Source organism: Arthrobacter sp. R4-81 (assembly GCF_054792365.1).
In genome coordinates, this window is record NZ_CP096445.1 from 1314591 (window position 1) to 1775963 (window position 461373).

Annotated in this window: 422 protein-coding genes, 7 tRNA genes, 1 other RNA gene, 3 pseudogenes and 2 riboswitches (1 of these 435 cut by a window edge); of the genes and pseudogenes, 257 read left to right on the plus strand and 176 right to left on the minus strand. The window is 61.2% G+C overall.

Annotation, left to right across the window (positions count from 1 at the left end):
* Positions 1–193: 193 nt before the first annotated feature.
* Together M1E05_RS06155 and M1E05_RS06160 are read left to right on the plus strand one after the other, a co-directional pair.
* Positions 194–265, plus strand: a tRNA-Thr gene (locus M1E05_RS06155).
* A 61-nt stretch (positions 266–326) separates the two neighbouring features.
* Positions 327–400 (plus strand) — tRNA-Met (locus M1E05_RS06160).
* 62 nt (positions 401–462) lie between these two features.
* Here the strand turns inward: M1E05_RS06160 and M1E05_RS06165 are convergent.
* From M1E05_RS06165 to M1E05_RS06180, 4 genes are all read right to left on the minus strand, one after another.
* A complete protein-coding gene (locus M1E05_RS06165; protein ID WP_461164754.1) occupies positions 463–1467 on the minus strand; it encodes a metallophosphoesterase family protein in 1005 nt (334 codons plus the stop codon).
* Positions 1468–1758: 291 nt separating this feature from the next.
* Positions 1759–2229: a hypothetical protein gene (locus tag M1E05_RS06170; protein ID WP_461164755.1), complete on the minus strand. Its 471-nt coding sequence runs from the start codon at positions 2227–2229 to the stop codon at positions 1759–1761.
* Positions 2230–2420: 191 nt separating this feature from the next.
* A complete protein-coding gene (locus M1E05_RS06175; protein ID WP_458111661.1) occupies positions 2421–2774 on the minus strand; it encodes a hypothetical protein in 354 nt (117 codons plus the stop codon).
* 96 nt (positions 2775–2870) lie between these two features.
* The gene (locus tag M1E05_RS06180; protein ID WP_461164756.1) at positions 2871–4040 is read right to left on the minus strand and encodes an RtcB family protein; all 1170 of its coding nucleotides are present in this window, start codon (positions 4038–4040) and stop codon (positions 2871–2873) included.
* A 48-nt stretch (positions 4041–4088) separates the two neighbouring features.
* On the opposite strand from M1E05_RS06180, the gene M1E05_RS06185 reads away from it, so the two are divergent.
* Positions 4089–4748 (plus strand): SDR family oxidoreductase, encoded by a 660-nt coding sequence (locus M1E05_RS06185; protein WP_458111659.1) that lies wholly within the window; start codon positions 4089–4091, stop codon positions 4746–4748.
* 17 nt (positions 4749–4765) lie between these two features.
* Here the strand turns inward: M1E05_RS06185 and M1E05_RS06190 are convergent, their stop codons facing one another.
* Positions 4766–5971, minus strand: a complete 1206-nt coding sequence (locus tag M1E05_RS06190; protein WP_461164757.1) for an ROK family transcriptional regulator — start codon at positions 5969–5971, stop codon at positions 4766–4768.
* 190 nt (positions 5972–6161) lie between these two features.
* Between M1E05_RS06190 and M1E05_RS06195 the strand changes: the two genes are divergently transcribed.
* The 10 genes from M1E05_RS06195 to M1E05_RS06240 all read left to right on the plus strand — a co-directional run bounded on the left by M1E05_RS06195 (position 6162) and on the right by M1E05_RS06240 (position 15385).
* Positions 6162–7439 (plus strand): ABC transporter substrate-binding protein, encoded by a 1278-nt coding sequence (locus M1E05_RS06195; protein WP_461164758.1) that lies wholly within the window; start codon positions 6162–6164, stop codon positions 7437–7439.
* A 22-nt stretch (positions 7440–7461) separates the two neighbouring features.
* On the plus strand, positions 7462–8409 hold the full coding sequence (locus M1E05_RS06200) for a carbohydrate ABC transporter permease (protein WP_461164759.1): 948 nt from the start codon (positions 7462–7464) through the stop codon (positions 8407–8409).
* Positions 8409–9320 (plus strand): carbohydrate ABC transporter permease, encoded by a 912-nt coding sequence (locus M1E05_RS06205; protein WP_461164760.1) that lies wholly within the window; start codon positions 8409–8411, stop codon positions 9318–9320. The genes M1E05_RS06200 and M1E05_RS06205 overlap by 1 nt, the downstream gene beginning before the upstream one ends.
* Positions 9321–9377: 57 nt before the next feature.
* Positions 9378–11081, plus strand: coding sequence for a glycoside hydrolase family 13 protein (locus M1E05_RS06210; RefSeq protein ID WP_461164761.1), 1704 nt, complete (start codon positions 9378–9380; stop codon positions 11079–11081).
* A 163-nt stretch (positions 11082–11244) separates the two neighbouring features.
* Positions 11245–12108 (plus strand): HpcH/HpaI aldolase/citrate lyase family protein, encoded by an 864-nt coding sequence (locus tag M1E05_RS06215; RefSeq protein WP_458111653.1) that lies wholly within the window; start codon positions 11245–11247, stop codon positions 12106–12108.
* A gap of 38 nt (positions 12109–12146) precedes the next feature.
* Positions 12147–13094, plus strand: coding sequence for a DUF2797 domain-containing protein (locus tag M1E05_RS06220; RefSeq protein ID WP_461164762.1), 948 nt, complete (start codon positions 12147–12149; stop codon positions 13092–13094).
* A 34-nt stretch (positions 13095–13128) separates the two neighbouring features.
* Positions 13129–13353, plus strand: a complete 225-nt coding sequence (locus M1E05_RS06225; protein ID WP_247041922.1) for a DUF3188 domain-containing protein — start codon at positions 13129–13131, stop codon at positions 13351–13353.
* A gap of 26 nt (positions 13354–13379) precedes the next feature.
* The gene (locus M1E05_RS06230) at positions 13380–13841 is read left to right on the plus strand and encodes an FAS1-like dehydratase domain-containing protein (protein ID WP_458111650.1); all 462 of its coding nucleotides are present in this window, start codon (positions 13380–13382) and stop codon (positions 13839–13841) included.
* A gap of 2 nt (positions 13842–13843) precedes the next feature.
* Entirely contained in the window at positions 13844–14281 is a 438-nt protein-coding gene (locus M1E05_RS06235; protein WP_461164763.1) for a MaoC family dehydratase, read from the plus strand.
* Positions 14282–14317: 36 nt separating this feature from the next.
* Positions 14318–15385, plus strand: coding sequence for a UDP-N-acetylmuramate dehydrogenase (locus tag M1E05_RS06240; protein WP_461164764.1), 1068 nt, complete (start codon positions 14318–14320; stop codon positions 15383–15385).
* A gap of 34 nt (positions 15386–15419) precedes the next feature.
* Here the strand turns inward: M1E05_RS06240 and M1E05_RS06245 are convergent, their stop codons facing one another.
* Positions 15420–15887 (minus strand): hypothetical protein, encoded by a 468-nt coding sequence (locus M1E05_RS06245; protein ID WP_461164765.1) that lies wholly within the window; start codon positions 15885–15887, stop codon positions 15420–15422.
* Positions 15888–16143: 256 nt separating this feature from the next.
* Between M1E05_RS06245 and M1E05_RS06250 the strand changes: the two genes are divergently transcribed.
* Complete coding sequence (locus M1E05_RS06250; RefSeq protein WP_461165198.1) at positions 16144–17211, plus strand: winged helix DNA-binding domain-containing protein; 1068 nt, start codon at positions 16144–16146, stop codon at positions 17209–17211.
* A 202-nt stretch (positions 17212–17413) separates the two neighbouring features.
* Positions 17414–18379: a hypothetical protein gene (locus M1E05_RS06255; protein WP_461164766.1), complete on the plus strand. Its 966-nt coding sequence runs from the start codon at positions 17414–17416 to the stop codon at positions 18377–18379.
* A 119-nt stretch (positions 18380–18498) separates the two neighbouring features.
* Here M1E05_RS06255 and asd read toward each other — a convergent pair whose 3' ends face one another.
* From asd to M1E05_RS06310, 11 genes are all read right to left on the minus strand, one after another.
* Entirely contained in the window at positions 18499–19629 is a 1131-nt protein-coding gene (gene asd / locus M1E05_RS06260) for an aspartate-semialdehyde dehydrogenase (protein ID WP_461164767.1), read from the minus strand.
* Positions 19630–19797: 168 nt separating this feature from the next.
* The gene (locus M1E05_RS06265) at positions 19798–20199 is read right to left on the minus strand and encodes a hypothetical protein (RefSeq protein WP_458111645.1); all 402 of its coding nucleotides are present in this window, start codon (positions 20197–20199) and stop codon (positions 19798–19800) included.
* Complete coding sequence (locus M1E05_RS06270; protein WP_461164768.1) at positions 20183–20839, minus strand: hypothetical protein; 657 nt, start codon at positions 20837–20839, stop codon at positions 20183–20185. Before M1E05_RS06270 ends, M1E05_RS06265 begins: the two co-directional genes overlap by 17 nt.
* A gap of 9 nt (positions 20840–20848) precedes the next feature.
* Positions 20849–21949: a WXG100 family type VII secretion target gene (locus M1E05_RS06275; RefSeq protein WP_458111643.1), complete on the minus strand. Its 1101-nt coding sequence runs from the start codon at positions 21947–21949 to the stop codon at positions 20849–20851.
* Positions 21950–22114: 165 nt separating this feature from the next.
* The gene (locus M1E05_RS06280) at positions 22115–22333 is read right to left on the minus strand and encodes an NF038396 family protein (RefSeq protein ID WP_461164769.1); all 219 of its coding nucleotides are present in this window, start codon (positions 22331–22333) and stop codon (positions 22115–22117) included.
* A 2-nt stretch (positions 22334–22335) separates the two neighbouring features.
* The gene (locus M1E05_RS06285) at positions 22336–22929 is read right to left on the minus strand and encodes a dihydrofolate reductase (protein ID WP_461164770.1); all 594 of its coding nucleotides are present in this window, start codon (positions 22927–22929) and stop codon (positions 22336–22338) included.
* Positions 22926–23729 carry a thymidylate synthase gene (locus M1E05_RS06290; protein WP_458111640.1) on the minus strand — a complete coding sequence of 268 codons (804 nt, stop codon included), beginning with the start codon at positions 23727–23729 and terminating at the stop codon, positions 22926–22928. Before M1E05_RS06290 ends, M1E05_RS06285 begins: the two co-directional genes overlap by 4 nt.
* Before the next feature lie 204 nt (positions 23730–23933).
* Entirely contained in the window at positions 23934–24923 is a 990-nt protein-coding gene (locus M1E05_RS06295) for an NUDIX hydrolase (RefSeq protein WP_461164771.1), read from the minus strand.
* An 8-nt stretch (positions 24924–24931) separates the two neighbouring features.
* A complete protein-coding gene (locus tag M1E05_RS06300) occupies positions 24932–27181 on the minus strand; it encodes an RNA degradosome polyphosphate kinase (protein ID WP_458111638.1) in 2250 nt (749 codons plus the stop codon).
* A gap of 104 nt (positions 27182–27285) precedes the next feature.
* Complete coding sequence (mshD, locus tag M1E05_RS06305; RefSeq protein ID WP_461164772.1) at positions 27286–28296, minus strand: mycothiol synthase; 1011 nt, start codon at positions 28294–28296, stop codon at positions 27286–27288.
* A 261-nt stretch (positions 28297–28557) separates the two neighbouring features.
* Positions 28558–29256 (minus strand): winged helix-turn-helix transcriptional regulator, encoded by a 699-nt coding sequence (locus M1E05_RS06310; protein ID WP_309108148.1) that lies wholly within the window; start codon positions 29254–29256, stop codon positions 28558–28560.
* 386 nt (positions 29257–29642) lie between these two features.
* On the opposite strand from M1E05_RS06310, the gene M1E05_RS06315 reads away from it, so the two are divergent.
* The 4 genes from M1E05_RS06315 (at position 29643) to M1E05_RS06330 (ending at position 32722) form a co-directional block, all read left to right on the plus strand.
* On the plus strand, positions 29643–30377 hold the full coding sequence (locus M1E05_RS06315; RefSeq protein ID WP_461164773.1) for a permease: 735 nt from the start codon (positions 29643–29645) through the stop codon (positions 30375–30377).
* A 178-nt stretch (positions 30378–30555) separates the two neighbouring features.
* Positions 30556–31170: a nitrobindin family protein gene (locus M1E05_RS06320; protein ID WP_247041898.1), complete on the plus strand. Its 615-nt coding sequence runs from the start codon at positions 30556–30558 to the stop codon at positions 31168–31170.
* Positions 31171–31220: 50 nt separating this feature from the next.
* Complete coding sequence (gene ygfZ, locus M1E05_RS06325; protein ID WP_461164774.1) at positions 31221–32303, plus strand: CAF17-like 4Fe-4S cluster assembly/insertion protein YgfZ; 1083 nt, start codon at positions 31221–31223, stop codon at positions 32301–32303.
* Complete coding sequence (locus M1E05_RS06330) at positions 32300–32722, plus strand: ankyrin repeat domain-containing protein (RefSeq protein WP_458111634.1); 423 nt, start codon at positions 32300–32302, stop codon at positions 32720–32722. Before ygfZ ends, M1E05_RS06330 begins: the two co-directional genes overlap by 4 nt.
* A 69-nt stretch (positions 32723–32791) precedes the next feature.
* On the opposite strand, the gene M1E05_RS06335 is transcribed toward M1E05_RS06330, so the two are convergent.
* The 5 genes from M1E05_RS06335 to M1E05_RS06355 all read right to left on the minus strand — a co-directional run bounded on the left by M1E05_RS06335 (position 32792) and on the right by M1E05_RS06355 (position 37057).
* A complete protein-coding gene (locus tag M1E05_RS06335; protein ID WP_461164775.1) occupies positions 32792–33520 on the minus strand; it encodes a GNAT family N-acetyltransferase in 729 nt (242 codons plus the stop codon).
* A gap of 89 nt (positions 33521–33609) precedes the next feature.
* Positions 33610–34635 carry an ATP-dependent 6-phosphofructokinase gene (locus M1E05_RS06340; protein WP_309108153.1) on the minus strand — a complete coding sequence of 342 codons (1026 nt, stop codon included), beginning with the start codon at positions 34633–34635 and terminating at the stop codon, positions 33610–33612.
* A gap of 156 nt (positions 34636–34791) precedes the next feature.
* On the minus strand, positions 34792–35049 hold the full coding sequence (locus M1E05_RS06345; RefSeq protein ID WP_461164776.1) for a PspC domain-containing protein: 258 nt from the start codon (positions 35047–35049) through the stop codon (positions 34792–34794).
* Between the two features lie 3 nt (positions 35050–35052).
* Positions 35053–35352 carry a hypothetical protein gene (locus tag M1E05_RS06350; protein WP_461164777.1) on the minus strand — a complete coding sequence of 100 codons (300 nt, stop codon included), beginning with the start codon at positions 35350–35352 and terminating at the stop codon, positions 35053–35055.
* A 1-nt stretch (position 35353) separates the two neighbouring features.
* Complete coding sequence (locus tag M1E05_RS06355) at positions 35354–37057, minus strand: PspC domain-containing protein (protein ID WP_461164778.1); 1704 nt, start codon at positions 37055–37057, stop codon at positions 35354–35356.
* Positions 37058–37182: 125 nt separating this feature from the next.
* Here M1E05_RS06355 and M1E05_RS06360 point away from each other — a divergent pair, with 125 nt between their 5' ends.
* Positions 37183–38670: an ATP-binding protein gene (locus M1E05_RS06360; RefSeq protein ID WP_461164779.1), complete on the plus strand. Its 1488-nt coding sequence runs from the start codon at positions 37183–37185 to the stop codon at positions 38668–38670.
* 5 nt (positions 38671–38675) lie between these two features.
* Entirely contained in the window at positions 38676–39353 is a 678-nt protein-coding gene (locus M1E05_RS06365; RefSeq protein ID WP_461165199.1) for a LuxR C-terminal-related transcriptional regulator, read from the plus strand.
* Between the two features lie 122 nt (positions 39354–39475).
* On the opposite strand, the gene M1E05_RS06370 is transcribed toward M1E05_RS06365, so the two are convergent.
* The gene (locus M1E05_RS06370) at positions 39476–40693 is read right to left on the minus strand and encodes a pyridoxal phosphate-dependent aminotransferase (protein WP_461164780.1); all 1218 of its coding nucleotides are present in this window, start codon (positions 40691–40693) and stop codon (positions 39476–39478) included.
* A gap of 270 nt (positions 40694–40963) precedes the next feature.
* Here M1E05_RS06370 and M1E05_RS06375 point away from each other — a divergent pair.
* The 12 genes from M1E05_RS06375 (at position 40964) to M1E05_RS06430 (ending at position 50283) form a co-directional block, all read left to right on the plus strand.
* A tRNA-Trp gene (locus M1E05_RS06375) sits at positions 40964–41036 on the plus strand.
* Between the two features lie 81 nt (positions 41037–41117).
* The gene (secE, locus tag M1E05_RS06380; protein WP_458114544.1) at positions 41118–41402 is read left to right on the plus strand and encodes a preprotein translocase subunit SecE; all 285 of its coding nucleotides are present in this window, start codon (positions 41118–41120) and stop codon (positions 41400–41402) included.
* Between the two features lie 110 nt (positions 41403–41512).
* Positions 41513–42337, plus strand: coding sequence for a transcription termination/antitermination protein NusG (nusG, locus tag M1E05_RS06385; RefSeq protein WP_461164781.1), 825 nt, complete (start codon positions 41513–41515; stop codon positions 42335–42337).
* A gap of 131 nt (positions 42338–42468) precedes the next feature.
* Positions 42469–42900 (plus strand): 50S ribosomal protein L11, encoded by a 432-nt coding sequence (rplK, locus tag M1E05_RS06390; RefSeq protein WP_018773647.1) that lies wholly within the window; start codon positions 42469–42471, stop codon positions 42898–42900.
* A 194-nt stretch (positions 42901–43094) separates the two neighbouring features.
* Positions 43095–43802, plus strand: a complete 708-nt coding sequence (rplA, locus tag M1E05_RS06395) for a 50S ribosomal protein L1 (protein ID WP_247041875.1) — start codon at positions 43095–43097, stop codon at positions 43800–43802.
* 161 nt (positions 43803–43963) lie between these two features.
* A complete protein-coding gene (locus tag M1E05_RS06400; protein WP_461164782.1) occupies positions 43964–44533 on the plus strand; it encodes a GNAT family N-acetyltransferase in 570 nt (189 codons plus the stop codon).
* Positions 44517–45059, plus strand: a complete 543-nt coding sequence (locus tag M1E05_RS06405; RefSeq protein WP_461164783.1) for a hypothetical protein — start codon at positions 44517–44519, stop codon at positions 45057–45059. The genes M1E05_RS06400 and M1E05_RS06405 overlap by 17 nt, the downstream gene beginning before the upstream one ends.
* Positions 45056–45760 carry a hypothetical protein gene (locus tag M1E05_RS06410; protein WP_461164784.1) on the plus strand — a complete coding sequence of 235 codons (705 nt, stop codon included), beginning with the start codon at positions 45056–45058 and terminating at the stop codon, positions 45758–45760. Before M1E05_RS06405 ends, M1E05_RS06410 begins: the two co-directional genes overlap by 4 nt.
* Positions 45750–46862, plus strand: a complete 1113-nt coding sequence (locus M1E05_RS06415) for a GNAT family N-acetyltransferase (RefSeq protein WP_458111624.1) — start codon at positions 45750–45752, stop codon at positions 46860–46862. Before M1E05_RS06410 ends, M1E05_RS06415 begins: the two co-directional genes overlap by 11 nt.
* Before the next feature lie 348 nt (positions 46863–47210).
* Positions 47211–47816 carry a 50S ribosomal protein L10 gene (gene rplJ / locus M1E05_RS06420; protein ID WP_247041866.1) on the plus strand — a complete coding sequence of 202 codons (606 nt, stop codon included), beginning with the start codon at positions 47211–47213 and terminating at the stop codon, positions 47814–47816.
* Between the two features lie 75 nt (positions 47817–47891).
* Positions 47892–48269 carry a 50S ribosomal protein L7/L12 gene (rplL, locus tag M1E05_RS06425; protein ID WP_309108164.1) on the plus strand — a complete coding sequence of 126 codons (378 nt, stop codon included), beginning with the start codon at positions 47892–47894 and terminating at the stop codon, positions 48267–48269.
* A 175-nt stretch (positions 48270–48444) separates the two neighbouring features.
* Positions 48445–50283 (plus strand): 5'-nucleotidase C-terminal domain-containing protein, encoded by a 1839-nt coding sequence (locus M1E05_RS06430; RefSeq protein ID WP_461164785.1) that lies wholly within the window; start codon positions 48445–48447, stop codon positions 50281–50283.
* Here the strand turns inward: M1E05_RS06430 and M1E05_RS06435 are convergent.
* Complete coding sequence (locus M1E05_RS06435; protein WP_461164786.1) at positions 50280–50768, minus strand: aminoacyl-tRNA deacylase; 489 nt, start codon at positions 50766–50768, stop codon at positions 50280–50282. The two genes, M1E05_RS06430 and M1E05_RS06435, sit on opposite strands and share 4 nt — an antisense overlap.
* 71 nt (positions 50769–50839) lie before the next feature.
* The gene (locus M1E05_RS06440) at positions 50840–52039 is read right to left on the minus strand and encodes an acetyl-CoA C-acetyltransferase (RefSeq protein ID WP_461164787.1); all 1200 of its coding nucleotides are present in this window, start codon (positions 52037–52039) and stop codon (positions 50840–50842) included.
* Positions 52040–52526: 487 nt separating this feature from the next.
* On the opposite strand from M1E05_RS06440, the gene rpoB reads away from it, so the two are divergent.
* From rpoB to M1E05_RS06480, 8 genes are all read left to right on the plus strand, one after another.
* Entirely contained in the window at positions 52527–56045 is a 3519-nt protein-coding gene (gene rpoB, locus M1E05_RS06445) for a DNA-directed RNA polymerase subunit beta (RefSeq protein WP_458111620.1), read from the plus strand.
* A gap of 110 nt (positions 56046–56155) precedes the next feature.
* Positions 56156–60055, plus strand: coding sequence for a DNA-directed RNA polymerase subunit beta' (locus M1E05_RS06450; RefSeq protein ID WP_458111619.1), 3900 nt, complete (start codon positions 56156–56158; stop codon positions 60053–60055).
* A 413-nt stretch (positions 60056–60468) separates the two neighbouring features.
* Positions 60469–60843, plus strand: coding sequence for a 30S ribosomal protein S12 (gene rpsL, locus M1E05_RS06455; protein ID WP_009358312.1), 375 nt, complete (start codon positions 60469–60471; stop codon positions 60841–60843).
* A gap of 1 nt (position 60844) precedes the next feature.
* Positions 60845–61315: a 30S ribosomal protein S7 gene (rpsG, locus tag M1E05_RS06460; RefSeq protein ID WP_011692813.1), complete on the plus strand. Its 471-nt coding sequence runs from the start codon at positions 60845–60847 to the stop codon at positions 61313–61315.
* A 68-nt stretch (positions 61316–61383) separates the two neighbouring features.
* The gene (gene fusA / locus M1E05_RS06465; protein ID WP_461164788.1) at positions 61384–63498 is read left to right on the plus strand and encodes an elongation factor G; all 2115 of its coding nucleotides are present in this window, start codon (positions 61384–61386) and stop codon (positions 63496–63498) included.
* Between the two features lie 262 nt (positions 63499–63760).
* The gene (tuf, locus tag M1E05_RS06470) at positions 63761–64951 is read left to right on the plus strand and encodes an elongation factor Tu (RefSeq protein ID WP_247041846.1); all 1191 of its coding nucleotides are present in this window, start codon (positions 63761–63763) and stop codon (positions 64949–64951) included.
* Between the two features lie 724 nt (positions 64952–65675).
* A complete protein-coding gene (locus M1E05_RS06475; RefSeq protein WP_461164789.1) occupies positions 65676–69587 on the plus strand; it encodes a hypothetical protein in 3912 nt (1303 codons plus the stop codon).
* 29 nt (positions 69588–69616) lie between these two features.
* The gene (locus M1E05_RS06480; RefSeq protein ID WP_309076402.1) at positions 69617–69742 is read left to right on the plus strand and encodes a hypothetical protein; all 126 of its coding nucleotides are present in this window, start codon (positions 69617–69619) and stop codon (positions 69740–69742) included.
* 49 nt (positions 69743–69791) lie between these two features.
* Here the strand turns inward: M1E05_RS06480 and M1E05_RS06485 are convergent, their stop codons facing one another.
* A complete protein-coding gene (locus M1E05_RS06485; RefSeq protein ID WP_461164790.1) occupies positions 69792–71219 on the minus strand; it encodes a GH1 family beta-glucosidase in 1428 nt (475 codons plus the stop codon).
* 430 nt (positions 71220–71649) lie between these two features.
* On the opposite strand from M1E05_RS06485, the gene rpsJ reads away from it, so the two are divergent.
* The 34 genes from rpsJ to M1E05_RS06655 all read left to right on the plus strand — a co-directional run bounded on the left by rpsJ (position 71650) and on the right by M1E05_RS06655 (position 91785).
* Positions 71650–71958, plus strand: coding sequence for a 30S ribosomal protein S10 (gene rpsJ / locus M1E05_RS06490; RefSeq protein WP_038464699.1), 309 nt, complete (start codon positions 71650–71652; stop codon positions 71956–71958).
* Between the two features lie 17 nt (positions 71959–71975).
* Complete coding sequence (rplC, locus tag M1E05_RS06495) at positions 71976–72626, plus strand: 50S ribosomal protein L3 (protein WP_461164791.1); 651 nt, start codon at positions 71976–71978, stop codon at positions 72624–72626.
* 4 nt (positions 72627–72630) lie between these two features.
* Positions 72631–73251, plus strand: a complete 621-nt coding sequence (gene rplD, locus M1E05_RS06500; RefSeq protein ID WP_247046533.1) for a 50S ribosomal protein L4 — start codon at positions 72631–72633, stop codon at positions 73249–73251.
* Complete coding sequence (gene rplW / locus M1E05_RS06505) at positions 73248–73553, plus strand: 50S ribosomal protein L23 (protein WP_011692807.1); 306 nt, start codon at positions 73248–73250, stop codon at positions 73551–73553. Before rplD ends, rplW begins: the two co-directional genes overlap by 4 nt.
* A gap of 29 nt (positions 73554–73582) precedes the next feature.
* Complete coding sequence (gene rplB, locus M1E05_RS06510; RefSeq protein WP_214968817.1) at positions 73583–74422, plus strand: 50S ribosomal protein L2; 840 nt, start codon at positions 73583–73585, stop codon at positions 74420–74422.
* 12 nt (positions 74423–74434) lie between these two features.
* Complete coding sequence (gene rpsS, locus M1E05_RS06515) at positions 74435–74716, plus strand: 30S ribosomal protein S19 (protein WP_018773666.1); 282 nt, start codon at positions 74435–74437, stop codon at positions 74714–74716.
* Between the two features lie 38 nt (positions 74717–74754).
* Entirely contained in the window at positions 74755–75120 is a 366-nt protein-coding gene (rplV, locus tag M1E05_RS06520; protein ID WP_003803798.1) for a 50S ribosomal protein L22, read from the plus strand.
* A complete protein-coding gene (gene rpsC, locus M1E05_RS06525; RefSeq protein WP_458111615.1) occupies positions 75121–75969 on the plus strand; it encodes a 30S ribosomal protein S3 in 849 nt (282 codons plus the stop codon).
* Positions 75970–76386: a 50S ribosomal protein L16 gene (gene rplP / locus M1E05_RS06530; RefSeq protein ID WP_003803795.1), complete on the plus strand. Its 417-nt coding sequence runs from the start codon at positions 75970–75972 to the stop codon at positions 76384–76386.
* 2 nt (positions 76387–76388) lie between these two features.
* The gene (gene rpmC, locus M1E05_RS06535) at positions 76389–76724 is read left to right on the plus strand and encodes a 50S ribosomal protein L29 (RefSeq protein WP_281507255.1); all 336 of its coding nucleotides are present in this window, start codon (positions 76389–76391) and stop codon (positions 76722–76724) included.
* Entirely contained in the window at positions 76721–77032 is a 312-nt protein-coding gene (gene rpsQ, locus M1E05_RS06540) for a 30S ribosomal protein S17 (RefSeq protein ID WP_458111614.1), read from the plus strand. The genes rpmC and rpsQ overlap by 4 nt, the downstream gene beginning before the upstream one ends.
* A gap of 359 nt (positions 77033–77391) precedes the next feature.
* Positions 77392–77760, plus strand: coding sequence for a 50S ribosomal protein L14 (gene rplN / locus M1E05_RS06545; RefSeq protein WP_003803789.1), 369 nt, complete (start codon positions 77392–77394; stop codon positions 77758–77760).
* A 3-nt stretch (positions 77761–77763) separates the two neighbouring features.
* A complete protein-coding gene (gene rplX / locus M1E05_RS06550) occupies positions 77764–78123 on the plus strand; it encodes a 50S ribosomal protein L24 (protein WP_461164792.1) in 360 nt (119 codons plus the stop codon).
* Positions 78123–78704, plus strand: coding sequence for a 50S ribosomal protein L5 (gene rplE, locus M1E05_RS06555; RefSeq protein WP_309076384.1), 582 nt, complete (start codon positions 78123–78125; stop codon positions 78702–78704). The genes rplX and rplE overlap by 1 nt, the downstream gene beginning before the upstream one ends.
* A 92-nt stretch (positions 78705–78796) precedes the next feature.
* Positions 78797–79195 (plus strand): 30S ribosomal protein S8, encoded by a 399-nt coding sequence (rpsH, locus tag M1E05_RS06560; protein ID WP_056425243.1) that lies wholly within the window; start codon positions 78797–78799, stop codon positions 79193–79195.
* An 18-nt stretch (positions 79196–79213) separates the two neighbouring features.
* Positions 79214–79750 carry a 50S ribosomal protein L6 gene (rplF, locus tag M1E05_RS06565; RefSeq protein WP_458111613.1) on the plus strand — a complete coding sequence of 179 codons (537 nt, stop codon included), beginning with the start codon at positions 79214–79216 and terminating at the stop codon, positions 79748–79750.
* A gap of 2 nt (positions 79751–79752) precedes the next feature.
* Positions 79753–80136: a 50S ribosomal protein L18 gene (gene rplR, locus M1E05_RS06570; protein ID WP_458111612.1), complete on the plus strand. Its 384-nt coding sequence runs from the start codon at positions 79753–79755 to the stop codon at positions 80134–80136.
* Positions 80133–80867 carry a 30S ribosomal protein S5 gene (gene rpsE / locus M1E05_RS06575; protein WP_461164793.1) on the plus strand — a complete coding sequence of 245 codons (735 nt, stop codon included), beginning with the start codon at positions 80133–80135 and terminating at the stop codon, positions 80865–80867. Before rplR ends, rpsE begins: the two co-directional genes overlap by 4 nt.
* A 3-nt stretch (positions 80868–80870) precedes the next feature.
* Complete coding sequence (rpmD, locus tag M1E05_RS06580) at positions 80871–81077, plus strand: 50S ribosomal protein L30 (protein WP_056626615.1); 207 nt, start codon at positions 80871–80873, stop codon at positions 81075–81077.
* Complete coding sequence (gene rplO / locus M1E05_RS06585) at positions 81078–81572, plus strand: 50S ribosomal protein L15 (RefSeq protein WP_309076380.1); 495 nt, start codon at positions 81078–81080, stop codon at positions 81570–81572.
* Positions 81573–81762: 190 nt separating this feature from the next.
* A complete protein-coding gene (secY, locus tag M1E05_RS06590) occupies positions 81763–83073 on the plus strand; it encodes a preprotein translocase subunit SecY (protein ID WP_458111610.1) in 1311 nt (436 codons plus the stop codon).
* A 5-nt stretch (positions 83074–83078) separates the two neighbouring features.
* Entirely contained in the window at positions 83079–83648 is a 570-nt protein-coding gene (locus M1E05_RS06595) for an adenylate kinase (protein WP_458114542.1), read from the plus strand.
* A gap of 104 nt (positions 83649–83752) precedes the next feature.
* Positions 83753–84580, plus strand: coding sequence for a type I methionyl aminopeptidase (gene map, locus M1E05_RS06600; protein ID WP_458111609.1), 828 nt, complete (start codon positions 83753–83755; stop codon positions 84578–84580).
* Positions 84581–84679: 99 nt separating this feature from the next.
* Positions 84680–85219, plus strand: coding sequence for a hypothetical protein (locus M1E05_RS06605; protein WP_461164794.1), 540 nt, complete (start codon positions 84680–84682; stop codon positions 85217–85219).
* Between the two features lie 4 nt (positions 85220–85223).
* Positions 85224–85850 (plus strand): RNA polymerase sigma factor, encoded by a 627-nt coding sequence (locus tag M1E05_RS06610; RefSeq protein WP_461164795.1) that lies wholly within the window; start codon positions 85224–85226, stop codon positions 85848–85850.
* The gene (locus tag M1E05_RS06615) at positions 85838–86389 is read left to right on the plus strand and encodes a hypothetical protein (protein WP_461164796.1); all 552 of its coding nucleotides are present in this window, start codon (positions 85838–85840) and stop codon (positions 86387–86389) included. Before M1E05_RS06610 ends, M1E05_RS06615 begins: the two co-directional genes overlap by 13 nt.
* A gap of 26 nt (positions 86390–86415) precedes the next feature.
* Complete coding sequence (locus M1E05_RS06620) at positions 86416–87453, plus strand: P1 family peptidase (protein WP_461164797.1); 1038 nt, start codon at positions 86416–86418, stop codon at positions 87451–87453.
* A 168-nt stretch (positions 87454–87621) separates the two neighbouring features.
* Entirely contained in the window at positions 87622–87843 is a 222-nt protein-coding gene (gene infA / locus M1E05_RS06625) for a translation initiation factor IF-1 (protein ID WP_009358723.1), read from the plus strand.
* Positions 87844–87912: 69 nt separating this feature from the next.
* Positions 87913–88026 carry a 50S ribosomal protein L36 gene (rpmJ, locus tag M1E05_RS06630; protein ID WP_009358722.1) on the plus strand — a complete coding sequence of 38 codons (114 nt, stop codon included), beginning with the start codon at positions 87913–87915 and terminating at the stop codon, positions 88024–88026.
* A 182-nt stretch (positions 88027–88208) separates the two neighbouring features.
* Positions 88209–88586, plus strand: coding sequence for a 30S ribosomal protein S13 (gene rpsM / locus M1E05_RS06635; RefSeq protein WP_011692780.1), 378 nt, complete (start codon positions 88209–88211; stop codon positions 88584–88586).
* A gap of 45 nt (positions 88587–88631) precedes the next feature.
* Positions 88632–89033: a 30S ribosomal protein S11 gene (gene rpsK / locus M1E05_RS06640; RefSeq protein WP_018773682.1), complete on the plus strand. Its 402-nt coding sequence runs from the start codon at positions 88632–88634 to the stop codon at positions 89031–89033.
* A 134-nt stretch (positions 89034–89167) separates the two neighbouring features.
* On the plus strand, positions 89168–90178 hold the full coding sequence (locus M1E05_RS06645; protein WP_056626606.1) for a DNA-directed RNA polymerase subunit alpha: 1011 nt from the start codon (positions 89168–89170) through the stop codon (positions 90176–90178).
* Between the two features lie 76 nt (positions 90179–90254).
* Entirely contained in the window at positions 90255–90863 is a 609-nt protein-coding gene (rplQ, locus tag M1E05_RS06650; RefSeq protein WP_461164798.1) for a 50S ribosomal protein L17, read from the plus strand.
* A gap of 31 nt (positions 90864–90894) precedes the next feature.
* The gene (locus M1E05_RS06655; RefSeq protein ID WP_461164799.1) at positions 90895–91785 is read left to right on the plus strand and encodes a tRNA pseudouridine synthase A; all 891 of its coding nucleotides are present in this window, start codon (positions 90895–90897) and stop codon (positions 91783–91785) included.
* Positions 91786–91808: 23 nt separating this feature from the next.
* Here M1E05_RS06655 and M1E05_RS06660 read toward each other — a convergent pair whose 3' ends face one another.
* From M1E05_RS06660 to M1E05_RS06685, 6 genes are all read right to left on the minus strand, one after another.
* The gene (locus tag M1E05_RS06660) at positions 91809–92858 is read right to left on the minus strand and encodes a signal peptidase I (RefSeq protein WP_461164800.1); all 1050 of its coding nucleotides are present in this window, start codon (positions 92856–92858) and stop codon (positions 91809–91811) included.
* Positions 92859–92864: 6 nt separating this feature from the next.
* A complete protein-coding gene (locus M1E05_RS06665) occupies positions 92865–93473 on the minus strand; it encodes a SipW-dependent-type signal peptide-containing protein (protein WP_461164801.1) in 609 nt (202 codons plus the stop codon).
* Complete coding sequence (locus tag M1E05_RS06670) at positions 93470–94093, minus strand: signal peptidase I (RefSeq protein WP_461164802.1); 624 nt, start codon at positions 94091–94093, stop codon at positions 93470–93472. The genes M1E05_RS06665 and M1E05_RS06670 overlap by 4 nt, the downstream gene beginning before the upstream one ends.
* Positions 94094–94095: 2 nt before the next feature.
* The gene (locus M1E05_RS06675; protein WP_461164803.1) at positions 94096–94647 is read right to left on the minus strand and encodes a hypothetical protein; all 552 of its coding nucleotides are present in this window, start codon (positions 94645–94647) and stop codon (positions 94096–94098) included.
* A gap of 27 nt (positions 94648–94674) precedes the next feature.
* Positions 94675–95220 carry an alternate-type signal peptide domain-containing protein gene (locus M1E05_RS06680; protein WP_461164804.1) on the minus strand — a complete coding sequence of 182 codons (546 nt, stop codon included), beginning with the start codon at positions 95218–95220 and terminating at the stop codon, positions 94675–94677.
* A 157-nt stretch (positions 95221–95377) separates the two neighbouring features.
* The gene (locus M1E05_RS06685) at positions 95378–97072 is read right to left on the minus strand and encodes an ATP-binding protein (RefSeq protein WP_461164805.1); all 1695 of its coding nucleotides are present in this window, start codon (positions 97070–97072) and stop codon (positions 95378–95380) included.
* Between the two features lie 147 nt (positions 97073–97219).
* Here M1E05_RS06685 and M1E05_RS06690 point away from each other — a divergent pair, with 147 nt between their 5' ends.
* Entirely contained in the window at positions 97220–98002 is a 783-nt protein-coding gene (locus tag M1E05_RS06690; protein ID WP_458111595.1) for a response regulator transcription factor, read from the plus strand.
* A 4-nt stretch (positions 98003–98006) separates the two neighbouring features.
* Here M1E05_RS06690 and M1E05_RS06695 read toward each other — a convergent pair whose 3' ends face one another.
* From M1E05_RS06695 to M1E05_RS06785, 19 genes are all read right to left on the minus strand, one after another.
* Complete coding sequence (locus M1E05_RS06695) at positions 98007–98465, minus strand: Hpt domain-containing protein (RefSeq protein ID WP_461164806.1); 459 nt, start codon at positions 98463–98465, stop codon at positions 98007–98009.
* A gap of 139 nt (positions 98466–98604) precedes the next feature.
* Entirely contained in the window at positions 98605–99489 is an 885-nt protein-coding gene (locus M1E05_RS06700) for a type II secretion system F family protein (protein ID WP_458111593.1), read from the minus strand.
* A gap of 8 nt (positions 99490–99497) precedes the next feature.
* On the minus strand, positions 99498–100430 hold the full coding sequence (locus tag M1E05_RS06705; protein ID WP_461164807.1) for a type II secretion system F family protein: 933 nt from the start codon (positions 100428–100430) through the stop codon (positions 99498–99500).
* Positions 100427–102004, minus strand: coding sequence for a CpaF family protein (locus tag M1E05_RS06710; protein ID WP_461164808.1), 1578 nt, complete (start codon positions 102002–102004; stop codon positions 100427–100429). Before M1E05_RS06710 ends, M1E05_RS06705 begins: the two co-directional genes overlap by 4 nt.
* Complete coding sequence (locus tag M1E05_RS06715) at positions 102005–103207, minus strand: AAA family ATPase (protein ID WP_461164809.1); 1203 nt, start codon at positions 103205–103207, stop codon at positions 102005–102007. It lies immediately after the preceding gene.
* Complete coding sequence (cpaB, locus tag M1E05_RS06720; RefSeq protein ID WP_458111589.1) at positions 103204–103977, minus strand: Flp pilus assembly protein CpaB; 774 nt, start codon at positions 103975–103977, stop codon at positions 103204–103206. The genes M1E05_RS06715 and cpaB (M1E05_RS06720) overlap by 4 nt, the downstream gene beginning before the upstream one ends.
* Positions 103978–104023: 46 nt before the next feature.
* The gene (locus M1E05_RS06725; RefSeq protein WP_461164810.1) at positions 104024–105046 is read right to left on the minus strand and encodes a pilus assembly protein TadG-related protein; all 1023 of its coding nucleotides are present in this window, start codon (positions 105044–105046) and stop codon (positions 104024–104026) included.
* Positions 105034–105408 (minus strand): TadE/TadG family type IV pilus assembly protein, encoded by a 375-nt coding sequence (locus M1E05_RS06730; protein ID WP_458111587.1) that lies wholly within the window; start codon positions 105406–105408, stop codon positions 105034–105036. The genes M1E05_RS06725 and M1E05_RS06730 overlap by 13 nt, the downstream gene beginning before the upstream one ends.
* Positions 105409–105499: 91 nt before the next feature.
* Entirely contained in the window at positions 105500–105727 is a 228-nt protein-coding gene (locus tag M1E05_RS06735; RefSeq protein WP_458111586.1) for a Flp family type IVb pilin, read from the minus strand.
* A gap of 324 nt (positions 105728–106051) precedes the next feature.
* The gene (locus M1E05_RS06740) at positions 106052–106261 is read right to left on the minus strand and encodes a Flp family type IVb pilin (RefSeq protein WP_461164811.1); all 210 of its coding nucleotides are present in this window, start codon (positions 106259–106261) and stop codon (positions 106052–106054) included.
* Positions 106261–107145 (minus strand): type II secretion system F family protein, encoded by an 885-nt coding sequence (locus M1E05_RS06745; RefSeq protein WP_461164812.1) that lies wholly within the window; start codon positions 107143–107145, stop codon positions 106261–106263. Before M1E05_RS06745 ends, M1E05_RS06740 begins: the two co-directional genes overlap by 1 nt.
* A 16-nt stretch (positions 107146–107161) precedes the next feature.
* Positions 107162–107863: a type II secretion system F family protein gene (locus tag M1E05_RS06750; protein ID WP_461164813.1), complete on the minus strand. Its 702-nt coding sequence runs from the start codon at positions 107861–107863 to the stop codon at positions 107162–107164.
* Between the two features lie 251 nt (positions 107864–108114).
* On the minus strand, positions 108115–109452 hold the full coding sequence (locus tag M1E05_RS06755) for a CpaF family protein (RefSeq protein WP_461165200.1): 1338 nt from the start codon (positions 109450–109452) through the stop codon (positions 108115–108117).
* Between the two features lie 158 nt (positions 109453–109610).
* Positions 109611–110816 carry an AAA family ATPase gene (locus M1E05_RS06760; RefSeq protein ID WP_461164814.1) on the minus strand — a complete coding sequence of 402 codons (1206 nt, stop codon included), beginning with the start codon at positions 110814–110816 and terminating at the stop codon, positions 109611–109613.
* Positions 110813–111610, minus strand: a complete 798-nt coding sequence (cpaB, locus tag M1E05_RS06765) for a Flp pilus assembly protein CpaB (RefSeq protein WP_461164815.1) — start codon at positions 111608–111610, stop codon at positions 110813–110815. Before cpaB (M1E05_RS06765) ends, M1E05_RS06760 begins: the two co-directional genes overlap by 4 nt.
* A gap of 48 nt (positions 111611–111658) precedes the next feature.
* A complete protein-coding gene (locus tag M1E05_RS06770; protein WP_461164816.1) occupies positions 111659–112681 on the minus strand; it encodes a pilus assembly protein TadG-related protein in 1023 nt (340 codons plus the stop codon).
* A complete protein-coding gene (locus M1E05_RS06775; RefSeq protein ID WP_461164817.1) occupies positions 112669–113058 on the minus strand; it encodes a TadE/TadG family type IV pilus assembly protein in 390 nt (129 codons plus the stop codon). Before M1E05_RS06775 ends, M1E05_RS06770 begins: the two co-directional genes overlap by 13 nt.
* A gap of 107 nt (positions 113059–113165) precedes the next feature.
* The gene (locus tag M1E05_RS06780; RefSeq protein WP_461164818.1) at positions 113166–113393 is read right to left on the minus strand and encodes a Flp family type IVb pilin; all 228 of its coding nucleotides are present in this window, start codon (positions 113391–113393) and stop codon (positions 113166–113168) included.
* A 279-nt stretch (positions 113394–113672) separates the two neighbouring features.
* The gene (locus M1E05_RS06785) at positions 113673–114332 is read right to left on the minus strand and encodes a prepilin peptidase (RefSeq protein WP_461165201.1); all 660 of its coding nucleotides are present in this window, start codon (positions 114330–114332) and stop codon (positions 113673–113675) included.
* 347 nt (positions 114333–114679) lie between these two features.
* Here M1E05_RS06785 and rplM point away from each other — a divergent pair, with 347 nt between their 5' ends.
* The 3 genes from rplM (at position 114680) to glmM (ending at position 117281) form a co-directional block, all read left to right on the plus strand.
* The gene (gene rplM / locus M1E05_RS06790; protein WP_015937805.1) at positions 114680–115123 is read left to right on the plus strand and encodes a 50S ribosomal protein L13; all 444 of its coding nucleotides are present in this window, start codon (positions 114680–114682) and stop codon (positions 115121–115123) included.
* A gap of 38 nt (positions 115124–115161) precedes the next feature.
* A complete protein-coding gene (rpsI, locus tag M1E05_RS06795; protein ID WP_309108168.1) occupies positions 115162–115671 on the plus strand; it encodes a 30S ribosomal protein S9 in 510 nt (169 codons plus the stop codon).
* Between the two features lie 239 nt (positions 115672–115910).
* Complete coding sequence (glmM, locus tag M1E05_RS06800; RefSeq protein WP_458111576.1) at positions 115911–117281, plus strand: phosphoglucosamine mutase; 1371 nt, start codon at positions 115911–115913, stop codon at positions 117279–117281.
* Between the two features lie 22 nt (positions 117282–117303).
* Here glmM and M1E05_RS06805 read toward each other — a convergent pair whose 3' ends face one another.
* The gene (locus tag M1E05_RS06805; protein ID WP_461164819.1) at positions 117304–118242 is read right to left on the minus strand and encodes a M15 family metallopeptidase; all 939 of its coding nucleotides are present in this window, start codon (positions 118240–118242) and stop codon (positions 117304–117306) included.
* Positions 118243–118247: 5 nt separating this feature from the next.
* Positions 118248–119213 (minus strand): type I pantothenate kinase, encoded by a 966-nt coding sequence (coaA, locus tag M1E05_RS06810; protein ID WP_458111574.1) that lies wholly within the window; start codon positions 119211–119213, stop codon positions 118248–118250.
* A gap of 72 nt (positions 119214–119285) precedes the next feature.
* Between coaA and glmS the strand changes: the two genes are divergently transcribed.
* The 8 genes from glmS (at position 119286) to M1E05_RS06850 (ending at position 132095) form a co-directional block, all read left to right on the plus strand.
* Positions 119286–121178, plus strand: a complete 1893-nt coding sequence (glmS, locus tag M1E05_RS06815) for a glutamine--fructose-6-phosphate transaminase (isomerizing) (protein WP_458111573.1) — start codon at positions 119286–119288, stop codon at positions 121176–121178.
* Positions 121179–121182: 4 nt separating this feature from the next.
* Positions 121183–121530 carry a holo-ACP synthase gene (locus M1E05_RS06820; protein ID WP_247046454.1) on the plus strand — a complete coding sequence of 116 codons (348 nt, stop codon included), beginning with the start codon at positions 121183–121185 and terminating at the stop codon, positions 121528–121530.
* Between the two features lie 57 nt (positions 121531–121587).
* Complete coding sequence (locus M1E05_RS06825; RefSeq protein WP_461165202.1) at positions 121588–123135, plus strand: NAD(P)H-hydrate dehydratase; 1548 nt, start codon at positions 121588–121590, stop codon at positions 123133–123135.
* 130 nt (positions 123136–123265) lie between these two features.
* Positions 123266–125521: a glycogen debranching protein GlgX gene (gene glgX / locus M1E05_RS06830; protein WP_458111572.1), complete on the plus strand. Its 2256-nt coding sequence runs from the start codon at positions 123266–123268 to the stop codon at positions 125519–125521.
* On the plus strand, positions 125518–127854 hold the full coding sequence (treY, locus tag M1E05_RS06835) for a malto-oligosyltrehalose synthase (RefSeq protein ID WP_461164820.1): 2337 nt from the start codon (positions 125518–125520) through the stop codon (positions 127852–127854). Before glgX ends, treY begins: the two co-directional genes overlap by 4 nt.
* Before the next feature lie 39 nt (positions 127855–127893).
* Complete coding sequence (treZ, locus tag M1E05_RS06840) at positions 127894–129645, plus strand: malto-oligosyltrehalose trehalohydrolase (RefSeq protein ID WP_458111570.1); 1752 nt, start codon at positions 127894–127896, stop codon at positions 129643–129645.
* 72 nt (positions 129646–129717) lie between these two features.
* The gene (mgrA, locus tag M1E05_RS06845) at positions 129718–130755 is read left to right on the plus strand and encodes an L-glyceraldehyde 3-phosphate reductase (protein ID WP_461164821.1); all 1038 of its coding nucleotides are present in this window, start codon (positions 129718–129720) and stop codon (positions 130753–130755) included.
* A 254-nt stretch (positions 130756–131009) separates the two neighbouring features.
* Positions 131010–132095: an inositol-3-phosphate synthase gene (locus M1E05_RS06850; protein ID WP_309108178.1), complete on the plus strand. Its 1086-nt coding sequence runs from the start codon at positions 131010–131012 to the stop codon at positions 132093–132095.
* 160 nt (positions 132096–132255) lie between these two features.
* Here the strand turns inward: M1E05_RS06850 and M1E05_RS06855 are convergent, their stop codons facing one another.
* The 3 genes from M1E05_RS06855 to mshA all read right to left on the minus strand — a co-directional run bounded on the left by M1E05_RS06855 (position 132256) and on the right by mshA (position 136360).
* Positions 132256–132711, minus strand: coding sequence for a DUF559 domain-containing protein (locus M1E05_RS06855; RefSeq protein ID WP_461164822.1), 456 nt, complete (start codon positions 132709–132711; stop codon positions 132256–132258).
* A 679-nt stretch (positions 132712–133390) separates the two neighbouring features.
* Complete coding sequence (locus tag M1E05_RS06860; protein ID WP_461164823.1) at positions 133391–135073, minus strand: formate--tetrahydrofolate ligase; 1683 nt, start codon at positions 135071–135073, stop codon at positions 133391–133393.
* Positions 135074–135094: 21 nt separating this feature from the next.
* Positions 135095–136360, minus strand: a complete 1266-nt coding sequence (gene mshA / locus M1E05_RS06865; RefSeq protein WP_461164824.1) for a D-inositol-3-phosphate glycosyltransferase — start codon at positions 136358–136360, stop codon at positions 135095–135097.
* A gap of 184 nt (positions 136361–136544) precedes the next feature.
* Between mshA and M1E05_RS06870 the strand changes: the two genes are divergently transcribed.
* Complete coding sequence (locus M1E05_RS06870) at positions 136545–136979, plus strand: GNAT family N-acetyltransferase (protein WP_461165203.1); 435 nt, start codon at positions 136545–136547, stop codon at positions 136977–136979.
* 18 nt (positions 136980–136997) lie between these two features.
* On the opposite strand, the gene M1E05_RS06875 is transcribed toward M1E05_RS06870, so the two are convergent.
* A complete protein-coding gene (locus M1E05_RS06875; protein WP_461164825.1) occupies positions 136998–138410 on the minus strand; it encodes a family 4 glycosyl hydrolase in 1413 nt (470 codons plus the stop codon).
* A gap of 58 nt (positions 138411–138468) precedes the next feature.
* Here M1E05_RS06875 and M1E05_RS06880 point away from each other — a divergent pair, with 58 nt between their 5' ends.
* From M1E05_RS06880 to tsaD, 6 genes are all read left to right on the plus strand, one after another.
* Entirely contained in the window at positions 138469–139560 is a 1092-nt protein-coding gene (locus tag M1E05_RS06880) for a carbohydrate kinase family protein (RefSeq protein ID WP_461164826.1), read from the plus strand.
* 77 nt (positions 139561–139637) lie between these two features.
* Positions 139638–140840, plus strand: a complete 1203-nt coding sequence (gene alr / locus M1E05_RS06885; protein ID WP_461164827.1) for an alanine racemase — start codon at positions 139638–139640, stop codon at positions 140838–140840.
* Between the two features lie 152 nt (positions 140841–140992).
* A complete protein-coding gene (gene tsaE, locus M1E05_RS06890; RefSeq protein ID WP_461165204.1) occupies positions 140993–141529 on the plus strand; it encodes a tRNA (adenosine(37)-N6)-threonylcarbamoyltransferase complex ATPase subunit type 1 TsaE in 537 nt (178 codons plus the stop codon).
* Complete coding sequence (gene tsaB, locus M1E05_RS06895) at positions 141529–142200, plus strand: tRNA (adenosine(37)-N6)-threonylcarbamoyltransferase complex dimerization subunit type 1 TsaB (protein WP_458111561.1); 672 nt, start codon at positions 141529–141531, stop codon at positions 142198–142200. The genes tsaE and tsaB overlap by 1 nt, the downstream gene beginning before the upstream one ends.
* The gene (gene rimI, locus M1E05_RS06900) at positions 142197–142700 is read left to right on the plus strand and encodes a ribosomal protein S18-alanine N-acetyltransferase (RefSeq protein WP_458111560.1); all 504 of its coding nucleotides are present in this window, start codon (positions 142197–142199) and stop codon (positions 142698–142700) included. The genes tsaB and rimI overlap by 4 nt, the downstream gene beginning before the upstream one ends.
* On the plus strand, positions 142697–143779 hold the full coding sequence (gene tsaD / locus M1E05_RS06905) for a tRNA (adenosine(37)-N6)-threonylcarbamoyltransferase complex transferase subunit TsaD (RefSeq protein WP_458111559.1): 1083 nt from the start codon (positions 142697–142699) through the stop codon (positions 143777–143779). Before rimI ends, tsaD begins: the two co-directional genes overlap by 4 nt.
* 32 nt (positions 143780–143811) lie before the next feature.
* On the opposite strand, the gene M1E05_RS06910 is transcribed toward tsaD, so the two are convergent.
* Together M1E05_RS06910 and M1E05_RS06915 are read right to left on the minus strand one after the other, a co-directional pair.
* A complete protein-coding gene (locus M1E05_RS06910) occupies positions 143812–144678 on the minus strand; it encodes a VanW family protein (RefSeq protein WP_461164828.1) in 867 nt (288 codons plus the stop codon).
* A 114-nt stretch (positions 144679–144792) separates the two neighbouring features.
* A complete protein-coding gene (locus M1E05_RS06915) occupies positions 144793–145944 on the minus strand; it encodes a glutamate--cysteine ligase (protein WP_458111557.1) in 1152 nt (383 codons plus the stop codon).
* 213 nt (positions 145945–146157) lie between these two features.
* On the opposite strand from M1E05_RS06915, the gene M1E05_RS06920 reads away from it, so the two are divergent.
* From M1E05_RS06920 to M1E05_RS06935, 4 genes are all read left to right on the plus strand, one after another.
* Positions 146158–147822, plus strand: coding sequence for a glycoside hydrolase family 3 protein (locus M1E05_RS06920; protein ID WP_461164829.1), 1665 nt, complete (start codon positions 146158–146160; stop codon positions 147820–147822).
* Between the two features lie 109 nt (positions 147823–147931).
* On the plus strand, positions 147932–149065 hold the full coding sequence (locus tag M1E05_RS06925; RefSeq protein ID WP_461164830.1) for a GTP-binding protein: 1134 nt from the start codon (positions 147932–147934) through the stop codon (positions 149063–149065).
* Positions 149066–149110: 45 nt separating this feature from the next.
* A complete protein-coding gene (gene ykgO / locus M1E05_RS06930) occupies positions 149111–149233 on the plus strand; it encodes a type B 50S ribosomal protein L36 (RefSeq protein WP_011693081.1) in 123 nt (40 codons plus the stop codon).
* A 220-nt stretch (positions 149234–149453) separates the two neighbouring features.
* Positions 149454–150317, plus strand: a complete 864-nt coding sequence (locus M1E05_RS06935; protein WP_461164831.1) for a shikimate 5-dehydrogenase — start codon at positions 149454–149456, stop codon at positions 150315–150317.
* Positions 150318–150336: 19 nt separating this feature from the next.
* Here M1E05_RS06935 and M1E05_RS06940 read toward each other — a convergent pair whose 3' ends face one another.
* Positions 150337–151575 (minus strand): THUMP-like domain-containing protein, encoded by a 1239-nt coding sequence (locus M1E05_RS06940; protein ID WP_461164832.1) that lies wholly within the window; start codon positions 151573–151575, stop codon positions 150337–150339.
* A 56-nt stretch (positions 151576–151631) separates the two neighbouring features.
* On the opposite strand from M1E05_RS06940, the gene M1E05_RS06945 reads away from it, so the two are divergent.
* The 3 genes from M1E05_RS06945 to groL all read left to right on the plus strand — a co-directional run bounded on the left by M1E05_RS06945 (position 151632) and on the right by groL (position 154228).
* Positions 151632–152015, plus strand: coding sequence for a hypothetical protein (locus tag M1E05_RS06945; RefSeq protein ID WP_458111552.1), 384 nt, complete (start codon positions 151632–151634; stop codon positions 152013–152015).
* 230 nt (positions 152016–152245) lie between these two features.
* Positions 152246–152542: a co-chaperone GroES gene (groES, locus tag M1E05_RS06950; RefSeq protein ID WP_050054380.1), complete on the plus strand. Its 297-nt coding sequence runs from the start codon at positions 152246–152248 to the stop codon at positions 152540–152542.
* Positions 152543–152617: 75 nt separating this feature from the next.
* On the plus strand, positions 152618–154228 hold the full coding sequence (groL, locus tag M1E05_RS06955; RefSeq protein WP_458111551.1) for a chaperonin GroEL: 1611 nt from the start codon (positions 152618–152620) through the stop codon (positions 154226–154228).
* Positions 154229–154312: 84 nt separating this feature from the next.
* Here the strand turns inward: groL and M1E05_RS06960 are convergent, their stop codons facing one another.
* Positions 154313–154603: a hypothetical protein gene (locus tag M1E05_RS06960; RefSeq protein WP_461164833.1), complete on the minus strand. Its 291-nt coding sequence runs from the start codon at positions 154601–154603 to the stop codon at positions 154313–154315.
* A gap of 226 nt (positions 154604–154829) precedes the next feature.
* Here M1E05_RS06960 and M1E05_RS06965 point away from each other — a divergent pair, with 226 nt between their 5' ends.
* The 4 genes from M1E05_RS06965 (at position 154830) to M1E05_RS06980 (ending at position 162774) form a co-directional block, all read left to right on the plus strand.
* A complete protein-coding gene (locus tag M1E05_RS06965) occupies positions 154830–156872 on the plus strand; it encodes an acyltransferase family protein (RefSeq protein ID WP_461164834.1) in 2043 nt (680 codons plus the stop codon).
* Positions 156872–158941: an acyltransferase family protein gene (locus tag M1E05_RS06970; protein ID WP_461164835.1), complete on the plus strand. Its 2070-nt coding sequence runs from the start codon at positions 156872–156874 to the stop codon at positions 158939–158941. Before M1E05_RS06965 ends, M1E05_RS06970 begins: the two co-directional genes overlap by 1 nt.
* Before the next feature lie 203 nt (positions 158942–159144).
* Positions 159145–160656: an IMP dehydrogenase gene (guaB, locus tag M1E05_RS06975; RefSeq protein WP_458111547.1), complete on the plus strand. Its 1512-nt coding sequence runs from the start codon at positions 159145–159147 to the stop codon at positions 160654–160656.
* 258 nt (positions 160657–160914) lie between these two features.
* Entirely contained in the window at positions 160915–162774 is a 1860-nt protein-coding gene (locus M1E05_RS06980; protein ID WP_461164836.1) for an ABC transporter ATP-binding protein, read from the plus strand.
* Between the two features lie 82 nt (positions 162775–162856).
* On the opposite strand, the gene M1E05_RS06985 is transcribed toward M1E05_RS06980, so the two are convergent.
* Complete coding sequence (locus tag M1E05_RS06985) at positions 162857–164767, minus strand: S8 family peptidase (RefSeq protein ID WP_461164837.1); 1911 nt, start codon at positions 164765–164767, stop codon at positions 162857–162859.
* Positions 164768–164989: 222 nt separating this feature from the next.
* Between M1E05_RS06985 and M1E05_RS06990 the strand changes: the two genes are divergently transcribed.
* The 7 genes from M1E05_RS06990 to M1E05_RS07020 all read left to right on the plus strand — a co-directional run bounded on the left by M1E05_RS06990 (position 164990) and on the right by M1E05_RS07020 (position 176137).
* Positions 164990–166126: a GuaB3 family IMP dehydrogenase-related protein gene (locus M1E05_RS06990; protein WP_458111544.1), complete on the plus strand. Its 1137-nt coding sequence runs from the start codon at positions 164990–164992 to the stop codon at positions 166124–166126.
* A 114-nt stretch (positions 166127–166240) separates the two neighbouring features.
* The gene (locus tag M1E05_RS06995) at positions 166241–167992 is read left to right on the plus strand and encodes a glycerol-3-phosphate dehydrogenase/oxidase (protein ID WP_461164838.1); all 1752 of its coding nucleotides are present in this window, start codon (positions 166241–166243) and stop codon (positions 167990–167992) included.
* 45 nt (positions 167993–168037) lie between these two features.
* Positions 168038–168526, plus strand: coding sequence for a PTS sugar transporter subunit IIA (locus tag M1E05_RS07000; protein ID WP_458111542.1), 489 nt, complete (start codon positions 168038–168040; stop codon positions 168524–168526).
* 73 nt (positions 168527–168599) lie between these two features.
* Complete coding sequence (locus M1E05_RS07005) at positions 168600–169523, plus strand: SURF1 family protein (RefSeq protein WP_461164839.1); 924 nt, start codon at positions 168600–168602, stop codon at positions 169521–169523.
* Positions 169520–170029 (plus strand): DUF3817 domain-containing protein, encoded by a 510-nt coding sequence (locus tag M1E05_RS07010; protein WP_461164840.1) that lies wholly within the window; start codon positions 169520–169522, stop codon positions 170027–170029. Before M1E05_RS07005 ends, M1E05_RS07010 begins: the two co-directional genes overlap by 4 nt.
* Positions 170030–170148: 119 nt before the next feature.
* Positions 170149–171738, plus strand: coding sequence for a glutamine-hydrolyzing GMP synthase (gene guaA, locus M1E05_RS07015; RefSeq protein ID WP_247046415.1), 1590 nt, complete (start codon positions 170149–170151; stop codon positions 171736–171738).
* A 196-nt stretch (positions 171739–171934) separates the two neighbouring features.
* The gene (locus M1E05_RS07020) at positions 171935–176137 is read left to right on the plus strand and encodes an AAA family ATPase (protein ID WP_461164841.1); all 4203 of its coding nucleotides are present in this window, start codon (positions 171935–171937) and stop codon (positions 176135–176137) included.
* Between the two features lie 33 nt (positions 176138–176170).
* On the opposite strand, the gene cpaB (M1E05_RS07025) is transcribed toward M1E05_RS07020, so the two are convergent.
* The 3 genes and pseudogenes from cpaB (M1E05_RS07025) to M1E05_RS07035 form a co-directional block, all read right to left on the minus strand.
* On the minus strand, positions 176171–176794 hold the full coding sequence (gene cpaB, locus M1E05_RS07025; RefSeq protein ID WP_461164842.1) for a Flp pilus assembly protein CpaB: 624 nt from the start codon (positions 176792–176794) through the stop codon (positions 176171–176173).
* A 302-nt stretch (positions 176795–177096) separates the two neighbouring features.
* A pseudogene (locus M1E05_RS07030) lies at positions 177097–177348 on the minus strand (FmdB family zinc ribbon protein); the annotation flags it as partial.
* 127 nt (positions 177349–177475) lie between these two features.
* The gene (locus tag M1E05_RS07035) at positions 177476–178099 is read right to left on the minus strand and encodes a 5-formyltetrahydrofolate cyclo-ligase (RefSeq protein WP_461164843.1); all 624 of its coding nucleotides are present in this window, start codon (positions 178097–178099) and stop codon (positions 177476–177478) included.
* A 95-nt stretch (positions 178100–178194) separates the two neighbouring features.
* Here M1E05_RS07035 and galU point away from each other — a divergent pair, with 95 nt between their 5' ends.
* The 3 genes from galU (at position 178195) to M1E05_RS07050 (ending at position 180842) form a co-directional block, all read left to right on the plus strand.
* Positions 178195–179100 (plus strand): UTP--glucose-1-phosphate uridylyltransferase GalU, encoded by a 906-nt coding sequence (gene galU / locus M1E05_RS07040; protein ID WP_458111536.1) that lies wholly within the window; start codon positions 178195–178197, stop codon positions 179098–179100.
* A 6-nt stretch (positions 179101–179106) separates the two neighbouring features.
* Positions 179107–179724, plus strand: a complete 618-nt coding sequence (locus M1E05_RS07045) for a GNAT family N-acetyltransferase (RefSeq protein WP_458111535.1) — start codon at positions 179107–179109, stop codon at positions 179722–179724.
* 134 nt (positions 179725–179858) lie between these two features.
* Positions 179859–180842 carry a hypothetical protein gene (locus M1E05_RS07050; protein ID WP_461164844.1) on the plus strand — a complete coding sequence of 328 codons (984 nt, stop codon included), beginning with the start codon at positions 179859–179861 and terminating at the stop codon, positions 180840–180842.
* 121 nt (positions 180843–180963) lie between these two features.
* Here the strand turns inward: M1E05_RS07050 and M1E05_RS07055 are convergent, their stop codons facing one another.
* Both M1E05_RS07055 and M1E05_RS07060 read right to left on the minus strand, forming a co-directional pair.
* A complete protein-coding gene (locus M1E05_RS07055) occupies positions 180964–182589 on the minus strand; it encodes a CAP domain-containing protein (RefSeq protein WP_461164845.1) in 1626 nt (541 codons plus the stop codon).
* A complete protein-coding gene (locus tag M1E05_RS07060) occupies positions 182582–188314 on the minus strand; it encodes a family 78 glycoside hydrolase catalytic domain (protein ID WP_461164846.1) in 5733 nt (1910 codons plus the stop codon). Before M1E05_RS07060 ends, M1E05_RS07055 begins: the two co-directional genes overlap by 8 nt.
* 260 nt (positions 188315–188574) lie before the next feature.
* On the opposite strand from M1E05_RS07060, the gene M1E05_RS07065 reads away from it, so the two are divergent.
* Both M1E05_RS07065 and M1E05_RS07070 read left to right on the plus strand, forming a co-directional pair.
* Positions 188575–189375 carry an SDR family oxidoreductase gene (locus M1E05_RS07065; RefSeq protein ID WP_461164847.1) on the plus strand — a complete coding sequence of 267 codons (801 nt, stop codon included), beginning with the start codon at positions 188575–188577 and terminating at the stop codon, positions 189373–189375.
* Positions 189376–189420: 45 nt separating this feature from the next.
* Positions 189421–189493: transfer RNA gene (locus M1E05_RS07070), tRNA-Ala, on the plus strand.
* Positions 189494–189537: 44 nt separating this feature from the next.
* Here the strand turns inward: M1E05_RS07070 and M1E05_RS07075 are convergent.
* From M1E05_RS07075 to M1E05_RS07090, 4 genes are all read right to left on the minus strand, one after another.
* On the minus strand, positions 189538–189840 hold the full coding sequence (locus M1E05_RS07075) for a DUF4193 domain-containing protein (RefSeq protein ID WP_461164848.1): 303 nt from the start codon (positions 189838–189840) through the stop codon (positions 189538–189540).
* 117 nt (positions 189841–189957) lie between these two features.
* Complete coding sequence (locus tag M1E05_RS07080; protein WP_461164849.1) at positions 189958–190419, minus strand: hypothetical protein; 462 nt, start codon at positions 190417–190419, stop codon at positions 189958–189960.
* 6 nt (positions 190420–190425) lie between these two features.
* Entirely contained in the window at positions 190426–191421 is a 996-nt protein-coding gene (gene corA, locus M1E05_RS07085) for a magnesium/cobalt transporter CorA (RefSeq protein WP_461164850.1), read from the minus strand.
* Positions 191422–191506: 85 nt separating this feature from the next.
* On the minus strand, positions 191507–192058 hold the full coding sequence (locus tag M1E05_RS07090) for an Lrp/AsnC family transcriptional regulator (protein ID WP_458111528.1): 552 nt from the start codon (positions 192056–192058) through the stop codon (positions 191507–191509).
* Between the two features lie 174 nt (positions 192059–192232).
* Between M1E05_RS07090 and M1E05_RS07095 the strand changes: the two are divergent.
* Positions 192233–193447, plus strand: a pseudogene (locus tag M1E05_RS07095) (MFS transporter); the annotation flags it as partial.
* Here the strand turns inward: M1E05_RS07095 and M1E05_RS07100 are convergent.
* Entirely contained in the window at positions 193445–193951 is a 507-nt protein-coding gene (locus M1E05_RS07100; RefSeq protein WP_309105878.1) for an Lrp/AsnC family transcriptional regulator, read from the minus strand. The pseudogene M1E05_RS07095 and the gene M1E05_RS07100 sit on opposite strands and share 3 nt — an antisense overlap.
* A 132-nt stretch (positions 193952–194083) precedes the next feature.
* Between M1E05_RS07100 and M1E05_RS07105 the strand changes: the two genes are divergently transcribed.
* Together M1E05_RS07105 and M1E05_RS07110 are read left to right on the plus strand one after the other, a co-directional pair.
* Positions 194084–195247, plus strand: coding sequence for a trans-sulfuration enzyme family protein (locus M1E05_RS07105; RefSeq protein WP_461164851.1), 1164 nt, complete (start codon positions 194084–194086; stop codon positions 195245–195247).
* 204 nt (positions 195248–195451) lie between these two features.
* Positions 195452–196330 carry an N-acetylglucosamine kinase gene (locus M1E05_RS07110; RefSeq protein ID WP_461165205.1) on the plus strand — a complete coding sequence of 293 codons (879 nt, stop codon included), beginning with the start codon at positions 195452–195454 and terminating at the stop codon, positions 196328–196330.
* Positions 196331–196343: 13 nt separating this feature from the next.
* On the opposite strand, the gene M1E05_RS07115 is transcribed toward M1E05_RS07110, so the two are convergent.
* Entirely contained in the window at positions 196344–197399 is a 1056-nt protein-coding gene (locus M1E05_RS07115; protein ID WP_461164852.1) for a pirin family protein, read from the minus strand.
* Between the two features lie 389 nt (positions 197400–197788).
* Between M1E05_RS07115 and rsgA (M1E05_RS07120) the strand changes: the two genes are divergently transcribed.
* From rsgA (M1E05_RS07120) to M1E05_RS07135, 4 genes are all read left to right on the plus strand, one after another.
* Positions 197789–198925 carry a ribosome small subunit-dependent GTPase A gene (rsgA, locus tag M1E05_RS07120; RefSeq protein WP_461165206.1) on the plus strand — a complete coding sequence of 379 codons (1137 nt, stop codon included), beginning with the start codon at positions 197789–197791 and terminating at the stop codon, positions 198923–198925.
* A gap of 268 nt (positions 198926–199193) precedes the next feature.
* Positions 199194–200132, plus strand: coding sequence for an ABC transporter substrate-binding protein (locus tag M1E05_RS07125; protein ID WP_458114537.1), 939 nt, complete (start codon positions 199194–199196; stop codon positions 200130–200132).
* 63 nt (positions 200133–200195) lie between these two features.
* Positions 200196–201416 (plus strand): pyridoxal phosphate-dependent aminotransferase, encoded by a 1221-nt coding sequence (locus tag M1E05_RS07130; protein ID WP_247046386.1) that lies wholly within the window; start codon positions 200196–200198, stop codon positions 201414–201416.
* A gap of 107 nt (positions 201417–201523) precedes the next feature.
* On the plus strand, positions 201524–202378 hold the full coding sequence (locus M1E05_RS07135; protein ID WP_461164853.1) for a polyphosphate kinase 2 family protein: 855 nt from the start codon (positions 201524–201526) through the stop codon (positions 202376–202378).
* A gap of 12 nt (positions 202379–202390) precedes the next feature.
* Here the strand turns inward: M1E05_RS07135 and M1E05_RS07140 are convergent, their stop codons facing one another.
* Positions 202391–202618, minus strand: a complete 228-nt coding sequence (locus M1E05_RS07140) for an exodeoxyribonuclease VII small subunit (protein WP_309105883.1) — start codon at positions 202616–202618, stop codon at positions 202391–202393.
* Between the two features lie 88 nt (positions 202619–202706).
* Positions 202707–204017: an exodeoxyribonuclease VII large subunit gene (gene xseA / locus M1E05_RS07145; RefSeq protein ID WP_461164854.1), complete on the minus strand. Its 1311-nt coding sequence runs from the start codon at positions 204015–204017 to the stop codon at positions 202707–202709.
* Positions 204018–204223: 206 nt separating this feature from the next.
* On the opposite strand from xseA, the gene M1E05_RS07150 reads away from it, so the two are divergent.
* Together M1E05_RS07150 and M1E05_RS07155 are read left to right on the plus strand one after the other, a co-directional pair.
* Positions 204224–205066 carry a hypothetical protein gene (locus M1E05_RS07150; protein ID WP_461164855.1) on the plus strand — a complete coding sequence of 281 codons (843 nt, stop codon included), beginning with the start codon at positions 204224–204226 and terminating at the stop codon, positions 205064–205066.
* 58 nt (positions 205067–205124) lie between these two features.
* Positions 205125–206204: a 4-hydroxy-3-methylbut-2-enyl diphosphate reductase gene (locus M1E05_RS07155; RefSeq protein WP_458111522.1), complete on the plus strand. Its 1080-nt coding sequence runs from the start codon at positions 205125–205127 to the stop codon at positions 206202–206204.
* Here M1E05_RS07155 and M1E05_RS07160 read toward each other — a convergent pair.
* On the minus strand, positions 206201–207424 hold the full coding sequence (locus M1E05_RS07160; RefSeq protein ID WP_461164856.1) for a DNA recombination protein RmuC: 1224 nt from the start codon (positions 207422–207424) through the stop codon (positions 206201–206203). The two genes, M1E05_RS07155 and M1E05_RS07160, sit on opposite strands and share 4 nt — an antisense overlap.
* Before the next feature lie 120 nt (positions 207425–207544).
* On the opposite strand from M1E05_RS07160, the gene ychF reads away from it, so the two are divergent.
* Positions 207545–208630: a redox-regulated ATPase YchF gene (gene ychF, locus M1E05_RS07165; protein WP_458111520.1), complete on the plus strand. Its 1086-nt coding sequence runs from the start codon at positions 207545–207547 to the stop codon at positions 208628–208630.
* A gap of 43 nt (positions 208631–208673) precedes the next feature.
* Here ychF and M1E05_RS07170 read toward each other — a convergent pair whose 3' ends face one another.
* Entirely contained in the window at positions 208674–209453 is a 780-nt protein-coding gene (locus M1E05_RS07170) for an alpha/beta fold hydrolase (protein WP_461164857.1), read from the minus strand.
* 85 nt (positions 209454–209538) lie between these two features.
* On the opposite strand from M1E05_RS07170, the gene M1E05_RS07175 reads away from it, so the two are divergent.
* Positions 209539–211305 (plus strand): GNAT family N-acetyltransferase, encoded by a 1767-nt coding sequence (locus M1E05_RS07175; RefSeq protein WP_461164858.1) that lies wholly within the window; start codon positions 209539–209541, stop codon positions 211303–211305.
* A 38-nt stretch (positions 211306–211343) separates the two neighbouring features.
* On the opposite strand, the gene M1E05_RS07180 is transcribed toward M1E05_RS07175, so the two are convergent.
* Together M1E05_RS07180 and M1E05_RS07185 are read right to left on the minus strand one after the other, a co-directional pair.
* A complete protein-coding gene (locus M1E05_RS07180) occupies positions 211344–211898 on the minus strand; it encodes a hypothetical protein (protein WP_458111515.1) in 555 nt (184 codons plus the stop codon).
* 182 nt (positions 211899–212080) lie between these two features.
* Positions 212081–212341, minus strand: coding sequence for a hypothetical protein (locus M1E05_RS07185; RefSeq protein ID WP_458111514.1), 261 nt, complete (start codon positions 212339–212341; stop codon positions 212081–212083).
* A 724-nt stretch (positions 212342–213065) separates the two neighbouring features.
* On the opposite strand from M1E05_RS07185, the gene M1E05_RS07190 reads away from it, so the two are divergent.
* The 3 genes from M1E05_RS07190 to M1E05_RS07200 all read left to right on the plus strand — a co-directional run bounded on the left by M1E05_RS07190 (position 213066) and on the right by M1E05_RS07200 (position 217695).
* Positions 213066–214844 carry an ABC transporter family substrate-binding protein gene (locus M1E05_RS07190; RefSeq protein WP_458111513.1) on the plus strand — a complete coding sequence of 593 codons (1779 nt, stop codon included), beginning with the start codon at positions 213066–213068 and terminating at the stop codon, positions 214842–214844.
* 170 nt (positions 214845–215014) lie between these two features.
* The gene (locus M1E05_RS07195) at positions 215015–216556 is read left to right on the plus strand and encodes an ABC transporter permease (protein ID WP_458111512.1); all 1542 of its coding nucleotides are present in this window, start codon (positions 215015–215017) and stop codon (positions 216554–216556) included.
* Positions 216553–217695, plus strand: a complete 1143-nt coding sequence (locus M1E05_RS07200; protein WP_458111511.1) for an ABC transporter permease — start codon at positions 216553–216555, stop codon at positions 217693–217695. Before M1E05_RS07195 ends, M1E05_RS07200 begins: the two co-directional genes overlap by 4 nt.
* Positions 217696–217712: 17 nt before the next feature.
* On the opposite strand, the gene M1E05_RS07205 is transcribed toward M1E05_RS07200, so the two are convergent.
* Positions 217713–218342, minus strand: coding sequence for a PH domain-containing protein (locus M1E05_RS07205; RefSeq protein WP_461164859.1), 630 nt, complete (start codon positions 218340–218342; stop codon positions 217713–217715).
* 76 nt (positions 218343–218418) lie between these two features.
* Here M1E05_RS07205 and M1E05_RS07210 point away from each other — a divergent pair, with 76 nt between their 5' ends.
* The gene (locus M1E05_RS07210; RefSeq protein WP_458111509.1) at positions 218419–220245 is read left to right on the plus strand and encodes an ABC transporter ATP-binding protein; all 1827 of its coding nucleotides are present in this window, start codon (positions 218419–218421) and stop codon (positions 220243–220245) included.
* Positions 220246–220295: 50 nt separating this feature from the next.
* Here M1E05_RS07210 and M1E05_RS07215 read toward each other — a convergent pair whose 3' ends face one another.
* Positions 220296–221366: an SGNH/GDSL hydrolase family protein gene (locus M1E05_RS07215; protein WP_461164860.1), complete on the minus strand. Its 1071-nt coding sequence runs from the start codon at positions 221364–221366 to the stop codon at positions 220296–220298.
* A gap of 189 nt (positions 221367–221555) precedes the next feature.
* Between M1E05_RS07215 and typA the strand changes: the two genes are divergently transcribed.
* Positions 221556–223484 (plus strand): translational GTPase TypA, encoded by a 1929-nt coding sequence (gene typA, locus M1E05_RS07220; RefSeq protein WP_458111507.1) that lies wholly within the window; start codon positions 221556–221558, stop codon positions 223482–223484.
* A gap of 110 nt (positions 223485–223594) precedes the next feature.
* On the opposite strand, the gene M1E05_RS07225 is transcribed toward typA, so the two are convergent.
* Both M1E05_RS07225 and M1E05_RS07230 read right to left on the minus strand, forming a co-directional pair.
* Complete coding sequence (locus tag M1E05_RS07225) at positions 223595–224098, minus strand: helix-turn-helix domain-containing protein (RefSeq protein ID WP_461164861.1); 504 nt, start codon at positions 224096–224098, stop codon at positions 223595–223597.
* Between the two features lie 41 nt (positions 224099–224139).
* Positions 224140–224385, minus strand: a complete 246-nt coding sequence (locus M1E05_RS07230; protein WP_458111505.1) for a putative acetyltransferase — start codon at positions 224383–224385, stop codon at positions 224140–224142.
* 154 nt (positions 224386–224539) lie between these two features.
* Here M1E05_RS07230 and fdxA point away from each other — a divergent pair, with 154 nt between their 5' ends.
* From fdxA to M1E05_RS07245, 3 genes are all read left to right on the plus strand, one after another.
* Positions 224540–224866: a ferredoxin gene (fdxA, locus tag M1E05_RS07235; RefSeq protein ID WP_050685972.1), complete on the plus strand. Its 327-nt coding sequence runs from the start codon at positions 224540–224542 to the stop codon at positions 224864–224866.
* 14 nt (positions 224867–224880) lie between these two features.
* A complete protein-coding gene (gene dapC / locus M1E05_RS07240; protein WP_461164862.1) occupies positions 224881–226029 on the plus strand; it encodes a succinyldiaminopimelate transaminase in 1149 nt (382 codons plus the stop codon).
* A 229-nt stretch (positions 226030–226258) separates the two neighbouring features.
* Complete coding sequence (locus M1E05_RS07245) at positions 226259–227557, plus strand: citrate synthase (RefSeq protein WP_458111503.1); 1299 nt, start codon at positions 226259–226261, stop codon at positions 227555–227557.
* Positions 227558–227712: 155 nt separating this feature from the next.
* Here M1E05_RS07245 and galE read toward each other — a convergent pair whose 3' ends face one another.
* Positions 227713–228726, minus strand: a complete 1014-nt coding sequence (gene galE, locus M1E05_RS07250; protein ID WP_458111502.1) for a UDP-glucose 4-epimerase GalE — start codon at positions 228724–228726, stop codon at positions 227713–227715.
* A 114-nt stretch (positions 228727–228840) separates the two neighbouring features.
* Between galE and M1E05_RS07255 the strand changes: the two genes are divergently transcribed.
* Positions 228841–229521, plus strand: a complete 681-nt coding sequence (locus tag M1E05_RS07255; protein ID WP_461164863.1) for a TetR/AcrR family transcriptional regulator — start codon at positions 228841–228843, stop codon at positions 229519–229521.
* Between the two features lie 62 nt (positions 229522–229583).
* Positions 229584–230195: a hypothetical protein gene (locus M1E05_RS07260; protein WP_458111500.1), complete on the plus strand. Its 612-nt coding sequence runs from the start codon at positions 229584–229586 to the stop codon at positions 230193–230195.
* A 15-nt stretch (positions 230196–230210) separates the two neighbouring features.
* Here the strand turns inward: M1E05_RS07260 and M1E05_RS07265 are convergent, their stop codons facing one another.
* Both M1E05_RS07265 and dapD read right to left on the minus strand, forming a co-directional pair.
* Positions 230211–231065, minus strand: a complete 855-nt coding sequence (locus tag M1E05_RS07265; protein WP_461164864.1) for a hypothetical protein — start codon at positions 231063–231065, stop codon at positions 230211–230213.
* A gap of 81 nt (positions 231066–231146) precedes the next feature.
* A complete protein-coding gene (dapD, locus tag M1E05_RS07270) occupies positions 231147–232160 on the minus strand; it encodes a 2,3,4,5-tetrahydropyridine-2,6-dicarboxylate N-succinyltransferase (RefSeq protein ID WP_461164865.1) in 1014 nt (337 codons plus the stop codon).
* 50 nt (positions 232161–232210) lie between these two features.
* Between dapD and dapE the strand changes: the two genes are divergently transcribed.
* A complete protein-coding gene (dapE, locus tag M1E05_RS07275) occupies positions 232211–233344 on the plus strand; it encodes a succinyl-diaminopimelate desuccinylase (RefSeq protein WP_461164866.1) in 1134 nt (377 codons plus the stop codon).
* Between the two features lie 139 nt (positions 233345–233483).
* Here the strand turns inward: dapE and M1E05_RS07280 are convergent, their stop codons facing one another.
* The 4 genes from M1E05_RS07280 to M1E05_RS07295 all read right to left on the minus strand — a co-directional run bounded on the left by M1E05_RS07280 (position 233484) and on the right by M1E05_RS07295 (position 236764).
* Positions 233484–234323, minus strand: a complete 840-nt coding sequence (locus M1E05_RS07280) for an amino acid ABC transporter permease (protein ID WP_461164867.1) — start codon at positions 234321–234323, stop codon at positions 233484–233486.
* Positions 234320–234970 carry an amino acid ABC transporter permease gene (locus tag M1E05_RS07285; protein ID WP_458111495.1) on the minus strand — a complete coding sequence of 217 codons (651 nt, stop codon included), beginning with the start codon at positions 234968–234970 and terminating at the stop codon, positions 234320–234322. The genes M1E05_RS07280 and M1E05_RS07285 overlap by 4 nt, the downstream gene beginning before the upstream one ends.
* Before the next feature lie 95 nt (positions 234971–235065).
* Positions 235066–235950, minus strand: a complete 885-nt coding sequence (locus M1E05_RS07290) for a glutamate ABC transporter substrate-binding protein (RefSeq protein ID WP_461164868.1) — start codon at positions 235948–235950, stop codon at positions 235066–235068.
* Between the two features lie 58 nt (positions 235951–236008).
* Positions 236009–236764 (minus strand): amino acid ABC transporter ATP-binding protein, encoded by a 756-nt coding sequence (locus M1E05_RS07295; RefSeq protein ID WP_461164869.1) that lies wholly within the window; start codon positions 236762–236764, stop codon positions 236009–236011.
* A gap of 162 nt (positions 236765–236926) precedes the next feature.
* Here M1E05_RS07295 and M1E05_RS07300 point away from each other — a divergent pair, with 162 nt between their 5' ends.
* From M1E05_RS07300 to M1E05_RS07315, 4 genes are all read left to right on the plus strand, one after another.
* Positions 236927–237790, plus strand: coding sequence for an LOG family protein (locus tag M1E05_RS07300; protein WP_461164870.1), 864 nt, complete (start codon positions 236927–236929; stop codon positions 237788–237790).
* Between the two features lie 16 nt (positions 237791–237806).
* Complete coding sequence (locus M1E05_RS07305; protein ID WP_461164871.1) at positions 237807–238229, plus strand: DivIVA domain-containing protein; 423 nt, start codon at positions 237807–237809, stop codon at positions 238227–238229.
* 74 nt (positions 238230–238303) lie between these two features.
* On the plus strand, positions 238304–239506 hold the full coding sequence (locus M1E05_RS07310) for a hypothetical protein (RefSeq protein ID WP_461164872.1): 1203 nt from the start codon (positions 238304–238306) through the stop codon (positions 239504–239506).
* A 230-nt stretch (positions 239507–239736) separates the two neighbouring features.
* Positions 239737–239904, plus strand: a complete 168-nt coding sequence (locus M1E05_RS07315) for a DUF3117 domain-containing protein (RefSeq protein WP_009357720.1) — start codon at positions 239737–239739, stop codon at positions 239902–239904.
* A gap of 81 nt (positions 239905–239985) precedes the next feature.
* On the opposite strand, the gene M1E05_RS07320 is transcribed toward M1E05_RS07315, so the two are convergent.
* Positions 239986–240618, minus strand: coding sequence for an O-methyltransferase (locus M1E05_RS07320; protein WP_461164873.1), 633 nt, complete (start codon positions 240616–240618; stop codon positions 239986–239988).
* A 315-nt stretch (positions 240619–240933) separates the two neighbouring features.
* Between M1E05_RS07320 and sigE the strand changes: the two genes are divergently transcribed.
* From sigE to M1E05_RS07335, 3 genes are all read left to right on the plus strand, one after another.
* Positions 240934–241563: an RNA polymerase sigma factor SigE gene (gene sigE / locus M1E05_RS07325; protein WP_458111488.1), complete on the plus strand. Its 630-nt coding sequence runs from the start codon at positions 240934–240936 to the stop codon at positions 241561–241563.
* Positions 241564–241799: 236 nt separating this feature from the next.
* On the plus strand, positions 241800–242537 hold the full coding sequence (locus M1E05_RS07330; protein ID WP_461164874.1) for a hypothetical protein: 738 nt from the start codon (positions 241800–241802) through the stop codon (positions 242535–242537).
* A 78-nt stretch (positions 242538–242615) separates the two neighbouring features.
* Entirely contained in the window at positions 242616–243008 is a 393-nt protein-coding gene (locus M1E05_RS07335) for a Sec-independent protein translocase family protein (RefSeq protein WP_458111486.1), read from the plus strand.
* Positions 243009–243030: 22 nt separating this feature from the next.
* Here the strand turns inward: M1E05_RS07335 and M1E05_RS07340 are convergent, their stop codons facing one another.
* From M1E05_RS07340 to M1E05_RS07350, 3 genes are read right to left on the minus strand one after another with little or no spacing between them, the layout of a single operon-like run.
* Positions 243031–244158, minus strand: a complete 1128-nt coding sequence (locus M1E05_RS07340; RefSeq protein WP_461164875.1) for an Mrp/NBP35 family ATP-binding protein — start codon at positions 244156–244158, stop codon at positions 243031–243033.
* Between the two features lie 10 nt (positions 244159–244168).
* Complete coding sequence (locus M1E05_RS07345) at positions 244169–244909, minus strand: DUF1003 domain-containing protein (RefSeq protein WP_458111484.1); 741 nt, start codon at positions 244907–244909, stop codon at positions 244169–244171.
* Positions 244890–246173: a magnesium transporter MgtE N-terminal domain-containing protein gene (locus tag M1E05_RS07350; protein ID WP_309105922.1), complete on the minus strand. Its 1284-nt coding sequence runs from the start codon at positions 246171–246173 to the stop codon at positions 244890–244892. Before M1E05_RS07350 ends, M1E05_RS07345 begins: the two co-directional genes overlap by 20 nt.
* Before the next feature lie 77 nt (positions 246174–246250).
* Here M1E05_RS07350 and M1E05_RS07355 point away from each other — a divergent pair, with 77 nt between their 5' ends.
* Positions 246251–247129 (plus strand): YflT domain-containing protein, encoded by an 879-nt coding sequence (locus M1E05_RS07355; protein WP_461164876.1) that lies wholly within the window; start codon positions 246251–246253, stop codon positions 247127–247129.
* Positions 247130–247259: 130 nt separating this feature from the next.
* Here M1E05_RS07355 and M1E05_RS07360 read toward each other — a convergent pair whose 3' ends face one another.
* Positions 247260–248843, minus strand: a complete 1584-nt coding sequence (locus M1E05_RS07360) for an aminopeptidase P family protein (protein WP_458111482.1) — start codon at positions 248841–248843, stop codon at positions 247260–247262.
* A gap of 113 nt (positions 248844–248956) precedes the next feature.
* Between M1E05_RS07360 and M1E05_RS07365 the strand changes: the two genes are divergently transcribed.
* Together M1E05_RS07365 and M1E05_RS07370 are read left to right on the plus strand one after the other, a co-directional pair.
* On the plus strand, positions 248957–249805 hold the full coding sequence (locus tag M1E05_RS07365) for a PHP domain-containing protein (RefSeq protein WP_461164877.1): 849 nt from the start codon (positions 248957–248959) through the stop codon (positions 249803–249805).
* A gap of 84 nt (positions 249806–249889) precedes the next feature.
* A complete protein-coding gene (locus M1E05_RS07370) occupies positions 249890–250501 on the plus strand; it encodes a MarC family protein (protein WP_461165207.1) in 612 nt (203 codons plus the stop codon).
* On the opposite strand, the gene M1E05_RS07375 is transcribed toward M1E05_RS07370, so the two are convergent.
* From M1E05_RS07375 to M1E05_RS07385, 3 genes are all read right to left on the minus strand, one after another.
* Positions 250479–251354 carry a DNA-methyltransferase gene (locus M1E05_RS07375; protein WP_458111480.1) on the minus strand — a complete coding sequence of 292 codons (876 nt, stop codon included), beginning with the start codon at positions 251352–251354 and terminating at the stop codon, positions 250479–250481. The two genes, M1E05_RS07370 and M1E05_RS07375, sit on opposite strands and share 23 nt — an antisense overlap.
* Positions 251355–251362: 8 nt before the next feature.
* Positions 251363–253075, minus strand: a complete 1713-nt coding sequence (locus tag M1E05_RS07380) for a DEAD/DEAH box helicase (protein ID WP_458111479.1) — start codon at positions 253073–253075, stop codon at positions 251363–251365.
* Between the two features lie 278 nt (positions 253076–253353).
* On the minus strand, positions 253354–254877 hold the full coding sequence (locus M1E05_RS07385; protein WP_461164878.1) for an RNB domain-containing ribonuclease: 1524 nt from the start codon (positions 254875–254877) through the stop codon (positions 253354–253356).
* A gap of 41 nt (positions 254878–254918) precedes the next feature.
* Here M1E05_RS07385 and M1E05_RS07390 point away from each other — a divergent pair, with 41 nt between their 5' ends.
* Positions 254919–255638, plus strand: coding sequence for a ferritin-like fold-containing protein (locus tag M1E05_RS07390; RefSeq protein ID WP_461164879.1), 720 nt, complete (start codon positions 254919–254921; stop codon positions 255636–255638).
* Between the two features lie 54 nt (positions 255639–255692).
* On the opposite strand, the gene thiE is transcribed toward M1E05_RS07390, so the two are convergent.
* Positions 255693–256379, minus strand: a complete 687-nt coding sequence (gene thiE, locus M1E05_RS07395) for a thiamine phosphate synthase (protein ID WP_458111476.1) — start codon at positions 256377–256379, stop codon at positions 255693–255695.
* Between the two features lie 26 nt (positions 256380–256405).
* Positions 256406–256525, plus strand: a riboswitch (TPP riboswitch).
* A 48-nt stretch (positions 256526–256573) separates the two neighbouring features.
* Between thiE and thiO the strand changes: the two genes are divergently transcribed.
* From thiO to M1E05_RS07415, 4 genes are all read left to right on the plus strand, one after another.
* Positions 256574–257875: a glycine oxidase ThiO gene (gene thiO / locus M1E05_RS07400; protein WP_461165208.1), complete on the plus strand. Its 1302-nt coding sequence runs from the start codon at positions 256574–256576 to the stop codon at positions 257873–257875.
* An 8-nt stretch (positions 257876–257883) separates the two neighbouring features.
* A complete protein-coding gene (thiS, locus tag M1E05_RS07405) occupies positions 257884–258120 on the plus strand; it encodes a sulfur carrier protein ThiS (protein WP_309105931.1) in 237 nt (78 codons plus the stop codon).
* 43 nt (positions 258121–258163) lie between these two features.
* Positions 258164–258973: a thiazole synthase gene (locus tag M1E05_RS07410; RefSeq protein ID WP_461164880.1), complete on the plus strand. Its 810-nt coding sequence runs from the start codon at positions 258164–258166 to the stop codon at positions 258971–258973.
* 90 nt (positions 258974–259063) lie between these two features.
* Entirely contained in the window at positions 259064–259744 is a 681-nt protein-coding gene (locus tag M1E05_RS07415; protein WP_461164881.1) for a 4a-hydroxytetrahydrobiopterin dehydratase, read from the plus strand.
* A gap of 64 nt (positions 259745–259808) precedes the next feature.
* On the opposite strand, the gene M1E05_RS07420 is transcribed toward M1E05_RS07415, so the two are convergent.
* From M1E05_RS07420 to M1E05_RS07430, 3 genes are read right to left on the minus strand one after another with little or no spacing between them, the layout of a single operon-like run.
* Complete coding sequence (locus tag M1E05_RS07420; protein WP_461164882.1) at positions 259809–260111, minus strand: hypothetical protein; 303 nt, start codon at positions 260109–260111, stop codon at positions 259809–259811.
* Positions 260112–260128: 17 nt separating this feature from the next.
* Positions 260129–260353, minus strand: a complete 225-nt coding sequence (locus tag M1E05_RS07425) for a DUF3107 domain-containing protein (RefSeq protein WP_458111472.1) — start codon at positions 260351–260353, stop codon at positions 260129–260131.
* Between the two features lie 59 nt (positions 260354–260412).
* Positions 260413–261081, minus strand: a complete 669-nt coding sequence (locus M1E05_RS07430; RefSeq protein ID WP_458111471.1) for a TetR/AcrR family transcriptional regulator — start codon at positions 261079–261081, stop codon at positions 260413–260415.
* Positions 261082–261174: 93 nt separating this feature from the next.
* Here M1E05_RS07430 and moeB point away from each other — a divergent pair, with 93 nt between their 5' ends.
* Entirely contained in the window at positions 261175–262365 is a 1191-nt protein-coding gene (gene moeB, locus M1E05_RS07435) for a molybdopterin-synthase adenylyltransferase MoeB (RefSeq protein ID WP_461164883.1), read from the plus strand.
* Here the strand turns inward: moeB and M1E05_RS07440 are convergent.
* A complete protein-coding gene (locus M1E05_RS07440; RefSeq protein WP_461164884.1) occupies positions 262362–263729 on the minus strand; it encodes a glutamyl-tRNA reductase in 1368 nt (455 codons plus the stop codon). The genes moeB and M1E05_RS07440 overlap by 4 nt on opposite strands.
* Positions 263730–263887: 158 nt before the next feature.
* Between M1E05_RS07440 and hemE the strand changes: the two genes are divergently transcribed.
* The 10 genes from hemE to hemL all read left to right on the plus strand — a co-directional run bounded on the left by hemE (position 263888) and on the right by hemL (position 274650).
* On the plus strand, positions 263888–265018 hold the full coding sequence (gene hemE, locus M1E05_RS07445) for a uroporphyrinogen decarboxylase (protein WP_458111468.1): 1131 nt from the start codon (positions 263888–263890) through the stop codon (positions 265016–265018).
* A 4-nt stretch (positions 265019–265022) separates the two neighbouring features.
* A complete protein-coding gene (gene hemG / locus M1E05_RS07450; RefSeq protein WP_461164885.1) occupies positions 265023–266477 on the plus strand; it encodes a protoporphyrinogen oxidase in 1455 nt (484 codons plus the stop codon).
* 99 nt (positions 266478–266576) lie between these two features.
* Entirely contained in the window at positions 266577–267200 is a 624-nt protein-coding gene (locus M1E05_RS07455) for a hypothetical protein (RefSeq protein ID WP_461164886.1), read from the plus strand.
* Between the two features lie 98 nt (positions 267201–267298).
* Positions 267299–268000, plus strand: coding sequence for a hydrogen peroxide-dependent heme synthase (gene hemQ, locus M1E05_RS07460; protein WP_458111465.1), 702 nt, complete (start codon positions 267299–267301; stop codon positions 267998–268000).
* A complete protein-coding gene (locus tag M1E05_RS07465) occupies positions 267997–269235 on the plus strand; it encodes a ferrochelatase (RefSeq protein ID WP_458111464.1) in 1239 nt (412 codons plus the stop codon). Before hemQ ends, M1E05_RS07465 begins: the two co-directional genes overlap by 4 nt.
* Positions 269232–270230, plus strand: a complete 999-nt coding sequence (gene hemC / locus M1E05_RS07470; RefSeq protein ID WP_458111463.1) for a hydroxymethylbilane synthase — start codon at positions 269232–269234, stop codon at positions 270228–270230. Before M1E05_RS07465 ends, hemC begins: the two co-directional genes overlap by 4 nt.
* Positions 270231–270250: 20 nt before the next feature.
* The gene (locus M1E05_RS07475) at positions 270251–271156 is read left to right on the plus strand and encodes a uroporphyrinogen-III synthase (protein WP_461164887.1); all 906 of its coding nucleotides are present in this window, start codon (positions 270251–270253) and stop codon (positions 271154–271156) included.
* A gap of 11 nt (positions 271157–271167) precedes the next feature.
* Positions 271168–272151 carry a porphobilinogen synthase gene (gene hemB, locus M1E05_RS07480; protein ID WP_461164888.1) on the plus strand — a complete coding sequence of 328 codons (984 nt, stop codon included), beginning with the start codon at positions 271168–271170 and terminating at the stop codon, positions 272149–272151.
* The gene (locus M1E05_RS07485) at positions 272148–273263 is read left to right on the plus strand and encodes an LLM class flavin-dependent oxidoreductase (RefSeq protein WP_461164889.1); all 1116 of its coding nucleotides are present in this window, start codon (positions 272148–272150) and stop codon (positions 273261–273263) included. Before hemB ends, M1E05_RS07485 begins: the two co-directional genes overlap by 4 nt.
* 37 nt (positions 273264–273300) lie before the next feature.
* Positions 273301–274650, plus strand: a complete 1350-nt coding sequence (hemL, locus tag M1E05_RS07490; RefSeq protein WP_461164890.1) for a glutamate-1-semialdehyde 2,1-aminomutase — start codon at positions 273301–273303, stop codon at positions 274648–274650.
* A gap of 94 nt (positions 274651–274744) precedes the next feature.
* Here the strand turns inward: hemL and M1E05_RS07495 are convergent, their stop codons facing one another.
* The 4 genes from M1E05_RS07495 to M1E05_RS07510 form a co-directional block, all read right to left on the minus strand.
* Positions 274745–275587: a MetQ/NlpA family ABC transporter substrate-binding protein gene (locus tag M1E05_RS07495; RefSeq protein ID WP_461164891.1), complete on the minus strand. Its 843-nt coding sequence runs from the start codon at positions 275585–275587 to the stop codon at positions 274745–274747.
* A 106-nt stretch (positions 275588–275693) separates the two neighbouring features.
* Positions 275694–276365 carry a methionine ABC transporter permease gene (locus M1E05_RS07500; protein ID WP_461164892.1) on the minus strand — a complete coding sequence of 224 codons (672 nt, stop codon included), beginning with the start codon at positions 276363–276365 and terminating at the stop codon, positions 275694–275696.
* Complete coding sequence (locus M1E05_RS07505; protein ID WP_461164893.1) at positions 276362–277414, minus strand: methionine ABC transporter ATP-binding protein; 1053 nt, start codon at positions 277412–277414, stop codon at positions 276362–276364. The genes M1E05_RS07500 and M1E05_RS07505 overlap by 4 nt, the downstream gene beginning before the upstream one ends.
* A 334-nt stretch (positions 277415–277748) precedes the next feature.
* Positions 277749–278459 carry a 3'-5' exonuclease gene (locus tag M1E05_RS07510; protein WP_458111455.1) on the minus strand — a complete coding sequence of 237 codons (711 nt, stop codon included), beginning with the start codon at positions 278457–278459 and terminating at the stop codon, positions 277749–277751.
* A 95-nt stretch (positions 278460–278554) separates the two neighbouring features.
* On the opposite strand from M1E05_RS07510, the gene M1E05_RS07515 reads away from it, so the two are divergent.
* The 3 genes from M1E05_RS07515 (at position 278555) to M1E05_RS07525 (ending at position 286025) form a co-directional block, all read left to right on the plus strand.
* Positions 278555–278971: an MGMT family protein gene (locus M1E05_RS07515; protein WP_461164894.1), complete on the plus strand. Its 417-nt coding sequence runs from the start codon at positions 278555–278557 to the stop codon at positions 278969–278971.
* A gap of 179 nt (positions 278972–279150) precedes the next feature.
* Positions 279151–282417, plus strand: a complete 3267-nt coding sequence (locus tag M1E05_RS07520) for an ATP-dependent helicase (RefSeq protein WP_461165209.1) — start codon at positions 279151–279153, stop codon at positions 282415–282417.
* Positions 282414–286025: an ATP-dependent helicase gene (locus M1E05_RS07525; RefSeq protein ID WP_461164895.1), complete on the plus strand. Its 3612-nt coding sequence runs from the start codon at positions 282414–282416 to the stop codon at positions 286023–286025. Before M1E05_RS07520 ends, M1E05_RS07525 begins: the two co-directional genes overlap by 4 nt.
* On the opposite strand, the gene M1E05_RS07530 is transcribed toward M1E05_RS07525, so the two are convergent.
* A complete protein-coding gene (locus M1E05_RS07530) occupies positions 286022–287356 on the minus strand; it encodes a macrolide 2'-phosphotransferase (protein WP_461164896.1) in 1335 nt (444 codons plus the stop codon). The genes M1E05_RS07525 and M1E05_RS07530 overlap by 4 nt on opposite strands.
* 145 nt (positions 287357–287501) lie before the next feature.
* On the opposite strand from M1E05_RS07530, the gene nudC reads away from it, so the two are divergent.
* The 3 genes from nudC (at position 287502) to M1E05_RS07545 (ending at position 291496) form a co-directional block, all read left to right on the plus strand.
* Positions 287502–288611 (plus strand): NAD(+) diphosphatase, encoded by a 1110-nt coding sequence (gene nudC, locus M1E05_RS07535; RefSeq protein WP_461164897.1) that lies wholly within the window; start codon positions 287502–287504, stop codon positions 288609–288611.
* Between the two features lie 96 nt (positions 288612–288707).
* Positions 288708–290858: an ATP-dependent DNA helicase UvrD2 gene (locus M1E05_RS07540; protein WP_461164898.1), complete on the plus strand. Its 2151-nt coding sequence runs from the start codon at positions 288708–288710 to the stop codon at positions 290856–290858.
* On the plus strand, positions 290855–291496 hold the full coding sequence (locus tag M1E05_RS07545) for a M48 metallopeptidase family protein (protein ID WP_458111449.1): 642 nt from the start codon (positions 290855–290857) through the stop codon (positions 291494–291496). Before M1E05_RS07540 ends, M1E05_RS07545 begins: the two co-directional genes overlap by 4 nt.
* Before the next feature lie 44 nt (positions 291497–291540).
* Here M1E05_RS07545 and M1E05_RS07550 read toward each other — a convergent pair whose 3' ends face one another.
* Positions 291541–292983 (minus strand): zinc-dependent metalloprotease, encoded by a 1443-nt coding sequence (locus tag M1E05_RS07550; protein ID WP_461164899.1) that lies wholly within the window; start codon positions 292981–292983, stop codon positions 291541–291543.
* Between the two features lie 233 nt (positions 292984–293216).
* Here M1E05_RS07550 and M1E05_RS07555 point away from each other — a divergent pair, with 233 nt between their 5' ends.
* The 5 genes from M1E05_RS07555 (at position 293217) to M1E05_RS07575 (ending at position 299211) form a co-directional block, all read left to right on the plus strand.
* The gene (locus tag M1E05_RS07555) at positions 293217–294338 is read left to right on the plus strand and encodes a YlbL family protein (protein ID WP_461164900.1); all 1122 of its coding nucleotides are present in this window, start codon (positions 293217–293219) and stop codon (positions 294336–294338) included.
* Between the two features lie 157 nt (positions 294339–294495).
* Complete coding sequence (locus M1E05_RS07560) at positions 294496–297471, plus strand: UPF0182 family membrane protein (RefSeq protein WP_458111446.1); 2976 nt, start codon at positions 294496–294498, stop codon at positions 297469–297471.
* 202 nt (positions 297472–297673) lie between these two features.
* Positions 297674–297747: transfer RNA gene (locus M1E05_RS07565), tRNA-Met, on the plus strand.
* Positions 297748–297936: 189 nt separating this feature from the next.
* Positions 297937–298013: transfer RNA gene (locus M1E05_RS07570), tRNA-Met, on the plus strand.
* A gap of 265 nt (positions 298014–298278) precedes the next feature.
* Complete coding sequence (locus tag M1E05_RS07575) at positions 298279–299211, plus strand: cytochrome b/b6 domain-containing protein (RefSeq protein ID WP_458111445.1); 933 nt, start codon at positions 298279–298281, stop codon at positions 299209–299211.
* 82 nt (positions 299212–299293) lie between these two features.
* On the opposite strand, the gene M1E05_RS07580 is transcribed toward M1E05_RS07575, so the two are convergent.
* Both M1E05_RS07580 and M1E05_RS07585 read right to left on the minus strand, forming a co-directional pair.
* Positions 299294–300085, minus strand: a complete 792-nt coding sequence (locus M1E05_RS07580; protein WP_458111444.1) for a PspA/IM30 family protein — start codon at positions 300083–300085, stop codon at positions 299294–299296.
* Between the two features lie 109 nt (positions 300086–300194).
* Entirely contained in the window at positions 300195–302246 is a 2052-nt protein-coding gene (locus tag M1E05_RS07585) for a TPM domain-containing protein (protein WP_461164901.1), read from the minus strand.
* Between the two features lie 285 nt (positions 302247–302531).
* Between M1E05_RS07585 and M1E05_RS07590 the strand changes: the two genes are divergently transcribed.
* The 4 genes from M1E05_RS07590 to M1E05_RS07605 all read left to right on the plus strand — a co-directional run bounded on the left by M1E05_RS07590 (position 302532) and on the right by M1E05_RS07605 (position 307140).
* Complete coding sequence (locus M1E05_RS07590; RefSeq protein ID WP_461164902.1) at positions 302532–304325, plus strand: S1C family serine protease; 1794 nt, start codon at positions 302532–302534, stop codon at positions 304323–304325.
* Between the two features lie 265 nt (positions 304326–304590).
* A complete protein-coding gene (locus M1E05_RS07595) occupies positions 304591–305391 on the plus strand; it encodes an electron transfer flavoprotein subunit beta/FixA family protein (RefSeq protein ID WP_458114533.1) in 801 nt (266 codons plus the stop codon).
* Between the two features lie 15 nt (positions 305392–305406).
* On the plus strand, positions 305407–306360 hold the full coding sequence (locus tag M1E05_RS07600; RefSeq protein WP_461164903.1) for an electron transfer flavoprotein subunit alpha/FixB family protein: 954 nt from the start codon (positions 305407–305409) through the stop codon (positions 306358–306360).
* Between the two features lie 3 nt (positions 306361–306363).
* A complete protein-coding gene (locus M1E05_RS07605; RefSeq protein WP_461164904.1) occupies positions 306364–307140 on the plus strand; it encodes a PIG-L deacetylase family protein in 777 nt (258 codons plus the stop codon).
* 5 nt (positions 307141–307145) lie between these two features.
* On the opposite strand, the gene M1E05_RS07610 is transcribed toward M1E05_RS07605, so the two are convergent.
* The 4 genes from M1E05_RS07610 to M1E05_RS07625 form a co-directional block, all read right to left on the minus strand.
* Positions 307146–307949, minus strand: a complete 804-nt coding sequence (locus tag M1E05_RS07610) for an anti-sigma factor (RefSeq protein WP_461164905.1) — start codon at positions 307947–307949, stop codon at positions 307146–307148.
* Between the two features lies 1 nt (position 307950).
* Positions 307951–308556: an ECF RNA polymerase sigma factor SigK gene (gene sigK / locus M1E05_RS07615; protein ID WP_461164906.1), complete on the minus strand. Its 606-nt coding sequence runs from the start codon at positions 308554–308556 to the stop codon at positions 307951–307953.
* A 202-nt stretch (positions 308557–308758) separates the two neighbouring features.
* On the minus strand, positions 308759–309226 hold the full coding sequence (locus M1E05_RS07620; RefSeq protein WP_461164907.1) for a tRNA (cytidine(34)-2'-O)-methyltransferase: 468 nt from the start codon (positions 309224–309226) through the stop codon (positions 308759–308761).
* Positions 309227–309281: 55 nt separating this feature from the next.
* Positions 309282–310226, minus strand: coding sequence for a J domain-containing protein (locus M1E05_RS07625; protein WP_458111436.1), 945 nt, complete (start codon positions 310224–310226; stop codon positions 309282–309284).
* Positions 310227–310440: 214 nt separating this feature from the next.
* Between M1E05_RS07625 and M1E05_RS07630 the strand changes: the two genes are divergently transcribed.
* Both M1E05_RS07630 and M1E05_RS07635 read left to right on the plus strand, forming a co-directional pair.
* Complete coding sequence (locus M1E05_RS07630; protein WP_461164908.1) at positions 310441–311187, plus strand: hypothetical protein; 747 nt, start codon at positions 310441–310443, stop codon at positions 311185–311187.
* 82 nt (positions 311188–311269) lie between these two features.
* Positions 311270–312517 (plus strand): cysteine desulfurase family protein, encoded by a 1248-nt coding sequence (locus tag M1E05_RS07635; protein WP_461164909.1) that lies wholly within the window; start codon positions 311270–311272, stop codon positions 312515–312517.
* Here the strand turns inward: M1E05_RS07635 and M1E05_RS07640 are convergent.
* Positions 312496–313752: an NAD(P)/FAD-dependent oxidoreductase gene (locus tag M1E05_RS07640; protein WP_458111433.1), complete on the minus strand. Its 1257-nt coding sequence runs from the start codon at positions 313750–313752 to the stop codon at positions 312496–312498. The genes M1E05_RS07635 and M1E05_RS07640 overlap by 22 nt on opposite strands.
* Positions 313753–313983: 231 nt before the next feature.
* Between M1E05_RS07640 and mnmA the strand changes: the two genes are divergently transcribed.
* From mnmA to M1E05_RS07675, 7 genes are all read left to right on the plus strand, one after another.
* The gene (gene mnmA, locus M1E05_RS07645) at positions 313984–315105 is read left to right on the plus strand and encodes a tRNA 2-thiouridine(34) synthase MnmA (protein ID WP_458114532.1); all 1122 of its coding nucleotides are present in this window, start codon (positions 313984–313986) and stop codon (positions 315103–315105) included.
* Positions 315106–315337: 232 nt separating this feature from the next.
* Positions 315338–316969, plus strand: coding sequence for an ABC transporter substrate-binding protein (locus M1E05_RS07650; protein WP_461164910.1), 1632 nt, complete (start codon positions 315338–315340; stop codon positions 316967–316969).
* A gap of 113 nt (positions 316970–317082) precedes the next feature.
* On the plus strand, positions 317083–318174 hold the full coding sequence (locus tag M1E05_RS07655) for an ABC transporter permease (protein WP_461164911.1): 1092 nt from the start codon (positions 317083–317085) through the stop codon (positions 318172–318174).
* A gap of 1 nt (position 318175) precedes the next feature.
* Positions 318176–319198: an ABC transporter permease gene (locus M1E05_RS07660; RefSeq protein WP_461164912.1), complete on the plus strand. Its 1023-nt coding sequence runs from the start codon at positions 318176–318178 to the stop codon at positions 319196–319198.
* The gene (locus tag M1E05_RS07665; protein ID WP_458111429.1) at positions 319195–320910 is read left to right on the plus strand and encodes an ABC transporter ATP-binding protein; all 1716 of its coding nucleotides are present in this window, start codon (positions 319195–319197) and stop codon (positions 320908–320910) included. Before M1E05_RS07660 ends, M1E05_RS07665 begins: the two co-directional genes overlap by 4 nt.
* A 162-nt stretch (positions 320911–321072) precedes the next feature.
* Positions 321073–321486 (plus strand): chorismate mutase, encoded by a 414-nt coding sequence (locus tag M1E05_RS07670; RefSeq protein ID WP_309107797.1) that lies wholly within the window; start codon positions 321073–321075, stop codon positions 321484–321486.
* 3 nt (positions 321487–321489) lie between these two features.
* A complete protein-coding gene (locus M1E05_RS07675) occupies positions 321490–322533 on the plus strand; it encodes a uroporphyrinogen decarboxylase/cobalamine-independent methonine synthase family protein (RefSeq protein ID WP_461164913.1) in 1044 nt (347 codons plus the stop codon).
* Here the strand turns inward: M1E05_RS07675 and M1E05_RS07680 are convergent.
* From M1E05_RS07680 to M1E05_RS07705, 6 genes are read right to left on the minus strand one after another with little or no spacing between them, the layout of a single operon-like run.
* Positions 322530–323294, minus strand: coding sequence for a DUF4166 domain-containing protein (locus M1E05_RS07680; RefSeq protein WP_458111427.1), 765 nt, complete (start codon positions 323292–323294; stop codon positions 322530–322532). The genes M1E05_RS07675 and M1E05_RS07680 overlap by 4 nt on opposite strands.
* A gap of 57 nt (positions 323295–323351) precedes the next feature.
* Complete coding sequence (locus M1E05_RS07685) at positions 323352–324644, minus strand: DUF58 domain-containing protein (protein ID WP_461164914.1); 1293 nt, start codon at positions 324642–324644, stop codon at positions 323352–323354.
* Positions 324645–324649: 5 nt separating this feature from the next.
* Entirely contained in the window at positions 324650–325717 is a 1068-nt protein-coding gene (locus tag M1E05_RS07690) for an AAA family ATPase (RefSeq protein WP_458111425.1), read from the minus strand.
* The gene (locus M1E05_RS07695; protein WP_461164915.1) at positions 325714–326979 is read right to left on the minus strand and encodes a DUF4350 domain-containing protein; all 1266 of its coding nucleotides are present in this window, start codon (positions 326977–326979) and stop codon (positions 325714–325716) included. The genes M1E05_RS07690 and M1E05_RS07695 overlap by 4 nt, the downstream gene beginning before the upstream one ends.
* Positions 326976–327671 (minus strand): DUF4129 domain-containing protein, encoded by a 696-nt coding sequence (locus M1E05_RS07700; RefSeq protein WP_461164916.1) that lies wholly within the window; start codon positions 327669–327671, stop codon positions 326976–326978. The genes M1E05_RS07695 and M1E05_RS07700 overlap by 4 nt, the downstream gene beginning before the upstream one ends.
* A gap of 5 nt (positions 327672–327676) precedes the next feature.
* Positions 327677–328750 (minus strand): DUF7847 domain-containing protein, encoded by a 1074-nt coding sequence (locus M1E05_RS07705; RefSeq protein WP_458111422.1) that lies wholly within the window; start codon positions 328748–328750, stop codon positions 327677–327679.
* A gap of 32 nt (positions 328751–328782) precedes the next feature.
* Here M1E05_RS07705 and M1E05_RS07710 point away from each other — a divergent pair, with 32 nt between their 5' ends.
* From M1E05_RS07710 to secA, 8 genes are all read left to right on the plus strand, one after another.
* Complete coding sequence (locus M1E05_RS07710; protein ID WP_461164917.1) at positions 328783–329019, plus strand: hypothetical protein; 237 nt, start codon at positions 328783–328785, stop codon at positions 329017–329019.
* A gap of 319 nt (positions 329020–329338) precedes the next feature.
* Positions 329339–330013, plus strand: coding sequence for an MtrAB system response regulator MtrA (gene mtrA / locus M1E05_RS07715; RefSeq protein WP_458111420.1), 675 nt, complete (start codon positions 329339–329341; stop codon positions 330011–330013).
* Between the two features lie 151 nt (positions 330014–330164).
* Positions 330165–331967, plus strand: coding sequence for an MtrAB system histidine kinase MtrB (gene mtrB, locus M1E05_RS07720; RefSeq protein WP_461165210.1), 1803 nt, complete (start codon positions 330165–330167; stop codon positions 331965–331967).
* Positions 331960–333690: an LpqB family beta-propeller domain-containing protein gene (locus M1E05_RS07725; protein ID WP_458114530.1), complete on the plus strand. Its 1731-nt coding sequence runs from the start codon at positions 331960–331962 to the stop codon at positions 333688–333690. The genes mtrB and M1E05_RS07725 overlap by 8 nt, the downstream gene beginning before the upstream one ends.
* 117 nt (positions 333691–333807) lie before the next feature.
* The gene (locus M1E05_RS07730) at positions 333808–334752 is read left to right on the plus strand and encodes a ComF family protein (RefSeq protein ID WP_461164918.1); all 945 of its coding nucleotides are present in this window, start codon (positions 333808–333810) and stop codon (positions 334750–334752) included.
* Between the two features lie 143 nt (positions 334753–334895).
* Positions 334896–335621, plus strand: coding sequence for a ribosome hibernation-promoting factor, HPF/YfiA family (hpf, locus tag M1E05_RS07735; RefSeq protein WP_458111418.1), 726 nt, complete (start codon positions 334896–334898; stop codon positions 335619–335621).
* A 32-nt stretch (positions 335622–335653) separates the two neighbouring features.
* Entirely contained in the window at positions 335654–336928 is a 1275-nt protein-coding gene (locus M1E05_RS07740; protein ID WP_461164919.1) for a winged helix-turn-helix domain-containing protein, read from the plus strand.
* Between the two features lie 42 nt (positions 336929–336970).
* Positions 336971–339709, plus strand: coding sequence for a preprotein translocase subunit SecA (gene secA, locus M1E05_RS07745; RefSeq protein ID WP_458111416.1), 2739 nt, complete (start codon positions 336971–336973; stop codon positions 339707–339709).
* Between the two features lie 17 nt (positions 339710–339726).
* On the opposite strand, the gene M1E05_RS07750 is transcribed toward secA, so the two are convergent.
* Entirely contained in the window at positions 339727–340242 is a 516-nt protein-coding gene (locus tag M1E05_RS07750; RefSeq protein ID WP_458111415.1) for an Rv3235 family protein, read from the minus strand.
* 38 nt (positions 340243–340280) lie between these two features.
* Positions 340281–340985 (minus strand): LysM peptidoglycan-binding domain-containing protein, encoded by a 705-nt coding sequence (locus M1E05_RS07755; RefSeq protein ID WP_461164920.1) that lies wholly within the window; start codon positions 340983–340985, stop codon positions 340281–340283.
* A gap of 149 nt (positions 340986–341134) precedes the next feature.
* Here M1E05_RS07755 and M1E05_RS07760 point away from each other — a divergent pair, with 149 nt between their 5' ends.
* Positions 341135–341755 carry a hypothetical protein gene (locus M1E05_RS07760; protein ID WP_461164921.1) on the plus strand — a complete coding sequence of 207 codons (621 nt, stop codon included), beginning with the start codon at positions 341135–341137 and terminating at the stop codon, positions 341753–341755.
* A 10-nt stretch (positions 341756–341765) separates the two neighbouring features.
* On the opposite strand, the gene M1E05_RS07765 is transcribed toward M1E05_RS07760, so the two are convergent.
* Positions 341766–341981, minus strand: coding sequence for a helix-turn-helix domain-containing protein (locus M1E05_RS07765; protein ID WP_458111412.1), 216 nt, complete (start codon positions 341979–341981; stop codon positions 341766–341768).
* Positions 341982–342139: 158 nt separating this feature from the next.
* On the opposite strand from M1E05_RS07765, the gene M1E05_RS07770 reads away from it, so the two are divergent.
* Genes M1E05_RS07770 through M1E05_RS07785 form a run of 4 tightly spaced genes read left to right on the plus strand, consistent with a single transcriptional unit; the run spans position 342140 to position 350503 of the window.
* Positions 342140–342784 (plus strand): CpaB family protein, encoded by a 645-nt coding sequence (locus M1E05_RS07770; protein WP_458111411.1) that lies wholly within the window; start codon positions 342140–342142, stop codon positions 342782–342784.
* Positions 342781–344094, plus strand: a complete 1314-nt coding sequence (locus tag M1E05_RS07775; protein WP_458111410.1) for an AAA family ATPase — start codon at positions 342781–342783, stop codon at positions 344092–344094. The genes M1E05_RS07770 and M1E05_RS07775 overlap by 4 nt, the downstream gene beginning before the upstream one ends.
* Before the next feature lie 58 nt (positions 344095–344152).
* A complete protein-coding gene (locus M1E05_RS07780; RefSeq protein WP_461164922.1) occupies positions 344153–349000 on the plus strand; it encodes an NAD-glutamate dehydrogenase in 4848 nt (1615 codons plus the stop codon).
* Between the two features lie 33 nt (positions 349001–349033).
* Positions 349034–350503 (plus strand): sensor histidine kinase, encoded by a 1470-nt coding sequence (locus M1E05_RS07785; protein ID WP_461164923.1) that lies wholly within the window; start codon positions 349034–349036, stop codon positions 350501–350503.
* A 111-nt stretch (positions 350504–350614) separates the two neighbouring features.
* Here the strand turns inward: M1E05_RS07785 and M1E05_RS07790 are convergent, their stop codons facing one another.
* Entirely contained in the window at positions 350615–350863 is a 249-nt protein-coding gene (locus tag M1E05_RS07790; protein ID WP_003804966.1) for a WhiB family transcriptional regulator, read from the minus strand.
* A 236-nt stretch (positions 350864–351099) separates the two neighbouring features.
* On the opposite strand from M1E05_RS07790, the gene M1E05_RS07795 reads away from it, so the two are divergent.
* Complete coding sequence (locus M1E05_RS07795) at positions 351100–351657, plus strand: hypothetical protein (protein WP_461164924.1); 558 nt, start codon at positions 351100–351102, stop codon at positions 351655–351657.
* Here the strand turns inward: M1E05_RS07795 and M1E05_RS07800 are convergent.
* Complete coding sequence (locus M1E05_RS07800) at positions 351625–355650, minus strand: FtsK/SpoIIIE domain-containing protein (protein WP_461164925.1); 4026 nt, start codon at positions 355648–355650, stop codon at positions 351625–351627. The two genes, M1E05_RS07795 and M1E05_RS07800, sit on opposite strands and share 33 nt — an antisense overlap.
* Positions 355651–355846: 196 nt before the next feature.
* Between M1E05_RS07800 and glf the strand changes: the two genes are divergently transcribed.
* From glf to M1E05_RS07825, 5 genes are read left to right on the plus strand one after another with little or no spacing between them, the layout of a single operon-like run.
* Positions 355847–357034: a UDP-galactopyranose mutase gene (gene glf / locus M1E05_RS07805; RefSeq protein ID WP_458111405.1), complete on the plus strand. Its 1188-nt coding sequence runs from the start codon at positions 355847–355849 to the stop codon at positions 357032–357034.
* On the plus strand, positions 357031–357897 hold the full coding sequence (locus tag M1E05_RS07810; protein ID WP_461164926.1) for an ABC transporter permease: 867 nt from the start codon (positions 357031–357033) through the stop codon (positions 357895–357897). Before glf ends, M1E05_RS07810 begins: the two co-directional genes overlap by 4 nt.
* A complete protein-coding gene (locus M1E05_RS07815) occupies positions 357897–358628 on the plus strand; it encodes an ABC transporter ATP-binding protein (RefSeq protein ID WP_458111403.1) in 732 nt (243 codons plus the stop codon). The genes M1E05_RS07810 and M1E05_RS07815 overlap by 1 nt, the downstream gene beginning before the upstream one ends.
* A 38-nt stretch (positions 358629–358666) precedes the next feature.
* Positions 358667–360292: a glycosyltransferase gene (locus M1E05_RS07820; protein WP_458111402.1), complete on the plus strand. Its 1626-nt coding sequence runs from the start codon at positions 358667–358669 to the stop codon at positions 360290–360292.
* Positions 360289–361191 carry a glycosyltransferase family 2 protein gene (locus M1E05_RS07825; RefSeq protein WP_458111401.1) on the plus strand — a complete coding sequence of 301 codons (903 nt, stop codon included), beginning with the start codon at positions 360289–360291 and terminating at the stop codon, positions 361189–361191. Before M1E05_RS07820 ends, M1E05_RS07825 begins: the two co-directional genes overlap by 4 nt.
* A 95-nt stretch (positions 361192–361286) precedes the next feature.
* Here the strand turns inward: M1E05_RS07825 and M1E05_RS07830 are convergent, their stop codons facing one another.
* Positions 361287–362420, minus strand: a complete 1134-nt coding sequence (locus tag M1E05_RS07830) for a polysaccharide pyruvyl transferase family protein (RefSeq protein WP_458111400.1) — start codon at positions 362418–362420, stop codon at positions 361287–361289.
* A 139-nt stretch (positions 362421–362559) separates the two neighbouring features.
* Here M1E05_RS07830 and M1E05_RS07835 point away from each other — a divergent pair, with 139 nt between their 5' ends.
* Positions 362560–363798 (plus strand): acyltransferase family protein, encoded by a 1239-nt coding sequence (locus M1E05_RS07835; RefSeq protein WP_461164927.1) that lies wholly within the window; start codon positions 362560–362562, stop codon positions 363796–363798.
* On the opposite strand, the gene M1E05_RS07840 is transcribed toward M1E05_RS07835, so the two are convergent.
* From M1E05_RS07840 to M1E05_RS07860, 5 genes are all read right to left on the minus strand, one after another.
* Positions 363795–364655 carry a glycosyltransferase family 2 protein gene (locus M1E05_RS07840; protein WP_458111398.1) on the minus strand — a complete coding sequence of 287 codons (861 nt, stop codon included), beginning with the start codon at positions 364653–364655 and terminating at the stop codon, positions 363795–363797. The genes M1E05_RS07835 and M1E05_RS07840 overlap by 4 nt on opposite strands.
* Entirely contained in the window at positions 364652–365170 is a 519-nt protein-coding gene (locus M1E05_RS07845) for a GtrA family protein (protein WP_458111397.1), read from the minus strand. Before M1E05_RS07845 ends, M1E05_RS07840 begins: the two co-directional genes overlap by 4 nt.
* The gene (locus tag M1E05_RS07850) at positions 365170–367404 is read right to left on the minus strand and encodes a glycosyltransferase family protein (protein WP_461164928.1); all 2235 of its coding nucleotides are present in this window, start codon (positions 367402–367404) and stop codon (positions 365170–365172) included. The genes M1E05_RS07845 and M1E05_RS07850 overlap by 1 nt, the downstream gene beginning before the upstream one ends.
* A gap of 184 nt (positions 367405–367588) precedes the next feature.
* Positions 367589–368545 carry an NAD-dependent epimerase/dehydratase family protein gene (locus M1E05_RS07855; RefSeq protein WP_461164929.1) on the minus strand — a complete coding sequence of 319 codons (957 nt, stop codon included), beginning with the start codon at positions 368543–368545 and terminating at the stop codon, positions 367589–367591.
* On the minus strand, positions 368538–369605 hold the full coding sequence (locus M1E05_RS07860; RefSeq protein WP_458111394.1) for a glycosyltransferase: 1068 nt from the start codon (positions 369603–369605) through the stop codon (positions 368538–368540). Before M1E05_RS07860 ends, M1E05_RS07855 begins: the two co-directional genes overlap by 8 nt.
* A 347-nt stretch (positions 369606–369952) precedes the next feature.
* Between M1E05_RS07860 and M1E05_RS07865 the strand changes: the two genes are divergently transcribed.
* The gene (locus M1E05_RS07865; RefSeq protein ID WP_461164930.1) at positions 369953–371731 is read left to right on the plus strand and encodes a hypothetical protein; all 1779 of its coding nucleotides are present in this window, start codon (positions 369953–369955) and stop codon (positions 371729–371731) included.
* A complete protein-coding gene (locus tag M1E05_RS07870; protein ID WP_461164931.1) occupies positions 371716–374172 on the plus strand; it encodes a hypothetical protein in 2457 nt (818 codons plus the stop codon). Before M1E05_RS07865 ends, M1E05_RS07870 begins: the two co-directional genes overlap by 16 nt.
* Positions 374173–374294: 122 nt before the next feature.
* On the opposite strand, the gene M1E05_RS07875 is transcribed toward M1E05_RS07870, so the two are convergent.
* Both M1E05_RS07875 and rfbB read right to left on the minus strand, forming a co-directional pair.
* A complete protein-coding gene (locus M1E05_RS07875; RefSeq protein ID WP_458111391.1) occupies positions 374295–375707 on the minus strand; it encodes a sugar nucleotide-binding protein in 1413 nt (470 codons plus the stop codon).
* Positions 375708–375709: 2 nt separating this feature from the next.
* Entirely contained in the window at positions 375710–376708 is a 999-nt protein-coding gene (rfbB, locus tag M1E05_RS07880; RefSeq protein ID WP_458111390.1) for a dTDP-glucose 4,6-dehydratase, read from the minus strand.
* 57 nt (positions 376709–376765) lie between these two features.
* Here rfbB and rfbA point away from each other — a divergent pair, with 57 nt between their 5' ends.
* The gene (gene rfbA, locus M1E05_RS07885; protein ID WP_309106475.1) at positions 376766–377635 is read left to right on the plus strand and encodes a glucose-1-phosphate thymidylyltransferase RfbA; all 870 of its coding nucleotides are present in this window, start codon (positions 376766–376768) and stop codon (positions 377633–377635) included.
* Between the two features lie 109 nt (positions 377636–377744).
* Here rfbA and M1E05_RS07890 read toward each other — a convergent pair whose 3' ends face one another.
* Complete coding sequence (locus M1E05_RS07890; protein WP_458111389.1) at positions 377745–379973, minus strand: lysozyme; 2229 nt, start codon at positions 379971–379973, stop codon at positions 377745–377747.
* Between the two features lie 691 nt (positions 379974–380664).
* On the opposite strand from M1E05_RS07890, the gene M1E05_RS07895 reads away from it, so the two are divergent.
* From M1E05_RS07895 to M1E05_RS07905, 3 genes are all read left to right on the plus strand, one after another.
* Positions 380665–381807 carry a CpaF family protein gene (locus M1E05_RS07895; protein ID WP_461164932.1) on the plus strand — a complete coding sequence of 381 codons (1143 nt, stop codon included), beginning with the start codon at positions 380665–380667 and terminating at the stop codon, positions 381805–381807.
* Positions 381808–381969: 162 nt separating this feature from the next.
* Positions 381970–382389, plus strand: a complete 420-nt coding sequence (locus M1E05_RS07900) for a hypothetical protein (protein WP_461164933.1) — start codon at positions 381970–381972, stop codon at positions 382387–382389.
* A 55-nt stretch (positions 382390–382444) separates the two neighbouring features.
* Complete coding sequence (locus M1E05_RS07905) at positions 382445–382573, plus strand: hypothetical protein (protein ID WP_461164934.1); 129 nt, start codon at positions 382445–382447, stop codon at positions 382571–382573.
* Between the two features lie 53 nt (positions 382574–382626).
* Here the strand turns inward: M1E05_RS07905 and M1E05_RS07910 are convergent, their stop codons facing one another.
* A complete protein-coding gene (locus M1E05_RS07910) occupies positions 382627–382962 on the minus strand; it encodes a helix-turn-helix domain-containing protein (RefSeq protein WP_461164935.1) in 336 nt (111 codons plus the stop codon).
* A 259-nt stretch (positions 382963–383221) separates the two neighbouring features.
* Between M1E05_RS07910 and M1E05_RS07915 the strand changes: the two genes are divergently transcribed.
* Positions 383222–383884, plus strand: coding sequence for a DUF3800 domain-containing protein (locus M1E05_RS07915; RefSeq protein ID WP_461164936.1), 663 nt, complete (start codon positions 383222–383224; stop codon positions 383882–383884).
* A 240-nt stretch (positions 383885–384124) separates the two neighbouring features.
* On the opposite strand, the gene M1E05_RS07920 is transcribed toward M1E05_RS07915, so the two are convergent.
* Positions 384125–386965, minus strand: a complete 2841-nt coding sequence (locus M1E05_RS07920; RefSeq protein ID WP_461164937.1) for a phage tail tape measure protein — start codon at positions 386963–386965, stop codon at positions 384125–384127.
* A gap of 417 nt (positions 386966–387382) precedes the next feature.
* Here M1E05_RS07920 and M1E05_RS07925 point away from each other — a divergent pair, with 417 nt between their 5' ends.
* A complete protein-coding gene (locus M1E05_RS07925; RefSeq protein WP_461164938.1) occupies positions 387383–387709 on the plus strand; it encodes a hypothetical protein in 327 nt (108 codons plus the stop codon).
* Between the two features lie 237 nt (positions 387710–387946).
* Here M1E05_RS07925 and M1E05_RS07930 read toward each other — a convergent pair whose 3' ends face one another.
* Positions 387947–388312, minus strand: a complete 366-nt coding sequence (locus M1E05_RS07930; RefSeq protein ID WP_461164939.1) for a phage terminase small subunit — start codon at positions 388310–388312, stop codon at positions 387947–387949.
* A gap of 153 nt (positions 388313–388465) precedes the next feature.
* Here M1E05_RS07930 and M1E05_RS07935 point away from each other — a divergent pair, with 153 nt between their 5' ends.
* Both M1E05_RS07935 and M1E05_RS07940 read left to right on the plus strand, forming a co-directional pair.
* Positions 388466–388720, plus strand: a complete 255-nt coding sequence (locus M1E05_RS07935; protein ID WP_461164940.1) for a helix-turn-helix domain-containing protein — start codon at positions 388466–388468, stop codon at positions 388718–388720.
* A gap of 168 nt (positions 388721–388888) precedes the next feature.
* Positions 388889–389287 carry a hypothetical protein gene (locus M1E05_RS07940; protein ID WP_461164941.1) on the plus strand — a complete coding sequence of 133 codons (399 nt, stop codon included), beginning with the start codon at positions 388889–388891 and terminating at the stop codon, positions 389285–389287.
* Between the two features lie 510 nt (positions 389288–389797).
* On the opposite strand, the gene M1E05_RS07945 is transcribed toward M1E05_RS07940, so the two are convergent.
* On the minus strand, positions 389798–391390 hold the full coding sequence (locus tag M1E05_RS07945) for a right-handed parallel beta-helix repeat-containing protein (protein WP_461164942.1): 1593 nt from the start codon (positions 391388–391390) through the stop codon (positions 389798–389800).
* A 127-nt stretch (positions 391391–391517) separates the two neighbouring features.
* Here M1E05_RS07945 and M1E05_RS07950 point away from each other — a divergent pair, with 127 nt between their 5' ends.
* A complete protein-coding gene (locus M1E05_RS07950; protein ID WP_461164943.1) occupies positions 391518–391745 on the plus strand; it encodes a hypothetical protein in 228 nt (75 codons plus the stop codon).
* 121 nt (positions 391746–391866) lie between these two features.
* Here M1E05_RS07950 and M1E05_RS07955 read toward each other — a convergent pair whose 3' ends face one another.
* From M1E05_RS07955 to M1E05_RS07995, 9 genes are all read right to left on the minus strand, one after another.
* Positions 391867–392493, minus strand: coding sequence for a hypothetical protein (locus M1E05_RS07955; RefSeq protein WP_461164944.1), 627 nt, complete (start codon positions 392491–392493; stop codon positions 391867–391869).
* 11 nt (positions 392494–392504) lie between these two features.
* On the minus strand, positions 392505–392915 hold the full coding sequence (locus M1E05_RS07960) for a helix-turn-helix domain-containing protein (protein ID WP_461164945.1): 411 nt from the start codon (positions 392913–392915) through the stop codon (positions 392505–392507).
* Complete coding sequence (locus M1E05_RS07965) at positions 392908–393129, minus strand: hypothetical protein (protein WP_461164946.1); 222 nt, start codon at positions 393127–393129, stop codon at positions 392908–392910. Before M1E05_RS07965 ends, M1E05_RS07960 begins: the two co-directional genes overlap by 8 nt.
* Positions 393130–393381: a hypothetical protein gene (locus M1E05_RS07970; RefSeq protein ID WP_461164947.1), complete on the minus strand. Its 252-nt coding sequence runs from the start codon at positions 393379–393381 to the stop codon at positions 393130–393132.
* Positions 393378–393557 (minus strand): hypothetical protein, encoded by a 180-nt coding sequence (locus tag M1E05_RS07975; RefSeq protein ID WP_461164948.1) that lies wholly within the window; start codon positions 393555–393557, stop codon positions 393378–393380. Before M1E05_RS07975 ends, M1E05_RS07970 begins: the two co-directional genes overlap by 4 nt.
* Before the next feature lie 180 nt (positions 393558–393737).
* Positions 393738–393995, minus strand: a complete 258-nt coding sequence (locus tag M1E05_RS07980) for a hypothetical protein (protein WP_461164949.1) — start codon at positions 393993–393995, stop codon at positions 393738–393740.
* Positions 393992–394168: a hypothetical protein gene (locus M1E05_RS07985; protein ID WP_461164950.1), complete on the minus strand. Its 177-nt coding sequence runs from the start codon at positions 394166–394168 to the stop codon at positions 393992–393994. Before M1E05_RS07985 ends, M1E05_RS07980 begins: the two co-directional genes overlap by 4 nt.
* Complete coding sequence (locus tag M1E05_RS07990) at positions 394165–395457, minus strand: DUF3631 domain-containing protein (RefSeq protein ID WP_461164951.1); 1293 nt, start codon at positions 395455–395457, stop codon at positions 394165–394167. Before M1E05_RS07990 ends, M1E05_RS07985 begins: the two co-directional genes overlap by 4 nt.
* Before the next feature lie 606 nt (positions 395458–396063).
* Positions 396064–397458 carry a recombinase family protein gene (locus M1E05_RS07995; protein ID WP_461164952.1) on the minus strand — a complete coding sequence of 465 codons (1395 nt, stop codon included), beginning with the start codon at positions 397456–397458 and terminating at the stop codon, positions 396064–396066.
* Positions 397459–397498: 40 nt separating this feature from the next.
* Here M1E05_RS07995 and M1E05_RS08000 point away from each other — a divergent pair.
* The 14 genes and pseudogenes from M1E05_RS08000 to M1E05_RS08065 form a co-directional block, all read left to right on the plus strand.
* Positions 397499–397753: pseudogene (locus M1E05_RS08000) on the plus strand (CpaF family protein); the annotation flags it as partial.
* Complete coding sequence (locus tag M1E05_RS08005) at positions 397753–398610, plus strand: type II secretion system F family protein (RefSeq protein ID WP_461164953.1); 858 nt, start codon at positions 397753–397755, stop codon at positions 398608–398610. The pseudogene M1E05_RS08000 and the gene M1E05_RS08005, both read left to right, overlap by 1 nt.
* Positions 398607–399548 (plus strand): type II secretion system F family protein, encoded by a 942-nt coding sequence (locus M1E05_RS08010; RefSeq protein WP_461164954.1) that lies wholly within the window; start codon positions 398607–398609, stop codon positions 399546–399548. Before M1E05_RS08005 ends, M1E05_RS08010 begins: the two co-directional genes overlap by 4 nt.
* A 95-nt stretch (positions 399549–399643) precedes the next feature.
* Positions 399644–399847, plus strand: coding sequence for a hypothetical protein (locus M1E05_RS08015; protein ID WP_458111385.1), 204 nt, complete (start codon positions 399644–399646; stop codon positions 399845–399847).
* A 134-nt stretch (positions 399848–399981) separates the two neighbouring features.
* Complete coding sequence (locus M1E05_RS08020; RefSeq protein WP_461165211.1) at positions 399982–400293, plus strand: TadE family protein; 312 nt, start codon at positions 399982–399984, stop codon at positions 400291–400293.
* Positions 400274–400795 carry a hypothetical protein gene (locus M1E05_RS08025; RefSeq protein ID WP_461164955.1) on the plus strand — a complete coding sequence of 174 codons (522 nt, stop codon included), beginning with the start codon at positions 400274–400276 and terminating at the stop codon, positions 400793–400795. The genes M1E05_RS08020 and M1E05_RS08025 overlap by 20 nt, the downstream gene beginning before the upstream one ends.
* On the plus strand, positions 400792–401289 hold the full coding sequence (locus M1E05_RS08030) for a pilus assembly protein TadG-related protein (RefSeq protein WP_461164956.1): 498 nt from the start codon (positions 400792–400794) through the stop codon (positions 401287–401289). Before M1E05_RS08025 ends, M1E05_RS08030 begins: the two co-directional genes overlap by 4 nt.
* 57 nt (positions 401290–401346) lie before the next feature.
* On the plus strand, positions 401347–402462 hold the full coding sequence (gene prfB, locus M1E05_RS08035; protein ID WP_458111382.1) for a peptide chain release factor 2: 1116 nt from the start codon (positions 401347–401349) through the stop codon (positions 402460–402462).
* Positions 402463–402648: 186 nt separating this feature from the next.
* Positions 402649–403446 carry a cell division ATP-binding protein FtsE gene (gene ftsE, locus M1E05_RS08040; RefSeq protein ID WP_461164957.1) on the plus strand — a complete coding sequence of 266 codons (798 nt, stop codon included), beginning with the start codon at positions 402649–402651 and terminating at the stop codon, positions 403444–403446.
* Positions 403443–404354 carry a permease-like cell division protein FtsX gene (ftsX, locus tag M1E05_RS08045; RefSeq protein WP_458111380.1) on the plus strand — a complete coding sequence of 304 codons (912 nt, stop codon included), beginning with the start codon at positions 403443–403445 and terminating at the stop codon, positions 404352–404354. Before ftsE ends, ftsX begins: the two co-directional genes overlap by 4 nt.
* Before the next feature lie 26 nt (positions 404355–404380).
* Positions 404381–405766: a M23 family metallopeptidase gene (locus M1E05_RS08050; RefSeq protein WP_461164958.1), complete on the plus strand. Its 1386-nt coding sequence runs from the start codon at positions 404381–404383 to the stop codon at positions 405764–405766.
* Between the two features lie 139 nt (positions 405767–405905).
* Positions 405906–406376 carry an SsrA-binding protein SmpB gene (gene smpB / locus M1E05_RS08055; RefSeq protein WP_247042716.1) on the plus strand — a complete coding sequence of 157 codons (471 nt, stop codon included), beginning with the start codon at positions 405906–405908 and terminating at the stop codon, positions 406374–406376.
* Positions 406377–406519: 143 nt separating this feature from the next.
* Positions 406520–406888, plus strand: a transfer-messenger RNA (tmRNA) gene (ssrA, locus tag M1E05_RS08060).
* A 268-nt stretch (positions 406889–407156) separates the two neighbouring features.
* On the plus strand, positions 407157–408113 hold the full coding sequence (locus M1E05_RS08065; RefSeq protein ID WP_461165212.1) for a S1C family serine protease: 957 nt from the start codon (positions 407157–407159) through the stop codon (positions 408111–408113).
* A 12-nt stretch (positions 408114–408125) separates the two neighbouring features.
* Here the strand turns inward: M1E05_RS08065 and M1E05_RS08070 are convergent, their stop codons facing one another.
* The 10 genes from M1E05_RS08070 to M1E05_RS08115 form a co-directional block, all read right to left on the minus strand.
* Positions 408126–408494: a hypothetical protein gene (locus M1E05_RS08070; protein ID WP_458111378.1), complete on the minus strand. Its 369-nt coding sequence runs from the start codon at positions 408492–408494 to the stop codon at positions 408126–408128.
* Positions 408495–408533: 39 nt separating this feature from the next.
* Complete coding sequence (locus tag M1E05_RS08075) at positions 408534–408905, minus strand: fluoride efflux transporter FluC (protein ID WP_461164959.1); 372 nt, start codon at positions 408903–408905, stop codon at positions 408534–408536.
* The gene (locus M1E05_RS08080) at positions 408902–409336 is read right to left on the minus strand and encodes a fluoride efflux transporter FluC (protein ID WP_461164960.1); all 435 of its coding nucleotides are present in this window, start codon (positions 409334–409336) and stop codon (positions 408902–408904) included. The genes M1E05_RS08075 and M1E05_RS08080 overlap by 4 nt, the downstream gene beginning before the upstream one ends.
* Positions 409337–410050: a metal-dependent transcriptional regulator gene (locus tag M1E05_RS08085; RefSeq protein ID WP_458111375.1), complete on the minus strand. Its 714-nt coding sequence runs from the start codon at positions 410048–410050 to the stop codon at positions 409337–409339.
* Between the two features lie 31 nt (positions 410051–410081).
* Positions 410082–410840, minus strand: a complete 759-nt coding sequence (locus M1E05_RS08090) for a class I SAM-dependent methyltransferase (RefSeq protein ID WP_461164961.1) — start codon at positions 410838–410840, stop codon at positions 410082–410084.
* A 58-nt stretch (positions 410841–410898) separates the two neighbouring features.
* Positions 410899–412320 carry an aminotransferase class V-fold PLP-dependent enzyme gene (locus tag M1E05_RS08095; RefSeq protein WP_461164962.1) on the minus strand — a complete coding sequence of 474 codons (1422 nt, stop codon included), beginning with the start codon at positions 412318–412320 and terminating at the stop codon, positions 410899–410901.
* 33 nt (positions 412321–412353) lie between these two features.
* Positions 412354–412467, minus strand: a riboswitch (SAM riboswitch).
* Between the two features lie 160 nt (positions 412468–412627).
* A complete protein-coding gene (gene hisN, locus M1E05_RS08100; RefSeq protein WP_458111372.1) occupies positions 412628–413440 on the minus strand; it encodes a histidinol-phosphatase in 813 nt (270 codons plus the stop codon).
* A gap of 77 nt (positions 413441–413517) precedes the next feature.
* Positions 413518–414633, minus strand: a complete 1116-nt coding sequence (gene rsgA, locus M1E05_RS08105) for a ribosome small subunit-dependent GTPase A (RefSeq protein WP_458111371.1) — start codon at positions 414631–414633, stop codon at positions 413518–413520.
* A complete protein-coding gene (gene aroA / locus M1E05_RS08110) occupies positions 414617–416041 on the minus strand; it encodes a 3-phosphoshikimate 1-carboxyvinyltransferase (RefSeq protein WP_461164963.1) in 1425 nt (474 codons plus the stop codon). The genes rsgA (M1E05_RS08105) and aroA overlap by 17 nt, the downstream gene beginning before the upstream one ends.
* A gap of 6 nt (positions 416042–416047) precedes the next feature.
* On the minus strand, positions 416048–416596 hold the full coding sequence (locus M1E05_RS08115) for a DoxX family protein (RefSeq protein ID WP_458111369.1): 549 nt from the start codon (positions 416594–416596) through the stop codon (positions 416048–416050).
* Between the two features lie 320 nt (positions 416597–416916).
* Here M1E05_RS08115 and M1E05_RS08120 point away from each other — a divergent pair, with 320 nt between their 5' ends.
* Both M1E05_RS08120 and rsrA read left to right on the plus strand, forming a co-directional pair.
* Positions 416917–417711, plus strand: a complete 795-nt coding sequence (locus M1E05_RS08120; protein WP_458114527.1) for a sigma-70 family RNA polymerase sigma factor — start codon at positions 416917–416919, stop codon at positions 417709–417711.
* The gene (gene rsrA / locus M1E05_RS08125) at positions 417708–417968 is read left to right on the plus strand and encodes a mycothiol system anti-sigma-R factor (RefSeq protein ID WP_458111368.1); all 261 of its coding nucleotides are present in this window, start codon (positions 417708–417710) and stop codon (positions 417966–417968) included. The genes M1E05_RS08120 and rsrA overlap by 4 nt, the downstream gene beginning before the upstream one ends.
* 92 nt (positions 417969–418060) lie before the next feature.
* Here rsrA and M1E05_RS08130 read toward each other — a convergent pair whose 3' ends face one another.
* The 5 genes from M1E05_RS08130 to M1E05_RS08150 all read right to left on the minus strand — a co-directional run bounded on the left by M1E05_RS08130 (position 418061) and on the right by M1E05_RS08150 (position 424335).
* Positions 418061–418135: a 50S ribosomal protein bL37 gene (locus tag M1E05_RS08130; protein ID WP_369299106.1), complete on the minus strand. Its 75-nt coding sequence runs from the start codon at positions 418133–418135 to the stop codon at positions 418061–418063.
* 82 nt (positions 418136–418217) lie between these two features.
* Positions 418218–418832, minus strand: coding sequence for a PadR family transcriptional regulator (locus M1E05_RS08135; RefSeq protein ID WP_461164964.1), 615 nt, complete (start codon positions 418830–418832; stop codon positions 418218–418220).
* Positions 418832–419674: a DUF4097 family beta strand repeat-containing protein gene (locus M1E05_RS08140; RefSeq protein WP_461164965.1), complete on the minus strand. Its 843-nt coding sequence runs from the start codon at positions 419672–419674 to the stop codon at positions 418832–418834. The genes M1E05_RS08135 and M1E05_RS08140 overlap by 1 nt, the downstream gene beginning before the upstream one ends.
* Before the next feature lie 76 nt (positions 419675–419750).
* Positions 419751–420350 carry a GDSL-type esterase/lipase family protein gene (locus M1E05_RS08145; RefSeq protein WP_458111365.1) on the minus strand — a complete coding sequence of 200 codons (600 nt, stop codon included), beginning with the start codon at positions 420348–420350 and terminating at the stop codon, positions 419751–419753.
* Between the two features lie 166 nt (positions 420351–420516).
* Positions 420517–424335: a multifunctional oxoglutarate decarboxylase/oxoglutarate dehydrogenase thiamine pyrophosphate-binding subunit/dihydrolipoyllysine-residue succinyltransferase subunit gene (locus tag M1E05_RS08150; RefSeq protein ID WP_461164966.1), complete on the minus strand. Its 3819-nt coding sequence runs from the start codon at positions 424333–424335 to the stop codon at positions 420517–420519.
* 269 nt (positions 424336–424604) lie between these two features.
* On the opposite strand from M1E05_RS08150, the gene M1E05_RS08155 reads away from it, so the two are divergent.
* The 6 genes from M1E05_RS08155 (at position 424605) to M1E05_RS08180 (ending at position 431795) form a co-directional block, all read left to right on the plus strand.
* Positions 424605–426056 carry a GuaB1 family IMP dehydrogenase-related protein gene (locus M1E05_RS08155; protein WP_461164967.1) on the plus strand — a complete coding sequence of 484 codons (1452 nt, stop codon included), beginning with the start codon at positions 424605–424607 and terminating at the stop codon, positions 426054–426056.
* Between the two features lie 339 nt (positions 426057–426395).
* Complete coding sequence (locus M1E05_RS08160; RefSeq protein ID WP_458111362.1) at positions 426396–427733, plus strand: hemolysin family protein; 1338 nt, start codon at positions 426396–426398, stop codon at positions 427731–427733.
* Complete coding sequence (locus M1E05_RS08165; protein ID WP_458111361.1) at positions 427730–428800, plus strand: hemolysin family protein; 1071 nt, start codon at positions 427730–427732, stop codon at positions 428798–428800. The genes M1E05_RS08160 and M1E05_RS08165 overlap by 4 nt, the downstream gene beginning before the upstream one ends.
* Before the next feature lie 84 nt (positions 428801–428884).
* The gene (locus M1E05_RS08170) at positions 428885–429913 is read left to right on the plus strand and encodes a metal ABC transporter solute-binding protein, Zn/Mn family (protein ID WP_461165213.1); all 1029 of its coding nucleotides are present in this window, start codon (positions 428885–428887) and stop codon (positions 429911–429913) included.
* 166 nt (positions 429914–430079) lie between these two features.
* Positions 430080–430892, plus strand: coding sequence for a metal ABC transporter ATP-binding protein (locus M1E05_RS08175; protein ID WP_309106506.1), 813 nt, complete (start codon positions 430080–430082; stop codon positions 430890–430892).
* Entirely contained in the window at positions 430893–431795 is a 903-nt protein-coding gene (locus tag M1E05_RS08180) for a metal ABC transporter permease (protein ID WP_458111359.1), read from the plus strand.
* On the opposite strand, the gene M1E05_RS08185 is transcribed toward M1E05_RS08180, so the two are convergent.
* Positions 431792–432241 carry a Fur family transcriptional regulator gene (locus M1E05_RS08185; RefSeq protein ID WP_309106508.1) on the minus strand — a complete coding sequence of 150 codons (450 nt, stop codon included), beginning with the start codon at positions 432239–432241 and terminating at the stop codon, positions 431792–431794. The two genes, M1E05_RS08180 and M1E05_RS08185, sit on opposite strands and share 4 nt — an antisense overlap.
* A 97-nt stretch (positions 432242–432338) precedes the next feature.
* Between M1E05_RS08185 and M1E05_RS08190 the strand changes: the two genes are divergently transcribed.
* A complete protein-coding gene (locus tag M1E05_RS08190) occupies positions 432339–432995 on the plus strand; it encodes an MBL fold metallo-hydrolase (protein ID WP_461164968.1) in 657 nt (218 codons plus the stop codon).
* Between the two features lie 32 nt (positions 432996–433027).
* Here M1E05_RS08190 and M1E05_RS08195 read toward each other — a convergent pair whose 3' ends face one another.
* A complete protein-coding gene (locus tag M1E05_RS08195) occupies positions 433028–434110 on the minus strand; it encodes a PLP-dependent cysteine synthase family protein (RefSeq protein WP_458111357.1) in 1083 nt (360 codons plus the stop codon).
* A gap of 96 nt (positions 434111–434206) precedes the next feature.
* On the opposite strand from M1E05_RS08195, the gene M1E05_RS08200 reads away from it, so the two are divergent.
* The 3 genes from M1E05_RS08200 to M1E05_RS08210 are packed head-to-tail and all read left to right on the plus strand — an operon-like array spanning position 434207 to position 436709.
* Positions 434207–435070 carry a sulfurtransferase gene (locus M1E05_RS08200; RefSeq protein WP_461164969.1) on the plus strand — a complete coding sequence of 288 codons (864 nt, stop codon included), beginning with the start codon at positions 434207–434209 and terminating at the stop codon, positions 435068–435070.
* 59 nt (positions 435071–435129) lie between these two features.
* Positions 435130–436284 (plus strand): NAD(P)-dependent alcohol dehydrogenase, encoded by a 1155-nt coding sequence (locus M1E05_RS08205; RefSeq protein WP_458111355.1) that lies wholly within the window; start codon positions 435130–435132, stop codon positions 436282–436284.
* Positions 436281–436709: an HIT family protein gene (locus M1E05_RS08210; protein ID WP_458111354.1), complete on the plus strand. Its 429-nt coding sequence runs from the start codon at positions 436281–436283 to the stop codon at positions 436707–436709. Before M1E05_RS08205 ends, M1E05_RS08210 begins: the two co-directional genes overlap by 4 nt.
* Here M1E05_RS08210 and hrpA read toward each other — a convergent pair.
* The 3 genes from hrpA to M1E05_RS08225 form a co-directional block, all read right to left on the minus strand.
* Positions 436706–440746 carry an ATP-dependent RNA helicase HrpA gene (hrpA, locus tag M1E05_RS08215; protein ID WP_461164970.1) on the minus strand — a complete coding sequence of 1347 codons (4041 nt, stop codon included), beginning with the start codon at positions 440744–440746 and terminating at the stop codon, positions 436706–436708. The two genes, M1E05_RS08210 and hrpA, sit on opposite strands and share 4 nt — an antisense overlap.
* Before the next feature lie 13 nt (positions 440747–440759).
* The gene (locus M1E05_RS08220; RefSeq protein ID WP_461164971.1) at positions 440760–441761 is read right to left on the minus strand and encodes a helix-turn-helix transcriptional regulator; all 1002 of its coding nucleotides are present in this window, start codon (positions 441759–441761) and stop codon (positions 440760–440762) included.
* Between the two features lie 220 nt (positions 441762–441981).
* A complete protein-coding gene (locus M1E05_RS08225; RefSeq protein ID WP_461164972.1) occupies positions 441982–442149 on the minus strand; it encodes a hypothetical protein in 168 nt (55 codons plus the stop codon).
* A gap of 92 nt (positions 442150–442241) precedes the next feature.
* Between M1E05_RS08225 and M1E05_RS08230 the strand changes: the two genes are divergently transcribed.
* Entirely contained in the window at positions 442242–443210 is a 969-nt protein-coding gene (locus tag M1E05_RS08230) for a GlxA family transcriptional regulator (RefSeq protein WP_461164973.1), read from the plus strand.
* Between the two features lie 6 nt (positions 443211–443216).
* Here the strand turns inward: M1E05_RS08230 and M1E05_RS08235 are convergent, their stop codons facing one another.
* From M1E05_RS08235 to M1E05_RS08260, 6 genes are all read right to left on the minus strand, one after another.
* Complete coding sequence (locus tag M1E05_RS08235; protein ID WP_461165214.1) at positions 443217–443522, minus strand: protealysin inhibitor emfourin; 306 nt, start codon at positions 443520–443522, stop codon at positions 443217–443219.
* A gap of 83 nt (positions 443523–443605) precedes the next feature.
* Complete coding sequence (locus M1E05_RS08240; RefSeq protein ID WP_461164974.1) at positions 443606–444649, minus strand: M4 family metallopeptidase; 1044 nt, start codon at positions 444647–444649, stop codon at positions 443606–443608.
* Positions 444650–444770: 121 nt separating this feature from the next.
* Positions 444771–444843 (minus strand) — tRNA-Arg (locus M1E05_RS08245).
* Positions 444844–444939: 96 nt separating this feature from the next.
* Positions 444940–446538 carry an FAD-dependent oxidoreductase gene (locus tag M1E05_RS08250; protein ID WP_461164975.1) on the minus strand — a complete coding sequence of 533 codons (1599 nt, stop codon included), beginning with the start codon at positions 446536–446538 and terminating at the stop codon, positions 444940–444942.
* Positions 446535–447407, minus strand: coding sequence for an FAD:protein FMN transferase (locus M1E05_RS08255; RefSeq protein WP_461164976.1), 873 nt, complete (start codon positions 447405–447407; stop codon positions 446535–446537). Before M1E05_RS08255 ends, M1E05_RS08250 begins: the two co-directional genes overlap by 4 nt.
* Positions 447408–447447: 40 nt before the next feature.
* A complete protein-coding gene (locus M1E05_RS08260; protein WP_458111347.1) occupies positions 447448–447915 on the minus strand; it encodes an FMN-binding protein in 468 nt (155 codons plus the stop codon).
* 220 nt (positions 447916–448135) lie between these two features.
* Between M1E05_RS08260 and argS the strand changes: the two genes are divergently transcribed.
* From argS to M1E05_RS08310, 10 genes are all read left to right on the plus strand, one after another.
* The gene (gene argS, locus M1E05_RS08265) at positions 448136–449785 is read left to right on the plus strand and encodes an arginine--tRNA ligase (RefSeq protein ID WP_461164977.1); all 1650 of its coding nucleotides are present in this window, start codon (positions 448136–448138) and stop codon (positions 449783–449785) included.
* 5 nt (positions 449786–449790) lie between these two features.
* On the plus strand, positions 449791–451323 hold the full coding sequence (gene lysA / locus M1E05_RS08270) for a diaminopimelate decarboxylase (protein WP_461164978.1): 1533 nt from the start codon (positions 449791–449793) through the stop codon (positions 451321–451323).
* Positions 451316–452644, plus strand: coding sequence for a homoserine dehydrogenase (locus tag M1E05_RS08275; protein ID WP_461164979.1), 1329 nt, complete (start codon positions 451316–451318; stop codon positions 452642–452644). The genes lysA and M1E05_RS08275 overlap by 8 nt, the downstream gene beginning before the upstream one ends.
* Complete coding sequence (gene thrC, locus M1E05_RS08280) at positions 452645–453751, plus strand: threonine synthase (protein ID WP_458111344.1); 1107 nt, start codon at positions 452645–452647, stop codon at positions 453749–453751.
* 11 nt (positions 453752–453762) lie between these two features.
* Positions 453763–454728, plus strand: coding sequence for a homoserine kinase (thrB, locus tag M1E05_RS08285; RefSeq protein ID WP_458111343.1), 966 nt, complete (start codon positions 453763–453765; stop codon positions 454726–454728).
* Between the two features lie 338 nt (positions 454729–455066).
* The gene (gene rho, locus M1E05_RS08290) at positions 455067–457262 is read left to right on the plus strand and encodes a transcription termination factor Rho (protein WP_458111342.1); all 2196 of its coding nucleotides are present in this window, start codon (positions 455067–455069) and stop codon (positions 457260–457262) included.
* 248 nt (positions 457263–457510) lie between these two features.
* On the plus strand, positions 457511–458584 hold the full coding sequence (gene prfA / locus M1E05_RS08295; protein WP_458111341.1) for a peptide chain release factor 1: 1074 nt from the start codon (positions 457511–457513) through the stop codon (positions 458582–458584).
* Between the two features lie 34 nt (positions 458585–458618).
* Complete coding sequence (gene prmC, locus M1E05_RS08300; protein ID WP_458114524.1) at positions 458619–459482, plus strand: peptide chain release factor N(5)-glutamine methyltransferase; 864 nt, start codon at positions 458619–458621, stop codon at positions 459480–459482.
* A 4-nt stretch (positions 459483–459486) separates the two neighbouring features.
* Positions 459487–460419 carry an L-threonylcarbamoyladenylate synthase gene (locus M1E05_RS08305; RefSeq protein ID WP_461164980.1) on the plus strand — a complete coding sequence of 311 codons (933 nt, stop codon included), beginning with the start codon at positions 459487–459489 and terminating at the stop codon, positions 460417–460419.
* Positions 460416–461189, plus strand: coding sequence for a WecB/TagA/CpsF family glycosyltransferase (locus M1E05_RS08310; protein ID WP_458111339.1), 774 nt, complete (start codon positions 460416–460418; stop codon positions 461187–461189). The genes M1E05_RS08305 and M1E05_RS08310 overlap by 4 nt, the downstream gene beginning before the upstream one ends.
* A gap of 20 nt (positions 461190–461209) precedes the next feature.
* Here M1E05_RS08310 and M1E05_RS08315 read toward each other — a convergent pair whose 3' ends face one another.
* Positions 461210–461373: the 3' portion of a glycosyltransferase gene (locus tag M1E05_RS08315; RefSeq protein ID WP_458111338.1), read on the minus strand. The gene runs 733 nt beyond the window's last position; 164 of the gene's 897 nt are visible here — the last part of the coding sequence; its start codon lies off the right edge, out of view — the gene reads right to left on this strand; its stop codon occupies positions 461210–461212.

The window sequence follows — 461373 nt, forward strand, 5'->3', positions numbered from 1 at the left end:
GGCCGGCCTTTACGGGCCGGCCCGTTCTTTTTAAGTGCCGGGAATCCACGATGTTCAGGTGCCGGGCATCAGGCTGCCGTGGCCGCTTTCGGGGCCCCTAAATGGCCGCAGGATCGGCTGAATCAGGGCCTTTCACTCCTTCCTTTCCTCGATTTGTTGGTGGGGAGAATGTCCGGTAGAGTATTTACTCGTTGCCCCCCTAGCTCAGTGGTAGAGCGCGTTCTTGGTAAGAACGAGGTCACCGGATCGATTCCGGTGGGGGGCTCTGAATGAGGGCCTGTGTCAAGGCGGTTTTGACCGGCTTGGTGCAGGTTTTTCTCATTCGTGGCGGTGTAGCTCAGTTGGTTAGAGCGCACGACTCATAATCGTGAGGTCGGGAGATCGAGCCTCCCCACCGCTACATTTTCGGCAGGTCAGAGGCGTAAGGCCTCTGGCCTGCTGCTGTTTAAGGACTGAATCCAGCTATGGTGCGGATTGGGTACCTGCATCCGTGCCCGACCCCGACGTTGGAACGAAGTTCCAGTCGAAAGACCCGTCGACCCGGAGTGTCATCCGAAGGAACCCGTGAGTGTTGCTGAACCGCTTCACGATGTACGACGGACTGCTGATGAACGGGCGGAGGGAGATACCTCCGGTCGAAACCTGGAACGCTGTCATCCCGTCGCTGACGCACTGGTCAGCGTTGTTCACCGGACATGACCGTTCGTAGTTGTGTTGTGACCCCGACAAAGTCAGGCGGACGCGGTGCTTCCACATCACATCGATCCACGGCTTGTGGTCAGCGGCCCGCTCATGTGCGTTCGTGTCCGACGTGAAGTACGGTTCGTGATGCACGACTGCCAGGTGCTTACCTGCCGCCTTCGCAGCCGCGAGGTCGTTGTCCAGCCACTTCGTCAACGCCCGGGCCTCCTTGGCGTTGTATCGCCAGTGGGCGGATGACAAGAACGCGAAGTGCCAGTTTCCGAAGTCCTTCGAGTACGGTTCCCCGTTCCCGATGAACCCACGCTGCTCGTTGATCGCAGCCTTCGACGGGGCTCCCGGGCATTGGCCATTCATGAATTTGTCGAGGTCTTCGTTGCGGCCCGGTTTCCAGTCGTGGTTGGGGGCGGACACCCAGTACAACTTAGGCTTGGTGCCTCCCCATAGCCGTGTCCAGTAGTCCACATAGCTGGAGCAGTACGCCGTGTCGTATTGGAAGTCCCCGAGCCCCAGGAACGCGTCAATCTCGTTGTTCTGTACGAGCCTCGTGATCGCGGCGCCATTCAAACCGGACGGGCTATCGGGCGCATAGTTCTTGACGGGGTTCATGTCACCCACAGCAGCGATCCGGACATCCCCCGCACGGGACGTGGGCTCGTCGGGCAGTCCCGGAGGGCTGGTGCAACCCGCCACAGAGACTGCCACGAGGGCTGCGGCCGTTGTGGCCACACTCCGGAAGGATCTGAGACGAGAGAGTGCTGGCTGCATCTATTTACCCTTCCAGAAGCCGGACAACAGGTCGGCTCCCGGAGGGCAGCCAGGCGCACCGGCACCTTTGATGTTTCCTCAGGCCTGGACTGGCTGTCAATGGCGCGCGATGCTGCCTGAGGGGTGCTGCGAACCATGGCACGGAGTGCTGCAAAGGGTTTGAGGCGGCGGCTCGTCACCCCCGTTTTGACATAACGAGCCGCCTTCCACCGACAGAGACCCCATGACTTAGTTCGTCGGTGGTACCAAGCCCATACCCAGGCGCCGTCCATGTGAAACCCGGCATCCACATTAGTTGTTTGCCGGGACAGCCGGGACCGGGTGGAAACCGCTGGTGGGGTGGACGATGATTTCGCTCATTTCCTTCGGAACCGGGGGCCCCACCAGCACGAAGTCCATCATTCCCAGCGGCGGTGCCTCGCCGCTGTGCGCATTGAAAAGCTCATCGAACCGGGCCCGGGTCTCTGCAGGCGCGTCGGCCCGCAACGTCTCACGAAGTCTGCTGATGTACCCGGACGCGCTCTGATACCTGTATTCGGCCCCTTCCGGGGTGAAAATGCTGACGCTGTCCATGTTGATGGCTACTGATCCCTGCCGGTTATCGACGACGGCGGTGAGGTACGTGACCGGAGCTTCCTTCACCAGGCTCCGTAGTTCCTCGATTTCAGGGACCGGCGGAGCGGGGATTTCCATCGCCCCGGTAGCCCCGGTGGCCGCGTTGAACCTGTACTTGCCGGGCCGCAGGATCGTGGACGGGGGCATGACTGTTTGCGCCGCCGTCGTCTGAGGCAACGTCGGAGCTTGTGTCTGCTGCGGCCCCGACACCTCGGGAGGGCCGGTGTCTGTTTGGAATGGGGCGGGGCCTTCGCAGCCCGCGGCCAGCAGCACGAAGATGAAGCCGGTTAGGGACAGCCATCTCCGCTTCATCTCAGTGGCCGGCAGGTCCTTGCGGGCTACTCGGAACCGGCCTTCTGCTCCCGGTCCCGAAGGTTCCGAACAATATCGTCCAGCTTTTCTTTGATGGTCTTCTCCGCGTCTGAGAGGGCCTTTCCGGCCCCGCTCAGGGGATCCAGCTGCAGGTAGACCTCCTGGCCCACGGGAAGGTCGTACTCGTCCTTCAGATGGGTCCCGCCTGACACACCATCAAGGGACAGATAGACCTGGACGTCAGTCCTGGCAATACCGGCGATGCGCCCGAAAACCACGGTGAAGTCGTTGGACTGGAAGCTGATGGTGTGACCGACGTGGCTGCGGTTCAGCTCACCGGCCGTGATTGCCTTCTCGTTGGGGCTGGCCGAGTAGTTCATGCAGTTCTCCTAAGAATTTCCTGAGAATCGTCGCAACGTACTACCGCTGCACAGGTCACGTACCCCAACCCCCGAGCAGCCAAACAGCAGCCTGGGCTAGTCACCCTTGACGTTGACGATCTGGCGCAACGTTGCCCTGACGGCTACGAGGTCCTTGGCGTCCTGCATCACAACGTCGATGTCCTTGTACGCGGCAGGGATCTCGTCGATGAAGGCGTCAGTGTCCCGGTACTCAATGCCCTTCATGGCCTTGCGCAGTTCCTCCCGGGAGAAGGTCTTCCGCGCGGCTGTGCGGGAATACTCGCGTCCAGCTCCGTGCGGGGCGGAATTCAAGGAAGGCGCGAATCCTTTTCCCTCCACCACATAGGACCTGGTTCCCATGGACCCCGGGATGAGGCCGGGCCTGCCAAGGGAGGCGTCGATGGCACCCTTCCTGGACAGCCACACTTCCTTCCCGAAATGCCGTTCCCTGGTGGTGTAGTTGTGATGGCAGTTGATGCGTTCCTTCTCCACCACCGGCTGTCCCATCCACTGGGTCATGGCGCGGACGACCCGGTCCATCATCTCCTCACGGTTGAGCAGGGCGAACTTCTGGGCCCACATCAGTTCGGATATGTACCGGCTGAATTCCGGTGTGCCCTCCTCCAGATAGGCAAGGTCCCGGTCCGGCACCGTGATGCTTTGCCTACGGCAGTAATCCTGGGCCACATTGATGTGGTGTTGCGCGATTCTGTTTCCCACACCTCGCGAGCCCGAATGCAGGAACAGCCAAACACGATCGTCCTGATCCAGGGAAACTTCGATGAAGTGGTTTCCGGATCCGAGGGTTCCCAGCTGCAGGTCCCAGGTCTCAAGGTAGGTGGACGGGTTGAACCCTTCGTTCCGGGCATTGGCCTCAAGGACCTTGGCCCTTGCCGCGGCACTTTCGGTCAGCCTCCGGTTGTTCTTTCCGGCGGATAACGGGATGGCTTGTTCAATGGCCACCCGCAGCGTCTTACGGTCCTTGTGGTCCAGGTCCGGGAGGCTGAATTGCGTGCGGACAGCGATCATTCCGCACCCGATGTCGACGCCGACTGCAGCGGGAATGATCGCGCCGACCGTGGGGATGACCGACCCCACCGCGGCGCCCTTCCCCAGATGTGCGTCAGGCATTGAAGCGAGGTGCGGCCAGATGAACGGCATGGAGGATGTCTTCACATTCTGCTCCAGCGTGCCTTTGTCGATGATGGACGCGAAGTTGATGTACTTCGCGTTGACCTGCTGCATCACGGCTCCTTCCCGGGCCCAGGCGGTCGCCTGAGGCACAATGAGTGCATGACGCGTATTGCCATCATCGGCGGCCACGGCAAAGTGGCCTTGCAGCTCTCCACCATTCTCTCCGCACAGGGGCAGGGCGTCACGTCCTACATCCGCAATCCTGACCACCGGGACGATGTCGCCGCCACTGGTGCCACGCCGTCGATCCTTGACGTTGAAAACTCGACGACGGCGGAGCTCGCCGTCGCCTTGCAGAACCACGACGCCGTGGTCTGGTCGGCGGGCGCAGGAGGCGGCAACCCGGCGCGCACCTATGCCGTGGACAGGGATGCAGCCATCCGCTCGATGGATGCTGCGGCCGCGGCAGAAGTGGGGCGGTACATTATGGTCTCGTATCTGGGCGCGGGGCCCGGACACGGCGTACCGAAGGACAACGGCTTTTTCCCCTACGCCGACGCGAAGGCCGCCGCTGATGAATACCTGCGGGGGAGCGGTCTTCAGTGGACCATCCTGGGCCCGGGTACCCTCACCGACGGTCCGGGAAACGGGCTCATTGACGTCAACCCTGCAGACACCTCAACGGGCACCGCTACCTCCCGGGCAAACGTGGCACTGGTGGCCGCGGCCGTCCTGGGCCTTCCGGAGACCGCGGGACACACCATCGAGTTCCGGGACGGTTCACTGCCCATAGCTGCAGCCCTGCAGGCAGTCTACTGAGCGCTAACAGCCTGTGGTCAGGATGCTGCGGCAGGGTCCAGCTCAAGCCAATTGGCCTCAACGTGATCCAATGCCCGGCGCACTGCCCCGACGGTGACGATGGCATCGCCCAGTGGCGAGACAGCCAGCCGCGGCGGCGTGGCGGTCAGTCGCGGGAGACGTTCGGCCACTGACCCCAGGAGGACCCCTGCGGACTTTGCAACGCCTCCGCCGAGCACCACGAGTTCGGGGTTCACCATGGTGGAGACGGTGGCCACCACCCGCGCCACGCGGTCGGACAGGCGGTCGAGGATGCCCAGGGCGACGGCGTCGCCGGCCGCAGCGGCCGCAAAAACATCCTCGGCCTCTACCTCAGCGCCCGGCGCGGTCGGCCGCAAAGCCGTCTTGGCGCGCCCGGCGAGGGCTTCCGCGGCCCAGAGACGCGCCAGTGTGGCGATGCCGAAGGGATCGCCGACTCCTTCCACCAGATCCAGATAAGCCATCTCGCCGAAACCGCCGCCGGACCCCCGAAGCAGTCTGCCATCTTCGATGACTCCTGAGCCAAAGCGCTCACTGGCGAGAATCACCACGACGTCGTCCACGCCAGCGGCCGAGCCGCGCCAGCGTTCGCCCAAAGCCGCTAGATTCGCGTCATTCTCCAGCAGGACGTCCCAGCCGTGGAGGTCCGTCAGCGCTGAGCGAAGCCCGACGTCGAACTTGCCCCAGAAGCTCTGGGTGACCAGGACGTCTCCGTTGCGGTCCACGGGAGCGGCGATGCCAACGCAGACTGACATGACGTCCTGGGGAGACGCTCCGGCGTCCTTCAATGCGGCGATGGCCGTGCGGTCAATGACCTCGATCCTTTCCGTTGCCGGGATGTCGTCTGACCGGAAGGGCTGGCTCGCACGGCCCTGCAGGGTGCCGCGGAGATCGGCCACCACCACGGTCGTCTTGGCAACCCCCACGTCGACTCCAAGCACGTAGCCCGCCCGCTCGTTAAGTTCGAAGCGGCGCGCCGGGCGCCCCTTCTGGTAGCCACCGAAATCGCGCTGGTTGGGAAGTTCCCGCACCCAGCCCCTCTGCTCGAGGTCTTCGCAGACGGCGATCACTGTGGCCCGCGTCAGGCCGGTTGCCTCGATGAGCTCTGTCACGGTGACCGCGTTGGTTGTACGCATCACCAGCAAGATGGCTTCGGCGTTCACCCTGCGCAGCAATTGAGGCGTCGCTGCCGTAATTTCAGACATCCTCTTGACCTCCCTGTGGTTTTGCTCACATAATACTTGAGGAACTAAATTTAGAACCTATATAAAGTATTCATTCCCCTTCAGTTTGTCGTAAGCGAACTACCCGGCCCTTTTGCAAAGGAGCAACAGTGAGAATTTTTCGACACGTCCCTGGCCGCAGCCAGGGCGGACGTGAGCTATGAATGCCGCCTTGCCCACCCGCCGCTTGCTCCTCAAGGCAGCGGGCTTTTCCTGTGCCGCGGGGCTCCTGCCGCTTTCCGGCTGCGCAACATCTTCACAGGTGCAGCAAAAGGGCGTCACCCAGCTGCGCTTCATGCAGAACAAGCCTGAAGTTGTGGCGTACTTCAACCAGGTCATCAAGGATTTCGAAGCGCTGAATCCGGATATTCACGTGGTTCAGGACTTCAACGAAGGCAACTTTGTGCCCTCGCTCGTCCGCAATAACCCGCCCGATGTCGTGACCCGTGGTTTTGCCCAGGCCACTGCCGACTTCACCCGGAAGGGCGTTTTTGCTGACCTTTCGGGTTTGCCGTCCGCTGCCACCATCGATCCCAAGGTTCAGGCACTGGTGAACTCCTGGGGCCAGTACAAGGGCGAGACCAGCGCCATTCCCTTTTCCCTCGCCGGGGCCGGAGTCATCTACAACAGGGAAATCTTCGCTCAATATGGAGTGGCTGTCCCGACGACGTGGGATGAGTTCCTGGCAGCTTGTGAAACCTTCCGCGCGGCCGGAATTGCCCCCGTTTACGGCACGTTTAAGGACACGTGGACCCTTCAACAGGGTGCCTTCGACTACGTCACCGGCGGGACCGTAGACGTGGAGGATTTCTTCGCCCGCCTCTATGCCAAGGGCGCCGACATCCGGGAAGACGCGTCCGAGTCCTTCTCCAGCAACTTCGGGCCAGCCCTTCCCAAGATCCTGCAGCTCACCGGGTTTACCCAAAACGGGGCGTCAAGTAAAAACTACGCAGACGGCAATGCAGCCTTCGGAAGGGGACAGGCAGCCATGTACCTCCAAGGGCCCTGGGCGCTGTCCGAACTGGTCAAAGCCAACAAAAATATCCAGCTGGGTACGTTTCCGCTGCCTGCCACGAACAATCCCGCCGACACCAAAGCCCGCGTCAACGTGGATATGGCTTTGTCCATCACCCGGAACACACCCAACCGGGCTGCGGCGGAAAGGTTTGTGAACTATCTCCTGGAGCCGTCGGTTGTAAACACCTTTAACGAAAAGAACGCCGCGTTCTCACCACTCGCGGATGCTCCGGCGGTAAGTAACCCGCAGATCAGCGGCCTGGCTCCCTATGTCGCGGAGGGGCGCTACTACCAGGGGGCAGGTACCTACTTCCCGCCGTCGGTCCCGCTGGGAAATTACATCCAATCCTTCGTCTACAACCGCAACGCCGGGCAGTTCCTCAGGGACCTCGACGCCGAATGGCGCCGCGTTGCTGAACGCACCAACGTCTGACCCCCACCTTCAGGAGCAAGCAATGACCACAACTTCCCAGGTGGGCCAGGCAACGCCGCCGTCAACCCGTCACACCGCGAGCACGGACTCTCCACCACTCAGGCAGATCAGGGACAAAATCGATCCCACGTTTTACTGGATGCTCATCCCCGTGCTGGCACTGTTCGCCTTCTTCATTACGCTTCCGGCACTCATTGGAGTGTTTTTCAGCCTGACCAACTACGCGGGCTACGGCGACTGGAAATTCATCGGCCTCACCAACTACGTCAACATCTTCAAGGACCCGGCGGTTCTGCAGTCCTATCTCTTCACGTTCTTTTTCGCACTGACCACCACCGTGGTGGTCAACGTTGTTTCCCTGGCCATCGCCCTGGGATTGAATGCCAGGATCAAATGGCGCACCGGCATCCGCACCGTGTTCTTCATTCCCATGGTGCTGTCGGCGCTCATCGTCTCGTTTGTCTTCAACTACCTGTTCTCCAACACCCTTCCGGTCCTTGCCGAGCGCTTCGGGCTGACACCCCTGGCCAGCAGCATTCTGGCAAACGAGAACCTCGCCTGGATCGCGATCGTGCTCGTGACCGTCTGGCAGGCGGCACCGGGCGCCACCATCATCTATCTGGCCGGCCTCCAAAGTGTTCCGTCCGAGGTCTACGAGGCAGCCGACCTGGATGGCGCTGGGAGCTGGCGGCAGTTCACGCACCTGACGCTGCCGCTGATCCTCGGGTACCTGGTTATTAATGTGATCCTCGGCTTCAAGGGATTCCTTGGCACATACGAAATCATCGTGGGGCTCACGGGCGGGGGCCCGGGCATGGCAACACAGTCCGTGGCCATGCGGATCTTCTCGGGCTTCACAGGAGGGGACTACTCCTACCAGATGGCCAACGCCGTCATCTACTTCCTCATCACCCTGCTCATCTCCGTCATTCAACTGCGCCTCATCCAGCGCCGGGGGGTCTCGCTCTAATGACCGCATCCACAGCACTGCCCGATTCCGCTTCCGCCGCCGACGTCCAGCGTTCTGCGCGCCCGCCCGCTGTGCGCCGCTCCTCCAGAGAAGGCTTCAAGGTCAACTGGTGGCTGACGGCCCTGATGCTTGTTGCCTCACTGACCATCCTGCTGCCGCTCTACTTCACTGTTGCCATGGCCCTGAAGTCAGCGGATCAGGTCGGCACCGGTACCGGCCTGGCCTGGCCCTCACCCATGAACTGGAACAACTTCGCTGAGGCCTACGTGGCCACCAACTTTCCAAAGGCCTTCCTGTCCACAGCGTTTGTTACTGTGTTCAGTGTGCTCGGTGCACTGGCATCCAGTTCGCTTGTCGCCTATGCGATAGTGCGCAACTGGCACCGGAAGTTCTTCCGCGGATCCTTCGTGTATCTGCTTTCGGCCATGTTCATACCGTTTCCCGTCATCATCCTGCCCCTCATCAAGCAGACGGCCCTGCTGGGATTGGACAACCCGGGTGGAGTGATCTTCCTGCACGTCCTGGGCGGCATATCGTTCAACACCCTGCTGTACATCGCGTTTGTCCGGTCCATCCCGGTCGAACTGGAGGAGTCAGCGCGGATGGACGGGGCCACCACGTGGCAGGTGTTCCGGAAGATCATCTTTCCGCTGCTGGCCCCGATGAACGCCACTGTGGGCATCTTCGCCTTCCTGGGTTCCTGGAATGACTTCCTGCTGCCCCAGATGATGATCGCCGATCCCGCGCTGCAGACGCTCCCCGTGGTGCAGATGCTTTTCCAAGGCGAATTCAATACCAACTACAGCCTCGCCTTCGCGTCCTACCTCATGGCCATGGCGCCCACCCTGGTGGTGTACATCCTGGCTCAACGGTGGGTACTCTCCGGAGTAATGCGCGGAGCGGTCAAGTAGCGCGGCCAAGTCCTCCAATACCAAATCAAACAAACACACCAGAAAAGGAAAATTCCCTTGTCCACCACTGCCACTCTGGCAACCCTGTCCGATTCTGACCTCGCAGCCGATCCCAACTGGTGGCGCCAGGCTTCCGTTTACCAGATCTACCCGCGCAGCTTCTCTGACTCCAATGGGGACGGCCTGGGCGACATCAGGGGCATCACCGCCAAGGTGCCTTACCTGAAACAGCTGGGAATTGACGCTGTTTGGCTGAGCCCGTTCTATCCCTCGGCGCTCGCGGACGGAGGATACGACGTCGACGATTACCGTGACGTTGACCCGAAGCTTGGCACCCTCGAAGACTTTGCCGAGATGTCAGCGGCCCTGCATGCCGCCGGCATCAAGCTGATCGCGGACATCGTCCCGAATCACTCGTCCAACCGGCATGTCTGGTTCCAGGAGGCCCTGGCGTCACCCAAGGGCTCCGCCGCACGCGACCGCTACATTTTCCGGGACGGCAAGGGCCCGGATGGCGAATTCCCGCCGTCGGACTGGGACTCTGTTTTTGGCGGTCCTGCCTGGGAACGCATTACCGAACCCGATGGCAGCCTCGGGCAGTGGTACATGCACATTTTCGCCAAAGAGCAGCCCGACCTGAACTGGGCCAACCGGGAAGTCCGCGAAGACTTCCTCAAGACGCTCCGCTTCTGGTCGGACCGGGGTGTGGACGGGTTCCGGGTGGATGTGGCCCACGCCCTCACGAAGGACCTGACCGAGCCCCTGCAGTCCAAGCTGGAAATCGGCACGGAGGACGGCACCCTGGACGGCTCCCACCCGTTCTGGGACCGGGACGAAGTCCACGAGATCTATGCGGAATGGCGAGAGGTCTTCAACGAGTACAACCCGCCCCGCACCGCCGTCGCCGAGGCGTGGGTGCACGCCAGCCGCCGTCCCCGCTATGCCAGCCCCAAGGGTCTGGGCCAGGCCTTCAACTTCGACCTCCTGCAAGCCGATTTCGACGCGCAGGAGTTCCGGGACATCATCACCCGGAACCTCGATGAAGCCGCAGCCACCGGAGCATCGTCCACCTGGGTTTTCTCAAACCACGACGTCGTCCGGCACGCCACCCGTTATGGCCTGCCCAAAGCCACACGGGAGGCCCACAAGCGCGGCAAGGGCCAGGACGGCAAGGCGTGGCTCCTCGCAGGTGCACCCGAGGAGGAGCTGGACCGTGAGCTGGGCCTTCGCCGCGCCCGGGCCGCGACCCTGCTGATGCTGGCACTGCCCGGCTCCGCCTACCTTTACCAGGGCGAGGAACTCGGCCTTCAGGAAGTGTCGGAGATTCGCGATTCCGAACGCCAGGATCCGTCGTTCTTCCGCAACAAGGGGGTCGAGATCGGCCGGGACGGCTGCCGCGTGCCGTTGCCCTGGACGGCCGAGGGCCCTTCCTACGGATTCGGCGACGGCGGTGCCCACCTTCCGCAGCCGCAATGGTTCGGCGATTACGCCGTTGACGTTCAGGAGGAGCGGGAAGCTTCTACCCTGGAGCTTTACCGCCAGGCCCTGCGCCTGCGCCGTGAGCTGCAGACCGCGGAGGAGCTGACCTGGCACGAAAGCCCCAACGGCGAAGTGTTGCACTTCACCCGTCCGGGCGGCTGGCACGTGGTGACAAACTTCGGAAAGGAGCCAGTCGAGCTTCCCACAGGGGAACTCCTCGTCAGCAGCGGCCCGCTGGAAGACGGCCGGCTGCCAGCCAACACCACGGTGTGGCTGCGCTGACTCGGAAGTAATACTTGCGGAAAAGTCCACCCCGTCCGGCAGGCCAACTCCTGGCCTGTCGGGCGGGATGCTCCCGTTTTCACCGGGACAATTGGTCATATTGTTCACAAGAGGTAGCCGAATTACTTCGCCGTAGGCCGCCCTCGCCGGATACGGTAGATGTATGACGTCTACCACCGCCGCCGAAACACTACGGCCGACTCGCAGTATCCCCGCTGAAATTGCCCGTTCCTGGCTTCTCGTCAACGCCATGAAGACGGAGCTTTTCCAGCAGTCCGCTGTCTCCCGGGCTGACGCGATCATTCTTGACATCGAAGATGCGGTCGACCCTTCCCAGAAGGATCGTGCCCGCCAGAACATCATCGAATGGCTGACAGCCGGCGGCAAGGCATGGGTCAGGATCAACGACGCCACCAGCCCGTTCTGGGCCGCAGACCTCGCCGGACTGCGCGGCACCCCCGGGCTTCTGGGCGTCATGCTTGCAAAGACCGAGTCAGCAGACCAGGTCACCGAGAGCTTCCACCGCATGGACGGCAACACTCCCGTCATCCCCCTCGTGGAATCAGCAGTGGGCATTGAAGAAGCCAACAACATCGCCAAAGCCCAGGGCGCCTTCCGGCTCGCCTTCGGTTCCGGCGACTTCCGCCGCGACACCGGTATGGCAGCTACCCCCGAAGCCATGGCCTACCCGCGTGCCAAACTGGTTGTGGCCAGCCGGGTCGGTAATCTGCCGGGCCCTATCGACGGCCCCACCGTGGGAACCAACCACCCCATCCTGCGTGAGCAGACGGGCATCACAGTCATGATGGGCATGACCGGTAAGCTCTGCCTCGCCATCGACCAGACCAGCGTAATCAATGAGGTCATTAGCCCCACACCCTCGGACGTCGCATGGGCCACGGACTTCATGGCTGACTTTGAGGCCAACGGCCGGGTCATCCGGGACGGTTCCGACCTTCCGCGCCTGGGCCGGGCAGAAAAGATCATCAAGCTCGCGGTGGCCTTTGGGGTGCAGCCCGCGCTCTGACTCTCAGTACGCCCACCATTTGATCCACAGGGGACCCCGTGACCGATTCCACCTATCTGGTCCACGGGGTCTTTTGGGATGGCCCTGCAGCCGCACGGCCAGGAGCCGACGGCGGAACCCCGCACCTGCGGCTTGAGCGCCGCGGAGGCGGGTTCAGCGAGGTCCCACTAGCCTCCGGCACCCATCTTGGCTTCCGCCTGTCGGAATCCGGAAAATTCTGCCTCGGGCACCACAAGGTGCACTCAGCGTCCGAGCGCGATCATGTCTTGTGCCCCAACCAGGCTATCGCCGTGAAGGGGAACCAGTGTGAGCGCTGCTTCATGGTGGACGACTCCCGCCTCATCCACGATTTTCACCGCGGCGGGCGTGTGCCCCCGGGTCTGCGTGCCTACCTGTCCCAGCAGCATTGGCTCTACGTGGCAACGTTCGGGGATGGTGCCAGCAAGGTGGGAACGGCGTCGAACCTGCGGAAGTGGAACCGCCTGGCCGAACAGGGCGCTGTGGTTGCCAGGTATGTTGCGCGTGCCGATGACGGCCGGATCGTCAGGGTGCTGGAGGACATGGTCAGCCGGGAGGCTGGGCTGCCACAACAGATCCGGTCTGCCGCAAAAGCTGCTGCCCTGACCGAGCCTTCCCCCGCCTTTGGGCTGGATGCAAAGAACAAGGCCTTGGCAGGGGAGGTCCGCACGCTGCTCGCGGGTGCAGCCCTGGGAGGTTTCGCCGTGGTGGATGAACAGTGGATCCGTCCGTCCCAGGCCGATCCGGTCTCTGTACCAGGATCGGGGCTCCGGCACGCCTATCCGCACGATCTGAGCGAGGGCGCGCACGGGTTCCGGATCAACTCCCTCAACGGTGGCTACGCCCTGGCGTCCATCGAAGGTTCCGAACTCGAGTTCGTCGTGAGCCTGGGCCTGCTCAAGGCCCGCAGGATTGAACTGGGCAACCATCGGTCCGAAGTGCCGGCGGTTCAGGAATCCCTGTTTTGACATCCCGGTTTTGAACAGCCAGTAAACTGGCACGGTGCTGAACGAATTCTGGGCCTCGGCCTCAACCGCGTACAAAATCGTCGTCTTCAGTGCGATGGGACTGATCGCCGTCGGGATCATCCTCAATATTCTGGGCAACACCTCACAGAACCAGGGACTTTCTGTGGCGTCCCTGCCGGTGATCGGGCTGGGCCTCGTTCTGCACATTGTGGGCCTGGTGGTCCGCGGCCAACAGATCCGGAAGGGTTACAAGAGGTAGTCCGCCCGGACGATAGGCTTGAGGCCATGAGTATCAATCCGGATCTGCAGGGCCGTAGCTACCCTGCCGCAGAGGTGTACGACGTCGGCCGCGAGAAAATCCGCGAGTTTGCCCGCGCGGTCAAGGCAACGCATCCCGCCCATTTTGACCTGAACGCAGCCATCGCCCTAGGACACCGGGACCTGGTGGCACCCCCTACGTTTGCGATCATCGTCGCCCAGCGGGCCGACGCCCAGCTGATCGAGGATCCGGATTCCGGCATTGACTTCTCCCGCGTGGTCCACGCAGATCAGCGGTTCGTCCACCACCTGCCCATCGTCGCCGGTGACAGGCTTGTGGCTGAACTCCATGTGGACGGCGTCCGCTCCATGGGCGGCGGTGCCATGATCACCACCCGTTCAGAGATCTTTGCCCTGTCAGAGGGCGCTTCACGCAGAAACGTCGCAACCACCACGTCCTCGATTCTGGTTCGCGGAGAGGAACAGTAACCATGACACCTTCCTTTGCAGACCTCACTATCGGCCAGGATCTTGGCAGCCGGACCATCAGCGTCACCCGGCAGGATCTGGTCAAGTACGCCGGCGCCTCCGGGGACTTCAACCCCATTCACTGGAACGAGTCATTCGCCACTGGTGTGGGCCTCCCCGGTGTCATCGCCCACGGAATGTTCACCATGGGAGCCGCCGTGCAGCTGGTCACCGACTGGGCCGGGGACCCGGCAGCGATTGTGGATTTCCAGACCCGCTTCACCAAGCCCGTCCCTGTAACCGACACCACGGGAACCGACGAGCCCGGCGCCAGCATCGAGGTCAGTGGCGCAGTCGGAGCACTCGATGAGGATGCCAAGACAGCGCGGGTGGACCTCACCGTCGTCTCCGGAGGACAAAAAGTGCTGATGAAGGCCCAGGCCGTAGTCAGGCTTGGCTGAAACTGTGGATCTTTCGATCCCCGTTAGGCTGTTGAGGTGACCCAGACGCTGCTTGCCGAACTCACCACCGCCGCCGTCGGCGGTCCCGCCGCCACCTTCGTGGAGGCCAGCACGGAAGCGGAGATCATCGACGTCGTGCGTTCCGCTGACGCCATTGGGGAGCCGCTGCTCATCATCGGCGGCGGGTCCAATCTTCTGATTTCCGACGACGGGTTCCCCGGAACCGTCCTGAAGCTCGCCTCCGAGGGTTTCACAGTCAGCGCCGAAGACTCCTGTGGTGGCGTGGCAGTGGTGGTCCAGGCGGGGCACAACTGGGATGACCTGGTGAAGCACGCGGTGCTGCACGCCTGGTCCGGGATCGAAGCCCTTTCCGGAATCCCTGGCTCCACGGGCGCTACTCCGGTTCAAAACGTGGGTGCCTACGGTGCAGATGTCTCGCAGACCATAGCTGCCGTGCGGACGTGGGACCGGGAGCAGAACGCCGTGCGGACGTTTACGAACTCCGAGCTGAAGTTCGGCTACCGGGATTCCCTACTGAAGCAGACAACTGTAAATGGGTCCCCCCGGTTTGTGGTGCTGACGGTGGAGTTTCAGTTGCCGCTGGGCCGTATGAGCGCGCCCATCCGCTATGCCGAGCTGGCCCGGGCGCTTGGCGTTGAACAGGGCAAGAGGGCGTACTCCAACGACGTGCGGCGGGAAGTGCTACGGCTCCGGGCATCCAAAGGCATGGTCCTGGATGCCGCGGACAGGGACACCTACTCGACTGGATCGTTCTTCACCAACCCGATCGTTCTTCCGGCTGTCGCGGACGGGCTGCCGCAGGACGCGCCCCGCTACCCGGCCGGCAGCGATGGTCTGGTGAAACTCTCAGCTGCCTGGCTCATCGATAAGGCCGGCTTCGCGAAGGGCTTCGGATTGGAACCGGACAGCGTTTCGGGAGGCCGGGCCGCTTTGTCCACCAAGCACACCCTGGCCATCACCAACCGCGGCTCCGCCAAGGCCTCCGATATGGCGGCCATCGCGCGTGAGGTGAGGCGCGGCGTCGTCGAACGCTTTGGTATTGAACTGCATCCGGAACCGCTGCTGATTGGCATGGAACTGTAGGTCCGGGACCGGGCTGTATATTCCGGTTCCGGGCTTATGGCTGATTTTCTTTCCGAGGGTGCGGCGCCGCCCTGCTGAAGAGCAGATAGGTGAACCCGGACGCCGCTGCCGCCAATCCGAAGACTTGGCAAAAGGCCACCGATTGGGGACTTGGCCCGCTTCGAAGCAGCAGTCCTGCCCCGGCGAAGGCAACGGCTCCCAGCAGGAATACCACCGTGCCGGGCAGGAAGCTCCGCAGCGTGGAAGGGAGCTCTTCACCGGCGTCCGGAGCAGTTTCGCGGTGCGGCTGGAGCAGTACTGCCGCCGTGAAGCTGAATACAGCCAGCACGATGCCCACTGATGAGACCCGCTGCAGATTCGCCATGACCGGTGAAAGACTTGTCCCGCTGGCGACCGCAACAGCAAGTCCGGCGGCCATCCCTGCCGCGCTGGAGGCCCAGCCGAGCAGGGCGAGCCTCCGGCATAGGGGCCGCAGGAGGGGCCACAGATCACCCATGGTCATGAAATCAGCGTAGGAGTGCGGGCTGGGCACCAACTGGGAGTTGACTGTACCTTGCTCTCAACTGGCGGGGCTTGTAAGGCGCTCCCATCTGGCAGGATGCGCCTGGAGGGCTTCGCTGCGGACTGTATTCGTCCGCAGCTGGTCCTAGGATGTTGCCATGACGGCACAGGTGCAGGCCCAGGTTTCAGCGGCCGACTCAGGTTCGGCTCAGACCCGCGATTCTTCGAACGTGTCCGTGCGGCTTTCGGCCCGGGTCATGGGGCGGCTTCGTCTCGCATCCCAAGGCGTACTGGGGGAGGGCCTTGGCTCCGTGCCTGAGACGGTCCGGTGGATGACGGCACTGCAGGCCCAGGACCTGCCGGCAGCACTCTGGGCCGTAAGCCTCCGCTCTTCCGGCGCCGGGCTTGGATCGGTGCGGTCTGCCCTGGACGACGGCGAAATCGTCCGTTCCTGGCCCATGCGCGGGACTTTGCACCTGGTGGCTCCCGAGGACCTTCGCTGGATGCTCAGTATCACCACCCCGCGGATGATCCGCGCGGCCGCGACCAGGCACCGGCAACTTGAGATTTCCGAGGGGGACATCAAACTGTGCCGTGACGTTGCCTTGGAGATGCTGACAGGCGGAAAGGCCGCCACCCGGCAGGAAATGTTCGCGGCTTTCGAGGATGCGGGTCAGGTGACCAAGGAGCAGCGCGGAGTCCATCTGCTTGGTCTGTTGTGTCAAACCGCGTCGATCGTCCCCGGTCCCTTAGCCGGAAACCAGCAGAAGTTTGCTGCGTTCGATGAGTGGATACCCGAGTCGCGGAGCCTGGAACGCGAGGAGGGCATTGCCGAGTGGGTTCTTCGTTACATGCGCAGCCACGGGCCTGCTACTGAACGTGACTTTTCCTGGTGGTCCGGCATCCCTCTTACCGAGGTCCGCAAAGGGTTGAGCTCGGTCGGGTCTGAGCTAGTGAAGCTGGTATTTGAGGGGAGCACCTACTGGATCTCACCCTCCACGGCGGAACTGCTCGACGTCGGCGTACCCGGCGAGCGTTCGGTTCAGGCACTCCCCGCCTTTGACGAGTTTCTCCTCGGCTACACGGACCGCAGCCTGGTCCTTCCCCCGGAGCACGCAGACAAGATCGTCCCCGGCGGCAACGGCGTGTTCAAGAAAATCATCGTGTCGGGAGGTGCGGTGGTAGGGACATGGGGCGTACAGGGGAGCGGTAAGGCTGCCGCCGTCGTGCCTGTAATCTTCAACGAGGCCAAGCCCATGGGTTCTGCCGCGGCAGCAGGTTTCCGGAAGGCCGGGGAACGCTACCTGAAGTTCCTCGCCGGCTGAGGCCGCGGGAGGCTTCACCGGCCCTGCCCCGCCCAACCGGCCCTGCCCCGCTCAAACGGCCCTGGGCAGCTACGGTCTTGTGGGTTGGGGCCGGTCGTAGGGCAAGGAGAAGCGCAGGAGCCAAGAGCCGGAACTGCTGACTTCTCCACATACGACCGATGAGTGCTAACGATACAAGGACTAATGCATCCAGCCTTGAAACATGAATCCCCACAAGCTGACCACAGTCATTGACTCGCGCTGGCCAGCACATTCGGTCGCCTCCACTCACCAACTCGCTCAGGCTGAACTGGGTAATCGCGTCCTGACTCTCGGGGTGCGGTCCGGTGTGCTGCTTCGTCTGCGCCGCGGTGCGTATGTGCGATCTGACGAATGGAACCGCCTCTCACCGTGGGAGCGCGACGATCTGCGGATCCGCGCGCACTACGAATCCACTGGTGGGACGGCTTGCTACAGCCATATCAGCGCGGCGAGACTGCACTCGTGCCGGGTCTGGAACTGTGGGCCGCTGGTTCACGTCACCACGTGCTATTCAAATTCAGCCACAAGCACCGGGATCGACGTCCGAACCCACCGCCTTCCACTGTGCTCCTCCGACCTCATTACGCTGCAGACTGCGGACGGCCGGGACATCCAGGTAACCAGCCTGGAGCGCACAGTGCTGGACTGCGCCAGGATCCTCCATCTCGCCGCTGCCGCCGTGACCGGGGACGATGCCTTGAGGAAAGGAGCGGATCTGGCAAGCATGAGGAAAAAGCTTGAGGAAAGTCCGGTGAAGCGGGGGAGCGTGCGAGCCGCTGCAGTGCTGGACGCGCTTGACGCCCGCTCGGAATCTGCCGGGGAAACCCGCACTCGCCTCTTGCTGCATTCCTTCGGCTTCCACTCGTTTGTTCCCCAATACGAGATTCCAACGAGCGCAGGGCTCTTTCGTGCAGACTTCGCGGACCCGGCTTCCAGAGTGGTCATCGAGTTCGACGGCAGAGCAAAGTACGGCGATTACAAGCCGGCAGACCAAGTGCTGCTGGCCGAACGGAGGCGGGAGAATGCCCTTACTGAAGAAGGGTGGATATTTCTTCGCCTCGATTGGCAGCAATTGGAAGACCCGTGGGAGCTACGACGACGGGTTCAGGCTACCTTTGCCAGGGCTCAGAAATGGTCGGTTGGCTAACCCACGCAAAGACGGCCCTGCCCCGCTTGAGCGGCCCGGGAAGGGGCAGTTCAAGCGGGGCAGGGCCGTGATTGCGGTGAGCGGGGTGTTGGTGAGCGGGGTGAAGCTAAGGAGTGGGACTACAGAGTGCCGGTAGCGATGTTCAGCATGCGGCGCAGCGGCTCGGCGGCACCCCAGAGGAGCTGGTCTCCCACCGTGAACGCGCTGATGTACTCCGGGCCCATCTCGAGCTTGCGGATTCGGCCCACGGGGATATCCAGCGTGCCGGATGCAGCGACAGGGGTAAGGCTCGCCATGGAGTCTTCCTTGGTGTTCGGCACCACCTTGGCCCACTCGTTGTCCGCAGCCAGGATGCTTTCGATTTCAGCAACGGAGAGGTTTTCGCGGAGTTTGAGGGTGAGAGCCTGGGAGTGCGAACGCATGGCGCCGATCCGGATGCACAGGCCGTCCATCATGATGTGGTTCTCGGCGGAAGTGCCGAGGATCTTGTTGGTCTCCACGCCCGCCTTCCACTCTTCCTTGGACTGGCCGTTGCCCAGGTCAGCATCGATCCAAGGAATCAGCGAGCCGGCCAGCGGAACACCGAACTGGGTGGCGTCGATATCCGAGCGCTGGTGGGCCAGGACCTTGCGGTCGATGTCCAGAATGGCCGACGCCGGGTCGTCCAGTTCGGTGCTGACCTCGGCATTGAGCGTGCCGAACTGGCTTAGCAGCTCGCGCATATGCCGCGCACCGCCGCCGGAGGCAGCTTGGTACGTCATGGACGTGCCCCACTCGACGAGGCCGTTCTTGAACAGGCCGCCGAGGCCCATCAGCATGCAGGACACGGTGCAGTTGCCGCCGATGAAGTCCTTGGTACCGTTCACCAGGCCCTTGTCGATGACGTCGCGGTTGATCGGGTCGAGCACGATGATCGAGTCATCGCTCATACGCAGGGTGGAGGCGGCGTCGATCCACAGGCCGTCCCAGCCGCGGCTGCGCAGCTCGGTGTGGACGCGTTTGGTGTAATCGCCGCCTTGCGCGGTGACAATAATGGGCAGCTTAGCCAGCGTGTCGACGTCGAACGCGTCCTCGAGCTTGCCTGAGCCTTCTGCAAACGAAGGCGCGGCACCTCCTGCATTCGAGGTGGAGAAGAACACCGGGTTGATGTTGGCGAAGTCGCCCTCGTCCTGCATGCGCTGCATGAGGACGGAACCGACCATGCCGCGCCATCCGACCAGGCCGACGGAAGGGGTAGCTGCTGTAGTCATTCGTCCAGTTTAGACTTCGGAACGCGCATGGCGCAGTCGGTTACGTCACTATGCGCGCGTCGCACGACGTCGGTACTCGCCGCATGCCCCTAGGGGTTGTTCCCTCTTCGCCAACAGCATTGGGAGCAGCACCTACGAGGTCAGGAACAACAGCCCTATCATGGCGTCCTATTCAACCGGCCGCGGCAGATTACGGTCCCTCCGCAGCTTCTCGGCCTTGCGTTCCTTAAAGTAGCTTGACCAACCGGCGAGGAGGGGAATGAGGATCAGCAGGTACATCCACCAGATCTCGCGCAGGATGTGCCACTGATCAGTGAGGGCCATCTGCAAGATTCCGTACAGCATCCCGCCAAAAGCCAGGCTGATCAGGACTGCGAGGAACAGCAAGCCCGCTGAGCTGTTAACGGGCTTAACCAGGCTGACACCATCGTCCTTGCGGACGCCGTACTCCTCAGACGTATAACCCACCAGCTCACCATTTTCGGCGCGGCGGTGGATCAGCTGTTGGTCGGAGGACCCGGACTGCTCGTAGCCTGGGTCCTGGGGGACTCCGTTACTGCGCCTGGCCACGGGAGTTCGCAATCGCTGCCAGCAGTCCGGCGTCTTCCAGGACCATGGTTTCGGCGACCTCGTCCTTGTCGAAATCCGGGATGCCGGTGGTCCAAGTATCGTTCTCACACCGAATCAGCAGGTGCTGTTCGGAGTCCAGAGTCTTGAAGACGAGGTAGGCGGAGCCGCCATGATTTTGCTGTACATGTTGCTGCACCACCCGAAGTGTAGCTTCCGCCGACGTGATGCTGGGGTCCTGGGCAAATACGAACCAGGTGCCGAGCAGCCGGGGTTGAAGCATCAGCGATACGCCGGGTGCTTCCAGGAGAGCGACATTGTCCATGGTCTCACCCGTCAGCAGCGCGATCTCCGTCCAACGGGTCGCGCTGCCGAACGCTGTGGCTACTGCGGCTGCGACACCGGTCACTCCCAGCTGCCCGTTATCATCAACGGTGGCCATATCTCGCGCCAGGAGCGATGATGCGCCGGCCGTGGATAGGGTGACATCGTCGACCATTTCCTCGGCGCGGAAAACACTGACGGTTCTGTTTCGCGCCGGACCTTCAAAAACGTTCAGAAGATAGGCAAACTCGCCCACGCCGAAGCCGATGACATCGACGCCGAGGCGAGGCTCTTGCTGGGTCTGGTCCTGAATGGTCATGCTTCTCTCCTAATCGCCGATCCCGAAGAACTTGCCCACGGACTTGCCAGCATCCACCAGATTGTCTTTCGTGTCGCTAACGAATTTTCCGGGATCCTGCACAGCGTTTGCTATGCCTTCGCCAATGTTCTTCCCGACGCTGCTGATGGTGTCCCAGTTTTCGTAGATGGCAACTCCAACACTGGCGACCTGACAGACAGTCCCGGCGGGCGGTGGCAGGAAACATCCAACCCCGAGGCCAGCTTTGAGGGCGCCCCCCACGCCGCCCTTGATATCGCCGTTGGCGAAGGCGTTGACCGAGTCGATAGCGCTGAAGCCAACGCCGGCCCAGCCCAGCCCGCGGGCGAGGCCACTCTTACCCAGCCATTCCAGCTTTGTACCCGCACCGATCAAGGGCTTTTCCTCCAGCAACGGAGCGAGCCTGGAAAGTCCGGGGTACTGATGCAGATTCTTCAGGGAGGCAAGGTCCGTTGCTTTATCGATGATGCCGATTCCGCGGTTTGCTTTCGAAGAGTTGCTGAGAAGGCCCTCAAGGGCTGCCGTCCCTTTTGTGGTCTGCAGCAAATGGCGGGTATCAAAAACGGGGCCTCCGAGCCGGTGCAGGCCTCTTGACAGCAACGCCTGAGCTGCCTCCGCCCGATGGTTCTTAAGTACCCAGCCGTACTGCCCTACATGCTTGGCCAGGGTAAGTGGAGCTTTGATGAACTTCTGAATCGTCAGGCCTGTCCTGAGCGCACCAACGCCGCCCATGAGCACGCCACCGAGCACTGCCGGCAGCGCCCAGCCGGAACCGCCCGAACCCGAGCTACCCAGGGGCCCGCCACCGGAACCGGGGGCGGCATCGCTCGCCTTCTCTTGCTGGTTAGCGTTCTCGAGGAGCTTTTTGGATTCTTCCTTGAGACGGTCGGCGGCTCGCTGCAGGAGAGCATGGTGATTTCCGTTCCAATTGGAGCGGAACTGGAGGGCGTCATTGCCTTTCCACGAAGTGTTGTTGTTGATCTGGCTGGTCAGCAGCGTGGATTGCTGCTGGAGGCTCTCTGAAGCCTGACCAAACTGCTGTGCGAGCGTCCGCAACTGTGCGACGTCAGCGCCCCACAAGTTCCCAGTCATCCAAATCCCCCAAAGGTTCCGTATGGAACAGCGTGAATGCTGCCCTGCCCAACAAACTGTAGCTAACTTCAAGCCGGCTCCGCGATGGGGCCAACTCCCCATCAGCAGCGGGGTTGGCTCGCCATCAGGGCGTCCGGACGGCAATCAGGCGAGCCCAGACACCACTTACGCGCCCGGATGCTCCGAAAGCAGCAACTGTTTCCGAGCCCGGATGGCAAAGAAAGCGCCGAAGGCGAAGACCTGGGCAACAACAACCAGCACAATGATGCCGACGATCTTGTTTCCGCCCAGGATCATGGTCAGTCCCACGATCGTGGAGAGCAGCGCGAGAAGCGGCAACAGCATGTAGCCCAGCACGAACAGTGTTTCTGGTTTCTTCAGCATCTCTATGCACCCTTCCGGCGCCATACGGTGAACCGGTAGCGGGTGCCGTTGGCCGAGGTCAGCCACCCCTTTGGCGGTTCGTTGGCCGAGTTCTCCCATTCGTAACCGAGCTCCGGGGCGTAAGTGTCGCCGTCGGCCTCGGAATCGATGAAGGTGACCACGGCGACGTCGGCGATGTCGACGGACTGGGCGAAGATTTCCCCGCCGCCCAGGATCCAGACGGTACCCCCGCCGGGCACGAACTGGGACTCGAGCAGTGCGTCATCCAGGGACCTCACGACGACGGCGCCCTCCGCCTCGGGAGTGCTGCCCCAGTTTTCCTGGCGGGTTATCACGATGTTGGTCCGGCCTGGCAGCGGACGGTACTTGGCGGGGAAGGACAGCCACGTCTTGCGCCCCATGATGACCGGGTGACCTGTGGTGAGCTTCGTGAAGTGTTTCAGGTCCTCAGGAAGGTGCCAAGGCATGTCGCCGTCCTTGCCGATCACGCCGGCTGTGGTCTGTGCCCAAACCAAGCCGACGCCAGTAACGTTTTCAGCCAGGTCCGCTGTAAAACCTTCCGGCGCTGCCTGGGGTTCGGAATCTTTGCTGTTCATACGGCGATCGGGGCCTTAATCGTGGGGTGGTGCTGATAGCCAACCACTTCGAAGTCGTCCAGGGTGTAGTCAAAAATGGAGGCAGGCTTGCGGTTGATCTTCAGCTGCGGATATTCATACGGTTCCCGCGCGAGCTGCTTCAGGACCTGGTCCATGTGATTCTCGTAGATGTGCACGTCGCCTCCGGTCCAGACGAATTCCCCGGGCTCCAGGCCTACCTGCTGCGCCAACATACAGGTAAGCAGGGCATAGGACGCGATGTTGAAGGGGACGCCCAGGAAGGTGTCTGCCGAACGCTGGTAGAGCTGGCAGGAGAGCTTCCCGTCAGCCACATAGAACTGGAAGAACGCATGGCACGGGGGCAACGCCATGTCCTGGAGTTCGGCAACATTCCAGGCGGAAACGATGTGCCGCCGGGAGTCGGGGTTGGCCTTCAGGTTCTCCACGAGCTCTGCGATCTGGTCGATGTGCCCGCCGTCCGGAGTGGGCCAGCTGCGCCACTGGACGCCGTAAACGGGGCCGAGTTCGCCGTCGGCATCTGCCCATTCGTTCCAGATGGTGACCCCTTGGTCCTGCATCCACTTCACGTTGGTTTCGCCGCGCAGGAACCACAGCAGCTCCACCGCCACCGACTTGAAGTGGACCCTCTTGGTGGTGATCAGGGGGAAGCTTTTGCTCAGGTCAAAGCGCATCTGGCGGCCGAATACGCTGCGCGTACCTGTGCCGGTCCGGTCTGATTTGTGGGTGCCATGTTCCAGCACGTCACGCAGGAGGTCTTCATAGGGCGTAGGAATGCTCACGGTTCCAGTCTACTGACGCTCGCCACGACGTTCTGCCAGGAGCCGGAGCAGTGTGTCGTTCGCCAGCCCGGCCTTGCGGCCCTCGGCTATGTAATGTTCGACGGCGGCTGTCACCGTCGCTGCAGTCTCACCGGAGCCGGGGGGTGCGACAGCGGCCGGGCATGATTTTGCCCGTTTGAGGAGGCGTCTTACGGAAGGCGCGAGTCAGTCGTCGAAAGGCCTGAACTTCTCCACAGCGACAATCCTGCTGCGGTCTCCGCGGGACACATGGCATACAAGGATTTCCCCCGGAGCCAAGTACGGATCTTTGGAGGGCAAGAGGGTGCGGAGGCTTGCATTCATGTGATGGCCCAGCTGCTTGAAGACGGTGGGCAGTGCCGGCCGGTGCGTGCACAACAACGTGGCCCGCTGTTTGTCCAACAGGGATTCGACGACGGCGGCCGTCTTCTGCGGACTCCGGGCATGCTTGTGCTCGGTCAGTGCCTCAATCAGCTTGACCTTTGCATCCATGGACTTCGCGTAGGGCGCCACAGTAGCGACACATCGAAGCCACGGACTGGTGCTGATGCGCAAGGGCTTCCACGCCATCAGCAGCCGGCGGACTGCCTGGGCCTGCCTGAGCCCGGTGGCCGCCAAGGGCCGATCGCCTTCAGCTTTGCTCCAGGAGGAACGCGGCTTCGCCTTGGCATGGCGAAGGATCACCAGCGGCCACGTGTCCAGCGCATTGCCTTCGTGGGCCGCTACAAGTTCTTCCAGCGGACCCACATCACTGGGGTTGCTTAGCAGCCGGGCGGCCTTGTCCGGGGAACACCACATGACACTGTCCACTTCTTTGCCGTCGGGACGCAGCGTTGCGCCGTCGACGTCGACAGCCCAGTAGTGCACCACCTTCAGCCCCGCCGAAACGTGGTAGTGAATCGGTGGAAGCGGAATGCCCAGTGCTGCCTTGAGCCCTATCTCCTCCTCGACTTCCCTGATGGCACATTCAGGAACGGTCTCGCCGTCGTCGATCTTGCCCTTCGGCCAGGACCAATCGTCATAGCGGGGACGGTGGATGAGGAGGACTTCCAAGCCGTCCTTGGTGAGGCGCCAAGGAAGAGCTCCGGCCGCCGTAACCGCAATCGGTTCCCCGGGGTGGTCGGTCTGGTCGGCAACGGGAGTATCAAGGTCAGCAATCGAAGAATCGCTTTTCAACCCGGTGCCTATCGTCGGCTCGCCGACCGCTGGCGGGAACGCGAAGCCAGAAGCCATGACTGCACGTCCTCCAGGTGCCTGCCGTCCTCCGCCAAATGATGCCGCGTCCATTCTCCGAGGCTGTCCAAATGCCAGCTGGAGGTTCCGGGGTCCATGTATTTGCGGAGCATGTCCAGAACATAGGAGGTGTCATCGCCACTCCTGAGGCGGACCAACGCTTCCACCCTGCGGTCGAGGTTGCGGTGCATCATGTCCGCGGAACCTATGAACACCACGGGATCCCCGCCGTTGGCGAAGGCAAAGACGCGGGAGTGCTCCAGGAACCGGCCCAACACCGAGCGCACAATGATGTTTTCGCTCAGGCCTGGGATGCCGGGCCGAAGGGAGCAGATACCGCGGACGATGACGTCCACCTGCACCCCGGCCTGGGACGCCCGGTAGAGGGAGTCGATGATGGCTTCATCCACCATCGAGTTGACCTTGATCTGAACGCGCGCGGGGATCCCGGCGCGGGCATTGCGGATCTCAGTTTCGATCCTGTCAATCAGACCTGACCGCACCGAACGCGGAGCCACGAGAAGGCGCTTGAACGTAGATTTCGGGGCGTAGCCGGAGAGCTGGTTGAACAGTTTGGACAGGTCCTCGCCCACCTGCTCATTGGCGGTCAGGAGTCCCAGGTCCTCGTAGTAACGGGCGGTGCGAGGATGGTAGTTGCCGGTGCCGATGTGGCAATAGCGCCGGAGTCCGTCCACTTCCTGTCGGACCACCAGAGAGAGCTTACAGTGTGTCTTGAGGCCCACGATGCCGTACACCACGTGCACCCCGGCCTGCTCTAGCTTGCGGGCCCACGAGATGTTGGCCTGTTCATCAAAGCGGGCCTTGATCTCCACGAGCGCCAGGACCTGCTTGCCAGCCTCGGCGGCATCGATCAGGGCATCCACGATGGGGGAGTCACCGGACGTCCGGTACAGGGTCTGTTTGATGGCCTGAACCTTGGGGTCCGCCGCAGCCTGCTCCAGGAAGGCCTGGACCGACGTCGAGAACGAATCGTAAGGGTGGTGCAGGAGAATGTCCCGACGCCGCATGGCCGCGAAGACGTTCGCTGCCTTCGATGTCTCGGACTCGTTCAAGTACCGGGAGGTATGCGGCACGTGCTTGGGGTAGTGAAGATCGGCTCGGTCAATGCCGGCGATAACGGACATCCCCCGGAGATCGAGAGGCGCGGGAACCGAGTAAACCTCAGATTCATCCACTCCAAGTTCCCGGATGAGCAGGGCGCGGATGTTCGGGTTGATGTCAGTGGTGACCTCAAGACGGACAGGCGGGCCGAAGCGCCGGCGCAGGAGTTCCTTTTCAAGCGCCTGCAGGAGATTCTCGGCGTCGTCCTCTTCAACCTCCACGTCTTCGTTGCGCGTCACGCGGAAGGTGTGGTGCTCCAGGACCTCCATACCGGCGAACAGCTGGTCAAGGTGGACAGCGATGACCTCTTCCAGGGCGATAAAGCGCGCAACCCGGCCCGGAATGGAACCGGCGCGCGGCCCGTCGATGGAAATCAGCCGGGGCAGCTGGTCGGGCACCTTAACGCGGGCAAACAGCTCCTTGTCGCTGACCGGGTTGCGGACCACGACGGCGAGATTCAGCGAAAGCCCGGAAATGTACGGGAAGGGGTGGGCAGGATCCACGGCAAGGGGAGTCAGGATGGGGAAGACCTTCTCGGCGAACATCGCACTGAGCTGGTCCTTGGCCTGGTCATCCAGCTCGTTCCAGTGCATGAGGTGGATGTGCTCATAGGCCAACGCCGGCCGGATCTGCTCTGCGTAGACGCGCGCGTGCCGCTGCTGAAGCTCATGCGCTGCCTCGCCGATCTGTTCCAGGACCTGCACGGGGCTTAGGCCTGCCGGTGACGGAACAGCCAAGCCTGTGGCGATGCGCCGCTTCAGCCCGGCAACCCGAACCATGAAAAATTCGTCCAGATTCGAAGCAAAAATTGAGAGGAAGCCAACCCGCTCAAGGAGATGGAGATCGGGGTCCTCGGCCAGCTCCAGAACGCGTGCGTTGAAGGCCAGCCAGCTGAGTTCCCGGTCAAGGAAGCGGTCCGGGCTGATGTCACCCTCAGGTTCCAGGTTCGGAGCGAATTCCGGGATGTCGATCCGGTCTTGCGTTGCGCGGGACGCCGGCACTTCTGAGGAGCCAAAGCGTGCCCGAACCGATGGCACCGTGGCTTCAGAGGTGGTGGTCCCGCCGGATTCCGGCTGCATGGTCTCTCCTTATTGCTGGCGCGGTTTAGTTTCAACCATACAAGCATTCGATTCCGCTGAGACTCATGGTTTCCATCGCCGCTCCAGTGCGTCAGGCCTGAGGTCTAGCGGGGAGGCACCGGCCCGTACATCACGTCGACGTCCCAGCGTGAAAAGCCCAGGTGGCGGTACAGCGACACTGCGGGCAGGTTGTCGGCGTCGGTATACAGCATTACTGCGTGCAGGCCCTTCTCCTGCAGGTACCTGATGCCCTCCACGGTGAGGGCCTTACCGAGTCCCATGCCTTGGGCTTCCGGCGTAACACCAACAACGTAGACCTCACCCATTGCAGGATGCTTCCCGTTCCTGGGATGGATTTTGGTCCAGTGGAAGCCGAGCAGTTTCCCTGTGGGGTCTTCGGCGAGGAGGAATCCGGCTGGATCGAACCAGTCCTCGGCCATCCTTGCCTCGAGGTCTGCCTGCGTCAAGTTGCCCTGCTCCGGGTGGTGCGCAAAGGCGGCGCGATTGGCAGCGAGCCACGCGTCTTCATCCTGGCCTGGAACAAAAGCGCGGAGGGCCACACGATCAGGCATGGGCGCTTCAGGCAATTCTGCAGTTGCGGTGGTGAGACGCATCTTCCACAGCTCCCGGACGGGCCGGTAGCCGTACCTGATGGCAAGCGCCGCCGCGGCCTCATGGTTGCCATGTGACCAAGCAGTGAGTCCAGTGAAGCCACGTTCTGATTCCAGGGTCCGAATCAACCGGTCCGCCACTCCTTGGTTGCGGTAACTCGGGTGAACGGCCACTTCCAGCACACCGGAACCGTCACCTTCCTCGATTACGACGGCGAGCCCGGCCAGGTCCTGTGCGCTGCTTGGCCGGGAGTCGTCGTCGACGGCGTACAGCGCGAGGGCGAGTACCGAATGCCGGCCCGCACCTCCTGAGCCAGCCTGGTGCGGATCGCCGGGATGCAGTGCCCCGGGGCGCAGGGTCAGGAGTGTTTGCTCGGAAAGGGGCGGATTTCCATCGGACTCCTCGGCCGCTGCTGCAAGATCCTTGAAGTCCCTGTACAGCTGAGGCTCAAGGGTGTCTTTGGCAACCAGTACCGGCCAGGTTTCAGGATGTGCGGGACTCATGAGGTAAGGCTATACGGCTTGACCGAATGCGGCTGCGGCTGTGGCTGAACCAGCGCCAAAGTCAGGATTTTGAACGAGTCATCCCCGTCGGCTATAGTCGTTACTCGTCCCGCTTGCTGAACGGGATGCGAGGGGGATCCACCACTGGGGTGGCCTCGATACGTTCGACCCGTATGTCCTCCACTGAAGTATTAGTGCAAGAAGCCCCGGACTCCTGGAGTCCGGGGCTTCTTGCATCTGGCCTTGTTCAAGGGCCTCGAATCAGGCCTCGCTGAGTTCTTCCTCCGGCAGCCGGACAAGTGTCAGACGGTAGCCAACGTTGCGCACAGTGCTGATCAGGTTCTCGTGGTCGGCACCCAACTTTGCCCGCAACCGCCGCACGTGGACATCAACTGTGCGGGTGCCGCCGTAGTAGTCGTAGCCCCACACTTCGGTGAGCAGTTGCTGGCGGGTGAACACTCGGCCCGGATGCTGCGCGAGGTACTTGAGCAGTTCAAACTCTTTGAACGTGAGGTTCAACGGTGCACCGTTGACTCGCGCTGTATAACTGGCTTCGTCAATCACGACGCCGGCGGCCCGGATTTCAGTGGGGGCGTCCTCCTGATCGGGAACAGCCCGTGCCACCGAAAGACGGATTCTGGCCTCGACCTCCGCCGGTCCCGCCGATTCGAGGACGATGTCATCCACCGCCCAGGCGGATGAAACGGCTGCCATGCCGCCCTCCGTCAGAATCAGTACGAGGGGTGCGCTAAGGCCGGTGGCTTTCAGGAGCTGGGTTAGCGAACGGGCACCCACGAGGTCCTTGCGGGCGTCGAGCAGCACGATGTCACAGGGGTCAGTTTCCAGGAGCGCAGTGGGCTCGGCCGGAAGGATATGAACCCGGTGGTTGAGGAGTTCCAGGGCAGGCAGTATGTCCACCGATGAGCCGGCGCTGTTCGTCAGTAGCAGGATGTGTGACATTGTTCCTCCAAGGGGCTGTCCGCACATCATTGGGCGTCTGAACCGGGCTTGCACCGGCCGGTACTGTGCTTCCTGAAACAGGAGCGGTGGGTGACGCTGGTCTCACCAGCATTTCCCACCAGCCGTGTTCGCGGAAAGCGTAGCTGAACCTTGAGTATACCTAAACACCCCTTCGCGGACACTGAACCTGTGGCACCGGCGTCTAATTTGCGACATATGACGTTCAGATGAGGCAGGATTGGATGGTCGGGGACCGGCAAGTCCTTCTTCACTGGGACTCCTGAAGGTGGCCCAAGGTCACAGCGGCAAAAAGGACACAGCAGAGTTACGTGCGGAGTCGAGGATGAGCATGCCGAAATCGGGTAGGCAGTGAGCGGGGGTGGGTCATGAAGCCGTGGCAAATAGGCGTCATTGGCCTCGTGGGCCTGGCGGCAATAGTCGTAGGCGCCTACAGCTCACCTGTTGTCCTGTTGATCGCAGCCGTCGTCCTTGCTTTGGCCGTAGGGGTCGGCTGGCCTCACTTCCTGGGTATACCGGCGCGTAAAACACTCGCAGTCCTGATCGGCCTCCCTGGCGCCGGGTCGGCGGTGGCTGCCACCTATGTACCCGCTCCTGCCTTCCTGGATTGGACACCAGCCTTCATCGCAGCCGGTGTCGTGGCCGTGTTTGTCATGCAGCTCATCCGGGGGACCGGACAGGCCCAGCGACTGGAGTCCATCCTGGGATCCTGCGCCGGCGTGCTCCTCGCGTGCCTGGGTGCGGGCTGGATCGCGGCCTCCCGGTTCAATGGAGTTCGCGAAATGCTTCTCGTGGCCGCGATCAGTGCGGCCGTGGCCCTGCTGACCGGCCTTCTTCGCTGGCCTGACCGTGTTGTTGCGCCCCTTGGAATCGTCCTGGCCGGATTGGCCGGTCCGTTGGCCGGGCTCATCTTCTCCGACATCGCCGTTGTTCCTGCCGCCCTGGTGGGTGTCGTCATCGGCTCGGTACTGGTCAGCTTCCGGCGGCTGGTTATACTCCGCGGGGAGGCTTTGAACGTTGCTGCGGCCATCAGCGTAGCCATCGCCCCGGTTTTGGCTGTGGGTTCCTTGGCCTACTTCATAGACAAAATACTCATCTACTAACGCGTTAGGATGGCATCATGTCCGTACTTGCATTTGAAATTTTCTTCCTCGTCCTGCTCGGCATTGCCGGCCTGGCAATGGCCTGGTTCGCCGGCTTCGTGGTTTACCGGCTCTTCAAAGGCCAGAAGTAACCACGCCTCGCGTCCAATAATCCAGACCGTTTCCAGAGGTAGTAGCTGTGCCGATTGAGATTCCCACAGACCTGACCCCCGAACTCGTCCCGCTGTCCTGGCTCATAGGTGAGTGGGAAGGCCGCGGCCGGCTCGGCTCCGGTGACGAGGGTTCGGAGCATTTCCTCCAGCACGTCTCATTCACCCATAACGGACTGCCCTACCTGCAGTACCGGGCGGAAAGCTGGCTCGTCGACGACGACGGCGTAAAGCTCCGGCCCCTGACTGTGGAAACCGGCTTCTGGGCGCTGGAACGCAAACAACATGACGAAGACGGCGGCCCCGGACTCGTCCCCGCCGACATCGTTCCCGTACTCAAGAGTGCCGACGAGGTTGAAGCCCTCCGCAACAAAGACGGCGGCTTCGATATTTCAGTCTCCATCTCTCATCCGGGCGGTATCTCTGAGCTTTACTACGGCCAGATCAAGGGCCCGCAGATTCAGCTCAGCACGGACATGGTCATGCGGGGCAGCCACTCAAAGGACTACAGCGCCGCTACCAGGATCTTTGGTCTTGTAGAGGGCAATCTCCTGTGGCGCTGGGACGTTGCAACGGGCGGGTCTTCGTCCACCGGAAGCGGCCTCGAGGCCCACGCTTCCGCCATCCTGAAAAAAGTCAGCTAGTTCCACCGTCCCCACGGAATACAGCAGGCGTCAAAGGACTTCTAGTACATATGACTATTAAGAGCCCCCTGTTGTCGCGCCCCGGTGCTGTTGAAGCCGGAGGCGCCGATGCCGGCGTCGCCTCCCACTACGGGGAGCCGCTGCGGGAGCAACGGGCTCTTGCCGCTGGGACCGCCGTCGTCGATCTTTCACACCGCGGTGTGGTGACAGTGACGGGTCCTGACCGCCTCAGCTGGCTTAATACACTGTCCTCGCAGCAGGTCACCGATCTCCGTCCCGCCCAATCAAGCGAACTGCTGTTGCTGAGCGTGCAGGGCCGGATCGAGTTTGATGCGCGGGTAGTGGACGACGGCGCCACCACCTGGCTGATCGTCGAAGCCCACGAGGCCCCGCCACTGGCCGAGTGGCTTAACCGAATGAAGTTCATGCTCCGCGTAGAGATTGCTGATGTTTCCGCAGACTGGGCCGTGGTGGGCTCCACGCGCAAGGTTGAGGAGTGGTCCGGGCGGATCGTCTGGGAGGACCCTTGGCCGCACATTGGCGCCGGCGGCTACTCGTATTCCGTGGTGGGGGAAGAGGCCCACCCTGGCCTGGAACGACCCTGGTTTGAATACCTCATCCCGGCAGCGGAGCTGGAATCGTCCGTCGGTGACAGGCCGCTCGCAGGCGTTTGGGCTTCTGAGGCTTTGAGGATCGCTGCCTGGCGCCCCCGGCTGGGCGCCGAGACCGACGATAAAACCATTCCCCACGAACTGGACCTCCTGCGGACTGCGGTGCATCTCGCCAAGGGGTGCTACAAGGGCCAGGAGACCGTGGCGCGTGTGCACAACCTCGGCCATCCGCCGCGTCGTCTTGTTTTCCTCCAGCTCGACGGGTCCCAGCACACGGTGCCCGCCGTCGGGAGTCCCGTACTCCTGGGGGAGCGCAAAGTGGGAACGGTGACTTCAGCCGTCCAGCATTATGAAATGGGCCCCATTGCCCTCGCGGTGATCAAAAGGTCGGTCTCGCCGGATGAGGTGCTGACCGTCATGGATGGCGACGAACCGTATACGGCTGCCCAGGAAGTCATCGTGGCTCCCGACGCCGGCCAGGTGGTAGGCCGGCAGACCGGTTTTCTGAAGGGAACCAGATGAGCGATTATCGCGGAGAAGATTCAAGCGCAGCCGACGAGCCCGGTCCCGACGAGGAGACGCTGGCTCTGGCCCACACGCTGTTCGAAGCGGCGCGCCAGGGTGAATCCGACATGTTGCGGAGCTACCTCAATGCCGGGGCCCCGGCAACACTCACCAACGCAGCGGGAGACTCATTGTTGATGCTCGCCGCCTATCACGGCCATGCGGAGACCGTTCAGCTCCTCCTGCACCACGGCGCCGATGCCAACGCTTCCAATGACCGCGGCCAGACACCTTTGGCGGGGGCCGCCTTCAAGGGGTACACAGACGTGGCCCGTGTGCTTGTGGACGCGGGGGCTGATCCTGATGCCGGCACACCCAGTGCACGGGCAGCCGCCCAGATGTTCGCGCGCTCGGAGATTCTGGCCCTGCTGGAGTAGATTCCGCGGCACGAGATGACACATAACGGCAGTGTTTGCGGAGAACACTGCCGTTATCTGTCATCTCGGTCAGCCCAGGAGCACGCTGGTCTGGATGCCGCCGGCGGCGAATCCAAGGCTGCGTGCAATTGCCAGGGATCCCTTGTTGCTGACATCGGCGCGCCACTGCAGGGTCAGGCCTGACGCAAGGGCCTCATGCGCTGCCACGGATGCTGCCAGCGAGCCGAGGCCTTGGCGCCTCCACACCGGATCCACCAGCACGCCCATGTGCGCGAGGATGCCCTCCCACTCGGCGTACGCGCCACACGCCACCGGAACCCGGTTCCCGTCGTCGCCCCGCATGATCGTAAAGCGGTTCTCCAGGTCAGAAAGCCCTACTTCGTTGACGTCATCCGGCGGGCAGAGACTTTCCAGCTGAATCGCTTCCTGATCCCCGTGCGAGACCGTGAGTTCCTCGGGGGCCTGAAGCACAGGCAGGTCATCGGCGAAGAACAAGGCTGCCGCTCCCAGGCCATGACCGCCATGGGAGCGGGTGATGGTCAACAGGGTGACGTGCTGGGCAAGATCCTCGTCCGGAATTCCGACGGCGGCGTCCAACGCCCACTCCGGACCCACCAAGGCGGAGGTACCGAAGAGACGGACGAACTGCACGCACCGTTCGGACTCGTCTGCACGCGTGATCCGGGCCGACGGCCCCGTTCCGGCTGAGCGGGCAGCATTGAAAGCATCGTCATCAAGTCCCAGGTGGCGGGCCCAGGCCAGCTGGATGATGTCGGCTGAACCGACCTCAAGTGTCATGCCTCCACCCTACCGAGCAAAGGGAGCCAACTGCTGACCGCCGCGTTCAGGGTCCTTCCTCAGGAGTCGCGGCGGAAAAAGGCTGCGGCCTAGCCGAAGAGGACAGCTGCTTCTTCGTAGCGGTGGGGTGGGACTGACTTGAGGTTGCCGAGCGCAGCTTCGAAACCGACGTGCACGATGTCAGTACCGTTGAGTGACACCATGGTGCCCCAGCGGTGGTCCACCACTGAGTCGATTGCTGCCATTCCCAGCCGGGTCGCCAGGACGCGGTCGAAGGCAGAGGGCACGCCGCCGCGCTGGATGTGGCCGAGCACGGTGGCACGGGTTTCGATGCCCGTCCGTGCTTCCAGTTCCGGCGCCAGCATTTCTGCAATGCCGCCGAGGCGGGGGCGTCCGAAGGTGTCCAGGCCACGCTCCGAGTGGGGAGTCTCCTGGCCCTCCGGGACGAAACCCTCAGCCACCACTACCAGCGGTGCGCGGCCGCGGTCGTGGGCTTCCTGCACCCATTCGGTGATTTGGTCCATGGACGCCTTTTGTTCCGGAATCAGGATGGCGTGGGCCCCGGCGGCCATGCCTGCGTGCAGGGCAATCCATCCTACGTGGCGGCCCATCACTTCGGCGATCATGCAGCGGTGATGGGATTCACCCGTTGTCCGCAGCCGGTCGATGGCCTCGGTGGCGATCTGTACCGCTGTGTCGAAACCAAAGGTGTAGTCGGTGGCGTCAAGGTCGTTATCAACAGTCTTGGGCACCCCCACAATCCGCAGCCCGGCGTCAGTGAGGCGCTTCGCCGCTGCCAGGGTGCCTTCGCCGCCGATGGCGATGATGGCGTCGATGCCCAGCCTCTTCATGTGGTCCTTGATGACTTCAGGGCCGCCGCCGTTTTCGAACGGGTTGGTGCGGGATGTTCCCAGAATGGTTCCGCCCTGCTTGGCGATGCCGCGGACCATGGTGCGGGGGATCTCGATGATGTCCCCCTCGACAACTCCCCGCCAGCCATCCAGGAACCCCACGAATTCGTGTCCGTGGATGGCAATGCCCTTGAGAACGGCTCCACGTATGACAGCGTTCAGTCCAGGGCAGTCGCCGCCGCTGGTGAGGATTCCAATTTTCATATCTTTAGGCTCAAATCCTGGTTGAGGGTGTACAGGCAGAGCGCCACACTGAGCTCACCTAGATTGTAGTGGGCAGTGTGGGACAGGACACAAACGGTTACAGAAACGTGCCCCCGCTCATGGAGCGCAGGCACGTAGTTGGCGGTTCCTGTGGGTCTAAAGCTGCTTGTTTGTGCGCTTCTCAGTGAACGACTGAAGGAGGATGCTGTCCCGCTGATCCGGGAGGACCAGCCACGCAGCGACGTAGAACACGAAGGCCGGGCCCGGCAGGAGGGCGAGGAGCAGGAATGCTATCCGGACGAAGGCGACATCCACCTTCAGCTTCGCAGCAATCCCGCCGCATACCCCGCCCAGCAACCGCTGTGGGCCGCGCCGCAGGCCAGTGCCCCTGACAATGCTGAAGAATTTATCCATGGTTCAAGACTTCCCTGTTGTGGTTTCTTTGTCACGTCGGGCGGACAGGAGGCCACCCACCACCAGCGCGGTACCTGCACCAACCATGAGTCCGATCAGCACGTAGGTGCCGTTCAGTTCCACGATGCCAAGCTGTGCGATGACGATCAGGACGGCCAGCGCCACGACGATCAGGCCCCAGACGACGGTTCCCACGCGGACTGAGGATTCCGGTTCGGTGAGGGAGACTGTATCCGAGGGTGTGGATATGGGTGTGGTGGAAGCATCCGGAGCAGGGTCCGGAGTGGGCTCGTAGCTGCTCATGTCAGTTTCCTTCCTGGATGGTCACGTTGCTCATGGTGCCGTCGATCTTTAAGATCAGGGGCGATCCTGGCCTGTCGGTGTTGTATGTGCTCTGCTTCCTCGTCATCCCACCATGATGCTCAGAGCCCTCATTGAGGTTTCCCATAGTCATGTCGGCTTCTATTTCCACCGGGACGTTGTTCGGGATGATGACGTCAACGTTGCTGGCGGTGATGTTCAGCGGAATCACGACGTCGGAGGTCAAGGGGGCTGGGACGTTCAGCTTCGTCAGGTCAACAGTTCCCTGGCGGCCTGTGACGTCGAAGCCTTTCCGTGCCTGCTCGATGCTGACGGGAGTCCAGTCGACCTGCTGGGAGCGGAACCTATCACCGTTTTGAACCACGTTGAAGATGCCGCCAATGATCAAGGCAACCACCGCGAAGAAACCCAGGATTCCTGAAGTCCGGCCGCGGAGTCCGGAGATCAGTATGCCCAACCCCAGGACAGCAGCTGCGCTTGCCCAGACCACGGCGTTGGCCGAACTACCGAGATCGATCACGTTGCCGGCGTCGAGTGCTTTGATACCGCCTCCCACCAGCAAGGCTGTGCCGGCCGTTATGGCGACGGCGGGAGCGCCGGGTCCGAACTTCCGCGGCTTGGCCGGCGGAGGTGTGGCTCCAGCGGGAGTCCGGAAGCCGCCGTCGTACGGGCCGCTGGGACCGTAAGGTCCTCCCGGACCATAGGGTCCGTTGGGGCCGGTCGGAGGAACGGATCCCGCAGGCGGAACTGGCATCGATCCGCCTGCGCCGGAGTGCTGGCCGCCGGCCGATGTGGTTGTGCCGAACTGGCTGCTGAAGGGGGCACTGTTGGAGCCTGTGGCGGGGACACTGGCAGGGTAGGCGCCATAAGGGCCACCACCGAATGCAGCGGCTCCTGGTGTTCCGGGCTGGGCATTGGTGTTCATGCCGGGGTTTCCACTCCGGTTTCTGTTCCGTTGCACCAGGAAGTAGATGAGATATGCGATGGCGCCTATCCAGAAAACAGCCCAAATGAAGCGTCCAAATCCGTTGCCTTCCCAACCCCAGAATCCTGTGCCAAGGCTGGGGAAGCCCAGGATTGTGGTGATCAGGGCGCCGGTCATGCCGCCCGTCCAGCGTCCGGCACCGGCTTCCTGGACGTGGATGCGGCCGTCAGGTTCAGGCAGCAGGGCCCAGGCGATGCCGTAGAGGAGGACTCCTATGCCTGCGAACAAGGCCAGGACGATAAAGATCCCCCGGACAATGAGCGGATCCACACCGGTCCGGTGGGCAATTCCGCTGGCAACGCCGCCAATCCAGCGGTCGCTGCCCCGGTAGATTCCGTTTCCCCGAACCCATTCGAAGAAGTTTCGCGGTTGCGCCACTGCGTACGGCGCCGGCTGCGGGTATCCCGGGGCTGCATAACCTGGGCCTGCATATCCCTGACTATGGCTTCCCCGGTCCGGGTGACCCTGTTGGAAGCCGGAATCTGTAGTTTCGGACGGTGGTGCGGGGGAGTCCGGCGATTGTCCCGTGGCGCCTGAAGGGGAGTCGGATGTGGAATCCGAAGGGGAACCGCCTGGGGAGCTCGCTGCCGGGCTGGGAGGGGAATCCGTGGCGGAGTCCCCTGCGGAATCGGAAGGTGTGACTGACGGCTGATGATTGCCAGCCGGTTGCTGGTCTTCAGGGTTGACGTTGTGCGGGTTCATACTTCGATCCTCCTGCCAGTGGGGTGTCCGGCTCTACTGGGGAATACCCTGAGCTATCCCTGAACGGCCCCCGGTTCCGGCGGAAAACGGGTCCGGGGAACCCTGATCCGTGTTTGGATGGATCCATGAGTACCCCTGTCCTTCGGCAGCCACTGGTTCGGAGCGCGGACCGCGTCATAGCCGGCGTCTGTGCAGGACTTGCCGCCCACTTGGGCTTACCGGTGAGATTGATCCGCATCGGGATGGTGCTGGCGGCCCTCGCCGGTGGAGCCGGCCTGGTGTTCTATGCCTGGCTTTGGATCATGGTTCCCACTGCCGATGAAAGCGCCAAACGGAACGCACGCCGCCCGGCGTCGCCGATTGCTCCGGCAGTCAGCGGACCCTTGCCAGCGCAGCCAACCTGGTCAAGTTCGAATAGGGGTTTGTCTCCGGACGCAATGGGTTATCCAGCACAGCCCGGATCTTCGGATCCTTCGGCCTTCACCTGGCAGGACCCGGCAGGGGAGGGGGTCTTCACAGATCGATCGTGGCAGTCATTTCCCACCGGTGTCCCGGCTTCGGCGTCAGCCCAGTCAGTCTCAGGCATGGTCCGCCCGACCAACGGTGAGGGACAAGCCTGGTTCCGATTCCGCAGGATGCCGTACGCCAAGGAAATCCTCCTCGGCATCGGGCTGCTGCTGGCAGGGGCCATTCTCACTGCCCGGCTTCTTGGCGTCGATGTGCCCTTGGGAACGCTTATTCCAGCTGCGGCGATCCTTGGCGGCGCTTCCATCGCCTGGATGCAGCTGGACGAGACCCGCCGTGCCGGAATCGTGGACAAGGCCAAGGCCAACCAGGCCGGCGGCTGGGTCAGACTTGCCGCCGGGCTGGCGCTGGTGGTGGCAGGCGTGCTGGTGATGGTGTCCGGCTCCGGGTCCTGGGAACAGACGTGGCTGGCGTTGCTCGCCTCCGTCGCTGTCCTGGGAGGAGTCGCCGTGGTGCTTCTGCCCTGGGGACTCAAGTTCTGGCGGGATCTGGAGACGGAAAGAGCCGGTAGGGTACGCGCTACTGAGCGGGCCGAAATCGCTGCCCACCTGCACGATTCAGTTCTGCAGACCCTCGCCCTTATTCAGCGGCGGGCCGGAAACGAGCACGACGTCGTGCGGTTGGCCAGGGCGCAGGAAAGGGAATTGCGCAGCTGGCTGTATCGCGACGAGGGCAAGGACATTGGGAACCTCTCGGAACGCATCAAGGCCGTGGCCGCCGAGGTGGAAGATGCGCTGGGCCAAGCCGTGGAAGTGGTAAACGTGGGTGACACGGCAATGACGGAGCGCCATGAAGCACTGGTCCAGGCGAGCCGGGAAGCCATGCTGAATGCGGCCCGCCATGGGGGCGGCTCCGTTTCCGTTTACGTAGAGGCCTCGGACAAAGAGGTTGAGGTCTTTGTCAAGGACCGAGGAGCCGGCTTCGATCTTCACACGGTGCCGGAGGACCGGTTGGGTGTGCGGGAATCTATTATCGGCCGCATGAAGCGCCACGGTGGCAGTGCCGTGATCAACAGTGGCCCGGAGGGCACAGAGGTACGTCTCGGGCTGCCCGCCGTGGCTACGGAACAAGGAGAAACGACGTCGTGAGCAGCATCGAAGCAGGGGGCGTGCAGCCGGCGAGGGAAGGCAGCGTTCGGGTTGTCCTGGTGGACGATCATGCCATCTTCCGTTCGGGCCTTAAGGCAGACCTCGACTCCCGGATCTCCGTAGTGGGGGAGGCAGGAACGGTCGAGCAGGCGATCGCCGTGATCGCCCAGACCCGGCCGGACGTCGTGCTCCTGGATGTTCACCTCCCCGGCGGGCTGGGCGGTGGCGGGCGTGAAGTCATTGCCGGCTCAAATGCGCTGCTGGGCGCCACGCGGTTCCTGGCCTTGAGTGTTTCCGATGCTGCAGAGGATGTTGTGGCTGTTATCAGGGCAGGCGCCCGGGGATATGTCACCAAGACCATTTCCGGGGCGGAAATCACCGACGCCGTGCTGCGGGTGGCCGGCGGAGACGCTGTCTTTTCGCCCCGGCTGGCCGGATTCGTCCTTGACGCGTTCGGCACCGCCCCGGCAGACATTGCCGACGACGAACTTGACCGGCTTTCAGCCCGTGAGCTGGAGGTCATGCGGCTCATAGCGCGTGGCTACAGCTATAAGGAAGTGGCCAAGGAACTGTTCATTTCCATCAAGACCGTGGAGACCCACGTTTCCGCGGTTCTCCGAAAACTGCAGCTCTCCAGCCGTCATGAGCTCACCAAGTGGGCTGCCGAGCGCCGGCTGCTTTAACCACAAACGCTCCCTCACGTTTCGCGGTTTAACCACCGACGCTCCCTCACGTTTCGCGGTTTAACCACAAACGCTCCCTCACCCGAAACAGTGAGGGAGCGTCCGGAAAATGGAAACGAACCCTAGCTGGCCTTGCCGAGGAAATCCTGGAGCCGTGCCACCCCAATGGCGAGGTCGTCGTCGCCCAATGCGTAGGACAGCCGGAGGTAACCGGAGGGGCCGAATGCCTCACCCGGTACCACCGCCACCTCCACCTCATCGAGGATCAGAGCCGCCAGATCCGCTGACGTTTCGGGCCGCGCCAACCCGTTCGACGTCGGGAACTCCTTGCCCAGCAAGGCGCGCACGTCCGCGTAGACGTAGAAGGCGCCCTGCGGCGTCGGGCAGTCAACGCCCTCAATGGCATTCAGTCCGGCAACGATCGCCTTACGGCGCCGGTCGAAGGCAACCTTCATTTCATCGACGGCGGTCAGCGGGCCGGAGACTGCCGCGAGGGCGGCGATCTGCATGATGTTCGAGACGTTCGACGTCGCGTGGGACTGGAGGTTGGTGGCAGCCTTAATGACGTCGGCCGGGCCGATCATCCAGCCCACACGCCAGCCGGTCATCGCGTACGTCTTGGCTACGCCGTTGAGGATGACCACTTTGTCGCCCAGTTCCGGGGCAGCTGTGGCGATGGAAGTGAAAGGGAGTCCGTCGAAGGTGAGGTGCTCGTAGATCTCATCGGTGACCACCCAGAGGCCCTTGGAGGCAGCCCACTTGCCGATTTCACCCACCTGCTCCGGAGAGTAGACAGCACCTGTGGGGTTCGAGGGGGAAACGAACAGCAGGATCTTCGTGCGCTCGGTCAGGGCGGCTTCGAGTTGCTCCACTGTGACGAGGTATCCCTGCTCAGGACCGGCAAACACCTCGACCGGGACTCCGCCGGCCAAGCGAATGGCCTCAGGGTAGGTGGTCCAGAACGGCGTAGGGACGATGACCTCGTCACCCGGGTCAACCAGGGTAGCGAAGGTGTTGTAAACAGCCTGCTTGCCGCCGTTGGTTACCAGGACCTGGGAAGGATCCGCGCGGTAGCCGGAGTCGCGGAACGTCTTCTCGGCAATTGCCTTCTTCAGCTCAGGCAGCCCACTCGCGGGGGAATAGCGGTGGTATTTCGGCTGGCTGGCAGCCTCTATGGCAGCCTCCACGATGTAGCCCGGGGTGGGGAAATCAGGTTCACCGGCACCGAAGCCAATAACGGGCCGTCCGGCCGCCTTGAGCGCCTTGGCCTTGCCGTCGACGGCAAGGGTGGCGGATTCGGCAATGGCGGAAATGCGCTTGGAAACGCGGGCGGCAGACATGGCGGGTCCATTCTTTTGACAGCTCAGTGGCTGGATATGGGATTCGACGAGTTCTACTCTATGCTGTTCAGCGGATCGTTCGTTGGCGACAGGGAAAAGTGACCGTATGTTGGTCGTGCTCTCTGATTGGCAGCCGTGGATGGTCCGTAACGAGGCTGGTTCGACGTAGGCGCAGTTCTTGCGTAGAATAGTTCTCCGGTGTTGAAAACATGTTGATGGCGTGCGCCTCAGTGAAGGTTGCTGAAAGTGTCATACGTGTTTTCGATCCATAGGGTAGTGGCGCAATTGGTAGCGCAGCGGTCTCCAAAACCGCAGGTTGCAGGTTCGAGTCCTGTCTGCCCTGCGCAAGCTGTTCCGGCGACAAGCCGGAACAAGCGCAGCAACCATGGTTCAGATCAGAGCCGGGTATCCGATCATTGCGAGAATGAGTGAGGACCAGGTGACCGAAACAGCTGCAAGCAGCTCCAAGGGCCGCCCCGCCAAGAATGCCGCCAAGGCTGGCATCTTTGCTCGAATCGCACTTTTTGTCCGCCAGGTTATTGGCGAACTTAAGAAGGTCGTGGCACCCACCCGCAAGGAACTGATCAACTACACGCTCGTGGTGCTGGTATTCGTGATCATCATGATGATCATCGTCACGCTCCTGGATCTGGCCTTCGGGACCGGAGTGGGCTGGGTCTTCGGCGGTTCAGGCCCCACGGACAACTAGGGCGATCGGTCCGCAGGCTGCGTGGACTCCTGAATAAGGAGGTTTCACGGAGTGTGCGGAATTGAGCCATTTAAATAGGCATGTTAGGCAATGAGGAAGCAGGAGACCAAGTGTCAGAGCAGGAGCTCGAGGTAACCGAGACTGAGCTGGATGGGTCCACGGACACCACAACGGACGCCGTGGAAGAGTCTGAGGCAGAGTTTTCTGCGCCCGATTCCGCCGTTGAAGCTGACGACGAGGACGCCGACGTAACCGTAGACGACTCCGACTCTGAGGCAGCAGACTCCGACGACGAGTCCACCGATGCCTTGGCAGCGGCAGCAGCCGCAGCGGAGGTTGATCCCGCCGAGGAATTCAAGTCCAAACTGCGCCGCCAGGAAGGTGACTGGTACGTCATCCACTCCTACGCCGGTTACGAAAACCGCGTGAAGGCCAACCTTGAGACCCGCATCCAGACCTTGGACATGGAAGATTACATCTTCGAAATCCAGGTTCCCATGGAAGAAGTCGTTGAGATCAAGAACGCCCAGCGCAAGGTCATCAACCGTGTGCGGATCCCCGGCTACGTGCTGGTCCGCATGGACCTGACTGACGCCTCCTGGGGCGCAGTTCGCCACACTCCCGGTGTCACCGGCTTCGTGGGTAACGCCCACAACCCGGTTCCGCTGCGCCTCGACGAGGTCTTCTCCATGCTCGCACCGGTCTTCGAAGAAGAGCAGGCCGAAAAGGGCAAGCCCGTCAAGCACGCTGCTGCTCCGGTGGATGTCGACTTCGAGGTCGGCGAGTCCGTCATCGTCAAGGAAGGTCCGTTTGAGACCCTCCCGGCAACGATCTCCGAGATCAAGGTTGACTCCCAGACCCTCGTGGTGCTCGTCTCCATCTTCGAGCGTGAAACCCCGGTTACCCTGGCATTCAACCAGGTCACCAAGATCTAACGATCACTTTAGATTTCGCTCCGGAACTGCCCGCTTAGCAGCTCCGAAGCGGCCGGCCGCCTCGCCATGGCGGCCACATACCTGAGGCACGCTCCTGTGTCCCAGGACGCATTTGAGAGAAGGACCCTACATTGGCTCCCAAGAAGAAGGTCACCGGCCTCATCAAGCTGCAGATCCAGGCAGGTGCCGCTAACCCGGCTCCGCCGATCGGTCCTGCGCTTGGCCAGCACGGTGTCAACATCATGGAATTCTGCAAGGCGTACAACGCTGCGACAGAAGCCCAGCGTGGAAACGTCATCCCCGTGGAAATCACGGTTTACGAAGACCGTTCATTCACGTTCATCACCAAGACCCCGCCGGCTGCAGAGCTCATCAAAAAGGCTGCAGGCGTCGCCAAGGGTTCAGCTACCCCGCACACCGTCAAGGTTGCCAAGCTGACCCAGGCCCAGGTCAACGAGATCGCCACCACCAAGATGGAAGACCTCAACGCCACAAGCCTTGAAGGCGCCGCGAAGATCATCGCCGGCACCGCACGCTCCATGGGCATCACCGTAGAAGGTTAGGCCCACCGCTGTTGCGGCAGAGTCGGATGAAGACCGACGACGCCGGACAGCACCGCCGGGAAACCGGCACCCACTGAAATATTGAAATGGGCATCCCATCCGGACGAACAGCCGGATATTCAGCCGGACATCCCAACTGTGGCAGGGCCCAGCGCGGTCCGCAGACCACAACTGCACAAGGAGAAATAAGCAGCATGGCAAAGCGCAGCAAAGCATACGAGGCAGCCGCAGCCAAGATCGACGCGGAGAAGTTCTACGCGCCGTTCGAGGCAGTGACCCTCGCCAAGGACACCAACCCGTCCAAGTTCGACGCCACCGTTGAGGTCGCTTTCCGCCTGGGTGTAGACCCTCGCAAGGCAGACCAGATGATCCGCGGAACGGTCAACCTGCCCCACGGCACCGGTAAAGTCTCCCGCGTTCTGGTTTTCGCAACGGGTGACAAGGCAGAAGCAGCAATCGCTGCAGGCGCCGACTTCGTTGGTTCCGATGACCTGATCGAAAAGATCGCAGCCGGCTGGACCGACTTCGACGCCGCCGTCGCCACCCCTGACCTCATGGGTAAGGTTGGCCGTCTTGGTAAGGTGCTGGGTCCCCGTAACCTGATGCCGAACCCGAAGACCGGTACCGTCACGGCCGATGTCACCAAGGCTGTCAACGACATCAAGGGTGGAAAGATCGACTTCCGCGTCGACAAGCACTCTAACCTCCACTTCATCATCGGCAAGGTTTCGTTCGACGCCGTCAAACTGGCTGAGAACTATGCAGCAGCACTGGAAGAGGTTCTTCGCCTGAAGCCCTCCGCTTCCAAGGGCCGCTACATTCAGAAGGCAACAGTTGCTACCACCTTCGGTCCTGGCATCAGCGTTGACCCCAACGTCACCAAGGTTCTGACCGAGGTCTAAGGGTTGAGCATTCGGATAATCCGAATCTGAATTAAGAACTAACAACAAGGGACCGTCCGGCTCACGCCGGGCGGTCCCTTGTTTCATTTTCCATTCTTTGGGCCGTATTTTGGCTTGAGCACGCTCTAGAAGCCGACAGCAGATGACACTAGGCTGAACGCGTGACTTCGCCGCCGTACCTTATCGAGCCACTGGTCCTCCCTGCCTCGCTGGATGCCCCGGACGCCAAGGACTTCCTTGAGTTCAGCGAGCTCACAGACGCCCTGGTAATGGAGACATGGCGGAACCTAGACCGCGCCAGCCCGCCGGCCGCACGCCTGGAGGCGTGGCGCAATGACCCCTACAAACAACTTCACATGTTCTTCATCCGCAGCGCCGGGCGCATGGTTGCCCGCTCCTGGATCAGGTTCACCTCACAGGAAAACCTGGGGAGTGCAACGGTGCGGGTGGACGTCCTGGCAGCTCACACCGGGCGAGGGATGGGAAAGGCGCTCCTTCGCCACGCTGAGGAGCAAGCCGTCACCTCCGGCCGGACAACGCTGCAAAGCTTCACAGAACATATGGCCAACTTCGATCCCGATGGTCAAAACGTCCTGAAGCCCGCCACGGGAACGGGGGCGCTTCCAGCCGAGTCCCGTCCTGTGCGTTTTGCTGCAGCCGCGGGGTACGCCTTGGAGCAGGTCTCCCGCTTTAGTGCCCTTGACATGCCGCCGGGTGGCAGCCGTCCTTGACGAACTGGAGGCCAAGGCCGGAACTTCTGCCGGTGATGAATACGAGCTTTTGGGCTGGACGGACTGCTGTCCCGAGGGGTACGTCGACCAGATGGCGGAACTGATGAGCCGTATGAGTACTGATGCTCCGGCCGGGGAACTCCTCCACGACGAAGAGGTGTGGGACGCGGGACGTGTCCGCCACGTTGAGGATCTGTGGAAACGTACCGGACGGATATCCCTTGTCGCGGCAGCCATGCACAAGGACAGCGGAGAGCTGGCAGCCTATTCCGTCCTGCAGTTTTCACCCGTCAAGCCGTGGATGGCCGAGCAGGATGACACGCTGGTCTCGAGGGCACACCGGGGCCATCGCCTGGGCATGCTCATCAAGATCCACAATCTCCGGCGCCTTGTGGCCGCACACCCTTCAGCGGAGCGGGTCCTCACGTTCAATGCGGCCGAAAACGAACACATGCTGGCCATCAATGTTGCGCTCGGGTTCCGGCCCGCGGGGTACGACGGTGAGTGGCAGCGGCTGCTTCCATGAACGATCCCGACATCGCCGCCGTCGTGATCCCTGATGATGCCCAGCCCGATAACCCGAGCAGCGCTCCCGACCTGCTGGAGTGCCTCCGCCTTGAGGAGGCGCACAACCTCTCGGTGTGGGGCAACACCGACCGGTGTGGCACGTTCAGTGAAGCACTCTTCTACTGGCGGGGAAACAGCTACTTCGAGCGGCTTCTGTTCCTCGCAAGGAAAAACGGAGTGCCGGTGGGCAGCTGCTCGGTGGTTCCGGCGAAGTGCTCGGGGGAAGTCCGGCAGCGGCAGCTCCCTTTGGCTTTGCCTTCCAGCATCTTGGCCAGGGGAGCAGGCTACAGCCTTGAGCAAGTGGAAACCTCCAGTCGACTGGCGCTTCCTGTGCGCTGGTTTCCGCCACCTTGCACAACAGCACCGGCCGACTGGCTGCCTATACGGGGCTCTCATACCGACGGGCCAAAAACTCATGTGGTATTGCAGGAAGACACCCTGGTTGCCTCAGACCGCCGAGGTCACAGACTCGGGATGCTCGTCAAGATCGCCAACATCCGCCGCGCGCAGGAAGCGTGGCCCGCGGCGCGCTCTGTCCTGACATGGAATGCCAGTGAAAACCGTCATATGCTGGCGATAAATACATCGCTCGGATTCAAGCCCTCCGGATTTGAAGGCGAGTGGCAGAAACGGCTGGATGATCCCCTTTATGGCACATGACGTACGGATAGAGCAGCTGTGGATTCCGGATTCTTTGGAAGCAGCTGATGCTGCAGACTTCCTGGCCGCCGTCGAGGTGGGACGGCGAGTCCGTATGGAGACGTGGGGCAGTGACGACCTCGCTTATGCCCCGATTGAGAAGCTCCTCGAACTGGCAGATCCTTACGAACGGCAAGTAATCCTCGTGGCCAAGATGGGTCAGGAAATCGTGGGAACAGTAGACATAGCGCTGCCTCTCGCGGACAACCAGGACCTGGCGGAATTCACGCTCGACATTCTGCCCGAGTACCAGCGGCGCGGAGTAGGCAAGCAGCTCCTCGAGGCGGCCGAAGACGTTGCGAGGGGAGAGGGCAGGTCCATGATCCTGGTTGATACGAACCATCCCGGCACTTCCTTGAGCGATCTCGAATCCGAGCAACTCATCCCCGGTACGGGAGATGGATTTGTGCCGCTGGGGAGCCGCGAGGTGGAATTCGCCCGCCGTTCCGGATACACCCTGCAGCACATTGAACAGTTCAGCGCCTGTACCCTTCCGTTGGACACCCAGCTTGTTGCCGAGCTTGAGGCGGAGGCCGAGGCCGCCAATGCTGGCCGCTACCGGCTTCATCACTGGACCGACCGTTGCCCGGACGAGTGGCTGGAAGCCGTCGCCGTCCTAGAAAACCAGGCTGGCGTGGATGACCTGCCACCTGGCCAAGGGCAAGCGGGAATGGTGTTCGACGCCGGCGTCCTCAGGGAAGCTGAGGCCGTCACCATGTCGCAAGGAAGGCGCACGGTGGTCACCGCCGTCGAGCATATTGCCTCCGGCGAGCTTGTAGGACTGACAACCATAAGCGTCCTGGCCCAGCGCCAGGACGTCGTCTTCCAGGACGACACGATGGTGCTGGAGCAGCACCGTGGAAATAAACTGGGCCTTCTGATCAAACTGGCCAACATGGAACGGCTGACTGAACAGTTTCCGGATGCACGCGTCATCTATACGTGGAATGCGCCGGAGAACCGCTACCTGCTCACGGTGAACCGCCAACTGGGCTTCACCACCGCCGGAGTCACCGGGATCTGGCAGAAGGAGTTGCCGGACTTCAGGGACAGCACCAGCTGATTCGGTGACTGATCTCGCAACGGATGCGGCGCCTGATCTCCTGCTGATCTCGACCGGATTTGGCCGAAGGACAGGGCTTCCCGTAAGCTTGAACTACCAAAGACCGTCGGTTGTTGGAATCCACTCTTTCAAACACAACTCACTTCTGCAGTTGTGGGCGGGAAGATCCAGTGGATTTTCAGACGAAGGACCCTGAACATAGGGCGGCCGGCGCAGGTGAACGAAGTGAAGCTCCGCAGTCTTCAGACTGCGTTGAGCCAAGCCCCGTGCATCTGCGCGGGGCGTTTTTAGTTTTAGCTCACTTGAGCGGGGACCCGGAATACCGGCACTATCCCCGGAAGGAGGGTTATGGCAACGCCTACAAAGGTTTCAGCAGTAGCTGAGATCACTAACGATTTCAAGGAATCGAACGCCGCTGTCCTGACCGAATACCGTGGGCTCACTGTTGCACAGCTCAAGCAGCTGCGTGTTTCCCTCGGCCAGGACACCAAGTTCTCGGTCGTCAAGAACACCCTCACCGCAATTGCAGCCAAGGAAGCTGGTGTCGAAGCATTCGACGGTCAGCTTGCCGGCCCTACTGCAATCGCATTCATCAAGGGTGACGCAGTTGCAGCGGCTAAGAGCCTGACGGATTTTGCCAAGACCAACAAGCAGCTGGTTATCAAGACCGGTTACTTCGAGGGCAGGAAGATGGATGCCAGCGAAGTTATCGCCCTGGCAGCCCTCGAGTCCCGTGAGCTGCAGCTCGCCCGTGTTGCAGGTGTCCTCAAGGCTCCTGCTGCCGCTGCTGCACGCATCATTGACGCTCTGCGCCTCAAGCTTGAAGAAGAGAACGGTGCTCCGGCTGTAGCCGAAGCTCCCGCCGCTGAAGAAGCACCCGCAGCCGAAGAAGCTCCGGCCGCTGAAGCAGAAGCTCCGGCTGAAGCTCCCGCAGCAGCCACCGAAGAGAACTAACTCTCTCACCACCAGACTCCGGTGTGAAGGCATGGCCATAGGCCGCTGATCACCACAACAGGAAGGACGCCAACCATGGCGAAGCTCACCAACGAAGAGCTCATTGAAGCTTTCAAGGAACTGACCATCATCGAGCTCTCCGAGTTCGTCAAGCTCTTCGAAGAGACCTTCGAAGTTACCGCTGCTGCTGTTGCCGTAGCCGGCCCCGCCGGTGGCGGCGCTGCTGCAGAGGAAGAGGAGAAGACGGCATTCGACGTCGTCCTCGAAGCTGCTGGCGACAAGAAGATCGCAGTGATCAAGGAAGTTCGCGCCATCACCTCCCTCGGCCTCAAGGAAGCCAAGGACTTGGTTGACAGCGCACCGAAGGCTGTTCTCGAGGGCGTCACGAAGGAAGCTGCCGAGAAGGCAGTTGCCCAGCTCGAAGAGGCTGGCGCACGCGTTACCCTCAAGTAATTCTGTGTCCGGCAGGCCCGCACTTAAGCCCGCCGCTCGCTTCCGGGAGACCCCGTTCACTTAGTGAACGGGGTTTCCTGCTTAATCCCCGGGTTGAGAACGTGGGGACCCTAGACTGTGGCTTTACCGATTGTGGAAAGATCCCCGATCAGCAGAGCGCCCAGGAGCCCACTTCATGACAGATCCCGGTTCATCCATGTCCCGCCGAACAATGCTTGCCGCGGCCCTCGTCGGAGGAAGCGTTGCGGCCGCCTCGCTGGCAGGAGCCCCTGCGGCCCAGGCAAGACCCGGACTTCAGCCGGGCGGGAAGCGCTTCACCCTCACGGTGCTGGGTACCACGGACCTCCACAACAATGTCCTCAATTGGGAGTACTACAAGGACGTGCCGTACACCGACTCCGCGGGCAACCGTATTGGTATTGCCCAGGCCTCTACCCTCATCAAGGCTATGCGGGCCGAGCGTGGAGCAGGGAACTGCCTCACCTTGGACGCCGGCGACACCATCCAGGGAACACCGCTGGCCTACTACTATGCCAAGGTTGAACCGGCTTCCGGAACAGTCAAGCATCCGATGGCGCTTGCCATGAATGAGGTGGGCTACGACGCCGTGGCCCTTGGCAATCATGAGTTCAATTACGGCATTCCGCTGCTCCGCACCTGGGAGAGCCAGCTGGACTTCCCGTTGCTGGGTGCAAACGTCCGTGACGTCACCACCGGCAGGCGTGCGTTCACTCCTTACATCCTCAAACGCATCGATACCGGGAACGGCTGGGTGACTGTCGGCCTGGTTGGATTGGTGACTCCAGGTTGTGCCCTCTGGGACCGCGACAACGTTCATGGCCGCCTCGATTTCAATGGAATCGTTGAGGAGGCAAAGCTGGTAATTCCGGAAGTCCGCGCGGCCGGAGCCGACGTGGTCATTGTTTCCAGCCATTCAGGAGCGACGCCGGGATCCTCCTACGGTGATGCCCTGCCTTTCCCGGAAAATGCTTCCACACAGCTGGCCGAAGAGGTGCCCGGCATCGATGCCATCCTCGTCGGCCATGCCCACGTCGAGATTGCCGAGCGGTTCGTTCTCAACAAAGCCACCGGAAAACAGGTTCTTCTCACGGAGCCCCTGAAATGGGGGATGCGCGTGTCGGTCATGGATCTTGTGCTGGCCAAGGAACGCGGCAGGTGGTCGGTCGCCTCAGCAAGCTCCCACCTGCTGGACGCCAAAACAGCGGAGGCGGATCCCGCCGTCGTAAGCGCAGTTCAAGCCGGCCACGAGGCAACCGTTAAGTACGTCAACACGGTCATCGGGACCTCGACGGCGGATCTGAACACGGCAACGGCATGCTGGTCCGATTCCCTTGCAATCGACGCCATCAACTACGTCCAGGCCACCACCATCAAAGCTGAACTTGCCGGCGGGCCGGCCGCACAGCTTCCGGTCCTTTCCATTGCGGCTCCCTTTTCCCGTACTGTCGACGTCAAGGCAGGGCCTCTGACCATCCGAGACGTGGCCGGTCTTTACATCTTCGACAACACCCTGCTGTCCATCAAGGTCAACGGGGCGTTGGTCAAGGACTACCTCGAATGGTCAGCCAGATACTTCAAGGCGGTAAGCACTGCATCAGTGGCGCCCCAGGACCTCACCAACGCCCCCACCTCCATGGCCCCGGCCGGCACGCCCGACTACAACTACGACGTCGTGTATGGCCTGGACGCACCGTTGACCTACGACATCGACGTCGCACTGCCGGTGGGGGAGCGCATCATCAACCTGAGCTACGGGGGCGAGCCGATCGGGCCTGGGCAAGAGTTCGCCCTGGCCATCAACAACTATCGCCAGAGCGGCGGCGGCAACTTCCCGGGCGTGAAAGAAGCACCTCTGCTTTCCAACAGCCAGCAGGAGATCCGGCAACGGATCATCGATTACGTCCTGGCCAGGGGCACTCTTGACGCTGCCGTGTTCAGTCAGCAGAACTGGAGGCTTGTGGTCAACGGGGAGCCACTAACAGTAACCGCCTAGGCTTCCTCGCTGATGTCCGCGACCACTGCTCCAAGGGCCGCGGTCAGGGCATCAGCGTCCACGAAAGCGCTGTACCCATGCTGTCCCGCACCTAGTGAGATCCTTCGCCCGGCGATGGACTTGTCGGCAAAAACAGGCCAGGCAGTGGTGCTGCCGAGCGGTGTGATGGTCCCGCGCTCATATCCGGTCGCCTCGAAAGCGACGTCGGCAGCCGGCAGCGAAAGCTTGTTGACTCCCAACAGACTCCGGAGTTTGGGCCAGGAGATTTGACGGTCCCCTGGCACGAGGGCGAAGAAGAAGCTGCCGTCCTTGTGCTTGATCACCAGGGACTTCACAATGTCTGACGGCCGGATCCCAAGGATGGCGGCCGCCTCCTCCAGGGTCTTAGCCGGGGGTCGCTCCACCAGTTGGATCTGCAACCCCCTGTCCGCAGCGTCGCTCAGGAAACGCTGCCGGCCTGTGGCCCCGCCGTCGTCGTCAGTCATTTACTTCTTTCGTTTGTGTCAGCGCCCTGGGGCAAGTCTCCAGGGTAGGTCTTCGTGCCGGATCCCCGGTGTCAGTCCCGGTAGAGCAGCAAGGCTTCGCCCTGGCCCCCGCCTCCGCAGAGTGAGACGGCCGCTTTGCCAGCGCCCCGCCTTTTCAGTTCATGTGCAGCATGGAGGGCAAGCCGTGCCCCTGATGCGCCGATCGGGTGGCCCAGTGCTATGGCGCCGCCGTGGAGGTTGCACTTCTCGAGCGGGTAGTCCAGATCCTTCAGGGACTGTACGGCAACTGACCCGAAGGCCTCATTGATCTCGATGAAATCAAGGTCGGCGGTGGTCCAGCCAGCCCGCTTAAGTGCATGCTGTACGGCGTTGGACGGTTGAGAGTGCAGGGAGTTGTCGGGGCCTGCCACCTGCCCGGGTCTGCCAACAACGGCCAGATATTCGAGGTTGTTGTCTGCTGCATATTTGCGGGAAGTGAGAACCAAAGCTGCTGCCCCGTCGGAAAGAGGGGAGGAGTTGCCCGCCGTGATGGTGCCGTCGGTGGCGAAAGCGGGCTTGAGGCCGGCAAGAGTCTCCAAGGTGGTGTTGGGCCGGACGCCTTCATCGGCGGTCAGGGTGAGCGGATCGCCCTTGCGCTGCTTGACGGTAATAGGCGCGATTTCCTGGTCAAACACTCCGTTCCCGGAAGCTGCTGCGGCACGCCTGTGCGACTCGACGGCGACGTTGTCCTGGGCGGTGCGGTCGATGCCTAGAACAACGTTTTTGGTTTCGGTGGAGAGCCCCATCGATTGCCCGTCAAAGGCGTCGGTGAGCCCATCATGTGCAGCAACGTCCAGCGCCTGAATGGCACCGTAGGTCCACCCCTGGCGTGAGCCGGGGAGGATGTGCGGCGCCCTCGTCATGGATTCCTGACCACCGGCGACGACGACGCTTGCGTCACCGCCGCGGATCATCCGGGCAGCGTCGATGACGGCGGTCAGCCCCGAAAGGCAAACCTTGTTGATGGTGACAGTGGGAACGTTCCAGCCAATTCCCGCTCCGACGGCGCTCTGCCGTGCTGGGTTCTGTCCCGCACCGGCCTGCAGCACCTGTCCCATGATGACGGCTTCCACGCGGCCGGCGTCCAGGCCGCTGGCCGCAATAGCCGCCCTTATGGCGTGTGCACCAAGTTCGACGGCGGTGAAACCGGCCAGTTGTCCGTTGAGCCGGCCCTGTGGTGTCCGGGCGCCGGACAGGATGACAACGTCATTGTCGTCTGAGGAGTAAGCCATGGTGATCTTCCGTTCCTTTGACGTATGGACAGGCTAACCGAATGTGGACAGGCTATCCGAGCGGAACAGCCTGGGTTCCCGCTGCTTCTATGTTTAACGTTTCCACTACCCCTCAATTCCGTCCAGTTCACCATGGGTTCAGCGTGGGGAGTACTCAAGGGGAGAAGCCCGGAATCTGTATGGATCCGGCGCCGATAGGTGCCCCCGGCAACAGTGCTTGCATTACGGCGGGAAGTGGGGTAGACACGTAGGCGGATTTGCCGTATTGTGGATATTTGCGTCTTCCCTGTTTACCTTCAGCCTTCATATAGCGGTGGGCTTTGTCTGGCAGCTGTTTCACGAACGCGCCGTCGACGACGGCACCCTCTTGAACAGCACGGGCCCCGGGTCATATAGCGGAACCGGACTGGTAGCACTGCGGAGAGTTCCGCAGGGTACATAGCGGGGAAGATCTGAATACGCCTGAAGGTCTGTGGAAGGATCCCTCTTGGTCGCCTCGAGCACCTCTAATGTAAATAACGCCGCAACCGCTATCAACGCCGACAGCACCGATGGTGCCACTCGCCGGCTCTCATTCGCAAAGATTCACGAACCGCTTGATGTTCCGAATCTGCTTGCCCTGCAGACGGACAGCTTTGACTGGCTGGTCGGCAACGAACGCTGGCAGGCACGCGTTGCGAAAGCTGTGGAAGAAGGCGACCTCAGCGTCGCCACCTCCTCCGGCCTCTCCGACATCTTCGAAGAGATCTCCCCTATCGAGGACTTCCAGGGCACCATGTCCCTGAGCTTCTCCGATCCGGAGTTCGCTGACCCGAAGTACACCATGGCTGAGTGCAAGGACCGGGACGCTACGTACTCGGCACCCCTGTACGTCAAGGCCGAATTCATGAACAACAACACGGGCGAAATTAAGCAGCAGACCGTGTTCATGGGTGACTTCCCGCTGATGACGGAGAAGGGAACATTCGTTGTCAACGGCACCGAACGTGTTGTTGTCTCCCAGTTGGTCCGCTCGCCGGGCGCCTACTTCGAGCGCACCGCTGACAAGACCAGTGACAAGGACATCTTCACTGCCAAAATCATCCCGTCCCGCGGTGCATGGTTTGAGCTCGAGATCGACAAGCGCGACCAGGTCGGCGTTCGCCTTGACCGCAAGCGCAAGCAGTCGGTCACGGTTCTGCTGAAGGCCCTGGGTTGGACCGAAGGCCAGATCCTCGAAGAGTTCGGCCAGTACGACTCCATGCGCGCAACGCTGGAGAAGGACGCCACGGAAACCCGTGAAGACGCCTTGCTGGATATCTACCGGAAGCTGCGACCAGGCGAGCCGCCCACAGTTGAGGCTGCCCAGTCGCTCCTGGACAACCTGTACTTCAACTCCAAGCGCTACGATCTGGCCAAGGTTGGCCGTTACAAGATCAACCGCAAGCTTGGCATCGACCGCTCCCTTGGCGACAAGGAAGCCTCGGTCCTGCACGTTGAAGACATCGTCGCAATGATCAAGTTCCTTGTGGCCCTGCACGCCGGCGAGAAAACCCTCATGGGCAAGCGCGACGGCCAGGATCACGAGCTGCGTGTTGAAATCGACGACATCGACCACTTCGGCAACCGTCGCATCCGCGCCGTTGGCGAGCTCATCGAGAACCAGGTCCGCACCGGCCTGTCCCGTATGGAGCGCGTCGTCCGCGAGCGTATGACCACCCAGGACGTCGAAGCGATCACGCCGCAGACCCTGATCAACATCCGCCCGGTTGTTGCAGCGATCAAGGAGTTCTTCGGAACTTCCCAGCTGTCACAGTTCATGGACCAGAACAACCCGCTTTCGGGTCTGACCCACAAGCGCCGTCTGTCTGCGCTTGGCCCGGGTGGTCTGTCCCGTGACCGTGCAGGCATGGAAGTCCGAGACGTTCACCCGTCCCACTACGGACGTATGTGCCCCATCGAAACTCCTGAAGGCCCCAACATTGGTCTGATCGGTTCGCTGGCTTCGTACGGACGGATCAACCCGTTCGGTTTCATCGAAACCCCGTACCGCCTTGTTGCCGATGGCGTCGTTTCCGATGAGGTCCAGTACCTCACCGCCGACGACGAAGCAGAGGTCCTGATCGCACAGGCCAACGCTCCGCTGGACTCCAACAAGAAGTTCGCCGAAGAGACCGTCCTGGTCCGCGCCCGTGGTGGTGGAGGCGAGCCCGTGCTGGTTCCCGCCGCCGACGTGCAGTTTATGGACGTTTCCCCGCGCCAGATGGTGTCCGTGGCTACCGCCCTGATCCCGTTCCTCGAGCACGACGACGCCAACCGCGCACTCATGGGTGCGAACATGCAGCGCCAGGCCGTGCCGCTGGTCCGTTCCGAGGCCCCCTTCGTGGGCACCGGCATGGAGCGTGCAGCAGCCGTCGACGCCGGTGACGTAGTCATCGCCAAGAAGGCAGGTGTGGTCACCGAGGTGTCCGCTGAACTCGTCATCATGCTTAACGACGACGGCACGGAAACCAACTACCGCATCAACAAGTTCGCGCGCTCCAACCAGGGCAACTGCTACAACCACCGCGTGTTGGTGAGCGAAGGCCAGCGCCTTGAGGTCGGCGGCATCATTGCTGACGGCCCGGCAACGGACCAGGGTGAGCTCGCCCTCGGTAAGAACCTCCTCGTGGCATTCATGTCATGGGAAGGCCACAACTTCGAGGACGCCATCATCCTGTCCCAGCGCATCGTCGCTGAGGATGTTCTCTCCTCCATCCACATCGAGGAGCACGAGATCGATGCCCGCGACACCAAGCTTGGTGCCGAGGAAATCACCCGTGACATCCCCAACGTCTCCGAGGAAGTCCTCGCAGGCCTGGACGAGCGTGGCATCATCCACATCGGTGCCGAGGTTGAAGCCGGCGACATCCTGGTCGGAAAGGTCACCCCTAAGGGTGAAACCGAACTGACCCCGGAAGAGCGCTTGCTGCGTGCCATCTTCGGTGAGAAGTCCCGCGAAGTGCGTGACACCTCCCTGAAGGTTCCCCACGGCGAGTCGGGAACCGTTATCGGTGTCCGCGTCTTCGACCGCGACAACGACGACGAACTGCCGCCGGGCGTTAACCAGCTGGTCCGCGTTTACGTGGCTGCCAAGCGCAAGATCACCGACGGCGACAAGCTCGCCGGCCGCCACGGCAACAAGGGTGTTATCTCCAAGATCCTTCCGGTCGAGGACATGCCCTTCCTTGCTGACGGCACCCCTGTCGACATCGTCCTGAACCCCCTGGGTGTTCCGGGTCGTATGAACGTCGGCCAGGTGCTGGAAACGCACCTTGGCTGGGTTGCCAAGACCGGTTGGAAGATTGAAGGCGAGCCCGAGTGGATGAAGCAGCTGCCGAACCTGCCGCGCGAAAGTGGCCAGACCACTGTCGCAACGCCGGTCTTCGACGGTGCGCGTGAAGAGGAAATCACGGGCCTCCTGGATTCCACCAACGTGACCCGCGACGGCGAACGCCTGATCAACTCCTCCGGCAAGACCCGCCTGTTTGACGGCCGCTCCGGCGAGCCGTTCCCGGATCCGATCTCGGTCGGCTACATGTACATCCTGAAGCTCCACCACCTGGTGGACGACAAGATCCACGCCCGCTCCACCGGCCCGTACTCCATGATCACGCAGCAGCCGCTGGGTGGTAAGGCTCAGTTCGGTGGCCAGCGCTTCGGTGAAATGGAAGTGTGGGCGCTCGAAGCCTATGGCGCCGCCTACACGCTCCAGGAGCTCCTTACGATCAAGTCGGATGACATCCATGGCCGTGTGAAGGTCTACGAAGCCATCGTCAAGGGCGAGAACATCCCCGAACCGGGCGTTCCTGAGTCCTTCAAGGTCTTGATCAAGGAAATGCAGTCGCTGTGCCTGAACGTGGAAGTACTTTCCACGGACGGAACCACAATTGAAATGCGTGACTCTGATGACGCAGTCTTCACGGCTGCGGAGGAACTGGGTATTGATCTGTCTCGTGCAGAGCCCAGTTCCGTAGAAGAGGTTTAGCAGGCGTCCGGGGAAGGCGGTTCGCTCAGCGGCGCCGCTTTTCCCGGATTCCTCCCTCTTTCCGTAACCAAGACTTCAGAATTTAGAGAACAAGAGAGAACAGGGACCATATGTCCAGCGAATCCTCCTTCGGCCTCATGCAAATCGGCCTCGCTACCGCGGAAGACATCCGCGGCTGGTCGTACGGCGAGGTTAAGAAGCCGGAAACCATCAACTACCGCACGCTCAAGCCCGAGAAGGACGGCCTCTTCTGCGAGAAGATCTTCGGCCCGTCCCGCGACTGGGAATGCTACTGCGGTAAGTACAAGCGCGTGCGCTTCAAGGGCATCATTTGTGAGCGGTGCGGCGTTGAAGTCACCCGCGCCAAGGTGCGCCGCGAGCGCATGGGCCACATCGAGCTCGCCGCTCCGGTAACCCACATCTGGTACTTCAAGGGCGTTCCCTCCCGTCTGGGCTACCTCCTTGACCTGGCACCGAAGGACCTCGAAAAGGTCATCTACTTCGCCGCCTACATGATCACCAGTGTCGACGCCGAAAGCCGTCACGAGGAACTGCCCAACCTCCAGGTTGAGCACGACATCGAGAAGAAGCAGCTGGTTGACAACCGGGACTCCGACATCGCCACGATCGCCCGCGATCTGGAGAACGAGCTTGCCCGTCTCGAAGGCGAAGGCGCCAAGGCTGCCGACAAGAAGAAGGCCCGTGATTCCGCGGACCGTCAGATGGCCAACGTGCGTAAGCGCGCCGACGCCGAGATCGAGCGCCTGGAACAGGTTTGGGACCGCTTCAAGAACCTCAAGGTCGCTGACCTTGAAGGTGACGAGGGCCTGTACCGCGAACTGCGTGACCGTTACGGCATGTACTTCGAAGGCTCCATGGGTGCCGAAGCCATCAAGAAGCGTCTTGAGAACTTCGACATGCAGGCTGAGTCCGACCTCCTGCGCGATGTCATTGCCAACGGCAAGGGCCAGCGCAAGACCCGTGCCCTGAAGCGCCTGAAGGTGGTCAACGCATTCCTGACCACGAACAACAGCCCGCTCGGCATGGTGCTGGACGCCGTCCCGGTGATCCCGCCGGAACTGCGCCCGATGGTCCAGCTGGATGGTGGCCGCTTCGCGACCTCCGACCTCAACGACCTCTACCGCCGTGTGATCAACCGCAACAACCGACTCAAGCGACTGCTTGACCTGGGTGCTCCGGAGATCATCGTCAACAACGAGAAGCGCATGCTTCAGGAAGCTGTTGACAGCCTCTTCGATAACGGCCGCCGCGGCCGTCCGGTCACCGGACCGGGCAACCGTCCGCTGAAGTCCCTGAGCGACATGCTCAAGGGCAAGCAGGGCCGTTTCCGTCAGAACCTCCTGGGTAAGCGTGTTGACTACTCGGGCCGTTCCGTCATCGTCGTCGGCCCCCAGCTGAAGCTGCACCAGTGTGGTCTGCCCAAGCAGATGGCCCTGGAACTCTTCAAGCCGTTCGTGATGAAGCGCCTGGTTGACCTCAACCACGCGCAGAACATCAAGTCGGCCAAGCGGATGGTTGAGCGTTACCGTCCGCAGGTCTGGGACGTTCTCGAAGAGATCATCACCGAGCACCCTGTGCTGCTGAACCGTGCACCTACCCTGCACCGTCTTGGCATCCAGGCCTTCGAGCCGCAGCTTGTTGAAGGTAAGGCAATCCAGCTTCACCCGCTGGTTTGTGGCGCCTTCAACGCTGACTTCGACGGCGACCAGATGGCAGTCCACCTGCCGCTGAGCCCCGAAGCCCAGGCTGAAGCACGCATCCTGATGCTGTCCTCGAACAACATCCTGAAGCCGTCCGACGGCCGTCCGGTGACCCTGCCTTCGCAGGATATGATCATCGGCCTCTACCACCTGACCACCAAGCGCATTGGTTCAGCTGGCGAGGGCCGCGTGTTCGGTTCAGTCGCGGAAGCCATCATGGCCTACGATCTCCACGAGCTGCACCTGAACTCCAAGGTCAAGATCCGGCTCGAGGGCTTTGTCCCTTACGCCGGCTGGGAAGCTCCTGAAGACTGGGAGCCGGGTCAGACCGCGCTGGTTGAGACCTCACTCGGACAGGTCCTCTTCAACGAGACCCTGCCTGAGGACTACCCGTGGGTTGAGGACGTTGCCGACAAGGGCGAACTGTCCCGGATCGTCAATGACCTTGCCGAGCGCTACCCGAAGGTGGTTACAGCCGCAACGCTGGACAACCTGAAGGATGCCGGTTTCTACTGGGCCACCCGTTCAGGCGTCACCGTGGCTATCTCGGACATCGAGGTGCCCAAGGACAAGCCCGTGATCCTCGCCGGTTACGAGACCATGGCTGCCAAGATCCAGGGCCAGTACGACAAGGGCCTGATCGACGACGACGAGCGTCGCCAGGAACTGATCGAGATCTGGAACAAGGCAACCAACGAGATCGCCCAGGCGATGCGTGACAGCCTCTCCCCGATGAACACCATCAACCGCATGGTGTCCTCCGGTGCACGTGGTAACTGGATGCAGGTCCGTCAGATCGCGGGTATCCGTGGTCTGGTGGCCAACCCGAAGGGTGAAATCATCCCGCGTCCGATCAAGTCCTCCTACCGCGAGGGCCTGTCGGTGCTGGAATACTTCATCGCTACGCACGGTGCCCGTAAGGGTCTGGCTGACACGGCGCTGCGTACCGCCAACTCGGGTTACCTGACCCGTCGTCTGGTGGACGTCTCGCAGGACGTCATCGTCCGCGAAGAGGACTGTGGCACCGAGCGCGGTCTGGTCACTCCGATCGCCGTGGCTGACGCCAACGGTGAGCTCACTCTGGACGAGAACGTCGAGAACAGCGCCTACGCACGTACCCTGGCCGTCGACGTCGTCGACTCCAAGGGCAAGGTGCTGGCTGCCGCCGGCACCGACTGCGGTGACGTCGTTATCGCCGAACTGTTCGCAGCCGGCATCACCGAGGTCAAGGTCCGCTCTGTTCTCACCTGTGAGTCCAGCGTGGGTACCTGCGCCCTGTGCTACGGACGTTCGCTGGCTACTGGAAAGACCGTTGACATCGGTGAGGCTGTTGGCATTATTGCCGCCCAGTCCATCGGTGAGCCCGGTACCCAGCTGACCATGCGTACGTTCCACACCGGTGGTGCTGTTTCGGCCAGCGGTGGCGACGACATCACCCAGGGTCTGCCCCGTATCCAGGAGCTCTTCGAAGCCCGTACCCCGAAGGGTGTTGCACCGATTGCTGAAGCAGCCGGCCGCATCACCATTGAAGAGTCCGAGCGTCAGATGCGCCTCGTCATCACCCCTGATGACGGCACGGAAGAGATCGCCTACCCGGTACTGCGCCGTTCACGTCTCCTGATCGAAGACGGCCAGCACGTCACAGTCGGCCAGAAGCTGATCAACGGTCCGGTCGATCCCAAGCAGGTTCTGCGCATCATGGGTCCCCGTGCTGCTCAGAAGTTCCTGGTTGACGAGGTCCAGGGCGTGTACCGCAGCCAGGGCATCGGTATCCACGACAAGCACGTCGAGGTTATCGTCCGCCAGATGCTGCGCCGCGTCACGGTCATTGAGTCCGGCGAATCAGATCTGCTTCCGGGCGAGTTGGCTGAGCGCAGCCGCTTCGAGGACGCCAACCGCCGCGTTGTATCCGAGGGCAAGACGCCGGCTTCCGGTCGTCCTGAACTGATGGGTATCACCAAGGCGTCGCTGGCAACCGAGTCGTGGCTGTCCGCTGCTTCCTTCCAGGAGACCACCCGCGTCCTGACGCAGGCGGCCATGGAAGGCAAGAGCGACCCGCTGCTCGGCCTCAAGGAGAACGTCATCATCGGTAAGCTCATCCCGGCCGGCACGGGTCTCCCGCGCTACACCGAGGTGACCGTCGAACCGACCGAGGAAGCAAAGGCCAACCTCTTCACCGGCCCTAGCGCCTTCAGCGATTTCTCCTACGACTCGCTGGGTGGTGACGGAGCTCCCGAGTTCCACGCCATCCCGCTGGATGACTACGACCTCGGCAGCGACTTCCGCTAAGAGTCAGTCTGTTCACGTCTGAGAAAGGGATGGTCCCGCACCGCGAGGTGGGGGACCATCCCCGTTTAACGCTTGCGGAGGGGGCCTGCATCGGGCCGATTAAGGTCTGCTGGCCGTCCGTGTTAGACTGGGTACCAATTGTTATTGTGGCAGTGGATGAGTGCGCCGATACAGCTGAAAGGCTGAATCAGAGCGACGTTTCCGGTTTGCAGGGTTCTTGTGCAACGTATGCCACATTTTTGCATGCCTAGGGACCTTTGATGACGCGAGTCGGTCGTTCCCTATGTCTGCGATCAGACTATTAAGGCTTCGCCTCAGCTGCTCTGGAGACTTCTTCAAAGCTCGGGCGGCGGGGCAAAGCAACAGGAGAGCGGCTGTCAGCGGCCGCTCCGGATAAAACGGAGAACACGAAAGTGCCTACGATTAACCAGTTGGTCCGTAAGGGCCGCACGCCGAAGGTCTCAAAGACCAAGGCCCCCGCGCTTAAGGGCAGCCCGATGCGCCGTGGTGTCTGCACCCGCGTTTACACCACCACCCCGAAGAAGCCGAACTCGGCTCTGCGTAAGGTTGCGCGTGTACGCCTCAACGGTGGCGTTGAAGTTACCGCCTACATCCCCGGTGTAGGCCACAACCTCCAGGAGCACTCCATTGTGCTCGTCCGCGGCGGTCGCGTGAAGGACCTCCCGGGTGTCCGTTACAAGATCGTCCGTGGTGCCCTCGATACCCAGGGTGTCAAGAACCGTAAGCAGGCCCGCAGCCGCTACGGCGCAAAGATGGAGAAGAAGTAATATGCCTCGCAAGGGTCCGGCCCCCAAGCGGCCGCTCGTACTAGATCCCGTTTACGGCTCCCCGTTGGTCACTCAGCTGATCAACAAGGTCCTGGTTGACGGCAAGAAGTCCACCGCAGAGCGCATCGTTTACGGTGCCCTCGAAGGTGCACGTGCCAAGTCCGGCGGAGACCCGGTTGCAGCCCTCAAGAAGGCCATGGAGAACGTCAAGCCTTCCCTCGAGGTCCGCTCCCGCCGTGTCGGTGGCGCCACCTACCAGGTTCCCGTTGAGGTCAAGCCTGGCCGCTCCACCGCCCTCGCCCTCCGCTGGCTCGTTGGTTACTCCAAGGCCCGCCGGGAAAAGACCATGACCGAGCGCCTCCAGAACGAAATCCTGGATGCCTCCAATGGTCTCGGTGCCGCTGTGAAGCGTCGCGAAGACACCCACAAGATGGCCGAGTCGAACAAGGCCTTCGCACACTACCGCTGGTAATACTTCCCGAACGCCGCCGGCTCGCTGAGCCGGCGGCGAACGTGTAGTCCATCCGAAAGGGAGACACCGTGGCACAGGACGTGCTTACCGACCTTAGTAAGGTCAGAAACATCGGCATCATGGCCCACATTGATGCCGGCAAGACCACCACCACCGAGCGCATTCTGTTCTACACAGGTGTGAACCACAAGATCGGCGAAACGCACGACGGCGCTTCGACCACCGACTGGATGGAACAGGAAAAGGAACGCGGCATCACCATCACGTCTGCCGCCGTGACCTGCTTCTGGGAAAACAACCAGATCAACATCATTGACACCCCCGGCCACGTGGACTTCACCGTTGAGGTTGAGCGCTCCCTGCGCGTCCTCGATGGTGCCGTTGCCGTGTTCGACGGCAAGGAAGGTGTGGAGCCGCAGTCCGAGACTGTCTGGCGCCAGGCTGACAAGTACAACGTTCCGCGTATCTGCTTCGTCAACAAGATGGACAAGCTGGGCGCTGACTTCTACTTCACCGTCGACACCATCATCAGCCGCCTCGGTGCCAAGCCGCTCGTGATGCAGCTGCCCATCGGCGCCGAGAACGACTTCATCGGCGTCGTGGACCTCCTGTACATGCGTGCACTGGTCTGGCCCGGCGACTCCAAGGGTGACGTCACCATGGGTGCCAAGTACGAGGTCCAGGAGATCCCCGCCGATCTTCGCGAAAAGGCCGAGGAGTACCGCGCAACTCTCGTTGAGACCGTTGCAGAGGCTACCGAGGAACTCATGGAGAAGTACCTCGAGGGCGAAGAGCTGACCATTGACGAGCTCAAGGCCGGCATCCGCAAGATGACCATCAACTCCGAGATCTACCCGGTGTTCTGTGGTTCAGCGTTCAAGAACCGCGGCGTACAGCCGATGCTCGACGCTGTTGTGGACTACCTGCCGAACCCGCTCGACGTCCCGCCGATGATCGGTCACGATCCCCGCGACGAAGAGAAGGAACTGACTCGTAAGCCTTCCTCCGAGGAGCCGTTCTCGGCTCTCGCGTTCAAGATTGCCGCCCACCCGTTCTTCGGGCAGCTCACCTTCATCCGCGTGTACTCCGGTCACGTTGAAGCAGGTGCCCAGGTGGTCAACTCCACCAAGGGTAAGAAGGAGCGCATCGGCAAGCTGTTCCAGATGCACGCCAACAAGGAAATGCCCGTCGAGGGCGCTACTGCCGGCCACATCTATGCAGCGATCGGCCTGAAGGACACCACTACTGGCGACACCCTGTGTGACTCCAGCAACCAGATCGTCCTTGAGTCCATGAGCTTCCCGGAGCCCGTGATCTCTGTTGCGATCGAGCCGAACACCAAGGGTGACCAGGAGAAGCTCTCCACGGCTATCCAGAAGCTCTCGGCTGAGGACCCGACCTTCCAGGTCTCCCTCAACGAGGACACCGGGCAGACCATCATCGCCGGTATGGGCGAGCTCCACTTGGACATCCTGGTGGACCGCATGCGCCGCGAATTCAAGGTCGAGGCAAACGTTGGCAAGCCGCAGGTTGCTTACCGCGAAACCATCAAGCGTGCTGTTGAGCGTCACGACTACACGCACAAGAAGCAGACCGGTGGTTCCGGCCAGTTCGCAAAGATCCAGATTGCGATCGCACCCCTGGACACGTCCGAGGGCGAAATGTACGAGTTCGAGAACAAGGTCACCGGTGGCCGTGTTCCCCGCGAGTACATTCCGTCGGTTGACGCCGGTATCCAGGATGCACTGAACGACGGCGTCCTGGCCGGTTACCCGGTCGTCGGCATCAAGGCCACGCTGATTGATGGCGCGTACCACGATGTTGACTCCTCGGAAATGGCGTTCAAGATCGCCGGACGGATGGCTTTCAAGGAAGCCGCACGTAAGGCGAACCCTGTTCTGCTTGAACCGCTGATGGATGTCGAGGTCCGCACCCCTGAGGAATACATGGGTGAAGTTATCGGTGACCTCAACTCCCGCCGTGGCCAGATGCAGTCCATGGAAGATGCCCAGGGCGTCAAGGTTATTCGTGCACACGTTCCGCTGTCCGGCATGTTCGGCTACATCGGTGACCTGCGTTCGAAGACCCAGGGCCGCGCTGTTTACTCCATGACGTTCAACAGCTACGCCGAGGTCCCGAAGGCAGTTGCCGACGAGATCATCCAGAAGACCCGCGGCGAATAGTCCTCGCGACTGTTCCAGCGACAAACTCGGGTGCGTTTCCGATCTCCGGAAATTCGCCTGGTGCAGGTGGCCGTGGCCAGGTTAGATGCAGCCTGGTCAAGCCGGGCCCGGCCATCTGCGCGAACAGGCTCTAGGGACTAGTATTAGTTCCTGAATCTGCAATTTCACCAATCCAAAGCCCCCCAAGTAGACTTACCGGAGTTTCTGCCGCGACAAGCGCGGTTGAAGGGTAAGTCATTTGAAAACGTTCTAGGAGGAACCTGTGGCAAAGGCAAAGTTCGAGCGGACTAAGCCGCACGTTAACATCGGTACCATTGGTCACGTTGACCACGGTAAGACGACGTTGACGGCCGCCATTTCCAAGGTGCTGTATGACAAGTACCCGACTCTCAACGAGCAGCGCGACTTCGCGTCTATTGACTCTGCTCCCGAAGAGCGTCAGCGCGGCATTACCATCAACATCTCCCACGTTGAGTACCAGACCGAAAAGCGCCACTACGCACACGTAGACGCTCCGGGTCACGCTGACTACATCAAGAACATGATCACCGGTGCTGCACAGATGGACGGTGCAATCCTCGTGGTTGCCGCCACTGACGGCCCGATGGCTCAGACCCGCGAGCACGTTCTGCTTGCCCGCCAGGTTGGCGTTCCCTACCTGCTGGTCGCGCTGAACAAGTCGGACATGGTTGACGACGAAGAGCTGCTGGACCTCGTTGAAATGGAAGTTCGTGAGCTGCTCAGCGCACAGGGCTTCGATGGCGACGACGCTCCCGTAGTTCGCGTTTCCGGCCTGAAGGCTCTCGAAGGCGACCCCGTTTGGGTCAAGTCCGTCGAGGACCTCATGGAAGCTGTCGACGAGTCCGTTCCGGACCCCGTACGTGACCGTGACAAGCCGTTCCTGATGCCGATCGAAGACGTCTTCACGATCACCGGTCGTGGAACCGTTGTTACGGGCCGCGCCGAGCGTGGCACCCTGGCAATCAACTCTGAGGTCGAGATCGTCGGTATCCGCCCGATTCAGAAGACCACCGTTACCGGTATCGAGATGTTCCACAAGCAGCTCGACGAAGCATGGGCCGGCGAGAACTGTGGCCTCCTGCTCCGCGGTCTGAAGCGTGATGACGTAGAGCGTGGCCAGGTTGTCGTCAAGCCGGGTTCCATCACCCCGCACACCGACTTCGAGGCTAACGTCTACATCCTCTCCAAGGACGAAGGCGGACGTCACAACCCGTTCTACTCCAACTACCGCCCGCAGTTCTACTTCCGCACCACGGACGTAACCGGCGTTATCACCCTGCCGGAAGGCACGGAAATGGTTATGCCTGGCGACAACACTGAGATGACCGTTGCGCTCATCCAGCCCATCGCCATGGAAGAGGGCCTCGGCTTCGCAATCCGCGAAGGCGGCCGCACCGTTGGTTCAGGACGCGTTACCAAGATCATCAAGTAGTTCTTGCTGATCGTGGATCGGGTGCCCTTGTAAGGGCTCTCGTGAACTTTGAAAGGCCCCGCTGCTGGTGCAGCGGGGCCTTTCTTTGCTAATATTAATCAATTCAATGGATTTATTGCAGCCAAGGCAGTGCACTGATCCCTCCAGCTCCCCGGAATGCCCACAGGAAGGTCACGTCATGTCGATGGCATACCAGATCATCGAATTCCTCCTGATAGGGGTACCGTTTCTGCTGATTGGCTTCCTGTGGGGACGAAAAGCAGGCAACAAAAACGCTGTGGAAGCCCCGCGGCAACTTCCCCAGCACGCGGAGTTGCCAGGAGCCGGGTCCTTCCAGGCAGGCTTTCAGGCCGGACATCTCCAAGGCTGGCGGGATGCGATTGCACAAGCATCGGCTCCAGGGGCTGCGTCTCGCCCACCTGAGGTGCGGCCCTCATCCGAGCGGGCACGGCGGGACCTGGCAGAAGATGGCTTCATCTTCCATCCAGAATCAATCAACACCGGCAATTTCCCGCACGCAGGCAGTCCCTTCGTGAGCGAGCAGGACCGTCCATGGATACCCTTAGCTGGTCCAGTTCGACACCAGTCGACGGCGGCGCCCGCACCAGCGCTGCCCTCGTCCGTAACTGCCTCTGCGACTTCTAACCCGGCTTTGCCACAGCCGCCTTTCGCGCCGCCTCAGCAGCCATGGCCGAGTCCTCAGGAATCTGAGGAGGAGCGGCGGGTGCGTAAGGAGAAACGGGACCGCCAAAACATCAACATCACGCTGTACATTGCGAGCCTCCTCCTTGTTGCCGCGGGCGCGTTATTCCTGGGCACCAATCTCCCGACGCTTCTGAAGTTTGCGGGCGTTTGTGGCATTACGGCCCTCTTCTACACTGCGGGATTCGTGCTGCACCAAAAGGTTCCCAGACTGCGCCCTGCTGCCGTCGCCTTTGCCGGAACCGGCCTTGCTCTTATCCCCGTGGTGGGCCTGGCCTTGTACAACTTTGCGCTGCAGGATGGGCCAATTGCCTGGCTGACGACGTCATTGCTGGGCCTCGCCGCCTACTCGTTTGCTGCCGTCAGGCTGGAAAGCCGTGTTCTTGCATACCTGTCGCTGACCTTCGTGATCTCCAGCACCTGGTCAGGGGTATCCGTTTTGGGCGGGGCCTTGGTCTGGTATTTCACGGCAATGATCGGCCTGGCGGTGCTCCTGACGCTTGTGACCGCGGTTCGTCCGCGGTGGCTTCCCCCGCTTTATATAAGGCCGCTGATCCAGTTACATCCGCTGGTGGTTCCGGCTGTTGCTGTATCCGTTACCTCGGTTCCGATCCTGTTCACCAAAGCCGAATACGCTCTGGTGATGTTTCTCTGCGGCTTGTATCTGGCCGTGGTGGCCGCCGTTCCGGGTCGCTTCAGGCTCCTGAACTTCTATTGCGCGCGGGCAGCGCTCACCATTGCAGGTGCGGCCATCGTCTGGGAGCTGACGGATCGGCCTTCCTCTACGGCCCTTGCGATGTCCGCTTTGCTGGCAATTCAGGCTCTGGCCGTGGGATTTGCCCGTCAGCGCATGACGCAATGGCTCGCAGGGGATACCAGGCGTTGGAACCGGGACGCCGCAGCCACATTCACTCTCCAGCTCGTTGGCTCGTGGGCCTGGATTATTTGGGCCGGATTCGAAGCGGGTTACAGTCCGCCTGCTCTGCCCGTCTGGCTTCCCTTGCTGGCTACGCTGCTGATCGGAATGACACTGGCGGTCCGGCTGCTCGGAGTAGCCGAATGGATGCCGGTGGCGACGATCATGGCTGCCGCATCTGTAAGCCCCCTCTTGGGAGAGTGGCAGCTGGCTATCTTCCTCATCCTCACAGTCCTGTTCTGGCTGGCCAGGGCGGCGCGGCCTGGAGCCGGACGCGGCTACTTTGTGCTCGGCGCCCGTATCGCCAGTACATTGGCTGTCCCGCTCGTGGTGTTTGAGGTGATGGGGGAGTCATCCCAGCGCATCGTCGGAGCTCTGCTGGCCTTCATCCTTGCCCTCGTGGTGCAGCAACTGGTCTCGGCCGGATTGCTAAAAGACGGTGTTCCCACAGTTGCCCCCGGTTCCACGCTTGCAGGCAGTGCGGTTGCCGCGTTACTTGCTGTGATCGCGATGCCGTCTTTCGATGACAGTGCGGGCAACGCCCTCACGGGTACTGTACTCCTCGTTCAACTTGGGGCAGCCCTCCTCATCGGCTGGCTCCTGTTGTTGAACGGCCCTCTTCCAGCAGCGCCAGACCAGGAAAATGAAGGAAGCCGCGGGCGGTGGATCCCCACAGTAGGCGAGCTGATGCCACTGGTGGCTTCCGTCATTCTTGTGCCGCTGGCCTTTAACCAGGTGTCCTTGTCAGTGGGAAACATGGCGCTGCTTCTGACGGCGGCCTATTTGGCGGCATCTGGCGCCAGGCTTTCCGCCATTCAGCATCGCTGGACCTATTGGTGGATGGCCCGCGGCATGTTCGCTGTTCTGGGCCTGACTGTTTTTGAGCAGATCACGGATGCGGCAGGGCCTTTGATTTTCGCCGGTGAAAGCATTACCCCGTCCCTCGTGGCTGTCCTTGTGCTGGGGGCGCAGCTGGTTTTTCCCTTGGCGTCCTGGCACTTATCACCCAAGCGGGCACCCGGGCATGGGGTCGTGGTGGCAGATGTCGCTGTGGTCTTGGGGCTGCAAGCCATTGCCGTGCTGCTGCTGGGATCGTCAGCGGACAATTCGGGCACGGGCTGGCCGGGTACTCTCTGCGCTGTTGTGCTCGCGCTGAGTGCTGCAAGCTCGGGGTTCGTTCTGCGCGGGAACGTGCCGGCCGCATCCCTTGCTCCGCTGGTTTTGGCCTTTCTGCTGGTTGTCCGCGGCGACAAGCTCCTGGATGTTGAACTCATCCTGGGAATCCTTACGGTCTACAGCACGGCCATGGTTATGGTGAGCGAAGGAAACCGGACCAAGGGCGCCTATTTCCTCGGAGTACGAGTACTGTCCGCTGCGTTGGTCGTCGTACTGGTCTCTGACGTCACAGGTTCTGCCTCGGCGGTAGCCGTGTCACTTGCCCTCGTTCTTGCCGCCCAGCATGCGGTTCGATGGCTGGTGCGGAACCGGCTGGTGGAGATTTCTTACCAGCAGGCTGCCGTTTGGGCCACCTTGGCTGTTCAGGCAGCGCTGCCGATTCACGCCATACTACTGGGACGGCTTTCCTCCGGGCAGGATGCTGGAAGCCTGCGCTGGGTGGTTCTCTTGGAACTGGTGCTGCTGCTGGCCTCGGCGGTCATTGCCAGCCGCTCCTTCAAGGCCAGTGGCGCCATCTACCTGACTGTCTACGCCGCTGTCTTCGGTGTGATGGCTCTCGGGCCGCTGCTTCGCTCAGGGGCAGGGCCGGAACAGCAGGCCGTTTTCCTGGCAGCCCCCGTATTGAATCACGACGGCGTTGCCTTGGTACTGCTCGCTCTCTCGCTTGCAGGTGCTGCTTTCGGCATCGTCAGCCGACGACCTCATCTTGCGGCCGGCAAAACCAGCCGGAGTGGGGCCGCCTACAGCCACCGGCCGATTCCAGATATTGAAGACCGGCTTTGGCTGGCAGCTGCTGGCTCCGCGGCAGTCACGGCTTATGCGGTGTCGCCGTTGGCTGCCGATTGGATTGCCGGCATGTCCATCCTTGTTGTTTCCGTTGTCTGTTTTGTGGCGTCCCATCTTGAACGGATCGGGGCTTTGTACCCGCCGGCCGCGGTTGCCGCGCTGGTTGGTGCTAACGTGACTGCCTTCAACATGGTTTCTGTCGGAGACGAACCCTGGGGCAGCTATCTTCCGTGGCTGGCAGGATGTGGACTTGTTGCCGTAGTCATGTACCTCGGGCGGTGGGTCAACCACCAGCAGCTTGCGGCCGACCCCGTGCGGCGTTGGTCATTGGCCGCGGGAGGAATCGCCGGCCTGGCTGTTGTAGCAGCAGCAGGGATGGGTGAAGATGCAACTGCCGGAGCTTCGGCGGCTCTGGTGGCAGCCGTGTCCCTCGCCTGCTGGTTGGAGGCACCTGAGAGGAACCGGCGGCTGGCAGCCGAACTTGGCGCCCTCGCAGTTACCGCTTCCATCCAACGTGCAGTTCTGTTCAATGGCGGGCAAGGTCAGGGACCGGATCCGTTCTGGGCAGCCCAGTGGTTCGTGATTCTGGCCGCCCTGCTCGCTGCGTTGAGGTTCATGGCTGGCCAAACCATGCCGGCCCGAGTAATTCTGGGCGCGGGAGCGGCGCTGTTGTCGGCAAGTGGTGTCGCCATAGTTTTTGGTGGTACTCAGAGCCAGCAGCTCTGGGTGCTGGTGCTTCTGGCTATCCTGCTGCTGGTCGGTGCGGCCCGTAACGAAACTCTCTTCGTCTGGTGGGGAGCGGCGGGCGTCACGCTCTGCCTGATGTGGGCGATGCGTCAGTACACTTTTGCTCTTCTGGCGCTCATGGCCGTCGCCCTCATCATCTTTGCGGTGTGGCGGCTGAACCGGACGAAACCAGCAGCGGCTGATTCTTCGGGGACGTCTAGAGCCTTTGGAATTTCGGCTCCCGGCACGCCGGAGGGGTTCCAGCCGCCCACCGCGTCCGGCACTCCCGAACGGGCGCAAAACGGCAAAGAACCTGTCGGTGGCCCCTGATAGTGTTGGTTTCGACGAGAGGAGCCGGCATGGGTTGGCTGATATTCCTGGTGGTAGCTGTAGTTGTTGTAGCCGGAGTCTTTTGGGCGAAAAACCACTTCCGCCAAGAGATTGATCGCGCAAAACGTATCAACAGGGCAAACAAGAACAAGTAGCCCAATTAATTGAGGGTAACCTGCGCTGGGCGCTGGTTACCAGGTTCGGTTATGAAGTTCGGCGCGCCCTGTTAAGAGCCTGCAGCCAGTAGAAGGACTCCTTGGGGGTTCGCTCCAGGGTGTCAAAATCCACGTGGACAAGACCGAACCGCTGGGAGTAGCCGGCGGCCCACTCGAAGTTGTCCAGCAGCGTCCAAACGTAGTACCCCAGCAGTTCCACATCCTCCGCGATTCCGCCGGGCGCGGTAGCGTCCAGGGCGTGGCCCAGGTGGCCTGAGAGGTAACTGATCCTGTCGGCGTCGTCGATGGGACCTGACACATGATCGGGTTCAGGGAAACTGGCACCGCTCTCCGTCACGAACACAGGCGGCAGCGCTGCACCATATCTGTCTTTGAGTTCCCGCAGCAGGACACCAAGGTGCTCCGGCGCCACAGGCCAGCCGAATCCCGTTGTGCCGTACTCCGGGTAGCCCACCTCGTGGAACGGCATACGCGCGATCGCGGCAGCAGTTGCTGGCAGGCTTACTGCGCCGCGGCCCAAGGCGACCTTCACGGGGTAGTAGTAGTTGAGGCCGTAGAAATCCAGGGGCTGATGGATGGTGCGGAGATCGGCGTCGGAAATTTTTCCCATGGAACGCAGCCATGGCCGGGCCACGAGGGGCAGCTTCGGGTACCTCCCCAGTAGAACAGGATCCGCATAGATCCTGTTCATCAGCGTGTCGAACACCCTGGCTACGAGCCTGTCGCCCGGCATGGAGGTTGACGGGCGCACAGGGGAGTGAAGGTTCGTCACGCCAATGCCGCCTTTGACTCCGGCAGCCCTGAGCGCCTGCACGGCGAGACCATGGCCGAGCAGTTGGTGATGAATGGAGGGCAATGCGTTGAACAGCAGGTCCCGGCCGGGTGCATGAACACCGAGGGCGTAGCCGTTAAGGGTCACCGAGACGGGCTCATTGAGGGTTACCCACTGGGCCACCCTGTCACCGAACCGCTCGGCGGCGGCCGCGCTGTACTCGGCGAACCGCTCCGCAGTATTGCGGTTCATCCAACCGCCTTGGTGCTCCAAGGGCAGGGGAGTGTCCCAGTGATAAAGGGTGGCCATGGGGGATATGCCGGCGCCGAGCAGTTGGTCAATGAGGCGATCGTAAAAATCAAGGCCCTGGCCATTGAAAGGCCCGGTGCCGTCAGGCTGGATACGCGGCCAGGAAAGGGAGAAACGGTAGGAATCGACGCCCAGGTCCCGCATCAGCGCTACATCCTCGGCAGAACGGTTGTAGTGGTCGCAGGCAACAGCAGGCGAATGTCCGTCAAGAATGGCACCGGGTTTCTCGGCAAATGCATCCCAGCCGGACGGCCCTCTTCCGTCGGCGGCGAGGGCGCCCTCGATCTGAAAAGAGGCCGTGGCCACGCCCAGCGTAAAGCCTGGCCGCAGCCGGCTGGCCAGACTTTGAACAGACACAGGATCCTGCACAGTCATGCCCTTATCTTCTAATCGGCAGTTGCTGAAGGCAATAACCGGACTGGCGATAATCAGGAGCGAGGGGTCTTCACGGGCACGCATACCGACTGATTCGCTTCTGTGGATAAAATCCGGCATACTAGATGAGTTGTTCAAGCGCTTCTTCGCGTCCCGATCCGGATAATGCCGGGTGTCAGGGTCCAAGTGGAAGACCAAACATAACCCACTCCCCATGGAACTGCGGGCTGCTGCGCGTAAGAAGCGCGACACGCCCGACCGCGGGGGTCGGTTACGTCGGCAGGTTGAGGAACCCGGAAACGTCCGGATTCAGCTTGTGCGGCGGGTGGTAGTCACGACTTCAAATGCTTCGGCAGCCACATGCAACACGAAAGTAAACAGGGCAGCCCTAATTCGGGGGAAGCTACAGACTGAAAGAGAGTCAGGCGACATGGCGGGACAAAAAATCCGCATCCGGCTGAAGTCATATGATCACGAGGTCATTGACGTTTCAGCACGGAAGATCGTTGAGACGGTCACGCGCGCAGGCGCAACGGTTGTTGGCCCGGTGCCGCTTCCGACGGAGAAGAACATTTACTGTGTTATCCGCTCTCCGCACAAGTACAAGGACAGCCGTGAGCACTTCGAAATGCGTACTCACAAGCGTCTGATCGACATCATCGATCCCACGCCGAAGGCCGTCGACTCGCTTATGCGTCTCGACCTGCCTGCCGACGTGAACATCGAAATCAAGCTGTAGGGAGGTGCTGAGAGACTATGACCGCAACCCGTAACGTAAAGGGCCTGCTGGGCACGAAGCTCGGCATGACCCAGGTCTGGGACGAGAACAACAAGCTCATCCCCGTAACTGTGGTCCAGGCTGACTCGAACGTCATCACTCAGCTGCGCAATGCAGAGACTGATGGCTACGTCGCCGTTCAGATCGGCTACGGCCAGATCGATCCCCGCAAGGTCACCAAGCCGCTGGCTGGTCACTTTGAAAAGGCAGGCGTCACGCCTCGCCGTCACGTCGTCGAACTGCGCACTGCAGATGCTGACTCTTACGAGCTGGGCCAGGAGCTTTCAGTTGAGCTCTTCCAAGCCGGCCAGAAGATCGACGTCGTTGGCACCACCAAGGGTAAGGGCTTCGCCGGTGTTATGAAGCGTCACGGCTTCCACGGCGTTGGAGCTTCCCACGGTGCCCACAAGAACCACCGTAAGCCCGGTTCAATCGGTGGCGCATCCACCCCGAGCCGCGTCTTCAAGGGCATGAAAATGGCCGGCCGCATGGGCGCCGTCCGTCACACCACGCTGAACCTCACCGTTCACGCGGTTGACGTCGAGAAGTCGCTGCTCCTGATCAAGGGCGCCGTTCCCGGTGCCCGCGGCCAGGTCGTACTCGTACGCACTGCCGTGAAGGGAGCCTAGTTCAATGACTAGCACTGTCAAGGTTGACCTGCCTGCAGAGATCTTCGACGTTCAGACCAACGTGCCCTTGCTGCACCAGGTCGTCGTTGCACAGCTCGCTGCTGCTCGCCAGGGTACCCACAAGACCAAGACCCGCGCCGAAGTTTCCGGTGCCGGTCGCAAGCCGTTCAAGCAGAAGGGCACCGGCCGCGCCCGTCAGGGTTCAATCCGTGCTCCTCACATGACCGGTGGTGGCGTTGTCCACGGCCCCACACCCCGTGACTACAGCCAGCGGACCCCCAAGAAGATGATTGCTGCTGCACTGCGCGGCGCGTTGTCTGATCGCGCCCGCAACGGACGCATCCACGTTGTTGCTGAACTGGTTGCCGGCACCAAGCCGTCTGCCAAAGAAGCACTGGCAACACTGCGCGGCGTTTCCGAGCGCAAGAACCTGCTCGTTGTCATTGAGCGCGCCAACGATGTTGCAGCACTGTCCGTGCGCAACCTCGAGGAAGTTCACGTTCTGTACGCAGACCAGCTGAACACCTATGACGTTCTCGTTTCTGACGACGTAGTCTTCACCAAGGCTGCCTACGAAGCATTCGTTGCTGACAAGGCTGCAAAGAACGAGGAGGATGCCAAGTGAGTGCAGCCACCATCAAAGACCCCCGCGACGTCGTGCTTGCACCTGTCGTGTCGGAAAAAAGCTACGGCCTGATCGATGAGGGCAAGTACACCTTCCTGGTGGACCCCCGCTCGAACAAGACCGAGATCAAGCTGGCCGTGGAGAAAATCTTCTCCGTCAAGGTCGAATCGATCAACACCATCAACCGTGCCGGTAAGCGCAAGCGCACCAAATTCGGATGGGGTACCCGCAAGAACACCAAGCGTGCGATTGTCACCCTCAAAGAAGGCACTATCGACATCTTCGGCGGTCCGCTCGCGTAGCGGAGACCACTTTAACGAGGAAATGAATTATGGGAATCCGTAAATATAAGCCGACTACCCCGGGCCGTCGCGGCTCGAGCGTAGCGGACTTCACTGAAATCACGCGGTCGACGCCGGAAAAGTCGTTGGTACGTCCGTTGCCCAAAAAGGGTGGCCGTAACAACTCCGGTAAGATCACGACCCGTCACAAGGGTGGTGGACACAAGCGCCAGTACCGTTTGATCGACTTCCGTCGCCACGACAAGGACGGCGTCAACGCCCGCGTTGCCGAAATCGAGTACGATCCGAACCGCACGGCTCGCATCGCCCTCCTGCACTACGTTGATGGCACCAAGCGTTACATCATCGCGCCGAACAAGCTGTCCCAGGGCGACTTCGTAGAGGCAGGTGCCAACGCTGACATCAAGCCTGGCAACAACCTGCCCCTGCGCAACATCCCGGTGGGTACCGTTATCCACGCAGTTGAACTGCGTCCGGGTGGCGGCGCCAAGATGGCCCGCTCCGCTGGCGCTTCTGTACAGCTCGTCGCCAAGGAAGGCCGATTCGCCCAGCTGCGTCTGCCCTCCGGCGAAATCCGCAACGTCGATGTGCGCTGCCGCGCAACCATCGGTGAAGTTGGCAACGCTGAGCAGTCAAACATCAACTGGGGCAAGGCCGGCCGTATGCGCTGGAAGGGCGTCCGCCCGACAGTCCGTGGTGTAGCCATGAACCCGGTTGACCACCCGCACGGTGGTGGTGAAGGTAAGACCTCCGGTGGACGTCACCCGGTCAACCCGAACGGTAAGCCTGAAGGCCGTACCCGCCGCCCCAACAAAGAGAGCGACAAGCTTATTGTTCGTCGCCGTCGTACTGGCAAGAACAAGCGATAGGAGCCTGGACACATGCCACGCAGCCTGAAAAAAGGTCCTTTCGTTGACCAGCACCTCTTTGTAAAGGTAGCCAGGGAAAACGAAAAGGGCACCAAGAACGTCATCAAGACCTGGTCCCGCCGCTCGATGATCGTCCCCGACATGCTCGGCCACACGATCGCCGTGCACGACGGACGCAAGCACATTCCGGTGTTTGTCACCGAGTCGATGGTCGGGCACAAGCTCGGCGAATTCGCTCCCACGCGGACATTCCGCGGCCATGTCAAGGACGACCGTAAGGGCAAGCGCCGCTAGGCGCCTGCACTTACGTCAAAGACGAGAGAAGGAAAGCAATGGAAGCCAAGGCAATTGCGCGTCACATCCGCGTAACGCCTATGAAGGCCCGGCGCGTCGTCAACCTTGTTCGTGGTAAGCAAGCGAACGAGGCTCTGGCAATTCTGAAGTTTGCCCCCCAGGCAGCTTCTGAGCCGGTATTCAAGGTAGTACAGTCGGCAATCTCCAACGCCCGGGTCCTCGCGGACCGCGACGGCGTGGCGTTTGACGAAGGTGACCTCATCATCAGCGAAGCGTTTGTTGATGAAGGCCCGACCATGAAGCGGTTCCAGCCGCGTGCTCAGGGTCGTGCATTTCAGATCAAGAAGCGCACCAGCCACATCACCGTGGTAGTCGCTACCCCGGAGAAAGAGGAGGCTCGCTAAGTGGGACAGAAAGTAAACCCGCACGGGTTCCGACTCGGCATCACCACCGATCACGTATCGCACTGGTTCGCTGACAGCACCAAGGCAGGCCAGCGGTACAAGGACTTCGTTCGCGAAGACATCCGTATCCGCCAGCTCATGTCCACGGGCATGGAGCGCGCCGGTATCGCCAAGGTTGAGATCGAGCGCACCCGCGACCGTGTCCGCGTGGACATCCACACGGCACGTCCGGGTATCGTTATCGGCCGCCGCGGCGCCGAGGCAGACCGCATCCGCGGCGAGCTCGAAAAGCTCACCGGCAAGCAGGTTCAGCTGAACATCCTCGAGGTCAAGAACCCCGAGATGGAAGCCCAGCTTGTTGCCCAGGGCGTTGCAGAGCAGCTGACCTCACGTGTGGCTTTCCGCCGTGCGATGAAGAAGGCAATGCAGTCCGCACAGCGCGCCGGTGCCAAGGGTATCCGTATCGCTTGCTCCGGTCGTCTGGGTGGCGCAGAAATGTCCCGCTCGGAGTTCTACCGCGAAGGCCGTGTGCCCCTGCACACCCTCCGCGCGAACATCGACTACGGCTTCTACGAGGCCAAGACCACCTTCGGCCGCATTGGCGTGAAGGTCTGGATCTACAAGGGTGACGTCACCGCCAAGGAACTGGCACAGCAGGCAGCTGCTGCTCCGTCCCGCGGCCGTGGTGCCAGCGACCGCCCGGGCCGCCCCGGTGGCGCTGACCGTGGTGACCGCCGCCGTCGTACCGACCGTCCGGCAGCCGAAGCAGCAGCAGCATCAGCTGAAGCGACAGTAGCCGCTCCGGCAGTTGAGGCTGCACCCGCTGCAGTAGAAGGAGGACAGGCATAAATGCTTATCCCACGTCGAGTCAAGCACCGTAAGCAGCACCACCCGGGTCGTTCCGGCGCTGCTACGGGCGGCACCAAGGTCTCCTTCGGTGAGTACGGCATCCAGGCTCTGAGCCCGGCATACGTCACTAACCGTCAGATCGAATCCGCACGTATTGCAATGACCCGCCACATCAAGCGTGGCGGCAAGGTCTGGATCAACATCTACCCGGACCGTCCGCTGACAAAGAAGCCTGCTGAAACCCGTATGGGTTCCGGTAAGGGTTCTCCGGAGTGGTGGGTTGCAAACGTCAAGCCGGGCCGGGTTCTCTTTGAACTCTCCGGTGTCAATGAAGAGGTAGCTCGCGAGGCCCTGCGCCTTGCAATCCACAAGCTCCCGTTGAAGGCACGCATTGTGCGTCGCGAAGGTGGTGAATAGAAATGGCAGTAGGGTCGAAGGATCTCGCACCCGCACAGCTGGACGGTTTCGACAACGAGCGTCTCGTTGAAGAACTCCGCAAGTCCAAGGAAGAGCTGTTCAACCTGCGTTTCCAGTCCGCCACCGGTCAGCTGGAGAACCACGGTCGTCTGCGCGCGGTAAAGAAGGACATCGCTCGCATCTACACCGTTCTCCGTGAGCGCGAGCTGGGCATTCGTGCCGAGGTTGCCGCACCGGTTGTGGAAGCCAAGGAAGAAAAGAAGTCCAAGAAGTCAGCAGCCAAGGCTGAGAAGGCTGAAAAGCCGGCCGAAGCTGAGACCGAGGAGGACGCCAAGTGAGTGAAAAGGACGAGAACGTGACGGAAACTGTTTCTGCTGAGGCAGCTACGGCTGAGCAGCGCGGTTACCGTAAGACGCGTCGTGGCTACGTGGTCTCGGACAAGATGGAAAAGACCATCGTTGTCCAGGTTGAAGACCGCGTGAAGCACGCCCTGTACGGCAAGGTCATTCGCCGCACCTCGAAGGTCAAGGCTCACGACGAGCAGAACATCGCCGGCATCGGCGATCTCGTGCTCATCGCTGAGACCCGCCCGCTGTCCGCCACCAAGAACTGGCGGCTTGTGGAGATCCTCGAAAAGGCCAAGTAACACCAGCGGCTTCGCTGAGACGAAGCTGCACTGGAAACCCCTGTTCCCTTTGGGAGCGGGGGTTTCCGCGTTTCCCTGTGATATGGGGACCCGGAAGAATTGTGCTAGGATATTGAGTTTGTATGGCGCCGTTCGTGCGCCGTCATCAACCTCGTAAACAATCGTGCCACGGCATAGTGCCCCCTTGCGTCCTGATCAGTCAGAATCCGCTTGGGAAGCAAATGTTTTTGGCACGGGAGTTTAGGCCTGGTCTGGCAAAATCCAGGCAGGTCAAGAGACACCCCGATCAACCGTTCCGCAAGGCTCATTCCGTAGGAAGATTTTCGGTCTGAGAACCCGCGCGACGCAAGGAGTAAACAGTGATTCAGCAGGAGTCGCGACTCAAGGTCGCCGACAACACGGGTGCTAAGGAAATCCTTACCATTCGCGTTCTCGGTGGATCTGGCCGTCGCTACGCAGGCATTGGCGACGTCATCGTCGCTACCGTCAAGGACGCAATCCCGGGCGGCAACGTAAAGAAGGGCGATGTGGTTAAGGCCGTCATCGTCCGTACCAAGAAGGAACGCCGCCGTGCGGATGGTTCCTACATCAAGTTTGACGAGAACGCAGCTGTGATCCTGAAGAACGACGGTGACCCCCGCGGCACCCGTATCTTCGGACCGGTTGGTCGTGAGCTCCGTGACAAGAAGTTCATGAAGATCGTTTCTCTGGCTCCGGAGGTGCTGTAGTCCATGGCTAAGATCAAGAAGGGTGACCTCGTTCAGGTCATCACTGGCGCCAAGGCTGAGCGCGGCGGCGACCGTGGCAAGCAGGGCAAGGTTCTGCGCGTATTCCCTGAGACCAACCGCGTGTTGGTTGAAGGCATTAACCGCGTAACCAAGCACACCAAGGTCGGTCAGTCGCAGCGCGGCACCAAGACCGGTGGCATCGAGCTCGTTGAGGCTTCAATCCACATCTCCAACGTGGCTCTGGTTGACCCGTCCACCAAGAAGCCCACCCGCGTCGGTTTCCGCACCGAGACCGTTGAGCGCGATGGCGTGAAGCGTGAAGTGCGCGTACGCGTGGCCAAGAGCTCCGGGAAGGACATCTAATGACTGAGACTCTCGAGACTCCGGCAAGCAAGATCGTTCCTCGTCTGAAGACCAAGTACGCGGATTCCATCAAGGACACGCTTGTTGAGGAATTCAAGTACGAGAACGTTAACCAGGTTCCGCGCCTGGTCAAGGTTGTCGTGAACATGGGTGTTGGAGATGCCGCCAAGGACTCCAAGCTGATCGACGGCGCTGTCCGCGACCTCACCCTGATCACCGGCCAGAAGCCCCAGGTCACCAAGGCCCGCAAGTCGATCGCTCAGTTCAAGCTGCGCGAAGGCATGCCCATCGGTGCACACGCAACTCTGCGTGGAGACCGCATGTGGGAATTCCTGGACCGCCTGGTAACCCTCGCACTGCCCCGTATCCGCGACTTCCGCGGCCTCAGCGGCAAGCAGTTCGACGGCAACGGCAACTACACCTTCGGTCTGACCGAGCAGGTTATGTTCCACGAGATCGACCAGGATTCCATTGACCGCGTTCGCGGTATGGACATCACGGTTGTCACCACTGCAAAGACCGATGACGAAGGCCGCGCGCTGCTGAAGGCGCTTGGCTTCCCGTTCAAGACCGAAGATTAATCTAGCTACATAAAAGGTCCGCCTGACCAGGTACTGGGAATGATTCCCGGACCAGCCAGCGGAAACCGTTATGAGGAAGGGCAAGAGCCCACATGACTATGACAGATCCTGTCGCAGATATGCTTACGCGTCTGCGCAACGCAAACTCGGCATACCACGATTCCGTGTCTATGCCTTACAGCAAGCTCAAGGCACGCGTCGCTGACATCCTGAAGGCCGAAGGTTACATCGCCTCCTGGAAAGAAGAAGACGCTGAGGTTGGCAAGAAGCTGACCCTCGAGCTCAAGTTCGGCCCGAACCGCGAGCGTTCAATTGCTGGCGTTCGTCGTATTTCCAAGCCGGGACTGCGCGTTTACGCAAAGTCCACCAACCTGCCGCACGTGCTCGGTGGCCTGGGTGTCGCAATCCTGTCCACCTCTTCCGGCCTCTTGACTGACAAGCAGGCCGGCAAGAAGGGCGTGGGCGGCGAAGTCCTCGCTTACGTCTGGTAACGGGAAAGGAAGAGAATAATGTCACGTATTGGACGTCTCCCCATCACCGTTCCTGCCGGCGTTGAGGTCAAGGTTGACGGCTCTGTCGTCAGCGTCAAGGGTTCCAAAGGCGAGCTGAGCCACACTGTGCCCAGCCCGATCGAGGTATCCCTGGAAGAAGGCACCCTGACTGTCGCCCGCCCGAACGACGAGCGCGCCTCCCGTTCGCTGCACGGCCTGACACGCACCCTGATCGCCAACATGATCCAGGGTGTCACCGCAGGCTACGAGAAGAAGCTTGAAATTGTCGGTACCGGTTACCGCGTTCAGGCCAAGGGTTCTGACCTGGAGTTCGCTCTGGGCTACAGCCACCCCGTCAATGTCTCTGCACCGAACGGCATCACCTTTGCAGTAGAGGGTCCGACCAAGCTCTCTGTCTCTGGAATTAGCAAGCAGCAGGTCGGCGAAGTTGCTGCCAACATTCGCAAGCTGCGGAAGCCGGACCCCTATAAGGGCAAGGGCATCCGCTATGCCGGCGAAGTCATCCGCCGCAAGGTCGGAAAGGCTGGTAAGTAACCATGGCCATAGCAATTAACAAGAAGCGTACGAACAAGAGCAAGTCTGCCGCACGCAGCCGTCGCCAGCTTCGTATCCGCAAGCGTCTCTCAGGTACGGCTGTACGTCCTCGTCTGGTCGTCAACCGTTCCGCACGCCACGTATTCGTCCAGGTTGTCGATGACACCAAGGGCCTGACCGTGGCTGGCGCCTCCACAATGGAAGCCGACCTTCGTGCATTCGACGGCGACAAGACTGCCAAGGCCAAGCGCGTTGGCGAACTCGTCGCTGAGCGCGCCAAGGCCGCCGGTATCGAAGCTGTAGTCTTCGACCGCGGTGGTAACAAGTACCACGGTCGGATCGCAGCTGTTGCTGACGGTGCACGTGAAGGTGGGCTGTCACTGTGACGGAAGCAAACAAGGAAAAGGACACTGTGTCTGCAGATCAGAAGGCACCCGTTGCCGCAGCTGCTGAAGCCACTGAGACCACTGCCCCCGCAGCCGCTGATGACCGCCGTGGTGGCGCTCGTCGTGGCGAGCGTGGCGACCGTGGCCAGGGCCGTGGCGACCGTGGTGGCCGTGGTGGCCGCGACGGCGGCCGCGAAGCCGAGAAGAGCCAGTTCGTAGAGCGCGTTGTTACCATCAACCGCGTCTCCAAGGTCGTCAAGGGTGGTCGTCGCTTCAGCTTCACCGCACTCGTCGTCGTTGGTGACGGCAACGGTATGGTCGGCGTCGGCTACGGCAAGGCGAAGGAAGTTCCCGCAGCAATCGCTAAGGGCGTTGAAGAGGCCAAGAAGTCCTTCTTCCGCGTTCCCCGCGTTGGCAGCACCATCCCGCACCGTGTGCAGGGCGAAGCTGCTGCAGGCGTCGTAATGCTGCGTCCGGCTTCCGCCGGTACCGGTGTTATCGCCGGCGGTCCGGTCCGTGCAGTACTGGAGTGCGTGGGCATCCACGACATCCTCTCCAAGTCGCTCGGTTCCTCCAACGCCATCAACATCGTTCACGCGACTGTTGACGCTCTGAAGCGCCTGGAAGAGCCCGCGTCTGTGGCAGCCCGTCGTGGCCTGCCCCTGGACGAGGTTGCTCCGGCTGCTTTGGTGCGCGCTCTTCTGAACCAGAACCAGAAGGCAGGTGTCTAAGACATGGCCAAGAACCTGATTCCCTCTGACGCACAGTTGGAGATCACTCAGATCAAGTCCGCCATTGGCGGCAAGCAGAACCAGCGCGACACCCTGCGGTCCCTCGGCCTGAAGCGGATCGGACACACTGTTGTCCGCACCGCCGACGCCGTGACTGTCGGAATGCTCAACACGGTTCCGCACCTGGTAAAGGTAGAGGAGGCGAAGTAAATGGCAGAGAAGAACACCGCCGAAAAGGCACAGGGCGCCACTGCTGAGAAGCAGAACGCACTGAAGGTTCACCACCTGCGTCCCGCCCCGGGTGCCAAGACCGCCAAGACCCGTGTTGGTCGTGGTGAAGGTTCCAAGGGTAAGACCGCTGGTCGCGGTACCAAGGGTACGAAGGCCCGCTACCAGATCAAGGCTGGCTTTGCCGGCGGCCAGTTGCCGCTGCACATGCGCCTGCCGAAGCTGCGCGGCTTCAAGAACCCGTTCCGGGTTGAGTACCAGGTTGTTAACCTGGACAAGCTCAACGAGCTGTTCCCGGAAGGTGGCGTTGTCACGGTGGAGAACCTGGTCGCGAAGGGTGCCGTTCGCAAGAACCAGCCCGTCAAGGTGCTGGGCACCGGTGACATCACCGTCAAGGTTGACGTCACGGTCGACGCATTCTCGGCCAGCGCTGCCGAAAAGATTGCTGCAGCAGGCGGAAGCACCACCGCACTCTAAATGAGTGTGGGCAAGCAGTTGCCTATTGCGAAAAAACTCCCGGTTGCCGGGGCTCAGGCCTCGTCGACCGGGAGTTTTTTCATTTTTGGGGCCTCACCGATTATCGGCGGAGCGCATCCACCCGTTAGACTCGGTTGTTGGGTTTATTGACCCTGCTCACATGACTTCATTAAACAACTCAGGAGGACGCTTGCTTAGCGCATTTGGCCGGGCCTTTCGCACGCCTGATCTGCGACGCAAGTTGTTGTTCACGCTGGGAATCATCACAATCTTCCGCTTGGGCGCTTTCATCCCCTCGCCTGGTGTGAACTACCAGAATGTCCAGCAATGCTTGTCGACAGGTCAGACCACGGGCGGTATCTACCAGCTCGTCAACTTGTTCAGTGGCGGTGCCCTGCTGCAAGTGTCCATCTTCGCCTTGGGGATCATGCCGTACATCACGGCAAGCATCATTGTGCAGCTCCTGCGGGTGGTCATTCCCCGTTTCCAGCAGCTGTATGAAGAGGGCGCCTCTGGCCAGTCGAAGCTGACGCAGTACACGCGTTACCTGACTATCGCCCTTGGCCTGCTGAACGCCACGACGCTGGTGTCGTTGGCCCGTTCCGGCCAGCTGCTGCCGGGCTGCAACCTTCCGATTATTCCTGATGACAGCGTCATTACCACCATCCTCCTCATCATCACGCTGACGGCCGGTACCGGCCTGATCATGTGGATGGGTGAACTGGTGACTGAAAAGGGTGTCGGCAACGGTATGTCCCTCCTGATCTTCACGTCGATCGCCGCCGGCTTCCCCACCTCTCTTGGCGCCATCTGGACGTCACAGGGCCCGGGAACGTTCTTTATGGTGATCGCGATCGGCCTTCTGACCGTTGCGCTTGTCGTGTTCGTGGAGCAGTCCCAGCGGCGCGTCCCCGTGCAATACGCGAAGCGTATGATCGGCCGCCGAACTGTGGGCGGAACCAGCACGTACATCCCCATCAAGGTGAACATGGCCGGCGTCGTGCCCGTTATCTTCGCTTCCTCTATGCTGTACCTGCCGGGCCTGATCTCCCAGTTCAACCAGCCCCGGGCGGGCGAACCCGTCCAGCCGTGGGTTGAATGGATCAACAACAACCTCACACGCGGGGACCACCCCATCTACATGGCGCTCTACTTCGCCATGATCGTTTTCTTTACTTACTTCTATGTCGCGATCACCTTCAACCCTGAAGAGGTCTCGGACAACATGAAGAAGTACGGTGGCTTCATTCCCGGCATCCGGGCCGGCAAGCCAACCGCGGATTACCTGCAGTACGTCCTCTCACGGATCACATTGCCCGGAGCCCTCTACCTGGGCTTCGTCGCACTGATTCCGCTGGTGGCCCTGGTCCTGATCAACGCCAACCAGAACTTCCCGTTCGGTGGCACCTCGATCCTGATCATGGTGGGCGTAGGCCTTGAAACGGTCAAGCAGATTGATGCGCAGCTACAGCAACGTCACTATGAAGGGCTCTTACGATGACCAGAATGTTGATTATCGGACCTCCTGGCTCCGGCAAAGGAACGCAGGCGGAACGTATTTCGGAGCGGCTCGGCGTCGTAGCGATCTCCACCGGCGATATCTTCCGCGCCAACGTCAAGGGTGAGACTCCGTTGGGACTCGAGGCCAAGAAGTACATGGACGCCGGAGATTTTGTTCCGGACAGCGTCACCAACAAAATGGTGCGCGACCGCCTCAGCGAAGGCGACGTCGACGCCGGCTTCCTCCTGGACGGCTACCCGCGCACCACGGCGCAGGTCGACTACCTGGACCAGATCCTCGCGGACGGTGAGCAGAAGCTCGACGTCGTGCTCCAGCTGACCGCGGACGACGAGGAGCTGGTTACCCGCCTCCTGGGACGCGCCAAGGAGAACGGCCGCAGTGACGACAATGAAGCCGTCATCCGACACCGCCTGGACCTCTACCACGAGCAGACTGAAGCCGTTGTGGCGAAGTATGCGGAGCGCGGCATTCTCACTCAGGTCGACGGCATCGGCGCCATCGACGAAGTGACGGACCGCGTGATGCAGGCCATCAAGACTGCCCAGGCGGCCTGATCAGCCCAGCTTTACGAGGCTCCTCCCGGTTATCGGGAGGAGCCTCACCCATTTACCCCAAGCGCATCCCCAACAGCTTGCAGACCCTCTGAAAGGATCGGAAGATGGCCTTCGGCCAGCCCCGTATTGAGTACAAGACCGACGCCCAGATACGCACCATGCACAAGGCAGGGCTTGTTCTGAGTCGCGCCCTCGATGCCGCTGCCGCCGCTGCCACTGCCGGCACCACCACCAAGGAGCTGGACGAGGTATTCGCCGCTGTCCTCAGCGACTCCGGTGCCAAGTCAAATTTCCTGGGCTATCACGGGTTCCCGGCCACCATTTGCACCTCCGTCAATGAGGAAGTGGTGCACGGAATCCCGGGCAGCCGGATCTTGCGGGACGGAGATATTCTCTCAATCGACGGCGGTGCCATCGTTGACGGGTGGCATTCCGATTCTGCACGGACCGTCATTGTCGGCACGGCCGATCCCGCCGATCAGCGCCTCTCGGACGTGACTGAGACAGCCATGTGGCACGGGATAGCAGCGCTTGCCACTGGAAAGTACGTCGGTGACATAGGCGCCGCAGTGGATGACTACGTCTCATCTGTGCCGGGCAAACCGCTCGGAATCCTGGAAGACTACGTGGGTCACGGCATCGGCTCTGAGATGCACATGGCGCCGGACGTGCCCAACTACAGGACGGGTCACCGGGGGCCGAAGATCCGCCCGGGTCTCTGCTTGGCCATCGAGCCGATGCTCGTCCGAGGCGGAATTGACACCGCGGTGCTCGACGACGACTGGACCGTGGTCACCACCGACGGCCAGCGTTCCTGCCAATGGGAGCACTCCGTTGCAGTCCACAGTAAGGGGATCTGGGTTCTTTCCGCTCCCGATGGCGGCGCGGAGCGCCTGGCACCGCTGGGAGTAGTTCCTACCCCGATTCCCTGATCCTGAGACTTCTTCCCCTACAGGGACATTAACCCAATAGCCGGCCGTTCAAATGCGCGGCGGCAAAAGGGGGAGGGGGCCCATGGGTAAACTGGGGACATGTCTGTTCGTCGCGGTTCATTGAAGGCTGTCCTGGCACTTGGCGCTTGCTTTTCCCTTGCAGCAACCATGACGGCAGCGAAGAATCCTGCATCCGCTGCCAGATACTGCTCAGCGGACGTCACCAAGCAGAAGCTTCAATGCCATGACACACCTGAAGAGCTCAACCGATCGCTGGAGCTTTCCGGCGTGGATACGGGAAAAACGGCTAAAGGTACGGAAGGGCTCGGGCTCCAGTCCGAATCAACCCCAACCGCTCAGTCGGCGTCTGTCATCGGCACCATCTATGACAACTCCGGTTACGGCGGCGGCTATTTGAACATCGTCGGGAATTCGTGCTGGTCCGGCTACAGGGATTTTATTGACCTGACCTGGACGGGTTGGAATGACCGTCTTTCCTCCTTTATCGGCGGATCAGGCTGCCGCTTGTACCTCCACGAGCATTCAAACGGTACAGGGGCCGGTTACGGCTGGTACGCATCCTCATCGTGGGTTGGCACCATGAACGATCGCACGTCGTCCATCAGCTTTTCGCCCTAGGTAAGTGGCCGGTTTTTTCAGGTCCGGGACCGGCAACGGCGTCGGGGCGGACGACCCTGATAACGAAGCACTCTTGCTCAAAGGGCTTGTAAAGCGTGATGAGAACGCGTTTGCCGAGGTCTATGACCGGTATGCCGATGGCGTTTTGCGATACCTCGTGAAGATGACAGGCAGTATCCCCGCCGCAGAAGAACTCGCCCAGGAGACGTTTTTCCTGCTGTGGGAGAAGGCAAAGACTGTGAGCCTTGTCAACGGTTCGCTGCGCCCCTGGATTTTTTCCACAGCCAAGTTCCTGAGCTACAACCACAACCGGAAACACGGGAACCAGCCCACAGCTGACATTGATGAGCTGGACGCCAGTAAGGCATTGGTGGCCGTCTCTGCTGAGAGCATTGTGGTTACCAATGACCAGATCTCGCAGGTAATGGCCGTCGTCGCAACTATGTCTGTCCAGGACCAGGCCGTTTTCCGGATGTTCTTCCTGGGCGATGTGCCTCACGCCCAGATTGCCGCAGCTACAGGGATTACCACTGCCGCCGTAAAGAACCGCGTTCTGCGGATGCGTTCCAAACTAAAAGAGCTGTTTAACGAGACCCAGGGGGAGGAGGTGACTCAAAAATGGAGGATCTGAGTGAAAGCCGTGAGCGGGTACGTGCCGCGCTCACCAACAGGATCAGCGCCGATTTGCGCCGGCGGCGGCAGCGCAGCCGCCGCATCAGCGCGGCGGTCATGACGCCCGTGATCCTCGCTGCTGCGACTGCTGGTTTCTATATCTTCAATGTGACGCCGGAACAGGCAAAATACACTGCTTTCTGTTATTCGGGTCCCTCCGCCAACACCTACGCTGAAGAGGTGGCTCTGGCGGTGGGAGGACCCGGGGACAACACCGAGGCCGTCGATCCTGTAGAGCTCTGCAGTTCACTGTGGCTCGAGGGCAGAATCCAGCCCGGAGCCACCGTTCGGCCCACACCGAAGCCGCCTGCAGCCGCACCTCCGGCGCCGTCAAAAGTGCCTGTGCTGGTCAAGTGCATCCGGGATGACTGGCGGTACGCGGTACTGCCTGCCCCGGGAGACGTCCCGATATCAACTGAGGAATTCTGTCCCGAAGTGGGCATGCGCCCCGCGACCCTCGATGTCGAGAAGATGCTGCGGGAGCAGCAAGGTAAATAACGGCACACGTGCACCACAATGGAGCCATGGGAGCGATCACTGAGGTCACAGGTATCCGGGTAGGCCAGGTCCAAAAGTCCGATGACGGGTGGTTGAGCGGGGTGACAGTCGTCCTGCCGCCGCCCAGGACTGTCGGCTCCGTTCACGTCCAAGGCGGCGGGCCGGGCACCCACGAAACCGATGCATTGGATCCCACCACGCTGACCTCCTTCGTTGATGCGGTGGTCCTGGCAGGCGGCAGTGCGTACGGACTCGTGGCAGCCCATGGCGCCCAGCGTTGGTGCGAGGAGAACGGCCGGGGCTTTGAAGTTCCCGGCGGAGTTGTTCCCATCGTCCCGGCCGCAGCCATCTTCGACCTCGGCAGGGGAGGAGACTTCGCTGCCCGCCCGGATCAGGGCATGGGTTACGAAGCCACTGCCGTCGCCTTCGCCCAGAAGGACAGGCACGACGTCGAACGCGGCAATGTGGGAGCCGGCACCGGAGCAGCCATGGCCCGAACCTACAAAGGCGGAGTAGGCACGGCCTCAATTACCCTGGACGGCATCTCTGCTGAGGGACCTGTCGTTGTCGGCGCCATAGTGGTGGTCAACGCGCTGGGACTGCCCTTTCCAGCAGGCGATACGGTCGGTGAGGCTGCCACATCGGAGCAGCGGGTGGAACCCGGCAGCGTGCGTCTAAGCGAGGAACGAGCGAGCACGCCGAGGGTTGTGGCTCCGGCAGCGGTAGAACCGCAACAACTCAACACAACGCTCGTCGTCGTCGCCACGAATGCGGTCCTGGACAAGGCTGAGTGCAAGCGGACGGCGTCGGCGGCTCATGCGGGGATCGCGCGGGCGTTGAATCCGAGCCACACTTTGGCCGACGGCGACACCGTGTTCACCCTGGCGACCGGCGCCGTTCAGCTGGATCGGAGCAGTGCGGAGGCCCGGATGTTGAGTCTTATCAAGCTGCAAAGCGCGGCAGCCGACGTGGTGCATCTGGCCATCATGGACGGGGTCACCAACGCGGAGAGTGTCAGCACCCCGGCGGGGGAATTTGCTGCATTTAGGGGCACCGTGCGCTAACATGGCAGGATTTAACATTTGCGCCATCATGGCGTAGTGTTGTCTGTTGGTTGTCTGCCCTGTTGCGCCCTTTTGCGGTCGCTAGGCGATGGCCAATCAATCAAAAAACGTTCACAGTCATGCCCGGTGCATTCCGGAGGGCTGTGGCAACAACAGTTAGCGGAGGATATGGCCAAGAAGGACGGGGTCATAGAGATCGAAGGCGTTGTGACTGAGGCGCTGCCCAATGCGATGTTTCGTGTTGAGCTCACCAACAAGCACATCGTACTTGCACATATCTCTGGAAAAATGCGTCAGCACTACATCAGGATTCTCCCTGAGGACCGGGTAGTGGTGGAGCTGAGCCCTTATGACCTGACACGTGGTCGTATTGTCTACCGCTACAAATAAGCTCTGGGCGGCAACGGCATCAGCTGGAAGCCGCTCCAGTGGTCCAACTGCAACACGCAAAGGAACGCCATGAAGGTCAAGCCGAGCGTCAAGCAGATCTGCGAAAAGTGCAAAGTGATCCGCCGTAATGGCCGGGTCATGGTGATCTGCGAGAACCCGCGCCACAAGCAGCGCCAGGGCTAATTTCCTTCTGGAAATCCCTGGGTTGCTAACCCACGCAAGTAAATAAAAGGCAGCACAAGCTGAACCGGGACATCGAGTAATAACGAGCCTGGACAGTTAACCCCCGGTCGGAGGCTGGGGCCGCACAGAACGTGCGGGTGTACTGCCTACGACCTCCGGTTTATTCAAGGAGCACTGCCACTATGGCTCGTCTCGCTGGCGTAGACATTCCCCGCGAAAAGCGGCTGGAAATTGCGCTTACTTACATCTACGGCGTGGGCAAGACCCGTGCACACGAAACCCTGGCTGCTACCGGCATCAGCGCTGACGTTCGGGTCAAGGACCTGACGGATGCGCAGCTGGTTGAGCTGCGTGACTACATTGAAGGCAACTACAAGGTTGAGGGTGACCTTCGCCGCGAAGTAGCAGCTGACATTCGCCGCAAGGTTGAAATCGGCAGCTACGAAGGCCTGCGCCACCGCAAGGGCCTGCCCGTACGCGGACAGCGTACGAAGACCAACGCACGTACCCGCAAGGGCCCGAAGCGTACCGTCGCCGGCAAGAAGAAAGCCGGCCGCTAGAAATAGCTGCTGACTTTCCCCAATAAACTTTCTGTAGGAGAAATAATGCCCCCGAAGACTCGTGGCGCGGTTCGCAAGCCGCGTAAGAAGGACAAGAAGAATATCGCGCTTGGCCAGGCGCACATCAAGAGCACCTTTAACAACACCATCGTGTCCATCACGGACCCGAACGGTGCTGTCATCTCCTGGGCTTCGTCCGGTGAGGTTGGATTCAAGGGCTCACGTAAGTCCACCCCGTTCGCTGCCCAGATGGCTGCCGAAGCTGCTGCAAAGCGTGCACAGGAGCACGGCATGCGCAAGGTTGACGTTTTCGTCAAGGGACCGGGATCCGGACGCGAGACCGCTATCCGTTCACTGCAGGCCGCTGGCCTCGAGGTTGGGTCCATCCAGGACGTAACCCCCAGCGCCCACAACGGTTGCCGTCCGCCGAAGCGCCGCCGCGTCTAAGGCTCTTCCCAGCAGCGTGAGCTTGCCCGGACCGTAACAGGTCCGGGCAAGCCCGCCCGCTTTAAGTCTTTAGACCGAACTTTCCACCACCTGTGTTGCGTCATATAGCGGATGCTCGCCGAAAGGAAACCTAAGTGCTCATTGCACAGCGCCCCACCCTCTCCGAAGAGGTCGTCTCCGATAACCGCTCCCGCTTCATCATTGAACCGCTGGAGCCGGGCTTTGGATACACCCTCGGAAACTCCCTCCGCCGTACCCTGCTCTCCTCCATCCCCGGCGCTGCTGTCACCAGCATCCGGATCGATGGCGTGCTGCACGAGTTCACCACGGTTCCGGGTGTCAAGGAAGATGTCACCGAGATCATCCTGAACATCAAGAACCTTTCCGTGTCCTCCGAGCACGATGAGCCGGTTGTTGCTTACCTGCGCAAGCAGGGCCCGGGAGTCGTCACCGCCGCGGATATCGCTCCGCCGGCCGGCGTCGAATTCCACAACCCGGATCTGCACATCGCCACGCTTAACTCGAAGGGCAAGTTCGAGCTCGAACTCACCATCGAGCGCGGCCGCGGCTACGTTTCGGCAGCTCAGAACAAGTCCGGCGACGCCGAGATTGGCCGTATCCCGGTCGACTCGATCTACTCGCCGGTGCTGAAGGTTACTTTCCGCGTGGAAGCCACCCGTGTTGAGCAGCGCACTGACTTCGACAAGCTGATTGTCGACGTCGAGACCAAGCAGGCAATCGCTCCCCGCGACGCCGTTGCTTCCGCAGGCACCACCTTGGTGGAACTGTTCGGTCTGGCCCGCGAGCTGAACACCGCAGCTGAAGGTATCGAGATTGGCCCGTCGCCGACGGATGCTGCCCTGGCAGCAGACATGGCCCTGCCGATCGAGGATCTGGACCTCACCGTCCGTTCCTACAACTGCCTCAAGCGTGAGGGCATCCACACCGTGGGTGAACTCGTTGCCCGCTCCGAGGCTGACCTGATGGACATCCGTAACTTCGGTGCCAAGTCCATCGATGAGGTCAAGGCAAAGCTGGTTGAACTGGGCCTGTCCCTCAAGGACTCGCCTCCCGGTTTCGACCTTGCAGCCCGCGCCGCAGCCATCGAAGAGGACGACGCCGCGTTCAGCGACGACGAGCTCTAACAAGCAGATCTTGGCCAGCGGGCCGGCGCACCACGTTGTGCTCGGCCCACTGGCTTTCATATGAGGAGAAACAATAATGCCTACCCCCACTAAGGGTCCGCGCCTCGGAGGCGGCCCGGCTCACGAGCGTCTTATGCTCGCGAACCTGGCAGCAGCACTGTTCGAGCACAAGCGGATCACCACCACGGTGACAAAGGCCAAGCGCCTGAAGCCGTACGCCGAGCGCCTGGTGACTTTCGCCAAGCGTGGTGACCTCGCTTCCCGCCGTCGTGTACTCGGCCTGATCAGCAACAAGGGCGTCGTCCACGAGCTGTTCACCGACATCGCCAAGGCTGTGGAGAACCGCGATGGCGGCTACACCCGCATCACCAAGATCGGCAACCGCAAGGGCGACAACGCTCCCATGGCTGTCATCGAGCTCGTTCTTGAGCCGGTTTCCGCAAAGCAGGCCGTCGTAGCCGAGGCTACCAACGCCGCCAAGCGCGACGCCGACAAGAAGGAAGCAGCTGCTGCTCCGGTTGCTGAAGAAGCTGCTGAGGCTGAGGTTGTTGAGACCGAAGCTGCTGAGACCGAAGAGGCTCCTGCCGCTGAGGCCGAGGCTGCTGAAGCTGCTGAGACCGAAGAGGCTGCTGCCTCTGAGGAAGCTGCTGAAGAGCCTGCCGCTGAGGAAAAGGACGCGAAGTAATTCGCTAAAACCTTGGCTTAGACTTAAGTCTATGAACGACCAAAAACCCGCTGCCCCCGTCTTGGGGGACGGCGGGTTTTTGCGTATCCGGCTCGATCTGGCGTACGACGGCGGGCCGTTCAGCGGCTGGGCAGTACAGCCCGGTTTGCGGACCGTCCAAGGCGTCCTCGAGGAGGCTTTGGCGCTGCTGATCCGGCGGCCGGTACGGGTGACAGTTGCCGGACGGACTGACGCCGGAGTGCACGCCCGCGGTCAGGTGGTGCATCTGGACCTCACCCGGGCTGAGTGGCTGGGGCTGAACCGGGGCGCCGAACTTGATCCCGCCGTCGCCCTTCTCCGCCGCCTGCGCGGTTCCCTCAGCAGGGGCTTGGGTGACCTCACGGGGGCTGTCGAAGTCCACCGGGTGGCATTGGCCCCAGAGGGTTTTGATGCCCGCTTTTCTGCCCTGTGGAGGCGCTACAGCTACCGCATCGCCGATGGTCCGGCACTGTGGGATCCGCTGGGCAGGTACTCCACCTTGTGGCACAAGGCGCCGTTGGACGTGACTCTGATGAACGAGGGCGCCTCCAAACTTATGGGCCTGCAGAACTTCCTCTCTTATTGCAAACCCCGGGAAGGTTCCACCACCATCCGGGAGCTCCAGCGGTTCGAATTCGCCCGGGGGACCGACGGCGTCGTTGTGGCAACAGTCCAGGCTGACGCTTTCTGCCACAACATGGTGCGTGCCTTGATCGGATCTGCGCTCTACGTGGGCGAAGGCGCCGAGTCGCCGGGGTGGCTGCATGAGCGGCTGCTGCTGCAGAAGCGTGATGCCAGGTCTGTCTTGGCCGCCCCGCATCCGCTCGTCCTGGAGGAAGTCGCCTATCCCTCGGACAGCGAACTGCTGGCCCGCGCGGAACTTACCCGGGCGTTGCGGAACTAGCTGTAGGGCTTGGCGAAAGAAACCTAGGCACAGCGTAGCTTTGCCGGAGTCAAGCCGATAATCACCACGGTCGACTCCGGCGTGTAGGTGACCGCTTTCGTGGCGGCTGGCGACGTCCAGAGGCCGACTTTGGAAAGTCCCCTGAAGGTTACGTTTGTTGTTTGATTGAAAGTGAAAGCCGAATGGTCAGCGTCTACAAGGAAGTTGACCGAGGCGCCCGCTGACCAGGTTCCGGTGGTCCAGGTCCTGGCGGGCACCGCCGAGTTGAGTTCGTAGAGGGTAGCGGGACCTCCAGGATGAGTCAGCGTCAGTGTCACGTCATAGTTGCCAGAATTCGTACAGGCCAGCGTTGGGGCCTGCAGAGATGTAGCTGTAAAGCCGGCTGAGGCCGAGGCAGTGTCCATAAAGGCGGCTTGGCTGGGGGTGCCGGTCTGAAGGGCACCTGCCGCCACCAACGCGAGACTGGTCACCGTGGTTATTGCCATGCGCTTGCTGCTGTGGCGGGCCTTGCCAGGTTTGGAACTTGCAGTTTGAGGTGTGACCGGTTCTGAACCCGGGCCGTCGTCGTGGTTCTTAGGCCCCTTGTTGGCACCGTTCGTTCTGGCCGATCCAAAGGCCAGATACAGGAGGAAAGCGGTGAAGAGGCCGCCGACAAACATCGCTGCAGGGCTGCTGAGCCAGGCTACTCCATAGCCCAGAAGCGGCAAGGAGAACACCACCCGGTCTGCCGTCCGAAGAACGTATGGTTCGGGATCGGCGACGGCGTTGGCATCGCCCTTTAAAATCAGGGTTGCTGCCCCGTTTGCTACGTCCGTGCCCACAACCCGGTGAGTAATACGGACACCTCCCGAGTTTTCGGCACTGATGATGTCGCCGGTTCTGATCTCCTGCGCATCCACCGGGAAGCTGATCCCGAGGGCGCCGGTTGCAATGGCGGGTGACATTGATCCCGAACGGAAAATCAACGGCTTTGCTCCCAGCATCATCCCCGCTAGTGCTGCCAGGAGGCAAAGGGTTCCGAGGACCGCTCCGAGGGTGAGCAGATTGTTCTCTAACCGCGAGAGGTTGCGCATGGCCCTTTAGCTCCCCATGCTGCCGGTAAACGTAAAGTTGGCTGTTGTGGTGGTGCCCTGAAGACTGTTAGCTGCGGTCGCCGGCAATTTCACCAGCAGGCAAAGGCTTTCGGTGCTCGCAGCGGGCAGCGTTCGGGCAGAGGAAATGAGCGTCCCGGCGAGGGGCAGGTCCGCAGTTCCCAGCAAGGTACCGCTGCAGGTCCCGGTCGAAGCAACGTTAGTGGCCGTCCCACCCACATAAACGCTGACTTTCAGCGCCGCTCCAAGTTCACCGCTAGCTGCTCCGGCCAGGGTGTAGGCGAGCGGCACGGTGCCGGAGTTAGAGACTGAGATCATCCCGGTTTTGCTCGCGCCCGGGTACATTGACGCCATGTCCAGGGTTGTTAGTGCCACCGAATCCGTAAAGGGACCTTCCGGGGCAGTACCTAATTTAAGATCCAGTGTTCCTGCACTGAAGGTGGCGGTGGCCGTGGACTCATCGGTCCAAGCGGCGAGGGTGCCAACGGCGCCCAGACCCAGGACCATTCCAGCGGCCAGCAGCGCGCGGATACGGACACTTCGTTCGGCAGATTCCATTTCTCCCCGACTCCCCAACCGGGGGATTTCGGATCTCATGATGCCTGCACCTTGGCGCGTGCGCCCCCCGACTTCCGCACGGCCTTCCGTGCGTCCATCATCGCACCTACACCCATGAAGACGGCATAGCCAAGGAGGAGAATCACTGCGGATCCTACACCCCAGATGCGCTGCTCGCCCGTCAGCAGCGAGTTCAGATAGCCTGCAAACGGAATGCTGTACCAGACCACGCCGCGGATCTGGCCGGCCTTGACTGGCTTCTCGTCCGGGTGCGGGTTGGCGTCCCCCTGCGTGGTGAAGAGGGTTTCTCCGCCCAGTGTCTGCGACAACGAAATTATCCGGTGGGTGACGACCTCGGGCTCACCTGAACGGATTTGGTAGGTGATGGCGTCGCCGACCTTCAGCTCGCTGGCTTCGACCGGCTTGGTGACCACCAAGCTACCTGGCGGCATCGTGGGCCGCATAGATCCCGTCAGCACGGTGTACGGCGTTGCCCCTGTTGCCCGAGGAAGGCCGATCATGGCCACGAGCAGGGTCACGATGGTCAGCAGGAGCATCCACGACGCGGTCTGCAGGATCCACCACAATGGACCCGTTGGCCGGGCCGCCGACGTCGATTGGGATGCCGAAGTTTTCTGGGATCCCGAGGGCTGAGTCATGGTCATAGTTTCTGGTCACCCCTGAAAGTGAACGTCGCCGTCGTCGAACCTGAGGCGGCAGCGATTGGTGCATTGGCGTCGAGTTCGACTTCAATACAGAGAGTTTCGAACGACGACGGCGCCAGTTCCCTTCCGGTGAATGTCGCCGTCCCATCCAGCGGATCTTTGAAAGGAAGGCCCACGTCCTGGGTTTGTGGAACCTCGCAAGCTGCATCAGCCGTGACGGTTAGGCGAAGCCAGGCGGCCAGCGTTTCGTCAGCCGGGCCAGCAGCTGCGGTGGTAACGGCACTGAGACCGTAGACCATGTCCGTGCTTCCGCCGTTGCTGATGCTGAGCGGTGCCCGGACGGACTGTCCCGGGACGAGGTTGCTGGCTGTCAAAGCGGTGAACACGTATGCTTCCTGACCGCCAACCTGCAGCACAAGGCTGCCCGAGGAAACGGAGCCGGCGTCGACTGTGGACTGATCGTGCCAGAGGGCTCCGGTGGTGCTGGTCGAAACCAACAAGACAAGCACCACCATCCCGGCGAGAATCAGCCACAGTACGTTTTTCATTGTGTTCCCCGGCAACAGCAGGAGCTGCTAAGCCTGCTCGAGCTTGAGGGCAAGTGCGGTGAGGTCGATATCTGCGTTCTGGCCGATTACGCCCGTAACGTTTTCGAATACCACGGTGACTGTGACATTCACGCTGTAGGTTCCCGCTGAAGCGAAGGTAATCGCTCCGGTTGTTCCGTTGACGACAAGCCCCGGGACTGTTGCGGCGTTGGAAGCCACGGTGACGTTGAGGTACGGCGCGGCCGTCTCTGCCGATGTCTCGAAGGCAGTTTTGAGGATTTTGAACTCGCCGTCCAGGTTGTCGCCTTCGGCCGTGATGGTTACGGGCGTGGTGTAAGTGATGGTGTCGCCGGGAACGATGTCGAAGTCGGCGATGTTGGTGATTGTTCCGGTTGTTCCGGCAGTTGCGTCGTACCAGCTGCCGGCGCCGACGGCCATGGTGAGTACACCTGTTGATATTGAGGCCGGGTCAACGGAGTCAGTGTCCTCCCAGAGTGCGAAGGTACCTGCTCCCCCCAGGAGCAGGATGCCTGCTGCGCCGGCCGCTATTGCGCCTTTTGTTGCTTTGTTCATTTTGTGTCCCCCCTGAGACCTATTTACTGCTGAGAACTTACTGCCGGGACCTGAGCGTCCCGTTGCAATAATTGTTGCGATCTCGACTCAAGGAGCGATTGAGTTCTTCCTAGCATTGACGCAGGAATGCTCAAGAGTTGGTCAAAACGACCTGGATTTAGGCCTGCGGCGGGGGACCGTCAGCCGGGAGCGCGACCGTAAATGTGCTGCCGCCGCCTGGTTGGCTGGTGCAGGAAATCGCCCCGCCATGACGCTCCACTATGGCCTTGGTGATTGACAAGCCCAATCCCACGCCGGGAATCCGGGCTTCCTTCGCGGCAGCGCTCCGGTAAAACCTGGTGAAGATCCGTGACGTTTCGGCTTCCGTCATGCCCATTCCAGCATCCTGGACTTGCAGCCGCACCCAACCGTGTTCGGCGCGCGCGGAAACCTTTACGTGGCCTCCATCAGGGGAATACTTGATGGCGTTGGAAACCAGATTGTCCAGCGCCTGGCCGATCCGCAGGGGGTCCACCTGCACCCAGAGAGGGGCCGGAACATCCGTATCCAATTCAACCCGGGAGCGTTCGGCTTGAAGATGTGCCGAGCCGATGCTGGTCTCCACCAGCCCTGCCAAATCCGTCCGCTTCGGATAGATGTGCGCAGCCGTGGAAGCAGAAACCAGAAGATCGGACACCAGCGCCAGCAGACGTTCAGCATTTCGCTGAGCCACTTCCAGACGCCCCACTGCTGAAGGAGGAAGCGCCTGGTCGTCGTCCAGGACAAGATCCAGATTGCCAATGATGGCATTCAGCGGGGTACGGAACTCGTGGGAAACGTTGGCTACAAACTCGTCTTTGGAAGCAATGGCTTCCACAAGACCCGTGACGTCGTTAAACACGACGACGGCGCCGTCAAAGTCGCCGTCGTCGTTGCGCATAGCGCGCGCGGCAGTGGAGACCGCCCGCTGACGTGATCCATCTTCCAACCACACGAGGTGATCTGCGAACGTCTCGCCCCTAATAGCCCGTTGCACGGGGTGCCGATCGGGAGGGAGGGGCGTTTTTCGATCCTGGCTTAAAAGCAAAGGGTGTTCCCCTTCAGAACCTGCGGCACCTTCTGCTTCGCTGGGATGCTCTCTGGACTCAAAGAGGCTCTGCTGGTGATTTACCAGCAGTAGTTTGCCTGCGGAATCCACAGCAATGATTCCAACGTCGACGGTATCCAACACCGTGTGTAGCAGCCGTTCGCGTTCTTTGCTTTCTGTAAGCAACGCCCGCATTTCAGCGTCCTGCCCTTCAAGCTGCCGCTGCTGGCGCCTCATACTGACACTGGCAAAACGTAGGGCAAGGGAAACGGCCAGCATCATAAACGGCAAGAACAGTGCGGTCATAATGTCAGCTGGAGTGATATTTGGAATCTTCGCCAACAGAGAAGGCAGCGAGATCATCAATGGCCCGAAAAAGCTCAAAGTGATGCTGGTTCTGGCCGAAACGCTGGCCGCGGAGAGCCAGATAACCGGGAATATCGCCAGGACACCCAGGCCCTGTAAACTCGCGCCAGCTCCGTTGCGGCTTAATCCGATGGCGATAAGGTCCAGGATGGGGATGAACAGCGGCGCTTGGGGGCCCAGTTTTTCCCATGGGATGAGAAGGCAACTCGCAAATATTGCGGCGTGCATCAAAAGGGACACCATAAATAGCTGGCTGCTCAACACGCCGGCCCAGACAGCAGGGGCTGCCACGACCAATATGCCGATAATCAGCGTCAGCGGCAATTGGCACAGTGCTACTTGGGCACGAGTTCCCACCCTACGGAAGTACCGGTCGATGGTCCGCGCAATAAAGCTGTCGCTGGATTCTGTATTTTGCATTTGCTGTCATGATAAATCACACTGGCCCATTCGTGATGAAAAAAAGTAGTGCTAAGTGACATTGAGCCTTGTAGCGTGGATAGTGTTGCAGTGAATGCCGCATTGGCGCTGGGCAGATGAGGGAATTCACCGGACATGGGGTAACAAATGAACGATCTTGGGGTGGCCGTCGTAATCGAAGACGACGCCGACATGCGTAACCTTTTGGAAGCGGTTTTGGGGCAAGCCGGCTTTGAAGTTCATTCGGCAGCCGACGGGCGCGAGGGGGTTGAAATTGTTCGGGAGCATCAAGCCAATGTTGTGACGCTTGATGTTGGCCTGCCGGACATTGACGGCTTTGAGGTGCTTCGGAGAATCCGCAACTTCAGCGACGCTTATGTGGTGATGCTAACGGGCCGAACAGAAGAGCCTGATGTTTTGATGGCGCTTCACGCGGGAGCCGACGACTACATCGCGAAACCCTTCCGGCCACGTGAATTGCGGGCCAGGGTCGCCGCAATGATGCGCCGGCCCAGATACCACGGCGAGGGGGCGCAGCCGCCGTCGGCTCCGGTACCTTCGGCAGTTCCGGCAGCCCAGCAGGACACAGCCGTCCTGCGGCACAACGGCCTGGACCTGAACCGTAAAACCCGTTCAGTAGTGCTCCGCGGTGAAGCTTTGGGCCTCACCCGCAGTGAGTTCGACCTTTTGCACGAGCTGCTCCGCGGTGGGGGCGCTGTGTGCACGAAGGCGGATCTCGTCCGGGTCGTCCGGGGGGATTACTACGAAGAGAATACGTACATCAGCGAATCCGACGAGCGGGCAGTTGAAGTCCATATTGGGAACCTCCGGCGGAAACTCAGGGAGGATCCGCAGTCACCACGCTGGCTCCAGACGGTCCGTGGAGTAGGTTACCGGCTGGCACCATCCAAACCGGATGAGTCCAACTGAAACCTTACTCAGCGACTTCCAGGTACATGAACCGGAGCTCGCGGATGGTTTGCCCTCCATGCTCAGCAATATCTGCCAGGAGGGGATTTGCAGCTGTGTAGTCTTCACGACGGATGAGCTTTTCCAGGCTTTCGGCCAGCCACGCGAGTCGCTGTCCACCCACCATGGCGGAGGCAATCTTCAGGCTGATCACGGCATCCATAGCTGTTGGCGAGTCCTGGACAGCGACAGCCGCAGCGAGGCGACGGAACCGCTGCTCCCACATGTCTGTGTAGTCGCTGACAAAACGCAGCGCCACGGCCCGGCCATCCAATTGGTCTTCCAGGTCCTTCAATACCGCGGGGTCCACCAGGAGCAGATCGTGGACTCCGAAGTCTGCTGCCAAGCCTGCGTGCGCGAGCGGGGCTGCTGGCAAGAAGCGGCTGACACCGCCATCGCTGGACATAGGGCTTGGAATGGACATGGGTTAAGGCTACTTCCTGGTTTGGCGGAACCGGCCGCCCTCGGCAGATCCTGCGGAAACATTGTGGCTTCCTTGAGAGCCGCAAAGCTTAGCCCTGACGCCGTTCATTGGCTAGCGGAAGTGTAGATGGCGGCCGTGTTCATTGGCCCGCGAAAGTCATGACTGTGTTGACGACGGCTGGGCCCAGGATGGCGATGAACAGCACGGGAAAGATAAAGAACAGCAGCGGGAAGAGGATCATGACCGGAAGCTTCATGGCCTTCTCCTCGGCCCGCTGCCGGCGCTTGACTCTCATGACTTTAGCCTGAACCCTCAGGACCCGGCTAATGGCAATGCCATAGGTATCAGCCTGCACAATGGCCTGGACAAAACTGCGGAGCTCCGGAAGATTGGTGCGCTCGGCTAGGGCCAGATACGATTCCCGGCGGCTCCGCCCCACCTGCATGTCCTGAAGCGTGCGGACCAGTTCTTCGGCTAGAGGTCCTTTACCGTTCTCTCCGGCTCGGGCCATGGCGCCTTCGAAGCCCAATCCGGCCTCGACTGCGATGAGCATCTGGTCCATTGTATTGGCCAATTCGAGCTGCATTACCTTCTGGCGTTCGCTGCCTTTGCTGTACAGCATGAGGTCGGGGATGAAGTACCCAAAAAAGAGGACCACCAGGCCTACGAGCTTGATCATGGGTGCAGGGGAGCTGGTGCTGATCAGGAGCCCCACTCCCGCCCCCATCAGTCCCAGGATCGGCTTAGCCGCAAGGATACGCCCCAGTGGCCAGGCGGGCGGCCTGCCTGCAAGCGAAAGCAGCCGGTCGAGCTTACGGGCGTAGGCAGGTGGCGTGAGGCGGTAGCCGATGGAAGATAGAAGGCCGCTGCTGGGTTTTTCCGGGGCCTGAACGTCCTGCCTGCCGTGGCTGAGTATCTCCACAGTGGCGGCCCGGGCTTTGCGATCCACAGACAGAACGGACCAGGTGAGGTAGCCGATGGGCACAGCTACCAGAAGGAGCGAGGAGAGTATCAAAGGGTTCATGATTCAGCTCAGAACTTCAGGTCGATGATTTTGCGCATCCATAGGCTGCCGATCGTCATGAGGACGACGGATAGCCCGATCATGCCCCACCCCAAGGGGTGGGTGAACATCGGAGTCATGTATCCAGGGTTTATGGCCATGAGCATGATGACGATCCCTATTGGCATCGCGATCAGAATGTAGGCGGAGAACTTTCCCTCCGCGGCCAAAGCCTTGATGTGGCCCTTGATTTCTGACCGCTCCCTGATGGTTTCATTCACCTGGTCGAGGACTTCCGCCAGGTTGCCACCTACCTCCCGGTTGATCTGGATAGCTTGGGCAATCCAGACGAAGTCTTCATTCCTCATTCGCGCCGCTGTATCTGTCAGTGATGCCAGCAGGTCACGGCCCAAGCTGGTTTCCGTTATGACCCGGCGCATTTCTTCCGACGTGGGGCTCTGCGACTCGACGGCTGCGGCGTCGACGGCGCGCAGGATACTGTGACCGGCGCGAAGGCCTCCGGCCAGCAGCTGAAGGGTGTCCCCCAACTGCTGATCGAATTTGTTGCGCCTCTTCCCTGCCCGGAAATTGAGGACCATGTGGCCAACAAACGGCGCAAGGATAAACAGGAGGATGGCGAGGACAGGCCCGAGGACAATCATGCCAACCAACACGCCCACAACACCACCGGCCAGCACCAGGACAATGAATTCGGCCTGCGTCATCCGGAGCCCTGCATGCTCCAACTTTTCCCGGCTGAAGAGGCGGAGGCTCCCACCCTCAAGGGCCTTGTCGAATGCCTGCACTGTGGAACCCGCGATGCGGGTCAGCTGTGAGGGTGGATCGGCTTCAAAGGGGCGTCGCCTGTCGAGGGGCACCTCTGGGGCGGGCCGGACGATGACGGCAAAGCCCAGTAGCACTACAGCTGCAAGGAAGATGGCCGCTCCGGCTGTCAACATCATGGCCGGGCCACATTCGAGGATCCGGGAGCGGCCGGAGTGGCAAAGACCCCGGGTGAAACATGGATTCCCAGATCCTCAAAACGATCGATGAACCGGGGGCGAATGCCGGTGGCTACAGGGCTGCCCAGGAAACGGCCGTGCTGATCGACGCCTGCTGAATAGTCGAAAACGAAGGCATCCTGAAGAGTGACGATGTCGCCCTCCATGCCTTGGACCTCGGTGACGTGGGTGATTCGCCGGGTGCCGTCCCGCAGGCGGGAGATCTGGACGATCAGGTTCACGGCCGAGGCAATCTGCTCCCGAATAGCCCGGAGTGGCAGATCCATGCCCGCCATTAGCACCAGCGTCTCCAAGCGGGCCACCGCATCGCGGGGTGAATTGGAGTGGACGGTGGACAAGGATCCATCGTGGCCAGTGTTCATAGCCTGAAGCATGTCCAGGGACTCACCGCCACGGACCTCACCCACTACAATGCGGTCAGGCCGCATACGGAGGGAATTTCGAAGCAGCTCGCGGATGGTCACTTCGCCCTTGCCCTCGGTGTTTGGGGGACGGCTTTCCAACCGGACTACGTGCTCCTGCTGGATCTGCAGTTCTACGGCGTCCTCAATGGTCACAATTCGTTCGTTTGCGGGCAGGAAGGATGAAAGCACGTTCAGCAGGGTTGTTTTCCCTGTACCGGTTCCACCCGAAACGATGATGTTCAGCTTGGCTTTGACGCAGGCGTTCAGCAGTTCCGCCATCTCCGGGGTGAGTGTTCCGAAGTCGATCAGGTTCTTGACGGTCAGGGGCACTTTGCTGAATTTACGGATGGTAAGTGACGAGCCACCCACAGCCAGCGGAGGGATCACTGCATTTACGCGTGAGCCGTCTTCAAGCCGGGCATCAACCAGGGGTGAAGACTCGTCGATGCGCCTACCCACCTTGGAAACGATGCGTTCAATCACTTTCCGCAGATGCGCCTCTGAGCTGAAGCGGGATTCTGTCAACGTCAGGTGTCCCTTTCGCTCAACGTAGATCTGGTCCATGCGGTTCACCATGATCTCGGTGACCGCCGGGTCGTCAAGGAGCCGCTGCAGAGGCCCATATCCCAGGACGTCATCAGCAACGTCACGAACGAGCCGGGATCGCTCCTCGGCTGACAACGGGACCTGTTCCGTGTCAATAATCCGCGTCAGCTCTTCGCGAGCCGTGGTCCTGAGCTCGTGTTCGGTGACCGCTGAATCATTGAAGCGGGTTCCCATGCGCTCAAACAATGCTGTGGCAGCCCGTTCTTTGAGAGCAGCAAAGACGTCGACGGGTTGCTGGGTTTTGGGCTTGGGCACCTCAACCTGATCCACAAAGCCGCCACTTGAAGGGGCGCTCGCAGGCGCAGCGTGCATTGTGGAGGATCCTGCTGAAGCCGGCTTGGGACCAGGCCTGCGGGCCTCGGCACGCTTGAATTCACTCAATTTAGGCTGGCTGGGTGCTGCTCTCGAATAGGTGTGAGCAGGGGGAGCGGTGGTTACCGCAGCAGCTGTCTGCTGGGGCTGGCCCTTAACTTGGGCCGCCTGGATACGTTCCGAGAGTTTCATTTAGACAACCACCCTTCGATGCAGCTTTCGTTGTGCCTGCGCCCGCCAGGCTGGATTGAACCTGTCTACCAACTGACGTAGGCCCTTGGTTGCGGGATCTTTCACCGGCTCCTGAAGGACAGGAATGCCACGGTTCGTGGAGAAGGCGACTGCACGTGAACGGGGGATACTGATGTCCACTGGGGCGCCGATAGTGGATTCCACGTCCTGGACTGTGAGCCCGGCCTTCGCATCGGCCATGTTGAGGACCACATGGCGGGTCTCCGGAAGGATGTCGAGTTGACGCAGGACATCCAACCCGGAACGCAGTCCACGCACACTGGGGATGTCCATGCCACTGACCCACACCACGTCCGTGCACTGTTCCATGGCTGCCAAACCGATCTCAGGGAGACCGGGGGCAGTGTCGACAACGACGTACTGGAATTCTTCTGCGAGCTGTTCCAGCAGGCGGTTGATCTGTTCCGGGGTGATTTCGTCTGCTTCCACAGGGGTTCGCGGAGCACACAGGGCATAGATGCTTCCTGGATGAACTGTCAGGAAGGCCTTCAGGACCAGTGAGTCCTGGGCTGCGGCCGGGGAGACGGCGTCCGTCACCGTGTGTTCGGGATTGAGGTAAAGGCCTGAGGCGACATCGCCAAACTGCAGGTCCAAGTCCACAATCACCACGCTCATCGGTGCGATTTTGCCGAGACCGATAGCGATGTTGGTAGCTATTGTGGTCTTGCCCACGCCTCCCTTGGGCGAAAAAACGCCGATGACCAAACCCCGGGGAGTATTGGGGGAGCCAGGCTCCTTCGGTTCGTGGGATCTATGTCGGCTGGCAAATGACTGGCACGCCCGTTCCAAGAGCACGCGGATCTGCGCGGGGTCGGAAGCTGGGCTGAGGATGTCCCTGATACCTGCCCGCATGGCTTGCAGGATGAACGAGGGATCCGGTTCATTAACGAGGACAACGCTCAGCTCGGGAAAGCCAACGGCCAATACTGTGGACAGGCGCAGCGCGTCATCAACAGGAACTTCGGGCCCCAAAATGAGCACCTGTGGAAATTCCTGGTCCAGCTGGGCAAACAGCTCGTGGGGGTCACTGGGCAGTTCACTCGTAAAGAAGGTTTGCACGCCGCCTTGCAGTCCGCCGGCTACAGCCTGACGCAGACGGTTGTCGAAGCCGACGTCGGGCGTCACCAGTACGAAGCGGCTCACTTGTAGACCTCCGGACGCTGCATGATGCGGGGCCCGTTATCCTGTGCATCGAGTGGCTCTCGAGTGAGCCAGATGGTGGCATACTCCGCGGCGAAGATGATCTTGGCGGCGTCCACGTCGTTCACTGCTACCGTGAGCATCAGCGAACCCGTGGGAAGGGTTGAATCGCGGGGATCTGTAGTTGGTTCCGCACTCGCAGCCGGTTCCGGTTGCGCTGCTGCTGCAGCTTCCGGGGCCCGTTGAACTGCAGTCACTAGGGCCTTATGGATGGCCAGCTGAGTGGTTTCCTTATCGGACTTCGCTTCCAGCCCACCTTCCTTCATCGAGATAAACACCCCGACGTGGTCGCCCGGAGTTAGCCGCCCTCCAACAACCCGCTGGGGTTCCAGCTGAAAGGACACCTCCTGAAGTCCGGCGGGGACTTCAACTGAGCCGAATGTCTTCAGTTCTTCTGGTGCCACGAGGCGCTCGGCCACCAACTGTTCGCCTGGAACGAGGTCCACCGCCGCTACTTTTCCGGTCACACCGTCGAGAGTCTTAAGGGAGCTCTCGGTAACGGAGGCACCGGGCAGCTGTTCGACTGCGACTGACGCCTTGATGGCTTCAACGGGCGTACCGGCAGGGATTGCCTGCTTCACCACCAGCACGTCCACGGGTTCCAAGTTCTGGACGGCGCGCTGATCGGCTCCCTGGGCATAGCTAAACATAAGCACAGCGCCGACGATGGCCAGGACTACCGCCGCGACTCCTGCCAACAAGCGTGACTTCACTGACTGCTCCTGAAAAGTTCTAGTTCGAGGTTTCTCATGGCTCGGATCAACCGGTAACTTCGACGACGGTGACGCCGTCTGGGTCTACCTCGCCCAAAGTGTAGCCATCAGCCAGCGAGACATATTCGACGAAAGTACCGATGATGCCCCGGCATGGTTCTCGGCATTCAAGGCCAGAGGAGTTGTCGGTAGATCTGTTGCGGAATGTGTAAGGGAGCCCGGGCGTGCCGAATTTCCACCCAACCACTCTGAAAGCGGCGAACGTCTTCAATCCATAGATGGCGTTAGTTCCGGTTCCGGTAACGGAATTGAAGATGGGTAACAACAGAATGACGTCTTTGCTTGCGTTCATGTCCGCCGCCCAGGAGTTCAGCGTGACCTCGCAATTCGGCGGCGGATTGTTGCCGGTATCTCCGCCAGCGGTGCTGGCTGTTATGTCGATTATGGCTCCGCAGATGCCGGTACCTTGCTTGAGACCGCCGAAGCCCCCTTGAACTGCCGCGCCGGATGGCCCATAAAGGCAGTCCGGATTGGCATTGTCCCCGTGGAGCTGGAGTAGTTGCATCACACCGGCTTGACCGCGGACCTGGCAGATGGAAACAGTAATCGGGAACGGAGTAGGACCTTTCACCGGGCTGCCCCACTGGACGCTGGATGTAGCGTTGACCTCGGCACTGGAAATACCGAGGGCGTTGGCAAAGAACAGTGACACCCTGTTTGGTTCCTCGCCCTGTTCCTGTGCGCTGGCCATCACCTTGACGGTGCGGTTCGGAAGGTCGAGCGCGAGGGATCTTACGTTGCTTCTGCCATCAAGAGCGTTGCCGTTGACCATGGTCGTTGCAAGGGCCGAGGTTGTAGCGCAGTTCGGATCGGACGCGTTCCTGGCGCATCTCTGTGCCACCACCAGGGCGGCGGCGTCGGCGCCGTTCTGAAGCTGTGCCTTTTCGGAATAGAGCATTCCGACGTCCACTGCGATTGCACCGAATCCCAAGAGCACCACCATGAGGAGGGCCACAATAATGCTGATGCCGCCGCGTTCTTTGCCTTGGCGTAACTTCAGCCGCCGCATTGCATAACTCCTCTGCCTCTCATGGCGAAAGGTCCTGCGATTCCTGTCAGCGTGGTGAGATTGTATGTGACCGTCACCGTCATTTGCGTGTTAGCGGGGCAGGTTGCAGCACTGAAGGTGATTTGTGAGTCGACAAGGCCTGGGGTGAGGCCGACGGCAGCATTCCGTGCCGCTGTCCTCGCCGATGCCTGGTTGCCGGAGATTGCCATGACCCGGACGCCTTCCCGGGCGGCATTGGTCAGGGTGGCCTGAGTGTTATAGGCGCGGCCGAACTCCATGATGCCCATCAGGATCATGATGAGGACGGGTGCCAGGATGGCGAACTCGACAGCGACGGCGCCGCGCTCGGAGGCCCTGGACATGGTGTCGCCTTTCATCTATTGGTAGCTCTGGCTAAGGCGCCGAAGGGGTGGTGGAGGGTATCGCCTCCACCACCCCTTCCGTTGCTTGCGGCTACGTGCAGCGAGCAGCGAAGGTGGTTCCGCCTGCAGGGTTGTACGTGTCACCTTGAATGGTGCACTGAACCTGTTCGAACATCTCATTCAACGTGGTGCCGAGGAGAGCAACGGCGACGATGATCACGACGGCGATGAGGCCTACCATGATGCCGTATTCGACGGCAGTGGCGCCTTTGTCTTCGCGATGAAGACGGGCAAGAAGACTGGTGTAGAGAGAAAGCATTTGAGACTCCTGAGCGAGTATGGGGAGGCTGGTCCTGCACCAGCTCTGAAAAAACATAGCAACGCTTGACGGGGTGTTGACGGGAACTTGCAACATCCTGTGCTAAGGCTTCCCAATCGGCCCTTTTTCCTGCACAAATCCTGCGCAACCTGCGTTTTCGCTTGGCTTAGCTCGAGATGGGTCCTTGTCTCGGAGCGTTCCGGTTTTCGCGCTGGCACGACTTTGATCGCACGCAAGAGGACCCCCCGCGGTCTGGGTTCCGCGGGAGGTCCGGTCTGTGAGTGGGTCACCTGACTGAGCAGGGTTTCCATCTGGTGATCTCGTTTAGGGTATTCCCAGTACGAGCTTGAGGTGTGCCGTCAATTCGTCGTACCAACCCAGCAGTTCGAGGCCAAAGAAAGTGATCCCGACGATGACTATCATCACGATGAATGACATTAGCAGGCTGTACTCCGTGGCGGTGGTGCCGTGCTCGTCGAGAAGCAATTGCAGCCACCTCTGCCTGGGTTGGATCTTTTCTCTTCTTCTCGCCATCAAGACACCTTGGCGAACATTTCCATGATGTTCAGCACGGTTGGACCGAGCACCACTATGAAGAGGGAAGGAAGGATAAAGAAGATCAGTGGAAAAAGCATCTTCACGGGCATTTTCATCGCGTGTTCTTCTGCCCGCTGCTTCCTTTTGATGCGCATATCCTGGGCCTGAGCCTTCAGGACGCCGGCGATGGCAACGCCATAGGCATCTGCTTGGACCACTGCCCGAATGAAGCTGCGGACATCAGGGACGTCGACTCTTTCGGCCATCGCGAGGTAAGCGTCTTTTCGCGAGCGGCCAACCTGGATGTCCTGAAGCGTTCGGATCAGTTCATCAGCCAAGGGACCTGTCCCGTTAGACCCCGCCCGCGCCATTGCCATTTCAAAGCCAAGCCCAGCCTGGACGGAGATCAGCATCTGGTCCAAGGCATTGGGCAGGTCTAGCCGGATGGCCTCCCTACGCTTTTGGGCCTTGCTGCGGAGGAGAATGTCGGGGACAAAATAGCAAAGTGCGGTAACGCCTACCAGGATCAGGAAGTTAGGTGCAGACGGTGAACTGAAGAAAACTATCAAGCCGAGGCCAGCCCCAAAGAGCGCTAGAAACGGCTTGATCATGATTAGTCGAGCCAGCGGCCATTCCTTGGGCCTGCCGGCTCCTGCCAACTGCGTGTCCAGCCATCCGGCATATCCTTTGGGAGTAATCCGCTGGCTCAACTCACCCATTCTTTCGTTGACGCTAAAGCCCGTGCTCTTATCCTTCACTTTCTTGCCGAGGTTGGTCTGTATGTTGCGGAGACCGGCACGGTCCCCCGCAAAGACGAGGAACGTCATGATCGTCACCGGAGCCACGACGGCCAAAATTCCGGCATAGGCGATTACTTGCATGGAGTTCACCTGCTTTCTAGAATTTCGGCTTGATGAGTCGCTTAAGCCACAATCCACCCACGGTAAGGGTGACGATGGCGGCTGCAATCATGACGTAGCCAGGGAGGGTGCTGAAAAATGTTCGCGCATACATTGGATTCGTGAGGGTCAGGGCGAGGAACATGACAACTGGCAACGCCATCAAGACCATCGCGGACATACGTCCCTCCGCACTCAGGGCTCGAATCTGGCCACGTACCTGATTACGGTCCCGGACTGTATCTCCGAGATGATCGAGGACCTCAGCGAGGTCACCGCCCACTTCCCTGTGGATTTCGATTGCTTGGGCTATGGCCGAAAAGTCATCACTCTGGGTTCGGCCGGCAACTTCCGCCAACGATTCCCCCAAGTCCCTGCCGATTCTGGTCTCATTTACAATTCGGCTCAATTCTTCGGACATGGGAGGCTGACTCTCTTGCGCAGCCGCGTCCACCGCTCTCAGAAGGCTGTGCCCTGCACGGAGGCCACCTGCCAGCATCTGGAGCGTATCGGGAACGTTCTCGTCGAACTGCCTGCGACGTCGAGCCGCCAGCATGTTGAGTATTAGATGAAAGCTGAGCGGTGATGCCAGCGAAAGCAATATGGCGGGAACCAATCCACCCAAGAGGAACCCGAAAACTCCCGCCAGGAGTGTGGCGACTCCAGCTATCAAGAGATAGTCGCCTGGATCCTTTTTCAACCCACAATCGTCTAGTCGATCCCGGCTAAGGAAGCCATTACGACGCTGATTAACACCCCGATTCAAGGCACCAACGGCCTGGTCAGTCAGGCGTGTCAGTCCCGAGGTTTGCATCACGGCATCAGGGCGGCGGCGGGAGAGCGGAACCCCGGACCGGGACTTAAGAACTACCCAGCCCAGAAGAAAGAGAGCGAAATAGACCATAAACAGCCCGATCACAAACACTGTAGGCGAGGCATCCATTAACATGGCTACCGTCCCCTGCCCATAGACGTGCCTGGCACTGCGGCGCCAAAGACAGCCGGGGAGATCGGAATTCCCAACTCGGCAAATCTGTCAGTAAAGCGAGGGCGGACACCTGTGGGGACGGGTTTGCCCAGGAAGCGACCGTTAACGTCAACCCCAGCTGAGTAGTCGAAAACGAATGCATCCTGGAGGGTGACGACGTCGCCTTCCATGCCTTGGACCTCGGTAATGTGCGTGACACGGCGGGTACCATCGCGGAGCCTTGAAATGTGCACGATCAGGTTGACGGCGGACGCCACTTGCTCGCGGACCGCCCGAAGCGGGATGTCCATACCCGCCATTAGCACGAGTGTTTCCAGCCTAGCGATGGCGTCCCTAGGCGTATTGGCGTGGACAGTTGAGATGGACCCGTCATGGCCGGTGTTCATAGCTTGCAGCATGTCAAGGCATTCACCGCCGCGGACCTCGCCAACGACTATTCGATCAGGCCGCATGCGTAGCGAGTTCCTCACTAGGTCTCTGATGGATACTTCGCCTTTACCCTCGATGTTCTGAGGACGGCTCTCCAGGCGAACGACATGATCCTGCTGGAGCTGAAGTTCCACCGCGTCCTCGATGGTGACGATCCTGTCGTCCGCCGGAATGAACGAGGACAGAACGTTAAGGAGCGTGGTCTTGCCGGTGCCTGTGCCTCCCGACACAATGATGTTCATCCGTGCAAGGACGCAGGCCTGGAGGAGTTCAGCCATCTCAGGGGAGAGGCTGCCCAGTGCAATCAGGTTGTGCACTGTCAGTGGATCTCTGCCGAATTTACGGATGGTGAGCGCAGGGCCATTGACGGCGAGAGGAGGAATGATGGCATTGACACGGGACCCATCCGCGAGCCGTGCATCAACCAAGGGGGAGGATTCATCAATACGGCGTCCCACCTTGGATACGATGCGCTCGATGACTCTTCGCAGGGCTTCATCTGAACTGAACTTTGTATCAGTTAGAAAGAGGCGCCCTTGGCGTTCCACATAGACCCGATCGAAACGGTTAACCATTACCTCGGTAATGGAAGGATCGTCCAGGAAACGTTGGATCGGGCCATGCCCTAAAACGTCATCGATAATCTCTCGGATTAGCCGTTGTCGCTCGGCACCTGAGAGAGGCACTTGTTCTTCATCAACAACGATTTTCAGTTCATCGCGCACGTACTGATGAAGTTCGGCCTCTTCCAACGAGGAATCGGTTATCCGGGAACCCAGTCGCTCATAAAGTGCCTGGCTGGCTCTTTCCTTGAGGGCGTGGAGTGCCTCACTGGCCACCGCCGCCGTTTGTGGCATGTCCAACGTCACCACAGCACTCGCGGCGGCTTCAGCCGTCTTTGCGTCGTGAATCTTGCCGAGAGTGGTTGGTGCCACCGGTGATTGGAAAGCACCCGCGTAGGGATTCTCCTGCTTCGGCTCCGGATTGGGCTTGGGCTCACCCCGGAGCTGCTGAAACCTGTCTGTGAGGCTCACTGGACTACCGCCCTTCTATGCAGCTGCTTATGGGTTCTGGCTTCCCAATCTGGTTTGAAACGTTCTACGAGTTTCCTTAGGCCCTTGGTTGCTGGGTCGCGACTATTGTCCTGGAGAAGGGGAACCCCTTTGTTGGTTGAATAGGGGAGGGACTTCGATCGGGGTAGGACCACGTCAACAGGTGCATTGATTGTTGCCTCGACGTCCTGGAGTGTAAGTCCTCCACGACGGTCTGCCATATTGAGGACAACGTGGCGTCGTGCCGGCAAGAGATTCAGTTCGTTCAGAATTTGGAATCCGGTGCGGAGGCCTCGAATGCTGGGAATGTCCATGCCGCAGATCCATACGGCGTCCGTGGCGTGCTCGAGCGTTGCCAGGACGTGTTCTCCCAGACCTGGGGCCGTGTCAACGATAATGTACTGGAACTCATCCGCGAGCTGGGCGAGTAGCCGCGAGACGTGTTCGCCCGTGATCCTGTCCATTTCGACCGGATTTCGGGGAGCACAGAGCGCGTAAATACCAGCAGGATGGACCGTGAGGTATGTCTTGAGGACCATGGAATCTTGGCTTGCTGCTCCCACAACCGCGTCGGTAATGGTGTGCTCGGGCTCAAGCATGAGTCCGCTTGCGACGTCGCCAAACTGCAGATCGAGGTCCACTATGACAACGCTCATAGGGGCCGTCTTTCCCAGGCCAATGGCGAGGTTCGTGGCCACAGTGGTTTTGCCCACGCCGCCCTTCGGCGACATCACGGCAATGACACGGCCGCCCTCTCCGTGGTCTGCATGTTCGGAGGTCCCTGGGGCGAGTCCACGGCGACGGCCGGCGGCGGCAAGACTGGCCCTTTCCAGCATGATCCGGATAATGTCTGGATCGGCATTGGGATCCAGTAGATCACGGACGCCGGACCGCATGGCCTTAATTACGACCTCGGACGATTCCGGTACTACTAGTACCACGCTGATCTCGGGATACTGAAGGTCCATAATCGATGCGAGCTTTAGAGACTCTTCCACAGGCAGCCCCGGGCCTAGTATCAGCACCTCGGGAGGTTCTCCCACGAGCTGCCGGAGGAAATCTTGGGGACCTTCGGGCAGGTAGTCCGCCTGGAAGGTTTGGAGGGAACCGTGCATTCCTGACGTGGCCAGCCGCGCACGGTGCTCAAAATCATTATTCGGTGTGATCAGTACGAAGCGGCTCATCGGAACAGCCTTGTCTTGTCTACAATGCCTGTGGTGCTCTCCACTGCGTTACCGGGTTCCTTTGATAAGTACACTTTGCCGAACTCAGTGGCAAAGACGATCCGTTCGGCATCCGCAGAGTTGCGGGCCAACGTGATCAGATAAGTGCCGTCGCTGGAAGTTTCCTTTTTGGCTGACGTCGTTTCACCGGCGGCCTTCTCCCCGTCCTCAGGGTTGGACTGTGACTTAGCGGCGCTGCCATTGCTGTACTGTGCGGCAGTGACGAGGACCTTGTGGAAGGTCAGCTGTGTTCCTTCGGTGGTGGATACAGTTTCACCGGTGGCAGCGTTTTTGGTTGCATCCTGAAGGGACACAAAAACACCGACGGTGTCGCCGGCTTTGACGCTTCCCCCCACAACGCGCTCGATGGGCAGTTTGAGAGTGATCTCTTGCAACCCCTCAGGAACCTGGACTCTTGACGGTCCAACGAGAGAATTGGCGTCCACCATTCGCGTCGAGAGCAACTGCTCGCCTGGCTGGAGCGAGACTGCGGTGACTTTGTCGCCAAGTTCGTTTAGGTCAGTCACGGTAGCTGAAGCCAAAGCCAGTTTGGGAATTTCTTTCTTTACGACAGAATTTGTGAGCATGTCCACGGTGGTTCCGGCCGCTATGGGCTTTTCGACTATGTAAACCAATTCTGTTTCAGTGTTGGCGAGGGCCCGTCTGTCCGCATTCTGTACGTATGAGACCAATAACACTGTGCCAATTATTGCCACGAGTAATGCGGCGATGCCTCCCAGTAGGCGTGTTTTCACTTTTTCCCCTTATGAATGGATCAAAACTTATTCCTATTTGATGGCCATCTAATCGATGAGCCTGATGTCAACTGTTCCCAAGTCGGCCCCTGTTCCGGTACCTCCCACAAAGGATTCAATAGACTCGAATTTGATGAACTGCCCGATTATTCCGAGGCAGCTACCCGTGCAGTGGTCAGCTGTATCGTCGGATGCACTGTTGGCGAAAGCCCGAGGTTCTTTCTCCCCGCCGCCGAATTTCCACCCTTGGATATCGAACGTCGCATAACCGAGGATGTGGTACCAACCCTTCGTCCCGGTTTTTCCTGCATTGTCGTAGACAGGAAAGGTGGCCAAGGCCTGGCCTCCGGCGTTGATCTCGTCAATCCAGGCTTGTAGGATCGGGTCGCAGTCGTCCGAAAATGATGCGTAGTCAGCGCCCGTGTCAGAAGAAGCTATATCGTCTGCGTCGGTTGCGGCATCACATGGACCGTCCTGATCGAGCCAACCGAAGCCTCCGGGAATGGAGTTTCCTGTGCTTGACGTGCAGTCGGCCATCGCCGGCTTGTACCGAATAAGCTGAACTTCACCGGTCTCCACACCCTCTGAGAGGTCGTACTGACAGTCGGAAAGAGCGAGTGGAAATCCTGAACCCCCTGACGGTGGCGACACAATCGCTGTGGCGTAAGCACCCACAGTGACGGGTGGAGCATCCAACGCACTTGCAAACATTTGGCGGAGTGACCCGCTGGTTCCCTCCTGTGTGGTCGTTCGAACAGTGACTTGGTTCGGTACGGAGGTGATGTCCACGTCCACGAGATTAGAACTGGAGTCGTTGGCATTGGCATCAAGCAAAGACTGCGCGATTTCGTCCGCTTCATCTTCGCTGCACTCAGTCTCATGGCAGGCTTGCGCGATGGCCAGGGCTGCGGCGTCTGCTCCGTTCTGCAATTGAGCGCGTTCTGAATAGATCTGTCCGACGTCGACGGCCATAGCGCCCGCGCCGATAAGCACAAACATCATGACTGCCACGGTCACGCCGGCCGCGCCGCGTTCTTTGTCAGTTGTTTTCGACTTCGTTAACCGCCACATCGCATGGCTCCTACTCCGGTTAAGGTGACAGCACTTCCGAATAAGCCAGTCAAAGTGTCCGCCGTGTAGGACACGCTCACAGTCACGTTTTCGTCTTCAGCGCATTCTTCCGGCGTAAAGTCATAAACGAATGTGTCGGTGTCCAGGCCAGGGGCGCCATCTGCGGCGGCTAGTTGCGCCTCGTCTTGGCTGTCAGTGATTGCCATCGTTCGCGCAGCTTCGCGGGCGGCCTGGGTGACGGAGATTTGCAAGTTATAGGCATGTGCGAATTCAACGATGCCCCCCACCAAGGCCAATAGAATTGGCGCAACTAGCGCAAACTCCACGGCTACGGCGCCCCGAGAACGCACGTTTTTACGGGCAATGCTGCGTTTCAATGGATCCCCCCATGGACGGATGCAGCTGAACATTTGAGTTGATAGACCAAATTGCGTTGTGCCGCGTCCGCGTTGAGCGGACGCGGCACAACGATGTTGTTTGCTGATTATGCTGCGGGAGCGGCTGGCTCGACGGCCCAGGTTCCGATCTCGTCTCCGAGGTCGCTGAACCACGTGCTGAGGGCCTCGCCGAAGACGATCGCGCCTGCCATGATGGCGAATGCAACGAAGGCGATCAGCAGCGAATATTCAGTTGCCGTCGCGCCCTTTTCATTGGAGAGACGATCCTTGACGCCGGCAACGAATGCAACAAATGAGACCATAAGAGAAGTCATTTTAATATCCTTTTCAAGAGATTGAATTACATTGAATTGGTTTACGGAATTCCAGCTGCCCCCATTTCCCAGACGTCTGGAGTTCCGTTGGGACAACAATTGCATGGCGCAAACACGGGGAACAATGAGTGGCTGTACTCGTCTTTTTCCAATGAAATTCAGGGCAGCACTTAGCCAGGAATTGGGTGTACTCAGTTTCTCGAGGGGTCCCTGACTGCCGACTACTTGGTTTACTAAGTAGCCTTACCAATCAAGGCGAAGCAGGGTGCTTGCTAACCGTCAGATCGGCAGCAGAATCACGGCGAGAGCGGCCGCGAACATGGATGGCCCAAAAGCCACTTCTGCAGGCTTTTCTCCGCGTGCTGCCCGTACCAGGACGGCCGTGACCACTCCGCCGGCCACGAATCCGAGGGCCCCGCCGTAGAACACCTGCGACCAACCCAAGTAGCCAAGGTACAAACCGAGTGGTGCGGCAAGTTTCACGTCGCCCATTCCAATGCCGCGAGGCGAGATTATCGCCAAAATCAGGTAAACGGTGAAGAGGATGGCCGCCGCAACCACCCCTCGAAGCAGCGCATTCCAGGAGGGGGAGGCAGCTGCTGCGGCCGCAAGCAATGCGGCGCCGGCCATGAGAAGCGCTAACACCAGCCGATTAGGTAAAAGGTGATGGCGAATATCAATTAAGGCAAGCTGAACGGCAAGAATTACCAGCACCAAATAGGCAGCAAGTGCCCATGATTGGCCAAACCGTAATGCCATGGCAGCCGCAAGGGCCCCGGTGAGCGCCGCCGTCGTGATTCTGAAGCGGACGGAAGTGTCCACGCTCAGCCGTGGAATGGCTCTCCGGACACCGACGTCAGCCAGCAACCCCAGGCCGGCGCCGAGCAGACCAATGACCAGGACGAACAACGGCATGCTGGCCTCACCGGTGGGATACATGGACACATTGCTCCTTATAAGGCAGGTCATATATTCGGGACTGTCGTTCGGGTCTGATGCTTGGCCGGCAGGAATATGGAGAGCAGATGCCCTGTCCGGTTACCCCATTTTGACCCGGACGGCCCTGCCACGGTATATTTGACAGTCGTTGTGCGTGTCCTATCTCGATGATGCGTGCCCGCTTGAGAATCCGGTTGCAGGATAACTACTCAACGAGCACATTCGGGACTTCAGGATGACTGGTTACATAGAGCCCTCACCTCTGTTCCGGTAGCGCATAGATAGTAGGTGCACACGCTTGAGTGACACCTAAAAAAGAACGCCAGAATAAGAACGAGGCAAAAACCGTGCGTACGTACACCCCGAAGCCCGGCGATATCAACCGCCAGTGGCACGTCATTGACGCCACAGACGTTGTCCTTGGTCGTCTCGCGAGCCAGACCGCAATCCTGCTGCGCGGCAAGCACAAGGCCACCTTTGCATCCCACATGGACATGGGCGACTTCGTCATCATCATCAACGCTGAGAAGGTTGCCCTCACCGGCGCCAAGCTGGAGCAGAAGCGGGCATACCGCCACTCCGGTTACCCGGGCGGCCTGACTTCCGTCAACTATGCGGAACTCCTGGAATCAAACCCGGTCCGCGCCGTTGAGAAGGCCATCAAGGGCATGCTCCCCAAGAACTCCCTCGCTGCCCAGCAGCTGGGCAAGCTGAAGGTGTACCGCGGTGCTGAGCACCCCCACGCCGCCCAGCAGCCCAAGACTTTCGAAATCACCCAGGTCGCCCAGTAGTCCTGGCCACCAAACAACTTATCTATACAAGGAGAACCGTGGCTCAGAACGAAGAGACCACCGAAGCCGTTGAGGCTGAGGAAACCCTGACCAGCTACACCTCGGAAAGCGGAGCGGCTGCAGAAGCTGCTGCACCGAAGAAGGAGCGCCCGGCCCTGACCGTTGCCGGCGCAGCTGTCGGCCGCCGCAAGGAAGCCGTTGCACGCGTTCGCGTTGTGCCGGGCTCCGGCAAGTGGATCATCAACGGCCGCGAGCTGGCCAACTACTTCCCGAACAAGCTGCACCAGCAGGACGTCAACGAGCCCTTCAAGATCCTTGATCTTGACGGCGCCTACGACGTCTTCGCCCGCATTCACGGCGGCGGCATTTCCGGCCAGGCCGGTGCGCTGCGTCTCGGCATCGCCCGTTCACTGAACGAGATCGACGTCGAGAACAACCGCGCCATCCTGAAGAAGGCCGGCTACCTCTCACGCGACGCACGCGTCATCGAGCGTAAGAAGGCAGGCCTCAAGAAGGCCCGTAAGGCTCAGCAGTACTCCAAGCGCTAAAAATGCGCTTTCCCAATACGTGGCCGCTGGCGCGACCGCATATTGGGGCCCGCAGCGCTTTTTAGCGCTCGGCTCCACAAGCGCTAAGTCCGCTTCCCGGAAGCCCGTCCTGTTCGCAGGGCGGGCTTTCGGCGTTAATGGTCATTACATCGCTGGGCCGGCGGCTGCGCTGCGAACCGGGTTGTAGTGAACCGGGGCTTTGGGTCGGAGCCAGCGGACCGTCGTCTAAACTTGACCCGATGTCTAGATTATTTGGAACAGATGGTGTCCGTGGCCTGGCGAACGGCCTGCTTACAGCCGAGCTGGCACTGCAGCTGGCCCAAGCTGCCGCCGTCGTGCTGGGTCACGACCGCAATACCAACGGCAGCCGCCCCCGCGCCGTCGTGGCCCGGGACCCTCGAGCCAGCGGTGAGTTCATCGCAGCGGCTGTGGAAGCCGGGCTGTCGAGTTCTGGAATCGACGTCTACGACGCAGGGGTACTGCCAACACCTGCCGCCGCTTACCTGGTGGCGGACCTGAAAGCTGACTTTGGCGTGATGATCTCCGCCTCCCACAACCCTGCCCCGGATAACGGCATCAAGTTCTTCGCCCGGGGCGGCCAGAAGCTCCCTGACGACGTTGAAGACGCCATCGAGGCCGAGATGGGCAATGAGGCCCGTCGGCCCGTCGGCAGCGACGTGGGACGCATCCAGCGGTTCTCTGACGCGGAGGACCGCTACATCGTGCACCTCCTGGGCACCCTCCCGCATCGTTTGAACGGACTGAAGGTGGTTCTGGACTGCGCCCATGGTGCTGCCAGCGGATGTTCCCCGCAGGTCTTCAAGGATGCCGGCGCCGACGTCGTGGTGATCGGTGCCGAGCCCGACGGCCTGAACATCAACGACGGTGTCGGTTCAACCCACCTCGGTCCCCTCAAAGAGGCTGTGCTGCGGCATGGAGCTGATCTGGGCATCGCCCATGACGGCGACGCTGACCGCTGCCTGGCCGTTGACCATGAGGGCAACGAGGTGGATGGCGACCAGATTATGGCCATCCTGGCAGTTGCGCTCAAAACCTCCGGAAAGCTGAAGGACAACGTCCTGGTGGCAACCGTGATGAGCAATCTGGGCCTCAAAATCGCCCTCACCAAAGCCGGCATCAGCATCCGTGAAACAGCTGTAGGGGACCGTTACGTCCTGGAGGAAATGCGCGACGGCGGGTTCAACCTTGGCGGCGAGCAGTCCGGACACGTGATCTTTGCGGATCACGCGACAACGGGCGACGGCGTCCTCACCGGCCTGCAGATTGCAGCACAGGTGGCTTTGACCGGGCGGCCATTGAAGGAACTTGCCACGGTGATGACCAAGCTCCCGCAGGTCCTCATCAACGTCAAGGGTGTGGATCGTAGCCGGGTCAAGGGAGATGACGTAGTGGCAGCCGCCGTGGCGCAGGCTGAAGCCGAGCTCGGAGACACCGGACGCGTGCTGCTGCGCCCCTCTGGCACCGAACCTGTTGTGCGGGTCATGGTCGAAGCTGGAGAACAGGCTATAGCTCAGCGGATCGCTGACAGGCTTGCCGCCGTGGTCCAGAAGGAGCTCGCGCTGGAGCTTGTCACCGAAAAGCGCTCCTGACCGTATGGCTATCAGGGCGGTCCTAGAGGTAACCCGGCGCCGCTTCGAGCCCGAAGTATTCCTCGAGGGTGGCGATTCCGCGCTTCGCCATGTCGGTGGCCGCCTCGATACCGATGTAACGCAGATGCCAGGATTCGTAGTAGTAACCCGTGATCTCGTGGAACATCCAGGGATAGCGGACCACAAACCCAAAGCGGTGTGCCTGCGCCTTGGCCCAGACAGCGGCCGGCTGCTCGGCGAAGCACGGCTGGAATCCGCACGCCCCGCCGCCGTCACCAATGTCAAAAGCCCAACCAGTCTGGTGTTCGGAGTACCCGGGACGCGCCGACGCCGTATCAGCCTGCGCCTGCCCCTGTGAGCTCACATAGCTGCCATACGTCGCCACCTGGGTGGCATAGGACCGGTAGCCCGAAGCCAGAGTGATGGTAACTCCCTCCGCAGCAGCCGCAGCGAACAGCTGCTCAGCGGCAGCCGCCGTCGTGCTGTTAAGCAGGGATGCCTCCCCGCTGACTGCCAGCGGAACGTTCGGCTGTACCAGATCCGAGGGCGCGTATTGGGGCGAGGTGAGGGGCCGGTGTTTGTTGACCACAAGCCAGGGGCTTGCGGGGTCAGTGAGGGAGTGCTGCTGCGCCAGGGCGGCGGCAGGCGAGACGGGCGATGGAACGGGCGACGGCGGCGCGGCTGCAGACGCTGCCGCCGAGGCTGTGTCAGTGGCAATCGGAGTTGCAGTGGTGGTCGGAGTAGGCGAGGGGGATCCTGTTGCCGGGCCTGCCTGTGAAACCGCTGGGGAGCTGAGAGACGCTTCCGTGGTCGCCGGCGTGCAGGCGGCAAGGGCGGTGAGGCCTGCCCCGGTGGCCAGGAGCCGGGTGAAGACACGCCGGCTCGGCAGCGCAGCGGCCCCGGCAGTTGAGGGTCCCGCAACGGGGAGCCCGGCAGGGAACGACGCGCAGTCGCGGCACATGCCTGCTAGACCTTCCTCAACAGCATGCGCCGGATGGAATGGTCTGCGTCTTTGGTGAGGACCAGCTGGGCCCTGCCTCGGGTGGGCAGCACGTTCTCTTCAAGGTTGGGCTCGTTGATGCGCTTCCAGATATCCCGGGCAGTCCGCTCAGCCTCCTCGTCAGAGAGCGTGGCGTACCGATGGAAATAGGATTCGGGCTGCGCGAAGGCAGTGCTGCGGAGCTTCCGGAAACGGTCCACATACCATTCTTCAATGTAGGACGTCTTCGCGTCGACATAGATTGAGAAATCGAAGAAATCGCTCAGGGCGAGGCCCTGCCTGCCATCGTGACGCGGCCGGGCAGGCGCCAGGACGTTCAGGCCCTCAACGATCAGCACATCGGGACGGCGGACCACCACTTCCTTGCCCGGCACGATGTCATAGGTCACGTGCGAGTACCAGGGCGCCCGGACCTCCTCCGCGCCGCTCTTGATTTCACTGACGAAGCGCAGAAGCGCCCGGCGGTCGTAGGACTCCGGGAAGCCCTTCCTGTCCAGCAGTTGGCGGCGCTTGAGCTCGGCGAGCGGGTAGAGGAAGCCGTCAGTGGTGATGAGCTCCACGTTCGGGGTTCCCGGCCAGCGGCGGAGCATCTCCCGCAAAACCCTGGCGATGGTCGATTTGCCCACAGCGACAGAACCGGCCACGCCGATGACGAACGGTGTGCGCTGGGTAGTGTCACCCAGGAAGGTGGTGGTGGCCGCGTGGAGTTGCCCGGCTGCTTCCACATAAAGGTGCAGGAGCCGGGACAGGGGGAGGTAGACCTCGCGTACTTCCTCGATGTCCAGGGGATCACCAAGACCGCGGAGACGAAGCACATCCTCTTCGTTAAGAGGCTGCTCCATCTGGGCTGAGAGCCGGGACCAGGTTTGCCGGTCCAGCTCCACGAACGGGGAGACACCCTCACCGTTCGATTCATTGCGTTGCAAAGTCACCCTAGAGATTCTGCCCTTGTTGCCCACGAGAGCGAAATGGGAAGAACGCGCAAACCCGCTAGGCTTGTCACCATGTGTGGAATTGTGGGTTACGTAGGCCGTTCTTCGAACGGGGAGCATGTTGGACACAATGCGCTGGACGTGGTCATGGAAGGACTGCGCCGCCTGGAGTACCGGGGATACGACTCAGCAGGGGTCGCAGTCCTGGCAGACGGGGAAATTTCCTTCCGGAAGAAGTCGGGCAAGCTGAGCAACCTGGTCACTGAGCTGGAGGAGCACCCCCTGCCCGAATCCTTGACTGGAATCGGGCACACGCGCTGGGCCACCCATGGCGGACCCACTGACAAGAACGCGCACCCGCACCTGGCAGACGGCGGCAAACTCGCCCTGATCCACAATGGCATCATCGAAAACTTCGCCGAGCTGAAGCTCGAGCTCCTCCGCAAGGGCGTCACCTTCCTCTCCGAAACCGATACTGAAGTGGCGGCTGCGCTTCTCGCTGACATCTTCAGGACCAAGCTCAACGGCGACGTTTCCGACGGCGGGCTCACCAAGGCCATGCAGCTTGCCTGCCAGCGTCTGGAAGGCGCCTTCACCCTGCTTGCCGTGCACAGTGACCAGCCCGACGTCGTCGTAGCCGCCCGCCGCAATTCACCGCTGGTAGTTGGCCTGGGCGACGGCGAAAACTTCCTCGGCTCCGACGTCTCCGGCTTTATTGACTACACGCGCCGGGCCGTGGAACTTGGCCAGGACCAGATCGTCACCATCACCGCAGACACCGTTGAGATCACGGACTTCTTCGGAGCCCCCGCACAGGGCAAGGAATACCATGTCGACTGGGACCCCGAATCCGCTGAAAAGGGCGGTTTCTCGTCCTTCATGGAGAAGGAAATCCACGATCAGCCGGACGCCGTCGGGCAGACCCTTTTGGGACGTTCCGACATCCACGGCAAGCTCAGCCTTGACGAGCTCCGCGTCGACGTCGAAATCCTGAAGGACATCGACAAGATTATTGTCCTGGCTTGCGGAACCTCCTTCTACGCGGGGCAGGTGGCCAAGTACGCCTTTGAACACTGGTGCCGGATCGCCACCGAAGTTGAGCTCTCGCATGAGTTCCGGTACCGCGATCCGATCGTGGACGGGAACACACTGGTCGTCTCCATCTCCCAGTCGGGAGAGACCATGGACACCCTTATGGCTGTCCGCTACGCGAAGGAACAGGGCGCAAAGACCCTCTCCATCTGTAACACCAACGGCTCCACCATTCCCCGTGAATCCGACGCCGTCCTGTACACCCACGCGGGTCCTGAAATCGCCGTCGCCTCCACCAAGGCATTCCTGGCCCAGATCACGGCCGCTTACCTGCTTGGCCTGTACCTGGCTCAGCTGCGCGGCAACATCTTCCAGGGCCAGATCAAGGACATCCTTGCGGATCTGGGCAAGATCCCCGCCAAGATCCAGCGCATCCTGGAAAACGAGGAGCAGATCAAGGAACTGGGCCGCTCCATGGCCGACGCCAAGTCCGTGCTGTTCCTGGGCCGCCACGTCGGTTTCCCGGTCGCCATGGAAGGCGCCTTGAAGCTCAAGGAACTGGCCTACATCCACGCTGAAGGTTTTGCCGCCGGCGAGCTCAAGCACGGCCCGATCGCGTTGATTGAGGAAGGCCAGCCGGTGTTTGTGGTGGTTCCGTCGCCTCGGGGACGCGATTCGTTGCACTCCAAGGTGGTTTCCAACATCCAGGAAGTCCGTGCCCGTGGTGCCAAGACCATCGTCATCGCCGAAGAAGGGGACGAGGCCGTCAAGGCCTACGCTGAGCACGTGTTCTACATCCCGGAGGCGCCTACCCTCCTCGCGCCGCTCCTGGCCACTGTTCCGCTGCAGATCTTCGCCCTCGAACTTGCCCAGGCCAAGGGCTACGACGTCGATCAGCCGCGCAACCTGGCCAAGAGCGTCACGGTAGAGTGACGCCATGATTGTTGGCATTGGGGTAGACGTAGTAGATATCGAGCGCTTTGGCCGCCAACTTGAGCGGACGCCGGGGCTGCGGGACAGGCTGTTCGTCCCGGCTGAACGGGAACTCAACACCAGGTCCCTTGCTGCCAGGTTCGCAGCGAAGGAGGCCGTGGCCAAGGTCCTCGGCGCTCCCGCGGGCATGAACTGGCAGGACTGCTGGATCGGACTCGACCAGCACGGCCCCACCATCCAGGTGAAGGGAACGGTTCTGGCTGTGGCAGAAAACAAGGGCGTCAAGCGCTGGCACGTCTCCATGAGCCACGACGGCGGCATCGCCACGGCCACCGTTATCGCCGAGGGCTAGGCTGTTCCCGCCACGATTTGACGAGCATGAATGGACCAACGGGATTGGACCACCACGATGATCAGCGCCTACACCGGAACCCAGATACGCGCGGCTGAGAAGCCTCTGCTGGACGACGGTATGGGCGCTGTTCTCATGCAACGCGCATCCTATGGCTTGGCGAACGCCATCATCCGGGAGCTCAAATCCAGGGGACGCATCTACGGCTCCAGCGTCACCGTCCTCGTGGGCAAGGGCAATAACGGGGGAGACGGGCTTTTTGCCGCTGCTTTCCTGGCCGGCCGTGGAATGCGTACGACGGCGGTGCTCACCGCCGGTGACGCGCACGCCGCCGGCCTCGCGGCCTTTCGCCGGGCCGGCGGAAGAACGCACGCCCTGACGGAAGACAACATCCCTGAATTGTCCGCCGCCGCCGCAAGTTCCGACGTCGTCATTGACGCGGTCCTCGGGACAGGTGCGCGTGGTGGGCTCACTGAAGCGGCGGGATTACTCATCGAGCAACTGCAGGCGAAGCTTCTGCGGGCGGAGCTCTTTGGGGCAGAGGGCACCCCCTTGGTTATGGCGTGCGATATTCCAAGCGGTGTGGATGCTGATACAGGTGAGCTGCACGGGCCGGTGCTGCGGGCGGGCGTGACCGTGACGTTTGGGGGAGTAAAGGCCGGGTTGCTGGCGGATCCGGGGGCCGGTAGCTCCGGAAGGATTGTGATTGTCCCCATCGGCATCGAGTCGGCACTGCCGTCACCGGTCTTGCGCCGCCTTGAGCAGGAAGACCTTAAGGCCCTGTTGCCGCAGCCGGATCGCAGTTCCCACAAGTACTCGCGCGGCGTACTGGGCGTCGTGGCCGGATCTGAACGCTACCCTGGTGCGGCTGTGCTGGCCTGCCGTGGGGCGCTTGCCGCAGGGGTGGGAATGGTCAGGTACCTCGGTCCGCCGGAGGTCGCAGCCGCAGTTCGCGCCGCCTGCCCGGAAGTGGTGTGCGGACAGGGACGCGTGGCGGATGCACACGTTCAGGCGTGGCTGGTGGGCTCTGGCCTGGACGATTCTGCGGGGGAGCAGCTGGGCAGGGTGCGTGATGTGTTTGAGTCAGGACTGCCGGTAATCGCCGACGCCGGGGCCCTTCAGGTCCTCCCCGGCCGCCTTGGAGCCCAAGTGGTCCTCACTCCGCATGCGGGGGAGTTGGCGACGCTGCTGACGGAGCTCGGCACCGCCACGCACCGGTCAGAGATCGACGCGGCTCCCTTGTTGGCGGCGCGCCGGGCTGCGACTCTGACGGGCGGAACAGTCCTTCTCAAGGGACACACTACTGTCATCGCTGCAGCCACGGGAGCGGTTTTTACCCAAGCGGAAGGAACAGCGTGGATGGCGACTGCCGGCAGTGGGGACGTACTCGCGGGAGTGCTGGGCGCCTTACTGGCACAGGTGGGATCCGACGCCGACCGGTTCGCCGCCGTCGGAATTGATCCGGACGCGCGGTGGGGGGCGATAGCCGCGATGGCCGCCAGCGTTCACGGGTTGGCCGGAACCGCGGCGTCGGCCGGAGGGCCCCTTACAGCGGGCCGTCTGGCAGATGCTGTGCCGGGAGTGTGGCCCGCCCGGACAGGATAGCTGTGCGGCGTTTGTCGCGGGTACCCGCTAATGTGCAATGGTCACACCCGCAATAATAGTAAGCTTACTTTCCAGTTATAAGCTGGATGGCGAGTGTGAATTGCAACTGTTGGACAACTGAGGAGTATTGATGGAAATCTGGCCCGGATCGGCTTACCCGCTGGGAGCCACCTTCGACGGCACAGGAACCAACTTCGCACTGTTCAGCGAAAGAGCGGAGAAGGTGGAGCTCTGCCTTTTCGACGAGGACCGGGTGGAAACCCGCTTCGAGCTGCAGGAAGTGGACGGCTACGTGTGGCACGGCTACATCCCGCAGGTCCAGCCTGGCCAGATGTACGGCTACCGGGTTCACGGGCCGTATGACCCCGCGTCAGGGCTGCGGTTCAACGCCAACAAACTGCTCCTGGACCCGTATGCCAAGGCTGTACACGGCCAGGTGGACTGGGACCCGTCGCTGTTCTCCTACAACATGGGCGACCCCGACTCGAGAAATGATGCCGATTCCAGCCGACATATGATGCTCGGCGTTGTCATCAACCCCTACTTCGACTGGGACGGGGACCACAACCTCCGGATTCCGTACCACAAGTCAGTGATTTATGAGGCCCACGTCAAAGGCCTCACGCAGCTTCACCCGGAGATTCCCGAGGAGCAGCGCGGCACCTACGCCGGCGTCGCGCACCCTTCAGTGATCGCCCACCTGCAGAAGCTCGGAATTACCGCCATTGAACTGATGCCCGTGCACCAGTTCGTCAACGACGGCATCCTGCAGGACAAAGGCCTCAACAACTACTGGGGCTACAACACCATCGGCTTCTTCGCCCCGCACAACACCTACAGCTCCACCGGCGACACCGGCCAGCAGGTGCAGGACTTCAAGGCGATGGTCCGTACGCTGCACCGTGCCGGGATTGAAGTCATCCTGGACGTGGTCTACAACCACACCGCGGAAGGCAACCACCTCGGCCCCACGCTGTCCTTCAAGGGCATCGACAACCCCGCCTATTACCGCCTCATGGAAGGCGACCAGAAGCACTACATGGACTACACAGGGACCGGCAACTCCCTCAACGTCCGCCATCCCCATTCCCTCCAGCTGCTGATGGACTCGCTGCGGTACTGGGTCACGGAGATGCACGTGGACGGCTTCCGCTTCGACCTCGCCTCCACGCTGGCCCGCGAGTTTTACGACGTCGACAAACTCTCCACCTTTTTTGAACTCATCCAGCAGGACCCCGTAGTCTCCCAGGTGAAGCTGATCGCCGAGCCTTGGGATGTTGGTCCGGGCGGGTACCAGGTGGGCAACTTCCCTCCGCAATGGACAGAGTGGAACGGCAAATACCGGGATACCGTGCGTGACTTCTGGCGGGGAGAACCGTCCACGCTGGGCGAATTCGCTTCCCGGCTCACAGGCTCAGCTGACCTCTATGAGCACTCCGGCCGACGTCCGGTCGCATCCATCAACTTCGTCACCGCCCACGACGGCTTCACATTGTCCGACCTTGTCTCCTACAACGAGAAGCACAATGAAGCCAACGGTGAGGGAAACAACGACGGCGAATCCCACAACCGCTCCTGGAACTGTGGTGTGGAAGGCCCCACGGATGATCCCAAGGTCCTGGGACTGCGGGCACGCCAGCAGCGCAACTTCATCGCTTCCCTGCTGCTGTCCCAGGGCGTTCCCATGCTGCTCCATGGCGACGAGCTGGGCAGGACGCAGCGAGGGAACAACAACGGCTACTGCCAGGATTCCGAGCTGACCTGGATCAACTGGGACAGCGTTGACCAGCCCTTGGTGGAATTCACGGCAGCTGTCAATTCTCTGCGGGCGAAACATCCCACTTTCCGGCGCAGCAAGTTCTTTGACGGGCGGCCCGTACGCCGAGGCGAAGGCGAGCGGCTGCCGGATATCGTATGGCTGGACGTGGACGGTTCAACCATGCAGCCCGAGGACTGGGAGGTGGGCCTGGGCCGCTCCGTGGGCATGTTCCTCAACGGCGACGGTATCCAGGGTAAGGACATGAGGGGCCGACGGATTACCGACGTCAACTTTGTCCTCTACTTCAATGCCCACGACGACGAAGTGAAGTTTAAACTGCCCTCCGATGAGTACGCCCCGGCCTGGGACATCATCATCGATACTGCCGGTCACAACGCCGACACAGAGCCCGTCGTGGCCGGAAGCAGCCTCCCGGTGGACGCCAAATCCCTGGTGGTACTCCGGGCGCACAGCACTCCGGAAGTGGAGCCGGACCACTCCGTGGCCGCTTCCCTGGCCGCGTTGTCGCAGACTTCCACGCCGGAGTCGGCTGCTTTGACATCCCCCGCGGCGCCGGAGCCCAAACACACCAGGAAGATAGGAAAGCCGAAGGCGGCTGATTCATGAAGACCCCCGTCTCGACTTACAGGCTGCAGATCCGCGCCGACTTCACCCTGCACGACGCCGTCGGAATCGTGGACTATCTCCACGCACTGGGAGTGGACTGGCTCTACCTGTCGCCGCTGCTGACGGCGGAAAAGGGATCTGGCCATGGCTACGACGTCACCGACCCGAGCGCCGTGGATCCGGACCGGGGTGGTCCCGAAGGGCTTGCCGCAGTTTCCCGGGCTGCCCGCGCCGCCGGCATGGGGGTGCTTGTTGACATCGTTCCCAACCATGTCGGCGTCGCCACTCCCCACCAGAACCCCTGGTGGTGGTCGCTGCTGAAGGAAGGCCGGCAGTCGAAATACGCTGTAGCGTTCGACGTCGACTGGGACTTTGGGGGCGGCCGCGTCCGCGTACCCATTCTCGGAAGCGATGACGACGTCGAACACCTGGAGCTCCAGGATGGCGAACTGCGGTACTACGACCATCGCTTTCCCTTGGCCGAGGGGACCTATACTCCCGGCGACAGCCCTCGTGACGTCCATGACCGGCAGCACTATGAGCTGATCGCCTGGCGCCGGGCGGACGACGAACTGAACTATCGCCGATTCTTCGCCATCAACTCGCTGGCCGGAGTCCGGGTTGAGATCCCGGAGGTCTTCGATGAAGCCCACGCCGAGGTTGCGCGCTGGTTCCAAGAAGGCCTGGTAGACGGGCTTCGCATTGATCACCCCGATGGTCTTGCGGACCCGGGCGGGTACCTTCGCCGGTTGAAGGAAGTGACTGGCGGCGCGTACGTCCTGGCGGAGAAGATCCTCGAACCGGGGGAGGAGCTGCCGCCGGAATTCCAGTGTGAAGGCACCACCGGATATGACGCCTTGGCGGACGTTGACCGGGTGTTCGTGGATCCCAAGGGGGAGGCGCCCCTGACGCGGCTTGATGCCCGCCTGCGTGGCACCCGCAAGTCAGCTGACTACGCCGCCATGATCCGTGGGACCAAGCGTGCTATTACCGACGGGATGCTGCACTCCGAAATCCTGAGGCTCGTCAGGCTGTTGCCTGAGGATCTGGGGCTCACTGCCTCTGAATCTGCTGATGCGCTGTCTGAGATTATTGCGGCCTTCCCTGTTTACCGCACCTACCTGCCCGAGGGTGCCGAGGTGCTGAAGGAAGCCTGCGAAGCCGCCATGGACACGAGGCCCGACCTCTCCCATGCCGTGGCTAAACTCCTGCCGCTGCTCAATAACGCCGATGCGGAACTCGGACGTCGATTCCAGCAGACGTCCGGAATGGTGATGGCAAAGGGCGTCGAGGACACAGCGTTCTACCGCTACACGCGGCTGGGGACGCTTACGGAAGTCGGCGCCGACCCCACGGAATTTGCCCTCAGCCCCCAGGAATTCCACGACCGGATGGTCCGCCGCCAGGAGCGGCTGCCCCTGTCAATGACCACCCTGACCACTCATGACACCAAGCGCAGCGAGGATACCCGGGCACGCATCTCCGTAATTTCGGAAATGGCGCCTGAATGGGCGGCCACCCTGGCACGGCTGCGCGAGCTTGCACCCTTACCGGACGGACCCCTCGCAGCATTGGTGTGGCAGGCGATCGCCGGATCGTGGCCAGCGGATCGTGCCAGACTCCGCGGCTACGCAGAAAAGGCTGCGCGTGAAGCCGGGAATTCCACCAGCTGGACGGATCCTGACGCGGAATTCGAGGAGAAACTCCTGGCCGCTGTGGACGCCGCTTTTGACGACCCCGATGTCCGCACAGAGTTGACAGCCTTTGTGGCGGGCATTGACTCGCATGGGGCGTCGAATTCGCTGTCCGCCAAGCTCGTCCAGCTCACCATGCCTGGCGTGCCGGACGTCTACCAAGGCACAGAGTTCTGGGACCGTTCTCTCGCAGATCCAGACAACCGCCGGCCAGTGGATTTCCAGCGCAGACGGAACACGCTGGCTGAATTGGATGATGGTCAGCTTCCGGCAGTCTTCCAGGCAGAGGCCTGCAAGCTGCTGGTGACCTCACGTGCCCTGAGGTTGCGCCGCGACCGTCCCGAATTGTTCAGGGGCTACAAGCCGGTGCAAGCCACGGGATCGGCGGCTGATCATCTCCTCGCCTTCAGCCGCGCTGACAGCACGGGACCCGCCGAGGCCGGCGCGCTGACCCTGGTCACGAGGCTCCCCCACGGACTCGAACGCAAGGGCGGATGGCGGGATACCGCCGTCGCTCTTGACGCGGAAATGCAGGACGAGCTCACTGGAACCATCTTTGGTCCCGGCCCGGTGGAGGTGGCGGACATCCTGCGGGTTTACCCAGTGGCGCTGCTCATCCCCATCAGCGAAAACGTCTAGCCAGCCTCCTAAACCACCCACTGAACGGAGAACCACCCGATGACTCTTCCAGTGAACGGAAGCGAACGCTTCGACATTTGGGCTCCAGAGCCCGAATCCGTCACCCTATTGGCGGCTGGCCAAAAATACCCCATGACACGGCGCGACGACGGCTGGTGGACTGCCACGGAGGCTCCGGCGGAGGGCGAAGTGGATTACGGCTACCTCGTCGATGACGAAGACATTCCCCTTCCGGACCCCCGCTCACGCAGGCAGCCTGAGGGCGTGCACTCGTTGTCCCGAACTTTCGATCCGACGGCCCACGAATGGCAGGACGGCGGGTGGAAAGGCCGCGAGCTGCAGGGCGCCGTCATCTATGAGCTGCATCTGGGAACCTTCACTCCTGAAGGGACTCTGGACGCCGCGGCCCAGCGCCTCGACTACCTGGCCGGGCTGGGCATCGACTTTGTGGAGCTCCTACCGGTCAATGCGTTCAACGGCACCCACAACTGGGGCTACGACGGCGTGCTCTGGTATGCAGTGCACGAGGGCTATGGCGGGCCAGCGGCTTACCAGCGTTTTGTGGATGCAGCCCATACGGCCGGCATGGGCGTCATCCAGGATGTGGTCTACAACCACCTCGGCCCCAGCGGCAACTACCTGCCCAGGTTCGGCCCGTACGTCACGTCCGGAAAGAGCAACACGTGGGGCGATTCCATCAACCTTGATGGCCCGGACTCGGACCAAGTCCGGGCATATATCCTCCAGAACGCGGCCATGTGGCTGCGTGACTATCACGTCGACGGGCTGCGTCTCGATGCCGTCCACGCGCTAAAGGATGAACGTGCGCTTCCCATCCTGGAAGAATTTGGGGCTTTGGCAGAGGCTGTCTCCGCTGAGACAGGCCGCCCGGCTACCATGATCGCCGAGTCGGATCTCAACAACCCCCGCCTGCTCTATCCGAGGGAGCTCAATGGGTACGGGCTCTCTGGCCAGTGGAGCGATGACTTCCACCACGCCGCCCATGTGAACCTCACGGGCGAGACCACCGGTTACTACAGCGACTTCGATTCCGTGGCTGCCCTGGCGAAGGTCCTGACGGGCGGGTTTTTCCACGACGGAAGCTATTCAAGTTTCCGCGGCCGACGCCACGGCCGGGCCATCAACTCCAACCTCGTTCATCCATCCGCCTTGGTTGTCTGCACCCAGAACCATGACCAAATCGGTAACAGGGCTGTTGGTGACAGGCTCTCGCAGTCGCTTTCCTACGGTCCGCTGGCCTTGGCCGCCGTTCTGTCGCTGACATCACCGTTTACTCCCATGCTGTTCATGGGCGAGGAATACGGCGCCACGACGCCTTGGCAGTTCTTCACCTCACATCCTGAACCGGAGCTTGGGAAGGCTACAGCAGAGGGGCGGATCAAGGAGTTCGAGAGGATGGGCTGGGACCCTGCCCTGGTTCCGGACCCCCAGGACCCGGAGACGTTCATGCGGTCCAAACTCAATTGGAATGAGGCCGCTGAGGGCCACCACGTCCGCCTGCTGGAGCTCTACCGGTCCTTGACTGCTCTCCGGAAGTCGCTGCCCGATCTTGTTGCTCCCGGCTTCGAGGAAACAAGGGTGGAATTCAGCGAAGAGGACCGGTGGCTTCGGTTGGAACGGGGCTCAGTCCACGTCGTCTTCAATTTCTCCAGCGGAGACTGCAGGCTCAACACGGAAGCCGAGACAATCCGTTTGGCCACCGAGGACGGCGTGCGTCTGGAGTCCGGAAAGTTGGAATTGCCCGGGCACAGCGCGGCCATACTTACCTGACTCACCTGACTTCGCTGACCGAATGTTGGACGCCAGCCCCGGGACGGTCCTGCGGCTGGCAGGATGGTACGTATGACTTATTCTGCTGCGGAAGACCGCTACGAATCCATGCCGTACCGCCGCGTTGGACGCAGCGGCCTGAAGCTTCCGGCCATCTCTTTGGGCCTGTGGCACAACTTTGGCGATGACAAACGCTTCGACGAACAGCGTGCCATCCTTCGTCGCGCCTTTGACCTTGGCGTCAACCACTTCGACCTCGCCAACAACTATGGCCCGCCGGACGGATCGGCCGAAACCAACTTTGGCCGGCACCTCCAGGACGATTTCAAGCCCTACCGCGATGAGCTGATCATCTCCACCAAAGCCGGTTACTACATGTGGCCGGGCCCTTACGGCGAATGGGGCTCCCGCAAATACCTGCTGTCCAGCCTGGACCAATCCTTGCAGCGTATGGGCCTGGACTATGTGGACATCTTCTACAGCCACCGTCCCGATCCCGAGACCCCCATGGAGGAAACCATGGGGGCACTGGATTATGCAGTGCGCTCAGGAAAAGCCCTCTACGCAGGCATTTCCTCCTACACCCCGGAACAGACCATTGAGGCCGCTGCCATCCTCAAGGACCTTGGCACGCCGCTGCTGATCCACCAGCCCAGCTATTCGATGCTGAACCGCTGGACGGAGAACGGCACACCGAACCTGTATGAGGCACTTGAACAGGTGGGCGCCGGCTCCATCGCCTTCTCGCCCCTGGCACAGGGCCAGCTGACCGACCGCTACCTCAACGGCATCCCCGCCGACTCGCGAGCAGCCAAGGAACGCTTCCTTTCCGGGGCAGCGATCACCGAAGACAAACTGGACCGCATCCGCGGGCTAAACGGCCTCGCTTCGGAGAGAGGCCAGACACTCGCCCAAATGGCCGTCGCCTGGATTCTCCGTGACCAGCCCAAGGGAACCCCCGTCACCTCAGCCCTCATTGGTGCCTCCAGTGTCACTCAACTCGAAGACACACTGTCGGCCGTCAATAACCTCGCCTTTACGGAGGAGGAGCTGGCAGCGATTGACCAGTTCGCCGTCGAGTCCGACATCAGTGTGGCTCTGAAGGCCTAAGCCGTCCCGGGGCAATACGTCTCGGACCTGCGTGACTGGCCTTGGCCAGTTGACAGCTGTTGCCTCTTATCCTGCGGGATGGGAGGCAACAGCTGTCTGTAACACAGGTGGCATCGCAGAGCTGGGAACAAGCGAAGCAACGGCACCATTGGATAGACTGCAAGGGCGCCGCATGGCGCTGTGCCCATCAGCCGCCGTTCCGCATCAGGGCAGGACCGCGCAGGGTGCGTGACGTTTGTTCTCAAAGGAGTTCCGTGTCTTCAAATCCCATTCGTGTTGCAATCGTCGGTGTAGGCAACTGTGCCGCCTCACTGGTCCAGGGCGTTCATTACTATCGGGATGCCGATCCCCAGGCAACGATTCCGGGTCTGATGCACGTGGAGTTCGGAAAGTACCACGTCAATGATGTTCAGTTCGTGGCCGCTTTCGACGTCGATGGCAAGAAGGTCGGCGTCGACCTTGCTGACGCTATCCTGGCCAGCGAAAACAACACCATCAAGATCGCCGACGTCCCGCCGTCGGGCGTCACCGTACAGCGGGGCCACACTCTTGACGGCCTCGGCAAGTACTATCTCGAGACCATTGAGCAGTCGCCGGCAGAGCCCGTGGACGTTGTCCAGGCGCTGAAGGATGCCGAAGTGGACGTCATGGTCTGCTACCTCCCGGTCGGGTCGCAGGAAGCCGCTGAGTTCTACGCCCAGTGCGCCATCGACGCCGGGGTTGCCTTCGTCAACGCCCTTCCCGTGTTCATTGCAGGCACGAAAGCGTGGGCTGACAAGTTCACCGCTGCCGGCGTACCCATCGTGGGTGATGACATCAAGAGCCAGATCGGTGCCACCATCACCCACCGCGTGATGGCCAAGCTCTTCGAAGACCGCGGCGTAACCCTGGACCGCACATACCAGCTGAACGTCGGCGGCAACATGGACTTCAAGAACATGCTGGAGCGTGACCGCCTCGAGTCCAAGAAGATTTCCAAGACCCAGGCCGTGACCTCCAACGTCGAGGCGGAGCTGGCTGCCAAGGACGTTCACATCGGCCCGTCCGACTACGTCCAGTGGCTTGACGACCGCAAATGGGCCTTCGTGCGCCTGGAGGGGCGCAACTTCGGCGACGCTCCGGTTTCCCTGGAGTACAAGTTGGAAGTTTGGGACTCGCCGAACTCCGCCGGCGTCATCATCGATGCCATCCGCGCCGCAAAGATCGGCCTGGACCGCGGTATCGGGGGACCGCTCCTCTCCGCGTCGAGCTACTTCATGAAGTCTCCTCCGGAGCAGTTCAACGATGACCTTGCTCGCGAAAAAGTTGAGGCCTTCATCCGCGGAGACCTCGAGCGCTAACCTAAACGCTCGCTCACCTTTCGCGGGTTTTTGGCTGACGCTCCCTCACCTTTCGCAGGTGGGGGAGCGTTCGTCGTTTCTCCAACAAACGCTCCCTCTCGTTTCGCTGGTTTTCGCCGGACGCTCTCTCACGTTTCGCTGGTTTTAGGCTAACGCTCCTTCACATCGCGTCGACAAATCCTGACGCTGCCGGGTGGTCGGGCCGACCGGTGCGAAGCATCCGACGGATTCTGATTACGGTTTTTTGGAATCTGTCGCTGAGATCTTCTTTATCGAAGATCAGTACGTCCCAGCCAGCGGCTTCGAAAGCCTTATCCCGCCGCCTGTCGCTCAGTCTCTGTGGCTCCAGAAGGTGATGACCGCCGTCGTACTGGATTGCTAATCGGCGCTGACGATAGCCAAGGTCGCACGTAGGCGAGTTCGTGTCTTCCGGCTTTAGTGTCAGCTGCAGCTCAGGTTCTGGCAGATTTGAGTCGGAAATTGCCAGGCGAAGCAGTGTCTCGGGTCCTGAGTCGGCCCCCACCCGCATCAGCTCCAAGGCTTCCCTGGCTCGCACAACCCCCTGAAGGTTTGGGTGGCGGTCCACGAGGGAGCCCAGGCCTGCCAATGTATCCAACGGCTGAGATCTCCCTTCGAAATGCAGACGCGGAATCCTGATCAGCTGGTCTCCCATGGATACCAGATCGTCTAGGGACAGCCGTCTGGCCATATCGAGCCACGTGCGAGACGGGGTGCTGATCCGAATCCCGTCTGTCACTTCGATTTCATCTTCCCGAGCCAGAACTGTATGGCCAATTACTCCTTTGCGGCGTACTCCTGGGAGTGATCGGGGCTTGCTCAAGTGCAGTTCAGCTGACTCGGCAAGCCAAGGCGGCAAGATCAAACACTTTATGCGTGCGGCAGTGACATGGGAGATCCAGGCTCCCGGAGATGCGTCGGACAGAGCCCTCGCCGCCGCCTCCAACTCAAAGTCCCAACTGACGGGGCGGTACAGGCCCCGGCTGATGTGTGCCACATCCGAATTTCGCAATCTGCTCTCCGTGACGCCGAGTCTCAGGGCAGTTTCAAGAGTGAAAGGCATCGTCCCAAGGTCGCCCGGCAGGCTGGTTTTTTGCATAGGGGAATTGTTACCCGCCTTGGACAGTTCCTGCAGAAGTTATCCACAGGCGACGATGGTCCTCGCGAGATGTGATGGAGGGTTGGGTTTTTGGGGGCGGGATGTGATGGAGGGTTGGGTTTTTGGGGGCGGGATGTGATGGAGGGTTGGGTTAAAACCGGCGAAAGGTGAGGGAGGGTCAGGTGAGGCCTACCGGGATGCCGTCGGCGTCTACGTCCATGCGCAGCGCGGCGGGGTCCTTGGGGAGTCCGGGCATGGTCATAACGGCACCGGTGAGGGCCACGATAAAGCCGGCCCCGGTCTTCGGCAGGAGATCTCGCACATGAATGATAAAACCCTTTGGTGCGCCCATCCGTGACGCATCATCACTGAAGGAGTACTGGGTCTTGGCCATGCAGACCGGCAGCACGCTCCAGCCGTTTTTCTCGATCTCCACCAGCCGCTTGAGGGCCGGTACCGAGAAGTCGACGCCGTCGGCACCGTACATCTCCTGCACAATGGTTCGGATCTTCTCCTCCACAGAGATCTCCAGCGGATAGAGGTGTCGGAAAGTGTGCGGAACGTCCAGGGCGGCCGCCACCTTCACTGCCAGATCGTCGCCGCCGTCTCCGCCACCTCCGCGGCCCCACACATCAGCGACGGCGGCCGGGACACCTTCCCTGGCGCACCAGTCCATCAGCCAGTCGAGTTCCTCCGCGGTGTCCGTCGCGAACCTGTTAATTGCCACCACGGGTGTCAGTCCGAACTTCTCCACGTTGTGCACATGCCGCTGAAGGTTTGCGACGCCACCCGCCAAGGCCTCGAGGTTCGGTGCAGTCAAGCTGTCCTTTGCCACCCCGCCATGCATTTTCAGTGCCCGGATCGTGGCGACCACGACCACGGCTGACGGTGCCACATCACCTACCCTGGCCTTGATATCCATGAACTTTTCGGCCCCGAGGTCGGCGCCGAAACCTGCCTCGGTAACCACGATGTCGGCCAGGCGGCGAGCAGTCTGGGTAGCAATCAGTGAGTTACAGCCATGGGCGATGTTGGCAAACGGGCCGCCATGGACGAGGGCAGGAGTGCCGGCGATGGTCTGCACCAGATTGGGTTTGATGGCCTCCTTGAGGAGCAGGGTGAGCGCGCCCTGGACCCCGAGATCGGCCACAGTCACAGGCTGGCGCTCATAGGTGTAACCGAAAGTGATCCGGCCCAGGCGTTCCCTCAAATCCCTCAGATCCGTAGCTAGGCAGAAGACCGCCATGATTTCCGAGGCCACGGTGATATCGAATCCGTCCTGCCGCGGAACGCCCTGGACCGGGCCGCCAAGTCCAATCACCACCTCGCGCAGCGAGCGGTCATTCATGTCCAGCACCCGCTTGAACGTCATCCTGCGGGGATCGATGTTCAGTTCGTTGCCTTGGAAGATGTGGTTGTCCACCAGCGCCATCAACGCATTGTTCGCCGAGGTGATGGCATGGAAGTCACCAGTGAAGTGCAGGTTGATCTCGTCCATCGGCAGGACCTGGGAGTATCCGCCCCCCGTAGCCCCACCCTTCATTCCCAGGACCGGCCCGAGCGAGGGTTCGCGCAGGGCAATCATCACCTTATGGCCGGCGCGTGCCAGGGAGTCAGCCAAACCCACCGTGGTTGTGGACTTTCCTTCGCCCGCCGGAGTGGGAGACATAGCCGAGACCAGCACAACCTTCCCCCGCGCTTCCGACGCCGCAAGCCGGGACGGATCGATCTTGGCCTTAAACCGGCCGTATGCCTCGACCGCTTCGTCGTTGATCCCTGCCGCCGCCGCAATCTCCCCGATGGGGCGCATGGTTGCGTGCCGGGCGATTTCAAGATCGCTCATCACCTTTTCTTCAGACATCGTCGTCCTTCAGCTAGGGGGCTAGGGGGTGGCTCGGGCCGGGATCTGCCGGTGTCCAAGATACTGCTCGACGGCGGCGTGGTAGCTTTCCAGCGTAATGGCCGCTGTGCGCTGCCAGCCGAAGCTTTCGGCATGCAGTGCTGCAGCCCGCCCCATATCCTCACGGGTGGTGGGGTCGTCATAGAGAGCTTCCAGGACGTCGGCCCAATCTGCAGGGCTGTGACCTTCAACCAGCAATCCCGTCCTGCCGTGGAAGACAGCCCGGGAAAGCCCTCCCACTTTCGTCGCCACCACGGGCGTTCCGCATGCCTGGGCTTCCAGCGCCACCAGACCAAAGGACTCGCTGTACGACGGCATCACCACGACGTCTGCTGAGCGGTACCAGCTCGCGAGGTCCATTGCGTTGACCGGCGGACGGTGGGTTACGACGTCGTCCATTCCTGCCGCCTTGATGAGGGCTTTCAAATCAAAGTCCTTTGACCCGCTCAACGACCCGAGTATGGTCAGCCGCAAATCGATGTCCGGACGCCGGGTCCGCAACAGCGTGGCCGCCTTTAGGAGAATCTGGGGTCCCTTGAGCCTTTGGATGCGGCCGGCGAACAGCAGGTGGAAGGTGCCGGGCTGCACGCCGTGCTCCTTGCGGGAACGGCTCCGGAAGGCGGGAGTGAAGACGGTCAGATCGACGCCGGGCGGGGCAACGTCGATGCGGTCAAGATCGGCGTTGTAGTGGGAGACGAGCTCAGATGCCTCGTGGCCGGTGTTCGCAATAAGCCGGGTGGCGCCGTCGACAATCCGGTGTTCGCCGTCCTCGCGCCGCCTCGGTTCAGGCTTCTCCCCGGAATGCAGGAGCAGGTTCTTGACCTTGGCCATCGTGTGCATGGTGTGCACCAAAGGGACATTCCACAGTTGGGAAAGCTCCAGTCCGGCCACTCCCGAGACCCAGTAGTGGGAATGGATGATGTCGTAGCGCCCGTGTGGCTGGCGCTCACGGATCCGTTGGATTTCCGCAACCATGCTGTGCAGCAGCTCGGGAAGATCCTCCTTGGGGAGCTTCCGCGGCGGTCCCGAAATCACGTTGTGTACACAGACACCGGGATCGGGATGTTCGACGGCGGGCTGCCCGGCATAGGTGGATCGCGTGAAGATTTCCACTTCCACACCGGCAGCGGCCAACGCCGAAGCCAGTGAACGGACATAGACGTTCATACCACCGGCGTCCCCGGAGCCAGGCTGTTCCATGGGAGAGGTGTGCAATGACAGGAATGCGACACGCCGAATCAGGGTCACGGCTCTCCTTTCGGCCTCTCCAACAGCATTCGATAAAACACTACTCCTGTACACCGGGCGCAATTGCAGCCCTGGCCTGGCTGCTAACGTGGCGCCAGTGAGCCGAAAACCAGAATCAGCAGAATCAACAACTTTCCGGATCCGATCCGCGAGCCAGGACGACTGGCCCGGAATCTGGGCCATCATGGAGCCGATCATCCGCGCAGGCGAGACCTATACCTGGGATCCTGACACCTCCGAGGCGAAGGCAAAGGAGATCTGGTTCAAGCAACCACCAGGGCAGACCTTCGTCGCGGTCCAGGACGGCCTGGTGATAGGGACAGGTGAGCTGCACCCCAACTACGGCGGAGCGGGAAGCCACGTGGCCAACGCCGGGTACATGGTGCACCAGGATCACAGTGGGAAAGGCGTGGCTCGTGCCCTCTGCACCTATTCCCTGGAGGCCGCCCGTGAGGCCGGGTTTCGCGCCACGCAGTTCAACGCCGTCGTCGAGAGCAACACGAGGGCCGTAAAAGCCTGGCAGAGCCTCGGGTTCGAGGTACTGGCCACCATCCCCGAAGCTTTCAACCACCCGAAGCACGGCCTGGTGGGGCTTCACGTGATGTACCGGAAGCTCTAGAACCCCAGTGACTCCGTCCTAACGCCAGCGCTCCCGCAATGCCGGGAAGCCCTTTTCGTAGCCGTTCAGCAACTCCGACGCAAGACCGTCTGACGCGATCAACGGATGCCCGGCAAAGGCGGCGATCGCAGCGTCGCGGTCCCCCATGGTGGCGGCGCGGATGGTCAGCCTTTCCACTTGCTTGATGCGGAGCATCAGGGAAAGCTGCGAATCGTGGGGGCGGCTTTGCAGTAGCGGCAGGGCGCCTTCGGGGCTTACAACACAGGGAACCTCGACGACGTCGTCCGTGGGCAGTCCGGGAATCGCGGGTATCGCTGTACTTTCGTTGGCGCCAGAACCGGCGCCGGCTTTGCCGCCGGCAGCGTTGGCAGTATTCAGGATGAGTTCGGCGTTGCCGACGCCTGCGAGCGCCCGCATCACGGAGAGTGCGACCCGCTCGTAGCCGCCGCCATGAAGGTCCTCGGCGTGACGACCTTCCCCTGCCGGGCGGGCCTCAGCCAGGTAGCCCTCCTCGCGTGAGCGGCGCGCGGACTCCCACAAGGAGTAGGCCGCGGGTCCTGCTACGGCCAGCTGCGGGTAGAGGTCCTGCTGCTGGCTGTGAATGGATTCGCCTCGTGTGCCTTCAGCTGCGCGCATTGCCTCAACGGCTTTGGCGGTGTCGTAGTAGTAGAAGAGGTACTCGTTGGGCAGGCAGCCCAGCTGTGCCAGGAACTGCTGCGGGAAGAGCCTCCCTTCCTCGAAGCCGGCCAGTGCCTGGGCGTCGGACAAAAGCTCCGGCAGCAGGTCATGGCCGCCGGACTCCAGCCGGTACAACCAGCCCAGGTGGTTCAACCCGTAGTAACCCACGCCGTCGAGCTTTCCTTCGGGAAGGGTGGCTCCGGCCGCTTCGGCAGCGCGCCGGACCAGCCCGCTGGCGGAGTCGCAGATGCCGATTACCCGGCTGCCGAGGATGGGCCGCAGGGCCTCGGTGACCATCCCTGCGGGATTGGTGAAGTTGATCAGCCAGGCCTCCGGAGCGAGTTGCCGCATGGCCTCAGCCAGTTCCAGCATGGCGGGAATTGACCGCAGGGCGTAGGAAATCCCGCCGGCTCCGGTGGTTTCCTGCCCTAGCAGTCCCAGCTCAAGGGCGACCCGCTCGTCGGTGACGCGGCCCGCGGTACCTCCTGGTCTGACCGCTGCGAAAACCATGTCAGTGCCGTTCAGGGCTTGAGTAATCGAGGTGGTGGTGCGGATCGTCGGCCGGCTCCCGGATGCTGACGATGCTGATTCATCCGCCATCGCACGAAGAACGGCGTCCATGGCTTCCAGTCTTGCAGGATCAACGTCGTAGAGGACCAGTTCCCGGACCAGGCCGGAGAAGGGCCCGGAGGCCAACGCCCGGTAGACCAGGGGGACACGAAAACCGCCGCCGCCGGCAATCATAAGCCGCATGACCAGAGTCTATGCCTCCCCCTTTCCAGCAGTAGCGTCACAGCGTAGTCTGCGGGACATGGACGCTATTCCCGCCCGACGGTTCGATCCCCTGTCCAGTGTCCGTACTCCGGGGGCAGACGGTTTCGATTTGCTGCTTTCCGGCACGGTTTTCCAGGACATCATTTTCACGGGGTTGCCGCATGCACCCGAGCCAGGCACGGAAGTCTGGAGCGACGGCATGGGAAGCTGCCCGGGCGGAGTGGCCAACCAGGCAATTGCGGCTGCGAGGCTTGGCCTCCGGACGGGGTTGGCTGCCGCCTTCGGGGATGACGGGTACGGGGACTACAACTGGAAAATCCTGGCAGGGCAGGAACACGTGGACCTGTCCCTCTCCCGGCGGATTCCGGGCTGGCATTCGCCGGTCACTGTTTCGCTCGGTGTGCAGGAGGACCGTTCCATGGTTACCCACGGTCACCCGGCGCCCTTGACGTCATCGGACCTGATTGGACACCCACCGCCCGCCCTCGCTGCCGTCACCGACCTCGCCGAAGAAATGGAGCCTTGGGCGCTCGCAGCCCAGGGAGACGGCGTGAAGCTGTTCGGGGACGTCGGGTGGGATCCGAGCGGGGCATGGCTGCCCAGCAGGCTGGACAACCTGAAGTACTTTTACGCTTTTATGCCGAACCAGCGGGAGGCCATGGCTTTCACCGGCAAGCGTGATCCGTGGGCAGCACTGTATTCGTTGGCTGACCGGGTTCCTGTTGCGGTGGTGACACTCGGACCTCAAGGGGCAATGGCCGTGGACTCCGAGACAGGCGAAGAGGAGTGGGTGCCATCCCTGCCGGTTCCCGCGCTTGATCCCACCGGCGCCGGTGATTGCTTTGGTGCCGCCTTCGTCGTGGGGTGCCTGGCGGGATGGCCCCTGGGTAACCGGCTGCGTTTCGCCAACCTCTGCGCCGCGCTGGCAGTACAACAGGTGGGTGGATCCTTGGCTGCGCCCGGCTGGGGAGACATCGCTGACTGGTGGAAGAAAGCGAACGCGCGGCCCGAGCGGCAGGGGAGCCAGTGGCTGCGGCGGTACAAGTTCCTTGAGGAGATCGTCCGGGATGTCCCGCCCGAGGCACAGCGACGTGCGACGGCCACCATCGCGCACCTTTCCGATGCGTAACCCGACGGCGTGACCGCCAGTCGCCTGCCGGGGCGGCCAATTAAGCGACTTGTCCGGCCGCTACTAGAATCACTAGGGTGACTTACCCAGCAGCAGGCGGCCCTGCACCGGCGTCGTATGCTTCCCCCAATGTGAGCGACGAGCGGTCCGCCGTCATCGACCTTGAGGCCATCCGCCACAATGTGAGGCGACTGGTAGCCGTGGCTTCTCCTGCGCGGGTCATGGCGGTGGTGAAAGCCGACGCCTACGGCCATGGTGCGGTTCCCGTGGCGAGGGCCGCGCTCGCGGCTGGAGCACAATGGCTGGGAGTGGCCCACGTATCCGAGGCTCTGGCCCTCCGGGCTGCCGGCATCGACGCTCCGATACTAGCCTGGCTGCATACGCGCGAAACCAACTTCGTTGCAGCCGTTGCTTCCGGAATAGATATCGCCTGTTCGGGCTGGGAATTGGACAGTATTGTGGCTGCCGCCAGGGATCAGGAGCGCCCCGCCAGAGTTCATCTGAAGGTGGATACCGGCCTTGGCCGTAATGGCGCCACGATCGAGTTTTGGGACAAGCTCGTGGGCGCAGCGGTTGAATACCAGGAGGAGGGGCTGCTGCGGGTGGCTGGAATCTTCTCGCACCTTGCCGTGGCGGACGAACCCGAGCGGCCCGAGACGGATGAACAGCTTGCGGCCTTCCGCGATGCCTTGGCTGTGGCGGAGGATGCCGGAATAGACCCGGAAATAAGGCATCTTGCCAACACACCCGCTGCGCTGTCCCGACCCGATACCCACTTCGACCTCGTGCGGGTCGGGCTTGGCATCTACGGGCTTTCCCCTTTCAGAGGACAGACTTCGGCCGAGCTCGGGCTGCGGCCCGCCATGACTGTCCGCACCCTGGTGGCGCACTGCAAAGACGTCCCGGCCCATCAGGGAGTCTCTTATGGACTTCGGTACCGCACGGAAAGTGCCAGCACACTCGGACTCATCCCGCTGGGCTATGCCGACGGGGTTCCGCGCGTGGCCACCGGAGGCCCGGTCCGCATTAACGGCGTGACATACCCCGTGGTGGGCACTATCGCCATGGATCAGATGGTGGTGGACTTTGGACCGTTGCATCTGGCGGCCGGAGGGAACAGCAGGCTCGGAAGCGAGGCGGTTCTGTTTGGGGACGGGAACGACGGCGGCCCCACCGCCGATGATTGGGCCCGGGCAGCCGGAACCATCAACTACGAGATCGTGACCAGGATCAGCCCGCGCGTGCCCCGTCGCTACATCAATGAAGAGACGACGCCGTGAGCGCCGAACAGGGCCCGCTGCCCGCCTCAGAGCGGCCCGCCTCAGCCCCATCCCGCTCGGCCCGATCCGACTCAGCCCAGTCCGACTCATTCCAGTGGGAACAGACGTTCCACGTCGAAACCGCCGAACAGACTCACCAGCTTGCCAGCGCTATCGGCTCGGTACTCGAGGCGGGGGACCTCTTGGTTCTCACAGGGGAACTCGGGGCGGGGAAGACCACTTTTACTCAGGGATTGGGCGAGGGCCTTGGTGTACGGGCAGGCATTATTTCGCCTACCTTCGTACTGGTCCGCATCCATCCCAACCTGCCCGAGGGGCCGCGCCCCGGCGGACCGGACCTGGTACACGTGGATGCCTACCGCCTCGAATCGGCGTCGGAGATAGACGACATCGATCTCGAGAACACGATGGACAGCTCTGTGACAGTGGTGGAATGGGGGAGGGAACGGGTAGAGCACCTGAGTGACAGCCGGCTCGAGGTTGAACTTTATCGCCGGCTGGGATCGGCAGGACTCCCCGGTGTCTCCTACCCAGCGGAGAGCCCGGAACAGGCGAGCCCGGAACAGGCAGCAGTCCTCGATTTCGCTCCCGAGGACGATGACGAACCACGAACCATTGTGATCCGTGGGTTTGGGCCACGGTGGGCCCGGCAACCGTCGTGGCCGGGCATCGCGGAAGGAATCTCCTGATGCTGATCCTTGCCATCGACACCTCGGCTGTCGCCAGTGCCGCCCTGGTTTCCGATGACGCCATGGAAGGCGTGGTGAGCAACTTCTCCACCGAAGACACCCGAAGCCACGCTGAGGTTCTGGCACCAGGCATTAACCGGATGCTGGCAGAAGCAGGCGTCACCGGCTCTGATATCGACGCCATCGTTACAGGGGTGGGACCGGGGCCGTTTACGGGGCTGCGTTCAGGGATCGCCACCGCCCGTACACTGGCATTCGTCTGGCAAAAGCCCCTTTATGGGATGATGAGCCTGGATGCGGTGGCCCTGGAAGTGGCTGAATCAACAGAGGCGGTCCCTGAGTTCATCGTGGCCACCGACGCCCGCCGCAAAGAGGTTTATTGGGCCCGCTACACCCTGGAAGAGGGGCAACTGCCGCAACTCGTTGACGGCCCGCATGTCGGCTTTGCCGTGGACGTTCCGGATCTCCCCGCCTATGGTGCCGGTGCCGGGCTGTACCCCGATGCCCTCCAGGCCAATCCGGACTTCAGCTCCGAGCAGCCGGACGCACTCTACCTGGGGCAATTCGCCCTGGCTCGTTTGGCCGCTGGCGGGGAACTGCCGGATTCCACGCCGCTGTACCTGCGCGAGTCCGATGCCCAGGTCCCGGGGCCCCGAAAGCGGGCGCTATGAGCGGACGCCACGAGGATACGGGCAGTGTGATTCTGCGGGAAATGACAGCCGAAGACATTCCTGCAGTACACCAGCTTGAGCGCAAACTGTTTCCCGTGGACGCCTGGCCATTGCAGATGTTCTTCGACGAGCTGGGCCAGTCAGACACCCGCCACTATCTTGTCGCCGAAGCGGCCGGGACCATCGTGGGTTATGCCGGGCTCATGTGCATCCAGCCCATAGCCGACGTCCAGACCATCGCCGTGATTCCGGAGCAGGAAGGCAAGGGAATCGGCTCGGCATTGCTCACCGCCCTGATCAGGGAAAGCCGCCGCCGGAACGCAGAAGATGTATTGCTTGAGGTCCGGGCGGACAACCCCCGCGCCCAGCAGCTCTACCTCCGCTTCGGTTTCGAGCAGATCCACGTCCGCCCGCGGTATTACCGGGACGGCGTAGACGCCCTGATCATGCGGCTCCCACTATCGGAAACAGTGCCCACAACGGAAGCAGAACGCCCATGAACGGCAACGAGCCGTTGGTTCTTGGAATCGAATCATCCTGTGACGAGACCGGCGTCGGCATCGTGCGGGGAACGTCCCTGCTGAGCAACACGGTCTCATCCTCGATGGAGGAACACGTCCGGTTTGGCGGCGTGATACCCGAAATCGCCTCCCGGGCCCACCTCGACGCTTTGGTTCCCACCCTCCAGCAGTCGCTCGCGGATGCGGGTGTCACCTTGCAAGAGGTCGACGCCGTCGCGGTCACCGCAGGTCCGGGCCTGGCGGGCGCACTCATGGTGGGGGTTTGTGCTGCGAAGGCGCTCGCCGTGGCCACCGGCAAACCCTTGTATGCCATCAACCATCTGGTGGCGCACGTAGGGGTCGGCGTGCTCCAGGCCGATGGTGAAAGGGCAGGAGCCCTGCCCCAGAACCTTGGCGCCCTGTTGGTTTCCGGGGGGCACACTGAAATACTTCGCATCAAGAGCATTACCGACGACGTGGAGATGCTCGGCTCCACCATCGATGACGCGGCCGGAGAAGCCTACGACAAGGTGGCGAGGCTGCTTGGACTGGGCTACCCGGGAGGACCAGCAATCGACAGGCTGGCGCGAACGGGAAACGCAAAGGCAATCCGCTTTCCCAGAGGACTGACCCAGCCGAAGTATATGGGCACCGCAGACGTACCCGGCCCCCACCGCTACGACTGGTCCTTCAGCGGCCTCAAGACCGCCGTCGCGCGCTGCGTTGAGCAGTTTGAGGCGAGGGGAGAGCCGGTTCCGGTTGCGGACGTCGCGGCAGCCTTCCAGGAGGCCGTAGTGGACGTGATCACGTCCAAGGCGGTTCTCGCCTGCCGGGAGAACGGCATTACCAGCCTGCTTCTTGGCGGGGGAGTCGCGGCCAATTCCCGGCTCCGGCAGCTCACCGGCGAACGTTGCAGCGCTGCCGGAATAGCACTGCACGTCCCGCCCCTGGACCTCTGCACCGATAACGGCGCCATGGTGGCAGCCCTGGGAGCCCAGCTCATGATGGCCGGCATCGGGCCCAGCGGGATAGCTTTCGCGCCGGATTCCTCCATGCCGGTCACCACGGTTTCGGCTTAGGCCACGGTTTCGGCCTAAACGACACTTTCGGCTTAGACAAGAACGTTGTAACCCTCGGAGCGGACGATTGCCTCTTCGGGCAGGATGTCTGCCGTGATCAGATCGCGGTCGTAGACCACCAGCGCAGTGTTTTTCAGGATCTGCTCTCTCGAGACGATCAGGCCGCTCCGTTTATCCCTGGTCAGCCGGACGATCCTGTTGTGCCGTAAAACCTGCCCGCCGGACTCTTGGAAGTACGCGTCTTCTTCTTTGATGTGGAACTTCACCGCGGGTACCTTCTCCGCCCGCAGTTCGCCGCACAGGTGCTCATCGGTGACAGAAACCAGGAACTGAAAGCTCTGCTCGGTGTCATTGCGGACGCGGTAGTCGAGGTAGTTGTAGATGATGGACGTGCCGGATCCGAAGGGGATCTGCCTGTTGAAGTCCGGAAACAGATCCAGTTCGCCGTGGTGATGGTGTTCCACGATGGTCAATTCGCTGTGGAGGACCATCCAGTGCAGCAGGTTTGTGAACTGGCACAGCCCGCCCCCGATCCCTGACTCGGCCCGGCCGTTATTGATGGTGAGACCTTCGCGGTAGCCCTTAGCCGCCGTGCAGCTTCCCACCAGATTCCAGAAGGAAAACGTCTCGCCGGGCCTGATCTCCACGCGGTTTACCAAGGGCGCGGCGATTCCGAGGCTGACGGCTTTGTTCTCCTGAAAGTGCAGGTCGACGTTGCCGAGCTTCCTCCGGATCAGGGAGTTGTGCCGGTAAACAACCACCGGCAGCGTTTCGCCATCTCTGACAGTGGCGAACCTTGCTCCGGAAAACACGTCCTGGAGCTTTCGTTGGAGGACCATCCGCTGTACCGATATCCAGTACGTCAACGGCGACAACTCACAGAACAACTTACGCGGCATACGCTTTTCCCCCGGATCGAACCTGCATGGCAACGTGCCACACTCCTGAAGTTTCCGTTTCGGGGACTTTGGTTACACCGGGCGCGAACTAATTTATTGCCTCAAGGCCGCCGCTCAGGCTGTGGGTCCGTTCCTCATTTGTTTCACGAGGTCGAGGACCACAGCCTGCAGATTGCCGCCGTTTTCAGCGGCGACGCGGCGCTGCCGCTGGTAGCCGGCGCCCCGGCGGATGATCTTTTCGACGTCGGCCAACTCATCCGCGCAACGGAGCTTAGCGGCCACAGGTTCCAACCGGTTAAGTGTCTCCAGAAGGTGGTCCGTCACCAGCTGTTCATTGCCCTTTGCGTCCAGGATGATGATGGCGTCCAGGCCGTACCTGGCGGCACGCCATTTGTTCTCCTGGACGTGCCAGGGCGGCATGGTGGGAATGGTTCCGCCGTTATCCAGGGTGGTGGAGAGTTCGTCGACGAGGCACTGGGTCAGCGCAGCGACGGCACCCACTTCCTCAAGCGTGGCCAGGCCGTCGCAAATCCGCATCTCGATGGTTCCCAGATTGGGAACGGGGCGGATGTCCCAGCGGATTTCCGAGAGGGTGTCGATGACTCCCGTCGTGAACATGTCCTGCACGTACGACTCGTATTCATCCCAGGTGGAGAACTGGAATGGAAGCCCTGCGGTGGGAAGCTGCTGGAACATGAGGGCCCGGTGCGAGGCGTAACCGGTATCCTCGCCGCCCCAGAAAGGACTGGACGCTGACAATGCCTGGAAATGGGGGAAGTAGTTGACCAAGCCATCAACCACGGGAAGGGCTTTTTCCTTGCGGTCCAGGCCGACGTGGACGTGCACGCCGTAAATCACCATCTGCCGGCCCCACCACTGCGTGCGGTCGATCAGCTTGGCATAGCGGGCCTTATCCGTGACGGGTTGAAGCTGCGGCGGGCTGAAGGGGTGGCTTCCGGCACAGAAGACTTCCACACCCATGGGGTCGGTGACCTCACGTACAGCGGCGAGGGAACTGCTGAGGTCTTCCTTTGCCTGGGCCACCGTCTCACAGATACCGGTGACGAGCTCCACCGTGTTCAGCAGAAGCTCCTGCTTGATGTGCGGGTGTTCGTCGTCGTCGTTCAGTTCCGGGTGATTGACGGCAACCCCGCGCAAAACCTCATTGGCAACGGACGCCAATTCACCGGTTTCAGCATTGACGAGTGCAAGCTCCCATTCCACTCCAAGAGTTGATTGCCTGGAGGCAGCAAAATCAATCTTCATGTGGTCCCTTTACGTTTTTACTTGCCGTTGCCGCTGCCTCCCCCAGAGCTGGCAACCGTGCCTCAAGTCTAGTGCAGGGGTAGCATCGGTATGATGGCTTGGTTTCAAAGCGCACGTGACAGTTTTCACATCGGCACCTTTCGGATTGGCAGCGTTCACCCTGAGGGTCCAAGCAGTGTTCGAACCAGTGGTTCTCCCGCAAGAATCCTGACGATGATTTTCGGAACCGTCCTGTTGGCTGCCGCCTGTACACCAGGGCCCACTGGCGGCACGCCATCCCCATCCGGCTCTAGCCCGGCTCCCGGTGCGTCTGCCTCGCCATCGGCCCAGGAATCGACGACGGCGGCACCTCCGCCCGCGACAAACTCACCGGACGCCGGTGAACAGCTGGGCTGGGGTCCTGGACAGAAGGATCTGAACGCCGCCCGCACTGCCGTTTCGGCCATGACCGTCAGCCAGAAAGCGGGCCAGGTCCTTTTGCCGTTCTATCAGGGCTTGGACCACGGGGCACAGGCGGACGCCATTGAACGGCTCCACCTCGCGGGTTCCATAGTTATGGCTGACAACGTTCCAGGGACGCCCGACGGCCAGGTCGACACGGCAGCAATGGGCAAGGTCACCGCTGCCCTGCAGAAGGCCACTACGGCGGACGGCCGAAAATGGCCGGGGATGATCGCCGTCGACCAGGAAGGCGGTCTGGTTTCAAGGCTTCGCACGCCACTCACCGAATGGCCTTCGCCCATGAGCTACGGGGCAGCCGGAAATCCCTCCTTGGCGTCCGACGCGGGCCGCTCGCTGGCGGGTGAACTGGCGGGGCTGGGGTTCAACGTGGATTTCGCGCCGGACGCGGACGTCACTATTGGCCCGACGGATCCGACCATCGGGTCACGCTCGATATCGGGGAGCCCCGAAACAGTCGGCCAAATGTCTGTAGGCTTTTCTCAGGGGATGCTGGCCGCAGGGGTACTCCCGGCCATCAAGCATTTTCCTGGCCACGGTTCCGTGACGGTGGACTCCCACCTGGACCTTCCCGTTCAGCCCGCTCCCACGGCCCAACTCGAGGCAAGGGACTGGATGCCGTTCAAGGCAGGTATTGCGGCCGGCGTTCCCATGGTGATGACGGGGCACATAGCCGTTCCGGCCCTGGAACCGGGCATGCCTGCGTCGGTGTCGAAAGCAACGTACAGCGTCCTGCGCGGCATCGGCTTCAAAGGAGTTGCCGTTACCGACGCCCTGAACATGGAGGCTATTCAGAAGCAGTTCCCGGGCGGGTCTGCTGCGCCCAAGGCTTTGGCAGCCGGCGCGGATCTCCTGCTGATGCCACCCGACGTTGAGGCCGCTCATCAGGCTATTGTTGCTGCCGTGGGAGATGGTTCGCTCGCCAAGGAGCGACTGGACGAGGCAGCCCAGCGGGTTGCAACAATGATGCTCTGGCGGGGGCGGACAACGATTCCACCCGCTCCGGCTCCGGGCAGCGGCGCGGATCTGTCGCGGAAGCTCTCTGCGACGGCAATCACGGTACTTTCCGGTCCCTGCCGCGGACCGATCATTCAGGGCGCTGTCACGGTGGCCGGGGGTTCGGCAGCGGACCATGCACGCTTTGCGAAAGCCGCAGCGGGTGCGGGTGTCACCATTGGAACCGGCCCTACAGTCAGCCTCATCGGCTTCGGCGAAGGGCCCGTAAAAGCCGACGTCGCCGTCTCCCTCGATGCACCCTGGTCCCTCGCTTCATCAACAGCCGCCACCAGGATTGCACTGTACGGGCGCACACCGGGGGCCTTTGACGCATTGCTTGCGGTTCTTACCGGCAAGGCTGGCGCCCCCGGAAAGCTGCCGGTCGACGTCGGAAGTTATCCCCGAGGTTCGGGTTGCCCGTAGGCGGGGCCGGACGGGATCAGGGGACCCTATGCCGGGGCGACGTTCCCGGATTGGGATTCCCCTGTCGTGCTGTTTGCTAATGAGAATGATTGTCATCTAAGCTCGGGGAATGCATTTATCCCTGGTTAGTTCGCTCGATACCCAATGCCGTCAGGAAGCAACCTTCCGCCTGGGGGAGACCCATGGAAACTCCGTGGTGGTGCATCATGATCTCCTTGAGGGGTACGTTGTCCTGCGGCGGATTTTTCGGGACGGCGTGCTTATCGAGCGTGCCGAGACGCCACTGGAGCACGGCTGCCTGAGCTGCACCGTCAGGCTCGATGTTGTGCCCACCGTGGAGCGGCTCATGGATACGGACTGCGCCCATGTGGTTCTTGGCCTCCCGCCTGGAGTAGCCACAGGCTTGGTGGTCGCAGAGCTGACAGCAAGGCTGGGGGCCAATATCTTCATTGACAATGCGGTGCTGGCGGTCGATCCCATGGAACTCGAGCACCAGATCTGGGACAGGCATACACTCTTCGAATCGGGATTTACCTCAGCACGCGGAGACGACCGCACCAGCGGAGAGTTCCTGATTTCCGAATTCGCGCACGTTGATACCGTGATGGTCCAGGCGGGCCTCGGGGCCCAACTTGCCGGCAGTGTGGACAAGGAATCAACTGACTGGCACTCAGGGGTCCAGCTCATGACGCAACTGGCGCCGCATGCCGTACTCGTTGAAACACACGACGACTTCCGTCCCCGCTGCTATGACGCGCGGGAAGCGGTATCACGCTCACGGCTCGGGGCTGTCCGGGTTCCTGTCCAGGACCGTTCCGGGGACTTCTGCACCGTCCTGCACTCCGTGGAGCGGCCTCTTCATCCGCAGCGCTTCCGGGAGGCCCTTCCTCTGCTGGCCGCCGGGTCACACTGGTTGCGGGGGAGGCTCTGGATGGCGTCCGCTCCGGCCCAGAGGATCGGCCTGATGGGCATCGGTCCCCGTGTCTGGTTGGAAAACACTGGCCGCTGGGTAGCGGACCAGGAAGAAGGACTGACGGCCAACGCCGGCGACGCCGATGCCATCCTTGCCTGGCACCCGAGATTTGGGGACCGGAGCACCGTGGTAGCGGTGACGGGTCGCGGAGAAGACATCGACGGCGGCGAGATCCGCTCGCTGCTTGATGCCTGCCAGCTCACTGACGAAGAAATGGCCCAGGACTTCGCCACCCTTGAGGACCCCTGGGAGCTGGAAAGCAGTCTGTAGAAAACGGCCGGCACATCACCGGTCACAACCATTGAAGGAGAAAACATGAAGGTCAGGAATTCATTGCGTGCCCTGAAAAAGATTCCAGGGGCCCAAATAGTCCGCCGAAGAGGAAGAACATTCGTCATCAACAAAAAGAATCCGCGAATGAAAGCCCGCCAGGGCTGAAATGAGTTAAGAGACGCCTCCGGGGTCCCCGCCCGAGGAACGAGGGTGGGGAAGAGGCGGAACGGAAAGCCCGCCAGGGCTGAAATGAGTTAAGAGACGCCTCCGGGGTCCCCGCCCGAGGAACGAGGGTGGGGAAGAGGCGGAACGGAAAGCCCGCCAGGGCTGACGGCGAGCGGTTTACAAGCGGTTTAATGGTGCTGTGCCCATTCTGAATAAAGACATGACCTTATGCATCTCGCTCTCGGCCCGGCCCAGCAACAACGGGACGCGTTTCCACAACCATCTGTATGAGCAGCTTGGCCTGAACTGGATCTACAAGGCGTTTGCCCCCACGGATCTGGGCCAGGCAATCGCCGGTGTTCGCGGCCTGGGAATCAGGGGCTGCGCGATTTCCATGCCTTATAAGGAAGAGGTCATCGAACTGGTTGACGTCATGGATCCGTCCGCGAAAGCCATCGACTCAGTCAACACCATCGTCAATGACGCTGGCCGGCTGACGGCGTATAACACCGACTACACAGCCATCGAACAGTTGCTGAAGGGGAACGACGTCCCAAACGACTACTCCGTGCTGCTCAAGGGATCAGGTGGTATGGCGAAAGCCACTGCGGCCGCCTTGCGTGACGCCGGCTTCCGGGACGTGACCATCATTGCCCGGAATGAGACCTCCGGACGCTCGCTGGCCGATCTTTACGGGTTTCGCTGGCAGGCGCAGCTCGATGGCGATGGCGACAGCGATGGTCCCGCAACTGAGGTCAACAGTGCCCGCGTGGCGGACATGATCATCAACGTGACCCCCATCGGCATGGCAGGCGGTAAGGCAGGCAGCAAGGCCGGGGGAGCGGAGGCGAACGGCCTGTCCTTCCCGCAGCCGGTGATCGATGCCGCAAAGGTGGTCTTCGACGTCGTCGCGCTACCGGCGGAGACACCCCTGGTTGCTGCCGGCCGGGCAGCCGGCAAAACCGTTATTACCGGCGCGGAAGTTGCCACCATCCAGGCGCTTGAGCAATTTGTGCTTTACACCGGGATCAGGCCTACGGATAGCCAGGTGCGCGCTGCAGAGGAGTTCATGCGGGCCCAGTAAGCCGAGCCAATAAGCAGAACTAAGGATAGAAAACGGGCTCCACCGAGATGGCCACCCGGTCCTCACCGATCCTGGTGAGAACCAGGGTGGCCGTTTTCTTTGCTGCGTTCTTTCCTGAGGACTTGACACCGGCGAGCAATTGCTTCCGGAGTTCCTCGGGCGTCACGGAGGTCCCACGCTTTTTGATGTCCAGCACGCCGATCCGGTTGTCTTTCACCCATGACTTCAATGCCTTGACGTTGTACGGCATGACCTCCAGGATCCTGTAGGCGCGGGCAAAAGGTGTATCACGCAAACCGGCAGCGCAGATGTAGGCAATGTGCTCATCCACCAGATGGCCATCGAGTTCAAGCGCGACGTCGGCCACAAGGCCGGCGCGGATGACGGCGCCATCGGGTTCATACAGGTAGCCTTCGACCGGCCCCACAGGGGCTACGGGACCGCCGTCGAAATCTTCCTCACTGGTAATCTCCGCGGCCCCCTGGGCACCCAGCAGCAGAGCGGCACGTCGGACTCCAGGGCGGCGGACAGCGTTGAACCAGAGGGCCACCTCCGTGACGTCTCCGCCTACCGAAACCCACTGGGCTTCGCATCCGGCCGGGACAGAGCCATGCGGGATACCAGGGCCCATCTTGACGCCAACAGAGCGGCCTGATTTTGCAAGCGATTCAACGAATGACAGTGGGGGTGAGAAATCCTCCGGGTCCCAGATCCGCCGTGTTCCCGAGGTGGAGGTGGTGCGGCGAGCCGGATCCAGCCAGACGCCGTCGATACCTTCAAGGGAAACCGTGGTGGCGTCGGCATGGACCACCGTGGCGTTCGGGAACGGAATGAGGTTCATGGTGGCGCAGGCTGCGGTTGTTTCATCCTGCTCCACCGCAGTAACGCGAATGTCCAGCGATGCAAGGGCCATGGAGTCCGCCCCAAGACCGCAGCCGAGGTCCGCCACATGCCTGATGCCGGCCCTGAGAAACCGTTCGGCGTGGCGCGCGGCAACAGGGAGGCGCGTGGATTGCTCCAGTCCGGCGGGTGTGAAGATCATCTGACGGGCAAACTCGCCGAATTTGCCTTCCGCCTTGGTTCGAAGGCGCGATTGGGTAAGGACAGCAGAGACGAGGGCGGGGGAGTGCCCGGCTTTTCGAAGCGCCGCATTCTGCTGGAACGCCTCCGCTTCGCGGTAGGGACCCAGAGAGGCCAACAGTTCCCACCCCTCGCTGGTCAGCAGTGGGGCGATAAGGTCCTGTGTTGCGTCAGCCATGCAGTCAACCCTAGTGGAGGCCATGACTCGGTGGTGGCCCCGCTAGGGTTGAAGACATGGAAGAGCATGAAGAACCGCAGGCAGCCGCAAATGACCAGATTCCCGCTGACGGCATCGTCAAGTACGCCCGGCCGGCCCTCATAGCGGCAGCCGCCATCGTCATCATCAGCCTCGCACTGCTCGCCGTCATTTTCGCTCTCGATACTTTCAACGCCACCGTCTACTCGGTGGGCGGCAAGAACATCAATGATCCCAGCGATGAAGCCAGGGACATCCGGGAGCTCTACTCAGCTGTCCGGGTTGGCGGTGTTGTTGTCCTGATCGCCTCTGCTGCAACGGCGGTTGCAGCAGCCATAGTCTTGTTCCGTAGCCGGAACTCGCCGCAGAACAGGGAAGATAACGGTGAGAACCTCGGATTCGACGATCTGGCGGACTCCTAGCCCACCGGGTAAAAGGCGGCCAAGAGTGTTCACTTCCGACGAAATTCTTAGCACTCGCCTTGACCGAGTGCTAACGGTTACATAGAGTCTTCATTAGCACTCTCCCTAGGAGGGTGCTAACACATGAAGAACTGCCAGCCCGGCTGCTGCCGGCACCCGCGACGACGGTTTGCCAGCCAAAGGCACAGTTTTACTGTCCATGAATTTGCTGACGAAAAGGAGAGGTCCGAGTGTCGGTCTCTATTAAGCCTCTTGAGGATCGTATTGTTGTCCGCCCGCTCGAAGCCGAGCAGACCACGGCTTCCGGCCTGGTCATCCCGGACTCCGCACAGGAGAAGCCGCAGGAAGGCGAAGTTGTTGCAGTAGGCCCCGGCCGCTTTGACGACAACGGCAACCGCGTTCCCCTCGATGTCGCTGAAGGCGACGTCGTAATCTACTCGAAGTACGGCGGAACCGAAGTCAAGCACAGCGGCACCGAGTACCTCGTGCTGTCCGCTCGCGACGTTCTGGCGATCGTCGTTAAGTAACTCTCTTGGACCCCGCGCAGCTGACTTGTCTGACGGTCAGCAGCGCGGGGTTTCTGTCTTTGAAAGGACACAACCATGGCAAAGCAGCTTGCGTTTAATGACGCTGCCCGCCGGTCGCTCGAAGCCGGCATCGACAAGCTCGCCAATACCGTCAAGGTGACGCTGGGCCCGCGTGGCCGCAACGTTGTTTTGGACAAGAAGTGGGGAGCCCCCACCATCACCAACGACGGCGTGACCATCGCCCGCGAAGTCGAATTGGATGACCCCTACGAAAACCTTGGTGCCCAGCTGGCCAAGGAAGTCGCCACCAAGACGAACGATGTCGCCGGCGACGGCACCACCACTGCGACCGTCCTGGCCCAGGCCCTGGTCAAGGAGGGCCTGCGCAACGTTGCTGCCGGCGCTGCTCCCGGCCAGATCAAGCGCGGCATCGAGGTCTCGGTTGAGGCCGTCGCCGCCCGTCTGCTCGAGAACGCCCGGCCTGTCGAGGGAACCCAGGTGGCCAACGTTGCAGCCATCTCGGCCCAGAGCGACGAGGTTGGCGAACTCCTGGCTGAAGCATTCGGCAAGGTTGGCAAGGATGGTGTGATCACCATTGAAGAATCTTCCACCACCCAGACGGAGCTGGTCCTCACCGAGGGCATGCAGTTCGACAAGGGCTACCTCTCCCCGTACTTCGTCACTGACGCGGAACGCCAGGAAGCTGTCCTCGAAGACGCACTGATCCTGATCAACCAGGGCAAGATCTCCTCGGTACAGGATTTCCTGCCGCTGCTGGAGAAGGCACTGCAGAGCTCCAAGCCGCTCTTCATCATCGCTGAAGACGTCGACGGCGAGGCATTGTCCACCCTGATCGTCAACCGCATCCGCGGCACCCTGAACGTGGTTGCCGTCAAGGCTCCTGGCTTCGGCGACCGCCGCAAGGCAATGCTTCAGGACATCGCCACCCTGACCGGTGCCCAGGTAGTCTCCCCGGAGCTTGGCCTGAGCCTGGACACTGTTGGCCTCGAGGTTCTGGGTACGGCCCGCCGCATCACGGTTACCAAGGACAACACCACCATTGTCGATGGCGCCGGAACGGCTGAGGATGTCGCGGCACGGGTTTCCCAGCTGCGCGCCGAGCTTACCCGCACCGACTCCGACTGGGACAAGGAAAAGCTGCAGGAGCGCCTCGCCAAGCTGGCCGGCGGCATCGGAGTTATCAAGGTCGGTGCAGCCACCGAGGTTGAGCTGAAGGAAAAGAAGCACCGCATCGAGGATGCTGTCTCCTCCACGCGCGCTGCTCTTGAAGAAGGCATTGTTGCCGGTGGCGGTTCCGCTCTGATCCACGCCCTGAAGGCGTTGGATGAGGACCCGGCCGTCCAGGCACTCGAGGGCGACGCAGCCGCTGCTGTTGGCATCGTGCGCCGTGCCCTGGTCCAGCCGCTGCGTTGGATCGCTCAGAACGCCGGCTTCGACGGCTACGTTGTGGTCGCCAAGGTGGCTGAGGCAGAACTCCACCACGGGTTCAACGCCAAGTCCGGGCAGTACGAAGACCTTATCGCTGCCGGTGTCATTGACCCCGTCAAGGTGACCCGCGCAGCACTCCGTAACGCAGCATCCATCGCGGCACTGGTCCTCACCACCGAGACCCTTGTTGTCGAGAAGCCTGCAGAAGAAGAAGAACACGCAGGCCACAAGCACTAGCTGAACCCGCAGTTCGCACAAAAAGCTCCGGCCAGGAACTCCTGGCCGGAGCTTTTTGCTGTTCTCCGCTACTCCGCTGCCCTGCTACTCCATTGCGCCGCCGTGCATCGGATCGTCACTGCTGTCATCGGCAGTGCTGGAACCGGTTTCGTCGGGGAGGTCCAGATCTCCGCGGGCCTCATCCATGCCGGGCTCATCGGATGGAACGTCGTAACGCTCCGGCTGGACGCCGCCTGCCTGTTCCTCGATCAGCGCCTGCTCCTCGCTGAACCGGATCACATTGGCTTCGTCTCCGGAGTCGCCCGGGATGTCCTCACGCACCGCCGACGGGTCCGGTACAACCAATCCCTGCCCATCGTCCTGGTGTTCGCTCATCAGCTGATCCTTTCTGAATATCACTTCCTTCGCGGATACTAAGCCTACTTTCTATAGCTGATTCGAGGAATTTCATGACCGTATTCCTCAAGAAATGTTTTGTCTTTTCCCAGAAAAATGTGAACTAATGGCTCCCGGGGCAAGGCGGCCCATACTGCCGATTGGTACTAAAGGTCACGAATCGGTAACATAGATGTTTTGATTAGGCGCTCTGAAGGGTTTTTCTGTGTCTGTTGCGAGAACCGTGATGCCGCCACGCCATCAAAACGGTGTTCCGGACGTGCGTCGAAAATCTAATTTCCGCCCGGAAATACAGGGCCTGCGGTCGTTGGCAGTGCTCATGGTGGTCAGCTACCACGTGTGGTTCGGCCGGGTTTCGGGCGGTGTTGATGTCTTCTTGCTCATCTCAGCCTTCCTGATGACGCTGCAGTTCGTGGCACGGTACGAACAACGGGTTCCCGTGAGCCTACTGAAGCACTGGCTGCACCTTTTCCGCAGGCTTCTCCCGGCTGCTGTGACAGTCATTGTTGTGACTCTGGTGGCCACATTTCTGCTCCTTCCCCGCACGCGGTGGCTGGATATCATCCACCAGGGCTGGGCGTCGTTGTCCTACACGGAGAACTGGCTGCTTCAGAGCCAGGCTGTGGACTACTACGCAACAGACCACAGCATCGCCAGCCCCCTTCAGCATTTCTGGTCACTGTCCATCCAAGGGCAGGTCTTTATTCTTTGGCCGCTGATCTTTGTCTTCGCGGCCTGGGCGGCCAAGAGATACCGGCTGCACTACCGCCCTCTTCTTGTTTATGTCTTCGGCGCCATTTTTGTGGTTTCACTGGCTTATTCCATCCACTTCACCGCCACCAACCAGGCGCAGGCGTACTTTGACACAGGGGCCCGGCTGTGGGAGTTCGCATTGGGGACGATTGTGGCCCTCATACTCCCGGGACTGCGCCTTCCCCGGAAGGTCCGCATCGTGCTGGGCTGGCTGGGTATTCTTGCCATGCTGGCCTGTGGCATCCTGCTCAATGTGCAGGCTGCCTTTCCCGGTGTGGCAGCACTTTGGCCAACGCTCGCTGCGGCCTGTGTCATTGCGGCCGGCCAAACCGGGAGCGTCCTGGGCGTCGACAGGATTCTCAGTTCGAAACTGCTGGTCAAGCTGGGCGATAACTCCTACGCCCTGTATCTCTGGCATTGGCCACTGCTTGTCATCGGGCTGGCCTGGAGCGGCAAGGAGCATGCCGGTTGGCTTTCGGGGACCGTCATCATCGGCGCCTCACTGATTCTCGCGTACCTGACCACCCGCTTCCTCGAGAAGCCCTGGCGGGAATGGAAATGGCCGGAAGTCAACAAGCGCCGTTCCCTGGTGGCGGTGACGCTGTCTCTGGTGGTTGCGGCCGCCCCTCTGGGCGGTGCGCGGATTGCTCTCCAGATGGAGGCGGATGCCGCACTTGCCCAAGCGGTCTACAACAATCCTGGAGCCAAAAGCCTTGAGCCCGGCTACGTGGACAGGGCTGCAGCCGACGCCGTCCAGCTGCCGGATCTTGCCACCGTCGGAAGTGACTGGGCAGACTATCCGGGCGGATGTGAAAAGTTTCACGATCCCCAGGGGATCAAATGCAGCAACGGTGTGACCGAGTCGCCGCAAAAGTCCATTGTCATCTGGGGAAGCTCCCACGCCGGAGTGTGGGGGACTCCCGTCATGGAAATGGCAAAAAAGCACAACTGGGCAGTGGTGGCCTTCCTTAAGTCGATGTGCCCCATCACTGACGGTACCGACACCACAGTCCCCGCAGACTGCGCGGCCTTCAACAAGGCCGCCTCTGACGAAATCGTCAAGATGAAACCGGACCTCGTCTTCACTACCAGCACCAGGCTGGGGCGCGGTGACGATCGCACTGAATATCTGGACCCGAGCTGGGCGAAGATGCTGGAACCCCTTGGTGCCGCTGGAATTCCTGTCATGGGTGTACGTGATACACCACGGTTCCCGGCTTCGGTCCCGGAGTGCATCACTAAGAATGCCCAGGACGAACAGGCCTGCGGGATTCCGAAATCCGAGGCGTACAGCGGGGAGTCTCCCGCAAGCCAGTACGGTCAGATCCTCAACCTTGATCTATCCGACTATTTCTGTCCCAACGGATTCTGCCCGGCGGTCATCGGAAACATCGTCGTTTATCTTGACGATAACCATCCCACGGCAACCTACATGAAGACCCTGGTCCCCGCTTTCGAGGAGCGTTTCGGCGCACTGACCGGCTGGGACATCTGATGGTGGCGGTCTCAACGAACACCATCAAGAACGAAGTCGGAGCAGCCAGGCCTGCTCGCGGCAGCGAGCACTTCCTTCCCGAAGTGCAGGGACTTCGTGCACTGGCCGTGCTGATGGTGGTCACTTATCACGTGTGGCTGGGCCGGGTGTCTGGAGGCGTTGATGTTTTCCTTCTCATATCCGCATTCCTGCTGACCCTTTCCTTTGCCCGTAAGGCGGAGGCAAAGAAGCCCTTACGGCTGGTCAGTTACTGGCTGCACCTTTTCAAACGGTTGCTGCCAGCCGTCGTCGTCGTCATTCTGGCCGTACTGATCGGCACATGGGCAATTCTTCCGCCCGGGCGCTGGCCTGACGTGCTTGATCAGGCCTGGGCGTCGCTGCTGTACCGGCAGAACTGGCTGCTGGCCGACACCGCCATTGACTACTACGCGCAGGACCACGCCGCCGCGAGTCCGCTTCAGCACTTCTGGTCGCTATCCATCCAAGGCCAGGTTTTTATCCTCTGGCCACTGATATTTGCCGGTGCGGCAATCCTGCACCGCACTATTCTTCGTCGTACGGGGATCTCCTACCGTCTGCTGCTGGCGGTAGCGTTCGGAGTCATTTTCGCCGTCTCTCTCGCCTTCTCCATACAGCAGACCGCCACCAACCAGGCCTACGCCTACTTCGACGCCCGGACGCGCCTGTGGGAGTTCGCACTGGGCTCCCTGCTTGCCCTGGCCCTTCCGTTCATAAAACCCGGAAAGCTCCTTAGGACAATCCTCGGCTGGACGGGGTTTATCGCCATGATTTCCTGTGGCCTGCTGCTTACAGTGGAGAGATCCTTCCCCGGCTTTGCCGCCTTGTGGCCCACGCTCTCCGCTGCTGCCATCATCGTGGCAGGCCAGAGCGGCAGCCGTGTGGGGGTCGACCGCCTGCTGAGCTGGAAGCCTTTGGTCACGCTGGGCAACAACTCGTACGCGCTCTATCTTTGGCACTGGCCAGTGCTGGTGTTTGTCCTGGCCCAATTGGGCATCTCAACACCGAGTCTTGCCCAAGGCCTCGCGATTCTGGCGGTATCGCTGGTGCTTGCAGTGCTCACCACGCGTTTTGTTGAGACACCATTGCGGCTGTGGCACTGGCCCGAACGCAAAACCTGGCGGACCGCCGTCGTCGTGATGGCCTGCGGAGCCCTTCTCGCCGGGCCGGTGTCCCTCTGGCAGACCCGGCTCACGGCGGAAGAGGCCGCTGCCGCCGCTCAGCCCAGGGATCTGACGCCCGGTGCCATGGCCCTGACGCCGGGGAACGCGGGAAAGCCGACTCCGGAGGCCACCGTCATTCCTGCGCCTGTGGCCATGAAGGATGAATGGGCGAGCCTGGAAGGGCCGTGCACCGGCACCAATGTCCCGGACGACCCACTCCTTTCGTCTTGCAGTGAGCTTTCAAAACCGGACGTTGTTACGAAGCGCATCGTCGTTCTTGGGGATTCCCATGCGCAGCAGTACATGGCCGCCCTTGGCCCGATCGCAGAGCAGCGCGGCTGGGAAGTGGTCACGCTGTTGCTGGGGAACTGCAGGTTCGGCGCGGAGACTCCGGACCGCGTCACGGAGTGCAATGCCTTCAACAAGGCCAGCTCCGAGTACGTGATGAAGCACCGCCCCGATGCCGTCTTCACGGTGGCGTCGCTGACGCACAAGGAGGCGCCCTTCGAAACCGAGGTCCCCGGCTACGTCGACGGAATCAGGCCGTTCACTGACGCCGGCATCGAAGTAGTGGGAATCCGGGACAATCCAAGGTTCACCATCAACATGCCCGAATGCGTCCAGAAGAAGGGTGGGTCGGCACCGGAGTGCAATCCGCCCCTCGCCGAATCCCTGGCGGCCTCATCGCCTTTGGACGACTACAAGGGAACAGTGGACCGGCTCTACCTCATGGACATGAGCGACTTCATCTGTGCTGATGGAATCTGCCCTGCTGTGGTGGGAAATGTGTATGTCTACAAGGACGACAACCACCTCACCAAAACCTACGTCCAAAGCATGATTCCCATGTTTGAGCAGCGGCTCCTCTCGGCAACCGGCTGGAAATAGACCAAGCCTGCCTGATGCGGACGGTGCCGTTGCTCACATTGGGCTCACGGAATATGGGGATCGCCTCGGAGGTTCTAGTATTTATTCAACACTTCTGCATGGACCTCCTGCAGCAATCTCTGCACAGGCCAGTCCCGTAATGACGGGCTGGTCATCGGTTGCAACCCCTAACCGACCCCGTGACCAAGGTAAGAGGCGCACTCATGACCCAGCCCGAACACAACCCCTTCGGCTTCATCGGCCTGACCTACGACGACGTCCTGCTCCTGCCCGGGCACACTGACGTCATCCCTTCCGACGCCGATACGTCCTCCCGGATCTCCAAGCGCATCTCGGTTCACACCCCGCTGCTCTCTGCTGCCATGGACACGGTCACTGAGTCCCGTATGGCTATTGCCATGGCCCGGCAAGGCGGCCTCGGCGTCATCCACCGGAACCTGGCCATCGCGGACCAGGCTGACCAGGTGGACCGGGTCAAGCGCAGCGAGTCGGGAATGATCACCAACCCGCTCACCATCGGCCCCGAGGCCACGCTGTCGGAACTGGATGAACTCTGCGCCCAGTACCGCGTTTCAGGGCTTCCTGTGGTGGACGACGGCGGCAGGCTGCTGGGCATCGTGACCAACAGGGACACCCGCTTTGTCCCGGAGTCCGATTTCCCGCTTCGCCTGGTCAGCGACGTGATGACAAAAATGCCGCTGGTCACCGGGCACGTCGGGATCAGCCGCGAAGAGGCCTCCCACAAGCTGGCTACCAACAAGATCGAGAAGCTCCCGCTGGTAGACGAGCAAGGCCGCCTCAAGGGCCTGATCACCACGAAGGACTTCACGAAGGCTGAGCAGTACCCGCTAGCCACGAAGGACGACGAAGGCCGCCTCCGTGTCGGGGCAGCCATCGGCTTCTTCGGTGACGGCTGGGAACGTGCCATGGCCCTTGTCGATGCAGGTGTGGACGCACTTTTTGTTGACACCGCCAACGGCCACTCCCAGGGTGTGCTGGACATGATCCGCCGGCTGAAGTCGGATCCTGTTACCGCCCATGTGGACATTATCGGAGGCCAGGCCGCGACCCGCGAGGGCGCACAGGCACTGATCGACGCCGGCGCCGACGGCATCAAGGTCGGCGTGGGGCCGGGCTCCATCTGTACCACGAGGGTTGTGGCAGGTGTGGGCGTTCCGCAGATCACTGCAATCTACGAGTCTGCCAAGGCAGCCATCCCCGCAGGCGTTCCTTTGATTGCCGACGGCGGACTCCAGTATTCCGGCGATATCGGCAAGGCCCTGGTCGCCGGGGCGGACACCGTCATGCTGGGCTCACTCCTGGCTGGATGTGACGAGTCCCCAGGTGAGTTGATCTTTGTGAACGGCAAGCAGTTCAAGAGCTACCGCGGCATGGGCTCACTCGGTGCGATGCAATCCCGTGGCAAGAACACGTCCTACTCCAAGGACCGTTACTTCCAGGCAGACGTTTCGGGTGACGACAAGCTTATCCCTGAAGGTATCGAAGGACGCGTCGCCTACCGTGGTCCGCTGGCCTCCGTCGCATACCAGCTGGTTGGCGGCCTGCGTCAGACCATGTTCTACACGGGAGCTCCGACCATTGCCGAACTCAAGGCTCGCGGAAAGTTTGTACGCATCACTCCCGCAGGGCTGAAGGAATCCCACCCGCATGACATCCAGATGACGGTAGAGGCACCAAACTACGGCTCCCGCTAATCCCCGGCGCCTCCCTGACCTTGCTCCGCTGCGGCCAGGGAACCCGGACGCCGTGGGCCCAGCCGGCGCCTCCCTGACCTTGCTCCGCTGCGGCCAGGGAACCCGGACGCCGTGGGCCCAGCCGGCGCCTCCCTGACCTTGCTCCGCTGCGGCCAGGGAACCCGGACGCCGTGGGCCCAGCCGGCGCCTCCCTGACCTTGCTCCGCTGCGGCCAGGGAACCCGGACGCCGTGGGCCCAGCCGGGACTAGGCTGGGGACATGTCTGAACCACGCCATCCGGCCGAATTGAGTCCCAAAAGGGAACCTCAGCGGAGGCTGGCTGTGAGGCCCTACGCCCAGGCAGTGGCGCAGGTTCTCCGGGTGAGTTTTCAGGCCTCGCCGGTCGCGGTCGTTATGAAGGTGGCCGGTTCGCTGATCTCGGCGCTGCTTCCCCTGGTGACAACGTACTTCGCGGCGCTCACCACAACAGCTTTGGCTGCCGCCTATGCCGGTGACACTACGGCGGGGCGGCAGGCAATCGTTTATGTCGTCATCACGGCAGCCTTGGGTTTGTTTTGGGGTGCCTTCAGCAGCGTGGACCGGTACATCCAGCAGCTCATGAGTTTCAAGGTCGGCGCCATCGTCGGTGACCTCATGTATGAGCGGTTCCTGGCCCTCGAATTCTGGCGCTATGACGACAAAGAGACCGTTGACCTCTATGACCGTGCCAAGCGGTTTTCGGACTCCTACGCCCGGGTTTTGGACAGGATCGCCGCGATCTTCACCCAGCTGGTTTCCGTCATCCTTGCAATCGGAGCGCTGCTGTTGGTCAGCTGGTGGATAGCTGTGATCGTACTGGTGGCGATCGTTCCGAGTGTGTACCTGCAGTTCAAGCTCTCTCGGGAGCAGATTGCGCACTGGAATACGCAGGTTGATTCCCGCCGGCAGCGCCGCATGATTGAAAACAACCTGCTGCGCCCCCAGCACATTGCCGAGATGCGCCTCTATGGAATTGTGCGGTACCTGATGGAGCTGCGGTCCAGGCTGAGGGATGCGGATGAACGCCGCCGCCTGGATTTCCAAAAGCGGTATATTCCCAAGCAGCTTGCGGCGGACGCCCTCCAGTACGGTGCGGAGGTGGTTTCGCTCATCTGGGTGGTGGGCCAGATCATCGCCCGGGCCCAGCCGGTGGGGCAATTCCTTTACGTCCAGCAGATTGTCAGCCGGGCTTTGTCCACTGCCAACAACCTCGTCTCATCGCTGAGCTCAATCGATGAGGACCTGGCCAACCTCAAGGACTACGAGCAGTTCATGGCGCTGCCCGTCCATTCCGAACATGCCCCGCCGCTGCTCCAGGCACCACAGAAAGTGGAGCTTCGCGACATCCGCTTCACGTATACCGGGAGCGAAATCGAAGTCATCCGCGGAATCTCCATGACCATCCAGGAGGGTCAGCACATCGCCGTTGTCGGCGAGAACGGAGCCGGAAAGTCCACTCTGATCCGCATCCTTGCCGGGCTCTACCAGCCGGATTCCGGGCAGGTAATGCTCGACGGCTTCGACCTCGCCGCCGTCGACGTCACCTCCTGGCACCGGCACCTGGCCGTATTGAGCCAGGACTTCCTGAAGTATGAATTCGCGACGGCGGCAGAGAACATCTACTTCGGGGATGTCCACTCGTCCCGCGACGAGAACCGGATCCGCAAGGCAGCAGCGGATGCTGAAGCGTTGGAGTTCATCAACAAGCTCCCTAACGGCCTGGACAATCACGTCAGCAACTGGATGGAGGATCCGCGCGGACGGAAGGGGAGCGGGCTCTCCGGCGGCCAATGGCAGCGGTTGGCGATGGCCCGGAACTTCTACCGCAACGCCTCGTTCATGGTGATGGATGAGCCAACATCGGCAATCGATGCCCTGGCGGAGCACAGAATATTCTCCCGCCTGTTCGCCGAGCGCAGCAGCACGATCATTGCCATCAGCCACCGACTGGCCACCATCGAAAAGGCTGATGTTGTGTACATGCTGGAGGACGGAGAAATAGTGGAACAGGGCTCGCACCGTGAACTCGTGGCCCTCCGTGGCCGCTACTTCCGGATGTTCGAATCCCAGCTCACCGTTGACCAGCCCGAGGACATCTAGCTGTACAGACCCAGCATCGGCAGGCAAAGCGGAGCCGCCGAAGGTGCCTCGACTCCGACGGCTCCGCTTTCGCGTGCAGCTGCTAGGCGGTGGTCAGCGCCGTGTCATCGAGGAAGAACGTGGTCTTCAAGGACGAATCCTCGACGCCCAGGAAACGGATGGTTACGTTCTTGCCTTTGAAGGCCGTGACATCAAGCTGTTTGATGACATACCCGGCTGACTTGTTCAGGTTGGAATAGGTGCCCAGCGTGGTGGTGGTTCCATCGCTGATCACCTGGACTTTGAGGGTGTCATAAGCCGTGCTCCCTGTGCCCTCATCTGTCTGCACGTTGAGGTGGAACGACAGAGAAACGCTGGGTGCGCCGGCAGGGATGGCAACGGGCTGGTCAAGGCTGTAGGAGCTGGACTGGCCCCACCCGTTCAGGCCCGCATATCCGGTCCCGGTGTGCGCTCCGGCGCCGCTTTCGAAAGTATCCGTGTGGTCGGAGGACCAGGACACTGCCCCGGTTTCAAATCCGGGGTTCAGCAGCAGGTTGCCGGAGGGAGGCGGCGTGCCGGTCCCGGCGAGCAACCCCATCGTCTTGGCAGCATCTGAGAGTCCTGTCCCGCAGCCGAGCGTGCAACCCCCTGGCATGGGCCGTGTGCCCTGCTTCAAGGTGGACTCCACCTGGGCAGGAGTGAGGGCGCCTTGCTTGGCCTTCATCAGGGCCGCCAGCCCGGCGATATGGGGAGCAGCCATCGATGTGCCTTGGTAGCCGGCATATCCGGCCGCACCGGGAGTGGTTGTGCCTGTGTTGATCGTCGAAAGTATCCCGCCGCCGGCCACCCTTACATCCCCGCCGGGTGCTGTCAGATCCACGGCAGAACCGTAATTGGAGTAGTAGGACAACGAGCCGCTCGGATTGCTGGCTGCAACCGTGATGACGTTGCTGCAGTTTGCCGGCCGGGAGTTAGCGGCGTTCTGGGTTTCATTGCCTGCTGCCACCACTACTGCTGTTCCGCGGTTGACGGCAGCGTTGATGGCATTTTGATAGGTGGTTCCGCATGCGCCGGAACCACCCAGGCTCATATTGATCACCTTGGCCGGATTGGCGTTGGCGGGTACACCGCTCACCGTTCCTCCAGCTGCCCAAACAATTGCTTCAGCGATGTCCGAGAGGGAGCCTCCACACTTGGCCAGCACCCGGACCGGGACGATCTTTGCGTCGGGGGCGACGCCAGCCACCCCGGTAGCGTTAGCCGTAACCGCCGCCACGGTCCCGGCAACGTGCGTGCCGTGCCAGGAGGAATTGGCTGCCCGAGCCTGGCCGCATTCGCCGGCCGCATACCAATCGCCTTGGTCCTGCGGATTGGCATCCCTGCCGTTGCCATCCCGGGCCGCCGTGGAATCGGAGACGAAGTCGTAGCCCGGCAGGATGTTGGCGTTCAGGTCCGGATGGGACGTGATGCCGGTATCAATGACGGCAACGTTCACGCCTGTGCCGGTGGAGATGTCCCAGGCACCAGGGATGCGCATACCGTTCGTGGCTGTGAAGTCCCACTGTTCGCTGTAGCGCGGATCATTGGGTGTAAGGGAGGCAGACATCCGGGCATTTGGTTCCACGTAGGTGACTGCCCCGGACGCCGCCAGCTCAGTCATGAAATCCTTGGCGGCCTGGCCGGAAAGCGCCTTGTCGGCTGCGATCAGGGTTGCCCCTGTAGCGAGTGAACGTACTTCGTGGACCGAGACTCCCTGCGCTCGCGCGGCCTTGCCCCAGGCATTCGCGCGGGCTCCAGGCGTTGCCCCGGAAGGCCCGTCCTTGTATTCGACGATGAACTCCGAATACCCCTCCCCGGGGGAGACGTTCTGCACGAACGCGTCTCCGGTCGAATCTCCTCCGCCTCCGTTACCGGGATCACCGGTTGCCGGGGCTCCTGCCAATGCCATCAGGGCGACGACGGCCGCTAACGACAGGGCCAGGACACGGGGTGTCCTGCATTTTGCACTTTCCATGGGTTCTGCTTTCTCGGATCGGGCACAGCACTTCGTCCCGAATCTGGGTGGAGTGATGATGGCGCAAGCGGGATGGTGCTTGGCAGCCGAGTGCAAATGTAAACAGAATTTCGCATGTTGTAAATGCATTGACAGCATCCGTCAATTGGAATATAACTCTCATTTAACGTACGCAACGTCACACCTCACGGGAGTACCTTGGCCGTCAAGTAAAGTGGTGACGTGACTTACGAGATTGAGATCGGCCGAGGCAAGCGTGGGCGTCGTGCCTATTCCCTGGATGACATAGCGATCATCCCCAACCGGCGTACCCGGGATCCCAAGGATGTGTCAGTCTCGTGGCAGATCGATGCGTACAAATTCGACATGCCGGTTATCGCCGCTCCGATGGACTCCGCGATGTCTCCGGCCACGGCTATCGCGTTGGGCCGGCTGGGCGGACTTGGCGTGCTGGACCTTGAGGGTCTCTGGACCCGGTACGAGGATCCACAGTCCGTTCTGGACGAAATTGGCGCCCTGGAAGACAAGACCAACAGCCCGGCGGTGACCGGACGGATGCAGGAGCTGTACCGCGCGCCCATCCAGCCCGATCTGATCACCTCGCGCCTGGCGGAAATCCGGGCCGCGGGAGTAACGGTCGCGGGCTCACTGACGCCGCAGCGCACGCAGGAACACTACAAGACAGTGCTGGCCGCCGGCGTCGACATCTTTGTGATCCGCGGGACCACCGTCTCTGCCGAGCACGTCTCGAAGGACCATGCGCCCCTGAATCTCAAGCAGTTCATCTACGAACTGGACGTTCCGGTGATTGTGGGCGGCGCCGCCGGCTACACACCGGCCCTGCACCTCATGCGCACCGGAGCAGCCGGTGTCCTCGTTGGCTTCGGCGGCGGAGCCACCAGCACCACCCGACGGGCCCTGGGGATCCACTCGCCCATGGCTTCCGCTATTTCCGACGTCGCTGCTGCCCGCCGGGACTACATGGACGAATCCGGCGGACGGTACGTCCACGTGATTGCCGACGGCGGGATGGGCAGCTCAGGTGCCATCATCAAGGCAATTGCCATGGGCGCCGACGCCGTCATGCTGGGCAGCGCGTTGGCTCGTGCAGAGGAAGCTCCGGGCAAGGGCTGGCACTGGGGCCAGGAAGCCCACCACCTTGAACTTCCGCGCGGCGACCGCGCAAACGTAGGCACTGTGGGCCCGCTTGAGGAAGTACTCTTCGGGCCGGGACACCACACCAACGGAACGTCCAACCTCATTGGGGCGCTCCGCCGCTCCATGGCCACCACTGGTTACTCGGACCTGAAGGAATTCCAGCGGGTCGACGTCGTCGTCTCGCCCTACGCCGGTAACTGAACCTCCCAGAGAGTCGTCCGGAGCGCCGGGCCTGTTCGGCGGCAACCCTGCCCATCCACGAAACATACAAGTAGTCTGGTGAACTACGAGCTTTGAAGTGGATGGAGACGAGAAATGAGCAGTCTTTCCAGCAGTTCGCCGCAGGCAGCCGGGGCGTTGGGGCCCGAGGCCCGGGAGGCTTCCCTGACAGCCCTGAGGGCCACCACGGGCCCGGGCAAGGAACTGGACATCCTCATCGTCGGTGGCGGAATCGTGGGGACCGGGGCCGCCCTGGATGCTGTGACCAGGGGTCTCAACGTCGGGATTGTGGAAGCCAACGACTGGGCGGCTGGTACGTCATCACGTTCCTCGAAACTCATCCACGGCGGGCTTCGCTACCTGGAAATGCTGGATTTCGGGCTCGTCAAGGAAGCCTTGCAGGAACGGGGTCTGCTGCTTTCGGAGCTCGCTCCGCACCTCGCCAGGCCCGTGCCTTTCCTGTACCCACTGACCAGGCCATTTTTTGAACGGCCCTATGTAGGGGCCGGAATCGCCCTGTATGACCTCATGTCCGTATCCAGCGGGCACCCGCGCGGCGTTCCCTTCCACAAACACCTGACCCGGCGAGGCACCCTTCGGGCGGCTCCAAGCCTCAAGGACGACGCCTTTGTTGGTTCGATCCGCTACTACGACGGGCAGGTGGACGACGCCAAGTATGTCGCCAACCTCGTGCGGACGGGAGCCTACTACGGCGCGCACGCAGTCAACCAGACATCGGTGGTTAACTTCCTGCGGGAAGGCGAACGGGTGGTGGGGGCAAAGGTTGTTAACCATGAGGACGGCTCCACCTTCAACATCCGGGCCAAGCAGGTTATTAACGCCACAGGTGTGTGGACCGATGAGACCCAGGCCATGGTCACGGAGCGGGGGCAACTCAAGGTCCGCGCCTCCAAGGGCATTCATCTGGTGGTGCCCCGCGACCGGTTCCAGTCAACGGTCGGGCTGATCCTCCGCACCGAGAAATCGGTGTTGTTCGTCATTCCATGGGGCAGGCACTGGATCATCGGGACTACGGACACCGACTGGAACCTGGACAAGGCCCATCCGGCGGCGTCGAGGAAAGACATTGACTACATTCTGGACCACGTCAACAGGGTGCTTAAGCGCCCCCTGACGCGGGAGGACGTCGAAGGAGTCTACGCAGGCCTGCGCCCGCTGCTGGCTGGCGAAAACGACTCCACAGCAAAACTGTCGCGTGAGCATGTGGTCGCGCACCCCGTACCCGGTCTTGTTGTGGTCGCGGGCGGCAAATGGACCACTTACCGTGTTATGGCCAAGGACGCAGTGGACGAAGCCACCCGGAGCATGGATGAGCGGGTTCCGCCAAGCTGCACTGACACCATTCCGCTGTTGGGGGCCAGCGGCTTCAAGGCGGCCTGGAACCGGCGTAACAGAACAGCGGAGGAATCAGGGGTCCACGTAGCGAGGATTGAGCATCTCCTCAACCGCTATGGCTCAATGGCGCCGGAAGTCCTGGCGCTGATCAAGGACAACCCTGCGCTCGCCGAGCCGATCCCCGGTGCTGATGATTACCTTCAGGCCGAGGCAGTCTACGCAGCCACACATGAAGGCGCCCGCCATGTGAATGACGTCCTGACGCGCAGGACACGGATCTCGATCGAAGCCTGGGATCGCGGTGTTTCTGCCGTTCCGGTCGTGGCTAAACTTATGGGGGAGATTCTTGGCTGGAGCGATGCGCAACGCGAAAGCGAAATCAAGCATTACCTTGCCCGGGTGGAAGCTGAACGGCTGAGCCAGGAGCAACCGGATGATGTATCCGCCGACGCCGCACGATTGGGAGTCGAGGACATCGTTCCGCTGCGCTGAGCGGGCTGCCGCCTGCACCTCCATGCCGCACCGAAGGGACACCACTTGGCGGAACCACTTGACCGCTACGATGCAGAACTCACCACGCCCGAGATGGTGATTCTGGAGCTGGACGCCAAGGATAAGACCGATGCCGCTGTCCAGCTGGCGAAACGGCTCCACGCTGCCGGACGTGTCTCGGACCTTGAGGGTTTCCTCCGCCACGTCAACGCCCGGGAACACCAGCTCGCTACGGGACTCCCCGGAGGAGTGGGACTGCCCCACGCACGCAGTGAGTTTGTGCAGCGGACGTCCATAGCTGTCGGAGTCACCAAGTATGGCAGGTCTTTGGATTTCGGCGCCTCCGACGGCCCGGCAACGGTCATCTTGCTGATCGCTACACCGGCAAGTTCCTTCTCTGACCATTTGGAAGTCCTGGCCACCCTTGCGAGGTCACTGTCCAAGGAATCCTTCCGGGAGTCGCTTCGCCGGGCCTACGATCCCGAAGTCATTGCCGAGCTCATCAATTCCAGTCTCGTCTTCTTCGACCACTGAGGAACAGTTCAGCAGGGCGTCGGGATTCCAGCGCGTTTCGTTGTTCTACGCGGCGACGAAGTACGGTTAATGTGTGTTGAAAACTGCGCTCAAACCCCGCTGGATCTTAGGCCTGGTATTTGCCATCGCCGTTTCCGGTGTTTTTGTTCTCTTGAGCCAATGGCAGTTTGGCCGGTCCACCCAGGTGGAGGTTCCGGTTTCAACAGGGACGGAGGACGTACGTCCGCTGACCGCAACGCTGCAGCCGGGTACGTTTTTCCCCGGTTCAGTTGCGGACCAGATGGTCATTGCCAAAGGGAGTTACGACCCCCGGAAGCAGGTGTTGGTTCCAGGGCGGCTGAACAATGGGGCCACCGGCTATTGGGTGGTGAATGCCTTCGCTGTCCAGGATGCCCCGCTTCTGTCCGGTGCAGGGGCGTCGCCTCAAATGTGGATTCCGGTCGCCCGCGGTTGGGTGGCGGATCCCGCAGAGGTGCCGGCGCCGCCGTCGGGCGTTGTTGAACTGACGGGCAGGCTCCTGCCCTCCGAAGCCCCGTTGCCCAACACAGACGCCGGCCCCGGCCGGGCGACAGCCGTTTCGGTGGCGGAACTCATCAACGTCTGGGAGGTGAGCAGCTACCCTGGCTTCATGGCTGCCACCGTCGAAATGGCCGGAAGCTCCGACGTCAGTGCGGCGGCCGTATCCGGTGACCTGAAGCCCCTTAATATTGGTGCCCAGCCTCCGCCCCAGCAGGTCAACTGGCTCAATCTTTTCTACTCCGTGGAATGGGTCGTTTTCGCGGGCTTCGCGTTGTTCATCTGGTGGCGCCTTGTCAAAGACGACTACCGCAGAGGCCTTGAAGACGAATTCGACGACGACGGCGCCCTCCCGGAAGATGACGGGCATTATGCCCGCACCCAGCCCAGGCCCTCTGACCAAACCCCCAGTGCACCCGGACAACCTGCCGGCGCACCCGAACACCAGCCCAGCCCTTCTGAACAAAAGGTACAACCATGATCGAGCCCAAGCCCGCCATCCAGCCCCAATCTCCCGGCGGAGCCGGGTCAAAAGGTAAAAAGCGGCGATTTGGCGGCACCGAGGCGCAGATCCGCTCCGCACTGAAGTTCTACAAGGTCCTCGCATACCTGACCGGCGCAATGTTGCTGCTCCTGTGCGCTGAACTGATCGCCCGGTACGGCTTCGGTCAGTACCTGTTTGCCGGCGGTACTGACGCAGTCACGGGGCAGCCCCATGGCTTCGGTTTCGCTGACGCCGAGCCGAAGGGCGTGGTGGAAGGCTTCAACGTCTCTGTAACTGTGCTCATTGTCCACGGCTGGATGTACGTGGTTTACCTCATGTCGAACTTCCGCCTGTGGTCCCTGATGCGGTGGCCGTTTATGAAGATGATCATCCTTGCGCTGGGCGGTGTGGTGCCGTTCCTTTCCTTCATCGTCGAGAAGAAGTTCCATGCTGAAGTGGAGGCAGAACTCGCTGCCAACCCGCAGGCGTCCAAGCGCTACTGATCCAGGCCCCCTGCACTGCTGACGCCGAGGGTGTGAGTTGCCTTACGTCCGGCCGCAGAAGGCGCGTAAGGCGGCTTCTCAAGGTGCGTCGGGGCAACAGCGCCAAGTACCCTAGGACAGTGACTACTCCCACTGCATCCCAGACTTCCCAGAAGCCGGTGCTGGTTGTTGACTACGGTGCCCAGTACGCGCAGCTGATTGCCCGCCGCGTCCGGGAAGCGAATGTGTATTCGGAAGTGGTTCCGCATACCTACAGCACCGAGCAACTGCTGGCCAAAAACCCCGCCGCCATCATCCTTTCAGGTGGCCCGTCCAGCGTGTACGCGGACGGTGCCCCGAGCGTCGGCGCCGATCTGTTTGAGGCCGGGATTCCCGTTTTCGGCATCTGCTACGGCTTCCAGGCCATGGCGAACGCCCTTGGCGGCAAGGTGGACAAAACAGGGCTGCGGGAATACGGGTCCACCCAGACAACCATCCTCGGTGAAGGCCGCTCCGTGCTGGAAGGGATGCCCCAGCACCAGAACACGTGGATGAGCCACGGCGACTCAGTGCACGAAGCGCCGGAAGGCTTCGAAGTACTGGCGACGACGGCTGGCGCTGAAGTTGCGGCGTTCGCCAATGAAGAGAAATGCCTCTACGGCGTCCAGTGGCACCCGGAAGTGAAACACTCCGCATACGGCCAGCAGGTCCTTGAAAACTTCCTGTTCAAGGGCGCAAAGCTGCAGCCCAACTGGACCACAGGGAACATTCTTGAAGAGCAGGTTGACAGGATCCGGAAGCAGATCGGTGATGCCAGGGTCATCTGCGGACTCTCGGGCGGAGTGGATTCAGCCGTGGCGGCTGCACTGGTCCAGCGCGCGGTAGGTGATCAGCTCACCTGCGTCTTTGTGGACCACGGACTGCTCCGCGAGGGCGAAGCCGAACAGGTGGAACGCGATTTCGTTGCGGCTACCGGCGTCAAACTATATGTGGCCAACGAGCAGGAGCGCTTCCAGGCTGCGCTTGCCGGCGTCAGCGATCCGGAAACAAAACGCAAAATCATCGGCCGCGAATTCATCCGCGCCTTCGAAGAAGCTGAGCTGGCAATCATCGCTGAAGCTGCTGCTCACGGTGAGAAGATCAAGTTCCTCGTCCAGGGCACTCTGTACCCGGACGTCGTCGAATCCGGCGGCGGCGAAGGCGCAGCGAACATCAAGAGCCACCACAACGTGGGCGGCCTTCCGGAAGACCTGCAGTTTGAGCTTGTGGAGCCGCTCCGTGCCCTGTTCAAGGATGAGGTCCGCGCTGTAGGGGCCCAGCTTGGGCTGCCGCAGGAGATCGTGGGACGCCAGCCGTTCCCGGGGCCCGGGCTTGGTATCCGCATCGTGGGGGAGGTCACGAAGGAACGGCTGGACCTGCTCCGCAAGGCTGACGCCATCGCACGTGCAGAGCTTACCGCCGCCGGACTGGACAACGAAGTCTGGCAGATGCCGGTGGTTCTGCTGGCGGACGTCCGAAGCGTTGGTGTTCAGGGCGACGGCCGCACCTACGGTCATCCGATCGTCCTTCGTCCGGTTTCCTCGGAAGACGCCATGACCGCAGACTGGTCCAGGCTGCCTTATGAACTGTTGGCTAAGATTTCCAACCGGATTACCAACGAAGTCGAGGGCGTGAACCGTGTGGTGCTGGATGTGACCAGCAAACCCCCGGGAACCATCGAGTGGGAGTAGTCCTCTGAGTGGCCGGTCTCCAGCGGGGGGCCGGCCACTTTTTTGTCGGGATGGGCTAAAACCGTGCAATTTTGCCGGCCCCAGTGTTGCGGAGTCTCACAGGCGGTCAATTCCGGCTACGCTCGAAACTATGCCGGTATGGTCCAGGGCGTCACGCGCGAGCACAGAAAACGCGAGCATAGAAAAGAAGGCAGCAGTGTCAGTAGGGCAAGACAACCCAGAGGGCTCTGAGGAGTTCAGGAAATGGCTGTCGGGGCTCAAACCGGTAACCGGTGCAGACACAATGCTTCGTTTCACCAAAACCCCTGAAGGTTCCATCGACCTGACCAACGCCCATCCCTCAGGGCTCGCGCAACTGATGGCTGGGCGGCGGACCCGCTTGTCTACCCTGATCCGGGACCGCCAGCAGTACGTCGTAGCGGCCCGAGCCTCACGCAATCTCCGCTCCAAGATCTTTGAACTCGGCAATGATCGGGGAATCGACGCCGCCTACTTTTCCGCCGGAACGGTCGTGTGGACCTCGGCAGTGGGAGGCAAGCCCCAGCGGATCTCTGCGCCGGTGATGCTCACAGCCATCTCCCTCACCATCCGGCAGGGTGAAGATGATTACGAACTCCAGCTGACAGAACAAGCACAGATCAATCCTGCCCTTATCCGGCATCTCAAGAAGGTCCACGGCATTGTCTTCGATGTAAACGCCGTCACAAGAATGGCCTACAGCACCGCACGTTTTGATCCTCAGCCAGTTCTCGACCGGCTTGCAACCCTGGTGAAGCCCATTCACGGCGCCGAAGTAGAGCACAATCTCCTGGTCTCCACATTCGCTGACCTCTCCGGCAACCTGGATGATCCCTGGATCAATCCGAACAACGCCCTGGTGGCTGCGTTGGCAAAGGCCGCCGCAGGGGAGCCTCTGGATGTTCCCGCCCTCAAGGAAGACCGCTTTCCCCCGCTCGACGAGCGGGATCCGGCCAACGAACTGCTGCTCCTCGACGCAGACATGGATCAGCAGTACGTCGTGGACTCCGTGCGCGCCGGTGACTCGCTGCTGGTCAGCAGTCCGCCGGGCACCGGCCAGACGCAGACCGCCATCAACACCATCGGTGCGTTGGTTGACGAGGGCAAGTCCGTTCTTGTGGTGGGGGACAGGCGCGCCAGCCTTGGCGAAATATCCTCGAAGCTGGAGAGCCTGGCGCTGGAATCCATCCTTTTCCAACTCTCCGGCAATGCCGCCCCGCTGCAGCTGAAAGGCCAGTTGATCCGCGCCATCGTGCGGAACGAGAAGTCTCTCCAACCCCAGCTGGACAATCTTCACAAGACGCTGACTGAGCACCGCCATGCCCTGCAGGACCACGTTGCTTCCCTCCACAATGTCCGCCAGCGTTGGGGATGCTCCCCATACCAGGCCATGCAGTCACTGGCTGAGTTAACGTCCATTCAGCCGGCTCCTGCTACTACCGTCCGGCTGAAGCGGAGCGTACTGGACAGCATCAGGGACCGTGCCGAACTCGCCGGACGGCTCAAGCGTGCCGCCGAACTTGGCAGCTTCAGCCGTGCTTCCACCACCAGCCCCTGGCACGGGGCCCGTCTGGTGACCCGGAAGGAGACCGAAGAAGCCCTCGAAGTGGCCCGATCCATTGAGAAAAAGCTGCCGATGCTCCGGGACCGAATGAGGGATGTAGCCGAACATGCCGAAATCAGCCTGGGTTCAACATTCTCCGAGTGGGGGGCACAGCTCGAACTGCTGATGGCTGTCCGGGAGAGCCTGGACAAGTTCACCCCCGACATCTTTGACCGCCCAGTCCACGACCTTATCTCGGCTACCGCTTCCTCCGCCTGGCGACGGGAGCGGAGTATCGACATGCCCTCCATGCAACGGTCACGCTTGCGCCGGGTAGCGAAAGAATATGTACGCCCGGGCGTCCATATTGCCGACCTCCACAGCTCACTGGTGCTGGTCCAGGACCAGCGTGCTCTCTGGGCAAACTATGCCACAACCCAACGTCACCCTGCGGTGCCTTCAGGGCTGGGCGAAATGAATGTTATGTACCGGGGTCTTGAACGGGAACTGATCCAGCTGGGCACGGCCCTGGCCCACACGGCGGCCGGGGGCGACCTCCAAAACGCCCGGTACGAGGAACTGATGGAACGCCTCGAAAGCCTCGTGGCAGACAGCAGGACCCTCAAGACGCTTCCCGAGCGAACGCTGCTGATTGAAAACATGCGCGAACACGGCCTCGGGGAGCTCCTGACCGACCTTGCCGAGCGTGAGGTGTCCCCGGATGGTGTAGCTGCCGAACTCGAGCTCGCCTGGTGGCAGTCAGCACTGGAAGCCATGATCAGCGGCGATGACTACCTTGCTATGTCCGACGGAGAAGCCCTGCGCCAGCTTGAAGCAGAGTACAGGCTGGCAGATAACGCCCACATCGCCAGCGGCGCTGCACGGCTCCGGTGGCAGCTGGCCGAACGGTGGCGGGCTGGAATCGCACAGCACGCACGCCAGGCCGACCTCCTCAGAAGCCTGCTGAAGGACGGACGCATCACTTTGAGCGCCTTGACGGCACAGGCTCCGGACCTCGTGCCCATGCTCGTACCAGTGTGGTCGGTAAGCCCATATTTGCTGACCGGGCTCCTCCCCGTCGACCAGCGCTTCGATGCCGTTGTGATCCTTGACGCTGAAGCCACTTCACTGCAGGCCGTGCTGCCTGCCATTGCCCGCGCACGGCAAGTCATAGCTTTTGGAGATGACCAGATTGCCAGCCCACGGACGTTCACAGTAGGTGTTGAACGGCTGGCCGCCGGCGAAACACCCTTCCAAGGCGTTGAGAGCGCCTACACAGCACTTTCAGCGGTATTGCCGGTCACTCGGTTGCGTTCGGTGTACCGTGCGGTGGACGAGGACCTCGTGCTGCAGTTGAGCAAGAGCTTTTACGACGGCGAACTTCGCCGCCTGCCCGAGGGACAAGCTGCAACCGGCCTGGATCGTTCCTTGTTTGTGGAGTACCTTCCGGACGGAACGGGTCTGCCCAGCGCCGATCACGAAGGGGTGGAATCCGCGGCTGCAGAAGTCAACCGCGCTGTACAGCTTGTCTTCGAGCACGCACGCCTCCGTCCTAGGACCTCCCTGGCGGTGGTCACTGCAAGTCTTCGCCATGCAGCACGCATCGGTGAAGCTATCCGGCTGCAGCTTCCCAACTATCCGCTGCTTGCCAGCTTTTTCACCGCAGGGCCTGAATCATTCCGCGTGGTTGACCTGGAGCGCGCACAAGGCCTTGTCCGGGATCATGTCATCTTTTCCCCGGGCTATGGCCGGACTCCCCATGGGCGTGCGCTTCACACGTTCGGACCGTTGTCGGCCGAGGGCGGCAGTGCCAAGTTTGCCCTTGCCATGACCAGGGCCCGGAGGTCGATGCATGTCCTGAGCTGCTTCCGGCCCGAAGATCTGGATGTCAGCCGGTTGAGCTACGGAGCCCTCAACTTTTATGAATTGCTGAACCGCGAAATCGCCGGCAATACCGATCTGGGCACTCCGGCGTCGCGCGCCGCTGCCAGTGAGCAGGCCTTGGGAGCTGACCCTCTGGTCGCGGACCTCGGCGACCGTCTGCGGGCTCGTGGAGCAAGGGTCTGGCACCAGTACGACGGCGTTCTCGACGTTGTGGCCGCTGCGGATCCAATGAACACCATTGGGCAGGAAGACGCTGAGATACCGCGCCCTGTTGCCATCGAATCCGATGGCACCGAGCAGTACAGGCTTATGAGTGTCCGTGAACGGAGCCGGCTCCGACCGCAACTGTTGGAGCGGCTTGGCTGGAGGTATCTGTCGCTGTGGACTATTGAGGTCTTCACTGACCCTTCAGCCTGCGCAGACCGTATCGGAGGTTACCTGGGGTTGGAAAAGCCGATGGCGTCCTCCCGGTCAACAGCTGTGGGCTTCCTGGATGAAGACGTGGACGGCTTGTCACTGGACTCCGGGGCGATCAACCATGCGAGCACTGACCATGGAACGGCTGACCATGGAACGGCGGAGCATGGGACGATTGACTCTGCAACCACTGGCCGGGGAGCGACTGACCGCGGAGCGAACGCGGTTGCCCCGGATCGTGGGGGAGAGGAACGTCAGGCCATGAAACAGAACAATGAACCGCCGGTGCCCCAAAGGGCCAGCCAAAACTCCTCGGAGGCTGCTGCGGGTCGGGCGGCCGAAACCCGCAAAACCGAAACGGAGAGCGCGCCCAGCGAGGAACGGGGCACAGCCAGGCCGGTCCTGACCGGCGCGGCGTCGAGCGATGTCCTGCCCAATAAAGCCTCCGAAGATGATCCCCGCCGATGGGGAGATCAAGCGTCCGGGTACGACCACGATTCCTGGCTCAAGGAACAGAAGCCTCCCCACTGGGACTGATCTTTTGCCGGTCCGTACACAATGGCCGGAAGGTCAGCCCACCAGAACGAAGAACAGTTTTCCTTTCGTCGAAGCCCCCGCAAGGCGGCCGGCCTGGTCCGGGTTGGCTGTCACGACGATGAGACCGTCGGCGTCTTCATTTTCCAGCCATTGACCGGTCTTGCCGCCCTGGGCCGAGGTCCAGAGAACCGGTACGGATTCCGCCAGGACCTCGGACGAAGCCTGCTGCTCGTAGCCGTTCCCTCCGGTCAGGACCACGTTGATGAGTTGCCCGGGGGTGAGAAGCTGGATGGATGACTGATCCGCCAAGCGGAGCGGGACGGCTGCAGAACCGGGCGGCGCTCCGGTGAGGAGACCTGGTCCCACCAGGTGGGAATCGGCGAACAGTTGCCCCTTCCTCAGAGGTGCGGCCAGTTGTTTTCCCTTTAGCCCGGTGGAGTCCGTGAAGGACCCTTCCGGCAAGAGCTCCAAGGGAAGATGGACCTCCATAACGTCGTCAGGGCCAAGCGTCCTGCCTGTGGGAAGATCCTGGACGGCAGCCATGACACTCAGTGTCTGGGCAGGAGCAGGGGTGAGCTGTTGGACAGTGATGCCAGCTGCTGCACTGAGCAAAAGCGCTACGGCAAGCCGACGGTTCCTGTTGAGCCAGCCCAGCATTCTGCGTTGAGGTGAGCCCGAATGTGGCCCACTACGGGAGTTTCGCGAACGGGAACCACGAAAGTCTGGAGCGTTGGCACGGGCGGTTCCTCTAAGCGGCATACAGCCAAGCTACAGAGGGCCGAATGGCCTGAAACAGAGTGGCTGGCGCCTATGTGGAAAACTGCTGCGGTTGTGGAATGCTCCTGGGCAGTTGACGACCTACCAAGCGAGCGTCAGCTGGCCGCGGCAGACGCTGGTGTGCTGGAAGAACCAGTGCTGGAACCGGTGGTTGAGGAGGCTGCGCTGGAGGAAGCGGTGCCCGAAGAAGCGGCGGCCGAAGTGCTGGCCGCTGCAGCGGTGCTCGGGGCAGAAGCGGCAACGCCGCCGGCCTTGGCGTCGCGGGAATCCGTCCGGTAGAAGCCGGAGCCCTTGAACACAACTCCGACACTGTTGAACTTTTTGCGCAAGGTTCCCTGGCACTCAGGGCAGGAGGTAAGGGTGCTGTCAGTGAATGACTGCACGATGTCGAAGGCGTGGCTGCAGTCCTTGCAGGCATATGCATACGTGGGCACTGAAATTCCTCCTCTTGGGCAAACGATCAGGTCCCGTGCTGCCTGGCGGATTTCCGTTTCCGGATGCCCGCCTTTAGCAGTCGCAGGGCCTGAGTGCTAATTCTATCATCCCGACGATTCGCGTCCATCACAGCTGGATGATCGCCGACGGCGTCAGGATGGAGCGGACTGGCCGGTCGAAGGCTTCGGCTGGAATGGAACCCGCTGCCAACACCTCGCTGTCATAAACAACCGCTATTCCGGGAACATTCCATCCACCCTCATTGAGGTCCGCCAGTAGGCGGTCGTAGTAGCCGCCGCCCTGCCCTATTCTGTTGCCCGCCCGGTCCACAGCCGTGGCTGGCAGGAAAATTCCCGCTGCGGAGCCAACAACACCTAAGCCATGCTGTTCCCCGATTGGCTCCTGTATCGGGGCGTATTTGCTTCTAGTGAACGCGGACTCGGGTGACCAGTAGACCCAGCTCAATCTGCGCTCAGGTTGGCAGACCGGCAGCAGTATCCGGTTGCCGGCCGCGTGGAGCGCATTGATGAGGGGGAGAGTGGGCGGTTCCGTCCCAACTCCGAGGTAGGCGGCAAAGGTGGCCGATCCCGTTGTTCGCAATTTACCGGAAGCCAGCTGCTCCGAAACCTGCTGGTTGGCCCACGCCAGACCCTGGAGGGCGAGGTCATTGCCTGCCTGGTTTCGGTCATCTTCAGTCATGGCAGCACGTGCCATCCGATGCCGGGAACGCAACAGTTCTTTCACTGACATTGGAGTGCCTTTCAGTCCCCGCCACCGCTTCTACGTGGGCAACCGGAGCATTTGAATGATTACCCAATAACTGGCGCCTCCGTTAGATTAGTCCAGTGACTACCACCAACGCATCCGTCCGCAAGGCTGTCATCCCCGCCGCGGGTCTCGGAACCAGATTCCTCCCAGCAACGAAGGCAATGCCTAAGGAAATGCTCCCCGTCGTGGACAAGCCGGCCATTCAATACGTCGTCGAAGAGGCTGTCAATGTGGGCCTCAGTGACGTGCTGATGATTACGGGCAGGAACAAGCGCGCACTGGAGGATCACTTCGACCGGGTCCCGGCTCTTGAAGCCATGCTGGAGGCCAAGGGGGATACCACCAAACTGGAGTCCATCCAGGCAGCCAGCAACCTGGGCGACATTCACTATGTCCGGCAAGGAGACCCCAAGGGACTTGGGCATGCGGTCCTCCGTGCCAAACAACACGTCGGATACGAGCCCTTTGCCGTGCTCCTGGGCGATGACCTCATCGATGCCCGGGATGAACTGCTCAGCACCATGATCGAAGTACAGGCCAAAACGGGTGGCTCAGTTGTAGCGCTCATTGAGGTGGAACCTTCCCAGATCAGCTCCTACGGGTGTGCAGACATCGAGGAGCTTGACGGCGAGAGCTACGTCCGGGTCAAGCACTTGGTCGAAAAGCCCGAACCGCACGAGGCCCCCTCTAACCTGGCCTTGATCGGCCGTTATGTCCTCCACCCCGCCGTGTTTGAAGTGCTGGAAGGCACTGAGCCTGGCCGGGGCGGAGAAATTCAACTGACCGACGCCCTGCAGGAACTGGCTGCCGGCGACGCCGATGGTTATGGAGTCTACGGTGTTGTTTTCCGGGGCCGGCGTTACGATACCGGTGACAAACTGAGCTACCTGAAAGCCTGCGTGGAACTGGCCTGCGACAGCGAGGACCTTGGTCCCGGGCTTCGGGACTGGTTGCCTGACTTCACTGCCAGCCTGTCTAAATAGCTGTAGATGGGCAGTTCCATTTGGCCGGTAACGCTTAGCTGCGGCGAGCTCGTTCTGCGTCCCATCCGCTATCGGGATCGCAAGGAATGGACAGAGGTCCGTTCCCGCAACAGGGACTGGCTGGCTCCGTGGGAGGCTTCAAATCCGATGCCGGGCGGTCAACTTCCCAGCTATCGGCAGATGGTCAGATCGCTCAACATCCAGGCGGCCCAAGGAACTGCGCTGCCTTTTTTGATCACGGAGTGGAGTCCAGGTGTCCGCGAACCGGTGATTATCGGTCAACTGACTGTTTCGTCAATTGTCTGGGGCTCTGCCATGATGGCAACCCTCGGTTACTGGGTGGACAGGTCCCATGCTGGAAGGGGGATTGCTCCCACGGCGGTGGCGATGGCCACTGACCACTGCTTCGGTACCCTGGGGCTCCATCGCATGGAAATCAACATCAAGCCTGATAACGGACCCAGCCTCCGTGTTGTCGAGAAGCTTGGTTTCCGGGATGAGGGGTATCGGCCACGCTTCCTCCACATCAATGGCGAATGGGCCGACCACCGGTCATTCGCCCTCACAACTGAAGAAGTTCCGGAAGGAATTCTCAACCGCTGGCTCCAAAACCGTCCCCGCTAGAATTCAGCTTCAAGAGACGAGGGAAGACGGCGGGACGGGTACAGCCGGAAATAGACCACTGATTTTGACACCGACCTGCGACACACCGTGGACAATGCAAGCCCGCTTCATCTATTGCTCATACCGTTTTGAGTGTGGACTTCCCTCTTAGCAGCTCAGTGATCCTTGTTATCGCTGTCGCGCTCTGGATTGTATGGGTTGCCCCCTATGTGCTTCGTAATGGCCGGCAGCAGCTCCAGGCCGCCGGTGAGGCAGTTTTGGAACCCGTCGACGTCGAAATAACAGACCCCCAAGCCGGAACGGTCCTGAAAATGGCCGTCCAGCAGGAGAAAACCATGGACACCGTGCCCGGTACTGAATCCGCCAGGGGAGTAGCGCCCCGCGACTCGGAACGCCAGTCTGCGGTGCCTCCCAAACAGTTCAGGATCCGCTATGGCCGGTGCGCCCTTGCGCTGATCGGAGTGATGTCCCTTCTGGCGGCGGCCACGTCCGGAGTCTTTCGTCTTTTCGGTATCGGACCTGTCTGGTTGCCATTTACTGCTCTGGCAACGGCCGTGCTGACAGTTGCTTTGCTTCGGCGGCTCGCGGTACGGGACCGGCGCGCCAAAGTGCAAGCTGCTTTCAGGTCCGCCATGAGTGCTCCCGGGCCGACTGGCCAAGGCAGGGACCGGGCCTCTGGAGACCCATTTGATGCCCCGAAGAGCAATACGAAAACCCGCTCGGATGATGACATCCCTTTATTTGATGCCGAAGCTTCCCGCCGGCAGGTCAAACCGCTGACCGCATTGGAACTTCGGCAGGCTGCCTTGGCTGAAGCAGTGGCGTCAGGGGACCACAGCGTCCGGCGTCCGTTTATGTCGGCCGATGTGCCGGGTGGGCTGGGTTCCAGCTGGGAGCCCGTGGAGGTGCCGAAGCCGACTTATGTTGAGGCGGCCAAAGCTGAGCGCGCAGCGCCGGAACCCCTTGAACTGCCGGAGGCCCCCAAGGCAGCCGGAAAGCCTTCACTGAAGCAGGGCACGTCAGCTGCCCCTCCGGCACCACAGGCTAAGCAGCCAGTGACGAAGCCCCAAAGCGCACTGAGCAACCTGGATGACGTTCTTCAGCGCCGCCGCGCCTGATCAGCCTTCCGCATACTTTCTCGCGGCCGTTCTTAGCGGTGCAGTTTCCCCTTTGCCCCTTCCATTACAGGCTTGCCCGGCAAGCTGAGGACCAGCCTCTCTTGCCGGGTAAGCCCAGGGACTAGCGCTCTCCTGCCGCAGGCTTGCTGGTATAGGGGCGAGGCCATGGTGTTCCGGCCCGTTGCCACTCCTGGTAAGTCATAAGAATGTCTTGCCCGCCCGGGGACCGGTAGTAGATGTTTCCGGAGCTGGTGTACTTCCAGTAGAAGGAAAAGGGGACAAATTGATTGATTGTCGGGGTGGGAAACTGCGCCTGCGACCATTCTGCATATCCGATCGGCCGGCTACCCTCCACATTCACATTTGCGTTGTAGTAGATGGTCCCGGACCAGGAGGTTTTGTAGTAGGCACTTGCCAGGCGGGCAAAGGGACGGGTTCCAGCGGCTTCCCATTCCGGCAGCGTCATCTTATGAATCACTGAGTCCTCGCCTTTGGCGAAAATCTCGCCGGAGCCGTAGTACTGGTAGTAAGTCGTGCCTTGAATGTAGCCCGCGATCTGCGGCTGTGGCATTCCCAGCTGCTGCCAGTCGGGGTAGCTGAGTCGCTTCCATACCCAGGCAGGACTACGGAATTCCACGGAGTAGATGCTGCCTGACCACGGATACTTAACGAAACTCCCCGCGGTCCGTTCAGGCTGTTTGTAGCCCATGTCCTGCCATTCGCGATACGTCAGGAGATGGGTAATGCCGTCAGCGGAGGTGGCATAAATTTCCGGCGCGGGTGCAAAAGTGAAAACGCGGGTACCCGGAATCCAACCTGCGATCCGCGGTGCCGGGAATCCTGCGGCAGCCCAATCCGCGTACTCAAGCTTCTTCCACACCATGCCCGACCAGGTGTAACTGACGGAGTAGATCGCGGGAGACCACGAGTAGCGGACGTAGTCAGTGGGGAATTTCTCCGCAGCCTTCTCAAGGAAAACCTCGTAGACATAAAGGTTTTGACCGCTTCGGACAGCTGCAATTCCTACTTCCGAGTACTTCGGATCGCGCATTGTTTGAGCCGTTGTGGATCCGAAGTCCTTAACCAGCTGGTCGTGGAGCTGCTTGGCAGTGGGTCCGGCGGCGTTGTAGACAGTGCCGGTAACCTGCCCGTACTTGGCTGCGGCCGGAAGATTGTCCAGGGGGACCGGCTCAGCTTTTGGAAAATCGGCCTGGGAGTTGGCCCAGTTTTGGGCGTCGGTGCTCACTGTGGAATTGAGGGCGACGGCGGGGACACCGTGCAACCGGCGGTAAGCGTTCAGCGACTCGAAGAAGGTGTTCAGATCCTGGACCGATACAGGCATCAGCGCCTCTGTGGAGAACTGGCCAAGAGCAGTGGGCTGGGGAGCGGGCGTAGCCTCGGTTGTGATTGCCGGGGCCGTTGCTTCCGGAGTGGTCTGGGAATCAGTCGTGGGGCTGGAACCCGGAGTGGGCGCGCCCTCGGGGGCTGCCGTGACTGTGGGTTCAGCGGCTGGAGCAGGGCTGGTGGGCGCGGGTTCATTGCTGGTACCACCTGCGGCGGGAGGCGTTGCGGTGGCAGTTGGGGTTTCCGGCGCAGGGGTTTCCTCTGCCGTCACAACAGTCCCGTTCCGCAAGGCAGGGGCCGACTGGACGGCAGCAGCAGCTATTGGCAACTGCCCGGCAGCAAGGGTGGCTGCCAACGTCCCCACCGCCACTCCCTTTGCCATCTTTGCTCTCAGATCAGTCATTGGCGTTCCTTTGGACTCGTATTGCATGGCGGCGGAGGTTAAGACGTTGTGCGGCTATGAGGAGGCAGCCGGCGAGGAGCAGTAAGGAGGCAATGAGGAGCGGTGTGAGGGTTACTCCTGTTACGGAGAGCGGGGCACCGGAGCCTTCCGCAGCCTTGTCACCCACGGGGCTGAGGGCTTCGGCGGGCAAGTTGGCCGGAGTCAGAAGGGACACAATAATCTCCGATCCCGTAGCGGTGCCAAAGGTATTCTCAGCTACTGCCCGGTACCGGGCACCATTGCGGACGGCGTCAGCTTCCACCCGGAGACTTTCCTCCGAGCCTTCGGCTACCTCCACCCAGGACGATCCTGGATCCGCCTGGGTGAACCAGGTCAGTTTAGGTGCAGGCGCTCCCTCCGCCTCGACGCGCAGTTCGACCGGTTGTCCAGGTTGGGCTGCGACGTTAACAGCAGTCGCGGTCACGCTGGGGGCCTGGGCGATATCCACACGGGCTGCCCGGCTGACTACCCGCTCGCCAAGGAGGTTGGTGGCCACGAGCCTGAACTGTTCAGCCGGAAGGGCCGTGCCCTGCGGGAAGGAGACGGAAAGTGAGTCGTTTCCTGCATCCCTGATATTCCTCCAGCTCGCACCGGAATCCTCGCTGCTCTGCCAGTGCAGACGGCTTCCGGAGCCGGCGAATGAGCCGCTGAATTCTCCTCCGGCTGCATTGTCCAGAGCCAGATAGAGGTCCTCTGGATGGGCTGTTACCTCAAGGGGAACGTGCCTGACAGTCAGCGTCGCCGGTTCCGTTTCGCTGAGAACGGTACCGTCCGCGGAGGCGACGACGGCGCGGAACTGGCTGCCGTCGTCGGACTTCACCGGAACGGGCAAGATTACTGTGCTTCCCAAGGCTCCAGGGATGTCTCGGAAAACCTGTCCGGCGCCATCAGCACGCTGCCATTTAACGGATGTTCCCGGCCGTCCGGGCAGGGTGGTGAAGGTGACGGCCTGCCCTTGGTCCACTGTCTGGTCAGAAGGCTGGCCCGATCCGGTATTACCGGCACCGAACACTTCGATCTCAGAAAGAGACAGAGGTACGCCGGGTGATCCTTCTGCTTCGGCCGTCTTGGTGATTTTCACGTAGCGGGCCTCGACAGGGCTGAGTTTGAACTCAAACGGGGGCCCGGCCGGGGATGATCCGGGCGGGCTAACGGTCGCTGGCTGGTACTGCCGGCCATCGGCAGAGACTTCCACCTGAACGGAAGCAGGCAGATTCTGGTCCTGCAGCTCAGGTGCCTGGCCCGGAACGGTCGTCACGGGGTGGAGAATGACAGAGCCGAGGTTCCTGCCGGCACCGAGGTCGACCGTTACGGAATGAGGTCCATTGTCGGGGGTTCGATAGCCTTGGCTTTCGGCGGTACTGAACGTCTGTGTATCTACCAGGAAGTCTGCCTTCCAAGCGTCGGACTCCAAGGAATCAACAGTCTCGACCTCCGCTCCTGCGGCGAAGTTCACCCCGCCCCGGCCGTAGTCGACCCGGACGTCGTCAATGGAGAAGCCTGGCGAATCAGCTCCGGGAATCGTGGATCGGAGCCCGATGCTGATGGATGCTATGTTCTCAAGCCCCGCTTCCACGGTAGGCAGCACCAACTGGTTCCAGGAGCCCGGGGCCACTCTGCGGATCAGTTCGGAGCTGTGGCCTGACTTGTCAGTGGCCCGGATCCTTGCTTCATGGACACCGTCCGGCGTGCCTGTCATCCTCAGAGACGCGAGGAGGGCAGAAGCAGTGCCGGTACCCACCGGATCCCTTAACGTGACGGAGGTTTCACGCCATCCAGGTGCAGCGGAGGGTGCCACAGCAGAGACATTCAGGGCTCCATGCCCCACGCGCGCCTCAGCCCCTTCTGCCCCGGGGATGAGACCAGCGGCCAGTGTTGAATCAGCCCCCGCGGACCATTCCGACAGGTTCCCATTTTCGAAATTGCCCAGCATGGTTGAACTTCCGGGCAAGCAGGATTCACCGGTCGCATCGAGGCTGCAGTTGCGGCTGCCCCGTACGAGGGCCACCGTCTGGGCAGTGGCCAGGACAGAACCGGCTTCGTCCGAGACTGACAATTCAACCGTGCCGCTGAGGGCGGACCCCGAAGAGTCCAGCGGAACGAAAACTGTGTGATCCGCACCGGCGGGAATCACTGCGGACACAGCCTGCTGTGCAGTCCATCCCTGGGGGAGGTGGGCAGCGTAGACACGAACAGCCTGATCGGTGGAGGTCAGCAGGTTCCGCAGCCTGACAGCTGCATAACCCGTAGCACCTCCCTCGGTGACAGCCGGTCGCATTTCAGCGCCTGATGCGAGCAGGTGGGCTCCAATGGAGAGATCCAGCTTTGCGCTCCTGCTCACGACGTCGTCGCCGCGTTTGAAGGAGACCTGAGCGAGAACGGTATGGCTTCCGTCTGAGCTGCCCCGGGGGGCTGAAACGCTGTAGCTTGCACTGCCCTCCCCACCCGGCGCGATTTCGGCGGGGAATGGGGAAGTTGCCCGGGCTGACCATCCATCCGGCAGGGACAGCCCGCCGCTGGCCTGAACCAGTGCCGTGTCTCCCGTATTTACGATTTTGACAACGGCGTCTGTGCTGCCACCGGACGCTAGCTGGCCTTCCACCGCTTCAGCCGTAACGGTGACACCGGAGGCTGCAACAGCCCCCGAAAGCTGATGAATGGTCGCCGCCGATCGAACTGAGAGGGAATCGGCTGTGGCGGCGGGAAGCCCTTCAGCACGGGCCTGGGTGACGGCGGCGCTGAAGGTGCGGGCTGCCGAGATGGCGTTCTGCAGTTGGGGCGCAGGATCTCCGGTGGGTTCCAGATATGCCTCGAGTGCACCGTTCACCTGGCCGGCGGTTTCCTCTGCCGGTTTGCGGAGCCCGCTGGACCCTGGGGTCGCCGCGTCCATGGCCGCTATTTCATGAGCAATTCCGCCGGTTGTGCCCGATGCGGTCACGAGGTCAGCGAGGGCGGGGTCGGCCATGAAGTTGTATGTCCCGGAGCCCAGGGTGACGATCGTATCCGTATCAGCTGCTTCTATCGATCGGATGCCGTTGCCGACGACAGCACGCTCGCCTGACTCGGCTACTGCTTCTGGAGCGGTGTTGCGCAGGACCAGCTTCCCGCTGGCGCCAACGGGAACCGAGATGGAGTAGGTGGTTCTGTCGCCATCCCTGACCCATGTGGAACTTGCCTCACCGTATGGTGTCTGGATGGAACCGGCGGCAGAAGGCAGTTGCTTGGTAATCCGCGGATCGAAGACGATCTCGCGGTATCCGCCGGCCGGGGATTGCGAAATACCGGCCACGGAGGAGTAGAGCCAGGTGTCGATGAAGGTGAACATGGGGTGATTCAGGGACGGCGAGCCATACCATTCCTCCCAGATTGAACCTGGTCCATGCGTGAGCATGTAGGCCCATCCGGGGCTGTCTGTACGGGCCACCACGGTGTTGACAACGTCGGAGCGACCCATCATCTCCAACGCATCAACGATGTACTTTGCGCCTGGAAGCCCGCCACGTACGTGTCCCCCACCCAGGACCATCACCTGATGCACGAGGGTGTTGGCCACCTCATCCTCCCGGCCTGCCGGGACGATGCCCAAGGTCAGGGGCAGGGCGTTGGAAAACTGGCTAACTCCATAGCTGGCCCGTCCGGCGTCGAAGTAGCGTGAGTTGAAGGCCTCCGCAATTTTGCCGGCGAGGGCTGTGTACCTCGCAGAGTCCGCTGGTTTGTCCAGTTTGCTGGCCATCTCAGCCATGAGCTTGGCCGTCAGATAATAAAATCCGCTTTGGAACAGTTTGCTGTCTGTATCCTCGTCTGCAACCCAGTCCTGTCCCCAGGTGTGGCTCGGCCTCGTGATGAGGTAGCCATCAGTGGACTTTTGGGTGTGTGCCATCCAGCGGTTCATGGAGTCGTAGTGACCGGCGAGGACATCCGTGTCCCCGTAGCTCTTCCACACGTAGTACGGGATAAGGACAGTTGCGGCTGACCAGACCGGGTCCGATTGGGTGTTCCAGAATTCGCCCTGTTCGATAGGCACGATGTCAGGAACAAAGCCTGAAGGCTTCTGGGCGTCCTCCATGTCCTGGATGAACTTGGTGTAGAACGCCGCCATATCGTAGTTGTTGATGGTCGCTTCAGCCGCCAGGTGTGCGTCGGCCATCCAACCGCGCTTCTCGCGTGTGGGTGTGTCCTCCGGGATTCCGTGCAGGCCGTTAACCTGGGTTTGCATGTTGGCGTCGTGCAGCGAATTCAGGAGAGGCGTGGCAGCCTTGAACGTCCCAGTGGGAGCGACGTCGTTCCGTATTTCCCGCGCTGTTACTGAGCCTGCAGGGGGAGCGGCGTCCAGCCCTGTTATTTCCGCCCAGCGGAACCCTGCGTAACCAAAGCGGGCAGCAAACTGGGACGTCTTGCCGTCACCGATGAACGTGCTGGTCTGGTTGGCCTGGATCACTCCATTGTTGACCCTGCCGTTGTGGAGGCGCTCACCGTGTTTGACGGTGACAGTGCGTCCCGCCGGCACTTTCAGTGAGAGGGCGACGCTCCCTGAAATGTTCTTACCGAAATCAACCACATAAACGCCCGGAGCCGGTTGGTGAGTTTTGAGGGGCGGGAGTTGATTGACTACGCGCATGGGGCTGTTGGGTGCCGCTTCCAAAGTCCCCCGGACGCTGTTGCTGCGCACCGTACTCCAGCCAGACCCACCTCCCGTGGCGGTATCCCAGCCGGCGAGCTGCTTCCGCGCGTCGAAGGTTTCCCCGTGGAACTTGTGTGCACGGGTTACAGGGCCCGGCCGCGACGTCCACGTGCCGTCCGTGGTGATGACGGTGGCGGGTCCGGATTCCCACTCAATGTTGATTTGGAGGATCACATCGGAGTCCTCCCCGATGAGGAAGCCCAAAGCGTTCGGGCCCGCTTGCAGCTGCCCGGTGACGTCCCACGTCCTGTACAGCGACCTGACCCGGCTGTCTGTTGGCTGGGCTTCCAGCTCGGCATCACCCACTTTGCTGCCATTGGCGCTCAGTTCATAGATGCCGCGCGCCAGGGTTGCTGTCTGGAGGCAGCAGTATCCCTGGTAATCCAGAGGACGCTCGAACATTCCCCGCCCTGAGACGAACGCGGTAGCCCGAAGCGGTTCGGCCGGCAGGGTGAAAGTCTTCCGGAGGTAAGAACCCCCTGCGGCGGTGGATGCCGGACTGATCCACGATGCTTTCCAGTCCTCAGCTTTCAATAACCCGGTTGTCCAGGTACCGATTGCGCTCCAGGCGGATTCTGAGCCGGCCTCATCCCAGACTTTGACGCGCCAGTAGTAGGGAGTCGCCGAGGACAAGCCCGGGCCTTCGTAACGGACCAGGTTCTGGGCGTCTCCTGGCCGCACGCCTGAATCCCACACATCCGGGGTTCCGGCAGCCAGAGCTTCCCTGCTTAATGCGACTTGGATCTGATGGCCCGACTGGGCCTTGTCCCGTGCTGCGGATTGGATCTCCCAGCTGAATCTGGGCTGTTGGGCATCAACCCCCAACGGGTCCGCGCGGTGTTCCACTTTAAGATTGCCGGCGGTCAATGCTGCTGTGGCAGACGACGACGGGTCCTGGGCGGCCTCCAGCGCTGAAGCAGCGGCTAACGGGGACAGGCCCGAAAAGAGACAGCCGGTGACGATGGCAACAGCCAGCAGTCGACGGCGAACAGCGTTGCGAGCCAAGGAGTCCCCCCAAAAAAAGCAAAATGTGGAACTCTCGATCTACCACCGAGGTAAATCGCACCTTGGCAGGTAGCGCGCGGGACACTGAATTCCGATCAGAGGATATCAGCATGAGGACCTCAAAGTAGCCCCTCCGCCCGGTCTCAGTTCATTACATTTACGCCACAGATTAATCAAGTCAAGCAATCGAGTCGAGTTGCGGTTCGCTCTCCGGGTCTCGTGATAGTGCATGATCTCTTCCCTGGCCGTAACCTCGGAACATGATTCGTATCTGTGTTGCCGGTGGCACCGGGCAGGTTGGCACCGAGGTTGTCCGGCAGGCACTGGGTCGTGGAATAGAGGTTTCGGCCTTCAGCCGTCGTCCACCGATGCCGGGCACGGCAAAGCACCACGACGGCGCCGCCTACTGGGCTGCGGACGTCGCCACGGGGTCGGGGGTCGCAGAAGCGTTGGCGGATGCCGACGTCGTGGTTGATTGCCTGGAAGGGCGGTCACGAAAGGCGATTAAGGGCTTTGCCGATGGGGGAGACCGGCTGCTGCACGCCGCGAAGATGGAAGGCGTGAGGAAGGTCGTGCTGCTTTCCATCATCAATTGTGATCAGGTACGCCTGGGCTACCAACGGTCAAAAGCGGAAAAGGAACGAAGGTATGCCGGCTCGGACGTGGAAACGGTCGTTGTCAGGACAACGCAATTCCACAGTCTCCTGGCGGAGGTGTTCTATGCCGGTTCGCGGGTGCGGCTGATGCCGGTGTTCAAAGGTGCAAGGTTCCAGACTATTTCCCCGTCAGAAGCAGCCGCTGCCCTGCTCGAGGAGGCTTTGGGGAGCCGGCTTGGGGAGCCTCATCGCGTGCGTACGGTTGGGGGTCCTGAGATTCTGCCAATGAGGTCGATGGCACAAATCTGGCAGACGGCGACCCATGCCCGTGGAAAAGTTATTGAGCTGCCTTTGCCAGGCAGCATGGGTGAGTACCTTCGTGAGGGGCAGAACCTGATCGCTGAACAAACCTTTGGCCGTGAGACATTCCCAGCCTGGTTGGCAAAGAATGCGGATAGTTTGTAGCCTAAGGACGGCAGTACTGGATCCGACTTAAAGATGTTCTTGTCGGGGGCTATAGCTCAGTTGGTAGAGCGCTTCGTTCGCATCGAAGAGGTCAGGGGTTCGAATCCCCTTAGCTCCACGTTTGCAGGGCCCGTTGGGGCCCTGCCTGGAGCGTGGAAGTTCTCAGCCTTCGCAGTCGACGCAGTAGGAGTGTCCGCCCTTTTCGCGGGCGATCTGTGAACGGTGCCGAACAAGGAAGCATGAGTAGCACGTAAATTCATCCGCCTTCTGCGGGACTACCTCAATGCTCAGTTCCTCACCGGACAAATCGGCACCCGGAAGTTCAACGCCGTCTACCGTGTCCGTCTCGTCAAGTTCCCGCACGACGCTCCGTGCATCCGGAGAATTCGCAGACTTGAGCGCCTCGAGTGATGCGTTCCGCGTCTCCGCGACGTCTGATCGGATTTCGTCGTAGTCCGTTGCCACCTGATATGTCCTTTTGCTTCGCCTAAACCTGTCGGGATAGAACGGTACATCATGAATGCAAGTACTGCCTGTTCGTTGCCTGCATCCAGACCACCTTATGAACCTCCCAGGCGTTCCTCAGGACCCGTGGACACCTTCAATTGGCAGAACTTCTGAGGATTCAACCACTTCAAGGGCGGAAAACGGGTTGTCCGACCCCACAGGCAGTGGGCTAGCTGAGACAAGAAACACGGTGACGTCGCAACGCTCCAGGACGGCAGCGACGTCAACAAAACGCTTCGCCACGGGGCTGGACCCGCTGAATATCTCCGGTGCATGGGCGTCCAGGACCCACGTCCGAAATGTGGCCGCCAGGTCAGTCAGTTCCGGCAAAGGGACGTTCTGCTCCAGCAGTTCACCGAGGCTTATCCACAGAACTCCGCCCTCGGCGTGCTTAAGAACGGTGTGCCCGTGTGACTGTCCCTTCGAGGGCGAAGGCCGGAAGAGCCCGAAAGCACCCAATTGGCGCGCCGTACCGGGGATGATGATGCGTCCGCCGCGAAAACCCTGGTTCCACTCGGAATTCACTGTCTTGGTCATTCCGCGCTACAGCCAGCCCTTCTTCTTGAAAATGACGTACATGAGTCCCGCCATGCCCGCCATCAATGCCAGGGACATCGGGTAGCCGAACTCCCAGTGAAGCTCCGGCATGAAGTCGAAGTTCATGCCGTAAACGCCCGCTACGAAGGACGGGGCGAAGAAAATGGCCGCCCAGGAGGAAATCTTCTTAACCTGTTCGTTCTGTTCTGCACTGGCCTCGTTTTGCCGGTTGGCCGTCAGTGTGCCATCAGGGGTCAAGGCATTCTGCAACAGGTCACGGAAGGAATCTGCGCGGGAAATCAGCCGTTCAACGTGGTCCTCAACGTCCCTGAGGCTGTGCTGGAGTTCCGTCTCCACTTCGTATTTATCGAACCCCCGCTTGAGGAGTTGCATCATGCCAGGCAGCGGATGGATGGCACGTTGGAATTGGATGACCTCGCGAGCCAGTTCATAGATCCGTCGGGAGACATGGGAATCGCCGCTGAAAAGCTGGTCCTCGATCTCGTCGATATCGTTTTCCAGCCCGGCCACCACTGGAACGTAGTCATCAACTACCTGGTCCATGAGGGCGTAAAGGACGGCCTCCGGCCCGTGGGCGAGCAGTTCCGGCTTGCTTTCGAGCCTGCGCCGGACACGGGCAACCCCACCGGTTTCAGCGTGGCGTACGGTGACCACGAAGTTTCGCCCGGTAAAGATGTGCAGCTCGCCTAATTCCACCGTTTCGGATTCGTCGATGTATCTGGCAGGCCGCAACACTGTGAAAAGGTTGTCACCGTACCGTTCAAGCTTGGGGCGCTGGTGGGCGGAGATCGCATCTTCGACGGCGAGTTCATGGAGCCCAAACTCTTCCGCCACTTCTGCCATTTCGGTTTCAGTGGGGCGGTATAGACCGATCCATGCCATTCCGCCATGCTCGTTGAGCGTCTCAAACGTCTGCTCAAGGGTGTGAGGTTGTGAGCTGCGCACCCCGTCCACGTAGACGGCATTGTCGATGATCGTCACGAAAAATACATCCCGTCACCCAGCCAGGAGGAGACCTTCGGGGGCTCGGATGCAGCCAGGTGGTCGGGAAACGGTAGCGCCATTCTCATGTGGAAATCCTATTCCCCTCTTGGGACGGGGATGTCCCCGCCGAGGCTTTGCCCCGAGTCTGTTGCCGGGCAAGCGTATCGCCCTGGGCAAGGCGGCTGATCAACGGTTCAGTCCGGTACGGAATGTGCGTGTGCAGAGCCAGGACAGTCTCGGTGCGGATCACCCCCTTGATCCTAAGAACCGACCGGAGGGCCGATTGGAGATTGTGGGTGTCAGTGGCAACCACCCTGCACCAGACGTCTCCCCGGCCTGAGATTTCATGGACTTCCAGCACTTGGGGCAGGAGGCGCAAGGCGCCTACGACGCCGTCGAGTTCGCGGTGTGTCACTTCGATCGTGACAAAGGCGACGACGTCGTATCCCACCGCCTCAAGATCGATTTCGCGACCGCCGTCGTGAAGGACGCCGGAGCGGAGCATTCGCCGGACCCGGGACTGGGCCGTGTTGCGGGCGATCCCCAGCAGTTCGCTGAGTTCGCCGATCTGGATCCGCGGGTCCCGGATCAGTTCCAGCAGGATCTTCAAATCCGTGGGATCTAATTGGTTCAAATCGTCACTCCGGCTCATTACCACGGTCAGGCCTTGACTGTTTTGATCAAGTCTTACACCTTTCTCAGTCCCACAAGTCATTCACGAGCGAAAATATAGCCATCAGAACTGCCCGGAGCGCTGCCGGTCCCACAAGGATCCGGTGTGGTCCGGATAATCGGGAAAGGCATGGCAATGACTGTCTTCGGCGAACTCCGTATGTCCTCCGCCGCCGTTAGCCCCAGGGGATGGGATGCTTCCACCACGGCCCGCCTGGTCCTGGCGGGAATGGTGATCTTCACACTGCTGGTCGGAGCGAACCTCGCAACGCCGCTGTACCCCCTCTACCAGGCTCAGCTCGGCCTGACGTCCCTGGATGTCACCATTGCTTTCTCCGCCTACGTCCTGGTGTTGGTGGCCACGCTGGTGCTTGCCGGCCACTGGTCGGACCACATTGGCAGGCGCGCCGCGTTGCTGCTGGCAGTATTGGTGGGGCTGATGGGCGGTCTGGTCTTCGCGACCGCTGGCAATCTTGCCGCGCTTGCGGCTGGCAGGGCACTCCAAGGCATGGCAGTGGCACTCGCCACCGGCGCAAGTGCTGCTGCACTTCGCGAACTTTTGCCCTTGCGACCGGACTGGGCGTCCCGGTTCACACTGTTGGCGTCAGCCGGAGGGGTGGCTGCTGGTCCTGTGATTGGGGGAGTGCTTTCGCTCCTCCCAGGGCCCACTTCCACGCCTTTCGCCGTTCATTCCGTCATCCTCGGCGGGCTGCTGGTGCCTCTGTACTTCCTGAAGGCGCGGCCTGCCGTCCGGCCCGTGAATGGCGCATGGCCCATCAAGGCGCTGGCACCCCGGCGTCCATCAGTCTCCCAGGAAGCGCGTGGGGCATTCTGGCTCGCGGCCGCTGTTGGCTTCCTTAGTTTCGCGGTGTTTGGATTCTGTTTATCCCTTGCCCCCGGGTACTTCGCCGGGATAGTCCACGTGGACTCGAGGCCTTTGATCGGTGTACTGGCAGGATTGACGCTGGGTTCATCAGCGCTGAGTCAGTTACTCGCAGTCCGTGGGCGTTATGTGGTTCCGGTGGGTCTTCTCGTCCTGGCAGTTTCGGTCGCCCTGATCGCCGTCGCGGCCGCTCGGACCACCCCATGGTTGCTGGTCCTGGCAAGCATGGGCGCAGGCTTCGGCCAAGGCCTTTCCTTCCGGGCCGCCTTCAACGACGTAGCTGCCAGGACGGAACCGTCCCGGCATGCGCAGGTCGTCAGTGCGGTCTACGTCATCACGTACCTGGGCAGCGCGGTGCCGGTGATCGGTTTGGGACTTGCGACGGCGGCATGGGGCCTTCCCGCATCCGTCACAGTGTTTGTGCTGCTTTGCGCGTTGTGCGCCGTCATTTTGGCAGTGGTCAGCTTACTCCGGCAACGGACCGTGGTTGCCCTGAATGTGCTCGAACACCAGGGTGGTTTCGGTGTGGCCGACGACGGGGTCGGTGGCCAGGTTGTCCAGCACCCAGTCCCTGAGGTCCTCCGTCGTAGCGACGGCGATATGCAGCAGGTAATCGACCGACCCTGAAGTGTGAAAGGTCGACAGTACGGCCGGGAGATGGGGTACGCGGGCAGTAAACCTGTCAATCTGATCACGATCGTGCGCCCGGAGCCGTACGGCGACAAGTGCCTGAACCGATCGGCCGATTGCCGAGAGGCTCAATTTCGCCTCATACCCCTGCACTATCCCCCGCTCGGACAAGGCACGGGTACGCATCAGGGCAGTTGAAGGGGCAATTCCCACCAGTTCAGCGAGTTGCTTGTTGGAAATCCTCGCGTCCTCCACCAGAGCCGCGAGAAGTTTCTCGTCAATGGCGTCCAGCGGCTCACTGCTCAACGATCCCGGCCGAATATTCTTCGCGTTGCTGGCCACAAGTCCTCCTCAGAGTGTGCTGCGTTCATCATAAACCGCTTCTTTCATCCCTAGAATTCAACTGCTCTGGGCAATCCCGAATAAATGCCAGATACTTTCGAGATTCAATGACGAATATTCAGAAGGAGCACGGTGCTTTCATTCGATTCACTTGCGGTACATGCCGGACGCGACGGGTTGACGGAGCAGGGCGTGCACGCGGTCCCCATCGATCTTTCAACCACTGCGCCGCTGCCTTCAGTTGTGGAAGGCGGACTGGCCTATGAACATCTTGCGACCGGTGGAGCCCATCTCAAGGATCAGAGTACGGTCTACCAGCGGCTATGGAACCCAACTGTGGCACGGTTTGAAGATGGGCTTGCTGCCTTGGAGAACGCCCCTGAGGCTGTTGCGTTCGCCACGGGTATGGCGGCTCTCTCGGCAGTGCTGCTTGCCGTGGTTTCCATGGGCAAAAAACACGTCGTCGCTGTCCGCCCTCTGTACGGCGGAAGCGATCACGTACTCGCCCAAGGAACGCTGGGAACAGAGGTTACCTTCGCAGCTGCTGATGAAGTCAGGTCTGCCCTTCGACCGGACACTGGCCTGGTGATCGTAGAGACCCCTGCAAATCCAAGCCTGGAGCTGGTGGACATTGCTGCGTTGGCTGCCGCCGCTGATGGTGTCCCACTGCTGGTGGACAACACTTTCGCCAGCCCCGTGCTTCAGCAGCCGCTCAGGCACGGGGCAGCCCTGGTTCTGCACAGTGCCACAAAGTTCCTGGGCGGCCACGGAGATGCCATGGGTGGTGTCGTGGCAACCTCGCCCGGGTGGGCGGCCAGGCTCCGCGCCGTCCGGGCCGTCACAGGAGGTATCCTCACCCCGTGGCCCGCCTACCTGCTCCACCGGGGACTTGCCACCTTGCCCATCCGGGTCCGGGCGCAACAAGCCACGGCTTCCAAAGTGGCGTCGGCGCTGGCCGGACACGGTCTGGTCAAGAGGGTCCTGTATCCGGGGTTGCCTGAGTGCGATCCCCTGGGGCTGGTGGGTACGCAGATGTCCGGTCCGGGCTCCTTGATGGCTTTTGAGGTCAGCAGCCCTGAGCATGCCCAACGAATTCCTTCGGCGGTCAGCCTGATCACCCATGCAGTATCGCTGGGCGGAATCGACACGCTCATCCAACATCCTGCAGGCCTGACGCACCGACCGGTGAGCGGTGAAGCGCGGCCTTCGCCAAACCTGCTTCGTCTCTCGGTGGGGCTTGAAGGTGCCAGCGACGTGGTGGCTGACCTCGTTCAGGCCATCGAACGCACCCACTGATCAGCGGATTGGAGACAGCGGTTTAGGGGAGTCGGACGGCCGGCAGGAGAGGAGGCAGAAAATGTTGCGGCCAATATTGCCCTGATTGCAGGCTGTCTGCCGCCGGTTAAGTAGTCTGTTCAGGTGAACAGTGCTGACAGCTTCCCAAAATCGAATTCCGTTGATGCGGACCGCCTCCCTGCCGGGAGAGTTGCAGGTAGTGTCATCGGTCTGGACATTGGAGGAACCAAGACCCATGGGGTCCGCTTCCTCGACGGTGAAGCCCTTGCAGACGAGGTTGTGGGGAGCTCCAACGTCCAGAACGTCAGCCGTGAAGAAGCAGCTCGGAATCTCGCTGAACTGTTTGCCAGAATAGGAGGCGGTTCCATCGCGCAGGTGTATGCGGGGGCCGGAGGCATAGATACCGACGACGACGCCGCCGCGCTCGCCTCACTGATCGCACCCCACGTCCCCGGGGCGCGGATCACCGTTGTCCATGATTCCCGGCTGCTTCTGGCGGCTGGGAGTGCCAGCACGGGCGTGGCCGTCATCGGTGGCACAGGATCCGCGGCCTGGGGTCGGAACGAGGCTGGCAAAGAAGCCAGGGCGGGCGGCTGGGGATATCTGCTGGGAGACGAAGGCAGCGGGTACTGGCTTGGCCGGGAGGCTGTCCGCCACAGCCTCCGACGGATGAACCAGGGCTTTGAACCCGATGAGCTCACCACCGCGCTTTTGGAATCCTGCGCCGTTGATCATCCCAACAAGCTGATTGCACTCTTCCATTCGGCCGAGACAGGGCGGCGGTATTGGGCCCAACGCGCACGCCTTGTCGTGGAGGCAGCCGAGAGCGGCCATGCCACCAGCCTGGCCTTTCTGGTACAGGCAGGCAGTGACTTGGCGGATCTGGCCGTGGAAACGCTGCGGCAGCTCGACGTCGACGGCCCCGTAATTCTTGGAGGAGGCCTTGGCATGAACGTTTCCTGGATCCAGGACTCCTTCCGGAAACACCTGGCGTCAGAAGGTATCAACGATGTGCGCGTCCTGGACAGGGAGCCTGTATTCGGGGTTCTTCAGCTTCTTGCGGAGCAGGGCCCAGAGGCCTGATCCTGCATACAAATCAGGAACGTGTTCGCGGCCTGAGCCGCACACCAGGCAAGGGCGGGGCTGGTATGCGGCCCGCTTCGGAGCCGGCCTCGGGCCCATGCCCCCTCACCACTCCGAACCGGCCGACTTCAACTGAATTCTCCCCAAGGCCGGCCTGCGCCTCCCAGTCCTCGCGGGCCGACGCCACATCATCGTGGGTCCGGCCAACGAAGTTCCACCACATCAGCAACTCTTCCTGGAAAGGTTCGCCGCCCAGCAGGATGAAGCGCGTACCGGCAGCTGCGTCGAGATCAAGGAAATCCCGTCCTGTCCCGAGGTAGCAAAGTGGGCCCGGAGTCACGTGCTGATTCTCAAGAACCAGGCTGCCGTCAAGGACCAGGATGGCATGCTCAAACTCTGGATTCAGTGGCAACCCGACAGGTCCCTGGGCTGTGACGTCCGCTCCTGTGATGGGCGAATACATGGTCGCCGGTGACGTTGATCCGGCGAAAGTTCCTACCATGACCGTTGCCACGTAACCCTCGCCCTCAACCGATGGCAACTCCCGGTGCTGCTCGAACGCCGGCGTCCTGTGCCGCTCGCTGTCCGGCAAGGCAACCCAGAACTGGAGTCCCCGCTGCAGCGGCAGCTCTTGGCCGCCGTCGGGCGTTTCCTCCTGGACCGCCATAGGGGAGGGCTGCGGCAGCACGGCGAATTCTGAGTGGGAGATGCCGTGGCCGGCCGTCATGATGTTCAATTCCCCGGGCCGGACGATAACGTCGCTCCCCACGCTGTCGCGGTGGCGGATGGTGCCGATGAGCGGCCACGTTACCGTTTGAAGGCCCGTGTGCGGATGGGGCAGGACGGACATTGCCACGCGGTCGGGCCCGAAGCTGTCGAGGAAGCACCAGGCTCCCACTGTCGGCAGGCCTCGCTGGGGGAGAGTGCGCTGGACATTCATGGCACGAACACCGCCCAGCGGAACTTCCCGGGCGGGCCACAACTGCAGGCACGGGCCGGCTCCCGAACCCTCACCAATGTCTGCAGGTGGACATATTTGTTCCCGGGGACTGACTTCAAGATTGGTCACCTCCCCACTGTAGAACCGAATGCAGTGTCAGTGCATGGCAACGGCAGCGAAAGCCAGCGGTCCTGGAGCCCATGTTGGGGTCCGGTCCGCGGGTATGGCCAGCAACGGCAGAGTTCGATAGCCTGTCAGAGTTGCCGGTTGGCCGGCGGCCGTTTCAGGGACATGCTGCGAAAGCAAAAAGGGGAGGTGGAAGTGATGACTGTCACAGTTCTGCGCGCCTCGCGCCTCAATCACGCCAACCTTCCTTCCCTGTCTGGTCGCACTTCCTAGCGGCTCACAGACGCTTCTGTGCACTGGCGGGGCCCATCAAAGGCTTCCCATTGAAAAACACCAACAGCCTTCCATCGGCTGAACCTTCTCTCAAATCTCTCCTAAACAACGGACCTGATCTGGCTGGTCCCGTTCAGTACGGATTCACTCCTGCCAGGGCAGCGTACTTCACCGCACACCGCCAGGCAGACGGAACCATGCCCGGGCGGGTGGTGCGGATGGACCGCAACCGTGTGCTGGTAGCGGCGGCGGAGCGGTTCTTCCACGTCCCCTACCCCCTCCATGGCTCCATCCCCGCAACGGGCGACTGGGTCTGGCTGGGGATGAACGCCTCAGCCGATCCGGTTATCGCAAGTGTCCTCCCGCGCTACTCGGAACTCAGCCGAAAGCGTGCATTTGCAGCATCCTCTGATGTCCAGGTGCTCGGGGCCAACATCGACATCGTCGGCGTGGTGGTCCCGGTTGACCGGCCGCTTACGCACAACAGGATCGAGCGGACCCTCGTAGCGGCGTGGGATTCAGGTGCTACTCCGCTCGTCATTGTCACCAAGGCGGATCTGGCCAACGTAGCGGACGACGTCGTTGGGCAGGTCATGCTTCAAGCAGCCGGTGTGGATGTGGTTACCACATCAGCAGAACAGCACGACGGGTTGGAGGAACTCTCAGACCGTTTGCCCGCCGGAAGCACCCTGGTGCTGTTGGGGCCTTCGGGAGCGGGAAAATCCACGCTCATCAACGCGCTGGTCGGATACCAGGCACAAGACACCGGGGAGGTCCGCACCGGCGACGGCAAGGGCAGGCACACGACTACCGCGAGGGAACTGGTGCCGCTGCCTGGCGGCGCGGTGCTCATGGACACCCCCGGCGTTCGAGGCTTCGAACTGTTCGACGCTGAGGGCGGAATGGGCGAGATGTTCGGCGACCTTGAGGAACTCATGGAGGCCTGCCGGTTTTCTGATTGTGCCCATGATCGGGAGCCAGGATGCGCTGTGCAGGCTGCACTGGACGACGGAACCCTGGATAACCGTCGCTGGTCCAACTACCGGAAGCTTCAGCGCGAGCTTGCTGCGCTGAACAGGCGCCACGATGCTGCGGCGCGCAGGGCTTACCAGCGGGAATGGCACCAGAAAGTTGTGGCGGCGGGCAAAAGTCAGCGGTCAGCTGAACGGTATGGCCATGAAAATTCAGTGGAGCGGGAAGGCAAATCCGGAAAGTCCGGAAAGTCCGGAAAGTCCGGAAAGTCCGGAAGGAACTGACGGTGTGGATGGGTTCTGATTCTTATCAGGACCCATCCACCTGCCGGCTGGTTCCGAGCAAAGGGCGACTCCACTCCGGCGTGCCGGTCCCTCCGGCTTTGTCGAAGGGACTGGGTAGGCTGTGGTGGTAATTTGTACCGCCAAGAATGACCCGGCTTATGATCGTCTTGCCTGACCGTCCGATGTTGCCGCTGGTAAGGCACACAGCCTCCACATCCCCGTAGCCTGTTCTCCAAGGAGGTACGTTTTGAAGGATTTACGACGTCAGATGACAGGGCGCCGTGCTTTGGGTGGCTGGGCCACAGCTTTGGGCCTGGCACTGGCCTTGAGTGCCTGTGTGGGCGGATCGGATCCGGTAAGCACCACACCTGCCACCAGCAGTTCCGCCTCCACCGGTGAGCCACTTGTGATTGGTTCGGCAGACTTCACCGAAAGCCAGATCATCGCCGAAGTCTACGCGGGGGCTCTTAACGCCGCGGGGGTTGCGGCCAGCACCAAGCCCAATATCGGATCACGGGAGGTCTACTTCAAGGCCGTCCAGGACGGCTCAATCGATATCGTGCCGGACTACAGCGGCAATCTCCTGCTGCTGGTCGACAAGGAGACCACCCAGGTTTCCGCCGATGACATTATCCGGGCGCTGCCTGGCAAACTGCCCAAAGGCCTTGGAGTGCTTGATGCCTCCAAAGCCGAGAAGAAGGATGCCATGGTGGTGACCAAGGCGACGGCGGAGAAGTACCAGCTGAAGTCCCTCGCGGACGTTGCCAAGGCATGCAGCGAACTGGTGGTGGGCGCTCCGGCCACCTTTGCGGAGCGCGCCTACGGCCTTCCCGGCCTCAAAAAGAACTATGACTGCGTCCCCAAAAAGCTGGAACCGTTCAACGATGGTGGCGGAGCCGTCACCGTGAAGGCGCTGCTGGAGGACCAAGTGCAGATTGCCGACATCTACACCACCACTCCTGCCATTGCCGACAACGATCTTGTGGTCTTGGAGGATCCAAAGAACAACTTTATTGCCCAGCAGGTTCTTCCGCTCTACAACGAAGCCCAGATGACGGATAAGGCGAAGGAGACGCTGAACAACGTCTCCAAGACGCTGACGACGGAGGACCTGATCAACCTGAACCGCGCAGTCAGCGGCAATCAGAAGCAAGACCCCAAGGAAGCAGCACAGGCCTGGCTAAAGGACAAGGGCTTCACCAAGTGACGGGCTCCGGAGTGTGAGTCAAGTCTCAGGGGATTAACATCCTCCATATGGCATATTTGATGGATGGCAGAATTCAAGCAGTCCACCAAGCTTCATAATGTCCTCTACGACATCCGTGGACCGATCCTCGAGGCCGCCCAGCAGATGGAGGCTGAGGGCCACCGAATCCTCAAACTGAACATTGGGAACCCAGCGCCCTTTGGATTCGAAGCACCTGACGCCATTCTGGTGGACATGATCCGCCATCTTCCCCACGCCCAGGGATACAGCGATTCCCGAGGTATTTTTTCTGCCCGCACCGCCGTTTCCCAGTACTACCAAACCCGTGGCATCCAGAGCATTGACGTTGACGATATCTACCTGGGCAACGGCGTAAGCGAGCTCATCACCATGTCTCTCATGGCATTGCTCAACGATGGCGATGAAGTTCTCATCCCTACTCCGGACTACCCCCTTTGGACGGCTTCGGTTGCATTGGCAAGCGGAAAGCCGGTGCACTACCTCTGCGACGAGGAGTCCGGATGGCAGCCTGATCTTGAGGATCTGGAGGCGAAAATCACTCCCCGCACCAAGGGGATCGTAGTGATCAACCCGAACAACCCCACTGGCGCCGTCTACCCGGAAAGTACTCTTCGTAAGATCGTGGCGCTTGCTGAAAAGCACGGTCTGGTGGTGTTTGCGGACGAGATCTACGAGAAGATCCTGTACGAGGATGCCGTCCACGTGAATATGGCAGGTCTAACCGGAGACGCTGTTCTCTGCCTCACCTTCAGCGGACTCTCCAAGGCCTACCGTGTCTGTGGCTACCGCGCCGGATGGATGGCGATTTCAGGACCGAAAAAGTCAGCGGCAGATTACCTCGAGGGAATCAACCTGTTGGCGAACATGCGTTTGTGTGCGAATGTGCCGGCGCAGCATGCCATTCAGACAGCGCTGGGCGGCTATCAAAGTATCAACGACCTCATCCTTCCCGGCGGTCGACTCCTGGAGCAGCGGAACAAAGCCTACGATCTGCTGAACGCCATCCCCGGCGTGAGTACGCAACAAGCCCGCGGGGCGCTCTACCTCTTTCCGCGGCTCGACCCCGAGGTCTACCACATCAGGGACGATGAGAAGTTTGTCCTTGACCTGCTGCGGGAGCAAAAGATCCTCGTCTCTCATGGCCGGGCATTCAACTGGGTGCGGCCGGACCACTTCCGGATGGTCACGCTTCCCAACGTAAAGGACATTGAAGAAGCAATTGGCCGTATGGGGGACTTCCTGAGCCGCTACCAAGGCAACTAGCCTGATCTCAACAGTTCACGCCCCGGATTCCTCGGAGGTGAACGTGCGGAATGTGCTTCACAACAAGCGCAGCCGCCTGGATGCACGGCAGCGGAAAGAGGCTTCCCATGGCAGTTGTTGTGAAGTTCGGACAGAAACCCTCGCAAACGCTGGTGGCGGCAAAAGATTTCAAGCTGGTGGACGTCGACGCTGACTCGACACCCGGGTATGTCGGGGTCAAAGAGGATGGCAAGGCGCTTCTGAGAGACCTCGACGGCGAACTAAAGAAACTGCAGGAAATGCTCTTCGCGGAGGCCAAGTTCGGCGGAACCAAGCGCATCCTCTTGATCCTGCAGGCGATGGACACAGCAGGCAAGGGGGGTGTCGTCTCCCATGTTATGGGGGCGATGAATCCGCAGGGTGTACAGCTGAAGGCCTTCAAGGCGCCCACTGACGAGGAGAAGTCCTACGATTTCCTCTGGCGGATTGAAAAGGAAGTGCCTGCAGCTGGAATGGTGGGAGTCTTTGACCGATCCCACTACGAAGATGTCCTGATCCACCGTGTGTATGGCTGGGCTTCAAAGAAGGAGCTGGAACGCCGCTATATCGCCATCAACGAGTTCGAAGCGCGGTTGACGGACTCCGGCACTCGGATCGTAAAGGTAATGCTCAACATCAGCCGGGATGAGCAGAAGAAGCGTCTGCTGGCCCGGCTGAACAATCCGGCAAAGCACTGGAAGTACAGCACCGGGGACCTGAAGGAACGTGCGTTCTGGGACGACTATATGGACGCCTACCAGGCGGCAATCGATGCGACGAATACCAAAATTGCACCGTGGCATGTTATTCCTGCAAACAAGAAGTGGTATGCGCGGATAGCGGTCCAGCAGCTGCTCCTTGACGCGTTGAAGGAGCTGAAACTGAAGTGGCCGGAGGCTGACTTCGATGTAGAACAGGAAAAGGCGCTCGTCGAGCGTTCCTGAGTACTGCTCCGGTCAGCTGTCCTGGACGTGGTCCCGTGCTGCTGCAAGCCTCTTACGTGCGCCTTCGAGCCACTCCTCACAACGCTTGGCCAAGGCCTCGCCACGCTCCCAGAGGGCAAGCGATTCTTCGAGGCTGGCTCCTCCCGCCTCGAGCTTTCCCACAATTCCCACCAATTGTTCCCGCGCTTCTTCATAACTGAGCGAATCAATGTCCGCCTGGTGATTCTGTGCCGCTGCCATAGTGGTGCTCCTTGCTGGGTTTCCGGGCCTTTGGGACGTCCATGATGAAGGGCGTCCTTGTTGGATGTTTGTCAATGCTCGGTGATTGTCAGTGTTCGATGATTTCGGTGCCGCCGGTGGACACTGCTGTAAACCTGCCGCCCGCTACCCGGACAGACAGTTCCGCGTCCGCGGGAGCCTGGGAAGGATGACGCACAATTTCCCTGCGCCGCGTTTCCCCAGGCTCACCTGTATCGCCGTTCAGGGCAAGCTGAACTACGGCGTAACCCCGGTCCAGGGTCTTCTGCGGTGACAGGGCCCGAACTTGCGCCGTGAGATGTACGAGCCCGTCGGCTGCCCTCACCAAGGCGACGTCAATGGACGAACCGGAACGGGTTCTCAACCTTTCGATATCCTCATGCCGGCTGGTCAGCAGAACCTCCGGTGCCGCCAGAGCTGGACGGCTGCGCAAGGAGCCCAATCGCTCGCTTTCCCTCTCCACGAGGCGCGTGACAGAACTGCGAAGCCGGTCCCTCGATTGCCTCACCCTGAAGAGTTCCTCCACAACATCCGGCACGATTCTCTTCGCCGCGTCCGTGGGAGTGGAAGCACGAAGATCAGCGACGTCGTCGAGGATGGGACGGTCTGCTTCGTGGCCAATGGCGCTGACCACCGGGGTGGTGGCCCCTGAAACGGCCCTGACAAGCTCCTCGCTGCTGAACGGCAGGAGGTCCTCCAAGGCGCCTCCGCCACGGGCGATAACAATGACGTCGACCTGAGGTGCCTCGTCAAGTTCCTTCAGCGCCGCGATCATTTGCGAAACGGCGGTGTTCCCTTGGACGGCTACTTCCCTGATCTCGAACTCGACGGCGGGCCAGCGCAATGCCGCATTCCGGAGGATATCTTTCTTGGCGTCCGAATCACGGCCGGTGATGAGGCCGATCCGGTGGGGGAGGAGGGGGAGTGGTTTCTTCCTTGCCTCGGCAAAGAGTCCTTCAGCGCCCAGTGCTTGTCGGAGTCTCTCGATCCTCGCCAGGAGATCCCCCAGGCCAACCTGACGTATATCTTTCACAGCCATGTTGAGCCGGCCCGTTTTCACCCAGAATTCGGCTTTGAGCAGGGCAACCACACGTGATCCACGCTCCAGGGGCGCAGCCTGACGGTCCAGCAGTTTGGTCCAGACAGAAGCGGGAAGGGAGATCTCAGCATCGACATCCCGCAGCGTCAGGAACGCGTTGGTCCCTCGGCGGTTGAGCTCAATAACCTGGCCCTCGACCCAGACCGACGGAGCCCGTTCAATGTGGGCTTTCAGCTTTTGGGAGAGGAGTTGCAGCGGCCACGGATTCTCAGGACTCGTTTCCGCAGCCGTAGCCGGCACCGTGGTTGTGGTCGTGACGACTTCAGACACGCGGCAATCCATCGGTGGTACCTGACTGATGCATGGGCGGTGATCCTTTGAGCTGGTATTTCGTATGGGGTATTTCGCGGATGTTGAGGAACGCGGTTCAGATATCAATCACTCTATCCATAGCTCTATCATCACGGGCCGACATCCCTTGTCTGGCATGAGGCTGTCCTGCCCGACCTTTAGGATGGCTGTATCCCAACCAACAAACTAGGACTCTCTTGCGTACTTTTGTTTCCGCCATAGCGGTCATGATCGGCTTACTGCTCGCGGCTATAGCCGTTCCGGCAATGTGGGTTGATCAGAACATCGTTCAGGAGGACGGCTTTGTCCGGTTAGCGTCTCCACTGGGCAAGGACCCGGAATTCCAGCGGCGTCTTGCCTCGGCCGCTGTAGCCAGTTTCAACCCTGCCGGGCAGATTCCGGATTTCATGGCAGACGATATGGCTCCTGTCCTGGAAGCGGCGGCAGGTTCCCTTACGGGCCTGCCCGGCTATCCTGCAGCGTGGGAGGAGACCCTGCGGAAGAGTCACCGTCTCAGCTTCGCCGATCCCGGCAGCTTGCCACCCGAGGCTGATGCCTCAACGTCCCTCACGCTTGATGTTGCCCCGCTGCTTGGTCTGTTGACACGCCAGCTATCGGAAACAACGGGAGTGCCGTTCAATCCTCCACGGGAAACCCTCATCAACATCGGGCAATCCGGTCATCGCGAACTGATCGCCAACCTGTCTGCATACGCGCCCATGGGGTATGCCATGGCCGTCGGCTCCGGGATTGCCTTTGTCCTCGCCCTGGTGGCGACCCGCCGTCGCTGGGTCATCTTCCTCGTGGCAGGGGTAGGCGGATTATTTATGGCAGCGCTCTGGAAGCTCGGGTCGGACTTCGCATCGGCCGCCGTTTCCGCAATGCCCTCAGGGAACTCGGTTGCCGAAGTTTTCCAGCAGGAACTGGTCAACGCGTCGGCTGCATCATTTGGGCAGTGGATTACCACGTCTTTCTGGACCGGAGGATTCCTCCTGCTGGCGGGAATCGTGTTGGCGATCTTTCGGGGACGACGGGCCTAGGATCCAGGCCGGAATGACCGAAGCATGGCACCCGCAACGGAGCCGGTAGCATTGAACAATGACCTCCACAGCTGTATCCGTACCTATGCCAACAGTTCCGCGCAGGCGGCGAACGCCTGAGGAAGTGCTGGCCGCGGTCCCTGTGTCAGGCCCCAAAAAGGTCCTCCTGGCGGCTCCCCGGGGCTACTGCGCCGGCGTAGACCGCGCCGTGATTGCCGTGGAGAAGGCCCTGGAGCACTACGGTCCGCCGGTCTATGTTCGCAAACAGATTGTGCATAACGTGCACGTCGTCAGTTCCCTTGAAGAAAAGGGAGCCATTTTTGTTGACGAAACGGACGAAGTGCCTGAAGGTGCCCTAGTCATCTTTTCGGCACACGGAGTTTCCCCTGCGGTCGTCCAATCGGCCGAGGACCGCGGGCTTCGGACGATCGACGCCACCTGCCCCCTCGTCACCAAAGTCCACAAGGAAGCGGTGCGCTTTGCCAAGGACGATTTCGATATCCTCCTGATCGGCCACGACGGCCACGAGGAAGTGGAAGGCACGGCAGGAGAGGCGCCGGAGCACATCCAGATCATCAACGGTCCGCACGAAGTGGACAAGGTGACAGTAAGGGACCCCGAGAAAGTGATCTGGCTGTCCCAAACCACCCTGAGTGTCGACGAAACCATGGAAACGGTCCGCCTGCTGAAGGAGCGTTTCCCTACACTTCAGGATCCGCCCAGTGACGACATCTGCTACGCGACGACCAACCGACAGGTGGCCATCAAGAAGATCTCCCCTCAGGCAGATCTCGTCATAGTCGTCGGTTCCGCCAACTCCTCAAATTCGGTTCGCCTCGTTGAGGTTGCTCTGGAGTACGGCGCGAAGGCATCCTACCGGGTCGATTTTGCCAACGAAGTGGACGAGACCTGGTTTGAGGGTGTTGCGACTGTCGGCGTAACTTCCGGCGCCTCCGTACCTGAAGTGCTGGTCAAGGATGTCCTCCGCCTCTTGGCTGACTACGGCTATGGAACTGTTGAGGAAGTAGTCACTGCTGAGGAAGACCTTCTGTTCTCGCTTCCCAAGGAGCTCCGCGCCACCCTCAAGCAGGCCGGCGACGTGACGCGGGCCTTGGGCGGACGCGGAGCCCGCTCCTAGGCCGCAGATTCCTCTTCGCGCAATTCGGCCTGCAGTTCCGGGGCCGCGATGGAACGGGGCGTAACCTCGACGGCGGCGGGCGTTACGAGTCCGCTGGCATCAAGCGCGTTCAGCTTTCTTGCCGTGGGCAGCACCCTTGCTTCCAGAGTGCCCACCAGTGAGTTGTAGCGGTCCACTGACGTTTTCAACGATGAGCCGAGCTTGGTGACGTTCTCTCCCAGTGTTCCCATGCGTTCGTAGAGCTGCTGACCGAGCTCAAACAACTCCCGGGCGCTGTCCGTTAGAACATCCTGGCGCCAGGTGAACGCAACCGACTTCAGCACGGCCAACAAAGTACCCGGTGACGCCAGGACCACGTTCTTGTTCAGGGCGTAGTCCAGGAGCCCCGGGTCTGCCCCCAAGGCCGCTGCGAGAATCGATTCTGCGGGGAGGAAGCAGATCACCAGTTCCGGCGAGTTACCCGGGATGTCCCAGTACTTCTTGTTGCTCAGGGAATCTACGTGCGCCTTGAGCGCCTTTGCATGCGCGGCCAGAAGCAGCTGCTGTGCATTTGCTCCTGACCCAGGCTGAGATCGGACGTCAGTGGCCAGGGACTCCTGAGCCTGCAGATAAGACGACAACGGCACCTTGGCATCGACAACCAGCTGCTTGTCTCCCGGCAGCTGAACCACCAGGTCAGGGCGGACCGAGTTGTCTGTTCCTGCGCTGTGAAGCTGCTCGTAGAAGTCAACATGGCGCAGCATCCCGGCGGCTTCAACAACGCGCCTGAGCTGCACCTCGCCCCATTGGCCGCGTGCACTGTTCGAGCGCAGGGCTGACTCCAGGGCATGCGTTGACCGCAAGAGCTGTTCATCGGAGAGCCGGGCCTCCTGCAATTGCTGGGCCAGCTGACCGTACTGCTCAAGCCGGTCACGCTCAAGAAGTGAAACCTGCTGCTGTACCGCCGAGAGCTTCTCGGCGACGGGGCCCAAAGCCCGCAGTACGCTTCCGTCCTGGTTTCGTGACTCGCCCAGCTCCCGGTTTTGCGCCGCAAGGAGGCGACGTTCGGCGTCGGCTGCCGCAAACTGTGCTGAGACTTCGGAAAGCCGGGCGGAGACGCCGTCGAAATCCTGTTCCAGGGCCACATTGCGGCGCCGGAACATCACAAAGGTGACAACCGCCCCGGTAAGGGCACCCAAGAGCAACATCAGAAGAGCGAGAATCAGTGCAAAAGCGTCCATGCCTTCACTGTGACATGGGCGTACGACAGTTTTAGGAACGGACGCACCAGGTCGGCCCATATGGGTGGAGTTCCACGCCGGCCCACGGCTTTTACGGCGGTGCGGGTAGAATCTATGCTCGTGGCTCTTACTATTGGCATCGTCGGACTGCCTAACGTCGGCAAATCAACTCTTTTCAACGCACTGACCCGGAATCAGGTACTGGCAGCGAACTATCCGTTCGCCACCATCGAACCGAACGTGGGCGTTGTGAACCTTCCCGACCCCAGGCTTCAGGAGCTTGCGAAGATCTTTGGGTCCCAGCGGCTCCTGCCGGCGGCAGTCTCGTTCGTTGACATCGCCGGCATCGTCAAGGGCGCCTCCGAAGGTGAAGGACTGGGCAACCAGTTCCTCGCGAACATCCGTGAGGCAGAAGCCATCGCACAGGTTGTCAGGGTCTTCGATGACCCCGACGTCATCCACGTTGACGGCAAGGTGGATCCCCGCTCCGATATGGAGACAATCAACACCGAGCTCATCCTCGCGGACCTGCAGACCATCGAGAAGGCCGTTCCCCGGATCGAAAAAGAAGTCAAAATCAAGAAGCGGGACGCTGCAGAACTCTCAGCCATTAAGGCTGCCCAGACCGTCCTGGAACGCGGCGACACCATCTTTTCGTCGATCAAGAGCGACAAACTGGAGATGGAGCACCTCAAAGAGCTCAGCCTCCTCACGGCCAAGCCGTTTATCTACGTCTTCAACTCGGACGAAGGAATCCTGGGCAGTCCTGAGAAACAGGCTGAACTGCGTGCATTGGTCGAACCCGCTGACTGCATCTTCCTTGACGCCAAGCTGGAGTCTGACCTCGTTGAACTGGACGAGGAAGAGGCCCGCGAAATGCTGGAAATGAACGGTCAGGACGAATCCGGCCTGGACCAGCTGGCCCGCGTGGGGTTCCACACCCTCGGGCTGCAGACCTACCTCACGGCTGGTCCGAAAGAAACCCGTGCCTGGACCATCCACCGGGGGGATACCGCGCCGCAGGCAGCAGGGGTGATCCACTCGGACTTCCAGCGCGGGTTCATCAAGGCTGAGGTTGTTTCCTTCCAAGACCTCATCGAGGCGGGATCCATGGCCGAGGCGAAGTCCCGCGGGAAGGTCCGCATCGAAGGTAAGGAATACGTCATGGCCGACGGCGACGTCGTGGAGTTCCGCTTCAACGTCTAGTCGAGTTCCGCCTCGCCTGTGAGAAAGTACGGCGGATTGGCTGCTAGCCCCGACGGGCGACATCCTGGCTCAGAACTTTAGGCCAGGCTTCGACATCTGCTGGGGTGCGGGCGACCGTCAGCGTTGCTTGCGGGAGCAGTGCAGCAAGGGATTCCGCAGTTGACAGCGGGTGGCCCGGATCGTTTACCCATGCCAAGATTGTCGTCGGTACGTTTATTCGTGCAACAGCTTCAGGAGCAGGCAGATCACTGAGTGCTGCGCCTCGAAACACCCAAGGCAACAGGGCGTCGGCGACGTCGGGCACCGTCTCCGGTGCACCAATTGTGGCTGGCGGCGGTGTTGCTCCGCGCGTCGTGGCGAGGAATGCATCGATGCCAACAGATTCGATAAGCGCCGCGGACACCCGGTAGTTTGCAGCCTGTGAAGGTCGGGTTTCCCACGCGGTCGGTGGCACCATAAGGGTGAGCCCGGAAAAGCGGTCTGGCTCGCGGGAAGCGGCGTGCAAAAGTGTGCCGGTACCCATGGAGGGACCAACTCCGTGAACGCGTTCGCCGGGGAACCAGTGGTCGAGCAGTCGCAGGAGGTCGTCGGCGAGGCTTTGCCATTGATAGTCCTCCGGGACCTTCCGCCCCGTCGACCAGCCATGGCCGCGTGCGTCGTACCGCAGCAGTCGTGTTCCGCTAAGCCCTCGTCCGAGGTCGAGGTTGAGCACCCGATCGTGCGCGCGGCTTGACGTAAGACCATGCAGTTGGACAACTGGGTTTCCACCTTCGTCGCTCAAAGCAACCGCAAGCTCGGCCCCGGGAACCTCGAAAGTGGGCATCAGGCTCCTCGTTTTCGTGAATGACCGCTTCGCCTAGAGCGGCCGCGTTGGGCATTCAGGCTAACTGTGGCTATAGGATACTGCCATGCGCCTGACCAACGTCACGCACCTGCGACTACCGTTCGGACGACTTTGGGGCTACGACGTCAGTGTGTCTGCGCTCGACCGGCGTCTTCCAGTGTCTTTTGACCAGCGGCTCCATGTGGGGGCAGGTGACCGCCCCGGCTCCTGGATGGCGCTGTCTTTTCGACTGCCTAGGCCAGCTAGTCGTGAATCAATTGCGGATGCATGGCTGGCCGTCGTCGAACGTCATGGCACCCTGCGAACAGCCTTCGTGCCAGGTGAGGATGGTGATCCGGAGCTTCACGAAATCCACATCGGTCCCGGAACCTGGGTTGAGCATCAGGTATCTCCCGGTCAAGCCGTCAACGACGCGGTGCGGGACATTCTCGACGCCGAATGTTCGCCATACAAACAGCCCTCCCACCGGCTGTGCGTATTGGAGACTGCTGCTGGACTCACCGTCGTGATTGCGGCCGACCACGCTCACGTCGATATGTGGTCGATGCTGGTGATCGCGCGAGACCTGCTGGCCGCGCTCAATACCGGGCGGACGGGCCATGAACCGTTCCCTGGGCCAGCGCCGGCATTTGTTGAACACACGCAAGTACTGCTGGATCGGAATACAGCGCCGGACCATGTGCATAAGCGATGGGAAGACATCATCGGGGACAGCGGGGGAGTAATGCCGAAATTCCCCCTCCCGCTGGGTTCGCCCGATCCGCAGCGCGAGCGCGTAGAAGTGCGCGATGTGTTCGACGTCGACGACGCTGCGGCATTTGCCGCGCAGGCCCGCAACGACGGTGTCTCGACGCTCGCACTTGCCGTTGTTGCGATGACTGCGGTGACCCGCGAGTTGGCAGGAACCCCGCTTCGAGCCGTCTTTCCCGTCCACAGCCGCTTTGATGACAACTGGCATGACTCAGTCGGCTGGTTCATTACTAATTCGGTACTTGAGTCGGCGGTTGCCGAGCCGCGTTCGGCAGCGGCTGCGGTGAAAGAGGCTGTACAGCTGGGCTCATGGCCGCTCGCGGACGTGCTGGCTCCATGGGGCGGCATGCCGGTAGCTCCCGGTATGTTCGCGATCTCTTGGCTGGACCTGCGGAGACTACCGGTGCGAATCGACTCTGTCGGGCTCGATGCCTACTATGTGAGCGCGACAATCGACACCGACAATGTCATGCTTTGGTTCATCCTGGACGAGTCAGGTCTGCACTTGAGATGTCGCTATCCCGACACCGTTGAGGCTCGATCCAACGTCGGCGGGTGGCTCGATTTGCTGGTCGCTCGTTTGCAGGCAGACGCGCGATCCTCGGTTCGAGGACTGTTGCGGGTGGCGGGCCGGACCTTCAGGCTGGAGCGGGCGAGCCGCGATGATGTTGAGGCCATCGCCGCGCTGCTGTCTGATGACCAGTTCGGTCCCGATCGGGAATGCGTCGAGCTTGAACGATACGAGGCGGCCTACAACATGGTTGTTCGCGACGGTTCCAACTACTTGGGGGTTGTCCGCAACGGTGCCGACCGCATCGTTGCCACGATGCAATTGACCGTCATTCCAGGCCTTTCCCGGGGTGGTTCTTCCCGACTGCAAATCGAGGGACTGCGAGTTGCGGCCACGGAACGTTCACGTGGCTTGGGGACCGCGATGCTTGAGTGGGCCCACAATTTCGGGCGGGCGCGTGGGGCGCAACTGTCGCAGGTGACCACCGACGAAGCACGGGAACGAGCTCGAGCCTTCTACACCCGACTCGGATATCGGACCGCCCACGTAGGCTTGAAACGGCGCATATAGACACATTCTCGGCGTAGACGGAGACTTCCGGACGCCGGCTAGGCATGCGCCGCCTCAACCGGTCGGCTCACGCGCACACCGCCAACCGCTCCCGTCCATGGAGTATCGCCCGGGGCGGGGAGGGACAGATGTGCGAAAACGTACCCCTCCTGAAGTGCAATGACCTGCGAAGTGACCCCGGTACAATCCAGCGCGAGTTCCACCGGCCGAAAGGGGGCGCCGGGATGCTCCTGTCCTACGGCTACCTTCGCACCGGAAGCACCAACACAGGCTGCGGTGACGGTATAACGCCCGGCGGCCGGCACCCTTTCAGTTTTGCCAAATCCCCTGCCAGGGCCGTCCAGCGGCCCCACATCGGAAAGGAGGACCGGCTCCGGCAGCTCCCCTATAAGCCGCTCCAGGTGAGCGTAGTTCTTAGCCTCCTGTTCCAGAACCTGCGGATCCCGGTAGGGTTTCGGGGCCCCTGTTACCGAGGTTGAGTCAGCTGTTGGCGTGCGTGGAGGCTCGGAATATTCATAGGCGCACCCCGCCGTTCCGCCTAGAGGAATCAACAGGCAGAGGGCAAACGCAAACCGGTGCTGTGTGTCCACCATTCCCACTTATTAATGGTGGGCAGCGCGGCCGCTCAAAACAACCATCGTGGCGATCAGAATGCCGCATATGGTGGCTCCGGGTGCACTAGCTGTCCTCTGTCCGCGAAACACCGACAGCTGGATACACATTCATGCGTTTCCCCCAATAGAAGATTGTCTCCACGCTACGCGGATCGGAATCGTCAGTTCCGGCGGAGCACCAGCATCAGGGCAGCGAAGACCGCTGAGTAGGCAGCCACGATGCCTATCAACATAACGATGGCCCAAGCGTCTTCCCAACTCGTCTTGTTTACGGAAGTAATAGTGGCAACTACGGCAAGTATCCCGAACGGGAGGAGATAAATCAGCGGCAGGAGGACGACGAAAGCAGCTGTGGCCCCGGCCTGGGGCGGCTGCCCGTCGAGGTTTCGCGGCGAGGATGGATCTGCAGCCGGCGTCGTCAACTCTGTGTCCCACTCACCCGCAGAAGCATACCTGCCTGCGTGTCCGCGACGGAGGTTATCTAAACGGGCACCCTTGACGGACCTGATGCCTGGAAAAATACTCCTTGAGCCGATCCGCCAGGGTCGCCAGATGTGTCGCAGCAGGGACTGCGGCGCGCTCTTAGTGGCTTGAGCGTCGACGGACGATGCCCCGAAGCTATCGGCACAAGCTCAGATCCAGCTAAGGATGACCGCCGCGCGTTTGCCCAATTTTAACCACAGGATGGGCGTCGAGTTCTGCAGTTTGAGACGCCTCGGGCGAAGCTTCGGGGACCTTGGCCCGAAGCGGCCCGGACTTCCAACACGGCGACGAAAACGGCACATGAAGGAAGAATGAACAGAGGTCCTTCCGTTGCCGTGTCTCCTCCAGATCACGGATTTCAGTGATTGAGGATTAACCACAGAAGCCGCGACTCCGTTGGATGGGGGCTTTCGTGGTGATTGGGGATTATTCCGGACAAGTAACGGGCATGTTGCGTGCAGCAATCGAAAGGCAACTGGAAACAGCCCTTGGTTGCATCTCGATAACAAACTTTACTACGAGGTAACTTTTGTCCCGGGCGACGCTCCTTCGGGTCTAGGCTACTGCTCATGTGAGGCATGCCACTTCCCCGCTGGGGGCTGGGGCTGTCTGGCTTCTGCCCAAAGCGGGAGTCCATCTAATACTCGAGACATAGGAGGCGGAATGCGTCTGGGACGTATCTCCAAAGCAATAGGTGTTGCCGCTGCTACAGCATTGGCATTGAGCGCCTGTGCGGGCAATGGCGGAGGAACAACTCCAACCAGTGAAGCCGCGGGAAAGCAGGGCGGATCGGCGACCGTCGTCGAAACCAACACTTTCTATTCGTTTAACACCAATACTGCCGACGGCAACAACGAAATCAACTCCAAGATCAGTTACGCCACACACTCGGGTTTCTACTACATTGACAACCAGCTGAACGTCGTGCACAACGAAAAGTTTGGCAAGTATGAAAAGACTTCGGACGATCCCTTGACTGTGAAGTACACAGTCAATGAGGGCGTGAAGTGGTCCGACGGAACTCCTGTGACAGCCGCGGATCTGCTGCTCCAGTGGGCCGCTTTGTCCGGGTACTACAATGACGCTGATCCCGAGGCGAAGACCGGAACGTCTTATTTCTCGGTAGCCGGGGACAGCAGCGGCCTGGCCTTGACCGACTTCCCGGAAATTGGGGACAGCAACCGGTCCCTGACGTTGAAGTACTCCAAGCCGTATTCCGATTGGGAGACAATACTGGGTGGCCCCTCGCTCGATATCCCCGCACACGTCCTGGCCAAAAAAGCCGGAATGAGCGATACGCAGGAGTTCATCGACTTCCTCAAAGAGAAGCCACGTGGCGACAAGGCCTCCCCGAAGCCTGCCGACCCCAAGCTGCAGACCATGGCGGACCTCTGGAACACGGGCTTTGATACCAAGACCCTTCCTTCCGATAACTCGCTTTACCTGTCAAATGGGCCGTACATCGTCAAGAGTATGACGCAGGATCAGTCCCTTACTATGGTTCGCAATAAGGACTACAACTGGGGCCCCGAAGCAAACCTTGACGAAATCACAGTCCGTTTCATCGGTTCGGCACCGGCTCAGGTACAGGCATTGAAAAACGGCGAAGCAGACATCATTGCCCCGCAGCCCTCGGCCGACACTCTAGAGCAGCTGAAGGCCTTGGAAGGTCAGGGTGTAACTGTTGACGCCGGCAGTGAACTATCGTACGACCACCTTGACCTCAACTATTCAGGAGCTTTCGCAGAGAAGTCAGTCCGAGAAGCGTTCATGAAATCCGTACCTCGGAAGGACATCGTCGACAAGATCGTCAAGAAGCTCGATCCGGAGTCAAAGCCCTTGGATTCGCAGCTGTTCGTCCCTGCCCAGGCCGCCTATGCGGATGCAGTCAAGGTCAACGGCTCCGCTTCGTACCAGGACGTGGATATTGATGGCGCCAAGAAGCTCCTGAATGGTGCAACGCCGGAGATTCGGATCATGTACAACAAGGACAACCCAAACCGGGTTGACGCCTTCTCGCTGATCCGTGAATCGGCAACAAAAGCCGGCTTCAAAATTGTGGACGGAGGCCTTGGCGCTTCCGACTGGGGAAAGGCACTGGGCGACGGTAGCTACGATGCAACCATTTTCGGCTGGACCAATCCCGGAGTGGGAGTTTCCGGAGTTCCTCAGATTTTCAAAACCGGCAACGGCTCGAACTTCAACGGGTTCACCGATCCAGAAGCAGACAAGATGATGGACGAACTCATCGTGACCGCCGACCGGCAGAAACAGGACGAGCTCAAAGTCCAGATCGACAAGAAGATCTGGGACTCCGCTTACGGTCTCCCCCTCTTCCAGCTCGTGGGTGTGGACGCCTACAGCGACAGGGTCACGGGTGTGAAATTCATGCCCAACCAGACCGGAGTGTGGTGGAACTTCTGGGAATGGGCTGAAAAATAAGCACGCGCTCCACTAGCGCATAGCAAAGTGAAGGCGCCGGGACAATGCAACACGTCTCGGCGCCCTTCGCTGCCACAAGGCATACTGCTCGGCCTCCTCATGCATTTCACGGAGGTGAGCATGATTCTGCTAAGGGCTGGCTTCCCAGCCCGGATACGAGGCTTTCCCCAATGGTGACCTACATCGTCCGCCGTTTATTCACTGCCGCCCTCATACTTCTCGGGGCATCGTTCCTCGTGTATCTCCTGACCGCGTCGTCAGGGGATCCACTTGCCGACCTCCGCACAAGCAGTGCGGCCAACAAACAACAGCTCATCGACGCCCGGACCGAACTCCTTGATCTGGATACTCCGGCGCCCCTGCGCTACTTCAAATGGCTCGGCGGGGCAGCCCAGTGCCTCGTTCCCTTCGGAAGTACCTGCGACCTCGGAAAGAACATCACCGGGCAGCCCATCACCGAGGCGTTGGGGTTTGCCCTCATACAAACTCTTACGCTCGTCACCGGCGCGACGATCCTTGCCATTCTCATCGGGATCACGTTTGGTATCGTCACCGCCCTGAGGCAGTACAGTGCGCTCGACTACGGCGTAACGTTCATGGCGTTCCTTTTCTTCTCACTGCCGATCTTCTGGGTTGCCGTGCTACTGAAGGAGTATGGGGCAATCGGCTTCAACGACTTCCTTCGAAATCCTGAGATACCACTTCACATCGCGCTCATTGTAGGCGCCGTCGCTGGGCTGATTGTGGCCGTGACAGTCGGCGGAGAATTGCGACGCCGGGTCATTACAGGCGGTGCCGTCTTTGGCGCAGTTAGCCTGATCCTCGTCTACTTTTCCGCAGTCCAGTGGTTCCGGAACCCCGGGCTCGGACCCGTGGTCATTGCAGTTATGGGTACGGGGATTGCCTTTGCAGTCACCCTTCTGGCAGCCGGGCTGAAAAACCGCCGGGCGCTGCACTCTTCGCTGATCGTCGTTGGCCTCGGCATGATTGCTTACTTTGCCGTGCAGCCGCTCCTCAACCAGGCCACAGGGCTCATGATCTTTCTCTTGGCCATCGCCACCATCGTCATCGGCGTGGCCACCGGGTACCTGATGGGCGGCTACGACCGGGGCCAGTCCATGAGGGCAGCAGGAGTCACGGCATTCCTGGTCGGCGGACTGATTATGTTGGACCGTTTTATGCAGGCTTGGCCGAGCTACTTCAACAACAGCAGGGTACGCGGCCGCCCCATTGCCACGATCGGGGCAGGAACGCCCAACATCGAAGGCGATTTCTGGGTCCTGAGCCTGGATACGTTTACGCACCTGATACTGCCCACCATGGCTCTCATCCTCGTGTCCCTTGCCAGCTACACCCGATTTACCCGGTCATCGATGCTGGAAATCATGAACATGGATTACATCCGCACCGCCCGGGCGAAAGGCCTGTCCGAGAGGTCGGTAGTGATGGGGCACGCGTTCCGAAATGCCCTGATCCCGATTGCCACCATCGTGGCCTTCGACATCGGCGCCTTGATCGGTGGCGCGGTCATCACAGAAACGGTGTTCTCCGTGAGAGGAATGGGATTCCTGTTCCTCGATGGCCTCATGCACACCGATCCCAATCCCGTCATGGGTGTTTTTGTCTGCGTGGCAATAACAGCGATGACATTCAACCTCATTGCGGATCTTGCATATTCCGCACTCGATCCGCGCGTAAGGATTAAGGCATGAGCCAGCCGACCCAGCAGGAAGAACTGCTTGCCCAGGAGGCAGACCCAAGGACGCCGGTCGATTCCTCCGACCGGGAATTCAGAGGCCTCAGCCAAGGGCAGATCGTCCGCAAGCGTTTCCTGGGCCACAGTGGTGCGATCGTAGGACTGGTGGCTTTTGCACTCATTTTCCTCCTGGCATTCACGTCCGTAGGCTGGGCAGGACTCCCGGGGTGGTGGAAGTACAACCACCTGGATGTTTCACCCCTGGTCAACGACGGTGCCCCGACATCCTCATTTTGGCCCTTGGCGTGGGGGGAGCACCCGTTCGGGCAGGACCGGATTGGCCGCGACCTCTTTGCCATGACCATGCGAGGCGCCCAGCAGTCCATAACCATCATGATCCTGATTGGTGGCATCGCCGGGCTGATAGGAACAGTGGTTGGTGGGCTCTCAGGCTATTTCCGCGGCTGGGTCGAGGCCATCCTCATGAGGATCACGGACATCATCATCATCATCCCGGTGCTCCTACTCGCAGCGGTAGTGGCTCAAGGAGCGAGCCGCCGGGACGAGGGTGGCTGGTTCTCCAGCCTCGCGGCCAGCAATGGCGTTGTTGTTCTTGGCATATTCCTCGGTCTGGTGAGCTGGGTAAGCCTCGCCAGGCTCATGCGCGGAGAGTTCCTCACACTGCGGGAGCGTGAATTCGTGGATGCAGCAAGGATCTCGGGCGCCAGCAACGCCCGGATCATTTTCAAGCACATTCTGCCGAACGCTGTGGGTGTTCTGATCGTAAATGTGACTCTCACTATGTCGGCCGCGATCCTGCTGGAGACTGCCTTGAGCTATCTGGGCGTCGGGGTGAAATCCCCCGACACATCACTCGGCCTGCTGATCTCCCAAAATCAGGAAGCCTTCTCTACCCGGCCCTGGCTTTTCTGGTATCCCGGGCTCTTCATTGTGCTTATCTGCCTCAGCATCAACTTCATCGGCGATGGACTGCGCGATGCCTTTGATCCACGTCAGAAGAAGTTCAACGCCAAGAAGGCTGTGGGGCCGGGCGGCAGCCCCAAAACGGGGGAGAAGGTGGCTGCGGATCCCAACCCTGCAGTCCCTGGTGCGGCTTCGCCCACTCTGGTCGTACGCGAGATAAAGGAACCATGAAGGACGCGGTGACCGGATCAGAGAACGGCTATCGCCCAATAGCTTGCGCCGGCAAGCAGTACGACGGCGCCGATCGCCAGCCAGCGAAAGGTCACAGTCACGGGCGTGGTGTCGGCGCTGCCTTGCTCCAGGCCTCCGCTGTCAATCAATTCCTGCCAGCGTCCCCGGACTATACGTGCCGCTGCGCCCGAATCCGTGGTTTTCAGATCCCCCGGACGGATCGAGCGGCCAGGACCGTAGCTGGATGCAGGCAGGCCCTGAAGGTCTTCCGGATGGGCATTGCGTCCACCTCGGATTCCCGGGGCAGGCGCGGCCCAGGAAGCGTAGCTCTTGTCAACAGTGACCAGAGTGAGGGCGTAGCGTGTATCCACATTCACCAGCGCAGCCCACGGCACCAGGACGGATCGGAAGGGATTCTCCAAAGTGATTCCGTCGTCGCGCACTACTACCGATGGCATCCAGAAGAACAACCAACCCAGGAATGCGAGCAGCAGGAGGGGCATCGTTCCCACCAGCGCGCCCGGACCGCCGGTGGCTGCCGTTACTGCAACACCCACTCCCGCAACAAGCCAGGAGAGCAGGGCGAACCACTTGTTCGTCCTGGCCTTGAAGACTTCCTCATTTTCGGCATACGATCCGGTGCTCATGCGCCTAATAATTCAGGATTCCGTGCCACAGTACTAATCACCGTTGACCACGCGTCCCGGTCGGAAGGAATATCGCATGACTAACAGCCTCAGCCCAGAACCGATTCCAGCTGCGGGACCAGATGGAATCCGGGGCGCGGTGGTTCTGGAAGTCCGCGACCTCAGCGTTGACTTTGGTGTGGAGAAGAAGTGGGTGCCCGCAGCAATCGGACTTAACTATGAGGTCAGGGCTGGCGAGGTCCTGGCTATCGTGGGCGAGTCCGGTTCCGGGAAGAGCGCCAGTTCGATGGCTTTGCTTGGACTTCTTCCCAGCAACAGCAGGGTTTCAGGAAGCGTGAAGCTCTCCGGTAAGGAACTCCTGGGCTCAAACGCCGCTAATATCCGGGCAGTCAGGGGTAAGGACGTCGCGGTAATCTTCCAGGAGCCCATGACGGCCCTCAACCCGGTCTACACCGTGGGCGTTCAGATCGTGGAAACGATTCGGCTGCACAATGAGGTATCACCTGACCAGGCGCGTGAGCAGGCCTTGCGCATGCTGGAGCTGGTTGAGCTGCCCGACCCCGAGAAGGCTTTCAAGTCCTATCCCCACCAGCTGTCAGGCGGACAGCGGCAGAGGGCCATGATCGCCCAGTCATTGTCATGCGACCCCAAGCTACTGATCGCCGATGAGCCCACAACGGCCCTTGATGTGACGGTGCAAGCGGAAATCCTGGATCTCATGCGGCATCTGAGGAACAAGCTGGACAGCGCCATTGTGCTCATCACCCACGACATGGGAGTGGTTGCTGATCTCGCCGACAGGATTGCGGTGATGCGCCGGGGTGTCATAGTGGAATCCGGCACGGCAGAGCAAATCTTTAATAACCCCCAACACCCCTACACCCAGGCACTTCTGGCCGCGGTGCCCCATCTTGGGCAAGGGAGCGCAGACGAGGGCGAAGTGGACGTCACAGCCGCCTTGGCAGCCGCAACTCACACAGAACTTACGTCCGTCGATCCTGTGGAACTCGTCCGCAGGGAACGCGAGAACGCTGCTGCCCTTGCTGCCGCAGAGGCGGCCAGGCCCAAGGGTGATCCCGTACTCGAACTGACTGACGTCGCCATCGAATACCCCAAACAGGGACGGGTTCCGGCTTTCAGGGCAGTGGAGGGTGCCAACTTGGTCATCTATCCCGGCCAGGTGGTGGGTCTGGTGGGCGAGTCCGGCTCAGGTAAGACAACCATCGGACGAGCTGCCGTCGGACTCTTACCTGTCGCGGCGGGAACCATGCGGGTGGTGGGAGAGGACATCTCTGCCGCCAAGAAAAACGGAAAGCAGCTGCACCACGTGCGGCGCCACATCGGCATGGTGTTCCAGGATCCTTCGTCTTCCTTGAACCCCCGCCTTCCAATCGGCGAGAGCATCGGCGAGCCGATGTTCCTTGCGGGGGAGGCCAAGGGGTCAGCCTTGCAGAAACGGATCGAGGCTCTGCTGGACCAGGTGGAACTGCCTCGTGACTACCGCAACAGGTATCCTCACGAGCTGTCCGGTGGCCAGAAGCAACGAGTGGGCATTGCCAGGGCACTGTCCCTTAAACCCAAGCTCATGGTGGCGGATGAGCCGACGTCGGCCCTCGACGTTTCGGTGCAGGCGAAGGTTTTGGAGCTTTTCCAGAACCTGCAAAAGGAACTCGGGTTCGCCTGTCTCTTCGTGACGCACGACCTGGCGGTGGTGGATGTCCTGGCAGACAGGATCTGCGTTATGCAGCGCGGACGGATCGTGGAACAGGGAAGCCGGGACCAGATTCTTCGCAACCCGCAGGAAGCCTACACTCAGAGGCTTCTCGCCGCCGTTCCGTTGCCTGATCCTGAGAAGCAGCGCGAGCGAAGGGAATTGAGGGCTCAGTTGGCAGGGATCGAGTAGCAGGAAACCGCTGAGGGTCGGGACGCCGGCCCTCAGCGCGACGCCGACCCTCAGTCAAACTCCGGACCCGGCTCCTCGCCTGGCTGGGGGGCCTGAATGTGCAGTTGGGCCAGACGCCCGGCCAGCAGCTGGCCGAGGGCTTTGTGCCCCCGAGTATCCATGTGCACGCCGTCGGCCATGTACCTGGAGAGGTCATAGCGCGTCACCCAATCGCCCACGCTTACGAATGGCAGTGAGTGTTTGGCGGCGGCCGTGCCCAGCAGTGCGTCAACCTCGGTGCGCCTGCCTCCTCCGTGTCCGGCTCCCTTGGCTAGGGTTCCAATCATGGCCATTTCCGCATCCGGGTACCTCTGCTTCAAGGCAGCTATGAGGCGCTCAACATTGGCAACGATCTCGGCGTCGGTGGCTCCTTGCCCCGCGTCGTTGCCACCACCTTCGATCACTACCAGGGGCAGCGAACCGTAGGGCAGTGTCCACTCGCCTTGGTTCAATGCGTCAATGTAGTTTCCGAACCTGCCGTTGGAGGCCACGAATCCGGTTCCGCCCCTGCCGCAGAAGAACACTTCGTAGCCGACGGCGGCGAGCCCGGCCCGCGGCCAGGAATGGGATGGTTCGGCCTGCGAGTCGCCTATGAGCAGTACGGTGCGTTTGACATCCGCTACGATGACTTCTTTTTGGCCAGTGGCTGGGTTCAGGTACATCGATCCGGGAGCTAACGTAGCCGGATTGGGGAGAGCCCGGCCGGTTGCAGCGGGGCCGGGGGCTGTGCTCGCTTCCCCTCCCGCTGACCCTGCTGTTGGGGCGGTCGTTGCCTTTGCCCCCGTTGTCGCTGCTGGCTCAGGGGACGTGGCTGAGTTCGGCTGTGGCGGGTTTGGCTTAGCCTTGCCTGGCTGAGCGCCCGAGGGCGCTTCGGCCGCGCTGGCGGCCCTGGCTGCGCCCGCGGTGTCAGATGGCGCTGGTGGCTGTCCGCAACCACTCATGATCAGGCCTAGAGCAACCATCGCCACGGCGAAGCGGTACAGAGCCGTGGCAATTCGCATAGATGGTCTCCGGACTTCCTTGCTGGTAACACAGTCATCATGGGCTATCAGGTCAGGAAAATCCAGTGACTTTAGGTTCATGTCTGCAACGCTCTGTTCACGATTTGGTCACGGTGCCACAGGACTGCTTTTCGTTTTTTAGGCCAATAAATGCACGTTCGACTAGACTTGCTATAGGTGCCCTGTGCAAAGGGCCTGATCTGTCGTGCGTTCCGATTGGAAATGTCGCGATACTACAGCTGACTTCACCATCGAATCGAGCCATTACGCATGTCTGAAACCACCACCAAAACCGCCGCAAACACTGCCTCGCGCAGTGATCTGCGCAACGTCGCGATCGTGGCCCACGTTGACCACGGCAAGACCACCCTGGTCGACGCCATGCTCAAGCAGACCAACTCCTTTGCCGAGCACAACCACCTCGAAGACCGCGTCATGGACTCGGGCGACCTGGAGCGCGAAAAGGGCATCACCATCCTCGCCAAGAACACGACGGTGGCATACAACGGCCCGTCGTCCAAGGGCGAGACCATCACCATCAACGTGATCGACACCCCGGGGCACGCTGACTTCGGCGGCGAGGTCGAGCGTGGCCTGTCCATGGTTGACGGCGTTGTGCTCCTCGTTGACGCCTCCGAGGGCCCCCTCCCGCAGACGCGCTTCGTGCTGCGCAAGGCCCTGGCCGCTCACCTTCCCGTCATCCTGCTCGTCAACAAGACGGACCGCCCCGACGCACGGATCGATGAAGTCGTTCACGAGTCCATGGACTTGCTGCTCGGCCTGGCCTCAGACCTCGCCGACGAAGTGCCGGACCTGGACCTGGACAAGATCCTCGAAGTTCCTGTTGTCTACGCGGCAGCCAAGGTTGGCCGCGCTTCCCTCGAGCAGCCCGCAGATGGCACGGCCCCGGAAAACGAAGACCTGGAGCCGCTGTTCCAGACCATCATCGAGCACATCCCGGCACCGACCTACAACCCGGACGGTGTCCTGCAGGCGCACGTCACCAACCTGGATGCCTCACCGTTCCTCGGCCGCCTCGCCCTGCTCCGTATCTACAACGGAACCCTCCGCAAGGGCCAGACCGTTGCCTGGGCACGTGCCAACGGCGAGCTCAAGAACGTCAAGATCACGGAACTCCTCGCCACCAAGGCCCTGGACCGCGTTCCCACCGAGTCCGCAGGCCCGGGTGAAATCGTCGCCGTCGCCGGTATCGAGGAAATCACCATCGGTGAGACCCTCACCGATGCCGAGAACCCGCAACCGCTGCCGCTGATCACCGTGGACGATCCCGCGATCTCCATGACCATCGGTATCAACACCTCGCCGTTGGCCGGCAAGGTCAAGGGTGCCAAGGTCACCGCCCGCCAGGTGAAGGACCGCCTGGACAAGGAACTGATCGGTAACGTCTCCATCAAGGTGCTCCCCACCGAGCGTCCGGATGCTTGGGAAGTCCAGGGCCGTGGCGAGCTCGCCCTGGCGATCCTCGTGGAGCAGATGCGCCGCGAAGGCTTCGAACTGACGGTCGGCAAGCCCCAGGTAGTCACCCGTACGGTCGATGGCAAGATCCACGAGCCGATGGAGCACATGACCATTGACGTGCCCGAAGAATACCTCGGCGCTGTTACCCAGCTCATGGCAGCCCGTAAGGGCCGGATGACGAACATGGCAAACCACGGCACCGGCTGGTGCCGCATGGAGTTTATTGTTCCCGCGCGTGGCCTCATCGGTTTCCGTACCAAGTTCCTCACGGACACCCGTGGTGCCGGCATCGCCGCCTCCATCTCCGAGGGCTACGAGCCGTGGGCCGGCCCCATCGAATACCGCACCAACGGTTCGATGATCGCCGACCGTGCAGGCGTCGTGACACCCTTCGCCATGATCAACCTCCAGGAGCGCGGCTCCTTCTTCGTGAAGCCCACTTCTGAGGTTTACGAAGGAATGATTGTCGGCGAGAACTCCCGCGCCGATGACATGGACGTCAACATCACCAAGGAAAAGAAGCTCACCAACATGCGTGCGGCTTCCTCCGACACCTTCGAGAACCTGACGCCGCCGCGCGACCTGACCCTCGAAGAATCCCTCGAATTCGCCCGCGAGGACGAGTGTGTTGAAGTGACCCCGGATTCCATCCGTATCCGCAAGGTCATCCTGGACACCAACGAGCGTGCCAAGGCCAACCGCGCCCGCGCCAAGGTCTAACAAGGCGAGGTCTAGACAGGCCAAGCTCTAACAAAGCAGCAATACCAGAAACTGCCGGTACGGCAGGCGGCTCCGCCGTCGTCGTACTGGCAGTTTTCTTTTTGTCGCTTTCAGTCGGCGGACGGATCCCGGTGGTGGGCAATCATCAGCGACGTGGCCTCGCCGTCGTCGTCCGGTGGCAGTTCCGTGTATTCCTCCAAAACGGCCTTCAGTTTTGCCAGCATTTCGCCCCGGCGTTCGGCGTTGAACTTCACGCCCAGCCGCCACACTTCCATGTCGGCCGGCGGCAGGCCCTTGGTCTCCTGCAGGAAGGTCTCTATGAGGATGGGGGATACGTTCGGCACGGGTGTCCGCCACGATTCCTTGCTGGCAATGTAGGGAACCTCGGTGGCTCCGCGCTTGCCTTTCCTTCGTTTTTCCGTGAGCAGCAGGCCGGTCCGCACAAGGATTCGCACATGGTGAAGGCTCGATGCAGGATTGATGTCCAACAGTTCGGCTATTTCCTTGTTGGTCCGCGACTGGTGAAGGCACAAGCGCAGGATCCGCAACCGCAGCGGGGAGTTTAATGCACGCTCCCTTGCCGCCAGATCCGCTTCCGTGCCCTCATTATCCATAGTGGCTAGTGTAGTCAGCCACTGAGCGGCTGCAGAAGCGGTTAGACAGCCGAACGGGCGCCCCGTCGGGGCGGCGCAGGGGGGACTTCCTTCGCCGCCACCACAAGGGCAAGGGGGATAACGACGTCGGTGCGTCGGGTGCGCACCGTGCACTCCCCGCCGGTGACGGAAACGACGTCTCCCAGGGCATCAGTGAGTCCCCCCTCGATCCTGTACCGGACCACAACCCGCGTTCCGGGGGCTGTGCCGGCGAGGAAGTCCTGGGGCGTTTTCAGTGGGGAGGTCACCCCTTCATCGTAAATCGCCCCGGCAGTATGACGTTCCGCTACGTTCGCGCCAAAGGCTGGGAGATAATAGGCTCGGAAGTCGATAAGTCCGGCGTGCGCGCCGGAAGCACTAACTGGCAGGATTGCCGGAACCAACGTGGAGAGGCAAAGGGACGTGACGTACGTAATCGCGCAACCGTGTGTAGATGTAAAAGACAAGGCATGTATTGAGGAGTGCCCCGTCGATTGCATCTACGAGGGTGAGCGGTCCCTCTACATCCACCCCGACGAGTGCGTGGACTGTGGCGCCTGCGAACCGGTGTGCCCTGTTGAGGCGATCTACTATGAGGACGACACCCCGGATGAGTGGGCCGACTACTACAAGGCCAACGTCGAGTTCTTTGACGACCTCGGTTCGCCTGGCGGAGCGGCGAAGGTCGGTAACACCGGTAAAGACCACCCCATGATCGCCGCCCTACCGCCGCAGAACCAAGACCACTAAGGGCGGACGCGCCAGTGACCTCTGCCCTCCGCAGCTTTGGCCTCAGCCTTCCCGACTACCCGTGGGAAGCCATGGCGCCCTACCTCGCCACGGCGGCAGCGCATCCCGGGGGAGTGGTGAATTTGTCCATCGGCACTCCGGTGGACGGCACTCCGGCCCTGATCCAGGACGCCCTGCGCCGCGCTGCGGACGCTCCCGGCTACCCCACGGTCCATGGCACCCAGGGACTGCGGGAAGCGATCTCAGGCTGGTTCGAACGGCGCCGTGGCGTTCCCGGACTGGATCCCCGGGACGTGATGCCCACGGTTGGCTCCAAAGAACTCGTGGCCTGGCTCCCTTTCCTTCTGGGACTCAGGTCCGGCGACGTCGTCGTGCGTCCTACTGTTGCCTATCCCACCTATGACATCGGCGCCACATTCGCCGGAGCTGTTCACATCGCAGCGGACGATTTGGACGAGCTAGATGCCGCCACACGTTCCCGTGTGCGGCTGATCTGGATAAACTCGCCCGCCAATCCCACCGGCAGCGTCCGGGACGTTGCTTCCCTCCGAAAGATTGTTGACCAGGCCCGGGAGATCGGCGCCGTGGTTGCCTCCGACGAATGCTATGCGGAACTGGGCTGGGATGAGTGGGACCTCCAGCTGGGTGGGGAAGCCGTGCCAAGCATCCTGGATCCACGGGTTTCCGGCGGCTCCAGCGAGGGTCTGCTGGCTGTCTACTCGCTGAGCAAGCAGTCGAATCTCGCGGGCTACCGGGCAGCTTTCATTGCCGGCGATTCGGCCATCATGGCCAACCTGGTTAACAGCCGCAAGCATGCCGGCATGATTGTGCCCTATCCCGTCCAGGAAGCAATGCGGGTGGCGATCGGGGACGACTCCCACGTGCAGGTACAAAAAGACATCTACCGGTCACGCCGGCAGCGGATAGTCCCGGCACTGAAGGAATTCGGCCTGGAGATCCAGGAATCCAAGGCCGGCCTCTACCTCTGGTGCACTGCCGGGGAGGCCACGTGGGACACGGTTGGGAGGCTTGCGGAGCGGGGAATTGTTGTGGGCCCCGGCGTCTTCTACGGCGATGCGGGCCATGGCTACATCCGTGTGGCGCTGACCGGAGCGGACGACAGGATCGACGCCGCAGTTCAGCGACTCTCCGTAGTGCCGTAACAATCATGTGACTCGTGCCACAACTGGCCGGGTTTGAGGCAGTTTCGTGAGGATCGGATTAGTACCACCTGCGCAGGGGCGGTACTTTTTAACTGAATATCAATGGTGGCTTTCTACAGGAAGGCAGCCCGGCTGTTGGAAACCTGCGTGTGCAGCGACCGCGGACGGTCCCACCTGATGTTGGATCAAGCTTTCTAGAGAGGCCCAGAGGCCTCATGAAGGGGACTCCATGACTGAGACCACCAGTACTGAGACCACCAGCGCAGTCCTGCGCCATGCGGGCGGCGAACTCGAACTGCCCCGCATCAAGGTTGTAGAAGGAAACGAAGGCTACGACGTTTCCCAACTGCTCAAGCAGACCGGGGCCGTTACGTTTGACCCCGGCTTCATGAACACAGCCGCTACGACGTCGGCCATCACCTACATCGATGGTGACGCCGGGATCCTGCGGTACCGCGGCTATCCCATTGAGCAGCTTGCCCAGCACTCAAGCTTCCTCGAGGTTTCCTACCTCCTGATTTACGGCAACCTGCCCACGCCCACCGAGCTGGATGGTTTCGACCAGAAGATCCGCCGCCACACGCTGCTGCACGAGGAGCTAAAGGGCTTCTTCGGCGGCTTCCCCCGTGACGCCCACCCGATGCCCGTGTTGTCATCGGCCGTGTCTGCACTCTCCACCTTCTACCAGGACTCCCTGGATCCGTTCAACGAAGAGCAGGTGGAACTCTCCACCATCCGCCTGATGGCCAAGCTCCCGGTCATCGCGGCCTATGCGCATAAGAAGTCCATTGGCCAGCCGATGCTGTACCCGGACAACTCAATGAACCTGGTGGAGAACTTCCTGCGGCTCAGCTTTGGCCTTCCGGCTGAGCAGTACGAGCTGGATCCCGTCATTGCAAAGGCCCTGGACCTGCTCCTGATCCTGCATGCGGACCACGAACAGAACTGCTCCACCTCCACGGTGCGCCTGGTGGGCTCCTCCAACGCCAACCTCTTCGCTTCGGTGTCTGCTGGCATCAACGCGCTCTTCGGCCCTGCCCACGGCGGTGCCAATGAAGCCGTGCTGAAGATGCTCAAACAGATCCAGGCCGATGGCATCAAGCCCGAGGACTACATGGAGAAGGTCAAGAACAAGGAAGACGGCGTCCGCCTCATGGGCTTCGGACACCGTGTGTATAAGAACTACGACCCCCGGGCCAAGATCATCAAGGCTACGGCGCACGAAGTTCTGAGCAAGCTCGGCGGCAACGACGAACTGCTGGATATTGCGATGCGCCTCGAAGAGAAGGCGCTTGGCGATGACTACTTCATCCAGCGAAAGCTCTACCCGAACGTGGACTTCTACACCGGCCTGATCTACAAGGCTATGGGCTTCCCGGAGAAGATGTTCACGGTGCTGTTCGCGATCGGCCGCTTGCCCGGCTGGATTGCCCAGTGGCGCGAAATGATCAACGACCCCAACACCAAGATTGGCCGTCCGCGCCAGCTGTACATTGGCGAGCCCGAGCGCAACTACCCGGCCCGCTAATCCCCACCGGCTCCCAAACCTCGCACGCTCGGTTCGGGCCCACCGCGGTGTGGGCCCTCCCGCCGGCTCCGGTGCAGGCTCTATCACCCGCTAGGACGACGACGGCCGCCGCTCACCTTCACGGGCGAGCGGCCGCCGTCGTACTTTAACCGACGCTAGGAGTTGTAGCCCTGCGGGTTGTTCTTTTGCCAGCGCCAGTGGTCTTCGCACATCTGGTCGATGGTCTTGGTGGTGGACCAGCTCAGGTCGGCCAAGGCTGACGTTGCGTCGGCCCAGAAGGCGGGGAGGTCCCCTGCCCGCCGGCCCGTGATCTCATACGGGATTTCCCGTCCGACGGCCTTTTCAAAGGACCGCAGGACTTCAAGCACGGATGAGCCCTTGCCTGACCCGAGGTTCCAGCGGAAAACGCCGGCCCGTTCCGCGATGTGGTTCAGGGCTGCGAGGTGCCCCTCGGCCAGATCGACGACGTGGATGTAGTCACGCAGGCAGGTCCCGTCAGGGGTGTCGTAGTCGCCACCAAACACCATGAGCTTTTCCCGCCGGCCCACTGCGACCTGGGCTATGAACGGCACCAGGTTGTTGGGAATGCCCTGCGGGTCCTCACCAATCCGGCCGGAGGGATGGGCGCCCACCGGGTTGAAGTAGCGAAGCAGCGCAATGTGCCAACGGTCATCAGCGGACCCGAGGTCAGAGAGAATGTCCTCGATCTGCTCTTTGGTGCGGCCGTACGGGTTGTTGGCACCGATTTCCATTTTTTCGACATAGGGAATCTCGTTGTGCTCGCCGTAGACAGTTGCGGAGGAGCTGAAGACGATGGAGCGCACGTCGTGGCGGTCCATGGCACGGATGAGGTTGAGCGTTCCCACCAGGTTGTTGTAGTAGTACTTAAGGGGCTCCTGAACTGATTCACCAACAGCCTTCAGACCCGCAAAGTGGATGACAGCGTCTATATTCTCTTGGGCGAAGACGGCGTTGACAGCGTCTTCGTCCACCAGATCCACTTCGTGGAAGGCTGCCTGCTTGCCGCTGAGCTCAGACACCCGCCGCAAGGCTTCCTCACTGGAGTTCGCCAGATTGTCTATGACCACAACATCATGGCCTGCCTCCTGAAGGGACAGGACCGTGTGCGAACCGATATAGCCGGTGCCGCCAGTTACCAGAATTCTCATGGCTCCACGCTATCCCAAATTGCCTCACCCCCGACGAACGGCCGGAAGTGCTACGCCAGGTGCCGCCCGGTGCCCCATGGGCGGGTGCCAGCACATGTGTGCTAAATAGGACTGGTGCCCAAATACGTAGATGCCGGCCTGCGACGGCAAGATGTGGTGGAAGCAGTATTCAGGATTATCGCCAGTGATGGCCTTGAGCGCGCATCGCTGCGGGAAGTTGCGGAGGAAGCCGGCCTTGCAGTGGGCTCGGTCCGCCACTATTTCTCCAGCAGCGAAGAGCTGCTGATCCATTCGTTCGGAGTAGTGGTGGACCGCATCACCAGCCGCCTCGATAAAGCAGCTCAGGCCGTAGCGGCATGCACCCCAGCCACCAGCGAGCATAGGTCGGCCGTGTTAACCCTTCTGGGCCAAATCCTTCCGCTCGATGAGGAGCGGGCTGTGGACAGCTGTGTCTGGCTCGCTTTCAAGAACGCTGCCCGGATCAGGCCCTTCCTGGCTCAGGAGGCTGACAGGAGTCACCGTGCCATGGCTGCCGCTATGGGTCGATTGGTCATGGAGCTGATCGCACCGCCGTCGGACGTCGACGGCGGCACTACCGGCGGTACGAATAGTCAGCGCGGCGGCGACGCTGTCGATCGGCAGGTCCTCGTTACGGAGGCTGAGCGCTTGCTTGCCATGCTCGAGGGCCTGAGCATGCACGCGCTGCTCCAGCCGGAGTGGATGACGGCACAGATGTGCCACGAGGTCCTGGAGGCCCATCTGGATACACTTGCCGCTCCCGCCAAAGGCCATTAACGCCGCCCTGTATCGGGAATACACTGGGACGGGGAGACCTAACATCAAGGGAGGCCATTCGGATGCATCAGACAGGCGGTCCCGCCTGGGGGATCACCATGGACACCTCAGGTCCCATGCTCATTGCCCTCTATGTACGGGATGCCGCAGGGCTTGATGGTGCTGGCCGGCCTGCCCTTTCGCATGCAGCCCCAAAGGTTCACCGGGCGAACCACAATCACCTCACTGCCGATGTCGGCGGGATCAGCGCACTCAAGACCGAGTGGGAAGCCTGGTGGGAGAAGCTGCTGAGATCACACCCACAGATGACGCCGGACCTGACTCCTCCTTCCTTCGAGGCGTTCGCCAATTCACCTGCCCTCCAGCGCGTCCTGCAGGCACATTTTGGCGGCGCGCTCAGCTGGGCGCGTGAACGCCGAAGCGACTACGCCACCTTGGAAGCCGAACGGGAGGCGGGTGGCGCCTGCCAGCTCCTCGGCGACATCGTGGAAGACAGGCTGATGGAGGTGGGCAGGGAGTCGAGGGATTTCAACCTGACCATTATTGAGTTGCCGCTTGACGAGCCGCGGGCATGGTACCTGGAGCCCGACAAAATAGTGATGAGCCAGGACCTCTTGTCCCACCCGGACACGTTCAGGAGCTACGTCCAGCCCGTCGTGGAGATGCTTGCCTGATTACGGCTGGACTGCTTACGAGGCGTCCTGGGCAGCAATGGTGATCGAGACCTGACCGTTTGCGGCAGCGCTTGGCTGCCAGCCACTCCGGGATTCTCTCAGCCAGCTGTACCCCGCGACGTCGACTGCCGTCAGGGAGCGCAGCTTGGCATTGGCCACAGCCCATTGGGCAATGGCCCATGCCTGGCTGTCACTTGACTGGACCACCAGGACGGAACCCTCAACGGACGCTGGAACGTCGCCGAAGGTGGAGGTCAGTTCGTCAAGCATTGCTTGCGGATCACCGGCTTCTTCCGGGGCGCGCAGCGTGCAGTCGAGCGCAGCGGTGGACTGCCCCGTCAAAGCAGAAGCAAAGGCCCTCGCCATGCCCTCATGTTGGGCGTAGGCGCGGGGAAAGGCAGAGCGCTGTACCTGCTGGGCGGCGGCTGTAATTTCGAGCCCCTCGTAGTCCGGGACCTTGACCAGGGCAGCGTAGAAGGCTCCACTGGCGTAGTGCGGATCCATGACTTGCTCTTCGGTTCCCCAGCCTTGGGTGGGCCGCTGCTGGAACAGGCCCCGGGAGTCGGGTCCTGCCTCGTCTCCATACCTGATGTTGCGCAGCTTGGATTCCTGCATGGCGGTAGCCAGGGCAATCGTTGCTGCGCGTGGCGGAAGGCCTCGCTCAACAGCCTCCCCGGAAATCAATGCCGCATTAGCGGCCTGGTCTGTTGCCAGCTCCGCGCGCTGGGAGCCGGCAGTGGCCGTGCAGCGTTCGACGATCACATTTTCTGAACGCTGCACTATGGACAGGGCGATGTAGATGCCGCCACCCACAAGGGCCAGTGCCAGCACCAGCACTAATGCGCGGCGACGGCCACGTCTGTGTGCCAAGAAGATGCTCCCTCAGGCCCTTCGGGGCCGGTCCAGGTGATGTGCGGTGAGTTGCCGCTGTTTCTCTTAGGGATTGTTGCCTCAATTGGCGTGCAGGGCCTCGTTGAGTTCGACAGTTTGTCCCTTGCGGGGGAGTACCTCCACTGCGCCCGTGGCCGAATTCCGGCGGAACAGAAGGTTTGGGACACCGGAAAGTTCCACCGCTTTGACAACCTTGCTGGTGTCCTCGCCGTCGGCGTCCTTGGCGCCAACTACGCGCACCCGGGTTCCCGCTGTGACATAGAGTCCGGCTTCCACCACTGAATCGCTGCCGATGCTGATCCCGACGCCGGAATTGGCACCCAGGAGGACCCGCTCGCCCAAGGAAATCTTTTCCTTCCCGCCACCCGACAGGGTGCCCATGATGGAGGCGCCGCCGCCCACATCGGTGCCGTCTCCGGCAACCACTCCCGCTGAAATGCGGCCCTCGACCATCGAGGTACCCAAGGTACCCGCGTTAAAGTTTACGAAACCCTCGTGCATAACAGTGGTCCCTTCGGCGAGGTGGGCACCCAGGCGCACGCGGTCGGCGTCGGCTATGCGCACGCCACTGGGGACAACGTAGTCCACCATGCGCGGGAACTTGTCCACTCCGTAGACGGTCACGGCGCCACGTCGGCGGAGTTTGGCCCGCGTGAATTCGAATCCATCGACTGCTGCAGGTCCGAAGTTGGTCCAGACGACATTCGGCAGCTTGCCGAAGACGCCGTCGAGGTTGATCGTGTTCGGTTGAACCAAACGGTGTGACAGCAGGTGCAGCCGCAGATATGCGTCCGCAGTGTCAGCAGGGGCTTCGTCAAGGTCAATCTGGACGAAGACAACCTTCTGCTCGGTTCCTCGATCCGGGTCTGTTCCGCTGGCAGCGATCTCGGCCAGGACACCATCCGCGTTGGCCGCATCCCGGAGATGATCGGCTGCAACGCCCAAGGCCGGCTCCGGGAACCAGACGTCCAGCACAGTGGAATCACCGTTGCGGGTGAAGATGGTGGCCACTCCATAGCCATGGGCGGAACGGACGGCAGAGGGCACGGCGGAATCAGCAACGGTTTCAGTCATGGCCCCAGTGTATCGAGAGCTGGGCACCGGACTCGAACTAGACTGTCACCGTGACTGCTCAAACCACTCCAGTGTCCTTGCCTGCTCCCTTGAACCTGCGCCAGGATGTTGCGCTCCTCACAGCGGCCCTGATCGACATTAACAGTGTGTCCGGCAACGAGAGGGCTTTGGCGGATGCCGTTGAGGCCGCGCTGCTTAAGATTCCCCAACTCCGGCTGGTCCGTGACGGAGATTCGATCATCGCCCGCACCGAGCTGGGCCGTCCTGAGCGCGTTATCCTGGCGGGCCACCTGGACACTGTTCCGCTTCCCGTCACAGAGGGATCCCTGGGGACTGTACCGTCGACGTGGGTGTCCGGCACACCGGGCCAGGGCGTCCTCTACGGGCGCGGGACCACGGACATGAAGGGCGGGGTTGCTGTGCAGCTCGCCCTTGCGGCGTCAATGTTCGACGACGGCGCGGAGCCCAACAAGGACGTGACCTTTGTCTTCTATGACCATGAGGAAGTGGAAGAGGCTAAGAGCGGCCTCGGGCGGCTGGTGCGGAACCACGGCCATCTTCTCGATGGAGACTTCGCCATCCTCCTTGAACCAACTGATGGAACCGTCGAGGGCGGCTGCAACGGGACGTCCCGTTTCGAGGTGACCACCATAGGCGAGGCAGCCCACTCGGCGCGGGCCTGGATGGGCAGGAACGCAATCCACGCCGCAGCGCCGATTCTGGAGAGGCTCGCCGCGTATCAGCCTGCAACAGTCACGGTGGATGCCCTGGACTACCGCGAGAGCCTGAACGCTGTAAAGATCCGTGGGGGCACTGCTGGCAATGTTATTCCCGATCGGTGTGTGGTTGAGATTAACTACCGCTTTGCGCCCGACAAGTCCCTGGACCAGGCAGAGGCACACGTTAGAGAGCTGCTGTCGGGCTTCGACGTGGTCCGCACGGACGGGGCCCCGGGAGCCCGGCCGGGGCTGACGCACCCCGCCGCTGCCTCCTTCGTGGCTGCCGTCGGGGCTGAACCGAAGCCGAAGTATGGCTGGACCGACGTCGCCCGCTTTAGTGCCCTGGGGATACCGGCAGTGAATTTCGGCCCTGGAGACGCACTGCTGGCGCACAAGGACAACGAGCATGTTGAGGCGGAAGCTATACGCGAATGCCTCCGCGCCTTGCGGACCTGGCTCGCATAAGGGCGAATACAAACCACCCAGGAGTAGCTTCAATCACTACAAAAGGGAGGGGATGAACCGCATTTATGCGGCTCATCCCCTCCCTTTTGAGTGTTTAGCTCTTAGGTTGTTCCGGGCTCTTAAGCGGGCGGGGCTTGACCTACTTGGCAGCTGCTTCCACTTCAGCAGGCTCGGCCTTGGCCACGCCGCCGGCGGCCTTCGTCGTACCGCGGCGCTCAATCCAGATGGCAATGCGCGAAACGCAGAGGTTGATCAGGATGTAGATGGCGGCAGCCACGAAGAAGATCGGGAACAGGAATTCGGTGCCCAGGAAGTCGGCCATGACCTGTACCGCCCGGAGGAGTTCGCCGTAAGCCACGATGTAACCGAGTGACGTGTCCTTGAGCAGGACCACGAGCTGGGCCACCAACGAAGGCATCATGCGCCGGATCGCCTGCGGAAGCTCAATGATGAGGCGCGACTGGAAACTCGTCAGGCCTACTGTGAGCCCCGCCTCGCGCTGGCCCTTGGGCAGGGACTGGATACCGGCGCGGATGATCTCGGAGAAAACGGCGGAGTTGTAGAGGATCAGGCCAGCTACCACGGCAATAAAAGGGCTTGTGCCGAACACCAGCAGCACAAACAGCATCATGAGGACAACAGGCATACCACGCAGGAACTCCAGGAGAACCCGTGTCGGAATTCTGATCCAGGCCACGTCCGAAATTCGGAGGAGGCACAGCGCCAGCCCCAATGGGAAGGCAATAACGGCGGCAAGGGCGGCAGCGCTCAAAGTGGCGCCGATGCCGTCACCGATGAGCGCCCAGACCTGCGGGTTCTGGAAAATGGCCCAGCGCTGTGCTTCGAAAATCCCCTGATTTGCCAGGACTGTGATGGCGCCGGCCAAGAGCAAGGCAATCAGGACGATTCCAATGATTGAACCTAAAAGCGAAATGCGGCGGGCTTTTGGTCCGGGGACATCGTAGAGAACGGAAGTCATCGTGCGATCGCCACCTTTCGTTCGACGGTGCTGGCCAATATGCCCAAGGGAACGGTAATAAGCAGGTAGAAGAACGCAACACCGATCAGCACCAGCATGACCTGGTCACCATTGGCGTTGGCAAGCTGGCGCCCGTAGCCGAAGAGTTCGAGGACAAAGAATGCGCCGGCAACGGAGGAGTTCTTGACCAGCGCGATCATGATGTTGATCAACGGCGGCACCACGGAGCGGACCGCCTGGGGAAGGACGATCAACGAGAGCACCTGGGAGAACTTCATGCCCACACTTCGGGCGGCTTCTGCCTGGCCGATCGGAACGCTGTTGACACCGGAACGCACCGCTTCGGCCACGAAGGCGGCCGTGTAGGTGCTGAGGGCGATGATGGCCGCAACCTCGAACTGCTGGAAAGTGACCCCCAGCCGGGGCAGCACAATGGCGGCGAAGAAGAAGGCAATGGTCAGCGGGGTGTTACGGACTATCTCCACATACGCCATGCTGAAACCCCGAAGGGCTGCGATGGGGGAGACCCTGGCCGCGGCGAGGAGCGTGCCCACTACAAGGGCGATCAGTCCGGACACCACCGACAGGAAGAGGGTTCTGAGAAAGCCTTCCCCGTATAGAGGCAGGCTTTCGATAATAACGTCCATGGGATCCTTCAGCTGCGTCGGGGTAAATGGAACGAATCGTGCGAACGGCGGCTATCGGGACCCGGATAGAGGCCCCGATAACCGCCGGTTAGTGCTTAGTAGCGGTCCAGCTCGGGAAGTTCAGGGGCAGTCTTGATGACTGCGCCCGCAGTGCCTTCCCAGGCCTTCTTGTAGGATCCGTCAGACGCGAACTCTTCCAGCTGATCGTTGATCCAGTTGCGGAATTCGGTGTCGTCCTTCTTCAGGCCAATGCCGTAAGGCTCCTTGGTGAAGGTTTCGTCGGAGGCGAGCTTGAAGGCGTCCGGTTCCTTGTTGACGAAACCGGCGAGGATGACGTTGTCAGTGGTGATCGCTTCGACCTGCTTGTTGCGGAGCGGCTCAAGGCAAGCGGAGTACGTTGCGGCCGGCACGAGCTCTGCCTGGTACTTCTCCACGATGGTGGCGGCAGGAGTTGAGCCTGTCACTGAACAAACCTTCTTGCCCTTGACGTCTTCGGGCTTGGTGATGGACGTGTTGTCCTTGTTCACCATCAGCGCCTGGCCAGCCTCGTAGTACGGTCCAGCGAAGCTAACAACCTGCTTGCGCTTGTCATTGATGGTGTAGGTGGCAACGACGATGTCGACGCGGCCCTGCTCGATGAACGGCTCGCGGTTAGCGGAGACAGTTTCGACCCACTCGATCTTGTCAGCTGCGATGCCCAGCTTGGCTGCGATCAGCTTGCCAATCTCGACGTCGAATCCGACAGGCTTGCCGTCGAGTCCCTTCTGGCCGAACAGCGGCTGGTCAAACTTGGTGCCGATCTTGATCGTTCCGGCTGAAGAAAGCTTCTCCATGGTGCTGCCTGCCGCGAAGGTCGGCTTCTCTGCCACTGTCGGGTTGGTGGTGGTAGTGCCGCCGCCGCCACATGCGCTCAGGCTCAAGGCCAGGGCTGCGGAAGCTGCAACCAGCAAGGACTTCCGACGGGTCATAAATGCCTTCATGACATTCCTTTCATTGGTCGGCCGAAGCTGACGGCCAGGGGTGCGAATTCAGTGGGTGTCAGTGAGTCAGGAGCTTGGACAGGAAGTCCTTGGCCCGGCTGCTCTTGGGGTTCGTGAAAAATTCTTCAGGCGTTGCGTCTTCAACGATCTGGCCATCGGCCATGAAGACCACTCGATCTGCAGCCTTGCGGGCGAATCCCATTTCGTGGGTCACCACGATCATGGTCATGCCCTCCTTGGCCAGTTGGATCATGACGTCCAGGACCTCATTGATCATTTCCGGGTCAAGGGCAGAGGTGGGCTCGTCGAAAAGCATGACTTTCGGCTTCATGGCCAGAGCGCGTGCGATTGCCACACGTTGCTGCTGGCCACCGGAGAGCTGGGCCGGAAGTTTCGGTGCCTGATGACCGACGCCGACCCGTTCCAACAGCGCCATGGCTTCCTTGTCTGCCTCAGCCTTGGAAAGCCCCTTGACCTTGATGGGACCGAGGGTCACATTTTCCAGGATGGTCTTGTGGGCAAACAGGTTGAACGACTGGAAGACCATACCGACGTCGGCACGAAGGCGCGCGAGTTCTTTGCCTTCTTCCGGGAGCTTCTTCCCATCAATGGCGATCTCGCCGGTATCAATAGTTTCAAGGCGGTTAATGGCCCTGCACAGAGTGGACTTGCCGGAGCCGGAGGGCCCGATGACTACGACTACTTCGCCCTTGCGGACGTTCAGGTTGATGTCCTTGAGGACGTGCAACTGGCCGTAGTGCTTGTTGACAGCATTAAGGGAGACGAGGGCATCGCCGGGCACTTGAGTAGTCATAGGAATGAATCTAGCGAACATTGAACACTTATGACCCGAATCACTCCCACTTCCTGCAGATCGTAATTCAAGAGATACCTGCGGAGCCCGGGCGCGGGAATGCTGATCCGGAATAAGGAATCGATAAGCGGCGGACACCCCGATCCGCGCTAGCCTTGGTGGATGAGTACCGATCCGCACCCACAGCCAGTCCCGGACACCACCGGAGAATCTTTCCCAGCCCCTGAGCAGGGTGCGAACAACCATGTGGCGACGCGGCATAAAGGTCCTTTGGAGTTGCGGCGTAAACAGGCCGCCGTCGAGATGTCCGACCAGCACTTGCTGGACACCAAGGGCGCAGGCCAGTTCATCCACACTGATCCGTGGCGGGTACTGAGGATCCAAAGTGAATTCGTGGAGGGCTTCGGCGCGCTTGCAGACATCGGTCCGGCAGTCAGCGTATTCGGTTCGGCACGAACAAAACCCGGCACGTCTTACTACGATCTTGGCGTTGACGTGGGAAGGAAGCTGGCAGAAGCCGGCATTGCCGTAATTACGGGTGGCGGACCAGGATCCATGGAGGCCGCCAATAAGGGAGCAGTGCAAGGCAACGGGCTCTCAGTAGGCCTGGGGATCGAGCTCCCTTTCGAGCAGGGCCTCAACCAGTGGGTGGACCTGGGGATCAATTTCCGTTACTTCTTCGCCCGCAAGACCATGTTCGTCAAGTACGCCCAAGGATTCATTGTGCTCCCGGGAGGCCTCGGAACTCTTGATGAGCTCTTCGAAGCCATGGTTCTGGTACAGACGCGGAAGGTCACGTCTTTCCCCATCGTCCTGTTGGGAACGTCCTTCTGGGGACCGATGATCGATTGGATCCGCGGCACTCTTGTAGAGGAGGGCATGGTGTCGGAGAAGGACCTGGACCTCATCCAGGTAGTAGACGATCCCACTGATGCCGTTGACCTGGTGCTGCGTGGTTCAGTTCCGGGCGCTTCAGCCAACGGCCGGGCAAACGGCCGGCCCAACGGAGAGCAGCGGCCTGAATAGCCGTTGATCTGGCACGATGGGTGCTGTGAGCTACTTCCTGGTTTTTCTCGCCGTCGCACTGCTCGGCGTCACGGTTTTCTTCGGCACCGGCATCGGCTCAAAGTTCCGCAGCAGGAGCGCCGTCAGCAGCCTGCTTGAGGACGGCTTTGATGAGCCGGTGGCATCGCTCCCTCCGGTATTGCTGCCGGCGCACCCGAAACCCTCCGATGTGGACCACATCCGCTTTGCCCTTGGCCTGCGGGGTTACCGGATGGACCAGGTGGACCAGGTGCTGGATGAACTCCGTGACCAGCTCGCGGAGAAGGATGCCGAAATCGCCAGGCTTCGCGCCGCTCTTGGTTCCGTCCGTTCCGCTGACTCCACTGGTGCCTCCGGCTCCCCTGGCTCCGTTGGTTCCTCCGGGTCAGCGATGCGAACAATGCAGGAGGAAGGCTCTTGAGCGGTCAGGAAACGGCTCCTGGCGGGAACAGGAGCGTTATTCGTACGCGGTCCGTGAGGCCTCTCAACGAACGCATGGCTGACGCCCTTTCCGCGGCCGGCCGATGGCCCTGGTGGCTGCAGGTGGGAGCTGTATACCTGGGGGCCCGGCTGATCAGTGCTTGCATTTTCATGGCGGCGGCCCTGCACCAAGGCACTAATCCCTGGTTTCCTGCCAAGCCGGATTACTGGAACTTCATCAATATCTGGGATGCCCGTTGGTACGGCGAGGTTGCCACTAACGGCTATCCCTCCGAACTCCCCTTGAACGATTCGGGTAACGTCCAGGAGAACGCCTGGGCTTTTTATGCTCTCTTCCCGGTGCTCGGCAGGGCGCTCTCAGGCCTAACCGGGCTTCCGCCGGCTGCATCGCTGACCGTAATCGCAATGGTCGCAGGGCTTGGTGCTGCCTTGGTGACGTATCGGCTGTTCCGCCACAAGGCCTCCCATGCTGCTGCCCTGTGGGGAATTGTGTTCTTTTCCACGTTCCCCGTGGCTCCGGTGCTCCAGGTTCCTTATGCGGAGTCCTTGAACCTGCTGTTGCTGGCTTCCGCCTTGTTGCTTCTGGTCCGGCGCCGGTACCTTTTGGCCATGCCCGTAGTGCTGCTGATGTGCTTGTCCCGGCCCACGGGAGTGCCGTTCGCCGCGATGGCAGGGCTTCTTCTTTGCTACCGCCTCTGGCAGCATTTCCGGCCTGCTGAGCGGAGGGAGGGCGGTGGTCACAGCCTGGGTGAATTGTGGAGCCTGGCCGGGCTAACCCTGGTCAGTGGAGTGGGAGCCCTGATGTGGCCTGGGATCGCCTGGCTGGTGACTGGTGATATCGGGGCCTATACCAAGACTGAGACGGTCTGGCGCGGCCACGACCTCGTCCCCTTTATGCCGTGGTTCGACACAGGGATCCTGCTGTTCGGCCCCGTCCTGGGGATCCTGGCGCCCTTCGTGTTCGTGGCCGTTTTTGGCCTCGTGATGGTGACTCGGCCTGTGCGTGCACTCGGTATCGAGCTGCGCCTCTGGTGCATCTGTTACATGGGCTACCTGCTGGTGTTCCTGCATCCGCAGACCAGTACCTTCCGTATGCTCCTCCCACTGTTTCCGCTGGCACTCAGTGCCGCCCTTGTCTCGAGATCCTGCGCCTACCGGACGGTAGTAGCGATGATGTTCGTCCTCCTGCAAATTGTCTGGATAGTCTGGCTCTGGGCCTGGGCGCAGTTGCCCGGAGGCGGAGATTACCCGCCCTGACCCTTGAATCGCAGCTCTTCCCCGGCGTGTTTTGGACAGCGTGTCGAAAGTCCATCAATTAGCTGTGCGCGGTCAATTACGGGATAATAGAGGTAAGCAAGGACAAATGGCATTCGACAGTGTTCAGCCATGACGGCTGCGGTAGCGGCCGTCATAGCGGCTTGTTTGACCATGCGGACACAGCCCGTCCGGGCTGGTATGTCCTGGGACTACTGGAGGGGATATTCCTCATGGCGGCTATGAAACCACGCACCGGCGACGGCCCGATGGAAGTAACCAAAGAAGGCCGCAGCCTCATCATGCGTGTGCCGCTCGAAGGCGGAGGACGGCTTGTAGTTGAGCTCAACGCTGCGGAGGCGGCGAACCTGAAGGAATGCCTGGTGGGCGTTACCGAATAGATTCTCCGGGGCAGGACCGGTAGCCAACAGGCTGCTGGTCCTGTCCTTTTTAGTTGCCGATCGGCGCCTTGATTGGCGCGCCTATTTCTTGACGGCTACGAGCAATCCATCGCCCGTGGGCAACATGGCCGACACCAGGCGTTCGTCCTCGCGGATTGCCTTGCCAACCTGCCGCAGGACCACGGTGCTGGCATCCCGGGCGGCGGGGTTGGAGACCCGATCCTTATCCAGTGCGTCGTTGACTATAAGCAAGCCGCGTGACTTGAGCAGACGGATGGCCTGTTCGACGTAGCCGGGAAGTCCTTGCTTATCCGCATCCACAAATACAAGGTCGTAGGCAGAATCGGTCAGACGCGGGAGGACGTCGGCTGCGCGGCCGGAAATAGTGCGGGTGCGGTTTGCCGGGCTGCCGGCTTCATGGAAGGCCTCGCGTGCCGCTTTGAGGTGTTCCACATCGACGTCGATGGTGGTCAGTACCGATTGCGGTCCCAGGCCTCTGAGAATGCAGACACCGGAGACGCCGGCGCCCGTGCCTATTTCAACTGCCGTTTGCGCCTTTGACGCCGCTGCAAGCACAGTGAGGGCGGCACCCACACCGGGACCAATTGGTGTCACGCCAAGCTCGAAGGAACGTTCACGAGCGTGCAACAGCACCTCATCCTCAGCAGGCAGATCTTCTGCATAGGACCAGCTCGTGGACTTATCGGCGCTCATGGAGGATTCGCTTTCTGGGCGGCAGGGGGCGTTTGTATCAGAGTACTGTGTCTGACGCCGTAGGCCGGGAAGGTGACGGTGTGGCAGCGTTGAGAACGGCGTAGACTGCAAAGGTTCATTCGGGAATGCGGCGCTCTTGGGGAGGACTTCCCTCCAGCGCAATTGCGCCTTGGGCTGAAGCGCCTTGAATGTCAGGAAACTCCCAGCCAAATTTGACATGATAATTATCCGGTCATCCGACAGATGAACGGCACCGAATCACTGGTGTAAGAGCACAAAATCGGCGTTAGTACCCATCCACGAGGGGAGTGGACGATGTCAGCATCAGTTGTGGCACCTGTCCCTGCAGTTGAAGATTCGGGAACCCCGGCGGAAGCCGCATGGGTCAGGCCAACCTGGGAAGAAGTGGTCACCAACCACTCAGCCAAGGTTTACCGCCTTGCTTTTCGCCTGACCGGCAACAAGTACGACGCCGAGGACCTCACCCAGGAAGTGTTCGTGCGGGTGTTCCGTTCGCTGGAGAACTTCAAGCCGGGCACCCTTGATGGCTGGCTGCACCGTATCACCACCAACCTTTTCCTCGATCAGGCGAGGCGGAAGAACCGGATCCGGTTCGATGCCCTTGCCGATGACGCCGAATCCCGCTTGCCCGGACGCGAACCCGGACCGGAGCAGAGTTTTGAGTTCAACAACCTTGATCTGGATGTGCAGGCAGCTCTGGAGGAGCTGCCGCCCGACTTCAGGGCTGCTGTTGTACTCTGCGATCTTGAGGGTCTTTCCTATGACGAGGTGGCTCTGGCCCTCGGTGTGAAGCTGGGCACCGTGCGCTCCCGCATTCATCGAGGACGCACCATGTTGCGTGAGAAGCTGGCTCACCGGGATCCCCGTCCGACGCAGGGTTTGAAGCCGCGTCTTAACATGCCCCGCATCGCCGGCATCCTCTGATCGGCCTTATGGGTCGGTTACGTCATTCTGATCTGTTTCGACGGCTGGTTCAGTCCGTAAAAACCGGCATCGGCAAAAAACACGGTGCCTGCAGGGCCGCATTGGAAGCTTGCCCGGATTGCTCCACTGCCGTGCAGCGGGAGCGGCAGTACCTGGAGCGGCTCCACAGCGCGGCGGTGCCTGCCGCGCCTGATGATCTCGTTGAGCGCCTTTTGTCCAGGACGCAGGATCTTGCCATGGCTGTTCCCGAGCCGGTCTCCAGGGCGCGCTCGAGAATGAAGCTGGTTCAACTCTTGCTGGCCTGCACTGCTGCGGTGGCAGGACTCATGGGCATGGCCGCCTTCATTGTGGGAGGTGATCCGGTCCCCCAGGCGGGGACGGCCGCTGCAGGCTCCCTGACAGATCAAGGCAGCACGCTGGCCTCAGGCAGGGTGCAGGAACTGCGCAGCCAGGGATGGATTTGTCCTGATCTGTCCGGTGCAGGCTTTCATTTGGTTTCCGCCCGGACCAAGGTCGTGTCGGGGGAACCGGCGATGGAGTTGCGCCTTTCGGATGGAAAGAATTACGCGACGATTATCGAACAGCACTCCCTTCCCGCCGGAGCGTCCCCGGGGATGCCCACAGCTGTACGCGAACCTGTGAACGCGCTGACGGGGCATGCTGCTTCCGAGGACGGTTTTGCCCAGGTGACGAAGCTGGACGGTTCGGAGGCTGGCAGCCTTTGGGTCTCTTCAGGAACCCCTCAACGCGCGATCTACCAGGTCAACGGCATCACGTTCACCTATGTGACGGACCTGTCACAGCACCACGCGGAGGCCGCCTTGGCCGCGCTGACGCAGTCTGCTCCCCGCGACTCCATGAGAGGGCCGGCAACCGGGGCCGAGTCCTTGGAGGAACGTGCTGGGGGCGGGGATCTCCTGGGCCGGATTCAACGGGGGATCGGCCGCATTTTTGGTGGCATTGCCGTCTCATGACAGGCTTTCGCAGCTGTATGCTTCCCTGCCTTTCGCAGGAATCGTCACCGGGCTCCCGGAGAGGGTAATCTTCCTAAAGTGTTTGGAATCAATGGCCCGGAGTTTTTACTTCTGCTGATCATCGGTGTGATGGTGATCGGTCCCCAGCGCCTGCCCGAATACACCCAGAAACTCGCAAACCTGGTGAAGGAAGTCCGCCGGATGGCGTCCGGTGCCCGGGAACAGATCAAAGACGAAGTGGGGATCGACATCGACGATGTCGACTGGAAGAAGTACGACCCCCGGCAGTACGATCCCCGCCGCATCATCAAAGAAGCGCTGCTGGATGATGACACCAAACCTGTAAGCGCAGGCGCCCCCGGAGCAGTGGCCGGCGCTGCGGCCGCAACCGCTTCAGAATCCCGCCCCGCACGTGTTATCGAGCGTCTTGCTGACGGTGCAGCTGCGCCTTTCGACTCTGAGGCCACATAAAGGCCTGTCTGCCGCAGTAAAGTCAGCGGGGCTGCAGCCCGAGCGACAGCCCCGTTAGTCCCCGCGGTCTGGTCGCCAGTTTTCCGGCGATGCCATTCAAAGCGGATGCCGCCGCTGTCTCCGGGCGGTTGAGAACGATCGGAAGACCGGTGTCTCCGCCTTCCCGCAGAAGGATGTCCAGCGGAATCTGTCCGAGCAACGGGACTTCGGTGCCAACGGTGGCAGAGAGACGCTCGGCGAGCACTGCTCCGCCGCCGGTACCAAAGAGGTCCATCCGGCCGCCGTCGGGCATTTCCAGGTACGACATGTTTTCCACAACGCCCGCCACCGACTGTCCTGTTTGGGTTGCAATGGCGCCGGCCCGCTCAGCGACGTCGGCTGCGGCAACCTGCGGCGTGGTCACCACCAGGATCTCGGCCTTGGGCAGCAGTTGGGCTACGGAGATGGCGATATCGCCCGTTCCAGGTGGCAGGTCGAGGAACAGGGCGTCAAGGTCGCCGAAGTAGACGTCGGTGAGGAACTGTTCGAGTGCCCGGTGCAGCATAGGCCCCCGCCAGGCCACCGGCTGGTTACCGGAAACGAACATCCCGATGGAAATCACTTTGACCCCGTAGGCCACCGGCGGCAGGATCATGTCGTCCACCCGGGTGGGCGCCTGCGTGATGCCCATCAGAGCCGGAACGGAGAAGCCGTAAACGTCGGCGTCGATGATGCCCACGCGCAGTCCCTGGGCCGCGAGGGAACAGGCGAGGTTCACTGTGACAGATGATTTACCCACCCCTCCCTTGCCGCTGGCCACCGCGTAGACCTTGGTCAATGAGCCGGGCTGGTTGAAGGGGATGCCGCGCTGGCCGCCTGGGCCGCGGAGCTTCTCCTTCAGGGCATCGCGCTGCGACTGCGTCATCACCTGGAGATCAACGTCTACGCCGGATACTCCCGGGACTGCTGCCAAGGCAGCCTCGGCATCGGCCGTGATGGTTCCCCGAAGGGGACATCCGGCGATGGTCAGGAGCACTGTAAGGCGAACCAATCCTTCTTCTGAAATATCAACCCCACCCACCATGCCCAACTCCGTAATGGGTCGGCGCAGCTCGGGATCGATGACTGTGGCCAAAGCAGCCTTAACTGCCGGGACCAATGAGTTACTCATGGAGCGGTACTCAGCTTTCAGGGTGGTTGGGGCTTTCCGGCGGGTTGAGATGCGCGGGATTGCCGGAGGATTCAGGCCGGATCTTCGGAATCTGCTGGGTCCTGGGATTGCGTTGCTTCTCCCTGCGTTCCTTCAGTTTTTCGCGGACCTTTTCCTTGGGCGACTCGTGGCTGCCGGCCCCTGAGGGGTCGTGCTTCCGGAGTTCCTCCTGGGCTTCCAGAATGTCCTCCAGCAGGCTGCGGAGTTCGGCACGAACGTAGTCACGGGTAGCCACTTCACGCAAGGCAATCCGCAGCGATGCCAGCTCGCGGGTCAGGTACTCGGTATCGGACAGGTTCCGCTCGGCACGCTGGCGATCCTGTTGCAGGGACACGCGGTCCCTGTCGTCCTGCCGGTTCTGGGCCAACAACAGGAGTGGAGCCGCGTATGAGGCCTGGAGGGACAGCATCAGTGTCAGCAAGGTGTAACCAAGTGCCCGGGAGTCGAATTGCCACTCCACCGGGGCCCAGGTGTTCCAGACCAGCCAAACCACGACGAACACCGTCATGTAGACCAGGAACTGGGGAGTACCCATAAAGCGGGCGAAACCCTCAGTGGATTGGCCAAAAGCATCCGGGTTCGGTGAGAACTTGGGCAGAATCCGCTGACGCCCGCTTAAGGGCGTGTCCAGGCCGCCTGTGACGCTTTGCCTTCCGACCAGCCGGCCATTGAGCTTCCGGGGAGCGTTCTGATCAGCCAATGCGGCCTCCAAGTTTCCTTATGGGGACGTCATCCTCGTGGGCACGCCAGTCATCAGGCAACAGGTGATCAAGCACGTCATCAACAGTCACCGCCCCCACGAGCCGGCCGTCGTCATTGACCACAGGAAGCGAGTTCAGGTTGTACGTGGCGAGCGCGCGGGCAACTTCGCTGATGTGCGCCTGGTCGGACAACGGTTCGAGGTTCTTGTCCACGAGGTTGCCCAAGGGCTCCGGGGGAGGGTAGCGCAGCAACTGCTGAATGTGCACAACACCCAGGAAGCGGCCAGTGGGGGTTTCCAGCGGAGGTCTTGTAATGAAGATCGACGACGCCAAGGCCGGGGAGAGCTCTTCCCGCCGGACATGTGCCAGGGCTTCCGCGACCGTCGCTTCAGGGGGAAGGATCACGGGAACGGGAGTCATCAGGCCACCGGCAGTGTCCTCGTCGTATTCCAGCAGACGCCGGACATCCTCTGCGCCCTCCGGCTCCATCAACTGCAGCAGTTCCTCGGCCTGGGCCGTGGGCAGTTCGGCAAGGAGGTCGGCCGCGTCGTCGGGATCCATCTCCTCCAGAACGTCGGCAGCACGCTCGACGTCGAGGGCGGAGAGGATCTCCACCTGATCGCCTTCGGGCATCTCCTGCAGGACGTCAGCCAGACGTTCGTCCTGGAGTTCGCTGGCCACTTCAAAGCGGCGCTTGTCGCTCATCTCCTGCAGCGCTTCGGCGAAGTCGGCAGGCTTCAGGTCTTCGTGCGTCGCCACGAACTGGGTTGCGGCCTGCGGCTCCGTCTTGGCTACCTGCAAGGCATCTGCCCAGTCGATGATCATGGTCTCGTTGCGGCGGAGCCGGCTGAGCGGGGAAAGTGAATGGCCGCGCCGGACGAACAGCTTGCTCACAAACCAGTCACCTGAGCGGTGGCGGTCCATGGCGATGTCCTCGATAGTCGCGTCTCCGCTGCCGTCAGCCAGGGTTACCCGCCGATCGAACATCTCAGCCACCACGAGGGTCTCTGCGCCGCGCTGTTCGAAGCGGCGCAGGTTGACCAGCCCTGTGCAGATGATCTGGGTCTGGTCAATCGAGGTGATGCGTGTCATCGGAACAAAGACCCGCTTCTTCCCCGGCACTTCGACGACGATACCCACCACATGGGGGGCGCCGCGGCTGCCGCGGGAGAGCACCACGACATCGCGCAACCTGCCCAGACGGTCCCCCAGGGGGTCGAAGACGTCCAGTCCAAGTAAGCGCGCGACAAATACCCGCGAATGATTGGTGCTCACTTGTACAGGCTACCGAGTCTGCTCTCTTTTAGCTGAATTTACAGCCGCCACACATGATCATGGGCAAGAATGGGGGTATGTCAAATATTTTTGGTGCTCCTAAGTCGGGCGTTCCCGGGTCCGACGAGTCCCGCACTGTCCCCACCGGGGACACCGTCGGGTCATACAACTCCTACCTGGACGCCCAGAAGGCGGTGGACTACCTGGCCGACCAGCAGTTCCCGGTGCAGGTTGTGTCCATCGTGGGCAACGACCTGAAGATGGTGGAACGTGTTACCGGCAGGCTGAGCTACCCCAGGGTTGCATTGTCGGGTGCGCTGAGCGGCATGTGGTTCGGGCTGTTCGTTGGCGTCATGCTCTCCTTTTTCTCCCCGACGGGCGGCTACTTCTCCATCGTTGCCTCGGTCCTGATGGGTGCAGCCTTCTTTATGCTGTTCGGCATCGTCACCTATGCCATGCAGCGCGGGAAGCGTGACTTCACGTCCACCAGCCAGGTTGTGGCCACCAACTACGACGTCGTGGTTGCCGTCGAGGCCTCAGGGGAAGCCCGGCGCCTGCTGCAGCAACTGCCTATGAGGCCGTCGGACGCTTCTTCCGGCGCACCCCGCTACAACGCGCACCCGGGGCAGGCTCCGCAGCGTCCGGCCAGCTGGAATGATCCCTATGGCCAGGCACCGGGAGCCGGGCAGCAGCCCGGACAGGCCCCTGGAACGTCACAGCAAGAGCCCGGCCAGGCTGCCGGCACCCCTCAACACCAGCCCGGCCAGGCCCCTGCCATTTCACAGGAGGAAGCACAGCGGATGCCTGCCGGGACCAGGCCGGCGGCAGTGCGCTACCCGGACCTTCCCGACGGACGTCCCCAATACGGCGTCCGGGTTACTGACCCCCAGTCGGCACCGCAACCACAAGCAACCCAGCCGCAGGTACCGCAGGACAACACCGAGGGTAAGTCCTAGCCAGCCAAAGATTCAGCGCCAAAGACAGGGACGCACGAAGGCCCGTCGGAGATCTGAGCAGTCAGATTTCCGGCGGGCCTTCTTTGTCAGTTCCGGTCAGTCAGTTCGCGGGCTCGACCAAGCCCACTTCTTATGCCGACTCGGCGTCTACGTCCTGGTAGATCCCGGCCATCCAGTCCTCCACGTCATGGGACCCGCGGGGAAGGGCCGCACTGAGGTTCACAGGGCCCTCAGCTGTCATCAGGACATCGTCCTCGATGCGGACGCCGATTCCCCGATACTCCTCCGGGATGCCGAGGTCTTCATCCTTGAAGTAGAGGCCAGGCTCAATGGTGAATACCATTCCTGGAGCGAGCACACCATCCAGGTAAAGTTCCCGCTTGGCCTGCGCGCAATCGTGGACATCAAGGCCAAGGTGGTGGCTGGTGCCGTGTGGCATCCAGCGCCGGTGCTGCTGCCCCTCGGGACTGATGGCCTCCTCCACGGACACTGGGAGCAGCCCCCACTCCGCAAGCCGCTCAGCCAGTACTGTGGTGGCGGCGGTGTGGATGTCGCGGAATTTCGTTCCGGGCCGGGCGGCGGCAAATCCGGCATCTGCGGCCTCGAGGACTGCCTCATAGACCTTGCGCTGGATCTCGGAGAAAACACCGTTGGCAGGAAGGGTGCGCGTGATGTCGGCAGTGTAAAGGGACTCTGCCTCCACCCCTGCATCCAGCAGCAGGAGTTCGCCGGCGTTGATCTTGCCGGTGTTCCGGGTCCAGTGCAGCACCGTTGCATTGTTTCCGGCGGCCGCGATGGTGTCGTAGCCGAGTTCGTTGCCCTCTTCACGGGCGCGCGCAAAGAAGGCTCCCTCTACCACACGCTCGCCGCGGTGGTGAGTCAGGGCGCGGGGAAGCGATTTGACCACTTCGGTGAAGCCTTCAACGGTGGCTGCCACTGCGATTTTCATCTGCTCGACTTCCCACTCGTCCTTGAGCAGCCGCAGTTCCGACAGCGCCTCGGAAAGCTTGTCGTCCAAGGCATCCAGGACTCCAAGATCGAGCGTGTCCGGATCCTTCGCAGTGTTGTAGCGGGCGGTGTCCACAAGGGCATCGATGTTCTCGTCCACTTTGCGGACCAGCCGTACCGAAACTCCCCCGATTTCCGGAGCGCCCACATTCTTGGTGATGGCCGTCTCCAGTTCATCTATGTGTGCCGTGGCGATCCCGAGGCGGGCTTTGAATTCCGCCAGGGTGGGACGCGGCCCGATCCAGAACTCTCCCGAGCGGGAATCGGCGTAAAACTGTTCCGTGTCCCGGCCGGCCAGCGGCCGGAAGTAAAGGGTGGCGTGGTGGTGGCCGCCGTCGTCGCCCTTGCCTTCTTCAACCGGCTCCATGATCAGGACGGCGTCGGGCTCGTGGTCGACGCCAAGACCCGTCAGGTGCGCGAATGCCGAGTGCGGGCGAAAGCGGTAGTCGGTGTCGTTGGAGCGGACCTTCAAGGGCCCGGCCGGAATGACCAGGCGCTCGCCCTTGAACTGTCCGGAGATGGCATGGCGACGGGCAGCGGCATAACCCGCCACAACTTCAAGCTCATGGCTTTGCTCAGGAGCGGGGGCCCAGTTACTGGCCATAAAGGCCTTGAAGGCATCGGAACTTGGCCGTTGAGAGCGGTTGTTGACACGCTCCTCAAGTGGCTGGGCAGCAGAGTTTTGGGTGGTTTCAGCATCGTTCACGGTCCCATCGTCTCACCAGCGGACCCGGGGTTGGCAACACTGCCGTCCGTTTGTCCCGGACCGCCGAAGATGCGGCGACCGGCCGGGACCTGGTCATCTACTAGGCTGGGCTGGTGAGGATTGACCTGCATGCCCACTCGAACGTTTCCGACGGCACCCAGACCCCTGCTGTCGTGATGCAGGCGGCGGCAGCGGCAAAGCTGGACGCCATTGCCCTGACGGACCATGATTCGACCGATGGCTGGGCACAGGCCGCCGAGGCTGCCGTTGTGGCCGGGGTTGCTTTCGTGCCAGGAATTGAAATCTCGTGCCGGACGGCTAAGGGAATCAGCGTTCACCTGCTGAGCTATCTCCATGACCCCGCGCACCCTGGCCTGATGGAAGAGATCACCAAGGCAAAGGATGCGCGCCTCACCCGTGCCGAACACATGGTGACATTGCTGGCTGAGGACTATCCGCTGACCTGGGATGACGTTATTCACCATGTTGCTCCTGGCGCGACCCTGGGCCGCCCGCATATTGCAGACGCCCTGGTGGCCGCCGGAGTCGTTTCAGATCGTTCCGAGGCCTTTTCCTCGATCCTGACATCCCGTTCCCGGTATTTCGTCCAGCACTATGCGCCTGACCCCGCCATCGCCGTCGAACTGGTACGGGCTGCCGGTGGCGTACCGGTTTTCGCCCATCCGGTGGCATCAGCACGTGGCAGGATCGTGGGGGAGCAGACGTACCAGGAAATGATCGACGCAGGGCTCGCAGGGCTCGAAATCGAGCACCGGGACAATCCGGAGGAGGGCCGACGGTTTCTCCGGCGGCTGGCGGAACGCCACGATTTACTGGTGACAGGCTCCTCCGACTACCACGGGACGGGAAAGCCGAACCTGCTCGGTGAAAACCTGACGGCCCCCGAAGTGCTTGTCCGGATCGAGGAAATGGGGACAGGAAGCGCGGTAGTGCGTTCCTGACCTCAGCCTGACGCTCGCTGTTCCTGACGCTCGGCAGAGTCCGGGAGCATCTATCCCACGGTCTAAGCTTGCCCAGTGGAATGGATAGATCTTCAGTTGTTCGCGTCAGTTCTGGTGACGCTTTTTGTGATTATGGACCCGCCAGGGACGGTGCCGATCTTCATGTCCTTGACGGCGCAGATGACGGCGAAGGACCGGAACCGGTCGGCACTGCAGGCGCTTCTGGTGGCCGCGGGGGTCATCATACTTTTCGCCCTTTTCGGACAGTCAATCCTGAACTACATGCACATATCGCTCGCTGCCCTGCAGGGAGCCGGCGGGCTGCTGCTGATCCTGATCGCCCTCCAGCTGCTGACCGGTTCAACAAGCGGTGAAGAGAACGCTGCCAAGTACAAGAACGTGGCCTTTGTTCCCCTGGGGACGCCATTGATGGCAGGACCGGGAGCGATCGTTGCCGTGATGGTGTTCGTTCAGCAGTCTTCTGCCGCAGCACAGTATCTGGCTGTGGGGTTGGGAATCGCCGTCACACTGTTCTCCCTGTACCTGGCGATGCGTTTCGCCGGCTTGGTCCAACGGGCCCTTGGTGAGAACGGCGTGGAACTCGTGACCAGGATTGCAGGCCTCCTGCTGTCCGCGATCGCAGTGCAGATGATCGCGGATGCAGTCCATGCCTTTATGACGAGCTGGGCCGCCTGACGACTTCCGCCACCGGTCCCAGACGCTTGGTCATAACGTCGATGGCCGGCAGGTTCTGGTCAACGCACACAAATTTCCGGTTCAGTTTCGCAGCTACCGCGCCGAGGGTCCCGGAACCGGCGAAGAAGTCCAGGCACCAGTCGCCGGGGCGGCTGGATGCTGCTACTACGCGACGCAGTAGCCCTTCGGGTTTTTGTGTGGGGTAGCCGGTTTTTTCCTTGCCGGTGGGCGAGACGATGGTGTGCCACCAGACGTCTGTTGGCAGCTTCCCTAGTTCCCTTTTTGCCGGTGTGACCAGGCCAGGAGCCATATAGGGTTCCCTGTCCACTTCCACGCTGTCGAAGTGGTACTTCGCTGGATTTTTCACATAGACGAGGATGTTGTCGTGCTTTGTAGGCCAACGGAATTTGGCCCGTGCCCCGTAGTCGTAGGCCCAGATGATCTCGTTCAGGAAGCACTCCCGGCCGAAAATGGCATCCAGCATGACCTTGGCGTAGTGCACTTCCCGGTAGTCCAGGTGAAGATACAGGGTTCCATCGTCCGCCAAGAGCCGCCAGGCCTCCACCAGCCGCGGTTCCAGGAAGGACCAGTAGTCGCTGAAAGCGTCGTCGTAGCTGTGCAGTGCGCCTTTGATGGTGTCGTAGGACCTGCCCTTGAACCCCACACGGTCCCCGGCTCCGTCGGCGTTCACCACCATTTTCGTTTCCTGGCGTCGCTGGGAGCGGCCGGTATTGAAGGGTGGGTCTACGTAGATGAGTGTGAAGGCGCCGTCCGGCAGCGTGGGGAGGAAGATCGCGTTATCCGCGTGTACCACCAGGTTGCTGCCGTCCGGCGCCCAGACAGTGTCAGTCATTGAGGGGTTTAGGCCTCGGTGGTGCTGGACTGCGCGTCGCCGCCGGCCACCACTTCGCCGTTACGGCGGCGGGTGCGGGTCCGGGTGCGTCGGGCACGCGCCGGACGGTCCGTGTCAGCCTGTGCAGGGGCCTCAGCTGCCGCCGGGGCAGCAGCGCCGTTACCTGCTTCGTTTTCGGGGGAACGACGACGACGGTCACCTGTGCGGCCGCCGGTATCGCCGCCACTGCGCCGGCTGCCTGAACGGGCGCCGTCGCGGTTACCGGAACGTCCGCCGTCCCGGCCGCTGCCACTGTCCCGGCCGCTGCCACTGTCGCGGCCGCCGGAGCGGCTGTTCTTCTTGCCGGTTTCGCCCAGATCCTCGAGGACCTCGGCATCGACACCGGCCAGGGTCCGCTTGCTGCGGGGCAACCTTCCCTTGGTGCCCTCGGGGATGTCGAGTTCCTCGAACAGGTGAGGCGAGGACGAGTAGGTTTCCACCGGCTCCGGAACGCTTAAGCCGAGGGCCTTATTTATCAGGCCCCAACGCGGCATGTCATCCCAGTCGACAAACGTCACGGCGGTGCCCTTGTTGCCGGCGCGGCCCGTGCGTCCAACGCGGTGCAGGTAGATCTTCTCGTCTTCAACACACTGGTAGTTGATGACGTGGGTGACGTCGTCGACGTCGATGCCGCGGGCGGCGACGTCGGTGGCGACAAGGACATCTATCTTGTTGTTACGGAAAGCCCGAAGCGCCTGCTCGCGGGCCCCCTGCCCGAGGTCGCCGTGAATCGCGGCGGCCGCGAAGCCGCGGTCCACCAGTTCCTCGGCGACCTTCGCGGCGGTGCGCTTGGTCTTGGTGAAGATGATGGTACGGCCACGGCCGCGGGCCTGCAGGATGCGGGCGACGACCTCAATCTTGTCCATGCTGTGGGCGCGGTAGATCAACTGGCGGATATCGCGCTTGGTCAGGCCCTCATCTTCGGGGTCTGCAGCGCGGATGTGGGTGGGCTGAGTCATGTAGCGGCGGGCCATGGCAATGACCGGACCGGGCATGGTTGCCGAGAACAGGAGCGTTTGCCGCACTGCCGGCGTTCCTGCGATGAGGGTCTCAACGTCCGGCAGGAAGCCCAGGTCAAGCATCTCGTCAGCCTCGTCGAGGATTACCATCTTGACGTTTTTGAGGCTGAGGTGCTTCTGCTTGTAAAGGTCGATCAGGCGACCAGGCGTTCCCACAACAACCTCGACGCCCTTCTGCAGAGCGTCAACCTGGGGCTCATAAGCGCGGCCGCCATAAATGGTGACGATGCGGGCGTTCCGCTTGCGGGAGGCGTTTTGGAGGTCATTGGCCACCTGGACGGCGAGTTCGCGCGTCGGAACGATCACCAATGCCTGCGGGGCACCGGGAACGGCTAGCTTGTCGAAGCCGGGATCGTCCCTTCCCACAACGCGCTGCAGGGCAGGAATGCCGAAGCCCAGGGTTTTGCCCGTACCTGTCTTGGCCTGGCCGATGATGTCGTGGCCGGAAAGGGCCACCGGGAGCGTCATGGCCTGGATAGGGAACGGATGGGTAATCCCGGCGTCGGCGAGGGATTCGACGATGTCGGCCCGGACGTTGAAGTCGGCGAAAGACTTTTCCTCGATCTCGTGCGGTTTTTCGTCCGAGATGATGGTTTCTTCAGGCTCGATCGATTCCGTTCCGGTGTCGTCGGTCAGAAGTTGGTGCGTGTGCAATTCACTCACAGTGGAGTTTCCTTATTCATTTGGGCATAGGCGCTGCCTGCTCAACGGGGCGGTTTGATAGGCCGTTCCGGAGCACGCTCGGGCGCGCTAGCAAATCCAGTGGAAGCCGATCGCGGGCTATCTATGCTGGCACTGGTGACCAACTGGTGTGTCTCAAGATCGCGTAGGGGCGGGCTTGTTGATTCTTTAAAAGGAAGGAAATCAACGACCGGGCATCCATTACTACACCTTCAGTCTAGCTGTTGACACGAAAAGCACTGGACGCGACCCGATTTGGGTCAGTCCACGAGCTCGAGCAAGACCTCCGGGGCGGAGATGTCGCAGGCCACCAGCCGGACCCTGACGTTGGTGCCGGGTTCGAGCTCTCCCGTACACCTGGCCGTGACCGCAGGTTCTGCAATCTGCACAATCCCGGAAGGTCCGGACCCGTTCAGGCTGCCGTTGCCATTGTTGCCGTTGCCGTTGCTGCCGCCGTTGCTGCCGCCGTTGCCGCCATTACCGTTGAGTTTGCCTTGCCGGGATCCGGAGATCACAACTGCTTCGAATTCCTGCCCGATGTGGTTGACCAGGAGCGCGGCTTCAACGGTGTTCAGGGCGAGGCGTTCCATCCTGCCGGCGAGCTGGTCGGAAGCGGCCATGATGGCCGGCAGCGACGGAAGGGCCTCGCGTGCCCAGCGGGGGACGTCAAAGCCGTTGCTCAGTGCTTCACAGATGACCAGGACGAAGCGGTCCACGAGCCTGCGCAGCGGTGCTGTGGTGTGCGCATAACTGGCACCGATGGCCGATTGAATGGCGTTCTCCGGGACCGTTCCATCAAACGGGGTGTAGTTTGCTCCCCGGAACAACATCCCCGCCGAGTGCAGGATGGCCAGTTGCTTAGGATCCCGGGGATCGAGGGTGCGCAGGTATTCCCCGTAACTGAATTGACCATCCCAGGGCTTGCCAAGGGCCTGCGTCTGAGTTCGGAAATTATCGAGGGACCGCTCGTCGGGAGTGGGCATGGTCCGGAGAATGCCCACCTTGCCGTTCAGCATGAGTTTTGCGGCTGCCATGCCTGTCATCAGGGAAATCTGGGCGTTCCAGTCCTCAACCGGAAGCTGGGGTGTTGCAATGATCCGGTAGCCGCCGTCCGGAAGCTGTTGGATTTCCTGTTCGGGCATGTTCAGGCTTGCACCCTCTCTGCCCCGCTCCAGCTCGACCCGCTTGATCCCCACTTCCTTGAGCAGCTGCAACACGAGTGGCGCGGTTCCTGCATCAAGCTGTGTCTGGGCCTGCCTGTAGCTGAGCTTCGCCCGGCTCCGGACCGTCGCCCGGCGCACGGCAACCTTTGACACTTCTGCCGCCCGGTCGAGATCGAATTCCCAAACGAACGCCGAGCACAGCTGACCTTCCAACAGGCTGCCGGCCTGCTCGCTGATCACTTCGGGATGCAACGGGATGCGACCGTCGGGCGCGTAGAACGTCTGCCCCCGCCGTCGGGTTTCGGCGTCCAAGGGGCCGCCCGGCTCCACAAAGGAGGGCACGTCGGCGATGGCGTAGTAGACCTTGTAACCGTCACCGGCCCTGTCTATAAAAACAGCCTGGTCAAGGTCGGTGGAGGACGCCGGGTCAATGGTGATGAACTCGATGGCCGTGAGATCCAGGTCCGGAAGGCGGTGGTCCGCAACGGCCTTTTCAGCTTCTTTGAGGGCCTCGTCCGGGAAGGCGCCGGGCAGCTCCAGGCGGGTGCGCAGAGCACTGAGCGCCGCGGCCAGCTGGTTGCTCTGAGCGTGAACACTGGGAGCCAGACGATGATGTGACACGAAAATCAGGTTAGCCCGATTTGCGCCATTAGTCTTGGATCATGAGCACTTCCCCCACAGACAACGCTCGCCGGGACCGTTTCCTTGCGGACCTCCTGGGAGTCATGGCCTATGGGGAGCTTTCCGCCTTTGAGAGATACTCTGCGGACGCCCGTTACTCGCCCACCCTCCATGACCGGGCCGTTATGGGCAGGATCGCTGTGCTGGAATTCCAGCACTATGAACTGGTAAGTGCCAGGCTTGCAGGGTTGGGTGTTGATGCCGAGGAAGCCATGCTGCCATTCCAGCCCGCCATCGACCATTTCCACGATCGTACGCGCCCGGCGGACTGGTACGAGTCCCTGATGAAGGCGTACGTGATTGACACTGTTTCGGCTGATTTCTACTTTGCGGTGTCCGAGTACGTCGAGCCGGAAAGCAGGCAGCTGATCCGGCAGGTCCAGTCAGCCGAGGATGTCACGGAGATTCTTCGTGTACGGCTCAAGAAAGCGTTGTCTGATGATCCCAGGTTGGCGTCGAGGCTGGCCTTGTGGGGGAGGCGGTTGCTGGGGGAGGCTCTCACCCAGGCGCAGCGGGTGGGCTTCGAGCGTGCTTTCCTGTCGGGCCTCATAGCCAGCCAAGGTAATGACCCACCCGGGTCAGACTCAGGAGTGGGAAACGTCCGGGACGACGCCGAGGCCAAACTCATGGTTGTTGATTTGATGAAGGAGCTGGCGGGGAACCACTCCCGGCGCATGACGCAATTGGGCCTGACAGGCTAGCCAATCGGCTTCGGATGGTGAGACAGCTCGGTTGATCAGACCGTAAAGCCCGGGTCAGGCTCCGGCGTCGAGCACTTGCAGGATGGCCTTGGCTGCGGCCGCAGGATCGTCTGCCTCTGTAATGGCCCGGACCACCACTACACGCGAGGCGCCGGCGGCCACCACCTGCTCCACATTGGCGAGGTCGATGCCGCCGATTGCGAACCAGGGCAGGAGTATGCCGTCGACAGTCATTCGGTCTGCCGCCCTGATGGCGTCAGCCGCATAAGTGACGAGTTCAAGCCCGACGGCGGTCCGTCCGGGTTTAGTGGGAGTGGACCAGACCGGCCCGACACAGAAGTAATCCAGGCCGCTTCGCCCCGGTGATGCGGCAATAGCGGCATCAACCTCCCCCGGGGTATGAGTGGAAAGGCCGATCACTGTTTCACTGCCGACGAACGTCCTTGCCGAGTGCAGCGGGAGGTCCTTCTGGCCAAGGTGCAAGACGGGAGCGCCGGACAGGGACGCGATGTCTGCCCTGTCATTGACCGCCCACAGCCGCCCATGCCGCTGGGCCGCGGCCTGCAGGACTTCCAGCAGCTCCAGTTCCTCCGCAGCCTCCAGTTGCTTGTCCCGCAACTGGATGATGTCAACGCCCCCTGCGTAGGCGGCGTCGATGAAGTCCTCAAAGTCCCCCCGGCCCTGGCGGGAGTCGGTGCAGAGGTAGAGGCGGGCGGTGGTGTGGACGGCAGGCTCGGTCATGGCACCAGCCTAGTTCCTCTAAACTGGGGGAGTACCGCGGGAGCCCGCAGCAGCTGTCATAAACTGCCGGGCTGAGAGGGCGTCAGAGCCGACCGCTTGACCTGATCCGGTTAGTACCGGCGTAGGGAAGGAATCCAGTGCTCTCCCACTCAGCACTCTCTCCATCATCCAGCGACACAACGTCCACCGGCTCAATGCATGAGACCGTCTCCGGCACGGATATCAGCGTGGATGTGGCAGTCATTGGCGGCGGAGTGGTGGGCCATGCCATCGCCTGGGAAGCTGCACTGAGTGGGCGCTCCGTGGTCCTGATTGACGATGCCCCCGGTACCGGCGCGAGCTGGGCCGCCGCCGGGATGCTGGCCCCGGTAAGTGAATTGCACTACCAGGAGGAAGACCTGCTGGAACTCATGCTCGAGGCCTCAGCCCTCTGGCCTGCGTTCGCAGCCGGACTTGCCCCTGCCATCGACAGCCGTGTCAACGGACCCTCTGAAGCGGAGGCATCTGGTACCGGATACGTCACCACACCCACGCTCGTCATCGGCGCTGATGCTGCAGACCGCCGGGCGCTCGAGGATCTGAGGCGGGTGCAGGCAGCGAACGGGCTCACAGTGGAGCCACTGACAGTTCGTGAAGCACGCTCCATTGAGCCGCTGCTCAGTCCCGCCGTCTCCGGTGCCTACCGGATCGCCGCCGATCATCAGGTGGACCCTCGAAGGCTCCTTGCCCGGATCGCCGAAGCTCTGGCCGATCCCCAGCGTTCCGGGGGAACCTGCGAAATGCTCCCGGCGAGGGCCGCCCGCCTGCGATGGGATGGTGACCGCGTAGCCGGCGTCGTCCTGGACAACGGAAGAGCCATCCATGCCGGCGAGACTGTCCTGGCCAGCGGACTTGGAACAGGAAAACTGGACGGCCTTCCGCCGGGACTCGATCTTCCCTTGCGGCCTGTCTACGGGGATATCATCAGGCTCCGCGTCCCGGGTCACCTCCAGCCGCTCCTGACCTCAACGGTCCGGGGGATGGTTCATGGCGTGCCGGTGTACATCGTTCCAAGGGACGACGGGACTGTGGTGATCGGAGCCACGCAACGGGAAGCAGCCCTGGAAGCAGGTGCAGCAGACGCAGCGGTCTCCGCCGGAGGTATTTACCAGTTGTTGCGCGACGCGCAGGTACTTCTCCCCGCAGTGGCCGAACTGGAGCTGCTTGAATGCACCGCCCGCGGCCGGCCCGGCACCCCTGACAATGCGCCGCTGCTGGGCAGGGTACGGGACCGCACAGGTGACGCTGACCTCTTGGGCCTCATTGTGGCGACAGGATTCTTCCGCCATGGCATACTTCTGGCTCCGGCGGCCGCATCAATCTGCCTGCAGCTGATGGAGGGCCGGTCTGATTCCCGGTGGGCAGTTTTCGAACCCGGACGATTCTCCTCAGGCTCCTCCGCCGGTCATGTCCGGCGTCACCCCGATCCGGCAACAGCCGGTACCTCTCCGCAGTAAGGAACAGCATGAACATCACCCTCAATGGCGCGGAGCGTGCCATCGACGACGGAGCCTCGGTCACCACGCTGGTAGCCCTGGTTACAGGTAAGAGCCTTGGCCCCGACGGCCAGGCAGCTGACGGTCAGAAACTTGGCGTTGCAGTTGCCCGCAACTCCGAAGTGGTTCCGCGGAGCCGCTGGTCACTGACGGCGCTCGCTGACGGCGACGACGTCGAACTGGTCACCGCAGTACAGGGAGGCTAGGCAAATGCATGAAGGCCCTACTCCAACAGGAAACGCAGGAAACATGATGGTAGCCACCACTTCCAGTCCGGCATACAAGGCGACCGACGAGCTGACCATAGACGGGGTCGATTTCAGTTCAAGGCTCATCATGGGAACCGGTGGGGCTCCAAGCCTTGACGGGCTCGGCGCCGCGCTGCTGGCCTCCGGGACGGAACTGACAACAGTTGCAATGCGCCGGTACTCACCGGCGCAAACGGGTTCCCTCTTCCAGCTCCTCGTGGAGCACAACATCCGGGTGCTGCCGAACACAGCGGGCTGCTTCACCGCCAGGGACGCAGTCATGACCGCCGAACTGGCCCGTGAGGCGCTTGAGACGGACTGGGTCAAACTGGAGGTCATCGCCGACGAACATACCCTCCTGCCCGACGCCGTGGAACTGGTCGAAGCGACCGAGCAGCTGGTTAACCGGGGATTCAAAGTATTTGCCTATACCAATGACGACCCCGTGCTGGCATTGCGCCTGGAAAACCTCGGTGCCGTCGCAGTGATGCCTTTGGGCTCGCCCATCGGGACCGGCCTGGGCATCCTGAACCCCCACAATATAGAGCTGATCGTTGCCAGGGCCTCTGTCCCGGTAGTGCTCGACGCCGGAATCGGTACCGCCTCGGATGCCGCCCTGGCCATGGAGCTCGGCTGTGACGCCGTATTGTTGGCTACCGCCGTCACGCGGGCCCAGAACCCGGTCCAAATGGGCGAGGCCTTCAAACACGCCGTCATCGCCGGTAGGCTGGCGAAAACCGCCGGCCGGATTCCGCGCCGTGAGCACGCCTTGGCGTCATCTGCCATGGAAGGCCGGGCCGAGTTCCTCTAGCCCGTCCTTCCGGGCACGGTTGCCTGGTTCAGCTTTCCGGGCCGGCCGACGGCGGACCTGTTCGCCTGCTATCAGTTCCAGGAGGGCGTCATGCCTGAACCAGTCGTACCTGAAAAAGCAGCCGTACTGACCCGGCCGCAGATTGACGAAGCGCTTGCCGGGCTACCGGACTGGCGTTACCGCCTCGGGGGCCTGGTGACCGTCTACAAATTGCCGGCGGCCGCCAAAGCGCTGGACCTCATTGCCGCCGTCGGACGTTTGGCAGAAGAACAGGACCATCACCCTGACCTCGATTGGCGGTTCAACAGGGTGTTCATCCGCTTTACGTCCCATGACGCGGGATCGGAAGTCACCCGACGGGACATTACCGCCGCGACGTCGGTGAGCGCAGAGGCGGAAGCGGCAGGCGCAACTGCTGAACCAGGCCTCTACAGAACTATCGAAATCGCCATAGACTCAGCCGATCCCGCCGAAATCTCAGAGGTGTGGCGCGTTGCCCTCGGGTACAAAAAGGGCCGCTACGGGGACCTGGTGGACCCGTATGGAAGGGGGCCCGGCCTCTGGTTCCAGAACACGTCCACGCCAAATCCCAACCGCCTTCACCTGGATGTCCACCGGAGCAAGCAGGAGTCCGGCCCTGCGCTGGAGAAGACCGCCGGCACAGGCGCCCTGATGGACTACGGCCACGCCCCTCATTGGGTTGTTGTGACTGACGCCCAAGGCAACCGGTTGTGCCTGTGCACCGAAGAAGGCCACGAGCCGGACCTGTGAGGACCCGCTGTGGCCTTACCCGGTTAGACCTGCGTCCCGTTAGACCCTTTTAGAGCCCGATCCGTTAGAGCCTCAGTGCGGCAGTGAGCCGTGCGGTGTCGTGCCGGGCCCGGGTCTTCCCAAGGTATAGAGCAGCAGCCAAGGAGGCCGCGGTGCCCAGAACCATCGGAAGGATCCACGGAATCCAGGTCAGGCCCGGCTGATAACCGAATCCGGCGGTAACGAACAGGATCCAGCTCAAAAGCCCTACCGCCGTTGCTACTCCCGCCGGCATCAGAATGCCGTACTTGGCATGCCTGCGGTCATTCGCCCAGATGATGAAGCCTGCAGCTACCGTCACGAAAGAGACGATGACGAGAGAAAGCATGTGGAACTCCTGCCAGATTAAAGTGCGCCGAATCCGACCCTGCGGACTTCTTCCGCTCCGATTTCTACATAGCCCAAAGTGTTGGAGGGAATTATCACCAAACGGCCTTTTTCGTCTTTCAGCCTGAGCTCAGTGCCTTTGGAAATGGCTTCTGCAACAACCTTGGCGACCTCGTCAGCATCCTGAGCCGATTCCAACACAATTTCACGGCCGATGTTCTGAATGCCGATCTTTACTTCCACAGCGAGGCCTCCCAGCCAATCAAAGTTAAAAAATTCCGAAGACAGTTTCTATTTGTAGTCTAGGTCTCTTTAGGGAAGCGACTGATTCCGCGCCAAGCTAAACGGTAAATCAGGTCGCTGGCAACATCGAGGTCCAGGTTGCCGTCTGTTTCGAGCCAATAGCGTGCGCTTACCTGGGCCATTCCAGCGAGTGCCCGGCCGAGCAGCTGTGCTTCCAGCGGCGGAAGTTTTGTGTCCTCGGCGATGACACGGGCCACGGCGTCGGCAAAGGTCTTGTTGAAGGTTTCGAGCCTGGAACTGACATCCGGATCATTGATGAGGTCAGACTCGAAAACCAGCCGGTGAGCCTGGTCATCATTCGCAATAAAGCGGAAGTAGGCGCGCATCACCGCCTGGACACGCTCGTCATTGTCCGTGGTGGAGTTCAGGGCGCCGAGCAACAGTTCGGTCAGCGCGGTGAGGTGGCTGTCCAGCAGGGCGAGATACAGTTCCCGCTTGGAGGGGAAGTGCTGGTAGAGCACTGGCTTGCTGACGCGTGCCGTTTCTGCAATCTCGTCCATGGCAGCCCCGTGGTAACCGTTGGCAACAAAGACCTCCTGGGCTGCGGACAGCAACTGGGCCCTGCGTTCATCACGGGGCAGCCGCGCCGAGCGGGGACCGGAAGTACGCGCCTGCCCGCCAACGGGCTTGCCGTCCTGTACCCGGTCGACCGGTGCATGATGAGCCACTTTTTGGCCTTCTTTCCCTTGCAGTTACCTCTACTTTACGCGGGGGTAACATGACCTGACGGCATCTTCGGCATACATTGAAGTATGGCTTCAATGATCTCCACAACAGCTGCCCCTACGGCCATCGGACCTTTGGTGGAACCGGCGGAAGGGCTGAGTCCCCAAGAGGTGGAGAGATACTCCCGGCATCTCATCATTCCTGAGATCGGGACAATGGGCCAACGGCGGCTCAAAAACGCAAAGGTGCTGGTGATCGGTGCCGGCGGACTTGGCTCGCCTGCCCTGCTGTACCTGGCTGCTGCCGGGGTGGGGACGCTGGGAATTGTTGACGACGACGTTGTGGACCTCAGCAATCTTCAACGCCAGGTCATCCATGGAGTGGCGGACGTCGGCAGGCCGAAGATTGAATCGGCGCGGGATGCCGTCGCTGCCCTGAATCCTCTGGTTGATGTCAGGCTGCATAATGTCCGGCTGGATGCGTCCAACGCCCTCGAACTTTTCGCGGACTACGACCTCATCCTGGATGGTGCCGATAACTTCGCCACTCGTTATCTCGTCAATGACGCTGCCGCAATCCTGGGCAAGCCTTATGTCTGGGGTTCCATTTTCAGGTTTGACGGCCAGGTCAGCGTCTTCTGGGAAAAACACGGCCCTACCTACCGCGATCTCTATCCGGAGGCACCGCCTGCCGGATCTGTTCCCTCCTGCGGGGAGGGGGGAGTGTTCGGCATGCTGTGCGCGGCTGTGGGCTCCCTGATGGTGACGGAGGCAGTCAAACTCATCACCGGCGTCGGACGCTCCCTGCTGGGGCGCGTGGCGCTCTTTGACGCACTGGGTGGAAGCTGGCGTGAGATCAAGGTTTCCAAGGATCCCGCGGCCGACCCCATCACCGGATTGACCGACTATGAGGCCTTCTGCGGCATCCTCCCGGCGTCTTCCACAGCTAACGAGAACACCATCACCCCGAAGCAGCTGGCTACCATGCTCGCCGCGCGTAAGGCTGGCCTCAAGGAGTTCGAGCTCGTGGATGTCCGGGAGTCCGGGGAGCACGAGATCGTCAGCATCGATGGGTCAGTGCTCATCCCGCAGGGCAGGATCCTCGCTGGTGAAGCTTGGTCAGAACTGCCCCAGGACCGGGAGATTGTGTTCCACTGCAAGGCCGGAACCCGTTCAGCCGCGGTTCTGGCCGCAGCAAAAAAGGCGGGGTACGAACGGGTCAGTCATCTCGACGGCGGCATTCTCGCCTGGGTGAAGGACATAGAGCCGGGAAAGCCCGTCTACTAGGCGGATTCGCGCCGATCGTCGATGGAGATCTGCGTGTGATCAACCGGGCATTCTGCCTCGGTGTCTGAGGCAGGCGGCGCAGAGGCCTGGAGAGGTGCCGGTGCAGCTGCCTGCTCCACGCTGATGCCGTAGAGGGCTTCAAGGGCTGCCACGTACTCGTCCTGTTGGCCGGTGGCGGCGAGTTCGCGGGCCCGGACCGTGGGAACGTGGAGCAACTGCTTGACCATGCGGCGGAGGGCGAACTCCACCTCTTCGGCGGCTGCCGTACAGCCGTGGCGCGCGCGAACCTTTTCCATCTCGGCGTCCAGGACGTTCATGGTGTGGCGGCGCAGGGCAACAATGGCTGAATCGACCGAGCGGGCCTCACGTTCCTGCTCAAATGCCTTGGCTGCTGCGGTGACGATGCTGCTGGCCTGGGACAGGGATTCGGCCTGCTCCTGCGGGGCCGCGAGCCGTACGGATTCAAGGGTGAGAAGTTCCACGCCGTCAAGCTCTCCCACCGCCGGATCAAAATCATGGGTCAGGGCGAGGTCGATCGCAATCAGCGGCTGTGGAGAGCCGGCACGGACACGGGCCAGCTCCCCGGCTTCCACCCGGGTGTCCGACCCGCTGCAGCCGATCATGACGTCAGCAGCGGCCACGGCCACAGGAAGGGATTCTTCGTCCAACGCCACACCGCCGCGAGTTGCGACAAAACCTGCGGCACGGCCTGAGGAAGAGAATACAGAAACGTCTGTGCAGCCGCGCTCACGCAAAAGGGACATCGTGGCTCCGGCGTAGGCGCCGGTACCGAAGATGACGGCCTTCTTGGTTGCCCAATCCGCGTTCTCGGAAAGATCCGCGGCCAGGTCGAGAGCAACGGACACGATGGAAAGCCCCCGGGATCCGAGTGCGGTCTGGGCGCCGACGTCCTTGGCCGTTCTTGAGGCTGCCTGGAACAAGCGGACCAGCCCCGAGCTCGCGGTTCCCTCATGCTGCGCCTGGATCAGGGCACGGCGGACCTGGCCTGCGATTTCGCGTTCACCGACGACGGCGGAATCCAGCCCGGAGCTGACGGCAAAGAGGTGCTTGGTCACTTCAGTCCCGGTGCGTGTGCTGAATGACCTGGACACGAGCTGCTCACTGAGTCCGCTGCTTCCGCTGATCTGTGCCACCAGGGCAGCGCGGGCCGCTTCAACATCATCCGCATGAACGGCTTCGCCATAAATCTCGAAGCGGTTGCAGGTGGCAAGGACAATCGCACCCGTGACTTCCGGCGATCCGGAGAGTGCGGATGTAGCGATCTCTGAAGCGCCGGTGCTCAACTGAGCAACGGTTTCAAGGTCGATGTCGGCGTGTGTAGCCACCAATGAAAAAAGAACCACAGCAGCACAATCATAGCTTTTTCGTGTCCGTGTAGAACAACTCAATGAAGTGGAGTGCAGCACCGCCCCTTGTGATCCCTGCCACCATGCAATGCCTATACCAACAGATGACAAGCTGTCGTTATCTTTTGGGCTGGAATTTGGGCACAATCGAAGGCATGATCTCTAGCGCTGCAACTTCAGACGGCACGGCATCCAACGGTACGGTGAGCCACACCCACCCGGGCAGTCTCGACTCAGGCCACCCCTTGATGGATGGGCGTACGGCGGACTCGCCCCTGATTACTGCCTACCGCGGCGGGAAGCCGTCCCGTCGCCCTGTCTGGTTTATGCGCCAGGCCGGCCGCTCGCTGCCGGAATACCTGAAGGTCCGCGAGGGCGTCGCGATGCTCGAGTCCTGCCTGCGGCCCGAGCTTGCCTCTGAAATCACCCTGCAGCCGGTGCGGCGCCATGACGTGGATGCCGCCATTTTCTTTTCGGACATCGTCATTCCCCTCAAGCTTGCCGGGGTCGGCGTCGATATTGTCCCGGGGGTTGGCCCCGTCCTGGACAAGCCGGTCCGGACGGCGGCGGATGTAGCGGCGCTGCCGAAGCTGACGTGGGAAGCGCTGGAGCCGATCAGGGAAGCTGTACGTCTCACGGTGGCCCAGTTGGGCAAAACACCCCTGATCGGATTCGCGGGTGCGCCCTTCACGCTGGCTGCCTACATGGTGGAGGGCAAGCCGTCCCGGGATCACCTGGGTCCCCGCACCATGATGCACGCTGACCCGGAAACGTGGCAGGCTCTGGCCAACTGGGCAGCTGACGCCTCAGGCCTTTTCCTGCGGGCGCAGTTGGAAGCCGGGGCGTCTGCCGGCCAGCTCTTCGATTCCTGGGCCGGTTCCCTTGGCCTTGCTGACTACCAGCGTTTTGTTGCCCCGGCTTCGGCCCGCGCCCTGGACCACGTGCGGCATCTTGGCGCACCCCTCATCCACTTCGGCACCGGAACCTCCGAACTCCTGGTGGCCATGCGCGACGTCGGCGTCGACGTCGTCGGGGTGGACTACCGCCTGCCGCTGGATGAGGCCAACCGCCGCCTGGGCGGAACAGTACCTTTGCAGGGCAACATCGACCCCGCGCTGCTCTCGGCTCCCTGGCAGGTGCTCGAAGCCCACGTCCGCGAAGTCATCGCTGCCGGTTCGGCCGCACCAGGCCACGTGCTGAATCTCGGCCATGGCGTACCGCCGGAAACCGATCCCACCGTCCTGACCCGCGTCGTCGAACTTATTCATTCGATTTCCCCCGAGTAAGGCCATGGCAGCAGCTCAGGAAAGCCGTTCCAACCGAACTGCAGCGGTGGTGGGCGGCGGAATGTCCGGCCTCCTTGCCGCACGCGAACTCGCCAAGGCTGGCTTCGAAGTGACAGTGCTGGAAGCCGGTGATTCATGGGGTGGTTGTGTCGGCAGGCACGTTGTTGCAGGCCTGGAACTGGACAGCGGAGCGGAATCGTTCGCTACCCGCTCCTCGGCGGTGGCGGACCTGGCCGCAGAATTGGGCCTGGCGGGAAACATCGTGTCCCCTGATCCGTCCGGGGCCTGGGTGCAGTTGCCTGATGGTCCCCGAGAACTCCCCAAAACGGGAATTCTTGGTATTCCGGCGTCCCCATGGGACCCGGAGGTCCGCAGGTCCCTTGGCTTGCTGGGCGCCCTCCGCGCATCCATGGACGCGTGGCTGCCAGCGTGGTTGGGAACCTCGAAGGACGTCGCCAGCGTCTCCTCCTTGGTACGGGCCAGGATGGGGCGCAGGGTTTTGGAACGGCTTGTGGAGCCTGTAGTGGGAGGGGTTCACTCCGCCAATCCGGGCTTGCTCGACGTCGATGTGGTGGCCCCCGGGCTTCGGGAAGGTGTCCGCAAGCACGGTTCACTGGCGGCTGCTGTGGCCGCCCAGCGCAATGCAGGCGCTACACGGGAGCGGGTGAAAGCCGGGTCTGCCGTAGCGGGACTCCGCGACGGAATGAATACCCTGGTCACGGCTCTTGTCCAGGATCTTGAGTCCAGGGGCGTGCACCTGGAAGCCGGTGTCCGAGCTGAGGCCGTGACACGCACTTCGGCGGGATGGCGGGTTTCCGGGCCTGGCCGCGCCCTTGATTGCGAAGTGCTTGTGGTTGCCCTTGACGGTCCCTCGGCGGTGTCACTCCTGGCTGCGGAGCTTCCTGCTTTGGCAAGCCACAGACCTGCGGAAGGCCCTGACATCCGGCTGGTGACCGTGGTGCTGGATTTTCCCGAGCTGGATAGAAAACCCAGGGGCACCGGCGTCCTGGTGGCACCCCAGACGCCGGGAATTCAGGCCAAGGCGCTCACCCATGCGACCGCAAAGTGGGAGTGGCTGGCAGCCAAGGCGGGTCCCGGAACCCATGTCCTCAGGTTGTCCTATGGTCGCAGCGGGGATGCCGCTGACGATGCTTCTGACGGCAGGAGGGATGCCGCCGCAGCCGATCAGCAACTCTTGAGGGCAGCCCTTGATGATGCTTCCGCCCTGCTGGGTGTAAGCATCACCGAAAAGGACGTGTTGGACTGGGACGTCGTGCGGTGGCCAGGCTCGCTGCCGTTCGCGTCGGTGGGCCACAAGCACCGCGTGGACGTTATCAGGTCCATCTGTGCCGCAACCGGGAACCTCGCGATGGTGGGCGGCTGGCTCTCGGGCAATGGACTTGCCGCGGTCGTAGCAGACACTCCGAAGCAGGTCCGGGCACTCGTGTCCCGACGCTAAGGCAATCCTCCAGCGGAGGGTCGGATTCCGCCGTCGTCCACAATCATTGGATCACTGCAAATTCCCATAGTCCGCCTTCAGTCGTTAGGGTCGTTAACTATGGTTATTCAGAGGTCCATCATTTTCAGGACGCTGACTGGTTTCCATGGGGGTCTTCGACGCGGTACGGCAGCAGCCTTGCTCGGAGCGGTTCTGGTTTTCGTCGCAGGCACCCCTGCCTCCAACGCGGTCGTCGCGGTCCCGACGACCCAGTCCTCGGCAATATCTTCTGCTCCCATGGAGTCGCCCACGGTGACAACTGATTCCTCAGACACCCGGCTTCCGTCCGACGCCAAGGGTACTCCCGCGCCGCCATCTTCGCAGGAGCCGAAGGGTGGAAAACCCCGTACAGTACCGGCTGAATCTCCCACGGCACAACCTGCCCCGCCGGCCGCTGAGCCTGTCCACCCTGACCAGGACGGCGCTGCCTCTGTTTCTGGCGTAACTGAGGAGGCTTTGTCCTCCCCGTCGCCTGCAGCTACTGGTTCCGTCTACGGCCAGGCCACTCAGAATCCTTCGTACGGAGAGGTCCAGGCCCAAGGCAGCACCACCGAAAAGCAGCCCATGGAGCAGGTGGCAAACGTTGATCAGGCCGAGGCTTCCCGGCTGCTTTTGTGGGGCATTGGACTGGTTCTTTTATCCGGTATTGCGGCAGTTATTTTTCTCAGGTTACGCAGGGTATGAACCACAAAATGCGGCTTGTTTGTGATTTGCACCACTTCTACGTGCTGTAGAAGTCATCTGTTTCGACTTACCCGCCAGCAGGGGGCAGACTTGTACCCATGAGCCACACTTCTGCCGAATCTGTCACCAAAACCGAAGAATCAACAGAGCAGTTTTTCACTCTCTGGACGGTATTCAAGCGCTCTGCGGACGTCCTGCGCAGCGGTGATGCTGCTACTGACTTCGAGGCTCTTGTTACGCGACTTGGCGACGACGGTGTGACGCTGCGCGGCAGCTACGATGTGTCAGCAATGCGCGCGGAAGCTGACGTAATGGTGTGGCTCCATGGATCAAGTCCCGAAGCACTTCAGCAGGGCGTGCGGTCCATCCGCCGCAGCAAGCTCTTCGCCGGCACCGAGATCGCCTGGTCGGCCATGGGCGTGCACCGTGAAGCCGAGTTCGCCAAGAACCACACCCCTGCTTTCTCCCGTGGTGTGGAGCCGGCCGAGTGGCTCTGCGTATACCCGTTCGTCCGCTCCTACGAGTGGTACCTGCTGCCCGAGGCCGAGCGCGGCAAGATGCTGCGCGACCACGGAATGCTGGGGCGTGAATTCCCCCAGGTCATCTCAAACACCGTCTCCTCCTTCGCCCTTGGCGACTGGGAATGGATTCTCGGCCTCGAAGCTCCGGAGCTCGTTGACCTCGTGGACCTGATGCGCCACTTGCGCGCTACCGAAGCACGGAACCACGTCCGCGAGGAAATCCCCTTCTACACCGGGCGGCGGATTTCCCCTGCAGAGATTGCCGAGGTCCTTTCGTGAACCAACTCGATCCCCAGGATGAGCTGACAGCAGTGAACGTGGTCACGGAAGCGGGCCGCATGGAGCCGAAAGAGTACGACGGCCTCCTGCTCGCTTCGTTCGGTGGTCCGGAAGGGCAAGACGACGTCATCCCGTTCCTCCGAAATGTCACGCGCGGCCGCGGAATTCCGGACGAGCGGCTCGAGGAAGTCTCACACCATTACCGGGCCAACGGCGGGATCAGCCCGATCAACCAGCAAAACCGTGAGCTGAAAGCAGCGCTGGAGGCGGAACTGGCAGCCCGTGGCATCAGCCTTCCGGTGATCTGGGGAAACCGCAACTGGGATCCGTACATTCCGCAGACTCTCCAGGATGCGTATGACGCCGGCCACCGCCGGCTGCTGATGATCACCACGAGCGCTTATTCGTCTTACTCGAGTTGCCGCCAGTACCGCGAGGACATCGGCATGGCCCTGACGGAAACCGGCCTGGATGGCAAGCTCGAGGTGGACAAGGTCCGCCAGTATTTCGACCACCCCGGGTTTGTCGAGCCTTTTATCGAAGGAACAGCCGCCGGGCTCGCAGATGTCCGGGCACGGCTGGCCGCTGCGGGAACCCCCGATGCTCCCGTCCATATCCTGTTCGCCACACACTCCATCCCCACCCGCGACGCGGAGGCAGCGGGCCGCTCGGCGGACGAGCCCCGTCACTTTGCGGAAGATTCCGCCTATGTGGCACAGCATCTGGCAACGGGTGCGGAAGTGATGCGCCGGGTGGAATCACAGAGCGGACAAACGGCACCCTGGTCGCTTGTCTATCAGTCCCGCTCGGGAGCTCCCCATGTGCCCTGGCTGGAGCCGGACATCAACGACGCCATCGAAGAACTCGCCGAAACGGGTATCAAAGGCATTGTGATTGTTCCCCTCGGCTTCGTCAGTGACCACATGGAAGTGGTCTGGGACCTCGACACCGAAGCCATGGAGACATGCTTCAATCTCGGACTAACGGCCACGCGCGTTCCGACGCCCGGTACCCACCGGAAGTTCGTCAAAGGCCTCGTGGACCTGATTTGTGAGCGGACTGCAAGCAACAACATCAAGGATCGCCCCGCGCTGACGCAGCTGGGCCCCTGGTATGACGTGTGCCGTCCCGGCTGCTGCGCCAACTTCCGCGGCGAGAAGCCAACCATCGCCGGAGCCGACACCACAGTAGGTAAAGGGCACGATCCTTACCCTTCCGAGCGGGTGGCGCCATGACGGTACGGATCGGTACAAGGGCCAGCAAACTGGCCCTCACCCAGACGCAGCAGACAGCAGACCAGCTCGCCGCCGTCGGGGGATTTACCGTTGAGCTCGTGCACATCAAGACCGAGGGCGACGTCCTGACAGGCTCGCTCTCGCAGATGGGAGGAACCGGTGTCTTCGTAGCCGCCTTGCGTGATGCCCTCCTCCGTGAGGCCTGCGACGTAGCTGTGCACTCCCTCAAGGACCTGCCCACAGGAGGAACACCCGGCCTGGCTCTTGCTGCCACTCCCAAGCGCGTTGACGTCCGTGATGTCCTGTGCGCCCGGGATGGCCTCAAATTGGCAGATCTGCCCAAGGGGGCCAGCGTCGGAACAGGCTCCCCTCGTCGCGCCGCCCAACTTCGGGCCGCCCGGCCTGATCTTGAAATCGTCGACATCCGCGGCAACGTGGACACGCGTTTGGGGCGTGTCCCGGGTTTGCCGGGCAACACAACTGACGCCGTCGTCAGCGGGAAGTCCTGCGATCTCGACGCCGTCGTCCTCGCCGCTGCGGGTCTGGAAAGAATCGGCCGGCTGGACGCGGTCAGTGAATACCTCGAAACGGATATTATGCTTCCGGCCGCGGGGCAGGGAGCGCTGGCCATTGAATGCCGTATCGCCGATGCCCCGCCAAGGCCAGGGTCCAACGAAGGATCACGGGGCGTCCTCGCCCAGTCACTCGCGGCACTGGACGACGCCGATACCCGCCTTGCGGTGACGGCAGAACGGGCCCTGCTGGCCCGGCTGGAAGCGGGCTGTGCCGCGCCGGTTGGGGCCTACGCCTACCGAAAAGGGAGCATGCTGTACCTCGAGGCTGTGGTCTGCGCGGTGGACGGCACCGCTGCGGTACGGGATCAACGCGCAACCGACGGACTGACCGAGGTAGGAGCGACGCTGCTGGGCATAGAACTCGCCGAGATCCTCCTTGGCCAGGGCGCAGCCGACATTGCCGATCTGGCTGCTTCCTGAGCCGGACAGCATCCAGCAGAATGGGACGGCACAGCGCGGAGTCCACACCAGGCAGTGTGCTTGGCTCACGTTCGGGTGAAAGGCCGCTCGAAGGAGCACGGATCCTGATTGCCCGCAGCGCTGACCGTGCGGGGCCCCTGGCCGCCGCACTGCGGGATCTGGGCGCAGAGCCCCTCGTACTGCCCCTGATCGACTTCGAACTCGCCAGCGACCAGCACTCCCTTGACGTTGTTTTCGACGCGTTGGGCGCGGGAGCTTACCAATGGCTTGTTATCACGAGCACGACGACGCTGCTGGCCTTGGAAATTAAGGCGGCGGAGCGGGGAACTGACCTCCGGCATTGGGTTCCCGGCTCTGTGCGGGTTGCCGCTGTCGGTACCCGGTCCCGTGACGCCCTGCTCGCCAAAGGGCTCCACGTGGATCTCCTGCCCGCGGAGGATCAGCAGTCCGCGTCTGGGCTTTTGGACATCTGGCCTCCCGATCAAGGCATGGTGTTCCTGCCCCAGGCTGACCTTGCCGATCCCGCACTTGCCCGGGGGATGCAGTCGCGGGGAGCCAGGGTGCAGGCCGTAACGTCTTACCGGACGGTGGACTACCCTGCAGATCCCGGCCGTTCCCTGGCCGCACGGATTGGCACCGGCACAGGGGAATCCGGACTGCCTTCCCCCGCCGCACTGACGCCGGCGACGGCGAAAGCCCAGTTGGCCGAGGGCAGGCTACACGCCGTAGTGGCTGCTTCCCCCAGCGCCGTCGTGCGCATCCACTCAGCTTTGCGGCCCTTGGGCGATTGCCGCTTGGTAGCAATTGGACCTTCCACGGCCGCTCAGGCGGAGTCCGTAGGACTGCCCGTGGCGGCCACGGCGAATGCGCCCACCACCGAGGGTCTGGTTCAAGCCATCACCGACGCCCTCTCCACCGACACGTGAAGGACCACAGCATGAGCTTCCCGAATCAACGACCACGCCGGCTGCGCACCACCCCGGCCATGCGAAGGATGACGGCCGAACACCGCCTCGCACCGGCGGAGCTGATCCTTCCAGCCTTCATCAGGGAAGGGCTGTCCGAGCCCAACCCCATCGCGTCCATGCCAGGAGTGGTGCAACACACTACCGGTTCCCTCAAGCGGGCGGCCGCCGAAGCAGCAGAGCTGGGATTGGGGGGCATCATGCTGTTCGGCATCCCGTCCGAACGGGATGCAGAGGGAAGTGCGTCCCTGGATCCGAATGGAGTCCTTAACAAGGCGATCCGGGATGTCAGGTCTGAAATCGGCGATGAGCTGGTGGTCATGAGCGACGTCTGCCTCGATGAATTTACCGACCACGGACATTGCGGTGTCCTGGACGCTTCGGGCTATGTCGATAATGACGCGACACTGGAAATCTACGCGAAGATGGCGGTGGCCCAGGCTGACGCCGGCGCCCACATGCTCGGGCCCTCGGGAATGATGGACGGGCAGATTGCAGCCATCCGGCAGGCGCTCGAAACGGCCGGACACACCAACACTGCGGTGGTTGCCTATGCGGCCAAATATGCCTCCGCCTTTTACGGGCCGTTCCGTGAGGCCGTGGACTCACAGCTCAAGGGCGACCGCCGCACCTACCAGATGGACGCTGCCAACCGGCGGGAAGCCATCCGGGAAGTGGAGCTGGACCTGGCTGAAGGTGCCGACGTCGTGATGGTGAAGCCCGCCATGAGCTACCTGGACATCCTTGCCGACGTCGCTGGGATGAGCCCGGTTCCCGTTGCCGCGTATCAGATCTCGGGCGAGTACTCGATGATTGAAGCGGCAGCGGCCAACGGCTGGATCGACCGGCAGGCGGCCATCACCGAGTCAGTACTGGGAATCAAGCGCGCCGGAGCCAACATGGTTTTGACCTACTGGGCAGCTGAGCTCGCAGGCTGGCTGAAGGAGTCCCGATGACCATCGATAAAGCTGATCCGACTGCCCCTGTTGGGCCGGAGCGGATTCTTCTGGGCCTGAACACTTTCGGTGATGTCGGAGTGTACCCCGATGGTCACCCGGTTCCGCACGCCCAGGTGCTGCGGCAGGTGCTGGAACAAGCGGAACTGGCGGACGCCGTCGGACTTCATGCCTTTGGAGTGGGAGAGCACCACCGCAAGGATTATGCGGTCTCGGCCCCCGAGGTCTTCCTTGCGGCCGCTGCTGCCCGAACGAAGGAGATCAGGCTGGGGTCGGCCGTGACCGTCCTCAGTTCTGATGACCCGATCCGGGTCTTCCAGCGTTTCTCGACAGTAGACGCCATCTCCAACGGGCGGGCTGAAGTGATGTTGGGTCGGGGTTCTTTCATCGAATCCTTTCCGCTCTTCGGACTGGATCTCGCCGACTACGACCTCCTCTTTGAAGAAAAAGTTGAGCTCTTCGACAAGGTCCGTTCGCAGGAACCCGTTCATTGGGAGGGGCGGACCAGGCCTCCGGTTAAGGGCCTCAGGGTCTACCCGCCGCTTGAGCATCATCTCCTCCCAACCTGGATCGGGGTTGGGGGAACACCCGAGTCCGTCCTTCGCTGCGCAGAATACGGCTATCCAATCATCTTCGCCATCATTGGCGGTGAACCCCGCTCATTCGCGCCGCTGGTTGGCCTGTACCGGGAGGCGATGGCCAAGTACGGGCATCAAATGCGACAAATCGCCACGCATTCGCCGGGCCACATCGCCGGCACCGATGAGGAAGCGCGGGACGAGTACTTCCCGCACTGGCTGGATCTCCGCAACCGCATCGGCTCAGAGCGTGGCTGGGGGCCGGGCAGCAGGCGGGAGTTTGACGCCATGTGTACACCCGAAGGTGCCTTGTACGTCGGCTCGCCCGAGACTGTGGCGCAGAAGATCGCCCTGCTGAAAAGGAACCTGGGGGTGGACCGCTTCGACCTTAAATACAGCAGCGGTTCTTTGCCGCACCCCGCCATGATGCGCTCGATTGAACTGTTCGGCACGGTTGTGGCTCCCCGAGTGGCCCAGCTGCTCTCGAAAGCTGCCGCGGCAGCCTCCCTGGCTCCGCAGCAGACGAACCAGTGACTCCGAACCCGCTGCCCCGAACTGAAAGAATAGGACCATGATTTCCAGCACCCCTCGCAACGAGGCACTCTTTGACCGCGCACGGCAGCTCATGCCGGGCGGCGTGAATTCTCCCGTCCGCGCCTTCGGATCGGTGGGCGGCACACCCCGCTTTATGGTCTCGGCACAGGGGCCCTACCTGACCGACGCAGACGGCAACGAGTATGTGGATCTGGTTTGCTCCTGGGGACCGGCACTCCTGGGTCACGCCCACCCTGCCGTTCTCGAGGCCGTCCACGCCGCAGTGGACCGGGGATTGTCCTTCGGCGCCTCAACGCCGGATGAAGCCAACCTTGCAGCGATCGTCAAGGAACGTGTGTCCGCAGTGGAGCGGGTGAGGATGGTATCCACCGGCACCGAGGCCACAATGACCGCCATCCGGCTGGCCCGCGGATTTACAGGCCGCAACCTGGTGATCAAGTTTGCGGGCTGCTACCACGGGCACCTTGATGGACTGCTGGCTGCGGCCGGTTCGGGCCTGGCGACCCTCGCCCTGCCTGGATCAGCAGGCGTGACGGCCGCAACTGCAGCCGAAACGCTGGTCCTGCCGTACAACGATCTTGGAGCCGTCGAGGCTGCCTTTGCCAAGCACGGTCCGAACATCGCGGCCGTGATCACTGAGGCGGCGCCGGCCAATATGGGCGTGGTGACTCCCGGACCCGGATTCAACGAGGGTCTTTCCCGGATCACCACCCAACACGGGGCGCTGCTGATCCTCGATGAGGTCCTCACAGGCTTCCGCACCGGGTATTCGGGGTACTGGGGCCTCACCGGCGGAGCAGCGGGAGCGGTTGAGCCCTGGAGCCCGGACCTGCTGACCTTTGGAAAAGTAATCGGCGGAGGAATGCCGACGGCGGCGCTTGGCGGACGTGCTGACGTCATGGATTATCTGGCTCCTACTGGCCCCGTCTACCAGGCCGGTACCCTGTCCGGTAATCCCGTCGCCATGGCTGCCGGAGTTGCCACTCTGACCCTTGCGACGGCGGAGGTGTACTCCTATGTGGATGCGCGCTCGCTGGAGCTTTCTGCAGCCCTGACCTCGGCCTTGGACGCGGCCGGGGTGGACCATTCCATTCAACGGGCCGGCAATCTCTTCTCGCTGGCCTTTGGAACGTCAGCGAATGGAGTCACCAACTACGAGGAGGCGCAGGCGCAGGAAACCTTCCGCTACGCACCCTTCTTCCACTCGATGCTGGCTTCGGGGGTCTATCTGCCGCCGTCGGTCTTTGAGGCCTGGTTCCTTTCAGCTGCCCATGACGACACTGCGATGAACAGGATTTTCGACGCGCTTCCGGCAGCTGCCCAGGCTGCCGCAGCAGCGAAGGCTCCTGTCAGCCTCAACGTCTAGCTTCCGTCCGAAGCAGAGCTTCTTAAAAATCTTTGGCACCCGCTGTAGCGGGTGCCAAAGTGATTTTAGGGTGTGACGCTCAAACTCCGGCGGCTCAGAAGGCCGGAGTCACGTCCCCGTTAGGCCATTCCTTCTCGATGAAGGCCTTCACCTCAGGGGAGTGCAGGAGCTCATCGAGCTTCTTGATGCGCGCGTCATCCTTGGACTCGGCGCGCCACGCGAGGAAGTTGGCGTAAGGATTGCTGTCCGTGGATTCGACAGCCAAGGCGTCCTTCGTGCTGAGCCCGGCCTTGAGGATGAAGTTGCCGTTGATCAGGGCGAGATCCACCGACGGATCCTTGAGGTCACTGATCAGCAGTTCCGGCTGGTTTTCCGAGAACTTCAGCTTCTTCGGGTTTTGGGCGTCCGTCAAAGTCAACACTGAGGAGTCATCCTTGATGTCTTCGACCAAGCCGGCAACCTGCAGCACCTTGAGCGCGCGCACCTGGTTGGAGGGGTCGTTGGTGATGGCAACCTTGGCGCCGTCGCCGATGTCCTTGACGTCCTTGACCTTCTCCGAGAAGGCGGCATAAGGCTCAATGTGGACGCCTTCACCGTGGGCGAAGTCGTAACCCTTGGTTTTCACCTGGTCCTCGTACCACGGCAGGTGCTGGTAGAAGTTGGTGTCCAGGGACCCATCGCTCAACGCGGTGTTGGGGGTCTGGTAATCCTCGATTTCCTTGATGTCCAGCTTGAGACCGGCCTTCGGAGCGAGCTCAGCATTCACGAATTCGAGAATCCTGGCGTGGGGAACGGGGCTCGCTCCCACCGTGAGGGTGACCGGGTTTGCCGGGTCAAGTTCCTTGACCTCGGAGCTGGAGGTGGTTGAACCACCGCAAGCGGTCAACGCCAATGCGGTGGCGATACCTGATGCCAGGAGGGTGAGTGACTTACGCATTTGATGCGTTCCTTTCGAATAGCTGGGAGCGCGCAGGCAGGACTGTTACCCCTAACGCGCTCCGGCATAAATGCAGCCGTGGTTACCGCTGCAGTGATCTTTGGGCCTAGCGGTGATCGAGGCTCCGGGCGGCCCATTCGCCCAGGAGCTGGATGATCTGGACCAGGACGATGATGAGGACGATGGTGACGATCATGACCGTGACGTCGAAGCGCTGGAAGCCGTAGTTGTACGCCAGTTTGCCCAGTCCGCCGCCGCCAACAAGGCCGGCCATGGCTGAATATCCCACCAGGGTGACAACGGTGGTGGTGGTCGCGGCCACGAGCGCCGGAAGTGATTCACGCAGCATAACTTTGTTGATGACCTGCATGGTGGTGGATCCCATAACCTGGGCAGCATCGATTTTTCCGATGTGGACATCGCGCAGGCATGTTTCAACCAGGCGGGCAAAAAACGGAATCGTCCCTATGGACAGTGACACGGATGCCGCCACTGGGCCCAGGCTCGTACCGGTCAGCAGCCTGGCAAGCGGGATAAGCGCCACCATCAGGATCGCAAACGGGATGGAACGGGTGATGTTGACGATGACGTCACTCATCACCCGGTTTGTGACGGGCATGGGACGGAGGCCGCCGGGGGCCGTCACGTGCAGGAAGACACCAAGGGGCAGGCCAATCAGCACCGTGAAGAAAGCTGAGATCCCGACCATTTGGAGCGTTTCCACGATGGCCTCGGGAAGCGCCTTCACGAGTACAGGGTTGCCGAAGATTTCGTTCACTTCTTCTCTCCTGTCGCTTGGTACTGCAGCGGGGCTTCGGACTGAATGGAGGCTTCGGGAGCGGCGAGCTTGGCGCTGATCCCGCGGGCGTGCAGATAGTCCAGTACGGCGCCGGAATCGGCGTTCCCGGCAAGTTGCACGCGGAGATGCCCGAACTGCTGGCCTCCCAGCGTTTCAACACTGCCGGCAAGGACGTTCAGGTCGATGTCGAAATGCCGGGCGACGCCGGTGATGACGGGTTCCTTGGCGCTGTCTCCGGCGAAGAGGATTTCCAGTACAGGTCCGTCCTCGAGGGAACCCCGGAAGGATTCCGACGGCGGCAGCGGCAGGAGGGCGCGCGCCAGCTTGCTTTCCAGATCTCCGGCGACGTCCTGCAGGGCGCCGTGCTCAATGATGCGGCCCTTGAAAAGCAGGGACACTGAATCGCACACGCGCTTAACCACATTCATCTCGTGCGTGATGATCAGTACGGTCAGCTGCAGCCGCTTGGTGAGGTCCTGGATGAGGTCCAGGATCTCGTCCGTCGTGGCGGGATCGAGCGCCGAGGTTGGCTCATCGCACAAAAGGACGTCGGGATCCGAGGCCAGTGCCCGGGCGATTCCGACTCGCTGGCGCTGGCCACCGGAAAGCTGCGACGGATAGGCGTTCTCGAACCCCTCGAGGCCCACGAGCTTCAGGAGCCCGGCAACCTTCGCCTGGGCTTGGTCCTTGGGCGTCTTGACGAGCTCCAGTGGGTGCGCCACGTTGCCGGCCGCCGTGCGGGAGTCCATAAGGTTCGCATGTTGGAAGACCATGCCGATCCGCCGCCGCGCCGTCCGGATTTCGGAGTCCCTTACGGAACTCAACTCGGTGCCGTCAATGCTGACGGAGCCCGACGTCGGACGGTCCAGGAGGGTCAGGCAGCGCACAAGGGTTGATTTTCCGGCGCCGGAATGGCCAATAATGCCATGGATGGACCCTTTGGGAACGGAAAGGGTGACGCCGTCGAGGGCAACCACTTCCTTTTTCCCCTGGCGGTAGACCTTACGAAGGTCGGTAACTGTGATCATTTATCCTCAGGCGGTAGGGCTCGGGCAGGACATAGCACAAGCTCGCTTCTGCAGTAAATTATGTCAGCGGGTCTGTAGGGGCGTCGATTCCGCATCAAATTCGGCCAAGGCAAGCTATATCCGCATAAGTGGGCTTTGGTTTCTTAATTCTGATTCGCTGAAACCATGCATTGAGACCGCGGCTGAATTCTTGGGAACCAAAACTGTAATGCGCAGGGTGGCATGAGGCTGTGATGTGTGTCCCATGGAAAACCCAGGCATATCGTTGCGAAGGCCAGATTCTGGGGACAAGAAGGACCATTCAGCTTCTTGGAACCGGCCCTAAGGCTGCGGACTAGAAGTCCCCGCGGCTGGCATCCTCGGGGGGAAGGACCGGCCACTGGCCCTCAATAACTGCTGCCGGTTTTGTCTTCCGCAGGTAGCTCTGGAAGTCGGTAGCCTGAGCGGCTGCCCAGTCCACCTGGAGCTGATGCAGTTGACTGGCCGGCATCCTGAGTTTGGGAAACTTGCCCGCCATCGCGTCCAGGACACGCAGGGTGGCAAGGGCATCAGCTGCCGAGGTATGGGCATTGTCCAGGTTCACGCCGTACTCCTCGCAGAGCGCTGTCAGCGTGCGCTTGCCCTTCCGGTAGCGGTCAACCTGCTTGTTCATGATGAAGGGATCGAGTACCGGGAACCGCGTGAGTTGCGGAACGCCGTACCGTGCGGATTCTGCAGCAAGCACCGTGAAGTCGTAGCTTGCGTTGAAAGCGATGACGGGAACGCCGTCGTTAAAGAGCTCCTGAAGCACCTCCGCAAGCTCACGTGTGACTTCCGATGCCGGCCTGCCCTCAGTCCGGGCACGCTCGGTGGTAACACCGTGTACCTCGCTGGCCTCTGCGGGGATTTCGACACCAGGGTCTGCCAGCCATTCGTGCTCCCTGACGACTTCGCCGCCGGCATCCACGAGCGTAACTGAGGCTGTCACAATCCTTGCCGCACGTGAGTTTCGACCAGTGGTTTCAAGATCGAAGGCGGCGCGGGGGCGGGTGTTCCAGGTGCTCATGCCATTACGCTACCTGCCGCCAGCGACAATATTTGGCGTGCCGCGCCGGGCGACGGAACCCGATCCCGCTGACGGGAGCAGCTAGTCTGGAGGCCATGCGGACGGAGTATGTCGAGGCTGTCATTGCCCTCGTGGAACTGGTTCCGGCAGGCAGTGTGCTGGCGTACGGTGACGTAGCCGAGCTCCTGGGCTCAGGTGGCCCGAGACAAGTCGGAGCGGTGATGAGCCACTATGGCAATCCTGTTCCCTGGTGGAGGGTCCTGCGGGCCAGCGGCGAGGCACCTCCAGGACTCGAAGGTAAAGCCCTCCGGCACTACCTCGAAGAGCGGACTCCCCTGCGCGGGGATGGTGAGGAGTACCTGCGGACGGGTGAAGGACTCTGGCGGGTGGACATCAGGGCTGCACGTTGGGCGCCTTCGGAGAACGACTTTGACCGCATTGACGAGATTGCCCGCCGCCTTAAGAGCCGGCTTCACGAATTGTCAGTGGCGGATGATGGAATGACTGGGTGACCGCAACTATCCAGGACCAGCAATCCGCCGCATCAGCCTCACCGGACGGTCAAACAGCAGATGCCGATATCCGCAAGGCTGAGGGACCAACAGCTGGACCGCGCAGCGGTGGAACGCACTCATCCGAAGTTGCGGCTAAACGCCTCCGGCTCCTTGCGCCCAAAAAAGTCCATCACGGCATCCCGGAACTGTCTCCTGACCAGCTTGCTGCCGTGGCCGTTCGTCAGGGCTCCGGGCCGGTCCTCGTCCCTGGAGCCCCGGGGACCGGAAAGACCACCGTTCTCGTGGAAGCCGCAGTCCGGCGCGTGGAGCAGGACGGAGTGGATCCCGAGAGAATTCTGATCCTGGCACCTGGGCGGCTTGCCGCCGACTCCCTTCGGGACCGCTTCACCGCCCGGCTGGACAGGAGCCTGAGTACCACACCGTCACGCACCTGGGCCTCGTATGCATTCGACGTTATCCGGCGGGCCAAGGCGGAAGGCATCCTTCCACTGCCAAGGCCACCCAAACTGCTCTCGGGCCCGGAACAGGACCTCATCATCAAGGAACTTTTGGAGGGCCACTCGGTGCCCGGCTTGGAGCTGCCATGGCCAGGCGATCTCGGCGCTGCGTTGGAAACCAGGGGGTTCCGCCAGGAGGTCCGGCAGCTTTTCGACCGCGTTATCGAGTCGGGGCGGACGCCGGAAGACGTGGCTGCCCTGGCAGTGCAATGCAACCGTCCTGACTGGACCGCGGCCGCCGCCCTCTATGCAGAGTATCGGGATGTGCTGGACCTGCGTATGCCTGAAGCTTTTGATCCTGCAGGCATCATTACGGCTGCGCGCCAGATCTTCCAGGATCATCCAGACTTTCTTGCAGCCGAACGGAACCGTCTTCAGCTCATCCTTGTGGATGATATGCAAGAGGCAAACCCTGCCGTTTTCGAACTGCTCGCTGACATAGGCGCAGGGAAGGATGTCTACGTCGCATCGTCCCCGGACACAGTTGTGCAGGGCTTCCGGGGTGCCCGCCCCGACCTTGTTGCCGAGTTGCCTGAGCTGCTGGCACCGGGCGGTCAACGTGTTTTGGAACGTCCTCTCAGCCGCATGCATCGGCACAGTCCCGACGTTGCCCAGGCGTGGTTATCGGTTGCTTCCCGGATATCCCGGCGAGCCGGCGGCGATTCCGCGCGGCGCCTGGAACAGGGCGAAAGTCCGAAAAACGGCGGACGGGTGGAGGCACACCTCCTGCCGTCAGCTGTTCACGAACTCCGCTATGTGGCGCAACGCATTCTCGAAGCGCAATTGAAGGAGGGGCGTGAACTTGGCGATATCGCTGTAATTGTCCGCAACGGCGGGCAGCTCAGCCAGCTTCAGCGCTATTTGTCGGGGCAGGGGATTCCAGTACGCGTTCCGGTCGCAGAGTCAGCTGTCCGTGATGAGGTTGCTGTCCGCCCGCTGCTGGATGCTTACGCCGTAGCGCTGGAGCCAGACGATCTCACTCCGGAGTCGGCTGTGTCACTGCTTACTTCACGCATCGGCGGCTCCACCCCCATCGAGCTGCGGCGTCTCCGGCAGGCCCTTCGCTCCGAGGAGATCCTGGGAGGGGGAGGCCGTTCCAGCGACGCTCTCCTGGTCGAAGCCCTGCTGGAACCGGGCGCACTGGGAAGTCTTGGTATCGAGGGGCAGTCTGCCCGCCGCGTGGCCCGCATGATCCAGGCCGGCAGGGATGCTGCCGGACAACCGGGGGCGAATGCCGAAACAGTTCTTTGGGCACTCTGGAGTTCCACGGGGCTGGCATCGAGGTGGGCTGAGGCCGCCTTGAACGGAGGGGCGGCGGGTGCCCGCGCGGATCGGGACCTTGATGCCATGATGGCGCTGTTCCACACTGCTGAACGTTTTGTTGACCAGCTGCCAGGCTCGGGCCCCGAACAGTTCCTGGAATACCTGTTGAATCAGGAACTGCCCATGGACACGCTCGCTGCCCGTGCCCAGCTTGAGGATGCTGTTGAGCTTATGACTCCCGCCAGTGCCGCGGGCAGGGAATGGCCAATGGTGATCATTGCAGGCTTGCAGGAAGGCGTTTGGCCCAATACGCGCTTACGCGGCGAACTGCTGGGGAGCACTCTTTTCGCGGACGCCGTCGAGCACGGAGTGGACTACGCGCTTCAGCTTGGCCCACTGAGCAGACTGCATGAAATCAGATACGACGAACTGCGGAGCTTTTCAACTGCAGTATCCCGCGCCCGGAATGTGTTGATCTGCACCGCAGTTTCCTCTGAGGACGAACAGGCCTCCTCCTTTCTCGACTACGTTTCGCCCTTGCGCCCAGGGCAGGAGAGGCGTGGTTTCACCACCGTGGAGCGGCCTCTGACGCTTCGAGCCTTGGTGGCAGAACTTCGGCAGTACGTCCAGCTGCAGGGCAAATTTGCGCCCGAAGCCGAGGAAGCTGCCAGAGTCCTCGCGAAGCTGGCCTCGGTGGAACCGCCTGTCCCCGGCGCCCACCCCGATACCTGGTGGGGCCTGGCCCCGTTGTCGTCTGATCGGCCGGTAGTGCCGGAAGGCGGAACAGTTTCGGTGTCACCGTCAAAGGTGGAAACGGTCCATAAATCGCCCTTGGATTGGTTTATCCAGGCTGCTGGAGGTGAGCCTGCTACAGACTTTGCCCGCAGCCTGGGAACCCTGGTGCATGCGATTGCCCAGGACCTCCCTGACGCCTCAGGCGGCGAATACCTCGCCGAACTCGTGCGCCGCTGGCCCACACTCGGAATGAAGGAGAACTGGGAGGGCAAGCTTGACTTCCAGCGGGCGGAATCGATGGTGCGCAAACTTGCCCAGTACGTGTTGGTGATGCGGAGCGAAGGTCGGAGCCTGTTGGGCGTCGAAGAGAATTTTGAAGTCAAGCTTCCGGACGTGGTGGGACTTGTTCCTGGTGAAAAGGTTCCCGACGACAACGCGAATGGTGACAACCAGGACTACAGTGCTGGCGCAGGTCAAGCCTCTGACGCGGTACGTTACGCCATTCTCCGTGGCCAAGTAGACCGGCTGGAGATTGATCGCGAGGGCCAGTTGGTGGTGGTTGACCTGAAAACAGGCAAACGACAACCGGCAAAGGCGGAAGTCGGGCGTCATCCCCAGCTGGGGGCGTATCAGGCGGCCGTGCTTGCGGGTGGATTCGACTCCGTGATCACGCCAGGAGACGGAGTCGCGACGCGTGCCCTCCAGCCTGGGGGAGCGATCCTCGCGCAGCTTGGCACGAGCAGCAAAAGCCCTGCCGTTCAGCAACAGGATGCTTTGGATCCCGCGGGTAACTGGGCGTTGGACCTGGTGATGGAGGCTGCCCGCGCAATGTCGGGCAGTACGTTCGAGGCTCGCCACGATCCCTCCAAGGGCGGGCATGGCGGTCACGGCTGCAGATTGCCTGAGGTCTGTCCGCTGTGTCTCCGCGGAAAGCAGGTTACGCAATGAGCGCCCAGACGATCCACAGCGCGTCCGCGTCGCCCCTGGAAGCCTTACCGACGCCGGAGCCCCGCTTTACCCCGGAGGAATTGTCTGCCCTCCTCGGGGAAAAGAACCGTCCTACAAAAGAACAGTCAGCCATCATCTCCTCCCCGCTATCGCCCAGGCTGGTAATTGCGGGGGCGGGTTCCGGGAAGACTGCCACCATGGCGGACAGGGTGGTCTGGCTGGTAGCAAACGGGTGGGTGAGTCCGGAGGAAATACTCGGGGTGACCTTCACCCGCAAGGCCGCCGGGGAGTTGGCCAGCAGAATCCGGGCCAAGTTGACGGTGCTGCAGCGCATTGCCGCGGAGGATAGGCAACAGCAGATCTTCCCGGCCGGCCTGGTGAATGCCGATGCCCTTGAACCCAAAGTCTCGACCTACCATTCCTACGCCAGCGGCATCGTCTCGGACTACGGCCTCCGCCTTGGGGTGGAACGGGATGTTGTGCTTCTTGGCGGAGCCCAGGCGTGGCAGCTCGCCAGCGAAGTGGTGGAGGCATTCGACGGAGAGTACGCTCACTTCCGTGCCGCCAAGTCCACCCTGGTGAAGGCCGTGATCCAAATGGCGGGAGAATGCGCCGAACACCTCCAGGAGCCCGCGGAGGTTCAGGAGTGGCTCATGGCCCGGGTGGCCGAATTTGTGGCTTTGCCGTACGTCGATGGCGCGAAGAAGAACGCCACGCAGGCGGTGGAGGAGCTTGAGGCCATGCTGCGGACGAGGGCGAGCGTGGCGGACATGGTGGCACGCTACTCACAGGCGAAGCGGGCCAGGGGCGCTTTGGACTTCGGAGATCTGGTGGCGCTTGCGGCCCGGGTGGCGAGAGACATTCCCCTGGCAGCCGCTCTGGAGCGGGAGCGATACAAAGTGGTCCTGCTCGACGAATTCCAAGACACATCACATGCGCAGTTGGTGCTGTTTTCACGCCTGTTCGGACACGGCCATGCCGTAACGGCCGTAGGAGATCCCAACCAATCCATCTACGGGTTCAGGGGCGCCTCCGCTGGGCAGCTCTTCCACTTCGTCCGGGAATTCCCTGTGCCTGCACCTAACCCCGGGCCATCCAGCACAGCCGGACCGGCCGAACGGTGGATGCCGGCGCCTGTTTCATATCTGACCACAGCCTGGCGCAACGGAAAGAACATCCTTGCTGCAGCCAACGTTATTTCAGCTCCCCTCAGTGCCGCAGCCGCGCATAAGGGGCCCGCGGGCGAACGGGGCGCCGGCGCAGCCATCGATGTCCCGCCGCTGCAGCCCAGCCCTGCAGCTGTTTCCGGACAAGTGGTTATTGGGCGCTTCGGCACGGACGAGGATGAGGCCGCGGCTATCGCCGGCGACGTTTTGAGATATCGGGTAACGGACTTTGAGGAGACGTTGCAGGCGGACAGGGTGCCGCCGTCCATGGCTGTTCTCTGCAGGCGGAGGGCCCAGATGGAATGTGTCCGCCGGCAGTTTGAGGTGCGGGGGATACCCTACGAAATTATCGGTCTCGGTGGACTCCTGGATACACCGGAAATCGTGGACCTTGTCTCCACTCTGAGAGTTCTGGCAGACCCTGGGCGTTCCGATTCCCTGATGCGTTTGCTGGCCGGTGCCCGGTGGCGGATTGGACCGGCAGACCTTATGGCCTTCCGGGACTGGTCGGCATTCCTTGCACGGCGAAGGTCCCACGAAGGCTCCATTGCTCCGGAGGACACTGAACAAGATGACTCGGTAACCGTGATCGAGGGTGACCTTACCGATGCCGCCAGCCTTGTAGAGGCATTGGACCGTTTGCCAAGGGACGGGTGGGTGTCGGCACACGGGCGAGTGATCAGCAATGAGGGCCTGGACAGGCTGAGGCGGCTCTCGGCTGAGTTGAGGCAGTTGCGTGGCTTCATGGGTGATGACCTGACAACCCTGCTCGGGGAAGTGGAACGAGCCATGTTGTTGGATATCGAGGTCGCTGCCCGTCCCGGAGTCAGTATCCATCAGGCCAGGCGTAACCTTGATGCCTTCCATGATGCCGCCGTCGGATTTCTGCACACCTCAGAGCGGATAGATGTCCTTGCGTTCCTGGCCTGGCTGGAAGCCGCCGCCGCCGAAGAGGGAGGCTTGGACGCCGCTCCTCCGGAGGTGAACCATGAAGCGGTGCAACTCCTGACGGTTCATGCGTCCAAGGGGCTCGAATGGGATGTTGTTTTCGTTCCGGGCCTGAACGCCGGTTCATTTCCCAGCAACCGTGATTCGCGATGGAGCAGCGGGAGCGCTGCGCTCCCCTGGCCCTTGAGGGGGGACCACGCAGACCTCCCCCAATGGGATCTTGAACAACCGGATCAGAAGGGGTGGCTTGAAGCGGAAAAAGACTTCAAGGCTGCCGTACAGACGCACTCCGAGGCGGAAGAGCGGAGGCTGGCTTACGTTGCCTATACACGGGCAAAGTTCGTTTTGTGGGTGTCCAGTGCGGCCTGGGTGGGATCCCGCTCCGGGATGGCCGAGATGTCGCCTTTCCTCTCTGACCTTGCCCCTCTGACTGCACTTATGCAGTCACCTACAGGGGATGGCGACGGCGGTGGGGACCGAAGGGAATCGCAAAAGGCCCAAGCTGTTGTGCACGTTTCCTCCATTGAGGAAGCATCTGTGCCCGAACAAAGCCCCTTGACGCAGGAACTCGAGGTGGCTGAGTGGCCTTATGACCCGCTCGAGGGGCCAATTGATCCGCGTACACGGAAGCGGCTCAGCCTGGTCCCGGGCCGCCGCGAGGACATGGAGGCGGCCGCTGCCCTCGTTCTGGCAGGCCTGAGCGCAGGGGTCAATCCGAATACCGAAGAAAAGCTGCCAGAAGCCGTAAAGCAGCAAAGTGACGTGAACCAACACAGTGCCGAGCAGAAACAACTCAGGGGAGTTGCGGGTTCCTGGAGGAGGGAAGCTGCAATGCTGCTGGAGCGTCGCTTTAAACGTTCATCTGTTCAGGATGTTCACCTCCCAGGGCACATTTCTGCTTCGACTTTGGTGGATCTCAATGACGATCCTGGAGCCGTTCTTGCCCGGCTTCGACGACCCGTCCCTCGAGAGCCGGGGATGTCCGCGCGCAAGGGAACCGCCTTCCACGCCTGGGTGGAGGAGTACTTCGGCACCGCTGGAATGCTGGATCTTGGCGAGGCCGCAGGATCTGACGAACACATCGACGAGGCCTACGGGCTGGACAGCATGGTGGAGACATTCCGTTCCTCCGAGTGGGCGAACAGGGCACCCGTCCATGTGGAAATCCCCGTAGAAACCCGTATTGGCGAGGTCGTGGTGCGGGGCCGGATCGACGCCGTGTTCAAAGATGCCGACGGACGGTGGGACCTCGTGGACTGGAAGACAGGCCGCCCACCGTCTGCCCGCCAGCTTCAGACCAAGGCAGTCCAGTTGGCGGTCTATCGGCTCGCGTGGTCCCGGCTGAAGGGGGTGCCCCTGGAGGACGTCAGGGCTGCTTTTTACTACGTGTCGGAAAACCTGATTGTCCGTCCCCACGACCTCGGCTCAGCCGGGCAGCTCGAGAAAATCATCACGGCAGCGATCAGTTCCCCTCGCACGGAAGGACCGGCCTAAGAAGTTTTCAAGTCAACGATCTTCAGAGCCGCGGTGGAGGTGTCATCGGCCGAGCCCGTTCCACCCTCCGAAGGGTCGGCATGGCTTCCATCATTGCCGCCCCGGTCCTTTTCGGAACTCGCAGTTGCAGAGACGTGGTCCGAGCGCTTCTCAGACTCCATGTCTATTTCGGGCCGGACGGCATGGCCAAGGCTGTCATCCGAAGGGGTCACCACCGGCGCGCTGTCCCTGGTTGGTGTTGGCTCACCAGCCGGGATCGGTGTCACGTGAACGGCCGGGATGGCCTGGTCCACGCCAATGCCACCGGGAGCCTCACGGGGGATAGGTGTAACCGTGAATCCATTTCCTTGCCCCGTTTCTGCCCTCGGGGCGGTCCCAGCCGGATGGGGTAAAGAATCGACACTGATGGGCTGCCCGCCATGTTCCACGATGTCGCCTGCTAAGGCGGACAGCATCTCTTCGGCTTCGGAAATCATGCCCTCATCGCCTGAAGCCACGCCCTTAACAAGGAACTGCGCCAAGGCGAATTCCGCTGACAATGCTGCCCGCCTGAGCAGATGATTGTCCGGGGAGTCCCGCCGGGCGCTGGTGTAATGGCGAAGGACAGCGTCCACGAAGCCCTGCTCGTTGGATGCCACGAGCCAGGCAATGTCATCAGCCGGGTCCCCGATGCGCAGGTCAGTCCAGCCTGTTACTGCCGTTACACGCTGTCCCTCCACCAGGAGATTGTCCTCATGCAGGTCTCCGTGCACCACACAGGGGTTGAACCGCCAGAGCGAAACATCCTCAAGGGCATGCTCCCAGCGCCGCAGCAGGACTGACGGAATTTTTCCTGTCGTCGCAGCCTGGTCCAGCTCGTTGAGGCGACGCTGACGGAACTCATTAGGGGTGTAGGTCGGCAAATCAGCATTGCTTACCAGCGAGTGGGGGAGGTCATGGATTGCACCCAGGGCGGAACCGATTTCCTGTGCCAACTCATCTGACCCTGCACTGAGTTCCTCCACGCTCCGGGTGGCTCCGGCGAGGTGTGAGTAAACGAAGGTTGTGAGGGCGCCTTGCCGGACCGTTCCTGCCACGGTCGGCATCAGGAAGGGGAGTTCTGCGCGGATACCGGGAGTAAAAGCCTTCAGCACCATGAACTCGGTCTCCAGCCGGGTGCTTGCCTCTGAATGCCGGGGGGAACGTACCCTCCACCGTTTTCCCTCAGAGTCGAGGAGGAGAGCCGAGTCGAAGTCCGCCGGATCGTCAGGAGCAGAGGACACGGCAGTAAGAGTCAGTCCTGGGACTGCTGCAGTTGCTATGGCTGCCAGTTCGATCGGTTTTCTTCTCACGGTTCCACGGTAGATTGACAGTCGCCCAAGACAATGATGTGGTCCGGCGAGTCCTGAGATAAGGAACAAATCACAGAGTTCTGTGCGGCAGCGCATGGAAGGGGCCGAAATATCAATTGTCAGCCCGAGTCAGTACGGTAGGTACATGAGTCTTGCTGAGCCACCTGTACCGCAGCACGGACCTGTAGTGCAGGGCGGACCTGTAGTGCAGCATGAAACTGCACCGCAGCAAGGCCGGCCACGGGAAACGCAGGAGTCGGGAGGGCTTCCGCTTTCCTCCACCAGAGCCAACCACCTGACTGACAACTTGCTTCCCGTCCGCCCGGCCCTGGTGGATCGTGGATCCTCGGAGCGCCTCAAACCAGGAATGGTTCAGGCCCTCATCGAATCGGGAAACGCCCTGGCTATGGTCCTCGCGGGCAGAAAGGCGTTGGTGCAGGCGAACGAGCTGGTGCTCCTCGACGCTGCCTTCTTGGCCCAAAGTTTAGGCGAGGCGGGTGTGCGGCCCGGGCATGTTATCTATCTCGGATCCCCATTGGACGATGAACGCATCGCCCCCGACACCGGGATCGTCCTCTTTGTCTTGGCTGATGCCTTGGCTCCTGGCACTTCCGGCATTCCGAAGGCCGCAGAGTGGGCCGGTTTTCGGGATGTAGCCGCGCAATTGGATGCCCTGCATAGCGCATTGTTCGTCGAAGCAAGCGCAATTGCCAACTGGCACAGCACGCATACGCATTGTCCCCGCTGCGGAGCCAGGACCACTGTTGAGGCAGGCGGATGGGTACGCCGTTGCCCTGAGGATGGTTCAGAGCATTATCCCCGGACCGATCCTGCGATCATCGTTACGGTGGTCGGTGCGGATGGCAGGTTGCTTCTTGGCGGCGGGGGTCCAGTCGATGCCAAAAACTATTCAACCCTCGCGGGTTTTGTGGAGCCGGGGGAGTCCCTTGAGCAGGCAGTAGTCCGGGAGATCTTTGAAGAGGTAGGGGTGCGCGTGAATGCCTGCCAGTACCTCGGCTCACAGTCCTGGCCGTTTCCTGCATCACTTATGCTGGGCTTTACCGCCCTGACGTCCGATGTTGAGCCACGGCCCGACGGCGTTGAGGTCACCAGGGCGCGCTGGTTCAATCGGGCAGAGCTACAGGACGCGGTCCTCCAAGGAGACGTCGTCATATCGAGCAGGTTGTCCATCTCGAGGTCCCTTATTGAGCACTGGTACGGCGGAGTGATCCAGGACCGCCCAACCGGTTCCTGAAAGCGCTGTACTCTTGAACGCGCTATTGAACCACAGCTTTCCATGGCATCAATATGCACCACCGATCATCGCCCACCGATCAATTGAGCAGTAGAAGTGACAACAGAAAACCTGGACGGAACAGCGCCCCTCGATGGCGCAACGCTTGAGGAGCGTATCCTCGGCGGTCTGGACGACGAACAGCGCGAAGTCGCCAGTACCTTGAACGGACCCCTCTGCGTGCTCGCGGGGGCCGGAACGGGAAAGACAAGAGCGATCACGCACAGAATCGCGTACGGCGTGCATTCCGGTGTCTACAGCCCTCAGAGGCTGCTGGCAGTCACCTTTACTGCCCGGGCAGCGGCGGAAATGCGGAGCAGACTCCGCGACCTGGGAGTCGGCAATGTCCAGGCCCGAACCTTCCACGCTGCGGCGTTAAGGCAACTCCAGTTTTTCTGGCCACAGGCAGTGGGTGGAACGTTGCCGAATCTGCTGGATCACAAGGCGCAGATGATCGCCGAGGCGGCCCGGCGTCTTCGGCTCAGCACTGACCGCGCGTCCATCCGTGACCTGGCGTCGGAAATTGAATGGGCCAAGGTGTCAATGCTGACCCCTGCCAACTACCTGGAGAATGCGCAGGACAGGGGAACCCCTGGCGGTTTCGACCTCACCGCCGTCGCACGGGTCTTCCAGTCCTATGAGGACGTCAAGACAGACCGGAATGTTATCGACTTCGAGGATGTCCTTCTGATAACCGTCGGGATCCTTCAGGAGGATCCGAAGGTGGCGGCAACGGTACGGGAGCAATACCGCCATTTCGTGGTCGACGAGTACCAGGATGTTTCGCCGCTTCAGCAAAGACTCCTGGAGCTCTGGCTGGGCGGACGCGACGAATTGTGCGTCGTGGGGGATGCCAGCCAGACCATTTACTCATTTACCGGCGCATCGCCCAAGCACCTTTTGGGATTCAAGACGATGTATCCCGCGGCGAATGTGGTGAAGCTTATCCGTGACTACCGTTCCACGCCGCAGGTGGTGAAACTGGCGAATGACCTGCTTGCCAACCGCAGGAGCGGGGGACCCGCAGCGGACGGGGCTTGGGCTGCGCCCCTGAAGCTTGTGGCCCAGCGGGCTCCCGGACCCGTGCCTCAGTTCACCGAGTGCGCAGACGATGAAGCGGAAGCGGCCACGGTGGCCGGGAAGATCCGCGCACTCCTCGATTCAGGCCTGCCTGCAAGCCAGATCGCCATCCTGTTCCGAACGAACGGACAATCTGAGGCCTATGAGCAGGCGCTCGCTTCCGCCGGCATCGGCTATCAACTCCGGGGCGGGGAGCGGTTTTTCGCCCGAAAGGAAGTGCGGGACGCCATCCTCCAACTGAGGGCTGCCACCAGGGCTGCGGCAGAGTCGTCAGAGCCGGAACCTCTCGGCCAGCTGGTAAGGGACATCGTGGCTTCACTGGGGTACACAGACTCTGCACCGCACAGTGGCGGGGCTTTGCGGGAACGCTGGGAATCGTTGGCTGCTTTGGTTGCGCTTGCCGACGAACTCGTGCTCAGCCGGGGACCACAATTCAATCTCTCGGACTTCGTCAACGAGCTGCAGGAACGTTCCCTGGCCCAGCATGCGCCTACGGTCCAGGGTGTCACTCTTGCGTCGTTGCACGCAGCAAAGGGCCTGGAATGGGATGCAGTGTTCCTCGTCGGTCTAAGCGAAGGGCTCATGCCGATTTCCTTCGCCGATACGCCAGAGGCTGTGGACGAGGAACGCCGCCTCCTCTATGTCGGGATCACACGCGCGCGTGAGCACCTGTCCCTGTCCTGGTCTTCGGCAAGGACGCCGGGCGGCAGGGCCAACCGTAAACCGTCCCGCTTCCTTGACGGCTTGAGGCCGGATTCCGTCGTCACCTCCTCAACAAGGGGTGCCGGAGCGGCTCCACGCCGGAAAGCCGCCGCTCCGTCTATGTGCAGGGCGTGCGGGAGCATGCTGTCAACAGGAGCGGAACGCAAAGTGGGGCGCTGCAGCCAGTGTCCGCCCAGCTATGAGGAACAGACGTTTGAGGCACTGCGGCAATGGCGGAAGGACGTTGCGCTGACAGCCGACGTACCGGCATTCGTCGTCTTCACCGACGCAACGCTGACGGCCATTGCGGAGGCGCGCCCGTCGTCCTTGGAAGAGCTGGCGCAACTGGCGGGTGTGGGTCCTTCCAAACTCGAACGCTATGGCCAGGCTGTCCTTGCGGTGCTGGTGGAAAGCAGCACTGTATGACTCCGGGTGCGGGAGAATTACCGTTAACGCACGACGGCGCGCCGGTGGTGGTACGCCGCTCGGCCCGCCGTCGTCGGACTGTCGCTGCTTTCTGGGAAGACGGTAAAGCCGTCGTTGCGATCCCGGCGCATTTCAGCCGGGCCCAGGAGAAAGAGTGGGTCAGCCGGATGCTGGCTAAACTCCGGCGGCAGGGCTTGCGCCGGTCGGCGGGCGCCGGCAAACGGAATCCCGCCACAGACACCGCGCTGGCGGACCACGCAGCGGCTTTATCGGCACGCTACCTTGCGGGACGGGCCGTTCCCACGTCTGTCCGCTGGGTAAGCAACCAGAACTCGAGGTGGGGCTCAGCGACCCCTTCCGAAGGCACCATCAGGTTGTCTGACAAGCTGCAGCCGATGCCCCAATGGGTGATTGATTACGTCCTGCTCCATGAACTCGCCCACCTGCTGGTTGCCGGACATAATGCCGCCTTCTGGCGGTTGCTGGAGTCCTATCCGGAGACGGGGCGGGCTAAAGCCTTCCTGGAGGGCGTTTCCTTTGCCACATCCCGTGGCATGGGGAGGCTTTCAGGCGAAGCCGCTTCAGACGACAGCCAACATCAAGACGCTTTGGAGCCCGGATGCGCCGACGCTGACTGACCGCACCGCAGATTGGGATGGATCCTCTCGGGATGCTGGGTCATTCAGCTTTTGGATGTGCCTGCGTCGTCGCCGTTGGAGTCATCCTTCTTGCTGTCGTCGTCCGCTTCGGCGGGAGTCTCCGGATCCTCAGGTTTTTCCTCATCGAATCCGCCACGCAGCAACTTTTGGAGCGCGTCGTCCACTTCCGTCTCACTGGCCTCCGCAAGTTTGCGGCGGCTACTGAAACCCTGAGGATCATCGAGGTCCTCGGCTGTGGGAAGCAAATCAGGGTGATGCCAGATGGCGTCCCTGCCGGCAACGCCCCTCTCGGCCTTTAGCGTTGCCCAGAGCGTGGCAGCTTCGCGGAGCCTGCGCGGACGCAACTCCAATCCGACCAACGACGAGAAGGCATGTTCAGCGGGGCCCCCGGTAGCCCGTCGGCGCCGGACAGTCTCGCGGAGTGCAGAGGCTGACGGAAGCATCTTCTCCGTGGCCGCAGCGGTGAGCTCATCCACCCAGCCCTCAACCAGGGCCAGCGCGGTTTCGAGCTTCTCAAGGGCCTGTTCCTGGGCAGGTGTGCGCTGGGGCATAAAGACCCCCTGGGAGAGTGCCTCCTGGATACCTTCAGGATTGCCGGGATCCAGTTCCCTGGCCAATTCTTCAATCTTGGTCATGTCGATATGGATCCCACGGGCGTAAGCCTCGATGGCTCCCAGCAGATGTCCACGAAGCCATGGCACCTGAACGAACAGGCGGGCGTGGGCAGCTTCACGGACCGCGAGGAAAAGGCGGATGTCTCCCTCGGGCAGGCTGAGCCCCTCTCCAAACTTTGCCACGTTGGCCGGAAGCAGCGCCATCTCCAGATCGGCCAGGGGCACCCCGATATCGGTGGAGCTGACAACTTCGGCCGAGAGGGCGCCGATAGCCTGGCCCAGCTGCATGCCAAAGATTGCCCCGCCCATGTTTTGAAGCATCGAGGAAGCGCCACCCATCATGGACTTCATTTCCTCGGGCAGTTGGTCGCTCAAAGCATTCGTCAGGGCGTTGGCGATGCTGTTTGCCACGGGTTCAGTCAGCCGCTTCCACGTGCCGAGCGTTTCTTCAACCCACTCTGCCCGGGACCAGGCCCGGCCGATGAGCCCCGTGGCCGGAAGCTCAGTCACCTGATCAAGCCACAGCTCGGCAAGGCGAAGGGCTTCATCGATCTCGCGGGATTGCTGCGAGGTGACTGAAGGGTCTGAACCGCTGGCCGCAACCCTGCGGGCGTTCTCATGAGCCAGTTGCCAGTTGACAGGGCCTTCTGAGGAAGCGCTCATCATGGCCTGGACCTGCGAAAACATCTGGGCCAGCAGGTTCGGGTCCTCGGGAAGGCCGGCTGCTTTGGCAAGTTCAGCGGGATCAATATTGCCCATACCCTTGCCACCCATCAGGTTCTGCAGCATTTCTGCCAGCGGATCCTTCGGGTTCTCGTCGCCATTGGACGGATTGAGTGGGTTGGAGGTCATGATCCCGCCGATCGTCGGTGTGACTGTTGATCAAGTTCACGGTACCCCGGTCAACGAGCGGCTGTCTGCCGAAAGCCGGCTTCGTTCGCTCTAGGCAAAGAGCCCGCCGCCGGATACACCGCGTAATGTTAGAGACTGGACATATAGGCACGCCTTTGAGCGTGACCCCGTGATGAGTAGCGCTGACAGCTGGTGCATGCGAGGTCAAAAGCCGGTAGGGGAGAGGTTCTTCATTGACGCTAACTGAGGGCGACCAGCAGGTGGGCTGGCCTGAAGCAGGCCCGGAAGGCAGTTCTCCGTCTGAGGACAAGCGATTCACGGCGATGGCTGTCTCGGCTGTCCTGACACTCATTCTCGGCATCGGGCTGTTCACTCTTCCTGTGCCCTACGTGGTGGAGACTCCCGGCCCGACCTATAACACCCTCGGTGTGGACAAGGCCGGCAATCCCGTCATCAGTATTAAGGGACGGGAAACGTTTCCTGCAAACGGAAACCTTTATCTCACCACGGTCTACGTCGAAGGCGGTCCGAAAGGTTACGTCTCAGTGCTATCGGCATTTGCCGCGTGGGTAGACGAATCAAAAGCCGTCTATCCCGTTGAAATGATCTACCCCGAGGGCATCACCAGGGAAGAGTCGGATCAGGAAGGCGCCGCGGCCATGACTACCTCCCAGGAGGACGCTGTAGCTGCGGCCTTGAACGAACTGGACGTCCCCTTTGACCAAAAGCTGAAGATAGCCGACGTTCCGGACTCCTCCCCTTCGCAAGGAAAGCTGGAACGCGGAGACGTTTTCGTGTCCGTCGGGGGAAAACCCGTAACTGCCCTGAACGTTGTTCAGGAAGAGCTGGCGGCAGGGGCAGGGAAGCCGGTGCCCGTCGTCGTCGACCGCAACGGCACGAGTGTCACCGAAACGATCACCCCCGCCAAGAACGCCTCGGGCCGTTACATTCTGGGCGTCCAGCTGGAATACGACTTCACTTTTCCTGTTGAGGTAAACATCTCCCTACAGGAGGTGGTAGGTCCGAGCGCCGGCATGGTGTTCGCTTTGGGCATTGTGGACACCATGACTCCCGGTGACCTCACTGGCGGCCGGAAAATTGCGGGAACCGGAACTATTTCCCCCGACGGATCAGTGGGCCCGATTGGAGGAATAGGGCAAAAGATGGTTGGTGCCCAACGTTCCGGCGCCACCGTTTTTCTTGCCCCGGCAGCAAATTGTGAGCAGGTTCTGGGCCATATTCCCGACGGTCTACAGGTAGTGAAAATCGAGAACCTCGCTCAAGCCAAGAAAGCGGTCGAGTTGGTCGGTGCCGGACAGGACACGGCCGCACTCCCGACGTGCACCACCGACTAGACTAAATCGAGGAACTTAGCTCCACCGCCACTCGTGGCATATATAACCAGTCAGCGCCAGTCTGTGAACGGGAGCTGGCACCTGCGCCACAACAGCATCACCCGCGAATCAGACGACCAGCTATGAGGTACAAAGTTTGACCCGTCCCGCCAGCCCCATGCCGCCCACAAGCACTACGCAGTCAAGGCGCAGCGCCCTGACGCCGACCCTGATCGTCGTTGCCCTGGTTGTGGTCGGATTCATCTTCTTCGCCAACACCTGGACAGATGTCCTGTGGTACCAGCAGCTCGGATACTTTGAAGTCTTCCTCACGGAGAACCTGGCCCGGATCGGCATTTTTGTCGCGGGCTTTGGCATCATGGCGGCCGCAATGTACTTCGCGATCCGCATTGCTTATAACGCCAGGCCTGTCTACGCTCCCGACGCCGAAATACGGGACAACCTGAACCGCTACCAGGCGCAGCTTGAGCCCGTCCGCCGGGTCGTGATGGTCGGACTCCCCATCCTTTTCGGCCTTTTTGCCGGCAGTGCCGCTGCAAGCCAGTGGCAGAAAGTCCTCCTGTATTTCAACCAGGTTCCGTTTGGCCAGAGTGATCCCGAGTTTGGGCTGGACATTAGTTTTTACCTCATGACGTTGCCGTTCCTGGGGTTCGTCACGGGCTTCCTGATCAGTGTGGCCGTGGTCGCAGGCATCGCGGGAATCCTGACGCACTACCTGTACGGCAGTATCCGCATCATGGAACGCGGCATCTTCACCAGCCGCGCAGCACAGATCCATCTCGCTGTAACGGGCGGCACATTCCTGCTGCTGCTGGGTGTGAACTTTTGGCTGGACAGGTATGCCGCCCTCCAGAACAACGGAGGACGCTGGGCCGGAGCGCTCTACACTGATGTGAACGCCGTCATTCCCACCAAGGCAATCCTGGCCGTGGCAGCCGTCCTGGTGGCAATTCTCTTCATCGTTGCTGCCATCATCGGCAAGTGGCGGTTGCCTGTCATTGGTACAGCGATGCTGGTTATCACGTCCATTCTCGCCGGTGGAGTTTATCCTTGGGTCATCCAGCAGTTCCAGGTCCGGCCCTCCGAGCAGACCCTCGAGAAGGAATTCATCGAGCGGAACATCGGGATGACCAGAACAGCCTACGGTCTGGACAAGATTCAGGTGGAGCGCTACAACGCCACCAACACGGCAACGTCGGGGGCTTTGGCCCCGGATGCCCAGACAACGCAGAACATCCGTCTCCTCGATCCAAACCTGATCTCCGATGCGTTTGCACAGCTGGAGCAGTACAGGCCGTACTACACGTTCCCTGAGACCTTGAACGTGGACCGCTATGAGGTGGACGGCAAAGTCCAGGACACCGTTATTGCGGTCCGCGAGCTCAATCCAGGCGGGCTGAGCGCAAACCAGCAGTCCTGGCTGAACACGCATGCCGTTTACACCCACGGTTACGGCGTGGTTGCCGCCAAGGGCAACAAGTTCACCGTGGACGGAAAGCCGGACTTCCTGCAGGCAGGTATCCCTTCCACGGGTGTGCTTGGTGACGACTCCACATACGAACCGCGCATCTACTTCGGGGAGAACTCCCCTGAATACTCCATTGTCGGGGCGCCGGAAGGCTCACCACACCGTGAACAGGACCGTCCCTCGGCGAGGGAAGGCGGTGGGGATACCCAGTACACCTTCACTGGCAATGGTGGTCCAAATGTGGGCAGTTTCTTGAACAGAATCCTGTATTCAATAAAGTTCCAGTCGAGCGATCTGCTGCTGTCCGACGCCGTGAATTCCGAATCGCAGATTCTGTACGAACGGAGTCCCCGTGAGCGGGTGGAAAAAGTAGCACCGTATCTGACTGTGGATGGCAATGCTTATCCGGCGGTTGTAGATGGACGAGTGAAGTGGATCGTTGACGGGTACACCACTAGCCAGTACTACCCGTATTCGCAGCAGGAGCAGCTATCTGAAGCAACTGCGGACTCGCAGACGGTGGCCGGGCGGTCTGTAGCCTTGCCCAACAGCTCTGTGAACTACATCCGCAACTCGGTGAAGGCAACCGTCGATGCCTACGACGGCTCGGTGGAGCTCTACGCGTGGGACGACCAGGATCCGGTCCTGAAGGCCTGGCAGAAGGTCTTCCCAACGTCGCTGAAGCCCTACTCCGAAATGTCCGGTGACGTGATGAGCCACGTTAGGTATCCCGAGGACCTATTCAAGGTTCAGCGTGAGCTCCTGGGCCGTTACCACGTCACCCAGCCGGACAGCTTTTACCAAGGCGATGATGTCTGGAGCGTCCCCAACGATCCAACGGTGGAGCGTGAGGTTAAGCAGCCTCCGTTCTACATGTCGCTCCAGATGCCGGATCAGGAAAATTCAGCATTCCAGCTCACATCCTCATTTATTCCCCAGATCGTTGATGGCAGTGCAAGGAATGTGCTCTACGGCTTCTTGGCCGCTGACTCGGATGCTGGCAAAGAGAAGGGCGTCAAGGCGGAGAGCTACGGCAAGTTGAGGTTACTGGAGATTCCGCCGGAAACTCAGGTGCCCGGTCCAGGACAGGCTCAGAACAAGTTCAACTCTGATCCAACAGTCTCCCAGGCGCTTAACTTGCTTCGTCAGGGCGCGTCAGACGTGTTGAATGGAAACCTGCTCACGTTGCCTGTAGGCGGCGGTATCCTCTACGTCCAGCCGGTTTACCTCAAGTCCACCGGCGAGACCTCGTACCCTACGCTTCAGCGAGTGCTCGTAGCCTTTGGTGACAAGATAGGCTTCGCTCCCACTTTGGACGAAGCCCTGAAGCAGCTCTTCGGAGGCGATTCTGGTGCTGCTGCAGGTGACTCTGCCAACAATGGCCAGGCTCCTCCTGCTCCAGGGGGTACAACCCCTCCGGCGCCAGGCACCACGGATGCCAAGGCGGAGCTGAAGGCGGCACTGGACGAAGCGAACGCAGCCATAGCGGCCGGCCAGGCAGCACTGGCTGAGGGCGATTTTGCAGCGTACGGTGACCAGCAGCGGAGATTGGCGGATGCCCTGAAGAGAGCCATCGATGCTGAGGCTAAGTTGGCTGTTCCCGGAGCAGCGCCCGCTGCTTCGCCTACAGCTACGCCGACACCGTCCCCCAGCCCCACCAGCTGACCCTGGAAGGCCTTCCGGGCCGTAGCGACGCAGCAGTAGCAGAAGGCCGGTCTTGTCTCCACAGTGTGGAGGCAGGACCGGCCGTCATTGTTCCCGCATCCGCCGTTCCGGTTACCAACACAGGGAGTTCCTGGGCGGAGACGTACATCACCCCGCTTCGATTTGGCCTCCCGTTGGGCGGCAGGTAGAGTTGATCTTGCGACGCGGGGTGGAGCAGTTCGGTAGCTCGCTGGGCTCATAACCCAGAGGTCACAGGTTCAAATCCTGTCCCCGCAACTGAAAAATGAAAGTCCGGAATGCTTGAAAAAGTATTCCGGACTTTCTGCTTTAAGACCCGGATTTGAACTGCTTAAGAAACCCGATTGACGAATGAACCAGTTCGGCGGCGCTCTCCGAGGGCAGGAGTGGGCTCATCTCCGAGGTGGACTTTGGGGCCCAAAATCTAGGGTAGGCTTGATCTTGCGACGCGGGGTGGAGCAGTTCGGTAGCTCGCTGGGCTCATAACCCAGAGGTCACAGGTTCAAATCCTGTCCCCGCAACCACTAGAGGCCCTGACCGGCAATACGACCGGTCGGGGCCTCTTCTTTGGATCCCGCATTTAGTAGCATTTCCTAGTATTCTCGATCGCAGGATGCCAGGGATGAATATGTTGCGGGGCATGACTGAAGCCCCGCCATATTTCGCTCTTGCGGCCTGTGATGATCCAAGCTATTAAGGCGGTCAGCAATAGACCGTGCGCTCCTGCCGTCCGGCCGAAGCAAGCAGCTATTACTATCAGTCGATCATTCTCGAGAGGAATGCTTTTCGATGTCAGTGCCAACGAAGAAGTCCGGAACCGCGAAGAGCAAGTGGGTGCAGCGCTACTGGGCGGTGCCGGCAGCCTTGGTTGCCATGCTCTTGATCGTGCTCCTGACGAAGTGGCTGACGGGGCTGTCCGGGGTCAACGACTTTCTGGAGCAGTATCCCGGCCATTCAGAGCTCCCGAGCGGGGCCCCGGTTGGCTTTCCTGCCTGGCTTGCGTGGCAGCATTTCCTGAACGGTTTCTTCCTCCTTCTCATCATCCGTACGGGGTGGCAGGTTCGCACCACCGCCCGCCCGGCTGCGCACTGGACCAGGAACAACAAGGGGTTCATCAGGACCAAGAACCCCCCGAGCAAAATCAGCCTTGATCTGTGGTTCCACCTCACCCTGGATGTCCTGTGGATCCTGAACGGCGTTGTGTTTGCCATCCTTCTGTTCGCTACGGGTCAGTGGATGCGTATTGTTCCCACATCATGGGACGTCTTCCCCAACGCACTCTCGGCTGCGCTCCAGTATGCGTCGTTGAACTGGCCCACTGAGAACGGCTGGATAAACTACAATGCACTTCAGCTGCTGACGTATTTTGCCACCGTGTTTATCGCAGCACCACTTGCCTTCATCACGGGTTTGAGGATGTCGTCAGTCTGGCCCAAGAAGGCGCCCACACTCAACAGGCTTTTCCCGATTGAAGCGGCAAGGGCAGTGCACTTCCCCGTCATGATCTACTTTGTGGCCTTTATCGCGGTCCACGTTTTCCTGGTCCTGGCCACAGGGGCGCTGCGGAACTTGAACCACATGTATGGCGGGAGCGACGAGGAGAACTGGGTGGGCTTCTGGATATTCGCTGTCTCCGTGGCCGTCATGGTCGGCGCCTGGTTCCTCGCCAGGCCGCTCTTCCTGCGCCCCATAGCTTCCCTCATGGGTAAGGTCACCCGCTAACCGCTTCCAAGACTGAAGGCCGGGATTCCATGGGAATCCCGGCCTTCAATTACGTCAAGGGGTGAGTACGTCCGCGAAACTTCTAGAGCTTGTCGAAGTCTGCTTCCTCGACTGTGGTTTCGGATGCCTGGGAGCCGTTTCCGGCGCCGATTGCAGGCTTTGCGCCGCCTGATTTCAGGGCAGCGAGGCGGGCTTCAATCTCGGTCTGTTCGCCGAGATCCTCAAGCTGGTTGAACTGGGAGTCCAGGCTGGATTCTGCCAGTTCCTGCTGACCCCGGACCTTCGCTTCTTCCCGACGGATCTTTTGTTCAAAGCGGCCCACTTCGCTGGTGGGATCCATGATGTCGATGCTCTTGAGCGCATCGTGGACCTGGGACTGGGCGGCGGCAGTCCTGGACCGGGCAACCAATTCGTTGCGCTTGCTGGTGAGCTCGTTAAGCTTGCCCTTCATCATGTCCAGGCCGGACTTGAGCTTATCCACGACCTCGGTCTGGGACGCAATGCTGGGCTCTGCGGACTTCGCTTCGTTTTCCGAGGAGATCTGTCGCTGAAGTGCTACCTTGGCGAGGTTGTCGAATTTCTGGGCGTCAGCAGCATTGCCGGCGCTCCGGTACTCGTCTGCCTTCCGTGAAGCAGCCAGGGCCTTGTTGCCCCAGTCCTGGGCGTTCTTGATGTCTTCGTTGTAGTCGTCCTGGAGCATCCGCAGGTTGCCGATGGTCTGGGCAACCGCAGATTCAGCTTCGGCGATGTTGTTGGAGTAGTCCCTGACCATCTGGTCCAGCATCTTCTGCGGATCCTCGGCTTGGTCCAACAGGGAGTTGATGTTCGCCTTCGCAAGCTGCGCCATGCGGCCGAAAATGGACTGCTTAACCATGGTGTTACCTTTCGTCCTGCTCGGTTGTTCCCACTGATTTCAGTGAACAAATGATGTACCGCTCTATCCGCTTCAAAGGTCATCCTCTGAGGCGCCTAGTCATTCGGGCCTAGAAGCTGCCGGAATCCCCGCCTCCGAAGTCGCCGCCTCCGAAGTCGCCTCCGCCAAAATCTCCACCGCCGGAATCTCCGCCCCAGCCTCCACCGTCGCTGTGGCCGCCGCCCCAGCCGCCGCCTCCGCCGTTGAGGATGGAGTTGATGAGGATGCCGCCCAGGATGGCGCCACCAAGGCCGCCGCCTCCTCCGCCCCCGAACATCCCGCCGCCGCCATAGCCCTGGTTGGCGTAGCCACCGAAATGGTCAACGTCGGTCTGGGCCAGCTGGGCTGCCTGTGCGGCCAATGCGTGCGCTTGCTGGGCATAGGTGAGTGCGGTGACGGGATCGTTTCTGGAGATGGACAAGGAATAGTCCAGGTTGCGTTGTGCTTCGGCCAGCCGGGTACGTGCCTCGGTCCCGACTCCTCCGCGCCGCGCAGTGATGTAATCCGACGTGGCGCTGATCTGCGCCTGGGCGGACATGATGGTTTGCTGGAGGGCAGCCTGTGCCCGGCGGGCCTGTTCTTGCTGGTCCCTGATACCGCTGAGCGCCTGGTCCAGGGACTGGTGGGCAGCTTCCACACGTTCCAGAGTGGCAATGGGATCGATCTTGCCTCCTTGGATTTCCTCTTTCACTTGGTCCAGGGCAGCCTCTACGCGCGCTACAGGTCCAGCCAGCTCCGGATGGGCCCCCGACTGGATCATGGCCTTCGCCTGAACCAGATCCTGGGAGATGTCCACGACGGCGGCTTCCAGTCCGGTTCGGGCCTCGTCGAGGTTGCTCGAGACCTTGGATATGGCATCGATCAGAACGTTTGTCTGGTGGAGGCCCTCTTCTGCTGCCCGGACGGCTACCGCCGCGAGGCTGCCTTCACCGGCGGCAAGCTTCTCCTGGGCCGTCTCGGTGGCATTCTGAACGAAGGCGAGGCGATCCTTGGCCTGAGTGATGTTGTCAGAGACCTGCACCAGGGCGCTGTCTGCGTACTTGGCCCTGAGTCCTGTCAAGGTCTGCTCGGAGTTGGCGATTTTCGCCTCTGCCTCGCGCGCTCCCGCGTTCACCGCGGCAAGAGCCTGCGGTGCGGTCTTCTCCAGTTCCCGGAGGGAATCGAAGTCTGCCTTCTGTTCGCGTAGCGAAGCGAGGGCGGCTTCGGACCGGCGGATGATCTCGCCCAGCCAGGTACGCTGCTGCTCCTCGGTGTCTGGGATGTGGTCATCCAGTTGCTGCTGCAGCTTGAAGGACTCGGACATGTGGCCCTTGGCGTCCTGCAATGCCTTAGTGAAATTGCCCACTGCAGATTCGCCGTACTGCGCCTCAGCAAAACCGAGTTCCTGCTCACTGGATTTAATGGCGTCGTCAGCCTCAATCAGGAGGGAGCCGCTCTTTCGGCGTAGCTCCTCGACGCTCAGTGAAGCCAGGGGATCAAGCTCAGCACTCTGGGGCCCATAGCTGGCGCTGGACGCCTGGGAGGCCTTTTTCCGCCGATTGCGGAGATACAGGTAGGTGCCTACGCCGCCAGCCGCGACAACACCGGTACCAACGAGGACAGCCGTTCCTGCTCCGTCGCCAGAAGAAACCTCCCCGCTTCCTCCGCTGGCTGCGTCGCCGACGGCGCGTGCCGTATCGATGGCGGCTTGGGCGAAGTCCCGTTTTCCGCCGCTCAGGTTGGTAACGATGGCGTTCTGGCTGATGTTGGGAGTCTTTGAGGCAATTGCGCTACGGGAGTTGGGGGCGAAGTAGAAATTGCCGTCATCTGACATCGCCAAGATGACATCGGCTCGTCCCATTCCCTTGGTGGTGGCCACAGCATTGGCCCATTGTTCCGGGTTGGACGGGTTTTCGAACTTGTCCACTGTGACCACGTACAAGTTGTACTTGTGATCCTCCAGGAGCTTCTTGATGGCCTCTCGGACCTCACCTTCTCGTCCTCCGAGGACTTTGGCGTCGTCAACGATGTTCTGGCCGGACGGGATGGTCACCGGATCTTCGGCCCAGGCTGCGGTGGCGGGAAGCGCCAGCATGCCGGCCAGACCGATCACGGCGAGAACACGTCTAAAGTTTGACCGCATGTGCAACCCTTCAGCACTTCCGCGGCCGGTCCAGGCTGAACCAGCCGTCACAGAAAGCACCAGCGCCCCCACGCATGTCTAGCCGCAGGGTCGCTGAGGCATTTCCATTTGATTCTATGGTGCACCTTTTGGGCCGTCCACATGAGGGAATATGCCACCAGCGAAACGCGCTTAAACCCTTGTGGCAGCAGTGAGAGAGTCTTTCAGGAACCTCCCAGCAAACGTCCGCATTAGTTTCAGTCGCAGCATCCATAGTTAATGCAGACACGGATGAAAGGAAGTCCAATGACTGAGAACCCACAAGGCGGTTCGCCCGAGACGCGGGAGCCCCTGGAACCGGGCGTCGAGGAGGGCAGGTCCCGCCAGGTAGCAGGAGAGGCAGGTGCCCCTGACGCCGCAACTGTGGCCTCAGGTGAGGAGCGCTCCTCCGGAGATCCTGCATACTCCCGCGACACGGCCGGTCTTGCCGGCCAACAGCAGCCCTACGCCACCGGCCAAACGGCCGCTGAGAACGTGTCCGCTCCGGGCGAGCTGCAGGGCGAGGGGGAGAGTGCCCGCACCGAGCAGTTCGGCCGCACTGAGCAGTTCGCCCCGCCCGCCGGTCACGCACAGAGCGCGCCAACCGCGCGGTTCGCGTCTCCAACCCATGAGCCGGCAGGCAATGAGTCTGCCGGCCAGGCGTTTGGCCACCAAAGCCAGACGCCCGGCCACCAAAGCCAGACGCCCGGCAACCAAAGCCATGATCCCGCCCAAAGAGGAAATGGAGCGCCGTATGGGCAGCCGACGTCGTTCTACGGCTCCCACAGCGGATCCCACGTAAGCGGTGGCCAGCCTCCTTATGGCCCGTCGCATGTATCTCACCCCGCAAATTCCCCTAAGCGCAAGGCGACTTTCGGCGTCGGGACCCTAGTAGCCAGCATTCTTGCAGCCGGCCTTGTGGGCGGCGGAGTGGTTGCGGCCAGTGACGCTTTCCTTTACCAGGGTTCTCCCGCAGCTGTCAGCAGCAGCCAGCAGGGGACCGTGATCGTCAACAACAAGGACGACGTCAACGTTATTACTGCAGCGGCGCAGAAGGCTTCCCCGAGCGTCGTCACCATCAAAGCCACCGGCGGCGGTGAAGGCGGAACCGGATCCGGCATCATTCTCGATACCGAGGGCCACATCCTGACCAACACCCACGTTGTGACGCTTGACGGCAAGGCCGCCAACGCCACCGTAGAGGTGCGTACGAGCGACGGACGGGTCTTGTCTGCCCGCATCGTTGGTACTGATCCCTTGTCCGACCTTGCCGTCATCAAAGTGGACAACGCTTCCGGCTTGGTTCCGGCTACGCTGGGCGACTCGGCGAAGCTAAACGTCGGCGACACCGCCGTCGCCATCGGATCCCCGCTCGGCCTGACCGGAACGGTCACGGACGGCATCGTCTCCACCCTGAACCGGACCATCAGTGTCGCTTCGTCCGCGGCACCCAAGGATGGCGGTGACAATTCGCAGGGTGACAACCAAGGCGGCTTCAAGTTCGCACCGCCGGACGGCGGTCAGGGCCAGAGCAGCCCTGACCAGGGCTCCATCTCCCTCAACGTGATCCAGACTGACGCAGCCATCAACCCCGGGAACTCCGGCGGGGCGTTGGTCAACAGCAAGGGTGAAGTCATCGGCGTGAACGTGGCCATCGCTTCCGCCGGGGGCGACTCCAGCAGCAGCGGCAACATCGGCGTCGGCTTCAGCGTTCCGATCAATCACGCCAAACGAGTTGCCCAGGAGATCATCGACACCGGTAAGGCCAGCCATGGCCAGTTCGGCGTCAGTGTCAAGGCAAAATCAGCAAGTAGTGCGGCATCAGCGTTCTCAGTAGGCGCTGAGGTGGCCACGGTGGAGTCCGGTTCGGCCGCAGCCAAGGCCGGGATCAAGGTCGGAGATGTGGTCACCAAGTTCAATGACCTTGCCATCAGTGATCCGAACCAGCTGACGGCGGCGGTGCGCGAACAGCCGGCGGGAGCCTCGGTCAAGGTCACCATCCTTCGCGGCGGCCAGGAGCAGCAGTTGGATGTGACGCTCGGAGCAGCGGCAGAACAATAGAAAAACCGAACAGGAACGACGGCGGGGCATCCATCGGTGCCTCGCCGTCGCTTTGTCCGCGGCTGCTTATTGGCGCTCGATATGTGGGGAACCAGGCCGGGACAGCAAATGGGTCTGAAACAGGCGTTAACGCAGGCCGCGGGTATGAGCCGCTATATGGTTAGCTAGGATTTACCCGCACCCTTGGGAAGATCCGCGGACATGACCCCACCCGGCTGGCATTCCATGGACATGGAGTGCCGCTGAACAGAAAGTGGAAGAGACATTGAAGATCATCGTGCTGGTCAAGCATGTTCCTGACGCCCAATTGGACCGTCACCTCAACGGCGCGGACTACACAACAGACCGTGCTGAGAGCATCCTGTCCGAACTGGACGAATATGCGCTCGAAGCCGCCCTGCAACTGACAGAGGCCCAAGGCGGCAAGGGAGCCGGCCACCAGGTCATCGCCTTGAGCATGGGCCCGGCAGGTGCAGCCAACGCCATCAAGAAGTCCCTGCAGATTGGCGCCACTGAGGGCGTGCACCTTAAGGATGACGCTCTGGCGGGTTCGGATGCCGCGGCCACGTCGTTGGCACTGGCCGCAACTGTCCGGTATCTGAGTGCGGGCGGCCCCGTGGACCTGATCCTTACCGGTATGGCTTCCACCGACGGCGAAACCTCCCTTGTGCCGGCGCAGCTGGCCGAACGCCTTGGCCTCCCGCAAGTGACCTTCGCCTCGGAGCTCGAGATCTCGGACGGCCGGATTACTGCCCGGCGCGACAGCGACACACACTACGACACCATCGAGGCACCGTTGCCTGCCGTGGTATCAGTGACTGACCAGATCAACGAGCCGCGATTCCCCAACTTCAAGGGCATCATCGCTGCGAAGCGGAAAACCATCACCACCTTGTCTCTGGCGGACATCGGCGTCAACCCTGCCGAGGTGGGTCTGTCCGGCTCCTTGACGGCAGTGCAGAATGCCGAACCGCGTCCGCCGCGTAGCGCCGGCACCATCATCACCGACGAGGGCGATGCCGGCATCAAGCTGGTTGACTTCCTGGCCGCCCAGAAGCTGCTCTAAGGGGAATCCACGAATATGGCAAAAGTACTTGTATTCATTGACAATCAGGGCCCCGCTGTCAAGAAGAGCAGCCTCGAGTTGCTGACCATTGCCCGCACGATCGGCGAGCCGGTTGTGGCATTCAACGGTGAATTCAACGACGACGTCGCGGCTGCTTTGGGCTCCTACGGTGTCACTGCCGTGTACCGTCCGCGGAGTGCAGACCTCGATGACTATCTCGTAGCTCCCAAGGCTGCTTACCTGGCTGAAGCAGTTGCTGCGACCGGTGCCGGCACGGTGCTCATCGAGAACTCATCGGACGGTAAGGAAATCGCTGCCAGGCTGGGCATCAAGCTTGGAGCAGGAGTAGTCACCGACGTCGTTGGAGTTGAAGCAGACGGAGCGGCTCACAAATCAGTGCTGGCGGGCTCTTACAAAACGGTATGCCGCGCCACCACGCCGGTCTCAATTCTGACTGTCAAAGCGAACTCACTGACCCCTGAACCGGCTGCCACGGCGACGGTGCCAGAGTCCCTCACCATTGAGGTGCCGGCCTCTGTCACGGCGAACGCAGCCCGCATCACCGGACGCAGCAACAAGGCAACCAGCGGGCGTCCGGATCTTCTGGATGCACGTATTGTTGTGGCCGGCGGGCGTGGTGTTGATGGCGATTTTGGCCCCGTGGAGGAGCTGGCAGACGCGCTGGGAGCTGCAGTAGGAGCTTCCCGTGCCGCCACCGACGCCGGCTGGATCAGCCACGACGCCCAAGTTGGTCAAACCGGAAAGACCGTTTCTCCCGAGCTTTACATTTCCGCCGGCATCTCGGGGGCAGTGCAGCAGAAGGCAGGCATGCAGACGGCAAAGGTCATTGTTGCAATTAACAACGACGCCGAGTCTCCTGTTTTCGAGATTGCAGACTTCGGGATTGTGGGGGATCTTTTCGAAGTCCTGCCGCAGGCAACCGCGGAAATCAAAAAACGCAAAGGCTGATGATTGAGCACTGATCCTGTTTCAGCGCAGAGCCCGTTCAACCCGGCCTACCGGGTTGAGCGGGTCCTCTGTTTTGGAGCCCATCCTGATGATATTGACTTCGGCGCCGCAGGAACGGTCGCCGCGTGGACCGCGGCAGGCGTGGAGGTCAGCTACTGCATCATGACCGACGGCGATGCCGGGGGTTTCAACCCTTCCCAACGTGAAGCGATCGTTGCCTTGCGCGCGGAGGAGCAACGCAGGGCAGCTGCCTTGGTCGGAGTCTCTAAGATCCACTACCTGCACGAACGTGACGGCTTCCTGGAACCCTCGCATGAGGTGATGCGGGGAGTTGTGAAAGTGATCCGGGAAGTCCGCCCCGACGTCGTACTGTCCATGCACCCTGAGCGCAACTGGAACCGGATCCAGAAGAGCCATCCGGATCATCTGGCCGTCGGGGAAGCCGTGACCCGCGCTGTGTACCCGGCCCTGGAAAACCCGTTCGCCTACCCCGAGTTGGCCGAGGCCGGGCTTGAGGCGTACAAGTTGCCTTGGCTATGGCTTTTCGCGGGACCGGAGGAGCGGGAGAACCATTTTGTGGACGTCAGCGACCACGTGGAGGACAAGCTTGCCGCCATTCACGTCCACACCAGCCAGCATCCTGATGTCCAGGCCATGGACAGAACCGTGCGGGCAATGATGTTGCAGAACGGGCAACGAGCAGGCATGAAAGAAGACCGCAGTGCTGAAGCCTTCCACGTGGTCAGAATCAACGGCGACAGCACCATCGCCGGCTTCTAAAGGAGTCAGGCTCCCAAGGTAGCCGCGGCAACCGGCGGCGTGCTGGGTGACCCGGACCCGCCGAGCGGTTCGACGGTAATTCCCAGCGACGCTGCCGCCTGGATGCCGTCAACCACAGCCGGCTTGGACAAGGCTTCTGCGTCCATCAGTCCCTTCGAGACCGGTGCTGAACCGTCCTTCGGGATCAGCCACATCTGGTAAACCTTGCCCTCCGGGGGCGCCGGAACGCCGTCCATGGTGACCACCAGGGCGTTCTTCGACGGCGAGATTGCGAGGTTGGCCGTGCCTCCGCCTGTTACGCCCACACTCGCCTTACGGAGATCCTGGGCCTGGAGGACCTGGTTCAGCGGATCGTTCTGGTACGCATTGTAAGCTCCGATCCCCACTCCGCCGAGGGCCAAGGCCGCCGCAGCGGCCACCCCGATGATCCAGTTCCTCATCGGGCCGGACCGGCGGCGTTCCTCACGCCGTTGGCGGGCGGCGGCCAGGGAGTCGGGGACGGCTGGAGCGGCTTCCTGTTGGGAAGGCAATTGAGCCATGATGCGGCCAAAGAGGTCCGACGACGGCTCCTCCTCCGCGGTGAAACTCACGGCCAGCGTTTCGCGTGCCTGGCGGACCCGGTCGTTGAAGGCTTTGCGTTCTTCGGGCGTCGCTGCTGCCACGTGCCGCTCCACAGCCGCGCGCTCGTCGGCGCTCAGGGCGTCCAGGGCATAGAGCTCGGCCAACTCCGCTGCACGTCCGGCAGCCAAGTCGGTGGCAATGTCCACGGAAAAAGTCATCGGATCACGATCGCTGTTGTTTTCAGTCATCTCAACTCACACCCAAACAGGTCTTCAACCGGATCAGTCCGTCACGGATGCGGGACTTGATGGTGGGCACGGCGGCATTCAGCCTCTCTGCAACTTCCCGGTACGTCAATCCGCCGTAGTACGCAAGGCGGACGGACTCCTGCTGGGTTTCAGTCAATGTGCCCAGGCACCGTACAACCGCCTCCGCCTCCAACCTGCTGTCCACTTGGTCCGAGACGGAGTCGTGGTCGATGTCCTGGCTGCTGGCTCCGTACCTGGCTTCCCTGTCCGTGGCCGACTGGGTGGAACGCACCTTGTCGACCGCTCGGCGGTGGGAAATGGTCATCAGCCAAGCTAATGGGCTTCCAGCTTCATCGTTGAACTTCGAGGCATTTTGCCAAACCTGCAGAAAGACTTCCTGAGTTGTGTCTTCGCTAAGTTCCGCGTCAATCAGCACCCTCCGCGCCATCCCATACACGCGCCTCGAGGTGAGTTCATAAAACTCAGCGAAGGCGGGCTGGCTTCCGCCCGCTATCTGGGCGAGCAGTGAGCCCAGGCGGCGGTTCAGGTCGAGACTGGTGCCAGTAGAGGCGGCAGCCCCAGGGTTAGGCGCATTGGGAGTGTCCATCACTGTCAAGCATATGTCCGCCGGAGACCGTGCGGGAGCGCCGACGCCCACGGAGGACTCGCCCGGAGTTATGGTCCCAGTTTCCCCGCCGGGGCTTGCTGCCAGTGTTGTCACCTTCCGCTCTCACGTTCCCTCCGCTCGCTTTCCTACTAATAATTCGGCGCTGGCGGGCGTTCGGATGGGAAGAAGACAGCACTCTTTCCTAGAGCTTTGCTCCTGCAAATCCATTCTGCCGCCATGCCTCGTAGACGGCGATGGACGCGGCGTTGGCCAGATTCAGCGAGCGCAGCGAAGGGAGCATTGGAAGACGGACACGGGAGGTTACGTGGGGATCGGATTTGATGGATTCCGGAAGCCCCACGGATTCCTTGCCAAAGAGCAGGACGTCGCCCGGCCGGTAGCTGATGTCGGTATAGGACGCCTCGCCATCGGATGTGAAAGCGAAAACCTGTTCCGGCTGAAGGGCCTTCCACGCGGCGTCCAGGTCCTGGTGAATGGTGACGACGGCGAGGTCGTGGTAGTCCAGCCCCGCCCGGCGGAGTTTGGCGTCGGAGAAATCGAAGCCGAGAGGCTCAATCAGGTGCAACTCTGCTCCGGTTATGGCTGCCAGGCGGATGGCGTTGCCGGTATTGCCGGGAATTTCAGGGGCGTGGAAGAGGATGCGGAACACTGTCCAATAGTAGCTACCCTTGCGGCTGCCATTGGCCGCATCCCGGTCCGACGCGTTAGTGCATGCCGCGGAGCAGCCTGGCCAGTACCGGCACATTCACCGTGTTGGGGGCCGGTCCTGAGCTAAGGAACTGCTTGAGCCCCCGAGCAAGCCCGGCAGCATTAACCACCTGCACCATGTCCAGGCTGCTCCGGGACCGCCGGTGGTGGTCTATGACGGGCTCGTGGAGGTTACCGTCGGGGCTGTGTATGACTGTCCAGCCCGTGACATTCAACTCAGGGAAAATGTCCTGCATGCGCCTCACCACATGCGCTAACTGTGGTGGCGCGATGGAGCGTCCGCCATGGTTGAGGGTACTGCCGTTCCACGCATAGGCACCCTTTGGAAGCAGCATGGAACCGATGATCGCAAGCCGGTAGCCGGAGAGGACGGCGTGGTCGATGTGGCTGTTGTCCGCGGGGGACTGAAGGCCGTTGATGAGCCTGGCAGCGGGAATGGCGGGAAGGATCTGGCGGGTGATCAGCTGGACGGTACGCATTTCACGCTGGATACGGGCTTCGGCTCCGAAGATCCCACGTTTGCGGGGCATTCCGTGCACCTGTTGGCGGGCCAATTCAGAGGGAATGAGGGGAACATATCCCTCTTGGTTGGCGGTCTCGAACGGCGGAATATAAACGGCGGGGTCACCGGCCGTATTCCGGGGAGTGTTGGGGCGACGGACGGTGGATGCGGCATGGCTGCCTGCCGCTGGAGCGTCGAAGTGGGCGCCGTCGTCGTCCTCTGAGGTTCCCATCGCGTAGGCGCGGTCGTATGCTGAACGGCGTTTGGGATCCATCAGTATCTCGTACGCGAGAGTAACCCGGCGGAAAGCGGCGGCGTCACCGCCCTGGTCAGGATGGGAAAGGCGTGCAGCCTTACGGTAGGCCACCTTGATCTCCTTCTCCGTTGCCGTGACGGCGATACGGAGAACCTGGTAGTGGGAGCTGCTGCCCTGGGTCAACCACGGATCCTTTTTCTTGAGGTGCCAGCCCGCTCAGGCAGTCCGGTCCGGCCAGTTTAACCGGCTAGGAACACAACGACTGCACAGCCGCTCTTGGTTCCCTGCGTGGCGGCGGGGCTGGTCCGTGCGAATCGGTTATGGCGGTGACGGGAGATTAGACTTTTGCGGAGGCCCGTGCAGGACGGCGTCTTCGGCAGGGCAGCGGGGGGACTGGGTGCGGGACGTCAAAGGCAAGGCGCGGCGGGTCATATCGGCCAAGAAATCAGCACGAATGGCGGGGAAGTGGGGCAGTTTTCAGTCCGCAGTTCTTCGGGCGGTTCTCCTCACAGCCGGTGTGGCGTTGACTGCGGCCGGCTGCAGCCTGGATGTACCGGACCCTGCTGCTCCCAAGGTTGTTCCCACCACCCCGGGAGTAGCCACACCCACGATCACTCCGGGATACGACGCTGCAGCCGTAGCGGGCAAGGACATGCCTTTCGCGGCTGGCGATACGTTGCCCGCAGGGGTTCCGGTGGGGATTTCTGATGGTCTGGCCCAGGCCCCGGGCTGGAAGCCCGGGAAGCAGGATGTGGCGGGCGAAAACCAGTACATCAAGGCCGACGGCTGCGTGGTGGCCGCAAAAGTGCGGACAAACCAGTGGCCCCTGACTGCCAGCGGCAACGACAAAACCTCCACCGTGGAGCTTTTCACTTACCTGGATTCCACTATCCTGCCGGACTACTTGACGCTGGCCAACCTGCGTTGGGGAGGGGAACCGGGCAAGCCCGCTCCGAACGTGGAGGTCCTGGTCCTTGAAAGGCGGCCCACGTCCGGGGCCAAGGCCACCTCGATTATGGCGAGGATGTTCGGTGAAACCGGCTCGTCCGTCTATATCTCCATTTCCTGTCCCGACCAGGGCACGCTGTCAGCTGCGAAGGCCGATGTAGCCCAAAGAGTGGCGGTTGTGCCGCCGTCGGACTGACATCCTTTTCATAAGACTCCGCCATGAGCCGTCGTCAACGTCTCCAATCGAAGAGACGGGGCCCCAACGCTAGAATTGGTATGTGCCTGCCTACCTTGATCATGCCGCCACTACGCCCTTGTCCCCGGAGGCGTTGGCTGCACTGACGCGGGAACTTTCCCGCACCGGCAACCCCTCTTCGCTGCACGGCTCTGGCCGCCGTGCCCGTCGCTCAGTCGAGGATGCCCGTGAAGTGCTTGCCGCAGCGGCGGGAGCGCACCCCTCAGAAGTCATCTTCACCTCGGGAGGCACTGAGGCGGATAACCTTGCAGTTAAGGGACTGTATTGGGCCCGGCACGGCGAAGATCCGTCCCGCAGACGCGTCCTGTGTTCCGCCGTCGAGCATCCGGCCGTCCTGGATGCCGTGGAGTGGCTTGAAAAACATGAGGGAGCCGAGGTCTGCTGGTTGCCGGTGGACGGCGATGGCGTGGTCCGGTTGGATGTTTTGAGGTCCGAGCTCGCACGCGATCCAGGTTCCATTGCCTTGGTCACGGTGATGTGGGCCAACAATGAGGTAGGAACAATCCAGCCGATTGCGGAGATCGTGGAGCTGGCGCATGCAGCAGGGGTGCCGGTGCATTCTGACGCTGTCCAGGCATTCGGCTCCCTGCCGGTGGCCTTCAGGCCTGTCGGCCTGGATGCGATGTCGATTTCAGGCCATAAGATCGGCGGCCCGGTGGGCGTCGGGGCCCTGCTGTTGGGGAGATCGGTGAAGCTGACCCCTGTGCAGCACGGCGGTGGTCAGGAGCGGGACGTCCGATCGGGAACGTTGGACACAGCGTCCATTGCAGCCTTTGCCGCAGCCGCCGAAACCGTCACCCGGAACCTTTCGGCGGAATCGTCACGAATCTCGCGCCTCCGCGATCGCCTTATTGCTGGAGTGCAGGCAGCGATACCGGCCGCAGTCCTGCGAGGGGCGCCTGGGGCCGGCCGCCTACCGGGTAACGCGCACTTCACTTTCCCCGGTTGTGAAGGGGATTCCTTGCTGTTCCTGCTGGATCTGGCGGGTGTGGAATCGTCCACAGGTTCTGCCTGCACTGCAGGTGTTCCGCGTCCCTCCCATGTGCTCCTGGCCATGGGCCTGGACGAAGAGACGGCCAGGGGAGCGCAGCGCTTCACCTTGGGGCATGCGTCGACAGAGGCGGATGTCGATGTCCTGCTGAAGGCATTGCCTGATGCCTATGATCGCGCCGCCCAGGCGGGCATGGCGGGGCATGTTTCCTCCATCCAGACAGCCGCCACTGTTGCCCGTCAGGGTTCTGTTGCCCGTCAGGGTTCTGCGAGCAGCTGATCCAGGGGCATTGCGGCATCGGCCAGGGCTTCTGGTGCCAGCTGCCTCCGTGAACTGATCAGTTCTTTGATCACCTTTTGGGCGGACGGTTTGGGCTTGGCGGCCTTGGGCCAGTTGACGCTCATTCCCGCCACCACCCGTCCTTCATGCTGCCAGAAGGCAATGAATTCCTTACTTTCGAGTGAGCCGCGAACCACAGGGCTTTCCTTGGCGAGCGTTGGGAATCCCGAGTACTCCATGCTGACGTCGAACTGGTCCGTGTAGAAGTACGGGATGGTATCGAACACGACGTCCTGTCCCAGCATGGCCTTCGCCACCGTCTTGCCCCCGTTCAATGCATTGGACCAGTGCTCACTGCGGTGGTGCTGGCCGGTGAAGGGGTGCAGGGCATTCGCGACGTCCCCGGCCGCATAAATGTCCGGAGCCGAAGTCCGCAGTGAGGCGTCAGTCAGAATGCCGTTGTTCAGGTCCAGGTGCGCTTCCTTGGCAAGTTCGACGTCCGGGACGACCCCGACGGCGATCACGACAGTATCTGCCGGAAGGAACTCCCCGGAATCGGTGACCACGCCTGCGGCCTTTCCTGAAGTTCCTCGTATCTCCACAGCCGATGCGCCCAGCCTGAAACCTACCCCGTTGGCCTCATGGAGGCTGTGGAAGAACCTGCCTAGATCCGGCCCGATGGCAGCAGAGAGCGGAATATCCTCGAGTCCGATGAGGGTCACCTGGTTGCCGTAGGCGGACGCGGCGGCGGCCAACTCCATTCCTATCCAGCCTGACCCGATCATCACAACGATCCTGCCGCCGTCGGACAGCCTGTCACGGAGCATGCGGCTGTCATCGACGGTCCGGAAAGTGGTTACCCCGTCAAGCCCGCTGCCTGGCAGCGGTACGGTGCGAGGCTGGGCGCCAGTGGCGATCAGCAGGGAGCCGAACTGAATCCGGCTGCCGTCGGCCAGGGTTACGCCATGAGCGGCGGCGTCAATTTCAGTGACCCTAATCCCCAGGCGGAGGTCGACGTCGTTCTCCCGGTACCAGGAGTCGGGCACCACAGGAAGGGCTTCTTCGCCCTCTTTGCCAAGGAGGTACTCCTTCGAGAGCGGAGGACGCAGGTACGGATGATGCTTCTCTGCCCCAATGAGTGTGAGGGAACCGGCGAAGCCTTGGCCGCGGAGAGTCTTTGCCGCCGTGGCACCCGCCAGCCCGCCTCCCGCGATGACGATATGTTCGGCAACCATGATGCGCCTCGATTCTGACCGAAGGCCGCAGCCTTCGTGGACCTTTTCTAAAACTGATACTCTTGACTTTAGAAGCGAAGGCACTCGACGGTCAAGGGATTTTGGGCCCTGATTCGCAAGGACAGTAGAATAGATGGGCGGACCCTGTGTCCGCCGGAATATCAACCGGGCTTCCGGTCCCGAAATCCCCCAATTTTCCCAAAGAAAGCCAGTATGCGAGTTCTTGCAGCCATGAGCGGTGGAGTGGATTCCGCCGTTGCCGCCGCCCGCGCCGTTGACGCCGGGCACGACGTCGTCGGTGTTCACCTGGCGCTCTCCCGCATGCCCGGAACCCTCCGCACCGGCAGCCGGGGCTGCTGCACCATCGAAGACTCCCGCGATGCCTGGCGGGCTTGTGACGTCCTCGGAATTCCCTACTATGTGTGGGACTTCTCGGAGCGGTTCAAGGAAGACGTCGTCCAGGACTTCATTGACGAATACGCTGCCGGCCGCACCCCCAATCCATGCATGCGCTGCAACGAGCGCATCAAGTTCGCGGCGTTGTTGGAAAAGGCCATAGCTTTAGGTTTTGACGCCGTCTGCACCGGGCACTATGCGAAGGTGATCGAGGATGCGGAGGGCAACCGCGAGCTCCACCGCGCTGCAGATTGGGCCAAGGATCAAAGCTACGTGCTGGGTGTCCTGACGCACGAGCAGCTCAAGCATTCGATGTTCCCGCTGGCAGATACGCCCTCCAAGGCCGAGGTCCGCGCCGAAGCCGAGCGCCGGGGCCTGTCCGTGGCAAACAAGCCTGACAGCCATGACATCTGCTTCATCCCCGACGGCGATACCGCTGGCTGGCTGGCTGAGAAGATCGATATGACCACCGGGGACATCGTTGATGAAACTGGCTCCAAAGTAGGCGAACACCCAGGGGCCAATGCCTTCACCGTCGGCCAGCGCCGCGGATTGAAGCTAGGCACTCCCGCCGCCGACGGGAAGCCGCGCTTTGTTCTGGAGATCCGCCCCAAGGAAAATAAAGTGGTTGTAGGCCCGGAGGCGCTTCTAGCCATTGACGAAATCCGGGGCATCAAGGTGTCCTGGGCAGGCCTCCCCATCGGCGAGATCAGTACGGGTGAGCACTTTGACTGCTATGCCCAGGTCCGCGCGCACGGCGACCCGGTCCCTGCGCGTGCATGGATGGAGCGCTCAACGGACGAGGACGGCCGCAGCCAGGAAAACCTCGTCGTCACCCTCACCAACCCCCTGCGCGGAGTCGCGCCTGGTCAGACGGTGGTGCTTTACCAGGGTAGCCGGGTACTTGGTCAGGCGACCATTGACACGGCCCGTTCCCTGCAACGCGCAGCCCTTTAAGCCGCGGGATATCCTGCCGGCCAGCCTTCAGGCCGAAGAAAACGATAGTCATGCATCAATCCGGTAAATATTGTGTTTCAAATCACCAGAACTGACCTTCCAGTATCGGATTCTCTGATTGAATCAAGGCACCAGCACAGCGCGCCGTAATACGGAGTAACTTTTCGATCAATAAATTACTTCCGGTATACATCAGGCGGCGCGCGGTAGTCATCGAACAGAAAGTTCACAGATGCCAACAACTAAGAAAGCCCTGCGGAGTGCTATCGCGCTCGCGGGCGTTTCCGCCCTCGCCCTGACTGCCTGCACGGGCCCCTCGGGCGGCGGAACGAACACCGGCGGAGCCGGAGGTGGAACCATTACGTTTGGCACCACCGACAAGGTGGTCACTCTGGACCCCGCGGGCTCCTACGATGCCGGTTCATTTATGGTGATGAACCAGGTCTACCCGTTCCTCATGAACGCCAAGCCCGGAACGGCTGACTCCACCCCTGACATCGCTGAGTCAGCGGAGTTCACGAGCCCCACCGAGTACACCGTCAAGCTGAAGTCGGACCTCAAATTTGCGAACGGCCACGCGTTGACATCATCCGACGTGAAGTTCTCCTTCGACCGTGTGGTCAAGATCGCAGACCCCAACGGCCCGGCCTCCCTTCTGGGCAACCTCTCTTCGGTCGAGGCCACTGACGATCAAACAATCGTCTTCACGCTGAAGAAAGGCAACGACCAGGTCTTCCCCGGAGTCCTGGCCGCCAACTCGGGTCCCATTGTCGATGAAGAGGTCTTCCCGGCCGACAAGGTCATGACCGACGATGACATCGTCAAGGGCAAGCCCTTCGCCGGCCCCTACACCATAGAAAGCTACAAGAAGAACGAACTGGTCAGCCTCAAGCCCAACCCGGATTACAAGGGCCTTTTGGGTAAGCCGGCAAACGACGGCGCCAACATCAAGTACTACGCGGACGCCAACAACCTCAAGCTGGAGGTCCAGCAGGGTGGGATCGACGTCGCCGGCCGCAGCCTGGCAGCCACTGACGTCGCTGACCTTGAGAAGGATTCCAAAGTCAAGGTTCACAAGGGGCCCGGTGGTGAGCTCCGCTACATCGTTTTCAACTTTGACACCATGCCGTTCGGTGCCAAGACACCTGATGCAGATCCCGCCAAAGCGCTCGCTGTCCGGCAGGCAATGGCCCACATCGTAGACCGGGAAGCTCTTGCGACCCAGGTCTACAAGGGAACCTACCTCCCGGCGTTCTCGGTTGTTCCCGACGGCTTCGTCGGCGCTACCCAGCCGCTCAAGGAAATGTATGGTGACGGCGCGGGCAAGCCCAGCCTGGACAAGGCGGAGAAGGCATTTTCGGACGCTGGCGTCACTGCTCCCGTGACCCTCAAGCTCCAGTACAACCCTGACCACTACGGCGAGTCCTCAGGAGACGAATACGCCATGATCAAGGAGCAACTGGAAAAGTCAGGACTGTTTAAGGTGGACCTGCAGTCCACTGAATGGGTCACCTACTCCAAGGACAGGACAGCCGACGCCTATCCGGTTTACCAGTTGGGCTGGTTCCCGGATTATTCCGACGCCGACAACTACCTGACGCCGTTCTTCGTTCCGGGCAACTTCCTGGGCAACCACTACGAGAACCCGGCTGTGACCGAGCTGATCGGCAAGCAGCTGACCACCGTTGAGAAGGCCGAACGCGAGAAAGTCCTGGGTGAGGCCCAGGAGGCCGTTGCCAAGGACCTCTCCACCTTGCCCCTCCTGCAGGGTGCACAACTGATGGTGGCCGGGGCGAATGTGAAGGGCGTTGATACCACCCTTGACGCTTCCTTCAAGACCCGTCTTGGTGTGATTTCCAAGTAAGAGTCCCATCAGGTCCTGACCAGCCATGGAGGCGGGGCGCCACAACGGCGTCCCGCCTTTGGCTCGTCACCCGGCCCCCAACAACCCCGGGAATCTCTAGATTTTAGGTACTAATGACAACCCTTATTGATGCGCCGCCAAGCGACGCCGACGGGATCCTCCCGTCGAAAAAGAAGTCATCGGGCGGCGGTCTTGGCCAGTACATACTGGTCAGGTTTCTCCTGATCTTCCCCACGATCTTTATCCTCGTCACCATGGTTTTCTTCCTGATGCGAATCACCGGTGACCCCATTACGTCAGCCCTGGGCGGCAGGCTTCCCCCTGATCAACTGCAGGAACGGATCCACGCCGCAGGCTACGACAGGCCAATCCTGGTGCAGTACCTGGAATACCTTGGCCAACTCGCCACGGGGAACTTCGGCACCACATTGTCGGATAACCGCAAGGTTTCGGAAATGCTGACCACCTATGGGGCGGCCACGCTGGAACTCTCCATCAATGCCGTGCTAGTTGCTCTGGTGGTGGGAATTCCACTGGGCATGATCGCGGCTCACCGGCGTGACAAGGCACCGGATGCGGTGCTCCGCATTTTCGCTATCCTTTGCTATTCCACCCCGGTGTTCTTCTCCGGACTCCTCTTCAAACTGACGTTCGCTGTCTGGCTGGGCTGGCTGCCTGTGGCAGGCCGGGCCACCACCTCTACCGAGCTTTCGCTAACTGGCCTTGGGGCCCCCTCAGGAATTTACTGGCTCGACGCCCTCCGCAGCGGGAACATGGCGGCCCTTGGCGACGTGGTGGCGCACGCCGTTCTTCCGGCCCTCGCCTTGGGCCTCCTGACGGCCGGAATCTTCCTTCGGCTCGTGCGGACCAACGTTATCGGCACACTGGGCAAGGACTACATCGAAGCTGGACGCTCACGGGGCGTCAGCGAATTTAGGCTCGTGACCAAACACGCCTACAAGCCTGCCCTGATCCCCATCATCACCGTTATGGGGCTTCAGATCGCCGTGCTGCTCGGAGGAGCCGTGCTGACTGAGACCACTTTCGAATGGAAGGGCCTGGGCTTCCAGCTGGCTTCATACCTTACTGCCCGTGACTTTGTGGCGGTCCAGGGCATTGTGGTCCTCCTGGCGATCATCGTGGCTGTCACCAACTTCATCGTGGACATCGCTGCCGCGCTGATCGACCCCCGTGTGAGGTACTGACATGAGCACAGATTCTCCTCTGCCGATCGTGGCAGATCCACGGCAACCCCTTTTCAAGCGGCTGCCGGTAATTTCGCATTTCAACAAGAGCGTGGGCCTTCAGCGCGGGATGCTGGTGGCCGGACTCGTGCTGACGGGAATTTTTATCCTGACAGCCATCCTTGCCCCACTGATTGCCCCCTTCGGTTTTTCACAGATCTCCGACGCCGACGGCAGCTTTCCGACGCAGGAACCGCCGGGCGGCAGGCACCTCTGGGGTACCACCGTGGGTGGCTACGATGTTTTCTCACGGGTTGTTTGGGGTGCGCAGACCGCAATCATGGTGATTATCGTCGCCGTCGTGATGTCCATCTTTATCGGGGTCATCCTCGGTCTGGTGAGTGGCTACTTCGGGGGCTGGCTTGACCGGGTACTCGTTGTGGTTGCCGACGCTGTGTACGCCTTTCCCTCCCTCCTCGTGGCTATCGTCATGGCCATTGTCATCAGCGGGGGAAGGTCCAGCCTCATCGGCGGAATCCTGGCTGCGGCCATCTCCATAACCGTCGTGTTCATTCCGCAGTACTTCCGGGTAATCAGGGCGGAGACCATCCGTTTGAAGGCCGAGCCCTTCGTGGAATCCGCCAAGGTGGTGGGAGCCTCGAATATCCGGATCATGAGCCGGCACATTTACGGGAACGCCACCCGGACCCTGCCGCTCATATTCACCCTAAATGCTTCAGAGGCCATCCTTACCCTTGCCGCGCTGGGCTTCCTGGGCTTCGGCATCGAGCCGACGTCGGCCGCTGAGTGGGGGTTCGACCTGAACAAGGCCCTGGCCGATACGACGTCGGGAATTTGGTGGACGGGTGTTTTCCCTGGCCTGGCCATCGTCCTCACAGTCCTGGGCCTGACCCTGGTCGGCGAAAGCATCAATGATCTGAACGATCCCCGCCTGCGGGGACGCAAACGCGCCGGCGGTAAGGGTGGAGCAGATGCTCCCACCGCTTCCCAGGCCGCGTTTGAAGCAGAAGCGAGGACGTTATGACCATCAACATCGATCCGATAAAGGACGACGCCGGCACTTCCGGACCAGTGCTGGATATCGACCATCTCAAGGTCACTTTCGCCACCGACGGGGGTGACGTGCATGCGGTGAAGGACGTCAGCCTGCAAGTAAAGCAGGGCGAGGTCCTGGCCATTGTGGGGGAGTCAGGTTCCGGTAAGACTGTGACAGCGAAGACGATTCTGGGGCTCCTTCCGGAAACTGCCACGAGTTCAGGGGCTGTGCTCATCAATGGCAACAACGTCATCAGCGTCAGCGCAGCACGTCTGCGCCAGATCCGTGGCAAGGACGTCGCCATGGTTTTCCAAGAACCGTCGACGGCGCTTAATCCCGTCTTTACCGTCGGCTGGCAGATAGCGGAGGGCCTTCGCGCGCACGCCGGCAGGGGGGATGACGGTCACCGCATCAGCAGGCGGGAGGCGAAACTGCTGGCGATCGATGCGCTGCGCAGGGTAGGCATCCCTGATCCTGAAACCAGGGTCAACTACTACCCTCATCAATTCTCGGGCGGTCAAAAACAACGCGTGGTCATCGCGGCAGCCCTGGCCTTGAACCCGGGGCTGATTGTTGCGGACGAACCCACAACCGCCCTTGATGTAACGGTCCAGGCTGAGATACTGCAGTTGCTGAGGGATCTTAGGGACATCTACGGCACATCGATTGTCCTGATCACCCACAACATGGGAGTGGTGGCGGACCTCGCCGACCGGGTGGTGGTCATGTACCAGGGCGACGTGGTGGAGGAAGCTCCTTCCAGAGCCCTTTTCGCCCAACCCAAACAGGAGTACACACAGAAGCTGCTTGCGGCTGTTCCGCATCTCGGCAGGAATTCTGCGTCGGAGGGAATGAAGGAACGGGCACACCAACATGGCAAGGTGCTGGTTGAGGCCAAGGACCTGACCATCGAGTATCCCGGCAGGCTTGGCAGCCCGGGATTCAAGGCGGTGGACCGTGTCAGCTTCACCTTGTCGGAGGGCGAAGTTTTCGGCCTGGTGGGTGAATCAGGGTCCGGCAAGACCACTATCGGCAGGGCGATCGCGGGGTTGAACCGGACCACCGGAGGCAGCCTGAAAGTCCTTGACTACGAAATGCTGAACCTTAAAGAGCGCACTTTCAAGCCGCACCGCAAGGATATTGGCTTTGTTTTCCAGGATCCTGCGGCGTCGTTCAATCCACATCTCACCATTGGCGACTGTGTGGCGGAGCCCCTCATCATCCATGGGAACCCGACACCCGCCCAGGCACGCCAGCGGGTCAGTGAGCTACTCGAATCAGTACAGCTGCCGGCGTCGTATGCAGGCAGGTACCCCCATGAGCTCTCCGGAGGGCAACGGCAGCGGGCTTCCTTGGCCCGCGCCCTCATCCTGAACCCCAAGCTGCTCATTGCCGACGAGCCGACGTCAGCCTTGGATGTCTCCGTCCAGGCCAAAGTGCTGGAGCTCTTCAAAGAGATCCAGCAGGAGTTCGGCTTCGCGGCCCTGTTCATCAGTCATGACCTCGCCGTCGTGGACATCCTCTCCCACTGGGTGGGTGTGCTCTACAAGGGCAGGCTTGTGGAACAGGGGCTGGGACGCGTGGTGATGAATGCCCCGCAGCATGAGTACACCAGGCGGCTCATCGCTTCCTTGCCGGTGCCTGATCCTGAAGAACAGGCCCGACGCCGGGAAGAGAACAGGGCTTTGCTCACGACCTAGTCAATAGGCATGCCAGGATAAACAGGGTCCCGCCGCCGTTCCGGACGGTTCATTCAGCGGCGGCGGGTCCCATTTGCAACAGTATTTTTGCGGGACAGGGACCCGCTCTGGCCGGAGCCTGACAGCGGCGTTGATCTAGGGTCATACCCCTAGACTGGAACCATGAGCGAGCAGAACCACGACCACTCCGACGCCGAATCCTATGATCCTTCGGCCAGTTCCCTCGCCGGCCAGGTGGATAGCTCGGTGATGGCGGAACTTTTGTCCATTAGGTCCAGCATCGACAATATCGATGCGACGCTTGTGTTCCTCCTGGCTGAACGCTTTAAGGCCACGCAAAAGGTGGGCTTCCTCAAGGCAACTCACAAACTTCCTGCGGGGGATCCCGGGCGGGAACTGGCCCAAATCGCAAGGCTGAGGCGTCTGGCGGAAGAGGCCCATTTGGATCCGGCTTTCGCGGAGAAGTTCCTGAATTTCATCATCGGCGAGGTCATCCGCCATCATGAAGCGATCGCCGAGGACCATGAAGCGGCCACGAACGGCTCCTTGAACTCCACGCAACAGGTGGACGCCTAAGTCATGCCCGTCAACGACTCGCAGCAGGAAAGCCAGGTCACCGCTACAGCCCTCGGCCCGTGGCCAGGGGATGATCCGCTGGAAGCCAGCCGCATTGTCCGCGGCGAACTCGGTTCCCCGCACTTGCCGTTTCTGGTCGAGCTCCCCGAACGCGGGGTCGGTTCCGACCCGTTAGGACGCACCGCCTCCGTCCTCGTGGATCTGGCCGTTGACACGCAGCCCTACGGCTGGAGGATTGTAGACAGGCCCGGCAAGGACATGCGCAGGGCGGAATCGGCTCTTTCGACCGATATCAATGTGCTCGCTGACGTGGCCGGGGCAGAAGAGGCCCCGGCTGAAGAATTCAAAATCCAGCTCATTGGCCCGCTCTCCCTGGCCGCCGGGCTCCATCTCCACAATGGCGAACGGGCCCTGCTGGACTACGGTGCGCGCCGCGATATCGCTGATTCATTGTCAGCAGGAGTCCACGATCTGCTCGCCCGGATCTCGACGGCGGTGCCCGGCGCCCGGCTGGTCGTCCAGATCGACGAGCCGGATATTGCATCCATCATGGCGGGAACCATCCCGACGTCCAGTGGTTACAGGACGCTCCGCTCGGTTCCCGGTCAGGAAGTTACTGAATCCTGGCGCTCGCTGATTGAGGCTCTGCGCGTTGCGGGTGCCGTGGAGATCGTTGTGGCAGTGCCGGAAGTCGAAGCGCCGTTTGACCGCATCATCGCTGCCGGAGCCGACGGTATCGCCGTCCCGCTTAAGGCGCTCACGTCCCGCCAATGGGAGCAGTTGGCGGCTGCCGTGGAATCCGGTAAGCGGCTTTGGGCGGGGGTCCTGCCCGTTGAAAACCCTTCCGCACAGCTCCCTCGGGTGCCGGAGGTGGTAGAGAACGTCTGGCGGCCATGGCGGAAGCTCGGGCTTCCGGCCCACAGCCTGAGATCACTGCGGGTCACGCCATCAGCGGGCCTGGCCGGGCATACACCAGCAAGCGCCACGGCTGTCCTCACCCGCCTCACCCAAGTGGCGGACGGTCTCAACCAGCTGGCCTTGGGCTAGGTCCGGCTTTCCCACTTGTCCGGCTGAGCATAGGCCGGCAGGAACCCGGGAGTGCTGCTACCGCGCCCAGGATAGCTGAGCAGACGGTAGTCGAAACGTCCGGCGTAGACCAGGACGAGGCCAACCTGAGGCTGGATCACTTTGACCTGGATCCGGTGCTGCTGTTCGGAGGCATCCCACCATTGTTCTGCGAAGGCCTTTGCATCGAGGGCTTTGGGAAGCGGGATCCGCAGAGGGCCAAGGAACAGCCGGGACTTACCGGAAATGCCACGGAGCCTGCCCTCGTCAGTGACTCCGAGGTCCAGGTCCGTGACGAGTCTCCGGTAGCGGCCGACGTAGTCCACAAGCCGGGGATTCCCGGGGGACTCCAGGCGTGCCTCCGGTATTTGGCCTTGGGACACAGATTGCGCTCCGTGCTGCGAATCAATGAGGCTCGTCGTGTCGTGGAACAGACGCGTCATCCCGGGAAAAAAGATCTCCCGCCGGGCAGTAAGGCTGGATCGCCCGAAGGGGTCAAGGTGGGCGTGGTTTTCGATCCGGAACCGGATCCCTTCCCCGTACTCGGGGAAAAAGGCCTCCTCTCCGGTGGTCAGTTTCAAGAGTGGCCGAAGCCAGGACTGGCGGCACCCTACGATGTCGAACACCCCTTCGCCTACGCCGTAGTTCCCCATTCCGGGGGCAAGCGAGAAGTATTCCTGCAGTTCCGGCTGCAGGCGCTCAAAGTCGCTGCCCATGGCACGCCGGTAAATGGGGGTGGTCACGCTGGCCTCCTGATAGTCCTGATTCTTCAATTTCACGCCTGGCTTTACGATGCCGGGCTAAAGCCGTCCTGCTGCTTTGAGCCTGATGTACATATCGGCTAAGGCAGGCGGCAGTTGGTGCGGTTCAGCATCCACCACCTCCACACCCAGGTGGCGGAGTTGGTTCGCCACGGCCTCCCTTTCCAAAAGCGCGCGTTCGGCGGCAGCGGCGCGGAAGACGTGGGCCGCCGTCGTACGTTCTTCCTGCATCTCACCCAGCATGGGGTCCAGCACGGAGGCAACCACCACAACATGCTGCTGCATGAGCTGGGCGGCCATGGGCAGCAGCCCTTCTTCAGGTGCACCGCCGTCGAGCGCCGTCAGGAGCACCACCATGGATCGGTGCGCCGACACCGCCCGGACCTGGCCCGGAATCTGGCTCCAGTCCAGTTCGATGAGTTCCGCATCCAGCGGCGCCATGGCTTGGACCAGCTGTTCCAGAAGATTGCCCCTGGACGCGGACCCCGCCCTTCCCCTGACTCTCCGGTCGAAGGCGAAGAAGTCAACCCGGTCGCCGCCCCGTTCCGCTAGGACCGCCAACAGGAGTGCTGCTTCGATCCCGGTATCCAGGCGCGGCTCATCCTCGATTCGCGCCGCTGCAGTCCGTGACGTGTCGAGCATGATGACAACACGACGATCCCTTTCGGGGCGCCATGTGCGCACGACGACGGCGGATCGCCGCGCTGTTGCACGCCAGTCGATGGAGCGCACATCGTCGCCGCGTACATAGTCCCGAAGGGAGTCAAATTCCGTTCCTGCGCCCCGGATCTGCACTGCGGCCTTGCCGTCAAGTTCCCGAAGTTTTCTCAGTTTGGAGGGCAGGTGCCGGCGGGAGTGAAACGGCGGAAGCACCCGAAGCGAACCTGGGCAGGGGAGCGTTCTTTGCCTGGCCGCCACTCCCAGCGGCCCGAACGACCGTATGGTGACATTGTCCGCTTTCAGGTCCCCGCGCCTCGTGGGCTGCAGCCTTACGGTCATCCGACGCCGTTCTCCGGACGGTATGTCCAGTCGCTGAACCGGGTTTTGGGCTCCTGCGGAAGGTTGCCATGCATCACGCACGCTGGCGCGGAGACGGCGTCGGCCGGAATTAGTGATGGTGAGTGTGGAGTCTGTGCCCGTATGGAGCGTGACGCTGCCGGAGGGCGAACGTTCGAGCGAGATGGTGCGCAGGGATGCTGCGGCCACCAGGTCCAACACGAGGAGTGCGCACAGTACCAGGCACACCAGTAAGACCGTTCCCCACTCGGGAAACATGAGCACGGGTACAACGCCCAGCAAAGCCAGGAGAACAAAACGTCCGGAAATTGCCATGAGGATCAGCGGGGAACTGGCACGGAAGCCAGGATGCTGCCCAGCACCCCGTCAACGTGGACTCCATCCATTTGCGCTTCCGGCCGGAGCGCGACCCTGTGCCGCAGGCAAGGGAGGGCAAGAGCCTTGACGTCGTCGGGCGTGACGAAGTGCCGTCCCGAGAGCCACGCCCAGGCGCGGGACGTGCTCAACAGGGCAGTCGCGCCTCGAGGGGATACGCCCAGTTGGAAGGACGGGGCGGACCTCGTTGCACGGACGATGTCCACCACGTAAGCGAGGACTTCCGGCGCAACAGTCACCTCTGCGACGGCTCGCCGCGCAAGTTCCAGCTCCTCAATCCCCGCGACGGCCCGCACGCCGGCAGCAGCCAGGTTCTTCGGATCGAAGCCGGCAGCGTGCCGCCGGATGACCTCTATCTCATCGTCACGTCCGGGAAGGGGCATGGTGAGTTTCAGCAGGAACCGGTCGAGCTGGGCTTCAGGCAGGGGATAGGTGCCTTCGTACTCCACGGGGTTCTGCGTCGCGGCAACAATAAACGGTGCGGGAAGTTGGCGTGAGACCCCATCCACTGATACCTGGCGTTCCTCCATGGCCTCCAGCAGCGACGCCTGGGTTTTGGGAGGTGTCCTGTTGATTTCATCAGCCAGCAGGATATTGGTGAAGACGGGCCCTTCCCTGAAGGTGAATTCAGATGAATGGGCGTCGTACACCAGGGATCCCGTAACGTCACCGGGCATGAGGTCGGGCGTGAACTGGATACGCTTCGTATCGAGGTTCAAGGCTGCAGACAACGTGCGGACCAACAGCGTTTTTGCCACGCCGGGAACGCCCTCAAGCAACACATGGCCGCGCGACAAAAGCGCAATCAGCATGCCGGTGACGGTGGAGTCCTGACCCACCACGGCCTTGGCTACTTCATGCCGTACATCGAGCAACGACTGCCGAACGGGATCGCCCCGACGAGCCTGCTCCTCATCCCGGGGAGGCACATGCTGTCCGGAAGGCCAAGGTGCAACTGTCTGTGACGCTCCGGTCATACCGCTGGCGGGATACTCCGCACGCTGCTCACTCATTGCTCGATTACCTCTTTCTCTAATCCTTGAAGTTGTTGTGCCCAGTGCACCAGTTGGCGTTCGGTACGCGGTTGGCCGTTCAGGGTTTCAGACACCGTTTCCGGGTTCCGTCCCAGTTTGCGCGCTGCGGCCTCGACGACGTCATCCGGTTCTGCATCCGCACCCAGCCTGAGGGATTTGGCCAGCCGTACCAACGTCCCGGCACGGAGGCTTTCCGAGGCCCTGTCCACTGCCCGGGCATCATGGTAAAGACGGGCGCGGCCCTCTGCTGTTTCGGCAGCCTTCACCACCACCGGAAGGGGTTCCGTTACCAGCGGTCCCTGGCGCCGTCCCCGCCAGAACATGGAAAGAAGGGCTACCAGAGCCAGCCACGGACCAAGGAAAGCCACCCATTCCGGAGCCAGTTCATTGAGCGTTGGCGGCGAGTCTGAGGGTGAGAAATCTGAGGCGCCGGGAAGATACCAAACGAGCGTGCCACCGGCCCCCAGCGTTCGCAACACCAGGGCAGCATTGCCGTGCTCATCAAGCAGGTTATTGCTGATAATCCCGGTGCTCCCCAGCACAACGAGCCGCTCGTCCGCGGTTGTGGCATAGATCCCGCCGTCGGCTTCGGCCGCACGGTAGCATGTCCAGCCGCCATTATGGCCGGTGTACAGGAAAGCGGATTCGGTGGAGATAGCGCCTGCGGCCTGGGGATCGACTGCATCGCAACCAGGCTCCACAGTATCCAGCGCTTCGGGTGCAACCCCGGCCTGTCGGATTTCACCACCCAGGCCGCGCAATGTTTGAAAATGAGGGGTAACCACAACCAGGCGGTCTGAGGAGTCCAGGAGCTCCCGCAACCGGTCTTCTTCGAGGAAGCCGTTGGGATCGTAGAGCAGGACGGTAGTGCCACCGTCGCCGCTGTCAGCGGAACGATCCAACACCGAAAGCGTGGATTGGAACGAATCGGTCTGCTGGACAGCCACACCGTGGTCCTCAAGGATCCCTGCTGCCGCCATCCCCCCGTGAGGGGCGGCGTTCCGGGTGGAAAGGACAGCAACGTCCTCTTTTGGCGAGAGTTGGGTCACGATGGTCAACACCATGGCTGCAATGATCACGAGGCTGATCAGAATGAAGCCCCGATGACGACGCAGGCGGCTTCTGATGACTTCCGCCCGTCGAGGGGCAGAGGTATCGGAAAGGTTGCTTGCCCGCTGTTCAGAAGCCGGGGAAGCCGACGCCGGGGAATCGGACGAGCCGCCCCTAAGATCGAGGCTCACAGGGGACGCGCCAGCGTGTATGAGGCTGAGCCCTTGAAGTCTGGTTGGAGGCCAGCGATAGATTCGTCCAGCTCCATCATGTCGGCAAAGTCCTGTTGGTCCACAGGTGCGTGTCCATAGCGGACAGCATCGAAGACGTTTGCTGCCCGCTCGAGCCGCCACACCATGGGGCTGAAGGCCGCTCCGAGACTTGCGGCAACCTCGTCGGCTGTTCGACCAGGCAGAGGGTCGATGATGGTCCTTTCTTCGGCCGAGCGCACCACTGCACGGAATTGCTCGACGACGGCCGTTCCCCAGTCAGCGTTGGCGGCTGCAGCAGCTGCCCTTCCCCGGTAGGTCTCAGGGCTGACGGAAGGGTCGACGTCGAAAATTGCCTTGCTGCTGTTCTTCCTGCGGGCGTTCAGGCGAGGACGAATCATGACGATCGCCACAGCAATCACTATGACTGCTGCGACGGTGATAATGGGAAGCGCTCCCGTGTCGCTGCTGTCACTGCTGCCCAGTGAGTCCAACCAGCGCAGGAAATTCCGCCAGGCGTCCTCCAACCAACTTGGAGTTGCTTCCCCGTACTTGGGCTTGGACAGTTCCTCCACTGCCCACCGGCGTGCTTCATCCCCATCGGGAAGCACCGGTGGTTCTGCCTGGGCGGGACTATGCGAAGGGGGCGCTGCAGCCAGGTGTGTACCGGCCATAAGCATCATCCGTACATCGGGGGAGTGCCGCCAGGAGATTGCGGCCAGGCTCCTGGGTAACCAGGCCGGCCCGCTGTGTAGACCGGTGCCCCACGTCCTGGCACGCCATCAGGGTCCTCACCCGTTTCCAGTGAACGGATCAGCACCAGGTCCAGTCCGTCTTTTCGCATTCGGAGGTCCAAGTAGAGCAATGCCATGACTGACGTCTGGAAGGCATATCCCACTGCCGCTACCAAGCCGGACACAATCGTCGATGCAATGAGGAAGCCTACGCCGGCTGCAGCAGTTTCTTCAGCGCGCGCATGTGGCGTAAGGAATCCAGTGCCACCGGAAATAAGGGCCAATGGCATTGTGACTATCTGTGAGACGATGCTGATCAGAATGTAGATCACCAGCCAGATGCCCAGGATCCGCCACCAGTTATTGCGGGTCAGTTGCCAGGAACGGCTGAGTCCGCCCAGGACACCGAGTTCCTCAATCACAATGGCGGCGGGAGCGACCAGAAAGCGGATATAAACCCAGACCATGGCAACTATGAGTCCAAGGAACAGGGGGATTGAAATCGCTGCCGATACGCCACCCATCGTCTCTGCCAGCAGAATGGCAAGGATCACCAGGAGAGCAAACGCGCCCAGAAAACCGACGAGGAGGAGCGCGGACAGCCCGATCAGGGCGCCCACGCGTCCTTTCGCCAAGGCCCACATCTGGCGGAACGTGGTGCGCCTGTTGAGCAGCGCCCTCGCCACCGGGACTACCATGACGCCCTGAAGGACCGCGCTGAGGAAGACGCTCAACAGGAGCAGCAGCAGGCCGCCGCCGACGATGCCCACCATCATGCCGACCAGCTCAGATTCGTTCCTCCCTGCCATCCATCCAGCCATGGATTCTTCTTGCAGCGAGGCCAGGCCCAAAATGCCCAGGATCGCAGCGGCAAGGATGGTGAGGGACTGTCCCAGGAGGGCCGCACCGAACATTGCCTGCGGGTTCCGGCGCACTGTCTGAAAGGAACCGTCTAGGATTTCCCCGAACATCAGGGGCCGGAGGGGCGCCACGCCCGGCTTCGGTGGCGCAACGTACATCGGCCTCCCGTAAGGACCAGCCGGGGAGCCATATGGTCCTGGTTGTCCCTGCCAAGGCTGCTGACCCTGCTCCGAGGGCCAGGGTTGTCCGGCCCACGGTTGTCCGGGCTGTGGACTTTGCTGCCACGGTTGCTGCCGCTGTTGTGAGGGCCAGGGTTGCTGCCCCTGTTGTGGGGGCCCTTGTGGCGCTGCCCATGGTTGCTGCCCCTGTTGCCATGCCGGCGGACCCCATTGAGGCTGTGATCCCCACCCGGGCTCGTTTCCCTTAGGATGCTGCTCCCGCGGTGCCGGAGCACTCTGTTCCTCTTCAGACAAGCTGTTCCTCCCCAAGCGGCCGCGTCCCCGGGCACCGCACCATCCAAGGTCCAGGTCCCGGTTCCAGGTCAAGGTCATCCGGCCAGACCCGGCCTGTCCCCAGCCTATAGTTCCAGCGGGCAGCGTCATAGCACCCAGACCGAGCTGAGAGCTCAAATAAGTATGGGAGTCCCGCCGTTCAAAAGAAGCAGGGGCAGATACATCAACGCACCGCGCCATGCCGACCCTGCCCCCCAACAGGACAAAGCCAATACAATAAGGGAATATGTAACTATGAAGGCACGCATTCTGGTAGTGGACGATGACGAGGCGTTGGCCGAGATGATTGGCATTGTGCTGCGCAATGACGGCTTCGAGCCGGTTTTTTGTGCAGACGGCGGTCAGGCCCTGGAAATTTTCCGCTCCTCCAAGCCGGACCTCGTGCTGCTCGATCTCATGCTTCCTGGAGTTGATGGCATCGAGGTATGCCGTCAGATCCGGGGTGAATCCGACGTTCCGATTGTGATGCTAACGGCTAAATCCGATACCTCTGACGTGGTCCGTGGGCTGGAATCAGGGGCTGATGACTACGTGCCTAAGCCCTTCAAACCCGCTGAACTCGTGGCACGGGTGCGGGCCCGCTTGCGTCCGGGGGACCAGAAGGCCCCCGAGACTTTGCGCATCGCTGATATAACCATCGACGTCGCGGGTCACCTGGTAAGCCGCGGCAGCGAACGGATCTCACTGACTCCTTTGGAATTTGATCTGCTGGTGGCCCTGGCCCGCAAACCTTGGCAGGTCTTTACCCGTGAACTCCTTCTTGAGCAGGTGTGGGGCTACCGCCATGCGGCGGACACGCGTCTGGTCAACGTCCATGTCCAGCGGTTGAGGTCAAAGATTGAGCGTGACCCTGAAGCCCCCGAAGTAGTAATGACGGTCCGTGGTGTCGGCTATAAAGCAGGTTCCTGAGCCTCCCAAAGGACGCTCCGGCGAGACGGATCCCCAGTCGCCATCGGCTGAAAACGCCGCGCCCAGCTCCACCAAACCAACTCCTTTGCCGGAGACCGACAGGTCGCCGGTGCATGAGCATGGTCCCGAACATACAGATGCGTTGGCAAATGTGCCTGGGCTGTCCTTCCGGGCCAGGCTCTGGGGGCGGCGGGCGCAAATAGTAGTACTGCGCGTTCTGAGGCTCGTTCGGACCGGGCTAAGCCGGGCCTTGCCCGGGATCCGGTTCCTGCTTCGCTCCCTGCGCCGACGGTGGCGTCGTTCCCTGCAACTGCGGACGGTCCTCACCACGTTGCTGCTGTCGATCAGCTCCTTTGCCGTTGTGGGTGCTTATTTGTCCAATCAGATTGCGAACAATCTGTTCCAGGAACGGCTGACCCAGGCAGAATCAGAAACCCTGTACAACGTCAAGCAGGTCCAGGAAACGTTCGACGGCGCGCAGGTCACCAATCAGTCCAGCGTCATCACACTCGTCTACGACACGCTGAATGCCGTCGAGGGCCGTGGCAACGTGATTCAGAGGCGCTACGTCTTTGAAGCAAAGCCGGAGCAGACCAAGCCCCGAAACCGGTGGGTGGAATCGCGGGCATCAGACCAGCTGACCATAAACGTCATTCCTCCGGAACTTCGAAGGGCGGTGCAGGAGTCCGGAAAAGAGCAGTTCTGGGCCTCGATGGAGTTTCCGGTCGGTACCGAGGACCGGCCAGGCATTGCGGTCGGAAACCTGGTGACTTTCAACGGTACTGCCTACGAGCTGTACCTGATCTACGACCTTAATTCGGCGCAAAAGACTCTCGATGAGATCCAAAACGTACTGTGGGCAGGCGGCGCCGTCCTGGTTCTGATGATTGGTGCCATCGCCTGGTACGTTACGAGGAATGTGGTCAGCCCGGTCAGTCATGCCGCCCTCGTATCCGAAAAGCTGGCCGCCGGCCAACTCCAGGAGCGGATGGTGGTCAAAGGCGAGGACGAAGTCGCACGCCTCGGCGCGTCCTTCAACCACATGGCGGCCAGCCTCCAGGAGCAGATCACCCAGCTGGCGACGCTTTCGCAAATGCAGCAAAGATTCGTATCAGACGTGTCCCACGAACTTCGTACACCTTTGACCACTGTCCGGATGGCTGCTGAAGTCCTCTACGACGCCCGCCACGACTTTGACCCCATCAACAAGAGATCCGCTGAGCTTCTTTACAATCAGGTGGAACGATTCCAATCACTGCTGGCGGACCTGCTGGAAATCTCGCGCTTTGATGCCGGAGTGGCAAGGCTCGACGCCGAGCCAACTGATATCTTGTCACTCGTCACCCACGTGTTGGACGGGGTGGCACCCGTTGCCGCAGAATACGGGTCCGAGATCGTGGTCATCTGCCGGGAAAAAAGCATCGTCGTGGAGATGGACGCTCGCCGGATCGACCGGATACTTCGTAACCTTGTCCTTAACGCGCTCGAACACGGTGAAGGAAAACCTATTCACATTTCCGTTGCGGCTAATGAGTCCGCGGTCGCAATCGCGGTACGGGACCATGGAATTGGAATGACTCCAACGGAGGCAGCACGGGTCTTCGACAGATTTTGGCGAGCCGACCCGGCGCGGGCACGCACAACTGGCGGCAGCGGATTGGGGCTGTCAATCGCAGCCGAAGACACAAAGCTGCACGACGGCTGGCTTCAAGCGTGGGGCAACAAGGGAGCAGGGTCTAACTTCAGGTTGACGCTTCCTCTCCGGCAGGGCGAAGCGATTGCCAAATCGCCCCTTCAGCTGGAGCCGGCCGACGTCGAGCTTTCCGTGCGTGCCAGCGATCGCTCCACTCTGATACTCAACTCTGCTGCCTCGGCGAGCACCGCGGCTGCATTGGAGGCCCCCGGACAGGGAGTCCCTGAAGAAAGCAGGCGGGAGGACACTCGTGATCACTGAGAGCCCCCGGCGCCGGGTTATCCATCCCATAGTGGCTTCACTGACTGTCTTGCTGCTGCTGTTCGTCACTGCCTGCGCGCAAATTCCCCGGTCCGGTCCAGTAGGAAAAAGCACAGATGAAAGCGCCGGCAATCCTGACGCTCCCGTGTTTTTTCCTCAGGGGCCTCTTGAGGGTGCCAGCCCGGAATCCATCCTGGAGGGCTTCTACAGTGCCGGCAGTGGCTACGAGTCCGATTACGCTGTAGCCCGCCAGTTCCTCACACAGGCATCGGCCGTCTCGTGGAAACCAGACCAGCGGACTCTCGTCTTCCGGTCGGCCAGAGTAGTCAAGACGGCCGTTGAAAATGTCTACAACTACGAGCTTGACTTGTCCTACACAGTAGACGCCGACGGTGTGGCCACAGCTCTTCCTGAGGGAACCAAGGAGAACATTCCAGCGACGCTGACACAGGTCGACGGCAACTGGCGTGTTTCTGCCATACCGGATGGTACGGCTATTCCTGAAGAGAATTTCAGGATCATCTACGGCCCTTACCCCATCTACTTCTATGACCACAGCTTTACTTACGCGGTTCCGGACGTGCGTTGGTTCATCAAGAAGAAGACGGTTAAGGCCATGACCAGCGCGCTCTTGGCGGGCCCGGCCCCGTACCTCCGGGGAGCAGTGGTGAGCGCGTTTCCGTCTGGAATGCGGCTCGCCCGGGAGTCTGTGCCCGTCGTTTCCGGCGCAGCTCAAGTCGACCTGACCGCCAAGGAACTAAGGGAGTCTTCGCCTGAGGACAGGTTGCGGATGCAGACCCAGTTGGCGCTGACGTTCCGCACCCAACCCGATGTCATCAATGTGGAATTGCGGGCGGATCAGGATCTGGTGCGGGTCGAAGACAACGGATCCGTCCTTCCGCCGATACGTGACGTGAACGTTCCTTCCCGCCAGATAGCCGTCAACGGCAATGAGCTTGTTCGCTATGAAAACAACAGGGTCTCGCCACTGCCCGATATGCAGTCCGTCAGTGGGCTGGGGCCCCGATCACCTGCAGAATCGCCGGTATCCCAGACAGCAGCCTTCCTCAACGGGGGAAGAACCACGTTGTATTCCATCCTTCCAGGACAACCGGCCAGGGCACTGACCACCCGCAGCACGCTGACGCATCCATCCTTCGGACGGAGCGACTGGGTGTGGACTGCCGGCCCTGGTGCCAACGGCTCCACAGAAGTGGTGGCATTCCGGCCGGTCAATGTTGCCGAAGGCGGCGCGGTTCCGACGGTTTCCCTGGCGCCGTCCTGGCTGGCCGGCAGGAATGTGAAGGAGTTCAGGGTGTCCCGTGAAGGCGTGCGCGCCCTGGTAATTTCGGAGCAGAACGGAAAATCACGGGTTCAGATAACGGGCATCGTCCGTAACGCAGACGGGACTCCCCGTGACCTGACCGCACCGATTACCCTGGTCGCGTCAAAGGAAGCGGATCAAGGGGTCTGGGTGGATGACACCACGGTGGCAGTCATGAAGACAGCCGCGAATGCAAATGACAGTGTCTCGCCCGAACTGCTCTCGTTGACGTCCTCACCCCCGCAGCAGCTCGCGCCGTGGCCGGGACTGACTGCCATCAGTGCAGGGAACGGGCCCGAAGAGATCTTTGGCCAGTCTTCGGAAGGCATCTTCCAACGACTCGGCAACGGCTGGTCACCACAGCTGAAGGGGCCAGTGGACCCGTCTTTCCCCGGCTGAATTCAGCAGAACCGGACGTGTTACGGACGGCAGCTGCCAGGGTTTTTCCATGCCGCGTTGTCCACATTGGAACAGCTCTCCCTGTCGCCCGATCCCGTAGCGAAGAACACTGGGAGAATGAAGCCCCGTATTGTCCGCGCCGATCCCGATCTGGCGCCCTCCGTCACGATGGCCGCGAAGCATCGGGGCAGTTATTCCAAGAGGCTGTGGAGGTGGAGCGATACACTGGCTGTTTCTTTCGCGGAACTTCTGGCTCTCATATCCCCGGTTGACTGTGTCTGCTGCAGTGCTGAAGACAGTTCCCTATGTGCTGCATGCGAGCGGCAGATCCAGCGGCTCACCCGCAAGCCTTTCAGAGCTGAAGGCCAGGCCCCTGCGCTGATGGACGTTGACGGCTCGGTCATTTTGCCGGTAGTGGCAGCTGCCGTTTATCGGGAGGAGATGGCCCAGGCCATCCTCACCTTCAAGAGACACGGCCAGTATCAGCTGGGAAACGCCCTCGCCAAAGGCCTGGGCCGGGCCATCCGTGCGAGCCTGGGCGAAGGCAACGACGTGAGGCTCGTGCCGGTACCGAGCAGTGCGGCTGCTTACAGGAAGCGCGGGTTCAGCCCGGTACATCTTCTGCTGCACAATCTGTGGCTGCACCGGGAGCTTGCAGGCTTTGTTGTCGTCGACGCCCTGAGAAAAACCAGCCGGCTCAATGGGGGAAGGATGGCGCCTGGCGGAATCCTCGCGCTCTCCGGGGTGGTGAATCACAGCGGGCAAAAAGGCTTGGGCAGGGGTGAGCGTGCGCGGCGCGTGAGAGGCTCGATGACGTCCCGGACCATGCGCCGGCGGCTGATCCGGGGGCAACCGTGCATCATTGTCGACGACGTCCTCACAACAGGTGCAACACTGGCCGAAGCCGCGCAGGCGCTGCGTGCCGCCGGGGGCATCGTAGTGGGCGCAGTGGTCCTTTCCGCGACGCGTGCGCCGGACGCCGGCGGGGTGGTTCACGAGGTCCGGCGGGGCAGTGATGACCACAAGGACTTAGAAAAAAATAAACGGCGAAAAGATGAATAACGGGTGGCTATGAACTAACGTCGGTTGTGGGTACCAAGATCAGTTGTACCTGTCGATAGCGGCTCGAAAGGGGGGCTCGACTGTCAATCAGATCGGCCCCGCAAGTGCCGCCGTCGTGTCACCGAAGTCATTTGGAGGGCACCATGGAGTTCATGATCAGCGGACGGAATTTGACGGTTTCAGACCGCTTCCGCGAATATGCCGGCGAGAAGATTTCAAAGATTGAGTCGCTGGGGGACAAGGTCCAGAGGGTAGACGCAAAGGTTTCGAAAGAGACCGGTACGCGGCAGACCGGCGATCAGCTCACAGTTGAAGTCACAGTTCTGGGACGCGGCCCCGTAATCCGCGCTGAAGCCAGTGCGGCCGACAAATTCGCTGCTTTTGACTTGGCCTACAACAAACTCCTTGAACGGTTGCGGAGGGCAAAGGACCGGAAGAAGGTCCATCACGGACGGCACACGCCCAAGGCTGTCCGGGAAGCTACAGCAGCACTCGAGCCTGCCAGCCCCAGCGGGCCGCTCTACGCGGACACCAGCAGCCGCAAGCCCCCTGTCGCGCCCACCGCGGAAAAGTCGCCGTACGACGTCGACAACGACATTCCGGCCGGTGATTCGCCTGTGCTGATCAGGCGCAAGGTCTTCCCTGCGGCGTCCCTGAGTCTCGACGACGCTGTCGACAATATGGAGCTTGTCGGCCATGACTTCTATCTCTTTGTGGATAAGGCGACCAACGCCCCCTCCGTCGTCTACCGGCGTCGTGGCTGGACTTATGGCGTTATCACCCTGGATCAGTTCTGCGAACCGGGTGAAACCCTGCTTGAGGACAAAATCATCGCTTACCGCTCCGACGATCAGGCAGCGAACGCCTAAGCTGGAGGAGACCATCCAACGAAAGGACTGATGTGAGTGCATCGCTGAGCCTGATCCAGGCCAGGCGGATTGCACTTGCAGCGCAGCAATTGGATAAGGGACGGCCCGCCGGCCCCGTGACATCACGGGCGGTGGGCCGTACCTTTGCCCGCCTGCATCTGGTGCAGATAGATTCTGTCAACGTCCTGGCCCGTAGCCACTTTCTCCCTTTTTTCTCCCGGCTCGGAAACTATGACCGGAAAATACTGCAGCGTATGGCCGGAACGCATCCCCGCCGGATGATGGAGTACTGGGCGCATGAAGCCTGCTTCATCCTGCCTGATCACTTCCACGACCTCGTACTCTGGCAGAACCGGAAATGGGTAGGCGCCGGCGGCATGGATCCCATACTTCGTGAGGACGTGGCGAACCAGGTGCTGGGGGTGCTTTCGAAGGGTAAGCCCCTGACAGCCGCTGAACTGACAGCCCGGATCGGCCATGTGGAGGACCGTCGCCAGGACAATTGGGGATGGAACTGGAACGCGGTCAAGAGGGTTCTTGAGCACCTGTTTGAGGAAGGCGTGGTCTCGGCTGCGTCCCGGACAGAACAATTTGAACGCCGCTACACCCTGGCTTCAAAGATCCTGCCGGCCGCAACCGTTGAACCGCCGGCTGATCGAGACCCGGATTCCGCAATGGACCGACTCATAGAAGCTGCAGCGAGGGCTCACGGCATTGGAACAGTACGCTGTTTCGCCGACTACTTCCGAACACCATTGCGCGCCGGGGCTGCATCAGTGGAGCGTCTTGTGGAGCAAGGACGTCTGCAACCTATCCGGGTTGAAGGGTGGGATAAACCCCTGTACAGGCATGCCGAGGCAAAGCTTCCACGCGCTGCAACGGGCCGGGCGCTCCTGAGCCCCTTCGACTCGCTTGTGTTTGAGCGTAAGCGGCTGGAGGCGTTGTTCGGATTCCACTACAGGATTGAAACTTATACTCCCGAGGCCAAGAGGAGGTTCGGGTACTACGTCCTGCCGTTCCTGCTTCGCGAGGGAATCGTGGCCCGGGTTGACCTGAAGGCAGACCGCCTAACGGGAAGACTTCTGGCGAGAGCGGCTTATGCAGAGCCGAATGCGCCTGATGACACTGCTGTGGAGCTTGCCGAGGAGCTGAGGCTTATGGCCGATTGGCTGGAACTGGATGAGGTGGTCGTCTTCCCGATAGGGGATCTGGGACCTGCCTTGGCGGATGAAATGGCCCTGCCCCGGACTGGGTATCAGCTCTCAGGGAACACTAACAGCGCGGCCAGTGTCTCTCACGTAGACTGAACACGCCAGAATTCGGCAGCTTGAGACTGGGAGCAACTTCACGTGGCATCACTTATCGAAAAACTTCTCCGTACGGGTGACAAAAAAACCCTGAGGCAACTGCGGAACTATGCCGATTCCATTAATGCCCTGGAAGACTCATTCAAAACCTTCACGGATGCTGAACTGCGGGAAGAAACCGACCGTCTCCGGGAGCGTCACCAGGACGGTGAGAAGCTGGATGAGCTCCTCCCCGAAGCTTTCGCCGCCGTACGCGAAGCGTCGTCCCGAACCCTCGGCCTGCGCCACTTCGATGTGCAGCTCATGGGTGGGGCTGCGCTGCACCTGGGCAACATCGCCGAAATGAAAACCGGTGAAGGCAAGACCCTCGTGGCCACAGCTCCGGCCTACCTGAACGCATTGACCGGCAAGGGCGTCCACGTCGTCACGGTCAACGACTACCTGGCCGAATACCAGTCGGACCTGATGGGCCGCGTCTACCGCTTCCTGGGCTTGACCAGCGGCTGCATCCTCTCGAATCAGGATCCCTCCGTCCGCCGTGAGCAGTACGCCGCTGACATCACCTACGGCACCAATAACGAATTCGGCTTCGACTACCTGCGCGACAACATGGCGTGGGACCAGTCAGAACTGGTCCAGCGCGGCCACAACTTCGCTATCGTCGATGAGGTCGACTCCATCCTCATCGACGAGGCCCGTACCCCGCTCATCATTTCGGGCCCGGCGCAGGGCGATACGAACCGCTGGTACAGCGAGTTCGCCAAGGTAGTGATGCGCCTCCAGCCCGAACGGGACTATGAGGTGGACGAAAAGAAGCGCACCGTCGGTGTTCTTGAGGCAGGCATCGAGAAGGTCGAAGACTACCTCGGGATCCAGAACCTCTACGAATCAGCCAACACTCCGCTGATCGGCTTCCTCAACAACGCAATCAAGGCCAAAGAACTCTTCAAGCGGGACAAGGACTACGTCATTCTCGACGGCGAAGTCCTGATCGTTGACGAACACACCGGCCGCATCCTTGCCGGACGCCGCTACAACGAGGGCATGCACCAGGCCATCGAAGCCAAGGAAGGCGTCGAAATCAAGGCCGAGAACCAGACCTTGGCCACGGTGACGCTGCAGAACTACTTCCGTATGTACGGCAAGCTCTCCGGCATGACGGGTACGGCCGAAACCGAAGCCGCGGAATTCATGGGCACCTACAAGCTCGGGGTCGTTGCCATTCCGACCAACCGGGATATGCAGCGGATCGACCAGTCCGACCTCGTCTACAAGAACGAGACGGTGAAGTTCGACGCTGTCGTCAAGGACATCGCTGAACGCCACGAAAAGGGGCAGCCGATCCTGGTAGGCACCACCAGCGTCGAAAAGAGCGAGTACCTTTCGCGTCTCCTTGCCAAGGAGGGCATCAGGCATGAGGTTCTGAACGCAAAGAACCATGCCCGCGAGGCCGCCATTGTTGCCCAGGCCGGACGCAAGGGTGCCGTCACTGTGGCTACCAACATGGCCGGTCGTGGTACTGACATCATGCTTGGCGGCAACGCCGAATTCACGGCAGTGGCCGAACTCGCCAAAAAGGGACTGGACCCCGAGGAAAACTCAGAGGAATACGAATCTGCCTGGCCGGCTGCCTTCGAAGCTGCCAAGCAGGCCGTCAAGGACGAGCACGAAGAGGTTTTGAACCTCGGTGGCCTCTATGTGCTGGGCACGGAGCGCCACGAATCGCGAAGGATCGATAACCAGTTGCGCGGCCGCTCCGGCCGCCAGGGAGACCCCGGCGAGTCACGCTTCTACCTGTCCCTCACAGATGACCTCATGCGACTGTTCAACTCCGGTGCAGCGGAGCGTCTGATGAACAGTTCTGTCCCAGATGACGTCGCCCTTGAATCCAAGCTGGTATCCCGTGCCATCGCCTCGGCCCAGGGCCAGGTGGAGGGCCGCAACGCCGAGCAGCGCAAGAACGTGCTTAAGTACGACGACGTCCTCAACCGCCAGCGTGAAGCGATCTATGGCGACCGGCGTCGGATCCTCGAGGGGGACGACCTCCACGAAAAGGTGCAGTACTTCCTCGAAGACACCATCAACTCCTTCATCGACGAAGCTACCGCTGAGGGGAACGGCGACGACTGGGACTTCAACCAGTTGTGGACCAACCTCAAGACTCTCTATCCCGTCAGCGTCACGCCTCACGACATCATCGATGAAGCCGGCGGGAAGTCACGCATCACAGCAGAATTCCTCCGCGAGGAGATCCTTTCCGATGCCCGCCTGGTCTACCAGGCACGAGAAGAATCCATCGGGTCAGAGAGCATGCGCGAACTTGAGCGCAGGGTTGTCCTTTCGGTGATTGGGCGCAAATGGCAGGAACACCTCTACGAGATGGACTATCTCAAGGAGGGCATTGGCCTCCGGGCGATGGCCCAGCGTGATCCGCTCGTTGAGTACCAGCGCGAGGGGTTCATCATGTTCCAGGCCATGATGGAAGCCATCCGGGAAGAAAGCATTGGATTCCTGTTCAACCTTGAGGTCGAAGTGACGCCCGCCGAAGATGTCGTCGTCGCCGATGCCGAAGGAGAGCATACGGAGCACCACACTCCGCAGATCAAGGCAGCTGGCCTCCAGGCTCCGGAGAAACCCGCCCAACTTCAGTACACGGCGCCGAGCGAAGACGGCTCCAGCCAGACCCGCATGGAGACCAAGTCGACCGGCCGTTCAGGCAACCCCGCGAAAGCTGCAGCGCAGGATGTCGGAAGACGGAACAACAAGAAGAAGCGCCGCTGACCTGACAGTCAGGGAAATCAGCCGATTTCCAAAACCGTGATCCGCCATACCTTGTTGTTCCGTTCCAGCCGTAACGCCACCGCACGTGCCCGCGTCTCATCCACTACGACGGCGCTGGCTTCGTAGATATCAGCCGTCACTTCTGAGGCGCGCACGGAGCGCACGGCAGGATTTCGGTACACACCGGAGGCGGACGGGGAAAGGCTCTGCCTGTTAAGGCGAATGAGGGCTGCCCGATGTTGAAGGGCCGCCAGGCACTGTTGGTCCAGGCGTCGAGCCAATTGGTGGACAGGACGAGTGCCGGCGAGAACTTCTATGGCAGCCTGGACCGTCCCCCGCGCAATGGCGCAGACCTCGCGATGGTCTGTGGCCGCCCTTAGGCTCCTCACGGGATTGTTCATCGATTCCGCGGGGGGCTTCAGCCCTGAAGGGGGTTGGCTCGCAGGGGTGATGACTGCAGGGAATCTGTGAACAGCCGCGTCCGTATTGGATACTGGTTCCTGCTTGCTCCGAACTACCGTTACTGCACTCATTATGATCCTTCAATAGATGGCGGATTGGCGGGCGCCGATCAGGCCGCGCCGGGAGGTGTAAGCAGTTGCCCGGGTTTCAGCACGTCAGGGTTTTCGCCTATGACGGTACGATTGGCCCGATACCAGAGCGGCCATTCCTGGGCGATGTCAACGTCGGAGGCCAGTGGACCAAGATGGCTGGCAACAATGGTCCAGAGGGAATCGCCTTCCACGACCGTTACCGCCGCAGTCCCGCTCCCTGGCACCTGGTGAACAGCCCGAAGTGGAGTTCCTGCGATCAGGCCCGGGTCCACTGCCGGCTTACTGGGCTGCCAGCGGGGATTCAACGGCTGTATGAGCTTGTCGTCTGAGTGCTCCGCCTTCCATGCCGCTGATACCGAAGTCCCCGCGCCGGGGGTCCAGGCTGAACCGGAGGAACTGTCGGCGTTCGCAAGGGGCGCGGTCATCAGCTGAAGGCCCAAGGCGGCCAGTGCCAACCTGCGCATGTAGCGGGGAGTGAAACTACCCGTGACGGCCGCCGCCCGACGGCTCCCTGCATGCTCCAGGACAGCTGTTACAAAGGCGATCACCGCCGAAAGTACCCACCACAAAACCAAGACCAAACCAAGAATGTTGGCACCGAACCCCAGCATGTCGTCAAAGCCCATCGACTGGTTCCGCGCGGCGGAGCGTTGCCAGCGGCCGGTCAGGGCTTCCCCTGTGGCAGCAAGGAATACGCCGAGCAGCAAAATCAGAACTGCCAAGGCTGCATCCGAACTGAGAGATCTATGATCCGTGGATCTCATTGTGCGCCCTACCTCGTGTTTGGTGTCGTTTGATGCAGTTTGACCTAGTTTAGGCTCGTTCGATCAGTCTGAGGCAGGCGATATTGTTTTGTCCAGTCATTTTCCTCTTGGATTTTTTGGAAATTGACCAGCTGACCCTGGACACCTACGCTGACGGCATGCGTTGGGATGCACTGTTCGAAGACATGGAAGCGCAGTTCTCTGCCGAGAACCGTCTTCAGCGGGAGTCCGAAATTGCTGAGCGCGTACGCATTGACGTGGCAGGAGTGGGCATCGCTGACCGGCTCCGGGCTTCAATCAACCTCAGGGTTACGGTTCATTTGCTGTCCGGATCCACGCTTAGCGGGTTGCTGGGCCACGCCGGCAGCCAGTTGCTGGTTCTGAATGAACAGCAGCATCAGGTGCTTGTTCCCTACGCGGCAATTGGCCGCTGCAGTGGCCTGGCGCGGCATGCTGTCGCGGAACCATCACTAGTGCGGCAGAGGCCTGATTTGGGAAGTGCGCTCAGGGCGCTTTCCCGGGATCGTTCGCATCTTGCACTGACGTTGGCTGGCGGATCCCAAGGCGAAACAACACTTCACGGGGTTATTGACCGCGTGGGCAGGGATTACGTGGACTTCGCCGTGACCGCGCCCGGGGAAGCGAGGCGTGCAGCAAATGTCATCGAGATGGCGGCCGTTCCCTTCACGGCATTAAGTGCCATCAGGTCCCTTCAGGCGGTGACCTGAGCGGCAGGAATCAAACCGTCTTTGACTTTGACTCCTGGATCATCCGGCTTGCCTCGGCGTACCGCTCCTCTATGTACTGCTCCAGCATCTTTTCCTCGACGCGCCATTGACCTCGGCCACCAACCTGGATTGCCTTTAGTTCACCGCTGCGCACGAGGGCGTAGGCCGCCGGGGAATTGATCTGTAGCTGTTCGGCAACGTCTGCAAGCGTCAGGAATCTGGGCATATACCCATTTTGCCATCGATGTGGTGAAGAGCATGCGTTATCCACAGTTTGATGCAGTTTGACGCTGTGACTTTCAGATCTGCTTCTTTGCAATGACAATGAGGGGTGTCTGGCGCATGATCCACCAATCCGGTAGCGCCTAAAGGGGAAGGGGCGGCATGAGTGGGAGCACAACATCCGCGGGAGCACGACTGAAGAAACCGTCGTGGAAGGATCCCCGGCTACTCGTCGGATTGCTGCTGGTGCTTGCATCTGTGGTCGGAGTCGTTTCGCTGGTGGGTGCAGCCGACCAGACTACTGATGTCTACGTGGCGCGGGAGGCTATCGCCGTCGGGGAGAGACTGACCGCGGACAACACTGCCCGGGCTAAGGTGCGTCTGGGCCAGTTGGAGGAGCTCTACATCTCGGGCGAGGCCGGACTTCCCGATGGGCTTGTGGCTGTTCAGAGGATCGGCAAGGACCAGCTCCTGCCCAAGGCGAGCCTCGGGAAGCCGGATGAGCTCGATCGAAAACCAGTTGCCATAACCATCGATGAACCGCTTCCTGAGCAGGCGCTGGCCGGTTCGAGGGTTGATGTCTGGGTGGCGCAGCCCGATACGCGCAATGGCTTCAGCGAGCCCTCGATGCTGCTGCCCGGCGCTGAAATCTCGCAGGTGACGCCAGGGTCCACTGCCCTTGGATCCTCCCGATCCACCGTCCTGATGGTGCTGGTCAGTGACGATCAGATGCCCAAGCTCTTGGGTTCACAGGCAAACAAGGCAAAGATCTCAGTTGTGTGGAACCCGGGCGGTGTGGGCAAATGAGCATCCCGGTCGTAACAGTAGGTGATGCCCAGGAAGACCTGGTCGGAGGCCTGGAGCGGCTGCATGGTCCGGTATCCGTCGTCAGGCGGTGCTCAGAGCTGACAGAACTGTTGGCAGCATGCCAGGGCGGGCTGGCAAGGGCCGCTGTGGTGGCAGGAGGAAGCGAGGAGCTTGCAGCCTCGTTGGTTGACCGCCTCCGGGCTGTGGGAGTGGCAATAGTTGCCTTGACTGACATTCCAGGAGAGATGACCAGACTGCGTGGAATGGGAGTGATCTGTGCCGCGCCGGATCTGGACCCGGTGGCCCTGGCAGCAAAGATCTCGGAAGCGGTGGCTCTTTTGTCCGGGAGTGGATCCGTTCCCCCTTTCAAGCAAGACAGCGGGATGTCTGATCCCGGCGCCTCCAACCGAATCAGACTGGACGACGGCGCCGATGTCCCTCCAGCGTCGGGAACAGGGCAGATCATTGCTGTTTGGGGTCCTGCCGGGTCACCTGGGCGGACTCTTGTCGCCATCAACATCGCCGGAGAGTTGGCGGCTGAGGGTAAGTCTGTCCTGCTGGTCGACGCCGACAGCTATGGCGCCAGCGTCGCAGCCATGCTGGGATTGCTTGACGAAACGGCGGGGCTCGCACAGGCGTGCCGACTGGCTGACCAAGGCATCCTCGACGCCGATGCCCTGCTTCGGGTTGCCACTCGGGTAGTCACGAAGGGCGGCACGTTCCGCGTTCTCACCGGAATTACCCGGGCTGACCGATGGACGGAGTTGCGCGCCGCTGCCCTCTCCTTGGTGCTTGAGAAGTCCAGGGAGATTGCCGACGTCATCGTCGTTGATGCGGGGTTCTGTCTGGAGGCCGATGAAGAACTCAGCTTTGACACGGTGGCTCCCAGGCGGAACGCGGCCACCCTGCGCAGCCTTGAACTCGCAGATACTGTCTTTGCGGTAGGAGCCGCGGACCCCGTTGGAGTACCCCGGTTGGTGCGCGCGTTATCTGACCTCGAGCAGGCCGTGCCGCATGCATCGCCGAAAGTGGTTCTGAACAAAGTGAGAGCCTCAGTGGTTGGCAGGTCTCCGGAGCGCCAACTGCGGGAAGCCTGGGACAGATACGGCCCGTCCCTTCGGATAGAAGCGTTTCTTCCTGCTGATCCCGGAGCCGGAGATGCAGCGCTCCTTTCGGGGGCCTTGCTGCTCGAAGCTGCCCCGGACTCGGCACTTCGCCGCTCCATTGCTGAATTGGTTTGTGCACCAGTCCAGGGAAAACGCCGTTCGTCTGTATTTACTTCCACAGCAAGGCGCAGAGTTAAGGATTAGGCTCACCTTGAGGGCTGCAAAGGTGCAGCCGCGAACTTCTGATGGAGGCGTTTCATATATGTCGTCTGGATCCAGTGTGGAGGATCAATCCTTGACCGTCGCGGCCTTGGAAGGATACCTGGGGGACTACTACGAGCATTTGGCAGAAGAGGATTTCCAGGCGTACCCCGCCGAAGTCCTCTCCACCCGGGCGGAGACGCACCGGGCTGTAGCGCAAAGCCGCCAGCCGGGCCACGCGAACGTCTCCATCTTGGAAGAGGGCGACAACTGTGTCGTATATATAGTCACTGACGACATGCCATTCCTCGTGGACTCGGTGAATGCAGAAATTGTCCGTCAAAAATCCGCCATCCATTTGGTGGTGCATCCGCTGTTTGTCGTCATGCGCAACCGAGTTACGGGTGAACTGGTCAAGGTGGACAAAGTTCCTTCGACGGTTGGTCTCTCCAGCGGCGATACAGCTACTATGCCGAGTCTTTCCCACCTCATTGCTGAAGGTGACAATGCCTCCCACATGGAGTCCTGGATTGCAGTTGAGATTGACAGACTGGGGAAGGAGGGGCGGGATCTTCTTGAAGATGGACTCCGGCGGATTCTTGGAAACGTTCGGGCCGCGGTCGAAGACTGGCCGAGGATGCGGAATAAAGCCCTCCAGATAGCTGCCGACTTGGACAAGGTAGCCAATCCGGCCCAAATTACAGAACTTCGGCAGGCTCAGGATCTCCTGCGCTGGTTGGACGAAGGCAACTTCACATTCCTGGGCTACCGTGAATACGACCTCGTCAACGAGGACGGCGAGGATGTGCTCCAGCTTCGTGAAGACAGCGGGCTGGGCCTTCTGCGCGCCAGCTCGGACGGCCGGCAGATTCAGCACCTTACGGACGCCGGCCGGAAAAAGGCCAGGGAGAAGCGGGCACTGGTGATCACCAAGGCCAACTCCAGGTCCACCGTGCACCGCCCGGCCTACCTTGACTATATTGGCGTCAAGAGTTTCGATGCCGCCGGTAACGTCAATGGCGAGCGGCGCTTCATCGGTCTGTTCGCCACGAGTGCCTATGCAGGGTCTGTCAGGGATATTCCAATCGTGCGGGAGAAGGTCGAGGCAGTCCTTCGGATCGCGGGTTTTCCACCCGATTCACACTCCGGCAAGGACCTTCTCGGGATCCTCGAAACGTACCCCCGGGACGAACTGTTCCAGATTGAGGTGCCTGATCTCGCTGCGACTGCCATCAGCATTCAGCGACTGCAGGAACGGCGCCGGACGCGTCTCTTCCTCAGGCCGGACATTTACGGCAGGTTCATGTCTGCGGTCGTCTTCCTTCCGCGCGACAGGTACACCACCAACGTTAGGCTCCGTATCGAAGATGAGCTCCGTGAGACCTTTCACGCAGAGTCGATTGATTATGAAGCACGTATGACGGAGTCTGCGCTGGCCCGGCTCTTCTTCCGGATCCGTCTGCCGAAGGACGCCGATGTCACGAACGTCAACGCCCAGGAACTGGAAAAACGTCTTGTTCGCGCTACGCGTTCGTGGAGCGAAGGAATCACGGAAGTACTTCGTGATTCCTCACCTGATGGAGGCGGCAAAGAGCTCGCCGAACTCTGGGCCGAGGCCTTTCCTGCCAGCTACCGCGTTGACTACGAGGTTGAAGATGCGTTGCAGGATATTGCAAGGTTCGAGAAGTACAGTGCGGTAGCCAAAGAAAGGGGCGGCCCCGAGCGTCCGGGCGTTCACGTCTACCTTCCTGAAGGCGCGGGAGCAACTCTGGAGGAGGATGCGCGCGTCAAGCTGTACATGCTTGACCCCAAGAGCCTGAGCCAGATTCTTCCGTACTTCCACAACCTGGGCCTTGAGGTGCTGGATGAGCGGCCCTTCGAGATCGAGACGGCCGATAAACGTGACTTCTTCCTCTACGACCTCGGGCTCAAATACCCGCCACGGGTGGATCCTTCGGCCACGGGAGAGCTTCTTGCCGAGTCCTTTGGTGCAGCAGTTTCCGGTGCAGCCGAATCTGACAGCTTTGATCGGCTCGTCCTTCGTGAAGGCATGACATGGCGCCAGATCGTGGTTCTTCGCGCCTATGCCAGGTACATGAGGCAAATGGGCAACACCAATTCCTTTGAATTCATGGCTGACACACTGTTGGCGAACGCCGATGTCACGCGCGCCTTGAGTGCACTGTTCACGGCGCGATTTGACCCCTCATTCGAGGAGGAAGAGCGCGAGGCCAGGCAGGAACAGTTGCGCGGGGAACTGGCTGCGTCGATTGAGCAGGTAGCCACGCTGGACGCCGACCGGGTTCTGCGGACCTTCAAGAATCTGATCGAGTCGACCCTGAGGACCAACTTTTTCCAGAACAAGCCGTACCTGAGCTTCAAGCTCAACCCCGCCGGCATTGAGGGGTTGCCGTTCCCGCGGCCGATGTTCGAAATCTGGGTCTATTCCCCACGGGTCGAGGGCGTACATCTCCGGTTCGGGAAGGTTGCACGAGGCGGCCTTCGCTGGTCAGATCGCCGGGAGGACTTCCGGACCGAAATCCTCGGTCTCGTCAAGGCACAAACGGTCAAGAACGCGGTCATCGTTCCCACTGGGGCCAAGGGTGGCTTCTTCGCCAAACAATTACCGAACCCTGCGGAAGACCGGGCTGCCTGGATGAGCGAGGGGGTAGAGAGCTACAAGACGTTCATCCGAGGTCTGTTGGACCTTACAGACAACCTCGTTGCCACGCCTGGGGGTGAGGAATTGGTGCCGCCGTCCGGCGTAGTGCGGCATGACGGAGATGACTCCTACCTGGTGGTCGCAGCGGATAAGGGGACAGCGACTTTCTCTGATATCGCCAACGGGCTTGCCGCTGAATACGGCTTCTGGTTGGGGGATGCCTTCGCGTCCGGTGGCTCTGTGGGCTACGACCACAAAGCCATGGGAATCACTGCAAGGGGCGCCTGGGAATCAGTCAAGCGTCACTTCAGCGAGCTGGACCTGGACACACAATCCGAACCCTTTACCGTCGTCGGTGTGGGGGACATGTCAGGGGATGTCTTCGGCAACGGAATGCTGCTTTCACGGCACATCCGGCTCCTGGCTGCTTTTGATCATCGGCATATTTTCCTCGATCCGAACCCGGACGAATCAGTTTCATTCGATGAACGGCAACGGCTGTTCGCGCTGCCGCGTTCGTCCTGGGACGACTACGACAAATCACTCATCAGTGAAGGTGGCGGTGTTTATCCGCGCCAGCTGAAATCGATCCCGGTTTCGGAGCAAGTCCGGGTCGCCTTGGGCCTTCCCGATGGAGTTACCCATTTGAGCCCTCCAGAGCTGCTTCGTGCGATCCTGCTGGCTCCGGCCGACCTTCTTTACAACGGGGGCATCGGAACCTACGTCAAGGCGAGCACTGAGACGAATGCTGAAGTTGGTGACAAAGCCAATGACGCAATCCGTGTGGACGGACGAGAGCTGCGTGTCAAGGTGGTGGGCGAAGGCGGCAACCTGGGACTGACCCAGCGGGGCCGTATTGAGGCCGCCCTGCAAGGGGTGATCCTCAACACGGACGCAATCGATAACTCTGCTGGAGTTGATTGCTCCGACCACGAGGTCAACATCAAGATCTTTGTCGACAGGATGGTAGCGGCAGGCAAACTCGACGCCAGCGAGCGTGCCGAATTCCTGGCATCCATGACGGAGGAAGTTGGCCGGCTGGTTCTTGAGGACAACATTGACCAAAACATTCTGCTGCTGAATGATCGAATCCGCGTTGCTGAATGGAGCCCCAGCTACGAGCGGCTGATGGACTGGATGGAGAAATCCGGATACCTGAAGCGGAAGCTCGAAGCTCTCCCCACGACCGAGACACTCCGGGAGCGGCTGGAGCAGGGGCAAGGGCTTACGTCCCCTGAACTCTCGGTGCTCTCTGCCTATGCCAAGATCCAATTGGCCACGGCACTGCGGGAAAGTGACCTCGCCGAGGATCCATGGTTCCGTCGGACCTTGCGGGAGTACTTCCCCCTTCAGTTGCGGGAAAGGTTCGACGCCGAGCTGGACAGCCACCCGCTGCGCCGGGAGATCATAGCGACGGTAATCGCCAACGACATGATCAACATGGGCGGAATCACGTTCGCCTTCCGGGTAATGGAGGAGACTTCCGCCACTGAGGTCCAAGTGGCGAAGGCATTTGTGGCCCTGCGGGAAGTGTACGAACTGGACAACATGGTGGCGGAGCTTAACGCCCTTCCGGCATCGTTCCCCACCGAACACTGGAGCGCTGTCCACCTGGATATCCGCAGGTTGCTGGACCGGGCGGTCCGCTGGGTCCTGACTCAGGGGAACGCCACCCGGTCGATTGCAGACACAGTCGCGGAGTTCAAGCCGCTGATGGATCCAATGCGTTCGCGCCTGCTCGATTACCTGCGCGGTGATGACCGCGCACGAGTGGCCGCGTGGCTTGAAAAGGCCCGCACGTGGGGCCTCCCTGAAGACCTGTCTTACAGGTGGGCCGAGCTGTTCGAGAGCTTTGTGTTGCTGGACATTGCCAAGATCGCCCATGGCAATCCGGAACCTGTGGAAAGCATTGCACATGTGTATTACACCGTGTTCAACCGGTTCCACATTGATTCCCTGTTGGAGCGGATCACGAAGCTCCCGAGGGAAGACCGTTGGCAGGCCCTTGCCCGGGCCGCGTTGCGTGACGATCTGTATTCAACGGTCTCAGATATGACCACGGCCGTGCTGGAGGCCACTCCCAGCGGTGTCCCTGCAGAAGACCGCCTGAAGACCTGGGAAGGACTGAACGCCGAGCAGTTGGGGAGGGCGAAGAGCATGTTTGATGAGGTCAACGCCCTTGAAGCCGACGATATGGCGTCCCTGTCGGTAGCATTGAGGCTCTTGAGGTCAATCGTCCGACGCTAGGCAGTAGCCGGAGCGTCGCAATATGGAGGTGCAGTGGCAATCTTTACGGACCCTATCAGGGAGCACGCTGATTTTGGGCCGGGGGATGCCGAGTGGCTGCACCTCCTGGTGGGCGACTGGCAGATGGTTGCAGACCTTGCCTTCGCTGACCTTGCATTGTGGTTTCCGCATCCGGAACACGGATACATTGCGCTCGCGCATGTCCGCCCCTCCACCACGCATACGGTGTTTCACGCCGACTTTGTGGGGGAGGGGATCCGGTCGGATTTGCAGCCCCTGGTGGACAAAGCGTGGGAGAGCCGGACTATTGAGCGTTCCAGCGAGACCAACTGGAGCAGCGACATGGCCCTCCGCGTGGAGGCGGTCCCGATGGTTCGCAATGGCCGGACGCTCGCTGTGGTCACCTCCCACATGGACCTGTCCAGTTCCAGAATGCCCTCCCGGCTTGAGCTGACGTACCGGCAGTGTGCGTACGACCTGCTGAGGATGGGTACCTTAGGTCTCTGGCCCGATTTCGCATCGCCCACCGGTTCCCGTCGCGGTGCGCCGCGTGTGGGGGATGGCCTCATCAGACTGGATGCGGATGGAATCGTCCAGTATGCCAGTCCCAACGGTGTCTCGGCTTTCCGGCGTCTGGGCGATGGGGAATCTCTGGAGGGGCGGTCACTCGCAGAGGTAACGGCAGGCTTGCTCAAGGACCGTCGGATGGTGGACGAAACCTTGCCGCTGGTCGTCACCGGCCGGATGCCCTGGCGCAGCGAAATCGAATCCCGTGGCGTCAGCCTTTCACTGCGGGCCATTCCGCTGCGGGACGAACAGCAGAGATTCGGTGCCCTCGTCTTGTGCCGCGACGTGTCGGAATTGCGCCGCCGTGAAATGGAGCTGGTGACCAAGGATGCGACCATCCGCGAGATCCATCACCGGGTTAAGAATAATCTGCAGACCGTTGCTGCCCTCCTCAGGATGCAATCCCGCCGAATGGTCAGTGACGAGGCAAAACAGGGCCTCGAGCAGGCGATGCGCCGGGTAGCAACCATCGCGCTCGTCCATGAGACGTTGTCCCAGGGCCTTACCCAGAGTGTCGATTTCGATGAACTGATCGGGCGGCAATTCAGGCTATCTGCTGAAGTCGCTTCGCCCTCCCAGCAGGTACGCACGGAGCGCGCCGGTCTGTTTGGTGAACTGCCGAGCGACTTCGCGACACCCTTGGCCCTGGTAATCAATGAACTCGTTACCAACGCGGTCGAGCATGGACTGGAGGGGCGAACAGGCACCGTCTGGTTGCTCGCGGACCGCTCAGAAGGAGACGACGGTGAGGAACTGCTGACAGTGACCGTTGCCGATGATGGTGTAGGGCTCCCGGAAACACCCCATACCGAGGGCTTGGGGCTGCAGATAGTCAGAACCCTGGTGATGAGTGAGCTCGGAGGCACAATCCAGTGGCAACGACGTGAAGGTGGCGGCACCGCGGTCCAGATCGTGCTCAGCCTAATCCGGCGGTAGGGCCCTTGCCGGCCCGGGGCTTCCAGGTCTAAGTAGGGCGCCGGGTCGTCGGCAAAAATGAGAGGGGCCGCGGACAGAAACGTCCACGGCCCCTCTTATTGGTTTGTGCTCTCAGGAAGCCCGGCGTGCGCGTGCAGCACGTCGTTTGAGGGCGCGGCGCTCATCTTCACTCATGCCACCCCAGACGCCTGCGTCCTGCCCGGACTCCAGAGCCCACTGAAGACAGGTATCCACCACGGGGCACCGGCGGCAGACGCTCTTGGCCTCCTCGATCTGCAGGAGGGCAGGGCCGGTGTTGCCTACGGGGAAAAACAGCTCCGGGTCCTTATCGAGGCACGCTGCGCGGTTACGCCAATCCATGCTGATCAGTCACTCCATTCCTGGGAAACTCGTTGAGTGCTTTGTGAAAATATTCACTAAAGGCAACAAAGGAAAGGGGCCCAATCGGGCCCCCTTGGTCATCTCCAATAAGCCTGTCATGTTAACGCTGTGTAAACAAGGGGGTTTGATGACGGAAGTGCCTCTTCGGCGTGAGCGATGCATCACATTGTTCATGGGGCCTCACAGTTAGTGACTATGTCCGGTATTGTGCCAATGTGTCAAGACCTCCACTGGAACCACCGGAAGATGCCTCCGGGAACGACCGGGACATCGGGATGGGCAGCGACGCCGGAATGAAGAGCGGCGCCGAAATGAAGAGCGGCGCCGAAAACCGCCGCTACCCCCCGGCCAATGCCGCCGATGCAGCGGACATGCAAAGGCGCCCGGTAGGCATCGCCGTCCTCAGCGGAATACTGGCTGCAGAAGGAACTGCCCTTCTTGTTGCTGCCGCCTGGTTCATCATCGGGCTGCTCAGCGGAGCCCCCACAGGCTCCTTCTGGAGCGCTGTCTTCCTCCTTGTGCTCCTGCTCGCCTTTTCAGCGTGGCTTTACGCGATGGCCTACTTTCTTTTCCGCGCTTACCGCTGGCCGAGGGCGGGAGCCTTCCTGGCCCAACTCTTCGTCCTTACCCTTGGATTTCCTGCTTTGACAGGCGGACTGACGCTCATTGGACTTCTGATGCTGGTCCCGGCTGCCACAGCTATTGTGCTGCTGTTCGACAAACGCGTGGTCGGCTTTGCTTCACGTTCCGGCGGCGGACCTCCCGCCTTGTAGCCGAGGAGACAAATCTCCAAGTTGAGTCAAGACAGCCCTTCCACCGGATATGACCACGGCACGGCCGGCTGGCGGGCGTGCTTCCACATCGAAACGCACACCGAAGAAGTCGCCGTCAAGAACGCTCCTCGGACAAATGAGTACCCCTGTGCCGTGGCTGCGCGCCTGCAGCATCAAGGGAACGCGTTGTGCGACCGTGGAGCTGAAGCCAGCGGCCAGGACAATCGTCAGTCCCATCGTGTTCAGGTCCAGCAGGCTGCTGTGCGCTTCCGGCGACAACCGGTCAGCATCGTCCACGAGGGCTAAGGCATCCGGGGCGAGTCCATTCGATGCGGCCTTCGCGGCGAGGCTGGACCAGTACGAGCCGGCATCTGCTTCCTGCCCGGGGTTTAGCCAGGCAGCTTCACCCGGGTTCATTTCGGGGAGGGCCTGCAGAAATGTACTCTTACCTGCCGATGGGCCACCCAGTACCGCGAGGACGCCGCCCGTGGGAACGGTGAGCGTTACGGGCTCAAGTTCGTCCCCACCTACTCCTACCAGGAGCCTACGGTCCCGTAGCCTGGGTGACCTTCCGGAAGGAAGAATTCGCCGGGATGTCTTGTCCTCATACCGGTCTCTGATGGCTTTCCCCGGAATGGAATCGGGTAGCCGCTCTACCCTGAAAGGTGTCGTTTTTGGTGTTTGAACGGATGCAGGAAGCCGCAGCGAATTTTGTGGTGGAGCGAAGAATTGGACCATGGACGGACTCCCCTTAACAAGGGACCCAAAAGCGACGGCCCGGCCCCTTACTGACGGCACGGCAGGAAGGCGGGGCCACGCGAGACGTCCTTCCTCGGTCGAACCCATGGGGAAAAAGCACCGGTTCGGAATGGAGGCGGAAAACCGTGCTGTCACGAGTTCCCGACCTCCGGAAATGAGAACCGTGACCTTGGCCTTCGGGCCATCCCTGACGATGTCCTGGAGCAGGTCTTCAGCCCAAACCAGCGGAGAAGCTCGAAGCGCAGAAGCCCAGGAACCCCAACCTGAAATGACCAGGACGAGGGGAGGATCTGTACCGTCACCCTGACGGCCTAACCGGACCGACATCTCGTGGGCAACGCGTTCCAGCACACGGACTCCGCGACGAAGTTCCTGAAGGCCAGCCACTGCACCAACGTGCGGGAGCGCGGACGTTCCGCTTAAAGTACCGTCAGAGTCCAAGAGGTAAAAGTGCGCCTCCCCTGGTGTCTCCAGCATTTGTCCCAGCACCAGGAGCAGTGCATCGTCCGTACCCGCCGTCGCCGTTCCAACCAGCCCCAGATGCCCGTCAGTCAAGGGTTTCCATTTCAGTGCGGTCACTGTCTGCTGCTCCGGCGAGTCCACCCACCCGAGCTCTGCCACACCATCGGGGCCGGGGCCGGGGAACGGCAGGCTTTCAGGTAGCGCCGGCGCCACAGGCGGCCGGATGGAAGCACCGCCACGAAGTGCCCACAGAGTACATGCCTGGCGGATGAGTGGAGCGGCGGCATCTGCCGGAGTGACGGATTCCGTTGCAGCATCGCGCTGCTGTAAAGGCGTGCCCGGGGTGGTGGCCAGGACATCAAAGGTTGCTTCGACCGTCAGCTCGCAGTCAGCTATCGCTGCCGTTCCCGTCAGTGCTGCCGTTTGGAATTCTTCGGGCGGCTCAGTTCCGCGGGCAAGGAATGCCCGGCCAGGGTTCCCTACTGGGATCCGGGCAGCCGCCCCTGAGTTGATAATGTCGGCAGATTCCAGCTCTGATTGGACCCGAAGGGCAATACTGGTGGTCACATTGGCCCGGATATCGGGTGTAATCGCACCCTGCGGGCGTTGGGTTGCCATGATGAGGTGCAGTCCCAGGGACCGGCCGATGGCAGCAATTCTCATGAGTTCGCGAAGCGCTTCCGGTGCGTCTTCTACCAGCATCCTGAACTCGTCAATAACCAGCACCAGGTGGGGTAGCGCCTGCACCTTTCCGGTTGCCGTGGCCCGGTAGCTTACAAGATCGGGGGCTTGGGCCAAGGCGAGAAGTTCTTCACGACGGCGAATCTCCGCGCGGAGGGAGATCAGAAATCGATCAAGTTCGTGCTGTGACAGATCAGTCAGCATTCCGACGCAGTGCGGCAACCCGGTCAAAGGGCCAAGGCCGGAACCGCCCTTGAAATCCACAAAGAGGAAGTTCACGCGATCTGGCGGAAACGACAGGGCAAGGGAAACAGTCAGGCTGCGTAGCAGCTCCGATTTACCTGAACCGGTGGTACCGGCGACCAACAGGTGCGGACCATCCGCCTGCAGATCAAAGAAGCGCGGACCGGAGGCTCCCATGCCGAGGCTGACGGGGAGACCCCGAGTTTCCCGGGATTTATCCCAACGCAGGGCGAGTTCGGAGTCAGAGAGAGTGAGTACGTCTTCCAGCAGACAGGCTTCCGGTACACGTTGCCGGGTGGCCGCATCATCCTGCGGCGGATTGGAGGCGACCCGCCGGCAGAAGTTACTGAAAACCTGATCGGGAACGAGATCAGCCACAAAATCAATGCGGCGGGATGCTCTCGTCAACCGCGCCAAGCCTCCGCTCAAATTGACATACGGGCCATTCACGTCAGCCGAAAGTTCGCCCCGTGCATTGGAGCAGTGGAAAACCTGCCAACCGTTGTTCACTGCAGCGGAAAGGACTTTGTCTGCCTCGCCGGAACACGGGATATTTTCCATCATGATCAGCACTCCATGGTCGAATCCGCGCCCTGGGCCAGCAGAAAGACTGGCCAGACACGCCGCGGCTTGAGTCACCAGGGAGACCTGCTTAAGAAACCGGGCGGCGAGAGGGATCTCCCGGGCTCCACCGAGGATTAGGACCCGCGTTCCCCTTGCGAATGAAAAAGTTGAGAACTGCATGATGAGGGACCTGATAAGCCCGGCCACGGCTTCGTCCGGCCCTTGGATCCGGGTCACGCCGGGGCCTGGCTCAAGCGTGACAGCCATTGATTCCAGCAGGGGTGGGCGAAAGCGCGGGTCGGCGGGATCGGTTCGCACGTTCGCCGGTTGCGTCGCCAGTCCAAGTCGTAGCGACACCCCACCTTCCGCAACGGATGCGGGAAGGGGCTGGGGACCGGAGTACACGGTTTGAAGGACAATGTCGGCAGCCGAAGGTGCGGACCGCCGTCGTCGTTCCTGATCGTCTTTCACGGCCGCCGCCACTGCCCATTTCAGGTCGCGCCGCTGGCGCCTGCCGGACACGGCAGGCACCAGAATGGAAAGGGCCGAAACTGCTGTAAAGGCCAGGAACATCCACATTCCCGTGATCACGGCAAGGCCTGTTCCTATAACAATGGGAAGCACCGCAGTGAGGATCAACGTGCCGCGGTTGGCGTCTTCGGCCTTCCTGCCTACAATCAACGGCTCGGCAACGTTGCTGCCTGCTTCAGCATAAACATGCTGTTCAGTGGAAGACCCGCCGAAGACGATGCTTAGTGTTGAGTGGCCGCAGCGTATGAGGGAGTTGGTGAAGACCTGGGAACTCTTGACCCTTTTGTCATCCACGGTTGTTCCGTTCACACTGCCAAGGTCAGTGATGGTGACACTTGACTCCGACACCTCGAGACGGGCGTGCTCCCGCGACAACTCGGCATCGGCAAGGCGGACCTCCGTGCCGCTGCGGCCAATGCGGACGGAACCCCGGCCAAGGGGCACCACAGTGCCTGCACCCGGGCCACCATGGACCGCCAACATCAAGCCGAGGGACGATGGCCCCGGGTTTCCGTGAATCGGCGCTTCGTTTCCGTCCACCAGGACAACTCCGGGGACAAGCGGGGGAACACCGACGGTCATCCCGGCAATGGGCGAACCTCGCGCCGTAAGGGTCCGCGTGCCATACTTCCGGGAGACGGCGTCCTGAAGTTCCAAGCCACTGCATCCGGATGGCGCTGTGATGGTCAGTTCGAGGGGATCGCCGGTTAGCCCGGAACCATGGCTGTGAACGAGCGTGCATTCGAGGGTCATGGTCTTCCTTGCTTTTGCCGGTGCGGTCCTGACCCACGCTATGGCCTGGCCGGCGACCTGGAACGGCCCCGCCTTCACTATGTGGATAACGATCTGCTGCCGCTTCCGATTCGCGGTGAGTGCGCCACCCTCGGGTAGGCTAGAGCAGCAGACAATGCCATACGTTGTGCTGCCCGCATTCGAATCAGGAGATTTTGTGACCGCTGACCTTGTCATCGTAGGGTCAGGCTTCTTTGGCCTGACAATTGCAGAACAGGCCGCCACGGAGTTGGGCTTGAAGGTCGTTGTCATCGACCGGCGCCACCATATCGGCGGCAATGCATACAGCGAAAAGGAAGAGCAGACAGGCATCGAGGTCCACCGTTACGGGGCGCACCTTTTCCATACCTCCAACGAACGCGTCTGGGAGTATGTGAACCGCTTCACAACGTTTACGAACTATGTCCACAAGGTGTATGGCGTGCATAAGGGCGAGGTCTATTCCCTGCCCATCAACCTGGCAACCATCAACCAGTTCTTCCGCGCAAACCTCACCCCGGGCCAGGCCCAGGCCTTGATTCAGGAGCAGGCCGGAGAACTTGCCGGAACGGATCCCCAGAACCTTAACGACAAGGGCATTCAGCTCATCGGACGCCCGCTCTACGAGGCCTTCATCAAGCACTACACGGGTAAGCAATGGCAGACGGACCCCAAGGATTTGCCGGCTGGAATCATCTCGCGGCTTCCCGTGCGGTACAACTACGACAACCGGTACTTCAATGACAAGTACGAAGGCCTTCCCACCGACGGCTATACCGCCTGGATTGAAAAAATGGCCGATCATCCGAACATCGAAGTTCTACTGAACACCGACTTTTTTGATGATTCACAGGAATACAGCAAGGACAAGGTAGTAGGAAAAATTCCGGTCGTCTACACAGGTCCCGTGGATCGGTATTTCGACTACGAGGAAGGCCGTCTCTCCTGGCGGACGATTGATTTCGAGGAGGAAGTGCTCGACGTCGGCGATTTCCAAGGTACGTCCGTCATCAATTACAACGACGCCGACGTCGCATACACCCGCATTATTGAACCGCGCCACTTCCACCCCGAGCGGGACTACCAGACGGAGAAAACCGTCATCATGCGTGAGTTCTCCCGCGCAGCGGAACACGGTGACGAGCCCTACTACCCGATCAACACTGCGGCTGACCGTGATCGGTTGTTGAAGTATCGCGACCTGGCGGCGGAAGAGAAGAATGTCCTCTTCGGAGGGCGCCTGGGCACCTACAAGTACCTCGACATGCACATGGCAATCGGATCGGCCCTGACCATGTTTGAGAACAAAATACGGCCTCACTTCGAAGCGGGAGATCAGTTCGAAAGCGGAGGAGTGGACGCATGAGCCAAGACACGTTGGCTGCACCCGACAAGGGTGGCGGCCTGTTTGACGTGCTTCGCCGCCGGGACCTTCTTCGCCTGATCGTCCGAAAGGAACTGAAGGTCCGCTACCGGAGTTCCGTGCTTGGGCTCCTCTGGTCCTATGTCAAGCCTGGCGTGCAGTTCGTCGTCTTCTACTTCGCGCTCGGTGTGTTCCTTGGGCTTAACAAGCAGCCGAACTTCGTGATCTACATGTTCTCGGGCATCATCCTCGTCAACTACTTCTCTGAGGCCTTTGGCCAGGCTACCCGTTCGGTGGTCGCCAACGCCGCCCTGGTGAAGAAGATCTACTTGCCGAGGGAACTGTTCCCCGTAGCATCCGTTTGGGTTGCCATCGTCCATTTTCTGCCCCAGATGCTGATTCTGCTGGTGGCGTGTTTCTTCTTTGGCTGGACCCCGACTATTCCCCAGCTGATAGGGGCAGTGGGGGCATTCGTGATAGTGACCATGCTGTCATTGGGCCTCGGACTGTTCTTCGCTGCGGCGAACGTGCTTTTCAGGGACTCTGAAAACATAGTTGACCTCATGCTCATGATGGCTACCTGGTTTTCGCCAGTACTCTATGCCTGGTATCTGGTCCGGGACACGCTTGGAGAAACGTTCTACTTCTTCTATCAGCTCAACCCCATGACCATCGCCGTCGAACTCTTCCACGCAGCATTCTGGTCTCCGACCTCAGCAGTCAGGCTAGCGCCGGAGGGGGCAAGGCTTCCTGAGAACCTTCTTTCGATCTGGCTTCCCGTGGGCCTGTTGGTTTCATTGTTGATCCTGGCCGTGGGACAGTCACTATTCCGACGCCTTGAGGGCAGATTTGCGCAGGAGCTGTGATGGGTTCAGAGGCTATTGTTGTTGAAAATGTCTCAAAGCGGTTCAACCTCCGCCACACCCGGTCCCTTAAAGAGACCGTTGTGTGGCTGCTAAAGGGACGCCGCGGGGACTTGTCCTCCACTTTCATGGCTCTTGACGGTGTGGACATCAGTGTGGAGGTGGGGGAGTCCGTCGCACTGCTCGGACTTAACGGCTCCGGAAAGTCCACCCTGCTCAAGCTGATTTCAGGGGTCATGACAACTGACTCCGGTACTGTTCGGACCCGGGGCAAGGTTGCTGGCCTAATTGAGGTGGGCGCGGGCTTTCATCCCGATCTGACGGGCCGTGAGAATGTCTTCCTTAACGGAGTGATTCTCGGGATGACCGAAAAAGAAACCGCCGAGCGCTTTGACGCGATCGTGGAATTTTCTGAGATTGGAAAGTTCATCGATACGGAAGTGAAGTTCTACTCCTCGGGGATGTTCCTGCGGCTGGCCTTTGCGGTCGCCGTACACACCAACCCGGATGTCTTCCTCATCGATGAAATTCTGTCCGTCGGCGACGAGCCGTTCCAGAAGAAGTGCCTTGCCCGTGTCCAGGAGCTGCGTGATTCCGGTTGCACACTGGTGGTCGTCAGCCACGACCTGGATATGGTGAGCAAGGTCTGCGACCGGGGAGTGGTGCTGCGGCAAGGTAAGAAGGTGGCTGACGGGCCTATTGGAGAAGCTGTCTCGCTGTTGCGGGAAGGCTGAGACGGAACCGACGCATGACAATAATGCAGGGAGTACACATGACCAGGGCCCGACAGGTCTTCGAAATTATTGACGACGGCGGCTCCGGCCTTGATGGTGCGGAGGAACGCCTCTCGCCACGCGAAGTTGGATTGTTGGCCGGCGCGTTGAATTACCATTCGCTGGTACAGCCAGGCCGGGAATTCAGGGCTGTAGTGCTCCGCGGACCGAACGAGTCGTTCCCAAGACTGACCGGCGATTCGTGCCATCGCTTGGAGTGGCCGGCCGACCGGACTGTGGTTTGCACGGTTCAGGTTCGCAGCACCCTCAATGGAACGGTTCCTGAGAATGCCCCTCTGGTGCCGCTGGTCATTGACCTTGGGGGAGAACATCCAGGCGGGGGAACATCTTTCTACAGCCGTGCGGGTCTGAAATCAAAAGTCCTGAAACGGGCACGCTTTGGTGCTCCCGTTGCTTTTGATGCCTTGCGGCAAGGTCTCACGGATTACTACGAAAAGCGGATTACTTCGAACCGACGGCCTCCCCGGATTGCACGGGTCGAGTCCGCTGCCCCGCTGCGAGGGCTTGCAGGAGAAGACAGGCCTCAGGCGATTGTATTTGGACTGCACTGGCTTGAAATGGGGGGTGCGGAACGATGGGCGCTTGAATCCATTGCTTTAGCCAAAGAGGCAGGGTTCCTTCCCATCGTCCTCACCGACAGGGAATCTTCCCACCCGTGGATCGTGCGGCCCGAACTGGAAGGCGCCTTGGTCCTTCCACTGGATCTGCCGCTGCCGGGTACAGAGGAAGTTGACCTTTTGTTGGCCCTCGCTACGGAGTTCTCGGTCCGGGGAATCCATGTCCATCACAACGGCTGGCTCTATCACCGGCTCGCATGGTTCAAGGCGATGGACCCGACCATCCAGGTGGCGGACTCCTTGCACATCATTGAATGGCGCACGGGCGGGTTCGTCGAGGTTTCCATCAAGCTCTCCAACGCTATTGATGTTCACCATGTCATCTCGCCCCAACTCCGTGACTATATGGTGCTGCAGCGCGACATTCCCAAGGAACGGGTGGCGTTGGCTCCGCTTTACGGACTCCATGAGGCCGCGCCCGTGCAGCAGGCGAAGATCGAGAACGGGAGGCCTTTCACCGTCTCCTTCATCGGCCGCCTGAGCCAGCAAAAGCGGCCGTACCTGTTCCTGCGCTATGCACATCAGCTGAAGCGGTCCGCTGACAACGTGCGTTTCATCATGCACGGTGACGGCGCCTTGTCCGATGAAGCCACCCAATTGGTGTCCCGCTATGGCCTCTCGGATTGTGTGGAGTTTAGAAGGCCGCCGCGGGCAGTTGACGACACACTGACCGAATCGGATCTGTTGGTGATTTCTTCAGATAACGAGGGATTGACCCTGACTACTTTCGAAGCCACTGCCCATGATGTCGCAGTACTTTCAACGGATGTCGGATCGCAGGCCTCCCTCGTCTCCTCCCGTGCACTCGTGCCGCGTCAGCCGCTGGCTTTCCTTAAGGAGGCTGTGTCCGTTACGAAGGAGATCATGGAGTCCGAAGAGCTGCGTGAACAAATCGTCCAGGAGCAGCGCGAGAAGATCGAGTCCCTGAAGGAACTCCCGGAAGCGCGTTTGTGGACAAAGAAACTGTATGAAGGATGGAAAGCATGACCGACAAGGTCGCAGCGGTAGTTGTAACGTACAACCGGGTGGATAAGCTCGGGAAAGTCCTGGATTCGATCCTGGCCCAGACACGGTCAGTCGACCAGTTGATTGTTGTCGATAACGCCAGCACGGATTCGACGCCGCAACTATTGTCGGTCTACGACGATGATCCCCGAGTCGAAATTGTCCGGCTCAGCACCAACACCGGTGGTGCCGGGGGGTTCGCTGCAGGCATGGAACGGGCCTACGAAAGAGGCGCCGACTGGGTCTGGATCATGGACGACGACTGCTACACCACCGAGACTGCGCTGGAGAAGCTGCTCGAGGGTCATGCAGAAGCAGAAACGGAACTGGGACGGGCCGTTCCGTACAGCTGCTCACTGGTGCGATACACCGATGGTTCCATCTGCGAAATGAACAATCCGGGTACCACCTGGGACTGGGGACGGCTGATCGCCAAGGGTCTGAATTCGGTTCTGATCACCAATTGCTCCTTCGTCTCCGTACTCATCCCGCGTCGATCGATCGCCAAGTATGGACTTCCGCTGGTTGAGTACTTCATTTGGTTTGACGACATGGAGTACACCTTGAGGATCAGCGCTGAGGGACCCGGTGTTCAGATTCTGGACAGCGTTGCAGTTCACGATATGCCCGAAAACCGGGGCGTGAACTTCGGTGACCTTAACCCGGGCAATGCCTGGAAGTTCTACCACGGTGCCCGAAATGAGTCCTCTTACCGGTGGCACCATGATGACAAGCTTGCCTGGGTTCAGTTTGTGGTCACCACCTACGCCTGGATGGTCAGGGCCCGGGTAGGGCGTAGGCTTCAGCTCGGAGTGGCGAAACGCATTCTTGAGGGCCTGAAATTCGACCCCAAGCCCAAGATGGCGCGGAGCGTCCGCTAAAAACCACCAGCTGTGAATTCAGGGCCCGGCCAGTGCCGGGCCCTGAAACATTTAAGAGGCCGTTAGGTTCCTAAGATGCCGCCAGTCAGCTGAACTCACGGCAAGGGGTACAAGGACAAAGCTTCGGTTCTTTTCCGCGCAGACAAGCCGAGAGCGACTTGCCGGAAGTCTGAGTTGCCGGTTGGCTCCGGCAGGTTCTCCTCGCTCTTGGAAGCGGCATACGCCCAACCGGTTCCCAGCTCCAGCAGTGATTGATGCTTGACGTCGTAGTAGTCATCAAGAATGCCGATCGCCACACCGCGCGCCCCCGCAGCAGCGGCCATCATATGGGGATGGAATCTCGATGTATACCACACCTGACCGGACCGTACTGGCAGACCATCGTTCCAGACAGAGAGGAACGGAACGAAGTTCTCCTCGGGGATCAGCCCTTCCAAAGCATCGAACATGCGTCGGTCAGAGCCAGGGATTGCTTCCATGTAGCCGACTGAGAGTCCGTTAGCCAGTGCCTTCTCCACCACCAGATGGAGCTTGTCCCGCAGCCGGGTGAATGTCTCGTCATCGGTCATGTCGCTTTGAATACAGAGCATTACATCTTTTGCCCTCGTCTGAACAGCCTCGGAGCCGCCGGCTCGCTGCAGCTCGTGGGGGAGGCCCAGGAATACGTCATCCAACCCCACTTCGAGCCCGATGGCTCCTGCACTAGCCGCGTCCCGTACGCTGGCACTGCTAAATGAACTGACAGTAGATTTGAGCTGCGCGGCGTTCTCCGGAAGAGGCATCAGGCCAAGTCCCGAAGCGATTAGACGGGCGCCGTTCAGTCTTCCGGCAGCGGCCATTCCAGCTACAAGTCCAACGTGATCAGGCCAAACGCCGTTGACGTATCCACCGCCCAGGAGATGGATAGTGTCCGCCTGACCCAGGGGCATCAGGCCGACGTCGTACATGGGGGTTCCGCCATGGGAAACGATGCGCTCCACATGGTCCCAGACACCCTGGGCAGACTGATCCGGTGCCTCCGCACAGGAACGCCAAAGGGTGTTCGTGGTGCGCAGGTGAGGGTGCATACCTGCAAACAGTGCGCTGGCAGTGCCTGGCTGAGGGCAATCCAACCAGATGGAAGCTTCCGGACGCACCCTTGCCAGGAATCGCAGCCACGACGCTACGATCAACTCGTCGCCGTAGTTCGGGTTCCCTGCGGACGCAACGAGATAAATATTATTGCCCATCCCCCGAAAGTATCATGAAGGGAGAGGGCCGTACGTCGCTCCAGCCGCAGCGATCGAGCCGGCGGCTATCCGGTATTCTTGACAAGGTGCCTTTCGCCCGGCGCTGTTGTCCCTAAATGATGAAACGCGAAGGAACTGCGTGCAAACGAACGCCGTGTTAGAGACCCCGCCCCGAACGGCCACGGCCGCAGTGCAGCAGGTGCATGCTCTGACCGGCGTCCGCATTGTGGCTGCGATGTGGGTGGTCCTCTTCCACGTTCGTGGAAACATAGCTGCTGAATTCCCTTGGCTTGACGCGGTTATCGGTCCCCTTTTGGCACACGGAGAGCTCGGCGTTGATCTCTTTTTCGCCCTCAGCGGCTATGTACTCGCCCTGAACTATGGCGAGCGGATGGGTATCCGGCTGGACCGTCAAGCCACCGTCAAGTTTTGGTGGGCAAGGCTCGCACGTGTGTGGCCGGCCTATGCCTTCATGCTGGTATTTACCGCAATCTGGCATGGCATTCTTCTGGCCCGCCAGAGCGCAGACCCTGTTGCCGTGAAGGACTACAGCATTGGCAGTTTCCTGCGGCAGCTGACCTTGGTGGTGCAGTGGACGGAGCCGGGGTTTGACCGCCTTACCTGGAACGGTGCCGCCTGGTCTGTATCCGCCGAAGCGTTCGCGTACTTGCTGTATCCCATCATCGCGCTACTCATTTTTCGGCTCAACAGGGCGTTCAGTACGCGCTCGCTGGTTGTTATGGCCGCCGTCGTACTGTTCCCTGTTGTCTTTTTCTCCTATGTCCTGGGCCTTTACGGACCATGGATGTGGGTTTTGCGGATTCTCTGCGCCTTTACCGCCGGAGCCTTGATGTTCTATATCGTCCGGCGGCTGCCCGACACGGCACGTATGCGCATGCTCGCCAGCCATCTGCTGGTTTTGGCCATCGTCGTCCTGGTGGCTGGATGCTATTTCATGCACCTCACGGGGCGTGCCCGATACGTGGGTCTTCTGATCCCCGTACTTGTCATGATGGTGGGAACACTGGGCGTGGCAGACAGGCACATTGCACGCTTGCTTGGAACACGGGCCCTGGTGATCGGCGGAATGGCGTCCTACAGCATCTACCTGGTCCACATGCCACTGATCGAAATCTTCTGGAAGATGCAGATGACGTTTCCGGAGGCTTTGGGGACTGGCACGGTAGGTGCAAAGGTTGGTTTTGCGCTGATGCCGGTGGTTGTATCAGTCCTGGGATACATGCTGTGGAGGCATTTTGAAGAGCCTGCGCGTCGCAAGATGCGCGTGATGTCCACGCAACACATTCCTGAACGGGCCGTAGACGATCCTGCGCTCGGCCACGATAAATCTACCGCGGCCGAGCGGAAAGGCTCTTAGACGGTGCTTTCGACGGCAAGCTCATGGCCCATGCGCTTGCCAAGCCGCATGTAGGCAAGCCGCCGGGCGTAGGACATTCCGATGGCCTTCAGGTTCCCGATGTAGAGATCCGTCTTACTGAGGATCCCCGGATGCTTTGCCGCAATCTCCCGGTGAAACGCAATAGCCTGGTCTGACTGCTGCTTCGCGAGCCGGACGCTCCATTGACTGGCGCTGATTCGGAATGTGGCCAGGCTCTTCCGAAGAGCGACGACGTCCCCGTGCAGGCAAATGCGGGCATACGTTGCCTGGTCGATCAGATAAGGGTTGGTGTTGTCCCAGCCGCCTTCCTGTTCGAGGAGTTCACGGCGGAACATCACGCAGGCCGGCTCGCCGAAGATATTCGATCCAGCCAGAACGGTCGCGCGGACCGCCTTGACGCCGCTGACGAGCCCGGAAATGCCCTGCAGTCCACGGCTTTTAATGAAAACGTCGCCCTTTGAGTCCACAAGGTCTCTTTGGGAAGCTACAAGGACGGCGCTGGGATTGGCGTCAAACGCCGCAACCTGTTCTTCGAGAGCCGTCGGAGCGATGAGGTCATCACCACAGACAAGTTTCACGTACTGACCACGCGCTTCCGAGCTCACGCGGTTCCAGTTGGCCTGCGCCCCGCCACCCGTGGGAGTAGGCGAGAGAATCCGGAGGCGCGGGTTGCTCCGATAGGTCTCGATGACTTCGGAGGTTCCGTCAATCGAGGAATGATCCGCGATCACCACTTCATAATCGTCGAAGGTCTGGTTCAACACCGACTCAAGCGTTTCCGCAATGTACTGAACGTTGTTGTAGGCAGGGATGACTATGGAGACTTTGGGGCTCATGCCGTTTCTTCCTCTTTGGTTCCATGGGTGGGTGTGCTTGCAGCCGGTCGGGACGGTTCCTTGCGGCGAAACGAGAAGTATCGGTGGCCGAAGTAGCTGATGCAGACCGAAAGCACGGTGATGGCAATCTGTGTGGGGATCCGTGGGAACTGAAGGATGTCTGCGAAGAGTGACAGCAGCACGATGTTCACCAGCAGGGATGTCAGGTTAACCAAGGCGAATCTACCGAGGTCCAGCCAGACGTGGCCCTTTACCCGGAAAACGAGCTTACGGTAGACAAAGAACACCGAAATGAGCGACACGAGCCAGGAAGCTGTGAGCAGCACAAAGGACGGTGACTGCGGGAAGGTCAGGGCAAGGACAATAAACAAGCCGGTGCTGAAGGCGGTGTTGGCACCTCCGACGAGCAGGAATGCGACGCGTTGGTCCTTGATGATCTTAAGCAGGGGGCCGGGCGGGCCCGAATGAATACCGCGGACCGGCTCATCCTCGTCGGGTAATGGGGCCGTCGTCACTATCTCTCCTCGTTCCATGGTGCCTTCGCTGCTACTCCTACCGGTTCGGAGGGATTTGTTGATCTGTCTTTTGTCTCGTCAAAATCCTGCGGGCCAGGGCCGGACGTCCGGGCAGCAGGGGGCAGTTTCCCTGCTCGTGGATGGTCACGGCGTCGTCTGAGGGCGAACAGCACCGACCAGGTGGCCCCGAGGAGCAAAGCCGTGCCCAGGGCCGCCAGCTCGATGTTCCAGCCCGGCGGCTGGAATGACACAGTGACCGTCTTGCCGATCATGTCCGGTGCCACGTCCACTGTCAGGAGGTATCCGCGCAGGGGGTCCGCAAGCGTTCCGCCGTCGACGCTGTAACCAGGCCACGCAATCCTGCCTAGGGTGACCTTGCCGCCGTCGTTTCCAACCTTGGTGACTTTGAAACTGACAGAAGAATCCTCATTCTGAACCAGCTCAACGTCCGTTCCTTCAGACGAATAGACGGGAGCGCCTACGTTGCCCAGAGGTGCGTCCCTGGTCCACATGACGGTGTTCGGCGTGCGGGAAGCCACACTCCAGCCAGACGGGAGTGTCACCTTGGCCAGTTCGACGCCCTGGGCGTCCGCGGCATCCCGAACAACCTGCACGGTGTCGACCCGCAGGAGATCTGCGAGTGGTTTTCCTGAAGCCGGATCGATTTCGAAAAGCTTGGTTGTCAGCTCCCGGCATGTTTCGCCGCGGGAAATGATGCAGAGGTCCTTGGAATACGCAGCGTTCTGGATGGGACTGTAAAGGTTGTGGACCGGAACGGGGTTCAGATACCACATGTTGCCCACCAGCGTCTCACCCCAGGCTGCTCCATCAAGGGAAGACGGGGCACCCACCACAATCGCCTGGCCTTCGGCGCCTTCGAGTTGCTGTCCGTACTTGGATGTGTCACCAGGCATCTTGAAGTCCTGGACCGGTGGAGCAGGGAAGTACTTGTGCTGGGGGAAGGCCACCGCCAGCGATGTGGCCACCAGTATTCCTGCGAAGATACCTTCGGCTCTTTTCGCGCGATCCACTTTCCAGAAGACAAGGACGATGACGGCGAAGCCTGCTGCCATGATCAGGAACATTCTGGCACTGACGGTCCACATCTCGGGCTTTCCGGTCCAGCCGAGGTAAACACTTGCCAGGAACAAGCCGCCGACTGCAAGCCAGCGGGTCCGTGAGATGGCCTTCAAACGGGCAAGGGAGAGCGCGACGCAGATCAGGACGATGACTGTCAGAGCGACGTAGGGCATCAGTCTGACGGGCGTCCGGAGAGGTCCCATGTCGCTGGGGGCAAGTGTCAGCAACAAGGAGAAGACCAGGAAAACCGGCAGGCTTGCCATCGGCGGAGTGAGCCGACGGAGTTTGTGGAAATTTATGATGGCGAAGAGGGGCAGGAACCAGGCGATGTACGTCAGGGGAACCGGTGCAAACGGCCCCCACCACCATGAGGCGACTTGGGGCAGGTTGCTGGGGAGCGCTGACCCGGCCAGACCGGTGAGGTCTACTGTCAGGAAGTTCGTGTTGGAGATTCCGGTCTTTCGTGCGGTGCTGGCCAGGGTCAGGACTCCCGGCAGGTACACCGCCAGAGCGACGAGTCCCAAAACAACGCCGGAGGCAAGCGTCTGCCTCAAGGCCTTCCAATGCCGACGGATCAGGACTTCGGCGATGAAGGCGACAAAAACCAGCACCATCATGATGGTGCCGTGAACGTAGCCAACGGTCACGAGCAAATAGCCGGAAACGAGCACGGGCAGGGGTGACTTCCTGTCAAAAGCCATACGCCGCAGAGCCCACCAAACGAACGGCAGGAATGCCCACACCATAAGGCCTGTCACCCAAGACGGTGCATCCAGATAGACGGTGAAGCCTGCCAAAGTGGACGTCACCCCTGCGACAAAGGCCAGTGGTGGAACGGCCCTGAAGCTGCGGCTCAGGAGATAGACACCGATGCTGGCGAGAGCCAGGAACCCGATCTTCACGGCCGTGGAGAAAATGATCGCGTTCCCTGCAAAGGATGCGGCAAGCCCGATCAGCAGCGTGACGGGGCTGAAGATGCCCCACTGTCCTTCGGCTGCGTAGTTACCCGCTTGCCAGCCGGCAGCACTGAAGATGGGCCAGTCACCGGCCCGCAGCAGTTTGCCAATTTCCACCCAAATCGGATAGGCGCCAATCTGGGTATCGTCGTAAAAGTAGAAGCGGTGGTTGAATATCACCGGGATCAGCGCCGCCACAGTAGCAATCAGCGGTGTCGCACAGGCCCATTTCCAGGCCCCCCTGCGTTCCGGGACCTCAGCCGCTAGTTCTCGAATATTCAATTCTTTACGGTCTCTTCCTGTCGCCAACGCTCTATTAAGGGTACCGAATCCTGCCACTGACATGCGGATGCGATATCGATCACCGTTCCGAGGCTCAACCCTAGAGCTGCCCGAGTCCGTTCCTGAGGGTTTGCATATCCCTGACCGTTGCATCAATCCCGACGGCAAGGGGAGTGAAGGGCCGCCGGTCCAGTTCCGGCCAGACCACTGATTTGAACCGCAGATCGTGCGCTTGGGCCTTCGCAAACGGCGATGCCCCAAGGACTATTCGGGGCCGCCTCTTAAAGACTGTCTTGCAGGCCCCTATCACTGCACCGATAGTGTCAGCGCGCTGGGTGGCTATGATTTTCACAACAGTCTGCCCATCGTGAATGTCCTCGCCGGACAGCCGCTCAAGGCAGTCCGTAACCAGTTCGGCGGCATCACCAATAAAGATGTAATCGCGTAGGGTATCGAGCGAAACGTACACCGAGACGGGCTGCCCGGTCAGGTGGGCCTTGGCAAAAACAGAGATCAGGCCCTGGGGCTTGGCCAGGTTCTGACCCGGCCCATACAGGTTCGCTGCGCGGCCGACGACGAGGCGGGTTCCCGTTTTGAAGGCGAAATCAGCGGCTGATTCTTCCGCTGCAAGCTTCGCAAACCCGTACGGGGCCAAAGGCTGCGTGGGGCTTTCCTCCGTGTAGGGCGGTTCGGAACTCCCTGCATAGACGCCACCGGCCGAAGAGGCAAGGAACATTCGGCCGGGGGCCGCATCCGGTCCGCACAGGACTTCACCAAAGGAATCGAGCGCTGACTGAAATACTTCCAGTTCGGAATCGAGTTCGGCTTGGGAAGTGCCGGTGACTCCAGCTCCGGCGCACCATGCAATCACCCAGGGCCGCCCGTCGGCGAGAGAACGAAGAGCGACGGCGGACTCAGCGAGGGCATCTTTGGCAGCGGCGGGATCGTTCCAGGGAATTGACGAAGTCAGAACCTCATGCCCTCTGCTTTTCAATTCTGCCAAGACACCGCGGCCCAGGAGCCCGCCGGCCCCGATCACCCAAGTGGGATCAGGCATGAGGCGTAGTTCCTCCAGCGGCCTGCGTGGCATTGTGTCGTTGGGGGAGAGTTTCCGGCCTCCGGCCGAGGGGACCGACTGCCGGATCGCTGACGATGAGGTAGGCAGGCTTGCCCATCGCCATGTTCACGTTGACGCCCACGTATTCAGCAATGACGCCAAGAGAAAAGAGGATGGCACCCGTGCTGATAAGGATGACGATCATCGTGGACGTCCACCCCTGCTGACCGGCGCCGTGCCCTGTCAGGTACGCAATCAAAAGATAGATCGCCAGACAGATTCCCATCAGGGCAAAGAGCGCCCCGATAAGGCTGACCAGCCTCAGGGCCCTTGTGCCGCTGGAAATGACCATCCGCCAAAAATGCGACAGCAGGGACCTGAGCTTGTAGCCCGATTGCCTGTCACCTTCTTCCCTCAGTGCAACGGGGCAGGTGGAAACGTTGGATGCTATCCAGCCCAGGGCAACATCCAGGTAGACGGCATTCCCCGCGTAGGCGGCGACCGAACGGGCCACTTCGCCCGTGAGCAGCCGGTAGCTCTGGTAGTTGGCGGCGTCGTTGCTGGACAACAGAGCCGAGACCATTTTCTTGGCACCAACTGAAGCGGCGTTCCTCAGGAAACCGTGAGGAGGTTTGTTGCTTGGATTTGCGTACACCAGGGTGGACTGGTTCTGCATAGCCGTATCGAGGAGGGCCGGTATGGCTGCGGGGTCGTGTTGCCCGTCTTCATCCATCGTGACGACCCAGTCGCCTCCGGCCGATGCCATTCCGGCCAATGTGGCGGGGTGCTGCCCGAAGTTGCGGCTTAGCCACACTCCACGGACGACATCATATTTCTCGGCTAGATCACGGATGACGCCCGCTGACCCGTCCGGCCCATGGTCAAAAACAAGGAGGACCTCGCTGACCACGAACGGGTTTCCGCCAGGGGAGACGGACGGCTGGGTGTACTCCATCAGCTCCGCGACGACGGCGGGGAGGGTTTTCTCACCTTGATAAACAGGAACCACAATTGAGATGCGGTGCGGGCTGGAGGGAGAAGCCGTCGTTTCGTACGTCATGTGCACAAAGTCTACCGTCACGCCGGGGCCGCGGCATGCCGGAGAATCAACTGTGGCTAAACTGCAGCTGTGGCTGGAGGCCTTAGAATCTTTCTAGTAATCGAGCGGCTTAAGAACGAGGTACCCGGCAGCAGGCCGGTCTGACTGAACTATCGGGGAAACCAACGTATATGACTTTGATGACTGCCAAAATGCCCACTGTACGGTTGAGGTCTCTTGTTTCCACCGGAGCCATTGCGTTTTCTTGCCTCATGTATTGGTTTTTCCAGGTTCGGCCTCTGACCCAAAGCCCCGGTTTTGCCTGGAACAACTTCCGCCAATATTTTGCGTATGATCAGTATTCATATTTGGCGATTGCCGTCAACGTGCGCAACGGCAACCTTGCCGCCGTCGAGCCTTTCACGGAGACCGGCACCAATCACTATCCGCGGCTTTACTATGTCTTCCTTGGCCTTCTTGCACGGCTTTTCGACAAGGACATCATTCTGACCTGGCAGGTCACAGGCCTTGCATTCCAGTTGCTGATGGTCGTCGCCATCAGCTGGCTGCTGATCCGCCTGACCGGAGTTCCTGCCTTGGGAGCCCTCGGGTTCGTGCCCAGCATCATCGGCACCTTTGCCGTTCTCGCAACCGGGAACTGGCACCATACCTTGGACAATCATGCTGTACTGTGGGGCGCTTTCGGAGTCCTCTTCACGCTCAATGGAGAGTCTGCGGCGTTGTCACTTGCCGTTACCGCGGTTTGCCTGCTCATAGGCGCCACTTTCCCCGCAGGACACCGGCTGAAGCCTGTCCCGCAGCGGAGACGCTCAGCAGCGATTATTGTTGCCGCAGGGGCGGTAGGTTTCCTCGCCAACGTCCAGACTTATTCCTTCCTCACCACTGTCTATCTTCTGCTCTACGCTGCTGCGGCTTATGGCCTGTTGAGTTATGGAAGAAAAATCCATGTCATCGCAAGCCTCGGCATCCTGGCAGCAGTACTTCTCGGCGGACCCACCATAGCTTCTGTCGCAGGGCCGCTCGCGACGCTGATGGCAGGAGTTCTGGCCGCGGTGCCCGGGTTCCTGCTACTTCTGCTCCGCTACAAGACGCTGGTGATTTCGTCCTGCGCCGCATTGGCGCTTGCTGCCTCTCCGACCATTCTCGGGACCCTTCTGGGACTCGCCGCCAAGGACGACTTCCTAACCTACCGCGAGCTTTCGTCAAAGGCGCTTGGAGTTCCACTCGGAACAGGATTGTTGGCCGCGCTCGTGCCGCTGTTGTTCCTGGCACTGATCTTCTGGGCCGGACTGCGGCAGCGAAACCGGGCGTGGCTCGCCTTCTCGGTCGGGGCACTGGTCGCTTGGCCGGTCGTTGCCAGCAATGATCTCTGGGGAGCGAACCAGGAACCCTACAGGTTTTGGATCGACAGTTTCACCATAGTTACTGCCGCTGCCGTTCCGGTCCTGCTCCAGGTGGCCGTGGAAAGCTGGCGCTTGTGGCGCGGTTCAGTTCAGACTGACACGATCGATACCTCAAGCCTTGCCGAGGAGTCAGCCATCGACGGCGGTGGCGTCAAGACTGCAACATATACAACTCAGATCACCAAGCCCCGCTTGACGGGAACTGTGGCGACGGCGACGATCGCAGCGTTGGTCACTGTGACAGCGGTTGCAGTCAGTTTCGGTGACTACCCGAAGTTCACGGAATACGTCCAGTCCTACGGCACCGCCAACTTCTCGGATGAGCAGTCTGTTGCGATCAGGAACGCCGCCAAACCGTTGACGGACGATGATTCCGAACTGAACATTGGGCGCGCAGAAGACGGGACGGCCTCAGAACTGGTCATGTTTGATCCGTGTATCAGTCAGTTCCGGGTAAAGGCCATCACCGGCTTGCCGACTGCCTTCTACAACCTCGGGCTTGCCTGGCCAAAGGAAGAAGCGAAATTGCGGGAGGTCCTGGAACAACGAAAGCATTACGTCTTCGCACAATCCCTCGCAGCGTCAGCGGGCGTGAAGTACGTCTTGACGGACAGCGGCTGCGAGCAGGGATGGCAGGACAAGGTCGACGGAACCAAAGTCTCCGAGAGCCGGTACAAAATTGGCGAAGAAACGGCCGAAATCACATTGTGGAAGATCAAATAGTGCCCAAGGTTCTCAAGGACAAAACGTCTGATTTCCCCTCGAATTTCTCCTCGACGGGTGCGGCGCAGCCTGGTGTGACGGGTGCGGCGCAGCCTGGTGTGACGGAGCCGGCGCCTGATGTGACGGAGCCGCAGCCTGGTGTGACTGAGCCGGGACAAGGAATCAAAAACTCCTCCGGGCTTTGGCTCGCCCTAACAGCAGCTACCGTGTTGCTGTTCAGCCTGATTCCCTTAGCCCGTTCCCCCCGTTTTTACTTCCAGGACGACACCGAAAACGGAGCTTATGGCGTCTGGTATCACCTGGGCGACAGCCTGCTGTCGGGCAAGGTGCCTATTCTCAACCCTGCTATCTGGTCCAGCGGAAACTACACCGCGGAGGGACAATGGGGCACCTGGAATCCATTGATCATGGCCATCGGTGTCCTCGTGTATCTGGCTGGAAACGCGGTCCTGGTGACCACCATCATCAAGGTGGCGATTCTCGTCTGCGCCGGCGTGGGATGCTTCCTTCTCAGCCGCTCCTTCAACGTCCCGCCGCCCTTGGCGTTCGTTGCCGGAATCGCGGTCCCTTTGAACGGCTTCACGGTGTTCTTCGATGCACCGTCCTGGGTGACCGGCGCGCTGGCCTGGGCCCTGGTCCCGTATTTTTGGCTGACTCTAAAATCCATGGCCTTCGCGGGCAGGAATCCACTATGGCCATTCCTCATCGGATACCTGATCGTTACGATCGGTTATGTCGCCGGAACCGTCGCAGTCGGCTTCGTGCTGCTCGCCCTAGGAATAAATGCCTTGTGGCACCGTCAATGGTCCAGTGCTGTCCGAACGGCAGCGGTTGGACTTGCTGTCGTGCTGGTGGCAGTGGTGGTTTACCTGCCCGGTGTGCTGACTGCTTCCGTTACCACCCGCAGCACGACAGCAATCTTCAACGACAACTACATGGGCGTGAACCTCACTGGGTTGTTGGGATCAACCATTGCCACTGCACTGCCCATGATGCCCTCGTGGTGGTGGAATGGATTCACTGCTCCGGCGCCTGCCCTGTACATTGCCTGGTTCCTGCCTCTGATCGCTTACCTGAGCTGGCGACGCATACGCGCTTTCGCACCACGAATTCACGACATTTGGATCTTCGGGGTGCTGTCCCTCGTCTTTGTGCTCCTACCGACGACCATTGGTCCCCTGAGGTACCCGGCCCGGTTCATGCCGTATCTGGCGATGGTCTGCATCCTGCTGTGTGTCGTGCTGTTGTCCCATGCCCTGGCCAGTCACCCATCCAAGCTTTCGTTGTTCGGTGCTGTCGGGGCGATTGCCTTTGGGATGTATGGCGCCTGGGCACAAAGTCCCCACCGGTACATGACGGTCTTCCTCACCGGTTGCCTTGCAGCGGCAGGTGTTGCAGTGATTTGGTGGGCCCTTCGGGGCAACAGGTTCCGCTATTGGAAATGGTCGACGTCGGTACTTATCGCTGGCGTTATCGCCATCGGCTGCGCCGGAGCATCTGTCCTTCAGCACCGGACGACGGACGGCAGTCCCCTTTCCAGGGCCAATGTCCCAGCCGACGCCAACATACCTAAGGGAGTCCTGGCCGGTGTCAAAGGCCAGGTCCTGGTAGTGGGAGACCCGTTGGACTATCCGCAAGATGATTCCACCTGGTCACGTACTTTGATGGCGAATACGTGGTACCTGAGTGAAGCATCGGTGATCAACAGGTATCAGCTCGTCGGCTTCACGCAATACAACCGGACGCTCTGTGTGCGATATCTGGGCGGAACGTGCGCTGAGCTCTTGGACGACCTCTTCGAAAAGCGGCCAGATACCGGAATCATGCTCGTGGACGAGCTCAGCGTTGACAACATCCAGATACTCAAGAAATCGTTTGAAGGCGATGAGCTTCCCGGCGCTGTAAACAACTATGTGGGACGTTCCGGCTCCGTGACGATCCCCGCACCGCCGGTGGGCTGGAGCATGGTCAGTGACGACGGTGAGATTGAACTCTGGAGCCGTGACGTTCCCTTGCATTCGGCCGGTGGGGTTGTCTGGACGAGCGGAAATACGAAACTCACTGAGCTTTCGCGCACCGATACAGAAGTGCGGCTTCGCGTAGATGAGGTTCCTCAAGGGGGCGGAAAGGCAGCCCTAAGCAGGTTGCCCTGGCCTGGCTACACGGTTCAGAACGGGACGATGGGAGAACCATTGGATGGATTCCTGCTCACCGTTGATATTCCCGCGGATTCGGTTGGGCGCACAGTTGCCGTGTCATTTACGCCGCCTGGGTGGGCTGCAGGCGTAACAGCCTGGCTGATAGGGACCGTTGGGGTCCTGTTATGGGCCGCTGTTGAAGGCGTAAGGTTCTGGCGCGGGAGGCGTCAAGAGCCAGGAACGACGGATCCGATGGGGGAAAGTCCTGCGGATGCCCCTCAGGTTCACGAGCCCGTGACGTAGTGAGTATTGGGCTTATGGGCCGGCAACGCGAGGCCCGCCAACTCACCGAAGTGGCATAAGAATGGCGACCGGGGTCAGCTGACGCTGACTCCGGTCGCCATTTAAGAGAGGGCGCCCGTTGTTCAGATCTTCAGGGTTGTTTCCGCCAGGTAGCTCTCCAGCGCCTCACGTGCGTTCCTCGGCTGGAACCCTGTCGATTTCAGCTTGTTCAGATCCAGCACACTGTTCAGCGGCCGGGGAGCCGCAGCTTTGCCTTGGAAGTATTCTTCCGTGCTGACCCCGCTGACGTCGGAGCGGTCCGCGCCAGTTAGCTCAAAGACGTCAGCTGCGATTTGTGCCCAAGACTGTGGCTCACCATCGTTGGTCAGGTTGTACGTTCCATATTCTGATCCGGTTGTGAGCAGATGCAGAATTCCTGCCGCAATGTCGCTGGCAAAACTGAGCCTTCCCACTTGGTCGTCCACAACGTTCGGCTGTATTCCGCGGCCGGCAAGCGACGCCATGGTGCGCACGAAGTTGTTGCCCTCCCCGATGACCCAACTGGTGCGCACGATGTAATGCCGGGGCACTGTTGCCGTCACTGCATCGCCTGCAGCCTTGGTCTGGCCGTAGACCCCGAGAGGCGTAAATGGCTCGTCCTCGGTGTGGATGGGCTGAATACCGTCGAACACGTAATCGCTGGACACCTGAACGAGGGTGATGTTGTTCCGGGCGGCAACCGACGCCAGGCGGCTGACGGCGACGGCGTTGATCGCCCAGGCTGCACGCCGGCCCTCCGGCTCTTCGGCCTCGTCGACGGCGGTATACGCCGCTGCGTTGATGATGGTTTTGTAATTGTGCCAGTGACGGCTTTCAAAAGACGCCGGATCCAGAAGATCGAACTCATCCCGGCCGGCAAATTCGACGTTCGGGTCACCTTCAAGAGCCGCTCGCAGCGCCGTGCCAAGTTGGCCGTCTGCTCCGAGAACCAAGGTTTTGCGTGGGCCCATTGGCTTGACGGAGGCCAGCCGTGGATGCGCCTTGTCCTTGTCCGACAGTTCCGCCTCAGCAAGGGGGATTGGCCAGGGTATGGCTACCGTTTCATCCTCAAGATTCAGGAACGTGTACTCGGCATCAGCAGACCAATGGTCATTGACCAGGTAGACGTAGGACGTGTTGTCCTCCAGCGTCTGGTAGGAGTTGGCAACACCCCTGGGAATGAAGATGGCTTTACTGGCATCGAGTTCCGCTGTGAATACGCTCCCGAAGCTTGGTCCTTCCCTGAGGTCCACCCAGGCTCCGAAGATCTTTCCCGTACTCACCGAAACGAACTTGTCCCACGGCTCCGCATGGATTCCGCGAGTCGTGCCCTTTTTGTCGTTGAAGGAGATGTTGTTTTGTACGGGGCTGAAGTCCGGCAGGCCCAAGGCCACCATCTTCTCGCGCTGCCAGTTTTCCTTGAACCAGCCACGGTTGTCGCCATGCACGGGAAGATCGAAAAGAATCACGCCGGGAATGGGTGTTTCGGTGGCGCTGAGCCTCTTCTGGAACTCCATACCTACTGGCCCTGCTCCTTGTATTTCGCCTCAGTTGCCGACTTCTGCGGCCGCCACCAGGACTCGTTGTCGCGGTACCACTGGATGGTGGCCTCAATGCCGGCGTCGAAATCCGAGAACTGCGGTGTCCAGCCAAGTTCGTTGCGGAGCTTGCTGGAGTCGATGGCGTAGCGAAGGTCATGGCCAGCGCGGTCCACAACATGGTCGTAGGCTCCACTGTCCTGGCCCATGTGCCTGAGGATCAGTTCTACCACTTCTTTGTTGTTCTTTTCACCGTCAGCGCCGATGAGGTAGGTTTCGCCGACGACGCCCTTTTCGATGATGGTCAGCACAGCGGAGGAATGGTCGTCTGCGTGGATCCAGTCCCGGACGTTTTCGCCCTTGCCATAGAGCTTGGGGCGGATACCGTCAATAGCGTTAGTGATCTGCCGCGGGATGAACTTCTCGACATGCTGGTACGGCCCGTAATTGTTGGAGCAGTTGCTGATCGTCGCCTGAAGACCGAACGAACGCACCCACGCACGCACCAGGAGGTCTGACCCCGCCTTGGTGGAGGAATAGGGGCTGGACGGGTTGTACGGGGTTTCCTCAGTAAACCGTTCCGGATCGTCAAGCTCCAGGTCCCCGTAGACCTCGTCAGTTGAGATGTGGTGGAAGCGCTTGTTGTACTTCCGGGCGGCTTCAATGAGCGTGTAGGTTCCGATGATGTTTGTATCCAGGAACGGACGCGGATCGTGCAGTGAGTTGTCATTGTGCGATTCGGCAGCGTAGTGCACCACGACGTCGTGGTCGGAGACGAGGCCATCGACGAGTTCCGCATCGCTGATGTCACCCTTAACAAAACGGAACCGGTCCTCCGGCAGCCCCTTGAGTGACTCAAGGTTCCCCGCATATGTGAGCTTATCCAGTACGGTTACATAGTTGTCCGTATTGGCCATTACATAGTGGACAAAGTTCGAGCCAATGAATCCGGCGCCGCCGGTTACGAGAAGTCGCTGCATAGTTTCATAGGTTACCGGATTTGGCCGGACTTCCCACCAGAGGGAAAGATAGGTTGCATGCGCGGAATTATCCTTGCCGGCGGTACCGGCTCCAGACTTCACCCCATTACCCTGGGGATCAGCAAGCAGCTGGTTCCCGTCTATGACAAGCCGATGATCTACTATCCGCTTTCCACACTGATTCTGGCCGGCATCCAGGACATTCTTGTCATCACCACTCCTCACGACGCCGATCAGTTCCAGCGTCTGCTGGGTGATGGCTCACAGTTCGGCGTCAACATCACCTATAAGGAACAGCCCTCTCCGGACGGGCTGGCACAGGCGTTTGTGCTCGGAGCTGAGCACATCGGTGACGGTCCCGTTGCCCTGGTGCTGGGTGACAACATCTTTTATGGGCGGGGCATGGGCACGCAGTTGCGCCGCTTTGCCGACATCGACGGCGGTGCCGTCTTTGGCTACTGGGTGGCAGATCCCTCGGCGTATGGAGTTGTGGAATTTGACGGAGACGGCAAGGCCATCTCTTTGGAGGAGAAGCCTGAGCGGCCACGCAGCCACTATGCGGTGCCAGGACTTTACTTTTACGACAACGACGTCGTGCAGATCGCCCGTGACCTGAAGCCCTCGCCGCGCGGTGAGCTTGAGATCACAGACGTAAACCGGGAGTACCTGAACCGCGGCAAGCTGCAGGTCGAGATTCTCCCGCGTGGAACGGCATGGCTGGATACCGGCACCTTCGATTCCTTGAACCAGGCCTCTGAGTTCATCCACACGGTCCAGAAGCGTCAAGGCCTCTCCATCGGCTGCCCCGAGGAGATCTCCTGGCGACTCGGATTCCTGGACGACGACGGACTCAGGAAGCGCGCGGAGCCGTTGGTCAAGAGCGGCTACGGAAAGTACCTGCTGGAACTGCTGGCGCAAGGTAAGTAAAAGTCTGTAGGCGCGGTTGGCTTATGCGTCGGCCCAAGCCACGACGAAGGAGGGCGGTACCGGAATCTTCCGGTACCGCCCTCCTTTTGTTGTGCCGCGAAAGCCCTGCCTAGGCCGGATTGCCGGTGGGGATGGCAGCAAGGGCGCTGGGTGCGTAGTCCGCGATTACGGGAAAGCTGCTTCCCTGGTTCAGTTCCATCAGCCTTGACCAGGAAGACACCGGCTTCTTGACACCGTCCTGGAGCAGATAAACCACCGGGTTGTCGAGCGCCTTCACGAACACCGTGCTGTCGATATTCCCTCGGGGAGTGGGCAACGAACTGCAGGTTGACCCTTCAAGGACCCGTGCAGGCAGCTGGGCAGTTCCAGTGGTGGCAGGGAGCCGCCACAGACCGCCACGGTAGCCCAGGAACTTTGTGGATCCGCAGGTCACGGCCGGCAGGACAGTACCCGTGTTGGTGTAAAGGGACAGGACACTTTGCGGGACGCGGGTGTAACCGCCGATCCCCATGCTGTCAGTGATCCTGAAATCCTCGAGTTGAAGCGCCTTGTTGGCTCCATCAACGAGGTAGACGACAGGGCTGGCATCGCCGACATAGAGCTTGGCCGCCGGGAGCAGAGTAGGTCCTTTTGCCAGCGAGTTGACTGTATTCGGTGCCAACGAATAGATAGGCGGAATCCGCCCCTCACCGAATTGATAAAGAGTGGTCAGGTTGGGAACTTCCCGGGCTACTTGGTTTTCGTAGCGATAAATCACGGGCGAATTGACTGATTTGAGGAAAGCTGGGCTGCCAACCGAACTGCCTGAGCCAATGGCATTCAGGAGGGTGTCTGAAAATTGGACGGTTGTTGATGGCCATTGGCTGGCCGACGACATCAGATATTTATAGTTTGAGCCGATGACGAACTTGGCGGTTCCAGCCGTGTTTCCGGCGAATCCTATGAACGCCGGGCCTTTGGCCAGTTGGGTAAGGGACTGCGGATCGAGGGCAGCAGCGGTGATTCCTCTCGCCCAAACGTTGTCGGCATTGATGGAGGTCGGGACCGGCAGCAGTTTGTTGACGGTATAGAGGAATGCTTCCCGGGTGTTTCTGTTCACCACGATCACGTCTTGGCGGACAATGGGAGCCCCATAGGGCATCGAAGCGGTCAGGGCATCACTGGCAGGAATCACGGCTGCAGGCAAGCCGGCGCGGCTGAGGGACGGTGCATCGAAGAACTCGCGCTTCGTGCCGCCCGTGACATAAAAGAGCTTTCCGGTGGGCGAAGAGGTGGCGTTTGCCAGCATGCCGCCGTCGGTATACATTCCCAGCTGGGCGCCCGACAGGGGTATCCAGTTCGTGCAGTTGCCTCCGCCGAAATCGCTCATCATGCCGCAGCTGGGGACGTGGAATCTTCGTCCCGAATCGATCAGATAGATCGAACCGTCGGCGGACCTAGCGAACCGGCCCACCACTGGACCTGTAGGCAACGCGTCCAAATATTGCTGGGTGACCCGGGTCAGGGAGTTGACGCGGGAGTAAAGCTGGTAGGTCTCCCAGTTGGGGATCGGGTATTTGGTCTTGTTTCCCACGACGTAGATGGTGCCGCCGTTGGGACCGATGGCGAAACGGGCACCATAGCCGTCAGCGAAGCGCGCGAAATCCTGCAGGTTCTCGTAAGTCCCGTTCCAGACGTTGGAGTCGCCGGCGAATGGTCCTGTACTGCTGTACTGCCACATGCTGTAGGAGCTCCAGCTGGAAGGAACAGCTCCCGCATTGTTGGTCGGAGAACTCGGGTAGGCCGCTATCCACAGCGGATAGCTACCGAAACCGGCAGCGTCAGCCGTGCACTGCTTCCACCAGGAGGTGTTGGTGTAGATCACGGGCAGCCTGCCGGTCAGGGCGAGCATGGTGTTTCCGAAGTCACGTACCCACGACGTCAGCTGGGCGGGGGACATGCCGTAGCAGGTGTCGCCGAAATAGAATCCGTCAATGGTGCGGCCAGCATAAGGGTTGAACTCGAAGTCCAGCACCGGTGGGAGTGTGTAGCCATCAGCCGACCAGCCTCCGCCGTTGTTCACGAAGTATCGTGCCTGATCGGATCCCGATGACCAGTTGGGAATGGCGAAGTGGTAGGCCCCTCGAATCATGCCGACGTTGCGGGATCCCTGGTACTGCGAACTGTAAAGCTCGTTGGTGTAGTAGTTGCCCTCACTTGCCTTGACGTAGGCGAACCTGGCGCCCATGTTCCATTGCTGCTGCCAGTTGACGCTGGTCTGGTGACCGCTGACATCCAGCCCTTGCACTCCGAAGGTGGGCATCCAGGTGCCCTGAGTTTCGATGGATTGCGTGGTCATGGATTCCAAGGCAGGGGGCTGTTTCTCAGTTGCATCTTCTTTGCTGGCAACCACTCGCGAAGACCGTTGGCCCATTTCAGCCCCGCCCGGCCCTATCGCTTGGGCCATTGCGCTTGGGCTGGGACGTTTCGAGGGGTCCGGTGCAAGGGCCGGGGCCGGGGGTGCGGAAGCTGGTGGTTCGGAAGCGGGGGAGGGTGCGGGAGAGGGGGCCGCCGGCGGCTCCGGAGCAGGAGGAGTGGAGGTGGTCGGCGGAACAGGAGGAGCGGAAGAGGGAGGTGGCGCAGGTTCAGTTCCCGTTGCACTTGCTGGCATCACGATCCAGGGACCTGCCAGTAGCGAGACAGTTAAAAGGACGGCGGGCACGAGGAATTTTTGCCGGGATTGAGACCGTACACGTGAGTGCATCATTTATAGCTCCGGGAACCATGCCAAGCTCCCCCGAGCCCGGCACTAAGTTGCGTGTCCAGTCAGACAACCAGAGGCCGCTGAACTTGGAAATATCTGGCGTAACGGGCTCACGATAACATCGCCGCATCAATGAAACCAGTGTTTCTGTTGTTACCGCTGTGACCAAAGGCACTGAAGTTTTCCACAGTCACCACTGTTTGACTTTGTCCATGCGTGTACCCTGCTCTAGCTTTAAGCCAATTGCACTGCCTCAGCCGGGGGTGGCAGACGTATTGGGGAACATATGGACGCGGTCCAGATCGTCGAGGATGAAGTACGGGAGCTTATCCGCCGAAGGGGCCTGGATCCGCTGCTGCAGGCGGGCGAAGTGCGGAGGCTCGTGGAGGCGGCTGTCAATGATTATGATGAGCGCGCGCTTATGGGACCCCTGCCGCCCATCGGGTCTCTGGACACGGCCCGGCGCTTCGTTTTTGATGCAGTAGCCGGATTCGGAACCTTGCAGCCATTGCTGGACGATCCCACCATCGAGGAAATCTGGCTCAATGCTCCAAACGAGATTTTCGTGGCACGTAACGGTGAATCGGAGCTGACCTCGCTCAGCCTGACCGATCAGCAGGTCAGGGACCTCGTAGAGCGGATGTTGAAGAGCTCCGGCAGGCGGCTGGATATGTCGTCACCCTTTGTGGATGCCGCGCTTCCCGATGGATCCCGTCTCCACGTCGTCATTCCTGACGTGACCAGACGCCATTGGGCTGTCAATATCCGGAAGTTCATCGTCAAGGCAAGCAGGCTGGAGCATTTGGTTGAGCTTGGCACCCTGACTCCTCAGTCAGCACGGTTTCTTGGCGCCGCAGTTTCGAGCGGGTTGAACATTCTCGTCTCGGGAGCAACACAAGCGGGCAAAACGACTATGCTCAACTGCCTCGCGGCAAGCATCGGGACACGTGAACGCGTGATCACCGTGGAGGAGATCTTCGAGCTGCAGTTCCCGCTCCGGGACGTAGTCGGACTGCAATGCCGTCAAGCCAACCTTGAAGGGGAGGGCGAAATCCCCCTGCGCCGCCTTGTAAAGGAAGCACTTCGCATGAGGCCGGACCGGCTGGTCGTAGGCGAGGTCAGGGAGGCGGAAAGCCTGGACATGCTTATTGCACTGAATTCAGGTCTGCCAGGAATGTGCACAGTCCATGCCAACTCAGCTCACGATGCCGTGACCAAAATCTGCACGCTGCCGTTGTTGGCGGGCGAGAACATTTCAAGTGCGTTTAATCTCAAGACACAGCAAGGATTTGCTGAAGTTCCGAAGGTTAGGCGCAGGCAATGCACAATAATTCGAAACACAAGATCATCGCTTTCGAGCGCGGCACCTACGGTGACCAGGGCCAGCAGAAGGGGTACGCAGCGTCATGCGATACGTGCGGCGCCGTGACGTTCGGCGGGTTCCGGACCAAGACGGACGCAAAAGCTGCGCTGCTCCACAGCGAAGATATCCGCGTAGTCAGCTAACCGCTCTGCCATAATCACAGGCAACGGGATTCAATTGGTCTCAACCCGTTGCGGTCTCACAACTCAACTTTCCGGGGTGGCAATCATGGGGGAAACAATCGCCGCGAGCCTGCCTATCATTCGTCGGCGTATGCCCGATGGGATGGCAGCCGCGACCGACGGAGTCAACATCTACGCCGATGACAGGCTAAACGCCGCCCAGTTGAAGTGCGCAGTGATGCACGAGGAAATCCACCTTGAGCATGGCCACAGCACGCACCAAGTGGAAGCCGTCGAAATGATGGTTCGCTACGAAACGGCGCGAAGACTCCTCCCAGACATGTCAGGAGGGTGTACCGGCGATTCGATCAAAGAAGCTGCGAAGGGACGCGAAGTGACACGCCAGGTACTAATGGATCGTGCCGCGACTCTCACTGATGAGCAGGCTGTTGCGGCTGGTTGTTTGGAGTGCCGTCTGTGCCCTGTCATGCAATTCAGATTTGGTCCCAGCGGACTGGTTGCGTAGGCCCCCAAATATTCCTGCTCTATCCGTCTTCTCCTGACGGCATTAAACTTTGGCCATGACTGAGGAAGATACACAATTCGAAGAGTTCACAAAGAAGTACCTAGCTGATGCGCGGGTGCATGGATATACACACTTCAACACCGAGCATTTGGAAGATAAAGAGGAATGCCGCGCTGACAACTGAGTGAGAAAAGCCCGCGACAGGCTGACCTTGCTTGGAGTGGCTCTCGTGTGGGGTTAGCGTGGCCCCGTGTACCGTTGCTCTACCAGCCCGTTTCTCACGTTGTAGGAGTGGGCGAGTCTGCGGGACCGCTCGGTGCCGATGTGCGTAGGACGTGCCTTCAGTGCCACGTCTACACGGTGCATTGCGCGGATAGCGTCAAGATCTGAATGGTCAAACAGGATCCTGGTCCCATACTTCGAGTGCGGCCACCGCTCCTTCTTCATCAACACGCCAACACTTCTGGCGCTCATGTCGAGCATTTCTGCAACGTCACCAATGGTGAAGTACAGGTACTCGGCGGGTAGCCTGTCACGCCGCTGGGTTTCTCCGCCTGTAGCTTCTTCTTCCACAGCGTCGATCCTAACCAGTTAGTGACACGAACAGCCGCACGTCGGGGCTGGCATGAACTCGTAGTCGGGCTCCAGATCCTCATACGGGGCCAGTTGGGGCTTTGCTAGCAACTCATCCAGCATCTTGCCTACCACTTCAACATCTGTCTTCACCACAAAGCAAAGAGTAGTTGCGTGCTGTGACATCGGGATCCGAAGCCTGAAATTACTGCGCGGACCCATATGCTATGGGAAACCGATCACCTATTGGGGCCAAGACTTGACTACCTACATCGCATATATCGACGACTCCGGCAACGAGAACCGTGCCGTCTATCTGGCGCTTTTGATTCCAGCCGAGAGGTGGAGCGAAACGCTCCGCGAGTGGCTCACATTTCGTGCCAACGTCTACAAGGTCTTTGAGGTGCCGGCTGACGTGGAACTTCACGCCGCGGAAGTTGTCCAGGCGGGCAAGAATATCCTTGCGCCGGGCGTGAAGTACGGCGTAAATACAGATGCAGGACGACGTAAGAAACTTCTCAACCATGCCGTGTTGAAGATCGGACAGTTGGAGCACGTACGCATCGTCTCCTATCAGGACACCCTTATTACTCCGGCACAGTGCTACGAGAGACTACTCAAGAGACTTGAGACTCTCCTCGCCGCGGAAGACAGCTGCGCCATCGTCATAGTGGATGGCGAGGACAGCGACACAGAACACAAGAAGGCGCACCGCCGTCTCAAGCTGGACGACCGTCGCGTTCTAGAGGACCCATGGAAGCAGGACAGCAAGCATAGCCAGCTTGTCCAAATGGCAGATTTGGCGGCCTACACGCTATTCCAGGGCCACGAACTTTTCCAGCCTCGCGCGTTCATGTGGCCGTGGATGCAGAAATTCCTGCACCAGCGTGAGTGGGACGCGCACTGTAATTGCCCGACTTAACGAAAAAAGCTCCCATTACAGGAGCCTTATCGAAGCCAGACCCCGCAACCCATGTACATGGACGGAACCTCGCCTAACCAGCATATGTGTTTCGACGCCTCTATTCAAGCTTAGGGCCACGGTTCAGCCCACTACGGGTATGCGGTGCCACGTTTTACGCATGACGCGGGGAAACTCAGCCATTATTGTTCTGGCCAGAGTTTCCCCGCGTCAGATCAACTCATGACCGTCCAGGATGACTCACTGATGACCACCCCTCTGATAAGACGAACCACGAGAAGCAGAACCCAAAGCAGCCGAAGTAACCTGCGTCGAAACGTTCCGTACGATGCCCTGGACTTCCTCGCCAGTGAACGGGTTGGTGACGAACACGGTGACATCTCCTAGAGACCCAGCCGCCGCAGCCGGCGCATACCCGAGCTGCTGCGCCGAATACTCACGACCAGCACGCGAACCATTCGCATAACCAGGAAGCTTCGGGAAAGTCCCGGCATTAATCGCCGCCAACTCCCGGTTGTACTTTTCAGACGATGGACCGTTGATGATCCACTCGTTAGCGTCCAGCCTTGCGACCGGAACACCCGCCGAGGACACACCCAGGAACCCGTCAGTGACGCCAGTACCCGGACCACTGGAGGGCAACTGCCCACCCTCCGAATAGCCCCGGAGAATGCCGCCAGTAGCCTGCCCACGTCGTGCCATCGCATCATCACGGCGCAGATCAACCTCCGTATACGTGGTGACCACGGAGATATCCTTGCGGGCAGGGAGAGCATCAGCCTTACCCTTGATCCCGTCGAGCGTTTTGGATGCGTGGTCCTGGATCGCTGCATCGATGTTGACGTTCTTCGGGACGCCGAGAGCCTTGCGGGCCATCGTGTCCGCTTCGTCACCAACTATGCCGAACTGCCCTGCGGCGCGGATTAGGTCGTCGTAGCTGGTCCGGAGAGATCCCTGAAGCTGAGCCTGCGCCGCTGCTGACCCCTGTGTTTTCAGCGTTTCCGCAGCGGTGGCTTCAGCGGCTGTCATTGCAGCCTTAGCAATGCCGTTGAACGCGGACTGGTTAGCCCGCCCCTGCTCCGTGTTGATATCGAGCGTCGTGCCATTAGTGGTGACGGATTCGGTCAGGTTGTCGATTGCATCTTGGTAGGCGATATTGGCATCTGAAGCAGACAAGCTCAACAGTCCGGCATTGAATAGCGAAGTGGCGAACTTGTCAATATCCACCACTGAACCGTCTGCGGCGATACCGACTTCATCTAGCGCTTTCTCGATTTCCTCCGCTTGTCCTGCCGCAACCTCCGCAGCCTTGCCTGCGTCGGTGAGTGAGCCGTCAAGGTTCTTTCCTTCGGCCGCGGCCGTCTTCTGCGCGGCTTCCGCTGCCTTTAGTGCATCCGCATACTGGGGGAACTTCTTTACCAGTTCCTCGACAGGTACCTTTTGCTCTTCGGCAGCCTTCTTGATCTTCTCAAACGCTTTAGCTGCATCTTCTTGCTTGCCGCCTGACACCAGCTCAGCCAGGCCCTGATCGAGGCGGTTGAATGCGCCTTCGAGGATGTGGGTGGAGCCCTCAAGACCGGTGAACGTGTTGGCGATACCCTCGCCCCAATCGTTGAACGATTGGCCGGCGTCCTTATTGAACGTCCTCTTCAGAGCAGACCCAAGGCCGTCAACGGTGTTGATGAGGTCGCCGCCGTCGCGATCCTTGAATACCTGATCTAGGGATGTAGCCGCGTCCGGTGAGTTGGTGGCGATATCAGCGAGCGCGAGCGATACTCTACCCATCCCGGTGTCGATCTTGGACATGTAGTCAGATTCGGCGAGCTTCGCAAGGATCAGCGTCACCGTTGCGATAGCACCAGCGGCGCCCGCCGCCTTTCCGACCTTACTAAGCGTCGTGGCAGCCTTAGAGCCGGCGGGCGCCAACGTGTTGAACGCCTGCACGGTATCAAGGATCTTAGGCGTCAAGGTCAGGAACGCACCAGCACCGAGAGCAGCAACACCAACGACGCTACCAAGGACGGTCAGGACACCCTTCACGGGCTCAGGCAGGTTACCGAACGCCTGCGCCATGCCGGCAACAGACTCGGCAACACCAGCGATGATCGGCAGCAACACTGCGCCAGCCTCGATAGCCGCGTCCTTGATATTGTTCCAAGCAACCTTGACCTTGGACTCGGTCGTCTCGTACCGCTTAGCAGCTTCCTCAGCCAGAGCAGAGTTTGAGGACCAAGCATCATCGCCAAGCTTCAGCGACTCCGCGAGCAGGTCGCCAGCACCAGCCAGACGCAGGATAACGCCCGTCTCTTCCGTGCCCTTGATGCCCAAATCGGACATCGTCGCGATAACGTCGCCGCCCTCAGCCTTAACTCGTCCTAGGCCCTTGACCATCATGTCAACAGCCCGCACGGGGTCAGTCTCGAAAGCTGTAGCGAACTCCTTAGAGGACACCCCGGCGACCTTCGCCAAGTTATCCAGGCCCTCGCCGCCCTCCTTCACATCCCCATACATGCGCTGCATGACACGGCTAATCACGCCACCGCCGAGCTGCGCCTCAATACCAACCGAAGCCATCGCATTCGACAACGCCAAAACATCAGACTCAGAAGCACCAACAAGCTTCGCGGCACCAGCGATCCGCTTAGCCATCTCCAGGATCTCAGCCTCAGTAGACGCACCAGCGTTTCCAAGAGCAACAAGGGTCGCACCGAAACGCTCAACACCCTTAGACCCGTCCCGCTCCATCGTGCCCATCACGTTAGAAATCTGGGCAATGGAGGTCGCAGCTTCCTCAGCCGTCAGGTTCGTCGTCTCACCAAGATCGACCATCGTCTTCGTGAAACCAATAACATCTTCACGCTTCACACCCAACTGGCCCGCAGCCTCAGCCACACCAGCGATCTCCTCATGCGTGGACGGCAACGTCTTAGCCAGACCACGCAAAGACGCCTCAAGCTCATCCATCTGCGCGGGCGTACCATCAACAGTCTTCGTCACACCGGCCCAGGCAGACTCCCAATCCATCGCAGCCTTACCAGCCAACGCCAGACCACCAACCGCGGCAGTCCCAAAGCCCAGCATCGTCCCGCCAGCCTTATCCCAAGCCTCACGGTTCTTATCCGCAGACTGCACCAGCCGGCCAAGATACGTATCCGCAGCCTTAGACGAATCCTCAGACGCCTTCTTTACCTTCTCTGTGGCTGCTGCGGCTTCAGCCATTGACCGCTTGAATCCTTGGATCTCAGCGCTGAACTTCACACTCACACGGCGCTCAGCCATGTTGACCTACTCTCTTTTGGGTACAAAAAAGCCCGCCATAAGCGGGCCGCAAATTGATTACTGCTATTTATTGACTTGTTTGCTAACGGAAGTGATCCGGAATTGTGTTCTATTTGTCTGTATTTGCCGGTTACAGTTGCGACATGAATAATCAGGGGAAGCTTTTTAGAATTTCTGGGCTCGTCGCGATTCGTCGGCATTGTTCTGGGCGTCGTCCTCATGCTGGCTTTCGGTGGCGTCAGAGGTGACGCTGTCGCGGTTCTAACGGCAGTGGACGTTGGTTTGTTTGTCATTGCCGCCGTGGCCGTATGCGTGGCGCTCGCTACGTACCGTGAGCAGGGTCGAAAGCCCGGAAACACGCCAATCATTTACGCGGTGATAGCATTCCCGGCGGGGTGGGTGCTGGTATTTGTATACTTCGCGGCGCAGTTCCCGCCGTTGATGATGGTTGCCATGCTTGGCGTGATCACGAGCATCCCGGCCCTCATTATTGGAATTGTTAAAAAACTCTCCGTGAAGGCGCCGGTTCCCATTACAGCGCCCTAGTGGTTGTGCTTGCCGAAGTCGTTAGGCCGGAAGCTGCCATCTAGGACAGCCGCCCAAACGGCAGGGCCTTCTCCCCACCCGTAGGTCACGTCAGCCACCCTGACGCGGTAACACTCACCGGCCTTGAACCACGCCCGCCCCGGACCTCTAGGGGACTGAATTTGCCTCTGGCTGATCTTGTTAGGATCCAACGACACGGGGACAACGGGAGCCACTGCGTCACGTCTGGCGAGCCTTCTACTGCTCATGACGGACCACCCAACCAAGGGCTAACATCCCAGCCGGCGTAAGCCCCAGTTGCCCGCCTAAGTGCCTCATTTCCTGCGCCTGCCAAGCACTCGCGCTACCCTCATAAACAGCCCTGGCATGGCACACATAAGCCGCCACAGCAGGCACAAAAGAGTCGTCGTACTCATTCGCCTGCGGACTTTTCCAGATATTTCTCCACAATTTCCTATCTTCTGGCGACCAATTCCCCGACTTTGGCAGCGGTGGGACAGGTAAATCACAACCCTCCGCGGGCAATTCAATAAGCCCAGAACGCGCGCCGGGACTGCGATGCCGCGAATTCGGCTTAGTGGGGTTAGCTTTCGGGCCAGGCATGTGCCGGCCTCCTTTCGTTGGGTCTAACTGCTTCACAAACGGTCTAGCGCCCTCACCGGCGGTCTGGGAGGTGGACCCCTTTAGGGGCACCCCCGTAGGGGTGTGGGGGGCACTGTTCAGGGGCTTGGTCAGTTGTCGGGTTAGTGTGGTGCGGTGACTGTTGCTGATGATGCTGTGCCGAAGCGCCCGAGGTTCTTGACTGTTGAGCAGGTGGCTGAGGAGCTATGCGTTGGCACGCCTACTGTCCGTCAGTTGTTGAAGTCTGGTGAGTTGCGTGGGTTGCAGATCGGTGGCCGCGGGATGTGGCGTGTTGCTGCCAAGGATCTTGAGGACTACATCGACCAGGCCTACCGAGTTACAGCAGACCGGATCGCTGCCGGCGAAGTATCGGACGAAGAGTCTTCATGATGTTTAGACGGCCCCGGATTTCTCGTTCCGGTAAAGTGTCGGGTCGTTGGGCTACTGAGAACGCCAGGAACCTGTTCACGTACGAGATGCTTTTGCAACGCGAGTTGGAACAGGATGCGATGCTTTGGCAGACGCCGACGATTCGCACTCACCGCACAGGCATTCCTGTTGACCATCGCACTGAATTCAACGTCGCCAGCGTTTGCTACCTACCTTTCTGCGACGCTCGGCCTTGTAGTCGCCCTGCTATCAATGCAACTCATGGCTAAACATCAGTTCATTGATGCAATGGACAGGGCTCATCTTCACTTCTTGGAGGAACGCCTCGGAATTCAGCATTTGAGTAACCGGGAGTACTTCTATACCAACGGCAAATACAGGGTTCCTGACTGGCTGGTTGCTCACAAAGCGCCGCGGGCTGAGCATGGCCTCGCCAGGTTCCGAAGCTTTCGTGTCTGGATCGCCGGGATGATCGTCTTCGCCGCGGTCAACTTGGCGATTATTGCGGTTCAGATATGGGCCCCAGGGCTATTGGATGTCCCCGCAGTCCCTCCACCAACACCTTAAGGAGTGTGCCCGTAGCCGTGGTTTTGTAGCCACGGGCACAAGGTCACGCCCTGCAAGCCTCAATCAAGCAGGGTGCGCCTTTAGGGAACTTAGCAGACGTTTACTGCTCTCTGTCTGCGGGTATGGGTTTAGTATCACTGACACGGTTGGGGTGTTGGTGGTAGGCGGCTCGTTCAGTCCGTTGGGGGGTGGCGAGCCGCCGCCTGAGTCATAGCAGGGGCTCTGGGTTGTACCCCCAGCAGTGGTTTTGTAGCTGGGGGGCACAACCGTTTCCGTTGATGTTGGCTACCCTGCCAGTCGCAATCAGGCAAGGGCGCCACGAGGAGCTTGAGAAGTCCTTATGTCCACACATCAGCGGATGTGCTGCCTCGTGAGAGGTTATTCGCAGCGCCGCCGACAATGAGTGAGTTCACGCCCCCGAGGGCCGCATGGAAACCAGACCCGCCACAGTTGATAGCTGCATTCCCCTGGATGACCGCCCCGTCTACACCATTGAGAAGATACCCGTGGCTAGTGGTGCCCTTGACGTGGTTGTTCGCCCAGATGATGTCTTGGGAGTTGGTGACGTTGTCCGTGGACTTTCCGCAGCGCATCCCGTAGGAGGTGCCGCCTTCGATCATGTTCCCTGTAGCGATGACGTTGGACACTGCGAGCTGCATTGCTGGGGACGCCGTGGCTGTGCCGACGTTGACGATGTGGTTGTTCGTCACCCTGACCCGGTCGGCGGGGTTCGGTGCCGTAGCTGAGGCGACTTTCATTTCGATCCCGTGTACGCCCATGTTGACGATTCGTGTTCCCGTCGATGAGTCCGCGGTGAGCGTCGTAGGTGTCGATGGCGTCGCGCATCCCGTCCGTGAATCTGTTGTTGAGAATGTGCCAGTATTGGGCGCCGGCAGAGACTTTCAGTAGATCGCCCTTAGTGATGTCCGTCCCCGCGTTGTGAAACCACGACCGCTCGACGGTGACATGATTGACGCCGCGGACATGCAGGGATGCGTCTTCGGTGTAGTTGGTGAACTCGCAGCCATTGAACTCCACGAACGAATCAAGACCGGACGCGCTGGTGATCGTCGCCCCAGCGTTATCTACGGCGCCGACACGTGAGGCTACTACCGAGACACCATCAAATTTGACATTCTCGAAGCGCCAGTTCTTGAATGCACCCGTGGTGACCAGTTGGAACAGGGACCGGGCGTTCGAGCCGTTGCCTTTGATGGTCAGGTCTTTGATGAGCACGTCTGACGCGCCTACTTGGAACATGGCCGCATCGAGAAGGAGCTTTGTTGCGTCGATTCCGTCTCCCTGCAAGACCATGCCCTGCTTGGTGACGATCAGACGCGTGGTCATCAAATAGGAGCCTTTGCGAAGGAAGATCCGCCCGCCCGCTGTGGGTAGTAAGTTGTGTGACGCGCCAATGGTGGGCTGTGCTGTGGTCAGACCTGTATTGGGTGCACCTTCCGCCACGGCGTCAAGGTAGAGGTCTCGGTTGCGGACGGTCTTCTGGCTGTTGAGCAGGAGCGGGTCGTAGACAAGGTTCATCGCGGTGCGTGTTGCGCTGGTAGATTCCCCAACGCGTGCAGCCACCGCAGTGTCGTATGGGGTGCTGAACATTGCGGGGTCGTAGGATCCGCCCGAGGTGTGCGCGGTCGTGACCTTTACCAAGTCGCCGGATGGGTTGATGACCGGGTCACCCACAGCCATTGGCAGCCCGGTAGCCCACTTCACCGTCGCGCCGTTGGCGCCGTTCAGACCGGGCGTGCCCGGTGTGCCAGGATCGCCTGGGGGTCCGGGGACTGTGGAGGCTGGGCCGCGTAAGCCGGGGCGGGACTGGGACGTTGCCCAGTCGCCTTTGTTGGCCCCGGAGACCCACACGATGTCGGGCAGGTTGTCCACGTAGAAGTCGGCGCCCACCCCGTCTGAGTCGGTGACGATGCTCTGGATGGTCGTGAGTTCTTTGTCCGCGTAAGCAGTCAAGGGCGTGGTGAATCCCGTGTCTGCGGGCGAGTAGATCATGATCGACGCGTTGGCTGCTTTGTTGATCGGGGCGTTGGGTCCGGATCCACGGAACCATGCGATGGGGAAAGAGTATTTATACGCGACCAATGCGGTCTCCTATGTCTGAATATGGGTACAAAAAAGCCCGCCATAAGCGGGCTAAATGGCTAATTGGGCCTAAGAGGCTGCGTGTCGGGTGCAGCCATACTTCGGGGTAGGCCACTAGGGTCGTGGGATGGAAACTTTTCTCATCGAAATCCCGAATGATGTCCACCCGTATCGCGTTGAAGCTGCAACATGGGTCTGCTCAACGGACTTTCATCTGACTGCCTTCAATGACGAAGGGAATGAGATAGACACCTGGGCTCCGACGGAGTGGTTCCGCCTTATTGAGCAGTCAGAGACCGGTAAGCCCGTGGACAAATTCCGTAATCCCCTCGTGCCGAACCCAAAGCGCCGCTAGGGGGATAGTGTTCTGGATCTTGTTGCAACAGATCCTTGGACTTACAGACTGAACTCGTACCCCCCGAAAGTTGAGGATCGATACTCAACCAACGGGGGGCTCAGGTTTTAACCTGCCTCAACTAGTCGGCGCTGTTCGCGATGGCTTCGATCTGGGAATCCATGTGCGTGTTGCTCAGTTCAGTGGGCTTCTGGATATGGAAGGCCAGTGAGTTGACGATTTCCTCCTGGACGCTCCCGTTCGCACCGGGTTCAGCCTGCTGAAGGTGCCACAGTTCCTCCACCATCGCGCCCTTGTACGGGTTGGCTTCAATGTAGGTGTTGGCTAGGTTCAGCCACCCTGCCTCAAGGGCCCGGTTCACGAGGGCAGCGGCGAGGATGCTGTCACCTGACAGTTCCGCACGGTCGTACAGGGCCATAGCTTTCTGTTCGTCCTGGGTGCCGAGGCCAGCGACACGGTCCTGAGCGTCCCGGTAGGAGATGACGTCCTGCGCTGACTGGTACCCGGTAAGCCCGAAGACCTGCTTGCGGATGTCGTTGATACGGGCCTTCCTGTTGCCGGCTTCCTGCCTCTCCAGCTTGGTGATCTCATTCTTCGCCTGGAGGTGGACGCGTGCGATTTGGGCTTTCTTGCCCTCGGGGCTGAGGTTGCGGTTGGCCCGGATAGCTTCGATGCTGTCGCGCTGTTCGGTGCGGATCTTCTCAGCTTCAGTAGCTTCGCGGGTAGTGGTGATGCTGTAGGTAGCCATGATGGTTTCTCCTATGCCGCTTTGGCAGCTTTGAAATGTTCGATGTCTTCGGGCAGCAGCCGGTAACGTCCGTTGAGGGTGGTGGCTGCTAGTCGTTTCTGGGTGATAGCCAGGCGCACGGCGCGGTCTGTGATTCCGAGTGCTGCGGCGGCTTCCGTTGTCCCCATCCACTTTGATTGTGCAGGCTCTTCAGGGGCTGGCGCTTGGTTGGTTCCGGTTACGGTAGTGCGCCAGTGAAGAGCCGCACGGTGGAGGGCCTGAAGGACACTGTCTACTTCCGGGTCATTTCCGCGGGCACGGACCCGGAGGTCATTCAGGCCGGCGTACCGTTCCAGCCAAGTCGCCACACGGGCAGGGACGATAACGATAGGGGCCGCGACGCCGTGAATGTAGGACTCGGGTGGGCGTGGGATGTTAGCCATCAGCCGGTTTCCGGTGTTCGTCCAGTGAGTCAACGATGGCGTTGCACAGGGCTATGGCATGGTCCTCACGTAGGACGTACCGCAGTTCGGAGCCCGAAAAGATAGCCACCCCCGGCTCTTTCCCGTCCGGACCACTGAGCAGCGCAGCCCTCGGGGTGAGACTTTCGCCGTCAAAGATGTTGCGTGTGTAGTGCGCGCGTCGGCTGTCGAACATCTAGTTCTTCCCCTGGGTCTTGTAAGCGGTTTCGATGGATTCGAGGATGTTGAGCGCTACTTGTGGTTTGTTGCCGCCCATGAGGTTGAGTAGGCCGGTACAGAAGCGCACGAGTGACTTGGTTGTGTCCAGGTGGTGCTGCTGCGGATCCTCGGACACCATGACAGCCTCGATAAGGACCGTGTCAGTCACAGTTCCCGGCGCTGCGAGGGTGGCCCGGATGAGCGATATGGCTGTGTCTTCGGCGCTCACAGGGCAGGTTCCTTCGCTGACGGCTTGACGGTACTGCCGGTCTTTTCGGCCTCTGACAGTCGCTTGTAGAACTCGGCACGCTGCGCTTGGTGCAATGCTCGTTCGCGCCAAAGGGCGATCTGCGCCATGAAGTCCCACTGGTCAGTGATGGTAGGGCGGTAAGGATCGTAAGCCATGTCAGATACCTCTTTCTCGGTCGATTTTTCGTGCCACTCGGTTCCCTACGGGATCCCGGTGCAAGCCGCGGTCCGTGTGTGTTTCCGGGGTGTTGTTTAGAGCCTGTATCTGGTGATGGAGGCGCCACGACATGTCGCGCCAGTAACGGATTTCGGATTCGTAACTCTCAGCGGTCCTGGTCATCGCGCCACGTCGATTCGCACGATGTCGTGGCGGCGCTGGCATTTGTGTCCACAGCCCCAGTCGTTGATTTGATCGAGTGAATTGCGGGCAGCTTGCTCGTTGTCCCAGAGGGTGATGCTTGGCTGGTCACACCAGGCAATCAGGGCGATATCGCCTTCACCACGGATCCAGAAGTGGCGCGGGATGGCGCAGCGGATGAACGTTCGGGCGTTACGGTGCTGCCGGTTACATTTGTGGTTCCGGTATGTCTTCACGCTGCCTCCCGCTGGTCGTACATTGCGAGTCTTGCGTTAGCTGCGGAGAGTGATTCTGTGAGGGAGGTGATCTCGGCCTCGGCCCGGTCTAGCTTTCTCTCAAGCTTGGAGATGATGCCCTGACGGAGGTTGGCTAGGTTGCGCCAGCGTTCGCCGGCTGTGGTCGGGTTCATGCTGCGCACTCCTGGTGGTATTGGTGTTCGCCTACGTTTAGGGGGTCTCCACACGTGAAGCACATCGCCGTCGGTTCGGCGGTTCCGTCAGTCCCGTCGGTTTGTGGAGATGGGGTCAGATTCATCCGACGGAATGGGGTGTCGAACTGGTGGCGGAAGTATCCGCGCCTCGAATCGCCCTGCCTAGTGGAGTGGATCTTGAATGCTTGAACGAGCATCCTGCCGAAGCGCTGGACCGTGAGCACCTTGCCGTAGTTACTCATCGGACCCCACATGTGCGGGTTGAGTTCAACGAGTTCATCCACAAGGCTCGTGCTGGCGATAAAGACTCGGCCCGCGGTCCATACCTTGGCGATGTCCTGTAGAAGGATCACCGCAGGCGGGAGGTTGGTCATTCCGTCTTCCCTGTCCATTTCCAGCTCGGCCAAGTCCCGGATGATGAGCCTGTCCGCTATGGCTTCCCACTCGGGCGAAGCCGCCGCAGCAACCCGTTTCAGCGGGTTCCAGCGCTCTTTACTTCGACCTATGCATCCGGGCGGCAATTCGGGACGAACCGTCTTGACGTAGTCCCTTACGCTCTCCGCGGCGTTCCCGATCCGTTCAGCCAACATCTGCGCGTCTTCCTCTATCTCTTCCCAATCGGACGTTTCAACGGTTCCGTGAAGGTCTGGCATGAGTAGCACTCGGATGCACCGTGACTTGGTGTCATCCGGTAGAGCTGGCGCATTCCCTGCCATTGCTACCGGGGAGAAGGTGGACATCTCCGCAACATTCCATTCGCCACCCTTGCCCGGTACCAGGACGGGGCGTGTAGCGCCTCGCTTGTATCCAGAGTTCAGGACTGCGATTAGGTCCCCTACGCCGTCTTTCTTTGGATCAAGCGACCTGTCCACTTCATCTATGAGGATGGTTCGGATCCCGTTGCTGAGCATTCGGGTTAGGAGCGCCGGCGAGGAAAGGGAGGCTGCTTGGATGGGATCGAGGCAGTAGCGGGATAGATGTTCCAACACTGTGGTTTTGCCTGATCCCGGCATTGTGGAGTCAATCTGCAACCGTGGGGTTGAGTAGGTCTCGAAAGCTAAGTGCGTGTGGAAGGTCCAGAGTGTGAGGAGGTCTAAGTCGAGGTCATCCATTACGCAGATGTAGCGCCCGAACTGCGCCCGAAGGTCTCGTAGGACGGCGGCAACCGGTTCGCTGATGGGGGTATCTGACGGAACCGACGGAACCGCCTGAACCGACGAACCGACGGGCTTGACTCCGTAAGCTTCTTCCAGCCAATCGGCGCTCAAGCTGCGTCCTCGGCGGTGAAGTAGCCGTGTCGAGATGGCCCCTGTGCTTCGAGGTAGCGCTTCATCTCCCAGTGGCTGTAGTCCGCGAGTGTGATGAACGGTGTCGCGTTGGTACTTGCGGTGCGCGGGCGAAGTAGAACGGCAATCCGGTCTATTACTTCATCTGAAATTGGGGGAGCTTCGCTAATTACCTGGGCAATATAGGCGGCGCGTGTCGCGGCTTGCTTTGCCTCAGAATTTGACGGTATTGTGTGTACATCGTCGGATCCGATTGAACGCGGATCCGGGGTAGCGTGAGCCAATATTTCTCCTCGGAGATGACAGCCTATGAGTGGGCAAACTGCTTTTATTGGCCGAACGTGACGAACCCGCAACTCCTGCGAAGAGTAGCGGGTTCTTTTGTCTCCTCCGGCTAATTCAAATTTCCCATAGGGAAGCTCAAATTAACAGAGGGCAGGGCTTGTGGGGCTGTGGATAGCCTGTGTACTATTCCCCGGCGTTAGTCCCATAGAATGTCACAGAGTGTCACAACGTGTCAGAGAGTGTCATTCAGTCTCACGAAAAAATTCTCAAATTGTTCTGGAAAATCTCACTATGTGAGACGGCTTACTTCCACTCGATGCGGATTCGGCGCGGGTCGAACACCCTTGGGGCACTCTTTCGTATCGGATCCACGAACGGGACCATGAGAGCGTCAATTACTAAGCGTTGGCGTTCTATCCCAGCAGACTCCCACCACGCTCTAACGTTCTCCTCGGCTGCTGCCGGCACAACAGAGGCCCTGGCCGTGTCTGCGAGGTCAGCGGTTACACCTTCAAGCCTCGCGCCAACTCGTGAAGTAATGGTCTCCATCTGCTTTGCCGTTATCAGACCATCCGCAAAGCTGTTAGCAGCCTCATCCAAACGCCCCCTGAGAAGCCCAGCCTCAGACTGTAGCTCGTGCTGCCGGTCCTGGTTTTGGGGCCCTGAGAGCCTGGCAATAACACCGGGCTGCTCAAGCCTTGCAACGACCATATCCGCGATTAGCAATTCCACCGGTTCCGCGGTCTGGAATGCGTGACCATTCCCGCGGGTAGGGCACTTGTAATAGAACTTCGAGGCGTATGAAGTGCTTCCTGGCCGTGAGGATGTTTTCATTGCTGCTCCGCAGTTCCCGCACCGGAGAATGCCAGCGAGTAAGTGCCGAACTCGGGAATCAGTATTTGATCGGCGGTCGGGATTCTTGATAATCGCAGTGACCGTCCGCCATTCATCCTCGGAAATTATGGCAGGGAAAGTGGAGACTCCCACTATTTCGCCTCTATAGGCTGATAGGCCGGCATTAGTTGGACGCAACAGCAGGTTTCTAATGGCCGTTGAAGTCCACTTCTGACCGCGGCGGGTCAACACTCCACGGTCGTTGAAGTCCCGCACGAGGGATCCGATGCTGGCGCCCGCGATGGCTGCGGTAATTGCCTGCCGAATCTCTTTCGCATCAGCTTCTACTATCTCCGGGGTGCCTTGTTTGATGGCCCACCCGAAAGGCACAGGACCGCCACTGAATGCGCCTGTTTGGGCGAGCTGTAGTTTCTTCCTGGTGATGCGCTCTGACTTGTGCTCTGATTCGTAGCGTGCCCAAGCTCCCAATGTGCGTGCCACTGCCCGACCCGATGGCGTGCTGAGGTCTATTTCCCCTGCCTTGACGGTCTGAGTGGTGACGCCTTGGCTCTCAGATGCATCTATGTACTCTTCAAGTTCAAGGGGGGAGCGGTGCAGCCTGTCGGTGTGCCATGCGATAACGCCTGTTACGGCTCCTGACTGAATGGCTTCAAGGAGTTGCCGGTATTGAGGGCGGACTTTGCCGCTGTAGGCGCTGATGTCGTTATCGACGAATACCCGTGCGACCTTCCAGCCGAGTCGCTCGGCCACCTCCCGGCAGTCCTGTTCTTGGCGCTGTACGCCCAAGCCTGCGCCCTCGCGGTCCTTGGAGATGCGGCAATAGATGGCGGCTCGTGTAGTCATGCCCCAAGCGTATTCTGCTTGCAGTGCCTTGACATAGAGCGCCAGTGCATTTGTTGTTCCTACCGTGGCTTCCTGTATCGACCTAGTGGTGCACTGCAGCCGTCAGGCGAATGGGAGGAGGCAGGTCACCGAGATATTGTCCTTGGGCCGCAGGGTGGAAAACGGAGTTATTGAGTCATCCATGGTTTTCGCGTTAGTCGATGGCCAGCTTCGACCGCGGCCCAACTCCATACCGTCGTCAGAGAAGTTTGCCCGTGCCGGCTACGATGTCTCAGCGTTGCTCGAGGCGAGCTGATGGCGCCGCTTCTCGGGGTGCTGGCTGGGGCGGGCTTCTTCCTGATCTGGTGGTCTGCGTGGGAAGAATCCGGAGAGCGGTCGGAGCGTCCGCGCAGGACCAGCCGCTTGGAGGATTTGCTTAGAAATGCCGGGATTGAAAAGGTGTCACGGCTTGGCCTGATTGCGACATGTCTGGGACTTGCGGTCTTCGTTGCTTTGGTGTTCTTCATTGTGACCCGCTCACTGCCGATCTCGTGCTGCTTTGGCCTTTTCGGAGGATGGTTTCCAGTGGCACTGGTCAGGTGGCGCGCGATAAAGCGAACGGCTGTCCTGCGACAGCTCTGGCCGGATGTCGTTGACCACTTACGCTCGGCTATTCGCGCAGGGCTGTCGCTCCCCGAAGCCTTGATCCAGCTGGGCGACAAAGGACCCGAAGAACTCCGCCACATTTTCCGGGACTTTGGAGCAGATTACCGTTCCGGCGGCCAGTTTGATCCTGCACTCAACCGGCTGAAAGAAAGGCTTGCTGACCCGGTTGCAGATCGAATAGTCGAGGCCCTGAGGCTCACACGCGACGTGGGAGGATCTGACCTCGGCCGACTCCTGGGGACACTGTCCGAGTTCCTGCGCGAGAGCGCGCGAACGCGCAGCGAGCTTGAAGCCAGACAGTCCTGGACCGTGAATGCGGCACGCTTGGCTGTTGCCGCTCCCTGGATTGTCATGGTGCTGTTGGCAAGCCGGCCCGAGGCTGTCGCCGCCTACAACACCCCGCTCGGTGCTGCGGTGCTTTTGGGCGGCCTCGTTGTCTCTGTGGTGTGTTATTCGATCATGCTGCGGATCGGGGCGCTGCCCCAAGACGAACGCGTTCTGAGATGACGGTGCTGTCAGCGAGTGCGCTCGTTTGTGGATCAGCACTTGGCGCCGGGTTGTGGTTGCTCTTGGCCCGTCTTCCCTTCATGCGGCCACCGTCGTTTCTCGAGCGCATTGAGCCGCAACTGAGGTCCCAGAACGTCGAGTCCCGGCTTTTGTTGGAGGACAGCCAGCGCATCACTCCGTTCGGATTATTGGATCGCATATTCCGCCCGCTTGTTCATGATGGTCTGGCTTCACTTAACAGGCTCAACATGGGTTCGTCCGTGTTGAGCCGTCGAATGGCACAGGCCGGTATCAATAAATCCACTGTCGACTTTCGGGCAGAGCAGGTGCTGTGGGCGATCTGCGGGTTCCTTGTCGCAACGGGTGTTGTGGCCGCAGCGGCTGTGAATGGGAGTTTTTCTCCATTCCTTGCCGTTGTTGCTGTTCTGGGAAGCGCTCTTTGCGCCTTCCTGTTTCGGGACTATTGGCTCGGCGTCCAAATCAAAACCCGGGAGTCCCGGATGATGGCCGAATTTCCCAGCCTCGCAGAGTTGATGGCGCTTGCCGTGAGCGCAGGGGAGAGCGCTTCGGGAGCGCTCGACAGGGTTTGCCGTAGCTCCAGCGGGGAACTGTCCAAGGAGTTCAGCCGGGTACTCGCCGAAACTAGGGCCGGCAAACCCTTGGTGGAAGCGCTGCAGGAGTTTTCGGCCCGCACGGATTTGGGACCTCTCGTGCGATTTGTGGACGGGATAGTGGTGGCTGTGGAGCGTGGAACGCCATTGGCGGACGTGCTGCGGGCCCAGGCCCAGGATGTACGGGACACCGCCAAGCGCGACCTGATGGAGGCGGCGGGCAAAAAGGAGATTGCCATGATGGTGCCCGTGGTGTTCGGCGTGCTTCCCCTGACAGTAGTTTTTGCAGTTTTCCCTGGCCTTGCAGCAATCAGCCTGGGCCTTTAGAGATGTTTGGAAAAACCCCCGGACACCCGGGTCAATCGGAGACAGCACAGAATGGGAACCAAATGAGCCTCGAAAGAATGCGCCGGAATTTGCTGATGACAAGCTACCGATTCAGCAACCTGAAAACATCTCGACGACGTGGGTCGCTTCCCGCTGTGGACAACCCTGAACGCGGCGATGTTCCCGGATGGGTGATGATCACACTCATGTCTGCTGTCCTGGTGGCCGCGCTTTTGGCGCTCGCAGGACCCGCGCTGGAAGGCCTCTTCAATCAGGCAATGGACACGGTCGCCAAGTAACGATGTCCGGTTTGAGGCTGCGGAGCCCCGAGCGGGTGGATGCCGCGCCCGGAGCCTCCAGAATCAGAAACAGCTCCTGGCGGGAACGGGGATCGGCTGTGGTTGACTTCGTTTTGGTTGGTGGACTGCTGACGATGTTTTTCCTGGCCATTATTCAATTGGCGCTGGTACTCCACGTCCGTAACACTCTCATCGATGCGGCCGCGTCGGGAGCAAGATACGGAACGCTCGCAGACAGAAACGCGGATGATGCACGAAACCGGGCGGGGAGTCTCATTGAGGGCGCCTTGAACCAGGATTTCGCGCAGGACGTGACGACGGCAGAAGTAACCTTCCAAGGGCTGCGGACACTTGAAGTAACGGTCAAGGCACCACTTCCCGTGATCGGTTTAATCGGACCACGGGAGGTACTGGAGGTGAAAGGACATGCCGCTCTGCAGCCGTGAGACCCGCAACGACATAAGGGAGTGCATTAGGCGGCGCCTTCGTGCGGCTTGGTGCACTGAAGTTGCTGCGCCCGATGGTAGGAAGGACGACGCCGAACGCGGGAGCGCCGTCGTCGAATTCACGTTCCTCGCCGTGCTCCTGATGGTGCCGCTGGTGTACTTCATCATCACCGTCGGCCAAATCCAAGGCGGATCCTTTGCGGTAGTTGGCGCCGCCGATCAAGCGGCGAAAGTGTTCGTTGCGCAGGCTGATCCGGAAAGCGGGCGTATAGCCGCTGAGCAAGCGGTGATGTTGGCGCTCGCGGATCATGGACATCCTGCAGCAAACGCCCGGATGGAAACGGTGTGCAAACCCGCCGACTGTGCCGCCGCCGGAGCTGCCGTTACGGTGACCGTCCATTTGAGCGTGCCATTGCCGTTCGTCCCGTTCAACGAGTCCCTCGGGCTTACCGTCAGTGAACTGAACGGCTCCGCGACGCAAATCGTCGGCAGGTTCAGATGAGTCAGCAGGTTGAGCAGAGTCGGCAGCGTCAGCAGAGCAAGGACATTCACACCGTCCAGGCCGATCCTGAAACGGGTCAAATCACAGTTCTGATCATCGGCTACATCCTTCTTGCCCTTCTCTTGACGTCCGTTGTCGTGGCAGTGTCCACGGTTTACATCGAACACAAGAAACTACTGTCCATGGCTGACGGTGCATCCGTGGCGGCTGCTGACAGCTACACCCTCGGTCAGATGGAAACCACGGCAGGGACGCCCTCAGCCGTGCTGAACGGCGGAAGGGTCCGGACTGTCGTCATGGACTACCTGACGCAAAACGACGCTTTCACCCGATTTGACGGTCTTGCCGTTGAGCCATCAACCGGAAGCACAGAGGGATCCACTGCCGTCGTCGTGCTGAGTGCTGTGGTGCATCCGCCAATAGTCAACTTCCTCGTTCCTGATGGAATTGCCATCCAAGCCGAATCCACTGCCAGGGCAAGACTCAGCCGCTGAGCGGGGGAAGCAACGCAAAGCCGGTGGACGAGGCAGATAGCGTAGGCTGGAGGAACCATGGCTCAAATTGATTTTTCTGCAGAAATCCGCGCTCTTCGCGCCGTTTACACGTCTATTGAGAACGTCACGGACGTTGAAGCACTCAAGGAAGAGATTGCTGAACTCAGTGAACGCGCAGGTGAGCCTGATCTGTGGGATGATCCCGCAGCAGCCCAGGTCATCACCTCTAAACTCTCCCACCGGCAGTCCGAGCTGGAACGGCTGAACTCGCTTGCCTCCAGAATCGATGACCTTGAAGTTCTTGTAGAGCTGGGACAGGACGAGGACGACGCCGACTCGATGGGTGAAGCTGCCGCCGAACTCGAATCCGTCCGCAAAGCACTCAAAGAACTCGAAGTGGTGACCCTCCTCTCGGGTGAGTACGACGAACGTGAAGCTGTTGTCACCATTCGCTCCGGAGCCGGGGGAGTGGACGCAGCAGACTTCGCTGAAATGCTCCTTCGCATGTACCTTCGCTGGGCCGAGCGCCACGGATACCCCACCACCGTCATGGATACCTCCTATGCGGAGGAAGCAGGCCTCAAATCGGCCACCTTCGAGGTGAAGGCTCCGTATGCTTTTGGAACGCTGAGCGTAGAGGCGGGCACACACCGCCTGGTGCGTATCAGCCCGTTCGACAACCAGGGCCGCCGGCAGACTTCCTTTGCTGCCGTTGAGGTCATCCCGCTGATCGAGCAAACGGATTCGATCGAGATCCCGGACAACGAGATCCGCGTTGACGTCTTCCGGTCATCCGGCCCGGGCGGGCAGTCAGTTAATACGACCGACTCAGCCGTTCGGCTCACGCACATTCCTACCGGCACCGTGGTTTCCATGCAGAACGAAAAGTCGCAGCTGCAGAACAGGGCAGCGGCTATGCGGGTTCTGCAGTCCCGGCTGCTCCTCTTGAAGAAAGTCCAGGAGGATGCGGAAAAGAAGGCCCTGGCCGGCGACGTCAAAGCCTCCTGGGGCGATCAGATGCGCTCCTACGTCCTGAACCCCTACCAGATGGTCAAAGACCTCCGGACCGAGCATGAAGTGGGGAACACCTCTGCGGTGTTCGACGGCGAGATCGACGATTTCATTGACGCCGGCATCCGTTGGCGTACTGACAACCGCAACGCGGAAAAGTAGTCGAACGGCCGTCGATACGGTCTCTCGGCTTGCCGGAATCGAGCGACACGCCCTGTTATTCCCGGGAATTCCCGAATATCCGTGCGTATAGTCGAGAAGCCGGAGCCCTACTTCCCCAAACCGAAAGCCCGTGCACCGGCGGCAGAAGTGAGCCGTGTGCCCACGTGCTGCGGGGCAATTAGGGCCATGATCCGTTTCGAAAATGTCACTAAGGTGTACGACCAGAAGGCGCGACCCGCGCTGGATTCGATCACGCTCGAAATCGACCGCGGCGAATTTGCGTTCTTGGTAGGCGCCTCCGGCTCGGGGAAATCGACGTTCCTGCGCCTGGTCCTCAAAGAGGACAGGGCGACGTCGGGAGCTGTTTACGTGGCCGGCCAGAACGTAGCGAACATCTCCAGCTGGCGTGTTCCGCGGCTGCGCCGCGGTATCGGCGTCGTTTTCCAGGATTTCCGGCTGCTGCCCCAGAAGAATGTCTTCGCCAATGTGGCGTTTGCCATGCAGGTCATTGGCAAGAGCAGGAGTGTCATCAGGTCGACTGTCCCCGAAGTGCTTAAGACTGTCGGGTTGGAAGGCAAAGAGCACCGTATGCCCCACGAGCTTTCCGGAGGTGAGCAGCAGCGCGTGGCAATCGCCCGCGCCGTCGTCAATCGCCCCGGGATCCTGCTGGCGGATGAGCCCACCGGAAACCTGGACCCTACAACATCCATGGGCATCATGGGCGTTCTGGACAAGATCAACCAGAACGGCACCACGGTAGTGATGGCCACCCACGACGACGATATCGTCAACGAAATGCGTAAGCGTGTGGTGGAGCTCCGGAATGGCGTGGTCATCCGTGATGAGGCCAAGGCACTGTACACGTCGATGATTCCGGTCGTCGGGCAATCGCGGCGGCTCAAGGACGCCAGCGGCCTTGATGATCTGGCTGGACCAGAGCGTGTCAGCCAGGACGGCACATCATCAGGGGAGGCGCCGCAGTGAGGCTCGCATTCATCCTCAGTGAAATCGGCAGCGGCTTGCGCCGTAACCTCACGATGGTCATTTCTGTCATCCTGGTAACCTTCATTTCGCTGACATTTGTCGGTGCCGCAGGCATGCTGCAGCTACAGATCAACCAGATGAAGGGCTACTGGTACGACAAAGTCCAGGTAGCGATCTTTCTCTGCAGCGAAGGTTCCGCGGCTGCCGGCTGTGCCTCCGGGCCAGTGACTGACGAGCAACAGAAGAACCTGGAAGCATTGCTGCGTTCCCCAGCCGTCGCCCAGTACATTAATGAATTCCAGTTTGAATCAAAAGAAGACGCGTACGGGCACTTCAAAGAGCAGTTTTCCAACTCGCCCATCGTCGATTCAGTGGCTCCTGACCAGCTTCCGGCGTCTTTTCGGATCAATATGAAGGATCCCGAAAAGTATCAAATTATCAGCGAGACATTTGCCTCCCAACCCGGCGTGGAAAGCGTCATAGATCAGCGTAAGATCCTCGAGCAGCTTTTCTCGGTCATGAACGGAGCGTCCGTTGTCGCTGTTGTCATCGCGGCCGTCATGATCGTTTGTGCCATCCTGCTGATTGCCACCACCATCAGGTTGTCCGCCTTCAGCCGCAGGAGGGAAACGGGAATCATGCGGCTCGTGGGGGCGTCCAAGACAGTCATTCAACTTCCCTTCATTCTGGAGGGTGTCATCGCTGCCCTTATTGGCGCTGCACTGGCCTCCGGAACGCTTTGGGCGGTCTCATATTTCTTCCTCGGCGATTTGTCAAAGCAATTTCAGGACACGCCATTCATTTCACCGAGCCAGACCCTTGTCCTGGTTCCTGCGCTATTCGCGCTGGGTGTAATCTTGGCTGGAATTTCGTCTCTCTTGACCCTACGCAGATATTTGCGCGTTTAGGCTGTGCGTACCCTAAAGGAAAGCTCATGACGTCAATGAACAGAATCGAACCACCAGTCAGGGCCCGATACCGAGGTCGCGTGATAAGCGCCGCCCTGGCATTGGTGCTGTGTTCGAGCCTTGCGACGTCGGCACCTGCAGCCTTGGCTGATGACCTTGAGGACCAGCAGGCCGCGCTGCAAGCTGAGGCCGCCCGTGTGCAACAGTCTTTGGAGTTTGTTGACGCCCGTATAGCGCAGGCGGCCGGAGAGTTGGTCATTTACCAAGGTCAGCTTCCAGGAGCGCAGCAGGCCTTGCTTGAAGCGCAGGGCAGGGTAGCAAGCGCAGTTAAAGAGGTTGAGGCACTTGCGGCCCGGGTGGATCTCGCCCAGCAAAACAAGGCCAAAATCACTGAGCAGTTGGAGAGCGATAAGAAGAAGATCGCTGACACAAAGAAGCTCATCGGGCAGATCGCAACGCAAGCTTATAAATCCGGCGGTGTGCCATCAAACCTCACGCTGCTGTTGGGCGCGAACAGCGGGACGAGCCTGACGGACACAATCGACCTTGCCGATCAGGCCATGCGGAGTCAAAACTCCGCTATGGACAAGCTCAGCCAGCAGAATGCCACTAACGTGAATTCACAGGCGCGCCTGCAAGCAGTCGAGGCCGAGATTAAGGATCTCAAAGCCAAGGCAGACGCAGCCTTGGAGCGGGAAAAAGCTGCCCGCGATGAGGCTGCCGCCAAGAAGGAACAGGTGGACAAGCTCATCGCTGACACCACCCGGCTCAATGCGGAGCTGCAGGCGGCCAAGCCAGGTATCCAGTCGCAGCTGTCGAAAGTTCAGGCCCAACAGAACGCAGTAGCGAATGAAATCGCCGAGCGGGACCGCAAGTTGCGTGAGGCCTGGGAGGCTGAGCAGCGCCGGATCGCCGAAGCAGCAGCTGCTGCTGCACGGGCCCAGGGTCAGGTGGCCCAGCCGTACGTCCCCGTTCAGGGATCGCCTTCAGCGTTTGGCCTCAGGTCTCCTTTCTCCGGAGGGGTGCCCATAACCTCTGGGTTCGGCTGGCGGGCCACCCCGCCCGGTACCGTGGACTTTTACGGAACCGGTGGTTATATGCACACGGGCATCGACTTTGGGGCCGGGTGCGGCACCCCCGTCTACGCGGCGGCCGGAGGTACTGTTTTTGCGGCCGGTTGGGGCAACGACGGCGGTGGCAATCATGTCAAGATTTCGCATGGTGTGGTGCAGGGCAACTCGCTGACAACGATTTACTACCACAACAGCAGCGTGGTGGTGTCAGCAGGCCAGCAAGTCAGCCAAGGTCAGCTCATCGCCTACTCGGGAACCACGGGCAATTCAACCGGATGCCATTCGCACTTCGAAACCTGGTTGAACGGCGCAGCAGTGGACCCCATGACCCTGCTCTAGGCCCAAGTCCCTACCTGAAGCGCGCGGCTACTCTGCCGTACACTGGAAGGACTTCACGCCCGGGTGTAGCGCAGCCGGTCCCCGGGCGGCAGTCCACCCCTTTGAAGTTTGTCTAACACTAGATCTGAGGAGTTCTACCGTGCCTAAAGAAAGTGGCCGCAAGATAGTGGCCACCAACCGAAAGGCCCGGCACGATTACCACGTCCTGGACACATACGAGGCCGGGATCGCCCTGATGGGAACAGAAGTTAAGTCGTTGCGGGAGGGCCACGCCTCCATGGTGGACGGGTTCTGCACCTTTTATAACGACGAACTCTGGATGGAGGGCATCCACATCCCGGAGTATCACCAAGGCAGCTGGACGAACCATGCAGCACGCAGGCGCCGTAAGCTCCTGTTGCATCGTGAGGAACTTGTGAAGATCTCCCACAAGATCCGCGAGTCCGGGTTCACCATTGTGCCGCTTCAGCTGTACTTTTTGGACGGCCGGGCCAAGGTGGAGATTGCCATCGCCAAGGGCAAGAAGGAATACGACAAGCGCCAGACCCTGCGTGAACAGCAGGACACCCGTGAGGCGCTGCGGGAAATGCGCTCCAGGAACCGCCGCTAGTCTGTCCTGACGCTTCGTCCGAGGCTGGGAAGTGTTGCACCGCCGTCGGGAATGATTCGGGCTGAACGTGCGTTATCATAGGTAGTCCGGGAAAGATCGGAGCGGATTCCGCGAAGAACCTGACCGGGTTGAAAACAAAATATGGGGATGATCGGTTTCGACGATGTTAGTCGCGACAGGTGAAGCGGGCCGAGGATGCAGAATTATCTCGTAAACGCTGTCTGCAAACCAATAAGTGCCGAATCAAAACGCACTGACTTCGCTCTTGCTGCCTAAGCAGTAAGACAGTCCGTCAGCCCGAGGTTGCTATTGCCCCGGATGCTGGCGTCATTTAAATAGCCACTGCTGTTTGCCTCCGTCATCGGGGTAAACGGGACTCTTAGATGACTGGGCCCGGATCAGCTACTTGTTTGCAAGAGAGCTGGGGCCGAGAAAATCCGCCGCAAACTGCGCCCGGAGAAGCCCTGACAACACGACATCGGACGGGGGTTCAATTCCCCCCATCTCCACATATGTGGTGAGTCGAGACATCCTTCACGGATGTGTCGGGTCATCGATTAGCACCCCGGTCTTCGGACCGGGGTGTTTTTTATGCCTGGGGCGGTAGTCGTGGATGAGCAGCAGGATGTGTACGCCTAGTATCGCCGGTCAGGCACGTCTGGCAGTTTCACTTTGGGCGTAGCAGTGGCTGGACTATGCACGCCCGGACCGTCGTTGAATTAGATAAGGCGAGTCTTAGGGAGGTGCGCTGTGGCATCGGTTATCCATCCAAATCCGGACATGGGCGAGGGGTCGGAGGATCCGCTTGATTCCTATTCCGCGACTGTGATCCGCGTGGCAGAGACGGTGACGCCCCATGTCGCTGCCATTGAGATGACAGGCAAAGGAAGGTCCGGCAGGTTCCGCGTCGGGGCCGGTTCCGCGGTCCTCTTCACCTCGGACGGGTATTTGCTGACCAACGCGCATGTGGTCAGTGGTACTCAGAGCGGCCATGCAGTCTTCACCGATGGCAGCAAAACGGAGATCGAAATAGTAGGCGCAGACCGCCTCTCCGACCTCGCCATCGTGAGGGGCAGGGCGCAGGCTGCCCCACCGGCGGATTTCGGGGACGCAGAAAACCTGAAGGTCGGACAGCTTGTAGTGGCCGTCGGAAACCCTTTGGGTTTGGCTGGGTCAGTCACCGCAGGAGTGGTGAGTGGACTCGGGCGGTCGATACCCATTTGGGCGGGGCGCAATCGCCGGGTGATTGAAGATGTCATACAGACTGATGCGGCACTCAACTCCGGAAGTTCAGGAGGAGCGCTGGCGGACGCCCACAGCCGGATTGTGGGCATCAATACGGCCGTTGCGGGCGCAGGCCTGGGACTGGCGATCCCGATCAACGCCACGTCCCGACGCATCATCTCGTCCCTGCTTACCGATGGCCGGGTCCGGCGCGCTTATCTGGGCCTTGTCAGCACTCCCGTGCAGCTTCCCGTCAGTGCCGTGATGAGGACCGGCAAACGGGAAGGCCTGCGAATCGTCGAGGTACTGCCGGACTCACCGGCTGAACGCGCCGGAGTGCAGCCCGCTGATGTACTGCTCAGTGTGGGCAAGAAGTCTGTGTCCAATGCTGAAAGCCTTCAGAAGCTGATGTTCGCTGAAGCGATCGGGGCGCCGCTGGACCTGGTAGTGCTCCGGGATGGAAGGGAACAGCATCTCGTTGCGGTGCCAGAGGAAATGACGGACGCCGGCTGATCCTGCCTCGCCCTACTGAGAGGGGTTGACGTCGGCAATGCCAACGAAGCGGGTTCCGATGCCGTCGAATTCGCTCCTCACGAAGCCGGCTGCGGGCGCGGGCACTTCGGCCGGACTGTGGTGGGCGCAGCTGACGTAGGTGAAGTCCGGCCACCATTTCTTGGGGCGTGCGGCCTCTGAATATCCGCAGACATCGCACTGCAGATGAACCCACACAGGCCGCTTACCTGTTCGATTGGCACGGGACTGCACCAACCACGGCGGCGGGTTGTCGAGTATCTCACGCAACTCTGCCTCCGAAAGGCGGGAGGGAATGCCGTGGCGCTGGGCCATCTCAAGGGGAACGTCCAGGGCTATGGCGGCGTCGCGTCTGCTCATCATCACAGTCAACGATACGTGAGTCTGCGCCCCGATTATTCCTCAGCTGGCCAGCATGATCCCAACCCCGGCAGCAGCCAGCCCCGCGAGAAGATTGGCGGTAACATTCAGGGCGGCTGCACCGAAGCGCTGTTCGCTCACCAACCGGACTGTCGCCGTCGTCCATGAACTGAAGGTGGTCAGGCCGCCTGCCAAACCTGTAGCGAGTCCCACCTGCAGTTCGGGCCCCAACCCCAGCCGGCCGGTGATGCCCAGGGAGAGGCCAATGATGAGGGAGCCCGTCATGTTCACCAGGAATGTAGCCCACGGCCAATGGGAGCGCGAATCCGTTCGGTGGGCAAATAAAGTGTCAACGGCGAAGCGGAGCAAGGCGCCCACCATTCCGAACAGCCCAACGAGAAGCGCAGTGGTCATTGCGCCCCTCCAGTGATGTCGGCAACGGCCTTGCCAGCCTTCCAGCCGGCCGCCGCGGCGCCGAGCCCGAGAATGAGGGAAAGCCCGAGATAGAAAATCCAGAGCGCATGATGCCCGTCACGGATCTGCCTGTCCAGGGCGAAAACAACCGCCGAGAACGTGGTGAAGGAACCGAGGATTCCCGGACCAATCCCGGCCCGGAGCCAGAATGATGTTCGCGGCCGGGCCATCCACAATGTTGTCAGGAGCGCCAGCACAAAGCTGCCACTTACGTTGATCGCCAGGGTTGTCCACGGAACGGATCCCGGGTGCTCGGGGAAGAGGAGACCCAACCCGTACCGGAGTTCACTTCCCGCCAGGCCACCAACAGCGACTGCGAGCCAGGCCTTCCATCCCGGAGCCTTCAGAGCGCTTGTCCAATACGAAGGCATTCAGAGGACCGGCAGCCGGCAGCCCGCATGGGCGGTTTCACTGTAGACCCACAGGGCTGAGGTGATCTCGTCAGCCAGGTCAAACTCACGGCGCACATCGCCGGAACCAATCCGCACGACGAGTGGCCCCCCGAACGGCTTCCGGCCAACTACCTCGACGTTGGCGTCAAGATCGATCTCCTCCGAAGAGAGATACCGCAGGAGTTCCGGGTTTTCATCGCTGATCCTGGTAATTCTGCCGGTGTGGCCCTCGTCCAGTTCACTCAGCCGGTGGGCTGGCGGCATTTTGACCGAACCGTCTGCAGAGGGAATGGGATCTCCGTGGGGATCGCGGAGCGGGTTCCCCAACTTTGCCGCCATGCGCTCGATGAAGGTGTCCGACACCGCGTGCTCGAGGTGCTCCGCTTCGTCATGGACTTCGTCCCAGCTGTAGCCCAGTTCCTGCACGAGGTAGGTTTCGATGAGCCGGTGCCGCCGGACCATGGAAAGAGCGAGGTTGACCCCGTTGTCCGTCAGGGTAATGGCGCTGTAGGGCTTATGGTCAACCAGCCCTTGTTCCTTGAGCTTCCGGACCATTTCCGAGACTGAGGAGTTGGCGACGCCCAGGCGCTGGGCCAGTTGCGACGAAGTGATGGGCTTATCCTGCCACTCCGTAAAGGAGTAGATGACCTTGACGTAGTCCTCGATGGAGGAGGATGGCGCACTGGTCTTCACGGAACCAAGCCTACCGCTATGTCCTGCAGCCTCACGCTTTATAGGCCTTCCAGGATTGGGTCAAATAGGGGAGGCCGATGGCTACGCCGGCTGCGTGACCCATGTGCTCATGAAGATACCACTCGAGATTTGCTATGACTTTCGCCCGGACAGCTGCAGAGGCGCCGAGGTAATAGCTGCGGGACTTGGTGAGTTCAAGAATGTCATCGGGTGTCAGCAGGTCCTCCCAGCGCGTCAGATGGCTTTCCAGATCGACAAATTCGGGCCCCACAACCGGCCTGAAGTGTGGTTTGAGGACGTCGCCGGCATGCATGATCCGGGAAAGCCGGTGCACCCACGGCACGGAAGTGTCCAGCTGGTTCCAGATGAGCCCCAACACTCCTTCGGGGCGGAGGATCCGGGCGGCCTCTGTGCTGGCCCGCAGGGGATCGCACCAGTGCCACGCCTGGGCGACAGTTACGACGTCGAACGCGGCATCCCCGAGTCCGGTGGACTCCGCCGTGCCCTCAAGCGCCGTTACGCCGGGCAGCGCCCTGCGCAGCTGTCCGAGCATGTCCGGGGAAGGATCGACGGCGGTCACCCGCATGCCGCGTTGGGCCAGCAACTCGGTATACTTACCGGTTCCGGCACCGACGTCGGCAACGTCATGGGCCGCGGCCGGCACGAGCCAATCCACGGAGTCAAGAGGGTAATTCGGGCGGACCCGATCGTAGTGCTCGCCGCCGTCCTGGAATGCCATGCCCAGTTCGCGGCGGCGCTGCTGATGAAGTTTGGGGCCTCCCCGCGCCACGCGTACTCTCCTCCGGCCGGCTGTTGGTTACCCCCTGAATTTACCTCTTCAGCGCGGGTCAGTCTTCAATGCAGGGCGCCGCTCCGGCGGTTCCCGGGGTGTTTGGTGCCCATTCAGGGTAGGTGCGGGTGTCATTTGCCGGCACCCAGCGTCCGGCGTCGACTACGTAGTCCCAGCCAAGACCCGTACGGCGCAGCTCCTCGATGCCCGCAAGCAGCCGCTGGGCGTCCTCGAGGCGGGAGCCCAAGCCGAAGCTTGCCCGCAACGATCCTGAGGGCAGGCCCAGCCGCTTCAGGAGCGGATGGGCGCAGAAACGGCCGTCGCGGAGCCCCACGCCGTGCTCCGCTGACAAGTATGCGGCCACCAGGCCCGCGTCGTAGCCCTCCACCGAGAAATTCACGACCCCGATCGTGTCTGTGGCGGAATCGGTGTCACTGAAGATCTGGTGAACGGTGACGCCTTCGATCTTCTGCAGCCCTTCGACGAGGAAGGAACGGATGGCCGACTCGTGGGCGTGCCACAGGTCCTGGTCCAGGGCGGCAATGACCTGGGTGGCCCGGGCAAGGGTCGCAGCGCCCAGAACGTTGGGGGAGCCGCCCTCATGGCGTGCCGGGCCAGTCGTCCAGCTGACGCTGTCCAGCCTGGCTTCGCGGACCGCGCCGCCGCCTGCAAGGTGGGGTGTGCCGGCGTCGAGCCAGTCAGGGCGGCCCACCAGGACGCCGGAACCGAATGGAGCGTAGAGCTTGTGACCCGAAAAGGCGAGGTAATCGACGTCGTCCGCTGCAATGTTGATGCGGCGGTGCGGAGCAAGCTGGGCCGCGTCAACGACGATCCGGGCGCCGAATTGGTGCGCCAATGCGGCCAGTTCGCGAATGGGCAGGATTTCACCGGTGACGTTTGAGGCTCCGGTGACCGCAAGCAGGCTGATGTCGCCCTGTTCCAGCTCTGCGCGGAGATTGGCGATGGTTCCGGCGAGGGTCTCCTCTGCCACGACGCTGCGGTGCGGGACTCCCTGCCACGGAAGCAGGTTGGCGTGGTGTTCGATGTCGAGATACAGCACTTCACCAATGTGCTGTCCGCCCGCTGCGGGGAGGCACCCGGCCAGGAGATTTAGCGAATCAGTGGTGTTGCGCGTGAAAATCACGGAATCATCGGAGCGGCCGCCTACGAAGTCGCGAACAATGTTGCGCGAGTTCTCATAAACGGAGGTGCTGATCTGTGAGGCGTAACCCGCGCCGCGGTGGACACTCGCGTAATAGGGCAGGATCTCGTTCAGGTAGGCCGAGACAACGGAGAGCGCTGGTGCCGACGCGCCGTAGTCGAGGTTGGCGTAGCGGATGTGTCCGCCCTGGATGAGCGGCGCCTGGATTTCCGCCCCGGTGACGGCTGCAAGCGGGCGACGGGAAACGGAGAGGGCAACGTGCTGTTCGCTAAAAGAAGCGTGAGCAGCGGCGTCGGGGGAGTAAATGGCAGTAGTCAACGGGACCTCACTCGAACAGGACCCCTCAGCCGGGATCCGCGCTTGCCGGGTCCGTTCCGGACCGGCCTGGTCGTCACCCGGGGCACCCCACCGCGAATGGAGGGTTGCCGGCCAGCAAACCGGGGTTTAGCGCTGGCACTCGTGACCTGATATCGAGCTTAAGACATTCAGTCAGCCATAAAAAAGTCGATCCGAATGTTAAGCCGATTGTTACGGCAGGTGGACAAACAACCGTTTGACCGAACAAAACGACGGCGGAACACCCTTAGCTGGATGTTCCGCCGTCGATAATTCGTCAGCCGGTCTACTATAAGAGGTCGTCCAGATTTGGGTTGAGCCGCTTGAGCACCTCTGAGTGGAGGATCGAGTTGGTAGCGAGGGCATTGCCTCCGAAGGGACCGTCGTCGCCCTCCAATGAGGTGAACCGCCCGCCCGCTTCGGTCACAATGGGAACCAGCGCCGCCATGTCGTAAAGATTCAGTTCGGGCTCGCAGGCTATATCCACTGCACCCTCGGCAACCAGGCAATAGGACCAGAAATCCCCGTACGCCCTTGTCCTCCAGACCTCCTCAGTCAATCCCAGAAACTCATCGAGGTTCCCGCGTTCCTTCCAGCCACCCAGGCTGGAGTAGGACAACGAAGCGTCGGAAAGCTCCGAGACGTTTGAGACACGCAGTCTGGTGGCCGCAGCCAGGGATCGGCCCATGTATGCCCCCGCGCCTTTGGCTGCCCACCAGCGTTTGCCCAGAGCCGGCGCACTGACCAGGCCAACTACGGGTTCGCCTTCATCCACGAGCGCGATGAGGGTGGCCCAGACCGGCACGCCCCGAACGAAGTTCTTTGTTCCGTCGATGGGATCGATGATCCAGCGACGGGAACCGTGCCCTGAGCTTCCGAACTCCTCACCGAGGACCGCGTCGCGGGGGCGCGAGCGCGACAGCTGGCCGCGAATGGATTCCTCGGCAGCCTTGTCAGCGTCTGTAACCGGTGTCAGATCAGGCTTCGTTTCGATCTGAAGGTCAAGCGCCTTAAAGCGGCTCATGGTCTGGTCGTCCACGGAGTCAGCCAGGACGTGGGCGAGGCGCAGGTCATCGTTGTAGCTCGAAGCGGGTTGGGTCATGGTTCCAAACTACCGTCTCGGCGGCCTTCAGGCCCGGAAGCGGTGCAGCAACGCTGCCAATATGACCCAGCGTGCCTTTAGGAGACGCTGCCGAGTTCCTTTGTTTCCTGTGCTTCCATGCGGGGATCTGTGCCGAGGAGGCGCCGGAGCGAAGCGAGCCGTGCGGCACCGGATGCTCCGGCATGGCCTTCGGCCACCCAGGCATCCACTCCGCAGTTGACTGCTGTGGCGTCGTGCTTGCAGCCACGCTCACAAGCCTCGGTCCCAGGCTCAAGGTCCGGGAAGGAGTGCAGGATCCTGTCCGGATCCACGTGGGCCAGGCCGAAGGAGCGGATTCCGGGTGTGTCGATGATCCAGCTTCCCGTGGGAGCGCCGGTCACTTTCAAGGCAAGGGCCGACGACGACGTGTGGCGGCCGCGGCCTGTCACGGCATTGACCCCTCCGGTGGCCCGTTCAGCGCCGGTGAGGGCATTCACCATGGTGGACTTGCCAACGCCCGAGTGGCCGAGCATGACGGTGACTTTGCCGTCAAGGTGATGGCGCAGCTGCGCGACTGCTTCACGGTCCAGACGGGCTGACAGCCCGTCATCCGAGCGGGCATCGATGCCTGAAGCCGCTGAGTCAGCGGTGCGGCTGATAATGACCGGAAAGTCCAGATGGCGGTAGTTGGCCAGCAGCTCGGCCGGGTCTTTGACGTCGGCTTTGGTGACCAGCAGCAGGGGGTCGATGCCGGCGTCGTACGCTGCCACCAGGGCGCGGTCAATGAAACCTGTGCGTGGCTCCGGGTTGGCTGCCGCAACCACGATGACGAGCTGATCGGCATTGGCCACCACTGCGCGCTCAATGGGATCGGTATCATCGGCGCTGCGGCGCAGGAGCGTTTTGCGGTCTTGAATCCTGACCAGCCGTGCCAGCGTGTCAGGCTCTCCCGAAACGTCTCCAACTAGCGACACAAAGTCTCCAGCCACCACGGGGGAGCGGCGAAGCTCCCTGGCCCGGGCGGCCACCACTGTCCGTTCATTCCCGGAGTCTTCGCCCACTACAGCGGTGTACCGTCCCCTGTCCACGGTGATGATCCTCCCGATAACGGCATCATCGTGACTGGGACGATCCTTCGTCCGTGGGCGCGAACCCTTTTTGTTCGGACGAATGCGGACATCGGACTCGTCCCACGATTCAGTGCTGCGTGCCACCGTTGGAAGCCTCTTCCCGGGCGTGCCGTGGTCCACGGCGTGTGGCGGAGCCGGAGTCAGGTCCCTGGGCCAGCATGTCAGTCCACATTTGCGGAAATTCAGGCATGGTCTTTGCCGTGGTGGCGATATCTTCGACTTCCACGCCACGGACGGCGAGACCCACAATGGCGCCTGCCGTCGCCATGCGGTGGTCAGCATAACTGTGGAAAATGCCCGGATGGAGCCGAGCGGGCCGAATGAGCAGGCCATCCGGTGTTTCCTCGACGTCCCCACCAAGCCCATTGATCTCGCTTACCAAGGCAGCAAGGCGGTCCGTCTCATGGCCCCGCAGGTGGGCGATGCCGCTGAGCCTGGACGGACCGGTGGCAAGTGCACAGAGCGCGGCAACCGTTGGGGCAAGCTCGCTCGTGTCGCTGAATTCGACGCCCTTGATTTCGGTCCCGCCGGTGACGGTCAAGGTCCCGTCCTCCAGACTGACAGTCGCGCCGAATGCCGGGAGGATGGTGCGCCACATGTCGCCGACCTGCGTGGTGCCCTCGGGCCAGTTGGGAATCCGTACCGTTCCACCCGTAGCCACTGCGGCGGCGAGGAAAGGCCCGGCGTTGGACAGGTCCTGTTCGATCCTTTGATCGAAGGCACTGATAGGGCCGGGGGAGACCACCCAGTGATTCGGGCGGGAATCGTCCACGGAGACGCCTACGCCGCGCAGTGCTGCAACCGTCATGTTGATGTGGTCAAGGCTGGGGACAGGGGCGCCGACGTGTTCCAGGTGGAGGCCTTCGGTGAACCTGGCTCCCACCAGCAGCAGCGCAGATACAAACTGTGAGGAGGCGCTGGCATCAACAACCAGGTGCCCTCCGCGAACCTGACCGGTCCCTTCAACCTTAAACGGCAGGGACGACGGCGGCCCGTCTGCTTCGCCGCTGACTGTAACGCCCAGCGAGGTAAGAGCCGTGATGATGGTGCCCATGGGCCGTATCCGTGCGTGCGGGTCGCCGTCGAACAGGGTGCCGCCGTTGCGCAGCGCCGCGAGCGGGGGAACGAAACGCATCACTGTACCCGCGAGGCCGCAATCTATAGAAGCCTCCCCGGCAGCGTCGGATCCGGTGATGGGCGATACCTCAAGGTCGGGGCCGAACACGCTGTCTCCGGGAACCTCGGTGATGGTGGCTCCCAGTTGGCGCAGCGCCTGGATCATCAATGCAGAATCGCGTGAGTGGAGTGGAGCCCGTAGCCGTGAAGGGCCATCGGCGAGTGCTGCCAGGACAAGGTACCTGTTGGTCAGGGACTTTGAACCGGGTACTGCCACTGTGGCGTTAACCGGGCGGACTGCGTATGGTGCCGGCCAGTGCTGGCCAGGGTCAGCCGAGAGGGGGGCAGCGTGAGCGGCTGAGGTGGTTCCGGTCATACTGCTTTATGCTCCCACTGCATGGTCTACTGCCTTGCGCACTGCTTTGTCTGCACGCTTCAGCTGCTTGCCAGTGGTTTTCTTGGCATCGGCGGCCAAATGCCCCGCGCTTTTCCGCGCGTCTGCGGCGAGGTGTTCGGCGCGCCACGCCAGGCTCGGCTTGCCTGCTGTATCCACTGAAGCCAGAAGGACGCCTCCTGTGAGTGTCATGTTCTTCAGCAACTGATTACGACGGGACTGGCGGCCTTCCTTGGAACTGATGTCGGCACTGCGCCATTCAACGAAGGCGTTCAAGGCCGAAATGACAGCAAGGACGGCAGCCGCCATCCGTGCGGACTTTCCGAGGGCGAAGCAGAGGCCTGCCCCTACCTGGGTACCGCCTATCAGCCGGGCCAGGAGTTTCTCATCTGCGGGGAAGGGGAGGGATTCAGACGCACGCCGAAGCAGGGGAGACAACTGTGCGGCAGTATCATCCGCATTCTTGAGCTTATCCACGCCAGCAAGGACAAAACTGGATGCCAGCATGGGCCGGGCGAGAAAACGGACAAAGGACATGAATTTCCTCCTGGATGGACGAGCCGCGCAACCTCCGCGGGGGAACCGGTTCTAGTCTTGCACTTTTGTGGAATATTTGCCTGCCGCCCGTCGTTGTGAAATGCAGGCCCGTATCGCTCCGGTCAGGCACCGCATGATGGCTTGGCCGGTCTGACCGGAAGCATGGACGTCCCCGGATTCACTGACGTCCGGACACAGAGTGGAGAGCAAGTTTGAGTTTTGTAAAGGACGACGTCAACCTGCTGAGTCCTCCGCAGGAGTGGGAAGCAAGCGCTTCCGCATACCCGGGCAAGCGGAAGGTGACAGTAGACTTGACTGCAATGAGCACCCTGGATCCGGCCGTAGCGGCCATGTATGAGGCAGCCGGAAACGGTGCCACACCCGCAGCTATGGCCGCGGCAGCAGCGGGGACTTCAGTCCCGCACCTCGAAGAGCCTGAAGCCATCGAAGGTGAAGAGGCCGGGCAGCCGGCCCCCGAAGCGGAAGTGGATGTCGAATCCGAATCGGCTGAGGAGCGGCGGCTCCGTTTTGAGCGCGACGCCATGCAGTATGTGGATCAGCTTTACTCCGCTGCAATGCGGATGGCTCGGAATCCCGCCGATGCGGAGGACCTCGTCCAGGAGGCCTATACCAAGGCTTTTTCGGCGTTCCATCAGTACAAGCCGGGAACCAACCTGAAGGCCTGGCTGTACCGGATCCTGACGAATACCTACATCAACCTCTACCGCAAGAGGCAGCGCGAACCCCTGCAGTCCAACACCGACACCATCGAAGACTGGCAGCTGGCGCGGGCCGGGTCCCACACCTCAACGGGCTTGCGCTCGGCAGAGGTTGAAGCACTTGACCACCTTCCGGATTCGGACGTCAAGCGGGCGCTTCAGGCGATACCCGAGGAGTTCAGGCTGGCCGTTTACTTCGCCGACGTTGAAGGCTTCGCATACAAGGAAATTTCAGACATCATGAACACCCCGATCGGGACAGTCATGTCCCGACTTCACCGTGGCCGGAAGATGCTGCGCGATATGCTCGCGGACTATGCCGCAGAGCGGGGTTTTAAAGCCGCGGGGGAATCCACCCCGGCGCCCGGAAGTGACACACAGGAGAACAGGAAATGAGCGACTGCCAAGGATTGGGCGACTGTGATGACGCCCGGATGGAACGCATCTATGAGTACCTCGATGGTGCCCTGACGCGTGATGACGTTGCAGAGATCAAGGACCACTTGGACGACTGCCCGGAGTGCCTGGAGCAATACGACCTCGAGTGCGTTATCCGCAATATGGTGAAGCGTTCCTGTACTGAGTCGGCTCCCGAGAATCTCAAGAACGCCATCCTGGACCGTATCCACGGGATTCGTCCGGTCGACGCTTAGCGGCCTCTCCCAAAAACAGCAAAAGCTTCGGGCCCTGGAAACCATGTGGTTTCCGGGGCCCGAAGCTTTAAGCTTTTGTTCCAAGCCGTGGCTTAGGTGTTGGGGCGCTTCCCGTGGTTCGCGCCGCCACGCTTACGGTCACGACGTTTACGTGCACGTTTGCTCATAGCTGGCCTCCTTACTATCGGTACTCAAAAGAGCTGCCCTCAAGTCTCCCATAAAGCGGGACTGGCCGCGAACCGACCGGCACTACTCCTGCAATGAATTCTTGATAGCGATCTCCGCCTGGTGCAGGACCGTCCGGACGGTTTCCAGGGTCACCGGGGTAATGGGGTTGGTGCTGGCATGAAGCCTGAGCTCCACCCGCAGCTCGTCCCTGAAGGATTGAAGGATCATTTCGGCTTCTTTGAGCATGGGGTCATTGCCAGATGGCTTGCGTTCGGCACGGGCGAACAGATCGCCTGACCTGGCGCTGGAACGGGCTGCCTCCGCAGTGGCTGCAAGGTCTGCGCGTAGCCCACGCATGTTATTGCGGATGTCCGTACGCAGGTTGTCCGCGAGACGCCGGACTGAGGCGGAAATGTCACTCTCCACATCAGCAAGCTTGTCCCGGCGTCCATCAAGCTCACCGAGCCCGGCCGTTGTGATGCTGTACTTGGTGCGCCGGCCCTGGGTCTCTGTTGCCACCAGGCCCTCTTCCTCGAGCTTGGCCAGCCGCGGATAGATGGTCCCGGCGCTAGGCGAATAGGTGCCGCCGAAGCGGTCACTGAGCGCCTTGATGAGTTCATAGCCATGTTTGGGTCCGGACTCCAGCAATGCCAGGAGGTAGAGGCGTAGGGCACCGTGGGCGAAGACCGGAGGCACTAGACCGCTGCTTCTGAATCTGCCGATGACAGGCTGTGAAGGATGTAAAGACTGCCTGATACCGAGTTGGTCCGAACGAGCATAAGGCGTGAATCAGGTCCTGCGATGGCCTCCACTTTGCCGCCGGGCTGGGAGTACTGCCGGTCATCTATAGTCACAGCTCCGCTCGCGGACTTGGCGATGATATCCACTCCGACATCCTGGGGCAGCCGGACGGTCAGATCACCGGAAACGGAGTTCGCCCCAAAATCGCTGGTGAACCCCTTAAGGTCGAAGCTCATATCTCCGCTGACAGTGTTCGCACGAATATGGCTGAAGTGCCCGGAGGCTGTCACTTCTCCGGACACGCTCTTGGCAGTCAGGACGCCTTTGTGGTTTCGTGCTATCACCTCACCGCTGACAGTATTGATGTGCAGCTCGCCGGACGTCGCGTCGGCCATGACTGAGCCGCCCACAGTAGCCAGCCGGGTTTGGTTGCCTGTTCCTGACACCAGGCCGTCCCCGCTGACTGTCCCGGCTTCCACCTGGACGCCCTCCGGCAGGGCGATGCTGATAACCACTGAATTGCTGCTGTTGTGGTTGACGGCGCCCATGAGGTTCTTGAACCAGCCCTGGGCACCATGAAGTTGATGCCTGGCTTCCAGCCTGCCATTCACGAGACTCACCGCGACAGGATCACCGTGAACCTCGGAAATCTCGATCCGGGTCACAGCTTCCTCGTGGCGAACCACGTCGAAGCGACCGCCGACGATTCCCAGCTTAAGCGAGGTGACGCCGTCAACGTCGATGGTCTGGGGGCCGGTAACGGTCCAGCTGTTCTCTGTCCTGCTGCTCTCTGTCATGGCTCCTCCAACTCACGATATATCGTGAGAGTTACGATATATCGCGATTCCTTGGAGTGCAATAGCTAACCGGCTGCTACTCGGGAGCGGCAAGACCCAGCCACTGGAACCACCCACGGTGCAGTACGAGCCAAGCCATCAACCCATAACCGGACTGGCCTGGAGTTCCGCCGTTGGCAGCAAGATCCTGGCGCCACTGCTCGTGGTTCAGCAACGGCGAGAACGTATCCACATAGAGGTGCTTGCGCCGGGTTGTTACATCGGCAAAGGCCGTATTGAGGTCACTCAGCCGCCTGTTTTGTCCGGGATCCAGCGAGGGCGGTGGTCCAACGACAAAGACTTCGATGTTGTTTTGAGTGGCGGCGTCCAGGATGTTCGCAAGATTGAGCCGGCTTCTGGCGGTGGAAAGGCCGAACTCCACGTCCCTGCCGGATAAGCCGATGACGAGCCGGTTTTCATGGTGCTCGCTGAACCGCCGGGTCGCTTCCGCCAGCCAACGCGATGCCAGGCCTTCAGTTCCTTCCTGAGGGCAGGGGAGGGAGTAGCACTCAACGGCCACGCCGTCCTGTGGAGTGCGGGCAAGAACGCGCCCCAGCCAGCCAAGAGCCCTGGGGTCACCAAGTCCGGCCAGCAACTCATCTCCAACAGCCGCTATGCGCAGCTTCCTGTCTTCCACTACTACCTCTTTACCTCGGCGATGACGTCAGGATTGCCCTTGGTCCGACAGACAATTATCGGACAACTACCGGTGACTCACAGCCGCGGTGGGCGGCGTGTCCATTAAACAGAACTGCCCGGCCGTGCGTCGCTTGTTTCGACGACCAGCCGGGCAGCAAGTGAACCTACTTGCGGGCGAAAGCCTGCTTGAGGAGCGTGTCCTGCTCCGCTGCGTGGCGTTTCATGGAACCCGCTGCGGTGGAAGCGGACGCCGGGCGGGAGACCAGGCGCACCCTGCGGTCCAAAGCCTCAGGAAGGTTCAGCCCCATGAACGGCCAAGGACCCTGGTTGGCGGGCTCGTCCTGTGCCCACACCACTTCGGCGTTGGGGTACTTGGCGAGCTCGGCAGCGATCTCTGCGTGGGGCAGCGGATACAGCTGCTCTACGCGGACGATCGCCGTCGTCGAATCTGCCGTCTTCTGCCTGGTGGCCAGGAGATCGTAGTACAGGCGGCCCGAGACCAGCAGCACGCGCTCGACGGCGTCGCCCTGGAGGTTTTCGTGGTCGCTGATAACAGGCCGGAAGGCTCCCGTGGTGAAGTCTTCCACAGCCGATGCCGCACCCTTCAAGCGAAGAAGCTGTTTTGGAGTGAAGATGATCAGCGGCTTGCGCGGCCTGCTGTAGGCCTGGCGGCGCAACAGGTGGAAATGGGACGCCGCCGTGGTGGGGTTGGCCACGATCATGTTTTCTTCGGCACACATCTGCAGGAAGCGCTCGATGCGGGCTGAGGAGTGGTCCGGGCCCTGGCCTTCGTAGCCGTGCGGCAGCATCAGGACGAGCGAAGAACGCTGGCCCCACTTCTGCTCAGCGGACGAAATGAACTCGTCGATCACCGTCTGGGCGCCGTTGACGAAGTCTCCGAACTGAGCCTCCCACAACACCAGCGCATCCGGACGCTCAACCGAGTAGCCGTATTCGAAGCCCATTGCGGCGTATTCCGACAGCAGGGAGTCGTAGATCCACAACTTGGCCTGGCTGTCGGAGAGGTTGCCCAACGGCAGCCATTCGTTGCCGTTAGCCCGGTCATGGAAGACTGCGTGACGCTGTACAAACGTGCCACGGCGGGAGTCTTGGCCGGCCAGGCGGACAGGTACGCCCTCCATGATCAGCGAGCCAAAGGCCGCAATCTCGCCGAATCCCCAGTCGATACCGCCTTCACGGGACATCTGCTCGCGCTTCTCAAGCAACTGCTTGAGCTTTGCATGGACCGTGAAACCCTCGGGAATCTCCAGGTGGGCCTTGCCGATCCGTGCCAGCGTCTCCGGTGAAATCGCCGTCGACGCCGGTGCGTTGGTGCCGAAGTCGGCCTGCTGAGCCTGTGGCCGCTCGATATCGGACACAGCGGCGGAGTCGGCCGTGATGATCGGGATAGGGGATGTTTGCGCTGCATGGGTCTCGGCGAACACGCGCTCGAGGCGTTCCTGGTAGTCGCGGAGCAGCTGCTCGGCTTCTTCCTCGGTGATGTCCCCACGGCCGATGAGCGACTCGGTGTAAAGCTTGCGCACGGACCGCTTGGCTTCGATCAGGTTGTACATCAGCGGCTGGGTCATTGAGGGGTCGTCGCCTTCGTTGTGACCGCGGCGGCGGTAGCACACCATGTCGATGACGACGTCCTTGTGGAACCGCTGGCGGAACTCGTATGCGAGCTGGCCGATCCGGACCACGGCTTCGGGATCGTCACCATTTACGTGGAACACCGGAGCCTGGATCATCTTGGCGACGTCGGTGGAGTACGTGGAGGACCGCGAGGAAGAGGGAGCGGTGGTGAAGCCAACCTGGTTGTTGACCACTACGTGGATGGTTCCACCCGTGCGGTATCCGCGGAGCTGGGACAGGTTGAGGGTTTCAGCCACAACACCCTGGCCGGCGAAGGCAGCGTCACCGTGGATCATGATGGGCAGCACGGGGAATGCTTCACCCTGGTCCAGGCGGTCCTGCTTGGCCCGGACGATGCCTTCCAGCACCGGGTCAACAGCTTCCAGGTGGGACGGGTTGGCGGCGAGGTAGACCTTGGTCTCCTTGCCGTTGTCCGAGGTGAACGTACCCTCGGTGCCCAGGTGGTACTTGACGTCGCCGGAGCCCTGTACGGACCGTGGATCCTGGGTGCCTTCGAATTCGCGGAAGACCTGGGCGTAGGTTTTGCCTGCAATATTCGTCAGCACGTTGAGACGGCCACGGTGGGCCATGCCAATTGCCACTTCGTCCAGCTCGTCGTCAGCGGCATCGGAGATGATGGCATCCAGCAGCGGGATCAGCGATTCGCCGCCTTCCAGCGAGAAGCGCTTCTGGCCAACGAACTTGGTCTGCAGGAAGGTTTCAAAGGCCTCGGCTGCATTCAGCTTCGAAACAATCCGGAGCTGCTCTTCGCGGCTGGGCTTGGAGTAGGGGTGCTCGAGCTGGTCCTGGAACCACTTGCGCTCGGCAGGCTCCTGGATGTGCATGTATTCGATGCCGGTGGTGCGGCAGTAGGCATCCCGGAGAACACCAAGGATGTCGCGGAATTTCAGCTGCGGCTTGCCGCCGAAGCCCCCAGTGGGCCATTCGCGGTCCAGGTCCCAAAGCGTCAGTCCATACGTCAGGACATCGAGGTCAGGGTGCTTGCGCTGCACGTATTCCAGCGGATCCGTGTCTGCCATCAGGTGGCCACGGACGCGGTAGGAGTGGATCAGCTGCTGGATCCTGGCAACCTTGTTGATCTGGTCTGCAGGGTCAATCTGCAGGTCCGGGCTCCAGCGTACGGGCTCGTACGGGATGCGCAGGGCTTCGAAAATCTCGTCGTAGAAGTCCTGGGCGCCGAGCAGGAGGGAGTGGACCAGTTTGAGGAACTCGCCGCTGCCCGCACCCTGGATGACCCGGTGGTCATAGGTGGACGTCAGAGTGAGTACCTTGCTGATGGCGTTCTGGGCGATGATTTTCTCGCTCGCGCCCTGGAACTCGGCAGGGTAGTCGAGGGCGCCAACGCCAATGATGGCCGCCTGGCCCTTGGACAGACGCGGAACCGAGTGGACGGTTCCGATGCCACCGGGGTTGGTCAGTGAAACCGTGGTCCCGGAGTGGTCGTCGGCCGTAAGCTTTCCGGCACGGGCACGCTTGATGAGGTCTTCATAGGTGTGCCAGAACTCCGAGAAGTTCAGGGTCTCAGCCTTCTTGATGTTCGGCACCATAAGAAGGCGGGTGCCGTCGGGCTTGGGCATGTCGATGGCGATGCCGAAGTTCACGTGTGCGGGCTGTACCGCTACGGGCTTGCCGTCCACCTCGTCGTAGTAGACGTTCATCGAGGGGAACTGGGACAGGGCGCGGATTACCGCGTACCCGATCAGGTGCGTGAAGGAGACCTTGCCGCCCCTGGCGCGGGCCAGGTTGGAGTTGATGACCACTCGGTTGTCGATCAGGAGCTTCGCGGGAATGGCGCGGACGCTTGTGGCCGTGGGGACCTCGAGGCTCGTGACCATGTTGGACGCGATTGCCTTGGCCGGGCCCCGCAGAACGGAGACGACGTCTTCCTCCGGTGCGGTGGGAGCCTTGATGTTCTTGGGCAGCTGGGCCGGAATCGGGGCCGAGCCGCTGGTCGCCTCGGGCTTTTTGGAGCCGTCGCGGGCAATCGTCGCGGGAGCCTTCTTCACGGCAGGTGCTGCCGGAGAGGCGGCTTCCGCCTGCTGGTGAGCCTGCTGGGCGGGGGCACCAGGAGCGGATGCAGCCGGCGCCGGTGCCGCTGCAGGGGGCGCTACAACTGGAAGTTCACGGGTTTCGGGGTGGGCCGGAGCATTCGCTCCGGAGGTCCCATTGGTGGAAGAACCTTCACCGGCGTCAAAGGATTCAAACAGAGGCCACCACTTGGCGTCGACCGCGTTTTTGTCCTGTTGGTAACGCTCGTACAGTTCGTCCACGAGCCACTCGTTTCCGCCAAATTCCTCTGGTAGACGGTGGCTAGGCTGCTCTGGCACTTGAAATACGCCTCTTCCATGAGTTTGATTTCCTCTGGTTTGCGACATGCGGCAGCACAACACCACAGCACAACAATCGAACCAGTCTCTGCGTCCTATGAACCCAGACCTCTGCCAGTCTAGTGACGATCATTGGTTAACTGCCAATAAGGGTGATCCAAATCATGAAGTGACGGAACGATTGCTTCACATCCCCTCCAACAGGGCTGCCAAAGCGCTTCCCTCCTCGCCTAGACTCGCACCCGGGATCCCTTTTAGAAGGAGCAACAGTGCGTTTTCTCAATGAGCCCTCTACTGACCTGACCTACTCGGACGTCTTCCTGGTGCCGGCGCGTTCAACGGTCACCTCCAGGCTCGATGTGGACCTTGCCGCCGACGACGGGACAGGCTCCACCATTCCCCTGGTGGCTGCCAACATGACCGCGGTGACCGGGAAGCGGATGGCGGAAACGATGGCAAGGCGCGGGGGATTGGCTGTCCTGCCGCAGGATGTTCCACTGAACGTCCTGCGTGAAGTCACCTCCTGGATCAAAACCCGCCACACGATTTTTGAAACTCCTGTGGTCCTTTCCCCGTCCGCGACTGTCATCGACGCGTTGCACCTGATGGGCAAACGTCCTCATGGGGCAGTGGTGGTAGTCGACGACGGCGGCGGGGTCACCGGGGTTGTCAGGGCAGCCGACTGCGAGGGCCAGGACCGCTTCGCTTCCCTGGCTTCGGTGGCGCGTGCCCAGCCGGTGGTGCTTGACGCGGGGGACTTCCGCGAGGACCGCCAGCATGCCCTGCGCAGCGCCTTCGAGGCCATGGCGGCAGCCGGGACGGACTTCGCACCAGTCCACGACGGCGGTGTGTTGGCAGGCGCGCTGACACGCAAGGGCTCCCTGCGGTCCACCCTTTACCGCCCCTCGCTGGACGGTAAGGACAGACTCAAGGTAGCTGCCGCCGTCGGAATTAATGGGGACGTGGCCGGAAGGGCTGCCGAACTGATTGACGCCGGCGTAGACGTGATTGTCCTTGATACCGCCCATGGCCATCAGGAGAAAATGTTTGATGCCCTGGCCGCCGTTAGGAGTGTGGCGTCCGGCTTGCCATTGGTGGCAGGCAACGTGGTGACTGCTGAGGCCACCCGGGAGCTGCTCGGGGCAGGGGCGGACATTGTGAAGGTAGGGGTTGGACCGGGAGCGATGTGCACTACCAGGATGATGACCGCCGTCGGACGGCCCCAGTTCTCCACAGTCCTCGAATGTGCGGCAGCTGCGCGTGCCGCCGGCGGGCGTATTTGGGCCGACGGCGGTGTCCGGTACCCCCGCGATGTGGCACTGGCGCTCGCCGCGGGAGCCAGCCAGGTGATGATCGGCTCCTGGTTCGCGGGCACGCACGAGAGCCCCGGTGATCTTCAACCCGATGCAAGCGGCAGGCTCTATAAGGAGAGCTTCGGCATGGCGTCGGCAAGGGCTGTCCAGAACCGGAACCAGCGCGAAGGCGCCTTTGAGAAGGACCGGAAGGCGCTTTTCGAGGAAGGCATTTCGACTTCGCGAATGTACCTGGACCCTGTACGGCCTGGAGTTGAGGACCTGCTGGATCTCATCACGGCAGGCCTGAGGAGCTCGATGAGTTATGCCGGCGCAGCCGATCTCGAGGGTTTTCGGGAAAAGGCCGTCGCGGGTATCCAGTCAGCTGCCGGGTACGAGGAAGGACGGCCGGTATCCCAGAGCTGGTGACGGCTGGCGGCGCCGAGCGGGCGGCCGGGGCTCCTGTAGACTGGAATCCTTATGGACAGTAAATCTAGGTGCCGGCCTGGGGGCTGTCAGCGGAGCACGAATCACAGTTCCGCCAACTCCACCCGAAGAGCCGGCAAACCCCGTTCACGCGCCCATCGATCTCCGCTGACTGTGAGTCCTGGCGGAATGCAGGAAACAGGCTCGGCTTCTGCTGACCATCCTCCGCCGGGCAGACACGTCCAGTCCTTCGAGCGCGTACTTCCCCTGCTGAGGTCATCGTCAGTGCCAGTGCCTGATATGGCCCAAAGCATCCCACTCCGTCATGAGGCTGATCGCTGAATGGAGTGGTTACTTCTTATTGCCGGCTTCCTCCTTATCCTCGGCACGGGTTTTTTTGTCGCCGTTGAATTTTCGCTGGTGGCCCTTGACCAGGCGACGGTCCAGCGGGCAGTGGACAGCGGCGACACCGGCGCTGTGCCGCTGCTGAAATGCCTCAAGTCACTGTCCACTCAACTGTCCAGCTGTCAGCTGGGCATCACACTCACCACCCTGCTTACGGGCTACGTGATGGAACCCTCGGTGGGAAGACTCCTTGAGGCTCCCTTGGCGGCGTTGGGTCTCGCCCCTGCCGCAGTCGCGTCATTGTCCCTGGTTTTGGCGATGGCACTTGCCACGCTGCTGTCGATGCTGATCGGCGAGCTGGTCCCGAAGAACATGGCAATAGCGCTGTCTCTTCCGATCGGCAAGGCGTTGGCCCGTCCCCAGCTGGTTTTCACGGCCATTTTCAAACCAGCCATCATTGTGCTGAACGGGTTCTCCAACAGGGTTCTCAATATTTTCGGGCTTGAGGCGAAAGAGGAAATTTCCGGAGCACGAACCCCAGCCGAGCTGGCATCCCTCGTTCGCCGCTCGGCTGACATGGGAACGCTGGATGCCGGAACAGCCAACTTCGTCGCACGGACGTTGAACTTCTCCGGGCGAACCGCTGCCGACGTCATGACTCCCCGCATCCGTGTTGAGACAATTGCGGCCGATCAGCCGGTTACCGACATCCTGGAAGCTGCGCGCCGAACCGGGTACTCGCGATTCCCTGTTATCGGAGATTCCCCGGACGACATCCGCGGCCTTGTCCACGTCAAGAAGGCCATCGCCGTGCCATCATCCCGGCGCAAGAAGCTCGAGGCCGGCGCCATTATGACGGACGTCCTGCGGGTCCCGGAGACCATCCACCTGGACGCGCTGCTTGCTGAGTTGCGCGAAGGAAACATGCAGCTAGCCGTGGTGCTGGATGAATACGGCGGAACCGCCGGCATCGCCACGCTGGAGGACCTGGTGGAAGAGATCGTTGGAGAAGTCTCTGACGAGCACGACAAAGTCAGGCCTGGACTGCTTCAAAGTGCTTCCGGTGACTGGTACTTCCCAGGGCTTTTGCGCCCGGACGAGCTCTCCGAGCAGATCCCGGGGCTCTCTGTCCCGGATGAATCTGCCTATGAAACGGTGGCCGGCTACGTCATGAGCCAACTCGGGCGCATCGCCTCCGTAGGGGACACCGTTGACGTCGACGGCGGGACACTGACAGTGACACGCATGGACGGCCGGCGGATCGACAGGATCTGTTTCAAACCCGGCCCCGTCCGGGATAAGGAACATGCCGCAGGGCAGGGGGGCAAGGCATGAGCGACTGGGCAGGAATCTTTTGGCTCGTTGTGCTGCTCATGGGCAACGCCTTCTTTGTTGCGGCTGAGTTCGCAGTCATGTCGGCCCGGCGCAGCCAGATAGAACCGCTGGCTGAGCAGGGGTCCAGGCGTGCCCAGACCACACTGCGCGCGATGGAAAATGTCTCCCTGATGCTGGCTTGTGCCCAGCTGGGGATCACGGTGTGCTCGCTGCTGATCCTCTTGGTGGCCGAGCCTGCCATCCACCATCTTCTGGCCGAACCGCTGCACGCGCTGGGGGTTCCCGTGGAGGTCGCCGACGTCGGCGCCTTCGCCGTTGCGCTGCTCGCTGTCACTTTCCTCCACGTGACCTTCGGCGAGATGGTCCCGAAGAACATTTCCGTTTCTGTAGCTGACAAGGCTGCTCTGTTGCTTGCACCGCCGCTGATGTTCATTGCCAGTTTGGTCAATCCGGTCATCCGGGTATTGAACTGGGCAGCAAACCACATTCTGAAACTGCTCCGGATTGAGCCCAAAGATGAAGTCACGTCCTCCTTTACCTTGGAGGAGGTCCAGTCGATTGTGCAGGAGTCCACCCGTCACGGTCTCGTAGACGACAATGCGGGCCTTATCACCGGAGCTTTGGAATTCTCCGAATACACTGCGGGCGACATCATGGTGCCCCTGGACAAGCTGGTAATGATGAAGCCCGGCGCCACACCGGTGGACTTCGAGAAAGCTGTCAGCCGGACGGGCTTCTCGCGCTTCCCGATGGTGGACGACGACGGCATGCTGTCGGGCTATCTCCATATCAAGGACGTTCTGTCGATTCCGGAGGCCGGCTACCGGTATCCGATAGCAGAAGGCCGTATCAGGTCTTTGGCAAACCTTTCCGCGGACGATGAGATCGAGAAGGCAATGTCGGTGATGCAACGGACCGGCTCGCATCTGGCCCGCGTGATCGGACCTGACGCACAGACCCAGGGGGTGCTGTTCCTGGAGGATGTGATCGAACAGCTTGTGGGCGAGATCCGGGACGCGACCCAGGCCACCGGGATACGGCGTCTGGGCCAGCAGGAGGGCGGCTAGCTCCTTCCGGGCCGCTTAAGGATTGACCTAAAGGAGCCTAAATAGGAATCATTCCCATTTAGCGTTAGACTTTTCGGGTTGCTAATGCTCCTGATTCTCATCGACAAGATCCGAGGCCTACCTGTGCGTCATTTCGTCCTTCGTCCCTCCCTGGCAGCCGTTGCCGGACTTGGTCTCCTGCTGACCGGATGTGCCGGGGCGCCGTCGAGCGCTCCTTCCCCGTCCGCTGGCGGGACCATCGAGGTCGTCGCTTCAACCAACGTATATGGCGATATCGTCAGCGACATCGGCGGCGACAAAGTCCACGTCACCCCGATCATTACGCGCACCAGCCAGGATCCGCACTCCTACGAGGCAACCACGCAGGACAAGCTGGTCATCTCGAAGGCGCAGGTGGTTGTCCAGAACGGTGGCGGCTACGACGATTTCATCCACAAACTCGCCGAGGACAGCAAGATCGCCGAGGACAACATCATCACGGCAGTCGATGTCTCAGGCCTGGCACCGGAGGGGGAGGGAGCCCATGCCTCCGAAAGCCCGACGGGAACAGCAACTGAGTCCGCTGATAAGCATCAACACGAACACGGAGAGTTCAACGAGCACGTCTGGTACAGCTTTGATGCCATGTCCAAGCTGGCAGACGCCGTTGCCGCCAAGCTTTCAACCATCGATTCCGCGTCTGCCAGCACCTTCCAGGCCAACGCCGAGTCGTTCAAGAAGGAACTCGCCGGGCTGCAGGACAAACTGGCGGCCGTCAAAGCCAGCGCTGACGGGGAGCCGGTAGCTATCACGGAGCCGGTTCCCGGCTACCTGCTGGAATCAGCCGGACTCGTAAACAAGACACCGGAAGAGTACAGCGCTGCTATCGAGGAAGGTACTGACGTCCCGGCGTCGATCCTCCAGGAAGCCAGCGCACTGGTATCTTCGGGTGAGGTCAAGCTCCTTGCGTACAACCTTCAGACTGAGGGACCGCAGACCGAAGTCCTTAAGAAGGCTGCCGAAGGCGCCGGAGTACCTGTGGTTGATTTCAGTGAGACGTTGCCTGACGGCAAGTCCTACCTGCAGTGGATGTCAGATAACGTCGACAACGTTACTAAGGCCATCAACAAGTAGATTCCCGTACGCCCGGCCTGCCTTCCGGCCATCAGCATCGTCAATACGTCCTAAGATAATCAGGACAGAGTCACCGCGTGCAGTGCCCGTTGAGTGCCCATCTGGCCAGTTACAGGCTTTGATCCATAGCGGAACCAGACTCACCCTGAATTGAGGAACAGACACGTTGAAACCGGTAGTGAGTCTGCGCGGCGCCTCCCTTGCCTTTGGAAAAAGGACGCTGTGGGAGAACCTCGACCTCGATATCAAGCCCGGCGAGTTCTTTGCTGTCCTCGGGCCCAACGGGAGCGGAAAGACCAGCTTCCTCAAGGTCTTGCTCGGACTGCAGCAGCTTCACTCGGGGACTGCCACGCTGGGTGGCCATCCTGTGGAGCGCGGGAGCCGGATGATCGGGTACATCCCGCAACAGAAGTCCTTCGCACCGGATACACCCCTTCGGGCACGGGACCTGGTGGGGCTCGGTGTGGATGGGGACCGGTGGGGAGTGCGCCTCGGGGCAGCGAAGGTCAACCGCAGGATTGATCAGCTGCTGGCCCAGGTAGGAGCCTCGGACTACGCCAATGTGCCCGTCGGACAATTGTCGGGCGGGGAGCAACAGCGGCTGAGGGTGGCCCAGGCGCTCGCCACCGAGCCCCGGGTGCTGCTGTGCGATGAGCCGCTGCTTTCGCTGGACCTGCATCATCAGCAGGCGGTGAGCTCGCTGATCAATGACCAGTGCCACGAGCAGGAGAGCGCCGTGGTGTTTGTCACGCACGAAATAAACCCCATTATCGATTACGTGGACAGGGTCCTCTACTTGGCTGGCGGACAGTTCAGGGTGGGTACCCCCCACGAAGTGATGACTACCGAAGTGCTTTCAGAGCTTTATGACAGCCACGTGGAAGTCATGCACCTGAATGGCAGGATCGTCGTGGTGGGGCTCCCGGATGCCACCACCCACCACCACGATGAACATTCGCTGGCCGGAGAGGGGGTCTGAATGGACTTCCAGGAATTTCTGCGTTCGGTTTTCAACTTCGACAATTACGGCGAGCTGCTCGCGCTGGTGCAGAACTCTATTTGGGCCGGTGCGGTCCTTGGACTGCTTGGCGGCCTGGTCGGAACCTTCGTGATGAAACGGGATCTGGCTTTCGCCGTTCACGGTATTTCCGAGTTGTCCTTCGCCGGTGCAGCGTTTGCCTTGTTAATAGGTGCGGACATCGTTTTCGGATCCCTCATCGGGTCAGTGGCTGCGGCATTGCTGCTGGGCCTGATGGGAGTCAGGGCGCGGGACAAGAACTCCATCATTGGCGTTATCATGCCCTTCGGGCTGGGGCTCGGAATTCTCTTCCTGGCACTCTACGAAGGCAGGGCCGCCAACAAATTCGGCCTGCTGACGGGCCAGATTGTCTCCGTCGATACCGTGCAGCTGCAGGCTCTGGCAGGCACCGCCGCCGTTGTGATGGTGGCCCTGGTGCTGATCTGGCGGCCTCTGACCTTTGCCAGCGTGGATCCGGAACTTGCTGAAGCGCGCGGTGTTCCAGTGCGTGGACTCGCCATAGCCTTTATGGTCCTGCTGGGAGTCAGTGTTGCCCTGTCCATCCAAGTAGTCGGGGCGCTGCTCGTACTGGCCCTCCTCATTACCCCTGCTGCCGCAGCCCTCCGCGTGACGTCGTCGCCACGGATGGTCGTCATCCTCAGCGTGGCGTTCGCTGTCACTGCGACGGTGGGCGGCATCCTGCTGGCCCTGGGCGGGAGGATTCCAATCAGCCCCTACGTGACCACGTTGTCGTTCCTGATCTATGTGGCCTGCCGGATCATTGGCGGAGTGCGCTCCCGGCGTGGGCTGATTGGGCGCCGGGTGCAGTCAAGCCCGGCACGTGCAGCTTCCCTGCAGGCTTAGTTAGCAGAGCCCGTCTGGGCCTTGCCCTTTGCCTTCGCGGCCGAGCAATCAGGGCACAGACCGTAGATTTCCAAGGTATGGGCCACTTCGGTGAACCCGTGCTCCTTGGCAGTCTGCGCCGCCCACGTCTCAACGGCGGGCGCCTCGATCTCCACAGCCTTGCCGCAGTTCCGGCAGAGCAGGTGATGGTGGTGCTCAGTGACGGCGCACCGCCGATACACGGCTTCCCCATCGCCGCTGCGCAGCACATCCACCAGCCCCTCGTCAGCAAGCGATTGCAGAATCCGGTATGCCGTGGCCAATGAAACCGAGGTTCCCTGATTCTGCAGGATGCGGTAGAGCTCCTGCGTGCTGACGAAGTCGTTGAGCTGATCCAGAGCGGCGCTGACCGCGAGGCGCTGCTTCGTCACCCGCTGTTCTTTTCCAGCTGTGGCGCCCTGTGGCATGGGTTGAACTCGCTTCCCTCAAGGGATGGTGGCAAAGTTCAAGATTACCAGCCACGGGTTCGTGGACAGGGCGATATCAAATATCTAGGCTGACCGGATGAAGCTGACGAAATACTCCCACGCCTGTGTCCGCCTCGAGAAGGACGGACTGGCCCTGGTTCTTGATCCCGGAACCTACTCTGAATCGCAACAGGCTTTGGAGGGCGCTCATGCCGTGCTTATCACCCACGAGCACCCGGACCACATAGATGTTCCGGCGGTGGCAGCTGCACTCAGCGAGAATGATTCACTGCAGTTGCACGCGCCTGCGGGTGTGGCGGCCCGGCTGCGCGAGGAGGCTCCGGCTGCGGGATCACGGATTCACACGGCCGAACCCGGCACCAGTTTCCGTGCAGCAGGTTTTGATATCAAAACGTTCGGCGGTCAACATGCGCTCATCCATCCGCAGATCCCCATCGTCGCTAATGTCGGTTACCTCATCGATTCCAACGTCTACCATCCCGGCGATTCGTTCATCATCCCGGATGGGGTGAGCGTTGGGACACTGCTCGTTCCGATTCACGCGCCCTGGAGCAAGATCGGGGAAGTGGTGGATTTTGTGGTGGGCGTCCGGGCTCCCAAAGCTTTTCCGGTCCATGACGCGCTCCTCAGCGAAACAGGCCTCGGAGTCGTGGAGGGGCATGTGAAGCGCATTGGGGCCAAGTACGGCACCGAGTACGTTCATCTGGCAAGCGGCGAGTCCGTTGAGGTGTAGCCCTTCCGGTGGCCCGGAAATAGTGGCTCCGGTTAACCGCTCCAAATTCCGGAATCGAAGAATTTCCGAAGAGTGGTTTCATACGGAGCCGGGTCAAGCCCTTGCATAGCCAACCACTCCGGATTGTAGTAGCTGCCTGCATAGCGGTCACCGCCGTCGCACATTAATGACACAACACTGCCGGTGCGGCCTTCCTGGACCATGGCTGCGATGAGTTGCCATACACCCCAGAGGTTGGTGCCCGTAGAAGGGCCGGCATGCAGCCCTGCGAGCCCGTGCAGGTGGCGCATGGCGGCGACGGACGCGGAGTCCGGCACCTGGATCATGTGATCGATGACGCCGGGAACGAAGCTCGGTTCCATGCGGGGCCGCCCGATCCCTTCGATTCGGGAGGGGAGGCCCGTTGCCGTCTCGCCTGCGCTGTCGCGCCAAGCCGGGTAGAAGGCGGAGTTCTCGGGGTCCACCACGGCCAGGCGGGTCCCGTAACAGTGATAGCGGAGATACCGGCCGATTGTGGCGCTGGTACCGCCCGTTCCTGCTCCCACCACAATCCAGGCTGGGATGGGATGCTCCTCGAGAGCCAGCTGGCCGAATATCGACTCGGCAATGTTGTTGTTGCCGCGCCAGTCCGTGGCACGCTCGGCATACGTGAACTGGTCCATGTAGTGGCCCTTGGCGGTGTGAGCCACTTCGGCGGCCGTTGCATAGACTTCGGAGGCGTGGTCCACGAGGAGGCAGGACCCGCCAAATTGTTCGATGAGGGATATCTTCTCCGGACTTGTTGTCCGGGCCATCACTGCAATGAAGGGAAGTCCCAGCAGCTGGGCGAAGTACGCCTCGGAGACCGCCGTGCTGCCGCTTGAAGCCTCGACGATGGTGGTGTCTTCCTTGATCCAGCCGTTGACCAGGCCGAACAGGAAAAGGGACCGGGCCAACCGGTGCTTGAGGCTCCCGGACCTGTGAGTGGATTCATCCTTGAGGTACAACTGGACGCCCCAGTGCTCCGGCAGGGGCACAGAATAGAGGTGGGTGTCGGCAGACCGGTTGTTCTCGGCGTTGATCCGCCGGACGGCTTCATCTGCCCACGTTCGATCCAGGCTGCGCGGTTGTTTCACTGCTCCAGCCTACCGGGGCCGCGATGTGGCCCTGCGGTTAGAGTGGGTTGGCTGATACGTGATTCTGAACTCGCGATTCTGAACTAAGGAGATTCTATGAACACGCTGGTGGACGTGTCCTGGCTGAAGGAGCGGATGACCGCCAGCGGCCCCGTTGTGCTGCTGGATGCGCGGTGGGCGCTGGGCGATCCGCACGGCCACGAACACTACCTCGAGGAGCACATCCCCGGTGCGCTGTATGTGGATCTGCCCACCCAGCTGGCCGCCGCTGCTGATCCCCGGCGAGGACGCCACCCTCTCCCTTCATTGACCCGGTTCCAGGAGTCCGCGCGGAGTTGGGGTATCCGGAACAATGACGTTGTGGTTGCCTATGACGACAGCGGGAACATGGCCGCGGCCAGGCTCTGGTGGTTGCTCAGGTACGCCGGCTTTCCAAGCGTCTTCCTGCTCGACGGCGGCCTGGCGGCATGGAAGGAGGCAGGGTTCCCTGTCGAAGAGGGAGACAGGAAGGCCGCGCCCGGCGATGTCACTCTGGCAGAGGGTGCCATGCCTGTCATTGACGCGGCTGAGGCTTCCCGCTGGCACCAGTCCGGGGTCCTGCTGGACGCCCGTGCAGGGGAGCGGTACCGGGGTGAGTTCGAGCCCGTAGACCCTCGGGCGGGCCACATTCCCGGTGCGGTAAGTGCACCGGCCACTAGGAATCTCGACGACGACGGGCGTTTCCTTCCCGCTGCGGAGCTCAAGGAACGCTTTGCCGGCCTTGGCGTCGGGCCGGGGTCATCTGTCGCAGTCTATTGCGGCTCAGGCGTTACAGCGGCCCATGAGGTAGCCGCCCTCGAGATTGCCGGGATCACAGCCGCACTCTTTCCCGGCTCATTTTCTGAATGGTCCAACAATTCCGACAACAAAGTAGCGACCGGCCCTGAACCAGGCGGGACGGCCGAAAGTCCTGCTGTTTGATGACCATTGTGTTGCCCGGTGATTGGAAATTCTGCCGGTGCCGGGAGTAGCGTCACACTATGACCCCAGGACGCCCCTCCCCGCCGCCCTTCGCCAAGCCGTTGCCACCTCTTGTTCCTTCCGCTTCTTCGGCGGATGCCCGGTTGGCCGCCGGTTATGGCGCCCGCTCCAGTGACGGAGGCCTCGTCCCGCTGACGGTCTCCCGGCGCGCACCCGGGGAAGACGACGTCGAAATTGCCATCGAGTTTTGTGGCCTGTGCCATTCGGATGTCCACGCGACGAGGGGCGAGTGGAGTGCGCCCAAGTATCCACTGATTCCGGGCCACGAGATCGTGGGACGCATCAGCGGCGTGGGATCCGCCGTCGACGACTTCTCCATTGGGGACCTGGTGGGCGTCGGGTGCATGGTGGATTCCTGCCGTGAGTGCGAGAGCTGCCTCGACGGATTCGAACAGTACTGCGAGAAGGGCCCGGTGGGCACCTACGGCGCCATCGATCCACGGAACCCAGGCGGAATCACCCAGGGCGGATACTCATCCTCGGTAGTGGTAGACCGACGCTATGTGTTGAGAGTGCCGGAGAATCTTGACCCGGCCGCCGTCGCTCCGCTCCTCTGCGCCGGGATCACTACGTACTCGCCGCTGCGGCACTTCGATGTCGAGGAAGGCGATGTCGTTGGGGTCGTGGGCCTCGGCGGACTCGGGCACATGGCCGTCAAGCTCGCCAAGGCTATGGGAGCCCAAGTAAAGGTCTTCACCACTTCCGAAGCCAAGGTTGCGGCGGCCAAGGAGTTGGGGGCAGACGAGGTCATTCTGTCGCGGGACGAAAACGCCATGAAGTCGGCCGCCGGCAGCATCGACGTCATCATCGATACGGTTGCCGCACCACACGGCCTCGGCCCGTACTTCCGGACCCTGCGTCTTGAAGGCGCGCTGTTCCAGCTGGGTTTGCCCTCTGATCCCATGCCGCCGGTCAATCCCTGGCATCTGATCCGCCGCCGCATCGCGTACTCCGGTTCCTATATCGGTGGCATTGCCGAGACCCAGGAGATGCTGGACTTTTGTTCAGAGCACGGCGTTGTGTCCGACGTCGAAATCGTTTCAGCCCAACAACTCAACGAAGCATATGAGCGGATGGTGGCCGGTGACGTCAAGTACCGCTTCGTCCTGGACAACAAGACCCTCCCGGCTCCGGCAGCAAAGGCAGACGCATGAGCAGCATATTCACCAAAATCATCAACGGCGAGATTCCCGGGCGTTTCGTCTGGCGTGACGAGAACGTGGTTGCCTTCCTGACCATGGGTCCGCTCGCCGACGGCCACACCCTGGTTGTCCCCATTGAAGAGGTGGACCGCTGGACCGATGCGAGTCCGGAGATTCTTTCCCGGACCATGGAGGTGGCGCGGAAAATCGGTGCGGCCCAAGTCGAGGTCTTCGGATCGGCCCGGGCGGGGCTACTGATCGCGGGCTACGAAGTCCATCACATGCATGTGCACGTGTGGCCTTCGAACTCGATGGCGGATTACGATTTCGGGTCGGTGGATCAAAACCCGGATCCTGCCCAACTGGACGCCAACGCGGAAAAACTTCGTGAGTGCTTGCGGGCCGCCGGATACTCCGGGAATGTTCCCGAATCCTAAGCCGGCGCCAGCGCCTTGTTCAGCACGGCGCGGATCCTTTTCTCAGACACTGAATAGGCCGTGCCGAGTTCGACGGCGAAGAGGCTGACGCGCAGCTCTTCGATCATCCAGCGCACGCGGGTGAGTTCTTCCCCGGCGCGTCGCCCCGGCAGCAAAGCCGAGACGGCGTCGTCGTAGTCGTCTTCGAGTCCTTGGATCACGCTCATATTTAACGCATCGCGCTGGACGTTACCTGGAAGCTTCTCCAGGCGCTTCTCGATCGCGGCCAGGTACCGCGGCAGCTGGCTGAGCTGGGCGTAGCCCGTTTTTGCCACGAAACCCGGGTAGACCAGTTGCTCGAGTTGGCTCCTGATGTCGTTGAGCGAACTGATCAACGCCAGGCTGGTGGTGCCCTTCAACTGCTTTCTGATCCGGCTGGTGCTGGACAGGATGCGCTCCACGATGGCGGTGACGTTGAACACGGTATCGATCAGCTCCGCCCGCACCTGCTCGTAGAGAGACCTGAACAATGCTTCGTCCCAGGGCAAGTCCGCCGGGGTCAGCTTGTCAATCGCGGCCAGCGCGCAGTCGGCGATGAGCGCTGAGACCGAACCATGGGGATTCTGGCTGAACGTTAACTTTTCCGTGTTGCTCAAGTGTTCAAGGACGTAGCGGTCAGGGGAGGGAACTTTCAACGCGAGGAGACGAATTACGCCGCCCCGCATGGCTTCCCGCTGCTCGGATTCAGTCTGGAACACCTTCAGCGCCACTGACGTCCCCTCGTCCACCAACGCGGGATAGCCAGTGACGGTGTGACCGTTGACGGTGCCTTTAACCTCCCGCGGCAGGGTCCCGATAGTCCAGTCCGTGAGGCCTGACTGTTCGGCTATGCCCTGCCTGCTTCCATCAAGGCCGGAGGTACCCTTGCCGGACCCGCCCTTGCCATTGGCGGACGCCCCGGTTGCTGCCCCCTTCGACGTAGCGTTGGCGGAACGGGATGGGCTTGCGCCACTTCGAGGCGCCGTCGTACCGGGCGTCGCGCCCAGGGATTCGGCGATGGCACGGCGCGTTGCGGGGGCGAGGCGCTCCTGCAGGACCTTGAGGTCCTTTCCCTCGTCGAGTACCTTGCCGTGCGAATCCACCACGCGGAAGCTCACCCGAAGGTGTGATGGAATGGCGTCCCAGTTCCAGGATCCCGGGGGAATAACCTGGCCCCGGATGCGCCGGAGAGCCAACTCCAGCGAGGGCTCAAGCTCATCCTCAGCGGGATCGAAGTCTCGCTCCAGTGCGGCGACGGCCTGCCGTGCGACGTCCGGTGCGGGAACAAAGTTTTTGCGGATGTTCTTTGGCAGGGACTTGATGAGCGCCGTCACGAGTTCAACGCGCTGGCCGGGAATGAGCCAGCGGAAGGGCGCGTCATCGAGTTGGTTAAGGAAGAGGACAGGAACTTCGGCCGTTACGCCGTCTGAAGGATTGGGAGGGGAGCCCGGAGCGACCGGATGGAATTCGTAACTGAGCGGAAGCTCAAAGCCCTTGTGCTGCAGACTCTTCGGGTACGCGGATTCATCCAGGGCATCGGCGCCCTCGCTGATGAGCAGCGATTGGTCGAAGTCCAGCAGTTGAGGATCCTGCTGTCTGGCGTCCTTCCACCATTTATCGAAGTGGCGCTCGGACACCACCTCCTTGCCGATCCGGGCGTCATAGAACTCGAACAGTGTCTCGTCGTCGACCAGGATGTCCCGCCGACGCATCCGCGCCTCCAGCTCCTCGACTTCCTGGAGGAGCGCCCTGTTCCGGTGGAAGAACTTGTGATGGGTCTGCCAATCACCCTCCACCAGGGCATGGCGGATAAACAGTTCGCGGGACAGCTCCGGATCCACCCGGCCGTAGTTGATGCGCCGGCTGGGAATGATGGGCACGCCGTACAGGGTTACCTTTTCATGGGCCATCACCGCGCCCATCTTCTTGGACCAATGCGGCTCGCTGTAGCTTCGCTTTACCAGATCCGGCGCTACCTGCTCGGCCCAGAGCGGATCAAATTTGGCAGCCACCCTTGCCCAAAGGCGGCTTGTCTCAACCAGTTCGGCGGCCATTACAAACGTTGGCGACTTCTTGAACAGCGCTGATCCGGGGAAGATAGCGAAGCGGCTCCCGCGGGCACCGCCATATTCGCGTTTGCGTTCGTCCAGGATGCCGATGTGGCTGAGCAGACCGGACAGCAGGCTGATGTGGATGCCCTCATGGTTGCCGACGGGATCGGCCAGCCGCTTGTTGTCCAAGGTGATTCCCAAGGGCCTTGCGAGCTGGCGGAGCTGGGCGAACAGATCCTGCCATTCCCGGACGCGGAGGTAGTTGATGAACTCCGTCCGGCACAGCCGGCGGAACTGGGTGGAGGAAAGTTCCTGCTGCTTTTCCTGAAGGTAGTTCCATAAGTTCAGGAAGCCCGTGAAATCGGAGTTTTCGTCCCGGAAACGGGCATGCTTCTCAGCCGCCAGTTGCTGCTTGTCGGTAGGGCGCTCGCGGGGATCCTGGATGGTCAGGGCCGCAGCGAGGATCATCACCTCACGGACGCAACCCCGCTTGCCTGCCTCGACGATCATGCGCCCCAGCCGCGGATCCACCGGAAGTTGCGCCAGCTTCTGCCCGACGGCGGTCAGTCCGCCACCAGTCCGGCCGCGGCTGCCACGGCCGGCATCGCCCTCGCCATCGCGGCCCTTTCCACTGTTGGCGGCAGGGCCTGTGGTCACGACAGGGTTAAGGGCGCCGAGCTCGCGGAGGAGGGTGACGCCGTCGTTGATGGCGCGCGAGTCCGGCGGTTCCACGAACGGGAAGCTCTCGACATCCTTGGGTCCGCGGGCCACTCCCATGGCGGTCATCTGGAGGATGACCGCGGCGAGGTTGGTGCGCAGGATTTCCGGGTCGGTGAACAGTGGCCTGGATTCGAAGTCTTCCTCGGAATAAAGCCGGATAGCGATGCCGTCGGAGACACGGCCACACCGGCCGGAGCGCTGGTTCGCGGATGCCTGCGAGACGCGCTCGATCGGAAGGCGCTGGACCTTCGTCCGGTGTGAGTATCGGGAGATACGGGCCGTTCCGGTGTCTATGACGTATTTGATCCCGGGTACCGTCAGGGAAGTCTCGGCAACGTTGGTGGCAAGGACGATGCGTCGTTTGCTGCCGGGATGGAAAACCTTGTGCTGCTCCTGCAGGCTCAGCCTTGCGAACAGCGGGAGAACTTCAGTCCCTGCCAGCCGCCGGTTCCCTTGGATCCTGGCGTTGAGGGCTTCGGCTGCGTCACGGATCTCGCGCTCGCCGGAGAAGAAGATCAGGATGTCGCCGGGCGCCTCTGCAGCCAGCTCGTCGACGGCATCGCACACGGCATCCAGCGGATCACGGTCTTCCTCGAGTGCGTCATCCGAGGTGTCTTCTTCCGATTCCTGCCCTGCAGGTTGGGACAACGGCCGGTATCGGATTTCGACCGGGAAGGTCCGTCCGGATACCTCGATAATGGGGGAGGGCGCCTCATCTGTGCCAAAGTGCTTCGCAAAGCGCTCAGGATCAATGGTGGCTGAAGTGATGATGATCTTCAGCTCAGGCCGTTGCGGAAGAATCCTTTTGAGGTAGCCCAGGATGAAGTCGATGTTGAGGCTGCGCTCGTGGGCCTCGTCGATGATGATGGCGTTGTACTTGCGCAGCAGCTTGTCCCGCTGGATTTCAGCGAGCAGGATCCCATCGGTCATAAGCTTGACCTTCGTGGACCTGCTCACCTCGCCGGTAAAGCGGACCTGGAAGCCCACCTCCTGGCCTATTTCTACGCCAAGCTCCTCGGCGATGCGTTCAGCAACGGTGCGGGCGGCCAGCCGCCTCGGCTGAGTGTGGCCTATCAGGCCGTTCTCCCCGAGTCCCAGCTCAAGGCACATCTTGGGAATCTGGGTGGTTTTTCCGGAGCCGGTCTCGCCGGCGATGATGGTTACCTGATTCGCGGCGATGGCCGCCATCAGGTCCTCGCGGCGCTCGGATACCGGCAGCTCGGCGGGGTAGGAGATATGAAAAGTCATGGCTGGAAACAGTCTACTGCTGAGCAGGGAACCGTTCCTTTTCCTCAGTCGCCGGCGGTCCGCCGCCTGCTGCCTGGATAAGCCGCTCCGCGACTGCGCGTGCATGGTCCCGGAATTCCGCAGGGGAGAGGATCTCGAAGTCCATGCCCAGGGAGGCCAGATGGGCGGCAGGAGTGTCCAGCCTGTCCCAGCCTGCGCGGAGAATGGTCCTGTCCTCTCCTTCTGCGTTCAGGCTTGCCGTTTGTGGCCCTACGAGGGCGGCTACTTCTTGGATCGGGGCATGAAGCCGGATCACCAGGTCATATTTGTAGGGCGATCGGGTGATGGATTCCTGAACATAGGCGGCGATGTCCTTGGCGGGCAGCTGCCGGGGAACAAACCGCTTGCGCTCAGTCGGCATGGAGGAAATCCGGTCGGCGCGGAAGGTACGCCAGTCCTCCCTTTCTGTATCCCATGCCACGAAGTACCAGCGACGTCCCGTGTCCACCAGCCGATAGGGCTCGACAAGACGGCGACCGGTGCCGCCGTCGGCCTTTGTGTAGTCAAAGCTCAGTTCCCGGCGGTCAGTGATGGCCGCCGAAATCGCAGTCAGCTGCAGGGGATCCACAGGTGCCGCATCGCTGGGAAGGGTAGTGACAGTGTTTTTGAGGGCACCGAACCGGTGTCGCAGCCGCGAGGGAAGAACCTGCTCCAGCTTGGCCAATGCACGGACCGACGATTCGCCTATCCCGGCCACTGGGCCTGCAGCGACAGCGCTGAGGCCCAAGGCGACAGCCAAGGCCTCGTCGTCGTCCAGGAGGAGGGGAGGTAGTTCGGCTCCGGCGCCGAGTTGGTATCCGCCCGCTATTCCCGGTGATGCGTGGATCGGATAGCCGAGGGTACGGAGTTTGCCAATATCACGCCGGATGGTCCTCTCCGTCACCTGCATCCGCTCGGCGAGGGCGGGCCCGGTCCGTTCCCGGCGGATCTGAAGCAACGAAAGCAACTGCAGGAGGCGGGCGGAGGTCTGGATCATGACCCCAAATGTACTTCATGTGTAAAGGAATCGAGGACCGAATCCGTCCTCAAGCGGCCGTAGGATCTGGTCACTGACGTGGTCAGCTAACGACGTGATCGGCAGGGAACCACATGCTGAGGGCTGTCGCTGCGCCTGGCCAGTGTTTCCTGGCCAGATTCACTTGGCTGGAATCTTTTGGCCGGGGAGCTCTGGAGCAGGACAGCGGCAGCCCTTTTGGTCAGAAATTGCGGAGTGTGTAGTTGGTGCTGGGCAGGTCCATAGCCTTCCAGTCAGGGTGGGACTCCTCGCGGGGAGTGTGGCCACGACCGTCACCCAGGATGCTTGTCAGGGTGGCGGGAAGTACGACGAGGAGGAGGACGATGAGTACAACGGCGATGATTTCCATGACTCAATCCTTCTCCTGCCGGGCATCACGGAACAGTGGCAGAAATGCCCAAAAAGCTATAATTCCTGCCAACCATCTGCCATACTGAATTCATGCTTAAATCCGTGGCGGTAATCGTTGTCCCGCACTTCTCGCTCTTCGAGTTCGGTACGGCCTACGAGGTCTTCGGCATCGACAGATCGGCGCGTGAAGGGGGAGTGCCCGCGTTTGATTTCCGGGTCTGCGCCCCCGAGCCCGGAGACATTCCGCTCAAGGGCGGCCTGTCGATGAACGTCGCTCTGGGGCTGGAGGCCACGGCCGACGCCGATCTGGTGATTATGACTCCCTATGGCCGGGATGAAGATGTGCATGAAGACGTGCTGGATGCCCTGCGCGCAGCACATGCCCGTGGAGCCTGGGTCATGTCCATCTGTTCCGGAGCCTTCGCACTGGCCAGGGCAGGGCTCCTTGATGGTCGCCGCTGCACCACCCACTGGCACTATTCCAATGAGCTTGCCGCCAAATTCCCGGACGTGATGGTTGATGAGAATGTGCTGTACGTCCAGGACGGAAACCTCGTGACGAGTGCCGGTACTGCCGCCGGAATTGATGCCAGCCTGCACCTTGTCCGGGTTGAGCTCGGGGCTGGCGTGGCTGCCTCGATTGCCCGGGACATGGTGGTTCCTCCACATCGCGACGGTGGCCAGGCCCAGTTCATCGAACGCCCCATGCCGACTTGCGGATCGGCTCCCATGGAGGAGTTGCTGCGGTGGATGGTGACGCATCTGGACGAGGAACATACTGTCAATGAGTTGGCCAACCGCCTGCATATGTCACCGCGGACGTTCGCCCGCCGGTTCCGTTCGGAAACGGGAACCACTCCGGCGGCGTGGCTGAATTCGCAGCGGGTTCTGAGGGCACAGGAATTGCTAGAATCCACTGACTTGAACATCGACGAGATTGCCCGTGAAGCAGGGTTCGGCCACTCCGTATTGCTCCGGCACCATTTCGCCAAGGTTCTCGACACGAGCCCGCAGCTGTACCGGAGGACCTTCAGGGGGCAGCTGGCCGCAGCCGTCTAGTCCGGTTCAGCGCTTTCCGTCCTTGTTGCGGGAAGCCTCCGCGGCCGCCCTGGTGTTGTCCACAAGAATGCGCCATGGGCCGGTAACAGCACGCTCCGGAAGCGTGGCCCGGTGCTGTCCTGCCCGGATGGAGTATATGAAGCGGTCGGGCTGGTTACCACCGCCATCCTCGTCCCGTCCAGGCACCGCATCCCACGGACACGCATCAATAAGGGGCTCCCAGCGGCTTTTGTCCGCAGGGGTCACAGCCTTCACGCTCCACTCACGGGTCAGCGCAGCAATGCCGCCGCTGCGCTGGACGGTGATTTTCATGGCCTGGTTCCTGTGCTTCCGGTACTGCCGGACCGCTTTGGGTGCTTCCTTCACGGGGGTTCACTCTGTGCAGGCGGCGTCTTTTATAGCTTTACCTTGACAGTTTCCCATGCCAGCTTGACCGCGTCATGTTCCGGTGAAGCTGCTCCGAACAGCTCCTCTGCCGAAGCCAGAGTTACCTTGGCGAAGGCCCGGAACGTGGTGTCGGCCTTAAGCGAGCCGCTCGTCAGGGCGTCGTACCAGATGCGGCCAGGCGAGTCCCATGCATAACCGCCCAAACCTGAGGCCACAAGGTAGAACGCCCGGTTGGGTATGCCGGAGTTGATGTGAACTCCGCCGTTGTCGGCGCTGGTCCGTACATAGGAATCCATCGAGTCCGGCTGCGGATCTTTGCCCAGCACGTCGTCGTCATATGCCGTTCCCGGGGCCTTCATGGAGCGCAGGGCAGAACCTTCAACCTGGGACGTAAAAAGTCCTTCTCCAATGAGCCAGCTGGCTTCCGCAGCTGTTTGCTGTCCAACGAACTGCTCCACCAGGGCGCCAAAAACGTCGGAGAGGGATTCGTTGATTGCCCCGGCCTGGTTGCGGTAGGCGAGGCCGGCTGAATGCTGTGTGACCCCGTGAGCCAATTCGTGGCCGATAACGCTCAGGGAAAGCGTGAACCTTTGAAAGATCTCCCCGTCCCCATCGCCGAAGACCATCTGCGATCCGTCCCAGAAGGCGTTGTCGTACAGCTTCCCGAAGTGCACCGTCGCGTCAAGCGGGAGGCCCTGCGCGTCTATGGAATTCCGCCCGAACACGTCCGCATAGAGCCGGTGCGTATGGCCGAGTCCATCGTAGGCCTCGTCGGCGGCCGGATCACCGGTAGCCGGTTCGCCTTCTTTCCGGACTACTTTGCCGGGCAGTATTTCCGCTTCCTGGGCATCGTAAACGGTCCTTTGCGGAGGGCCCGGTTTCACTTGGCGAATACCGGGAGGAAGGGCGGGGGAGGGCTGTGCCCGCGCAGCCTGCACGCTTTTGACGTGAATCAGCGCTTCCTTGGCCGCCCTGGCCGCCGCCGAAAACCGTGGCGCGTCCTGTGCCGCCACCCGCTTGAGGATGTACGGCGGAATGATCGAACAGTACATGGAATACCCCTTGCCGCTTGACCCGCTGTCTCTTGGAAATCAGCCTACGAGGGGGTAGCGACTTTTTTGCGGTGGCGCAGCAAAAGCCCGCCAATTCGTTGAACTGACGGGCTTTCGGTTGTGCCCTCGATAGGATTCGAACCTACGACCTTCTGCTCCGGAGGCAGACGCTCTATCCCCTGAGCTACGAGGGCATTTCAGGGATCCAGCCTTACCGGCGGGACGTCCTAGAGCTTAGCAGGAACGTAGCCCTGAAGGGAAAACCAGCGGCTCCTGACAGCCAGCGTCCCTCAATAGCCGGCAAAGGAATCAGTGTGTACCTTTTTGACCCCTGCCCGCCGGGCGGCAGAACGTAGGGATCGAACGCTGGCAGGGGAGCCGGAAATGTAGACCTCACGCTCTGAAATGTCCGGCACAAGCTCTTTCAGGGCGGGCCCGTCAATCCGGGCGGAGCGGCCGGGGCCGGGGCCTGCTACTGCCTGCACGGATCCCTCCAGCCGTGAGGCACTGTCCGGCGCCACGCCAGCGAAAGCATTGTGGAACGACCGTGGCGGCGCAGATCCGTCCGAGAGCCGTACGATGACTCGCGCCCCTGACTTTTCCAGCTCGTCCGCATAGGCGAGTTCGGCGCCGTTCTTGGCGAGGTACAGCAGCACCACATCGCGTTCGCGGGCGGCACCGGCATTAAGGTGTGCCAGGAACGGAGTGATGCCGATCCCTGCTGCGATCAGCAGTACGGGAACAGAGGGGTCACGCGGCATGACAAAGTCCCCACCCACAGCCGTGGCGGTCACAGTGTCGCCCGGCTCCAAGGACTGGAGCGCGCGTTTGGCAGCGGAGAGGGGTTCAGCGGTACCGACACCGAAGGAAACATCCGGGTCGTCGGGGGAGCTTGTGACGCTGAAGACGCGACGGCGGCCCTTCCCGTCAGAGCCGGTGTGCGGGAGGTTCAGTTCCATGTATTGCCCGGGGGTAAACCTTACGGAGCGCTCCGGGCGGAACGTGAATTCCGTCGTCGTAGGCGTGAGGGGGCGGGAGCCCTGGAAATGGAGCCGGATACCGCCGCGCTGGCCCGCGAAGAAGGCGACCAGGTTGCCCAACAACAGCGCCAGTTCGGGGGAATTCGCCACGAACCCGAAGTTGTACGGCAGGGCAAAAACAACACCGACGACGGCGGCGAGCCCCAGTTGCTGCCAACGGCGGGGCGGCAAGGTCAGTGGTTCGGTGAGCATAAAACCGACAAAAAACAGTATGGGCCGCTGGGCAAGGGGCTGCCACAAGGCCGCCCCGGCCGACATTCCTGCACGCAATAGTTCAACTGCCACGATTGACGTGGAGGCGACAACGAACACAAGGCCCATAATCACCTTCCTGGTCCGGTAAAGCACCAGCACAATGCCCGGAACCAGGAGCAGGAGCATCGAAGGGGTGGCCGCCCACCAGGTCGCGATATTCAGGCCGGTCAGTCCTGTGATGAACGCGCCGGCGGCGGCAGGGTTGAAGATGTGGCGGCCCCGCCAGGCGAGGGCATACTTGGAGGCGGACGCCAGGACACAGGCAAGTGCCACACCTGCCATATCGAGCGTTTTGAACGAGGGCCAGAACAGGAAGTACAGCAGGAGCCCGGTGATCAGGGAGGATTCGGAATGTGGCTGTACCCGGAAGAGGGCGGCCAGGCCCCGGTTGGATCCATAAGTCAGCCCAAGGCACAGCGCCAGGTGCGCCAACATTTCCGGAATACCGAAGGTCAGCCATCCCAGGACGTTCAGCAGCAGGCTGTACGCCACAAGAATCCCCAGGACCCAGAGCACAAGGCGGTACATCGTCAGGCGGTTGAGCGCAGTGTCCAGGCGCGTAGCGACGGGGCTCCGCAAACTGATGGAACTCATGAGAAAAGTACTCCTTCGAAGTCTGCCGAGTATTCTGCGCTTCCGTCCGAGAAGACCTTGAGCCAGGAGAAATCGAAGTCCTCCTTGAGCCGGTCCCCGGAAACCAGAAACAGTGCCGTGGCCAGCGCGTCCGCCACCATGGCGCTGGAAGCCACGGTCCAGGTGGCCACTATGGTTTGCACCGGAGCGCCGCTTAATCCGTCCAGAACGTGGTGCAGCCCGTCGCCCCAGGTCCGTCTGTTTGAGGCTGATGCGCACAGTGCGCCGGCGCGCAGCCTGATTGTCCCGATGGCACGTTCGGGATCGTACGGGTGTTCGAGTCCTATGGACACGGGTTTGGGACCTGAATTGAACAGGTCACCGCTGGCATCGAGGAAGTATTCGCTGAATCCCTGCGCCAAAAGCTCCTTGGACAGCAGGTCTACCAGTTGCCCCTTGCCGGCGGCGCCAATGTCCAGCACAACAGGTGCCGACGTCGACAGGATGGAACCTTCCCATTGCAGAACGTCCTCCCAGCGCGGCGGTGCCACCGGTGATCCCTTAGGAAGCAAGGTGTATCCGGCGTCGTAACCAAGGTGCTCAAGGCTTCCCCCGATCAGGGGTGTCATCGCGCCACCGCTGATCCGGTAGAGGTCGCGATAGAGCCAGCCCAGCTCAGCGGCGTTGTCAGGCATCTCGAAACGGCCGGACTCCCTCGCGGCAGAAGCCACCAGGGAGTCCGGGCGGAAACGGGACCAGGCGGAGTCGTACTCCTCAACGATGGCCAGAAGCCTGCGTTGCTGCACGTCCGCCAGCTGAATGGGCGTACAGATCTCCCAACGGGTACCTATCCCGTCAAAAGTGAATGCCGCCCAACCCGGATGGGGCACGTGCTCTCCTAAGATGTGGAACTGTTGCAGTTGGTAGTGGCTACTTGGCCTGGGACCTGATCTTTTCCACGGCGTCATTGAACCCGCCGCTGGTCAGGGACGAACCGGCCACCTTGGATACATTGAGTTCATCCAGCTTCTTTCCCACGACCTGCGCCTGGATCCCTCCGGCGAACTCACCCTGGAATTTCTTGGTGTTCGGGTTGGTCGGGTGCTCGGTGATTTTTACGGCTGATACCGTCCCGTCCGCCAACGTCAGCTCGACGCCCACCGTCTCGGTGCCGTTGGGGGAGACATAGTTACCGTCGGCGCTGTAGGTCCCGTCCTTGTAGCCGGAGGCCGTCCCGGAGGTTGCCAGTGAGCTCGAGGGTACGGCGGACGTAGTTGCGCTTGTAGCTGCGGGAGTGCTGGCTGCCGGAGAGGTGGCTGACGGTGCACATCCGGCCACGGTTCCTACCAGGGAGAGGCCGGCGACGCCAACGAACAGACTTTTGCGGGCGGTTTTCATACAGGGCTCGATTCTCGTTCGGGGACTGTTACGGATGTGACAACGTCAGAATCAGCGTAATGGTTCATCATTTCCTGGCGCTGTGAATTTCCTGTGAACGCTAATCCTTCCAAAAAAGAACTCTAAGAGCACCCCGAAAAGCATCCGGGATTGCGGTTCGCGACGACTGCTGCCGCAATGCAAATTCCGCTGGATTGCAGGGCACCGGTAGGCTAGATGCGTGACCCCCGAAGAACTCTCCCTCGCCATATCCGCCTGCCTGAAAGACGCCGTCGCGGCCGGCGACGTCGCCCTCGAGGCTTCGGCTGTGCCCGAGGAGGTCCGCGTGGAGCGTCCGAAGAACCGTGACCACGGCGATTGGGCCACCAATATCGCACTGCAGCTGTCCAAGCAGGCAGGCATGAATCCGCGTGAGTTTGCTGCCGTACTAAGCACAAGGCTTAAGACCATCGACGGCGTCTCGTCGGTGGACATCGCCGGACCGGGATTCCTGAACATCACCGTAGATGCAGCGACTGCCGGCGCGCTGGCGAAGGCCATTGTGGAGGCCGGTCCAGCGTATGGAACCAATTCTGCGCTCGCCGGCCACGTGGTGAACATGGAGTTTGTCTCTGCCAATCCCACCGGCCCCTTGCATATTGGGCATACAAGGTGGGCTGCTTTGGGTGATGCAATCGCCAGGGTTCTCCGTGCCTCCGGCGCAAAAGTCACGGCCGAGTACTACATCAACGACGCCGGCTCCCAGATGAATGTCTTCGCAGAGTCGGTGCTGGCCCGCCTGCACGGCAGGGATGTGCCGGAAGGCGGCTACCCCGGCCAGTACATCGCAGACCTCGGCCACCACGTGTTGACCCGGCATCCGGATATCCGTGAACTTACTGATGTTGCGGCGCTGCCTGTCATCCGGGCCGCCTCCTATGAGGCGCAGCTTGAGGACATCAAGCACACGCTGGCGGATTTCGGTGTGGTGTTCGATACCTATTTCTCCGAAAAGGACCTGCACGACGGCGGGGCGATCGAAAGTGCCGTTGCCCGCCTGCGCCAACAGGGCCACGTGTTCGACGACGGCGGGGCAGTCTGGCTGCGCACCACTGACTTCGGCGACGACAAGGACAGGGTCATGATCCGGGCCAACGGGGAGCCCACGTACTTTGCCGCAGACGCTGCGTACTACTTGTCCAAAAAGGATCGCGGCTACGATCAAAAGATTTATCTCCTGGGCGCCGATCACCATGGCTACATCAACCGCCTCAAGGCAATTGCGGCGTGCGCCGGAGATGATCCTGACGTCAACATCGAGGTCCTGATCGGTCAGCTGGTCTCCGTGAATGGAGCCAAGCTCTCCAAGCGTGCAGGCAACATCATCGAGCTCAAGGACCTCATCGATTGGCTGGGCAAAGATGCCGTCAGGTATTCCCTGGCCCGGTTCCCGGCAGATTCCCCGCTGACGCTCGATCCTGAGCTGCTGAAGAAGCACAGCAACGAGAACCCCGTCTTCTACGTCCAGTACGCCCACGCCCGTTCACGCGGTACAGCCCGTAACGCTGTCGCAGCCGGTGTGGACCGAAGCGCCTTTGATGCTTCCCTGCTGGAGCATGCCACTGAGAACGAACTCCTGTCCTATCTCGGCAGCTATCCCTCGATCGTTGCCAAGGCCGCTGAACTCCGTGAGCCGCACCGGATAGCCCGCCACCTTGAAGTGATCGCCGGCGCCTACCACCGCTGGTATGACGCCTGCCGGGTGGCGCCGCTCGGGGATGAAGCCATCACCGACCTCAACCGCACCAGGCTGTGGCTCAACGATGCCACGAGCCAGGTGCTGGCCAATGGACTTGATCTGCTGGGCGTTTCGGCGCCGGAACGGATGTGAGACAGATGAACGAAGTGAATACCAGCGCAGTGAATACCAACAGCCATACCAACGCAGTGAGTGCGCATCAGGCCTCGCCACTGGCGCCTGAGTGGCTGCAGCTGCCTGCAGACCTGAACGTCCTGCATCCACCGATGTGGGCAGGGGGCGTGGAACGCAACGACGACGGCGAGTTGGCCATAGACGGGATCCCCGTCAGCCGCCTGCGGGAAGAGTTCGGTACGCCCCTGTTTGTGATGAGCGAAACGGATTTCCGCTCACGTGCCCGCGCCTTCAAGGACGCCTTCGACGACGCGTTCGCTGATGTTTGCGGGGGAGTGGACGTCTACTATGCAGGCAAGTCTTTCCTCTGCAGCGCAGTGGCCAGCTGGGTTGCTGGCGAGGGCCTGCGACTGGACACGTGTTCAGGCGGGGAACTTGCTGTCGCTGCCAAAGCCGGGATTGAGGGCCCTCATCTTGGGCTCCATGGCAACAACAAGTCCGATGCCGAAATCAACCGCGCGCTGGACATGAACGTTGGCCGCATCGTGGTGGACAGCCTAGCCGAGCTTGAGCGGGTGGCCAAGATTGCCTCCGATCGCGGCGAGATGGCCAAGGTGATGCTGCGTCTGACACCGGGAGTGCACGCCCACACCCACGAGTTCATTGCCACCGCCCACGAGGATCAGAAGTTCGGCCTTTCAATGGCGGGCGATTCCACGGACGAGGCCGGTTTGTCTGCTGCCGAGGAAGCAGTGGCCGCTGCCACCAGCTACCCCAGCATTGAACTCATCGGCGTCCACTGCCATATCGGCTCGCAGATCTTCGAAGCCGATGGTTTCGCCCTTGCGGCGGCTAAGCTCCTGGACTTCCTGGCAGCAATGCAGGCCAAGTACTCAATTGTCCTGCCGGAACTGGACCTGGGGGGAGGTTATGGCATTGCCTACACTCCTGTGGACAGTCCCCGCCCGCCCTCTGAGATCGCCCAGGCGATGGCCGCCGTCGTGCGGTCAAAATGTGCCGAACTGAACATCCAGGCCCCGCGGATCTCGATCGAGCCGGGCCGCGCGATCGTGGGCACGTCCACGTTCACCCTCTATGAGGTGGGCACATTGAAGACAGTCCGGGTGGACAGCCCCGCTGTTTCCGGTGATTCGGCCGATTCGGGAAGCGTAAACGTTACGCACCCCCGCCGCTATGTGTCAGTGGACGGCGGAATGAGCGACAACGCCCGTCCGGTGCTCTACGACGCCGATTATTCGGCGATCCTGGCCTCCAGGGCCTCCGCAGCCGCGCCGCAGCTGTCCCGAGTGGTGGGCAAACATTGCGAGAGCGGCGACATAGTTGTTAGAGATGTATATCTGCCCGAGGACGTGGCAGCCGGTGATCTTCTCGCTGTACCGGGTACCGGCGCCTACTGCTGGGCCCTGGCAAGCAACTACAACTATCTGGCCCGGCCGGGCGTTGTCGCTGTGCGCGACGGATCAACCCGGCTGATTGTCCGCGGGGAAACCGAAGAAGATCTGTTAAACCGTGACATGGGAGTGGCGAATGACTGAAGTGCGAACCCTGAAGGTAGCCCTGCTGGGCTGTGGCAACGTTGGGGCCCAGGTAGCGCGGATTCTCATTGAAGACGCCGAAGCCCTCGCCGCCCGCACGGGCGCGCGGCTGGAACTGTCCGGCATCGCGGTGCGCAACGTCAACGCAAAGCGCGACGTCGAGCTTCCGCAGGAGCTGTTCACCACCGATGCCGACACCCTCGTCAAAGATGCAGATATGGTCATCGAGCTCATGGGCGGCATCGAACCGGCCAGATCGCTGATCCTCACAGCCATCCAGAACGGCGCCTGCGTGGTGACGGGAAACAAAGCCCTCCTGGCCCAGGACGGTCCCACTCTCTACGAAGAAGCCGACAAGGCCGGCGTCCAGTTGTCCTACGAAGCAGCTGTGGCAGGGGCAATCCCCATCCTCCGCCCCATCCGGGACAGCCTCTCCGGAGACCGCATCACCCGCGTGCTCGGCATTGTCAACGGCACCACCAACTTCATCCTTGACCAGATGGACTCCACCGGTGCCCAGTTCTCCGATGCCCTGGCCGAGGCTCAGAAGCTCGGCTATGCCGAAGCCGATCCCACGGCAGATGTCGAGGGTCACGACGCCGCCGCCAAGGCCGCCATCCTTGCCTCACTGTCGTTCCACACACGCTTTGCCCTCGAGAACGTGCATTGTGAAGGAATCAGCAACGTCAGCGCTGCGGACATCGCCGCTGCGAAGGATGCCGGATTCGTCATCAAGCTTCTGGCCATTGCTGAGAAACTGCCCGCCGCAGGCACGGAAACAGACGGCGGGGAAGGCGTCTCCGTCAGGGTTCACCCCACACTTCTTCCGAGGGAGCACCCGCTTGCCGCTGTCCGCGGTGCCTTCAATGCTGTTTTCATTGAAGCGGAAAACGCGGGCGAGCTGATGTTCTACGGCCAGGGAGCCGGCGGAACCCCCACCGCATCGGCAATCCTGGGAGACCTTATTTCGTCAGCCCGCCGCTTGGTCCTTGGGGGCCCTGGCCGCACGGAAACAACCACGGGCCACGTGCCGGCGCTCCCCATCGACGCCGCGCAAACCAGTTACTACATCGGACTGGACGTTGCAGACCAGCCCGGCGTGTTGGCAAAAATCGCGCGTCTCTTCGCAGACCACGGCGTTTCCATCGAAATCATGCGACAGACAATCCACCGCGACGCCGATTCCAACCTGGAAACGGCCGAACTGAGGATAGTCACGCACCGCGCAAGCGAAGCTGCACTGGCAGCAACCGTTGAGGCCGTGAAAGGCCTTGACGTCATCAATTCCGTTACATCCGTACTGCGGGTAGAAGGAGTCTAAGTGGCTCACCAATGGCGCGGAGTAGTCCGCGAATACGCTGATCGTTTGCCTGTTACGGAAGCCACGAAGGTGATCTCCCTTGGTGAGGGCGGCACTCCGCTGGTCCACGCCCGGCAGTTGTCCGAACTTACCGGTTCCACCGTCTACCTCAAGGTGGAAGGCATGAACCCCACCGGTTCCTTCAAGGACCGCGGAATGACCATGGCCATGACGGCAGCGGTCGCAGCCGGGGCCAAGGCAGTGGTGTGCGCGTCCACTGGCAACACCTCTGCTTCCGCGGCGGCCTACGCAACGGCGGCAGGACTGAAGTGTGCAGTGCTGGTGCCCGAAGGCAAGATTTCGATGGGTAAGTTGAGCCAGGCCATCGCCCACGGCGCAACGCTGCTCCAGGTGGACGGCAACTTCGATGACTGCCTCGACATCGCCCGCAAGCTGGGTGACTCCTACCCGGTTTTCCTGGTGAACTCCGTCAACCCCGCGAGGATCGAAGGCCAGAAAACCGGTGCCTTCGAAATCGTTGACGCCCTCGGTGACGCCCCGGACTTCCACGTACTCCCTGTAGGCAATGCCGGCAACATCAGCGCGTACTGGAAGGGTTACAAGGAGTACTCGGCACCGTTCGAATCCTTGACCGCAGGCACGCTTCCGGCTGTTTCCACCAAGACACCCACAATGTGGGGTTTCCAGGCCGCTGGTGCTGCACCGTTTGTGGCCGGACATCCGATTACCGAACCGGACACCATTGCCACTGCAATCCGGATCGGCAACCCGGCATCCTGGGATACTGCCGTTGCCGCCCGGGACGAATCCGGCGGCGTGATTGAAGCTGTTACCGATGAGGAAATCCTGGACGCGCACCGCTGGCTCTCCTCCCGTGAAGGCGTCTTTGTGGAACCCGGCTCAGCAGCCGGCGTTGCAGGCCTGATCAAGAAGCACGCCGCTGGCCAGGTTCCCGCAGGCAAGACCATCGTCATCACCGTCACGGGTCACGGCCTGAAGGATCCCCAGTGGGCGCTCAGGACCGAGGACGGCAGCGAAGTGCAGCCCGTCAAGGTTTCCAACGACGTCGTGACTGTCGCTTCTGAACTGGGACTGGAAGAAAAGTAGCGTTGGAAACGATGCTTAGGGCAGACGCGGAATCGCCCGCCATCGCTGCGGGACAGCAGGTGACTGTCCGGGTCCCTGCCACCAGCGCTAATCTGGGACCCGGTTACGACAGCCTGGGTCTGGCTCTGTCCTTGTATGACACTCTCACGGTAGAGACTCTGGGCACCGGCGAACTTCTCTTCGAACTGGCGGGCGAGGGCTCTGAGACACTTCCCCGTGACGCGAGCCACCTTGTGGTCAAGGCCATCACGGCCGCCCTCGCACGTCTGGGATTTCGCCATTCCGGCCTAAGAATCATCGCCAATAACGTCAATCCCCACGGCCGCGGACTTGGCTCATCGGCCTGCGCGGTGGTTGCAGCCGTTGTTGCAGCCAACGCCCTCGTACCGGCTCCTTCGCAGCGGGACCGTGAGTGGATTCTTCAGGTCACCAGTGAGATGGAAGGCCATCCGGACAACGTCGCTCCTGCCCTGTTCGGCGGCCTTGCGTTGTCATGGCAGGACAGTGACCAGTACAGCAGCACCTGCGCCGAGGTGTCGCCGCAGGTAGTGCCAATCGTCGCCGTGCCGGACTACGAACTCTCGACGGAGGCGGCGCGGGCGTTGCTTCCTGCCTCGATCGGACATCACGCGGCCGCGATGAACTCGGGCAGGGCGGCCTTGTTGATCCACGCCCTCACGCAGAAGCCGGAATTCCTGCTGGCAGGGACTGAGGACTACCTGCATCAGAGCTATCGGGCCGAGGCAATGCGCCCCAGCGCGGGCTTGCTTGGCGCCCTCCGGGCGGCAGGTCACGCCGCAGTTGTCTCCGGTGCAGGTCCCACGGTTCTGGTCCTGGCCAACGGGGAAGAAGAAGCCGAGGCCACCCTGGAATTCATCAGGAGCTACACGTCCGAGAACACGCCGGATGTCGCCTGGCGTGTGATGAAGCTGGCTGTGGACGTCGAAGGTGCTAAAGTGGACTTGCACCGGCGGTAATTCCGCAGGCAGTAAGCAGGCGGTAAGCAGGCAGTCAGGGACACCCGATGTTGGCCATGTTGCCTGTCTCGCATCTGCTGCTTCGATCTTCTACTGCGCTATATTTTCCGGTGCCACCTGCTTTTGGTCTGTAGCAGGAACCTGCAGAACATCTCTGCACCCCTGACCAGTCCTTCGTTCCGCATACCCGGAACATTCCAGGTGAATCAGTATCCGGCCCTGCTGGCCGAAATCCATCCGGCAAGGCCGAAATCCCGGCTGCAGATCTGAACTGCAGCCCAGATCAATCATCGCGTCCAGCTCCCAGTCTGGACGCCGTCGAGGGGGAAGGATCCTTCGTGACCGAAACCACTGAGCTGTCTCCAGCTGTGGACACATCATCTTCTGCTGCCGCATTAGCGGCCGCACCCAAGAGCAGCGGCCTTGCAGGCCTCAAGCTCGCCCAATTGCAGGCTCTCGCCAGCCAGTTGGGTATCTCCGGCGGATCCCGCATGCGTAAGGGGGATCTGGTTACGGCCATTTCCGCCCACCGTGCAGGTTCCTCGGCGAGCAAGGCTCCGGCCCGTTCTGCTGAGAAAGTGAGGGACAACTCCCTTGCCTCCTCTGCTCCGGCCCCGGTTGCCGTAACGGAAGCCCCCGCAGCACCAGCGCAGGAAAGCCCTGCCGCGGACACCACGAAAGCACGTGGACGCGGCCGCAGCCGTCGCGCTGGAAGCGACGGTGTGGTCAGCGCACCGGGTGCAGAAGCCCCGGCTCCGGATGCTGCACCCGTTGAAGCCCCGGCAGCAGCCAAGCAGGCCGCAACAGCTGAAGCGCCCTCTGCGGACGGCGCCGTAGAGCGTCGGCAGCCACGCACCCGCAACCGCCGCCGTGGAGAAGCAGCCGCCACGGCTACGGCTTCTGAGAGCGTCGAAGCCCCGTCTGAGCAGCCTGCCGCTGAGGATCGCGCCGAACAGCGTGCAACGGAACAGCGCGCATCTGAACAGCGTGGAACTGAACAGCGTGCACCTGAGCAGCGCGCTGCTGAGCAGGGCGAATCCGGCGATGCCGGCCAGCGCAACGAGCGCCGCGAAAACACTCGTGGCCGTGGCGGCCGCGACACCGGCGATGCCACAGGCACCCGCGAAAACAACCGTCAGGACACGCGTCCTGACACCCGTCGCGACGACAACCGTGACAACGATGATTCCGACGGCGGCAGCCGCAGGAACCGCCGCAACCGCCGCGACCGAAACGACCGGTCCGACAACCGCGACAGCAGGGACAGCCGGGACAACAACTCCCGCAACGACCGCTTCCGCGACCGCAACGAACGCCGTCGCGGTCGCAGCCAGGGACCCGACGTCGACGACGTCGAGGTCACCGAGGACGACGTCCTGCTGCCCGTAGCGGGCATCCTCGACGTCCTGGAGAACTACGCGTTCATCCGCACCTCGGGCTACCTCCCGGGCCCCAACGACGTCTACGTGTCCTTGGCCCAGGTCAAGAAGTACAGCCTGCGCAAGGGTGACGCCGTCGTCGGAGCCATCCGCGCCCCCCGTGACGGTGAGGACCGCAGCCAGCAGTCCGCCCGCCAGAAGTTCAACGCCCTCGTGCGCGTCACATCAGTCAACGGCAAGACTCCGGAAGAGCTCAGGGACCGCGTCGAGTTCGCCAAGCTTGTTCCGCTGTACCCGTCCGAGCGCCTCCGCCTCGAGACAGACCCCAAGAAGATCGGCCCCCGTGTCATCGACCTGGTTGCTCCCATCGGCAAGGGCCAGCGTGGCCTGATTGTCTCACCGCCCAAGGCCGGTAAAACCCTCATCCTGCAGTCGATCGCCAACGCAATCACCACCAACAATCCTGAGGTTCACCTCATGATGGTGCTTGTTGACGAACGTCCCGAAGAAGTCACCGACATGCAGCGCACGGTCAAGGGCGAGGTCATTGCCTCCACCTTCGACCGTCCCGCCGACGACCACACCACTGTGGCTGAACTGTCCATCGAGCGGGCAAAGCGCCTGGTCGAAATGGGCATGGATGTTGTGGTGCTCCTCGATTCCATGACGCGCCTTGGCCGCGCCTACAACCTGGCAGCACCGGCCTCCGGCCGCATCCTGTCCGGTGGTGTGGACTCCGCCGCGCTCTACCCGCCGAAGCGCTTCTTTGGCGCCGCCCGCAATATCGAAAACGGCGGTTCGCTCACCATCCTGGCAACGGCCCTCGTAGAGACCGGATCCAAGATGGACGAGGTGATCTTCGAAGAGTTCAAGGGCACCGGCAACATGGAGCTCCGCCTGTCCCGCCAGCTGGCTGACAAGCGCATCTTCCCGGCCGTGGACGTCAACGCGTCCGGTACCCGCCGTGAAGAGAACCTGCTTTCCCCCGAGGAAGTCAAGATCATGTGGAAGCTGCGCCGCGTCCTCTCCGGACTCGAAACGCAGCAGAGCCTTGAACTGCTGACCAACAAGATCCGGGAGACTCAAAGCAACGTCGAGTTCCTTATGCAGGTTCAGAAGACGACGCTTGGCGCAAAGTCGGATAACGACAAGTAGCTGAGTTCAAAGGCGGAGTGCCGGAATCCTTCGCACGGTCCGCCGTGTGGGTTTCCGCCTCCGCCTTCGCCGTTCAGTTTTGCCGCCCCCGCCCCTACGCTGGGAGGCTTTCGATCTTCGATCGCAAGCCTCCCAGCTTCGGCAGGCCCGATGCCACTCCCGGGGCGGCAAAGACCGAACGGCTTTGCTGTTTGCCCACCTTCGCTTTTGTGTTACTAGACTTGGAAAAGTCGAAAGAGGTTTTGAGAATGTTTGAGTCCGTACAGGGCCTGTTGGATGAGCATGATGCTATTCAGGCGCAGCTGGGGGATCCTGCTGTTTATGCTGACCCGCGGCTGGCACGGAAGCTGGGGCGGCGGTCTGCCCAGCTGAACGGCATTGTTGAGGCTTACCAGCGCTGGCACTCCATCCAGGACGATCTGGCTGCTGCGAAGGAAATGGCTGCGGAGGATCCCGAGTTCGCCGCTGAGGTGCCTCAGCTTGAGGAAGCCCTGGAATCGGCGGCGGCTAATTTGCGCAGGCTGCTCATTCCCAGGGATCCGGACGATGCCCGCAACGTCATCCTGGAGGTCAAGGGTGGTGAAGGTGGCGATGAGGCCGCCCTGTTCGCCGGTGACCTGCTCCGGATGTACATGCGCTATGCCGAATCCCGCGGCTGGAAGACAGAGCTTATTTCGGCCACGGAATCGGACCTGGGCGGTTACAAGGATGTCCAGATGGCGGTGAAGGGCAACTCCAACGATCCTGCCGAGGGGGTATACGCCCGGCTTAAGTTCGAAGGTGGCGTCCACCGGGTCCAGCGTGTTCCCGTGACCGAATCGCAGGGTCGCATCCACACCTCCGCCGCAGGGGTCCTGGTACTGCCTGAAGTGGACGAGCCCGAAGAGCTTGAGATCAGCCCGAACGACCTTAAGATCGATGTTTACCGGTCTTCAGGCCCGGGCGGCCAGTCCGTTAACACCACTGACTCCGCTGTCCGCCTCACCCACTTGCCTACAGGAATCGTGGTGGCAATGCAGAACGAGAAATCGCAGCTGCAGAACCGTGAAGCCGGCATGCGTGTTCTTCGTGCCCGCATCCTGGCTCATCAGCAGGAACAGATTGACGCGGAAAACTCCGCCCAGCGGAAGTCTCAGATCCGCACCATGGACCGCTCCGAGCGCATCCGTACCTATAACTATCCCGAGAACCGGATCGCGGATCACCGCACCGGGTATAAGGCGTACAACCTGGATCAGGTGATGAACGGCGATTTGGAGCCGGTCATCCAGTCGGCCATTGAGATGGACGAACAGTCACGCCTCGACGCTATCGGGGAATAACTTGAGTGAGGTCCCGGTGCCGATTGGCCCGGAGATGTCCCTCTCGGAAGCCGTCCGTGAAGCGACGGCAATTCTGGGTGCAGCAGGCGTTCCCAGCCCCCGGGTGGACGCCGAGTTGCTGGCTGAGCACCTGCTTGATGTGGGGCTGGGACGGCTTCGCGCCATGCTCCTGGGCGATTACCGGGCCCCCGAGGGGTATGCCGAGCTGGTGGCCGAGCGCGCGCAGCGTGTTCCGCTCCAGCACATCACCGGCGTTGCACATTTCCGCTACCTCCAGCTCGCTGTCGGGCCTGGCGTCTTCGTCCCCCGCCCTGAAACGGAATCAGTGGTTCAACTGGTGATCGACCGCCTTCAGGGGATCGAGCGGCCCAAGGTGGTTGATCTGGGCACAGGTTCCGGCGCAATTGCCGGATCAATTGCTCATGAAGTTCCGGGCGCTGAAGTTGTTGCCGTCGAATTCAGCGAGTTCGCGCACGCCTGGGCGCAGAAGAATCTTGCCCCGCTCGGCGTTGAACTCGTCAGAGGAGACCTGCGGGATGCCCTGCCGGAGCGAAGCGGGACGTTCGACGTCGTCGTCTCCAACCCGCCGTACATTCCCTCGGAAGCCATTCCGAATGAACCTGAAGTGGCCCTTCACGATCCGCCGGAGGCACTGTACGGCGGGGGAGCGGACGGCATGGAGCTTCCGACGGCGGCCGCTGCCTCTGCTGCCCGGCTTTTGGTTCCGGGCGGATACTTTGTCATGGAGCACGCGGAAGTCCAATCCGGCTGGATCGCCACCATGCTGAACAGGACCGGATTGTGGTCAGAGATCACCGCCCACCGTGACCTCAACGGTAAAGAAAGGGCTACGAGCGCTGTCCTGGCGGAATCGCCGCCGCCGCTGATGAAAGAATAGGGCCGTGACCACAACCTACAACTGCACCGCATCCACTGAGCGCTATGAAGGACTGCAGCATGCCCAGCGTGCGATCCGGGAGAACAAATGCGTGGTGCTGCCCACTGACACCGTCTACGGGATCGCGGCGGATGCCTTTTCTCCCCAGGCTGTAACCATGCTCCTCGTGTCCAAGGGCCGCGGCCGGCAGATGCCCCCGCCCGTCCTTATCCCGCGGCTCAACGCCCTGGACGGTCTGGCAACGGATGTTCCCGCCGAGGCGAGGAAGCTGGCCGAGGAATTCTGGCCTGGAGGACTGACGTTGATCCTCCATGCCCAGCCCTCGCTCGACTGGGATCTCGGAGAGACCAAAGGCACCGTGGCCCTGCGGATTCCCGCGGATGAACTTGCCAGGGATCTGCTTAACCTCACGGGGCCGTTGGCAGTCTCGTCGGCGAACAGGACCGGCCAGCCGGCTGCCCGCACGGCCGGAGAGGCCCGGGAGCAGTTGGCTGAGTCAGTAGAGGTCTACCTTGAGGACGGCCTTCGCCCCGAGGGCGCGTCCGAGGCCGTGCCATCCACGATAGTTGATGCAACGTCGCTGCCGCTGCGGGTCGTGCGGGACGGGGCAGTCAGTCTGGAGCGGTTGCGCGAGGTTGTGCCCGGAGTCCTGGGTCTGGGGGAGGAAGCCCCGGAACAGGATGCTCCTGAAACAGAGGCGCCTGGGACGGAGGCGCCTGAAGCCGAGTCTCCGGAGCCTTCGAGCCCGGAGATCCCTGAAGCCGAGGCTGTAGCAGCAGAGAGCCCTGTGCCTGCGGGTCCGGAAGCCACCCCTGAGACTGAGTCCGAACCTGCAGAGAGCCCTGAGCCTGCGGGTCCGGAAGCCACCCCTGGGACTGAGCCCGAACCGGCGGAGAAGCAGGGGAGCGTGCCCACAAGCGGACGCGACGACCGATGAACCTTGTCCGCGAACAGATCCCGGTGCTCGGCGTTGACGCAACCCCGCTGACTGTCGATGAGCTGATTGACGTCCTGGCCACCTTCATCGACGACGGAACAACCCGGACCGTCGTCGGGCACAATCTGCACAGCGTCACGCTGACGCTTTCTGACTCCTGGTTCCGGGAGCTTTACGAGCGCAGCGATGTGGTGCTTCTGGACGGCGCTCCGCTCCTTTGGCTGTGGGGCAGGGGCCGGAAACCGCGTCCGGAGTCCGACGCGTCCCTTATGGCTTACCGGCTGGGTTCCACTGACTGGATTCCTGCACTGGGGACTGTTCCCGGGCTTGAACGGATTGCGGTTCTGGGAGCAGGACAACGTGCCAACGATGGTGCAGTTACCCGGCTCAAGGCCCTTATTCCCGGTGCAAATGTGGCAGGCATGCCCGGGGAGGCATGGAACCCCGCCAAAGAGGACGACGCCGTCGCCTGGCTTCAGGCGTTCCGGCCGCAATTGGTTCTTGTGGGCCTGGGGATGCCGTTGCAGGAGGCAGTGCTGCAACGCACTTTGGAGGCCTTGCCTCCGGCCGTGTACTGCACAGTGGGCGGAGCCATTGAACAGCTGGCCGGTATCCAGAGGCTCGCGCCACGCTGGCTTGGCCGGATGGGCCTGGAGTGGGCGTGGCGGCTGATGCTCCACCCCCGCCGTGTGGCTTACCGGGTCTTCGGTGAACCCTGGGTGCTGCTGGCGCTTCTTCTCCGCCGGAGGCTGGGCGGCCTCCGGCGTTAAGGGCTCGGCGCCTCCGGGGGCTAGAAGTTCTGATCCTCCAGGCGGGCGAAGCCCTTGGCTCGCAGGCCCATGGAGAACGCACGGAACCAGTCCCTCAGGCCCCGGAGGTCACCCCGGCTCAGGAAATAGCCCAGGTAGCCACCGACGTCGGCAACGAGGGACTTTACCCTGAAGTACCGCCTGA

Coding starts and splice junctions, on each gene's coding strand:
- M1E05_RS06165 (WP_461164754.1), bottom strand. CDS start 1,467: ATGCAGCCAGCACTCTCTCGTCTCAGATCCTTCCGGAGTGTGGCCACA.
- M1E05_RS06170 (WP_461164755.1), bottom strand. CDS start 2,229: ATGCCCCCGTCCACGATCCTGCGGCCCGGCAAGTACAGGTTCAACGCG.
- M1E05_RS06175 (WP_458111661.1), bottom strand. CDS start 2,774: ATGAACTACTCGGCCAGCCCCAACGAGAAGGCAATCACGGCCGGTGAG.
- M1E05_RS06180 (WP_461164756.1), bottom strand. CDS start 4,040: ATGCAGCAGGTCAACGCGAAGTACATCAACTTCGCGTCCATCATCGAC.
- M1E05_RS06185 (WP_458111659.1), top strand. CDS start 4,089: ATGACGCGTATTGCCATCATCGGCGGCCACGGCAAAGTGGCCTTGCAG.
- M1E05_RS06190 (WP_461164757.1), bottom strand. CDS start 5,971: ATGTCTGAAATTACGGCAGCGACGCCTCAATTGCTGCGCAGGGTGAAC.
- M1E05_RS06200 (WP_461164759.1), top strand. CDS start 7,462: ATGACCACAACTTCCCAGGTGGGCCAGGCAACGCCGCCGTCAACCCGT.
- M1E05_RS06205 (WP_461164760.1), top strand. CDS start 8,409: ATGACCGCATCCACAGCACTGCCCGATTCCGCTTCCGCCGCCGACGTC.
- M1E05_RS06215 (WP_458111653.1), top strand. CDS start 11,245: ATGACGTCTACCACCGCCGCCGAAACACTACGGCCGACTCGCAGTATC.
- M1E05_RS06230 (WP_458111650.1), top strand. CDS start 13,380: ATGAGTATCAATCCGGATCTGCAGGGCCGTAGCTACCCTGCCGCAGAG.
- M1E05_RS06235 (WP_461164763.1), top strand. CDS start 13,844: ATGACACCTTCCTTTGCAGACCTCACTATCGGCCAGGATCTTGGCAGC.
- M1E05_RS06245 (WP_461164765.1), bottom strand. CDS start 15,887: ATGACCATGGGTGATCTGTGGCCCCTCCTGCGGCCCCTATGCCGGAGG.
- M1E05_RS06250 (WP_461165198.1), top strand. CDS start 16,144: ATGGGGCGGCTTCGTCTCGCATCCCAAGGCGTACTGGGGGAGGGCCTT.
- M1E05_RS06255 (WP_461164766.1), top strand. CDS start 17,414: ATGAATCCCCACAAGCTGACCACAGTCATTGACTCGCGCTGGCCAGCA.
- asd (WP_461164767.1), bottom strand. CDS start 19,629: ATGACTACAGCAGCTACCCCTTCCGTCGGCCTGGTCGGATGGCGCGGC.
- M1E05_RS06270 (WP_461164768.1), bottom strand. CDS start 20,839: ATGACCATTCAGGACCAGACCCAGCAAGAGCCTCGCCTCGGCGTCGAT.
- M1E05_RS06275 (WP_458111643.1), bottom strand. CDS start 21,949: ATGACTGGGAACTTGTGGGGCGCTGACGTCGCACAGTTGCGGACGCTC.
- M1E05_RS06280 (WP_461164769.1), bottom strand. CDS start 22,333: ATGCTGAAGAAACCAGAAACACTGTTCGTGCTGGGCTACATGCTGTTG.
- M1E05_RS06285 (WP_461164770.1), bottom strand. CDS start 22,929: ATGAACAGCAAAGATTCCGAACCCCAGGCAGCGCCGGAAGGTTTTACA.
- M1E05_RS06300 (WP_458111638.1), bottom strand. CDS start 27,181: ATGCAGCCGGAATCCGGCGGGACCACCACCTCTGAAGCCACGGTGCCA.
- mshD (WP_461164772.1), bottom strand. CDS start 28,296: ATGAGTCCCGCACATCCTGAAACCTGGCCGGTACTGGTTGCCAAAGAC.
- M1E05_RS06310 (WP_309108148.1), bottom strand. CDS start 29,256: ATGTCACACATCCTGCTACTGACGAACAGCGCCGGCTCATCGGTGGAC.
- M1E05_RS06315 (WP_461164773.1), top strand. CDS start 29,643: ATGAAGCCGTGGCAAATAGGCGTCATTGGCCTCGTGGGCCTGGCGGCA.
- ygfZ (WP_461164774.1), top strand. CDS start 31,221: ATGACTATTAAGAGCCCCCTGTTGTCGCGCCCCGGTGCTGTTGAAGCC.
- M1E05_RS06330 (WP_458111634.1), top strand. CDS start 32,300: ATGAGCGATTATCGCGGAGAAGATTCAAGCGCAGCCGACGAGCCCGGT.
- M1E05_RS06335 (WP_461164775.1), bottom strand. CDS start 33,520: ATGACACTTGAGGTCGGTTCAGCCGACATCATCCAGCTGGCCTGGGCC.
- M1E05_RS06340 (WP_309108153.1), bottom strand. CDS start 34,635: ATGAAAATTGGAATCCTCACCAGCGGCGGCGACTGCCCTGGACTGAAC.
- M1E05_RS06345 (WP_461164776.1), bottom strand. CDS start 35,049: ATGGATAAATTCTTCAGCATTGTCAGGGGCACTGGCCTGCGGCGCGGC.
- M1E05_RS06350 (WP_461164777.1), bottom strand. CDS start 35,352: ATGAGCAGCTACGAGCCCACTCCGGACCCTGCTCCGGATGCTTCCACC.
- M1E05_RS06355 (WP_461164778.1), bottom strand. CDS start 37,057: ATGAACCCGCACAACGTCAACCCTGAAGACCAGCAACCGGCTGGCAAT.
- M1E05_RS06360 (WP_461164779.1), top strand. CDS start 37,183: ATGAGTACCCCTGTCCTTCGGCAGCCACTGGTTCGGAGCGCGGACCGC.
- M1E05_RS06370 (WP_461164780.1), bottom strand. CDS start 40,693: ATGTCTGCCGCCCGCGTTTCCAAGCGCATTTCCGCCATTGCCGAATCC.
- secE (WP_458114544.1), top strand. CDS start 41,118: ATGAGTGAGGACCAGGTGACCGAAACAGCTGCAAGCAGCTCCAAGGGC.
- rplA (WP_247041875.1), top strand. CDS start 43,095: ATGGCAAAGCGCAGCAAAGCATACGAGGCAGCCGCAGCCAAGATCGAC.
- M1E05_RS06410 (WP_461164784.1), top strand. CDS start 45,056: ATGAACGATCCCGACATCGCCGCCGTCGTGATCCCTGATGATGCCCAG.
- M1E05_RS06415 (WP_458111624.1), top strand. CDS start 45,750: ATGGCACATGACGTACGGATAGAGCAGCTGTGGATTCCGGATTCTTTG.
- rplJ (WP_247041866.1), top strand. CDS start 47,211: ATGGCAACGCCTACAAAGGTTTCAGCAGTAGCTGAGATCACTAACGAT.
- rplL (WP_309108164.1), top strand. CDS start 47,892: ATGGCGAAGCTCACCAACGAAGAGCTCATTGAAGCTTTCAAGGAACTG.
- M1E05_RS06430 (WP_461164785.1), top strand. CDS start 48,445: ATGACAGATCCCGGTTCATCCATGTCCCGCCGAACAATGCTTGCCGCG.
- M1E05_RS06435 (WP_461164786.1), bottom strand. CDS start 50,768: ATGACTGACGACGACGGCGGGGCCACAGGCCGGCAGCGTTTCCTGAGC.
- M1E05_RS06440 (WP_461164787.1), bottom strand. CDS start 52,039: ATGGCTTACTCCTCAGACGACAATGACGTTGTCATCCTGTCCGGCGCC.
- M1E05_RS06450 (WP_458111619.1), top strand. CDS start 56,156: ATGTCCAGCGAATCCTCCTTCGGCCTCATGCAAATCGGCCTCGCTACC.
- rpsG (WP_011692813.1), top strand. CDS start 60,845: ATGCCTCGCAAGGGTCCGGCCCCCAAGCGGCCGCTCGTACTAGATCCC.
- M1E05_RS06480 (WP_309076402.1), top strand. CDS start 69,617: ATGGGTTGGCTGATATTCCTGGTGGTAGCTGTAGTTGTTGTAGCCGGA.
- M1E05_RS06485 (WP_461164790.1), bottom strand. CDS start 71,219: ATGACTGTGCAGGATCCTGTGTCTGTTCAAAGTCTGGCCAGCCGGCTG.
- rpsJ (WP_038464699.1), top strand. CDS start 71,650: ATGGCGGGACAAAAAATCCGCATCCGGCTGAAGTCATATGATCACGAG.
- rplC (WP_461164791.1), top strand. CDS start 71,976: ATGACCGCAACCCGTAACGTAAAGGGCCTGCTGGGCACGAAGCTCGGC.
- rplD (WP_247046533.1), top strand. CDS start 72,631: ATGACTAGCACTGTCAAGGTTGACCTGCCTGCAGAGATCTTCGACGTT.
- rplB (WP_214968817.1), top strand. CDS start 73,583: ATGGGAATCCGTAAATATAAGCCGACTACCCCGGGCCGTCGCGGCTCG.
- rpsS (WP_018773666.1), top strand. CDS start 74,435: ATGCCACGCAGCCTGAAAAAAGGTCCTTTCGTTGACCAGCACCTCTTT.
- rplV (WP_003803798.1), top strand. CDS start 74,755: ATGGAAGCCAAGGCAATTGCGCGTCACATCCGCGTAACGCCTATGAAG.
- rplP (WP_003803795.1), top strand. CDS start 75,970: ATGCTTATCCCACGTCGAGTCAAGCACCGTAAGCAGCACCACCCGGGT.
- rpmC (WP_281507255.1), top strand. CDS start 76,389: ATGGCAGTAGGGTCGAAGGATCTCGCACCCGCACAGCTGGACGGTTTC.
- rplX (WP_461164792.1), top strand. CDS start 77,764: ATGGCTAAGATCAAGAAGGGTGACCTCGTTCAGGTCATCACTGGCGCC.
- rplE (WP_309076384.1), top strand. CDS start 78,123: ATGACTGAGACTCTCGAGACTCCGGCAAGCAAGATCGTTCCTCGTCTG.
- rpsH (WP_056425243.1), top strand. CDS start 78,797: ATGACTATGACAGATCCTGTCGCAGATATGCTTACGCGTCTGCGCAAC.
- rplF (WP_458111613.1), top strand. CDS start 79,214: ATGTCACGTATTGGACGTCTCCCCATCACCGTTCCTGCCGGCGTTGAG.
- rplR (WP_458111612.1), top strand. CDS start 79,753: ATGGCCATAGCAATTAACAAGAAGCGTACGAACAAGAGCAAGTCTGCC.
- rpmD (WP_056626615.1), top strand. CDS start 80,871: ATGGCCAAGAACCTGATTCCCTCTGACGCACAGTTGGAGATCACTCAG.
- rplO (WP_309076380.1), top strand. CDS start 81,078: ATGGCAGAGAAGAACACCGCCGAAAAGGCACAGGGCGCCACTGCTGAG.
- M1E05_RS06595 (WP_458114542.1), top strand. CDS start 83,079: ATGTTGATTATCGGACCTCCTGGCTCCGGCAAAGGAACGCAGGCGGAA.
- map (WP_458111609.1), top strand. CDS start 83,753: ATGGCCTTCGGCCAGCCCCGTATTGAGTACAAGACCGACGCCCAGATA.
- M1E05_RS06605 (WP_461164794.1), top strand. CDS start 84,680: ATGTCTGTTCGTCGCGGTTCATTGAAGGCTGTCCTGGCACTTGGCGCT.
- M1E05_RS06615 (WP_461164796.1), top strand. CDS start 85,838: ATGGAGGATCTGAGTGAAAGCCGTGAGCGGGTACGTGCCGCGCTCACC.
- M1E05_RS06620 (WP_461164797.1), top strand. CDS start 86,416: ATGGGAGCGATCACTGAGGTCACAGGTATCCGGGTAGGCCAGGTCCAA.
- infA (WP_009358723.1), top strand. CDS start 87,622: ATGGCCAAGAAGGACGGGGTCATAGAGATCGAAGGCGTTGTGACTGAG.
- rpmJ (WP_009358722.1), top strand. CDS start 87,913: ATGAAGGTCAAGCCGAGCGTCAAGCAGATCTGCGAAAAGTGCAAAGTG.
- rpsM (WP_011692780.1), top strand. CDS start 88,209: ATGGCTCGTCTCGCTGGCGTAGACATTCCCCGCGAAAAGCGGCTGGAA.
- rpsK (WP_018773682.1), top strand. CDS start 88,632: ATGCCCCCGAAGACTCGTGGCGCGGTTCGCAAGCCGCGTAAGAAGGAC.
- rplQ (WP_461164798.1), top strand. CDS start 90,255: ATGCCTACCCCCACTAAGGGTCCGCGCCTCGGAGGCGGCCCGGCTCAC.
- M1E05_RS06655 (WP_461164799.1), top strand. CDS start 90,895: ATGAACGACCAAAAACCCGCTGCCCCCGTCTTGGGGGACGGCGGGTTT.
- M1E05_RS06660 (WP_461164800.1), bottom strand. CDS start 92,858: ATGCGCAACCTCTCGCGGTTAGAGAACAATCTGCTCACCCTCGGAGCG.
- M1E05_RS06665 (WP_461164801.1), bottom strand. CDS start 93,473: ATGAGATCCGAAATCCCCCGGTTGGGGAGTCGGGGAGAAATGGAATCT.
- M1E05_RS06670 (WP_461164802.1), bottom strand. CDS start 94,093: ATGACTCAGCCCTCGGGATCCCAGAAAACTTCGGCATCCCAATCGACG.
- M1E05_RS06675 (WP_461164803.1), bottom strand. CDS start 94,647: ATGAAAAACGTACTGTGGCTGATTCTCGCCGGGATGGTGGTGCTTGTC.
- M1E05_RS06680 (WP_461164804.1), bottom strand. CDS start 95,220: ATGAACAAAGCAACAAAAGGCGCAATAGCGGCCGGCGCAGCAGGCATC.
- M1E05_RS06685 (WP_461164805.1), bottom strand. CDS start 97,072: ATGCAAAATACAGAATCCAGCGACAGCTTTATTGCGCGGACCATCGAC.
- M1E05_RS06690 (WP_458111595.1), top strand. CDS start 97,220: ATGAACGATCTTGGGGTGGCCGTCGTAATCGAAGACGACGCCGACATG.
- M1E05_RS06695 (WP_461164806.1), bottom strand. CDS start 98,465: ATGTCCATTCCAAGCCCTATGTCCAGCGATGGCGGTGTCAGCCGCTTC.
- M1E05_RS06700 (WP_458111593.1), bottom strand. CDS start 99,489: ATGAACCCTTTGATACTCTCCTCGCTCCTTCTGGTAGCTGTGCCCATC.
- M1E05_RS06705 (WP_461164807.1), bottom strand. CDS start 100,430: ATGATGTTGACAGCCGGAGCGGCCATCTTCCTTGCAGCTGTAGTGCTA.
- M1E05_RS06710 (WP_461164808.1), bottom strand. CDS start 102,004: ATGAAACTCTCGGAACGTATCCAGGCGGCCCAAGTTAAGGGCCAGCCC.
- M1E05_RS06725 (WP_461164810.1), bottom strand. CDS start 105,046: ATGCGGCGGCTGAAGTTACGCCAAGGCAAAGAACGCGGCGGCATCAGC.
- M1E05_RS06730 (WP_458111587.1), bottom strand. CDS start 105,408: ATGTCCAGGGCCTCCGAGCGCGGCGCCGTCGCTGTCGAGTTCGCCATC.
- M1E05_RS06735 (WP_458111586.1), bottom strand. CDS start 105,727: ATGCTTTCTCTCTACACCAGTCTTCTTGCCCGTCTTCATCGCGAAGAC.
- M1E05_RS06740 (WP_461164811.1), bottom strand. CDS start 106,261: ATGGCGAGAAGAAGAGAAAAGATCCAACCCAGGCAGAGGTGGCTGCAA.
- M1E05_RS06745 (WP_461164812.1), bottom strand. CDS start 107,145: ATGCAAGTAATCGCCTATGCCGGAATTTTGGCCGTCGTGGCTCCGGTG.
- M1E05_RS06760 (WP_461164814.1), bottom strand. CDS start 110,816: ATGAGCCGCTTCGTACTGATCACACCGAATAATGATTTTGAGCACCGT.
- M1E05_RS06770 (WP_461164816.1), bottom strand. CDS start 112,681: ATGTGGCGGTTAACGAAGTCGAAAACAACTGACAAAGAACGCGGCGCG.
- M1E05_RS06780 (WP_461164818.1), bottom strand. CDS start 113,393: ATGACTTCTCTTATGGTCTCATTTGTTGCATTCGTTGCCGGCGTCAAG.
- M1E05_RS06785 (WP_461165201.1), bottom strand. CDS start 114,332: ATGTATCCCACCGGTGAGGCCAGCATGCCGTTGTTCGTCCTGGTCATT.
- glmM (WP_458111576.1), top strand. CDS start 115,911: ATGTCTAGATTATTTGGAACAGATGGTGTCCGTGGCCTGGCGAACGGC.
- M1E05_RS06805 (WP_461164819.1), bottom strand. CDS start 118,242: ATGTGCCGCGACTGCGCGTCGTTCCCTGCCGGGCTCCCCGTTGCGGGA.
- glmS (WP_458111573.1), top strand. CDS start 119,286: ATGTGTGGAATTGTGGGTTACGTAGGCCGTTCTTCGAACGGGGAGCAT.
- M1E05_RS06820 (WP_247046454.1), top strand. CDS start 121,183: ATGATTGTTGGCATTGGGGTAGACGTAGTAGATATCGAGCGCTTTGGC.
- M1E05_RS06825 (WP_461165202.1), top strand. CDS start 121,588: ATGATCAGCGCCTACACCGGAACCCAGATACGCGCGGCTGAGAAGCCT.
- glgX (WP_458111572.1), top strand. CDS start 123,266: ATGGAAATCTGGCCCGGATCGGCTTACCCGCTGGGAGCCACCTTCGAC.
- treY (WP_461164820.1), top strand. CDS start 125,518: ATGAAGACCCCCGTCTCGACTTACAGGCTGCAGATCCGCGCCGACTTC.
- treZ (WP_458111570.1), top strand. CDS start 127,894: ATGACTCTTCCAGTGAACGGAAGCGAACGCTTCGACATTTGGGCTCCA.
- mgrA (WP_461164821.1), top strand. CDS start 129,718: ATGACTTATTCTGCTGCGGAAGACCGCTACGAATCCATGCCGTACCGC.
- M1E05_RS06860 (WP_461164823.1), bottom strand. CDS start 135,073: ATGTCTGAAGAAAAGGTGATGAGCGATCTTGAAATCGCCCGGCACGCA.
- M1E05_RS06870 (WP_461165203.1), top strand. CDS start 136,545: ATGGAGCCGATCATCCGCGCAGGCGAGACCTATACCTGGGATCCTGAC.
- M1E05_RS06875 (WP_461164825.1), bottom strand. CDS start 138,410: ATGCGGCTTATGATTGCCGGCGGCGGCGGTTTTCGTGTCCCCCTGGTC.
- M1E05_RS06880 (WP_461164826.1), top strand. CDS start 138,469: ATGGACGCTATTCCCGCCCGACGGTTCGATCCCCTGTCCAGTGTCCGT.
- tsaB (WP_458111561.1), top strand. CDS start 141,529: ATGCTGATCCTTGCCATCGACACCTCGGCTGTCGCCAGTGCCGCCCTG.
- rimI (WP_458111560.1), top strand. CDS start 142,197: ATGAGCGGACGCCACGAGGATACGGGCAGTGTGATTCTGCGGGAAATG.
- tsaD (WP_458111559.1), top strand. CDS start 142,697: ATGAACGGCAACGAGCCGTTGGTTCTTGGAATCGAATCATCCTGTGAC.
- M1E05_RS06910 (WP_461164828.1), bottom strand. CDS start 144,678: ATGCCGCGTAAGTTGTTCTGTGAGTTGTCGCCGTTGACGTACTGGATA.
- M1E05_RS06915 (WP_458111557.1), bottom strand. CDS start 145,944: ATGAAGATTGATTTTGCTGCCTCCAGGCAATCAACTCTTGGAGTGGAA.
- M1E05_RS06920 (WP_461164829.1), top strand. CDS start 146,158: ATGATTTTCGGAACCGTCCTGTTGGCTGCCGCCTGTACACCAGGGCCC.
- M1E05_RS06925 (WP_461164830.1), top strand. CDS start 147,932: ATGCATTTATCCCTGGTTAGTTCGCTCGATACCCAATGCCGTCAGGAA.
- ykgO (WP_011693081.1), top strand. CDS start 149,111: ATGAAGGTCAGGAATTCATTGCGTGCCCTGAAAAAGATTCCAGGGGCC.
- M1E05_RS06935 (WP_461164831.1), top strand. CDS start 149,454: ATGACCTTATGCATCTCGCTCTCGGCCCGGCCCAGCAACAACGGGACG.
- M1E05_RS06940 (WP_461164832.1), bottom strand. CDS start 151,575: ATGGCTGACGCAACACAGGACCTTATCGCCCCACTGCTGACCAGCGAG.
- M1E05_RS06945 (WP_458111552.1), top strand. CDS start 151,632: ATGGAAGAGCATGAAGAACCGCAGGCAGCCGCAAATGACCAGATTCCC.
- groL (WP_458111551.1), top strand. CDS start 152,618: ATGGCAAAGCAGCTTGCGTTTAATGACGCTGCCCGCCGGTCGCTCGAA.
- M1E05_RS06960 (WP_461164833.1), bottom strand. CDS start 154,603: ATGAGCGAACACCAGGACGATGGGCAGGGATTGGTTGTACCGGACCCG.
- M1E05_RS06970 (WP_461164835.1), top strand. CDS start 156,872: ATGGTGGCGGTCTCAACGAACACCATCAAGAACGAAGTCGGAGCAGCC.
- guaB (WP_458111547.1), top strand. CDS start 159,145: ATGACCCAGCCCGAACACAACCCCTTCGGCTTCATCGGCCTGACCTAC.
- M1E05_RS06980 (WP_461164836.1), top strand. CDS start 160,915: ATGTCTGAACCACGCCATCCGGCCGAATTGAGTCCCAAAAGGGAACCT.
- M1E05_RS06985 (WP_461164837.1), bottom strand. CDS start 164,767: ATGGAAAGTGCAAAATGCAGGACACCCCGTGTCCTGGCCCTGTCGTTA.
- M1E05_RS06995 (WP_461164838.1), top strand. CDS start 166,241: ATGAGCAGTCTTTCCAGCAGTTCGCCGCAGGCAGCCGGGGCGTTGGGG.
- M1E05_RS07010 (WP_461164840.1), top strand. CDS start 169,520: ATGATCGAGCCCAAGCCCGCCATCCAGCCCCAATCTCCCGGCGGAGCC.
- cpaB (WP_461164842.1), bottom strand. CDS start 176,794: ATGCTGGGCTGGCTCAACAGGAACCGTCGGCTTGCCGTAGCGCTTTTG.
- M1E05_RS07035 (WP_461164843.1), bottom strand. CDS start 178,099: ATGTCAGTGAAAGAACTGTTGCGTTCCCGGCATCGGATGGCACGTGCT.
- M1E05_RS07045 (WP_458111535.1), top strand. CDS start 179,107: ATGGGCAGTTCCATTTGGCCGGTAACGCTTAGCTGCGGCGAGCTCGTT.
- M1E05_RS07055 (WP_461164845.1), bottom strand. CDS start 182,589: ATGACTGATCTGAGAGCAAAGATGGCAAAGGGAGTGGCGGTGGGGACG.
- M1E05_RS07065 (WP_461164847.1), top strand. CDS start 188,575: ATGATTCGTATCTGTGTTGCCGGTGGCACCGGGCAGGTTGGCACCGAG.
- M1E05_RS07080 (WP_461164849.1), bottom strand. CDS start 190,419: ATGACCAAGACAGTGAATTCCGAGTGGAACCAGGGTTTTCGCGGCGGA.
- M1E05_RS07125 (WP_458114537.1), top strand. CDS start 199,194: ATGACAGGGCGCCGTGCTTTGGGTGGCTGGGCCACAGCTTTGGGCCTG.
- M1E05_RS07130 (WP_247046386.1), top strand. CDS start 200,196: ATGGCAGAATTCAAGCAGTCCACCAAGCTTCATAATGTCCTCTACGAC.
- M1E05_RS07135 (WP_461164853.1), top strand. CDS start 201,524: ATGGCAGTTGTTGTGAAGTTCGGACAGAAACCCTCGCAAACGCTGGTG.
- M1E05_RS07140 (WP_309105883.1), bottom strand. CDS start 202,618: ATGGCAGCGGCACAGAATCACCAGGCGGACATTGATTCGCTCAGTTAT.
- xseA (WP_461164854.1), bottom strand. CDS start 204,017: ATGGATTGCCGCGTGTCTGAAGTCGTCACGACCACAACCACGGTGCCG.
- M1E05_RS07155 (WP_458111522.1), top strand. CDS start 205,125: ATGACCTCCACAGCTGTATCCGTACCTATGCCAACAGTTCCGCGCAGG.
- M1E05_RS07160 (WP_461164856.1), bottom strand. CDS start 207,424: ATGGACGCTTTTGCACTGATTCTCGCTCTTCTGATGTTGCTCTTGGGT.
- M1E05_RS07170 (WP_461164857.1), bottom strand. CDS start 209,453: ATGCCCACTTTCGAGGTTCCCGGGGCCGAGCTTGCGGTTGCTTTGAGC.
- M1E05_RS07175 (WP_461164858.1), top strand. CDS start 209,539: ATGCGCCTGACCAACGTCACGCACCTGCGACTACCGTTCGGACGACTT.
- M1E05_RS07180 (WP_458111515.1), bottom strand. CDS start 211,898: ATGGTGGACACACAGCACCGGTTTGCGTTTGCCCTCTGCCTGTTGATT.
- M1E05_RS07190 (WP_458111513.1), top strand. CDS start 213,066: ATGCGTCTGGGACGTATCTCCAAAGCAATAGGTGTTGCCGCTGCTACA.
- M1E05_RS07195 (WP_458111512.1), top strand. CDS start 215,015: ATGGTGACCTACATCGTCCGCCGTTTATTCACTGCCGCCCTCATACTT.
- M1E05_RS07200 (WP_458111511.1), top strand. CDS start 216,553: ATGAGCCAGCCGACCCAGCAGGAAGAACTGCTTGCCCAGGAGGCAGAC.
- M1E05_RS07205 (WP_461164859.1), bottom strand. CDS start 218,342: ATGAGCACCGGATCGTATGCCGAAAATGAGGAAGTCTTCAAGGCCAGG.
- M1E05_RS07210 (WP_458111509.1), top strand. CDS start 218,419: ATGACTAACAGCCTCAGCCCAGAACCGATTCCAGCTGCGGGACCAGAT.
- M1E05_RS07215 (WP_461164860.1), bottom strand. CDS start 221,366: ATGAACCTAAAGTCACTGGATTTTCCTGACCTGATAGCCCATGATGAC.
- typA (WP_458111507.1), top strand. CDS start 221,556: ATGTCTGAAACCACCACCAAAACCGCCGCAAACACTGCCTCGCGCAGT.
- M1E05_RS07225 (WP_461164861.1), bottom strand. CDS start 224,098: ATGGATAATGAGGGCACGGAAGCGGATCTGGCGGCAAGGGAGCGTGCA.
- M1E05_RS07245 (WP_458111503.1), top strand. CDS start 226,259: ATGACTGAGACCACCAGTACTGAGACCACCAGCGCAGTCCTGCGCCAT.
- galE (WP_458111502.1), bottom strand. CDS start 228,726: ATGAGAATTCTGGTAACTGGCGGCACCGGCTATATCGGTTCGCACACG.
- M1E05_RS07260 (WP_458111500.1), top strand. CDS start 229,584: ATGCATCAGACAGGCGGTCCCGCCTGGGGGATCACCATGGACACCTCA.
- dapD (WP_461164865.1), bottom strand. CDS start 232,160: ATGACTGAAACCGTTGCTGATTCCGCCGTGCCCTCTGCCGTCCGTTCC.
- M1E05_RS07280 (WP_461164867.1), bottom strand. CDS start 234,323: ATGACTTCCGTTCTCTACGATGTCCCCGGACCAAAAGCCCGCCGCATT.
- M1E05_RS07285 (WP_458111495.1), bottom strand. CDS start 234,970: ATGGACGTTATTATCGAAAGCCTGCCTCTATACGGGGAAGGCTTTCTC.
- M1E05_RS07290 (WP_461164868.1), bottom strand. CDS start 235,950: ATGAAGGCATTTATGACCCGTCGGAAGTCCTTGCTGGTTGCAGCTTCC.
- M1E05_RS07295 (WP_461164869.1), bottom strand. CDS start 236,764: ATGACTACTCAAGTGCCCGGCGATGCCCTCGTCTCCCTTAATGCTGTC.
- M1E05_RS07300 (WP_461164870.1), top strand. CDS start 236,927: ATGAGTACCGATCCGCACCCACAGCCAGTCCCGGACACCACCGGAGAA.
- M1E05_RS07305 (WP_461164871.1), top strand. CDS start 237,807: ATGGGTGCTGTGAGCTACTTCCTGGTTTTTCTCGCCGTCGCACTGCTC.
- M1E05_RS07310 (WP_461164872.1), top strand. CDS start 238,304: ATGGCTGACGCCCTTTCCGCGGCCGGCCGATGGCCCTGGTGGCTGCAG.
- M1E05_RS07315 (WP_009357720.1), top strand. CDS start 239,737: ATGGCGGCTATGAAACCACGCACCGGCGACGGCCCGATGGAAGTAACC.
- M1E05_RS07320 (WP_461164873.1), bottom strand. CDS start 240,618: ATGAGCGCCGATAAGTCCACGAGCTGGTCCTATGCAGAAGATCTGCCT.
- sigE (WP_458111488.1), top strand. CDS start 240,934: ATGTCAGCATCAGTTGTGGCACCTGTCCCTGCAGTTGAAGATTCGGGA.
- M1E05_RS07330 (WP_461164874.1), top strand. CDS start 241,800: ATGGCTGTTCCCGAGCCGGTCTCCAGGGCGCGCTCGAGAATGAAGCTG.
- M1E05_RS07340 (WP_461164875.1), bottom strand. CDS start 244,158: ATGAGTAACTCATTGGTCCCGGCAGTTAAGGCTGCTTTGGCCACAGTC.
- M1E05_RS07355 (WP_461164876.1), top strand. CDS start 246,251: ATGTCAAATATTTTTGGTGCTCCTAAGTCGGGCGTTCCCGGGTCCGAC.
- M1E05_RS07375 (WP_458111480.1), bottom strand. CDS start 251,354: ATGACTGACACTGTCTGGGCGCCGGACGGCAGCAACCTGGTGGTACAC.
- M1E05_RS07390 (WP_461164879.1), top strand. CDS start 254,919: ATGAGCACTTCCCCCACAGACAACGCTCGCCGGGACCGTTTCCTTGCG.
- thiE (WP_458111476.1), bottom strand. CDS start 256,379: ATGACCGAGCCTGCCGTCCACACCACCGCCCGCCTCTACCTCTGCACC.
- thiO (WP_461165208.1), top strand. CDS start 256,574: ATGCATGAGACCGTCTCCGGCACGGATATCAGCGTGGATGTGGCAGTC.
- thiS (WP_309105931.1), top strand. CDS start 257,884: ATGAACATCACCCTCAATGGCGCGGAGCGTGCCATCGACGACGGAGCC.
- M1E05_RS07410 (WP_461164880.1), top strand. CDS start 258,164: ATGATGGTAGCCACCACTTCCAGTCCGGCATACAAGGCGACCGACGAG.
- M1E05_RS07415 (WP_461164881.1), top strand. CDS start 259,064: ATGCCTGAACCAGTCGTACCTGAAAAAGCAGCCGTACTGACCCGGCCG.
- M1E05_RS07420 (WP_461164882.1), bottom strand. CDS start 260,111: ATGCTTTCTCTCGTCATCGTCTCTTTCGTGACGGTAGCTGCAGGCTTC.
- moeB (WP_461164883.1), top strand. CDS start 261,175: ATGATCTCCACAACAGCTGCCCCTACGGCCATCGGACCTTTGGTGGAA.
- hemE (WP_458111468.1), top strand. CDS start 263,888: ATGATCTCTAGCGCTGCAACTTCAGACGGCACGGCATCCAACGGTACG.
- hemG (WP_461164885.1), top strand. CDS start 265,023: ATGGCAGCAGCTCAGGAAAGCCGTTCCAACCGAACTGCAGCGGTGGTG.
- M1E05_RS07455 (WP_461164886.1), top strand. CDS start 266,577: ATGGTTATTCAGAGGTCCATCATTTTCAGGACGCTGACTGGTTTCCAT.
- hemQ (WP_458111465.1), top strand. CDS start 267,299: ATGAGCCACACTTCTGCCGAATCTGTCACCAAAACCGAAGAATCAACA.
- hemC (WP_458111463.1), top strand. CDS start 269,232: ATGACGGTACGGATCGGTACAAGGGCCAGCAAACTGGCCCTCACCCAG.
- M1E05_RS07475 (WP_461164887.1), top strand. CDS start 270,251: ATGGGACGGCACAGCGCGGAGTCCACACCAGGCAGTGTGCTTGGCTCA.
- hemB (WP_461164888.1), top strand. CDS start 271,168: ATGAGCTTCCCGAATCAACGACCACGCCGGCTGCGCACCACCCCGGCC.
- M1E05_RS07485 (WP_461164889.1), top strand. CDS start 272,148: ATGACCATCGATAAAGCTGATCCGACTGCCCCTGTTGGGCCGGAGCGG.
- hemL (WP_461164890.1), top strand. CDS start 273,301: ATGATTTCCAGCACCCCTCGCAACGAGGCACTCTTTGACCGCGCACGG.
- M1E05_RS07495 (WP_461164891.1), bottom strand. CDS start 275,587: ATGCGTAAGTCACTCACCCTCCTGGCATCAGGTATCGCCACCGCATTG.
- M1E05_RS07505 (WP_461164893.1), bottom strand. CDS start 277,414: ATGATCACAGTTACCGACCTTCGTAAGGTCTACCGCCAGGGGAAAAAG.
- M1E05_RS07510 (WP_458111455.1), bottom strand. CDS start 278,459: ATGAGCACCTGGAACACCCGCCCCCGCGCCGCCTTCGATCTTGAAACC.
- M1E05_RS07515 (WP_461164894.1), top strand. CDS start 278,555: ATGCGGACGGAGTATGTCGAGGCTGTCATTGCCCTCGTGGAACTGGTT.
- M1E05_RS07525 (WP_461164895.1), top strand. CDS start 282,414: ATGAGCGCCCAGACGATCCACAGCGCGTCCGCGTCGCCCCTGGAAGCC.
- nudC (WP_461164897.1), top strand. CDS start 287,502: ATGAGTCTTGCTGAGCCACCTGTACCGCAGCACGGACCTGTAGTGCAG.
- M1E05_RS07545 (WP_458111449.1), top strand. CDS start 290,855: ATGACTCCGGGTGCGGGAGAATTACCGTTAACGCACGACGGCGCGCCG.
- M1E05_RS07550 (WP_461164899.1), bottom strand. CDS start 292,983: ATGACCTCCAACCCACTCAATCCGTCCAATGGCGACGAGAACCCGAAG.
- M1E05_RS07560 (WP_458111446.1), top strand. CDS start 294,496: ATGCCGCCCACAAGCACTACGCAGTCAAGGCGCAGCGCCCTGACGCCG.
- M1E05_RS07575 (WP_458111445.1), top strand. CDS start 298,279: ATGTCAGTGCCAACGAAGAAGTCCGGAACCGCGAAGAGCAAGTGGGTG.
- M1E05_RS07580 (WP_458111444.1), bottom strand. CDS start 300,085: ATGGTTAAGCAGTCCATTTTCGGCCGCATGGCGCAGCTTGCGAAGGCG.
- M1E05_RS07585 (WP_461164901.1), bottom strand. CDS start 302,246: ATGCGGTCAAACTTTAGACGTGTTCTCGCCGTGATCGGTCTGGCCGGC.
- M1E05_RS07590 (WP_461164902.1), top strand. CDS start 302,532: ATGACTGAGAACCCACAAGGCGGTTCGCCCGAGACGCGGGAGCCCCTG.
- M1E05_RS07600 (WP_461164903.1), top strand. CDS start 305,407: ATGGCAAAAGTACTTGTATTCATTGACAATCAGGGCCCCGCTGTCAAG.
- M1E05_RS07610 (WP_461164905.1), bottom strand. CDS start 307,949: ATGACTGAAAACAACAGCGATCGTGATCCGATGACTTTTTCCGTGGAC.
- sigK (WP_461164906.1), bottom strand. CDS start 308,556: ATGGACACTCCCAATGCGCCTAACCCTGGGGCTGCCGCCTCTACTGGC.
- M1E05_RS07640 (WP_458111433.1), bottom strand. CDS start 313,752: ATGGTTGCCGAACATATCGTCATCGCGGGAGGCGGGCTGGCGGGTGCC.
- mnmA (WP_458114532.1), top strand. CDS start 313,984: ATGAGCGGTGGAGTGGATTCCGCCGTTGCCGCCGCCCGCGCCGTTGAC.
- M1E05_RS07650 (WP_461164910.1), top strand. CDS start 315,338: ATGCCAACAACTAAGAAAGCCCTGCGGAGTGCTATCGCGCTCGCGGGC.
- M1E05_RS07655 (WP_461164911.1), top strand. CDS start 317,083: ATGACAACCCTTATTGATGCGCCGCCAAGCGACGCCGACGGGATCCTC.
- M1E05_RS07660 (WP_461164912.1), top strand. CDS start 318,176: ATGAGCACAGATTCTCCTCTGCCGATCGTGGCAGATCCACGGCAACCC.
- M1E05_RS07665 (WP_458111429.1), top strand. CDS start 319,195: ATGACCATCAACATCGATCCGATAAAGGACGACGCCGGCACTTCCGGA.
- M1E05_RS07670 (WP_309107797.1), top strand. CDS start 321,073: ATGAGCGAGCAGAACCACGACCACTCCGACGCCGAATCCTATGATCCT.
- M1E05_RS07675 (WP_461164913.1), top strand. CDS start 321,490: ATGCCCGTCAACGACTCGCAGCAGGAAAGCCAGGTCACCGCTACAGCC.
- M1E05_RS07685 (WP_461164914.1), bottom strand. CDS start 324,644: ATGGCAATTTCCGGACGTTTTGTTCTCCTGGCTTTGCTGGGCGTTGTA.
- M1E05_RS07690 (WP_458111425.1), bottom strand. CDS start 325,717: ATGAGTGAGCAGCGTGCGGAGTATCCCGCCAGCGGTATGACCGGAGCG.
- M1E05_RS07700 (WP_461164916.1), bottom strand. CDS start 327,671: ATGGCCGGTACACACCTGGCTGCAGCGCCCCCTTCGCATAGTCCCGCC.
- M1E05_RS07705 (WP_458111422.1), bottom strand. CDS start 328,750: ATGTACGTTGCGCCACCGAAGCCGGGCGTGGCGCCCCTCCGGCCCCTG.
- M1E05_RS07710 (WP_461164917.1), top strand. CDS start 328,783: ATGGTCCTGGTTGTCCCTGCCAAGGCTGCTGACCCTGCTCCGAGGGCC.
- mtrA (WP_458111420.1), top strand. CDS start 329,339: ATGAAGGCACGCATTCTGGTAGTGGACGATGACGAGGCGTTGGCCGAG.
- M1E05_RS07730 (WP_461164918.1), top strand. CDS start 333,808: ATGAAGCCCCGTATTGTCCGCGCCGATCCCGATCTGGCGCCCTCCGTC.
- hpf (WP_458111418.1), top strand. CDS start 334,896: ATGGAGTTCATGATCAGCGGACGGAATTTGACGGTTTCAGACCGCTTC.
- M1E05_RS07750 (WP_458111415.1), bottom strand. CDS start 340,242: ATGAGTGCAGTAACGGTAGTTCGGAGCAAGCAGGAACCAGTATCCAAT.
- M1E05_RS07765 (WP_458111412.1), bottom strand. CDS start 341,981: ATGCCCAGATTCCTGACGCTTGCAGACGTTGCCGAACAGCTACAGATC.
- M1E05_RS07770 (WP_458111411.1), top strand. CDS start 342,140: ATGAGTGGGAGCACAACATCCGCGGGAGCACGACTGAAGAAACCGTCG.
- M1E05_RS07775 (WP_458111410.1), top strand. CDS start 342,781: ATGAGCATCCCGGTCGTAACAGTAGGTGATGCCCAGGAAGACCTGGTC.
- M1E05_RS07780 (WP_461164922.1), top strand. CDS start 344,153: ATGTCGTCTGGATCCAGTGTGGAGGATCAATCCTTGACCGTCGCGGCC.
- M1E05_RS07790 (WP_003804966.1), bottom strand. CDS start 350,863: ATGGATTGGCGTAACCGCGCAGCGTGCCTCGATAAGGACCCGGAGCTG.
- M1E05_RS07800 (WP_461164925.1), bottom strand. CDS start 355,650: ATGACCCTCGAATGCACGCTCGTTCACAGCCATGGTTCCGGGCTAACC.
- M1E05_RS07810 (WP_461164926.1), top strand. CDS start 357,031: ATGAGCCAAGACACGTTGGCTGCACCCGACAAGGGTGGCGGCCTGTTT.
- M1E05_RS07815 (WP_458111403.1), top strand. CDS start 357,897: ATGGGTTCAGAGGCTATTGTTGTTGAAAATGTCTCAAAGCGGTTCAAC.
- M1E05_RS07820 (WP_458111402.1), top strand. CDS start 358,667: ATGACCAGGGCCCGACAGGTCTTCGAAATTATTGACGACGGCGGCTCC.
- M1E05_RS07825 (WP_458111401.1), top strand. CDS start 360,289: ATGACCGACAAGGTCGCAGCGGTAGTTGTAACGTACAACCGGGTGGAT.
- M1E05_RS07830 (WP_458111400.1), bottom strand. CDS start 362,420: ATGGGCAATAATATTTATCTCGTTGCGTCCGCAGGGAACCCGAACTAC.
- M1E05_RS07840 (WP_458111398.1), bottom strand. CDS start 364,655: ATGAGCCCCAAAGTCTCCATAGTCATCCCTGCCTACAACAACGTTCAG.
- M1E05_RS07855 (WP_461164929.1), bottom strand. CDS start 368,545: ATGCCTGATCCCACTTGGGTGATCGGGGCCGGCGGGCTCCTGGGCCGC.
- M1E05_RS07860 (WP_458111394.1), bottom strand. CDS start 369,605: ATGACGTACGAAACGACGGCTTCTCCCTCCAGCCCGCACCGCATCTCA.
- M1E05_RS07875 (WP_458111391.1), bottom strand. CDS start 375,707: ATGGAGTTCCAGAAGAGGCTCAGCGCCACCGAAACACCCATTCCCGGC.
- rfbB (WP_458111390.1), bottom strand. CDS start 376,708: ATGCAGCGACTTCTCGTAACCGGCGGCGCCGGATTCATTGGCTCGAAC.
- rfbA (WP_309106475.1), top strand. CDS start 376,766: ATGCGCGGAATTATCCTTGCCGGCGGTACCGGCTCCAGACTTCACCCC.
- M1E05_RS07890 (WP_458111389.1), bottom strand. CDS start 379,973: ATGACCACGCAATCCATCGAAACTCAGGGCACCTGGATGCCCACCTTC.
- M1E05_RS07895 (WP_461164932.1), top strand. CDS start 380,665: ATGGACGCGGTCCAGATCGTCGAGGATGAAGTACGGGAGCTTATCCGC.
- M1E05_RS07900 (WP_461164933.1), top strand. CDS start 381,970: ATGGGGGAAACAATCGCCGCGAGCCTGCCTATCATTCGTCGGCGTATG.
- M1E05_RS07905 (WP_461164934.1), top strand. CDS start 382,445: ATGACTGAGGAAGATACACAATTCGAAGAGTTCACAAAGAAGTACCTA.
- M1E05_RS07920 (WP_461164937.1), bottom strand. CDS start 386,965: ATGCTGGGCTTTGGGACTGCCGCGGTTGGTGGTCTGGCGTTGGCTGGT.
- M1E05_RS07925 (WP_461164938.1), top strand. CDS start 387,383: ATGCTGGCTTTCGGTGGCGTCAGAGGTGACGCTGTCGCGGTTCTAACG.
- M1E05_RS07930 (WP_461164939.1), bottom strand. CDS start 388,312: ATGCCTGGCCCGAAAGCTAACCCCACTAAGCCGAATTCGCGGCATCGC.
- M1E05_RS07950 (WP_461164943.1), top strand. CDS start 391,518: ATGGAAACTTTTCTCATCGAAATCCCGAATGATGTCCACCCGTATCGC.
- M1E05_RS07955 (WP_461164944.1), bottom strand. CDS start 392,493: ATGGCTACCTACAGCATCACCACTACCCGCGAAGCTACTGAAGCTGAG.
- M1E05_RS07960 (WP_461164945.1), bottom strand. CDS start 392,915: ATGGCTAACATCCCACGCCCACCCGAGTCCTACATTCACGGCGTCGCG.
- M1E05_RS07965 (WP_461164946.1), bottom strand. CDS start 393,129: ATGTTCGACAGCCGACGCGCGCACTACACACGCAACATCTTTGACGGC.
- M1E05_RS07975 (WP_461164948.1), bottom strand. CDS start 393,557: ATGGCTTACGATCCTTACCGCCCTACCATCACTGACCAGTGGGACTTC.
- M1E05_RS07985 (WP_461164950.1), bottom strand. CDS start 394,168: ATGAACCCGACCACAGCCGGCGAACGCTGGCGCAACCTAGCCAACCTC.
- M1E05_RS07995 (WP_461164952.1), bottom strand. CDS start 397,458: ATGACTACACGAGCCGCCATCTATTGCCGCATCTCCAAGGACCGCGAG.
- M1E05_RS08005 (WP_461164953.1), top strand. CDS start 397,753: ATGGCGCCGCTTCTCGGGGTGCTGGCTGGGGCGGGCTTCTTCCTGATC.
- M1E05_RS08010 (WP_461164954.1), top strand. CDS start 398,607: ATGACGGTGCTGTCAGCGAGTGCGCTCGTTTGTGGATCAGCACTTGGC.
- M1E05_RS08015 (WP_458111385.1), top strand. CDS start 399,644: ATGACAAGCTACCGATTCAGCAACCTGAAAACATCTCGACGACGTGGG.
- M1E05_RS08020 (WP_461165211.1), top strand. CDS start 399,982: ATGTTTTTCCTGGCCATTATTCAATTGGCGCTGGTACTCCACGTCCGT.
- M1E05_RS08025 (WP_461164955.1), top strand. CDS start 400,274: ATGCCGCTCTGCAGCCGTGAGACCCGCAACGACATAAGGGAGTGCATT.
- M1E05_RS08030 (WP_461164956.1), top strand. CDS start 400,792: ATGAGTCAGCAGGTTGAGCAGAGTCGGCAGCGTCAGCAGAGCAAGGAC.
- prfB (WP_458111382.1), top strand. CDS start 401,347: ATGGCTCAAATTGATTTTTCTGCAGAAATCCGCGCTCTTCGCGCCGTT.
- ftsE (WP_461164957.1), top strand. CDS start 402,649: ATGATCCGTTTCGAAAATGTCACTAAGGTGTACGACCAGAAGGCGCGA.
- M1E05_RS08050 (WP_461164958.1), top strand. CDS start 404,381: ATGACGTCAATGAACAGAATCGAACCACCAGTCAGGGCCCGATACCGA.
- M1E05_RS08065 (WP_461165212.1), top strand. CDS start 407,157: ATGGGCGAGGGGTCGGAGGATCCGCTTGATTCCTATTCCGCGACTGTG.
- M1E05_RS08070 (WP_458111378.1), bottom strand. CDS start 408,494: ATGATGAGCAGACGCGACGCCGCCATAGCCCTGGACGTTCCCCTTGAG.
- M1E05_RS08075 (WP_461164959.1), bottom strand. CDS start 408,905: ATGACCACTGCGCTTCTCGTTGGGCTGTTCGGAATGGTGGGCGCCTTG.
- M1E05_RS08080 (WP_461164960.1), bottom strand. CDS start 409,336: ATGCCTTCGTATTGGACAAGCGCTCTGAAGGCTCCGGGATGGAAGGCC.
- hisN (WP_458111372.1), bottom strand. CDS start 413,440: ATGACCCAACCCGCTTCGAGCTACAACGATGACCTGCGCCTCGCCCAC.
- aroA (WP_461164963.1), bottom strand. CDS start 416,041: ATGACCGGAACCACCTCAGCCGCTCACGCTGCCCCCCTCTCGGCTGAC.
- M1E05_RS08115 (WP_458111369.1), bottom strand. CDS start 416,596: ATGTCCTTTGTCCGTTTTCTCGCCCGGCCCATGCTGGCATCCAGTTTT.
- M1E05_RS08120 (WP_458114527.1), top strand. CDS start 416,917: ATGAGCACCCTGGATCCGGCCGTAGCGGCCATGTATGAGGCAGCCGGA.
- rsrA (WP_458111368.1), top strand. CDS start 417,708: ATGAGCGACTGCCAAGGATTGGGCGACTGTGATGACGCCCGGATGGAA.
- M1E05_RS08140 (WP_461164965.1), bottom strand. CDS start 419,674: ATGACAGAGAGCAGCAGGACAGAGAACAGCTGGACCGTTACCGGCCCC.
- M1E05_RS08160 (WP_458111362.1), top strand. CDS start 426,396: ATGGAGTGGTTACTTCTTATTGCCGGCTTCCTCCTTATCCTCGGCACG.
- M1E05_RS08165 (WP_458111361.1), top strand. CDS start 427,730: ATGAGCGACTGGGCAGGAATCTTTTGGCTCGTTGTGCTGCTCATGGGC.
- M1E05_RS08170 (WP_461165213.1), top strand. CDS start 428,885: ATGCTCCTGATTCTCATCGACAAGATCCGAGGCCTACCTGTGCGTCAT.
- M1E05_RS08180 (WP_458111359.1), top strand. CDS start 430,893: ATGGACTTCCAGGAATTTCTGCGTTCGGTTTTCAACTTCGACAATTAC.
- M1E05_RS08185 (WP_309106508.1), bottom strand. CDS start 432,241: ATGCCACAGGGCGCCACAGCTGGAAAAGAACAGCGGGTGACGAAGCAG.
- M1E05_RS08190 (WP_461164968.1), top strand. CDS start 432,339: ATGAAGCTGACGAAATACTCCCACGCCTGTGTCCGCCTCGAGAAGGAC.
- M1E05_RS08200 (WP_461164969.1), top strand. CDS start 434,207: ATGAACACGCTGGTGGACGTGTCCTGGCTGAAGGAGCGGATGACCGCC.
- M1E05_RS08205 (WP_458111355.1), top strand. CDS start 435,130: ATGACCCCAGGACGCCCCTCCCCGCCGCCCTTCGCCAAGCCGTTGCCA.
- M1E05_RS08210 (WP_458111354.1), top strand. CDS start 436,281: ATGAGCAGCATATTCACCAAAATCATCAACGGCGAGATTCCCGGGCGT.
- hrpA (WP_461164970.1), bottom strand. CDS start 440,746: ATGACTTTTCATATCTCCTACCCCGCCGAGCTGCCGGTATCCGAGCGC.
- M1E05_RS08220 (WP_461164971.1), bottom strand. CDS start 441,761: ATGATCCAGACCTCCGCCCGCCTCCTGCAGTTGCTTTCGTTGCTTCAG.
- M1E05_RS08225 (WP_461164972.1), bottom strand. CDS start 442,149: ATGGAAATCATCGCCGTTGTACTCATCGTCCTCCTCCTCGTCGTACTT.
- M1E05_RS08230 (WP_461164973.1), top strand. CDS start 442,242: ATGCTTAAATCCGTGGCGGTAATCGTTGTCCCGCACTTCTCGCTCTTC.
- M1E05_RS08235 (WP_461165214.1), bottom strand. CDS start 443,522: ATGAAAATCACCGTCCAGCGCAGCGGCGGCATTGCTGCGCTGACCCGT.
- M1E05_RS08240 (WP_461164974.1), bottom strand. CDS start 444,649: ATGTACTGTTCGATCATTCCGCCGTACATCCTCAAGCGGGTGGCGGCA.
- M1E05_RS08250 (WP_461164975.1), bottom strand. CDS start 446,538: ATGAGTTCCATCAGTTTGCGGAGCCCCGTCGCTACGCGCCTGGACACT.
- M1E05_RS08260 (WP_458111347.1), bottom strand. CDS start 447,915: ATGAAAACCGCCCGCAAAAGTCTGTTCGTTGGCGTCGCCGGCCTCTCC.
- lysA (WP_461164978.1), top strand. CDS start 449,791: ATGAACGAAGTGAATACCAGCGCAGTGAATACCAACAGCCATACCAAC.
- M1E05_RS08275 (WP_461164979.1), top strand. CDS start 451,316: ATGACTGAAGTGCGAACCCTGAAGGTAGCCCTGCTGGGCTGTGGCAAC.
- thrB (WP_458111343.1), top strand. CDS start 453,763: ATGCTTAGGGCAGACGCGGAATCGCCCGCCATCGCTGCGGGACAGCAG.
- prfA (WP_458111341.1), top strand. CDS start 457,511: ATGTTTGAGTCCGTACAGGGCCTGTTGGATGAGCATGATGCTATTCAG.
- prmC (WP_458114524.1), top strand. CDS start 458,619: ATGTCCCTCTCGGAAGCCGTCCGTGAAGCGACGGCAATTCTGGGTGCA.
- M1E05_RS08310 (WP_458111339.1), top strand. CDS start 460,416: ATGAACCTTGTCCGCGAACAGATCCCGGTGCTCGGCGTTGACGCAACC.